At 60.7% G+C, this 448,594-nt stretch carries 420 protein-coding genes, 4 tRNA genes and 8 pseudogenes (1 of these 432 only partly in view); 209 read left to right on the top strand and 223 right to left on the bottom strand.

Annotation, left to right across the window (positions count from 1 at the left end):
* Window positions 1-1,068 carry the 5' portion of a heavy metal sensor histidine kinase gene (locus AC0R79_RS21040; protein ID WP_474731596.1) on the bottom strand. 270 nt of this gene lie to the left of the window's left edge, so 1,068 of the gene's 1,338 nt are visible here — the first part of the coding sequence; it begins with the start codon at window positions 1,066-1,068; its stop codon lies off the left edge, out of view.
* On the bottom strand, window positions 1,068-1,748 hold the full coding sequence (locus tag AC0R79_RS21035) for a heavy metal response regulator transcription factor (protein ID WP_474731595.1): 681 nt from the start codon (window positions 1,746-1,748) through the stop codon (window positions 1,068-1,070). The genes AC0R79_RS21040 and AC0R79_RS21035 overlap by 1 nt, the downstream gene beginning before the upstream one ends.
* A gap of 154 nt (window positions 1,749-1,902) precedes the next feature.
* Between AC0R79_RS21035 and copI the strand changes: the two genes are divergently transcribed.
* Together copI and queF are read left to right on the top strand one after the other, a co-directional pair.
* Window positions 1,903-2,436 carry a copper-resistant cuproprotein CopI gene (copI, locus tag AC0R79_RS21030; RefSeq protein WP_007951609.1) on the top strand — a complete coding sequence of 178 codons (534 nt, stop codon included), beginning with the start codon at window positions 1,903-1,905 and terminating at the stop codon, window positions 2,434-2,436.
* A gap of 60 nt (window positions 2,437-2,496) precedes the next feature.
* The gene (gene queF, locus AC0R79_RS21025; RefSeq protein ID WP_375747572.1) at window positions 2,497-3,327 is read left to right on the top strand and encodes an NADPH-dependent 7-cyano-7-deazaguanine reductase QueF; all 831 of its coding nucleotides are present in this window, start codon (window positions 2,497-2,499) and stop codon (window positions 3,325-3,327) included.
* 63 nt (window positions 3,328-3,390) lie between these two features.
* Here the strand turns inward: queF and AC0R79_RS21020 are convergent, their stop codons facing one another.
* Both AC0R79_RS21020 and AC0R79_RS21015 read right to left on the bottom strand, forming a co-directional pair.
* Window positions 3,391-3,654, bottom strand: coding sequence for a DUF4404 family protein (locus AC0R79_RS21020; protein WP_039772780.1), 264 nt, complete (start codon window positions 3,652-3,654; stop codon window positions 3,391-3,393).
* A gap of 108 nt (window positions 3,655-3,762) precedes the next feature.
* Window positions 3,763-4,383 carry an HAD family phosphatase gene (locus AC0R79_RS21015; protein ID WP_127799026.1) on the bottom strand — a complete coding sequence of 207 codons (621 nt, stop codon included), beginning with the start codon at window positions 4,381-4,383 and terminating at the stop codon, window positions 3,763-3,765.
* A 185-nt stretch (window positions 4,384-4,568) separates the two neighbouring features.
* On the opposite strand from AC0R79_RS21015, the gene AC0R79_RS21010 reads away from it, so the two are divergent.
* The 3 genes from AC0R79_RS21010 to rssC all read left to right on the top strand — a co-directional run bounded on the left by AC0R79_RS21010 (window position 4,569) and on the right by rssC (window position 7,244).
* A complete protein-coding gene (locus AC0R79_RS21010) occupies window positions 4,569-5,258 on the top strand; it encodes an MlaA family lipoprotein (protein ID WP_192561795.1) in 690 nt (229 codons plus the stop codon).
* Between the two features lie 322 nt (window positions 5,259-5,580).
* On the top strand, window positions 5,581-6,762 hold the full coding sequence (rssB, locus tag AC0R79_RS21005; RefSeq protein WP_041475374.1) for a two-component system response regulator RssB: 1,182 nt from the start codon (window positions 5,581-5,583) through the stop codon (window positions 6,760-6,762).
* Entirely contained in the window at window positions 6,762-7,244 is a 483-nt protein-coding gene (rssC, locus tag AC0R79_RS21000) for an anti-sigma factor antagonist RssC (protein WP_003226553.1), read from the top strand. The genes rssB and rssC overlap by 1 nt, the downstream gene beginning before the upstream one ends.
* Before the next feature lie 73 nt (window positions 7,245-7,317).
* Here rssC and tal read toward each other — a convergent pair whose 3' ends face one another.
* Window positions 7,318-8,244, bottom strand: coding sequence for a transaldolase (tal, locus tag AC0R79_RS20995; protein WP_085608222.1), 927 nt, complete (start codon window positions 8,242-8,244; stop codon window positions 7,318-7,320).
* 190 nt (window positions 8,245-8,434) lie between these two features.
* A complete protein-coding gene (locus tag AC0R79_RS20990; protein ID WP_474731594.1) occupies window positions 8,435-9,379 on the bottom strand; it encodes a glycosyl hydrolase family 5 in 945 nt (314 codons plus the stop codon).
* 291 nt (window positions 9,380-9,670) lie between these two features.
* On the opposite strand from AC0R79_RS20990, the gene AC0R79_RS20985 reads away from it, so the two are divergent.
* From AC0R79_RS20985 to AC0R79_RS20950, 8 genes are read left to right on the top strand one after another with little or no spacing between them, the layout of a single operon-like run.
* Window positions 9,671-10,111 (top strand): low molecular weight protein-tyrosine-phosphatase, encoded by a 441-nt coding sequence (locus AC0R79_RS20985; protein WP_045121663.1) that lies wholly within the window; start codon window positions 9,671-9,673, stop codon window positions 10,109-10,111.
* Between the two features lie 38 nt (window positions 10,112-10,149).
* Window positions 10,150-12,372: a polysaccharide biosynthesis tyrosine autokinase gene (locus AC0R79_RS20980; protein WP_085700487.1), complete on the top strand. Its 2,223-nt coding sequence runs from the start codon at window positions 10,150-10,152 to the stop codon at window positions 12,370-12,372.
* Between the two features lie 41 nt (window positions 12,373-12,413).
* Window positions 12,414-13,490, top strand: coding sequence for a glycosyltransferase (locus tag AC0R79_RS20975; protein ID WP_474731593.1), 1,077 nt, complete (start codon window positions 12,414-12,416; stop codon window positions 13,488-13,490).
* Between the two features lie 14 nt (window positions 13,491-13,504).
* Entirely contained in the window at window positions 13,505-14,617 is a 1,113-nt protein-coding gene (locus AC0R79_RS20970; RefSeq protein ID WP_007951622.1) for a polysaccharide pyruvyl transferase family protein, read from the top strand.
* Window positions 14,614-15,846 carry an MATE family efflux transporter gene (locus AC0R79_RS20965; RefSeq protein ID WP_240869396.1) on the top strand — a complete coding sequence of 411 codons (1,233 nt, stop codon included), beginning with the start codon at window positions 14,614-14,616 and terminating at the stop codon, window positions 15,844-15,846. The genes AC0R79_RS20970 and AC0R79_RS20965 overlap by 4 nt, the downstream gene beginning before the upstream one ends.
* On the top strand, window positions 15,837-16,940 hold the full coding sequence (locus tag AC0R79_RS20960) for a hypothetical protein (RefSeq protein ID WP_007951624.1): 1,104 nt from the start codon (window positions 15,837-15,839) through the stop codon (window positions 16,938-16,940). Before AC0R79_RS20965 ends, AC0R79_RS20960 begins: the two co-directional genes overlap by 10 nt.
* 12 nt (window positions 16,941-16,952) lie before the next feature.
* On the top strand, window positions 16,953-17,996 hold the full coding sequence (locus tag AC0R79_RS20955) for an acyltransferase family protein (RefSeq protein WP_474731592.1): 1,044 nt from the start codon (window positions 16,953-16,955) through the stop codon (window positions 17,994-17,996).
* A 12-nt stretch (window positions 17,997-18,008) separates the two neighbouring features.
* Complete coding sequence (locus tag AC0R79_RS20950; RefSeq protein WP_127799014.1) at window positions 18,009-19,157, top strand: SGNH/GDSL hydrolase family protein; 1,149 nt, start codon at window positions 18,009-18,011, stop codon at window positions 19,155-19,157.
* A 3-nt stretch (window positions 19,158-19,160) separates the two neighbouring features.
* Here the strand turns inward: AC0R79_RS20950 and AC0R79_RS20945 are convergent, their stop codons facing one another.
* Window positions 19,161-19,568, bottom strand: coding sequence for a phosphohexomutase domain-containing protein (locus AC0R79_RS20945; RefSeq protein WP_007951628.1), 408 nt, complete (start codon window positions 19,566-19,568; stop codon window positions 19,161-19,163).
* A 47-nt stretch (window positions 19,569-19,615) separates the two neighbouring features.
* Window positions 19,616-20,449 (bottom strand): UTP--glucose-1-phosphate uridylyltransferase GalU, encoded by an 834-nt coding sequence (galU, locus tag AC0R79_RS20940; protein WP_007951629.1) that lies wholly within the window; start codon window positions 20,447-20,449, stop codon window positions 19,616-19,618.
* A 379-nt stretch (window positions 20,450-20,828) separates the two neighbouring features.
* On the opposite strand from galU, the gene galE reads away from it, so the two are divergent.
* The 6 genes from galE (at window position 20,829) to AC0R79_RS20910 (ending at window position 27,028) form a co-directional block, all read left to right on the top strand.
* Window positions 20,829-21,845 (top strand): UDP-glucose 4-epimerase GalE, encoded by a 1,017-nt coding sequence (gene galE, locus AC0R79_RS20935; RefSeq protein WP_127799012.1) that lies wholly within the window; start codon window positions 20,829-20,831, stop codon window positions 21,843-21,845.
* A 227-nt stretch (window positions 21,846-22,072) separates the two neighbouring features.
* Entirely contained in the window at window positions 22,073-22,309 is a 237-nt protein-coding gene (locus AC0R79_RS20930) for a hypothetical protein (RefSeq protein WP_003226528.1), read from the top strand.
* Between the two features lie 90 nt (window positions 22,310-22,399).
* Window positions 22,400-23,515, top strand: coding sequence for a polysaccharide biosynthesis/export family protein (locus AC0R79_RS20925; protein ID WP_172829496.1), 1,116 nt, complete (start codon window positions 22,400-22,402; stop codon window positions 23,513-23,515).
* Window positions 23,516-23,526: 11 nt separating this feature from the next.
* Window positions 23,527-24,192, top strand: coding sequence for a YjbF family lipoprotein (locus tag AC0R79_RS20920; RefSeq protein WP_474731591.1), 666 nt, complete (start codon window positions 23,527-23,529; stop codon window positions 24,190-24,192).
* Complete coding sequence (locus AC0R79_RS20915) at window positions 24,189-24,953, top strand: capsule biosynthesis GfcC family protein (protein ID WP_371855520.1); 765 nt, start codon at window positions 24,189-24,191, stop codon at window positions 24,951-24,953. The genes AC0R79_RS20920 and AC0R79_RS20915 overlap by 4 nt, the downstream gene beginning before the upstream one ends.
* The gene (locus AC0R79_RS20910; RefSeq protein ID WP_474731590.1) at window positions 24,950-27,028 is read left to right on the top strand and encodes a YjbH domain-containing protein; all 2,079 of its coding nucleotides are present in this window, start codon (window positions 24,950-24,952) and stop codon (window positions 27,026-27,028) included. Before AC0R79_RS20915 ends, AC0R79_RS20910 begins: the two co-directional genes overlap by 4 nt.
* Window positions 27,029-27,415: 387 nt before the next feature.
* Here the strand turns inward: AC0R79_RS20910 and AC0R79_RS20905 are convergent, their stop codons facing one another.
* From AC0R79_RS20905 to AC0R79_RS20895, 3 genes are all read right to left on the bottom strand, one after another.
* Window positions 27,416-28,810 (bottom strand): undecaprenyl-phosphate glucose phosphotransferase, encoded by a 1,395-nt coding sequence (locus AC0R79_RS20905; RefSeq protein WP_064598067.1) that lies wholly within the window; start codon window positions 28,808-28,810, stop codon window positions 27,416-27,418.
* Window positions 28,811-29,192: 382 nt separating this feature from the next.
* On the bottom strand, window positions 29,193-29,852 hold the full coding sequence (locus AC0R79_RS20900; protein WP_102688121.1) for a winged helix-turn-helix domain-containing protein: 660 nt from the start codon (window positions 29,850-29,852) through the stop codon (window positions 29,193-29,195).
* 290 nt (window positions 29,853-30,142) lie between these two features.
* On the bottom strand, window positions 30,143-30,883 hold the full coding sequence (locus AC0R79_RS20895; protein ID WP_474731589.1) for a winged helix-turn-helix domain-containing protein: 741 nt from the start codon (window positions 30,881-30,883) through the stop codon (window positions 30,143-30,145).
* Between the two features lie 506 nt (window positions 30,884-31,389).
* Here AC0R79_RS20895 and AC0R79_RS20890 point away from each other — a divergent pair.
* Window positions 31,390-32,223, top strand: a complete 834-nt coding sequence (locus tag AC0R79_RS20890) for an undecaprenyl-diphosphate phosphatase (RefSeq protein ID WP_474731588.1) — start codon at window positions 31,390-31,392, stop codon at window positions 32,221-32,223.
* Here the strand turns inward: AC0R79_RS20890 and AC0R79_RS20885 are convergent, their stop codons facing one another.
* Together AC0R79_RS20885 and dusA are read right to left on the bottom strand one after the other, a co-directional pair.
* Window positions 32,224-32,604: a DUF2388 domain-containing protein gene (locus AC0R79_RS20885; RefSeq protein ID WP_474731587.1), complete on the bottom strand. Its 381-nt coding sequence runs from the start codon at window positions 32,602-32,604 to the stop codon at window positions 32,224-32,226.
* Between the two features lie 75 nt (window positions 32,605-32,679).
* Complete coding sequence (dusA, locus tag AC0R79_RS20880; RefSeq protein WP_474731586.1) at window positions 32,680-33,675, bottom strand: tRNA dihydrouridine(20/20a) synthase DusA; 996 nt, start codon at window positions 33,673-33,675, stop codon at window positions 32,680-32,682.
* A 381-nt stretch (window positions 33,676-34,056) separates the two neighbouring features.
* Here dusA and AC0R79_RS20875 point away from each other — a divergent pair, with 381 nt between their 5' ends.
* The 3 genes from AC0R79_RS20875 to AC0R79_RS20865 are packed head-to-tail and all read left to right on the top strand — an operon-like array spanning window position 34,057 to window position 36,685.
* A complete protein-coding gene (locus AC0R79_RS20875; RefSeq protein ID WP_474731585.1) occupies window positions 34,057-35,133 on the top strand; it encodes an HD domain-containing protein in 1,077 nt (358 codons plus the stop codon).
* Window positions 35,130-36,125, top strand: a complete 996-nt coding sequence (locus AC0R79_RS20870; RefSeq protein ID WP_474731584.1) for a nucleotidyltransferase domain-containing protein — start codon at window positions 35,130-35,132, stop codon at window positions 36,123-36,125. The genes AC0R79_RS20875 and AC0R79_RS20870 overlap by 4 nt, the downstream gene beginning before the upstream one ends.
* A gap of 35 nt (window positions 36,126-36,160) precedes the next feature.
* Entirely contained in the window at window positions 36,161-36,685 is a 525-nt protein-coding gene (locus AC0R79_RS20865; protein WP_474731583.1) for a histidine phosphatase family protein, read from the top strand.
* Window positions 36,686-36,951: 266 nt separating this feature from the next.
* On the opposite strand, the gene AC0R79_RS20860 is transcribed toward AC0R79_RS20865, so the two are convergent.
* Entirely contained in the window at window positions 36,952-39,402 is a 2,451-nt protein-coding gene (locus AC0R79_RS20860; RefSeq protein WP_474731582.1) for a nuclease-related domain-containing DEAD/DEAH box helicase, read from the bottom strand.
* Window positions 39,403-40,090: 688 nt separating this feature from the next.
* On the opposite strand from AC0R79_RS20860, the gene AC0R79_RS20855 reads away from it, so the two are divergent.
* Together AC0R79_RS20855 and AC0R79_RS20850 are read left to right on the top strand one after the other, a co-directional pair.
* The gene (locus tag AC0R79_RS20855) at window positions 40,091-40,450 is read left to right on the top strand and encodes a DUF6124 family protein (protein WP_007955862.1); all 360 of its coding nucleotides are present in this window, start codon (window positions 40,091-40,093) and stop codon (window positions 40,448-40,450) included.
* A gap of 152 nt (window positions 40,451-40,602) precedes the next feature.
* Window positions 40,603-40,812, top strand: a complete 210-nt coding sequence (locus tag AC0R79_RS20850) for a hypothetical protein (protein WP_474731581.1) — start codon at window positions 40,603-40,605, stop codon at window positions 40,810-40,812.
* Window positions 40,813-40,815: 3 nt separating this feature from the next.
* Here AC0R79_RS20850 and AC0R79_RS20845 read toward each other — a convergent pair whose 3' ends face one another.
* From AC0R79_RS20845 to AC0R79_RS20810, 8 genes are all read right to left on the bottom strand, one after another.
* Window positions 40,816-41,607: a transporter substrate-binding domain-containing protein gene (locus AC0R79_RS20845; RefSeq protein WP_375747551.1), complete on the bottom strand. Its 792-nt coding sequence runs from the start codon at window positions 41,605-41,607 to the stop codon at window positions 40,816-40,818.
* Between the two features lie 59 nt (window positions 41,608-41,666).
* Window positions 41,667-42,530, bottom strand: coding sequence for a copper homeostasis membrane protein CopD (gene copD, locus AC0R79_RS20840; RefSeq protein ID WP_474731580.1), 864 nt, complete (start codon window positions 42,528-42,530; stop codon window positions 41,667-41,669).
* Between the two features lie 3 nt (window positions 42,531-42,533).
* Entirely contained in the window at window positions 42,534-42,908 is a 375-nt protein-coding gene (gene copC / locus AC0R79_RS20835) for a copper homeostasis periplasmic binding protein CopC (protein WP_108562828.1), read from the bottom strand.
* Window positions 42,909-42,939: 31 nt separating this feature from the next.
* Entirely contained in the window at window positions 42,940-43,797 is an 858-nt protein-coding gene (locus tag AC0R79_RS20830; protein WP_474731579.1) for a copper resistance protein B, read from the bottom strand.
* An 11-nt stretch (window positions 43,798-43,808) separates the two neighbouring features.
* Window positions 43,809-45,512: a copper resistance system multicopper oxidase gene (locus AC0R79_RS20825; RefSeq protein ID WP_474731578.1), complete on the bottom strand. Its 1,704-nt coding sequence runs from the start codon at window positions 45,510-45,512 to the stop codon at window positions 43,809-43,811.
* Between the two features lie 163 nt (window positions 45,513-45,675).
* Window positions 45,676-46,173 (bottom strand): PaaI family thioesterase, encoded by a 498-nt coding sequence (locus AC0R79_RS20820; RefSeq protein WP_236195484.1) that lies wholly within the window; start codon window positions 46,171-46,173, stop codon window positions 45,676-45,678.
* Window positions 46,174-46,197: 24 nt separating this feature from the next.
* Complete coding sequence (locus AC0R79_RS20815) at window positions 46,198-46,635, bottom strand: hypothetical protein (protein WP_197869987.1); 438 nt, start codon at window positions 46,633-46,635, stop codon at window positions 46,198-46,200.
* A 123-nt stretch (window positions 46,636-46,758) separates the two neighbouring features.
* The gene (locus AC0R79_RS20810; protein ID WP_474731577.1) at window positions 46,759-47,400 is read right to left on the bottom strand and encodes an FMN-dependent NADH-azoreductase; all 642 of its coding nucleotides are present in this window, start codon (window positions 47,398-47,400) and stop codon (window positions 46,759-46,761) included.
* A gap of 101 nt (window positions 47,401-47,501) precedes the next feature.
* Here AC0R79_RS20810 and AC0R79_RS20805 point away from each other — a divergent pair, with 101 nt between their 5' ends.
* Complete coding sequence (locus AC0R79_RS20805) at window positions 47,502-48,356, top strand: LysR family transcriptional regulator (protein WP_375747545.1); 855 nt, start codon at window positions 47,502-47,504, stop codon at window positions 48,354-48,356.
* A 6-nt stretch (window positions 48,357-48,362) separates the two neighbouring features.
* Here AC0R79_RS20805 and AC0R79_RS20800 read toward each other — a convergent pair whose 3' ends face one another.
* Window positions 48,363-48,845 carry a hypothetical protein gene (locus tag AC0R79_RS20800; RefSeq protein ID WP_085608248.1) on the bottom strand — a complete coding sequence of 161 codons (483 nt, stop codon included), beginning with the start codon at window positions 48,843-48,845 and terminating at the stop codon, window positions 48,363-48,365.
* 165 nt (window positions 48,846-49,010) lie between these two features.
* On the opposite strand from AC0R79_RS20800, the gene AC0R79_RS20795 reads away from it, so the two are divergent.
* The 4 genes from AC0R79_RS20795 to AC0R79_RS20780 all read left to right on the top strand — a co-directional run bounded on the left by AC0R79_RS20795 (window position 49,011) and on the right by AC0R79_RS20780 (window position 51,556).
* A complete protein-coding gene (locus AC0R79_RS20795; protein WP_474731576.1) occupies window positions 49,011-49,670 on the top strand; it encodes a ribonuclease T2 in 660 nt (219 codons plus the stop codon).
* Window positions 49,671-49,806: 136 nt separating this feature from the next.
* On the top strand, window positions 49,807-50,304 hold the full coding sequence (locus AC0R79_RS20790; protein ID WP_474731575.1) for a PAAR domain-containing protein: 498 nt from the start codon (window positions 49,807-49,809) through the stop codon (window positions 50,302-50,304).
* A gap of 3 nt (window positions 50,305-50,307) precedes the next feature.
* Complete coding sequence (locus tag AC0R79_RS20785; RefSeq protein ID WP_474731574.1) at window positions 50,308-51,042, top strand: alpha/beta hydrolase; 735 nt, start codon at window positions 50,308-50,310, stop codon at window positions 51,040-51,042.
* On the top strand, window positions 51,035-51,556 hold the full coding sequence (locus tag AC0R79_RS20780; protein ID WP_474731573.1) for a hypothetical protein: 522 nt from the start codon (window positions 51,035-51,037) through the stop codon (window positions 51,554-51,556). The genes AC0R79_RS20785 and AC0R79_RS20780 overlap by 8 nt, the downstream gene beginning before the upstream one ends.
* A 21-nt stretch (window positions 51,557-51,577) precedes the next feature.
* On the opposite strand, the gene AC0R79_RS20775 is transcribed toward AC0R79_RS20780, so the two are convergent.
* Entirely contained in the window at window positions 51,578-52,435 is an 858-nt protein-coding gene (locus tag AC0R79_RS20775) for a LysR substrate-binding domain-containing protein (protein ID WP_474731571.1), read from the bottom strand.
* Window positions 52,436-52,545: 110 nt separating this feature from the next.
* Here AC0R79_RS20775 and AC0R79_RS20770 point away from each other — a divergent pair, with 110 nt between their 5' ends.
* The 3 genes from AC0R79_RS20770 to AC0R79_RS20760 all read left to right on the top strand — a co-directional run bounded on the left by AC0R79_RS20770 (window position 52,546) and on the right by AC0R79_RS20760 (window position 55,815).
* On the top strand, window positions 52,546-53,250 hold the full coding sequence (locus AC0R79_RS20770; protein WP_474731569.1) for a haloacid dehalogenase type II: 705 nt from the start codon (window positions 52,546-52,548) through the stop codon (window positions 53,248-53,250).
* A gap of 31 nt (window positions 53,251-53,281) precedes the next feature.
* Window positions 53,282-54,055: an aldolase gene (locus AC0R79_RS20765; protein ID WP_474731568.1), complete on the top strand. Its 774-nt coding sequence runs from the start codon at window positions 53,282-53,284 to the stop codon at window positions 54,053-54,055.
* A gap of 188 nt (window positions 54,056-54,243) precedes the next feature.
* Window positions 54,244-55,815 carry a sensor domain-containing diguanylate cyclase gene (locus tag AC0R79_RS20760; protein ID WP_474731567.1) on the top strand — a complete coding sequence of 524 codons (1,572 nt, stop codon included), beginning with the start codon at window positions 54,244-54,246 and terminating at the stop codon, window positions 55,813-55,815.
* Between the two features lie 62 nt (window positions 55,816-55,877).
* Here AC0R79_RS20760 and AC0R79_RS20755 read toward each other — a convergent pair whose 3' ends face one another.
* The 4 genes from AC0R79_RS20755 to AC0R79_RS20740 all read right to left on the bottom strand — a co-directional run bounded on the left by AC0R79_RS20755 (window position 55,878) and on the right by AC0R79_RS20740 (window position 60,241).
* Entirely contained in the window at window positions 55,878-56,168 is a 291-nt protein-coding gene (locus AC0R79_RS20755) for a hypothetical protein (protein WP_085686714.1), read from the bottom strand.
* Window positions 56,169-56,246: 78 nt separating this feature from the next.
* Entirely contained in the window at window positions 56,247-58,676 is a 2,430-nt protein-coding gene (locus AC0R79_RS20750; protein WP_474731566.1) for a TonB-dependent siderophore receptor, read from the bottom strand.
* Window positions 58,677-58,775: 99 nt separating this feature from the next.
* Window positions 58,776-59,735, bottom strand: a complete 960-nt coding sequence (locus AC0R79_RS20745; RefSeq protein ID WP_474731565.1) for a FecR domain-containing protein — start codon at window positions 59,733-59,735, stop codon at window positions 58,776-58,778.
* Entirely contained in the window at window positions 59,735-60,241 is a 507-nt protein-coding gene (locus AC0R79_RS20740; RefSeq protein WP_474731564.1) for a sigma-70 family RNA polymerase sigma factor, read from the bottom strand. Before AC0R79_RS20740 ends, AC0R79_RS20745 begins: the two co-directional genes overlap by 1 nt.
* Window positions 60,242-60,481: 240 nt before the next feature.
* Here AC0R79_RS20740 and AC0R79_RS20735 point away from each other — a divergent pair, with 240 nt between their 5' ends.
* Entirely contained in the window at window positions 60,482-60,922 is a 441-nt protein-coding gene (locus tag AC0R79_RS20735) for a carboxymuconolactone decarboxylase family protein (protein ID WP_007955895.1), read from the top strand.
* 4 nt (window positions 60,923-60,926) lie between these two features.
* Here AC0R79_RS20735 and AC0R79_RS20730 read toward each other — a convergent pair whose 3' ends face one another.
* From AC0R79_RS20730 to AC0R79_RS20720, 3 genes are all read right to left on the bottom strand, one after another.
* The gene (locus tag AC0R79_RS20730; protein WP_064598011.1) at window positions 60,927-62,519 is read right to left on the bottom strand and encodes a DHA2 family efflux MFS transporter permease subunit; all 1,593 of its coding nucleotides are present in this window, start codon (window positions 62,517-62,519) and stop codon (window positions 60,927-60,929) included.
* Window positions 62,516-63,637, bottom strand: coding sequence for an HlyD family secretion protein (locus tag AC0R79_RS20725; protein ID WP_474731563.1), 1,122 nt, complete (start codon window positions 63,635-63,637; stop codon window positions 62,516-62,518). The genes AC0R79_RS20730 and AC0R79_RS20725 overlap by 4 nt, the downstream gene beginning before the upstream one ends.
* Before the next feature lie 97 nt (window positions 63,638-63,734).
* The gene (locus AC0R79_RS20720) at window positions 63,735-64,499 is read right to left on the bottom strand and encodes an AraC family transcriptional regulator (protein WP_474731562.1); all 765 of its coding nucleotides are present in this window, start codon (window positions 64,497-64,499) and stop codon (window positions 63,735-63,737) included.
* A gap of 97 nt (window positions 64,500-64,596) precedes the next feature.
* Here AC0R79_RS20720 and AC0R79_RS20715 point away from each other — a divergent pair, with 97 nt between their 5' ends.
* The 7 genes from AC0R79_RS20715 (at window position 64,597) to AC0R79_RS20685 (ending at window position 77,110) form a co-directional block, all read left to right on the top strand.
* Window positions 64,597-65,730, top strand: a complete 1,134-nt coding sequence (locus tag AC0R79_RS20715; protein WP_474731561.1) for an MFS transporter — start codon at window positions 64,597-64,599, stop codon at window positions 65,728-65,730.
* 105 nt (window positions 65,731-65,835) lie between these two features.
* Window positions 65,836-67,563 carry a ShlB/FhaC/HecB family hemolysin secretion/activation protein gene (locus AC0R79_RS20710; protein ID WP_474731560.1) on the top strand — a complete coding sequence of 576 codons (1,728 nt, stop codon included), beginning with the start codon at window positions 65,836-65,838 and terminating at the stop codon, window positions 67,561-67,563.
* A gap of 94 nt (window positions 67,564-67,657) precedes the next feature.
* On the top strand, window positions 67,658-72,127 hold the full coding sequence (locus tag AC0R79_RS20705; RefSeq protein ID WP_474731559.1) for a hemagglutinin repeat-containing protein: 4,470 nt from the start codon (window positions 67,658-67,660) through the stop codon (window positions 72,125-72,127).
* A 113-nt stretch (window positions 72,128-72,240) separates the two neighbouring features.
* On the top strand, window positions 72,241-72,954 hold the full coding sequence (locus AC0R79_RS20700) for a class I SAM-dependent methyltransferase (RefSeq protein ID WP_474731558.1): 714 nt from the start codon (window positions 72,241-72,243) through the stop codon (window positions 72,952-72,954).
* A 109-nt stretch (window positions 72,955-73,063) separates the two neighbouring features.
* Window positions 73,064-73,564 carry a sigma-70 family RNA polymerase sigma factor gene (locus tag AC0R79_RS20695; RefSeq protein ID WP_045121794.1) on the top strand — a complete coding sequence of 167 codons (501 nt, stop codon included), beginning with the start codon at window positions 73,064-73,066 and terminating at the stop codon, window positions 73,562-73,564.
* Window positions 73,565-73,604: 40 nt separating this feature from the next.
* Entirely contained in the window at window positions 73,605-74,588 is a 984-nt protein-coding gene (locus AC0R79_RS20690) for a FecR family protein (protein ID WP_474731557.1), read from the top strand.
* 98 nt (window positions 74,589-74,686) lie between these two features.
* Window positions 74,687-77,110, top strand: a complete 2,424-nt coding sequence (locus AC0R79_RS20685; protein WP_474731556.1) for a TonB-dependent siderophore receptor — start codon at window positions 74,687-74,689, stop codon at window positions 77,108-77,110.
* A gap of 69 nt (window positions 77,111-77,179) precedes the next feature.
* Here the strand turns inward: AC0R79_RS20685 and AC0R79_RS20680 are convergent, their stop codons facing one another.
* The gene (locus AC0R79_RS20680) at window positions 77,180-78,703 is read right to left on the bottom strand and encodes a trypsin-like serine peptidase (RefSeq protein WP_474731555.1); all 1,524 of its coding nucleotides are present in this window, start codon (window positions 78,701-78,703) and stop codon (window positions 77,180-77,182) included.
* A 101-nt stretch (window positions 78,704-78,804) separates the two neighbouring features.
* The gene (locus AC0R79_RS20675; protein WP_007955928.1) at window positions 78,805-79,956 is read right to left on the bottom strand and encodes an MFS transporter; all 1,152 of its coding nucleotides are present in this window, start codon (window positions 79,954-79,956) and stop codon (window positions 78,805-78,807) included.
* A gap of 136 nt (window positions 79,957-80,092) precedes the next feature.
* Between AC0R79_RS20675 and AC0R79_RS20670 the strand changes: the two genes are divergently transcribed.
* Entirely contained in the window at window positions 80,093-81,088 is a 996-nt protein-coding gene (locus tag AC0R79_RS20670; protein ID WP_474731554.1) for a diaminopimelate epimerase, read from the top strand.
* Between the two features lie 10 nt (window positions 81,089-81,098).
* On the opposite strand, the gene AC0R79_RS20665 is transcribed toward AC0R79_RS20670, so the two are convergent.
* From AC0R79_RS20665 to AC0R79_RS20640, 6 genes and pseudogenes are all read right to left on the bottom strand, one after another.
* The gene (locus AC0R79_RS20665; protein ID WP_474731553.1) at window positions 81,099-82,664 is read right to left on the bottom strand and encodes a glucan 1,4-alpha-maltotetraohydrolase domain-containing protein; all 1,566 of its coding nucleotides are present in this window, start codon (window positions 82,662-82,664) and stop codon (window positions 81,099-81,101) included.
* Between the two features lie 131 nt (window positions 82,665-82,795).
* On the bottom strand, window positions 82,796-84,037 hold the full coding sequence (gene codA / locus AC0R79_RS20660; RefSeq protein WP_474731551.1) for a cytosine deaminase: 1,242 nt from the start codon (window positions 84,035-84,037) through the stop codon (window positions 82,796-82,798).
* A 219-nt stretch (window positions 84,038-84,256) separates the two neighbouring features.
* Window positions 84,257-84,427: pseudogene (locus AC0R79_RS20655) on the bottom strand (F0F1 ATP synthase subunit alpha); the annotation flags it as partial.
* Window positions 84,428-84,771: 344 nt separating this feature from the next.
* Window positions 84,772-85,593, bottom strand: a complete 822-nt coding sequence (locus tag AC0R79_RS20650) for an alpha/beta fold hydrolase (protein ID WP_474731550.1) — start codon at window positions 85,591-85,593, stop codon at window positions 84,772-84,774.
* A gap of 85 nt (window positions 85,594-85,678) precedes the next feature.
* A complete protein-coding gene (gene queD / locus AC0R79_RS20645; RefSeq protein WP_007955941.1) occupies window positions 85,679-86,035 on the bottom strand; it encodes a 6-carboxytetrahydropterin synthase QueD in 357 nt (118 codons plus the stop codon).
* Between the two features lie 86 nt (window positions 86,036-86,121).
* Entirely contained in the window at window positions 86,122-87,201 is a 1,080-nt protein-coding gene (locus tag AC0R79_RS20640) for a patatin-like phospholipase family protein (protein ID WP_474731547.1), read from the bottom strand.
* A 146-nt stretch (window positions 87,202-87,347) separates the two neighbouring features.
* Between AC0R79_RS20640 and AC0R79_RS20635 the strand changes: the two genes are divergently transcribed.
* The 4 genes from AC0R79_RS20635 to AC0R79_RS20620 are packed head-to-tail and all read left to right on the top strand — an operon-like array spanning window position 87,348 to window position 89,949.
* The gene (locus tag AC0R79_RS20635; protein WP_127798927.1) at window positions 87,348-87,656 is read left to right on the top strand and encodes a PepSY domain-containing protein; all 309 of its coding nucleotides are present in this window, start codon (window positions 87,348-87,350) and stop codon (window positions 87,654-87,656) included.
* On the top strand, window positions 87,656-87,967 hold the full coding sequence (locus tag AC0R79_RS20630) for a PepSY domain-containing protein (RefSeq protein ID WP_262195123.1): 312 nt from the start codon (window positions 87,656-87,658) through the stop codon (window positions 87,965-87,967). Before AC0R79_RS20635 ends, AC0R79_RS20630 begins: the two co-directional genes overlap by 1 nt.
* Window positions 87,968-87,970: 3 nt before the next feature.
* Window positions 87,971-88,639 (top strand): response regulator transcription factor, encoded by a 669-nt coding sequence (locus tag AC0R79_RS20625; RefSeq protein WP_011335105.1) that lies wholly within the window; start codon window positions 87,971-87,973, stop codon window positions 88,637-88,639.
* Window positions 88,636-89,949, top strand: coding sequence for a sensor histidine kinase (locus AC0R79_RS20620; RefSeq protein ID WP_375747521.1), 1,314 nt, complete (start codon window positions 88,636-88,638; stop codon window positions 89,947-89,949). The genes AC0R79_RS20625 and AC0R79_RS20620 overlap by 4 nt, the downstream gene beginning before the upstream one ends.
* A 39-nt stretch (window positions 89,950-89,988) precedes the next feature.
* Here AC0R79_RS20620 and AC0R79_RS20615 read toward each other — a convergent pair whose 3' ends face one another.
* Both AC0R79_RS20615 and AC0R79_RS20610 read right to left on the bottom strand, forming a co-directional pair.
* Complete coding sequence (locus AC0R79_RS20615; protein WP_371807414.1) at window positions 89,989-90,744, bottom strand: methyl-accepting chemotaxis protein; 756 nt, start codon at window positions 90,742-90,744, stop codon at window positions 89,989-89,991.
* Window positions 90,745-90,846: 102 nt separating this feature from the next.
* Window positions 90,847-90,993 (bottom strand): annotated as a pseudogene (locus AC0R79_RS20610) (HAMP domain-containing protein); the annotation flags it as partial.
* Window positions 90,994-92,451: 1,458 nt separating this feature from the next.
* On the opposite strand from AC0R79_RS20610, the gene AC0R79_RS20605 reads away from it, so the two are divergent.
* The 3 genes and pseudogenes from AC0R79_RS20605 to AC0R79_RS20595 all read left to right on the top strand — a co-directional run bounded on the left by AC0R79_RS20605 (window position 92,452) and on the right by AC0R79_RS20595 (window position 95,544).
* Window positions 92,452-93,771, top strand: coding sequence for a Na+/H+ antiporter family protein (locus AC0R79_RS20605; RefSeq protein ID WP_007955962.1), 1,320 nt, complete (start codon window positions 92,452-92,454; stop codon window positions 93,769-93,771).
* Window positions 93,772-93,861: 90 nt separating this feature from the next.
* A pseudogene (locus tag AC0R79_RS20600) lies at window positions 93,862-94,638 on the top strand (cache domain-containing protein); the annotation flags it as partial.
* A gap of 84 nt (window positions 94,639-94,722) precedes the next feature.
* The gene (locus AC0R79_RS20595; RefSeq protein WP_371855536.1) at window positions 94,723-95,544 is read left to right on the top strand and encodes a methyl-accepting chemotaxis protein; all 822 of its coding nucleotides are present in this window, start codon (window positions 94,723-94,725) and stop codon (window positions 95,542-95,544) included.
* A 21-nt stretch (window positions 95,545-95,565) separates the two neighbouring features.
* Here AC0R79_RS20595 and AC0R79_RS20590 read toward each other — a convergent pair whose 3' ends face one another.
* Complete coding sequence (locus AC0R79_RS20590; protein WP_474731543.1) at window positions 95,566-96,501, bottom strand: LysR family transcriptional regulator; 936 nt, start codon at window positions 96,499-96,501, stop codon at window positions 95,566-95,568.
* Between the two features lie 111 nt (window positions 96,502-96,612).
* Here AC0R79_RS20590 and AC0R79_RS20585 point away from each other — a divergent pair, with 111 nt between their 5' ends.
* The 3 genes from AC0R79_RS20585 to AC0R79_RS20575 all read left to right on the top strand — a co-directional run bounded on the left by AC0R79_RS20585 (window position 96,613) and on the right by AC0R79_RS20575 (window position 98,159).
* A complete protein-coding gene (locus tag AC0R79_RS20585; RefSeq protein ID WP_474731541.1) occupies window positions 96,613-97,101 on the top strand; it encodes a DMT family transporter in 489 nt (162 codons plus the stop codon).
* Window positions 97,102-97,104: 3 nt separating this feature from the next.
* Entirely contained in the window at window positions 97,105-97,560 is a 456-nt protein-coding gene (locus tag AC0R79_RS20580) for a DMT family transporter (protein WP_474731539.1), read from the top strand.
* 431 nt (window positions 97,561-97,991) lie between these two features.
* Window positions 97,992-98,159, top strand: coding sequence for a metallothionein (locus AC0R79_RS20575; protein WP_074689145.1), 168 nt, complete (start codon window positions 97,992-97,994; stop codon window positions 98,157-98,159).
* 24 nt (window positions 98,160-98,183) lie between these two features.
* Here the strand turns inward: AC0R79_RS20575 and AC0R79_RS20570 are convergent, their stop codons facing one another.
* Complete coding sequence (locus AC0R79_RS20570) at window positions 98,184-98,456, bottom strand: hypothetical protein (RefSeq protein WP_258712053.1); 273 nt, start codon at window positions 98,454-98,456, stop codon at window positions 98,184-98,186.
* A 38-nt stretch (window positions 98,457-98,494) separates the two neighbouring features.
* Window positions 98,495-98,722 carry a DUF6555 family protein gene (locus AC0R79_RS20565; protein WP_011335095.1) on the bottom strand — a complete coding sequence of 76 codons (228 nt, stop codon included), beginning with the start codon at window positions 98,720-98,722 and terminating at the stop codon, window positions 98,495-98,497.
* A gap of 137 nt (window positions 98,723-98,859) precedes the next feature.
* Between AC0R79_RS20565 and AC0R79_RS20560 the strand changes: the two genes are divergently transcribed.
* The 3 genes from AC0R79_RS20560 to AC0R79_RS20550 all read left to right on the top strand — a co-directional run bounded on the left by AC0R79_RS20560 (window position 98,860) and on the right by AC0R79_RS20550 (window position 100,899).
* The gene (locus tag AC0R79_RS20560) at window positions 98,860-99,648 is read left to right on the top strand and encodes an AraC family transcriptional regulator (protein WP_474731536.1); all 789 of its coding nucleotides are present in this window, start codon (window positions 98,860-98,862) and stop codon (window positions 99,646-99,648) included.
* Window positions 99,649-99,737: 89 nt separating this feature from the next.
* A complete protein-coding gene (locus AC0R79_RS20555; protein WP_007958996.1) occupies window positions 99,738-99,911 on the top strand; it encodes a DUF1427 family protein in 174 nt (57 codons plus the stop codon).
* Window positions 99,912-99,942: 31 nt separating this feature from the next.
* Window positions 99,943-100,899 (top strand): quinone oxidoreductase family protein, encoded by a 957-nt coding sequence (locus AC0R79_RS20550; RefSeq protein ID WP_127798911.1) that lies wholly within the window; start codon window positions 99,943-99,945, stop codon window positions 100,897-100,899.
* Between the two features lie 71 nt (window positions 100,900-100,970).
* Here the strand turns inward: AC0R79_RS20550 and AC0R79_RS20545 are convergent, their stop codons facing one another.
* A complete protein-coding gene (locus AC0R79_RS20545; protein ID WP_474731533.1) occupies window positions 100,971-101,993 on the bottom strand; it encodes a purine-nucleoside phosphorylase in 1,023 nt (340 codons plus the stop codon).
* 14 nt (window positions 101,994-102,007) lie between these two features.
* Window positions 102,008-102,967 (bottom strand): nucleoside-specific channel-forming protein Tsx, encoded by a 960-nt coding sequence (locus AC0R79_RS20540; RefSeq protein ID WP_375747515.1) that lies wholly within the window; start codon window positions 102,965-102,967, stop codon window positions 102,008-102,010.
* 410 nt (window positions 102,968-103,377) lie between these two features.
* Between AC0R79_RS20540 and AC0R79_RS20535 the strand changes: the two genes are divergently transcribed.
* From AC0R79_RS20535 to mnmH, 3 genes are all read left to right on the top strand, one after another.
* On the top strand, window positions 103,378-113,901 hold the full coding sequence (locus tag AC0R79_RS20535; RefSeq protein WP_474731530.1) for an autotransporter-associated beta strand repeat-containing protein: 10,524 nt from the start codon (window positions 103,378-103,380) through the stop codon (window positions 113,899-113,901).
* Window positions 113,902-114,000: 99 nt separating this feature from the next.
* Window positions 114,001-115,035: a selenide, water dikinase SelD gene (gene selD / locus AC0R79_RS20530; protein WP_375747513.1), complete on the top strand. Its 1,035-nt coding sequence runs from the start codon at window positions 114,001-114,003 to the stop codon at window positions 115,033-115,035.
* On the top strand, window positions 115,035-116,138 hold the full coding sequence (gene mnmH / locus AC0R79_RS20525) for a tRNA 2-selenouridine(34) synthase MnmH (protein ID WP_375747512.1): 1,104 nt from the start codon (window positions 115,035-115,037) through the stop codon (window positions 116,136-116,138). The genes selD and mnmH overlap by 1 nt, the downstream gene beginning before the upstream one ends.
* Window positions 116,139-116,165: 27 nt before the next feature.
* On the opposite strand, the gene AC0R79_RS20520 is transcribed toward mnmH, so the two are convergent.
* Entirely contained in the window at window positions 116,166-116,840 is a 675-nt protein-coding gene (locus AC0R79_RS20520; protein WP_007958986.1) for a hypothetical protein, read from the bottom strand.
* A 295-nt stretch (window positions 116,841-117,135) separates the two neighbouring features.
* Between AC0R79_RS20520 and AC0R79_RS20515 the strand changes: the two genes are divergently transcribed.
* Both AC0R79_RS20515 and hemB read left to right on the top strand, forming a co-directional pair.
* Window positions 117,136-117,834 carry a glutathione S-transferase family protein gene (locus tag AC0R79_RS20515; protein WP_007958984.1) on the top strand — a complete coding sequence of 233 codons (699 nt, stop codon included), beginning with the start codon at window positions 117,136-117,138 and terminating at the stop codon, window positions 117,832-117,834.
* 142 nt (window positions 117,835-117,976) lie between these two features.
* The gene (hemB, locus tag AC0R79_RS20510) at window positions 117,977-118,951 is read left to right on the top strand and encodes a porphobilinogen synthase (RefSeq protein ID WP_085686639.1); all 975 of its coding nucleotides are present in this window, start codon (window positions 117,977-117,979) and stop codon (window positions 118,949-118,951) included.
* Window positions 118,952-118,999: 48 nt separating this feature from the next.
* Here the strand turns inward: hemB and AC0R79_RS20505 are convergent, their stop codons facing one another.
* From AC0R79_RS20505 to AC0R79_RS20495, 3 genes are all read right to left on the bottom strand, one after another.
* The gene (locus AC0R79_RS20505) at window positions 119,000-119,506 is read right to left on the bottom strand and encodes a GNAT family N-acetyltransferase (RefSeq protein WP_164872158.1); all 507 of its coding nucleotides are present in this window, start codon (window positions 119,504-119,506) and stop codon (window positions 119,000-119,002) included.
* Window positions 119,496-120,278: a HesA/MoeB/ThiF family protein gene (locus tag AC0R79_RS20500; RefSeq protein ID WP_164872157.1), complete on the bottom strand. Its 783-nt coding sequence runs from the start codon at window positions 120,276-120,278 to the stop codon at window positions 119,496-119,498. The genes AC0R79_RS20505 and AC0R79_RS20500 overlap by 11 nt, the downstream gene beginning before the upstream one ends.
* A gap of 114 nt (window positions 120,279-120,392) precedes the next feature.
* Window positions 120,393-120,569: a hypothetical protein gene (locus AC0R79_RS20495; RefSeq protein WP_164872156.1), complete on the bottom strand. Its 177-nt coding sequence runs from the start codon at window positions 120,567-120,569 to the stop codon at window positions 120,393-120,395.
* Between the two features lie 182 nt (window positions 120,570-120,751).
* Between AC0R79_RS20495 and AC0R79_RS20490 the strand changes: the two genes are divergently transcribed.
* On the top strand, window positions 120,752-121,009 hold the full coding sequence (locus AC0R79_RS20490) for a hypothetical protein (protein ID WP_127798895.1): 258 nt from the start codon (window positions 120,752-120,754) through the stop codon (window positions 121,007-121,009).
* Window positions 121,006-123,147 carry a peptidase domain-containing ABC transporter gene (locus AC0R79_RS20485; protein WP_474731522.1) on the top strand — a complete coding sequence of 714 codons (2,142 nt, stop codon included), beginning with the start codon at window positions 121,006-121,008 and terminating at the stop codon, window positions 123,145-123,147. The genes AC0R79_RS20490 and AC0R79_RS20485 overlap by 4 nt, the downstream gene beginning before the upstream one ends.
* 3 nt (window positions 123,148-123,150) lie before the next feature.
* Here AC0R79_RS20485 and AC0R79_RS20480 read toward each other — a convergent pair whose 3' ends face one another.
* Complete coding sequence (locus AC0R79_RS20480; protein ID WP_474731520.1) at window positions 123,151-124,692, bottom strand: FAD-dependent oxidoreductase; 1,542 nt, start codon at window positions 124,690-124,692, stop codon at window positions 123,151-123,153.
* A gap of 194 nt (window positions 124,693-124,886) precedes the next feature.
* Here AC0R79_RS20480 and AC0R79_RS20475 point away from each other — a divergent pair, with 194 nt between their 5' ends.
* A complete protein-coding gene (locus tag AC0R79_RS20475; protein ID WP_375747509.1) occupies window positions 124,887-125,975 on the top strand; it encodes a DUF1615 domain-containing protein in 1,089 nt (362 codons plus the stop codon).
* Between the two features lie 78 nt (window positions 125,976-126,053).
* Here the strand turns inward: AC0R79_RS20475 and AC0R79_RS20470 are convergent, their stop codons facing one another.
* The 12 genes from AC0R79_RS20470 to AC0R79_RS20415 all read right to left on the bottom strand — a co-directional run bounded on the left by AC0R79_RS20470 (window position 126,054) and on the right by AC0R79_RS20415 (window position 139,156).
* Window positions 126,054-126,494, bottom strand: coding sequence for a phage infection protein (locus AC0R79_RS20470; protein ID WP_474731518.1), 441 nt, complete (start codon window positions 126,492-126,494; stop codon window positions 126,054-126,056).
* Window positions 126,495-126,607: 113 nt separating this feature from the next.
* Window positions 126,608-127,303, bottom strand: coding sequence for an anti-sigma factor (locus AC0R79_RS20465; protein WP_474731516.1), 696 nt, complete (start codon window positions 127,301-127,303; stop codon window positions 126,608-126,610).
* Complete coding sequence (locus tag AC0R79_RS20460) at window positions 127,300-127,833, bottom strand: sigma-70 family RNA polymerase sigma factor (protein WP_474731514.1); 534 nt, start codon at window positions 127,831-127,833, stop codon at window positions 127,300-127,302. The genes AC0R79_RS20465 and AC0R79_RS20460 overlap by 4 nt, the downstream gene beginning before the upstream one ends.
* A 42-nt stretch (window positions 127,834-127,875) precedes the next feature.
* Complete coding sequence (locus tag AC0R79_RS20455) at window positions 127,876-128,397, bottom strand: DUF3455 domain-containing protein (protein ID WP_007959070.1); 522 nt, start codon at window positions 128,395-128,397, stop codon at window positions 127,876-127,878.
* Between the two features lie 143 nt (window positions 128,398-128,540).
* Window positions 128,541-130,202: an ABC transporter ATP-binding protein gene (locus AC0R79_RS20450; protein WP_474731511.1), complete on the bottom strand. Its 1,662-nt coding sequence runs from the start codon at window positions 130,200-130,202 to the stop codon at window positions 128,541-128,543.
* A 14-nt stretch (window positions 130,203-130,216) separates the two neighbouring features.
* Window positions 130,217-131,239 (bottom strand): ABC transporter permease, encoded by a 1,023-nt coding sequence (locus AC0R79_RS20445; protein ID WP_262160349.1) that lies wholly within the window; start codon window positions 131,237-131,239, stop codon window positions 130,217-130,219.
* On the bottom strand, window positions 131,239-132,303 hold the full coding sequence (locus AC0R79_RS20440; RefSeq protein WP_011335075.1) for a microcin C ABC transporter permease YejB: 1,065 nt from the start codon (window positions 132,301-132,303) through the stop codon (window positions 131,239-131,241). Before AC0R79_RS20440 ends, AC0R79_RS20445 begins: the two co-directional genes overlap by 1 nt.
* Window position 132,304: 1 nt before the next feature.
* Window positions 132,305-134,176, bottom strand: coding sequence for an extracellular solute-binding protein (locus AC0R79_RS20435; RefSeq protein ID WP_474731508.1), 1,872 nt, complete (start codon window positions 134,174-134,176; stop codon window positions 132,305-132,307).
* 110 nt (window positions 134,177-134,286) lie between these two features.
* Window positions 134,287-136,992, bottom strand: coding sequence for a TonB-dependent receptor (locus AC0R79_RS20430; RefSeq protein ID WP_474731506.1), 2,706 nt, complete (start codon window positions 136,990-136,992; stop codon window positions 134,287-134,289).
* Window positions 136,993-137,200: 208 nt separating this feature from the next.
* Window positions 137,201-137,602, bottom strand: a complete 402-nt coding sequence (locus tag AC0R79_RS20425; protein WP_007959059.1) for an ExbD/TolR family protein — start codon at window positions 137,600-137,602, stop codon at window positions 137,201-137,203.
* Window positions 137,602-138,306 (bottom strand): MotA/TolQ/ExbB proton channel family protein, encoded by a 705-nt coding sequence (locus tag AC0R79_RS20420; RefSeq protein ID WP_197870039.1) that lies wholly within the window; start codon window positions 138,304-138,306, stop codon window positions 137,602-137,604. Before AC0R79_RS20420 ends, AC0R79_RS20425 begins: the two co-directional genes overlap by 1 nt.
* Window positions 138,307-138,355: 49 nt before the next feature.
* On the bottom strand, window positions 138,356-139,156 hold the full coding sequence (locus AC0R79_RS20415) for an energy transducer TonB (protein ID WP_474731503.1): 801 nt from the start codon (window positions 139,154-139,156) through the stop codon (window positions 138,356-138,358).
* Between the two features lie 1,090 nt (window positions 139,157-140,246).
* On the opposite strand from AC0R79_RS20415, the gene AC0R79_RS20410 reads away from it, so the two are divergent.
* The gene (locus AC0R79_RS20410; protein ID WP_127798873.1) at window positions 140,247-140,870 is read left to right on the top strand and encodes a glutathione S-transferase N-terminal domain-containing protein; all 624 of its coding nucleotides are present in this window, start codon (window positions 140,247-140,249) and stop codon (window positions 140,868-140,870) included.
* Between the two features lie 141 nt (window positions 140,871-141,011).
* On the opposite strand, the gene AC0R79_RS20405 is transcribed toward AC0R79_RS20410, so the two are convergent.
* Entirely contained in the window at window positions 141,012-141,452 is a 441-nt protein-coding gene (locus AC0R79_RS20405) for a CBS domain-containing protein (RefSeq protein WP_474731501.1), read from the bottom strand.
* A gap of 189 nt (window positions 141,453-141,641) precedes the next feature.
* On the opposite strand from AC0R79_RS20405, the gene AC0R79_RS20400 reads away from it, so the two are divergent.
* The gene (locus tag AC0R79_RS20400; RefSeq protein WP_474731500.1) at window positions 141,642-144,002 is read left to right on the top strand and encodes a DNA polymerase II; all 2,361 of its coding nucleotides are present in this window, start codon (window positions 141,642-141,644) and stop codon (window positions 144,000-144,002) included.
* Here AC0R79_RS20400 and AC0R79_RS20395 read toward each other — a convergent pair.
* From AC0R79_RS20395 to AC0R79_RS20385, 3 genes are all read right to left on the bottom strand, one after another.
* On the bottom strand, window positions 143,967-144,437 hold the full coding sequence (locus AC0R79_RS20395; RefSeq protein WP_474731499.1) for a DUF1810 domain-containing protein: 471 nt from the start codon (window positions 144,435-144,437) through the stop codon (window positions 143,967-143,969). The two genes, AC0R79_RS20400 and AC0R79_RS20395, sit on opposite strands and share 36 nt — an antisense overlap.
* A 29-nt stretch (window positions 144,438-144,466) precedes the next feature.
* Window positions 144,467-145,288 carry an aldo/keto reductase gene (locus AC0R79_RS20390; RefSeq protein ID WP_474731497.1) on the bottom strand — a complete coding sequence of 274 codons (822 nt, stop codon included), beginning with the start codon at window positions 145,286-145,288 and terminating at the stop codon, window positions 144,467-144,469.
* Between the two features lie 89 nt (window positions 145,289-145,377).
* Complete coding sequence (locus AC0R79_RS20385) at window positions 145,378-146,526, bottom strand: aldose epimerase family protein (protein ID WP_474731495.1); 1,149 nt, start codon at window positions 146,524-146,526, stop codon at window positions 145,378-145,380.
* Window positions 146,527-146,773: 247 nt separating this feature from the next.
* Between AC0R79_RS20385 and AC0R79_RS20380 the strand changes: the two genes are divergently transcribed.
* The 3 genes from AC0R79_RS20380 (at window position 146,774) to AC0R79_RS20370 (ending at window position 149,710) form a co-directional block, all read left to right on the top strand.
* The gene (locus AC0R79_RS20380; protein ID WP_474731493.1) at window positions 146,774-147,523 is read left to right on the top strand and encodes a hypothetical protein; all 750 of its coding nucleotides are present in this window, start codon (window positions 146,774-146,776) and stop codon (window positions 147,521-147,523) included.
* Window positions 147,524-147,604: 81 nt separating this feature from the next.
* Window positions 147,605-148,819 carry an MFS transporter gene (locus AC0R79_RS20375; protein ID WP_474731491.1) on the top strand — a complete coding sequence of 405 codons (1,215 nt, stop codon included), beginning with the start codon at window positions 147,605-147,607 and terminating at the stop codon, window positions 148,817-148,819.
* Window positions 148,820-148,924: 105 nt separating this feature from the next.
* On the top strand, window positions 148,925-149,710 hold the full coding sequence (locus AC0R79_RS20370) for a sulfite exporter TauE/SafE family protein (RefSeq protein WP_011335062.1): 786 nt from the start codon (window positions 148,925-148,927) through the stop codon (window positions 149,708-149,710).
* On the opposite strand, the gene AC0R79_RS20365 is transcribed toward AC0R79_RS20370, so the two are convergent.
* Window positions 149,692-150,168: a GNAT family N-acetyltransferase gene (locus tag AC0R79_RS20365; protein WP_375747500.1), complete on the bottom strand. Its 477-nt coding sequence runs from the start codon at window positions 150,166-150,168 to the stop codon at window positions 149,692-149,694. The genes AC0R79_RS20370 and AC0R79_RS20365 overlap by 19 nt on opposite strands.
* A gap of 210 nt (window positions 150,169-150,378) precedes the next feature.
* Between AC0R79_RS20365 and AC0R79_RS20360 the strand changes: the two genes are divergently transcribed.
* Entirely contained in the window at window positions 150,379-150,945 is a 567-nt protein-coding gene (locus AC0R79_RS20360; RefSeq protein ID WP_474731489.1) for a DUF4174 domain-containing protein, read from the top strand.
* A gap of 74 nt (window positions 150,946-151,019) precedes the next feature.
* Here AC0R79_RS20360 and ampC read toward each other — a convergent pair whose 3' ends face one another.
* Window positions 151,020-152,186, bottom strand: coding sequence for a class C beta-lactamase (gene ampC / locus AC0R79_RS20355; protein ID WP_474731487.1), 1,167 nt, complete (start codon window positions 152,184-152,186; stop codon window positions 151,020-151,022).
* 160 nt (window positions 152,187-152,346) lie between these two features.
* Here ampC and AC0R79_RS20350 point away from each other — a divergent pair, with 160 nt between their 5' ends.
* Window positions 152,347-153,222, top strand: a complete 876-nt coding sequence (locus tag AC0R79_RS20350) for a LysR family transcriptional regulator (protein WP_096822360.1) — start codon at window positions 152,347-152,349, stop codon at window positions 153,220-153,222.
* Here the strand turns inward: AC0R79_RS20350 and gudD are convergent.
* Both gudD and AC0R79_RS20340 read right to left on the bottom strand, forming a co-directional pair.
* Window positions 153,219-154,562 (bottom strand): glucarate dehydratase, encoded by a 1,344-nt coding sequence (gene gudD, locus AC0R79_RS20345; RefSeq protein WP_474731484.1) that lies wholly within the window; start codon window positions 154,560-154,562, stop codon window positions 153,219-153,221. The genes AC0R79_RS20350 and gudD overlap by 4 nt on opposite strands.
* Window positions 154,563-154,576: 14 nt before the next feature.
* Entirely contained in the window at window positions 154,577-155,923 is a 1,347-nt protein-coding gene (locus tag AC0R79_RS20340) for an MFS transporter (protein ID WP_474731483.1), read from the bottom strand.
* A 364-nt stretch (window positions 155,924-156,287) separates the two neighbouring features.
* Between AC0R79_RS20340 and AC0R79_RS20335 the strand changes: the two genes are divergently transcribed.
* Window positions 156,288-157,004, top strand: coding sequence for a FadR/GntR family transcriptional regulator (locus AC0R79_RS20335; RefSeq protein WP_474731481.1), 717 nt, complete (start codon window positions 156,288-156,290; stop codon window positions 157,002-157,004).
* A 12-nt stretch (window positions 157,005-157,016) separates the two neighbouring features.
* On the opposite strand, the gene AC0R79_RS20330 is transcribed toward AC0R79_RS20335, so the two are convergent.
* Complete coding sequence (locus AC0R79_RS20330) at window positions 157,017-157,910, bottom strand: DMT family transporter (RefSeq protein WP_474731480.1); 894 nt, start codon at window positions 157,908-157,910, stop codon at window positions 157,017-157,019.
* Window positions 157,911-158,012: 102 nt separating this feature from the next.
* Here AC0R79_RS20330 and AC0R79_RS20325 point away from each other — a divergent pair, with 102 nt between their 5' ends.
* Window positions 158,013-158,876, top strand: a complete 864-nt coding sequence (locus AC0R79_RS20325) for a LysR family transcriptional regulator (RefSeq protein WP_375747492.1) — start codon at window positions 158,013-158,015, stop codon at window positions 158,874-158,876.
* Between the two features lie 6 nt (window positions 158,877-158,882).
* Here the strand turns inward: AC0R79_RS20325 and trhP are convergent, their stop codons facing one another.
* Entirely contained in the window at window positions 158,883-160,211 is a 1,329-nt protein-coding gene (gene trhP, locus AC0R79_RS20320; RefSeq protein WP_474731478.1) for a prephenate-dependent tRNA uridine(34) hydroxylase TrhP, read from the bottom strand.
* A gap of 156 nt (window positions 160,212-160,367) precedes the next feature.
* Between trhP and AC0R79_RS20315 the strand changes: the two genes are divergently transcribed.
* A complete protein-coding gene (locus tag AC0R79_RS20315) occupies window positions 160,368-161,429 on the top strand; it encodes an AI-2E family transporter (protein WP_474731475.1) in 1,062 nt (353 codons plus the stop codon).
* On the opposite strand, the gene AC0R79_RS20310 is transcribed toward AC0R79_RS20315, so the two are convergent.
* The 3 genes from AC0R79_RS20310 to AC0R79_RS20300 form a co-directional block, all read right to left on the bottom strand.
* Entirely contained in the window at window positions 161,426-161,608 is a 183-nt protein-coding gene (locus tag AC0R79_RS20310) for a hypothetical protein (protein WP_064380832.1), read from the bottom strand. The two genes, AC0R79_RS20315 and AC0R79_RS20310, sit on opposite strands and share 4 nt — an antisense overlap.
* A gap of 102 nt (window positions 161,609-161,710) precedes the next feature.
* A complete protein-coding gene (locus tag AC0R79_RS20305; protein WP_007951579.1) occupies window positions 161,711-161,905 on the bottom strand; it encodes a hypothetical protein in 195 nt (64 codons plus the stop codon).
* A 244-nt stretch (window positions 161,906-162,149) separates the two neighbouring features.
* Complete coding sequence (locus AC0R79_RS20300; protein WP_007951578.1) at window positions 162,150-162,500, bottom strand: hypothetical protein; 351 nt, start codon at window positions 162,498-162,500, stop codon at window positions 162,150-162,152.
* 254 nt (window positions 162,501-162,754) lie between these two features.
* Between AC0R79_RS20300 and AC0R79_RS20295 the strand changes: the two genes are divergently transcribed.
* On the top strand, window positions 162,755-163,573 hold the full coding sequence (locus AC0R79_RS20295) for a shikimate 5-dehydrogenase (protein ID WP_127798843.1): 819 nt from the start codon (window positions 162,755-162,757) through the stop codon (window positions 163,571-163,573).
* A 98-nt stretch (window positions 163,574-163,671) separates the two neighbouring features.
* Complete coding sequence (locus tag AC0R79_RS20290; protein WP_127798841.1) at window positions 163,672-164,190, top strand: cupin domain-containing protein; 519 nt, start codon at window positions 163,672-163,674, stop codon at window positions 164,188-164,190.
* A 16-nt stretch (window positions 164,191-164,206) separates the two neighbouring features.
* On the opposite strand, the gene AC0R79_RS20285 is transcribed toward AC0R79_RS20290, so the two are convergent.
* Window positions 164,207-164,857, bottom strand: a complete 651-nt coding sequence (locus tag AC0R79_RS20285; RefSeq protein ID WP_007951573.1) for a YceH family protein — start codon at window positions 164,855-164,857, stop codon at window positions 164,207-164,209.
* A 126-nt stretch (window positions 164,858-164,983) separates the two neighbouring features.
* Between AC0R79_RS20285 and AC0R79_RS20280 the strand changes: the two genes are divergently transcribed.
* Window positions 164,984-165,493 carry a DUF1993 domain-containing protein gene (locus AC0R79_RS20280; RefSeq protein ID WP_007951572.1) on the top strand — a complete coding sequence of 170 codons (510 nt, stop codon included), beginning with the start codon at window positions 164,984-164,986 and terminating at the stop codon, window positions 165,491-165,493.
* A gap of 78 nt (window positions 165,494-165,571) precedes the next feature.
* On the opposite strand, the gene sstT is transcribed toward AC0R79_RS20280, so the two are convergent.
* Window positions 165,572-166,804, bottom strand: a complete 1,233-nt coding sequence (gene sstT, locus AC0R79_RS20275; protein ID WP_127798837.1) for a serine/threonine transporter SstT — start codon at window positions 166,802-166,804, stop codon at window positions 165,572-165,574.
* Between the two features lie 338 nt (window positions 166,805-167,142).
* Here sstT and AC0R79_RS20270 point away from each other — a divergent pair, with 338 nt between their 5' ends.
* Window positions 167,143-168,303: an MFS transporter gene (locus AC0R79_RS20270; protein ID WP_007951570.1), complete on the top strand. Its 1,161-nt coding sequence runs from the start codon at window positions 167,143-167,145 to the stop codon at window positions 168,301-168,303.
* On the opposite strand, the gene nhaR is transcribed toward AC0R79_RS20270, so the two are convergent.
* A complete protein-coding gene (gene nhaR, locus AC0R79_RS20265; RefSeq protein WP_007951569.1) occupies window positions 168,300-169,199 on the bottom strand; it encodes a transcriptional activator NhaR in 900 nt (299 codons plus the stop codon). The genes AC0R79_RS20270 and nhaR overlap by 4 nt on opposite strands.
* Window positions 169,200-169,345: 146 nt before the next feature.
* Between nhaR and AC0R79_RS20260 the strand changes: the two genes are divergently transcribed.
* Complete coding sequence (locus tag AC0R79_RS20260) at window positions 169,346-169,585, top strand: hypothetical protein (protein ID WP_007951568.1); 240 nt, start codon at window positions 169,346-169,348, stop codon at window positions 169,583-169,585.
* A gap of 29 nt (window positions 169,586-169,614) precedes the next feature.
* Window positions 169,615-170,364, top strand: a complete 750-nt coding sequence (locus AC0R79_RS20255) for a TerC family protein (RefSeq protein ID WP_085608320.1) — start codon at window positions 169,615-169,617, stop codon at window positions 170,362-170,364.
* A gap of 75 nt (window positions 170,365-170,439) precedes the next feature.
* Here the strand turns inward: AC0R79_RS20255 and AC0R79_RS20250 are convergent, their stop codons facing one another.
* Window positions 170,440-170,607 (bottom strand): hypothetical protein, encoded by a 168-nt coding sequence (locus AC0R79_RS20250; RefSeq protein ID WP_007951566.1) that lies wholly within the window; start codon window positions 170,605-170,607, stop codon window positions 170,440-170,442.
* A 231-nt stretch (window positions 170,608-170,838) separates the two neighbouring features.
* Between AC0R79_RS20250 and AC0R79_RS20245 the strand changes: the two genes are divergently transcribed.
* The 3 genes from AC0R79_RS20245 to AC0R79_RS20235 all read left to right on the top strand — a co-directional run bounded on the left by AC0R79_RS20245 (window position 170,839) and on the right by AC0R79_RS20235 (window position 172,030).
* Window positions 170,839-171,510 (top strand): peptidase C39 family protein, encoded by a 672-nt coding sequence (locus AC0R79_RS20245; RefSeq protein WP_474731469.1) that lies wholly within the window; start codon window positions 170,839-170,841, stop codon window positions 171,508-171,510.
* Between the two features lie 94 nt (window positions 171,511-171,604).
* Entirely contained in the window at window positions 171,605-171,811 is a 207-nt protein-coding gene (locus AC0R79_RS20240; protein WP_064380821.1) for a DUF6021 family protein, read from the top strand.
* Between the two features lie 12 nt (window positions 171,812-171,823).
* Window positions 171,824-172,030: a hypothetical protein gene (locus AC0R79_RS20235; RefSeq protein WP_039767620.1), complete on the top strand. Its 207-nt coding sequence runs from the start codon at window positions 171,824-171,826 to the stop codon at window positions 172,028-172,030.
* Window positions 172,031-172,081: 51 nt separating this feature from the next.
* Here the strand turns inward: AC0R79_RS20235 and pbpG are convergent, their stop codons facing one another.
* Together pbpG and folD are read right to left on the bottom strand one after the other, a co-directional pair.
* A complete protein-coding gene (pbpG, locus tag AC0R79_RS20230) occupies window positions 172,082-173,218 on the bottom strand; it encodes a D-alanyl-D-alanine endopeptidase (RefSeq protein WP_157222929.1) in 1,137 nt (378 codons plus the stop codon).
* A 31-nt stretch (window positions 173,219-173,249) separates the two neighbouring features.
* Window positions 173,250-174,104 (bottom strand): bifunctional methylenetetrahydrofolate dehydrogenase/methenyltetrahydrofolate cyclohydrolase FolD, encoded by an 855-nt coding sequence (folD, locus tag AC0R79_RS20225; protein ID WP_085608325.1) that lies wholly within the window; start codon window positions 174,102-174,104, stop codon window positions 173,250-173,252.
* 274 nt (window positions 174,105-174,378) lie between these two features.
* Here folD and AC0R79_RS20220 point away from each other — a divergent pair.
* The 10 genes from AC0R79_RS20220 to AC0R79_RS20175 all read left to right on the top strand — a co-directional run bounded on the left by AC0R79_RS20220 (window position 174,379) and on the right by AC0R79_RS20175 (window position 183,779).
* Window positions 174,379-174,455: transfer RNA gene (locus AC0R79_RS20220), tRNA-Arg, on the top strand.
* A gap of 32 nt (window positions 174,456-174,487) precedes the next feature.
* Window positions 174,488-174,563, top strand: a tRNA-His gene (locus tag AC0R79_RS20215).
* Between the two features lie 58 nt (window positions 174,564-174,621).
* Window positions 174,622-174,706: transfer RNA gene (locus AC0R79_RS20210), tRNA-Leu, on the top strand.
* A gap of 76 nt (window positions 174,707-174,782) precedes the next feature.
* A tRNA-His gene (locus AC0R79_RS20205) sits at window positions 174,783-174,858 on the top strand.
* A 401-nt stretch (window positions 174,859-175,259) separates the two neighbouring features.
* Window positions 175,260-176,570: a trigger factor gene (gene tig / locus AC0R79_RS20200; RefSeq protein WP_375747487.1), complete on the top strand. Its 1,311-nt coding sequence runs from the start codon at window positions 175,260-175,262 to the stop codon at window positions 176,568-176,570.
* Window positions 176,571-176,662: 92 nt separating this feature from the next.
* Window positions 176,663-177,298: an ATP-dependent Clp endopeptidase proteolytic subunit ClpP gene (clpP, locus tag AC0R79_RS20195; protein ID WP_007951559.1), complete on the top strand. Its 636-nt coding sequence runs from the start codon at window positions 176,663-176,665 to the stop codon at window positions 177,296-177,298.
* Between the two features lie 113 nt (window positions 177,299-177,411).
* Window positions 177,412-178,695, top strand: a complete 1,284-nt coding sequence (gene clpX / locus AC0R79_RS20190; RefSeq protein ID WP_007951558.1) for an ATP-dependent Clp protease ATP-binding subunit ClpX — start codon at window positions 177,412-177,414, stop codon at window positions 178,693-178,695.
* Window positions 178,696-178,858: 163 nt separating this feature from the next.
* The gene (lon, locus tag AC0R79_RS20185) at window positions 178,859-181,255 is read left to right on the top strand and encodes an endopeptidase La (RefSeq protein WP_007951557.1); all 2,397 of its coding nucleotides are present in this window, start codon (window positions 178,859-178,861) and stop codon (window positions 181,253-181,255) included.
* A gap of 148 nt (window positions 181,256-181,403) precedes the next feature.
* A complete protein-coding gene (locus tag AC0R79_RS20180) occupies window positions 181,404-181,676 on the top strand; it encodes an HU family DNA-binding protein (RefSeq protein WP_002552737.1) in 273 nt (90 codons plus the stop codon).
* Window positions 181,677-181,907: 231 nt separating this feature from the next.
* Complete coding sequence (locus tag AC0R79_RS20175; RefSeq protein WP_127798829.1) at window positions 181,908-183,779, top strand: SurA N-terminal domain-containing protein; 1,872 nt, start codon at window positions 181,908-181,910, stop codon at window positions 183,777-183,779.
* Window positions 183,780-183,839: 60 nt separating this feature from the next.
* Here AC0R79_RS20175 and AC0R79_RS20170 read toward each other — a convergent pair whose 3' ends face one another.
* A complete protein-coding gene (locus tag AC0R79_RS20170) occupies window positions 183,840-185,045 on the bottom strand; it encodes an MFS transporter (protein ID WP_474731464.1) in 1,206 nt (401 codons plus the stop codon).
* Between the two features lie 122 nt (window positions 185,046-185,167).
* Here AC0R79_RS20170 and AC0R79_RS20165 point away from each other — a divergent pair, with 122 nt between their 5' ends.
* The 3 genes from AC0R79_RS20165 to AC0R79_RS20155 all read left to right on the top strand — a co-directional run bounded on the left by AC0R79_RS20165 (window position 185,168) and on the right by AC0R79_RS20155 (window position 187,339).
* Complete coding sequence (locus AC0R79_RS20165; RefSeq protein ID WP_474731462.1) at window positions 185,168-186,067, top strand: LysR family transcriptional regulator; 900 nt, start codon at window positions 185,168-185,170, stop codon at window positions 186,065-186,067.
* A gap of 92 nt (window positions 186,068-186,159) precedes the next feature.
* Window positions 186,160-187,023 (top strand): DUF2242 domain-containing protein, encoded by an 864-nt coding sequence (locus tag AC0R79_RS20160; protein WP_474731461.1) that lies wholly within the window; start codon window positions 186,160-186,162, stop codon window positions 187,021-187,023.
* Window positions 187,024-187,150: 127 nt separating this feature from the next.
* The gene (locus AC0R79_RS20155) at window positions 187,151-187,339 is read left to right on the top strand and encodes a hypothetical protein (RefSeq protein ID WP_139834508.1); all 189 of its coding nucleotides are present in this window, start codon (window positions 187,151-187,153) and stop codon (window positions 187,337-187,339) included.
* Window positions 187,340-187,343: 4 nt separating this feature from the next.
* Here AC0R79_RS20155 and AC0R79_RS20150 read toward each other — a convergent pair whose 3' ends face one another.
* Both AC0R79_RS20150 and AC0R79_RS20145 read right to left on the bottom strand, forming a co-directional pair.
* Window positions 187,344-188,384, bottom strand: coding sequence for an AraC family transcriptional regulator (locus AC0R79_RS20150; RefSeq protein ID WP_474731459.1), 1,041 nt, complete (start codon window positions 188,382-188,384; stop codon window positions 187,344-187,346).
* Window positions 188,385-188,387: 3 nt separating this feature from the next.
* Window positions 188,388-189,518 carry a nitrilase-related carbon-nitrogen hydrolase gene (locus tag AC0R79_RS20145; RefSeq protein ID WP_007951551.1) on the bottom strand — a complete coding sequence of 377 codons (1,131 nt, stop codon included), beginning with the start codon at window positions 189,516-189,518 and terminating at the stop codon, window positions 188,388-188,390.
* A gap of 204 nt (window positions 189,519-189,722) precedes the next feature.
* Between AC0R79_RS20145 and AC0R79_RS20140 the strand changes: the two genes are divergently transcribed.
* Both AC0R79_RS20140 and AC0R79_RS20135 read left to right on the top strand, forming a co-directional pair.
* Complete coding sequence (locus tag AC0R79_RS20140; RefSeq protein WP_179694384.1) at window positions 189,723-191,762, top strand: oxidoreductase; 2,040 nt, start codon at window positions 189,723-189,725, stop codon at window positions 191,760-191,762.
* 41 nt (window positions 191,763-191,803) lie between these two features.
* Window positions 191,804-192,712: a 1-aminocyclopropane-1-carboxylate deaminase/D-cysteine desulfhydrase gene (locus tag AC0R79_RS20135; RefSeq protein ID WP_474731456.1), complete on the top strand. Its 909-nt coding sequence runs from the start codon at window positions 191,804-191,806 to the stop codon at window positions 192,710-192,712.
* Here the strand turns inward: AC0R79_RS20135 and AC0R79_RS20130 are convergent.
* The 3 genes from AC0R79_RS20130 to AC0R79_RS20120 all read right to left on the bottom strand — a co-directional run bounded on the left by AC0R79_RS20130 (window position 192,709) and on the right by AC0R79_RS20120 (window position 195,454).
* Window positions 192,709-193,263: a cytochrome b gene (locus tag AC0R79_RS20130; protein ID WP_085608334.1), complete on the bottom strand. Its 555-nt coding sequence runs from the start codon at window positions 193,261-193,263 to the stop codon at window positions 192,709-192,711. The two genes, AC0R79_RS20135 and AC0R79_RS20130, sit on opposite strands and share 4 nt — an antisense overlap.
* 196 nt (window positions 193,264-193,459) lie before the next feature.
* Complete coding sequence (gene phnX, locus AC0R79_RS20125) at window positions 193,460-194,287, bottom strand: phosphonoacetaldehyde hydrolase (protein ID WP_474731455.1); 828 nt, start codon at window positions 194,285-194,287, stop codon at window positions 193,460-193,462.
* A 57-nt stretch (window positions 194,288-194,344) separates the two neighbouring features.
* A complete protein-coding gene (locus AC0R79_RS20120; protein WP_474731453.1) occupies window positions 194,345-195,454 on the bottom strand; it encodes a 2-aminoethylphosphonate--pyruvate transaminase in 1,110 nt (369 codons plus the stop codon).
* 113 nt (window positions 195,455-195,567) lie between these two features.
* Between AC0R79_RS20120 and AC0R79_RS20115 the strand changes: the two genes are divergently transcribed.
* Entirely contained in the window at window positions 195,568-196,428 is an 861-nt protein-coding gene (locus AC0R79_RS20115) for a LysR substrate-binding domain-containing protein (protein WP_474731452.1), read from the top strand.
* Here the strand turns inward: AC0R79_RS20115 and AC0R79_RS20110 are convergent.
* Window positions 196,398-197,297, bottom strand: a complete 900-nt coding sequence (locus AC0R79_RS20110; protein WP_474731450.1) for a LysR family transcriptional regulator — start codon at window positions 197,295-197,297, stop codon at window positions 196,398-196,400. The two genes, AC0R79_RS20115 and AC0R79_RS20110, sit on opposite strands and share 31 nt — an antisense overlap.
* 292 nt (window positions 197,298-197,589) lie before the next feature.
* Between AC0R79_RS20110 and AC0R79_RS20105 the strand changes: the two genes are divergently transcribed.
* Both AC0R79_RS20105 and AC0R79_RS20100 read left to right on the top strand, forming a co-directional pair.
* Window positions 197,590-198,915: an MFS transporter gene (locus tag AC0R79_RS20105; protein ID WP_007951542.1), complete on the top strand. Its 1,326-nt coding sequence runs from the start codon at window positions 197,590-197,592 to the stop codon at window positions 198,913-198,915.
* 67 nt (window positions 198,916-198,982) lie between these two features.
* Window positions 198,983-200,380, top strand: coding sequence for an FAD-dependent oxidoreductase (locus AC0R79_RS20100; protein ID WP_474735160.1), 1,398 nt, complete (start codon window positions 198,983-198,985; stop codon window positions 200,378-200,380).
* A 3-nt stretch (window positions 200,381-200,383) separates the two neighbouring features.
* On the opposite strand, the gene AC0R79_RS20095 is transcribed toward AC0R79_RS20100, so the two are convergent.
* Window positions 200,384-201,790, bottom strand: a complete 1,407-nt coding sequence (locus tag AC0R79_RS20095) for a type VI secretion system Vgr family protein (protein WP_474731448.1) — start codon at window positions 201,788-201,790, stop codon at window positions 200,384-200,386.
* A gap of 220 nt (window positions 201,791-202,010) precedes the next feature.
* Here AC0R79_RS20095 and AC0R79_RS20090 point away from each other — a divergent pair, with 220 nt between their 5' ends.
* Entirely contained in the window at window positions 202,011-202,715 is a 705-nt protein-coding gene (locus AC0R79_RS20090; RefSeq protein ID WP_007951538.1) for a YebC/PmpR family DNA-binding transcriptional regulator, read from the top strand.
* Between the two features lie 38 nt (window positions 202,716-202,753).
* On the opposite strand, the gene AC0R79_RS20085 is transcribed toward AC0R79_RS20090, so the two are convergent.
* A complete protein-coding gene (locus tag AC0R79_RS20085; RefSeq protein ID WP_375747479.1) occupies window positions 202,754-204,067 on the bottom strand; it encodes a leucine-rich repeat-containing protein kinase family protein in 1,314 nt (437 codons plus the stop codon).
* A 61-nt stretch (window positions 204,068-204,128) separates the two neighbouring features.
* Entirely contained in the window at window positions 204,129-205,262 is a 1,134-nt protein-coding gene (zapE, locus tag AC0R79_RS20080) for a cell division protein ZapE (protein WP_474731446.1), read from the bottom strand.
* 287 nt (window positions 205,263-205,549) lie between these two features.
* On the opposite strand from zapE, the gene AC0R79_RS20075 reads away from it, so the two are divergent.
* The 7 genes from AC0R79_RS20075 to AC0R79_RS20045 all read left to right on the top strand — a co-directional run bounded on the left by AC0R79_RS20075 (window position 205,550) and on the right by AC0R79_RS20045 (window position 211,972).
* Complete coding sequence (locus tag AC0R79_RS20075) at window positions 205,550-206,059, top strand: Csu type fimbrial protein (RefSeq protein WP_474735158.1); 510 nt, start codon at window positions 205,550-205,552, stop codon at window positions 206,057-206,059.
* Between the two features lie 100 nt (window positions 206,060-206,159).
* Window positions 206,160-206,693, top strand: a complete 534-nt coding sequence (locus AC0R79_RS20070; RefSeq protein ID WP_127798803.1) for a Csu type fimbrial protein — start codon at window positions 206,160-206,162, stop codon at window positions 206,691-206,693.
* A 20-nt stretch (window positions 206,694-206,713) separates the two neighbouring features.
* Window positions 206,714-207,250 (top strand): Csu type fimbrial protein, encoded by a 537-nt coding sequence (locus AC0R79_RS20065; RefSeq protein ID WP_007951533.1) that lies wholly within the window; start codon window positions 206,714-206,716, stop codon window positions 207,248-207,250.
* Window positions 207,251-207,254: 4 nt separating this feature from the next.
* Complete coding sequence (locus tag AC0R79_RS20060; protein WP_007951532.1) at window positions 207,255-207,755, top strand: Csu type fimbrial protein; 501 nt, start codon at window positions 207,255-207,257, stop codon at window positions 207,753-207,755.
* Window positions 207,756-207,779: 24 nt separating this feature from the next.
* A complete protein-coding gene (locus AC0R79_RS20055) occupies window positions 207,780-208,562 on the top strand; it encodes a fimbrial biogenesis chaperone (protein ID WP_474731443.1) in 783 nt (260 codons plus the stop codon).
* A gap of 84 nt (window positions 208,563-208,646) precedes the next feature.
* Window positions 208,647-211,004 carry a fimbria/pilus outer membrane usher protein gene (locus tag AC0R79_RS20050; RefSeq protein WP_474731442.1) on the top strand — a complete coding sequence of 786 codons (2,358 nt, stop codon included), beginning with the start codon at window positions 208,647-208,649 and terminating at the stop codon, window positions 211,002-211,004.
* Window positions 211,001-211,972, top strand: a complete 972-nt coding sequence (locus AC0R79_RS20045) for a Csu type fimbrial protein (RefSeq protein ID WP_474731441.1) — start codon at window positions 211,001-211,003, stop codon at window positions 211,970-211,972. Before AC0R79_RS20050 ends, AC0R79_RS20045 begins: the two co-directional genes overlap by 4 nt.
* A gap of 5 nt (window positions 211,973-211,977) precedes the next feature.
* Here the strand turns inward: AC0R79_RS20045 and AC0R79_RS20040 are convergent, their stop codons facing one another.
* Complete coding sequence (locus AC0R79_RS20040) at window positions 211,978-212,730, bottom strand: anti-sigma factor family protein (protein WP_474731439.1); 753 nt, start codon at window positions 212,728-212,730, stop codon at window positions 211,978-211,980.
* Complete coding sequence (locus tag AC0R79_RS20035) at window positions 212,727-213,233, bottom strand: RNA polymerase sigma factor (protein ID WP_127798793.1); 507 nt, start codon at window positions 213,231-213,233, stop codon at window positions 212,727-212,729. The genes AC0R79_RS20040 and AC0R79_RS20035 overlap by 4 nt, the downstream gene beginning before the upstream one ends.
* A 157-nt stretch (window positions 213,234-213,390) precedes the next feature.
* On the opposite strand from AC0R79_RS20035, the gene AC0R79_RS20030 reads away from it, so the two are divergent.
* On the top strand, window positions 213,391-214,485 hold the full coding sequence (locus tag AC0R79_RS20030) for a catalase family peroxidase (RefSeq protein WP_474731437.1): 1,095 nt from the start codon (window positions 213,391-213,393) through the stop codon (window positions 214,483-214,485).
* Window positions 214,482-215,027: a cytochrome b gene (locus AC0R79_RS20025; protein ID WP_108562741.1), complete on the top strand. Its 546-nt coding sequence runs from the start codon at window positions 214,482-214,484 to the stop codon at window positions 215,025-215,027. Before AC0R79_RS20030 ends, AC0R79_RS20025 begins: the two co-directional genes overlap by 4 nt.
* 7 nt (window positions 215,028-215,034) lie before the next feature.
* On the opposite strand, the gene AC0R79_RS20020 is transcribed toward AC0R79_RS20025, so the two are convergent.
* Entirely contained in the window at window positions 215,035-216,243 is a 1,209-nt protein-coding gene (locus AC0R79_RS20020) for an MFS transporter (protein ID WP_474731434.1), read from the bottom strand.
* Window positions 216,244-216,389: 146 nt separating this feature from the next.
* Complete coding sequence (locus AC0R79_RS20015; RefSeq protein ID WP_474731432.1) at window positions 216,390-217,541, bottom strand: M14 family metallopeptidase; 1,152 nt, start codon at window positions 217,539-217,541, stop codon at window positions 216,390-216,392.
* 97 nt (window positions 217,542-217,638) lie between these two features.
* Here AC0R79_RS20015 and AC0R79_RS20010 point away from each other — a divergent pair, with 97 nt between their 5' ends.
* Window positions 217,639-217,857, top strand: coding sequence for a hypothetical protein (locus AC0R79_RS20010; RefSeq protein ID WP_474731430.1), 219 nt, complete (start codon window positions 217,639-217,641; stop codon window positions 217,855-217,857).
* A gap of 163 nt (window positions 217,858-218,020) precedes the next feature.
* Here the strand turns inward: AC0R79_RS20010 and AC0R79_RS20005 are convergent, their stop codons facing one another.
* Window positions 218,021-218,359, bottom strand: coding sequence for a DUF6124 family protein (locus AC0R79_RS20005; RefSeq protein ID WP_007951520.1), 339 nt, complete (start codon window positions 218,357-218,359; stop codon window positions 218,021-218,023).
* Window positions 218,360-218,488: 129 nt separating this feature from the next.
* Between AC0R79_RS20005 and AC0R79_RS20000 the strand changes: the two genes are divergently transcribed.
* A complete protein-coding gene (locus AC0R79_RS20000; protein WP_085746264.1) occupies window positions 218,489-219,145 on the top strand; it encodes a LexA family protein in 657 nt (218 codons plus the stop codon).
* Window positions 219,146-219,184: 39 nt separating this feature from the next.
* Here AC0R79_RS20000 and AC0R79_RS19995 read toward each other — a convergent pair whose 3' ends face one another.
* From AC0R79_RS19995 to AC0R79_RS19980, 4 genes are read right to left on the bottom strand one after another with little or no spacing between them, the layout of a single operon-like run.
* Window positions 219,185-221,134, bottom strand: coding sequence for an acetyl/propionyl/methylcrotonyl-CoA carboxylase subunit alpha (locus AC0R79_RS19995; RefSeq protein ID WP_474731428.1), 1,950 nt, complete (start codon window positions 221,132-221,134; stop codon window positions 219,185-219,187).
* Window positions 221,134-221,949 (bottom strand): gamma-carboxygeranoyl-CoA hydratase, encoded by an 816-nt coding sequence (locus tag AC0R79_RS19990; protein WP_474731426.1) that lies wholly within the window; start codon window positions 221,947-221,949, stop codon window positions 221,134-221,136. The genes AC0R79_RS19995 and AC0R79_RS19990 overlap by 1 nt, the downstream gene beginning before the upstream one ends.
* 13 nt (window positions 221,950-221,962) lie before the next feature.
* Window positions 221,963-223,570, bottom strand: coding sequence for a carboxyl transferase domain-containing protein (locus AC0R79_RS19985; RefSeq protein WP_074689008.1), 1,608 nt, complete (start codon window positions 223,568-223,570; stop codon window positions 221,963-221,965).
* Window positions 223,571-223,582: 12 nt separating this feature from the next.
* Window positions 223,583-224,746: an isovaleryl-CoA dehydrogenase gene (locus tag AC0R79_RS19980; protein ID WP_064597789.1), complete on the bottom strand. Its 1,164-nt coding sequence runs from the start codon at window positions 224,744-224,746 to the stop codon at window positions 223,583-223,585.
* Between the two features lie 201 nt (window positions 224,747-224,947).
* Here AC0R79_RS19980 and AC0R79_RS19975 point away from each other — a divergent pair, with 201 nt between their 5' ends.
* On the top strand, window positions 224,948-226,645 hold the full coding sequence (locus AC0R79_RS19975) for an AMP-binding protein (protein WP_474731424.1): 1,698 nt from the start codon (window positions 224,948-224,950) through the stop codon (window positions 226,643-226,645).
* A gap of 127 nt (window positions 226,646-226,772) precedes the next feature.
* Here AC0R79_RS19975 and AC0R79_RS19970 read toward each other — a convergent pair whose 3' ends face one another.
* The 4 genes from AC0R79_RS19970 to AC0R79_RS19955 all read right to left on the bottom strand — a co-directional run bounded on the left by AC0R79_RS19970 (window position 226,773) and on the right by AC0R79_RS19955 (window position 230,248).
* Window positions 226,773-227,036, bottom strand: a complete 264-nt coding sequence (locus AC0R79_RS19970; protein ID WP_127798775.1) for a hypothetical protein — start codon at window positions 227,034-227,036, stop codon at window positions 226,773-226,775.
* Between the two features lie 765 nt (window positions 227,037-227,801).
* Window positions 227,802-228,701 carry a hydroxymethylglutaryl-CoA lyase gene (locus AC0R79_RS19965; RefSeq protein ID WP_127798771.1) on the bottom strand — a complete coding sequence of 300 codons (900 nt, stop codon included), beginning with the start codon at window positions 228,699-228,701 and terminating at the stop codon, window positions 227,802-227,804.
* A 145-nt stretch (window positions 228,702-228,846) separates the two neighbouring features.
* Window positions 228,847-229,248 (bottom strand): MerR family transcriptional regulator, encoded by a 402-nt coding sequence (locus tag AC0R79_RS19960; RefSeq protein ID WP_085690041.1) that lies wholly within the window; start codon window positions 229,246-229,248, stop codon window positions 228,847-228,849.
* 55 nt (window positions 229,249-229,303) lie between these two features.
* Window positions 229,304-230,248, bottom strand: coding sequence for a LysR family transcriptional regulator (locus tag AC0R79_RS19955; protein WP_011334997.1), 945 nt, complete (start codon window positions 230,246-230,248; stop codon window positions 229,304-229,306).
* 175 nt (window positions 230,249-230,423) lie between these two features.
* On the opposite strand from AC0R79_RS19955, the gene AC0R79_RS19950 reads away from it, so the two are divergent.
* A complete protein-coding gene (locus AC0R79_RS19950; RefSeq protein ID WP_041075051.1) occupies window positions 230,424-231,653 on the top strand; it encodes an acyl-CoA dehydrogenase in 1,230 nt (409 codons plus the stop codon).
* A gap of 165 nt (window positions 231,654-231,818) precedes the next feature.
* Here AC0R79_RS19950 and AC0R79_RS19945 read toward each other — a convergent pair whose 3' ends face one another.
* Together AC0R79_RS19945 and xthA are read right to left on the bottom strand one after the other, a co-directional pair.
* Window positions 231,819-233,153, bottom strand: coding sequence for a substrate-binding domain-containing protein (locus tag AC0R79_RS19945; RefSeq protein WP_474735156.1), 1,335 nt, complete (start codon window positions 233,151-233,153; stop codon window positions 231,819-231,821).
* 120 nt (window positions 233,154-233,273) lie between these two features.
* Window positions 233,274-234,086, bottom strand: coding sequence for an exodeoxyribonuclease III (xthA, locus tag AC0R79_RS19940; protein WP_127798769.1), 813 nt, complete (start codon window positions 234,084-234,086; stop codon window positions 233,274-233,276).
* A 174-nt stretch (window positions 234,087-234,260) separates the two neighbouring features.
* Here xthA and AC0R79_RS19935 point away from each other — a divergent pair, with 174 nt between their 5' ends.
* The 8 genes from AC0R79_RS19935 (at window position 234,261) to AC0R79_RS19900 (ending at window position 246,855) form a co-directional block, all read left to right on the top strand.
* Window positions 234,261-234,911: a GNAT family N-acetyltransferase gene (locus AC0R79_RS19935; RefSeq protein WP_375747464.1), complete on the top strand. Its 651-nt coding sequence runs from the start codon at window positions 234,261-234,263 to the stop codon at window positions 234,909-234,911.
* 66 nt (window positions 234,912-234,977) lie between these two features.
* A complete protein-coding gene (locus AC0R79_RS19930; protein ID WP_039767489.1) occupies window positions 234,978-236,705 on the top strand; it encodes an autotransporter assembly complex protein TamA in 1,728 nt (575 codons plus the stop codon).
* Window positions 236,702-240,376, top strand: coding sequence for a translocation/assembly module TamB domain-containing protein (locus AC0R79_RS19925; RefSeq protein WP_474731421.1), 3,675 nt, complete (start codon window positions 236,702-236,704; stop codon window positions 240,374-240,376). Before AC0R79_RS19930 ends, AC0R79_RS19925 begins: the two co-directional genes overlap by 4 nt.
* A 117-nt stretch (window positions 240,377-240,493) precedes the next feature.
* A complete protein-coding gene (locus AC0R79_RS19920; RefSeq protein ID WP_474731419.1) occupies window positions 240,494-241,816 on the top strand; it encodes a hypothetical protein in 1,323 nt (440 codons plus the stop codon).
* A 179-nt stretch (window positions 241,817-241,995) separates the two neighbouring features.
* Window positions 241,996-242,478 carry a MarR family winged helix-turn-helix transcriptional regulator gene (locus AC0R79_RS19915; protein WP_007951499.1) on the top strand — a complete coding sequence of 161 codons (483 nt, stop codon included), beginning with the start codon at window positions 241,996-241,998 and terminating at the stop codon, window positions 242,476-242,478.
* The gene (locus tag AC0R79_RS19910; protein WP_085608361.1) at window positions 242,468-243,937 is read left to right on the top strand and encodes an efflux transporter outer membrane subunit; all 1,470 of its coding nucleotides are present in this window, start codon (window positions 242,468-242,470) and stop codon (window positions 243,935-243,937) included. The genes AC0R79_RS19915 and AC0R79_RS19910 overlap by 11 nt, the downstream gene beginning before the upstream one ends.
* A gap of 15 nt (window positions 243,938-243,952) precedes the next feature.
* The gene (locus AC0R79_RS19905) at window positions 243,953-245,155 is read left to right on the top strand and encodes an HlyD/EmrA/EmrK family protein (RefSeq protein WP_007951497.1); all 1,203 of its coding nucleotides are present in this window, start codon (window positions 243,953-243,955) and stop codon (window positions 245,153-245,155) included.
* 170 nt (window positions 245,156-245,325) lie between these two features.
* Window positions 245,326-246,855, top strand: coding sequence for a DHA2 family efflux MFS transporter permease subunit (locus AC0R79_RS19900; RefSeq protein WP_474731416.1), 1,530 nt, complete (start codon window positions 245,326-245,328; stop codon window positions 246,853-246,855).
* Window positions 246,856-246,992: 137 nt separating this feature from the next.
* On the opposite strand, the gene lpxH is transcribed toward AC0R79_RS19900, so the two are convergent.
* Both lpxH and AC0R79_RS19890 read right to left on the bottom strand, forming a co-directional pair.
* Window positions 246,993-247,748, bottom strand: coding sequence for a UDP-2,3-diacylglucosamine diphosphatase (gene lpxH, locus AC0R79_RS19895; protein ID WP_127798759.1), 756 nt, complete (start codon window positions 247,746-247,748; stop codon window positions 246,993-246,995).
* A complete protein-coding gene (locus AC0R79_RS19890) occupies window positions 247,745-248,251 on the bottom strand; it encodes a peptidylprolyl isomerase (protein WP_127798757.1) in 507 nt (168 codons plus the stop codon). Before AC0R79_RS19890 ends, lpxH begins: the two co-directional genes overlap by 4 nt.
* A 250-nt stretch (window positions 248,252-248,501) precedes the next feature.
* Here AC0R79_RS19890 and AC0R79_RS19885 point away from each other — a divergent pair, with 250 nt between their 5' ends.
* The 3 genes from AC0R79_RS19885 (at window position 248,502) to AC0R79_RS19875 (ending at window position 253,010) form a co-directional block, all read left to right on the top strand.
* Entirely contained in the window at window positions 248,502-250,202 is a 1,701-nt protein-coding gene (locus AC0R79_RS19885) for a glutamine--tRNA ligase/YqeY domain fusion protein (protein ID WP_127798755.1), read from the top strand.
* Between the two features lie 20 nt (window positions 250,203-250,222).
* Window positions 250,223-251,605: a cysteine--tRNA ligase gene (gene cysS, locus AC0R79_RS19880; RefSeq protein ID WP_474731415.1), complete on the top strand. Its 1,383-nt coding sequence runs from the start codon at window positions 250,223-250,225 to the stop codon at window positions 251,603-251,605.
* Between the two features lie 193 nt (window positions 251,606-251,798).
* Window positions 251,799-253,010, top strand: coding sequence for an MFS transporter (locus AC0R79_RS19875; RefSeq protein ID WP_474731413.1), 1,212 nt, complete (start codon window positions 251,799-251,801; stop codon window positions 253,008-253,010).
* Window positions 253,011-253,024: 14 nt separating this feature from the next.
* Here AC0R79_RS19875 and AC0R79_RS19870 read toward each other — a convergent pair whose 3' ends face one another.
* Window positions 253,025-254,875 carry a sigma-54-dependent Fis family transcriptional regulator gene (locus tag AC0R79_RS19870; protein ID WP_474731411.1) on the bottom strand — a complete coding sequence of 617 codons (1,851 nt, stop codon included), beginning with the start codon at window positions 254,873-254,875 and terminating at the stop codon, window positions 253,025-253,027.
* 270 nt (window positions 254,876-255,145) lie between these two features.
* Between AC0R79_RS19870 and AC0R79_RS19865 the strand changes: the two genes are divergently transcribed.
* The 6 genes from AC0R79_RS19865 to AC0R79_RS19840 are packed head-to-tail and all read left to right on the top strand — an operon-like array spanning window position 255,146 to window position 261,113.
* On the top strand, window positions 255,146-256,240 hold the full coding sequence (locus AC0R79_RS19865; protein ID WP_474731409.1) for an ABC transporter ATP-binding protein: 1,095 nt from the start codon (window positions 255,146-255,148) through the stop codon (window positions 256,238-256,240).
* Entirely contained in the window at window positions 256,240-257,352 is a 1,113-nt protein-coding gene (locus tag AC0R79_RS19860) for an ABC transporter ATP-binding protein (protein WP_085699085.1), read from the top strand. The genes AC0R79_RS19865 and AC0R79_RS19860 overlap by 1 nt, the downstream gene beginning before the upstream one ends.
* The gene (locus AC0R79_RS19855; protein WP_474731407.1) at window positions 257,349-258,215 is read left to right on the top strand and encodes a carbohydrate ABC transporter permease; all 867 of its coding nucleotides are present in this window, start codon (window positions 257,349-257,351) and stop codon (window positions 258,213-258,215) included. The genes AC0R79_RS19860 and AC0R79_RS19855 overlap by 4 nt, the downstream gene beginning before the upstream one ends.
* A gap of 30 nt (window positions 258,216-258,245) precedes the next feature.
* Complete coding sequence (locus tag AC0R79_RS19850; protein ID WP_474735154.1) at window positions 258,246-259,040, top strand: carbohydrate ABC transporter permease; 795 nt, start codon at window positions 258,246-258,248, stop codon at window positions 259,038-259,040.
* Window positions 259,041-259,050: 10 nt separating this feature from the next.
* Complete coding sequence (locus AC0R79_RS19845; RefSeq protein ID WP_039767461.1) at window positions 259,051-259,323, top strand: DUF2160 domain-containing protein; 273 nt, start codon at window positions 259,051-259,053, stop codon at window positions 259,321-259,323.
* Between the two features lie 47 nt (window positions 259,324-259,370).
* Window positions 259,371-261,113 (top strand): ABC transporter substrate-binding protein, encoded by a 1,743-nt coding sequence (locus AC0R79_RS19840; protein WP_474731404.1) that lies wholly within the window; start codon window positions 259,371-259,373, stop codon window positions 261,111-261,113.
* Between the two features lie 44 nt (window positions 261,114-261,157).
* On the opposite strand, the gene AC0R79_RS19835 is transcribed toward AC0R79_RS19840, so the two are convergent.
* From AC0R79_RS19835 to AC0R79_RS19810, 6 genes are all read right to left on the bottom strand, one after another.
* Window positions 261,158-262,036 (bottom strand): alpha/beta fold hydrolase, encoded by an 879-nt coding sequence (locus AC0R79_RS19835; RefSeq protein ID WP_474731402.1) that lies wholly within the window; start codon window positions 262,034-262,036, stop codon window positions 261,158-261,160.
* Window positions 262,033-262,983, bottom strand: a complete 951-nt coding sequence (locus AC0R79_RS19830) for a class I SAM-dependent methyltransferase (protein ID WP_474731401.1) — start codon at window positions 262,981-262,983, stop codon at window positions 262,033-262,035. Before AC0R79_RS19830 ends, AC0R79_RS19835 begins: the two co-directional genes overlap by 4 nt.
* The gene (locus AC0R79_RS19825; protein ID WP_474731399.1) at window positions 262,980-264,203 is read right to left on the bottom strand and encodes a YcaO-like family protein; all 1,224 of its coding nucleotides are present in this window, start codon (window positions 264,201-264,203) and stop codon (window positions 262,980-262,982) included. The genes AC0R79_RS19830 and AC0R79_RS19825 overlap by 4 nt, the downstream gene beginning before the upstream one ends.
* 50 nt (window positions 264,204-264,253) lie before the next feature.
* Entirely contained in the window at window positions 264,254-264,382 is a 129-nt protein-coding gene (locus tag AC0R79_RS19820) for a hypothetical protein (protein WP_007951477.1), read from the bottom strand.
* Window positions 264,383-264,754: 372 nt separating this feature from the next.
* Window positions 264,755-266,164, bottom strand: coding sequence for a heavy metal sensor histidine kinase (locus AC0R79_RS19815; RefSeq protein WP_474731398.1), 1,410 nt, complete (start codon window positions 266,162-266,164; stop codon window positions 264,755-264,757).
* A complete protein-coding gene (locus tag AC0R79_RS19810) occupies window positions 266,161-266,835 on the bottom strand; it encodes a heavy metal response regulator transcription factor (protein WP_007951475.1) in 675 nt (224 codons plus the stop codon). Before AC0R79_RS19810 ends, AC0R79_RS19815 begins: the two co-directional genes overlap by 4 nt.
* Window positions 266,836-267,243: 408 nt before the next feature.
* Between AC0R79_RS19810 and AC0R79_RS19805 the strand changes: the two genes are divergently transcribed.
* From AC0R79_RS19805 to AC0R79_RS19785, 5 genes are all read left to right on the top strand, one after another.
* Window positions 267,244-268,491 (top strand): TolC family protein, encoded by a 1,248-nt coding sequence (locus tag AC0R79_RS19805; protein ID WP_474731394.1) that lies wholly within the window; start codon window positions 267,244-267,246, stop codon window positions 268,489-268,491.
* Window positions 268,492-268,542: 51 nt separating this feature from the next.
* Window positions 268,543-269,736 carry an efflux RND transporter periplasmic adaptor subunit gene (locus AC0R79_RS19800; protein ID WP_127798736.1) on the top strand — a complete coding sequence of 398 codons (1,194 nt, stop codon included), beginning with the start codon at window positions 268,543-268,545 and terminating at the stop codon, window positions 269,734-269,736.
* Between the two features lie 15 nt (window positions 269,737-269,751).
* On the top strand, window positions 269,752-272,904 hold the full coding sequence (locus AC0R79_RS19795) for an efflux RND transporter permease subunit (protein ID WP_474731392.1): 3,153 nt from the start codon (window positions 269,752-269,754) through the stop codon (window positions 272,902-272,904).
* A gap of 134 nt (window positions 272,905-273,038) precedes the next feature.
* Window positions 273,039-273,239 carry a co-regulatory protein PtrA N-terminal domain-containing protein gene (locus AC0R79_RS19790; protein ID WP_273899060.1) on the top strand — a complete coding sequence of 67 codons (201 nt, stop codon included), beginning with the start codon at window positions 273,039-273,041 and terminating at the stop codon, window positions 273,237-273,239.
* A 79-nt stretch (window positions 273,240-273,318) separates the two neighbouring features.
* Window positions 273,319-273,651: a DUF2790 domain-containing protein gene (locus AC0R79_RS19785; RefSeq protein ID WP_127798730.1), complete on the top strand. Its 333-nt coding sequence runs from the start codon at window positions 273,319-273,321 to the stop codon at window positions 273,649-273,651.
* Window positions 273,652-273,800: 149 nt separating this feature from the next.
* On the opposite strand, the gene AC0R79_RS19780 is transcribed toward AC0R79_RS19785, so the two are convergent.
* Window positions 273,801-275,132: an OprD family porin gene (locus AC0R79_RS19780; RefSeq protein WP_474731391.1), complete on the bottom strand. Its 1,332-nt coding sequence runs from the start codon at window positions 275,130-275,132 to the stop codon at window positions 273,801-273,803.
* 362 nt (window positions 275,133-275,494) lie between these two features.
* Between AC0R79_RS19780 and AC0R79_RS19775 the strand changes: the two genes are divergently transcribed.
* Window positions 275,495-275,968, top strand: a complete 474-nt coding sequence (locus tag AC0R79_RS19775) for a GNAT family N-acetyltransferase (RefSeq protein WP_474731390.1) — start codon at window positions 275,495-275,497, stop codon at window positions 275,966-275,968.
* A 58-nt stretch (window positions 275,969-276,026) separates the two neighbouring features.
* Here AC0R79_RS19775 and nuoN read toward each other — a convergent pair whose 3' ends face one another.
* The 22 genes from nuoN to AC0R79_RS19665 form a co-directional block, all read right to left on the bottom strand.
* Window positions 276,027-277,490 carry an NADH-quinone oxidoreductase subunit NuoN gene (gene nuoN / locus AC0R79_RS19770; RefSeq protein WP_064597748.1) on the bottom strand — a complete coding sequence of 488 codons (1,464 nt, stop codon included), beginning with the start codon at window positions 277,488-277,490 and terminating at the stop codon, window positions 276,027-276,029.
* 7 nt (window positions 277,491-277,497) lie between these two features.
* Window positions 277,498-279,030: an NADH-quinone oxidoreductase subunit M gene (nuoM, locus tag AC0R79_RS19765; protein ID WP_007951464.1), complete on the bottom strand. Its 1,533-nt coding sequence runs from the start codon at window positions 279,028-279,030 to the stop codon at window positions 277,498-277,500.
* A 39-nt stretch (window positions 279,031-279,069) separates the two neighbouring features.
* Entirely contained in the window at window positions 279,070-280,923 is a 1,854-nt protein-coding gene (nuoL, locus tag AC0R79_RS19760) for an NADH-quinone oxidoreductase subunit L (RefSeq protein ID WP_474731389.1), read from the bottom strand.
* A complete protein-coding gene (gene nuoK, locus AC0R79_RS19755) occupies window positions 280,920-281,228 on the bottom strand; it encodes an NADH-quinone oxidoreductase subunit NuoK (protein WP_003180046.1) in 309 nt (102 codons plus the stop codon). The genes nuoL and nuoK overlap by 4 nt, the downstream gene beginning before the upstream one ends.
* Before the next feature lie 3 nt (window positions 281,229-281,231).
* On the bottom strand, window positions 281,232-281,732 hold the full coding sequence (gene nuoJ / locus AC0R79_RS19750; protein WP_007951462.1) for an NADH-quinone oxidoreductase subunit J: 501 nt from the start codon (window positions 281,730-281,732) through the stop codon (window positions 281,232-281,234).
* 9 nt (window positions 281,733-281,741) lie between these two features.
* Window positions 281,742-282,290 (bottom strand): NADH-quinone oxidoreductase subunit NuoI, encoded by a 549-nt coding sequence (gene nuoI / locus AC0R79_RS19745; RefSeq protein WP_007951461.1) that lies wholly within the window; start codon window positions 282,288-282,290, stop codon window positions 281,742-281,744.
* 11 nt (window positions 282,291-282,301) lie between these two features.
* Entirely contained in the window at window positions 282,302-283,309 is a 1,008-nt protein-coding gene (gene nuoH, locus AC0R79_RS19740) for an NADH-quinone oxidoreductase subunit NuoH (RefSeq protein WP_007951460.1), read from the bottom strand.
* Complete coding sequence (gene nuoG, locus AC0R79_RS19735) at window positions 283,306-286,020, bottom strand: NADH-quinone oxidoreductase subunit NuoG (protein ID WP_375747446.1); 2,715 nt, start codon at window positions 286,018-286,020, stop codon at window positions 283,306-283,308. The genes nuoH and nuoG overlap by 4 nt, the downstream gene beginning before the upstream one ends.
* A 137-nt stretch (window positions 286,021-286,157) precedes the next feature.
* The gene (gene nuoF, locus AC0R79_RS19730; RefSeq protein ID WP_007951458.1) at window positions 286,158-287,513 is read right to left on the bottom strand and encodes an NADH-quinone oxidoreductase subunit NuoF; all 1,356 of its coding nucleotides are present in this window, start codon (window positions 287,511-287,513) and stop codon (window positions 286,158-286,160) included.
* Window positions 287,510-288,007, bottom strand: coding sequence for an NADH-quinone oxidoreductase subunit NuoE (gene nuoE, locus AC0R79_RS19725; RefSeq protein ID WP_003223804.1), 498 nt, complete (start codon window positions 288,005-288,007; stop codon window positions 287,510-287,512). The genes nuoF and nuoE overlap by 4 nt, the downstream gene beginning before the upstream one ends.
* Window positions 288,008-288,009: 2 nt before the next feature.
* Window positions 288,010-289,794, bottom strand: a complete 1,785-nt coding sequence (gene nuoC / locus AC0R79_RS19720; protein WP_007951457.1) for an NADH-quinone oxidoreductase subunit C/D — start codon at window positions 289,792-289,794, stop codon at window positions 288,010-288,012.
* 69 nt (window positions 289,795-289,863) lie between these two features.
* Window positions 289,864-290,538, bottom strand: a complete 675-nt coding sequence (locus AC0R79_RS19715; RefSeq protein WP_007951456.1) for a NuoB/complex I 20 kDa subunit family protein — start codon at window positions 290,536-290,538, stop codon at window positions 289,864-289,866.
* A 10-nt stretch (window positions 290,539-290,548) separates the two neighbouring features.
* Window positions 290,549-290,962, bottom strand: coding sequence for an NADH-quinone oxidoreductase subunit A (locus AC0R79_RS19710; RefSeq protein WP_003223812.1), 414 nt, complete (start codon window positions 290,960-290,962; stop codon window positions 290,549-290,551).
* Window positions 290,963-291,508: 546 nt separating this feature from the next.
* Complete coding sequence (gene aceA / locus AC0R79_RS19705) at window positions 291,509-292,834, bottom strand: isocitrate lyase (RefSeq protein ID WP_127798722.1); 1,326 nt, start codon at window positions 292,832-292,834, stop codon at window positions 291,509-291,511.
* A 476-nt stretch (window positions 292,835-293,310) separates the two neighbouring features.
* A complete protein-coding gene (locus AC0R79_RS19700; RefSeq protein WP_007951453.1) occupies window positions 293,311-294,063 on the bottom strand; it encodes a secretin N-terminal domain-containing protein in 753 nt (250 codons plus the stop codon).
* Between the two features lie 135 nt (window positions 294,064-294,198).
* Entirely contained in the window at window positions 294,199-294,624 is a 426-nt protein-coding gene (locus AC0R79_RS19695) for a GNAT family N-acetyltransferase (protein ID WP_007951452.1), read from the bottom strand.
* Window positions 294,617-295,792, bottom strand: coding sequence for a ribosomal protein uL16 3-hydroxylase (locus AC0R79_RS19690; RefSeq protein ID WP_007951451.1), 1,176 nt, complete (start codon window positions 295,790-295,792; stop codon window positions 294,617-294,619). The genes AC0R79_RS19695 and AC0R79_RS19690 overlap by 8 nt, the downstream gene beginning before the upstream one ends.
* Window positions 295,793-295,878: 86 nt before the next feature.
* The gene (purB, locus tag AC0R79_RS19685) at window positions 295,879-297,249 is read right to left on the bottom strand and encodes an adenylosuccinate lyase (RefSeq protein ID WP_039767413.1); all 1,371 of its coding nucleotides are present in this window, start codon (window positions 297,247-297,249) and stop codon (window positions 295,879-295,881) included.
* Window positions 297,250-297,376: 127 nt separating this feature from the next.
* Window positions 297,377-298,000, bottom strand: coding sequence for a high frequency lysogenization protein HflD (gene hflD, locus AC0R79_RS19680; RefSeq protein WP_039767411.1), 624 nt, complete (start codon window positions 297,998-298,000; stop codon window positions 297,377-297,379).
* On the bottom strand, window positions 297,997-299,121 hold the full coding sequence (gene mnmA / locus AC0R79_RS19675) for a tRNA 2-thiouridine(34) synthase MnmA (protein ID WP_074688946.1): 1,125 nt from the start codon (window positions 299,119-299,121) through the stop codon (window positions 297,997-297,999). The genes hflD and mnmA overlap by 4 nt, the downstream gene beginning before the upstream one ends.
* 59 nt (window positions 299,122-299,180) lie before the next feature.
* Window positions 299,181-299,627 (bottom strand): NUDIX hydrolase, encoded by a 447-nt coding sequence (locus tag AC0R79_RS19670; RefSeq protein WP_127798718.1) that lies wholly within the window; start codon window positions 299,625-299,627, stop codon window positions 299,181-299,183.
* Window positions 299,628-299,705: 78 nt separating this feature from the next.
* Window positions 299,706-301,931 carry an NADP-dependent isocitrate dehydrogenase gene (locus tag AC0R79_RS19665; RefSeq protein ID WP_127798716.1) on the bottom strand — a complete coding sequence of 742 codons (2,226 nt, stop codon included), beginning with the start codon at window positions 301,929-301,931 and terminating at the stop codon, window positions 299,706-299,708.
* Window positions 301,932-302,412: 481 nt separating this feature from the next.
* On the opposite strand from AC0R79_RS19665, the gene icd reads away from it, so the two are divergent.
* Window positions 302,413-303,669 (top strand): NADP-dependent isocitrate dehydrogenase, encoded by a 1,257-nt coding sequence (gene icd / locus AC0R79_RS19660; protein WP_007951441.1) that lies wholly within the window; start codon window positions 302,413-302,415, stop codon window positions 303,667-303,669.
* A 79-nt stretch (window positions 303,670-303,748) separates the two neighbouring features.
* Here the strand turns inward: icd and AC0R79_RS19655 are convergent, their stop codons facing one another.
* Window positions 303,749-304,030 carry a cold shock domain-containing protein gene (locus AC0R79_RS19655; protein WP_127798714.1) on the bottom strand — a complete coding sequence of 94 codons (282 nt, stop codon included), beginning with the start codon at window positions 304,028-304,030 and terminating at the stop codon, window positions 303,749-303,751.
* A gap of 224 nt (window positions 304,031-304,254) precedes the next feature.
* On the opposite strand from AC0R79_RS19655, the gene clpS reads away from it, so the two are divergent.
* Together clpS and clpA are read left to right on the top strand one after the other, a co-directional pair.
* Complete coding sequence (clpS, locus tag AC0R79_RS19650; RefSeq protein ID WP_011334948.1) at window positions 304,255-304,638, top strand: ATP-dependent Clp protease adapter ClpS; 384 nt, start codon at window positions 304,255-304,257, stop codon at window positions 304,636-304,638.
* A gap of 30 nt (window positions 304,639-304,668) precedes the next feature.
* Window positions 304,669-306,939 carry an ATP-dependent Clp protease ATP-binding subunit ClpA gene (gene clpA / locus AC0R79_RS19645; protein WP_007951436.1) on the top strand — a complete coding sequence of 757 codons (2,271 nt, stop codon included), beginning with the start codon at window positions 304,669-304,671 and terminating at the stop codon, window positions 306,937-306,939.
* Between the two features lie 779 nt (window positions 306,940-307,718).
* Here clpA and infA read toward each other — a convergent pair.
* The 3 genes from infA to aat all read right to left on the bottom strand — a co-directional run bounded on the left by infA (window position 307,719) and on the right by aat (window position 309,496).
* Window positions 307,719-307,937, bottom strand: a complete 219-nt coding sequence (infA, locus tag AC0R79_RS19640) for a translation initiation factor IF-1 (RefSeq protein ID WP_002553999.1) — start codon at window positions 307,935-307,937, stop codon at window positions 307,719-307,721.
* 112 nt (window positions 307,938-308,049) lie between these two features.
* Complete coding sequence (locus tag AC0R79_RS19635; RefSeq protein WP_007958178.1) at window positions 308,050-308,757, bottom strand: arginyltransferase; 708 nt, start codon at window positions 308,755-308,757, stop codon at window positions 308,050-308,052.
* Window positions 308,758-308,815: 58 nt separating this feature from the next.
* Complete coding sequence (gene aat, locus AC0R79_RS19630; protein WP_127798712.1) at window positions 308,816-309,496, bottom strand: leucyl/phenylalanyl-tRNA--protein transferase; 681 nt, start codon at window positions 309,494-309,496, stop codon at window positions 308,816-308,818.
* A 521-nt stretch (window positions 309,497-310,017) separates the two neighbouring features.
* Here aat and AC0R79_RS19625 point away from each other — a divergent pair.
* From AC0R79_RS19625 to cysG, 6 genes are all read left to right on the top strand, one after another.
* The gene (locus tag AC0R79_RS19625; protein WP_045121862.1) at window positions 310,018-312,426 is read left to right on the top strand and encodes a DNA translocase FtsK; all 2,409 of its coding nucleotides are present in this window, start codon (window positions 310,018-310,020) and stop codon (window positions 312,424-312,426) included.
* 78 nt (window positions 312,427-312,504) lie between these two features.
* Window positions 312,505-313,125 carry an outer membrane lipoprotein periplasmic chaperone LolA gene (lolA, locus tag AC0R79_RS19620; RefSeq protein ID WP_007958184.1) on the top strand — a complete coding sequence of 207 codons (621 nt, stop codon included), beginning with the start codon at window positions 312,505-312,507 and terminating at the stop codon, window positions 313,123-313,125.
* Between the two features lie 24 nt (window positions 313,126-313,149).
* Window positions 313,150-314,472, top strand: a complete 1,323-nt coding sequence (locus AC0R79_RS19615) for a replication-associated recombination protein A (protein ID WP_007958186.1) — start codon at window positions 313,150-313,152, stop codon at window positions 314,470-314,472.
* Window positions 314,472-314,846 (top strand): fluoride efflux transporter CrcB, encoded by a 375-nt coding sequence (gene crcB / locus AC0R79_RS19610; protein WP_007958188.1) that lies wholly within the window; start codon window positions 314,472-314,474, stop codon window positions 314,844-314,846. The genes AC0R79_RS19615 and crcB overlap by 1 nt, the downstream gene beginning before the upstream one ends.
* 15 nt (window positions 314,847-314,861) lie before the next feature.
* Window positions 314,862-316,142, top strand: a complete 1,281-nt coding sequence (serS, locus tag AC0R79_RS19605; RefSeq protein ID WP_007958190.1) for a serine--tRNA ligase — start codon at window positions 314,862-314,864, stop codon at window positions 316,140-316,142.
* A complete protein-coding gene (gene cysG, locus AC0R79_RS19600; protein ID WP_127798710.1) occupies window positions 316,143-317,537 on the top strand; it encodes a siroheme synthase CysG in 1,395 nt (464 codons plus the stop codon). It abuts the gene before it with no gap.
* 45 nt (window positions 317,538-317,582) lie between these two features.
* On the opposite strand, the gene AC0R79_RS19595 is transcribed toward cysG, so the two are convergent.
* The 8 genes from AC0R79_RS19595 to AC0R79_RS19560 all read right to left on the bottom strand — a co-directional run bounded on the left by AC0R79_RS19595 (window position 317,583) and on the right by AC0R79_RS19560 (window position 322,205).
* Window positions 317,583-318,584 carry a glutathione S-transferase family protein gene (locus AC0R79_RS19595; protein WP_474731372.1) on the bottom strand — a complete coding sequence of 334 codons (1,002 nt, stop codon included), beginning with the start codon at window positions 318,582-318,584 and terminating at the stop codon, window positions 317,583-317,585.
* 91 nt (window positions 318,585-318,675) lie between these two features.
* Window positions 318,676-319,677 carry a glycosyl transferase family protein gene (locus AC0R79_RS19590; RefSeq protein WP_474731369.1) on the bottom strand — a complete coding sequence of 334 codons (1,002 nt, stop codon included), beginning with the start codon at window positions 319,675-319,677 and terminating at the stop codon, window positions 318,676-318,678.
* Window positions 319,674-320,009 carry a TusE/DsrC/DsvC family sulfur relay protein gene (locus AC0R79_RS19585; protein WP_127798704.1) on the bottom strand — a complete coding sequence of 112 codons (336 nt, stop codon included), beginning with the start codon at window positions 320,007-320,009 and terminating at the stop codon, window positions 319,674-319,676. Before AC0R79_RS19585 ends, AC0R79_RS19590 begins: the two co-directional genes overlap by 4 nt.
* The gene (tusB, locus tag AC0R79_RS19580; RefSeq protein ID WP_127798702.1) at window positions 320,006-320,299 is read right to left on the bottom strand and encodes a sulfurtransferase complex subunit TusB; all 294 of its coding nucleotides are present in this window, start codon (window positions 320,297-320,299) and stop codon (window positions 320,006-320,008) included. Before tusB ends, AC0R79_RS19585 begins: the two co-directional genes overlap by 4 nt.
* The gene (tusC, locus tag AC0R79_RS19575) at window positions 320,299-320,655 is read right to left on the bottom strand and encodes a sulfurtransferase complex subunit TusC (protein ID WP_007958208.1); all 357 of its coding nucleotides are present in this window, start codon (window positions 320,653-320,655) and stop codon (window positions 320,299-320,301) included. The genes tusB and tusC overlap by 1 nt, the downstream gene beginning before the upstream one ends.
* Window position 320,656: 1 nt before the next feature.
* Window positions 320,657-321,049 carry a sulfurtransferase complex subunit TusD gene (gene tusD, locus AC0R79_RS19570; protein WP_085699276.1) on the bottom strand — a complete coding sequence of 131 codons (393 nt, stop codon included), beginning with the start codon at window positions 321,047-321,049 and terminating at the stop codon, window positions 320,657-320,659.
* A 100-nt stretch (window positions 321,050-321,149) separates the two neighbouring features.
* On the bottom strand, window positions 321,150-321,851 hold the full coding sequence (locus AC0R79_RS19565) for a YoaK family protein (protein ID WP_474731364.1): 702 nt from the start codon (window positions 321,849-321,851) through the stop codon (window positions 321,150-321,152).
* Window positions 321,852-321,875: 24 nt separating this feature from the next.
* Window positions 321,876-322,205 carry a DUF6388 family protein gene (locus AC0R79_RS19560; RefSeq protein WP_007958215.1) on the bottom strand — a complete coding sequence of 110 codons (330 nt, stop codon included), beginning with the start codon at window positions 322,203-322,205 and terminating at the stop codon, window positions 321,876-321,878.
* Between the two features lie 135 nt (window positions 322,206-322,340).
* On the opposite strand from AC0R79_RS19560, the gene AC0R79_RS19555 reads away from it, so the two are divergent.
* Complete coding sequence (locus AC0R79_RS19555) at window positions 322,341-322,691, top strand: hypothetical protein (protein ID WP_007958217.1); 351 nt, start codon at window positions 322,341-322,343, stop codon at window positions 322,689-322,691.
* Between the two features lie 63 nt (window positions 322,692-322,754).
* On the opposite strand, the gene AC0R79_RS19550 is transcribed toward AC0R79_RS19555, so the two are convergent.
* On the bottom strand, window positions 322,755-323,180 hold the full coding sequence (locus AC0R79_RS19550; RefSeq protein WP_011334932.1) for a GNAT family N-acetyltransferase: 426 nt from the start codon (window positions 323,178-323,180) through the stop codon (window positions 322,755-322,757).
* 137 nt (window positions 323,181-323,317) lie between these two features.
* Between AC0R79_RS19550 and AC0R79_RS19545 the strand changes: the two genes are divergently transcribed.
* The 4 genes and pseudogenes from AC0R79_RS19545 to AC0R79_RS19530 all read left to right on the top strand — a co-directional run bounded on the left by AC0R79_RS19545 (window position 323,318) and on the right by AC0R79_RS19530 (window position 326,415).
* A complete protein-coding gene (locus AC0R79_RS19545; protein WP_085602548.1) occupies window positions 323,318-323,755 on the top strand; it encodes a hemerythrin domain-containing protein in 438 nt (145 codons plus the stop codon).
* 223 nt (window positions 323,756-323,978) lie between these two features.
* On the top strand, window positions 323,979-324,614 hold the full coding sequence (locus AC0R79_RS19540; RefSeq protein WP_007958235.1) for a lytic polysaccharide monooxygenase auxiliary activity family 9 protein: 636 nt from the start codon (window positions 323,979-323,981) through the stop codon (window positions 324,612-324,614).
* 40 nt (window positions 324,615-324,654) lie between these two features.
* Window positions 324,655-325,680, top strand: a pseudogene (locus AC0R79_RS19535) (chitinase); the annotation flags it as partial.
* A 144-nt stretch (window positions 325,681-325,824) separates the two neighbouring features.
* Window positions 325,825-326,415, top strand: a complete 591-nt coding sequence (locus tag AC0R79_RS19530) for an NUDIX domain-containing protein (RefSeq protein WP_127798691.1) — start codon at window positions 325,825-325,827, stop codon at window positions 326,413-326,415.
* On the opposite strand, the gene AC0R79_RS19525 is transcribed toward AC0R79_RS19530, so the two are convergent.
* A complete protein-coding gene (locus AC0R79_RS19525; protein WP_474731361.1) occupies window positions 326,412-326,927 on the bottom strand; it encodes a methylated-DNA--[protein]-cysteine S-methyltransferase in 516 nt (171 codons plus the stop codon). The two genes, AC0R79_RS19530 and AC0R79_RS19525, sit on opposite strands and share 4 nt — an antisense overlap.
* Before the next feature lie 136 nt (window positions 326,928-327,063).
* Here AC0R79_RS19525 and ggt point away from each other — a divergent pair, with 136 nt between their 5' ends.
* From ggt to AC0R79_RS19510, 3 genes are all read left to right on the top strand, one after another.
* On the top strand, window positions 327,064-328,791 hold the full coding sequence (gene ggt, locus AC0R79_RS19520; protein WP_085746000.1) for a gamma-glutamyltransferase: 1,728 nt from the start codon (window positions 327,064-327,066) through the stop codon (window positions 328,789-328,791).
* Between the two features lie 66 nt (window positions 328,792-328,857).
* Entirely contained in the window at window positions 328,858-329,391 is a 534-nt protein-coding gene (locus AC0R79_RS19515) for a cysteine hydrolase family protein (protein WP_474731359.1), read from the top strand.
* Window positions 329,392-329,500: 109 nt separating this feature from the next.
* A complete protein-coding gene (locus AC0R79_RS19510) occupies window positions 329,501-330,520 on the top strand; it encodes a lysozyme inhibitor LprI family protein (RefSeq protein WP_474731358.1) in 1,020 nt (339 codons plus the stop codon).
* 9 nt (window positions 330,521-330,529) lie between these two features.
* Here AC0R79_RS19510 and AC0R79_RS19505 read toward each other — a convergent pair whose 3' ends face one another.
* Window positions 330,530-331,171, bottom strand: a complete 642-nt coding sequence (locus AC0R79_RS19505; protein WP_164872181.1) for a TetR/AcrR family transcriptional regulator — start codon at window positions 331,169-331,171, stop codon at window positions 330,530-330,532.
* A 124-nt stretch (window positions 331,172-331,295) separates the two neighbouring features.
* Here AC0R79_RS19505 and AC0R79_RS19500 point away from each other — a divergent pair, with 124 nt between their 5' ends.
* The gene (locus AC0R79_RS19500) at window positions 331,296-331,754 is read left to right on the top strand and encodes a GNAT family N-acetyltransferase (RefSeq protein ID WP_127798681.1); all 459 of its coding nucleotides are present in this window, start codon (window positions 331,296-331,298) and stop codon (window positions 331,752-331,754) included.
* Between the two features lie 5 nt (window positions 331,755-331,759).
* On the opposite strand, the gene AC0R79_RS19495 is transcribed toward AC0R79_RS19500, so the two are convergent.
* A complete protein-coding gene (locus tag AC0R79_RS19495; RefSeq protein WP_127798679.1) occupies window positions 331,760-332,056 on the bottom strand; it encodes a DUF7693 family protein in 297 nt (98 codons plus the stop codon).
* A 174-nt stretch (window positions 332,057-332,230) separates the two neighbouring features.
* Here AC0R79_RS19495 and AC0R79_RS19490 point away from each other — a divergent pair, with 174 nt between their 5' ends.
* Window positions 332,231-333,676 (top strand): SulP family inorganic anion transporter, encoded by a 1,446-nt coding sequence (locus AC0R79_RS19490; RefSeq protein ID WP_474731356.1) that lies wholly within the window; start codon window positions 332,231-332,233, stop codon window positions 333,674-333,676.
* A gap of 19 nt (window positions 333,677-333,695) precedes the next feature.
* Here the strand turns inward: AC0R79_RS19490 and AC0R79_RS19485 are convergent, their stop codons facing one another.
* Window positions 333,696-334,214 carry a carboxymuconolactone decarboxylase family protein gene (locus AC0R79_RS19485; protein WP_085746004.1) on the bottom strand — a complete coding sequence of 173 codons (519 nt, stop codon included), beginning with the start codon at window positions 334,212-334,214 and terminating at the stop codon, window positions 333,696-333,698.
* 134 nt (window positions 334,215-334,348) lie between these two features.
* Here AC0R79_RS19485 and AC0R79_RS19480 point away from each other — a divergent pair, with 134 nt between their 5' ends.
* Window positions 334,349-335,170, top strand: coding sequence for a cupin domain-containing protein (locus AC0R79_RS19480; RefSeq protein WP_474731353.1), 822 nt, complete (start codon window positions 334,349-334,351; stop codon window positions 335,168-335,170).
* A gap of 3 nt (window positions 335,171-335,173) precedes the next feature.
* On the opposite strand, the gene AC0R79_RS19475 is transcribed toward AC0R79_RS19480, so the two are convergent.
* Window positions 335,174-336,067, bottom strand: coding sequence for a DMT family transporter (locus tag AC0R79_RS19475; protein WP_085602576.1), 894 nt, complete (start codon window positions 336,065-336,067; stop codon window positions 335,174-335,176).
* A gap of 89 nt (window positions 336,068-336,156) precedes the next feature.
* Here AC0R79_RS19475 and AC0R79_RS19470 point away from each other — a divergent pair, with 89 nt between their 5' ends.
* Together AC0R79_RS19470 and AC0R79_RS19465 are read left to right on the top strand one after the other, a co-directional pair.
* A complete protein-coding gene (locus tag AC0R79_RS19470; RefSeq protein WP_474731350.1) occupies window positions 336,157-337,488 on the top strand; it encodes an aminotransferase-like domain-containing protein in 1,332 nt (443 codons plus the stop codon).
* A 55-nt stretch (window positions 337,489-337,543) separates the two neighbouring features.
* Window positions 337,544-337,927 carry a c-type cytochrome gene (locus AC0R79_RS19465; protein ID WP_375747430.1) on the top strand — a complete coding sequence of 128 codons (384 nt, stop codon included), beginning with the start codon at window positions 337,544-337,546 and terminating at the stop codon, window positions 337,925-337,927.
* Between the two features lie 52 nt (window positions 337,928-337,979).
* On the opposite strand, the gene AC0R79_RS19460 is transcribed toward AC0R79_RS19465, so the two are convergent.
* On the bottom strand, window positions 337,980-338,864 hold the full coding sequence (locus tag AC0R79_RS19460) for a LysR substrate-binding domain-containing protein (protein ID WP_474731348.1): 885 nt from the start codon (window positions 338,862-338,864) through the stop codon (window positions 337,980-337,982).
* 160 nt (window positions 338,865-339,024) lie between these two features.
* On the opposite strand from AC0R79_RS19460, the gene AC0R79_RS19455 reads away from it, so the two are divergent.
* The 3 genes from AC0R79_RS19455 to AC0R79_RS19445 all read left to right on the top strand — a co-directional run bounded on the left by AC0R79_RS19455 (window position 339,025) and on the right by AC0R79_RS19445 (window position 341,904).
* Window positions 339,025-340,326 (top strand): NAD(P)/FAD-dependent oxidoreductase, encoded by a 1,302-nt coding sequence (locus AC0R79_RS19455; protein WP_474731346.1) that lies wholly within the window; start codon window positions 339,025-339,027, stop codon window positions 340,324-340,326.
* Between the two features lie 51 nt (window positions 340,327-340,377).
* Complete coding sequence (locus AC0R79_RS19450; RefSeq protein ID WP_474731344.1) at window positions 340,378-341,466, top strand: polyamine ABC transporter substrate-binding protein; 1,089 nt, start codon at window positions 340,378-340,380, stop codon at window positions 341,464-341,466.
* A 102-nt stretch (window positions 341,467-341,568) separates the two neighbouring features.
* Entirely contained in the window at window positions 341,569-341,904 is a 336-nt protein-coding gene (locus AC0R79_RS19445) for a hypothetical protein (protein ID WP_375747426.1), read from the top strand.
* 73 nt (window positions 341,905-341,977) lie between these two features.
* Here AC0R79_RS19445 and AC0R79_RS19440 read toward each other — a convergent pair whose 3' ends face one another.
* Window positions 341,978-342,301 carry a hypothetical protein gene (locus AC0R79_RS19440; RefSeq protein ID WP_474731341.1) on the bottom strand — a complete coding sequence of 108 codons (324 nt, stop codon included), beginning with the start codon at window positions 342,299-342,301 and terminating at the stop codon, window positions 341,978-341,980.
* A 268-nt stretch (window positions 342,302-342,569) separates the two neighbouring features.
* On the opposite strand from AC0R79_RS19440, the gene AC0R79_RS19435 reads away from it, so the two are divergent.
* Window positions 342,570-343,046, top strand: coding sequence for an Hcp family type VI secretion system effector (locus AC0R79_RS19435; RefSeq protein WP_474731339.1), 477 nt, complete (start codon window positions 342,570-342,572; stop codon window positions 343,044-343,046).
* 5 nt (window positions 343,047-343,051) lie between these two features.
* Here the strand turns inward: AC0R79_RS19435 and AC0R79_RS19430 are convergent, their stop codons facing one another.
* The 3 genes and pseudogenes from AC0R79_RS19430 to AC0R79_RS19420 form a co-directional block, all read right to left on the bottom strand.
* Window positions 343,052-343,453 carry a hypothetical protein gene (locus tag AC0R79_RS19430; protein ID WP_474731338.1) on the bottom strand — a complete coding sequence of 134 codons (402 nt, stop codon included), beginning with the start codon at window positions 343,451-343,453 and terminating at the stop codon, window positions 343,052-343,054.
* Between the two features lie 116 nt (window positions 343,454-343,569).
* Window positions 343,570-343,851: pseudogene (locus AC0R79_RS19425) on the bottom strand (hypothetical protein); the annotation flags it as partial.
* 126 nt (window positions 343,852-343,977) lie between these two features.
* Window positions 343,978-344,547 carry a chorismate mutase gene (locus AC0R79_RS19420; protein ID WP_474731336.1) on the bottom strand — a complete coding sequence of 190 codons (570 nt, stop codon included), beginning with the start codon at window positions 344,545-344,547 and terminating at the stop codon, window positions 343,978-343,980.
* Between the two features lie 66 nt (window positions 344,548-344,613).
* Between AC0R79_RS19420 and AC0R79_RS19415 the strand changes: the two genes are divergently transcribed.
* From AC0R79_RS19415 to AC0R79_RS19395, 5 genes are all read left to right on the top strand, one after another.
* Window positions 344,614-344,940 (top strand): low molecular weight protein tyrosine phosphatase family protein, encoded by a 327-nt coding sequence (locus tag AC0R79_RS19415; protein WP_474735152.1) that lies wholly within the window; start codon window positions 344,614-344,616, stop codon window positions 344,938-344,940.
* Window positions 344,941-344,997: 57 nt separating this feature from the next.
* On the top strand, window positions 344,998-345,558 hold the full coding sequence (locus AC0R79_RS19410) for a nucleotidyltransferase family protein (RefSeq protein WP_474735151.1): 561 nt from the start codon (window positions 344,998-345,000) through the stop codon (window positions 345,556-345,558).
* 116 nt (window positions 345,559-345,674) lie between these two features.
* On the top strand, window positions 345,675-347,030 hold the full coding sequence (locus AC0R79_RS19405; RefSeq protein WP_433898054.1) for an MATE family efflux transporter: 1,356 nt from the start codon (window positions 345,675-345,677) through the stop codon (window positions 347,028-347,030).
* 91 nt (window positions 347,031-347,121) lie between these two features.
* Window positions 347,122-347,679 (top strand): YceI family protein, encoded by a 558-nt coding sequence (locus tag AC0R79_RS19400; protein ID WP_375747422.1) that lies wholly within the window; start codon window positions 347,122-347,124, stop codon window positions 347,677-347,679.
* Between the two features lie 66 nt (window positions 347,680-347,745).
* Window positions 347,746-348,432: a GNAT family N-acetyltransferase gene (locus AC0R79_RS19395; RefSeq protein WP_474731333.1), complete on the top strand. Its 687-nt coding sequence runs from the start codon at window positions 347,746-347,748 to the stop codon at window positions 348,430-348,432.
* 71 nt (window positions 348,433-348,503) lie between these two features.
* Here the strand turns inward: AC0R79_RS19395 and AC0R79_RS19390 are convergent, their stop codons facing one another.
* Window positions 348,504-348,944, bottom strand: a complete 441-nt coding sequence (locus AC0R79_RS19390) for a hotdog fold domain-containing protein (RefSeq protein ID WP_474731331.1) — start codon at window positions 348,942-348,944, stop codon at window positions 348,504-348,506.
* Window positions 348,945-349,101: 157 nt separating this feature from the next.
* On the opposite strand from AC0R79_RS19390, the gene AC0R79_RS19385 reads away from it, so the two are divergent.
* Entirely contained in the window at window positions 349,102-349,728 is a 627-nt protein-coding gene (locus AC0R79_RS19385) for a TetR/AcrR family transcriptional regulator (protein WP_474731329.1), read from the top strand.
* Between the two features lie 193 nt (window positions 349,729-349,921).
* Here AC0R79_RS19385 and AC0R79_RS19380 read toward each other — a convergent pair whose 3' ends face one another.
* Entirely contained in the window at window positions 349,922-350,554 is a 633-nt protein-coding gene (locus AC0R79_RS19380) for a TetR/AcrR family transcriptional regulator (protein WP_474731325.1), read from the bottom strand.
* A 114-nt stretch (window positions 350,555-350,668) separates the two neighbouring features.
* On the opposite strand from AC0R79_RS19380, the gene AC0R79_RS19375 reads away from it, so the two are divergent.
* Window positions 350,669-351,253: an NAD(P)H-dependent oxidoreductase gene (locus AC0R79_RS19375; RefSeq protein WP_474731323.1), complete on the top strand. Its 585-nt coding sequence runs from the start codon at window positions 350,669-350,671 to the stop codon at window positions 351,251-351,253.
* 19 nt (window positions 351,254-351,272) lie between these two features.
* On the opposite strand, the gene AC0R79_RS19370 is transcribed toward AC0R79_RS19375, so the two are convergent.
* The gene (locus tag AC0R79_RS19370; RefSeq protein WP_221533722.1) at window positions 351,273-352,391 is read right to left on the bottom strand and encodes a DmpA family aminopeptidase; all 1,119 of its coding nucleotides are present in this window, start codon (window positions 352,389-352,391) and stop codon (window positions 351,273-351,275) included.
* A 39-nt stretch (window positions 352,392-352,430) separates the two neighbouring features.
* Window positions 352,431-353,534 carry a polyamine ABC transporter substrate-binding protein gene (locus tag AC0R79_RS19365; protein ID WP_474731319.1) on the bottom strand — a complete coding sequence of 368 codons (1,104 nt, stop codon included), beginning with the start codon at window positions 353,532-353,534 and terminating at the stop codon, window positions 352,431-352,433.
* Between the two features lie 112 nt (window positions 353,535-353,646).
* On the opposite strand from AC0R79_RS19365, the gene AC0R79_RS19360 reads away from it, so the two are divergent.
* The gene (locus tag AC0R79_RS19360; RefSeq protein ID WP_474731317.1) at window positions 353,647-354,420 is read left to right on the top strand and encodes a helix-turn-helix transcriptional regulator; all 774 of its coding nucleotides are present in this window, start codon (window positions 353,647-353,649) and stop codon (window positions 354,418-354,420) included.
* Window positions 354,421-354,425: 5 nt separating this feature from the next.
* Here the strand turns inward: AC0R79_RS19360 and AC0R79_RS19355 are convergent, their stop codons facing one another.
* Entirely contained in the window at window positions 354,426-355,367 is a 942-nt protein-coding gene (locus AC0R79_RS19355) for a class I SAM-dependent methyltransferase (RefSeq protein ID WP_474731315.1), read from the bottom strand.
* A gap of 188 nt (window positions 355,368-355,555) precedes the next feature.
* On the opposite strand from AC0R79_RS19355, the gene AC0R79_RS19350 reads away from it, so the two are divergent.
* Both AC0R79_RS19350 and AC0R79_RS19345 read left to right on the top strand, forming a co-directional pair.
* Window positions 355,556-355,969, top strand: a complete 414-nt coding sequence (locus tag AC0R79_RS19350) for a response regulator (RefSeq protein ID WP_085602624.1) — start codon at window positions 355,556-355,558, stop codon at window positions 355,967-355,969.
* A gap of 63 nt (window positions 355,970-356,032) precedes the next feature.
* A complete protein-coding gene (locus tag AC0R79_RS19345; RefSeq protein WP_085602627.1) occupies window positions 356,033-356,701 on the top strand; it encodes an HAD family hydrolase in 669 nt (222 codons plus the stop codon).
* Here the strand turns inward: AC0R79_RS19345 and AC0R79_RS19340 are convergent.
* Window positions 356,695-357,354 carry a methyltransferase family protein gene (locus tag AC0R79_RS19340; protein ID WP_127798626.1) on the bottom strand — a complete coding sequence of 220 codons (660 nt, stop codon included), beginning with the start codon at window positions 357,352-357,354 and terminating at the stop codon, window positions 356,695-356,697. The two genes, AC0R79_RS19345 and AC0R79_RS19340, sit on opposite strands and share 7 nt — an antisense overlap.
* Window positions 357,355-357,549: 195 nt before the next feature.
* Window positions 357,550-357,696 (bottom strand): annotated as a pseudogene (locus tag AC0R79_RS19335) (DUF559 domain-containing protein); the annotation flags it as partial.
* Window positions 357,697-357,823: 127 nt separating this feature from the next.
* Between AC0R79_RS19335 and AC0R79_RS19330 the strand changes: the two are divergent.
* Window positions 357,824-358,423 carry a DinB family protein gene (locus tag AC0R79_RS19330; RefSeq protein WP_474731311.1) on the top strand — a complete coding sequence of 200 codons (600 nt, stop codon included), beginning with the start codon at window positions 357,824-357,826 and terminating at the stop codon, window positions 358,421-358,423.
* Here AC0R79_RS19330 and AC0R79_RS19325 read toward each other — a convergent pair.
* Window positions 358,338-359,264: a LysR substrate-binding domain-containing protein gene (locus AC0R79_RS19325; RefSeq protein WP_007952974.1), complete on the bottom strand. Its 927-nt coding sequence runs from the start codon at window positions 359,262-359,264 to the stop codon at window positions 358,338-358,340. The two genes, AC0R79_RS19330 and AC0R79_RS19325, sit on opposite strands and share 86 nt — an antisense overlap.
* A 63-nt stretch (window positions 359,265-359,327) precedes the next feature.
* Window positions 359,328-360,221 (bottom strand): LysR substrate-binding domain-containing protein, encoded by an 894-nt coding sequence (locus AC0R79_RS19320; RefSeq protein WP_085602637.1) that lies wholly within the window; start codon window positions 360,219-360,221, stop codon window positions 359,328-359,330.
* A gap of 112 nt (window positions 360,222-360,333) precedes the next feature.
* On the opposite strand from AC0R79_RS19320, the gene AC0R79_RS19315 reads away from it, so the two are divergent.
* The 3 genes from AC0R79_RS19315 to AC0R79_RS19305 are packed head-to-tail and all read left to right on the top strand — an operon-like array spanning window position 360,334 to window position 362,586.
* A complete protein-coding gene (locus tag AC0R79_RS19315; protein WP_474731308.1) occupies window positions 360,334-361,356 on the top strand; it encodes an aldo/keto reductase in 1,023 nt (340 codons plus the stop codon).
* The gene (locus AC0R79_RS19310) at window positions 361,353-362,150 is read left to right on the top strand and encodes an SDR family NAD(P)-dependent oxidoreductase (protein WP_007952959.1); all 798 of its coding nucleotides are present in this window, start codon (window positions 361,353-361,355) and stop codon (window positions 362,148-362,150) included. Before AC0R79_RS19315 ends, AC0R79_RS19310 begins: the two co-directional genes overlap by 4 nt.
* A gap of 25 nt (window positions 362,151-362,175) precedes the next feature.
* Window positions 362,176-362,586 carry an SRPBCC family protein gene (locus AC0R79_RS19305; protein ID WP_127798617.1) on the top strand — a complete coding sequence of 137 codons (411 nt, stop codon included), beginning with the start codon at window positions 362,176-362,178 and terminating at the stop codon, window positions 362,584-362,586.
* Between the two features lie 143 nt (window positions 362,587-362,729).
* Here the strand turns inward: AC0R79_RS19305 and AC0R79_RS19300 are convergent, their stop codons facing one another.
* Window positions 362,730-364,124 carry a sensor histidine kinase gene (locus AC0R79_RS19300; protein WP_085602644.1) on the bottom strand — a complete coding sequence of 465 codons (1,395 nt, stop codon included), beginning with the start codon at window positions 364,122-364,124 and terminating at the stop codon, window positions 362,730-362,732.
* Window positions 364,102-364,785 carry a response regulator transcription factor gene (locus AC0R79_RS19295; protein ID WP_007952956.1) on the bottom strand — a complete coding sequence of 228 codons (684 nt, stop codon included), beginning with the start codon at window positions 364,783-364,785 and terminating at the stop codon, window positions 364,102-364,104. The genes AC0R79_RS19300 and AC0R79_RS19295 overlap by 23 nt, the downstream gene beginning before the upstream one ends.
* 297 nt (window positions 364,786-365,082) lie before the next feature.
* Between AC0R79_RS19295 and AC0R79_RS19290 the strand changes: the two genes are divergently transcribed.
* The 5 genes from AC0R79_RS19290 to hcnC all read left to right on the top strand — a co-directional run bounded on the left by AC0R79_RS19290 (window position 365,083) and on the right by hcnC (window position 370,002).
* Window positions 365,083-366,021: a hypothetical protein gene (locus AC0R79_RS19290; RefSeq protein WP_085602646.1), complete on the top strand. Its 939-nt coding sequence runs from the start codon at window positions 365,083-365,085 to the stop codon at window positions 366,019-366,021.
* A gap of 222 nt (window positions 366,022-366,243) precedes the next feature.
* Window positions 366,244-366,783: a hypothetical protein gene (locus AC0R79_RS19285; RefSeq protein WP_474731304.1), complete on the top strand. Its 540-nt coding sequence runs from the start codon at window positions 366,244-366,246 to the stop codon at window positions 366,781-366,783.
* Between the two features lie 246 nt (window positions 366,784-367,029).
* The gene (hcnA, locus tag AC0R79_RS19280; protein WP_207983171.1) at window positions 367,030-367,344 is read left to right on the top strand and encodes a (2Fe-2S)-binding protein; all 315 of its coding nucleotides are present in this window, start codon (window positions 367,030-367,032) and stop codon (window positions 367,342-367,344) included.
* Window positions 367,341-368,750, top strand: a complete 1,410-nt coding sequence (gene hcnB, locus AC0R79_RS19275; protein ID WP_474731302.1) for a cyanide-forming glycine dehydrogenase subunit HcnB — start codon at window positions 367,341-367,343, stop codon at window positions 368,748-368,750. The genes hcnA and hcnB overlap by 4 nt, the downstream gene beginning before the upstream one ends.
* Window positions 368,743-370,002: a cyanide-forming glycine dehydrogenase subunit HcnC gene (gene hcnC / locus AC0R79_RS19270; protein WP_474731300.1), complete on the top strand. Its 1,260-nt coding sequence runs from the start codon at window positions 368,743-368,745 to the stop codon at window positions 370,000-370,002. The genes hcnB and hcnC overlap by 8 nt, the downstream gene beginning before the upstream one ends.
* Before the next feature lie 154 nt (window positions 370,003-370,156).
* Here hcnC and AC0R79_RS19265 read toward each other — a convergent pair whose 3' ends face one another.
* Window positions 370,157-371,965: a monovalent cation:proton antiporter-2 (CPA2) family protein gene (locus AC0R79_RS19265; protein ID WP_127798609.1), complete on the bottom strand. Its 1,809-nt coding sequence runs from the start codon at window positions 371,963-371,965 to the stop codon at window positions 370,157-370,159.
* Window positions 371,966-372,129: 164 nt separating this feature from the next.
* Here AC0R79_RS19265 and AC0R79_RS19260 point away from each other — a divergent pair, with 164 nt between their 5' ends.
* Window positions 372,130-373,044, top strand: a complete 915-nt coding sequence (locus AC0R79_RS19260; protein ID WP_007952946.1) for a LysR family transcriptional regulator — start codon at window positions 372,130-372,132, stop codon at window positions 373,042-373,044.
* On the opposite strand, the gene AC0R79_RS19255 is transcribed toward AC0R79_RS19260, so the two are convergent.
* The 5 genes from AC0R79_RS19255 to AC0R79_RS19235 all read right to left on the bottom strand — a co-directional run bounded on the left by AC0R79_RS19255 (window position 373,034) and on the right by AC0R79_RS19235 (window position 378,008).
* Window positions 373,034-373,804, bottom strand: a complete 771-nt coding sequence (locus tag AC0R79_RS19255; RefSeq protein ID WP_221533738.1) for a substrate-binding domain-containing protein — start codon at window positions 373,802-373,804, stop codon at window positions 373,034-373,036. The two genes, AC0R79_RS19260 and AC0R79_RS19255, sit on opposite strands and share 11 nt — an antisense overlap.
* A 10-nt stretch (window positions 373,805-373,814) precedes the next feature.
* Window positions 373,815-375,107: an MFS transporter gene (gene tcuC, locus AC0R79_RS19250; RefSeq protein ID WP_085746043.1), complete on the bottom strand. Its 1,293-nt coding sequence runs from the start codon at window positions 375,105-375,107 to the stop codon at window positions 373,815-373,817.
* Window positions 375,108-375,250: 143 nt separating this feature from the next.
* Window positions 375,251-376,312, bottom strand: coding sequence for a M48 family metallopeptidase (locus tag AC0R79_RS19245; protein WP_474731296.1), 1,062 nt, complete (start codon window positions 376,310-376,312; stop codon window positions 375,251-375,253).
* Between the two features lie 28 nt (window positions 376,313-376,340).
* Window positions 376,341-377,387, bottom strand: a complete 1,047-nt coding sequence (locus AC0R79_RS19240) for a M48 family metallopeptidase (protein ID WP_474731294.1) — start codon at window positions 377,385-377,387, stop codon at window positions 376,341-376,343.
* Window positions 377,388-377,411: 24 nt separating this feature from the next.
* Complete coding sequence (locus tag AC0R79_RS19235) at window positions 377,412-378,008, bottom strand: LemA family protein (RefSeq protein WP_039767265.1); 597 nt, start codon at window positions 378,006-378,008, stop codon at window positions 377,412-377,414.
* A gap of 206 nt (window positions 378,009-378,214) precedes the next feature.
* On the opposite strand from AC0R79_RS19235, the gene AC0R79_RS19230 reads away from it, so the two are divergent.
* Window positions 378,215-378,523, top strand: coding sequence for an RcnB family protein (locus AC0R79_RS19230; protein ID WP_007952935.1), 309 nt, complete (start codon window positions 378,215-378,217; stop codon window positions 378,521-378,523).
* Between the two features lie 8 nt (window positions 378,524-378,531).
* Here the strand turns inward: AC0R79_RS19230 and AC0R79_RS19225 are convergent, their stop codons facing one another.
* Complete coding sequence (locus AC0R79_RS19225) at window positions 378,532-379,608, bottom strand: diguanylate cyclase domain-containing protein (protein WP_474731291.1); 1,077 nt, start codon at window positions 379,606-379,608, stop codon at window positions 378,532-378,534.
* A 160-nt stretch (window positions 379,609-379,768) separates the two neighbouring features.
* On the opposite strand from AC0R79_RS19225, the gene AC0R79_RS19220 reads away from it, so the two are divergent.
* On the top strand, window positions 379,769-380,107 hold the full coding sequence (locus AC0R79_RS19220) for an FKBP-type peptidyl-prolyl cis-trans isomerase (RefSeq protein ID WP_007952931.1): 339 nt from the start codon (window positions 379,769-379,771) through the stop codon (window positions 380,105-380,107).
* 72 nt (window positions 380,108-380,179) lie between these two features.
* On the opposite strand, the gene AC0R79_RS19215 is transcribed toward AC0R79_RS19220, so the two are convergent.
* The 5 genes from AC0R79_RS19215 to AC0R79_RS19195 form a co-directional block, all read right to left on the bottom strand.
* Complete coding sequence (locus AC0R79_RS19215) at window positions 380,180-380,488, bottom strand: hypothetical protein (protein WP_474731289.1); 309 nt, start codon at window positions 380,486-380,488, stop codon at window positions 380,180-380,182.
* A gap of 27 nt (window positions 380,489-380,515) precedes the next feature.
* The gene (locus AC0R79_RS19210; RefSeq protein WP_474731287.1) at window positions 380,516-380,755 is read right to left on the bottom strand and encodes a pyocin S6 family toxin immunity protein; all 240 of its coding nucleotides are present in this window, start codon (window positions 380,753-380,755) and stop codon (window positions 380,516-380,518) included.
* Between the two features lie 15 nt (window positions 380,756-380,770).
* Window positions 380,771-381,994 (bottom strand): colicin E3/pyocin S6 family cytotoxin, encoded by a 1,224-nt coding sequence (locus AC0R79_RS19205; protein ID WP_474731285.1) that lies wholly within the window; start codon window positions 381,992-381,994, stop codon window positions 380,771-380,773.
* Between the two features lie 209 nt (window positions 381,995-382,203).
* Complete coding sequence (locus tag AC0R79_RS19200) at window positions 382,204-382,485, bottom strand: hypothetical protein (protein ID WP_474731283.1); 282 nt, start codon at window positions 382,483-382,485, stop codon at window positions 382,204-382,206.
* Between the two features lie 9 nt (window positions 382,486-382,494).
* The gene (locus tag AC0R79_RS19195; protein ID WP_474731281.1) at window positions 382,495-382,866 is read right to left on the bottom strand and encodes a DUF6124 family protein; all 372 of its coding nucleotides are present in this window, start codon (window positions 382,864-382,866) and stop codon (window positions 382,495-382,497) included.
* Between the two features lie 513 nt (window positions 382,867-383,379).
* Here AC0R79_RS19195 and AC0R79_RS19190 point away from each other — a divergent pair.
* On the top strand, window positions 383,380-383,694 hold the full coding sequence (locus AC0R79_RS19190) for a helix-turn-helix domain-containing protein (protein WP_273900919.1): 315 nt from the start codon (window positions 383,380-383,382) through the stop codon (window positions 383,692-383,694).
* Between the two features lie 19 nt (window positions 383,695-383,713).
* Here the strand turns inward: AC0R79_RS19190 and AC0R79_RS19185 are convergent, their stop codons facing one another.
* The gene (locus tag AC0R79_RS19185; RefSeq protein ID WP_474731278.1) at window positions 383,714-384,814 is read right to left on the bottom strand and encodes a cytochrome P450; all 1,101 of its coding nucleotides are present in this window, start codon (window positions 384,812-384,814) and stop codon (window positions 383,714-383,716) included.
* Window positions 384,815-384,893: 79 nt separating this feature from the next.
* On the opposite strand from AC0R79_RS19185, the gene AC0R79_RS19180 reads away from it, so the two are divergent.
* Window positions 384,894-385,655 carry an ArsR/SmtB family transcription factor gene (locus AC0R79_RS19180; protein WP_474731276.1) on the top strand — a complete coding sequence of 254 codons (762 nt, stop codon included), beginning with the start codon at window positions 384,894-384,896 and terminating at the stop codon, window positions 385,653-385,655.
* On the opposite strand, the gene AC0R79_RS19175 is transcribed toward AC0R79_RS19180, so the two are convergent.
* The gene (locus tag AC0R79_RS19175) at window positions 385,652-386,395 is read right to left on the bottom strand and encodes an SDR family NAD(P)-dependent oxidoreductase (RefSeq protein ID WP_375747400.1); all 744 of its coding nucleotides are present in this window, start codon (window positions 386,393-386,395) and stop codon (window positions 385,652-385,654) included. The two genes, AC0R79_RS19180 and AC0R79_RS19175, sit on opposite strands and share 4 nt — an antisense overlap.
* A 262-nt stretch (window positions 386,396-386,657) precedes the next feature.
* On the opposite strand from AC0R79_RS19175, the gene AC0R79_RS19170 reads away from it, so the two are divergent.
* Window positions 386,658-387,878 carry a putative DNA modification/repair radical SAM protein gene (locus AC0R79_RS19170; protein WP_085602681.1) on the top strand — a complete coding sequence of 407 codons (1,221 nt, stop codon included), beginning with the start codon at window positions 386,658-386,660 and terminating at the stop codon, window positions 387,876-387,878.
* Window positions 387,875-388,714, top strand: a complete 840-nt coding sequence (locus tag AC0R79_RS19165) for a TIGR03915 family putative DNA repair protein (protein WP_474731274.1) — start codon at window positions 387,875-387,877, stop codon at window positions 388,712-388,714. The genes AC0R79_RS19170 and AC0R79_RS19165 overlap by 4 nt, the downstream gene beginning before the upstream one ends.
* 52 nt (window positions 388,715-388,766) lie before the next feature.
* On the opposite strand, the gene AC0R79_RS19160 is transcribed toward AC0R79_RS19165, so the two are convergent.
* The 5 genes from AC0R79_RS19160 to AC0R79_RS19140 all read right to left on the bottom strand — a co-directional run bounded on the left by AC0R79_RS19160 (window position 388,767) and on the right by AC0R79_RS19140 (window position 394,977).
* Window positions 388,767-389,786, bottom strand: coding sequence for a branched-chain amino acid aminotransferase (locus tag AC0R79_RS19160; RefSeq protein ID WP_011334831.1), 1,020 nt, complete (start codon window positions 389,784-389,786; stop codon window positions 388,767-388,769).
* 236 nt (window positions 389,787-390,022) lie between these two features.
* Window positions 390,023-391,396, bottom strand: a complete 1,374-nt coding sequence (gene lpdA / locus AC0R79_RS19155) for a dihydrolipoyl dehydrogenase (RefSeq protein ID WP_474731271.1) — start codon at window positions 391,394-391,396, stop codon at window positions 390,023-390,025.
* 4 nt (window positions 391,397-391,400) lie between these two features.
* The gene (locus AC0R79_RS19150) at window positions 391,401-392,681 is read right to left on the bottom strand and encodes a dihydrolipoamide acetyltransferase family protein (protein WP_474731269.1); all 1,281 of its coding nucleotides are present in this window, start codon (window positions 392,679-392,681) and stop codon (window positions 391,401-391,403) included.
* Window positions 392,682-393,740, bottom strand: a complete 1,059-nt coding sequence (locus AC0R79_RS19145) for an alpha-ketoacid dehydrogenase subunit beta (RefSeq protein ID WP_003224000.1) — start codon at window positions 393,738-393,740, stop codon at window positions 392,682-392,684.
* A gap of 1 nt (window position 393,741) precedes the next feature.
* The gene (locus AC0R79_RS19140) at window positions 393,742-394,977 is read right to left on the bottom strand and encodes a 3-methyl-2-oxobutanoate dehydrogenase (2-methylpropanoyl-transferring) subunit alpha (protein WP_007965287.1); all 1,236 of its coding nucleotides are present in this window, start codon (window positions 394,975-394,977) and stop codon (window positions 393,742-393,744) included.
* A gap of 185 nt (window positions 394,978-395,162) precedes the next feature.
* Between AC0R79_RS19140 and bkdR the strand changes: the two genes are divergently transcribed.
* Window positions 395,163-395,651 carry a Bkd operon transcriptional regulator BkdR gene (gene bkdR / locus AC0R79_RS19135; protein WP_085698143.1) on the top strand — a complete coding sequence of 163 codons (489 nt, stop codon included), beginning with the start codon at window positions 395,163-395,165 and terminating at the stop codon, window positions 395,649-395,651.
* Window positions 395,652-395,699: 48 nt separating this feature from the next.
* On the opposite strand, the gene AC0R79_RS19130 is transcribed toward bkdR, so the two are convergent.
* Both AC0R79_RS19130 and AC0R79_RS19125 read right to left on the bottom strand, forming a co-directional pair.
* On the bottom strand, window positions 395,700-396,074 hold the full coding sequence (locus tag AC0R79_RS19130) for a hypothetical protein (protein WP_474731265.1): 375 nt from the start codon (window positions 396,072-396,074) through the stop codon (window positions 395,700-395,702).
* A gap of 133 nt (window positions 396,075-396,207) precedes the next feature.
* Window positions 396,208-397,071, bottom strand: a complete 864-nt coding sequence (locus AC0R79_RS19125; protein ID WP_474731263.1) for an MBL fold metallo-hydrolase — start codon at window positions 397,069-397,071, stop codon at window positions 396,208-396,210.
* 98 nt (window positions 397,072-397,169) lie between these two features.
* Between AC0R79_RS19125 and AC0R79_RS19120 the strand changes: the two genes are divergently transcribed.
* Genes AC0R79_RS19120 through AC0R79_RS19110 form a run of 3 tightly spaced genes read left to right on the top strand, consistent with a single transcriptional unit; the run spans window position 397,170 to window position 399,601 of the window.
* Window positions 397,170-397,508, top strand: a complete 339-nt coding sequence (locus AC0R79_RS19120) for an ArsR/SmtB family transcription factor (RefSeq protein WP_007952897.1) — start codon at window positions 397,170-397,172, stop codon at window positions 397,506-397,508.
* Between the two features lie 38 nt (window positions 397,509-397,546).
* Window positions 397,547-398,791: an NAD(P)/FAD-dependent oxidoreductase gene (locus AC0R79_RS19115; protein WP_474731261.1), complete on the top strand. Its 1,245-nt coding sequence runs from the start codon at window positions 397,547-397,549 to the stop codon at window positions 398,789-398,791.
* Window positions 398,792-398,800: 9 nt separating this feature from the next.
* On the top strand, window positions 398,801-399,601 hold the full coding sequence (locus AC0R79_RS19110; protein ID WP_474731259.1) for a sulfite exporter TauE/SafE family protein: 801 nt from the start codon (window positions 398,801-398,803) through the stop codon (window positions 399,599-399,601).
* Between the two features lie 47 nt (window positions 399,602-399,648).
* Here AC0R79_RS19110 and AC0R79_RS19105 read toward each other — a convergent pair whose 3' ends face one another.
* From AC0R79_RS19105 to AC0R79_RS19075, 7 genes are all read right to left on the bottom strand, one after another.
* On the bottom strand, window positions 399,649-400,929 hold the full coding sequence (locus AC0R79_RS19105) for a TRAP transporter large permease (protein ID WP_085602701.1): 1,281 nt from the start codon (window positions 400,927-400,929) through the stop codon (window positions 399,649-399,651).
* Entirely contained in the window at window positions 400,929-401,456 is a 528-nt protein-coding gene (locus AC0R79_RS19100) for a TRAP transporter small permease (RefSeq protein ID WP_127798573.1), read from the bottom strand. The genes AC0R79_RS19105 and AC0R79_RS19100 overlap by 1 nt, the downstream gene beginning before the upstream one ends.
* A 78-nt stretch (window positions 401,457-401,534) precedes the next feature.
* The gene (locus AC0R79_RS19095; RefSeq protein WP_085602705.1) at window positions 401,535-402,506 is read right to left on the bottom strand and encodes a TRAP transporter substrate-binding protein; all 972 of its coding nucleotides are present in this window, start codon (window positions 402,504-402,506) and stop codon (window positions 401,535-401,537) included.
* 61 nt (window positions 402,507-402,567) lie between these two features.
* Window positions 402,568-403,461, bottom strand: coding sequence for an SMP-30/gluconolactonase/LRE family protein (locus AC0R79_RS19090; RefSeq protein WP_474731256.1), 894 nt, complete (start codon window positions 403,459-403,461; stop codon window positions 402,568-402,570).
* A gap of 47 nt (window positions 403,462-403,508) precedes the next feature.
* Complete coding sequence (locus AC0R79_RS19085) at window positions 403,509-404,333, bottom strand: NAD-dependent epimerase/dehydratase family protein (protein ID WP_127798569.1); 825 nt, start codon at window positions 404,331-404,333, stop codon at window positions 403,509-403,511.
* 149 nt (window positions 404,334-404,482) lie between these two features.
* Window positions 404,483-405,778 carry an OprD family porin gene (locus AC0R79_RS19080; protein ID WP_474731253.1) on the bottom strand — a complete coding sequence of 432 codons (1,296 nt, stop codon included), beginning with the start codon at window positions 405,776-405,778 and terminating at the stop codon, window positions 404,483-404,485.
* A gap of 172 nt (window positions 405,779-405,950) precedes the next feature.
* A complete protein-coding gene (locus tag AC0R79_RS19075; RefSeq protein ID WP_474731251.1) occupies window positions 405,951-406,901 on the bottom strand; it encodes a polysaccharide deacetylase family protein in 951 nt (316 codons plus the stop codon).
* Window positions 406,902-407,097: 196 nt separating this feature from the next.
* Here AC0R79_RS19075 and AC0R79_RS19070 point away from each other — a divergent pair, with 196 nt between their 5' ends.
* Window positions 407,098-408,753, top strand: coding sequence for an MFS transporter (locus AC0R79_RS19070; RefSeq protein WP_474731249.1), 1,656 nt, complete (start codon window positions 407,098-407,100; stop codon window positions 408,751-408,753).
* A complete protein-coding gene (locus AC0R79_RS19065; RefSeq protein WP_007952890.1) occupies window positions 408,750-409,892 on the top strand; it encodes an HlyD family secretion protein in 1,143 nt (380 codons plus the stop codon). The genes AC0R79_RS19070 and AC0R79_RS19065 overlap by 4 nt, the downstream gene beginning before the upstream one ends.
* A 2-nt stretch (window positions 409,893-409,894) precedes the next feature.
* Here the strand turns inward: AC0R79_RS19065 and copD (AC0R79_RS19060) are convergent, their stop codons facing one another.
* From copD (AC0R79_RS19060) to AC0R79_RS19050, 3 genes are read right to left on the bottom strand one after another with little or no spacing between them, the layout of a single operon-like run.
* Window positions 409,895-410,752, bottom strand: coding sequence for a copper homeostasis membrane protein CopD (gene copD, locus AC0R79_RS19060; protein WP_474731247.1), 858 nt, complete (start codon window positions 410,750-410,752; stop codon window positions 409,895-409,897).
* Between the two features lie 3 nt (window positions 410,753-410,755).
* Window positions 410,756-411,118 (bottom strand): copper homeostasis periplasmic binding protein CopC, encoded by a 363-nt coding sequence (gene copC / locus AC0R79_RS19055; protein WP_375747388.1) that lies wholly within the window; start codon window positions 411,116-411,118, stop codon window positions 410,756-410,758.
* 47 nt (window positions 411,119-411,165) lie between these two features.
* Window positions 411,166-411,600, bottom strand: coding sequence for a GNAT family N-acetyltransferase (locus AC0R79_RS19050; protein ID WP_085602722.1), 435 nt, complete (start codon window positions 411,598-411,600; stop codon window positions 411,166-411,168).
* Between the two features lie 147 nt (window positions 411,601-411,747).
* On the opposite strand from AC0R79_RS19050, the gene AC0R79_RS19045 reads away from it, so the two are divergent.
* Window positions 411,748-412,368, top strand: coding sequence for a TetR/AcrR family transcriptional regulator (locus tag AC0R79_RS19045; protein ID WP_007952885.1), 621 nt, complete (start codon window positions 411,748-411,750; stop codon window positions 412,366-412,368).
* 124 nt (window positions 412,369-412,492) lie between these two features.
* Here the strand turns inward: AC0R79_RS19045 and preA are convergent, their stop codons facing one another.
* The 3 genes from preA to hydA all read right to left on the bottom strand — a co-directional run bounded on the left by preA (window position 412,493) and on the right by hydA (window position 416,752).
* Window positions 412,493-413,767 (bottom strand): NAD-dependent dihydropyrimidine dehydrogenase subunit PreA, encoded by a 1,275-nt coding sequence (preA, locus tag AC0R79_RS19040; protein ID WP_085648339.1) that lies wholly within the window; start codon window positions 413,765-413,767, stop codon window positions 412,493-412,495.
* Window positions 413,768-415,135 carry an NAD(P)-dependent oxidoreductase gene (locus tag AC0R79_RS19035; protein WP_134023198.1) on the bottom strand — a complete coding sequence of 456 codons (1,368 nt, stop codon included), beginning with the start codon at window positions 415,133-415,135 and terminating at the stop codon, window positions 413,768-413,770. It abuts the gene before it with no gap.
* A 177-nt stretch (window positions 415,136-415,312) separates the two neighbouring features.
* Complete coding sequence (gene hydA, locus AC0R79_RS19030; RefSeq protein WP_262195646.1) at window positions 415,313-416,752, bottom strand: dihydropyrimidinase; 1,440 nt, start codon at window positions 416,750-416,752, stop codon at window positions 415,313-415,315.
* 621 nt (window positions 416,753-417,373) lie between these two features.
* Here hydA and AC0R79_RS19025 point away from each other — a divergent pair.
* From AC0R79_RS19025 to AC0R79_RS19015, 3 genes are all read left to right on the top strand, one after another.
* The gene (locus AC0R79_RS19025; RefSeq protein ID WP_375747386.1) at window positions 417,374-418,858 is read left to right on the top strand and encodes an NCS1 family nucleobase:cation symporter-1; all 1,485 of its coding nucleotides are present in this window, start codon (window positions 417,374-417,376) and stop codon (window positions 418,856-418,858) included.
* 129 nt (window positions 418,859-418,987) lie between these two features.
* Window positions 418,988-420,271: a Zn-dependent hydrolase gene (locus AC0R79_RS19020; protein ID WP_007952875.1), complete on the top strand. Its 1,284-nt coding sequence runs from the start codon at window positions 418,988-418,990 to the stop codon at window positions 420,269-420,271.
* A 74-nt stretch (window positions 420,272-420,345) separates the two neighbouring features.
* Window positions 420,346-421,266 carry a DHH family phosphoesterase gene (locus AC0R79_RS19015; RefSeq protein WP_474735149.1) on the top strand — a complete coding sequence of 307 codons (921 nt, stop codon included), beginning with the start codon at window positions 420,346-420,348 and terminating at the stop codon, window positions 421,264-421,266.
* 5 nt (window positions 421,267-421,271) lie between these two features.
* Here AC0R79_RS19015 and AC0R79_RS19010 read toward each other — a convergent pair whose 3' ends face one another.
* The 10 genes and pseudogenes from AC0R79_RS19010 to AC0R79_RS18965 all read right to left on the bottom strand — a co-directional run bounded on the left by AC0R79_RS19010 (window position 421,272) and on the right by AC0R79_RS18965 (window position 430,740).
* Window positions 421,272-421,481, bottom strand: a complete 210-nt coding sequence (locus tag AC0R79_RS19010) for a hypothetical protein (RefSeq protein WP_085602736.1) — start codon at window positions 421,479-421,481, stop codon at window positions 421,272-421,274.
* Between the two features lie 150 nt (window positions 421,482-421,631).
* The gene (locus AC0R79_RS19005; RefSeq protein ID WP_474731244.1) at window positions 421,632-423,020 is read right to left on the bottom strand and encodes an amidohydrolase family protein; all 1,389 of its coding nucleotides are present in this window, start codon (window positions 423,018-423,020) and stop codon (window positions 421,632-421,634) included.
* A gap of 12 nt (window positions 423,021-423,032) precedes the next feature.
* The gene (locus tag AC0R79_RS19000) at window positions 423,033-424,388 is read right to left on the bottom strand and encodes a nucleobase:cation symporter-2 family protein (protein ID WP_474731242.1); all 1,356 of its coding nucleotides are present in this window, start codon (window positions 424,386-424,388) and stop codon (window positions 423,033-423,035) included.
* A 91-nt stretch (window positions 424,389-424,479) separates the two neighbouring features.
* Entirely contained in the window at window positions 424,480-424,857 is a 378-nt protein-coding gene (locus AC0R79_RS18995) for a GTP-binding protein (protein ID WP_456361590.1), read from the bottom strand.
* A gap of 87 nt (window positions 424,858-424,944) precedes the next feature.
* Window positions 424,945-425,475: pseudogene (locus tag AC0R79_RS18990) on the bottom strand (CobW family GTP-binding protein); the annotation flags it as partial.
* Window positions 425,476-425,667: 192 nt separating this feature from the next.
* Window positions 425,668-426,237, bottom strand: a pseudogene (locus tag AC0R79_RS18985) (UbiX family flavin prenyltransferase); the annotation flags it as partial.
* Window positions 426,238-426,248: 11 nt separating this feature from the next.
* Complete coding sequence (locus AC0R79_RS18980; protein ID WP_474731240.1) at window positions 426,249-427,634, bottom strand: UbiD family decarboxylase; 1,386 nt, start codon at window positions 427,632-427,634, stop codon at window positions 426,249-426,251.
* Window positions 427,635-427,780: 146 nt separating this feature from the next.
* The gene (locus AC0R79_RS18975) at window positions 427,781-428,686 is read right to left on the bottom strand and encodes an amidohydrolase family protein (protein WP_007952854.1); all 906 of its coding nucleotides are present in this window, start codon (window positions 428,684-428,686) and stop codon (window positions 427,781-427,783) included.
* A 4-nt stretch (window positions 428,687-428,690) separates the two neighbouring features.
* The gene (locus tag AC0R79_RS18970) at window positions 428,691-429,620 is read right to left on the bottom strand and encodes an amidohydrolase family protein (protein ID WP_007952852.1); all 930 of its coding nucleotides are present in this window, start codon (window positions 429,618-429,620) and stop codon (window positions 428,691-428,693) included.
* A 229-nt stretch (window positions 429,621-429,849) separates the two neighbouring features.
* Entirely contained in the window at window positions 429,850-430,740 is an 891-nt protein-coding gene (locus AC0R79_RS18965) for a LysR substrate-binding domain-containing protein (RefSeq protein WP_474731237.1), read from the bottom strand.
* A gap of 118 nt (window positions 430,741-430,858) precedes the next feature.
* Between AC0R79_RS18965 and AC0R79_RS18960 the strand changes: the two genes are divergently transcribed.
* The 6 genes from AC0R79_RS18960 (at window position 430,859) to AC0R79_RS18935 (ending at window position 437,958) form a co-directional block, all read left to right on the top strand.
* Window positions 430,859-431,323, top strand: coding sequence for a (2Fe-2S)-binding protein (locus AC0R79_RS18960; protein WP_085602752.1), 465 nt, complete (start codon window positions 430,859-430,861; stop codon window positions 431,321-431,323).
* Window positions 431,323-433,530: a xanthine dehydrogenase family protein molybdopterin-binding subunit gene (locus AC0R79_RS18955; protein WP_474731234.1), complete on the top strand. Its 2,208-nt coding sequence runs from the start codon at window positions 431,323-431,325 to the stop codon at window positions 433,528-433,530. The genes AC0R79_RS18960 and AC0R79_RS18955 overlap by 1 nt, the downstream gene beginning before the upstream one ends.
* 6 nt (window positions 433,531-433,536) lie before the next feature.
* Complete coding sequence (locus tag AC0R79_RS18950) at window positions 433,537-434,427, top strand: LysR family transcriptional regulator (protein ID WP_011334794.1); 891 nt, start codon at window positions 433,537-433,539, stop codon at window positions 434,425-434,427.
* A gap of 77 nt (window positions 434,428-434,504) precedes the next feature.
* On the top strand, window positions 434,505-435,995 hold the full coding sequence (locus tag AC0R79_RS18945) for a helix-turn-helix transcriptional regulator (RefSeq protein ID WP_474731231.1): 1,491 nt from the start codon (window positions 434,505-434,507) through the stop codon (window positions 435,993-435,995).
* Window positions 435,996-436,174: 179 nt separating this feature from the next.
* A complete protein-coding gene (locus tag AC0R79_RS18940) occupies window positions 436,175-436,417 on the top strand; it encodes a DUF1652 domain-containing protein (protein ID WP_127798536.1) in 243 nt (80 codons plus the stop codon).
* Between the two features lie 887 nt (window positions 436,418-437,304).
* Window positions 437,305-437,958 (top strand): trimeric intracellular cation channel family protein, encoded by a 654-nt coding sequence (locus AC0R79_RS18935; protein WP_474731229.1) that lies wholly within the window; start codon window positions 437,305-437,307, stop codon window positions 437,956-437,958.
* Between the two features lie 45 nt (window positions 437,959-438,003).
* Here the strand turns inward: AC0R79_RS18935 and AC0R79_RS18930 are convergent, their stop codons facing one another.
* The 4 genes from AC0R79_RS18930 to AC0R79_RS18915 all read right to left on the bottom strand — a co-directional run bounded on the left by AC0R79_RS18930 (window position 438,004) and on the right by AC0R79_RS18915 (window position 441,667).
* Window positions 438,004-438,771, bottom strand: coding sequence for an SDR family oxidoreductase (locus AC0R79_RS18930; RefSeq protein WP_085687598.1), 768 nt, complete (start codon window positions 438,769-438,771; stop codon window positions 438,004-438,006).
* 38 nt (window positions 438,772-438,809) lie between these two features.
* A complete protein-coding gene (locus tag AC0R79_RS18925; RefSeq protein ID WP_474731227.1) occupies window positions 438,810-439,877 on the bottom strand; it encodes a phosphotransferase family protein in 1,068 nt (355 codons plus the stop codon).
* A 266-nt stretch (window positions 439,878-440,143) separates the two neighbouring features.
* Window positions 440,144-441,112 carry a 2-hydroxyacid dehydrogenase gene (locus tag AC0R79_RS18920; protein WP_127798532.1) on the bottom strand — a complete coding sequence of 323 codons (969 nt, stop codon included), beginning with the start codon at window positions 441,110-441,112 and terminating at the stop codon, window positions 440,144-440,146.
* A 171-nt stretch (window positions 441,113-441,283) separates the two neighbouring features.
* Window positions 441,284-441,667 carry a tautomerase family protein gene (locus AC0R79_RS18915; RefSeq protein WP_474731225.1) on the bottom strand — a complete coding sequence of 128 codons (384 nt, stop codon included), beginning with the start codon at window positions 441,665-441,667 and terminating at the stop codon, window positions 441,284-441,286.
* 273 nt (window positions 441,668-441,940) lie between these two features.
* Between AC0R79_RS18915 and AC0R79_RS18910 the strand changes: the two genes are divergently transcribed.
* The 3 genes from AC0R79_RS18910 to AC0R79_RS18900 all read left to right on the top strand — a co-directional run bounded on the left by AC0R79_RS18910 (window position 441,941) and on the right by AC0R79_RS18900 (window position 443,890).
* The gene (locus AC0R79_RS18910; protein WP_007958836.1) at window positions 441,941-442,135 is read left to right on the top strand and encodes a hypothetical protein; all 195 of its coding nucleotides are present in this window, start codon (window positions 441,941-441,943) and stop codon (window positions 442,133-442,135) included.
* 48 nt (window positions 442,136-442,183) lie between these two features.
* Window positions 442,184-442,354 carry a hypothetical protein gene (locus tag AC0R79_RS18905; RefSeq protein WP_007958834.1) on the top strand — a complete coding sequence of 57 codons (171 nt, stop codon included), beginning with the start codon at window positions 442,184-442,186 and terminating at the stop codon, window positions 442,352-442,354.
* A 255-nt stretch (window positions 442,355-442,609) separates the two neighbouring features.
* Complete coding sequence (locus tag AC0R79_RS18900; protein WP_039767145.1) at window positions 442,610-443,890, top strand: HAAAP family serine/threonine permease; 1,281 nt, start codon at window positions 442,610-442,612, stop codon at window positions 443,888-443,890.
* Window positions 443,891-444,127: 237 nt separating this feature from the next.
* Here the strand turns inward: AC0R79_RS18900 and acnB are convergent, their stop codons facing one another.
* Window positions 444,128-446,737, bottom strand: coding sequence for a bifunctional aconitate hydratase 2/2-methylisocitrate dehydratase (acnB, locus tag AC0R79_RS18895; protein WP_474735147.1), 2,610 nt, complete (start codon window positions 446,735-446,737; stop codon window positions 444,128-444,130).
* 469 nt (window positions 446,738-447,206) lie between these two features.
* Here acnB and AC0R79_RS18890 point away from each other — a divergent pair, with 469 nt between their 5' ends.
* Entirely contained in the window at window positions 447,207-447,677 is a 471-nt protein-coding gene (locus AC0R79_RS18890; protein WP_039767141.1) for a DUF1289 domain-containing protein, read from the top strand.
* Window positions 447,678-447,722: 45 nt separating this feature from the next.
* On the opposite strand, the gene AC0R79_RS18885 is transcribed toward AC0R79_RS18890, so the two are convergent.
* Window positions 447,723-448,586, bottom strand: coding sequence for a universal stress protein (locus AC0R79_RS18885; RefSeq protein WP_007958823.1), 864 nt, complete (start codon window positions 448,584-448,586; stop codon window positions 447,723-447,725).
* Between the last annotated feature and the right edge of the window lie 8 nt (window positions 448,587-448,594).

Here is a 448,594-nt window from a genome sequence, read left to right as displayed (position 1 = left end):
TGCAGGGGTAAAGCGCAACGCGTTATCCAGCAGATTCGATAGCGCCCGGCGCAACATCGCGCGATCCCCCTCAAGCTGCCCCGCACCGTCGCGGCTCAGGCCGACCTGAGCGTCTTCGGCCAGCGGCGCAAAAAACTCCAGCAACGCATCGGCTTCTTCCGCCAGCTCCAGCGGTTCACGCTTGGGCACCAGCAAACCGTGGTCAGCCTTGGCCAGATAAAGCATGTCGTTGACCAGTTGCGCCATCCATTGCAGCTCTTCGAGGTTGCTGTGCAGCGCTTCACGATAGTCTTCGAGAGGGCGAGGGCGGGTCAGGGTGACTTGGGTGTGGGTCAGCAGGTTCGACAGTGGCGTGCGCAGTTCATGGGCGATGTCGGCAGAGAACGCTGACAGCCGCTGAAAAGAATCGTCGAGGCGTCCGAGCATGGCGTTGAAGCTGTGGGCCAATTCCGCGAGTTCTGCAGGCATCCGCGCTTCCGGCAATCGGGCATTCAGCGATTGCGCCGAAATCCCACGGGCCACGGCACTCATGCGCCGTAACGGGCGAAGACCGCTGCGGGCAGCCCAGGCGCCGAGCAACGCGGTGGCCAGCGCCGAGAGGCCGACGGTCAGCCAGATCAAATGCTGCATGCGTTGCAGGAAGTGCTGGTGGTGGGTGATGTCCAGCAGCAAGGTCAACTGCGGTGAATCGGGTTTTCCCGGTTCAAGCGCGGCGTTGAGCAGGCGATAGTCGGTGCCGTTGTCGTTGATGGTGGCCAGACCGGGTTGCTGCGGCAGGTTCGCGGGGGTATGCAACGAGCGCCCAAACCAGCGCTGGCCCTCAGGGCCGCTGACGCGCAACGTGATATCGCCCTGTTGGCTCAACTCATCGGTGATGTGCGCGGCGTCGCTGCCACTCAGCAGCGTCTGACGTACGCTGAGCAGTTTTCCTTCAAGCAGTTGCTGGTCGAGCTCGACGAAGTGGCCCTCGCTGGCTCGATTGAAAACCACCCCTGCGACTAGCGAAACCACGGCGGTGCAGCCGGCGAACAACAGCGCCAGCCGGCCGCTCAAGGACAGTCGGCGCATCAGTCGGTACGCTCTTCAAGGACGTAACCCATGCCGCGAACGGTGTGAATCAGCTTGCTGGGGAAGTCGTCGTCGATCTTCAGGCGCAGTCGGCGAATCGCTACTTCGATGACGTTGGTGTCGCTGTCGAAGTTCATGTCCCAGACCTGTGAGGCGATCAGCGATTTGGGCAGTACTTCGCCCTGGCGGCGCAGGAGCATTTCCAGCAGAGCGAACTCTTTGGCTGTAAGGTCGATGCGTTGGCCGCTGCGTTCGACCCGGCGGCGAATCAGATCCAGGCTCAGATCGGCCAGGCGCAGGCTGGTTTCCTGAGGCGTGGAACTGCCGCGGCGCAACAGGCTGCGCACCCGCGCCAGCAATTCGGAGAAGGCGAACGGTTTGACCAGGTAGTCGTCGGCGCCCAGTTCGAGGCCGTGAACCCGGTCTTCAACGGTGTCCTTGGCCGTCAAAAACAGGATCGGTGTTTCCAGACCGGCGTTGCGCACCGCTTGCAGAATCTGCCAGCCATTGCGACCAGGCAGCATCACGTCGAGGATCAGCAGCGCATAGTCGCCACTCAACGCCAATTGCTGGCCGGTGGTGCCGTCGGCCACCAGTTCGGTGTTGAAACCGGCCTCGGTCAGGCCCTGGCGCAGGTACTGGCCGGTTTTGGGTTGGTCTTCGACGATCAGCAGTTTCATGGGCGACTCGGGTTGCGGGAACGAGGACGTTATACCGTGGGCAAACGCGGTGAGCGCCAACCTGACAAAGTTGTAATCTGCCTGTCAGGTCGCTGCCAGCGCAGGCGGGCTAGAGTTTCCCACAGGCTGAACCTTGATTTGTTGGAGTACGACTATGTTTTTGCGTAACCGTCTGGCCCTTGCCGCGTGTCTGCTGGCGCTGAGTTCGCCGCTGTGGGCATCGCCAGCGCACACCTATGACTTCGGCCAGCCGGCCCCGGCGGCCAAGGCCACCCGCAGCATTGAAGTGGTGATGGGCGACATGAGCTTCGATCCGAAGGCGATCGAGATCAAGGCCGGTGAGACCGTTCGTTTTGTGTTGGTGAATAAAGGCCAGTTGCTGCACGAATTCAACCTCGGCGACGCAGCGATGCATGCAAAACACCAGCAGGAAATGCTGCAGATGCAGCAAAGCGGCATGCTTACGCCGACTGGCATGAAGGAAATGTCCCACGACATGGCGGGCATGGATCACGGCTCGATGGGCCATGGCATGAAGCACGACGACCCCAACAGCGTGCTGGTCGAACCGGGCAAGACCGCCGAGCTGACCTGGACCTTCAGCAAAGCGGTGAACCTGGAATTTGCCTGCAACATTCCCGGGCATTACCAGGCCGGAATGGTCGGCAAACTGACTGTCAGTCAGTAAGCACTCAAAGGCGGGACAAAGGCTGGTAGAATCCGCTGATTCTTCAGTCAGGTTTCCGCCATGCATCCCGCAGCCGAACATTCGCCGCTGGGCAAATCCAGCGAATACATCGCCACGTACACGCCGTCCCTGCTGTTCCCGATTCCGCGCACCGCGAAATGGGCCGAGCTGGGCCTGACCGCCGAAACCCTGCCGTATAAAGGCGTGGATTTCTGGAACTGCTTCGAGCTGTCGTGGCTGCTGCCGTCGGGCAAACCAGTGGTGGCGATCGGTGAATTCAGCATTCCGGCGGACTCGCCGAACATCATCGAATCCAAGTCGTTCAAGCTGTACCTGAACTCGCTGAACCAGACGCCGTTCGCCGACATCGCGAGCCTCGAAGCGACGCTGGTCAAGGACCTGTCCGCCGCTGCCGGCAAGCCGGTTGGCGTACGGGTTCGCAGCCTGAAAGACGTCGAAGCCGAAGGCATTGTCGCGCTGCCGGGCGTGTGCATCGACGACCTGGATATCAGCGTCAGCAACTACGAACACCCGCGTCCTGAACTGCTGCGCTGCGACGATTCGCGCGTGGTGGAGGAGAGCGTGCACAGCCATCTGCTCAAATCCAACTGCCCGGTGACCAGCCAGCCGGACTGGGGCAGCGTGGTGGTGGAATACCGTGGCGCGGCGCTGGATCACGCCAGCCTGCTGGAATACATCGTCAGCTTCCGCCAGCACTCGGACTTCCACGAGCAATGCGTGGAGCGGATCTTCCTCGACCTGCAGCGCCTGCTGAAACCGGAAAAGCTCACGGTGTTTGCGCGTTATGTGCGCCGGGGCGGGCTGGACATCAACCCGTACCGCAGCACTGAAAGCGTGCAACTGCCGAACCACCGTCTGGTTCGTCAGTAACCCGCCTAGCGGACATGAAAAAGCCCTGCCAGTGATGGCAGGGCTTTTTTGCATTCGCGGGTTTCAGATGCCCATGCTGACCAGGGAATTCATAATGTTGCGCAATGTACCGGCGATGGTAGGGTGATCAACTTCAAAGCGCTCAACGGCCAGGTTCACGCCATCGGCAATGTTGGAGTCCTTTGTTTTGGTTTCCAGTTCAAGTTCCAGTTCGATCTGTTCCATCAGTGCATGTAGATCAGCGCGCTCGGCTTCGGTCAGCGGAGGATTTTGATCCAGTTGCTCGCGCAGGGCATTGAGCTGTTTTTGCAGTTCTTGAGCGGGCATGGTTGTTTCCTTTTATCGAGAGGCACTGGCATAGACCGCAGCCGTGCGCCAAAGGTCTATGGCTCTCCTTAAGACTAATCCACTCTTGGCCAACCTGCATGATCCCGGTCAGGGCTTTTCGCCTTTGAGACGACGCAGGCTGATGTCCGCCAGACAAGTGTCGAGTTCGCCCAGATGATCGATCACCGAGTGCACGCCGAGGCCGAACAGTTGCACCGTCGCTTTGCCGCGCAGTTGTTCGCGTTCCTTCTGGCTCAGAGCCTGCCATTCGCTCGGCGCCAGGCCGCATAGTGAACCGCAGGACGCCAGGCCAATGGTCCACAGCCCGGCATTGAGGCCCGATTGCAGCAGGCGCGGTTCGCCGCTGACCAGCACGCAACCGTCGAGACGATCGACATTCAAGCCCATCAACGCTTGCCAGCAGGCATTGGGCGCCGGCCACGGATTGATTGTTGCCGAATGTTGCGACGGTTTGATCCAGTCAGGCAGCGCCGATGACAGGACTTGAGTGCAAGCCGTGGACAGTTCATCGAGCCAGGCACAGGGGATTTGCTGGCGTTGCAGGCTGCGCAGGCTGTCGAGGGCGCCGGGTGTGACATCGGCGTGTTCCGGGCCGACGCTGGTGTGATGACGGGCGCGGGCGCCGAAGTCCACCAGACAGCCGCTGAGTCCGAACAGCACGGCGGTCAGCGTCGGTGCCGCGAGGGGCAAGGCTTCGGCTTGAGGCATGGAAAACGTCCCTGAAATAGCGATCAGGCTAGGCAACATCGGTGACAGTTGCATGACAGGCCAATGACGAAGCGTCCTACAGAGGGATTCACCGGGGAACTGCCTAAAGCGGCGTTTCCGTCTTATACTGACGCACTTATCGTCGCGGCCCAGGTGCTGCGTCCGTACTATCCAAGGAGTTTTCTATGCGCTGGAGCCATCCTCTTGCTCAGCTTTGTGTATGTGCCAGCGTGATGCTGGTGCCGTTCGCCGCTCAGGCCGCAACGGAAGAAGACCCTTGGGAAAGCGTCAACCGTCCGATCTTCGAGTTCAACGATTTCGTCGACACCTATGCGCTGAAGCCTCTGGCGCAGGGCTACGAATTTGTTACTCCGCAATTCCTGGAAGACGGCATCCACAACATGTTCCGCAACGTCGGTGATGTCACCAACCTGGCGAACAACATTCTTCAGGCCAAACCGGCCGCCGCAGGCGTCGACACCGCGCGCCTGATCTTCAACACCACTTTTGGCCTGCTAGGTTTCTTCGACGTCGGCACCAAAATGGGCCTGAACCGCAGCGACGAAGACTTCGGCCAGACCCTCGGCTACTGGGGCGTCGGCAGCGGTCCTTACGTGATGCTGCCACTGATGGGCCCGAGCACCCTGCGCGACGCACCGTCCAAGTACGTCGACAGCTACACCGGCCCGTACCGCTACATCAACGATGTGCCGGTACGTAACTCGATTTTCGGCCTGAACATCGTGGACACCCGCGCCAGCCTGCTGTCGAGCGAGAAGCTGATCAGCGGCGACAAGTACACCTTCATCCGCAACGCCTACCTGCAGAACCGCGAGTTCAAGGTCAAGGACGGGCAGGTCGAAGACGATTTCTGATCTCGATTGATCGGCAGAAAAGGGCGACCGCGAGGTCGCCTTTTTTGTGGGCGCGACCAATGATTGGGTTACCGAAGAACCCGTTCTTATAACTGCGAGTGATTTGACAAACAAAGTCTCCAAGCGACCATCGGCGCATGCTTGAAACGCTCGAAGGATGGGAGTACCGTCTGCGCCTTAGAAGGGCACCTCTGGTGCAACCGTGTGCGGGGCAAACGCTCCGAAGCGGTGCAGCAGAGAGGCTAGAAAGCGAATCCAGTAGTCTGCGCCGGGCCGTTGCCCCGCCTGCTACGCCAACCTAATTCTGGCGCCGTTTGCCCACATGCCAAAAACCAGTGCCACGCTGCTGATAATCGATGATGACGAAGTAGTGCGCGCGAGCCTCGCGGCCTATTTGGAAGACAGTGGTTTCAGCGTCTTGCAGGCCAGTAACGGCCAGCAGGGTCTTCAGGTATTCGAGCAAGACACGCCCGACTTGGTCATCTGCGATCTGCGCATGCCGCAGATGGGCGGTCTCGAACTCATCCGTCAGGTCACTGAGCGCTCACCGCAGACTCCGGTGATCGTGGTCTCGGGCGCCGGCGTGATGAACGACGCGGTCGAGGCCCTGCGCCTGGGCGCGGCGGATTACCTGATCAAGCCTCTCGAAGATCTGGCCGTGCTCGAGCACTCCGTGCGCCGGGCCCTGGATCGTGCGCGTCTGCTGCTGGAAAACCAGCGCTACCGTGAGAAACTGGAAAAGGCCAACCGCGAACTCGAAGCCAGCCTGAACCTGCTCCAGGAAGACCAGAACGCCGGTCGCCAGGTGCAGATGAACATGCTGCCGGAAAGTCCGTGGGCCATCGACGAATTCAGGTTTGCGCACCAGATCATCCCGTCGCTGTACCTGTCGGGTGATTTTGTCGACTACTTCCGGGTCGACGAGCGCCGGGTGGCGTTCTACCTGGCGGATGTATCGGGTCATGGCGCTTCTTCAGCGTTTGTCACCGTGCTGCTGAAGTTCATGACCACGCGCTTGTTGTTCGAATCCAAGCGCAACGGCACGCTGCCGGAATTCAAGCCTTCGGAAGTTCTCGGTCATATCAACCGGGGGCTGATCAGTTGTAAGCTGGGTAAACACGTCACAATGGTCGGTGGAGTCATCGACGAGGAGACCGGTTTGTTGACCTATAGCATCGGCGGCCATCTGCCGTTGCCTGTGTTGTACACGCCTGACAGTGTTCGCTACCTCGAGGGGCGCGGTCTGCCCGTGGGGCTTTTCAACGAAGCCACCTACGAAGACCACGTGCTCGAGCTGCCACCGACGTTCAGCCTGACGCTGATGTCTGATGGCATTCTGGATCTTTTGCCAGAGCCCACACTCAAAGAGAAAGAAGCCGCTTTACCGCAAAAGGTGAAGTCGGCGGGCGGCAGCCTGGATGGTCTGCGGCAGGTTTTTGGATTGGCCACGCTAGGGGAGATGCCGGATGATATCGCCCTGTTGGTGTTGAGCAGGAATCTTTGATGAGTACCGGTAGAATCCAGTTCGCCGAGCAGGACGGCACCTTCGTCCTGAAGTTCGTCGGTGAAGTTCGCCTGACCCTGTGTTCGGCGTTGGATGCGACTATTGAAAAAATCTTCACCGCGCTGAATTTCAACGCGATCGTGATCGATTTGACCGAAACCCGCAGCATCGACAGCACCACGTTGGGCCTGCTGGCCAAACTGTCGATCCTGTCGCGGCAGAAGGTCGGCCTGCTGCCGACCGTGGTCACCACCCACGAGGACATCACCCGTCTGTTGCAGTCGATGGGTTTCGAGCAGGTGTTCAATATCGTCAACCATCCCGTGCCGTGCCCGGAATGCCTCGACGACCTGCCGGATCAGGATCAGTCGGAAGAGGTGGTGCGGATCAAGGTGCTCGAAGCGCACAAGATCCTCATGGGCCTGAACGACTCCAACCGCGAAGCGTTCCATGACCTGGTGAATGCCCTCGAACGGCACTGATCAGCCAGACCGCGAGGCACAAAAAAGGGCGAACCTGTGAGGGTTCGCCCTTTTTGCGTTTGCGCTCGGCCGATTACAGCTTGGCTTGCAGCAGCGCCTCGAGTTTTTCCTGGTCGCGGGCAAACTGACGGATGCCTTCGGCCAGTTTCTCGGTGGCCATCGCGTCTTCGTTGGACAACCAGCGGAATTGCGCTTCGTTGAGGCTCAGACGCGCCTCGCCAGCGTGGCCCGGAGCGAGTTTGCGTTCCAGCTTGCCGGTGTCGGCTGCCAGTTTCTCGATCAGGTCCGGGCTGATGGTCAGGCGGTCGCAGCCGGCCAGTTGCTCGATCTGATTGAGGTTGCGGAAGCTCGCGCCCATGACCACGGTCTTGTAGTCATTGGCCTTGTAGTAGTTGTAGATGCGCGTCACGGACTGCACGCCCGGATCGTCGGCGCCGGTGTAGTCGTTGCCGTTGGCCTTCTTGTACCAGTCGTAGATGCGGCCCACGAACGGCGAGATCAGGAACACGCCGGCATCGGCGCAGGCTGCGGCCTGAGCGAAGGAGAACAGCAGGGTCAGGTTGGTCTGGATGCCTTCCTTTTCCAGGATCTCGGCAGCGCGGATGCCTTCCCAGGTCGAGGCGATCTTGATCAGCACGCGGTCACGGCCAACGCCGGCCTTGTCGTACAGTTCGATCAGACGATGGGCGCGCTTGAGCACCGCGTCCTTGTCGAACGACAGGCGCGCATCCACTTCGGTGGAAATGCGGCCCGGAATGACCTTGAGGATTTCCTGACCGACCGCGACGCCGAAACGGTCGCTGGCCAGGCCGACATCGCCCTTGCAGTCGCGCACGCTGGCGTTCAGCAGTTCGGCGTAGGCCGGAATGGCCGCTGCCTTGAGCAGCAGGGAAGGGTTGGTGGTGGCGTCGACCGGTTTGACCCGGGCAATCGCTTCGAAGTCGCCGGTGTCGGCCACGACGGTGGTGAACTGTTTGAGTTGTTCCAGCTTGGAAGTCATGAGCGTGCTCTGTCCTATGGGTCTGGTGACATTACCCGAGCGCCGACAGCCACTCAAGGGTATGTCGGCGTATCGAGCGCCCCGCAGGCAACAACCTGAAAACGGCTGTTTGAAAGGCGGGGCGCGTTATCGATCAATACGATGCCAAAAAGGACCACAGGTTCAAAGCAACCGACCCGTTGCGCAGTGCCTATTCGGCGTTGAGCTGGGTCGAGGCCGCCGTTTGTGCCGGTTTCGACTGCCCGTCTGAGGTCAGCAGGCCGAAATTCTTCTCCCGGTCGTTGCTGCCCGACTCGCTGTTCTTCCATTCGTAAATCGACGTCAGCGGGATGTTGAGTTTTTTAACATCGGCAATGAACGCAGAGATTTTACTGGCTTGCCCTTCCGGCCCGCCGTTGGAGGCGAGCGCCGAGATGCCCCATTCACTGATGACGCCCGGCAGATGGAAGTTTTGCTGGATGAAGGTTTGCGCGTTGCTGATCTGCGTCGCGGTCATGCCGTAGGGGTGGTAGGAAATGGCATCCAGGCACTGAGGATAAGTGCCGAGGATGCTGTTGAGTGCCACGGTCGAGGCGGAGCCGGCCGTCGGCGGGCGGGCGAAACCGAATCCCACCAGAGGCGTCGATTGCGGCTTGCCTTGCAGCGTCTTGCACATGGCCGTCATGAACGGCACGAAGGTATTTTTGAAGTCTCCGGTGGGCCAGTAGGTGTCGAGATCCGGCTCGTTCCAGATTTCGATCCCCACCAGTTGCGTGCTCCAGGCTTGCTCAAGCCCGCTCACCGCGTTGGCGAAGGCTTCACCGGCGGTCGTCAGATCACCGGTCAACGGTTTGGTGGCGCGCACGGTCATCAAGACCGGCAATCCGGCGGAGCGAGCCGCCGCGAACGCATCGCTGATCTGTTTCTGATAGGCCTTGGCGCCGAGGCTGTCGCTCCACACGCCGAAGCGCACAAAGCTGAATCCGGCCGCTTTGATCTGCTCGGCGTCGGCCGGGGTGAAGTTCTGGATCTTGACCTGAACGCCGATGGTTCTGGCGGGCAGTGACGGGAACAACGCGCTGGCGTGAACCTGCGCGGTAGCACTGAGCATCAACAGGGCGGCGGCACCAAGATGTTTGAGATGTGCTGATTTCATGTCTGCTCTCCTGATGAGAATGACATCTAGCCAATAGTTATCTCGTTGCCTGTATTTCGATGACGAAGAGGGCGCGAAGTGCACGAATGTTATTTTTTGTCGGAAAACTTTCGCCCGAAAATCACAGTTATTTTTAGTCCGGTAATTCTGGTTGGGGGACTTTTAGAGGCCGTGGTACTTAATGCACCGGTATTAACGGGTGAATCTATTTCCGAGTGAAGGAAGGTCTTGCGGGTTCATTCGAATGTGCAAGGCATGTTGGCCGATTGACATTACACGGGAAAGTAAACCTTGTTCAAAAAGATTCTTGTCGTTTGCGTAGGCAATATCTGCCGAAGTCCGACAGCGGAACTTCTGTTGCGCAATGCACTGACACCCTCGGCGATCAGCGTGACCTCCGCAGGCCTGTCTGCACGGGTCGGTGAAGGCGTTGAGACAAATGCGCGCCAGGTGCTGGAAGACCATGGGCACAGTGCCGAAGGGTTCAAGGCGCGGCAACTGACAGCGGACATCGTCAATGAATCAGACCTGATTCTGGTCATGGAAAAACAACATGTTAATCAAGTACTGAAGATTGCCTCTCACGCCAGGGGCAAAGTGTTTCTGCTGGGCAAGTGGCAGAGCGAACGAGAAATACAGGACCCGTATCGTCAGGGGCAAGCCGCTTTTATTCATGCCCATGCATTGATTGAAGATGCTGTTAGCTCATGGGCGCAACGCCTGGCGCGTTGATGAATATTCTTCAGTTCAGTGAATGGTAAGAAAGACTTATGCAGTTACCTTCAGTAATCGGCACCCGCGACAACGATCAAGACAGTATTGATCTTCTCGGCATCTTCGGCAGCCTGATCGATCAGAAGTGGTTGATCGGTGCGTTCACCGGCGCGTTCATGATGACCGGTGTGGCCTATGCGATTTTGGCCACGCCGGTGTATCTGGCCAACGCGCTGGTGCAGGTCGAACCGAAAAAGAACGACATGCTGGGTTTTTCCGACCTCAACAGCATGCTCGGCGGGCAATCGCCGTCGGTGACCGAAATCGGCATCATCAAATCCCGCGCGGTGATCGGCAAGACAGTTGATGATCTGCGCCTGGACATCGACGTCACCCCCAACACCTTTCCGCTGATTGGCGGCTTTCTCTCCCGGCGCTATCGCGGCGAGACCGAACTCAGCGTCGCGCCGCCGCGTTTCGGCCTGAGCAGCTACGCCTGGGGCGGTGAGCGCCTGGAGTTTGCCAAGCTCAATCTGCCCAAGGAACTGCTGGGCAAGAAACTCACCCTGATCGCCGGCGAACAACATCGCTTTCAACTGCTCGACGACAACGACAACCTGCTGGTCGACGGCGTGGCGGGCGAAGCCTTCGCGCAGGACGGCGTAGAAGGGCAGGTCGCGCAACTGTTGGCCAACCCCGGGACCCGTTTCGAAGTGGTGCGCTACCCGCGAATCGTGACCATTCAGGGTTATCAGGACGCGCTGGACATTTCCGAGCAAGGCAAGGAATCGGGGATCATCCGTCTGGCCCTGGCCAGCAGCGACGCCGCCGAAGCGGTGAAGATCCTCAACAAGATCGCTTCGCTGTACGTGGATCAGAACGTACGCCGTACTTCGGCCGAAGCGGCGCAGAGCCTGGCCTTCCTGCAAAGCCAGTTGCCGCAGGTCAAGCGTGACCTGGCCAAGGCCAGCGATGCGCTCAACGCCTACCAGACCCACGGCAAGACCGTGAACATCTCGCTGGAAACCCAATCGGTGCTCGGCCAGTCCGTCGCGCTCGAAACGCGAATTTCCGAGCTGAAACTGCAACAGGCGGAGATGGATCGCAAGTTCACCAAACAGCATCCGGCCTATCGCGCGCTGATGACCCAGATCGGTGAACTGACCCAGCAACAGCGCTCGCTGGAAGGCAAGGTTCAGGACCTGCCGGCTACGCAGCAGGAATTGCTCAACCTGACCCGCGACGTCGAAGTCGCTTCGCAGATCTACACCCAGTTGCTGAACAAATCCCAGGAGCTGGACATCATCCGCGCCGGTGCCGTGGGTAACGTGCGTCTGGTGGATACGGCGGATGTCGACCTGACCAGCCCGGTCAAACCGAAAAAAGCCCTGATAGTGTTGATCGCCACTTTCCTCGGTGCCTTTGTCGGCGTGGCGCTGGTGCTGTTGCGCAAATCCCTGAGCAAGGGCCTGGAAGGGCCGGAAGGCATCGAGCAGCTCGGCTTGCCGGTCTACGCGTCGATTCCTTACAGCGCCCTGCAGCAGGAAGAGGACAGCAAAAAAGTCCGGGCCAAAGTCGCGGCGGATACGCCAGCGTATCTGCTGGCCCTGCGCAACCCGACGGATCTGTCTATCGAATCGATCCGCAGCCTGCGCACCTGCCTGCACTTCGCCGCACTGGATTCGACCAACAACCGCATCATGATTTCCGGCCCGAGCCCGCAGGTCGGCAAGACCTTCGTCTCTTCCAACCTCGCGGCGGTCATGGCGCAGAGCGGGCAGCGCGTGGTGCTGATCGACGCCGACATGCGCAAGGGGCATCTGCACAAGACCCTGAACACGCCGATCACCAACGGCTTGTCTGATCTGCTGGTCAAGCGCTGCACCCTCGATCAGGCGATCAACAAGGTCGAGGTCGACAATCTGCACTTCATCAGTCGTGGCCAGGTTCCACCGAACCCTTCCGAGCTGTTGATGCACGCCAATTTCCGCGAACTGCTGGCGCAACTCAGCGAGCGCTATGACGTGGTGATCATCGACACGCCACCGCTGCTGGCGGTGACTGATGCGGCGATTGTCGGTCGCGAAGCCGGCATCAGCCTGATCGTCGCGCGGTTCGGGGTGAACCCGGCCAAGGAAATCGAAATGACGATCCGGCGTTTCGCCCAGAACGGTATCGAGTTGAAGGGCGCGGTATTCAACGGCGTCGAGAAGCGTGCGGCCAGCTATTACGGCAACGGCAGCTATTACAACTACGAATACGCGTCCGACCAGTCCTGAATCTCAGCGACGGTCCTTACAGGCATGAAAGTGGGTGGGTTGTGAAAAAAATACTGCACGTGGCGGAAACGATCAAAGGCGGGGTGGCGACGGTCATCCGCACGATTTCGGCGGCTCCGGAAGACGGGCGCTATGAGCTGGTGTATCTGGTCCCGCTCGACCAGAAGAAAGAACTGCACGGCATCGATGCACAGCAGATCCGTACCTTCGCCCGAAGCGGGCGGAATGTGCCGTCGCTGCTGCGTTTTGCATGGCAACTGGCGCGGGTCCTGCTCAAGGAAAAACCCGATGTGGTGCATTTGCACAGCACCTTTTCCGGGGTGATCGGCCGTTGTGTGTGCGTGCTTTTGCGGCCGTGGCGCAAGCCGAAAATCGTCTACTGCCCCCATGCGTTTTCGTTCCTGATGGAAAGCTCGCCGATCAAGCAGAAAGTCTATGCGTGGATCGAGCGGGTGCTTCAGAAGGTCACGGACAAGATCATCTGCGTCAGCCAGTTCGAGCTGGACAAGGCCGCGAAATTTGGCATCGAGCGCAAGCGCATGACGCTGATCTACAACGGCATCGATCACAAGGATGACGAACGCAAGGCCCACGATCCGGCACCGATCCATCTGCTGTTCGTCGGTCGCCTCGACTACCAGAAAGGCTTCGACGTGTTGCTCAAGGCCTACAGCGAAGCAAAACGCAGCGACCTGAAACTGACGGTGGTGGGCAGTGCGGTGAACGAGGACGTCGTCGAATGTCCGTCGCTGGACGGGGTGGAATACCTGCCATGGGTGACGCCAACCGAGGTGCACGCGCTGTATCAGAAAGCCGATGCGCTGATCGTGCCGAGCCGCTGGGAAGGCTTTGCCATGGTGCCGCTGGAAGGCATGGCGCTGGGCCTGCCGGTGATCGCCAGCGACTGCACGTCGTTGCCCGAGCTGGTCACCCATGGCGTGTCCGGTTACGTGTTTCCTGCCGGCGATCACCAGGCGCTGGCCGAGCGCCTGAAGAAAATCCAGAAACCTGCGTTGTCGGCCCTCGGCATCGAAGGTCGGCGCATCGTCCGCGAGCGTTTCAGCGCCGCGTTGATGATCCGCCAGACCTACGACGTGTATTCCGCTCCCTCTTATTAAGTAGAACTCCGCTCATGAACGTAACGATTTTGCATGGCTACAGTGCCTCCAACTCCGGCGATGGTCTGCTGGTCGATCTGGCCATTGCGCTGGTGCAGCGCAACTTTGGCGAAGACACCGCGATCAGCGTCGTGGCGTCCGATCCGGACTCTTTCAAGTACCTGCCGCACCCGCGCTTTGATGCGCCGGTGATGGCGGCCAAGGGCCTGGGCCGGGTCAAAGAAGCGGTGTTCCTCAATCAGTCCTACGCGGGGCTGGCGGATCTGTTGAAGAAAACCGATCTGATCGTCGGCGTCGGCGGCGGCTACATGCGCTCGAAAAGCGCCTTCGAGCACATCAAGCTGAAACTCGGCCACGCCAAGCAACTGGAAACCGCGATCCTCAGCAAAGTGCCGTCGGTGTACCTGCCGCAAAGCATCGGGCCGTTCCACGGCGACAGCGACAAGATCGTCGGCCACTACGCCAGCGCCGATGCGGTGTTCGTGCGCGACAACCGTTCCTCGGCGCTGTTTGATGCTTGCGAGAATGTCTACCGCGCACCGGACCTCGCGGTGCAGGCGCTGGCCGGCAAGATCCTTCAGCAACCCAAGTTCACCCGCTGCGCCTCGACGCCGGCCACGGTGTGCGTGGTGCTGCGCAAGCCGCCGGCATGGAGCAAGGAAAAGAAACTCGCCTACGTGGCCAACCTGAAAGTGCTGCTGCAGCGCTTGAAGAACAAAAGCAAAGTGGTCTGCGCTGTACAGAGCGCCGTGCGCGGTAACGATGACGGCGCGTTTTACCGCGAGCTGGGCATCACCGAAGACCTGCTGCCGTTGAAGGCAACGCTGGCCAAATACCAACCGGACCTGGTGATTTCCGTGCGCTTGCACGGCGCGATCGAATCGCTGCTTTCGGGTGTGCCGGCGTACCACATCAGCTATGAGCGCAAAGGCTTCGGCGCCTATCAGGACATGGGCGTCGAGGACTGGGTCATCAACGGCGGCGACATCAACGTCGACACCATCATCGACACGGTTTACGCGCCTGACGCGCTGTCGAATTTCGGCAAACGCCTGACCGACACCTGCCGCGAAATCGAGGCGAAAACCGTGGCCATGGACGACATCATCAAGGGCGTCATTCGATGATATTCCGGCTGTTGCTGCGGGGCGGGGCACTGGGCGCGAAGTTCTTGCTGGTGCTCGCCATCACCCATTACCTCGGTTACGAGGCGTTGGGTTTTTACGGCGTGGTGGTCGCGGCGTCGTTGATCGCGTCGAAGTTCTACAGCGTCGGTTTCAGTTCCGAGATCAACCGGCTGATCAGCGTGGGCGGCAGTTCGCGCCGGGTCGTGGACAAGGTGCTGCTGCTGTACCTGGCCGTGGGACTGGCGTTGTCGGTGCTGACGGTGGTGATTTATTCGCTGTTCCAGTCGGTGGAGGCGACCACCGCGCTGATCGCCTGCGTGACGCTGGTACTGCTCACCGAACACCTGTCGTTCGAGATCAACTCGTTCGTGTTTTCCGCACAGAAAGCCACGGCGGGTGCGCTGCTGTTTTTCATCAAGACCGGGCTTTGGGCGCTGCTGGCCGTGGGCGGCATGGCGCTCGGCTGGGTGTCCGGAATCGCCAGCGTGCTGTGGCTGTGGGTCATCGCCAACGTGCTGGTGATCGTCGCCGGTTACCTGATCGTGGTGAATGTTCATCGCGGGCGGGAAGAGGGAACGCTGGCGACGGCGGCCGTGTGGAAAGCCGGGTTGCCGTTTTACCTCGGCACCGGCCTGATCGCCCTGAGTCAGTACGCCGAGCGCTTTCTGATCATCGACCTCGAACCCTACGCCAGCCTCGGTAAATACGTGTACGCGTGGTCGGCAGCCAACACCTTGCAGGCGCTGTCTTACGCGGTGGTGGCGGTGGTCGGCATTCCGCTGCTCGCCAAGCGTTATCAGGCCGATCAGCAACCGTTCACGGTCAGGCAGTTGTTCGTGAACAAGTGGGTCGCGCGGTCGCTGGCGGTGTCGGCGGCGGTCGCCGTGGGGATTTATCTGTTCTTCAACGTGGTGCTCGATTACGTCGCCACCAGCGTTCCGCGTCCGGACAACGGCATTCTTGGTGTGCTGATTTTCTCCTTCGCCCTGCGCGCCATTGGCGACATCGTCTGGGGCGGGTTGATCGCCTCGAAAAACAGTCGGGTGTCCCTCGCCAGTGCGGCCATTTGTCTGCTGGTTTCAGTGCCGGTCAGTTACCTGCTGATCAAGCATTATTCGATCTACGGCGCGGCCTGGGGCAACGTCTTCGCGATCATCGTGCAGCTCGCCGTGATTGCGCTGCTGACTCGCGCCACGCGCGCGAAAAAGGCTGTCGTGTCATGGGCCTGAAACTGCCGTGCATCGAGTTTCGCGGCCGCCGACTCGATTCCTCGCTGTCGTTCCTGATCCTGTTCACCGGGCTGTTTCTGTCGGTGGCGATGCCGCTGCTGATTCCCCGCGATCCGGGCCCGGATGCGATGACCTTGTGGTCGTCTTACGCCCGGGCCGACAACTGTAATTTCTGGAACCCGTTCTCGCCGGATCGCTCGTCCTACGAGTGTTCGGCGTTCCTGTTGCGGCCCACCGGGATCAACCTGACCAACGCCTGGGCCTACGGGATGTTCTGCAACTTTTTCCTCACGGCGATTCCCGTAGTGGTGTTCCGGCGCATGCCGCTGACCATCTTCGGAACCCTGTGCCTGTGGGGCATCGTGCGTTCGTTCTTCCTGGAAAACCTGACCAAGGAAATCATCGTGTCGGTTGCGGTGCTGAGCATTCTGTTCAGCTCGCTGACGCGTAAATATCGCGGCGGATTTTTCCTCTCGGCGGTGATCTACGGCGTCCTGATCCGGCCGTACTGGATCCTGTTTTCGCTGTCGTGGGTCGGCGTCTGCGTGATGAAGAAATACGTCTCGCGCACCACCTTCTTCCTGATGCTGTTCCTGTTCTACCTGGCGGTTGCGATGGCGATTCAGCTGGCGCTGGGCTTTCCGGTGTCGTCGATTCGCGCCAGCAACAACGAACTGCGCACGGCGGGCGAAGAGGGTTCCAAATCGCTGATCGTCTCGTGGCTCAGCGGCAGCGACTTCGTCTCGCAGGCCCTGGACTCGATGATCATTTTCTTCCGCTTGTCGTTTCCCGTTGAGCTGATCCTGCTGTCCGGGCCGGGTCAGGTGATCTTCGTCGCGTTGATGATCATGACCGCGCTGCTGCTGTTCAAAGTCATCACCTCGACCGATTACAAGGGCGCACCGATCCAGACCAAACCCAAGGAACTGATCGCGATTCCGCTGGCGTTCCTGCTGGTTCAAGGCTTGTTCGAACCGGACTTCGGCTCGTTCGCCCGGCACTTTTCGATGGTGGTGCCGGTGTTGTTCGTGGGCCTGGGTCTGATGCTGCGGGCGAACAAACCGGTGAAGGTTGAATCAAGAATTCTGAATTGAGGCGGGTGCTTTATGTCGAGCAAGAAAAAGTCCCTGGAGATCGAAACCCTGCGTGGCCTGGCGTGCCTGTTGCTGGTGCTCTATCACGTGATCGGGCCGCTGGGCGGTGGTTTGAAAATCGACATCGGCTCGCCGTTCCGGGTGATCGCCGATTCGATGGTGTACGTGCGCATGCCGCTGTTCACCTTCATCTCCGGCTACATCTATTCCATCTACAAGATTCGCGGCAATGACTTTTCCGCGTTCTTCAGCGGCAAGGTACGGCGGCTGATCGTGCCGCTGTTTTGCGTGGGTGTGCCGTTTTCGGTGTTGCAGGCGGTCGGGCCGGGCGTGAACAAGGACGTCAGCGTGATGGATGCGCTGTTGTCGTTCTATGTGCCGATCAACCACTTCTGGTTCCTGCAGGCGGTGTTCATTATTTTTATGTTCGTCGGCCTGCTGGAATGGCGCGGTTTGCTGCGCACGCCAACACGCCTGTACCTGTTGTTCGCGTTCGCGGCGGCAGTGTTCCTGTTGCCAGCGTTTCCGGTGGATGCGTTCGGTATCAACGGGGCGATTTACCTGCTGCCGTTCTTTGTGGCGGGCATGATCGGCCAGGAGAAAGTCAGCGAGCTGAAGCAGACGTTCAAGGTGATCGGCCCGCTGGTGTTTGTGCTGATCTCGCTGACGCTGCTGTACGTGGCGTCGGTGGACCGCGAGCTGATCGTCGACCGCCGCAGCCTGATTGGCCTGGCGGTGGGCTGCGTGTCGTGCATCGCGTTGCTGTCGAGTGACATGCGCTCGAAGGCGCTGACCTGGCTCGGCGGTTACTCCTATGCGATTTTCCTGTTTCATGTGTTGTTCGCCGCCACGTCGCGCTCGATCCTCGGCCGCTTGGGCGTGAAAGATGAAAGCGTGCTGGTGTTCTGCGGTTTGACGTGTGGTTTGCTCGGGCCTGTGGTGTTGTCGATGATTTTCAGTCGGTTCAACTTCACTTCCGTGCTGTTTCTCGGCGAACGTGCCGCGACCAAAAAGAAACCGGCGGAGACCATCGCGCCGGTGGCGCAGACCCGATGAAGGAAGCGATTCATGCTGGCTGTTGATGATGTGCCGCCGGTGGCGGCGTCGGTGGTGCAAATCGGCGACGCTCGCGAGCGGTTTGGCCAGTGGCGCGAAGGCAAGGCCGGCAAGGTCTTGTCGATCTCGGTGATCGGCGACAGCTACAGCGCCGGGCAGGATTTCTATCTGAACAAACTGGTGCAACGGGTGGCCGGGGAGGTCGGGTTTGCCGGGCCGGGTTATGTTGGCTTCAACCACGGCGCAGCGCTGGGCGGTACGCATTTCAAATACACCCGCACTAGCGAGAAATACTTTGGCGGCGACTGGCAGGTGTCCGGCCTCGGCCAGGCCAGCCCCGACAGTCGCACGGTGACCGGCCGCTCCGGCGCCTGGCTGCAAGTCGAGGCCAGCCCGACGCCCGCCATCAACACCGCCGTCACTCAGGCGAAACTGCTCTACCTCGGCAACGGTGAGTCCAGTGAGCTGCGTTATCGCTGGTCACCTTCCGCCGACTGGCAGCCGTTGAAACTCGCAGGCGAGGGCGTTCAGGAAGTCCCGCTTCCCGGCACGTCGTCCGCGACCGATTGGTCTTTCAGACTGGAAGTGGTGAAGGGCGCGCCGACCCTGTTCGGCCTGTGGCTGAGCAACGATCAGGACGGGGTTCGGGTGTCGAAACTGGCGGCGTCCGGCGCGGCGTCCGCTGATTTCTATCACGACGATGCCCGCTGGCAGGCGCAGTGGAAAACCGTGGTGTCGAAGATTCCCGCAGACATTTACCTGATCATGCTCGGTGGCAACGATCAGGGTTTTGGCGTGAAGCCCGAGCAGTACCTGCATAACGTTCAGGGACTGGTCGGCATGCTCCGCGAGATTCAACCGGCGGCGAGCATCAACCTGATCCTGCGTCAGGACACCACCCGCTCCAGCGCCTATCCGATGTCGGCTTATGCGCAGGTCATCGAGCCCTGGGCCCGTGAGCAGCGTCTGGGTTACGCCAATCTGCAATGCGCGTTCGGCACCGACGTCAAACGCTACGCCGCAGCGATGATCGGGCCGGACAAGATTCATCCGGTGCCGGCCACGGGTGGGCGGGTGATTGCCGATTACTTCTATCGCTGGTTCGTGGGCGGACAGCAAAAAGTCTCGCCACAGGACAACTGTGGCGAGACTTCGAAGTAGCCGTCAGTTGTCGAACAGATCCAGATGGCTCAGCAGCTCTGCGGTTTTCTGCGGCATCAACTGCGTCACGCAACGGGTTTCCACGTTGACGATGATCGCCGGGTCGTTGCAGCAGATCCGCACGCGAAAACGCCAGTCGCTGAAAATCACTTTCAGGCCGTCGCGGTCATCGACCTCCAGCGCCTGCTCGCCGTAGATCCGTTTCAGGTGGGCGAGCAGGGGATACGGATCACGCATCGCTCGGCGTATGTCCCCGGACGAGGGAAACACGCCGAGGCGGTCGACCAGCAGCAAGGTGCCCAACCACGGGCCATTGGCGCTGGGCAATGGCTGATGGCGGGATAACCAGCTCATCACCCCGAGGTTGTCCACCTCACGTTCAATCTCTGCGGAATGTTGTGCAATGTTCATGGTTGCCTCGTTGGATGTGCGTGCGGCGATGAATCAGTGGGGGCCGCTCAGCGGCCCTTCAGGTAGACGTTGTCGTAGCAGAAGTTGGTTGCCTGCAGGTAACCCTCGGCGTCGCCGCAGTCGAAGCGCAGACCCTTGAACTTGTAGGCCAGCACGCAACCGTTCTGCGCCTGTTTCATCAGGGCGTCGGTGATCTGGATTTCGCCGCCCTTGCCCGGCTCGGTGTCGGCGATCAGGTCGAAGATGTCCGGCGTGAGGATGTAGCGGCCGATGATCGCCAGGTTCGACGGTGCGTCTTGCGGGGCCGGTTTTTCCACCATGTGGTTGACCCGGTAGATGCCCTCGGAAATCGCCTCGCCGGCGATCACGCCGTACTTGTGGGTCTGGTCGCGCGGGACTTCCTGGATGGCGACGATCGAGCAGCGGAATTTCTTGTAGAGCTCGATCATCTGCGTCAGCACGCCGTCGCCTTCGAGGTTCAGGCACAGGTCGTCCGCCAGCACCACGGCAAAGGGCTCGTCACCGATCAGCGGGCGGCCGCTGAGGATCGCGTGGCCCAGGCCTTTCATTTCCACCTGACGGGTGTAGGAGAACGTGCAGGTGTCGATCAGCTCGCGAGTGCCGGCCAGGAATTTCTCTTTCTCGGTGCCACGGATCTGGTGTTCGAGTTCGTAGCTGATGTCGAAGTGGTCTTCCAGTGCGCGCTTGCCCCGTCCGGTGACGATGGCCATGTGTTGCAGGCCGGCGTCCCGTGCTTCTTCAACGGCGTATTCGATCAACGGCTTGTTGACGATCGGCAGCATTTCCTTGGGCATGGCTTTGGTGGCCGGCAAGAAACGCGTGCCATAACCGGCAGCGGGGAACAAACATTTACGGATCATAAAAGTTTCCTGGTCATTCATGGCGCACTGCCATCGTTTATTGCAATAACGAAGGTTGCAAGTTATTGAAGCTGTACTTTAATACCTGACTCGGGAGATGAGTGGCAAATAGCAATGAGTGTAAAACACGACAATGTTATGAGATGTCGGTTTGACAGTTATTGGTTATTTTTAGTCGGCATCCGTTGATAGTGATGAATGCGCGGGAGTGCTAATAAGTACCAGGCAATACAGTTTGGCTTGTAAAAATATTTATAGCCAGTGATTGAACTGTTTTTGTTTCTGGTTGTTGTCGCGCGGTTTGTGTGAATCAAGACACACATTAAACAAACAGCGCTTGACACGCGAGTTGGCACTTTTCCCACTTATGGACCGCGCTATGAAGATTCTGGTAACGGGTGGCGCCGGCTATATCGGCTCGCACACCACACTTGCACTACTTGAAGCAGGTTATGAAGTTGTAGTTCTGGATAATCTTTGCAACAGCAGCGACGCTGCACTACACGCGGTGGAAGCCATTTGCGGCAAAAGTGCGCTGATGATTCGTGGAGATGTCTGTGACCGGGCCCTGCTGGACCGGATTTTCCAGCAGCACGCCATCGATGCGGTGTTGCATTTCGCCGGGCTCAAGGCCGTGGGCGAGAGCGTGCGCAAGCCGCTCGAGTACTACGAAACCAACGTCAGCGGCAGCATCACGCTGTGCCAGGCGATGGCGGCGGCGGGGGTGTTCCGGCTGGTGTTCAGCTCGTCCGCCACAGTCTACGGCGAGCCTGAGCAGATGCCGATCCGCGAGGATTTCCCGACCGGCAATCCGACCAACCCCTACGGCCAGTCCAAGCTGATCGTCGAAAACGTGCTGCGCGACCTGTGCCAGTCCGAACCGCGCTGGAGCATCGCGCTGCTGCGCTACTTCAACCCGATCGGCGCGCATCACAGCGGGCAGATGGGCGAAGATCCCAACGGCATTCCCAACAATCTGGTGCCTTACATCAGCCAGGTGGCGGTCGGCAGCCTCAAGGAGTTGTCGATCTTCGGCGATGATTACCCGACGGTCGACGGTACCGGCGTGCGTGATTACATCCATGTAGTGGATCTGGCGGACGGGCACCTGAAAGCCCTGCAAACCATCGCCGACCGTACCGGCATTCATACCTGGAACCTCGGCACCGGTGACGGCTACAGCGTGTTGCAGGTGCTGCGGGCTTTCGAGCAGGCCTGTGGGCAGCCGGTGCCTTACCGGGTGATGCCACGGCGTTCCGGGGACATTGCCGAGAGCTGGGCCGACGCCTCCAAGGCCGCCAAGGAACTCGGCTGGAAAGCCACGCGCAACTTGCAGGACATGGTCACCGACACCTGGCGCTGGCAATCGAATCATCCTCGGGGTTATCAGGGATGATGGCGTTTTAGTGCAATGTTAGTTTCAGTCAGGTTGTTAGATATCGTCGGGAAATTAGACTGGCAATGCCTTTTGCAAGTCCGTAGATATAAACCTGCCGTTCGACTTTTATCAGTTGCGTAAGACTGTGAAAGAACAACGGATCTTGTTCGCGCTTTTTGCGACTTGAACTCTACCACCTCTAACCAACACCCGATGTTCAGGTGCAATGTTAGAAAGGAGTTGATATGAAGAAAGTGATGGCGATCGCCCTGTTGACGATGTTGAGCAACTGGGCCTCCGCAGCTGAAGCGCCGCTTACAGCAGTGACCAATGTATCTGGCAGTGTCGCGGCTTCTACAGCGCCTGCTGCCAGTACTGCCATGGTCGCCAGTGCTGTAGCGGCGTCCAACAGTGGTGGAAGTGCCAACGGCGGTACAACGGGTACCACCGGTACCACGGGTACAACCGGCACGCACAACTAACTGAAGTATCTGTTGGTGCAGTACAGGGTCGCCCGACGAAAGTCGGGTGACTTTGTTTTTGGATTCGCCCTTGAATAGCGTAGTGCCATTATGACCCGTCGTTTTTCTCTTTTATTGTTGGCAAGTATCGCTTTGCAAGGTTGCATGTTCTCCCCCGGCCAGTACCTGAGCACCAGTAGCATCACGCGCCAGGGCGCCAGCGAAAGCAGCCGGGTCGAGCTCATTCCGATCACCCCCAAGCTCATCGCCATGAACCGCGCCACGTACAAGCGTGAGTCGGTGCCGGCGGAGTTGTTGGCGACCCCGGCCGAATACCGCATCGGCAGCAACGATGTGCTGTACATCACGGTCTGGGATCACCCTGAGCTGACCGCCCCTTCGGGTGCGCAACAGCAGATCGACGCCAACGGCCGTCTGGTGCGTTCCGACGGCACGTTGTATTACCCGTACATCAAAGAAGTACAGGCCGCCGGCAAAACCATCCAGCAACTGCGCTCGGACATCGAGCAACGCCTCTCGGCGTTCATTGCCGAGCCGCAAGTGGATGTCGCGGTGCTGCGTTTCGCCAGCCAGAAAGTCGTGGTCTCGGGCGCCGTCACCAAGGCCGGCCCCCAGGCGATTTCGACCAACCCGCTGAGCGTGGTCGAGGCCCTCGGTTCGGCCGGTGTCGATACCAACAATGCCGACTTGTCCGGGCTGATGCTGACGCGCAACGGGCGGGTCTATCCGCTCAATCTCGATGCGCTCAATCAGCAGGATTCCGAATTGCAGAACGTCTACCTCAAGGGAGGCGATCAGCTGTATCTGCCGTACAACGACAACAAGCGCATCTACGTGATGGGCGAGGTCAACCAGCCCCGTGCGCTGAGCTTCAAGACCGCCACCATGAACCTGTCCGATGTGCTCGGTTCGGTCGGCGGCTTGAGCCAGACCACCTCCAACGGCAACGCCGTGTATGTGATTCGCGGGGTGGAAAACCTCGATGTCGAGCCGGCGAAAATCTATCAGCTGGAAGCCGAGTCGCCGACCGCCATGGCGCTCGCCTCGCACTTCGAAGTGCGGCCTCAGGACGTGGTCTATGTCGGGCCTGCCAACGTGACTCGCTGGAACCGCCTGATCAGCCAGTTGGTGCCGTCGGCATCGATTGTCGGGACCGGGGCTTCCGCTGCGAAGAACTGGAGCGAATACAGTAACAACAGCAAATAAGGCCGCCGACTGTGAAAACGTTGAAAGTGGGCGTGTGCCTGATGGCGGCCGTGTTGTTGAGTGGCTGCAATCCGCTGATGAGCGCTTCGTTGAACAACCTCAAGGCGTCGGTCATCGGGCCGGATGAACTGGACGTGTCGGCGGAGCAGGTCGCGGGGGTCAAGTATCCCCAACTCAAACTGACCACACCGTCCGGCTCCGGGGTGCTGGCGCTGGTGCGCGAGCGCGAGGACCTGCAGTTCTGGGTCGCCTCCGGCAAGCAGGTGCTGCTGATGCGCGACGGCTTGGCCATGCGCACTGTGGGCCTCGGCGTGGACGGCGATCTGGACGGCACGCGCCTGTCCGATGACTCGCCGTTCAAACAGGGCCTGCATCGCATCACCGACGGCTACACCAGCCGCCGCTGGATCGACCTCTACAAGGGCCAGGAAGTCGGGATCATCGTCAACAGCCGCTTCTCCCGAAAGTCCCTGGAAACCCTCGACATTCTCGACAAGGAATACTCCGTGCTGCGTGTCGATGAGCAGATTGACGCGCCGGCCATCGGCCTGCGCGCGACCAATCGTTACTGGGTCGATCCGGTGGACGGTTTCATTGTGCAAAGTGAGCAGCAACTGACGTCGCAGTTGCGGGTCAGGATCGTGCAACTGACCCCTCACCGCAGGCATCTCCCGTGAAGCGGCTCAGAGCGCTCTCGGCGTGCCTGATGTTGCTTGCCGGCGCCAGCGAGGCGGCGGTCATCGTCAGCGGTGATGTCGCCAACCCGGGCCCGATCGAATTGCCGGCGGGCGGACGCTTGCGCGACGTGATCGGCGAGGCCGTGCCGAATGCCGAAGGCTACTGGCTGGCGGGCGTCCTGTTGCGTCAGTCGCTGCTGGAGGAACAGACGCGGCTCAAGGTCGGCGTGCTGTTCGATCTGGATGTGCTGCAGCGCATGGCCATGTTGTTCGACAAGCCGAGTCGAGCGGCGCTGGCACAGCGCCTGGCCGAGCAGGTCCGGCAGATGCCGGTGACCGGGCGGCAGATCGCCGATCTCGATCCGGTGGCGGTGGAAGTCGGCTTCGCCCGCAACATCCGTCTCGACGATGGCGATCAACTGATCTACCCGAAACGGGTCGACGAAGTCGAAGTGCTGGGCGCGGTCGCCGAGCCGTGCCGCCTGCCTTATCAGCCGTTGCAGGAGGCCCGCGAATACCTGCAGGGCTGCACGTTGCTGACGGCGGATGCCGATGCCGATTATCTGTGGCTGATCCAGCCCAACGGCGAATCGCGGCGGGTCGGCATCGCCCACTGGAACCGCGAGAGCGGGCAGATGCCCGTGGCCGGCAGCAAGATTCTGGTGCCGGTGAAAAACGATGATCTGGATCCGCCTGTCCCTGAACTGAATCAGCAGTTGGCCGAATTGATTGCCACGCAGTTGGCTGAGGTGGTTCGTTGAATTTGCGTTTTGCAGCTGTGTTGTTATTGCCGTGTGGCCTGGTGCATGCCGAGCCACGGATTACCCAGAATGACTTCGGCGGCGTCGGTCTGTTGCAGACCCCGACCGCGCGCATGTCGCCCGCCGGTGAGTTGAGCGTCAACGCCAACCGCACCGAACCTTACAGCCGATATAGCGTTTCGTTGCAGCCGCTCGACTGGCTGGAAGGTTCGTTTCGCTACACCGCCATCACCAACCGTCCTTACGGTTCCGAAGCGCTGAGCGGCAGCCAGAGCTATAAGGACAAGGCGGTCGACGCCAAAGTCCGGCTGTGGCAGGAAAGCCACTGGGCGCCGGAAGTGGCGCTGGGCTTTCGAGACATCGGCGGTACCGGTTTGTTTGCCAGTGAATTCTTCGTCGCCAACAAGCGCTATGACAATTTCGATTTCAGTGCCGGCATCGCGTGGGGTTACATCGGTAATCGCGGCGATGTCGACAACCCGTTGGGTTCGATCAGTGACCGCTTCAACACCCGCCCGGACCTGGAAGGCACCGGTGACGTCAACGCCGGCTCGTACTTTCGCGGCAAGCCATCGTTTTTCGGCGGTGTGAGTTACCAGACGCCCTGGGATCGCCTCAGCCTGAAACTCGAATACGAAGGCAACGACTACAAGCACGAGCCCAAGGACAACATCATCAAGCAGGACTCGCCGATCAACCTCGGCGCGGTGTTCAAGGTGACCGATTCCGTCGATCTGAGCGCGGCCTGGGAGCGCGGCAACACGGCGATGTTCGGCATCACGTTCCACACCAATTTCGTCAGCCGCAAGGCCCCGGCCAAGACCTTCGACCCGCCGGCCGAACCGCTGCCGGCAAAGGCGCCGAGCACGACGATGGAGGAGGTCAACTGGGTCGACGTATCCCGGCGTTTGCAGCAGAACGCCGGCTACAAGGTCGAGCGCATCACTCAGCGCGACTCCGAACTGATCGTGTACGGCGAGCAGCAGCGTTATTTCCATTCGCCCAAGGCTGTTGGCCGCGCGAGCCGGATTCTCGACAACAGCGTCAACGACGACATTGACTGGTTCACCGTGGTCAACAAGCGCTACGACCTGCCGCTGGAGGAAACCAGCGTGCCCCGGCAGACCTTCCGCGAAGTGATCAACAACGAAGAACCGCTGGAATCGCTGCACCGCACCACCGAGATCAACCCGGCGATGCCGCGCAACGAGAAAACCCTCTACACCGAGGCGCCGCAGCACTTCAATTACGGCGTAGGCCTGGGCTTCAAACAGAACGTCGGCGGCCCCGATGGTTTGCTCTATCAGTTCACTGCCGATCTGGACGCCGAGTACCGCTTCAACCGCAACACCTGGTGGAACGGTTTGCTCAGCCAGAACCTGATCAACAACTTCGACAAGTTCACCTACGACGCACCCAGCGGCCTGCCGCGCGTGCGCACCGACTTGCGTCAGTACCTGACCACGTCGGACACCACCATGCCGCTGTTCCAGGTCAGCCACGCCGAGCAACTGGACAAGGATTTGTACGGCATGGTCTACGGCGGTTATCTGGAATCGATGTTCGCCGGGGTCGGGGGCGAGGTGCTGTTTCGTCCGACCGGCAAGCGCTGGTCGATCGGTGCGGACCTGAACTACGTGCGTCAGCGTGAATTCGACCAGGGTTTCGGCCTGCGCGATTACTCGGTCTGGACCGGCCACATCACCGGCTACACCGACCTGCCGTTCGACACGCTGGCCGCGGTCAGCGTCGGGCGTTACCTGGCGGGCGACTTTGGCGGCACGGTGGATATCTCCCGCGAGTTCTTCAACGGCGTGCGCTTTGGCGCCTGGGCGACGATCACCACCGCCGGCAGCGCCGAGTATGGCGAGGGTAGTTTCGACAAGGGGCTGTACCTGTCGATCCCGTTCGACGAAATGATGAGCATGTCGACCATGCGCCGCGCCAACCTGGTGTGGGCACCGCTGACCCGTGACGGTGGCGCGCGGCTCAACCGCAGCTTCCAACTGCATTCGATGACGGACAGTCGGGAAGGGGACATGTTCTACCGCAACTTCGGGAAGATTACCGAGTAGGTTCGGGGAGCGGGGAGTTAAAGCGGGAGCCTGATGGCTCCCGTTTTTGTTTGTGGTGAAGGGGGATCTTGATGCAGCCGTGATTGCTGTGGGAGTTGGTGTGTTCCGGGTGGTTGGCAGGTTCAAACCTGATGTTGAATGATCCTGCGCCATCGTCGGATCGCCGCCCGGACCAAGCCCGCTCCCACAGGTTATCGGGTGAGGCCGCAATCTTCGGCATTCCCCTAATCCTTGTGGGAGCGGGCTTGCCCGCGAAGGCGTCCGCTCAGCCGACATCAAAACATCAGACTCTCCTAGGCCGCAGAACCCTCCGCCAACCCCAAATCCCGCCCACAAAAAAGGGGACTTTCGTCCCCTTGCGATGTTGCCTTCTCAAGGCGCTGCGTCTCAGTAAATATCCTTCGACAACAGCGTAAACGGCGTCTTCACCAGAATTTTCAGATCCAGCCACAGCGACCAGTTATTGATGTACTTCAGGTCGATCTCAACACGCTTTTCCATCTTGTCGAGGGTGTCTGTCTCACCCCGGCAACCGCTGATCTGCGCCAGGCCAGTGATGCCCGGTTTGATTCGGTGGCGGGCCATGTAGGCGAGGATCTTGCCCGAGTAGTAGTTGTTGTGCGCCACGGCGTGCGGACGTGGGCCGACCAGTGCCATGTGCCCTTGCAGCACGTTGAACAGTTGCGGCAGCTCATCCAGCGAAGTGCGACGGATGAAGCGACCGACCGCGGTAATGCGCGAATCGTTGCGGCTGGCCTGCTTGACGTCACGGTCATCGTGAACGCGCATCGAGCGGAATTTCCAGACCTTGATCACCTTGCCGTTCCAGCCGTGGCGATCTTGCTTGAAGAACACCGGGCCCGGCGAGTTGAGCTTCACCGCCAGGGCCACGGCCAGCAGCACCGGGCTCAACAGGATGATCGCCAGCAGGGCGACGGCTTTCTCCACCAGGCTCTTGCTCAGCGCAGCGGTCGGGCGGCTGGTCAGCGGGCTTTCGTTGAGGTAGATCGCCGGCAGGCCGTCCACGACTTTCACCGAGTGGTTGAGCAGCGTCAGGCTGTTCAGGTCCGGCACCCAGACCACGTCAACGTTGGCATCCAGCAAGTCCACATACATCGCCTCGATCTTGGCGGCTTCCGATAGCGGCAGCGTGATGTACAGCCGGCGGATGTCGTGGTTCTGGATCAGCTCGAGCAGTTCGTCCTGAGCGCCGACAACGCGCGGGGCGTCCGCTTCCAGCGACGGGGTATCGCCGTTGCTGACCAGACCAACCAGCGGCAGGTTTTCGTGCTGGCTCAACTTCTTCGCCAGGCCCAGAGCCAGTTCGCCGGTGCCGACGATCAGGGTCTTGTGTTCGCTTTTGCGCGAACGCTGGTAGAACTTCGAAAACGCATGCAGCGGTGCGTACAGCAGCGCCTGACCGAGGAAACCGTACACCGCCCATTCAAGGATGACCTGGCGGGAGAACAGCGCATCGGCCTTGCAGATGAAGGCGATGAACGCCAGCCCGGCCATGGTCATGAACCAGCCCATGAACAGTCGACCCAGCCCGGTCAGGTAATTGTCTCGCTTTCGATACGCGCCGCTGAAGGTATAAGCCGGCACCGAGGCCAGTACCGCCAGGATCGTGCACATCCGATAGTAGAACTCGACGGTGCCGGTGTGCTGTTCGGCCAGTATGAACAACAGGGAAACAATGAAACTCTGTGCCAGCGCCCATTGGCCCCAAAAGGTCAGTCCCTTGAGGCCGGTGTTTCGATTGATACGAAGAGAAAGATCCATACGATATCCCCAAAAGACGTCCATTCAGGTTTCGACAGTAGAAAACCGAGTTGTTAAGCAGACTTGTTATTGTTGTTTGAGCCAGTGTCCTGAGGTAACAACGCCGGTATGCGGAACTGTCGTTAGTCAATAGACTAAGTTATTGCCGGGAATGCTGTCTGACGAGTTCTAACAAGATGGCACAGTGCCAACTTATTTAAATTTCCAATATGCAAACGTTAGAAAAGGTCGAAAGGCAGGGGGTGAATAATCAATATTGTGTTTGCTATCGTAGGTGGGGTCAGGAGGCGGGTATAACCAGGGAGGGGTGAAACCAAACAGAGTGCTTTTTTATTTTTGTAATCGCACTTGTATCTGTTTGTCTTGTAGTGGGGGATGTTGTTTAGGCAACAACTTCCTGGATCAGGCAATAACCGCGATTGCGCACGGCACGAAACAATCGTTCACCGTTGCTGGCGTTCTTGAATTTGTCTTGAAGACGGCTCAGGCACATTTCCAGTCCCCGGTACTGCTCCGGCTCGCGGCCGATGCTGAGGATCAGATCGTCGCGACTGACAACACGCTCTTCATGGTGGAGCATTTTACGGACCAGTGCGGTTTCGAGCCCGGTGAGACTGATTTCGACACCCTCTTTGGTCAATGCGCCCTGATCATTGTCCAGATGCCAGGCTTCGGTGCAGGGCGCGTCGGATTTGATCGTTCGGGTAGTGTCAGTGGGGTTTTCGGACATGGCCGTGGAATTGTGAAATGAATGCGCCGATTGTGCTGCCAGCCATTCCGATTCGAGGGTGGCCAATATGCGCTGGGTATCATGTTCAATGCTGGGTGCGACATGCTTCCTTGTGCCGCGTGGGTAAGTGAACTCCATCAGCATCGGAGTGGAAGAGGGCGAAGCAACACCTTCAATAAACATTTGTGCCTGAGACGTGCCAAACGAATTGAAACGCTCACTGGAGAGAATGCTCTCGAGTTCGCGCTGCGACGCTGAGCTGTTAGTCACGACAACAAAGTATTTTCTTGGGAGGGTCGTGCTGGTTTCCATGTCTCTCTCCTAAAGTACACACCAAATTTGGCGAAAAAATAATGGCAGGCGAGCAATGTTTTCCTCGGAATTAATCGATCAGGCAGGGTCTGGGCCCAAAGATGGCCTCGATAAGTTCCACTCGGTCTGCGTTAGAGTAATGGTTTATTGTTATGTTTAAGTGTTGCAGCGCTCATGCAATTGACAGCTTTTTATTAGATATGTGACGCGGTTAAAACTATGAGAAAGCGGATGTTTGAAGCGTTGCATCAGACGTTCCCTCGTATGCTGCAAAAGAGTGTTTCCCTGAATCAAGGGGTTGAGATCAACCCCCTCATCAGACGATAGCCATACCCGCGAATGCTCTGTATGGCGTTCGTACCGTACACGTCCTTGATTTTCCCACGCAAGCGGCTGATGGATTTTTCCAGCGCTCGAGGGTCGTAGAATTGGGTGTTCAGCCCCATGATGCTGGCGATTTCATCGTGGCTGAGAATGTGATTGCCGGTCTGCGCAAAGGCTTGCAGGATCTTCATTTCGGCAAAGGAGATATCCAGTTTCTTGCTGGTGTCCGAGAGGCAGATGCGGGTGGGGTCCAGCACCAGATTGATATCGCGTTGCCATTCTTCACTGTTGAAGAACTCACCCAGCAGTTCCGCGCTTTCATCGGACAAGGTATTGAGTTTGATACAGAAGTCGGCACCGGCCAGAAAGTACTTGATCTTGTTGTGGGCGCCGCGACCTGTGATTACTGCACAAATAATCGGCTTCAAGTAGTCGTTGCGCAGGTTTTCCACCAGCGCAAGGTTATCTTCGAGTGCCTGAGGGCTGTCGATGATAATGAAGATCGCCCGATACAGGCCGTGATATTCGTTGTGCTGATATGAACTAATGTAGGCGTCTGCTTCAACAGCCACACCGCTCTGCACATGCTTTGCGATTAGCGCGCTAAAGTGTTCAGCCACGCCACGGGTACGACCCAGGGTGAGAACACCTGGTTCGTCGCTTGTGCGGCGCGGGCTTCTAGTCGCTAAGTTACCTGTGAGCATCATGCATTGACTCGAAAAGGTGCTGACATCGGGATGTTAAAGCACCGGTTCTCATCTGTGACTGACAATTGGTAACATTTGGACGAATTTTAGACGTGGCTCCCGAGTTTTCTAACAATAATTAAGCGATTCAAGCTTTTAGTTGATTTTTTCGGGGCTGTGAACTAACGGAATTGAGGCCGTTAGATGGTGGCAATATGGAATGGTGCCACTATTTTGTAATTATCGCGAGCTGTTTTTATGTCCCTTGGCCATCACTCAACTGCATACGTATCAGAGCACTGTGAGGTGGGTCACATTTTATGGGGAGGCCTGTCTTTTGGCTATAACGTCGACAAGTTCACACACGGACGTTTATTAACATGCCTTGAGTGTGGCTTTTGATAAGACATATTCTCCGTCCCCGAGTCGGGCAATGGGTGTTCATCTGCCAATTGTTTTACTTCAGATACTCAATGCCTGAATGCATTTAACAGGGCGCCCGCAAAGAGCGCTCTGACGGAGGATTAATGGATTTACTGACCTTGTTCAAGGTGCTGATTCTTGGGGCGGTAGAAGGCCTGACCGAGTTCTTGCCCATTTCCAGTACGGGCCACCAGATTATCGTTGCCGACTTGCTGGAGTTCGGCGGCGAACGCGCCATGGCGTTCAACATCATTATTCAACTGGGCGCCATTCTGGCCGTGGTCTGGGAGTTTCGCCCGAAGATCTTCGAGATCGTCAAAGGCCTACCGACCCAGAGTAATGCCCAGCGTTTTACCCGCAATCTGCTGATCGCCTTTTTCCCGGCGGTCATTCTCGGCGTGTTATTCGCCGACACGATTCATGAATACCTGTTCAACCCGATCACCGTTGCCGTTGCATTGGTCGTGGGCGGCATCGTGATGTTGTGGGCCGAGCAGCGGGATCATGTAGTAAGTGTCGACCATGTGGACGACATGAAGTGGGCCGACGCGCTGAAGATCGGTTGCGTACAGTGCCTGGCGATGATTCCGGGCACCTCGCGCTCCGGTTCCACCATCATTGGCGGTCTGCTGTTCGGCCTGTCACGCAAGGCCGCCACGGAGTTCTCGTTCTTCCTGGCGATGCCGACCATGGTCGGCGCTGCGGTGTATTCCGGCTACAAGTACCGCGAACTGTTCCAGAGCGGCGACCTGCCGGTCTTCGCCCTGGGCTTCGTCGTAGCGTTCATCTTCGCGATGATCGCCGTGCGCGGCCTGCTGAAGTTCATTGCGAACCACAGCTACGCCACCTTCGCCTGGTACCGCATCGCCTTCGGCTTGCTGATCCTTGCCACCTGGCAGTTTGGCTGGGTCAACTGGACGGCTGCGGCGGCAAGCTGATTACTGACTGCTGAGCAGCGCAGCGACGGCGAGGTCATTCAATTCAGAGTCGGGCGAATCCTGACGAAACCGCTGCAACGCCGAGGTGAAATACGCGGCTTGCAGCATGCCGTCACTGGCGAGGAAATAACGTGCCGCTTCTATTTCCTCTACCGAATACACACGTTTTTTCAGTCCGGAAATGTCCGACATCCCGTCGACTGTGACCATCGTCGTCGTGAAAACCAGAAAACCAGACATCTGGGTAGATTGAAAAGGGCCATTTTCCCCGTTGCCGCACCCCTTCGCAAAATCACAGGATGCATAGGCGCTTGCAGAGAGAGTCGAGATTAAAGCGAGGAGGGTGAAACGCTTGAATAAAACACAGCTGAACGCGGGCATAACCAAAAGACATCCTGTCAGTACAACAAAACTCCGGGCAACGCTCATTCGTTGCCCACACGCTCCAAGCGTCGATCAACGCCCGGCCAGCAACTCCGCCGCCTGATCCAGCAACGCCAGCGGATCCTTGGCCTTGTGGATATCCACCGACAACAACTGACGAAACTTGCGCGCCCCCGGGAAACCGGTGCCCAGGCCCAGCACATGCCGGGTGATGTGATGCATCGCGCCGCCGGCCAGCAAATGCTCGGCTATATAAGGCCGCAACTGCGCCAGCGCCTCGGCCCGGCTGATCACCGGCGCGCTGCTGCCGAACAACTGCTGATCCACCTCGGCCAGCAGATAGGGATTGTGATACGCCTCGCGCCCCAGCATCACCCCGTCAAAGGTCTGCAAATGCTCATGGCAGGCCTCCATCGTCTTGATCCCGCCGTTCAGAATGAACTCCAGCTCCGGAAAATCCGCCTTCAACCGCGCCGCCACGTCATAACGCAACGGCGGAATGTCACGGTTCTCCTTCGGCGACAACCCCTCCAGAATCGCAATCCGCGCATGCACCGTAAAACTGGTGCACCCGGCATCCCGCACCGTGCCGACGAAATCGCACAGCTCCTCATAACTGTCCCGCCCATTGATCCCGATCCGATGCTTCACCGTCACCGGAATCGACACCGCATCCCGCATCGCCTTCACACAATCCGCCACCAACTGCGGATGCCCCATCAGGCACGCCCCGATCATATTGTTCTGCACCCGATCACTCGGGCAGCCAACGTTCAGATTCACCTCGTCGTAACCGTGCTCCTGCGCCATACGTGCGCAAGCGGCCAGGTCCAGCGGAACACTACCGCCCAACTGCAACGCCAGCGGATGCTCGGCTTCGTTGTGACGGAGGAAACGCTCGTGATCGCCGTTGAGCAGAGCGCCGGTGGTGACCATTTCGGTGTAGAGCAGGGCGTTTTTCGACAGAATGCGTAGGAAGTACCGGCAATGGCGGTCAGTCCAATCCATCATCGGCGCGACGGAGAAACGGCGGGAAAGTGGGGCGGGTGTGGCGGAGATTGGGGGCATTGGGGGTACGGAATCGGTGTGGCTGGGAGGTGGGGGAGTTTATCAGGAATGGGGAGTGGTCGGTCGGTACAAGACGGCATGCTGCCTGCTTATAAAATGCAAGATGTTGAGTTATGGACGAATAGCTCCATTTTTCATAATGGTTTTAGGAGAGGTGCAAGAGCGCTTTCGGTTGGGCTGACTAATATGCAAAAATTGCGTTATGTTTGTTTTGTGGGTGAGAGGAAGCTTCGCCGTTTCGCCAATATATTGGCACAAGCAAGCCCTGCTAGCATGATGTCTGATTTTTTTCAAGTGGCATGCGTGACAATATTTAACCCCAAAAGTAGCTTTAGGGTGTAGGTTGTTAATTAATTTCATGGAGCATCGTGGTTCACTGATATGAAGCCCATTTCATCGGAAAATCTTTCCTTATTGCCAGCGGCTATCGATGATCCAGAAACGATTAGCTTCTGGATTAACGCCATTCACAACGATGAAGTGTTATCTCTTATTGTGAGATCCAAGGCTTTTTTGCGATTGCGGGATATCTCGTTTCTTGGGGCGCTTGATTACACCTACCCGGGAATTGAGCGAATTGGTAAATTCTCGAGAAGTCGCGCAGATCATTCTCTTCATGTGGCCGCGCTTGCAGCATATGTTTCCGCTAAAAGAAATTACTCAGCGGAGCTTACTAGACATTTAATTATTGCTGCTTTGCTGCATGATATTGGGCATGCGCCTCTCTCTCATAGTGCTGAACCATTTATAAAGTCAAAGATAGGTTATGGGCATCATGAGGCCGGCGAGCAAATAATTGAAGGTAGACAAGCTATTGGAAAAGAATTGCATGGCGTTCTTAATAAATATGTCAGTGTGGAGTTTTTAATAAAGCTGTTAAATATGAATGCTGCTAAGGAGGACGGGGGCGATCTTTTTTATAGTCCGATAAATATTGATACGATCGATGGCATTATTCGCTCCCATAGCTACTTTACAGGATTTAGCTCGGCCCGCTCTAAGTTGGCAGTAGCATATGCTTCGTTTATTTCAGATGATAATTTGAAACATGATATTCTTGATTCATTTTGGGCTATGAAAGAACGAGTCTATTCTGGGTTGATTAATGACGATATCGGCCTAGTCTCGGATAGAACGAGTGAGCTTTTTTTTCATGACTTTTCTATTCCATTTGAAGAAAGTGATTTATATAGTGTTGAAAAAAGTTGGCAACAGAAACACAAAAAGCTTTTTTCGCAGTTGAATAAGATTCTGAAGGATAAAGTGATGCCTGGATGGTTTTCAGACACTACTTTAAGTTTTGTACATAGGCAGTACTTTGTCATTCCAGATCGGGATGATATCGGTAGATATAGCTGTAAGAAAATCAAGAAAACAAAAAAAATCGAGTTGAGAGAAGAAGCGGCAGAAGAGTTTAATAATCAACAGTTGTTTAATTTTAAAAGGATTTTTTTGTGAGTGATAATGGGCTTCTAGAATTTGATGCAATAAGTAATGCGTTTCAGCATTCAAAAGAAATAATTGAGCAGCTTAGAGTCGATTTCATAAAGGCCTTGCTTGATAGTCCTCATAGGGAGAAAATAACTATTGTCACTACAGGATCCTATGGTCGCGGTGAGGCATCTAAATCCTCCGATCTGGATCTTTTTTTATTTTTTGATTCTGATCGTTCGGACGATAATCTGGAACAGGAAAAGAAAAATATTAAGGAGGTAGTGGATAAGTATATTGCTAAGCAGCCTGGTGATACTGGAACATTTGGAGCAAATGTCGTAGTTAAGTTTAGTGAGATGCTTAAGAACTTAGGTGGTGAAAACGATCTAAATAATCTGCTGACGCGGAGAATGCTTTTTCTGTTGGAGGGGACATGGCTTTATGGTGAGTCTCGCTTCAAAAGTTATCGAGCAGAACTTATTACTAAGTACATCAAAGCAGGTGATCCTGAAAGGCAAATTTCTAGATTTTTGCTCAATGATATTATCAGGTATTATCGAACAATAACTACTGATTTTGAGTATAAAGTCAGTGAGAGTATGAAGTCTTGGGGGCTTCGTAACGTTAAGCTGCGTTTTTCTCGTAAACTGTTGTATTTCGGCGGCGTAATCTCTGTCGCTGAAACGGCTCTAATGCCTCAGGCAGAAAAAAATGCCAGTCTCGCCAGCCTGTTTGATAAAACAGTTCTTGAAAGAGTACAGGATATAGGCGCGAACAATAGATATACTGCTGAAATACTAAGTATATATCAGGGTTTTTTACAGACTATTGAGTGTCCTGATAAACGTTCCGAGTTAGATTCTGTGACGAAAGAAGGTCGGTCGAGCTCTCCTTTGTTTGTTCAAATGCGTGAGAAAAGTAAGGAGTTTTCCATAGTGTTGGATAACTGGCTTCGAGAACAGTATCCAAATATTGAGGGTACACCACACCCTATTCATAACGCGCTGTTATTTTAACATATAGTTTAGAGGGCTAGGTCTTGGTTTATTTTATGCGTCACGGCCAAACAGATTATAATTTCCGTAATTTGTGGATGGGGAGTACAGATGTCCCCTTAAATAGCGTAGGCATTCGCCAGGCGCTAGTGGCAGCAAAAAAAATTTCAATGCATGGTATATCGAAGATATATGTTAGCCCTCTTTTGCGTGCTCGTCAGACTGCCGATATCATCAAAGAATACCAGCTGGTTAGACCGGAAGTGATAGTCATTGATGAGCTTCGTGAGCGCTGCTTCGGCAGTTTTGAGGGTAAATTTAAGAGCCAAAAAAACCGAGCTCGGATGGCTGAGGCATTGGATGTTGAGTCTTCTGGTTCATTTGATTTTAGAATTAGAAAGGCTCTGTCAATGGTTGATGTATATGATGATGTACTTATTGTGTCTCACTCTGCGGTTTATCAGCATATTTTTAATAATTTTGATTTTGACAAAAGACATATTTCAGCTGTCATCGAAAATTGTGAAATGGTTGAATTGTTTAGGCAGCAAAAGCTTGTAAGTGAATTGAGGTATGCATAGTTATCGTTTTTCGGTAGGAGTTTTTCGTAGAAGTTTATTCGGTGTTGTTTTTTAATGTTAAGCAACGCCCAGTCATGAAGAGCTAATATATCTTCGTAAATTTACATGTAAAAACGTTGTTGGAGTTGCTGTCTAGTAAAATGGTACTACTATCTCTAATAACTGAAAACAGGACGAATTTATTTTTCGAAAAAGACCTATCTCCCACATTGGTTTCCTTCGCTAACCGTCCTATTTTTTAGCTCGCCTGTTTTTTCGATGGACGACTACTCTCGGCTGGTCTTCATTGTAAAATTTTCACGTTTTATGAACCTGATGCCTTTTGCACCTTTAGTGATCAACCCGTTGTTTTCTAGCTTTATGAAAGCGTCATTAATAAAGCCTTGCCATTGTTGAAATGAAAAAACTTCAAGTTTTTTATTCCAGTGGTAGGTGTTTTTTGAAATCTCACCTATTTTGAATTCGGTCCTGTTCTTTTTGTATCCGATAGTCAATTCTCTAATTGCTAATGCCATGGCAACTCTACCTTCAAGGCTCAGTTGGCTAAACGCTAAAATTAGTTCGCTTTGGGTGGTATCGTATTTGCTTTTTAGCAGTGTGCCTATTGAGTATATTTGAATAGGTAGGTTTTCAATGGCTTCGATTGTGTGCTTTTTCCTATTGGTGAGTATGTTTAGTATTTGAGATATATAATTTTCAAAATCTGAATTTCGCTCATTGCGAGGGTTTGTGCACGCATTGCATTTTCCCGTAGACGGACTGCCGACATTGTGAGGCGTTAGCTCTAGGCATAGGTGACAATATTTTAGTTCTAAAGTTAACGGATAAGTATTTTCTCCTTCACCTATCATTGAGATTGTGCTTCTTGAATCTGGCGCCCAAGTGTATATTTTTGGAGTGTTCGAGTGGATAAAAAAGGCTTCAACCAGCAATCTGGTTACTTCGCATTTTTGGAGGGGTAATATGTATGCATGCCAGTTTTTCGACCATGCAATATGGAATACATCATTTGGTAGGGTGATATCGATAGTTGATTTGTTTTCAATCATTGTTTGTGTGAGTGATTTGGAGGCCTCTGAATCAACATGGTCTTTGTTTTTTAAATAAAGCTCTCTACCTAGATTTTCGTATTTTCCTTTTTTTACATCATACGCATCTAGAATTACGATGCAGCGCGATGTTGAGCGTGAGTAGGCGCAAAAAAATTCTATATTTGACATGTCTGTAGCGGCCAATATGATAATGACAGGGCTTTCCATACCCCTGAATCGTCCTATAGACTCAACTTTGATCCCTTGAGGTACTAAGCTTTCGGGTATTCCCATATAAGTAGGTGTTAATACAATAATTTGCTTGGGCAACAAGCCTTGAGATAATGTTTGGGCAATTGTTTGGCTTAGGGTGTTTTTTGGGTTGCTGGTTATTATCTCTGTAAGTGTGTCTTCATCGTTTTGCCTTAAGTTTGTAATGGAATGTGTCGGTTGTTGAAAGATTTTTAACCGTTCACAAACGCGTTTAGGCATGCGAAGACTTTCAGTAAGGAAGAACGCTTGAGTCTTAAGGTATTCCTCTATCTGCGCAAGACTGACTGGCTTTTCATACGGAAATGCTTGAGTTGCATCACACATAGCGATAATTTTTTTGGATGAGAAGTGCTCTATTAGTATTTCCCAGAGTTCGCTCCGAATTACTTGGCCTTCATCAATAATGAGAGCTGAGTATTTATTCAAAAAACCACTGTCGCATGCCTTTTTTAGGCTGGTCGCTGCTTGCTTCTCAAACCACTCTGCTGTGAAATTTGCTTTTTCACCATTATAAGTTGAAGCTTTTGAGCATAGTGAATAAATAGTTATCGCTAAGGTGTTGGGGTGGTCAAGTAATTCACTTGATATTTTTTGGGCAAGGAGTGAGTTGAACGTAATACAGAGTACGGAATTTCCTGACGTGGATAACCTGCGTGCCGTTTCAATTGCTATAATCGTTTTTCCGGTACCTGGCCAGCCGCTAATTAAGAATCTATCTTTTTTTAGTGCCCAATCGATGCACTCTTGTTGTTCAGGTGTCAGTCGAAGCCACAGTTTGTTGTCGCTACTTATTTTTGAGTGCCAGCAAGGGGTATAGCTAACTGTCGGGATCAGCATTTCAATTATGGTTTCAATTTTTGATTTGCTGATTGGTGCAGTGTTTAATAGTTGTTTAAAGTAATTCATGATTGAGTGGACTCTTTCGTCAACTCTATTTAGATCTTTGATGTCGAGGATTAGTTTGATTGGCAGAAGATGGTTGTTGTCTACAACGCTGGGAGGCAATTGTGAAGTGCTCATTTCTGAGCCGGGAAAGAAATAAGCACGCCCAATTTGAACCGTAACGCCGTTGTTTCTCAACCATTCTTGAATGGCGAATATTCCGCGGTTCAATTGGGCTACGGGATCAACGTTCGTTTTGCTGTAGTAAAAACCTGATGAGTTATGTCCGATTACACCTCCTTTTACCTCAAGTGCAAGTATTCCGAGGTCGGGATGTAGTATGAGGAAATCAATTTCCCCAATAGGGCTTTTGTTGTTTTGTAGCTCATCTACAAATGAAGATAGCCATGGAATGCTATGGATGATTTGGAAGTCATCATTTAACTGTTCTTCAAGTAGTCTGTAAACAATTGGCTCTGCCACATGACTGTCATTGAATTTCGGTCCGTGAGGTGGGTGCATTATTGCCATGTGATTGTCCGTATCAATAAAATACAATGTTATATGTGTGGGTTTGTTGTGCTTTATTTGTTGTGCTTAAGAAGTTATTTATACGATTTTTTTTTGAGTAGTGCCATGTGCATCATGTAGGGGTGTGAATCGCCTGTATCTTAGTCAGTTTTCATGGGATTTTATGTTGCTTGATTTTCATCGTCCAGTCGGAAGTCTTTTTTCCATTTATTTAAAATTGTTACTGGTACGGTGATGTTGAGTTTTCAGTCACTACATGTGACAGCTCCAAGCTCGTGAATCGGTGGAAAACGTTGGTGATGTCAGTGAATAGCCGCGGTATTTTCAATCTAAACAGAAGAACGAATTCGTGTTTAAGCTGTGCCAGTCTGCGTGGCCCCTGCCCTACACAACCTTGCGCCACCCCCTACACCTAAGACAGAATCCGCCGTCTTGTACGTCTAGCCCGTGGCTTTTATCGTTCTCGGGTCACTGAAAACCAGTGATAGGGTTTGGTAGCCCGTGTGTTAGATGTACAGCGTCATCGTCTCCGGTCGTGTTTTCGATCGGGGTCTATGGTGGTCATGTACAGGGCGTCTTCGGGCGCGCCGGCTCCTAACACCCGGTCTACCAACCTGTTCATGGCCGCCACCCTTCGTTTGGTAGCGAAAGGGTGAAGCCTTCACTAAAAGTGTTAGGAGTTTCATCCATGTTCAAACCAACACCCAACCCACCAGAAACCGATCCAGTCTCCCCCTACAAATTTCCCGATTCACGAACCCTGAACGAAGCCGCCGAGCGCGCCCTCGATCACTACCTCACCCCACAGCAACGGATCATGGGCAGCCACACGCAACATGACCCGATGTACTTCGCCAACCCGGCCTACGACACCGAATCCCTGCTCGCCAACGCGAGCGAATCACTGGGATCGGCGAGCGAAATGCTCAACAACTTCGCCGCCACCCTGGAACCCGCCCACCGCAAAACCGCCATCGGCATTGCGCAGTTGGTGATGTTGGGGTCTTTGGCGGTGAATCAGGCGCTGGATAACGTCGAGCCGAAGTAGATTCGGGCAACCCTCTGTGGTGGAGGGTTGATCGTCAGGCGTGGGTTCAACCTGAACCCACGCTGAACCCCCCGCAAGTTTCATCTTCCCGCCACCCGAGCATGCCTACGATCCATCCACAAGATCCCGATCCCACCCGAGCGCCACACACCATGAACAACCCACTCAAAGCGCTGTTGATCGTCGCCACCATCTCGGTTCTAAGCGCCTGCTCCGGCTCCGGTGGCTTGACCACCACCAGTTGTTTCTCCAGCGACTGTCAGTCGCCGCAGGCGCGTAATGTGAATACGTTGAAGTTCGGCGGGAGCAATATCGGTAACAGTTTCAACCAATACAGCTCCGGCCTGATGCATGACGACTGAGGTTTACTGAGCTGCGGGTACGGCGATCCATTCGCTCAGGACTTTCTGGTATTTGCCGGTGACTTTGCTCAGGTGCAGCCACTGGTCGACGTAGAGTTTCCAGCTGATGTCGTCGCGCGGCAGCAGGTAGGCTTTTTCGCCGTATTGCATGAACTGGCTCGGGTTGACGGCGCACAGGCCGGGTTTGAGTTTCTGCTGATATAGGGCTTCGGAGGCGTCGGTGATCATCACGTCGGCCTTGTTGTCGAGCAGTTGTTCGAAGATGGTCACGTTGTCGTGCAACGCCAGTTGCGCTTTGGGCAGGAAGGCGTGGACGAAGGCTTCGTTGGTGCCGCCGGCGGGTTCGACCAGGCGCACGTTGGGCTGGTTGATCTGGTCGATGGTCTGGTATTTGGACTGGTCGGCGCAGCGCACCAGCGGGATCTTGCCGTCGACGTCGAGGGTGTTGCTGAAGAAGGCTTTTTTCTGGCGTTCGAGGGTCACCGAAATGCCGCCGACGCCGATGTCGCATTTGCCGGCCTGCATGTCCGGCATCAGGGTTTTCCAGGTGGTCTGCACCCATTCGACCTTGACGCCGAGGCTGTCGGCCAGGGATTGCGCCATGGCGATGTCGATGCCTTCGAATCCGCCGTCCGGGCGTTTGAAGGTGTAGGGCTTGTAGTCGCCGGTGGTGCAGACGCGCAACTGGCCTTGTTGCTGAACGGTGTCGAGGTGCGAGGCCGGTTCTTGTGCCTGAGCGGCGCCGGCGATGGCCAGCAGGCCGCAGAAGATCATCGTGCTTTTTCGAATTGTCATTGTGATCGGGCTTGTGCAGTGGAGGTGCGGGCCAGTGTAGTGAATGCGTTTGCCGGGTGTCATCCCGGCTCCGGGCTCAACGTGCCCAGCCACGCCACCAGTCCCACGATCAACAGCGCAATCATCAGCTCCAATGTCACGCTGCGGCGCAAGGCATTGGCCGCCACTTGATGTTGCCCGGCGCGCAACGATTGCTCGAGCAACGGCCCGAGGTGGAAGCGGTTCAACGCGGCCAGCACCAGCATGCCCCCGAACAACACAACTTTGATCGACAGCAGAATGCCGTAGGTGCCGAGCAGGATTTCGCCCAGTGTCGGACCGACGATGAACAGGTAATTCGCCACGCCGGTGACCGAGAGGATGAGCACAATCGCCGCGCCGACGCCTTCGAAGCGTTTGACGGAATCCGCCAGCGAACGAATGCCCGCCTCGCTGCACAGTGCATCGAGCCGCGACATCAAGATCAGCGCGAGCATGGCGCCCAGCCACGCACCCGCCGCGAGCAGGTGCAGGATGTCGCTGAGCAGATGCCACGCGTTATCCATCGCGCCGTGTCCGCTCCAGGCCAGGGAGGCGAGGGCGATGGCGCCGGCCATCGACGCCAGCCACAATCCCGGCCAGATCATCACGGCGATCAGCGCAATCATCCGCAGCGTCCACGCCAGACCGACGTCGGTTTCCAGCACCATCATTTGCAGGTGCGGCCACAGCGCCGCGAATTCCGTTTCGCCACTCATGGCGCGGGTCATCAGCACCAGCCCCGCCACTGAGAGCAGTGCCCCGATCAACGCCATCCTGCGCAGCATTGGCCGAAACCGCAGCACCGCGTCAACGCTGTACAGCCCGAACAACGCCAGCCCGAACAACAGCAGCAAATCCACATACAGCGCCAGACGCAGGAGGATGTTGATCAGTTCAGCCATCGCTCACTTCACTTTGAACGTGACGTTGCCGGTGATCGGATGTGTGTCCGATGACACCGCGCGCCATTCGACCTTGTACGTGCCGGCCGGCAGAGGTGCGAGCGGGGTGACGAGCATGGTTTTCGGGTCGCTGCCGGCGCTGACTTTGGCCTTCATCGGCATGGGCGAGTGGGCCATGCCCGGCATTTCGGTCATGACCAGTTTGGCGCCGGAGAACTGGGTCAGCAGATCCTCCGAAAACCGCAGTTCGATCTTGCCGGGCGCCGCGCCGTCGGCACCTTCGGCCGGGGTCGACGACAGCAGTTTCGGATGGGCCTGGGCCAAGGTGCTGAAGAGCAAACCGCTGGCGAGGACGAGGGAGATTTTCAATGTGCGCATGCAAGACCTCGGTGTTGTTTTTTGAAGGGAGTCAGAACCACAGCCGCACGCCGAGAACGAGTCGCGCTTCGCTGCGATCATCTCCTTCTTCCCGTGCGTAATCGGCGGTGTTGCCGTAGGTGCGGTTCCAGGTCACGCCGATGTAGGGCGCGAACTCACGGCGGATTTCATAGCGCAGACGCAGCCTGGCTTCGGTGTTCGCGAGGCCTGAGCCGATTCCGCGTTGCGGGTCGTTTTTGCCGTAGACGTTGAGTTCGGCGGTCGGCTGCAGGATCAGACGATTGGTCAGCAGGATGTCGTAGTCGCCCTCGAGCCGCACCGCGCTCTGGCCATTTTCGCCGATGAAGGCCGTGGCTTCGGCTTCGAAGTTGTACAACGCCATGCCCTGCAGCCCGAACGCGGCCCAGGTTTGCGGGGCGCCGGGTTTGAGATCCTGGCGCACGCCGCTGACCACGTCCCACCACGGCGAAATCGCGTGGCCCCATAACGCCTGGATTTCCGCGTCTTCGGTCTTGCCGTTGCTGCGTTCACCCTCGGAGCGCAGCCACAGCCGATCGATGTCGCCGCCGATCCAGCCGGACAAATCCCAGGCCAGCGTGCTGGCGTCGTCGGCGTCCTGCCATTCGAGTTTGTCGGCGAGGAAGTACGTGTTGATGGCGCTGTCATGGACCTGATGCCCGGCGTGGCTGGTGAACACGGCGGCGCGGTCGGCGTCGGTCAGTGCCGGAATCGGCGTGCGGCTTTCGGTCGGCGCGGCGGGCTGCATCATGCCGTCGTCCATACTCTGCATATCGCCCATCTGGCTGTGATCCATGCCCTGCATGTCGCTGGCGGCGAATGCCGGAGCCATCGACAGGAGCGACAACGAAAACGCGGCAAATCGAGTCATGGTCGGCGTCCTCATTCTTCCACCCGCACTTCGCGGAACATGCCCATTTCCATGTGGTACAGGAGATGGCAGTGATAGGCCCAACGGCCGAGCGCATCGGCGGTCACGCGATAGCTGCGGCGTGTGCCGGGCGGCATGTCGATGGTGTGTTTGCGCACCTGGAAATTGCCGTTTTCGTCTTCCAGATCGCTCCACATGCCGTGCAGGTGAATGGGGTGGGTCATCATCGTGTCGTTGACCAGCACCAGGCGGATACGCTCGCCGTACTTCAAGCGCAGCGGCTCGGCGTCGGAGAACTTGATGCCGTTGAACGACCAGGCGAATTTCTCCATGTGGCCGGTCAGGTGCAGTTCGATGGTGCGGCTCGGATCGCGGCCATCCGGGTCTTCGAAGGTGCTGCGCAGGTCGGCGTAGGTCAGGACGCGACGCCCGTTGTTGCGCAGGCCGAGGCCGGGGTCGTCGAGTTTCGCGGCGGTGGTCATGGCTTGCATGTCCACCAGCGGGTTGTCCTTTTCGCTGTCGGGGTGCGACTGCATCGGGCCCATGTTCATGCTTGAGTGATCCATGGCGCTCATGTCCATCGAGCCATGATCCATGCCGCCCATGCCCATGTCGTCCATGGTCACCAGCGGTCGCGGGTCCAGCGCCGGCACCGGGGCCGACAAACCAGCACGGGCGGCGAGGGTGCCTCGGGCGTAACCGGTGCGGTCCATGGCCTGGGCGAACAGGGTGTAGGCGTCGGCGGCGGGCTCGACGATCACGTCGTAGGTTTCCGCCACGGCGATGCGCAATTCGTCGACGCTGACCGGTTTGACGTGCAAGCCATCAGCGGCGACTACGGTCATTTTCAATCCGGGGATGCGCACGTCGAAGTAGGTCATGGCGGAGCCGTTGATCAGCCGCAGACGCAGCTTCTCGCCGGGGCGGAACAGGCCGGTCCAGTTGTTATCCGGGGCGTGGCCGTTCATCAGGAAGGTGTACGTGGCGCCGCTGACGTCGGCGATGTCGGTGGGGTTCATGTTCATCTGCGCCCACATCGTGCGATCGGCGACGGTCGCGCCCCAGCCTTTTTCGCCGACGTCGTGGATGAGATCAGCGACGGTGCGCTTGTGGAAGTTGTAGTAGTCGGACTGCTTTTTCAGGGTCTTCATCAGGCTGGCCGGGTCTTCGTCGGACCAGTCGCTGAGCATCACCACGTACTCGCGGTCGTACTGGAACGGCTCCGGTTCCCGGGCGTCGATCACCAGCGGCCCGTAAACGCCGGCCTGCTCCTGCAAGCCGGAATGGCTGTGATACCAGTAGGTGCCGTGCTGGCGAACCTTGAACTGGTAGACGTACACGCCACCCGGCTCAATGCCCTTGAAACTCAGGCCCGGCACGCCGTCCATGTTGGCCGGCAGCAGAATACCGTGCCAGTGGATCGACGTACTGTCCTTGAGCCGGTTGCGCACCCGCAGCGTCACCGTGTCGCCTTCACGCCAGCGCAGCAGCGGGCCGGGCAGGCTGCCGTTGATGGTCAGGGCGGTGCGGGGCTGGCCGGTGAAGTTGACCGGGGTTTCGCCGATGAACAGCTCGAAGTCGGTGCCGCTTAACTCATTCACTTGGCCAGGGCTGTTCAAGGCCCAGACCGGCGTGCGCCACAGGCCGAGGCCGCCGAGCAATCCGCTGGCGGCGAGGCCTTTGACGAAAGTGCGTCTTGAGGTGGTGGAAGGCATGCGCTGGAAGTCCCCGTTTGACCAATGACGGGGAGGCTAACCAGCGGCAGCTTTCAGCTGGCTGAGGGGCGGATTACAGTTGTGTCAGGTTGAGCGAGGTGGTGAAGACAACGATTTGGATCTGCGCACCGTTGTCGATGTTGATTGACCTGGTTTAAAAGAGTCATTTCATCTGTTTGGATATTTCTCGTTTCAACAGGTTTCTAGCGATCACGTTCGGGACAGCAAGGCCACGCCATCGAAGATTACCGATACGGAAGGTGGCTGTTGCAGTGGCCAATACCTTGCCAGCTTCATCTGTGAGTTGGCCGGAGGTAAAACAAATTGCCCCCTTCAAATGATCAATTCGACCCGTACCAAGAATTTTTCCAGGCACGGCTGGACTGACAAAGCAGGTTTTCGATTCAACGGTCACCGCAATCTGATTTGGCGCCAATTTGGCGTAAATTGCTGGACCCATACAGTCGTCCAGCATCGCCGACAACATTCCTCCTTGAATATTTCCCATAGGATTGGTCAGAGAAGTCGTGGCTTCGAACTCGATATGAGCCGCTCTATTGGCATGGTCGTATTCAATGAATTTCCAGCCCAGCAGGGTCGCTGCCTTGGGCATAGGAAGCTGACCATTGACGACTTTCCAGAACAGAGAATCGTGATTCATGACAGTACCTCATTGCTGAGCGGGTTATGAAAAACGTCCGGACAGCCAAGCAAACATGAACCCCGTCAACGTCAGCAGTAGAGCGAAGTAACCGCTCACGATCGGAGGATGGGCATTCGATTTGCGGCGCACATACATGGCCACCACAATTGGCGGTGCGATTGCGATCAGGCAGTAACCTTGAAAAACGAACAGCACAACCAATGCCCATTCTCGCGAAAGCAGCAAATACAGCTGAAAATACCCACCGACGGACAAAGCCAGACTGGTTGCGCCCACCACTTTAATCAGGGCCAGCAGCAATAACTGCATAGGCGGATCAACTTCACTCCATGAGCGGCCTACCGCAATTTCGTGATAGGGCATGTACATGGTGCGGCTTAGATAGGCGCACGCGAACGCGGTAGTAATCAGAAAAGCCGCGCCGTAATTCGTCAGTGCTAGCCACGTGAACAGATCCATGAGTCGAGTCTCCCATTTGAGCAGCGGGCATTCCTGAGGAAACGCACCGCTGGAGCCAACTTAGGACTAAGGCACTTGTCCGTCTACTGTCAGATCTGACGGGTGGCTACCTGTCCAGTACTTTCAACCACGTAATTGATCGGCCAGTTTCCGGGCTTGAAGTAACGCCGCATCCCGCGAATCACGATCCACTTCTTCACCGAAGATCGTTTTCTCGGCAATCAGCGCGTGCACATCGCTCACGCCGATGAATTCCAGCCACGCTTCCACGTATGGTTTCTGAAAGTCGAAACGCTCGGCCGGCGTGCTCGACTGCGCGGAAAAATCCATCCCCCGTGCATAGGCCACAATGGCTTGCTTGCCTTGCAACAAACCGCGCAACCCGCGCTCCGGATCGAAGCTGAAGAGGATGTCTTTCTGCGACACCAGATCGATGAAATGCTTGAGCTTGTAGGGAATGCTGAAATTCCACAGCGGCACCGAAAACACCAGCACGTCGGCCCGGTACAGGTGGGCGGCGAGGTCTTCGAGGATTCGCCACGCCGATTGTTGTGAGGGTGTCAGCGGCGTTCCATTCAGGCCCGCGTACTTGGCGTTCATCGCCTCTTCGTCGAATTCCGGCAGTTGCAGGCTCCACAAGTCGAGCGTGCTGACATGGGTATTCGGGACATTTTGCCGATAGCGCTCGATGAAGCGCTGCGCCACTTCCATGGACGCTGAGCGCTGTTTGCGGGGGGAGCATTCGATGTGCAGGAGGGTGGTCACGGTGGGCCTCGACGTTCCGGTGGGGTAGGCGAGGCATTGCAACATAGCTGGCTTCTCACTATAAATCGTAAATAAGTCAGCCATTGATTACGAATCAAACTATGTTCGATGCTTTGTTGTTGAAGACTTTTGTCACTGTTGTCGACGAGGACGGCTTCAGTCGTGCCGCCGAAAAGCTGCACCTGACCCAATCGGCAGTCAGCGGTCATCTGCGGCGGCTGGAAGAACAGATCGGCAAGCCGCTGCTCAAACGTACGACGCGCTCCCAGCAATTGACGGCGGATGGGGAACGTTTGATCGCCTACGCGCGCACGATTCTGGCGCTGAATCGCGATGCCTGGGCGCAGCTCACGCGCACGCCGTTTGAGGGGCGGGTGCGGATTGGCGTATCGGAGGATTTTGTCGAGCAACGACTGTTGCGGGCGTTGCAGGATTGCGCGGCGCAGCATCCAGGGATGCAGATCGATGTGCAGGTAAATATTCCCGGCACGTTGCTGAGCCAGATGAAACAAGGCGATCTGGAGCTGGTCATCGGTTCGCTATGCGAGACGCACGATTCGGGGTTGTTGCTCTGGCAGGAACCGCTGGTGTGGGCGTGGTCGGCGCAACCGATCGTCCAGTTGCCGACACCGTTGCCGCTGGCGCTGTTCCCCGAGCCTTGCCCGTATCGTGAAGCGGCGCTGACTCGCCTGGCCCAAGCCGGCATCGCCCAGCGCACCGCCATGCTTTGCACCAGCACTGCCGGTTTGCGCGCCGCCGCTTTAGCTGGGTTCGCCGTGGCGCCGATGGCCGCCAGCCAGTTGGGGCCGGGGCTGGCGGCACTCGGTACGGATTTGGGTTTACCGACGTTGCCGGACGCCGAGTTTCGCCTGTTCACGGCCAGTCATGCGGACCCGCAGATGATCGAAGCGGTTTCCCGGGTGATCGTCGACTATTGCTCGGCGCGGCGGCAGTAACGGTTCCTACAGACCGAGTCCTTCCTGGACCACCAGCAGCAGGTTGTTTTCCGTCAACGCAATCGCATCCAGCTGTTGCCCGGTCTCAAGCGTCTGCAACCACCAATGGCTTTCGCCATGTTCATCGACCGTACGCAGCAACGATGCTTCGCGCCCCGGCAGGACGATTTGCACGCGCCCCGAGCCGTCTTCGGTGAAACGGGCGATGGGGTCGAACGTCAGGCTGTGGTGGTTGGCTTCGATGATCAACTGGTCGATGGCGTAGTCGTGGGTCTCGCCATCCGGTGAGCTTTCGCAAACATGGGTAGGATTGCGCCGAATCTTCAGGCCAACTTCGGTGACCGGTTGCAACCAGCCCTCGATGCGGTGATACAAGGCGTAGACCTGAGCCGGCCAGCAATCGATCTCCAGTTCGGCGCAGGTGATTTCGTCAGCATGGGTGTGCCGGGTTTGTTTGAGTTTCGCGGCGAGTTCGTCTGCTTTACTCATGTCGGTTCCCTGTGGTGATTTCAACTTCATCGTAGTCCTTTCAAAGTAATGCAGGTTTTGCCCTGCGTCATGCGCTTGCAACACGGGCATGACTCAATCAGCGTCTGGCCAAGTGATGGTCAGACCACAGAAACCACGGACGCACGCGTCCCAAGGAGCGGGAACATGAAAAAGCTTTTTACAATTATGGCGCTGATTGCGCTGACGGTCGGTAGCATCGGCCTGAGTTCGGCACGCCAGTCGTCCGCCAGCAAGGCGGAATCGGTGGCGGGGGTATTCGATTACTACCTGCTGACGTTGTCCTGGTCGCCGACCTTTTGCCTGACCCACAAGGACGACCCTCAATGCACCGGCAAGGGCTACGGTTTTGTCCTGCATGGCCTCTGGCCGCAATACGCCAAGGGCGGCTGGCCGGAGTCCTGCCCGCCGCTGACCAACCTGTCGGCCGCTGAAAAGGCCAAAGGCCTGACGCTGTTCCCGACCAAGAAACTGCTCGATCACGAATGGAGCAAGCACGGCACTTGCAGCGGCCTCGGCGCGATGGGCTATCTGGACGAAGCGGACAAAGCCGTGGCCGCGGTGAAAATCCCGGAAGAGCTGCAACCCTTCAGTAGCTCTTATTACTTCGAAGCGCAGGAAATTGCCGACCTGTTCCGTAAGAGCAATCCGGGCATCCCGTCAGACGGCATCGCCGTGATCTGCAACGGCCCGGAACTCTCGGAAGTGCGCGTGTGCATGAGCAAGGACCTGCAATTCGGTGCCTGCGGTAAGGGCGTGAAAAGCCAGTGCCGGGCGGGGGATATTCGAGTGCCGCCGTCGCGTTGACCTGAGCGGTTACCGCCCAAAAAAACAGGCGCCTCTTCAGGCGCCTGTTTTTTTGCATGCGGGTTTGAACAACGCCGCGACTTTGTTCATGCTTGCGCGCCAATGGATGATGACGCGACACCGCAAGGAGCTTTTCATGAGCGGAAAACCCGCTGCCCGAGTGACCGACCCGACGGCTTGTCCGTTGCCGGGGCATGGCACCAACCCGATTGTCAGTGGTTCGCCGAATGTGAATTTCGACGGGCTGCCCGCTGCGCGAATGACCGACAAGTCGGCGTGCGGCAGCCCGATTACCGGTGGCGTTGCCTCGACGGTTTTTATCAATGGCCTGAACGCCGCCACCTTGGACAGCACCGGTGGGCATGGGAATGTGGTCATCGGTGGATCTGGCACCGTGATCATCGGCGATACCGTGGTGAACGCCCCCTTCAGCGGCCTGCTGCCAATGCCGGTGCATTTCACTGACAAGTTGCAGTTGGTGAATGACACGACCGGCGAACCGATGCCGAATCATCCGTACATGATTCAGCGCGCGGACGGTCGGATGGAGCACGGCGTGTCTGACGCCGCCGGTTTTACCCACACGATCAGTTCGCATTTTCCTGAAACCATCAAACTGTTTCTGGAGGAATGAGGCATGGGTGCGGAAACGGTTACGTGCGAGAAAGGCAACAATTACAAGCTGCACAAGGAACATGCGCTGACGGACAAGAAGGATGTCAGTGTGAAGGCTGTTCCGGTGGAGAGTACCAAGGCGGTTGTGTTTTTTGTAGGGGGCGCTGGGGATAAGGAAAGTTACTATTTTTCTGGACCATATAGAAATATTCAAGGGGCTCAACAACGGTTTGATAAACGAACCGAAAAACTAGCGAAAGAGGGAAAATATAGATCGGAGTGGCTAGGGTATAACGAGGTCAAAGGAAAAAAGGATATTCAGAGGCATGTTTTAAGCCTTATCCCGTACAAAAGTTGTCCGATCTATGTTGTGGGTCATAGCCTCGGGGGTTGGAATGGTGCGCATCTGACGAAAATCATGTCGGAGTGGGGCTATCGGATTCAGATGTTGATTACCCTTGATCCAGTGGGAGAGGGCGCTTTGGTCTGGTTGGGCTCTGATATATATCGCGAGCGTCCTGAACCCGCCTCCGCCGACTGGATCAACATCAAAGCGACACCCAGTCAAAGAGATCCATCAGACGGCGTGGCTGATTTTGGTGAGAAATGGCTAGTGTCCTGCGGACCCTCAATAAATGTGAGCGTCGACACAAATCATGCAAATGCACTGGGGCTATTTAACGCGCAGATAGCTGGAGCAAAATCAGCGAGCGACTTTCTGTATGACTCAATCATGGCGGAGTTCTCTAATGCATAAGTTTATACTTTGCGCATTTTTGGTCGTCTGTGCGGGATGCGCTAAAGATAATTTAAAGCCTCCTGCAACTCTAAGTTTCATATCTGTTGACAGGAAAAGTGGGTCGCTGATTTACGATATTAGGTACAAATCTGATATTGATGTTCTGGATCTTTTTGGTCGAGGGGAAAGAGTCGGGATGGCTTCCGGAAGCTTTGAGTGCGCTTTGGCGGATGATACGGATTTTTCTGTTGATAAAGCTATCCAGTTTTCTGCAGTTGGTTTGGTTGACTCTGACAAGGTTAAAGGGCGAGATGCCAGTTTTTCGTATATTACTAATGCGTTTCTAGTTGAAACGTATAACAACCGTAGTTCACAGAGGCACTTGTCAGCGAACGAACTGAACCAACTCCTCTCAGGCAAACAACAAATCCCCTGCAAAGTCGTCGTCACCGCTTACGGCTACAAACCCTACTACTCAAACACCATGAACCTCCCAGTCGCAGACCTGCTGCGCGAAGTCAACAAGCCCTGAGCTCAGCGCCAATCGGGGGGATCAAGCAAATCCCCCCGCATCCACCCCCAATTCCCCGCGCAGAAACTCCACCAACCCCCGCTGCAATCCACTCAACACTCCCTCGCGACTGACCAGCGCCAGCTCCGTCGGCGGCAGCGGCGGCAAGTCCGTGCACACCCGATGTTCCGGCAACACCGCCGACGCCGGCAGCACCGAAACCCCAAGCCCGGAGGCCACCGCCGCTTGAATGCCGGTCAGGCTGTGGCTGCCGAAGGCCACCCGCCAGGGGCGTTGCGCCACGTCGAGCAGGCGAATCGCCCGTTGTCGGTACAGGCAGCCTTGGGGAAACAACGCCAGCGGCAATACGCTAGTGGATGAGTCGAACTCCGCGCCTTTGACCCAAACGAGTCGTTCCGGCCAGGTCGCCCAGGCGGGGCCGCTGTCGGGTTCGCGTTTGATCAGGGCGATGTCGATTTCGCCGCTGTCGAGGCGTTGGCGCAGGTCGAGGCTCATGCCGCTGACGGTTTCCAGCCGTGCTTGCGGGTGGCTGCGGGTGAAGCCGGCGAGGATCAGCGCCATGCGTCGGGCGTCGAAGTCTTCCGGCATGCCGATGCGCAGGATTTCCAGATCCAGGTCGCTGGCCAGGGCTTCGCTGGCCTCGGCGGACAAGGCCAGCAGTCGGCGGGCATAGTGGATCAGCAGTTCGCCGTGCTCGGTGACGCTGACGTTCAACCCGGTGCGGTCGCGCAACAGGAGGGCGTGGCCGACCAGGTCTTCGAGTTTGCGCACCTGTTGGCTGACCGTGGATTGGGTGCGGTGGACGCGTTCGGCGGCGCGGGTGAAGCTGCCTTCATCGACCACGCAGACGAAGGTTTTCAGCAGTTCCAGATCCAGCATGGCGGCGGTCTCGATATTTGTTTGGCAACTGACGGTTGGCTATTTATTTAATTTCACACTATCACTCCGAGTTCATAAGCTGAAGCCCTCACTTGCAGAGGAATGCCCCCATGACCTTGATCAACACACCGCGCCCGCAATGGCTGACCTTCGATTGCTACGGCACCTTGATTCAATGGGACGAAGGCCTGCGCGCCGTGGCCGAGCGGATCCTGAGCGAGAAGGGCGAGCACCGGGTCGACGCCGGGCGCCTGATCGAGGTTTACGACCGCCACGAACATCGCCTGGAACAGACGCCGCCGCACCGCTCGTTTCGAGAACTCAGCACTCTCGGCCTGCAACTGGCCCTGGAAGAACTGGGCCTGACGAGTGCCAGCGAAGACAGTCAGCGCCTGGCCACCTCGATTCCGCAGATGCCGCCGTTTCCCGAAGTCGTCGAGACGCTCGCGCAGCTCAAGGCCAAGGGTTTCAAGCTGTGCATCGTCTCCAACACCGATGACGACATCATCGCCGGTAACGTCGCTCAACTCGGCGGCCATATCGACCGGGTGATCACCGCGCAACAGGCCGGCGCCTACAAACCGGCGCCGCGGCTGTTCGACTACGCTCATGAGCAATTGGGCGTCAGCCGCGATCAGGTGGTGCACATCTGCGCCAGCCCGATGCTCGACCACACGGCGGCCCGCGACATGCATTTTCGCTGCGTATGGATCGACCGCGGCACCGGTCGTCAGTTGCTGCCGGACTATCGGCCCGACGCGATCCTCAACACGCTGGACGAAGTGCTGCCGCTGTTCTCGTCCCTCGGCTGGTAAGAAACCTCGCCCGTCATCAAGGAGTTTCGCCATGGCCCATACCCTGACCGGCAGCGCCCGACCCACGCGTTCCGGCTCGTTGAACCTCGACAGCGAAGCCATCATCACCGCCCGTCACGAACTGGCAGCGTGCTTTCAACTGGCGGCGCTGCACGGGTTGGAGGAGGGAATCTGTAATCACTTTTCGGCGATGTTGCCGGGGCACGCTGACCTGTTTCTGGTCAATCCGTACGGCTATGCGTTTTCCGAAGTGACGGCGCACAACCTGCTGGTCTGCGACTTCGACGGCAACGTGGTGGACGGCGAGGGCCAGCCGGAGGCCACTGCTTTCTATATTCACGCACGCCTGCACCAGCGGCTGCCTCGGGTGAAGGTCGCGTTCCATACGCACATGCCGAACGCGACGGCGTTGTGCCTGCTGGAGGGGCCGCCGCTGTTGTGGCTGAGCCAGACCGCGCTGAAGTTCTACGGGCGCACTGCGGTGGACGAGCATTACAACGGGCTGGCGCTGGATGAGCGCGAAGGCGACCGGATTGCCGGGGTCATGGGTGAGGCCGACATTCTGTTCCTGAAGAATCACGGGGTGATTGTCGCGGCGCCGACTATCGCCGAAGCCTGGGACGATCTGTATTACCTGGAGCGTGCCGCGCAAGTGCAACTGCTGGCGATGGCCACGCAACGGGTGTTGAAACCGGTGCCGCACGCGGTTGCGCAACGGGCGTACGAGCAGATGCGCGAGGGCGATCCGGAAAGTGCGCGGGCGCATCTGCACAGTGCGATGCGGCGGTTGGCCCGTCAGGGCTGATGCGGGCAAAAACGGGCAGGTAAAAATAATTCGCGCGGCAGGTCATCCATTTGGCCTGCGCGCCGATAGCAACAGGGTCGGGATTGTCGCGGTGGCACTTGGTTGCCCCACACAACCCGGTGGGCTACGCTCACAAAAAACAAGGGTTTCGGGCCTTTGCCCCTGTCGTACCTGCCCAGGACACGCTTTTGCCTATCCCCATTCACGATCCGTACCAGGCCCCCGGCGGCACTCTCAAGCGTTTGCCCCTGCGCAAGGCGGCGGTGTTGTTCATCGTTGCCGTGTGTCTGTGCCTGTCCGGTCTGCTGTATTTGCAGATCGAGCAGTCGCGGCGCCAGGATCTGGCGAACGCGCAGATGTCGTCGGCCAACCTGACCCGGGCCATGGCGCAGCAGGCTGAAGACACCTTTCTGGCGGCGGATCTGGTGCTGACCAGCCTGGTCGACTGGATTCAGGACGACGGCTACGGCGCGGCGCAGAAGCCGCGTTTGCAGAAAACCCTCGCGCGGCGGGTGCAGCAACTCGAGCAGTTGCACGGCATGTTCCTGTTCGACCGCGAAGGGCAGTGGGTGATTACCTCGTTCCCGGATCTGCCCCGCGGCAATAGCGTGGCGGATCGCGAGTACTTCAAGTTTCACCAGCAGAACGTGTCGGGTGTGGCGCACATCGGCCCGGCGATCCGCAGCCGCGAGAACGGCGAGTGGATCATCCCGATCTCGAAACGGGTCAACGACCGCGCCGGCAATTTCCAGGGCGTGTTGTTGGCCGGGATCAGGATGTCGTACTTCGACAAGTTCTTCAAAAGCTTCAGCCTGGACGACAACGGCACCATGTTCCTCGGCCTGACCGACGGCACCTTGCTCGCCCGGCGGCCGTTCGACGAGGCCCTGATCGGTACCTCGCTGGCCAAGGGTGAGATCTATCAGAAGCTGCTGCCCAACGCCTCCGCCGGCACCGCGATGATCGATTCGGTGGTCGACGGTGTGACGCGTCTTTATGGTTACCGGCAGCTGGAAAGTTATCCGCTGGTGGTGTCCGCTTCTTCATCGCGGGACACGATTCTTCAGGGCTGGCATGACCGGGCGTTCCAGTCCAGCGTGATCGTGGCGCTGGTGATGCTCGGCGTGGGGCTGTTCGGCTGGGTGTTCATTCATCAGGTGCGCGATGGCGAGCGGATCGAGAAAAATCTGCGCAAGGCCCAGCGGGCACTGGAGCAGATCGCCACCCACGACAGCCTCACCGGCTTGGCCAACCGGCGCCTGTTCGAGCGCTCGCTGGAAGTCGAGTTTGCCCGGGGCGCGCGGCAGTCGAGCCCGGTCAGCCTGATCATGCTCGATATCGACTTCTTCAAGCGCTACAACGATGCCTACGGCCATGTGGCCGGCGACCATTGCCTGACGCAGGTCGCGCAGGTGGTGAAAAACTGCTGCCAGCGCAAATCCGATCTGGCGGTGCGTTATGGCGGTGAGGAGTTCGCGGTATTGGTGCCGGACACCGACATCAACGGCGCGCTGGCGATTGCCGGGCAGATCCGCCGCAGCGTCATGGACAAACACATCACCCACAGCGGCTCGCCCACCGGTTATCTGACGGTGAGCCTGGGCTGCTATTCGTTTATTCCGCTGGGCAACGACAGTCCGGAGCTGTTCATCCAGCGCGCGGACGCGGCGCTGTATCAGGCCAAAAATGCCGGTCGCAATCGCGCGGCCGTGTTGTCGATGGACGTCGGCCTCGGCGAATTGCTGCGCTCGGATCGCTGACAAAAAACGCGGTCGGGTTCAGACACAGGCCATGGTCTTCACCATGACCTGCTCTTGTTCGTTCAGCCGCCAGTGCCACCGCCGGCACCACCCGTGCCGCCACCGGCCGACCCGGTGCCACCTCCCGCTCCCGAACCCGAACCGCTGGCGCCGCCGTTGGTGCCGGTGCCGCCACCCGCGCCGCTGCCGCCGGACGGCGAGCCCGGCGTGTTGTCGGGCGGCATTTGTGAACCACTGGTGGAGCCGGATTTGGTGCCTGTGGCATCGGCGCCGTCGTTGGCGGCGAACGTGGCGGCCGAGCCGCTGGCCAGCAGGCCGATCAGCAACAGCGAGGTGAGTTTGCGCGTCATCATGGTCTGTCTCCGGAAAGGGGATCTACCTGACATTGGTCTGACGCGCCGAACCCTTGGTGCCGGCCGGATGACGAGCGGTCAGAAGTCCACGGTCGCCGACACCTTCAGCGTGCGCGGCGTGCCCTGGGTCAGGTAACCGCCGTTGGCCGAAGCCCAGTAGGCTTCGTTGGCGACGTTCTCCAGATTGGCCCGCAGGGTGATCTGCTTTTCATCCAGTTTGAAGGCGTAGCGCGAGCCAAGGTCGAAGCGGTTCCACGCCGGAATGCTCTGGGTGTTGGCCGCGTTCAGATACTGGCCACCGGTGCGCAACATGCGCGCGCTGAGGGCTGCGCCTTCGAGGCCCGGAATGTCCCAATCAGCGCCGAGGTTGAACTGGAAGCGCGGCACCCCGACGGCGCGGTTGCCGTCATTTACGCCGTTGCTGCTGCCTTCCAGTTCAGTCTTCATCAACGTTGCGCCGCTGAGCAGGCGCAGACCGTCGAGCGGTTCGCCGTAGACGTTGAGTTCCACGCCTTTGTTGGTCTGCTGGCCGTCGACCCGGAAGATTCCGTCCTGGGTGTAGCTCGACGGTTGCTCGATGCGGTAGACGCCGAGGTTGGCGCCGTAGCTGCCCATGTCCAGGCGCACGCCGGCTTCGATCTGCTTGCTGCGCACCGGGGCGAAAGTCTCGTCGCGGTTGATCGCCGTGGTCGGCGGCGTCGGGCCCTTGGCCAGGCCTTCGATGCGGTTGGCGTAGAACGACACGTGTTCCCACGGCTTGATCACCAGACCGTAGACCGGGGTGGTGATCGACTCTTCATAGCTCGAGGTGCGGGCACCGGTGGCGGTGCTCCAGCCATCGACTTTCAGCGCTTGGCGACGCACGCCGAGGGTCAGCAGGATGCGGTCATCGACGAAGCCCAGGGTGTCGGAAATCGCCTCGCTGCGCAGGATGTTCTTGCCGGTGATGCGCGGGTCGTTGATGTCGCTGGCAAACGAGGTTGGCGCCGGGCGCGGCTTGTCGGTGACGTTGTACAGGTTGGTGCTGTAGCGCCCGGCCGCGCCGACGGTTTCGAACGCCGAGCGCTGCTCGCCCCAGATGCCCGCCCAGCCGAGGTTCAACTGGTGCGTGACGGGGCCGGTTTCGAAGCGGCCGTTGAGCCCGGCCATGGCGCTTTGGTTGTCTTCGTCGTGGGGCGAATAGAGCATGCCGCCGCGGGCATTGCCGTTGAGGTCGGTGACGGTCAGCGACGAGTACACGCCGTTCTCGCGGGTGTGCTTGGCGCCGCCGGACACGTAGGCGGTCCAGTTGTCGTTCAGGTCATATTCGGCGCGGGCCATGCCGAAGGTGTCTTCGAGTTGCGAATAACTCCAGCTCTGGGCGTAGCTGGCGTTGGCGTGCGGCACCTTGGGGGCTTTTGTCAGGCTCGAATCGACATAGATCACCGAGCGACCCTGGTTGATGACCTGCTTCTGATAGCCGAAATCGGTCGAGACCCGCAGGCGATCGCCGCGATAGTCCAGGCCAACGCTGAACAGCGACGAGCGCTGGTCCTCGTCATCGACCGCGGTGTCGCCTTCGCGCTGCATCAGGTTGACCCGCGCGCCGAAGCGGTTGTCCTCGCCAAAGCGCTGGCCCAGATCCAGATGCCCGCCGACCCGACCGTCGGCGCTGTAATCGAGGGTGACACTGCGGGTCGGGGTGTCCATCGCGCGTTTGGGTTGCAGGTTGATCCCGCCACCGATGCCGCTGCCGCTCGGGGTCACGCCGTTGACGAATGCATTCGGGCCCTTGAACAGTTCGACCCGGTCCAGCGCTTCGACGGCAATGATCTGCCGGGGCAGTACGCCGTACAGACCGTTATAGGAAATGTCATCGGAGGCCAGCGGCAGGCCGCGGATCATGAACATCTGGGAGAAGTTGCCGAAGCCGTTGGACTGGCGCACCGAAGCATCGTTGAGCAACACATCGCCAACGGTCTGGGCCTGTTGGTCGGCCATGGTCTTGGCGGTGTAGCTGGTGACGCTGAAGGGCAGGTCGTTGACCTCCTGGTTGCCGAGCATGCCGATCTGCGCGCGCCGCGCGACCTGTTCGCCGCCGTAGGTATCGCCGCTGTCGTCGCGCAGGGCGCTGACGTTGGTGGCGCCCAGTTCCAGCGCGCCGTCCGCCGCGACTTTCGGGGCCACGGTGTAACCGTTGTGGCCGGTGCTGATCAGCTCGAAACCGCTGCCTTCCAGCAACCGGGCAAAACCGCTCTGCGCGGTGTAACTGCCTTGCAGGCCGGGGCTCTGGCGATTGCCCAGTTGCGCCGGATCGAACGACAGCGGCACGCCGACGCTGACCGCAAATTGCGCCAGCACATGGCTGAGCAGGCCGGGGCCGATGTTGACGGTGCGGCTGGCGCTTTCACTGACGCTGTCGGCGGCGTGGGCGGCGCTCGGCAGCAGTGCGCTGAAGGCCAGGGCCAGGCTCAGGTTCAGGGCCTTGAGCGCAAAGGTGGCGGGGCGGGGCGATGGCATTGCGGTCATTCGGTGTTCCTGTTGGGGGCGTGGAATTGAAAGGTCTATCCACTCACCGGACGAGTCGCGAAAAGGTATCAGCAAATATTGAAAATATTTTCCGAGGGCTCAGACACGCGGTTCCACCGACAGCCAATAGCGGGTCAGGCTGTTAATGTTCAGCGGCAACGTATCGCTGAGCAAACGCAGGCTGGCGTCGGTGTCGCGCAGGGAAAACGCCCCGGACACGCGCATCGCCGCCACGTCCGGATGACAGCGCAGCACGCCCCGGCGATAGCGGCTCAACTCTCCGAGCAATTCGTCCAGACGCATGTTGCTGGCCAGCAGCATGCCTTTGTCCCAGGCCAGGGACGCGGTGTCGAAGGTTTCGGCGCTGTCGAAGCTGTTGAGCTTGAAGCGCCGGCGTTCGCCCGCCTGGAGAATCGCACTGTGCTTGAGCAGTTGCGGGGTGATCTGAACCTGGCCTTCGAGCACCGACACCTGGCTGCGCGAACCCTCGGTGCGTACGCAGAATCGCGTGCCCAGCGCGCGGGCCACACCCTGCGGGGTTTCGACAATGAACGGACGGGCGCTGGCGTCTGCGGCAGTGTTGATCAGCACTTCGCCGTTGAGCAGCAGGACGCGACGCTCCACCGGGCTGAAAGCGATGTCCACGGCGCTGTCGGTGTTGAGCACTAGTTGAGTGCCGTCCGGCAATTGCAGGTTCTTCTGTTCGCCCACGGCGGTGCGCTGGTCGGCGGTCCATTGTTGCCACGGCACGTGTTGCGAGGCGATGCCCAGCGGCCCGGCCATCAACAGCAAGCCGAGGCGGGTGAGAGTCTGGCGGCGGCTCAGGCCTTCTTTGCGGGACGCGCGTTTCAAGGTCTGGATCGCGACATTGGCCGGCACGCTGCGCAAATCCCCCAGCAGCGCTTCGGCCCGTTGCCAGGCGATGGCGTGCTCGGCGCTGCGGGTGCACCATTGGGCGATGGCCTGATGGTCGGACGGGGTCGCGGTGCCGGAATGCAGTTGCACCAGCCAGTCGGCGGCTTCACCGAGAATCTGCGGATTGATCATCGACGAATTCATCAGGCGACACTCAGGCAGGCAATGAACGCGGCACGCATGTGGCGTTTGACGGTGATCAGCGAAACGCTCAGGCGCGTGGCGATCTGCGCGTAGGTCAGGCCTTCGATCTGCGACAGCAGGAAGGTCTCGCGGGTCTGCTCGGGCAGTTCGCGCAGCAGCGCTTCGATGCGCCACAGGGTTTCGAGAATCAGGTAGCGAGTTTCCGGCGACGGCACCTCGGCGGCGGGTAGGTGCGCGATGGTTTCCAGGTACGCGCGCTCCAGGTCCTGCCGGCGCCAGCGGTCGATCACCAGACCTTTGGCGATGTGCGTCAACAGCGCCCGGGGTTCGCTGCCCAGCGGCTTGATCACCTGCCGGGTGAGCAGGCGCAGGAACGTATCGTGCGCCAGGTCGGCCGCATCGCAGCGATTGCCCAACTTGCGCTGCAGCCAGCCCTGCAGCCACCCGTGGTGTTCGCTGTAGAGCGTCTGGACTTGCTGATTCAACGGCTGATCGAGGGACGACATGAAGGGCAGATACTCGTTTCGGGCGTCCGTTGCCAAGGGTGCGGTCGTGAGTGCGAAAACTGTGCAATTAAGAATTGATCGCATTCTAGTGGCACAGAACGAGCGCTGGCAATTGCCCCGCAACACTTTCTTTTCTGACGTCAACGGAGTGGCCTACCCGTCTTCCGGGAGATTGGCTATTTGCCTGGCCCGGCCCCGGGACTAACGTAGCCACACATTCACTTGCCCCGGAGAGTCGCCATGAAACCTCGTATCGATTTCTACACCGCGTCCCCAGATGCCCTGAAAGCGATGATCGCCCTGGAAACCGCCGTCTCGAAACTGCCGTTGGAAAAGACCCTGATCGAACTGGTCAAGCTGCGCGCTTCGCAGATCAACGGCTGCGCGTTCTGCATCGACATGCACACCGCCGACGCGATCAAGGGCGGCGAAACCCCGCGCCGGTTGTTCGCCGTGACCGCGTGGCGTGAAGCGCCGTTCTTCACCGAACGTGAACGCGCCGCGCTGCTGTGGACCGAAACCCTGACTCAACTGAGCCTGACCCACGCCCCGGACGAAGACTACGAAGTGGTCGCCGCCCAGTTCTCGCCCAAAGAAATGGTCGACCTGAGCGTGGCGATCAGCACCATCAACAGCTGGAACCGCCTGGCCGTGGGCTTCCGTAAAACCCCGCAAGCCTGATCGATCAATGTGCATCGGCACTCGGCGCGGCCGGTGGTTGCACCTTGCGCATCAAGGGCACCATCGCCGTGGCGATGCCGAAGCACACCATGATCATCAGGAACGTGTCGCCGTAGGTTTGCGTCTGCGCTTCACGGTAGGTCAGCAGCCATAGCTGACGCAGGCTGGCGGTGAGGCCGACATCACCGCTCTGACCCAGCGCGGCAAAGTTGCCGCCGACCTGGGCCAGCCACTGATTCACCGCTTCGTTGCTGCTGTTCAGATGCTCCGCCAACCGGGTGAAGTGCAGGTTGGTACGGTCATTGAGAATGGTTGCGCACGCGGCAATCCCGATGGCACCGCCCAGATTGCGCATCAAGTTGAACAGGCCCGACGCATGCTTCAGCCGCGCCGGTGCCAGGCCACCCAACGTCAATGTCACCGCCGGCGGCACCGCCAGTTGCTGGGCGATCCCGCGCAGGGCTTGTGGCAGCAGCAATTCTCCGGCGCCCCAGTCGTGGGTGATCGGACTGAATTCCCACATCGACAACGCGAACAACGCCAGGCCCGCCATCATGATCCAGCGCAGATCGATGCGATTGGCCAGAAAGGCGTACAGCGGAATCGCCATGATCTGGAATACCCCGGTGGAGAAAACTGCCAGACCAATATCTAGCGCGCCGTAGCCGCGCACCCGGCCGAGAAACAGCGGCGTCAGGTAAATCGTCGCGAACAGGCCGATCCCGGTGACGAAGGAAAAGAAGCAGCCGAGGGCGAAGTTGCGATCCTTGAGCGCGCGCAGGTCTACGATCGGATTGGCCACGTGCAACGTGCGGCCGATGAAGGCCAGCCCGGCGAGGCCACTGATCCACGCGGTGGTCAGAATCGTTTGATCGCTGAACCAGTTCCAGCGCGGGCCTTCTTCGAGGGTGTATTCCAGGCAACCGAGAAACAGCGCCAGAAACACCATGCTCAAATAGTCCGCGCCCTTGAGCAGCGACAGTTCCGGTTGATCAATCTTGACCAGCATCGGCACTGCCACGGCGACGAAAATCCCCGGCACCAGGTTGATGTAGAACAGCCAGTGCCAGGACGAAATGTCGGTGATCCAGCCGCCGATCACCGGGCCCAGCGTTGGTGCCAGCGATGCCACGGCGCCGATGGTCGCGGCAGCAATCACTCGCTGTTTGCCGGTGAAGAAAAAGAACGCCGTGGTGAACACCAGCGGAATCATCGACCCACCGAGAAACCCTTGCAGCGCGCGAAAGGCGATCATGCTCTGGATGTTCCAGGCGATGCCGCAGAGCAGGCTGGCGAGGGTGAAGCCGACCGCCGAAGCGCAGAACAGCCAGCGTGTGGAAAACACGCGCGACAGCCAGCCCGACAGCGGAATCACGATGATCTCGGCGATCAGGTAACTGGTCTGCACCCACGCCGTTTCATCGGTGCCGGCGGACAACCCGCCGCCGATATCGCGCAGCGAGGCCGAGACGATCTGGATGTCCAGCAGCGCAATGAACATGCCGATGCACATCGTGGCGAAGGCGAACACTTTGGTCGCCGTCGCCATCTCGGCGGCATTGAACGGCTGCGCGGAGGCGGTGAGGGCGGTGCTCATGGCGCGCTGGCCACGGCGGTGGTTTCAGGCTGGGCGCGGGTGTCGACTTCAGCCGTCACCGACAGGCCCGGACGCAGGTGGCCGAGCACGCCGTCGGCCGGGTCGAGCAGGATCCGCACCGGCACGCGCTGGACGATTTTGGTGAAGTTGCCGGTGGCGTTTTCCGGCGGCAGCACGCTGAACTGCGAACCGGTGGCCGGGGCGAGGCTGTCGAGGCGACCGTGGAATTCCTGGCCGGACAACACGTCGGCGCGGATGCTCACGCGCTGGCCGGGTTTCATCCGCGCCAGTTGGTCTTCCTTGAAGTTGGCATCGACCCACAGACCGCTGGCCGGCACCACCGACAACTGTTGCGAACCGGCCTGCGCATAAGCGCCGACCCGCGCGCGGCGGTTGCCGATCACGCCGTCGACCGGGGCGCGCAGTTCGGTGTAACCGAGGTTGAGTTGCGCCAGATCACGCTCGGCCCGGGCTTGCTGGAGGGCGGCGCGGGCCTGTTGTTTCTGGGTTTCGATCACGGTGAGCTGGCGCTGCGCAGCCAGCAGTTCTGCCTGGGCCTTGGCGCTCAAGGCTTGCGCGGTCTTGAAGGTGGCGTCGGCCCGTTGCGCGCTTTCCACCGAGACTGCATTGGTGGTCACCAGACGCTTGTAGCGGGCGTTGTCGTCCCGCGAACGAGCGGTTTCGGCGCTGGCGGCATCAATGCCGGCGCGGGCCTGACCGATCACCGCTTGCTGCAGTTGTTCGGTGGCATCGAGGTTGGCCAGCAGCGCCTCTTCGGCGGCGACCGCGCCTTCAGCCTTGGCCAGATTGGCGCGGTAGTCGCGCGCGTCGAGGCGGATCAACACGTCGCCGGCCTTCACCCTTTGGTTGTCGCTGACCAGCACTTCCTCGATGTAACCGGCGACTTTCGGCCCGATCACCGTAACATCGCCGCCGATGTAGGCATCATCGGTCTCCTCAAGAAACCGCCCGGTGCCCCACCAATGCACGGCGTACAACCCGGCCAACACCAGCGCAGCCAAACCGGCAGTGGGCAACAACAGGCGTTTGAGCAGGGGAGGTTTGGGAGCGCTGACCGGAACGGCGAGATCGGGTTCTACGGTGGGCATGCTGGTCATGGCGTAATACCTGAAGAAGCGGAAGGGCTATTACGACCGTAATATGACGCGAGTAATATTTTGTGGCAATTGATTTTTATCGCCGGTCGTCAGTTGCTTACTTGAGCCAGGCGCCGGGTGTGTTGCCGGTCATGGATTTGAAGAACGCAATGAATGCGCTGTCGCTGGCGAAACCCAATTCAAACGCGCAATAACCGAGGTTGCGACCGGTGGCGAGCAACTCCATGGCACGCATCAATCGCCACTGCTGGCGCCATTGCTGATAGCTCATGCCGGTTTCGCGCTGGAAGATCCGGCCGATGGTGCGGCTGCTGGCGCCGATCTGTTGCTCAAGCATTTGCAGTTCTGGTGGCAGTCGCTCGGGTTGTGCCAGCAGGAGCGCCAGGCGCTTGTCTTGCGGCAGGGGCAGGAGCATCGGTTGCTGCGCTGCGTCACGGATTTCACTCAGGCATAGCCCCAGCAAATGGACAAATTTGCCTTGCTGCCAATCGGTGGCGAAGTCGGCAATCGCCATCGGTTCCAGCACCGCTCGCAGCAGCGGACTGACTTCGATCACGCAGACTTGTTGCGGCAGCTCGCGGCACAACTCGGGCGTCAGGTAGATGGAGCGGTAATCGACGCTTTGCTGCATCACCGCCCGATGCGTGACGCCACCGGGAATCCACGCCGCCCGCGACGGTGGCAGCAGACACAATTGCTGCGCCAGCGTAATGCGCGTGCAGCCCTGTCGGGTGTAGAGCAGTTGCCCGCGCTGATGCTGATGCAGGCCGGAGTCGTGATCGCCGAGGGTAGAGGCGATGCCGATCACCAGTGCCGGAAAGCGATCCGGGTCAAAACGATCGTGAGCTTCGAGCCAGGCCATGGGTTGTCCGATTTCAACGATAAATTGTCAGGATTCGGATAATACGTCAGCCACAGCTTTTTAAACTCCTCGGCGTTTTTGTTGAGGAGTCTTGGTGATGAGCCATAGAAAGTTTTTGATGTTGGCGATTGCGCTGCTGATGTTTCCGCAGATCGCCCAGACCCTGTTCAGCCCGGCGCTGGGGGATATCGGCCGGGCATTTGATGTCGGTCCGCAAGTAGCGGCGCAGACCTTGTCGGTGTATTTCCTGGCCTTTGCGTTGGGTGTGGTGACGTGGGGCCGTGTGTGCGACCGGATCGGCCGGCGACCCTCGATGCTCGCCGGTCTGGCGATTTATGTTTTTGCCTGCGTACTCGGCTTGAGCGTTCGTAGATTCAACGGCTTGTTGACGGCTCAGGCACTGGCGGCATTCGGCGCTGCGGTTGGCTCGGTGGTGACCCAGACACTGTTGCGCGATCGTTTTCGCGGGACCGAACTGGCCCAGGTCTTTTCTTTGGTGGGCATGGCGCTCGCGGCCAGCCCGGCCATCGGTCTGTTCAGTGGCGCGAGTCTGGTTCAGGGCTTCGGCTATCGCGGCGTACTCGCTGCGTTGTTGCTGCTGGCGTCGGCCTTGTGGCTCTGGAGTTGGCGCGCCTTGCCGGAAACCCGTCCACCACAACTGACCTCCGTCGGCCTGTTCGCAACCATGGGCGACATGTTGCGCGATTCCGGCATCTGGCGTTCGGCTCTGTGGATCGCCTCATTCAACGTCGCGTTGTTCAGCTATTACAGCCTCGGACCGTTTCTGTTCGAGCGACTTGGGCTGAGCAGTTCAGCGTTCGGCTACAGCGGCGTGATGCTCGCGTTGGCCTCAGGTTTTGGAGCATGGCTCAACAAACGCTTGCTGCAAATCGTTTGTCGTCCGCTGCAGTTGATTCGCCTTGCGGCCGTCACCGGTTTGCTCGGGGGTATCGGCGTGTGGTTGTTGCAGGCGCACGTCTGGTTCGTGCTGCCGATGCTGCTGGTGGTACTGGCGTTCGGTATGGCGATTCCGAACATTCTGGGTTCAGCCTTGAGCAATTACACGGATCGTTTGGGTACCGCCGGCGCCTTGCTGGGACTGTTTTACTACCTGCTGATCGGCGGGGGATTGATGTTGGCAGCCTGGTCTCAGGCCCTCGGGGAAACCCTGATGATCTGCAACTTGCTGGCGTTATCGCTGGCGATCCGCGCTAAAAGGGCATTTGTTTAATAAATGTAAGCAGCGCAGGAAGCGTCTTGCATTTGTGTAGGAAGGCTCTGACTATCACCGCTATTGATGGGGTGGCATTAAGCCAGTTGATTGCAAGGATGTTGAGTGCCGTATTCGCTTCGCGCTGTTTCTCGTAGTCGTTCCCTGCCTCGCCCGCTGTTTTCGGCCTTGTTGTTGAGTGTGTGTGCGCCCAGCGTTCTCGCCGCCGAAGCTCCAGCCCCTGGCCAGGAAGTGCTGCGCCAGCAACAACTGCAACAGCGCGATCTGCAACAGCTGCAACTCGAACAGCGCAAGCGCCAACTGGAGCGCGGCGCGTTCGGCCCGACGCCTGCCACTCCGGCCATTCCTGAGTCGATCAAACCCGATGAACGCTGCTGGCCCTTGAGCGGCACGCGCATCGGTGGCGTCACGCTGATCGATAAAGACAAACTCAACGCCCGGATCAAGCCGCTGCTGACGCCGTGCATGGGCGTCGGCCAGATCAACCATTTGCTGGCGACCATCACCGCGCTGTACGTGGAGAAGGGCTACATCGCCAGTCGGCCGTACTTGAGCAGTGCGCCAGTGGCGGGGCAATCGCTGGATATCCTGATCGACGAAGGCTACATCGAGTCCATCGAACTGGCGGACCAGAGCCTGCCGGTTTCCCTCGGTGGCGCGTTCCCCGGAATGCTCGGCAAGCCGCTGAATCTTCGGGATCTGGAGCAGGGTCTGGATCAGTTGAACCGCCTGCGTTCAGTCGATCTGACCGCCGACATCGCCCCCGGCAGTCAACCCGGCGCGTCAAAAATCATCCTGCGTTCGCGTACCTCGGGGCAGTCGCGCTGGGCCCTTGGTGCCGGTTTCGACAACCTCGGCAGCGCCAGCACCGGCCGCGATCGCGACACTCTGAGCCTGACCCTCGACAGTCCGCTCGAACTTAACGACCTGCTGAGTCTCAGCGCCAGCGACACCCTCAATCAGGGCGACCGCTACAGCCGCAACGCCAGCCTCTACTACGCGATTCCCTACGGTTACTGGACGTTCAGCACCTTCGCCAGCCACGCCGAATACCGCGCGCCGTTCAAGCTCAGCACGCTGACCTTTCACAGCACCGGCATCACCGATCAACTCAGCCTGCGCGCCGACCGGGTGTTGTGGCGCGATCAGAGCCATCAGCTCAGCGCCAACCTGCAACTGGCGCACAAGGACGTCGACAGCTATCTGGAAAATGTCCGCCTCGGCATCCAGAGCCCGACCCTGACCGTGGCCGAGGCCGGACTCAATCTGTTCTGGCTCGACCGCGCGGTGTGGAACCTCGACGTCAATTACGCCCAGGGTTTGCGCTGGCTGGGCGCCGACGACGATGCCGATCGCCAGGTCAAAAATCTGCCCAAGGCACAGTTTCGCAAGTACCGCGCCGGCCTCAGCCAGTGGCGCAACGGCCAGCTTGGTACGCAAGCCTGGCAATGGCAGAGCCAGCTCAATTTGCAGTACAGCCCGGACCCGCTGCCGGCCATCGAACAATTGCTCGGCACCGACGACTCCGCCGTGCGCGGTTATCGGGTCAGCAGCGCGTCCGGCGCCAGCGGCGCGATCTGGCGCAACACCTTGCGCCTGCCGCTGCGCACTGATTTTCCCGTGCAGCTCACCCCGCGTGTTGGCCTCGACCACGGCTGGATCAAGGCCGATCACGGCGCTCCGGTCCAACGTCTGAGCGGCGCCAGCATCGGCCTCAATCTGGGCTGGAAAAACCTGCAGGTGGATGTCGATTATCAACGCAGTCTGAACACCCCGACCGGCCTGCACCGCGAGCCTGAAACCTGGCTGATGCGGGTCGGATTACAAATATGAACGTCAGTGAACAACAGCCATCGGACCTGAGCGCGACAGCCGTGGCCTTCAACTCAACGCGCAACGTGATGCCGCACTACATGGAGAGTTTTTTATGCCAATGAATACCTTTGCGTTTCATCTTTCCCCACGGGGCAAACTGCGCTGGGCCATCGCCAGCCTGTTCCTGGTCGCTCACCTGCCGGGCGCCATGGCCGGCGGTGTGGTGGTCGCGCCCGGCCCCGGCGGCACCGCGCAATTGCAAACCCAGGGCGGCGTCCCGATCGTCAACATCGTCGCGCCCAACGGACAGGGCCTGTCGCATAACCAGTTCCTCGACTACAACGTCGATCGTCAGGGCCTGGTGCTGAACAACGCCCTTCAGGCCGGGCAATCGCAGCTCGCCGGGCAACTGGCGGCCAACCCGCAACTGCAAGGGCAGGCCGCGAGCGTGATCCTCAACGAAGTGATCAGCCGCAACCCGTCGGCCATCAACGGCGCCCAGGAAATCTTCGGTCGCGCCGCCGACTACGTGCTCGCCAACCCGAACGGCATTTCGGTGAACGGCGGCAGTTTCATCAACACGCCGAACGCCAATCTGGTGGTCGGCCGGCCCGAGCTGAACGACGGCAAGCTGCAAGCGCTGAGCACCCGCGACGCCACCGGCCAGTTGCAGATCCAGAGCGGCGGGCTGCGCAACGGTGAAGGCTCGATCAACCTGATCGCGCCGCGTATCGACAGCCAGGGCGCGATCAGCGCTCGCGATCAACTGAACCTCACCGTCGGGCGCAATCAGATCGACTACGCCAGCGGCCAGGTGAAAGCCGTGGACCCGGCGGGCAACACCACCGATCAGCGGATCGACGCCAGCCTGTTCGGCGCGATGCAGGCCGGGCGCATCAACATCGTTAGCACCGCTGAAGGCGCGGGCGTGAAGGTCGGCGCGGTGCAAGTCGCAGGACGTGACGGCGTGCAGATTCGTTCGGCGGGCGACTTGAGCGTCAGCGGTCAAGCGATCCCGGACAGCCTCGACGTGACCCGCGCCGGTATCCGCAGCAGCCAAGGCGACGTCGGCCTGCACAGCGGCAAGGACCTGATGCTGGCCGCCACCGATGTCAGCGGTCGTGACGTGAAGGTCGAGGCCAAACGCAATCTGACCCTGACCACCGTCGAAAGCCGCAAGCTCCAGGAGCAGCGCGAGAACTGGAACAACAGCACCATCGGCATCACCTGGGAAACTTACGAGCGCACCAAGACCGACAGCGATTCGCGCCAGCACGGCAGCCAGATCATCGCCAGCCGCGACGCGCAATTGTCGTCCGGCAAAGACACCGAGCTGAAAGCCGCCAAGGTCGACGCGAAGAATAACCTCAGCGTGCAAAGTGGCGGCGACCTGCGCCTGACCGCCGCCACTGAAAGCCACACCCAGACCGATCAGGGCAAGCACCGCAAACACCTGTGGAAAGCCGATTGGGACAGCAGCAGCGAAGAGCAGCGCAGCATCACCAGCCAGCTGAAGGCCGGCAACATTGCCCTGCAAACCGCCGCACTGTTGCGCTCCGAAGGCGCTGAATTGAACAGCGCCGGCGATCTGCAACTGGCCGGCAAACAGGTGGAAATCACCACCGCGACCCGCACCAATCGCAGCAGCGACAACCGCTATTCCGGTGACCTGGTCGGTGGCGGTTTCTTCGGCAAGACCGGCGACGCCGACAAGGGCCAGACCCAGCATCAGGGCAGCAAGGTCAACGCGGCCGGCAAACTGGTGGTCAAGGCGGATGACGTGCGCATCAGCGGCAGCCAGGTGCGTGGCGGCCAGGACGCCAGCGTGATCAGCGACAACGGTTCGCTGACCATCGACGGCGTGCAGGACACCTCGCACAGCAACAACCACGACAAGGACAGCAAGTTCTTCGGCATCACCAAGGACGAGTCCCGCCAGAACAGCAAAGACAGCACCACGGTGCGCAGCGAGCTGGCTTCCGACAGCAACCTCAAGCTCAAGAGCGCCAAGGACATCGAAGTCGCCGGTTCCACGGTCAAGGCCGGCGGTTCGCTGACGGCGGACGCGGCGGGTGATGTGAATGTGCATTCGACGCAGAACACCCACGACAGCAGCAACAGCACGCAGACCCGTGGTTTCGATGCCTACGCCAAGGAGCAGACGGCGGAGCAGTATCGCGCCGGCGTGCATTACGAAGACAAGGCGCAAACCGTCACCACCAACGATGTCACGCAGCAGGGTTCCAGCCTCAGCGGTGGCACCGTACAGGTGAGGGCGGGCGGCGACGTGACGCTGAAGGGCGCCGAGGTGAAATCCACCGCCGGCGACACCAGCCTGAGCGGCAAGAACGTCTCGTTGCTGGCCGAGCAGGACAGCCACAGCACCTCGACCGAAACCCGCAGCACTGGCGGCGGTTTCTACTACACCGGCGGCCTCGACCGCGCCGGCAGCGGCGTGGACTTCTCGCATAGCACTTCGCAGGACGCCACCACTAAAACCACCGCCCAAACCACCGGCGTGCAGAGCAGCGGCAGCCTGAACATCAACGCTGAAAAGCTCGCCACCGAAGGCGCGCAACTCAAGGCCGGCAACGGCCTGAACGTCGCCGCCAACGAAGTCGACAACCGTGCCGCCAGCAACACCGAAAGCAGCACTCACAGCGAGAGCAACTGGTCGGCGGACATCGGCGCCAACGTCGAGTACAAGGATATCGCCCGGCCGATTGCCGGCGCGGTGAAAGAAGTCCTCGACGGCAAGGTGCCGGACAAGGACGCACTGGCCAATCTCGGCCAGCCGAACGTCGGTATCGACGTGGCAATCGGTCATGCCAGCGCCGATAAAACCGAGCAGAGCAGCAACGCCGTGGTCAGCCGGTTCGACAGCCAGACCGTGGACGTGAAAGTCGGCGGCACACTGCACGACCAAGGCACCCAGTACAACGCCAGCGCCGGCAAAGTGAACATCAGCGCCGACAAACTGGTGGCCGATGCGGCGAACAACACCCGCAGCAGCACCGACAATTCGGTGGATGCCAAGGTCGATGTGCGCGTCTATACCAAGACCGGTGAAGACGTGAACGTGGCCGGCAGCGGCGCGGGTGGCAGCAGCCAGTCGAGCAAGGACAGCTCCACCGCGGTGGTCGGCGGTTACGCTGGCAATCAGGGTGTGAACATCAATGTCGGCGGCGATGCCCAGTTCGAAGGCAGCCGTTTCGATGGCGGCCAGGGCGGTGTCAGCGTCAAGACCGGCGGCGATCTGGCACTGAATCAGGCCAACGACCGTCAGAACAGCGACAGCTCCAGCCTGCGTGGCAACGGCTCGCTGACGGTCGGCACCTTGCCGGGCACCGACGGCACCAACGTCGATCTCGGCGCTGGATTCCAGCTCGATCACAAAGGCAATAAGACCACCGACAGTCAGGCGCACGTCGCCAGCCTCAGCGGCAACGGCCCGGTGCATCTGAGCAGCGGCGGTAATCAGGTACAGCAAGGCACGAAGATCGACAGCGCTGGCGCTATCGACCTGAAGGCTGACGGCAAACTTGATCTGCAAGCGGCCACTGATTCGCACGTCGCCACCGGCAGCAATCTCGGCGGCGGCCTGAAGGCGGGCGGCAGCAAGACCAGCAGCGAGAAGAGCCGCGATCAGGGCGGCAACCTCAGCGGCAACTTCAACATCGGCCGGGTCAACGAGAACACCCAGACCCTCAGCGGTGGCCAGCTCAGCAGCCAGAACGGCATCGCGTCGAGCGGCGATTCGGTGCACCTGCAAGGCACTCAGGTCAGCGCGCCAAACGTCAGCATCGACGCGCAGAAGGGCGGTTTCGTTCAGGAGTCCGCGCAGTCCACCGACAGCCGCAACAACTGGAACGTCGCGTTGAATGCCGGCGGCAATCTGAGCAAAAGCACACCGACCGCCGCCGATGAAAAAGTCAGCAGCGATCACGGCTTCAATGCCGGGGCCAAAGTCGGCGTGGACTACCTGCAAGGCACTACCCAGCAGAACAGCCAGATCAAGGCTGACACTGTGGTGTTGAACAGCGCCGGTGATGCAAGCCTCAACGGCGCGCGGATCGATGCGCGTAACGTCAGCGGCAACGTGGCCGGTGATCTGTCGGTCGAAAGCCGTCAGGACTCCAGCACTCACGCCAAGGTGGATGTGGATCTGGGCCTGACCGCCAAGAAGACCCCGGCCGACGACAAGGGAAAACTGGCGGGCACCGACTACAAGCCGACGCTGAAAGTCGAAGGCGAATACGCGCACAAGGACGGCGTGAAACAGGCCTCCGGTATCAGTGCTGGTCAGGGTGTGGATCTCACCGTCGGCGGCGCTACGCAACTGACCGGTGCGCGGATTTCCGCCACCGAAGGCAAGGTCGATCTGGGTGGTTCGAAGGTCAGCAGCAGCGATCTGAGCAACCTCGACTACGGCGTAAAAGCTGGCCTGGAGCTGCCACACAAAACCGAAGAAAACGCACCGAAGGTGTCCCTTGAAAACGGCAACCTGAAAGTCGGCCCGGTGACCCTGAGCGGTCATTTCGACAGTCAGTCACTTCAAGCAGGTATTGACGAAAAAGGCTGAGCCACCATGTGTTCAGGGCTGCTCAACCAAGGTGGCTTGACAGCCCTGCGATAATGGAACGTGCACCGCGGCTTGCGCGGTGCATTTCATCAAAACGCAGGGGAATGTGTTCCATGGACAATCAAGCACTCAAGGCCCTGTTCGACCAGCAATCCGCCGTCTATGACAAACAGTGGAGCGGCATGGCGCCCCTTCGTGATGCGCTGTATTTGCTGCTGGATTCAGTATTCGCGGGCCTGCCGGAGAATGCCCGGATACTCTGCGTCGGCGTGGGCACCGGTGTGGAAGTGGCCCATCTGGCGCAGCAGTTTCCCGGCTGGCAATTCACCGCAGTCGACCCTTCGGGCGCCATGCTCGACGTATGCCGTCAGCGAGCGACAGAGTGCGGTTTTCTCTCCCGTTGTCGTTTTCACGAAGGCTACCTCGATACGCTGACGGATGAATCCGGTTACGACGGCGCGACCTGTTTTCTGGTGTCGCAGTTTTTGCTCGACCCTCAGGTGCGTATCGACTTTTTCCGTGAGATTGCTCGTCGTCTGATACCGGGTGGGATTCTGGCTAACGCTGATCTCGCCTCGGATACCGAATCACCGGCCTATGAAGCATTGCTGCGTCACTGGATGACGCTGATGGCGTCGGCCCAGGTGCCAGTTGAGATGCTCGAACGAGCGCGTTTGGCCTATGCCCGGGATGTGGCGATTCTGCCGGCGCCGCAAGTCGCCGGTCTGATCGAGTCGGCGGGGTTCGAGGCGCCGGTCCAGTTCTTTCAGGCGGGTTTGATGCATGGGTGGTTTTGCTCGCGCAAGGCAGAGATTGCCGCGAGTTAGAGCGCTGGAGGCACTGGAGAAAACAGCTTCGTCGGCATTCCCGAGGAATCCATTGCTTCGGCTTAATAGGAAGCATTACTATTCACGCCCCTTTCCTCAGCACGCCGCAATGATCCCCATGCTGCCCCGCAGACCCGGCTTTCTCGAGCATTACGAAGAGTTGATCGGCACCTGGACCCGTCGCCTGCGCAATCGCTCGCAGGCCGAGGATCTGGCGCACGACACCTTTGTGCGGGTGCTCGAATCCGATTCGTCGGCGGTGCAGCAACCTCGGGCGTATTTGCATCAGACAGCGCGCAACATCGCGGTGGACGGCTATCGGCGTGAGGACCGGCGGGGCGCCATGGAGTCGGAGGCGATCGATCTCAGTGAGTCGCCGACCGGCGATCCGGAGCATTACATGCATGCGATCCAGCTGGCCGATTCCATCGAACGGGCGCTCACGGAGCTTCCGGTCAACTGTCGACGGATCTTCGTCTGGCAGAAGATCGAGGGCCTGACCCAGGCGGAAATCGCCGAACGCCTGGGCCTGTCCAAGAACATGGTGGAAAAGTATATGATCCGCACCCTGCGGCATCTGCGTGATCGCCTGGACGGGGCGCAATCATGAGCCGTGGCGTCTTTTCATCCCCAGCCAAACAGGACATTCCATGATGGATACTCGTGATTGCGCGTGCGGGCAAACAACGGTGCGCGATGACGCGGCACGCTGGTTTGTGCGTTTGCAGGAGCCGGCCGTCAGTGTCGACGATCAGCAGCGCTTCGACGCGTGGCTGAACGAACATCCCCAGCACCGTGACGAATTCCAGTTGCTGCAAGGCTTGTGGACGGCGGCGGATCTGCTGCCGGCGCCACGGCTTAAAGCTTTGTGCGAAACCCCGCCGACGCGGCGCGAACGCCGTCCGTTGTTGCGTTATGCCGTGGCGGCGAGCGTAGTCGCGGTGGCGCTCGGGCTCGGGCTGTTCAGTGGTTTGAATCATCCGCAAGGTTACAGCGCCGAATTCGCCACCGCGCTGGGCGAGCGCAAGCATGTTGCGCTGCCGGATGGTTCGGTGATCGACCTCAACAGCCGCAGCCGTTTGCAGGTGCGTTTCGAGAAGGATCGGCGGGTCATCGAATTGACCGAAGGCGAAGCGATGTTCAGTGTCGAGCACGACACGTCCCGCCCGTTCGTGGTCCAGGCCGGCAGCGGCAAGGTCACGGTCACCGGCACTCGTTTCGATGTCCGGCATGACGTGACCCAGACCCGGGTCGCGGTGGAGCAGGGCACGGTCAAGGTGCAGGGGCGTGATGCGGCCGAGGCCGATTTCATCAGCCTCACTGCCGGCCTCGGCACGCGGATCGATGCTCAAGGCAAAGTGGCGCCGGCGTATGCGGTCAACCCGGCGGAGCTGACGGCCTGGCGCAGCGGCAAACTGGTGTTCAACAACGCCAGCCTCAACGAAGTCGCCGAGGAAGTGTCGCGTTATCGCGACAAGCCGCTGAAGGTCTCTAACCCGGCCGTGGCCAATTTGCGTCTGACCAGCGTGTTCAAATCCGACAACACCGATGCCTTGCTCAAGGCCTTGCCAAGCATCCTTCCGGTGGCCGTGCGCACCCTTGCCGACGGCAGCCAGGAAATAATTTCAAAATAAAATTCAGGTTTTTTTCGAGTTCGTCGTCTTCCTGTTCAACTGCAACTGGTTTGCATTAACAGCCGCACACTCTTGCGATCCACAGGACTCCGTTCGACGTGAAAAACTCCACCGCCAAAAACAAAAAATCCCCTTGGTTGCCGCTGGCGCTCGCGCTGGCGGTCAACGCTGCCGTGCCGATGGCCTTCGCCGCCGAAGCCATTCACATCCGCGCCCAGCCGCTGGGTCAGGCCCTGAGCGAATTGGGTCAGCAAACCTCGTTGCAGGTGTTTTTCAGCCCGGACCTGGTCGCCGGCAAACAGGCGCCGGCGGTGGACGGCAACCTTTCTCCCGAGCAGGCTCTGCGCCAATTGCTGCAAGGCAGCGGTCTGGATTATCAGATCAATGAAGGCTCGGTGACCTTGTCCCCGGCCCCGACTTCCGCCGCCAACGGCCCGCTGGAACTGGGCGTGACCGACATCAAAGTTGTCGGCGACTGGCTCGGCGACGCCAACGCCGCCGTGGTGCAGAACCACCCCGGCGCGCGCACCGTGATCCGCCGCGAAGCGATGGTCGAGCAGGGTGCGATGAACGTCGGCGACGTGCTGCGCCGCGTGCCGGGCGTGCAGGTGCAGGAAGCCAACGGCACCGGCGGCAGCGATATTTCGCTGAACGTCGGCGTGCGGGGTTTGACGTCGCGCCTGTCGCCACGCTCCACCGTATTGATCGACGGCGTGCCGGCCGCGTTTGCCCCGTATGGCCAGCCTCAACTGTCGATGGCGCCGATTTCTTCCGGCAACCTCGACAGCATCGACGTGGTCCGTGGTGCCGGCTCCGTGCGTTACGGGCCGCAGAACGTCGGCGGCGTGATCAACTTCGTGACCCGCGCAATTCCGGAAAAAACCACCGGTGAAATCGGCACGACCCTGGAAACCTCGCAGCACGGTGGCTGGAAACACATCGACACCGCGTTCCTCGGCGGCACCGCCGACAACGGCATCGGCATGGCGCTGTTGTACTCGGGCGTCAACGGCAACGGTTACCGCGAGCGCAACAACGGCAACGACATCGACGACGTGATCCTCAAGACCCACTGGGCGCCGACCGATCAGGACGATTTCAGCCTCAACTTCCATTACTACGACGCCAGCGCCGACATGCCCGGCGGCCTGACGCAGAAGCAGTACGACGACAAACCGTTCCAGTCCGACCGCGACTACGACGGCTTCAGCGGCCGCCGCAAGGACGTGTCGTTCAAGTGGATCCGGCAGATCGACGAGCGCACCCAGGCGGAAGTGCTGACCTACTATTCCGACAGCTTTCGCGGCAGCACCATCGCCGCCCGCGATCAGAAAACCCTCAGCTCGTTTCCGCGCTCCTACTACACGCTGGGGATCGAGCCGCGCGTTTCGCGTGTGTTTGACGTAGGCCCGACCACTCAGGAAGTCAGCGTCGGTTACCGTTATTTGAAAGAGGCGATGCACGAGCAGTCGAGCCGTCTGGCGCTGGTCAACAATGTGCCGGTGGTCACCAAGACCTCCGACGGTCACGTGTTCCAGGATCGCACCGGTGGCACCGAGGCCAACTCGGTCTACATCGACAACAAGATCGACGTCGGCAACTGGACCGTGACCCCGGGTATTCGCTTCGAACACATCAGCACTGACTGGCATGACCGCGCCGTACTCGACACCGCCGGCAAACGCGTCCCGGAGAAAAACCGCAGCATCGAAAGCAACGAGCCGCTGCCGGCCCTGAGCGTGATGTATCACCTGTCCGATGCGTGGAAGCTGTTCGCCAACTACGAGACGTCGTTTGGCAGCCTGCAATACTTCCAGCTCGGCCAGGGCGGCTCGGGTGACCAGACCGCCAATGGCCTGGAACCGGAGAAAGCCAAGACCTACGAAATCGGCACGCGTTACAACGATGACGTGTGGGGCGGGGAAGTGACGCTGTTCTACATCGACTTCGACGATGAGCTGCAATACGTCAGCAACGACGTGGGCTGGACCAACCTCGGCGCGACCAAGCACCAAGGGATCGAAGCGTCGGTGCATTACGACATGGCGGCGCTCGATCCGCGTCTCGATGGCCTGACCGCCAACGCCGGTTTCACTTATACCCGCGCGACCTATGAAGGCGAGATCCCCGGCTTCAAGGGCCGCGACTTGCCGTTCTACTCGCGTCAGGTGGCGACCGTCGGCCTGCGTTACGACATCAACCGCTGGACCTACAACATCGACGGTTTCGCCCAGTCCAAGCAGCGCGCACCCGGCACAGGTGTGAACGCCGACGGCAGCTTCAACGGCAACTACATCACCGAAGGCACGGCGGACGGGCAGTACGGCGACATTCCGGGCTACGTGACTTGGAACGTGCGCGGCGGCTATGACTTCGGTGCGCAGCTGTCAAACCTGAAGCTCGGCGCCGGGGTGAAAAACATCTTCGACAAGCAGTACTTCACCCGCTCCAGCGACAACAACTCGGGGATCTACGTGGGCACGCCACGGACGTTCTTCGTGCAGGCCAGCGTCGGTTTCTGATTGGCAGGGCAGGCGGCTGGTGACAGCCGCCTGTTTTTCATTCGGTTTGAACGAGCCAGTTGCCGCTCATCATTGACTGGGCAACGCAAAATCACTGATTGGAGAGGGATTGCCTGCCATGTCTGTGGTCTTGAGGCAGACTTTTTTCGGGCCGTCCCCCACCGAAACCTTAAAGTCCAGCAGCGGCGGCCTGACCGACTTGTAGCCCTCACTGCTTTGGCAGTCGACCATTTCTGGTTCACCACTTTTGTATTGGTAGCGACTGACGTCCAGATCTGGCGTTATCCCGATCGGTTTTACGGTGAACTCATCCTTTGTATTTTCAAGTACACGGTAGGCAGGAGGCGTCTTGACGGGTTCTGCCAGAGCCCAGCGGTAATAGATTTTTGCATTGCGGCTGTCCCATCTCTGCGCAGGGCCTGCATTGTGTGGCTGCCCCACCACGCACATGAAATACAGACCCGGTCCCTCACGTAACTCCTGACTCGAGCTGTCTGAACCGTCTCCATGACTTGGCTGAACCGGACCATAACCGACGTCGAGCGCACAGTCAGCCAGTGTTCGTGCGTGTTTCACGCGATAGAACGGTTGATCGCTGGTAAACGACTGCGTCCATCGCACCGGAATGAGCTCGCCATTTGCGTCACGGATCAACCGTATGTAGACGTCACCAAATACATGCTCGAAATTTGTCGCGCGACCCAGCGGGCACGCAGAATTTTTCGGGTTGAAACGGGTAGCTGCAAAGCACTGCTCCAATTGCACTGCGCTTGTCGCGTAATTGGTCTCCGGTATTTTTATCGAGTCACCGTTACTGACTTCGCAGGGGGCGTTGCGAGTGCAACGTGAAAGCCCGCTGCCTTGCGTCGTGGTGCCAACGATCGCGACGATTTCATTGCTGTACCGATTCAAGACCGGTGAACCCGAAATGCCGGGCCGCACATCCCGGCAGCGATTGCTGAGTTGCCCGGGCCATGCCCAACCCGCTTCGAAAACATCTGCGCGGTGTTCCTGGAGGCAGGCAGCGCGTTGCACATGGCCATCCATGGGTGCGCCAACCACCAGCACATCGCTGTCGACGGCAAGGGGCTCAATTGCAAGTTTGAGCGGCGTGATACCGTCGCTCATCAAATGGGCCAAGGAGCGGTCGAGTTTGAGAATCGCAACGTCGAGACCACGCATGGTGCTCCACTCGATGGCAATGATCGGGTAGGGCTTCTGTCGCGGCAGGGTGTCCTGGAAGTAATTGAAGGTAACGACTCCGGAAGCCGGGGCGTTTTCGATGTACCGGTTAGCGTCACCTTTGGCGCAATGCCCCGACGTCAGAACATAGGCCGGGCCGCTGCGGTCATCGTTTGCGCCTCGGGTGTCGATCAGGCTGCCCGAGCAGACGGATCCGCCTTCAACCTGAACGCGAGCGATGGCTTGCCAGTGATCGTAACGCCCGGCTGCATTGTTCAGAGGTTGCGCTGGAGAGAGGTTTGCTGCGCCTTCTCCCCAATCCTGTTTGGCATTTCTGTCGAGCGTGATGCAACCGCTCGTACTGATGAAAAGCGTCAAGGCGATGGACTTTTGCAGGACGGAGCACTTCATGGCTTCAGCACCCGAGAAGATTTCTCTGATGCTGGAGCCACAGACTGTTGGCGTCTACTGTCAGATCTGACAGTCAACTGCGCCGCTGGTCGTTCTTTGATTCACACCTTCAGCGCTTTCCCGCCAATCGCCACCGCCACCAGCAACGTCGCCATCAGCCCGAAAGCAAAACTCAGGCTGCTGGCGTGGGCGACAAACCCGATCACCGCCGGCCCCGCCAGAATCCCTGCATAACCCAGCGTGGTGATTGCCGGCACGGCGATGCTTTCCGGCATCACCGTTTGCTTGCCCACCGCCGTGTACAGCACCGGCACAATGTTCGAACAGCCGGCACCGACCAGCGCATAACCGAGCAGCGCGGCCTGCCAGCTCGGGGCGAAGGTCGCCAGAAACAATCCCGCCGCCGCCAGCAGACCGCCAAACAGAATGATCCGGGTCGCACCCAATGCCCGGACGATCCGGTCACCGGTCAGACGGCCGGCCGTCATGGTCAGCGCGAAGGCTGCGTAACCCAATCCCGCATAGGCCGTGTCGATCCCGCGCTCCTGCGCCAGAAACACCGCGCTCCAGTCCAGCGCTGCGCCTTCGGTGAGGAACACGATGAAGCACATACCGCCGATGAACAGCACGATCCCGTGGGGCACTGCGAAGGCCGGGCCCGAGCTTTCACTGCCGTAAGGCAACATGTGCGGCACCGCCTTGAACAGCGCCGCGATCAACACCACGACCACCACCAGCATCGCCGCCAGTGGCGACAGCCCGAGACCCAGCAGGGCGCTCACGCCCGCCGCGCCGACGATCCCGCCGAGGCTGAACAGGCCGTGAAACCCCGACATCATGTTCTTGCCGCTGGCCCGCTCGACGATCACCGCTTGCAGGTTCACCGTCGAATCCACCGTGCCCAGTCCGGCGCCGAACATGAACAACGTTGCGATCAGCGCCGGAATCGACGACACCGTCGCCAGCAACGGCAATGCTGCACAGATCAGCAGCGTGCCGCCGGTGGCCACTTTCCGGCAGCCAAACCGGGTGGCCAGAATCCCCGCCAGCGGCATCGCCAGAATCGAACCGACGCCCAGGCACAGCAACAACAACCCCAACGTCCCTTCATCGAGACCGGCCCGCGCCTTGGCGTAGGGCACCAGCGGCGCCCACGCGGCGATGCCGAGCCCGGCGATGAAGAAGGCGATGCGCGTGGACATCTGTTCGAGGCGTCCGGGAACGAACGTGTCTTGAGGGGTGAGGCTGGTCATAACGATCCTTGGCAAAAAACGTTTCAGCAGCGGACATCCTTGCACAGCTCTTTCGCGGGAGCGAGCCCGCTCGCGTCGGCAGGGCGTTGCGATTTACAGTGGCGCCCCTGTCGACGGGAAAAACAAGGGCCGGTTCATGACGCAGTTCTATGATGCACGAGGCAATCTCTACGGGGTCGTTTCACCCCAGGCGCTGCGCGCTGCCGGGATCGAATTACCAACGGGCGCCGCGCAGTGCGCGCTGTCGCGACAGGCATGGAGCTCCGCTGCCATCGCGCTGTGCTGCGATTGGCCCGAAGGTCGGCGCCCCGCCGGCAGCAAGTCCCATCGCAGCGATGGCCTGTTGATCGGCCCGTTTCAATCCGCGCCGCCCTTCGACCTGCTGATCGTCAACACCGACGGCACGCTGGCTGAACGCAGCGGCAACGGCCTGACGATTTTCTCCCAGGCGCTGCTCGAACAGGGGCTGATGCCGCAGGAGGGGGCGACGCTGCAGGTGCATCACGACAAACAGGACGCGCAATCGCCAGTGCCAACCTCGGTCAAGCCGGCGCAAGTGGCGGGCGTGCAGGGTTTCTGGCTGGACCTCGGCCAGCCCGGTTTCGGCCCGGCAGCGGTCGGTGCGCTCGGCGTTGGAACGGTGCCGTTTAACGGTGAGCAAGTCAGCCGTGTTCGACCGTTGGCGCAACTTGATCCTGCCTGGGCGCACAGCCAGTTCGTGCGTATCGGTAATCCGCACTGCGTGACGCTGGTGCAGGATGAAGCCGCATTGCCGAGCAACGCGCAGATGCTTGAATCGCCGCTGACGGACAGTCTGACCGCCATCGCCTACGCCATGCCCACCGGCGCCGGCCAGCCATGTCCGGCCGGGGTCAACCTGCAATGGGCGATGCGCGCCGGCGATCAACGCATCGTCGCGCGAGTGTTCGAACGGGGTGAGGGGCCAACCGCCTCATCCGGTACCAGCGCCAGTGCGGTGGCGAGTGCGGCGTGGCGGGTGGGCTGGGTGTCGGCGGGAGAGGTGCAGGTGGTAATGCCGGGTGGTACGGCGCCGATCTTGCTGGAGGAGTGCAATGGAGAACTGACTGGCGTGCGCCTGTTCGGCACCGCAGTGCGCGACAAAAATAGCTGAAACCTCGAGATCAGAAGCGCCCGACAGTGTCGTTCACCGCACCGCTGGTGAATGCGTTATTCGCGCCGGCCTGCCAATACACCGCTGTCGGCGCCTGGCCGCGCACGATGCACTTCCACTCGAGCTTTTGCTGACCCGGCACCTCAACGGTTGTACTCCAGCGGGTGTTGTTCAACTTCAACGCTATCGCGTGTTGCGGGTCCCACGCCCCGAACTCAAGCGATGAACCCACCGCATAGACGCTTTCGCCTGGTTGCGGATTGGCATTTTCGCAATGCACGTTGACTGCCACTGTCGCAGGTTCGACAGGGCCGCTCCAGATCCGGATATCGCCGTTATCCCAGCTCAAGGTCGGTGTGCCCAGACCCTGTGGCAATTGTTGCAGATCGGATTTCAACGCTATGACCAGCGTCCCGCGCACCCCCGACGTGGTGGCGACCAATCCCGAATACGCGGTGTTGAAACGTACCGGAGAATCCGCGCGGATGCCGGCGGTCTTGCGCAGTTTGATCAATTCCCGGATCAGTTGATCGCGCTGCCAGTCGTATATGTGTGACGTGTACACGGTCGGTGTACCGGGGCTGCTGAGAATGTAGGCGTAAGCCATATTGACCAGTGGATCGGGCAGCGCCCAATGGCGTTGACCGCTGTAGGCGCCGGGTGAAGGGCCGGTGTCGTGATTGTCGACAAAGGTCACGGCGATTGCGCGCCACGCAGGATCCGGATTGCCATTCAAGCCGTGGCGCCACTCGGCGAGCGAGCCGTTCTGCATGCGCTCCTTGAGGGCAAAATCGAACACCGTGCAATGTGAGCGATCCGACCAGTCCTTGAGCACATCCTGCCAGCTCGCGTTGCGTCGCCAGTCACCCTGCGGGTATTCGTTGGGGCCTTTCCAGTTTTCGCCGACGCAGAATTGCTGGTTGCCGAAGGCGTTCATCCAGCGATCCACGGTTTCCGGCGCATAACCACGGACGAAGTCAAAGCGCAGGCCTTGAGCACCGTAGTTGTCGCGCAGATTGATGAATTCTTTTTTGAAGGCGTCGAAGACTGTCGGATTGGCAGTGTTCAGGTCGGCTGCGCCATCCATGAACCGGTCACCTTCATCACATTGCATGCAGTCCTGCCGCCATTCGTTGGTCCCTCGCGGGAACATCGGATAGACCGTTTTATCGTCCATGTGATTGGGCACGACGTCGTAGACGACTTTCACGCCCGCGTTGTTGAGCGCCAGCACTGCTTGTTTGAGTTGCTGATCGCTGCCGTAACGGCTGTTTTTGTCGAAGCTGTTCCAGAAGTAACCTTCACCGCCGCCGGCAGCCGTGGGTGTATTCCATTGCGAGGAATCGGTCCACGTCGGCGGCATCCAGATCAGCGTGAAGCCGTCGTTACCAATGGTCGTCGCCTGTTGCGCAAGTACCGAATACCAAGGTGTTGGATGGCGGCTTGAGTTCCAGTGAAAGCCTTGCAACAGGATCTCTTCACCGCTGCCGTTGCGAACGGCGGCGATCGTCGCTGTCGTTGTGGCGAAGGCCAGACAGACAGCGAAAACCAGGCGAAATGGTGAAGTCCCTTTCATGATCGTCCCCCCGGGAACGATTGATCCCTTGGGACTTACTGTGGGCCGGTTCGCTGCGGTTGTCGCCTGTCAGATCTGACAGTCCGGCACTAACCTTTCGCGATAAAACCGCTGCGAACCATAACCGCCGCTCAACTCTCCATGAACTCCACCACCGGCATCTGCCGCTTCATCAGTACCTTGCCGTTGCGGATCGAATACAGCGGCAGGCCCTGGCTGCGGATCACTTCGTAATCGCTGTCCGCCGACAGGATCAGCAGGTCCGCCGGGCGACCCTGTTCCAGGCCGTAGCGTTCACCGAGGTGCATGGCCTTGGCGCTGTTGTCGGTGACCAGATCCAGCGCGCTTTGCAAGTTGCGGTAGCCGAGCATGTGGCAGATGTGCAGGCCGGCTTCGAGTACCCGCAGGATGTTGCCGTTGCCCAGCGGATACCACGGATCGACGATCGAGTCCTGACCGAAGCACACGTTCATGCCGGCTTCGAGCAACTCGTTGACGCGGGTCACGCCGCGGCGTTTCGGGAAGTTGTCGAAGCGCCCTTGCAGGTGAATGCTTTCGGTCGGGCAGGAGACAAAACTGATCCCCGAATGCCCGAGCAGACGGAACAGTTTGGCGCAGTAAGCGTTGTCGTAGGAGCCCATTGCGGTGGTGTGGCTGGCGGTCACGAGGGCGCCCATGTCGCGACTGCGGGCCTCTTCGGCCAGCACTTCGAGGAAGCGCGAATGCGGGTCGTCGGTTTCGTCGCAGTGCACGTCCACCAGGCAGCCGGTGCGTTCGGCCAGGTCCATCAAAAACTTCACCGAGCTGACGCCCTGATCGCGGGTGTACTCGAAATGCGGGATCCCGCCGACCACATCGGCGCCCATGCGGATCGCTTCTTCCATCAGCTCGCGCCCGTTGCGGAACGATTCGATGCCTTCTTGGGGGAACGCGACGATCTGCAGGTCGATCAGGTGACGGCTTTCTTCACGCACTTCGAGCATCGCCTTGAGCGCGGTGAGTTGCGGGTCGGTGACGTCGACGTGGGTGCGCACGTGCTGGATGCCGTGGGCGGCGAGGGTCTGAATGGTTTTCTTGGCCCGGGTCTTGGTGTCTTCCTGGGTGATGGTGACCTTGCGCTCGCCCCAGCATTCGATGCCTTCGAACAGCGTGCCGCTCATGTTCCAGCGCGGTTCGCCGGCGGTCAGGGTGGCGTCGAGGTGAATGTGCGGCTCGACGAAGGGCGGCACCACCAGATTGCCGCCGGCGTCGAGGTCGTCGGGGCCCAGGGTCGGCGCTTCGGTCTGGCGCGCGATGCTGCGGATCAGGCCATCTTCGAGGTGCAATTCGTGCAGACCTTCCTGGTTGCGCAGTCGGGCGTTGATGATGTGCATCGGGCGAATCCTTTTATAGATCGGGTGCGGTCGCATAGGGATACGGTAGCGCAACAGTTCTAGCTTGTGGGGATCGCGTATGAGGAGGCACAGCAGCAGGGCGTCGGATACCGGGTGTCATTTTGACACCCGATAGGTTGTCCGTTGATAACGTCAAATTGGCGGGATGGTGACTTTGGCGGGGCCTTTTTGATTGGGGGCTGATTCCTCAGTCTGCTTTCTGGATACGGCGATTCCAACGTTGATTGCGGGACGAATGCCGCTATTGAACAGGGGTGTCTCTAGAAAAATCTGTTCATCTGTAATTGAAATTACGTTGGTAGGTATGTAGGCAGAAACATCTCCTGCCTTGGTTTCTATTACAGGCAAAGTCGAGAGGCTGCCATTTCTTTTGAGAGTTTCAATCAGAGATTTTTTGCACTTAAAAGTGAACCCTACGGCATATTGATTTTCCGTATCTTCCGATGCCGGGTCGTTAGAATTTGTGTCATTTGTATTCATTGTTGCGTTCCTCAGGGATCAGGTGAGCGAGCCGCTCAGGATTGATCTTGCTTGGAGGCACATGTTTCAACACCTGTCAGGTTTGACAGTTCTTTAGACAATTTCGAAGTAGATGGATTAGCGATTAGATAGAAACACCGTGCGTGCACGTCGTTTTTTTTCAAAGATCAAACAGTTAATCAGCTTGTAACTCCAGCGTTATTCAGCGCTTGGTTCACCGTCAAGCGATTGCCTCAGGCAGCAGGAATGAATCGCAGCAGCGCGGCAACGATGGCTTCAGGCGCATCTTCCTGCACCAGATGCCCGGCATTCGGAACCGGATGAAACTGCGATCCGGGAATCATCTTGTGCAACTCGCGTCCGCGTTCGATGGGAATCCACTGATCCTCTTCACCCCAGAGAATCTGCACCGGGCAGCGGATCGTCGGGTACAGCGGCTGCGCCTCCAGCGTGTAGCGCTGATCCATCTGAGCGATCTGCCGGTAGAACGCCGCTTGCCCCGAATCGCCCAGCCACGGCTGCACGTAGGGCGCCAGTTCATCATCGGGAATATTCCGATGGATCGCCCCACGAATATAGGTCGGAACGATGGCGCGCTGGATGTAATCGGGCAGGCCGCTGAACGCCGCTTCATGCTGGCGCACGTGCTGCACGAACGGCGAACCCCAGGGCGTCAGCGCCACCGGGTCGATCAGGGTCAGGCTGCGGTAATCCTTGCCGTTGAGCAGATGCGCGCGCAGCACGGTGGCGCCGCCGAAGTCGTGGGCGACCACGTCCGGGCGTTGCAGATTCCAGTGATCGAGCAACTGCGCGAGCAATTCGTTCTGCACGCCGAGGGAGACATCGGCGTCCGGTTGCTCGGATCGTCCGTAGCCCAGCAGGTCGAAGTAATGCACCCGATGCGTGGCGAAAAAGTGCGGCGCGATGCGGTGCCACACATAGGAAGAGAAGGGCGTGCCGTGCACGAACACCAGCGGCGGGCCGTCGCCGCGCACCCCGTGGCGAATCTGTCGCCCGTTGAAATCAAAGACCTGATCCAGCAGCCAGTCCGTCATGGGCCTGTCCTCTTGGCGGGTTCGAGCCAAAAAGCATAGGCGTAAAAAAACCACCGGTCTCGGTGGTTTTTTTGTGTCGCGGGAATTACTCGCCGCGATAGATGCAACCGCTGGTGCAGGTCTCGTGGATGCGGATCGCACTGAGTTCCGGCAGCAGGGGCTTCAATTCATTCCAGATGAATTTGGCCAGCACTTCGCTGGTCGGGTTCTCGAGGCCCGGAATATCGTTGAGGTAGTTGTGGTCCAGACGCTCGTACAGCGGCTTGAAAATCGCCTTGATCTCGGAGAAATCACGGATCCAGCCAGTGTGCGGGTCGAGGTCGCCGCTCAGGTGAATCGCCACTTTGAACGAGTGACCGTGCAGGCGTCCGCACTTGTGGCCGTCCGGTACGTGGGGCAGGCGGTGGGCGGATTCGAACGTAAATTCCTTGAAGATTTCCACAGTGATTTCAGCTCTGTTCAGATGGCGTTCGCCGCAGCGAATTCGGGCAGGCGGCGAGTTTACCAGCTTGTCTTCGGCTGTGCTGACTAAAGGGTCAGCAAGCGCTCGGCGAGGCGACCATTGGCAGTCAGTTCAAGGAATTCGTCGCCCAGCCGGCGGCTCTCGTCCATCGCCGCGCGCCAGTATTTCTGCCGGCTCGGCGCATCGCCCATGAAGCGCTTGAAGTCGTTACGGTCGGGGAGTTTGCCGTAGGGCAGGCGCGCCAGGTATTCCTTCGACGGCGCGAGCAACAGCACGTCCTGCAAGCGCTCGACCGAAGCTTTGCGCCACGGCAGGGTCTTGTCGAACCAGCCCGGAATCACCCGGTCGGTGAAGTGCGGATAGAGCACGATGCCGTCGCCGCTGTAGGGCAGGTCGAGGTGATAGTCGAGCAGACCGCCGTCGCGGAACGTGCCGGCACCGGCGCCCGGCAGATCGCGCACGCCTTCCATGACCATCGGGATCGATCCCGAGGCCAGCAGCGCCTGACGCAGGTTGCCGGCGTCGAGGGCGACGAAACGCGACGGGAAGTCATTCAGCGCATGCACCGGCGGCGCCAAGCGCGGGTCGTGGATGATCAGCCGTTCGAAGTGCCGCGACAGCCGCGCGCGGCCCCGCAGGTTATCGGCGATCACCGAACCCAGCGCCAGCCCGAGCCGGCCGCGATGGTCGTCCGCCAGCCCGCCGTGGCTTTTGACCACCATGATGTTCAGGCGGTAATGGGCGTTGTCGAGGAGCAAGGCATCGCGGCCGTCGAGCAGGTCATCGAGCATGCGTTGCGAGCTGCGGCTGACGTCGCCGATGGTCACGCCTTTGTTGAAGTTCTGCTCGGTGTACAGCTGACCGAGGCGGCGGATGCCTTCGGCGGCGTCCGGCAAACAGGCGCTGGCGAAGCGCCAGGAACCCACCGACGCACCGATCAGCGAACGCTCGCGCGGCGCCGCCGGCAGCCACTCGCCGAACAATGCCAGATCCAGCCCCTGAATCCCCAGCGCCTTCGGCCCACCGGCAGCGCCGGGCAGGGTGCCGACGTCGGCGGCGTTCAGGCCTTGGGCACGAATGCGCGCCATGGCTCGGGGGCCGGCCTTGAGGGTCAGGGAAGGGAACTTGATGTGAATGGCGGTCATACCGGTCTCGATCGTTAGCAAGCGAAAGATTATAAGCACATGTTGCTGTGGCTGCAGGAGCAGACCCCATGATGGCAATTCAGTTTCAGTTAAGTTCGCACCGTTAAGGTGCCGCCCGTAGCGACACATAAAAATACGGAGACACCATGAAAACCCTGACTGCCCTGACCATTGCCTCCATCATCGGCCTCACCGCCGGCACCGTCCACGCCCGCGATCTCGGCCCGGATGAAGCCCTGCGCCTGCGCGACGCTGGTACTATCGTCTCCTTCGAGAAGCTCAACGCCACCGCGTTGGCCAAACACCCGGGTTCGACGATCACCGACACCGAGCTGGAAGAGCAGTACGGCAAGTACATCTACCAGATCGAACTGCGTGATCCGCAGGGGCTGGAATGGGACCTGGAACTGGACGCGGTGAGCGGGCAAGTGCTCAAGGATCATCAGGATACGTAATGAAGGTTAATGTTCGCGCCACCCGCCGTACGGCATTGGCGCTGGTGATGTTTTGCTCGACGGCCATGGCCCGCGACCTGGGTCCGGACGAAGCCCTCAATCTGCGCAAGCAGGGCGTGATCCTGCCGCTGGAGCAAGTGCTGCAGCAGGCGATGGACCGTTATCCCGGCGCGAAACTGCTGGAAGTCGAGCTGGAAGAAAAACACGACGTCTACATTTATGAAGTCGAGTTGCTGACCGTCGAAGGCGTGGCCCGCGAGCTGCACCTGAGGGCCGATACCGGCGAACTCGTGAAAGACAAGGAAGATTGACCGATGCGCTTGCTTCTGGTGGAAGACCACGTACCGCTGGCCGACGAATTGCTCGCCGGCCTGCAACGTCAGGGCTACGCGGTGGACTGGCTGGCGGACGGGCGCGATGCGGTCTATCAGGGCAGCAGCGAACCCTATGACCTGATCGTCCTCGACCTCGGACTGCCCGGCGTGCCGGGGCTTGAGGTGCTGGCGCAGTGGCGCGCCGGCGGTCTGACGATTCCGGTGCTGATCCTCACCGCTCGCGATTCCTGGGCCGAGCGCATCGAAGGCCTCAAGGCCGGTGCCGACGATTACCTGACCAAACCCTTCCATCCGGAAGAGCTGTATTTGCGCATCCAGTCGCTGCTGCGCCGCTCCAAGGGCCAGGCCAACCAGCCGACGCTCAAGGCTGCCGGTCTGCACCTGGACGAGGGCCGCCAGTGTGTCGTGCGCGACGGTGCCGACATCCAGCTGACCGCTGCCGAATTCCGTCTGCTGCGCTACTTCATGCTGCACCCGGAACAGATCCTCTCCAAAAGCCACCTCGCCGAACACCTCTACGACGGTGAGACCGAGCGCGATTCCAACGTGCTTGAAGTCCACGTCAATCACCTGCGGCGCAAGCTCGGCAAAAGCGTGATCGAAACCCGTCGCGGCCAAGGTTATCTGTTTGGCGGACAGGCTTCGTGAGATCGATCCAGCGCCGCTTGAGCCTGGGGTTGATCAGCGTGCTGGTGGTCGTCGGCGTGCTGCTGGCGCAAACCAGTCTGTGGCTGTTCGAAGTGGGATTGCAGCGCTATCTCGAAGCCGGGTTGCGTAACGACAGCGAGAGCCTGTTGGTGGCGCTGGTTCGCGGCCCGCAAGGCTTGCAGCTGGATGAACGGCACTTGTCGCCGGCCTACCAGCGACCGTTTTCCGGGCATTACTTCCGCATCGATTTCGCCGACAGCCATTGGCGCTCCCGCTCGTTGTGGGATCAGGATCTGCCGCTGCTCGAACGCTCCGGCCTGCACAGCAACCTGCAGCTGGGGCCGGACGGTCAGCAGTTGCTGGTGCTGCGTTCGGACTATCGACGGCTCGGCCAGTCGATTTCCATCAGCGTCGCACAGGATTACACTCCGGTGCGCGAGAGCTTCCAGCGCATGCGCCAGATCGGCCTCGGCCTCGGGCTGGCGGGGTTGCTGCTGATTCTGTTGCTGCAACGCCTGACCGTGCGCCGCGCGTTGCGACCGCTGGAAAAAGCTCGCGAACAGATCGCCCAGTTGCAGCAGGGCCAGCGTTCACAACTCGATGAACAAGTGCCGGCGGAGCTGGAACCGCTGGTGGCGCAGATCAACCATTTGCTGGCGCACACCGAAGACAGCCTCAAGCGCTCGCGCAATGCCCTGGGCAATCTCGGGCATGCGCTGAAAACTCCGTTGGCGGTGCTGTTGAGTCTGGCGTTGAGTGAGCGGCTCGACGCGCACCCGGAGCTGCGCAAGATTCTCAAGGAACAACTGGAACAGGTTCAGCAACGACTGAACCGCGAGCTCAACCGCGCGCGGCTCTCTGGCGATGCGTTGCCGGGAGCGTTGTTCGATTGCGACGCAGAGCTGCCGGGGTTGCTGTCGACGCTGAACATGATTCACGGCGAGCATCTGGAATTGAGTTACGTGGCCCCGCCGGGCCTGCAATTGCCGTGGGATCGTGAGGATCTGCTGGAACTGCTCGGCAACCTGCTGGACAACGCTTGCAAGTGGGCGGATGCCGAGGTGCGGCTGAGTGTGGTCGAGACGGCTGAAGGCTTTGTGCTGAGCGTGGAAGATGACGGACCGGGGATTCCCGAGGCGCAGCGGGCTCAGGTGTTCAGCCGGGGGACGCGGCTGGATGAGCAGACCCATGGGCATGGGTTGGGGCTGGGGATTGTGCGGGATATTGTCGAGACGTGGGGCGGGGTATTGGTGTTGGGCGAAAGTGAGTGGGGTGGGTTGAAGGTGGAGATTCAATTGCCTCGGCGGTGAGCCCGCCCCCACAAGGTTTGTGGTGAGCGGGCTTGAGCGTCAGACGCGGAACTGATCCATCAAACTCTGCTGCTGATTCGCCAGGCTATTGAGCGACTGACTCACCCGCGCCGATTCATTCGCCTGCCCCGACAGCGACTCCGTCACATCACGAATCGTCGCCACGTTGTTGTTGATCTCTTCAGCCACCGCGCTCTGCTCTTCGGCGGCGCTGGCGATCTGCAGGTTCATGTCGCTGATCACCGTCACCGCATCGCCGATCTGGCGTAGGGCGGTAACCGCTTGACCAACCTGTTCAACGCTACCCTGAGCCTGACGATGGCTGTTGCCCATCGAGCCGACCACGTCCTGGGTGCCGTTCTGCAGTTGCTCGATCACCTGGCGGGTTTCTTCCACCGACTCCTGGGTGCGGCGGGCAAGGTTGCGGACTTCGTCGGCGACCACCGCAAAACCGCGTCCGGCTTCACCGGCGCGGGCGGCTTCGATGGCGGCGTTGAGAGCCAGCAGGTTGGTCTGTTCGGCGATGGCGCGGATGGTTTCCAGCACGGTGCCGATCTTCTCGCTGTTGGCGGCCAGGCCTTCGACTTGCACCATCGCTGCGCTCATGTCGGCGGCGAGGGTGTCGATGCTGGCGGTGGTGCGGTCGATCACGGTCAGGCCCTGACGGGTGGCGCGGTCGGCATCCTTGGCCGCTTCGGCAGCCTGCGCGGCGCTGCGGGCCACGTCCTGGGCGGTGGCGCTCATTTCGTGGGACGCGGTGGCGACCTGATCGACCTGACGGTATTGCTGCTCCATGCCGGCGCTGGTCTGGGTGGCAATCGCGGAAGACTGGTCGGCAGTGTTGCGCGCGTCCTGCACCGAGCGTTTCACCTCGGCGATGATCGGTTGCAGCTTGTCGAGGAAGCGGTTGAACCAGCCGGCCAGTTGACCGAGCTCGTCCTTCTTGTCGTAGGCCAGACGGCGGGTCAGGTCGCCTTCACCGCTGGCGATGTCTTCGAGCATGTGCGCGACGCCGAGGATCGGTTTGGTCACGCTGCGGGCCATCAGCCACACCAGCAACAGGCCGATCAGCGCGGCGAGCACGCCCAGGCTCAGCTCGATCAGGGTGCCTGAGGTGTTGCTGGCATCCAGTTGCTGCTTGAGCGCTTCGGCGCGGCTTACCAGCACTTTCTCCGGCACATCGAGCAACACGCCCCACGACGGGCCGCCGGGAATCGGCTGGAACGGCGACAGCACTTTCAGTTGCGCGTTGCTGTGCAGGCTGCTGACGGTGTGGCTCGAAGCGAGCAGGCGCAGCAGTTCGGCGCCGCTGGTGGTGTCCACGGCATCCAGACGCTGGCTGAGTTTGTTGGCGTCCGGGCTGTAACCGGCGAGCAGGCCGGCGGGGCTGATGATGCTCACGGCGGTCTGGCCGTCATAGAGCTTTTTGCTCGCGCTCTGGCTGATCGCTTGCAGGCTGTTGAGGTTGATGTCCACCGACAGCGAGGCGATGACTTTGCCGTTGACCATCAGCGGGAACACGATGCTGGTCATCAGCACCTTTTGCCCGTCGATCACATAGAAGTAGGGTTCGATCACGCACGGCTTGAGCGTGGTGCGCGGGCAAGTGAACCAGGCGTTGGCGGCCTGGCCGCTGGGGCCGGTGCTGGTGTCGGCCATGTCGCTTTCCGGCAGCGCCATCGAGGTCACTTTGCCCGGGGTCGGCTGCGACCAGTACAGGGCAAAGCGGCCCTTATCGTTGCTACCCAGTTCCGCCTGGCCGGCAAACAGTTCGTCCTTGCCGTCCAGCGCGTTGGCTTCGAACACCAGTGACAGGCCGAGCAGATCCGGGTTGGCCTGCAGCGCCGATTTCACCTGACGGGTCATGTCCTCGCGCAGGTCGAAGGCATCGAGAAAGCGCTTCTCGGCCTGTTCACGCAGGAACAGCACCTGACGCGAGAAACCGTGGCCATATTGATAGGCGTCCATGAACTGCTGACGAATGCCCGCTGCCTGGACTTCGCCCTGAGATTCGATGCGAGCCTGGGCCGATTCGGTGAGCATTTCCATGCTCGAAGCTTTCACCAGTTCGGAACTGTGCTCCATGCGATACAGCGAAAGACCCACCAACAGGGTCACGATACCGGCCAGGCAGAGCCCGGCGAGCAGGGTGATTTTCCATTGGATGGAAAGTTGTCTGAGCGACATGGAGGACGTCCTTATTCGATAAATATCTGAGACTTTGCACTGTAACGGCCGCGTTTCGACTTTCTTTATGGCGTAAATGCAATATGGCGAATTGACGCATGTTGTGGCTGATATGCCCTGTTCAGCGCTTTGATCATGCAAAGTTACACAGTGGCGCGACCACTCGCTTTGACACTGCGCCCGCTCTGCGGCACAGTGCGCGCCCTTCTAATAAGACCCTCTATGCAAATCCGCTGGCGACCCTCGTGGCTTGCCGGCCGGACTCATCCTGTCTGGCGGTGAATGGCTTTACCGTCGTGTTTTTGAGGTAGTGAAATGAATGCAGTGATTGCTGCGGTCGGCGTCATGCTGATCCTCAGCCTGTCCCGGGTGCATGTGGTGATCGCGTTGATCGTCGGTGCGCTGGTCGGTGGCCTGACCGGTGGTCTGGGCATCGACGCCACGCTCAAGGCTTTCAATAGTGGCCTGGGTGGCGGGGCGACAGTGGCGTTGTCCTATGCGTTGCTCGGCGCTTTCGCCGTGGCGATTGCCAAGTCCGGCCTGGCCCATGCGCTGGCCGACAAGGCTCTGGCGATGGTCGACCGCCAGCATGCGACCGGTGGCGGCAGCGTCAAATGGATGCTGATCGGCTTGCTGTGGGTGGTGGCGATCGCGTCGCAGAACATCCTGCCGATCCACATCGCGTTCATTCCGCTGCTGGTGCCGCCGCTTTTATATGTACTGACCAAGCTGCAACTGGACCGCCGGCTGATCGCCTGCGTCATGACCTTCGGCCTGATCACGCCGTACATGGTGTTTCCGGTCGGTTTCGGCAACATCTTCCTCAACCAGATCCTGCTGGCCAACGTCAGCAAGGCCGGCGTTGACATCAGCCAGATCAACGTCATGCACGCCATGGCCATTCCGGCGGCGGGCATGGTCTTTGGTCTGTTGCTGGCGGTGTTCTTCAGCTACCGCAAGAAGCGGGTCTACGATCTGGAAAAGATCGAGCAGGTGGAGCAGGTCAGCGTCGCCTACAACCCGATGACGATCGGCATCGCCGGTCTGGCCATCGCGGCGGCGTTCATCATTCAGTTGCTGCTGGATTCGATGATTATCGGCGCGCTGGCCGGGTTCCTGATCTTCTCGGCGTCGGGCATCGTCAAATGGCGTGAGACCGACGACCTGTTCACCGAAGGCATGAAGATGATGGCGATGATCGGCTTCATCATGATCTCCGCCTCGGGTTTTGCCGAAGTGCTCAAGGCCACCGGTGAAGTACGTTCGCTGGTGGAAAGCGCGGCGGCGTGGATCGATCACAGCCAGGCGATTGGCGCGCTGCTGATGTTGCTGGTGGGGTTGATGGTGACCATCGGCATCGGTTCGTCGTTCTCCACGGTGCCGATTCTGGCGGCGATTTTTGTACCGCTGTGCGTGCAACTGGGCTTCAGCCCGATGGCGATCGTCTGCATCGTCGGCACGGCCGGGGCGCTGGGTGACACCGGTTCGCCGGCCTCGGATTCGACCCTCGGCCCGACCTCCGGCCTCAACGTCGACGGCCAGCATCACCACATCTGGGACACCGTGGTCCCGACTTTCCTGCACTACAACCTGCCGTTGCTGGCGTTTGGCTGGGTGGCCGCGATGGTGTTGTAACGCCGCCCCTGCGGGGACTCACTCAACTTTTGTTCCGGTGTGCCGTTAAAGCCTTTATCCACGCCAATAAAACCAAAAGAGTGAGCCCCCATGCGCCTGAGTCTCAAGGCTAAAGTCCTGTCCCTTGCCGTCCTTCCGGTGCTGCTCTTTGCGCTGGTGATCAGCCTGACCACGCTGTTCATCCTCCAGGAACAGGCGCGCAATGAAGTCCAGCAGACCCGCGAACGCCTGCTCGGTGACGCCAAAGCCACGCTGGCCAGTTACGTCGCCGTGGCCATGACCACCATCAAACCGTTGTACGACGCTGCCGCCCCCGGTGACGCCGACGCGCGAGCGCAGGTGATCAAACTGCTGTCGAGCATCAAGTACGGCAAGGACGGCTACTTCTTCGGCTACGACTCCGAGACCGTGCGCCTGTTCAAGGCCAACGACCCCGAAGGCGTGGGCAAAAGCTTCAAGGACAACCGCGACCCGAACGGCGTCTACGTCAACCGCGACCTGGTGAAAGTCGCGAAGGACGGCACTCACTACCTGCAATACAGCTCGCCGCTGCCGGGCAACGCGCAAGTGCTGGTGCCGAAACTCGGTTACACCGAATACCTGGCGAAGTGGGACATGGCAGTCGGTACGTCGGTCAACCTCGACGGCATCGAAGCGCAAGTGGCGGTGGTCGAGGGCAAGGTGCAGGAGCGCATGCAGGGCGTGGTGCTGAGCATCGTCGGCGTGGCGGTGGTGGTGCTGCTGGTGATCGCGGCGGCGGGGATGCTGCTGGCCAACACCATCCTGCGACCGCTGACCCTGATGAAAGCCAATCTCGATGACATCGCGGCGGGCGAGGGCGACCTGACGCGGCGCCTGACCATCACCAGCCAGGACGAACTCGGCGAACTGGCCGGCTCGTTCAACCGTTTCGTCGACAAGATCCACGGCCTGGTGCGGCAGATCACCGAGATGACCTCGCAACTGACCGGGCTGGTGACGCAAGTGTCGGATCAGGCCCAGCGCTCCGATCAGGCCATGGAACGTCAGCGTCACGAAACCGATCAGGTCGCCACGGCGATCAACGAAATGTCCGCCGCTGCCCAGGAAGTCGCCAAGAGCGCGCAGAACGCCGCCGTCGCCGCACAGCAGACCGACGAAGAAGGCCAGACCGCCAAACGCGTGGTGGCCGGCAGCATCAAGCAGATTCATGCGCTGGTGGACGACATCCGCAGCAGCGGCGTGTCCCTCGACAGCCTGCAGCAGGACGTGTCGTCGATTGTCGGCGTGCTCGGGGTCATCCGCTCGATCGCCGAACAGACCAACCTGCTGGCACTCAACGCCGCGATCGAAGCGGCTCGAGCCGGCGAGGCCGGGCGCGGGTTTGCGGTGGTGGCGGACGAGGTGCGGGCGCTGGCGTCGCGCACGCAGATCAGCACGCAGGAAATTCAGGGGATGATCGATCGCTTGCAGGCGGGGACGCAGTCGGCGGTTGAAGCAATGCGTCGTTCCAGCGAGGCGGGTGACGGCACGTCGGCCCAGGCCAATCAGGCGGGTGCGTCGCTGGATGCGATGGCGGATCTGATTGCGACCATCAACTCGATGAACGCGCAGATTGCCAGTGCTGCCGAGGAGCAGACGGCGGTGGCCGAAGAGATCAACCGCAGCGTGCATCAGATTGCGGTGGCGGTGGATAACGTGGCGGATGAGACCCAGTTGGGGGCGCAGACTTCGCGCAGTCTTGCGGACTTGGGGCAGCGGTTGGGCAAACTGGTTGGGCAGTTCCGTATCTGAGGGCGTTGTCGGGACAGACCGTCAGGGTCTGTCCCAATACGGCACCTCGCCAAAACACTCCATAAAGAAATCAATCACCGTCCGCACCTTCACCGACAACCGCCGGCTCCCCGGCCACAGCACCGAAATCTGCTGCGGCTCGACACTGTTCGACACCTGATAATCCCCCAACACCGGCACCAGCGTGCCCTCGCGCACCGCCTCGCCGATCAGCCATGACGGAAACATCACCAGCCCCAGCCCCTGCACAGCGGCCTGGGTCAGGGTGTCCGCGTGGTTGCCGGTGATCGGGCCCTTGACTGCATACGGCGTCCACTCGCCCTGATCCTGACGGAAGAACCAGCGCTGCTGGCCGGTCGCGCCCTTGTAGGCCAGGCACTGGTGATGGGCGAGGTTTTCGGGATGTTGTGGCGTGCCGAAACGCTTGAGATACGCGGGACTTGCCGCGACCTGAAATCGGTGTGGCGCGAGGATCCGTGCCTGCATGCTTGAGTCGTGCAACGGGCCGATGCGGAACAGCAGGTCGGCGCCCTCCTGCAGCGGATCGATGTAGTGGTCGGTCTGCTGGATGTCCAGTTGCAGCTTCGGATAGCGCTCGCACAAACGGCCGAGCCATGGCGTCAGATGGCGCTGGCCGAACACCACCGGGGCGTTGATCCGCACCAGGCCGGTCGGCTCGCTTTGCTGTTCCTGCAACGCCTGTTCGGCTTCTTCCAGTTGCACCAGCACCAGCCGCGCGTGGTGGCCGAGCATGCGCCCGGCTTCGGTGGGCGTGACCGCGCGGGTGTGGCGGTAGAGCAATTGCTGGTTCAGCGCCTGCTCCATCAACTGGATCTGCCGGGAAATCGAGGAGGGCGCCACGCCCTCGCGGCGGGCGACTTCGGAAAAACTGCCGTGGTCGAGCACGGCCACAAACAGCCTTAGCGCCTTGAATCCCAGTTCGTTGAGCCCGTGCATCGTCCGTCCTGCTGTGCGAGTTTCGCAAAAGTGTTGTCCGGATGCTCCCATTTATCGCACAGCTGCGCCAGCCGATAATCCGCGCCATCGTTTCCTTCAGAGGTTTTTCAGATGCAGTCGTTTGATGAAGTGAGTGCCGCGCCGGCTCCGGTCGCCCGGCCGGGTTTGCGTTTGTTGCTGTTGCCGCTGGTGATTCTGGCCGGCATGGGTTTGTCGGTGGAGGCGGGGTTGCTGGGGCCGTTGGGTGAGCAAGTCGGGCATTTGTGGGCGACCTTGAGCATCTTCGGGGTGGGCTCGGCGATTCTGTTTTTGTTGTTGCTGTTTGCGGGGCCGCAGAAGGGGCCGGCGCTGACGGATCTGCCGCGCTGGCAGTTGATCGGCGGGTTTCTGGGGCCGATGTATGTGGTGGTGTTGACGCTGGCGACGCCGCATATCGGGATTGCGATGACGATGATTGCGATTTTGTCGGGGCAGGTTGGCAAGAGTGTGTTGATTGACCATTTCGGGTGGTTTGGTGTTACGCGCAAGAAGGTCAATGCTGAGCGGTGGCTGGCGTTGGGGTTGATTGTGGCGGCTTTGGTTTTGATTGCGCGGGGGTGAGTGATGAGTCTGGTTATTTTGTTGGCGGTGGTGGTGTTGGCGGGTGCGGTGTTGAGTGTGCAGGCGGCGATCAATGGGCGGTTGGGGGAGACCGTTGGGGTGTTGCGCAGCAGTTTGTTGACGTTTGTGGTCGGCGCTGTGAGCACGGGGCTGCTGATCCTTTTTTTCGAACCCGCCCATGTGGTCAGCCTGCTGGACGTGCCTAAGTGGCAGCTCAGTGGCGCGTTGTTTGGCGTGGTTTACATGATGGTCATGGTTGGTGCGGTACCGCGCGTCGGTACGGCCGTGGCTACGGTGGCGGTGATTGTCGGGCAGCTTGGAATGGGGATGTTGATTGATAATTTTGGGTGGTTGGGGAATCCCGCTATTGAGTTGTCTTCCAGTCGGGTTTTGGCGATGGGGTGTTTGGGGTTGGCGTTGGTGTTTATGTATCGCAGTAGTGTTCGGGGTTCTGATTGATTGAGTGAATATCCGTTTTTTCGGGTGCTGCGGCTTATGGTTCCGCCCTTACGGCGGGTCACTTTGGCAAACGCCCCAAAGTAACCAAAGGTCTTTTGCCCTGACGTACGGCCCTCGCTGTGGCTCGGGTTCCTTCGCTCCGGGATTGATCCGGGGGCATCGCCTACGGTTTGCTTCGCTGCACCTCCTCTCGATGCATGCGGCTGCGCCGCACGGTCGCTGCGCTCCCACCCCCGGATCAATCCCTCCACTCAGCCTGCCGACGGGCCTTGCGATCAAAAGCTTTACTCGAGCTAACGCTCATTGTGGTGAGTGGTGGGGGGATGGTTGAAGGGTGAGTGGTTTGGTTGTTGGGGTGTTTTCACCTTCTACACTGGTAGCACGGCTTGTTCTTTCGGCCTCAGGCAACCATCACCAGAGGAGTCTGTTCCATGGCAGATAGAAAATGCGATTGTCCGGGATGTCGTTGCACGATCAAGGAGGGTGAGCATTCTTATGTGGCGCACGGGAAGCATTATTGCTGTGAGGCCTGTGCGCACCACCATAAGAGTGGTGAGGAGTGTTCTGGCAAGGGGTGTCAGTGTGCGCATCCCAAGTAATCTCGGGTATTGAAAAGGTGGAGCCTAATCAGGCTCCACTTCCAGTTTCAGGCTGTCGTCGTCCAGGCGTTCGGTGTGGCGGACGTTGCCTTGCAGGCGGCGGCCTTCGACGTTGACGACGATGGTCTTGGCCTGTTCAAGGTCTTCCGGCAAGGGGGCCGGGACGCGCAGGGCGAAGCGGTAGGGGTCGTTTTCGACGGGTTCCAGGCCAACCGGGCAGTCGACGCTTTTGGTGATGCGGCCGAACAGGGTGTCCAGGCCGTAGTCCAGGTGCGCCGGGCTGTTGATGGTTGTCATGTTGTTCCCCCCGAAATAGTCCCCACCTGCGCGCAAGCTTAGCTCGCCGGTCGCCATGTGACGTTTTCCACGCCGAATTTTTCTGCCATCGGCTTGCTGGTCTTTTGCACTTTCTCCCGGCCGAAACGCGGGATGCGGCCGACCCCTGCGTCGCAGCTTGCCCAGTGCCACGCCTCGGTGTTGTCCATTTTGTCCGAGCGGATAATGAACGACTTTGGCGCGCCGTGAAGGGTGTAATCGATGACGTACAGTTTTGCGTTGTTCATAAAGCCCATCTTCCTCCCTGTGGTAATAGAAGGATCGCTGCGCTGCGGGAAAATTCACTCGGATTGTCCGACGGTATCTATCAATGGCGAGGTCCCGGTCGGACTGGTTACCATGGCGCTTTCGCCAACCCCGATGAATGTTCGCCATGGCCCTCGCTGCGCCCCCTGATCTGAGTGATACCGATGTGCCGGTGCAGCCGCTGGCGCGGACGTATCCGCGCGGGTTGTTCATCGAGCCGCATGAGCATTTTTGGGGGCAGTTGCTGTATGCGATGAGCGGGGTGATGTGGGTCGAGACCCCGCACGAGGCGCTGGTGGTGCCGCCGCAGCGGGCGGTGTGGTTGCCGCCGGGGGTGCCGCACGGGATTCGGGTGGTGTCGGATTTGCAGATGCGCAATATCTACCTGCGCCCGGCGCTGGCGGCGACGCTGGATCAGACGGTGCAGGTGATCGAGGTCGGTGGTCTGCTGCGTGAGTTGATCGTCGGGCTGGTGGCCCAGGGCGACAGCGGGGATGCCGAGTATTACGAGGCGCTGGTCGGGCTGGCGCTGCTGGAGCTGAAACGTGCAAGGCGTTCGCAGCTGAAGATCCCGTTGCCGGACGATGCCGACCGGCGGTTGATGAGTCTGTGTCAGGCAGTGATGGCCGCGCCGTCGCTGGATATTCCTTTTGAACAACACGCGGAAAACGCCGGGGCCAGCGTGCGCACCCTGGCGCGGTTGTTCAAGGAGGGGCTGGGCATGGGCTTTGCCGAGTGGCGGCGGCAGGTGCAGTTGGCGACGGCAGTGGCGGAGTTGATCCAGGGCGTGCCGGTCAGCGCGATTGCCCGGGAGCTGGGTTATTCGCCGAGCAGTTTCAGCGACATGTTTCGCCGGGAACTGGGTGTTGCCCCTTCGCAGTTCGATGGCGGGCCGCTCGCCGGCTGATTTGGCCGAAATTCAGAAGTCCTTGGCCGATGCCGGTCGCTGCCTTTCCCTAGACTTTGTCCATTCCCTTTGTGTGGCGGAGTGATCCCATGAATTACCTGATTTCACTGGGCGTCGGTCTGGGTGTCGGCCTGCTGTATGGCGCGCTGGATGTCCGTTCTCCGGCGCCGCCGACCATCGCGCTGGTGGGCCTGTTGGGCATGCTGGCGGGCGAGCAGTTGTGGCCGATGGGCCGGCAACTGGTCAGTGGCTGGCTGTCCTGAATCCTGTCTTTTTCCTTCGGTGGAGATTTCCATGAAAGCACTGCAATTCGATAAAACCGGCGACCTGTCGTCCCTGCGCTTCGTCGAGGTGCCGACGCCGGTGCCGGGCGCTGACGAGGTGCTGGTGCAGATCAAGGCCGCGGGCCTCAATCCCAGCGACGTGAAGAACGTGCTCGGTCGTTTCCCGTACACCACGCTGCCGCGTATTCCCGGTCGGGACTTTGCCGGTGTGGTGGTCGAAGGTCCGCAGGCTTTGATCGGTCAGGAAGTCTGGGGCACCGGGCGTGAGCTGGGCTTTTTCGCCGATGGCTCCCATGCGCAGTTCGTCAAATTGCCGGCCAATGGCGTGGCGCACAAACCTTCGCATCTGAGTTTCACCCAGGCCGCCAGCCTCGGCGTGCCTTACACCACGGCGTGGGATGCGCTCGAGCGCAGTCTGGTGAGTGCCGAAACCCGTTTGCTGGTGATTGGTGGCGGGGCAGTGGCGACGGCGGCGCTGGCGCTGGCCAAGGTGCGCGGCGCGCAGTTGCTGGCGGCGGCGCGGCGGCCGGAGCAGGTCAGGGATTTGCAGGCGCAGGGTTATCAGACGATTCAGCTGGATAAACCCGAGGATCTGGGTGCGCAGGTCACCGCGGTGTATCGCGGCGGTGCCGACGTGATCTTCGACACCACCGGTTTCTGGCTACCGGCCTCGGTCGCGGCATTGGCAACTTTCGGGCGGATCGCGATCATCGCTGCCCCGGTGGACGGGCATGTGCAGTTACCGGCGCTGGCGCTGTATCGCAAGGGTGGTTCGGTGGTGGGCATCAACTCGTTGCTGTATGGCGTTGAAGCCTGTGCGGCGATGCTCGAGCAGTTCGGCCGGTTCTTCGACGAAGACCTGCTGCCGCTGCCGCAAGGGCTGGTGGAAGCGCCGCTGGCCGAAGGGCTGGCGCGCTATGCCGATGTCAATCAGGGCAGCGGTGACAAGGTCATTCTTATCCCCTGACCGCCGCTGTTCTGCATGTCATCACAAAGCCCTGCGGGAGCGAGTTTCGCACCCACAGGGCTTTGTGGGTCTCAGGATTGCGGGACGCCGTTCTCCCACGCCGACCAGTTTTTCAGGATGTCCTGCACCAACGGATTGCCCGCGCGGTAGAGGTTTTCCAGTGCCGGCACAAATCCGCCCTGATCGGCGTACTTGAGCAGGTTGTCCACTTCGCTGCCGCCCGGCGCCGGACGGTCGAAATCGGAGCCGGCGCGCACCACGGCGAGGCGCTGCACGTCCACCAGACCCTCGCGACTTGCGCGCAGCAAGGCTTCGTAGGTGGAGTTGTCTTCCTGTTGGGTGGTGCAGTATTCGCCCTGGTTGTCGGTCAACAATTTGGTCCAGACCTCGGCGCGTTCGCTCAGGCGTGTGCCGGAGAACCAGGTGTTGCCCGCCAGCGTGTCGCAACGGGTGACCACCGGCGGTTGATTGGCCGGTGCTGCCGGGTATTTCAGGCGCCACGCGGCCGATTCCTTGCTTTCGCTCAGTTCGACCTTGTGGCTCAAGGCGAAGGCTTTGGCTTGTAGCTTCGGGTTGAGTTCGAAGACTTCGGTCTTGTAGTCCAGCGGCGGTTTTTCGTTCGGGCCTTGAGTGTTGATGCCGAGGTAACCGGTCGGCCAGCTCGATGGCGCATCGCGTGAATCCAGCTCCCACTGGGTGCCGAACTCGACCAGATAATGCGCCCAGGCGGCCGTGCCGATGGTCCCGTGCTTGGGGCTGATGCCGGCAATCCCGGCAATCAGGAAGTAGCTTTTGCGCAGGTCGAATTTCGGCGACAGCGCCAGTGCCAGTGTCGAAGCCGCGGCGTTGGTCTGGCCCATGCCGGTGGTCATCAGGCAGACCTGCTGTGTGTTGCAGCGGATGGTCGGGTATTCGGCCGACAGGCCCGGCACGCGGACTTCCTGTTTGAGTTCGAGGCGATCGATCCAGTGCTGTGCCTCCGGAGCGAACATGGTGATCAGCACGACTTTCGGCTGAATCGGTGCCTCGGCCGCCCATGCGGTGGAAGAGAGCAGGGCGGCAGCGGCCAGTGATACACGCTTCATTGCTTTCATGATTGCTCCTGGATTCAGAACTGATAACCGACGCCGGCGTAGTAACCCCAGCCATTGGAACGTGCCCGGAAATTACCGTCGCCAAAATTCAACTCACTGCCGTCCTCCCAGTTGCCGCCGTTGTGGAAATAACGGCCGACCAGGGTGAAGCGCAAGTGGGTGAACGAGTACAGCAACACGTTGGTCGCCACCGTGGCATTGGCGGTGCGCGCCGGGTTGTCCTTGTGGATGTCCGAGCCGAAATCGAAGTTGGTGAAGCCGATGTAGGTCAGCGAGGCGCCGTTGCTGAATTTGTCGATCGGCACGATGTACTTGAGTTGCGCGCGGTAGCCGTCCCACGAGTATTCGTTGCTGGCGCCGTAGTTTTCCCACTGATAGCGTCCGTACAGGTTGGCCGACAGATTGACCCGCGAATGGGTGTCGATGTCGGTGCCGAAACCGCTGTACAGCGTGTTGGCGCGGTTCTCTTTACGGCTGCCGTGATCGTAGATCCAGTCGAACGCCACGTACCATTCCTTGAACGGCCCGATGGCCAGGCTGCGGCCGGCGAGGTAGTCGATGGAGATGCGCGGCTCGTGCTCCATGAACACCGGCGAGCCGTGATCCCACACGCCTTTGTCATGGCTGTTGCCGATGTTGAAGATCTTCGGGATGTCGATGTAGCCGTACAGCTCGAACGGGCCCTTGCGCCCGAAGTACTCGTATTCCAGGTAGATGTCGTCGGCCGGTTGCGGGCCGAAGCTGATGTCCTTGCTGCCGATCAGCATCAGGTCCTGGTTGTACCAGTCCGACAGGTACGCGCCTTTTTTCGGCGGGCTGGCTTCGGGGCTGAGGGCTTCACCCTGAGCGGATTCATCGGGCAAGACCGGTTGCGCCAGCGCGGTGTGACTGAGAACTCCGGTAACGCCGGCCAGTAGCAGGGAAACAGCAAAAGTGCGCACACCGCGACGACGGTGGCAGGAGGAAACGTGCATTCAAAGTCCTTTTTGCGGATCACGGCCCGGAATCATGGGGCCTGTACGGTTTTGTAACGAAAACGCAGTCAACAGTGACTCGCAAACGTTTGCACAAGCCGTACCAGTTTCTCAAGTAACTGAAAAATCGATTGATTCGCGGGTTTATCTGGCGGCTCGGTCAACTCTCCTCAAAAGGCCCCGAAAAAGCCCTCAACGCCTTGCTCAGAACGGCCGGAAGTATCGACGCAGGGCCTTATCGCACAAAAGTATTAACACTATTTAACCGGTGCCCCATCGCAGGGCATCAACTAGCGTGTGTCTGGAATGCGACGGTTTATCTGATGACCGTCATACGCTTGATACGCGTGCTGGATCTTGCCGCAGTTGCACGCCTTCAAGGACGAAATTGGCCACGCAAGGAGTAGCCCGTGGAAGCAAGGTTTGGTGTTGCCCTCGTCTCGCGTTTTTCCCCTCTGTCCCTTGCTGTGCATCTGAGTGTCGCCGGGCTGCTGTTCGGTGGTGTCAGCGAGCAGGCGTACGCCACCTGTTCGGCGGCGGGCTCCACGATTACCTGCTCGGGTGTGCCGACCCTGCCGCTGTTTCTCAATGACTACAGCAGTGCCACCAGCGGCCTGACGGTCAACGTCACCAACGGCGCGCAGATGAACGCGACCCTGGGCGGCAAGGTCATCAACCTGACCGGCGCCAACATCAACCTGAACAACTCCGGCACCCTCGACCCGGCCTTGCTCGGCCTGGTGTCGATCCTCAGTGGCGGCGCGTTCATCGGCACCGGCGCAACCAGCACCGTGAGCATCGTCAACAACACCACCGGGCTCATTCGCGGTACCGGCATGTTGCTCGGACTCAACCTGACCAGCATCGACGGGTTGGGGATTGCCGTAAACAACTCGGTGTCGGGCACCACGACCATCACCAACGACGGCACGATTACTTCCACCGGGCTGTCGGTCGGCGGCATCACCCTGGCCGATACCCCGGTGGTCGGGGTGTATGGCGGTTCGCAAGTCAACATGACCAACAGCGCCAGCGGCACGATCAACGGCCGGGTCGCGTTCGAGACGTCGGTGGCGGGCAACACCTTCACCAACGCCGGCAACATCACCGGCGGCGTGTCGATGGGGGCGGGCAGCACCAACACCTTCTACGCAATCACCGGTTCCAGCGTTAACGTCGGCGACGGTGTGCAAGTCTCCGTCGGCCTCGGTGGCCTGATCGGCATCAACCTGACCTTCGCCCCGACCGGGACGATCGATGGCGGTGCGGCCGGTACCAACACGCTGATCCTGCAAAACCCGATCGGCCTCGGCGGCGGCACCACCGGGACCGGCACGGCGTCCAGCGCAACCTACGTCAACTTCAACAACCTGACCCTCAACAGCGGCACCTGGACCTTGCAGGGGCCGTTGGTCAGCGGCGCGACCACCCTCAATGGCGGTGTCGCGCAGTTCAACGACAACGCGGCGTTCGGCAGCGGTGTGCTGACGTCCAACGGCGGGATTCTCCAGGCCAGCAATGCGGGATTGACGCTGTCCAACCAGATCAACCTGGGCGGGACTGGCCTGACTCTGCAGGGCATCAACGGCATGACCCTGAACGGGGTGATTTCCGGCACGGGCGGCCTGACCAAGATCGGCAGCGGCCAGATCAATCTCAACGGCATCAACACTTACTCCGGCAACACCGTGCTCAACGGCGGTGTGGTGCTGGTGGGCAACAACCAGGCGTTCAGCACCGGGGGCATCACCGTTGGCGGCTCTTCAAGCATCTCGGCGACGACGCCGATTTCGCTGGCGAACGCGATCACGCTCAACAGCACCCTGACCGCAACCGGCACCGGTGCATTGACCCTGGGCGGAGTGATCAGCGGCGCCGCCAACCTGACCAAAACCGGCAGCGGCAGCCTGACCCTCAACGGCATCAACACCTACACCGGGATCACCAGCCTCAGCGCAGGGACCTTGCGCGTCGGCAACAACAACGCCTTGGGCACCGGGGTGCTCAACACCAGCAACGGCACCAGCCTCGACAGCACCGGCAACGTGACCCTGGCCAACAACGTCGGCATCACTGGTGCGTTGAACGTGCTCGGCAGCAATGCCCTGACCCTGGCCGGCATCGTGTCCGGCACCGGCGCGATCACCAAAAGCGGCAGCGCCAGCCTGACCCTGACCGGCAACAACACCAATAGCGGCACCACCGCGCTCAACGGCGGCAGCTTGCTCGTCGGCAGCAACACCGCCCTCGGCACGGGCGCCTTGAACGCGGCGGCCGGCACCACGCTGGATGCGACCACCGCCGTGACCCTGGCCAACGCGGTGGCGCTGGCGGCGGATCTGACCATCGGCGGTACTCAGGCGCTGGGCCTGAGCGGGGTCATCAGCGGCGCCGGCAACCTGATCAAGAACGGCACCGCGAACCTGACCCTCAGCGGCAACAACACCTTCTCCGGCGGCACGGCACTAAATGCCGGGACGCTGATCGTCGGCTCCAACACCGCACTGGGCACCGGCGCGCTGACTACGGCGGCGGGCACCACCCTCGATGCCAGCACCACTGTGGCACTGAGCAACGCCGTCGCCCTCGGCGGCAACCTGAACATTGGCGGCAGCGCCAACCTGACCCTCGGCGGCGTGGTCAGCGGCAGCGGCGGGCTGACCAAGAACGGCGCGGCGAACCTGATTCTCAACGGCACCAACACGTTCCTCGGTGCTATTGCATTGAACGCGGGCACCATCACAGCGGGTGCCAACGCTGCGCTGGGCAGTGGCAATATCACCGTCGGCGGCGCGGCGACCCTCGACAGCAATACCGCGGTGACGCTGAACAACAACGTCATTCTCAACAACAATCTGGGGATCGGCGGCAGCAGTGCACTGACCCTCGGCGGCGTGATCAGCGGTGCCAGTCAACTGATCAAGAACGGCACGGCCAACCTGACCCTCAACGGCGCCAATACCTTCACCGGCGGCACCGCGCTCAACGCCGGCAGCCTGACCGTCGGCAACGGCGCGGCGCTCGGCACCGGCACGCTGTCTGTGGGCGGGTCGGGCGGCACGCTCAACAGCAGCGCCAACGTGACGCTGAACAACGCCATTGCCCTGAACGCCAACCTCACCACCGGCGGCGCCAACCCGCTGACCCTCGGCGGTGTGATCAGCGGCGGCAGCAACCTGATCAAGACCGGTGCTTCGACCCTGACCCTGACCGGCAACAACACCTACACCGGCGCTACTTCGCTGAACGCCGGGACGTTGGTCGTCGGCTCCAACACCGCCCTCGGCACTGGCGTACTCAACGCCGCCAACGGCACCACACTGGATGCCAGCACCGCGACCAGCCTAGCCAACAACGTCAATCTCGGCGGCAACGTGACCCTCGGCGGCAGCAACGCGCTGACCCTCGCGGGCGTGGTCTCCGGGGTCGGTGGCCTGACCAAAAGCGGCCCGGCCGACCTGATCCTCAACGGCGCCAACACCTACTTCGGCAACACCGCCCTCAACGTCGGCAAGCTGATTGTCGGCAGCAACACCGCGATCGGCAGTGGGGCATTGAACGCAGCGGCGGGCACCACGCTGGACACCAACACCGCTGTCACTCTGGGCAATCAGGTCAACCTCGCCGGTGCGATGAACATCGGTGGCAGCGCGGACCTGACCCTTACCGGGACCGTCGCCGGTGCCGGCAGTCTGGTGAAAAACGGCGCGGCCAATCTGAACCTCAACGGCACCAACACTTACGCCGGCGGCACCACCCTGAACGCCGGTACGGTGACTGTCGGCAACAGCTCGGCGCTCGGCACCGGCGCCTTGACCGTTGGCGGTGCGGCAACGCTCGACAGCAGTTCGCCGCTGGTCAGCCTGGCCAACGCGGTCGTGCTGAATGCGGCGCTGAGCGTCGGAGGTACCCAGGATCTGACCCTCGGCGGTGTGATCAGCGGCGCAGGCCAGTTGATCAAGAACGGCGCGGCCAACCTGACCGTCAACGGGACCAACACCTTCAGCGGCGGAACCACCCTCAACGCCGGCACCCTGACCCTCGGCGCGCCCGGCGCATTGGGCAGCGGCACGCTCACCGTCGGTGGCGCCGCGACGCTGGACAACAGCACCGCTTTCACCCTCGGCAACAACATCACCCTCGATGCCGGGCTGACCCTGGCCGGCAACAACGGCCTGACCCTCAGCGGCGTGATCGACGGCGCCGGCAGCCTGACCAAAACCGGTCTGGATGACCTGGCCCTCAGCGGCAACAACACCTTCACCGGCGCGCTGAACATTGCCGCCGGCAGCGTCACCACCCTCAGCAGCGGGGCACTGGGCAACACCTCCGGCGCCAACGTCAGCGCTGGGGCCAGTCTCAATCTGGGCAGCAACGCCAGCCTCAATGGCCTGAGCGGTAGCGGCAGCGTGCAGATCGGCGGCGGCAACACATTGACCGTGGGCGGAGTCAGCAGCACCAGCACCTTCGACGGCGACCTCAGCGGCAACGGCGGCCTGACCAAGGTCGGCACCGGCACCCTGAACCTGACCGGGATCAACGGCATCGTCGGCAACACCGCCGTCAACGGCGGCACCCTGAACCTCAGCGGTTCGCTGGCCAGTGCCCAGGTCAACGTCAATACCGGCGGCACCCTCACCGGCAACGGTTCGGCACTCGGCGCGATGACCATCAACAGCGGCGGTCACCTGGCCCTGTCGTCGGGTAATACACTTTCGGCCGGATCATTGACGCTCGCAGCCGGCAGCAATGTCGATGCGGCGCTGGGGACGCCATCGACCACGTCGCTGATGAACGTCGGCGGCAACCTCACCCTCGACGGTAATCTCAACGTCACCGATGCCGGTGGGTTCGGCGTCGGTGTGTATCGTCTGTTCAACTACACCGGTGCCCTGACCAATCTGGGCCTGGACGTTGCCAGCGTGCCGGTCGGTTATGGGCTGGGCGATCTTGTGGTGCAGACCGGGGTCGCCAATCAGATCAACATTCAGGTCTCGGCGCCGAATTCGGACATTCGTTACTGGGACGGCAGCCAGACCATCGCCAACGGTACTGTCGATGGCGGCAGCGGTACCTGGAACGGCGCCGGCACCAACTGGACCGACGCCAATGGTCTGGTCAACCAGACCTGGGCTGGCGACTTCGCAGTGTTCCAGGGCACGGCCGGCACGGTGTCGGTCAACGGCACGCAACTGTTCACCGGGATGCAGTTCCTCACCGATGGCTACAACGTGGTCAACGGCACGTCGGGTCTGCTGACCGCCGTCAACGGTACCGGCGGCACTACGGCGATGCGCGTTGATCCGGGCGTGACCGCCACGGTCGGTGTGAACATCGACGGCAGCGGCATCCTCAACAAACTCGACGCGGGCACTCTGGTACTCAACGGCGCCAACAGCTACACCGGCGGCACGCAACTGGACGGCGGCACCCTGGTGGTCGGCAGCAACACCGCGCTGGGCACCGGCGCGCTGATTGCCAATGCCGGCACGCAACTCGACAGCAACACCGCCGTGACCCTGGCCAACGCCGCCACGCTCAACGGCAACCTCACAGTGCTCGGCAGCAATGCCTTGACCCTCAACGGTGTCATTTCCGGCACCGGCGGCTTGATCAAGAACGGCTCGGCCAACCTGACCCTCGGCGGCAACAACGCCTTCCTCGGGCCGGTGGCACTGAACGCGGGCGGACTGATTCTGGCGTCGAACAGCGCGCTGGGCTCGGCCACCCTGAACGCGGCGAACGGCACTACTCTGGATGCCAGCGGCGCTTTCACGGCGGGTAACGCGATCAATCTGGCGGGCAACCTTGGCATCGTCGGCAGCAACGATCTGACGCTGAGCGGCGCGATCAACGGCGCCGGCAGCCTGACCAAGAATGGCGCGGCCAACCTGATCCTCAGCGGGGCCAACAACTTCCTCGGAGGCATCACCCTCAATGCCGGCACCCTGACCGCCGGCAGCAACGGCGCCCTCGGTCTGGGCAACCTGACCGTCGCCGGTGCCTCGGCGCTGGACAGCAACACCTCGGTGTCGCTGGGCAACAACGTGGTGCTCAACGCCAATCTGACCAATACCGGCACCAGCGACGTGGCGCTCAGCGGCGTGGTCAGCGGCACTGGCGGTCTGATCAAGAACGGCGCGTCCAACCTGACCCTCAACGGCATCAACACCTACAGCGGCGGCACCACACTGAACGCCGGCACCGTGACCCTCGGCACCTCGGCGGGCCTGGGCTCCGGCGCGGTGACCGTGGCGGGCGCGTCGACCCTCGACACCACGGCGCCGCTGGTGCTGGCCAACAACGTCAACGTCAATGCCAACCTGAGCGTGGCCGGCAACAACAACCTGACCCTCGGCGGCGTGATCGCCGGGGCGGGCACCCTGACCAAGAACGGTCTGGCCGACCTGACGTTGTCCGGCAACAACACCTTCAGCGGCACTTTCGACGTGCAATCCGGCAGCCTGACCACGCTGGGCAACTCGGCACTGGGCAGCAACGCCGGGGTCAATCTCGGCGCTGCGGCGACCCTCAATCTCGGCGGCTCCGGCAGCCTCGCCAGCCTGACCGGCAGCGGCACTGCACTGATCGGCGGCGGCAACACGCTGAGCATCGGCGGCAACAACGCCAGCAGCATTTTCGACGGCGTGCTCACCGGCACCGGCGAACTGAGCAAACTCGGCACCGGCACGTTGACCCTGACCGGCCTCAACAGCCTGACCGGCAACACCACCGTCGACGCCGGTACCTTGAACGTCAGCGGCTCGCTGGACAGCGCCAGCGTGTTGGTCAACAGCGGCGGCACCCTGACCGGCGGCGGCTCGCTCGGCGGGGCGGTGACCGTGGCGGATGGCGGTCATCTGGCAGGCGCCACCGGCAGCACGCTTTCGGTGAATTCGCTGGTGTTCAACGCCAACTCCAACTTCGATGTCGGCCTCGGTACACCGGTCTCCGGTGGCGGCAACCCGCTGGTCAACGTCGGCGGCAACCTGACCCTCGACGGCACCCTCAACGTCAGCGACATCGGCGGTTTCGGCAGCGGCGTGTACCGGTTGATCAACTACACCGGCGGTCTGACCGACAACGGCATGCTGATCGGCACCGTGCCGGGCAGCGTCACCCCGGGCGACCTGACCCTGCAAACCGCGCTGGCCAACCAGATCAATCTGCTGGTCACCGCACCGGGCGTTACCGTGCAGTTCTGGGACGGCAACCAGCTTGTCGCCAACGGTTCGGTGGATGGCGGCAGCGGCACCTGGGGTACCGGCACCACCAACTGGACCGACGTGAACGGCACCACCAATCAGGCCTGGACCAACAGCTTCGCGGTGTTCCAGGGCACGGCGGGCACCGTGACCGTAAACGGCGCGCAAAGCATCACCGGCATGCAGTTCGTCACCGATGGCTACAGCCTGCAGAACGGCACGGCCGGTTCGCTGAATCTGGTCAACGGGTCGCTGGGCAATGCGACCGTGCGGGTCGATCCGAACGTCATCGCCACCGTGGGCGTGGCGCTCAACGGCGCCGGCACGCTGGGCAAATACGACACCGGCACCTTGGTGCTCAACGCCGCCAATGGCTACACCGGCGGCACTGCGCTCAACGGCGGCAAGATCGTGGTCGGCAACAACTCAGCCCTCGGCACCGGCGTGTTGACCGCCGCCAACGGCACGGCGCTGGACAGCAACGCAGCGGTCAGTCTGGCCAACGCCGTGGTGCTCAACGGCGGACTCACCGTCGCCGGCTCCAACGCATTGACCCTCGGCGGTGTGGTCAGCGGCAGCGGCAGTCTGATCAAGACCGGCGCATCGAGCCTGACCCTCAACGGCAACAACACTTACAGCGGCGGTACCCAGCTCTCGGGTGGTTCGCTGATCCTGGGCAACAACAGCGCGATCAGCAGCGGCGCCCTCAGCGTGCTGGGCAACGGCACCCTCGACAGCACTTCTGCGCTGCAACTGGCCAACGCCATCAACCTGGGTGCGCAACTGACCCTGGCCGGCAACCAGAACACCACCCTGATCGGGGCGATCACCGGCAGTGGCAGCCTGGTGAAAAACGGCAGTGGCGACCTCGTGCTCAGCGGTGCCAACACCTACAGCGGCGGCACGACGCTGAACGGCGGCAGTACCCGTGGCGACACCAGCAGCCTGCAAGGTGCAATCGTCAACAACGCGACGCTGACCTTCGAGCAGAACAGTGACGGCAGCTACACCGGCAATCTGACGGGCGCCGGCACCCTGAACAAAACCGGCACCGGCGCCTTGCTGCTGACCGGCAACAACACCTTCACCGGCAACACCGCGGTGCAGGCCGGTTCGCTGAACGTCAACGGTGTGCTCAACAGTGCCAACGTCAACGTTGCCAGCGGGGCAAAAATCGGCGGAAGCGGCGTGTTCGCGGGCGCCGTGCAACTGGCCAACGGTGCGACGCTGACGGGCGGCAGCGCTGCAACGCCGTTGTCGGTCGGTTCGCTGGCGTTGTCGTCGGGCACCAATCTGGACTTCTCCCTCGGCTCGGCCGCCAGCTCCACCACAGTGGTCAAAGTCGCCGGCAACCTGACCCTCGACGGCACGCTGAACATCAGCAATGCCGGCGGCTTTGGCACCGGGGTCTATCAACTGTTCAGCTACGGCGGCAGCCTGACCGACAACGGTCTGGTCTACGGCAGCCTGCCGGTGTCGGCGGCCAACCTGACCCTGCAGACCGCGCTGGCCAATCAGGTCAACCTGCTGGTGCAGAACACACCGGGTGAAGTGCAGTTCTGGAACGGTGGCAAAACCAATCCGGACGGCAGCATCGGTGGTGGTAGCGGCGTGTGGGGGCCGAACACCAACTGGACCGATCCGACCGGTACTCAGGCGCAGGCATCGAACGGTCAGTTCGCGGTGTTCGGCGGGCAGAGCGGCACGGTCACCGTGCAAGGCAACCAGAACTTCACCGGGTTGCAGTTCCTCACCAGCGGTTACAGCCTGGTTCCGGGCGCCGGCGGCACGCTGACTCCGGTCAACGGTGCGGACGGCAGCCTTGCGCCGGTGCGGGTAAATGCCGGCGCCAGTGCGGAAATCTCTGTACCGCTGGTGGGCAATGGCGGCATCGAGAAGCTCGATTCCGGCACTCTGATCCTCAGCGGCGCCAACACCTACAGCGGCGGGACCACGGTCAGCGGCGGTACGCTGATCGGTAATACCCTCAGCCTGCAAGGCAACATCCTCAACAACGCCTCGCTGGTGTTCCAGCAGAATGCCAATGGTCAGTTCAACGGTGTGCTCAGTGGTACCGGTGCCTTGGCCAAACGGGGCGCCGGGACCCTGCTGTTGACCGGCGATCAGCCGTTCAGCGGCACCGTTGCGGTCGATCAGGGTGTACTGCAAGTCGGCAGCCGCGCGGCACGCGGTTCGCTCGGCGGGCAGGTCACCGTGGCCAATGGCGCCGGCTTGAGCGGCAACGGCAGCGTCGGTTCGCTGGTCAACCACGGTGTGGTGCAGTCCGGTGCCGAGGCTGGCACCTTGAGTGTCGCCGGCAACCTGACCAACGCCGCCGACGGTGTGCTGGCCCTGACGGTCAGTTCGCCGACCGCGACGCCGCTGGCGGTCGGGGGGACCGCGACCCTGGGTGGCGGTCTGCAGGTCAACAGCCTGGCACCGTTCACCAGCAACACCGTGTACTCGCTGATCACCGCCGGTGGCGGAGTGACCGGCACCTTCAGCGCCGCCGATCTGCCGCAATATGCGTTCCTCAATACGGCGCTGGTGTATGCCCCGAACGCGGTGAACCTGGTGGTCAGCCGTAACGACAACTCGTTCGTCGATGTCGCCGCCACAGGTAACCAAAGCAACACGGCCTCGGCGTTGATGCGCAACGGAGCAGCGGGCGCTGCGTTGCAGAATGAAATCGTCAACCTCAGCGTGGCCGGGGCACGCAACGCCTTCGACAGTCTGTCGGGGGAAATCCATGCCAGCACCGCCAGCGCGATCCTCGAGGATTCGCGCTACGTGCGGGACGCGGTCAACGACCGCATGCGCCAGCCGTCGTGCAGCGCGCCGGACGATCCACGCCGCGCGCTGGCCCCGAGCGACAACCAGCTGAGCAGCAACGGCTGCCACGGCGAAATGGTCGGTTGGGCCCGCGCACTCGGCGCCTGGGGCGAGTCGGACGGCGACAGCAACAGTGCGAAACTGGATCGCAACCTGAGCGGTTTCATGCTCGGCACCGACAAGCAGCTCGATGACCAGTGGCGCGTCGGCATGGCCGCCGGCTATACCCGCAGCGATCTGGATGCCCATGATCGTCGCTCGGATGCCACGGTCGAGAGCTACCACCTGGCGGCGTACCTCAACTCGCAATTCGATGCCTTGGCAGTGCGCCTCGGCGCGGCGTACAGCTGGCACGATATCGAGACCAAGCGCGACGTCAGCGTCGGTGCCTACAACGATCGGTTGAAGGCCAATTACGACGCCCGCAGCGCCCAGGTGTTCGGAGAAGTCGGCTATGCCATCGAAGCAGCCGGAATTGCCCTGGAACCGTTCGCCGGTCTGGCCTACGTCAACTACGACAGCGACAAGGCCAAGGAGAAAGGCGGAGTGGGGCGCCTGCGCGCCGAGTCCGATCAGGACATCACCTTCTCGACCCTGGGCGTGCGCGCCGGCAAGGTCATCACCTTGGCTAACGGCGGGCAGTTCACCCCGCGCGCGGCCCTCGGCTGGCGGCATGCCTTTGGCGACACCAAACCCGACGCCGACCTGACCTTCATCGACGGCGGCGCCTCGTTCAACACCCAGGGCGTGCCGATTGCCAAGGACAGCGCGGTGGTCGAAGCAGGCGTGGACTTCCAGATCAGCCCGACCGGCAAACTCGGTATCGGTTACTCGGGGCAGCTGTCGAACGAGAGCAACGACCATGCGATGACCATCAGCTTCAGCCTCGGATTCTGATTCAGGAGCGAAGCACTTCAGCCGCCCGCAAGGGCGGTTTTTTTTTGCCCGCCGACCCCTCTGCTAAAATCCCTCCCACCGCCTCCCGGAGACTGCCCCATGACCGAGCCCATCCGTCTGACCCAATACAGCCACGGCGCCGGTTGTGGCTGCAAGATTTCGCCCAAGGTGCTGGAGGTGATTCTGGCCGGCAGCGGGGCGCAGAACCTTGATCCGAAACTGTGGGTTGGCAACGCGTCTCGCGATGATGCGGCGGTGTATGAGATCGATGCCGAGCGCGGGGTGGTCTCGACCACGGACTTCTTCATGCCGATCGTCGACGATCCGTTCGACTTCGGCCGGATCGCCGCCACTAATGCGATCAGCGACATCTACGCCATGGGCGGCGATCCGTTGATGGCGATTGCGATCCTCGGCTGGCCGGTCAATGTTCTGGCGCCGGAAGTCGCGCGAGACGTGATTCGCGGCGGACGTGCGGTGTGCGATGCGGCGGGGATTGCGCTGGCCGGCGGGCATTCGATCGATGCGCCGGAGCCGATCTTCGGTCTGGCCGTCACGGGGCTGGTGGAAAAGCGCTTCATGAAACGCAACGACACCGCCACCGCCGGTTGCCTGCTGTATCTGACCAAACCGTTGGGCATCGGCATCCTCACCACCGCCGAGAAGAAGGGCAAACTGCGCCCCGACGACATCGGCGTGGCCCGGGACTGGATGTGTACGCTGAACAAGCCTGGCAGCCGCTTCGGCAAACTGGCCGGGGTCACCGCCATGACAGACGTCACCGGGTTCGGGCTGCTCGGGCATCTGGTGGAAATGGCCGACGGCAGTCACCTGACGGCGCGGATTTTTTACGACCGGGTACCGCGTCTGGCGAGCGTCGAGTATTACCTCGAACAGGGCTGCGTGCCGGGCGGCACCCTGCGTAATTTCGACAGTTATTCGAGCCGCGTCGGGCGGGTGCAGGAATTGCACAAGCGAGTGCTGTGCGACCCGCAAACCAGCGGCGGGCTGCTGGTGGCCGTCACGCCCGAAGGCAATGCCGAATTCCTCGCCGTCGCTGCCGAACTCGGCCTCTCGCTTGAGCCGATTGGCGAGCTGATCGGACGACAGGGCACCGCCGTCGAGGTGAATTGATGGCCGTCGACTTCACGGACTATCGCGACATCTTCCTCAACGACCGGCCGCTGATGGACGCCCGTGCGCCGGTCGAGTTTCACAAGGGCGCGTTTCCCGGCGCGCTCAATCTGCCGCTGATGAACGACATCGAGCGCCAGCGGGTCGGCACTTGCTACAAGCATCATGGTCAGCAGGCGGCTATCGAACTGGGTCATCAGCTGGTGTCCGGCGCGGTGAAGGCCGAACGCCTCCAGGCCTGGGCGGCGTTTGCCCGGGCACATCCCCAGGGGTTTCTGTATTGCTTTCGTGGCGGCCTGCGTTCGCAGATCGTCCAGCAATGGCTGAAGTCGGAAGCCGGCATCGACTACCCGCGGATCGGCGGTGGCTACAAGGCGCTGCGGGGTTTTCTGATCGATACCCTCGAATCAGCCCAGGCCGAGTGTGATTTCGTGCTGCTGGGCGGCATGACCGGCACCGGCAAGACCGAAGTGCTGGTGCAACTGCGCAACAGCGTGGATCTGGAAGGCCATGCCAATCATCGGGGCTCCAGTTTCGGCAAGCGCGCCACCGGTCAGCCGTCGAACATCGATTTCGAGAACCGGCTGGCCATCGACTTCCTGAAAAAACGTGCTGCCGGCATCGATCAGTTTGTGCTGGAGGATGAGAGCCGGGTGGTGGGCAGCTGCGCGCTGCCGCTGTCGCTGTATCAGGGCATGCAGCAATACCCGATGGTCTGGCTGGAAGATCGTTTCGAGCAGCGCGTCGAGCGGATCCTGCGCGATTACGTGGTGGATTTGTCTGCCGAGTTTCAGGCAGTGCATGGGGAGGAAGGTTTCGGGCGGTTTACCGAGCGATTGCTGGATAGCCTCGACAACGTGCACAAGCGCCTGGGCGGCGAACGGCATCGACGGATGCGGGTGTTGATGGAAGAGGCGCTGGCGGAGCAGGGCCGCAGCGGGGCGGTGGATTTGCACCGCGCGTGGATCGAAGGTTTGCTGCGCGAGTATTACGACCCGATGTATGTGTTTCAGCGCGAGAAGAAGGGCGGGCGGATCGAGTTTGCCGGGGAGCGGCAGGCCGTTATCGAGTACTTGCGTCAACGCGATAAACCCAAGGCCTGACGGGGCCCGAGCGGGCCCCGGGCAAACTCAGGTCGGACAGCTTTCCTGCCCGTTATCCAGTCCCTGTTTGTAGCTGTGGCTCTGCAGGCTGGCCTTGCCGTTGTGCCAGGTCAGGGTCAGCACATACAGCGAGTCGTAATCGCTGGACTCCCAATCCTCGGTGATCTTCTGCTTCTCGCCGACAGCCTTGCCCGCGACCTTGTTGATCAGCTCCGGCAGGTAACCATGGGACCACGCGGTGTAGATGGTCGAATTGTGGTACTTGTCTTCGATCAGCTCGCGGGCCAGATCGCTGGTGTCGTTGGCCGAGAACTCGATGTTCACCGGCAGGCCGAGCTTGATCGCGGCCGGGCTGATGGTCATCAGCGGGCGGATGTAGCTGTAGGAGTTGTCCAGCTCGCCTTCCTCGACATTGCGCGTCGGGTTGGCGGCGAACACATAGTCGGCCTTGCCGAATTTTTCCGGCAGCAGGGTCGACAGGTCGATCGCCCGGTTCAGGCCCTGGCAGTTGAGCTGACCGAGACCGCCGGCGGGTTTCTCCGCGTGGCGCAGGAACACCAGGGTCTGGGTGCCGTCCACCGGTTGCGCACGGCTTTCGCTGGATTCCAGCGACAGGAACAGCGCGCTGACCGCCAGCAGGGTGGGCAGGGCCACATACGCGCGATGTTTGAAGCGTTTGGCGACTTTCATCAAGTTCGTCATGGGATAAGGATTCTTCAGTCTGTTCGGTTAAGGCTGACAAACCTCTGCACCGGGGCTCGCGCGCCGGATGTTTTCCCTGTCATCAATGGCTTGCTTGGAGCCCCCTGAGGCCTGTTTGGTTCGATCCGGCTACGTGCGCCGCACTTTACCGTTCAGCCTGTGCGATTGAAGGGAAGGTTAATCACAGGATGTTGCGGATTTAAGTAAGCCGGCGGGCGAGGGCGTAAAGAACCCGAGCCAGAGCGCTGATCGTGGATTATGCTCAGGCCTTTCATTTTGTGACTGGATGCTACACATGACCGATCTGTCCGCGTTCCCGATCACCCAGAAATGGCCGGCGCAGTACCCTGACTGGATTCAGCTCTATTCCCTGCCGACCCCCAACGGCGTCAAGGTCTCGATCATGCTCGAAGAGATCGGTCTGCCCTACGAGCCGCACCGCGTGGGCTTCGACACCAATGACCAGATGTCTCCGGAATTCCTCTCGCTGAACCCGAACAACAAGATTCCGGCGATCCTCGACCCCCACGGTCCCGAGGACAAACCGCTGCCGTTGTTCGAGTCCGGCGCGATCCTGATCTACCTCGCCGACAAGAGCGGCCAGTTGCTGGCCCAGGAAGGCGCGCTGCGCTACGAAACCATTCAGTGGTTGATGTTCCAGATGGGCGGGATCGGCCCGATGTTCGGCCAGCTCGGTTTCTTCAACAAATTCGCCGGCAAGGACTACGAAGACAAACGTCCCCGTGACCGCTACGTCGACGAAAGCAAACGCCTGCTCAGCGTCCTGAACACCCGCCTGGAAGGGCGCGACTGGATCATGGGCGAGCGCTACACCATCGCCGACATCGCCACGTTCCCGTGGGTGCGCAACCTGATCGGTTTCTACGAAGCCGGCGATCTGGTCGGCATCAACAACTTCCCGAACGTCACCCGGGTGCTGGAGCGCTTCCTGGCGCGGCCGGCCGTTGTGCGCGGCCTGACCATTCCTTCCTGATCCTGTGGCAGCCGGGTGCGCAGATTATTGCGCGCCCGGTAACGCACTGTTGATTGATCCAGGTTTGTACCCCGTCCCCCGCAAGGCATAAGCTTCGCCCCCTACGACTTTCGTCTCATCCGCTGTTTTCAGGAAAGGCCCCATGTCCAGTCAGTTCCCCGAAGCACGTCCACGCCGTCTGCGCCGCAATGCGAGCCTGCGCAGCCTGTTCCAGGAAACCGAGTTTTCCCTCAACGATCTGGTGCTGCCGATCTTCGTCGAAGAAGAGATCGACGACTTCGTGCCGATCAAGAGCATGCCCGGCGTGATGCGTATTCCCGAGCGCAAACTGGCCGGCGAAATCGAGCGTTACGCCCGTGCCGGGATCAAGTCGGTGATGACCTTCGGCGTGTCCCATCACCTGGACGCCAGCGGCAGCGACACCTGGCGCGAAAACGGCCTGGTGTCGCGCATGTCGCGGATCGCCAAGGACGCCGTGCCGGAAATGATCGTGATGTCCGACACCTGCTTCTGCGAGTACACCGACCACGGCCATTGCGGCGTGATGCACAACCATGAAGTCGACAACGACCAGACCCTGATCAACCTCGGCAAACAAGCGGTAGCGGCAGCGCGTGCCGGTGCCGACGTGATCGCGCCGTCGGCGGCGATGGACGGCCAGGTGCGGGCGATTCGCCGGGCGCTGGACGATGCCGGCTTCACGCAGATTCCGATCATGGCCTACTCGACCAAATTCGCCTCGGCGCTCTACGGCCCGTTCCGCGAGGCCGGCGGCAGCGCGTTGAAAGGCGATCGCAAAAGCTATCAGATGAACCCGATGAACCGCCGCGAAGCCCTGCGCGAATCGTTGCTCGACGAGCAGGAAGGCGCCGATGCACTGATGGTCAAACCGGCCGGCGCGTACCTGGACATCATCCGCGACATCCGCGAAGCCTCGACCCTGCCGCTGGCGGCGTATCAGGTCAGCGGCGAGTATGCGATGATCAAGTTCGGCGCCCAGGCCGGGGCCATCGACGAAGATCGCGTGGTGCGCGAAAGCCTCGGCGCGATCAAACGCGCGGGTGCGGATCTGATCTTCACCTACTTTGCGATGGATCTGGCCCTGGCCGGGATTTGAAGACGTTGCCCGGCCATCGGTAGTGATGGCCGGGCATTGCTCAAACTTTCAAATGATTTTCTTGCTATAGAAAACCCGGTCCACATAACCATCCGCTTTTTTGTAGTAACTCCCGAGTGTGCCTGCGAGCTCAAAGTCACAAGCGCGGACAATATCGATGCCCTGACGCTGTGTTGCCAAATGGAAGTAATACAGCAGTTCGATACCGATAGCGCGGGCTCGTTCTTCGAGTTGTTTGACCAATTCAATGCCTTCGTCCAGATGATCAGGCAGAAGCCCGAACCGGATCTCTGCAACATGGCGCTCGATCCAGCGGGGCCGACGCTCGATCTCGCCTAGACCGATGATCGCCTCCTCCTTCAAGATGCACAGGGTTACGGCATTCTGCTGTTTTTCCTTTTCTAACAGTGACTCAATCCAGAGTACTTCCTTTTCATGATTGATCGACCGGACATCCTCGGGCCTTTCCACCCGTTCCGGATCCTGTTGGACAAGCGTGTTGAAGTAATGCAGCAGATCGTCTGCATCCGAAGTTCGAGGTTGTCTAAATTGCATGAAGGTATTCTTTCTCGTGATAAGTCGAGCAGCATTTGCAAAGGGGGTTTCTAGGGATGTCATCAACTTGAAACTTGCCGCTCAGCAACAGTGACGAGAATGTAAGTCTGCGGTTGAAGTACATGTTGGCTTTGTGTCCGAGAAACCATTTGAACACTTCGGCTGCACCCAGGGTTCCGGCGATGGAAGTTGATAAGACATTTACCGGGACGGGGCCGGTATGTTCTTTTCGGGAGTGGTCGGTTGGAAATAAACAAGCGAAACAGGCACTTTTCAGTTCCGGGATCATGGTGAATACATAACCATAGGAAAACTGGGCAGAGGCGTGGATCATCGGTTTGTTTGTGCGTAGGCAATATTCATTGATAGTGTTTCTACCATCGGGTGAATCACCGCCTTCCACAATGACTTCATATGGGTCGAGCAGTCGGTCGACATTCTGTCGTGTTATTTTTTCTTCAAATAACCGGATATCAATATCCGGGTTGAGGTCGACCAGCGTTTTAAGCGCTGCGACTCCCTTGGCGCTGCCGATGTCAGGAGTGCGATACAGTAACTGACGATTCAAGTTGGATAACTCGACCGTGTCGAACTCTACGATCCCGACTTTTCCGATCCCTCCGGCAACCAACGCCATCAGCAACGTGGACTTGACGCCACCGGCGCCGATTACGGCAACAGAACCTTGCGAAACCCTCTGTTGGCCGGTCTTTCCCCATTCCGGCATGTTCTCCTGTCGATTGTATCGCTCATCCTTGAAATCAAATTGCATGGGCATCGGCCTCGAAGCGGGTTAGACAAGAAAGTGAAACAGACTCCCCACGGATTCTGTTTCGAATCCGTGGGGCTGGCGTTCAGGCCAGGAGGATTGCCTGTCGTTCAACAATCAACCATCGCATGCCCGAAAACTTCTTGCAGTGCAGGCGCCGCCGCTGACTTCTTCAAGTTCTTCCTGAAAAAGTTCCAGAACGGGATAGTCCTGAAGAGCGGCCTCAAGAGACTCAGCTTCTATTTCCGACTTTCCTATAAGACCTTCTGGTAAACCACGCAGAAAAATTTTCATTGATATCCTATCTAATGAGTTGTTTTGGATTTGTGTTAGTTGAAGATCCCTTTCGATGGCCTCGGTCTCGGGCTGTCTCAGGGGGCGTTGACTATAAAAATTGGATTCCTGTAGTGTCAATGTGAGCTTTAGATTGTATTGGTGTGGTGGGGAAGTCTTTGGTTATATAGGAGGTGTGTCAGGTGAGTATTGAAAAATTAGATAGGGAAAGGCCTTCTCTTTTTCGCAAGGAAGCGATAGCGTTCGCATCCGAAAGATTTTATGGAAACTATCTCGATATAAAAATCGATAAGTCTCTCGACGGCCTGGCATTATGTTTGGGTGCGTTTGTTTTCTTCCTGCTTGGAGTGGGCGCAAGCTATATGCAAGGACGCAAGATTGAACCTGTTGCCATTACACAGCGCATCGGTGATGTTTCTCACCTGCACCCGGTCAAATGACCAGACAAGGAAACACCCCTTTGCGCTGCTGGGGTAACAGAAAATTGCCGGTCTTACTGCAGACAGAAGCCAGTGAATGTGGCCTTGCGTGTCTCGCCATGATTGCCCGCTATTGGGGGCGTGCAACTGACCTGATTCTGCTTCGTCAGCGTTTCAGCGTTTCACTCAAGGGTTCTACCCTCAAGAGCCTGATATCGATGGCGCAACAGCTCGGGCTCCAGTCCCGCCCATTACGCGTGGAGTTGCCGCAACTTGCGAGTCTGAAGTTGCCGTGTATTTTGCACTGGGACATGAACCATTTCGTGGTGCTTGAGAAAGTGACGCGCAACGGGTTGCTGATTCACGACCCGGCAAGCGGCAAACGGAGCGTTTCCTGGTCTCGGGCATCCAGTCATTTTACAGGCGTGGTACTGGAATTGACGCCCGGGGAACTGTTTGAACGCCTGCCGTCCCAAAAGAAGATTTCCTGGCAATCCATGCTCGGCAAAGTCGATGGGCTCTACCCAGGACTGGCAAGGTTGCTGTTGATGGGCGCGCTGTTGCAAGCCCTTGCATTGGCGCTCCCGTTCTACTTGCAATGGGTCGTGGACGACGTGCTGACCACGGGTGATCACCGGTTGATGACGGTTCTGGGCAGCGGATTCCTGTTGCTGGTGTTGCTCCAGACCGGATTGGGGTGGTTGCGATCATGGATGGCCGCGTCTTTGTCCGCCTATTTGGGGTATCAATGGTTGGGCAATGCCTTTGCCCATTTGCTGCGTTTGCCGGTTGCCTGGTTCGAGAAGCGGCATCTGGGTGATATCGCTTCGAGATTTCAGGCTATACAGGTCATTCAGAAAGCACTGACCACGCAACTGATTGAAGGACTCATCGACGGTTTGTTGGTGTTTTCCACGCTGGTCGTTATGTTTTTCTACAGTGCCACGCTGGCATTTGTCAGTCTGTCGGCCGTGGTGCTTTATGCAGCTTTGCGCTGGAGGATTTTTCAAAAACAGCGTGAAGCTACAGCGATGCATATCGCCTGTGCGGCCAGACAAGGCACGCTGTTTATCGAATCTGCCCGGGGTATTCAAAGCATTCGGTTATATGGTCGCGAGCAGGAGCGACGGTGCGCCTGGAGTAACGCCCTGACGGATCAGCTCAATGCTGAGTTACGGATCGCGCGCATTACGATATCGTTCCAGTCAGCCAGCACCCTTGTTTTTAATGGGGAGCGGATTGTCGTGGTCTGGTTGGCAGCCATGGCCGTTATGGATAACCACTTTTCCGTCGGTATGCTGTTTGCGTTCCTGAGCTACAAGGATCAGTTCAGCCAACGTATTGCCGCGTTGCTGGATAAGTCGTTCGAACTGCGGATGTTGCGTCTGCACAGTGAGCGCGTGGCCGATATTTTGCTGACGGCACCGGAAGAGGAGGCTGACGACGCTGAAATCGACCTTCGGGAGATAGAAACGGATATTGAGTTACGCAATCTCTCCTTTCGATACGCGGAACATGAGCCCAATGTCATCGACAATTTGAGTTTGCGCATTCCGGCGGGCGAGTGCATTGCGATTGCGGGGGTGTCGGGTTGTGGCAAGACCACTTTGCTCAAGTTGATACTGGGGCTGTTAACACCAACCGAGGGGGAAATACTTCTGGGTGGGGTTGAGCTGAAGCGCCTGGGGCTGCGCAACTATCGCCAGATGACTGGAACGGTAATGCAGGACGATCAACTGTTTACCGGGACGCTTTCGGACAATATCTGTTTTTTCGACGCTCAGCCGGATCCAAGGCAAGTGATCAGGTGTTCGGAGCAAGCGGCGGTGCATGATGAAATCATGGCGCTGCCGATGAAATACAACACGCTTGTCGGTGATCTTGGATCAGGACTGTCAGGCGGCCAGAGACAACGCATACTGCTGGCTCGCGCATTGTACCGATCGCCCAGGTTGCTGGTGCTGGACGAAGCCACCAGTCATCTGGATGTCTGGAACGAACAACGGGTCAATGCCGCCATCACACAGGAGGCAATGACTCGCATACTGGTTGCCCATCGCCCGCAAACCCTTGCAATGGCGCAGCGGGTAGTGACTCTGGATCAGGGGACAATCATCGCGGATCTCATGCAAACAGCCGATGATTGCCCTGGTCGATAGCGCTCACTGGATGGGCTGCTGCAAATAACATCTGATCCCGTGGTCACGGAAATACCGCTCGATCACCTTCGGATCCGCGCTGTTGTCGGCAATCGCCACGTAGGTATCGGGGCGCAGCAGGTAAAAGCCGTTGCGCCCCAGCCCTGCCGTTTCAAACGCCGGACGCCAGTCGAACACGTGCAGCGGCAAGTGATGTTCATTGCACCAGGCGATCATCTCGTCGCTGGTGTCGCCGTACACATGCACCTGCCAGCACGGATGGCGCAACGGCTCGTAATTATCCCCCTCGCCATCATGGGCCCACGGCAAGCGGTCGCCGCCGTGCACGTGCCCGGCCACGCCTTCGCTCAACGCCATGCCTCGATAGTTGACGGTGATTTGCGAGACGGTGCGAAACAGGAATTCGCGGCTGGTTTCGAATGAGGCCATTTTCGGAATCAGGAACGGCGCCAGCCGCGTGCGCAACAGGTCGGCCATGCGACCTTCAGCGGTGACGAAGCTGAAGACTTTGTCGGTGGTCGACACCAGTCGCCGGGCGAAGGCGATGCGCTCGGTTTCGTAGCTGTCGAGCAGTTTGGGCGTGGCAGCGCCGCCGAGTACTGCCGCGAGTTTCCACGCCAGATTGATCGCATCGCCGATGCCGGTGTTCATGCCTTGGCCACCAGCGGGGCTGTGTACGTGCGCTGCGTCGCCGAGCAGAAACGCCCGGCCCTTGCGAAAGTGATCCGCCACCCGGTGATGCACGCGGTAGGTGGAGAACCAGTTGACGTCCTCGATGTGCACGTTCAGATGTTCGATGGCGCGGTTGCTGACATCGGAAAATTCCAGGGTTTCGGCGCGATCCGCGCGCTCATCACGCACGGTGCCGATCAACCGCGCACGGCCTTCGCCGGCCAGCGGGAACACCGCGAGAAAGTCCGCCTCATCCAGATCCAGATGCAACTCGCCGTTGAGCGCCGGGCCGCTGGCCTGCACATCCGCGACATAGAAAATCTGCTGATAAGTGCCGCCGGGAAAACCGGTGTCGAGGGTTTTGCGCACGACCGAACGGGCGCCGTCACACCCGGCCAGATAGCAGGCCTGACAGATTTCCTGCTCGCCATCCGGCAGGCGCAAATGCGCGGTGAGGCCGTCGCCGTTTTCCGTGAAACTCTCCAGCGTCGTGTTGCGCTCGACGGTCACGTCGTAGTCTTCGAGGCGGTCGATCAACAGCCGCTCGTGTTCGTCCTGCGGGTACATTTCCAGAAAGGCATAGGGTGTCAGGCCTTCGCCGATCCGGTTCAGCGGCAACTGCGCCACGGGTTTTCCCTTGACCCAGAAATTCGCCGCCGCCACCCGGTGACCGTTGCGCACCACCGCATCGGCAAGATCCAGTTGCCGGTACAGCTCAAGGGTGCGCGCCTGCACCGCCAGCGCCCGCGACGTGGTGCCCGGCGCGGAAGCCTTGTCGATAATGCGCACGCGCACGCCCAGTTTGCTCAGCCACAGGGCCAGCACCAGTCCGGTGGGGCCTGCGCCGATGATCAGAACATCACTGCGGTTCATGGTCTGTCCTCCTCGCGTGTCCTGGCCCCAAGCTTGCCACTGAGTGTGCAGCAGCAAGTATGGATCAGACGGCGAGGGCGGCCAGTCGGCCTGCCAAACGGGGCGATGGAACAGCGCCGCCGGCCCGCAGTCCTATCCTGCACCCTGCGATTGCGCGTAGGGTTAACCCGGCTCAACGGACTGGATGAAGCGTTATGCACACCCCTCGATTATTCGTCAGCCTCGCCGCGCTGCTGGTACTGGCCGGTTGCGCCGGTCAACGCAGCGAAGAACCGGCGCCGCGCCCGCCCGCCGAGGTCAAGGCGCAGATCGTGCGCCTGCTGCCGGCAAAAACCGTCGACCGCCAGGGCTGGGCCACCGACATCTACGCCGCGTTCGCCGCCCAGGGCATCAGCCCGACCACGCAAAACCTGTGTTCGGTGCTGGCCGTCGCCGAGCAGGAATCCACTTTCCAGGTCGATCCGCCGGTGCCTGGCCTGGGCAAGATCGCCCGTGACGAAATCGACCGCCGCGCCGCCAAGGTGCATATCCCGAGCCTGTTGGTCAGCGGCGCCTTGCAGGTGCGCTCGCCCAACGGCAAGACCTACAGCGAACGCCTGAGCGCCGCCCGCAGCGAAAAGGAATTGAGCGCGATTTTCGACGACTTCATCGGCTCGGTGCCGATGGGCCGCACGCTGTTCAGCGGTTTCAACCCGGTGCACACCGGCGGGCCGATGCAGGTCAGCATCGAATTCGCCGAGCAGCATGCCAAGGACTATCCGTACCCGGTGGACGGGACGATTCGCCGCGAGGTGTTCAGTCGTCGCGGCGGCATGTATTTCGGCATTGCCCATTTGCTGGGTTATCCGGTGAGTTACCGCGAGCCGCTGTACCGCTTTGCTGATTTCAACGCCGGCTGGTACGCCAGTCGCAATGCGGCATTTCAGAACGCGGTCAGCCGGGCGTCGGGGATTCCGCTGGCGCTGGATGGCGACCTGATCCGCCCGGGCGCGATCATGCCGGGCAGCACTGAACTGGCGGTGCGCGCCCTCGGCAAATCGCTGGGCATGCGCAATCCGGTGATCCGCGATCAACTGGAGAAGGGCGATAGCCTGGCTTTCGAGGAGACCAAACTGTATCAACGGGTATTCGTGCTGGCGGAGCGTGCGGAAGGCAAGTCATTGCCCCGTGCGGTGTTGCCGGGCATCGTGCTGCAAAGCCCGAAGATCACCCGCAAACTGACCACGGCGTGGTTTGCCAAACGGGTCGACGAGCGCTATCGGCGCTGCATGGCCAAGGGCTGAGGACGATCAGACAGGCATAAAAAAACCCGGCTGACGGGAGCCGGGTTTTTTCTGGGTTGTTGCGGTCAAGCCATTCATTCAGGCAACGCGGCGTTCAATCAGACGATCCGAACCACCTTCAGCAACGCGGCGTTCGATCAGACGATCCGAGCCACCTTCGGCAACGCGGCGTTCGATCAGACGATCCGAATCACCTTCAGCAACGCGGCGTTCGATCAGACGATCCGAGCCACCTTCGGCAACGCGGCGTTCGATCAGACGATCCGAACCACCTTCAGCAACGCGGCGTTCGATCAGACGATCCGAGCCACCTTCGGCAACGCGGCGTTCAATCAGACGATCCGAGCCACCTTCGGCAACGCGACGTTCGATCAGACGATCCGAACCGCCTTCAGCGACGCGACGTTCAATCAGACGATCCGAACCGCCTTCGGCGATCATGGTGTGGGCAGGTTTCGCGGCAAATGCGTTGAAGGCCAGAACCGAAAGGGCAATGCTGAGGATGACTTGGCGTTTCATGATTTTTTGCTCCGGGGGTGTTGTTTGTTTGGTATGGAGCCGATCTTACGCCCGGGATTTTTTTAGAGAACTTCATTGACGTGATGGTGAACATCGACGTCGATGATGGTTTGTCACAGCACCTTCACCGCGCGGCCAATTGCCTGGATCGGCCCGGTGGGTTTGCCGATCGGCGAGCCGTTGGCGCCTTCCAGCGTCAGCTCGAACAACTGGTTCGGTTGCAGCGGCGGCAGCTTGTCCAGCGGGATCGATAGCGCCTGGCCCGGTTTGACCAGCCCCAGCGACACCGGACCCTGCCAGCCGTCGGCCTTGGTCCAGAACTCCAGCGCCTTGTCCGCCGGCACCTCGACCACGCCCAGCGGAATCAACTGAATCTCCCGTGGACTGCTGGCCTGGATCACCCAGCCCGGCGCCTTGTCCTGCGGGGCGACCAGCACCACCAGAAAGCTCGGTTTCGGTGTGGTTTGAGTTAACAGGATCGAACCCAGCAACAAAGTCGCGGCCAACCCGGCAGCGCTCAATCCGCGCCACAGCGACAGACGGTTCCACCATGAAATCTCGGGCGCCACCTTATGGGTGAGTTGCCCGACACTGCGCTCAATGCGTTGCCACAGCTGCAACGAAGGCTGATGCGCCGGGGCGAGGTCGGTCAGCTCCAGCAGCCGCCGCTCCCAGGCATCCACCGCCGCTTGCAGCTCGGGCTCGTTGGGCAAGCGTCGTTGTACTTCGGCGCGCGCTTCGGCCGAGAGGGTACCGAGCACGTATTCGCTGGCCAGTTCATCGCGTTCCTGCGCCGATTCGGTGGTCATCCCATGCACTCCCGCAACGCATTGAGGCTGCGCTTGATCCAGGCTTTGACGGTGCCCAGCGGCGTGTCGAGGCGTTGGGCGATCTGCGCGTGGCTGTAACCGTCGACGTAGGCGTGAAGGATGCAGCGGCGGCGTTGCGGTTCCAGTTGATGCAGGCAGCGATGGATGCGGGTCGATTGCGCCAGCGCATCGAAGTCGTCATCAATCGCCAGAGATTCGTTGCTGTCGTTCAGCGGCGTTTCCCGGTTGTGATTGCGCAACACATTCAACGCCAGATGCCGGGTCACGCTGAACATCCAGCCCCGCGCCGAACCGCGCGCCGGATCGAACCCCGACGCGCCAGCCCAGATCTTGAGGAATGCATCGTGAACGATGTCTTCGGCCAGCGCCGTGTCGCGCACCAGACGCCGGGCCACACCGAGCAGCCGCGGACTTTCCTGCACATACAATTCGCGCAGGGCCCCGCGCTCGCCGCGGGCACAGGCGGCGAGGCGGGCTTCGTAATCGAACGCGGTTTCGGGTAATGGCATGTCCTGCAATCTAGCAAGCATCCGGCAAACGTCCAGCCGGGTTCAGTTCGCCGCCCAGAAAATGTAGTCGGCCTGGTACTTCACCACTTCCTGTTTGCCCTTGTTCGCTGCCGTGCATTCACTGCCCGGCGCCACGCCGCCCTTGAGCGCGACACGCTGGATGTAGCTCACGCCGCTCATGGCGCCTTTGCCCTCGGCGGGGTTGGCCTTGACCAGTTGATAGGGCAGGTTGCCCGGGCTCGAAGGCGCTACGGCCAGTTGCGTGCCGGTGACTTTCGAACCGTCCTGCGCCTGCCAGGTGGCGGGCGGGCCGAAGTAGGTGCCGACCTGTTTACCGCTGCGATCGTTGAGCACCGCTTTGGGTCCGACGAACACCCACTCGGTCTGGCCGGCGACGTTGGCCTTGTCCCGGCATTCGTAGGTGATCTCGCCGACCCCGGTGGTTTCCATCGCGATCTTGTGGCCGTCCGGCACCTTGATCGCGTCGGGATAACTGCTTTGGGCAAAGCTTGTCGAAGCGATGGCAAGCAAACCGGTGAGGCCGATCAGTTGGGTGATGTTCATCAGTGTTTCTCCGAAAAAGGGTAAACCGCTGACAGCCGAAAGAGGGCTGTTACAGGGACTACCCGTGACGGAGGCGTTTGGATGCAGTGGCCGGAAAATAAACTTCAAACCCCATCGATTACCCCCTGTGGGAGCGAGCTTGCTCACGAATACGGTGTGTCAGCCACATAAATACTGACTGATCCGACGCCTTCGCGAGCAAGCTCGCTCCCACAGGGTTCTTTGTCAGACTTCAGGCCGGAGGCTTTCAGCAACGCCTGGGTGTAGGCATGCTGCGGCGCCGCAAAAATCTGGCGCGAGGCTCCCTGTTCCACCACCTTGCCGTCCTTGATCACCATCAAATCGTGCGCCAGCGCATGCACCACCGCCAGGTCATGGCTGATGAACAGGTACGTCAGCCCATGGCGGATCTGCAATTGCCGCAACAACTCCACCACCTGTTTCTGCACCGTGCGATCCAGCGCCGAAGTCGGTTCGTCGAGCAGAATCAGCGCCGGTTCCAGCACCAGCGCCCGGGCGATGGAAATGCGCTGGCGCTGGCCGCCGGAGAACTCGTGGGGATAGCGATGACGGCTCTGAGGGTCGAGGCCGACTTCCTCCAGCACGCGGATCACCGCCGCCTCACGTTCTTCGGCCGTGCCGATGCCGTGGGTCAGCAGGCCTTCGGCGATGATCTGCTGCACCGACATCCGAGGGCTGAGGCTGCCGAACGGGTCCTGGAACACCACCTGAATCTGCCGGCGCAACGGGCGCATCAAACGCTGATTGAGCAGGCTCAGTTGCTTGTTGCCGAAGCGAATATCGCCCTCGGATTCCACCAGCCGCAGAATCGCTTGGCCCAGCGTCGACTTGCCCGAGCCAGACTCGCCGACAATGCCCAGGGTCTTGCCCCGTTGCAGCCGGAAACTCACTCCGTCCACGGCCTTGATGTATTCCTGGGTGCGACTGAACAACGCCTTGGGCAGCGGAAACCAGACTTTCAGATCGTCCACTTCCAGCAGGTTGTGATCGTAGCGGCTCGGCACTGGCGCGCCCGACGGTTCTGCTTCGATCAGCAGGCGGCTGTAAGCATGCTGCGGCGTGCGGAACAGCGTTTCGCAGTCGGCCTGTTCGACGATTTCCCCGTGGCGCATCACGCACACCCGTTGGGCGATACGCCGCACCAGATTGAGGTCGTGACTGATCAGCAGCAGCGACATGCCGAGGCGTTGCTGCAACTCGATCAGCAACTCGAGAATCTTCTGCTGCACGGTCACGTCGAGAGCCGTGGTTGGCTCATCGGCGATCAGTAATTCCGGCTCGTTGGCCAGCGCCATGGCGATCATCACCCGTTGCCGCTGGCCTCCGGAGAGCTGGTGCGGATAGGCCTTCAAGCGCTGCAACGGTTGGCGAATGCCCACCAGTTCCAGCAGCTCCAGCGTGCGCTGGCGCGCGGCGCGGCCCTTGAGTCCCTTGTGGATCTCCAGCACTTCGCTGATCTGTTTTTCCACCGTGTGCAACGGGTTCAGCGAGGTCATCGGCTCCTGGAAAATCATCGCGATGCGGTTGCCGCGCAAGCCGCGCAGCTGCTGTTCGCTGGCGTGCAGCAAGTCCACGCCGTTGTAGCGGATGCTGCCCGTGCTGCTGACGGTCTTGGCCGGCAGCAAGCGCAGGATCGAGTGCGCCGTCACCGACTTGCCCGAGCCGGATTCGCCGACCAGTGCCAGGCACTCGCCACGGCGGATGTCGAGGTTCACACCGTGCACCACTTCGTGCCCGGCGAAGGCGACGCGCAGGTCGCGGATTTCAATCAGGTTGTCGGTCATTTCAGCTCCGGGGATCAGGATCGCGGATCGAACGCGTCACGGCAGGCTTCGCCGATAAACACCAGCAAGGACAGAATCAACGCCAAGGCAAAAAACGCCGTCAGCCCCAGCCATGGCGCTTGCAGATTGCGCTTGGCCTGGCCGATCAGTTCACCCAGCGACGCGGTGCCGGCGGGCATGCCGAAGCCAAGAAAATCCAGCGCGGTGAGGGTGGCGATGGCGCCGGTCAGAATGAACGGCAGGTAGGTAAGGGTGGAGGTCATGGCGTTGGGCAGAATGTGCCGGCGCATCAGTTCACTGTCCGTCAGGCCCAGGGCTCGCGCGGCCTTGACGTATTCCAGGCTGCGCCCACGCAGGAACTCGGCGCGCACCACGTCCACCAGTGCCAGCCAGGAAAACAGCGCCATGATCCCCAGCAGCCACCAGAAACTCGGCGAGACGAACCCGGACAAAATGATCAGCAGGTACAGCACCGGCAGCCCCGACCAGATCTCCAGCACCCGCTGCCCGAGCAAGTCGACCCAGCCGCCGTAATAACCCTGCAACGCTCCGGCGACGATGCCGACCAGGGCACTGACGGCGGTGAGAATCAGCGCGAACAGAATCGAAATCCGCGTGCCGAAAATCACTCGCGCCAACACATCCCGCGCCTGATCGTCGGTGCCCAGCCAGTTGCTGGAGGACGGCGGACTGGGTGCCGGTTCCGTGAGGTCGTAATTGACCGTGTCGTAGCTGAACGGGATCGGCGGGAACAGCATCCAGCCGCCCTGATCCTCGATCAGTTTGTGTACGTAATTGCTGGCGTAATCCGGCTGGAACGGCAGTTCGCCGCCGAAATCGGTTTCCTGATAATCGCTGAGGATCGGGAAGTAAAAGGCGTCGTGGTAGCGGATCACCAGCGGCTTGTCGTTGGCGATCAGTTCGCCGCCGAGGCAGATCAGGCACAGCCCGATGAACAGCCACAGCGACCAGCGCCCGCGCCGGTTGGCCTTGAATTGCGCAATGCGCCGCCGGCCCAGAGGGGAGAGTGTGAACATCAGGCAGTCCTCGCCGAGAAGTCGATGCGCGGGTCGAGCAGGGTGTAGCAGAGGTCGCCGATCAGCTTGATCAACAGGCCGAACAGGGTGAACAGGAACAGCGTGCCGAACACCACCGGGTAGTCCCGTGAAACCGCCGCTTCGTAGCTCATGCGCCCGAGGCCGTCGAGGTTGAAGATGGTTTCGATCAGCAGGGAGCCAGCGAAAAAAACCTCGATCAACGCCGACGGCACACCGGCCACCACCAACAGCATCGCGTTGCGAAACACATGGCCGTAGAGCACGCGTCTTTCGGTCAGGCCCTTGGCGCGCGCGGTGATCACGTACTGACGGCTGATCTCGTTGAGGAAGCTGTTTTTGGTCAGGATCGTCAGCGTCGCAAAACCGCCGATCACCAGCGCCGTCACCGGCAACACCAGGTGCCAGAGGTAGTCGCCGACCTTGCCCCACAGGCTCAGGCTGTCGAAGTTGTCCGAGACCAGCCCCTGTACCGGAAACCAGTTGACGTAGCTGCCCCCGGCGAACACCACGATCAACAGGATCGCGAACAGAAACGCCGGCATCGCGTAGCCGACGATGATCGCCGTGCTGCTCCAGACATCGAACGCGCTACCGTTTTTGATTGCCTTGCGGATCCCCAGCGGGATCGAAATCAGGTAGGTGATCAAGGTCGCCCACAGGCCGAGGGACAGCGACACCGGCAGTTTCTGCACGATCAGATCGGTGACCTTCGCACCGCGAAAGAAACTGCTGCCCAGGTCCAGTTGCGCATAGTTCTTGAGCATCAGCCACAGGCGTTCGTGCATCGGCTTGTCGAAGCCGTAGTGGTGCTTGATCTCTTCGATCAGCGCCGGGTCCAGGCCACGGCTGCTGCGCCCGGCACCGCCGATCGCGGTGACCTCGCTGGCGCCGCCCATGCTGTGTCCGCCGAAGCCTTGCAGGCGGGCGATGGCCTGTTCCACCGGGCCGCCGGGCGCGGCCTGCACGATGACGAAGTTGACCACCAGAATGCACAGCAGCGTCGGGATGATCAGCAACAGACGTCGACTCAGATAACGCCACATGTCACTGGCCCCCCGCGAGTTGGTGCAGGGCACTCATCTGCTGATTGGTCAGCGGCTTGGCCGAGACCTCCCACCAGGTGTCGAGGCCTTCGCTGTAGATCGGCTGCACCGACGGCCTGCCGAAGCGGTTCTGAAACACCGTCGGCGTGCCTTTGGAGTAGTAGTTGGGAATCATGTAGTCACCCCATTGCAGCACCCGGTCGAGGGCGCGGGCGTAACGCACCATGGCGTCGCGGGTATTGGCCTGGACCAGGCCGTCGATCAGCCGGTCCACCGCCGGGTCCGCCAGCACCATCGAATTGGAGCTGCCGACTTGTGTGGCGCTCTGTGAGGCATACAGGCTGTACAACTCGCGGCCCGGCGAGACGATCGGATCGCCGCTGCGGGGGAAACTGGTGACGATCATGTCGTAGTCCCGGGCGTTGAGCCGGTTGACGTACTGCGCCGAATCGATGCGCCGCAGATTCAGGGTGATGCCGATCTGCGCCAGGGTGCGTTTGTAGGGCAGCAGCATGCGGTCGAAACCGCCCTGGCCGTCGAGGAAGGTGAATTCGAATGGCTCGCCGGCGGCGTTCACCAGCCGATTGTTTTTCGGTGTCCATCCGGCCTCGGCCAACAGCTTCAGGGCCTGCAACTGCTTGTCGCGGATGTAGCCGCTGCCATCGGTTTTCGGCGCCTGATAGACCCGGCTGAAAACCTCGTCCGGAATCTGTCCGCGCAGCGGTTCGAGGATCGCCAGTTCTCCGGCGTCGGGCAGGGCGGTGGCGGCCATTTCACTCTTCGGCCAGTAGCTGTTCTGGCGCACGTAGAAGCCGCGCATCATCTGTTTGTTGGTCCACTCGAAATCCCACAGCAGGCTCAGCGCCTGACGCACGCGGCGATCCTTGAACAGCGGGTTCTGCAGATTGAACACAAACCCCTGGGCGCTGGTCGGTTTGTCCGGGGCGAGAATCGCCTGTTGCAGGCGACCGTCGCGCAGGGCCGGGCTGTCGTAGCCGACCACGTAGCCGGACGAGGAAAACTCGCGGTTGTAGTCGAACGCGCCGGCCTGCAGCAGTTGTCGGGCGACGTCGGTGTCGCCGTAGAAATTCACGGTCAGGCTGTCGAAGTTGTACATTCCGCGACTGACCGGCAGGTCTTTGCCCCACCACTGCGGGTCACGCTGGAAACTGATGCTGCGTCCCGCATCGACCTTGCTCACTCGGTACGGGCCGCTGCCCAGCGGCGGTTCGAAGCCGCCGCCGTTGGCGAAGTCGCGGGTTTTCCACCAGTGCTCGGGCACCGGTCGCAGCGACGCCAGATCCAGCGCGAGGGTGCGGTTGAGGTTGTTCTTGAAGGTGAAGCGAATCTGTCGCGGACCTTCGATCAGCACGTCCTGCACATCGGCGTATTGCTGGCGATAACTCAGGCTGCCCTTGGTCATCAACAGCTCGAAGGTGTAGCGCACGTCTTCGGCGGTGATCGGTGTGCCGTCGGCGAAACGCGCCTCGGGATTCAGGTTGAAACGCACCCACAGGCCGCCGGGATCGCGCTCCATGGATTGCGCCACCAGACCGTAGACGGTGTAGGGCTCGTCCAGCGAGCGGAACGCCAGCGGCGAATACACCCAGTCGTTGACCTGCACCACGGAAATGCCCTGATCGGCATACGGGGTGATGTAGTTGTACTGACCGATCTCCATCGAAGCGCGGCTGAGCGAGCCGCCCTTGGGGGCGTCGGGATTGACGAAGTCGAAGTGCTGGAAACCGGCAGGGTATTTCGGCGCCTCGCCGTACACCGTCATCGCATAGCTGCCGCCGGCCAGCGCAGATGCCGCGTTGCACAGCAGCGCGCTGCCGAGCAGCAGGCCGGCCATGTTGCGCATGAATGTCATGAAGTCGTTCCTCTGAGCCGGAAAAACCCGAAGCGGCGGCAGGCCGCTGCGGGATGCGAATTCGCAAGGGGAAGGGGCCGGCCGGAGTCTTGCGCGGCCCCGACCGGGACTCAGAAGTGGTACGTCATGCGCGCAAACAGCGTGCGGCCCAGCGGATCGGTGTAGCGCGGGTCATAACCGCTCTGGAAGTTGTAGGCCTGGTTGGAGAACGGCGGGTCGCGGTCGAACAGGTTCTTCACCCCGGCATCGACGTCCAGCACCTTGTCGAAGGTGTAGCCGGCCGACAGGTCCCACACCGAATACGATGCGACCCGCGCGTTGGTCTCGCGGTCGTAGTCGTTGTAGCCGGTGGTGAAGCGGTTGGTCAGCGCCGCGCGGGCGGCGCCGAAGGTCCAGGAACCGGTCAGGTTGTGTTTCCAGCGGGCAATCACCCCGTCACCCTTGAAGTCGCCGACCTTGTCGGTGAACGGGCCCTTGATGGTGCTCTGGAAGTCGTACTCGTCGACATAGGTGCCTTGCAGACCCAGGCCGAATTGACCGTACGGCGTGTTCGGGAAGCGATAGTCCAGCGACACATCGACGCCGTTGGTTTCGACGATGCCGAGGTTGGCGTTGCCGGTGACGATGTAATTGAGCGTGCCGTCGGCGTTGCGCACGAAGCGGTCAGGGTAGCTGCCGGCCTGATCGAACACGGTGGATTCCGGGAACGGCTGGATCTGGTTGGAGATGTGAATCCACCAGAAATCCAGGCCCACGGACAGATTGCTGACCGGTTGATAAACGAAGCCCAGCGTCACGTTGCGCGCTTTCTCCGGGGCCAGGTCTTCGTTGCCGCCGATCTGGTTGAGGAACTGCTGACCGCAATCGCGCCCGCCGTTGCCGCCCGGTTGCACCACGCCGCCGGTACACAGCACCGGGTCGTTGTAGTAGCCCTGGGTGAAGGTGATGCTGCGCGGCGAATACAACTCATACAGCGACGGCGCGCGGAAGCCTTCGCTGTAGGCGCCGCGCACCACCAGCTCCTTGAGTGGCTGATAACGAAACGAGTATTTCGGGTTGGTGGTGCTGCCGAAGTCGCTGTATTTGTCGTGACGCACGGCGGCGGACAGTTCCAGGCTGTCGAGCACCGGCACGTTGATTTCCGCGTAGGCGGCTTTCACGCTGCGGTCGCCCTCGACGCTGCCGGCCGGGTCAATGCCCAGGCTCTGGATGTCGCCGGCGAAGGCTTCGAAGTCCTGGTGGAATTTCTCTTTGCGGTACTCGCCGCCCAGCGCCAGACCCGACGGGCCGGCACCGAACCAGTCACCGATCTCGCGGCTGATCCGCCCGTCGAAACCGGCGACCCGACCGACCGCCGTGGAATAGGCGCCGTGGTACGCGGCCTGATCGATGTATTGCTGACCGGCGCTGGTCTGCGGGCCGAACGGGTTGAGCAGGCCGCTGGCCAGACCGTCGATCATCGCCTGATCGCTGACGTAGCCGCTGGTGACGCTGGAGACGATCTTGTTCTGGTTGTACGAGGCGCCGACGTTGTAGTCCCAGCCGCCGACCAGACCGTCGAAGCTCAGCAAAAAGCGCTGGCTGGTGTTCTGGTCTTTCGATTCACGCGGGCCGGCGGCGGTTTCGCGCCAGTTCACGTCCACCGGTTGCGTCGGGTCGAGGGCGAACCCGGTGGGCGCCGGGGTGATGCCGTTGCCAGGGTAGTAGGGCGAGGACGAATCCAGGCTCAGGCCGGTCAATGGCGCTGGGCCAATAGCGGTGGCGTTGTTGTTGCGCGACCAGAAGTATTCGAGGTTGACGTTGTGGTCGTCGGCCAGTTTTCCGGTGGTCTTGCCGAAGAACGACGTTTTCTCGGTCTGCGGCACCAGGTCGATGTATTCGCGGGTGCTGAAGCGGCAGAGGCCGTCGCGGGCCACCAGGTTGGGGCCGTTGCAATTGCTGTTGGCCAGCGGGTTGGTGGCGTTGCCGTTCTGGCTGTAGTTGCCGGGGAACGCGGTGCCGGAGGTCTGGTCCAGGCCACGGCCGGGCACGTAGTCGCGGGCGAAGGAGCGGTCGTTGGCGTCGAGGTTCTGCTGCTTGTTGTAGTTGAACACGCCGAGCACGTTGAAGCGGTCCTGCTCCAGGTCGCCGTAGCCCCAACTGGCGCTCATGTCCTTGGTCGCACCGCCGCCACTGTGGGTCGGGGTTTCGCCGCCGAGGGTGAGTTGGCCGTCGGTCATGGATTTCTTGGTGATGAAGTTGATCACGCCGCCGATGGCGTCGGTACCGTACAGGGCCGAGGCGCCGTCGCGCAATACTTCCACGCGCTCGATTGCGGCAAACGGGATCATGTTCAGATCCACCGCGCCGCCGGCCGAATTGGTGCCCGACAGGGCGTTGTTCGCCAGTCGGCGACCGTTGAGCAGCACCAGCGTCTTGTTCGCGCCGATGCCGCGCATGTCGGCGAACGAGGCGCCGCCGGTGGCCGCGCCGACCGAGCCTGCGCTGTTGTTGATCGACTGGCTGCCGGTGATGCGCTGCACCAGTTCGGCGGTGGTGGTCACGCCCTGTTTGCGCAGCTCTTCGGCCTTGAGCACGGTGATCGGCACCGCCGTTTCCGCGTCGACCCGACGGATCGCCGAACCGGTCACTTCGACCCGTTGCAGTTGCGTGGTCGGCGCGACCACCGCAGTAGCGGCCGGGACGCTGTTGTCGTCCTCGGCAGCCTGAACCCCGGCGCCCATCCCCATGGCCACCAGGTACAACGGAACGAAACGATGGCGGGAAATCGTCGCCACCAAGGGTTTGAGCGTGAAGCGTGGAGTGTTCATCAGCATGGTTGTTTCCGACTTTGTTAGACGTTTATCGAAATGGCCTTGTGAGCCCTCTTTGCACGGAGCACGGTGGTGCCGCGCCGCGAAAACCACTTTCTTCAAGCAAGCCGATCCCCTCCGAAGACGCGCTGCGTTTTTTCGGTCGGCCGATTGCGACGGGATTCAACGAACGGTGTCGGGCGCGTCCCTCACTGCGCGCCCGGCACCGCCGTCAGCGGGTGGTCATCACCGATATCTTGGTGATGCCCGAGCGCTCGATGGACGCCATGGCTTTGGCGACCTGGCCGTAATTCACGGCGGAGTCGGCCTGCAGCTGCACGCGCACTTCGGCGTCCTTGGCCTTGACCTCCTTGAGGCTGGCCTCCAGTGATTCCGGCGCCAGCTCGGTCTTGGCCAGGAAGAACTTGCCGTCCTGATCGACGCTGACCACCACCGGATCCTTCTTTTCGGCGGGGGCGACGGCGTCGGTTTTTGGCAGGTTGACCTTGATCGCGTTGGTCATCAGCGGCGCGGTGACGATGAACACCACCAACAGCACGAGCATCACGTCCACCAGCGGCGTGACGTTCATTTCGCTGAGCACTTCATCGCTGTCTTGAGTGGAAAAGGACATCAGCTGGCCTCCCGCACGGCGGCCGTGGATTTGGCGATGGCCTGGCGGCTGATGGAAAACGCGCTGCGCGAGGCGAGGGCGTCGAAGTCGTGGGCGAAGTCATCCATGTCCGCCGACGCTAGTTTCAGGCGCCGCAGGAAGAAGTTGTAAATCAGCACCGCCGGCACCGCGACGGCAATGCCCACACCGGTGGCGATCAGCGCGTGGCCGATGGGCCCGGCCACGGTTTCCAGGCTGGCCGAACCGCTGGCGCCGATGCTTTGCAGGGCTTCCATGATTCCCCACACCGTGCCGAACAGGCCAATGAACGGCGCGGTGCTGCCGATGCTGGCGAGGATCGCCTGGCCGTTTTCCAGTGAGCGGCGTTCCTTCTGGATCTGCTGGCGCAGGTTGCGTTCCAGTCGATCGGCACGGTTGATGGTGTGCGCCAGTTGTTGGGTGGTGCGCGGGGATTCTTCCACCAGCAAGGCTTCGAAACCGCTGCTGGCGATCCGCGCCAGCGAGCCCGGGTACTGGCTGGCGTGTTCGGCGGCGGTGAGTAGATCCGGTGCGCCCCAGAAGGCTTTGCTGAACTGCCGGTTCTGGGTTTTCTGGCGCAGGTATTGCGCCGACTTGACCAGCAGGATCGCCCAACTGACCACGGAAAACAGCACCAGCCCCCAGAGCACGCCGGGGACAATCATCGAAGACAAAGAATCGTTCATGGCTACACCTCGCTTGCGTTAATCGGTTGTGAGTTCGGTTGTCGCGCCGTCATTGCGGCAATTTGAAATCGATGGTCTGGGTGGCGAAGCCGTCGATCGGTGTGTCGCCGCGTTTGGCCGGGATGAACTTCCAGGCCTTCACCGCCGCAACCGCCGCGTCGTCCAGTTGCGGCTTGCCGCTGGATTTGGTCACCGTCACCGAGCCTGCGCGACCGTTGGCCAGCACCTGAATCCGCAGCACCACGCTGCCTTCCCAGTTGCGCCGCAGGGCCAGCGACGGGTATTCCGGCGGCGGGTTGCCGAGGCTGGCGAGGCCGGAAATCGCCGCCGACTCTTTCACCGGGCCCGGTGCCGCCGCAGGTGCCGGTGGCGCACTCGGGGTGGCAGGGGCGGCAGGTGCTGCCGGTTGCGCAGGGGCGGGCGGCGCTTTCGGCGGCTCGGCCTTTTTCACCGGTTTGGGTTTCTCGACCGGCTTGGGTTTCTCCACCGGTTTGGGCGGCGGCTTGACCGCGTCCTCGTCTTCCACCGGTTGTTCCGGTTCGGGCGGTGGCGGTGGTGGGGGTGGCGGTTCCGGTGTCGGCGGGGCCGGCGGTGTCGGGCTGGTCAGCTCGACGGTCATTTCCGGAATTTCCGGTGGCGTCGGCAGCGGTTCGGCCCGCGCCTGCTGGAAAAACCACCAGGCGCCGCCGTGTATCAGCGCCGACACCGCCACCAGCAACAGCATCTGCTGTTTGTTCAGGCCGCCGGGCTGAGAAGTGTTGGCCTTGTAGACGGGCCGCCCCGCCACCGACGCAAGCGCTGCGTTCGGTACTGGCCCCGGCGGCGTTCTGTGCTTTACCGCATCGTTCATTAAAGCTCCCTCGGGTGGATGAAGGGCAATAAGGTGCCGTTCGAACAACACAGCGTTGTTCGAGTGAGTGGTCGCAACTTTCATGCAGGTGTGCAGAAGCCGATAGTTGAACTATCTATTGAACAGGGCTTGTGCAGCTTGTTGCTTCAGTAATGCCGACTTCGATGGTTCATTGATCCGGTCCGTGGCTGTTCTTTTATAAGTGAGTGTGCAATTGAGTGGCGAACATCGTTCTTGCCCTCATGGTGGATGCAATAGCAACCGCTGTGCCAAACAGTAAACAAATGTGTAGCGGTTATTTCACGGATGATACGTATGTCGCATTTATATAAGTTTCATCAGGCACGCCGGTTTTCATGGGCGCATAACCTCCCGACGGCCCTGTTTGCAGGGCTTTTTTCAGGGCGAGACAGACCTGGCGCGGTATCGCGCTGTTCAGCGAGATAGAGCAGCTGTTCTCGTGTCGGCCAGGACGCGTGATGGTGCGTGGCGGACTGATTTGGTGCGGGTCAGTGTTTTAGCGGGTCACAGGCGATGTTCCTTGTTCTTGTCTAAGTAAAGTCGGTTGTTCCGCTTGTTCGGTGTAATGGTTGAAAGTGCAGTTTTGGTGCGCTTCGGACATTAACGCCGAACAGCAAAAGTTGTACGGGTGTGCTGTCTGAAAGTTATTGTCGAACAATCTGTTCTGGCATTCATTAATGCAGCGCGCACGCAATGACTGCTTGCGTGCTATTTAAAAAATAAATAGTGCAGGTGTTCAGGTAATAAAGGGAATGCACGGACAGTTCGCAGGACGAACACGGCGTAGGTACAAGGGCACGGAGAGAAGAGTGTGGCGCAGCAGATGAAGATTCACGCGGTGAACTCCTTGTTGCCAGCTCGGATACGCGAACTTTTGGTTCGGTATCGCACCTTACAAGAACGCGGATAGCGTTCGCTGATTGCTCTTGGTGCGGGATGGGCACCGCCAGCGCTGTTTTGCGAGATCAGGGATTCGCAAGCTGCCGATGAATGCGCAATCCGTGCCAAATTCGATACAACGGCTATAAATAGGGCCAGGCAGGATGCCTTTCGCAGTGGAGGAGGGGATATGTATCAGCTCTACGGACACCGCAACTCAGGAGCAGCGGCCATCGAGGCGGCGCTCGAGCTGTGCCAGGTGGCTTACCGCTTCATCGATATCGAGGCCAGTGCGGAAGCGGCGCAGGAGCTGGCGCGGCTCAATCCGCTCAAACAGATCCCGACCCTGCAACTGCCGGACGGCAGTGTCATCACCGAAAGTGCGGCGATCCTGATTCATCTGGGGCAAAGCTTTGCGCAATCCGGCCTGCTGCCGGCCAACGGCGCTGACCGCGATCAGGCGATTCGGGGCCTGGTGTACATCGTCAGCAATTGTTATGCGGCCATTGGGATCATTGATTACCCGGAACGCTGGCTGGTGATGCCGGACGAGGCCTCGCGGCAGAATCTGATGGCGGGTGCGCGGGAACGACTGCACTGGACCTGGGAGGTGTTTGCCGACCAGTTCTCCGCCGAGTTGTACCTGGACGATGAAACGCCGGGGGCACTGGATGTGCTGGCGGCGGTGGTTACGCGCTGGGCCGGTGCCCGCGAACACCTGCGTCAGACCCGGCCCGGTTTCCATGCGTGGCTGCAACGCATCGACCGACACCCGGTGCTGGCGCCGGTCTTTGCGCGGCATTGGCCCGGTTAAGAAATCGAATCAGATGGTGATCGTTGATCGTTCCCACGCTCCGCGTGGGAATGCAGCCCAGGACGCTCCGCGTCCCAAAGCGTGACGCAGAGCGTCACAAGAGGCGTTCCCACGCAGAGCGTGGGAACGATCAAACAGGAACTATTCCCCGCGAATGTACTGCTCCAGCTGTTTGATCAGCTCCGCCTGTTCGGCAATCGCTTCCTTGACCAGGTCGCCGATCGACAGCAGGCCGATCAGTTTGCCGTCCTCCACCACGGGCAAGTGGCGCAGGCGTTTGTCGGACATGATGCCAAGGCAAGTATCGACGGTCTGGTGGGTGTCCACCGTGATCACGTTAGCCACCATGATGTCGCGCACCGGCGTGCCCACCGAGGAGCGCCCGTGCAGCACCAGTTTGCGCGCGTAATCGCGCTCGCTGATGATGCCCACCACGTTGTCGTCTTCCACCACGAGCAGGGCGCCGACGTTCTTCTCGGCCATTTTCATCAGCGCTTCGAGCACCATGTGATCGGGTTTGATCTGGTGCACTTCCTGATTTTTCGGATCTTTGAGCTTGAGCAGCTGGGCGACGGTTTTCATGGCGGTTACTCAGGTGTTGTCGTTGTTCTCCAAGCATCGTAGACGCAGGCGCGCAGGGCAAGGCCGCAAAACGGCAGATAACACGCAAAAAACGTCATTTGACCGGGTTTTTCATGGCGAGGCCTTTGTCACGGGTTACGGCAATGCCGCGTAGAATGCCCGTCTGAATCAATTCCTGAGGTTGCAGTGGTGGATTTACAGCAGGGCTTCGTCCTGACCCGGCATTGGCGCGACACCCCGGCCGGCACCGAAGTCGAGTTCTGGCTGGCGACCGACGCCGGGCCGCGCCGTGTGCGCCTGCCGCATCAGCCGTCGGTGGCGTTCATCCCGGCTGTCCAGCGCGAGCAGGCCGAGCGGGTGCTGGCGGACGAAAAGAACGTCGAACTGCGCCCCCTGGCCTTGCAGGATTTCGAGCATCGCCCGGTGCTCGGTCTGTATTGCCAGCAGCACGGTCAGTTGATGCGCCTGGAAACTGCGCTCAACCGCCACAGTGTCGACGTCTTCGAAGCCGATGTGCGACCGCCCGAGCGCTATTTGATGGAGCGATTCATCACCGCGCCGGTGTGGTTCAGCGGCACGCCCGATGCCGACGGTGTGCTGCTCGACGCGCACCTCAAGCCTGCACCCGACTATCGCCCGCAACTGCGACTGGTTTCGCTGGACATCGAAACCACCGAGCAGGGCGAGTTGTATTCCATCGCCCTGGAAGGCTGCGGCGAACGGCAGGTGTACATGCTCGGCGCGCCGAACGGCGATGACAGCATCGTCGATTTCGACCTCGAGTACTGCGAATCGCGCACCCTGATCCTCAAGAAGCTCAACGACTGGTTCGCCCGCCACGACCCCGACGCGATCATCGGCTGGAACCTCGTGCAGTTCGACCTGCGCATCCTCCACGAACACGCCCGGCGCCTCGGCGTGCCGCTCAAGCTCGGGCGTGGCGGCGAGGAAATGCAGTGGCGCGAACATGGCAGCCGCAATCATTACTTCGCGGCAGCGGCAGGAAGGCTGATCATCGATGGCATCGAATCCCTGCGTTCGGCGACCTGGAGCTTTCCCTCGTTCAGTCTGGAGAACGTCGCCCAGACGTTGCTCGGCGAGGGCAAGTCCATCGACAACCCGTACCAGCGCATGGACGAGATCAACCGCATGTTCGCCGAGGACAAACCGGCGCTGGCCAAGTACAACCTCAAGGACTGCGAACTGGTCACGCGTATCTTCGCCAAGACCGAGCTGCTGAAGTTTTTGCTGGAGCGCGCCAGCGTCACCGGTCTGCCGGCGGATCGCAGCGGCGGCTCGGTGGCGGCATTCACCCATTTGTACATGCCGTTGATGCACCGTCAGGGTTTTGTGGCGCCGAACCTTGGCACCAATCCACCGCAGGCCAGCCCCGGCGGGTTTGTCATGGACTCGCAACCAGGGCTGTACGAATCGGTGCTGGTGCTCGACTACAAGAGCCTTTATCCGTCGATCATCCGCACCTTTCTGATCGACCCGGTGGGGTTGATCGAAGGTTTGCAGCATCCGGATGACAGCGACTCGGTGCCGGGTTTTCGCGGCGCTCGTTTCTCTCGCACCCGGCATTGCCTGCCATCCATCGTCGCGCGTGTCGCCGAGGGTCGCGAGACCGCCAAACGCGAACACAACGCGCCGTTGTCCCAGGCGCTGAAGATCATCATGAACGCTTTCTACGGCGTGCTCGGTTCCAGCGGTTGCCGGTTTTTCGATACGCGGCTGGCGTCATCGATCACCCTGCGCGGCCACGAAATCATGTTGCGCACTCGGCAACTGATCGAGGCTCAGGGGCATGCGGTGATCTATGGCGACACCGACTCGACTTTCGTCTGGCTGCGTCGCCCCCACGGTCAGGAAGAGGCGGCGACCATTGGCCGGGCGCTGGTTGCGCACGTCAACGACTGGTGGCGCGAGCATGTGCGTGAGCAATACGGGCTGGAAAGCGCCCTCGAATTGCAGTTCGAAACCCACTACAAACGCTTCCTGATGCCGACCATCCGTGGCGCGGAAGAGGGCAGCAAAAAGCGCTATGCCGGACTGGTGACTCGTGCCGACGGCAGCGAAGAAATGGTCTACAAAGGCCTGGAAACCGTGCGCACCGACTGGTCGCTGCTGGCCCGGCAATTCCAGCAGGAGCTGTACGAGCGGATCTTCCAGCGCAAGCCGTATCAGGATTACGTGCGCGAGTATGTGCGCAAGACGTTGGCCGGCGAGTTCGACGAGCGACTGGTCTACCGCAAGCGCCTGCGCCGCACCCTCGACGACTATGAACGCAACGTGCCGCCCCACGTGCGCGCCGCACGACTGGCGGACGATTACAACGCGCAACACGGTCGCCCGCGCCAGTACCAGAACGGCGGCTGGATCAGCTACGTCATCACCCTGGCCGGGCCCGAGCCGCTGGAAGTGCGCCGCGCGGCCATTGACTACGACCACTACATCACCCGCCAGCTGCAACCGGTGGCGGATGCGATCCTGCCGTTTGTCGACGACGATTTCTCAACCCTGATCGGGGGGCAACTGGGCCTGTTTTGAGTCCAGCAGTTGCAGGGTCCATTCGTCCTGAATGCCGTGGAAGTAACGCTCCAGCGCCTGATGCCAAAGGCTGCTTTCGTCAGCGAACTGGGCGAACAGCGTCATCGATGAGTGGAATTTGAGGTCGTCCGGATGGCCGAAAATTTCGGCAATCGAACGCTGCTGCACATTCAGTACAAGCTGCGTGCAGGTCCGCAGCCGGGCGCCGAGCAACGGGTGGTCGATGTAGGCGCGGGTTTCCGGCGCCGAGCTGATCGCGAACCGCCGCGACATCTCACTGCCCCCGAGCCCGGCGAACTGCGGGAACACGAACCACATCCAGTGGCTGCGCTTGCGGCCCTCGCCGAGCTCGCGCTGGACCCGTTCGAACACCGGGTCCTGGGCGAGCACGAAGCGTTGCAGATTGAATGGATCGTCCTGATCAGTGCTTCTCATGGCGAAGCCCTCTGTCAGTCGGCGGTGGCTCAGACCATGGCCAGCCGCTGCTTGCGTTTTGGCGCCTGAAACACCTGGTCCAGCGCCGCCAGATCCCCGCCATCGAGTTGCAGCTGCGCCGCTTGTGCATTGAGCTGCACGTGTTCCGGGCGCACGGCCTTGGGAATCGCGATCAGCCCATCCTGACGCAGAATCCACGCCAGCGAAACCTGTGCCGGGGTCACGCCGTGACGAGCGGCAATCTGTTTCAGCACCGGCTCGGCAAGCATCGCACCGCCCTGGCCGATCGGGCAGTACGCCATCAGCGGCATGCGCTGTTGCTGGCACCACGGCAGCAGGTCGAATTCGATGCCGCGCTCTTCCAGGTTGTACAGCACTTGATTGGTCGCGCAGGCCGATGAAGACAGTTCCTCAAGATCATCGACGTCGAAATTCGACACGCCCCAGCGACCGATCTTGCCGTCCTCGCGCAGACGTTCGAACGCCTCGACGGTTTCTTCCAGCGGATACTGGCCGCGCCAATGCAGCAGATAGAGGTCGATGTAATCGGTGTCGAGCCGGCGCAGACTGCGCTCGCAGGCCTGGGGAATGCCCTTGCGACTGGCGTTGTGCGGGTAGACCTTGCTCACCAGGAACACCTGATCGCGCAGGCCGGCAATGGCTTCGCCGACGACGGTTTCGGCACCGCCTTCACCGTACATTTCCGCAGTGTCGATCAGGGTCATCCCCAGTTCGATGCCACTGCGCAGGGCCGCCACTTCACGCTTGTGCGCTGAGCGGTCTTCGCCCATGCGCCAGGTGCCCTGGCCAATCACCGGCACCTGCACGCCAGCCAATTCGAGGGTACGCATTCAAACCTCCTTTCTGAAACGGTCGATACCTGGGTGGGCAGCAGGATAGCCCACGGGTTCCGTCCGGTTCCAGAAAGGCGGTCAGGTGCTTACTTGGCGGAGAACTTCAACACCACGCTCTGGGTGTAGGTCTGGCCGGGATCGAGGCGAGTACTCGGGAAGTTCGGTTGGTTCGGCGAATCCGGGTAGTGCTGAGTCTCCAGGGTGAACGCGCCCCAGTGCGGATAGACCTTGCCACCCTTGCCCTTGACCGTGCCGTCGAGGAAGTTGCTGGTGTAGAACTGCACGCCCGGTTCGTTGGTGAACAGCTGCAAATGCCGGCCCGATTGCGGGTCGCTGACTTCGGCGGCGAGTTTGCTGACGTCACCCTTGGTGTCCAGCGCCCAGTTGAAATCGAAGCCACCGTGTTTCGGTTCGGCGAATTTCAATTGCGGGTGATCGGCCTTGATGTGCTGGCCGATGGCGGTGGGCTTCGTGAAGTCCAACGGCGTGCCGGCCACAGGGGCCAGTTCACCGGTCGGGATCAGCTTGGCGGTGACCGGGGTGTAATGGCTGGCGTGCAGGGTGGCGACTTGCTTGAGGATGTCGCCATTGCCGGCACCGGCAAGGTTGAAGTAGCTGTGGTTGGTCAGGTTGAGCACAGTGGGTTTGTCGGTGCTGGCCTTGTAGTCGATGCGCAGTTCGTTGCTGTCGGTGAGGCGGTAGGTCACCTCGGTGGTGAGGTTGCCGGGGAAACCCATTTCACCATCCGCCGACAGATAGGTCAGGGTCACGCCGACCGAATCCTTGTCCTTGGTTTCCTTCGCCTTCCAGACCTTTTTGTCGAAGCCCTGAGTGCCGCCGTGCAAGGCGTTGGTCTTGTCGTTCTGCGGCACCTGGTAGCGTTTGCCGTCGAGCTCGAACGCACCGTCGGCCAGGCGATTGCCGAAACGGCCGATGGTTGCGCCGAAGTACGCGGTGCCTTTCTGATAACCCTGCACATCATCGAAACCGAGGACGATGTCGTCGAGCTTGCCGTGCTTGTCCGGCACTTGCAGCGCCTGCAAGGTCGCGCCGTAGGTGATGACCGTGGCTTGCATGCCGTGGCTGTTGCGCAGGATGTATTGCTCGACCGGCGTGCCGTCATTGGTTTTGCCGAAGGCTTTGTGTTCGCTGGACAGGCCGGCGGCCTGGGCGGAGAGGGTGGCGATCATCAGGGACAGTCCGAGGCCGCAGAGTGAGTGTCGGGATTGAAGCATGGGTTGACCTTCCTTTTTGTTGTTGTTTTGAAAATCTTTAAATAGTCATGCTAATTAATGGATGAATGGGAATTTATAGCGGATTAAACGATTAATGCAAAAATAAAGTCGGACTAAATTGATTGAGCCAAGGGCGCCGAAGGTCGGGAATCCACGCCGGCACTGCACTTTTGCGAAATCCCCGGCTCTATCCATGGCCAGGGTGCGGTGACTTCCGCCGCACAGGAACGTGTCCGTCAAAGAATTCATGCCGAGAGTTTTGCACCCCATCGCTGCATTCATTCATCGCCCGTGCCTGCTGCTGGCCTGCCTGTCGACGCTGTTGCTCGGCGGTTGCAGCCATCAGGACGGCAACAATTTCATCACCCAGATGCGCGAGGGCAGGCCTCAGGAATTTCTCCAGACCAGCGTCGACCGCATGGCCACGCTGGCGATGCGTGACAACCTCGACAGCCTCTATCTGCTGATGGGCAAGCTGTATTTGCGCAACCCTGAAGAGCTGCGAAAATCCGGCTTCCTCGACGTCAAGACAGCGGTCAAACAGGTGCGGCTGGCCATCGAACAGCAACAACCGCTGCCGACCCTCGGCGGCAAAAAAGACCTCGCAGCGCTGAGCTACGCCATGAGCCCGGAGTTCCTCGGCGACCGGGTCGGCGCATTCATCTATGCGATCGGCAGCATGCTGGTCACCGCCCACGGCAATCGCACCGAGTTCTACATGACCGATGCGATCAACCCGACCTTCGTCAATAACGCCGCACGCAACATCGAGAAGGCCACGTGGATCCTCGCCCAACGGCAGAACAAGGAAGGCCAGCCGCTGCTGTTTTCCAACGAAATTTCCGAGGAGGGCAGCAACCTGAGCTTTGCCACGGAGTTCGGCAAAGTCGTGGCGCGTCTGGATTTGCTGACCCAGATGCTCGACGAGCGCTACCGGCGCATCGGCCTGAATTACGCCCAGAGCCTGCTGTTTTTGAATTTTTTGCCAGTGCAGTGAGCCAAGTCGGGTAGAGTGGCGGACGACTGTGTTTGTATACAATCTGTCGTCCGATTTGACTCAAAGGGAGCTGCACCTGTCATGACCGACCCCGCAAGCGCCGAATTCACCCGCCTGGAACGTGCCACCCGCACCGACAAACTGCCTTACGCCGCGTTGCTGGCGTTTGCCATGACCGGCTTCATCGCCATCCTCTCTGAAACCCTGCCGGCGGGCTTATTGCCGCAGATCGGCGCCGGCCTCAACGTCAGCGAAGTGCTGGCCGGGCAACTGGTGACGCTATATGCGCTGGGCTCGATTGTCGCGGCGATTCCGCTGACGGTCGCCACCCGTGGCTGGGGGCGCAAGCGTGTGCTGCTGATGACGGTCGGCGGGTTTCTGCTGTTCAACACCATCACCACGTTTTCCAGCCATTACGGACTGACGCTGGCATCGCGGTTTCTGGCCGGGATGGCGGCGGGGCTGTCGTGGGGGATCATGGCCGGTTACGCGCGCGGAATCGTGCCGGTGCATCAACAGGGCCGGGCGCTGGCGATTGCCATGCTCGGCACGCCGGTGGCGCTGTCGCTGGGCACGCCGGCCGGCACCTGGCTGGGCAATGTGATCGGCTGGCGCGCCTCGTTCGGGATCATGTCGGCACTGGCGCTGGTACTGGCAGCGTGGATCGTCATCGCCGTGCCGGATCGCCCGGGTCAGGCCCGCGCCGAGCGTCTGCCACTGATGCAGTCGCTGCGTCTGCCTGGCGTGCGCCCGGTGCTGTTCGTGGTGCTGACCTGGATGCTCGGCCACAACATTCTCTACACCTACATCGCGCCGTTTCTGACGCAGGCCGGTCTTGGCGAACGGGTTGATCTGGTGCTGCTGGTCTTCGGTCTGTGCTCGTTGCTGGGGATCTGGATCATCGGTCTGCTGGTGGATCGCTGGTTGCGCGGGTTGGCCCTGATAAGCCTCGCGATATTTGCCGTGACCGCGCTGGTGCTGGCAATGGTCGCGCCGTCGCCCTTGCTGATTTACGCATGCATGGCGGTGTGGGGCCTGTCGTTCGGCGGCTCGGCGACGTTGCTGCTCACCGCCGCAGCGGACTCCGCCGGAGAACATGTGGATGTGGTGCAAGCGATGCTCACCACTTCCTGGAACGTGGCGATTGCCGGCGGCGGATTGTTTGGCGGCTTGCTGCTGGACCGGGCAGGGGCGATGTCGTTTCCATGGGTGCTGCTGATCCTGTCGCTGATCGCGCTGGCGACGGTCTGGCTGAACAGTACTCACAGTTTCAAACCGGGCCGGCGGCAGCACTGACGCTCAAGAAATGGCATAACGATAGATCCGATCGATATAGGGCGTTATAAGAAAACTGGTTATGCTGCGGGCCGGATTTTTCCTGTGGTTTGTCTGGACGTCTTAATGGAATTGGCAAATTTCGGCCTGGTGATTGCCGGGCTGGTCGTGGGGTTCATCGTCGGTATGACCGGTGTCGGCGGCGGTTCGTTGATGACGCCGATCCTGCTGTGGTTCGGCATCAATCCGGCCACGGCGGTGGGCACGGATCTGCTGTACGCGGCCATCACCAAATCCAGCGGCGTGCTGGTCCACAGGAAGAACAAGAACATCGACTGGGCCATCACCGGCTGGCTGACCCTGGGCAGTGTCCCGGCGGTGGCGATGACCTTGTGGTTCCTCAGCACCCTGCACACCGCGCCGGACGCGATGAACGCCATCATCAAGCAAGCGCTGGGCTTCGTGCTGTTCGCCACGGCGCTGGCAATTCTGTTCAAGAAACGCCTGCTGGAATTCGCCCACAAACGCGCCGGCGGCAACTACAACCCGAGCGGCGCGCGCCTGAATGTCATGACGGTGATCACCGGTCTGATCCTCGGTACCATGGTCGCCCTGACTTCCATCGGCGCCGGCGCCCTCGGCACTGTCGCGCTGTTCATCCTTTATCCGCTGCTGCCGACCCGCCGTCTGGTCGGCACCGAAATCGCCCACGCCGTTCCGCTGACCCTGGTCGCCGGCCTCGGCCACGCGAGCATGGGCAACATGGACTGGGGCGTGCTGGGCTTTCTGCTGGTCGGCTCGCTGCCGGGCATCTGGCTCGGCAGCCACCTGACCGGCCGCGTCTCCGATGAACTGCTGCGCCCGTGCCTGGCGACGATGCTGGTGTTGATCGGTTACAAGCTGGCGTTCTGATCGAGCGCCCGCTTCATCACCGTCACCGGCAATCCGTCGTACTCCGTTTCTTCCAGCACTTCCCAACCCAGTCGCGCATACAGCGACTGCGCCGCATCGGTGTACAGGTACAACTGCGGCACGCCCAGTGCGGCGGCTTCCTCGACGATGCGGTTGACCAGCTGCGAAGCGATCCCGCGGCCACGCTGTTCGGCCTTCACGTAGACCCCGGCCAGCCACGGCGTCAGATGCGGGCGCGTGTCCATGTCGCTGTCGATCAGCAGCGCACCGCCGAGCAGTTTTCCATCTTCGATCGCCACCACCACGCTGGGAATCGCGCCTTTACCGCAGGCGGCGCGCATGCGTTCGGTGCGACTGGCGAGGGTGTCTTCGGGGCTGTACTGGCCCCATTCCTTGAAGTTGAGTTCGGCCAGTTCCTCGATCAGTTGCGGGTGATGGCAGAGGTAGTCGATGTGCATGCGCGTTGAACTCCATTTCACAGGCTGAACCTCCACCCTAATGCGGTCATAAAAGGTAATCAAATGCGCGACATGATCGCGCCCAACCGGTTGCGCAAAATCGGTGCTGACCTAAGCTTTGGGCAAGGCGAAACACTTTTGCCGGGCCCCCCCCGGAACAATCGCCGCGATGCGCAATCATTAGAGCGTGGATATCAAAAGGAGATGCGCATGCTCATCAGGTCACTGACCCTGACACTCTTGCTGGCGATTGCCGGCCCCCTGTTCGCCGCCGACGGCGATTCCCCTCTGGACGTCGACAAGGGCATCAACCGCCCGGTGATCGTGATCGCTTCCAGTACGGTCGATTCTTATTGGGTCAGCCTGAAAAAAGCGCTGGACGACCCGGCCAACAAACAAGGCATCGCCGACCGCAAGATCAAGGTCTACACCATCCTGAGCATGAGCGGTCAGGTCGATGGCAAAAGCCTGGAGCAGCAGCAAACCATGGCGCTGCTGCGTTCGCTGAAGCTGGGCGCCGGGGCGTATCCGAAAGTCTTCCTGGTGGGCAAGGATGGAGAGACCAAACTGACGGCTTCGGGCGAGGAAGCGGCGGCGGTCGATTTGAAGAAGATCTTCGACACGATTGATGCGCTGCCTGCTGCCGAGAAAGAAACCACTTCCACCGTGGTGACTGCCCCTGCCGCTGCAGAACCGGCGCCGGCCAAGGGCGCGAAAGGGACTAAACCGGCGAAGCCGACCAAACCGGCCAAGCCGCCGGAAATGCCGGATGATTGATGTTCTGATTCAGGGGTGATCAGAAAAGAAAAAACGGGCGACCTGAGAAGGTCGCCCGTTTTTTTATGGCGTGATTACCGGGTCAACTCACCCAGAATCCTGTGCGCAATCTTCACCCGCTCTCCATTCGGGTAATTACGGTTCGCCAGAATCACGATCCCGACTTTCTTCGATGGCACGAACGCGACATACGCGCCGTAGCCAGCGGTGGAGCCGGTCTTGTTCAGCAGAACGTTCGCCGGTTCCGGCTGTGGCGGATTCAGCCATTTGACCTTGTGCGGTTCCATGGCCATCGGCGTCGAATTGCCGTCCAGCAGGCGGTCGAGGCTGATCGGGTAGGTGTAGCGTTCCCAGCCCAGGCCCTGGGTCATGTCGCCGACGGTGTAGTAACCGGTGTGGGTGAGGGCGATGGCTTTTTGCAGCGGTGCTTCGAGTTTGGCGGTGTCGAGGTTGGCCTGGACGTATTGCAGCAGGTCGGCGGCGCTGGTTTTCACGCCGTAGGCTTCGGAGTCGAGGGCGCCGGGGCTGACGCGAACGGGTTTGTTGTTCTTGTCGTAGCCCTGGGCGTAGAGCTTTTCTTCAGACGCGGGCACCGACAGGAAGGTGTGCTTGAGCCCGAGTTTTGGCAGCAGGGTTTCGGTCATCACCTGATTGAACGGCTGGCCGAGGCTTTTTGCGGCCAGGTAACCGAACAGGCCGATGCTGGGGTTGGAATACAGGCGATGGCTGCCGGCCGGATACGTCGGTTTCCACTGTTGGTAATAGCCGAGCATCTTGTCGGAAGAATCCGCAGCATCGGGGAATTGCAGCGGAAGGCCGCCGGCGCTGTAGGTGCCGAGTTGCAGCAGGCTGATGTGGTCGAAGGCGCTGCCTTTCAGTTCGGGCCAGTGCTGGCTGGCCTTGTCGGAGAATTGCAGTTTGCCGCTGGCCTGGGCGTAGGCGGCGAGGGTTGCGGTGAAGGTTTTGCTCACCGAGCCGATTTCGAACAGGGTGTTTTCACTCACCGCTTGCCCGGTGCTTTTGTCGGCGACACCGTAGTTAAAGTAATGTGCCTTGCCATCGACGGTCACGGCCACGGCCAGACCCGCGATGTCCTGTTGCTGCATGACCGGGGTCACAGTGGCTTTGACCAGCGCCTGCAACTGATCGTCGGTTTGCGGGGCGGCCAGGCAGGTGGCGGCGCTGAAGAAAAGTCCGAAAGCGCTGTAGCACTTGAGTTTGTTCAGGTTGATCGAAGACATGCGTGAACCACTCTCCATGAGTGTTGATGGTGTTATCCCGCTACACTGCGAGCGTTTTCCGTCGGGCCGGCTGATCGGCGCCGCCAAATCTAGGCAGTCCGGCGTCTTTCGACAAACGATGAAAACTCGGACGAGCCATTAGAAAAATTTGGGACCTGGCATGATTCGACCTCAATTGCCCTTGAATGCATTACGCGCCTTCGAAGCTTCTGCGCGCCATCTGAGCTTCACCCGTGCGGCCGTGGAGTTGTGCGTGACCCAAGCGGCCGTCAGCCATCAGGTCAAAAGCCTGGAGGCGCAACTCGGCGTGATCCTGTTCAAACGCCTGCCCCGTGGGCTGATGCTGACGGGCGAGGGCGAAACCCTCCTGCCGGTGCTGACCACTTCGTTCGATCATATCGCGCAGATGCTCGAGCGTCTGGCGGGCGGGCAATATCGGGAAATGCTCACGGTCGGCGCGGTGGGCACCTTCGCGGTGGGCTGGTTGTTGCCGAGGCTGGCGGACTTTCAGGCGAAACATCCGCTCATAGATTTGCGGCTGTCGACCAACAACAATCGGGTGGACGTCGCCGCCGAAGGGCTGGATTACGCAATCCGGTTTGGCGCCGGGGCGTGGCACGGTATCGAGGCGACCCGTTTGCTGGAGGCGCCGTTGTCGGTGCTCTGCGTGCCGGAAATCGCCCGGCAACTGCACGCGCCGGGGGATCTTTTGCAGCAGCGTTTGCTGCGTTCCTATCGCACCGATGAGTGGCCGGAGTGGTTTCATGCGGCGGGTCTGGCGACCCATGCCGCGCCGCCCCAGAGCATCGTGTTCGACTCGTCGCTGGCGATGATGGAGGCAGCGTTGCAAGGTGGCGGGGTGGCACTGGCGCCGCCGTTGATGTTTGCCCGGCAACTGGCGGCGGACCTGATCCGCCAACCCTTTGCCATCGAAATCACCACCGGCAGCTATTGGCTGACGCGCTTGCAGTCACGGCCGGAGACGTCGGCGATGGCGGCGTTCAGACACTGGTTGTTGGAGGCTGCGCAGGCTTAGCGTACCAGGCACGGCTTCTTGTTATCGAACGTCCAGCCCGGAATCAGAAACTGCATCGCCACGCTGTCATCCCGCGCGCCGAGTCCCATGCCTTTATAGAGTTCGTGGGCCTTGGCCACCTGATCCATGTCCAGCTCGACGCCCAGCCCCGGTTTCTTCGGCACCTGCACGCAGCCGTCGACGATTTGCAGCGGCGCCTTGGTCAGGCGCTGGCCGTCCTGCCAGATCCAGTGGGTGTCGATCGCGGTGATGTCGCCCGGCGCAGCGGCCGCGACGTGGGTGAACATCGCCAGGGAAATGTCGAAGTGGTTGTTGGAGTGCGAGCCCCAGGTCAGGCCCCATTCATGGCACATCTGCGCCACGCGCACCGAACCCTGCATGGTCCAGAAATGCGGGTCGGCCAGTGGGATGTCCACCGATTGCAACTGGATTGCGTGACCCATTTCGCGCCAGTCGGTGGCGATCATGTTGGTGGCGGTTTTCAGCCCGGTGGCGCGACGGAATTCAGCCATCACTTCACGGCCCGAATAGCCGTTTTCTGCACCGCACGGGTCTTCGGCATAGGCCAGCACATGATGCTGGTCGCGGCACAGACGGATCGCTTCTTTCAGTGACCACGCACCGTTCGGATCGAGGGTAATGCGCGCGTCCGGGAAGCGTTCGGCCAGTGCGGTCACCGCTTCGATTTCGGCGTCGCCGCTGAGCACACCGCCCTTGAGCTTGAAGTCCTTGAAGCCGTAACGCGCATGGGCGGCCTCGGCCAGACGCACCACGGCGTCGGCGGTCATGGCTTTTTCGTGACGCACGCGGAACCAGTCATTGTCGGCATCCGGTTCGCTGCGATACGCGAGGTCGGTTTCCCGGCGATCGCCCACGTAGAACAGATAACCGAGCATCTTCACCTCATCGCGCTGCTGACCTTCGCCGAGCAATGCCGCCACCGGTACATCAAGATGCTGGCCGAGCAGGTCGAGCAGGGCGGCTTCCAGCCCGGTGACCGCGTGGATGGTAATGCGCAGGTCAAAGGTTTGCAGGCCACGGCCACCGGCATCGCGGTCGGCAAAGGTCTGGCGCACCTGATTGAGGATCTTCTGATAGGTGCCGATCGGGCTGCCGACCACCAGGCTGCGAGCGTCTTCCAGCGTCTGGCGGATGCGTTCGCCGCCGGGTACTTCACCGACGCCGGTGTGGCCGGCGTTGTCCTTGAAGATGACGATGTTTCGGGTGAAAAACGGCCCGTGGGCGCCGCTCAGGTTGAGCAGCATGCCGTCGTGGCCGGCCACCGGAATGACTTGCATCTCGGTGATGATCGGGGCTTTGGCGATGTCGTGTGCGGTCATTTGGGATTGTCCTTTCAAGCGTGTTTCGGCGCGGCATCGGCCACGGCGACGTCAGGTGCGGATTTGGGTGTCATGCGGGCGGCGAACACGATGATCGCGGCGATGATCGAGGTCGCGGCCAGACCATAGAGGCCGCCCTGGATCGAACCGGTGTGTTGTTCCAGCAAGCCGAACGTGGTCGGGGCGACGAAGCCGCCGAGGTTGCCTATCGAGTTGATCAGCGCGATCACCGCAGCGGCGATCCGTGCATCGAGATAAGCCTGCGGAATCGGCCAGAACAGCGAAGACGCGGATTTGAAACCCAGCGCAGCAAAGCAGATCGCGACGAAGGCAAAAATCGGCCCGCCGGTGGTGGACATGAACATCCCCGCAGCGGCGATCAGCAATGCAGTGGCGACCCACGCCTGCTGGTGTTTCCACTTGGCCGAGAACGAGGCGAACGCGTACATGCCGATGATCGACAGCAGCCACGGAATCGAGTTGAACAGGCCGACCTGGAAGTCGCTCATCTCGCCCATCTTCTTGATGATGCTCGGCAGCCAGAACGTCGCGGCGTAGATGGTCAATTGAATGAAGAAGTAGATCAGGCAGAACAGGATGATCTGGCGATCCTTGAGGAGTTTGCCCAGCGACGGCCGGATCGGGGTCGCGGCTTCGCGGGCCTTCTGCTCATCGTCGATGGCTTTGACCAGTGCATCCTGCTCGGCGCGGGTCAGCCATTTCGCATCGTGGGGTTTGGCGTCGAGCCAGAACCACACGAATACGCACAGGCAGACCGAGAACATCCCTTCAATGAAATACATCCACTGCCAGCCGTGCAGGCCCAGACCTTCAATCTGCAGCAGCAGGCCGGACAACGGGCCGGAAATCAGCGAGGCCACGGCCGAACCGCTGAGGAAGATCGCAATCGCCTTGCCGCGCTCGGCCCCCGGCAACCAGCGCGTGAAGTAGTAGATCACCCCGGGAAAGAACCCGGCCTCGGCCACGCCGAGCAGAAATCGCAGGATGTAGAAGTGGGTTTCGTTCTGGATGAACGCCATGCCGGCGGCCACCAGACCCCAGGTGAACATGATGCGGGTCAGCCAGATTCGCGCGCCGACCTTTTGCAGGAGCATGTTGGAGGGGACTTCGAACAGCGCGTAACCGATGAAGAACAGACCGGCACCGAAACCGTAGGCCGCGGCACCGATACCGAGATCGTGTTCCATGTGGGTGCGGACGAAGCCGATGTTCACCCGGTCAATGTAATTGACGATGAACATGATGACGAACAGCGGCAGGACGTGGCGTTTGACTTTGGCAATGGCGGAGGACAGCACGGAATCGGTGCCCTCGTTCATCCCGGCAATGGATGATTTCACTTGGTTTTCTCCCACTCGTTATTTTTATGCGGGGTGTGTCTGGTGTTGCGTTGTTGCTAGACATCATACAACTAGATTTTTTTGTCCTACAAGCGGGAGTGCTCAATCAAATTTGTCTACGTGAGGCGGTTTTTATGCTTTTTAAGATTTTAAGTGCCGTGTTTGTTGGCTTTGGTAAGGGTTGTATTAGATAAGGCAGAGCATTCTATGCCAGTGATCGTGGGGCGACTGCTCGGCGCAGTGGAAGATTTTCTAGCTAAAATCGAGTGTTGTCATACAAGTTAAGCTCTGGAATTCATAGGAGCTCATACAAGTCATCGCCTCCAGTGCTACGATCGGCTTGCCCCGATCACCGGAACCGACCATGCAAGAAGACCTCGACGCTCCCGCCCGTAAACGCGCACACAACCTGGCCCATGACCTGGTGGAAAAACTCACCCAGAGCATCCTGCTCGGTCAGATGCTGCCCGGTGACAAGTTGCCGTCGGAAAACTCGATCGTTCAGGAACACGGCGTCAGTCGCACCGTGGTGCGTGAGGCGATTTCAAAATTGCAGGCATCGGGGCTGGTGGAGACGCGGCACGGCATCGGCACCTTCGTGATCGAGCGCGCTCAGGAGCAGGGATTGCGACTGAATGTCGACACCGCGCTGGGCGTGCGCAGCATTCTCGAATTGCGCATGGGCCTGGAGACGCAAGCAGCGGCACTGGCGGCGCAGCGCCGTACCGAGCAACAACTGGTGCAGATGCGTCAGGCGCTGGACGACTATCAGCGTCTATTGGCCAACAACGACAGTTGCGTCGAGGCCGACCGGCGCTTTCATCTGCTGATTGCCGAAGCCACCGGCAATGTCTGCTTCACCGAAATCATGCAGCACTTGGGCAGCGCGATGATTCCGCGCACCCGGGTCAACGCGGCCGAGCGCGGGGCGGTGGATTTGAGCAAGCTCGGGCAACTGGCGAATCTGGAGCATGAGGCGATTCTCAACGCGATCAAGCGTCAGGACCCGGACGCGGCGCGTGCGGCGATGTGGCTGCACCTGACCAACAGTTGCGACCGGTTTTCAGCGGGCGGCGCCTAACGCCGCCGCGACTCAAGTCTCTATGGCCCGCACCACCGCCGGCCGCTCCAGATTCAACGCCAGGACACTGATCAGCACCACCGTCGAGCCCACCAGCACCAATAGCGTCGGGCGCTCACCTAAACCCACCGAGGCAATCCCCATCGCGGTCGGCGGAATCAGGTACAGCGTCATCGTCGCCCGACTCAGATCCACATGCTTGAGCACGAATGCCCACGCCAGATAGGCGAGGGCGCTGGGAAACACGCCCAGACCCAGCACCGCCCATTGCACCCGCGGTGGCGCACTGGCCACGCTGTCGGCCAGCCCCGGCATGTAGATCAACAGCAACAGTGTGCCGGACCACACCGTGTAACAAACCAGCGTCAGCCCGTCGTAGCGTCCGGCGTGGTGTTTTTGCAGAGCGAAGTAAACGCTCCATGACACGGCGGCCAGCAGGATCAATAAACCGTGGGCGTCGAGGCTGCCGAGGCCGCGATCGCCGCTGACCACGATCACCACGCCGACGAATCCCAGCAGCACACAACCCCAGCGCCAGGCGCTGACCCGATCTTTGAACAGGAACCGCGCCAGCAGCGTGCTGAACAGTGGCGTCGATTGCGCCAGCACGCTCGACGCGCCAGCGCTGACGCTTTGCTGACCGATGTTCAGCACCACGTGATGCAGGCTGACGGCAAAAAACCCCAAGGCAAACAACAGTGGTAAATCCTGCAGGCGCGGCAGATGAATGCCCTTGAAACCTGCAATCACCGCCATGAACAGCGACGCCAGCAAAAACCGCAGCAAGGCCAGATGACCGGGGTCGTAGGCTTGCAGGCCGATGTGGATGCCGGTCGGCGAATAGGCCCAGCAACCGACGACGAAAGCCATGGCCAACAGGATTTTCAAAGGCGAAGTGGAAGGCATGGGCGAGGCACCAAGAGGGTTGATGCGCCGAGTATCCGGGCGGCCAATCATTCGCCACAACTGACTTATACTGCGCCAACCATTCACTGTGAGTGACGAATTATGGAGCTGGCGCAGATCCGCATGTTCAAGACCGTGGCCGAGGTCGGCAGCATTGCCAAAGCGGCTGAAAAGCTGTTTTGCGTGCCGTCGAATATCACGGCGCGGATCAAATCCCTGGAAGCGGAGCTGGGGGTGGCGCTGTTTCTGCGCGAAGGGCGCGGGCTGCGGATCAGTCCTGCTGGGCAGACCTTTCTCGCTTATGCAGAGAAGATTCTGGCACTGACGGCTGAAGCCAAGCGCGCAGTCGATCCTGCCGCCGAACCTTCCGGGCCGCTACGCATCGGCGCCATCGAATCTTCGGCGACCGGGCGTCTGCCGCGCCTGCTGGCGAAGTTTCACAAGTGCTATCCGAACGTGGCCCTCGAATTGACTACCGGCACCTGGGGCCAATTGCTGGACGATACGGTGAGCCATCGTCTGGACGGCGCCATCGTCGCAGTGGACGTCGAGCGCTCGCAGCTCAAACGCACGCCGATGTATCGCGAAGAATTGCTGCTGATCGCATCGACCTCGTTCGGGCCGGTGCGCAACCTCGACGATTTGCAGGACAAGACCGTGTTCATGTGGCCGCAAGGCTGTCCGTATCGCGCTGCGCTGGAGCACTGGTTGTTGCGTCAGGGCCTGGCGTTGCCGATTGTCAGCTTGGCCAGCTACGGGGCAATTGTCGGTTGTGTGAGTGCCGGCGCCGGCGTGGCGCTGGTGCCCAAAGGCGTATTCGAGCAATACGCCAAAGGCGCGGGGTGTGCGGGTTACGAATTCCCCGAACTGACGGCCATCGACAACTTGTTCTACTGGCATGAAAACGCCGGGGTGCACCCGGCGCGTGAGGCTTTTGTGGCGATGTTGCGCGAGGAGTTTGCCTGAACCGGATCAGGCGCCGCTCACGTCGCGCATCAACAAGCCGAAGCGCAAATCCACCGCATCGGGAATTGGCAGGTAAACCGTGTGCCCGTCCCCCGGCGCCACGTCGATGGCTTCGCCCTTGAGGTTCTGCAGTTCATGCAGATCAAAGTGAAAGTTGCCCTTGGGCGTCATCAGTTCCAGATGATCGCCCAGCGCAAAGCGGTTCTTCACTTTGACCTCGGCCAGCCGGTCCCGGCGTTCGCCGGTCAGTTCGCCCACAAACTGCTGACGCTCCGACACCGAGCTGCCGTTCTGGTAGTTCTGGTATTCGTCATGCACATGGCGGCGCAGGAAGCCTTCGGTGTAGCCACGCTGGGCGAGGGATTCCAGATCGGTCATCAGGCTGCGGTCGAATTCGCGGCCGGCCACTGCATCGTCGATGGCCCGGCGATAGACCTGGGTGGTGCGTGCGCAATAGAAGTGCGATTTGGTCCGGCCTTCGATCTTCAGTGAGTGCACGCCCATGCGGGTCAGGCGCTCTACGTGCTGCACCGCGCGCAGGTCCTTGGCGTTCATGATGTAGGTGCCGTGCTCGTCTTCGAAGGCCGGCATCAGCTCGCCGGGGCGGTTGGCTTCCTGCAACAGGAACACCTGATCGGTGGGAGCGCCGAAGCCGAGGGTCGGTTGCGGTTCGAAGGTCTGCACGATCTCGCCGAGCTGGTTTTCGGTCGCTTCCTGCGCCGAATATTTCCAGCGGCAGGCATTGGTGCAGGTGCCCTGATTGGCGTCGCGCTTGTTCATGTAACCCGAGAGCAGGCAGCGGCCGGAATAGGCCATGCACAGTGCGCCGTGGACGAACACTTCCAGTTCCATGCCCGGCACTTGTTCGCGGATTTCGCCGATCTCTTCCAGCGACAGTTCACGGGACAGGATGATCCGGCTCAGCCCCTGTTGCTGCCAGAACTCCACACTTGCCCAGTTCACCGTGTTGGCTTGCACCGAGAGGTGGATCGGCATCTGCGGAAAGTGTCGGCGCACCAGCATGATCAGGCCCGGGTCGGACATGATCAGCGCGTCCGGTGCCATCTCGATCACCGGCGCGAGGTCCTTGAGGAAGGTCTTCAGTTTGGCGTTGTGCGGCGCAATGTTGACCACCACGTAGAAGCGCTTGCCCTGGGCCTGGGCTTCGCGAATGCCGAGCGCCAGGTTGGCGTGATCGAACTCGTTGTTGCGCACCCGCAGGCTGTAGCGCGGCTGGCCGGCATACACCGCATCGGCCCCGTAGGCGAAGGCGTAACGCATGTTTTTCAGGGTGCCGGCGGGGGCGAGCAGTTCGGGGGTGAAGGGGGTCGTCATGGCGGCGTCGGTCGCAAAAGCGCGGCAGGGTAGAGCAGTTGCGCCGAGGGTTTATTGATCTGGATCTATGCTCCATGAAGAAACAGGGCACTCGCGCTGACGCTGGCTGACTAAACGGGACGGGCGCGGGTGGCGCCTGACTGACCTGGACCGGACATGAACCAAAAGAGTCTGCAATTCAAATCCCTCACCGTGCTGCTGTTTCTGGTGACGGTCGCCTTTATCTGGATCCTGCTGCCGTTCTACGGCGCGGTGTTCTGGGCGGTGATACTCGGCATCCTGTTTGCGCCGATGCAACGTCAGTTGCAACTGAAATTCGGCTGGCAACGCAACCTGACATCACTGTGTACGTTGAGTGTCTGCCTGGTGATCGCGATCCTGCCGGTGATCGTCATCAGTGTGCTGCTGGTGCAGGAGGGGGCGGCGCTTTACGACAACATCGAAAGCGGCAAGCTCGATATCGGCGCGTATCTGGCGCAGTTCAAACACAGCCTGCCGCCGTACTTTCAGCACTTGCTCGATCGCTTCGGCTTGGGTGAGCTCAATGCCTTGCGCGAGAAGATTGTCAAAGCCTCGATGCAGGGCAGTCAGGTGCTGGCGAGTCAGGCCTTCAGTTTCGGCCAGGGCACGTTCGATTTCGTGGTGAGTTTTTTCATCATGCTGTACCTGCTGTTTTTCTTCCTGCGCGATGGCGCCGAACTGGCGCGCAAGGTGCGCACGGCGATACCGCTGGAGGAGCATCACAAGCGTCGTTTACAGCTGAAATTCAACCGCGTGGTGCGCGCGACGGTGAAGGGTAATTTGCTGGTGGCGATTACGCAGGGCGCGCTGGGCGGGGCGATTTTCTGGTTTCTCGACATTCCCAGCGCGTTGCTCTGGGCGGTGCTGATGGCGTTTCTGTCGTTGCTGCCGGCGGTGGGGGCGGGGATTGTCTGGGTGCCGGTCGCGGCTTACTTCCTGCTCAGCGGGATGATCTGGCAGGGCGTGGTACTGGGGTTGTTCGGGGTGTTCGTGATCGGTCTGGTGGATAACCTGCTGCGCCCGATCCTGGTGGGCAAGGACACCCGGATGCCGGACTACATGATCCTGATCTCGACCCTGGGCGGGCTGGCGGTATTCGGGCTCAACGGTTTCGTGATCGGGCCGCTGATCGCGGCGCTGTTCATGTCGAGCTGGGCGCTGTTCATCGAAAGCAAACCGAAAGTGCAGCTGCCTTAAGCCTTGAACGGACCGTTGAGCAGTTGTTGCGACAGTGCCTGCGCCGCCGGCAAGGACGTGAGCGGGCCGCTGACCGGCTCGCCGTCGCGCACCAGATACCAGCAGGCGAGCAGCCCCAGCTCTCTGAGCGATGCGGGAACGGCGCTACCGATAACGGACATGATTTGAACCTGAGCCATGAGAAGTACCTCCATCAATCTATGGAGCTACCTTAGGGAGTTGGCCGTTTCAGGGACAATCAACGCTTTCGATAGTGGTCATTGACGCCAGTGAGGGCTGGCTCAATCCACCACTTGATCGAGCATGTGCACGATCTCGTGTTCATTGAGAAACCCCTTGCGCACCAGGTTTTCCGCCAGCAGCGAGAGAAACTTCGCCGTGCGGTGGCCTTCCAGGTGCTTGAGTTCGGTCAGGGCGTTGTAGACCTTGCTCGAGGTGCATAAACCGACGATGCGGTGCGGATTCTGTGTAGGCATTCAAGTCGTCCTTGTTGTTATCAACCTGTTGTATGCGGACGGATTCAGAGTGCGGTTCCGTCATGACAAATAGATGACCGTTTGTGTTTTGCCCCCGACGGTCGAGTCCATCATGCCGACTTTAACGGTTCAAACTGTCCCCACAGCGACCTTGGCGAGATTTTTTCAGACCTGGGCCGACGAACGGTTGGCTTTTCCGGAGGCAATAAAAAGCCCCGCTATCAAGCGGGGCTTCGTGCGCCGGTTACCAGCGCGGACCACCGTAATAGTGTGGTCGGCCGTAATAACCGCGCGGCGGGCCGTAATAGACCGGGGCCGGTTGGACGTAGACCGGTTGCTGCACATAAACCGGGGCCGGCTGGTAATAGACCGGTGGCGGCGGTTGCTGCACGTAGACCGGTGCCGGTTGAGCGTAAACAGGCTGTTGGACGTACACCGGCCGATCCTGGTTGATGAGCGCCGAGCCGATGATGGCCGAGCCGACGATCGCACCAAATACCGCCGGGCCCTGCCAGCCACCGCCGTGGGCTTCTGCCTGACCCGTGATCGCGAATGCACCAATCAACAAGGCCACGATGGGGAGTTTACGAATCATGATAATTCCTCGGTTCTTCGACCCGGCGTCCAGGCCTGCAACAGGCTCGGGATGGCGCGGGGATACTTCTAAGACAGCAACATTTTGAAAAACAGCACGGCCGCTAGGTAAATTTTGTGTAAGGTCTGTACCGGTTTGTTTACCGGATTTCAGGCATCGGCTGTGATGCCCGGAACAGACCGCCTTATGATCGTTAAGAACCCGATAGCCTGGCTAATCCCGTCCATCCGAAAGTGCATTCGAAGGAGCCTCCCATGCAGATGAACCCCAACAAAGACACCCAATTGTGCATGTCCCTGTCTGGGCGTCCCGGGAATTTCGGTCTGCGTTTTCATAACCATTTGTATGAACAACTGGGCCTGAATTTCTACTACAAGGCGTTCAGCAGTCAGGACCTGCCCGGTGCCGTCGGCGGGATCCGCGCGCTGGGAATTCGCGGTTGCGGCGTATCGATGCCGTTCAAGGAAGCCAGTATTGCGCTGGTCGATGAGCTGGATGCCTCGGCGGCGGCGATCCAGTCGATCAACACCATCGTCAACACCAACGGCCATCTCAAGGCCTACAACACCGATTACATTGCCATCGCCCAGTTGCTGGAGATCCACGCGGTGCCGAAGGACACGACTTTCGCCCTGCGCGGCAGCGGCGGCATGGCCAAGGCAGTGGCCAGTGCCTTGCGCGATGGCGGTTACAAAAATGGTTTGATCGTGGCCCGCAACGAGCGCGCCGGGCGTGCGCTGGCGGATTCTTTGGGCTATCGCTGGCAGGCAGAACTGGGCGATGAGCGCCCGCAGATGTTGATCAACGTGACTCCGGTCGGGATGGATGGCGGTCCGGAAGCGGGTCAGCTTTCTTTTGACGTGGATGTGATCAAGTCTGCCGACACTGTGTTCGATGTGGTGGCGATCCCCTCGGAAACCCCGCTGATCGTGCGTGGTCGTGCGGAAGGTAAAAAAGTGATCACCGGGCTGGAAGTGATCGCGATTCAGGCGCTTGAACAGTTCGTGCTGTACACCGGCGTGCGGCCGACAGTCGAGCAGTTCGATGCAGCGGTGGCGTTTGCCCGTAGCTGATGGAGCCTGAGCAACGGCATATCCGCCCGGATTTGCCGTTGCCTATACTGCCGGATCAGCAAGCACAGACTTGCCCATCACAAAAAGCCGAGGTTTGCATGCATCCGCCCATTCTCAACCTGAATGACGTCGAACTCGAACCGCTTCCCGAAGCCCTGTCCCCCGAGGGCGAAACCGCCGGGCGTTATCAGCAACGCTTCGCCCGGGTGGGCCAGCAATTGGGCGCGCAAAAGCTCGGATATCGCCTGTATGCGCTGCCGCCGGGCATGCGTGGCAGCCCGTTTCACAGCCATCGGGTCAATGAGGAAATGTTTTACGTGGTGGCCGGGGAAGGGGAAGTGCGCCTCGGTGCCGAACGTTTCCCGATCCGCGTCGGCGACGTGATCGCCTGCCCGCCGGGCGGCCCGGAAGCGGCGCATCAGATCATCAACACCAGTGCTGCGGAACTGCGCTATCTGGCGGTCAGTACCCAGCAGCAACCGGAAATCTGCGAGTACCCGGATTCGAACAAATACGCGGTGATGGACAACTTCAACGTCGATGCCGACGGCAATGCCTCGGGATTCGTCGCGGTGGCGCGGCAGGCAGACGGCGTGGATTACTGGGACGGCGAATAACGCCGCCCCGGTGCGCTTATTCCTCGAGGCGGGCCAGGCGCTCTTCCAGTGCCGCAATCCGCGCTTCCAGCTCTTCGATGCGCTCCACTGACACGCCGCTGGCAGCCCCGCGATCACTCGGGTTCTGGCGCGCCGCGATAATCGCCTCGATGTCCGCCGGATCGCCCAGCGCGTGGGTGTAGCGATCTTCGCGCTGACCGGCCTGACGCGGAATCAACACCGCCAGCTCCCGGGCGATCAGGCGTTCCAGCTGATGCACCACTTGTTCGGCGTCTTCGAATTCATGCATGCGACCGCTGCGGGTCAGCAGTTCGTTGACGGTCTGCGGGCCGCGCAGGAACATCAACCCGGTCAGGATCAATTGCGCCGGCACCAGCTCCAGCGCCTTGTCGACCTTGTGCTCCCAGCGGTCGGCGCGACTGCCCATCACCAGTTTGGCGAAACCGCGGCTTTCGAGGGCGCGCAGGCTCTGGCCGACCTGGCCCTGGGTCAGGTTCATCACCGGTTCACGGCTGGTTTTCTGGTTGCAGGCCAGCACCAGCGCGTTGAGGGTCAACGGGTAGGTTTCCGGGCTGGTGGCCTGTTTCTCGATCAACGAGCCCAGAATGCGGATTTCCGTGGCGTTGAGCCGTGGTTCGTCGGAGCTGGTTTCAAATTCTGTGGTCATCGCGCGTTCCCTCTGCAGTCGAAGGCGCCTAGCCTAATCCTTGCTGGATAAAAGACAAGCCGCGCCGCCACGCGAGCATGGCTATAATCGCCCCCACGATTCACCCAGCCACCACGTGAGACTGCCATGACCATTTCCCTGTACGCCGCATCCGTCCCGGTTTTCCAACAAATGCTCAACGCCGTGAGCGATGTGCTGAAAAAGGCTGAAGCCCACGCCACCGAGAAAAACATCGACCCGAACGCCTTCCTGCAAGCGCGTCTGTACCCGGACATGTTCCCGCTGGTGCGTCAGGTGCAGATCGCCGTGGACTTCGCCAAAGGCGTGTCCTCGCGTCTGGCCGAAATCGAAATCCCGAAATATGACGACACCGAAACCACCTTCGCCGAGCTGCAAGCGCTGATCGCCAAGGTTCTGGCTTTCATCGGCGAGATCAAGCCAGAGCAGATCAATGGCAAGGAAGGCATCGAGATCGTGACTCGTCCGGGCACCCCGAAAGAGAAGCGCTTCAGTGGCCAGGCTTACCTGCTGAGCTACGGCCTGCCGCAGTTCTTCTTCCACGTCACCACCACCTACGCACTGCTGCGTCACAACGGTGTGGAAGTGGGCAAGCGCGATTACATGGGCGCGTTCTAAAACGCCCCGCTTGACCTCGACGCAACAAAAAGCCCGCCAAGGTTTACGCCTTGGCGGGCTTTTTGTTGCGCCGGGTTTTTACGCCGGACGCTGAGCTTTCTGTTCTTCGCCCAGGCATGCGGCGGCGGTGAACAGCACGTCGGTGGAGGAATTCAGCGCCGTCTCGGCCGAATCCTGCAATACACCGATGATGAAACCGACCGCCACCACCTGCATGGCGATTTCGCTCGGGATGCCGAACAGGCTGCACGCCAGCGGGATCAGCAGCAGCGAGCCACCGGCCACACCCGACGCACCGCAGGCGCAGATCGCGGCGACGACGCTGAGCAGGATCGCGGTCGGGATGTCCACGGCGATGCCCAGGGTGTGCACGGCCGCGAGGGTCAGCACGGTGATGGTGATCGACGCACCGGCCATGTTGATGGTGGCGCCGAGCGGAATCGATACCGAGTAGGTGTCTTCATGCAGGCCCAGACGCTTGCTCAATTCGAGGTTGACCGGAATGTTCGCCGCCGAGCTGCGGGTGAAGAACGCGGTGATGCCGCTTTCACGCAGGCATTTCAGCGTCAGCGGGTACGGGTTGCGGCGCAGCTTCCAGAACACGATCAGCGGGTTCATCACCAACGCGACGAACAGCATGCAGCCCAGCAGTACCGCCAGCAGGTGCGCGTAACCGACCAGCGCGCCGAAACCGGAGGTGGCCAGGGTCGAGGCTACCAGACCGAAAATCCCCAGCGGCGCGAAGCGAATCACCACGCGCACGATCAGGGTCACGCCGTTGGACAGGTCGCTGACCACTTCGCGGGTGGTGTCGCCGGCATGCCGGATCGCCACGCCCATGCCGATGGCCCAGGCCAGAATGCCGATGAAGTTGGCGTTCATCAGTGCGCTCACCGGGTTGTCGACCACGCTCAGCAACAGGCTTTGCAGCACTTCACTGATGCCGCCCGGCGCGCTTACCGCGATGTTGTCGGTAGACAGCACCAGATGCGACGGGAACATCATGCTGGCGATCACCGCGACCACGGCGGCGGCGAAGGTGCCCAGCAGATACAGGAACAGAATCGGCCGGATGTGGGTTTCCTGGCCGTGCTTGTGGTTGGCGATCGACGCCATGACCAGCACGAACACCAGGATCGGCGCCACGGCTTTCAGCGCCGAGACGAACACCTTGCCGATGAAGGCCGTGCCTTTGGCCGCTTCCGGCGCTAACAGCGCGAGGGCGATGCCGGCAATAAGGCCGATCAGGATCTGGGTGACCAGGCTGAGGCTTTTAAGACGTTGCAATAGAGAAGGGGATGAAGCGGTCATAACGGCATCTCTGGTTTTTTTATAGGGTGCAAGGTTGCGTGATCCGGGCGATGAATCGGGGGCAGGCCACAGACACGAACCGAAAGGACTGTCGCGACAACCACGCCTTTAAACGGGTGGCTGAACAGGGTGTACGTTTTGCAGGGCGCGGACTTTATCACAGCGTCGTCCGGATCCTTCAGACCTGTGACGATCTGCCACCGGATCCATCCACAACTTAGACAGGTTTGTGCAAGTCACTCGGGAAACACTCTGTTAAGATTGCGCATCCTTATTTTCAAGTTCTGCCGGCGGGCCCTCGGGTCAGCGCTGGTGTCGTCGTTTTGCTGGAGTTCCTCATGCTGTTGCCCATCCTTCTGTTGTCCGCCGCCGGGTTTACGGTGCTGACCACGGAGTTCGTCATCGTCGGCCTGCTGCCGGCGATTGCCCGCGACCTGGCCGTCACCATCCCGCAGGCCGGGCTGCTGGTGACTCTGTTCGCGTTCACCGTGGCGATGTTCGGTCCATTCCTGACCGCCTATTTCGCCCGCTTCGAGCGCCGCAAACTGTTCATCACCATCCTGATCATGTTCGGCCTGGCCAATACCGTGGCGGCATTGGCGCCGAACATCTGGGTCATGGCGATTGCCCGGCTGATCCCGGCACTGGGGCTTCCGGTGTTCTGGGCGCTGGCCAGCGAAACGGCGGTGGACATCGTCGGCCCGGACTTCGCCGGTCGCGCGATCGCCAAGATCGGCTTCGGCATCGTCTGCGCCACCGTGTTCGGGATTCCGGTCGGCACGCTGATTTCCGATGCGTTCGGTTGGCGCAGTGCGTTCGCCATTCTGGCGGTGATCGCGTTCGCCAAGGCGTTGCTGCTGTTTGTCTATCTGCCGAAAACCAGCCTGCACCAGCATCAGGTCAGTTTCGCTTCGCAGTTCAAGATCCTGCGCAGCCCGCTGATGCTCGGCCATGTGCTGCTGTCGATCCTGGTGTTCAGCGGCATGTTCACCGCTTATACCTATCTGGCGGACATCCTCGAACGTCTGGCCGGCTTCAATGGCACCGTGGTCGGCTGGTGCCTGATGGGCTTTGGCGCGGTCGGTCTGATTGGCAACTCGCTGGGCGGTCGTGCGGTGGATCGCCATCCACTGATGGCTTCGGTGATGTTCTGCGCGTTCATGATCCCGGGGATGGTGGCGCTGGTGCCGAACATCAATTCGTCGCTGGGTCTGGCGGCGGCGATGGGCATCTGGGGCGTGACTCAGGCGGCGCTGTTTCTGGTCAGCCACGTGCGCTTGATGAAAGCCGCACCTGAGGCGCCGGCCTTCGCCGCGTCGCTGAACATTGCCGGGGCCAATCTCGGGATTGGTTTGGGCGCGATCATTGGCGGTCGAGTGATCGACAGCGCCGGCCTCGGCTTTGTGGGTTTCGCCGCTGCCGGGTTCATTCTGCTGTCGATTTTCCTCGCCATGGTGCTGATGGTGCTCAAGCCGCGCGACGTCTGCGCGCCGGCTTAAAAGGCTGTAAACAGCTCGCGTCGGGCACCTTCGGTAATCGCTTTGATGCCGGGGTGCTTGACCTTGCGCTCCACCGATATCGCGTAAAACGACTCGCTCACCGCGTCGGTCTGGCCGATCAACTCGACGCCGTACTGGCGTTTCACCTCATCGGCAATCACGCTCGGGCCAATGAAAATCCCGCTGCCGGACTGGCCGAACGCCTGCATCAAGGCGCTGTCATCGAACTCCCCGACAATCCTCGGCTGAATCTGCTGCTCGGCGAACCAGCGCTGCAAGCGGCTGCGCACCACGGTTTCCGCGCCGGGGATCAACAGCGGCGCACCGTGCAGGCTGCGCGGGAAATCCTGACCGTATTGCGCTGCCAGTTCGGCGGTGGCGAAGAAACTGATCCCGCATTCCCCGAGCTTCTGGCTGTAGCCCTTGATGTCCAGGTGCGAGGGCATCGGGCTGTCGGAGATCACCAGGTCCAGGCGCTGGATCGCAAGGTCCGCCAGCAGGCGCTCGAGTTTGTCTTCGCGGCAAGTGATGCGCAGCGGTTCGCTCAATTCCATGGTCGGCGCGATCAGTCGATAGACGATGGATTTGGGCACCACGTCCGCCACGCCGACCCGGAACAGGATCTGCTGTTCATTGGGCTGGGCGCGCAGCATCAGCTCCAGTTCGCCGCCGAGCTGGAACATCTGCTCGGCGTAGGGCAGGGCCTGACGCCCGGCTTCGGTGAGCTCTAATTGCCGGCCGACTCGTTGAAACAGCTCGATGCCGTAGGTCTGTTCGAGCAGGGAAATCTGTCCGCTGATGGTCTGCGGCGTCAGGTTCAGTTGCTCGCACGCGCGCACGATGCTGCCGGTCTTGGCCACCACCCAGAAGTAGTGCAGTTGTCGGTAATTGAGCATGGGGTTCGGTCCGTCAAATACAGTTCGTATAAATCGAAGTATATCCGCTAAAAATACGAATTTTCCTGAAGTGTTTGTCTCCCTAGAATGCCCAGCCATCGACGGCCGGTCTGTACGGCGCTGTCTGTTCTATCGAGGGAAGCATCATGAAACTAAAAACTACGGCGTTGTTGATCGCGTCTTTACTGGTACTGGCCGGTTGCGACCAGGCCGAAAAGAGCGCCCAGCAACTGATGGGGCAGGCGGCCGAAGCGGCCAAGCAAGCCATCGACGACACGCATAAAGCTGCTGAAGAGGCGCTCAGCGATGCCACCGGCAATCTGATCAGCAAGAAAGAACCGAAAGACGACGAAGAAAAATCCGAATCGTCCTCCCAGGAAATCTAAACCGTCTTACACAGAGTCAGGACTGACCCATGGAATATCTGTTAGAACTCGCCGCCAGCCCGACCGCCTGGATTGCCTTGGCCACACTGGTGGTGATGGAGATCGTGCTTGGCATCGATAACCTGATCTTTATCTCGATCCTGACCAACAAACTGCCCGAGCAGTACCGGCAGAAGGCCCGTCGTCTGGGGATCGGCATGGCGCTGATCATGCGTCTGGCCCTGTTGAGCACCATCGCGTTTATCGTTCAGCTGACCGCGCCGGTCATCGAGATCCTCGGCCACGCGTTCTCCTGGAAGGACATGATCCTGATCGCCGGCGGCCTGTTCCTGTTGTGGAAAGCCACCACGGAAATCCATCACAGCATGGACCCGGCACCTGAAGATCCGAAGACCGCGACGTCTAAGGTGACCCTGGGCTTCGCTGCCGCCATCGGGCAGATCCTGATGCTGGACATGGTGTTCTCGATCGACAGCATCATTACCGCTGTCGGCATGACCGAACACTTGCCGATCATGGTGATTGCGGTTGTCGTCTCGGTACTGGTGATGCTGTTTGCAGCTGATCCGCTGGCCAAGTTCATCAATGACAACCCGACGGTGGTGATGCTGGCGCTGGGCTTCCTGATCATGATCGGCATGACGCTGATCGCCGAAGGCTTCGGCGCCCACGTACCGAAAGGTTATGTGTATGCGGCCATGGCGTTCTCGGCTTCGATTGAAGTGCTGAACATGATGTCGCGCCGCGCCAAGCAGAAGAAACTGACTGCCGAAGCGTAATCGCTGGAAAACCAAAGGCCGCCTGAACTCGCGAGAGTCCAGGCGGCCTTTTTGTTTGTGTCGGTTACAGAAAAGTCAGTGCGCGGTGGCGTGACGGGCGTCGTGTTTCTCGATCTTCCGGGTCGGTGCAGGTTGTACCGGGTGGTGATGGCGGCGGGAAATCCGCAACACGCCCCACAGCATGGCGGCGGCAACGGCCAGCCAGCCAGCAATCAGCATTACGATGGTCATGGTCAGGCTCATCTGTGCCTCCTCTTTGCCCTGCGTCGGGCGCTCGCTCTTTGGCTCTTGTATGAGTGACAGTCTAGTCGCTGGCGTGTTTCAGGCTATTGACCAAAGGTCGGTGGTGACCAATCAGTTCGCTCTATGCAACCGATGCATCTGCCGCTTTGGGCTATACCGCAGCGTAGCGCCGTCCTATGATCCTCGACCAAGCCGGAACACGATGACCGGTAACTGATCAAGAGAGTGACGATGGTGCAGCTATTTTCCCGGATTCGCGCGGCGCTGCTGGTGGCCGGTTGCGTGACAGCATTGGTGGGGTGTGCAGGCAGTGTGGCGCCGGAGGTCAAGCGCCTGCCGGAGCGGGTCGAGCTCAGCGGCACCTTCTATCGTGGCGAGGCCTATCAGAGCGGGCCGCAAGTGCTGGCCAGTCTGCTGTCGCAGCAGGGCATTGTGATCACGCCGGGTTTGCTGGAAAAGCCGCTGCATTTGCCGGGCGCCGAGGACAAATTGCAACAGAATCTGCAGGGTTTGGCGCGTGAATACGGCATGGTCGTGTATCCGCTGGACAGCAACCTGCCAGCGCTGCTGACTCAAATCGCGGCCGGGTATCCGGTGATGGTGCGTTTCAGCGAGGGTTCGGCGTTTTGGGCCGAGCCGCGTTACGCGATCCTGTCCGGCTATGACCGCTTGAAGCAGAAGGTGCTGCTGCGCGCCGGGATGAATCGCCGTGAATTGATGAGCTTCAGCTCGTTCGAGTCGGCTCTCGAAAAGTCCGGCGGCTGGGCAGTATTGATCCAGAAACCGACGCAGATTCCGGCAGCGGTCGATCAACAGCGCTGGCTCAAGGCTGCCGACGCACTGGCTCAAGCGGGACAGGAACGGGAAGCGGCGCAGGCGAGGAAGGCGCTGGCGGCGCACTGAGCTTCCGTTCGTCGCTTGTCGGGCACCCTGGCGGGGGATGCGCTTCTGAACTGTAGCGTCCCGTGTTTTACGGGCCAGGTATCAGGAGACGAACATGGCAATTCCAAACTCACCCAGTGGGCCACATTCTTCCGAGCATGGCAGTGGCGACGACCTGGGTTTCGATCCGGACTCGCCTGACCTGGACGATCCGCAAGTCGATCCCATTGGCCCGGCGAAGGCGCCGAAGGATGTGCAACCGGGCGATGATCCCAAACGTCCGGCCAAACCTTACGATCCCTTGGCTGATCTCAAGCCTTGAAGCGAGGTGCGTATGAGTACCGATTCGAGTTTCGACGACCACAAACCTGACAGTGTGCCCACCACCCCTGAGCCGGAAGTTGATCCGGTGCTGGATCCGGACAGCCCGATGAGAGATCCGTTGGCGCGTCCGGCGGTGGTAACGCCAGAGCATTCGCGCGACCCGAGCGCCGGTGACGGCATTCCCGATGACGACAAGATGCCGTTGCCCAACGACTGAGCCCATAAATGAAAAAGCCCCGACGATTCGGGGCTTTTCATGGGTGACGGATTACTTGGAGGCTTCGATCACGCCGCTCTGGCGACTCTTGAGGTTCTTGTCGGCCTTGTATTGCTGAGCCACGGCGGGGACGTTGGCGCTCTTGCCGGTTTCTACCCAACTGCGGATGCGGCTGGCATCGGCGAAGTGAGTGTACTTGCCGAACGCGTCGAGAATCACCAGGGCGACGGGACGGTTGGCCATGCGGGTCACCAGCACCAGGCAGTGGCCGGCCGGGTTGGTGAAACCGGTTTTGGTGATGCGGATGTCCCAGTCGGCCTTGTTGACCAAGTGATCGGTGTTACGGAAACCCAGGGTGTAATTGGGTTTGCGGAACGAGACGGTCTTTTCCTTGGTGGTGGTCAGCTCGATGAGCAGCGGCTGTTTGTGCGCAGCCACCAGCAACTTACTCAGGTCGCGGGCGGTGGAAACGTTGCGCTCGGACAGGCCGGTGGGTTCCACAAAGTGCGTGCTGGTCATGCCCAGTGCCTTGGCCTTGGCGTTCATTGCCGCGATAAACGCAGCGTAACCGCCCGGGTAGTGGTGAGCCAGGCTGGCGGCGGCGCGGTTTTCCGAGGACATCAGGGCAATCAGCAGCATCTCTCGGCGGGGTAGTTCACTTCGCAGTTTGACGCGGGAAAACACGCCCTTCATTTCCGGGGTGCGGCTGATGTCGACGTCAATCCATTCGTCCATGTTCTGGTGCGCTTCGACCACTACCAAACCCGTCATCAATTTGCTCACGGAAGCGATGGGCACCACCACGTCCGGGTTGCTGGAATAAATGACTTTGTTGGTCTGCAGATCCATCAGCAGGGCGCTGCCGGAGGCAATCTTCAATTGCGAAGCGTCTCGAGGGGCAGCGGTAGTTTCGGCGGCGTTGACCGTTGGCGTGAGGAGCGTGCCTGAAAATGCAAAAACCAGGCTCAGGATGGACAGACGAATATTCACGCGGGCGAACTCATGAAGGTTGGAAATGCCGTTCTTTGTAACGGGCTGTGTCGTAAAAACGACGCATTGTAGGAGTATGGTTGAAGAACTGTCGATGGTTGTCCGCAAGGCATGAAAAAGTCGTGAAAAGCCCTGTAAAAATAGGGGTTTCCGGCGAACGGTAAAGGTTTTTTCGAGGGCATGAAAAACCCCGCACAAGGCGGGGTTCTCGGAGTGCGGAAAACGCGACTCAGGCGTGCAGGGTTTCTGCCGCGTAAAGAGTGTTTTCCAGCAGGCAGGCGCGGGTCATCGGACCGACGCCGCCCGGTACCGGGGTAATCCAGCCGGCGCGGGGCAGGGCTGTTTCGTACACGACGTCACCGACCAGTTTGCCGTCGTCCTGACGGTTGATGCCGACGTCGATCACGATCGCGCCTTCTTTGATCCACTCGCCCTTGACCAGGCCCGGCTTGCCGGCGGCCACGACCACCAGATCGGCACGGCCGACGTGACCGGCCAGATCCTTGGTGAAGCGGTGGGTGACGGTCACGGTGCAACCGGCCAGCAACAGTTCCATCGCCATCGGGCGACCGACGATGTTGGAAGCGCCGACAACGACTGCGTCCATCCCGTACAGATCGGCACCGGTGCTTTCCAGCAGGGTCATGATGCCTTTCGGGGTGCACGGACGCAGCAGCGGAATGCGCTGGGCCAGACGGCCGACGTTATAAGGATGGAAACCATCGACGTCCTTGTCCGGGCGGATACGCTCCAGCAGTTTGGAAGCGTCCAGGTGCTCCGGCAGGGGAAGCTGAAGCAGAACGCCGTCGATTGCCGGGTCGTCGTTCAGTCGATCGATCAGATCGGTCAGTGCTTCCTGAGTGGTTTCGGAAGGCAGGTCGTAGGCTTGAGAGAGGAAGCCGACCTCTTCACAGTCTTTACGCTTGTGCGAGACATAAACCTGAGAGGCAGGATCGCTGCCGACCAGGATCACCGCGAGGCCGGGAGTGCGCAAGCCTTGCTCGCGACGTTCGGCTACCCGTTGGGCGATCTGCTGGCGCAGGCTGGCGGCGATTGATTTGCCGTCGATTAGTTGTGCAGTCATTGCGCGTGATTAACCATCGAGAGGGGAAAAAAAGAGAACGCATTCTCGCATGTCAAACGGTGAGGGCAAAGGCGCTTGGTCAGCAAATTCCCCTAAGCCCTTTAATTAAATGAATTTTTTTCAAAAAGGATTTGACGACCTTCAGGTCGCTCTATACTATTCGTCGCACTTGTCGGGCACAGCCTAGCACTGGTTAAGAAGGTCGAACGAAATTACGGTTTCGAACGACTGGAAAGCACTTAGTTTGTAGTCCTCCAAGGGTACAGCTAACAAGGCGCCCGTAGCTCAGCTGGATAGAGCATCCGCCTTCTAAGCGGATGGTCGCAGGTTCGAGTCCTGCCGGGTGCGCCATTAGGCAGCATTGGCACAAGTAACGCGATATGGTGGGCGTAGCTCAGTTGGTAGAGCACGGGATTGTGACTCCCGTTGTCGTGGGTTCGATCCCCATCGTCCACCCCATATTTCGAAAGGCGCCAGATGTAACAGTCTGGCGCCTTTGCTTTAAAAAGCTTCATCCGCGGATGTGGTGGAATTGGTAGACACACTGGATTTAGGTTCCAGCGCCGCGAGGCGTAAGAGTTCGAGTCTCTTCATCCGCACCAATCAAAGCTTCATTCATGCCGTTGGCCGGGTGAAGTTCTACAAAGAAGTTGTTTGGCTTCTTTGACACGCAATATGGTGGGCGTAGCTCAGTTGGTAGAGCACGGGATTGTGACTCCCGTTGTCGTGGGTTCGATCCCCATCGTCCACCCCATATTCCGAAAGGCGCCAGATTTAACAGTCTGGCGCCTTTTTTGTTTTACGGTTTCGGATTTTGGCGGCTGCAGGTTTCGGGTCGCAGGGCAGGGTGCTTCGTCGTATTAATGTTGCTCGATGATGCTGCGCTGCCCGTCGGCCTCGCTTGCGAGGTCGGCTGTCAGGGAGATGATTCAACCGCCTCTATATATAGAAGAGGTTGGCGCAGAGCCCTGGCTTGAATTGGCTGTATTTGCTAACAGGGGCGAGGCGCAACCGTTTGTCCCCGCCTTCAAATGGCCTGCTGTTTTTTTACCCGTTTTCAGTAGGGTGACTTCTTGAGTTTGACCTACTAGAATGCTTGCCCTTGATTCTTGGGTCGGAAACGGCCGGCTAACGTCTGTGCAACGAGGAATATCCATGCAAGTTTCTGTTGAAAATACTACTGCTCTTGAGCGCCGCATGAGCATCACCGTGCCGGCTGAGCAGATTGAGAGCCAGGTCAACAAGCGTCTGCAGCAGACTGCCCAGAAAGCCAAAATTGCTGGCTTCCGTCCAGGCAAAGTGCCAATGAGCGAAATCAAACGTCGTTTCGGTGCTGACGCACGTCAGGAAGCGATCGGCGACTTGATTCAAAAATCTTTCTACGAAGCTGTGGTTGAGCAGAAGCTGAACCCGGCCGGTTCGCCATCGATCGAGCCTAAGTCGCTCGAAGCTGGCAAGGACCTGGAATACGTAGCCGTATTCGAAGTGTTCCCTGAGTTTACCGTTGCCGGCTTCGAAGGCATCACCGTTGAGCGTCTGAGCGCTGACGTGGCTGACGCCGATCTGGACAAGATGCTGGACATCCTGCGCAAGCAGAACACCCGTTTCGAAGTGGCCGATCGCGCTGCCCAGAACGAAGACCAGCTGAACATCGATTTCGTTGGCAAGGTTGACGGCGAAGTATTCGCTGGCGGTTCCGCCAAGGGCACTCAGCTGGTACTGGGTTCCGGCCGCATGATCCCTGGCTTCGAAGAAGGTCTGGTTGGTGCTAAAGCCGGCGAAGAGCGCGTTCTGAACCTGACCTTCCCAGAGGACTATCAGAACCTGGACCTGGCTGGCAAAACCGCTGAGTTCACCGTGACTGTAAACACCGTTTCCGAGCCAAAGCTGCCTGAGCTGAACGAAGAGTTCTTCGCTCAATTCGGCATCAAGGAAAGCGGCATCGACGGTTTCCGCACCGAAGTTCGCAAGAACATGGAGCGTGAACTGCGTCAAGCGATCAAATCCAAGGTCAAGAATCAGGTAATGGACGGTCTGCTGGCCACCAACCCGATCGAAGTGCCTAAGGCTCTGCTGTCCAACGAAGTTGACCGTCTGCGCGTGCAGGCTGTTCAGCAGTTCGGTGGCAACATCAAGCCAGACCAACTGCCGGCCGAGCTGTTCGAAGAACAAGCCAAGCGTCGCGTTGTACTGGGTCTGATCGTGGCCGAAGTGGTCAAGCAGTTCGACCTGAAGCCAGACGAAGCCCGCGTTCGCGAAATGATCCAGGAAATGGCTTCGGCTTACCAAGAGCCTGAGCAGGTCGTGTCCTGGTACTACAAGAACGACCAGCAACTGAACGAAGTTCGTTCGGTTGTGCTGGAAGAACAAGTTGTGGATACTGTTCTGCAGAAAGCTAGCGTGACCGACAAATCGGTCTCTTACGAAGAAGCGGTCAAGCCGGTAGAAGCTCCAAAAGCCGACTGATTGTTTTTGCGTTAGAAGCACACACCATAAGCCAGCCTTCGAGCTGGCTTATGCGTATTCAAGACATGACTATTTGGGAGTGACTGCAGAGCATGTTCCGTAATTCCTATATTCAGCAGAACTCTGATATCCAGGCCGCCGGCGGCCTGGTCCCGATGGTTGTCGAGCAATCTGCTCGTGGCGAGCGCGCCTATGACATCTACTCGCGTCTTCTCAAGGAACGAGTAATTTTTCTGGTGGGTCCTGTAGAGGACTACATGGCCAACCTGATTTGCGCGCAATTGCTGTTCCTTGAAGCGGAAAACCCGGACAAGGACATCCATCTTTACATCAACTCCCCGGGCGGTTCGGTGACAGCGGGCATGTCGATCTACGACACCATGCAGTTCATCAAGCCAAACGTATCGACTACCTGTATCGGTCAGGCGTGCAGCATGGGCGCATTCCTGCTGACGGCCGGTGCACCTGGCAAGCGTTTCTGCCTGCCGAACTCGCGCGTGATGATTCACCAGCCACTGGGCGGTTTCCAGGGCCAGGCATCGGACATCGAAATCCATGCCAAGGAAATCCTCTTCATCCGCGAGCGTCTGAACACGCTGATGGCCAAGCACAGCGGCCGTACGCTTGAAGAAATCGAGCGCGACACCAACCGCGACAACTTCATGAGTGCAGAAGCTGCGAAGGAATACGGTCTGATCGACGAAGTGATCAACCAGCGCCCAGCTTAAAAATAAGCAGCTCAAAATAGGCTTGGTCGGCGCGTCTGATCAGCGGCGGGCTTGAAAAAGCCCGCAATAGCCTTCATCTTGTGTTGCAAGCCTATCGGATTTGGATCGAACGAATGACTGACACCCGCAACGGCGAGGACAACGGCAAGCTGCTCTATTGCTCCTTCTGTGGCAAAAGCCAGCATGAAGTGCGCAAATTGATTGCCGGCCCCTCGGTCTTTATCTGCGACGAGTGCGTCGACCTGTGCAATGACATCATCCGCGAGGAGGTGCAGGAAGCACAGGCCGAAAGCAGCGCGCATAAATTGCCTTCGCCTAAAGAAATCAGCGGCATCCTTGATCAATATGTAATTGGTCAGGAACGTGCCAAGAAGGTTCTGGCAGTAGCGGTGTACAACCACTACAAGCGTCTGAACCAGCGTGACAAAAAGGCTGACGACGTCGAACTCGGCAAAAGCAACATCCTGCTGATCGGCCCGACAGGCTCCGGTAAAACCCTGCTGGCCGAAACACTGGCCCGCTTGCTGAACGTTCCGTTCACCATCGCCGACGCAACCACCCTCACCGAGGCGGGTTATGTGGGTGAAGACGTCGAGAACATCATTCAGAAGCTGCTGCAGAAGTGCGATTACGACGTAGAGAAAGCCCAGATGGGCATTGTCTACATCGACGAAATCGACAAGATTTCGCGCAAGTCCGACAACCCGTCGATCACCCGGGACGTTTCCGGTGAAGGCGTGCAGCAGGCCTTGCTCAAACTGATCGAAGGCACGGTCGCTTCCGTTCCGCCGCAAGGTGGCCGCAAGCATCCGCAGCAGGAATTCCTTCAGGTTGATACCCGTAACATCCTGTTCATCTGCGGTGGCGCATTCTCCGGTCTGGAGAAGGTCATTCAGAACCGTTCCACCAAGGGTGGCATCGGTTTCAACGCAGAAGTGCGCAGCAAGGAAGAAGGCAAGAAAGTCGGTGAATCCCTGCGTGAAGTCGAGCCTGACGATCTGGTCAAGTTTGGTCTGATCCCGGAATTCGTTGGTCGTCTGCCAGTTCTCGCGACGCTGGACGAGCTGGATGAGGCTGCTTTGATGCAGATTCTCACCGAGCCGAAAAATGCCCTGACCAAACAGTATGCCAAGCTGTTCGAGATGGAAGGCGTGGATCTGGAATTCCGTTCCGACGCTCTGAAATCGGTCGCCAAGCGTGCCCTGGAACGTAAAACCGGTGCCCGTGGCCTGCGTTCGATTCTCGAAGGTGTGCTGCTCGACACGATGTATGAAATCCCCTCGCAGTCCGAGGTGAGCAAAGTCGTGATCGATGAAAGCGTGATCGAAGGCAAGTCCAAGCCACTGTATATCTACGAAAACAGTGAGCCGGCTGCCAAGGCTGCACCGGACGCGTAAGCGCCCGGTCTGCCGGAACAAAGAAGGGGCCTTCGGGCCTCTTTTTTTTTATGTCGTTTTTTACATCCCCTTTGCGCTTGTTTTTTTTCAAGTCAGCCCCCATCTTGGTTTCAAGCTTAATTCCATCTGATTACGGCCATATGGCCGCCGTAGAGGCGAAATCATGAAGACCACCATCGAATTGCCTCTCCTGCCATTGCGTGATGTCGTTGTGTATCCGCACATGGTTATCCCGCTGTTCGTGGGGCGCGAGAAATCCATCGAAGCCCTCGAGGCCGCGATGACGGGCGACAAGCAGATCCTGCTGCTGGCCCAGAGAAACCCGGCTGACGACGATCCCGGTGAAGAAGCTCTCTATCGCGTAGGTACCATCGCCACTGTTCTGCAGCTGCTCAAACTGCCTGACGGCACCGTCAAGGTGCTGGTCGAAGGCGAGCAGCGTGGCGCTGTCGAGCGCTTCAGCGAAGTCGATGGCCACTGCCGTGCCGAAGTCTCGCTGATCGACGAAGTCGACGCCGCCGAGCGCGAATCCGAAGTGTTCGTGCGCAGCCTGCTATCGCAGTTCGAACAATATGTGCAGCTGGGCAAGAAAGTCCCGGCTGAAGTCCTGTCGTCGCTCAACAGCATCGACGAGCCTGGCCGCCTGGTAGACACCATGGCCGCGCACATGGCGCTGAAGATCGAGCAGAAGCAGGAAATCCTCGAAATCATCGATTTGTCGGCCCGGGTCGAGCACGTTCTGGCCTTGCTGGACGCCGAGATCGACCTGTTGCAAGTCGAAAAACGCATTCGTGGCCGCGTCAAAAAGCAAATGGAGCGCAGTCAGCGCGAGTACTACCTGAACGAGCAGATGAAGGCCATTCAGAAAGAGCTCGGCGACAGCGACGAAGGCCACAACGAAATCGAAGACCTGAAAAAGCGTATCGACGCTGCCGGTCTGCCGAAAGATGCCCTGGCCAAGGCCACTGCCGAGCTGAACAAGCTCAAGCAGATGTCGCCGATGTCCGCCGAAGCCACCGTGGTGCGCTCGTACATCGACTGGCTGGTTCAGGTGCCGTGGAAGGCTCAGAGCAAGGTGCGTCTGGACCTGGCTCGCGCCGAAGACATTCTCGACGCCGATCACTACGGCCTCGAAGAGGTCAAGGAACGCATCCTTGAATACCTCGCCGTACAGAAACGCGTGAAGAAAATCCGTGGCCCTGTGTTGTGCCTGGTCGGTCCTCCGGGCGTGGGTAAAACCTCGCTGGCCGAGTCGATCGCCCATGCCACCAACCGCAAATTCGTGCGCATGGCCCTCGGTGGCGTGCGTGATGAAGCGGAAATCCGTGGTCACCGTCGGACTTACATCGGTTCGATGCCAGGAAGATTGATTCAAAAGATGACAAAGGTGGGTGTGCGCAACCCGCTGTTCCTGCTCGATGAAATCGACAAAATGGGCAGCGACATGCGTGGCGACCCGGCGTCGGCGTTGCTGGAAGTGCTCGATCCGGAGCAGAACCACAACTTCAACGACCACTATCTGGAAGTCGATTACGACCTCTCGGATGTGATGTTCCTGTGCACCTCGAACTCGATGAACATTCCGCCGGCGCTGCTGGACCGGATGGAAGTCATCCGTCTGCCGGGCTACACCGAAGATGAGAAGATCAACATCGCGGTCAAGTACCTGTCGCCGAAGCAGATTGCAGCCAACGGCCTGAAGAAGGGCGAGCTGGAATTCGACGAAGAAGCGATCCGCGACATCATCCGTTATTACACCCGCGAAGCCGGTGTGCGTGGCCTCGAGCGGCAGATTGCCAAGGTCTGCCGCAAGGCGGTCAAAGAGCACGCGCTGGAAAAACGCTTCTCGGTAAAAGTGACAGCTGATCTGCTGGAGCATTTCCTCGGCGTTCGCAAGTTCCGCTACGGTCTGGCCGAGCAGCAGGATCAGATCGGTCAAGTGACCGGCTTGGCCTGGACTCAGGTGGGCGGCGAACTGCTGACCATCGAAGCCGCTGTGGTGCCGGGCAAAGGTCAACTGATCAAGACCGGTTCGCTGGGTGACGTAATGGTCGAATCGATCACTGCGGCCCTGACCGTGGTGCGTAGCCGTGCCAAGAGCCTGGGCATTCCGCTGGACTTCCACGAGAAGCGCGACACCCACATCCACATGCCGGAAGGCGCTACGCCGAAAGACGGCCCGAGCGCCGGTGTAGGCATGTGCACGGCGCTGGTTTCTGCATTGACCGGCATTCCGGTGCGTGCCGATGTCGCCATGACCGGCGAGATCACCCTGCGTGGTCAAGTCCTCGCCATTGGCGGTCTGAAGGAAAAACTGCTGGCCGCTCACCGTGGCGGAATCAAGACAGTGATTATTCCGGAAGAGAACGTGCGCGATCTGAAGGAGATTCCTGACAATATCAAGCAGGATCTGCAGATCAAACCGGTTAAATGGATTGACGAGGTCCTGCAAATTGCGCTGCAATACGCGCCGGAGCCCTTGCCGGATGTGGCTCCGGAGATAGTTGCCAAGGACGAAAAACGTGAGTCTGACTCTAAGGAAAGAATTAGCACGCATTAATACGCTTTTGCCTGGGGGGCTTCCTTGACAGCTTTTTAGAGCCCTTGTTATAAAGCGGCTCTTAAGTGTCTGTAGGCCATTCAGCACTCGTTTTTGCTTTCACCAAAAAACTTAGAATCATACTCAAATAGATATAAGGGGACTTAGAGTGAACAAGTCGGAACTGATTGATGCTATCGCTGCATCCGCTGATATCCCGAAAGCTGCTGCTGGCCGTGCGCTGGACGCTGTAATCGAATCCGTCACTGGCGCTCTCAAGGCTGGCGACTCCGTTGTTCTGGTTGGTTTCGGTACTTTCTCCGTGACTGATCGTCCAGCTCGCATCGGTCGTAACCCACAGACCGGCAAGACTCTGGAAATCGCGGCAGCCAAAAAGCCAGGTTTCAAAGCCGGTAAAGCCCTGAAAGAAGCCGTCAACTAAGTTTGATTCAGGTTTTTACCCATCCGGGTCGGGGTCATGCCTGACTTGGCAGCGGAGCGGTAGAGCAGGCGGTTGGAATAGCTGCCTGTCACACCGGGATCGAGGGTTCGAGCCCTGTCCGCTCCGCCAGTTACGAGAAGGCGCATCCTCGGATGCGCCTTTCTTCTATCCGGATTCTACCCACGCTCCACGGTTGCCTAATTTTGAAGTTCAACCGTTTCTGGGGGACGCATGCTGCAGAATATCAGGGACAATTCACAAGGCTGGATTGCCAAGACCATTATCGGAGTCATCGTTGCACTGATGGCTCTGACCGGTTTCGACGCCATTTTCCAGGCCACGACTCACAAGAATGAGGCGGCCAAGGTCAACGGTGAAGAAATCAGCCAGAACGAGCTGAGCCAGGCGGTGGATATGCAACGCCGTCAGCTGATGCAACAACTGGGCAAGGATTTCGACGCTTCCTTGCTGGACGAAAAAATGCTGCGCGAATCGGCCCTCAAGGGTCTGATCGATCGCAAGCTGCTGCTGCAAGGCGCAGAACAATCGAAATTCGCTTTCTCCGAAGCGGCCCTGGACCAAGTGATCCTGCAGACGCCTGAATTCCAGGTCGATGGCAAGTTCAGCTCCGACCGTTTCGATCAGGTGATCCGTCAACTGGGCTACAGCCGCATGCAGTTCCGCCAGATGCTGGCTCAGGAAATGCTGATCGGCCAACTGCGCGCCGGTGTGGCGGGCAGCGGTTTCGTGACCGACGCTCAGGTGCTGGCCTTCGCCCGTCTGGAAAAACAGACCCGCGACTTCGCCACGCTGAACATCAAGGCTGACCCTTCGGCCGTGAAGCTGACCGATGACGAGGTCAAGGCTTACTACGACGAGCACGCCAAGGAATTCATGACCCCGGATCAAGTGGTCATCGATTACCTGGAGCTGAAGAAGGCTTCGTTCTTCGATCAGGTCGCCGTCAAGGACGAAGACCTGCAGGCGGCGTATCAGAAAGAGATCGCCAACCTGTCGGAACAGCGTCGTGCGGCGCACATTCTGATCGAAGTCAACGACAAGACCACCGAAGCTCAGGCCAAGGCGAAGATCGAAGAAGTCCAGGCGCGTCTGGCCAAGGGCGAGAAGTTCGAAGCGCTGGCCAAGGAGTTCTCGCAGGATCCGGGTTCGGCCAACAATGGCGGTGACCTCGGTTATGCCGGTCCTGGCGTTTACGATCCAGCCTTCGAGAAAGCCCTGTACTCGCTGAACAAGGATCAGGTTTCCGAGCCGGTTCGTACCGACTTCGGTTTCCACCTGATCAAGCTGCTGGGTGTCGAGGCGCCTGAAGTGCCGACGCTGGCCAGCCTGAAAGACAAGCTGACCCGCGAGCTGAAAACCCAGCAAGTCGAGCAGCGTTTCGTCGAGGCGACCAAGCAACTGGAAGACTCGTCGTTCGAAGCATCCGACCTGGCCCAGCCGGCGCAGGATCTGAAACTGACCGTGCACACCTCCAAGCCGTTCGGCCGTGAAGGTGGCGAAGGCGTTGCAGCCAACCGTGCCGTTGTGACTGCTGCGTTCAGCACCGAAGTGCTGGAAGAGGGTGCCAACAGTACCGCCATCGAGCTGGATCCGGAAACCGTGATCGTGCTGCGCGCCAAGGAGCACCTCAAGCCGACTCAATTGCCGCTGGAAAGCGTGGCCACCGCCATTCGCGCCCAGTTGACCAAAGAGCACGCCAGCGCTGCTGCCAAGACCAAAGCGGAGCAACTGATTGCCAGTCTGCGTGATGGCAAGACCCCGCTGGACAAGGCGGTGGACGGTCAAAGCTGGAAAGTCACTGAAGCGGCGAACCGCGCTCAGGAAGGCGTTGATCCGGCAGTGCTGCAAGCGTTGTTCCGCATGCCGAAACCGGCCGCCAAGGACAAGCCGACCTTCACCAGCGTAACGCTGGCGGATGGCAGCCTGACCATCGTGCGTCTGAACGGCGTGAACGAAGCAGCGGCTCCGACCGATGAAGAGAAAGCGCAATACCGTCGCTTCCTCGCATCGCGTGTGGGCCAGCAGGACTTCGCGGCGTACCGCAAGCAGCTGGAAGCCGAAGCCGACATCAAGCGTTTCTGATGCCTGGTTGAGCCGCAAGACCTGAGCCCCGGATGAAAATCCGGGGCTTTTTTATGCGCGCTATCCGGCGTTCGGGAAGCCATGTCTTCGGGCATTGATGGTCGCATACAGAGTCAGCAGCAACAGACCTGCGACCAGCCACGGGTAACTCCCGACGCCCAGATTGTTCAGCAACAGACCGCCCGCAAGCCCGCCGCCGGCAATGCCGACATTCCACAGGGTCACCAGCATCGATTGCGCGGTATCGGCAGCCTCCTTGGCAGTTTTTGCCAGGGCCGTCTGCAACAGCGAGGGCATCGCGCCGAACGCCAGGCCCCAGACGGCGGTGGCGGTGTAGACCACGCCCGGCCATTCGCGCCACAGGCCCAGTGCGATCGCCGACAGCAGGAACAGCGTGGCACTGACCAGTGCCAGCTGACGCAGCCAGCGATCAATCAGGCTGCCGACGATCCACAGGCTCAGTACCGATGCCAGACCAAACACCAGCAACACCCGGTCGATTTCTGCGGCAAGTCCCGATGGCTCCAGAAAGGGCGCGATGTAGGTGTACAGAAGGTTGTGCGCGACGACGTAGGACAAAGTCACAAACAACACGGATCGCACGCCCGGCAAGGTAAACACCTGACGCAGTGGCAAGCGTTTTCCCGCGCGTTCACCGGCGAAGTCCGGTACTTGCCAACGCACCCAGATCACCAGCAGCACGGTCAGCCCGGTCATGATCGCGAAGCTCAGGCGCCAGCCGACTGCTGTGCCCAGCAGCGTCCCGGCGGGAATGCCCAGCGACAGCGCAAGCGGCGCCCCGAGCATGGCCACCGTAATCGCCCGGCCTTGTAAGTGAGGTGCCACCATCCGGCTCGCGTACCCCGCCAGCAAAGCCCACAGCAGCCCGGCGAACACGCCTGCGATCAAGCGTGCAATCAGGGTCAGCCAGTACAGCTCCGACAACGCAGTAATGCTGTTGGCGATGGCAAACCCACCAATGGCCGCTAGTAACAGCGGGCGTCGACGCCAGCCCCGAGTGGCAATGGTGAGGGGAATTGCTGCCAGCATCGAACCGATGGCGTACAGCGTGACCAGTTGCCCGATCAGTGCCTGAGAGACATCAAGTCCCGTACTCATCTGTGGCAGCAATCCGGCGGGCATCGCCTCGGTCAGCACGGTGATGAATCCGGCGGTGGCCAGTGCGAGCAATGCACCCAGCGGTAAGCGTTCTGCGGGCTCGACGGTGCCGGCGAGCGTGGGGGAAGTGAGTGGCGCATCGTTCATGGGCGGGTTTCCATTTTGCCAAAGGAGACGAAGGCCATAGGGTAGGGCGCTGCACATTCGGGAAAAACAGGTTAGGGTTCCGAACATCTCGGACAAGAATGTCGTGAATCAGGGAGAGATGAATGGATAGCCTGGGCAGTATTTCGGTGTTCGTGCAGGTGGCGGAAACCCGCAGCTTTACCGAGGCCGGCCGCTTGCAGGGCGTGTCTTCGTCGGCGGTCGGCAAAAGCATCGCCCGCCTGGAAGCACGGCTCAATGTGCGGTTGTTTCACCGCACCACCCGCAGCATCACGCTGACCAGCGAAGGCGCGCTGTTTCTGGAGCGTTGCCGCAAGATTCTGGCCGAAGTGGAAGCGGCGGAGTTTGAACTGTGTGACGCCGCAGCGGCGCCTCACGGCAAGTTGCGGGTCAGCCTGCCGCAGGTGCATGACCTGGTGATGCCGGTCATGAACGAGTTCATGGCGTTGTACCCGCAGATCGAACTGGATCTGGACCTGACCGATCGTATGGTCGATGTGGTTGAAGAAGGCTTCGATGCGGTGATCCGGACGGGTAAACCGCGAGATTCGCGACTGATGGCACGACCGTTGGGCGAGTTTCACATGGTGTTGGTGGCCAGTCCTGCGTACCTGCGCGAGCGCGGCGAACCGCTGACCCCGGCCGATCTGGCGGAGCACGACTGCCTGCGCCATACGTTTCACGCCACCGGCAAACTGGAGTCCTGGCCGTTCAAACGCGAGGAGGGCGCTCCCGAGCCGACCTTGCCAGCACGCCTGGTCAGTACGTCGATCGAAGCCGTGCGGCATGCGGCGCTGGCGGGCATGGGCATCGCATGTCTGCCGGACTTCATGATCCATGAAGCGCAGCAGCAGGGTCGCCTGCAGCGCGTGCTGGAGGAGCATCTGGAGCACGTCGGGCAGTTCTGGGTCCTGTGGCCATCAAGCCGGCATGCAACCGCCAAATTGCGCGTGTTCATCGATCATTTATCGGCGCGACTTTTTCCTGTCGCCCATGACCGGTAGAGTTGTAACTGTTTTAAGACACTAATCCATACGCCGCGGGGCAGCGATCTGTTGCACAATACGCCCCGGACCGTTTTCCCTCAGGATGTTTAATGTTGAATTCTATTCCCGTGCGTTTCATCGGGTTGGCGTTGTTGCTGACCGCCGCTGCCGGCTGCTCCAAGGACAAGCCTATCTACGAGCATGAGAATTTCGACGACTCCGGCACCTTTTCGCGCAATTACCCGGTGACCGACACCGCCAGTTGCGAAGCGGCCCGCCGAGCGTTGCTCAGCCAGGGCTACATTATTACCAGCAATGACCCGAAACTGGTCAGCGGGCACAAGAGCTTCCAGCAGACCGGCGAAACCCACTTGGAGATCAGCTTCAACGTGGTGTGCGCCGATGATGGCAGCGCCGGCCATCACGCCACCGTGTTCGCCAACGCACTGCAGGACCGCTACGCGCTGAAGAAGACCAACAACTCGGCCAGCCTTGGGGTTGGCGTGTTGGGCTCGGTCTCGATGCCGATCGGCTCGTCTGACGATTCGATGGTCAAGGTCGCCAGCGAAACCGTGTCGTCGCAGAAGTTCTACGAGCGTTTCTTCACGCTGGTCGAGCTGTTCCTGCCGGCCGATGCGAAGAAAGCCGCCCACATCACCGAAAAGCCGAAGACCGATCTGGGTGTGCCGGAAGCCAAGCCAGCGCCGGCTCCGTTGGCTCCAGCCCCTGCGGCTGAACCGACCCCGGCCCCAGCGCCGGCCGCCGAGCCCGCTGCGGCACCGACGCCAGCGCCTGCAGAAGCGACCCCGGCCAGTTCCGAGCCGGTAGCACCGCCGGCCGAAGCCGCGCCGATCACCCCGGCACCGGTTACCGAGCCTGCGCCCGCGACGGAAACCATCACGCCGCCGGCCAACCCGACGGACATGCCGCCGCCCTCCGAGCCGATTCCGGCCATGCCTGCCTCCGGGCAGTAAACTTAACGCCACGCCTCCGACCCCTGTCGGACGCGTGGCGTTTTGTTGTCTCCCTTGAGCTTCTTCCTGCAAGCCCCGTCGAAAAATATCCCGCGATAAATTCCTGACTGCCTGCTACGTTTATTTCATGAAGGACGCGTTTCATTTTTCCTTCACACGGGCACTTTATGCTCGAGGCACTGGTCATTTGTTCCAGGCCATTTCAAGCAAGCGTCAGGGGGATTACGCAATGGATGACTATCAAGAAGAACTGCTCGAATTCCAGGCTTACGAACTGGATTCACCAGAGCCTGCGGAAGACGCTACCGAGCTGTAAGGCGTCAGCCTGTCTTGCGGTGACTGCGGCGAAATTCGCCCGGTGTCTGGCCGTTCCAGCGCTTGAAGGCGCGCTGGAAAGCTTCGGCCGAAGCAAACCCCAGCAGGTAGGCGATTTCACCGAATGCCAGTTCGGTGTCGCGGATGTAGGTCATCGCCAGATCACGGCGGGTGTCATTGAGGATCGCGCGAAACTGCGTGCCTTCTTCGGCCAGCTTTCGCCGTAACGTCCAGGTCGGCAGCTTCAGGCGTGCCGCCACTTCTTCCAGATCCGGTTCCCGGCCACCATTGAGCAAAGGCCCGAGCAATTGCGTGATGCGTTCGCGCAGGCTGCGGGTGCGGGTCAATTGCTCGAGTTCCCGTTCACACAAACCGAGCAAATGTTTCCAGGTGCTGGGGCAATGCTCCGGGTTGCGTTGGGCCAGGCTGGTGAGGCCCAGGCGCAGTTGATTGTGTTCGGCGCCGAACTGGATCGGGCATTCGCCGAGTACGGCATAGGCGTCGCGATAATCCGGACTGTCGAACTCGATTTCGATCCGTTCGGCGCGCAACGGCTCGGGGCTGACACTGGACAGCTGATGCAGCCAGCCGGCAATGATCGAATCCACCACAAAGCGGTTGTAAGCGTTGTACGGGCTGATCGAGTAGAAGCGCAGCCAAGCACCGCTGGCGTCCTCGTGGAAACTCGACTGGCCGCGATAGTTGGAGCCGTACAACGGTTCGAAACGAGTCAGGCAGCGGGCAGCTTCACGCACGGTCGGCGCCTGCGCGGCAGTCACGCCGGCCAGCCCGGCCTGACTCAAGCGACTGAGTTGGCCCATGCGCAAACCCAATGCCGGATCGCCGGTCAGCTGGATCGCGCCATGCCCCAGGCGCATGTAGCGCGGGATCGACAGACGCGCCCCGGCTTCGGCCAGTCGCGCGGCATCCAGGCCGTACTGTTCGAGCAATGGCAGCGGATCGATGTCATGGCTGCGCACGGCATCGGCCAGGCTGTGGACGAAGCCCACCGACAGATCCCCGAGACGCATCGGCTGCGGTTTCATGGGTTACAACCAGAGGTTCAGCAGGCGCGCGCCGCGGGCTTCGCTGTCGGCGAATTGCTGGCCGTTGCTGCTGAGGAAACTTTGCCCGGAACTCGGTTTGTCCCAGAACTGCCCGCGCAGGAACACACTCATACCGGCCAGCGCCTTGCTGGCCGACGGTTGCGCGGTCAGGGTCAGTTGGTGCCAGGCCTGGCCTTCGCTGACGTCTCCTGGTTTCAGGCTGACCGAGTCCGGCACGCTCAAGCCCTTGTAACCCTTCCACGGTTGATCCCACACGCCATGACCGACGACAAACGCAGGCACCGCGATCAACTGTGCGCCTTGTTCGTCGAGTTTGCGGTAGTTGTCCGGATACCAACTGTCGCTGCCGATCAATACGCCGAGGCGTCCGGCCGGGGTGTCGATCACATTGATCCGGGAAGCTTCGCGGGTGCCGGATGGCTCGTCCTGATCGAAGATCGGACGCATCTGCCGTTGTGGCTGGCCGAGCGGGGCGCCATCGCGGCCAAACACAACGGTGCTGTTGTACAGCGCACCACTGCCGGCCTTGAGCCGGCCATCGGTGATGTTCGGTTCAGGCAGCACGATCGAGCCGGCCACCAGGGTGATGTGGAATTCCTTGGCCAGACCGCCGAACAGCGCCTGATAGTCCTTGGCCATGTCCCGGGACTTCATGCGCAGGTGCGCGTCATCCAGACGACTGCTGCCCTTGGCGGTGAGCCAGGCGCGAGCAAATTGCACCGGATTGCTCGCGGCCAGCCAGTTCATCGCTTCGGCGAGGGTGGCGGCCTGGTACAGCTCGTCTTTCTCGCCGCTGATCATCAGCCAGGTGCCGACATGTTCCGGCAGGATGACCACGGTTTTTTCATTCAACAGCCCTTGGTCCTGCGCCTGCTGCAGATAGGCGGCGAGCTTGCGGTGCAGGCGTTCGGGGCTTTGGTAGTCGGTGGGGAACAGCTCGGGCTGGATGCCCAGCAGGTTGCCACGGTCGGCGGGCGTGCCCTGATCGACCGCGAGTTTGATCCGCAGGTCCGACAGGTAATGACCGGCCGGGCGGTCAGCCGCCCACATGGCGTAGAAGGTGAGCGCGGCGATGAGCGCCATGGAAAAAGTCAGGTACAGAAGTTTGCGCATGAAATCCAACAACAACCGGGTACAGGGTGTGCGGACAGGGTAGGGCGCCAGCCCCGGCTTGCCAAGGGGCGCTGCGCATTTGGATCAATAACTTGTCAGTTACGGTCATTGAGTGACAGCGATGCGACTCCTAATCTGTCGAACATGACTGACGGGGGACGCAGAGCTCCCGCATTTTCCGTGATCGCTGCTGTGGAGTTAACGATGACCGCCACTCAATACCCGCACCTGTTGGCCCCGCTGGACCTGGGATTCACCACGCTGCGCAACCGCACCCTGATGGGCTCGATGCACACCGGCCTTGAAGAGAAGCCGGGTGGTTTCGAACGCATGGCGGCGTACTTCGCCGAGCGTGCCCGTGGCGGCGTGGGCCTGATGGTCACCGGCGGTATCGGTCCGAACGACGAGGGCGGCGTGTACTCCGGCGCGGCCAAGCTGACCACCGAGGAAGAAGCGCTCAAGCATCGCATCGTGACGCGCGCCGTGCATGATGCGGGCGGCAAGATCTGCATGCAGATCCTCCACGCCGGCCGTTATGCCTACAGCCCGAAACAGGTTGCACCGAGCGCCATTCAGGCGCCGATCAACCCGTTCAAGCCCAAGGAACTGGACGAGGAAGGCATCGAGAAACAGATCAGCGATTTCGTCACTTGCTCAGTACTGGCCCAGACCGCCGAGTACGACGGTGTGGAGATCATGGGCTCGGAAGGTTATTTCATTAACCAGTTCCTCGCGGCCCACACCAACCACCGCACCGACCGTTGGGGCGGCAGCTACGAAAACCGCATGCGCCTGCCGGTGGAAATCGTTCGCCGTGTGCGTGAAGCGGTCGGCCCGAACTTCATCATCATCTTCCGCCTGTCGATGCTCGACCTGGTGGAAGGCGGCAGCACCTGGGAAGAAATCGTCACCCTGGCCAAAGCCATCGAGCAGGCCGGCGCGACCATCATCAACACCGGCATCGGCTGGCACGAAGCGCGGATCCCGACCATCGCCACCAAAGTGCCGCGTGCGGCGTTCAGCAAGGTCACGGCCAAGCTGCGTGGCTCGGTGAATATCCCGCTGATCACCACCAACCGCATCAACACCCCGGAAATCGCCGAGCAGATCCTCGCCGAAGGCGATGCCGACATGGTTTCGATGGCGCGGCCGTTCCTCGCCGACCCGGACTTCGTCAACAAGGCTGCTGAAGGCCGCGCCGACGAAATCAACACCTGTATTGGTTGCAACCAGGCCTGCCTGGATCACACCTTCGGCGGCAAGCTCACCAGTTGCCTGGTCAACCCGCGTGCCTGCCACGAGACGGAACTTAATTACCTGCCGGTCAAGCAGATCAAGAAGATCGCTGTGGTCGGTGCCGGTCCTGCGGGTCTGTCCGCCGCCACCGTGGCCGCCGAGCGCGGGCATCAGGTGACCTTGTTTGATTCGGCCAGCGAAATCGGTGGCCAGTTCAACGTCGCCAAACGTGTGCCGGGCAAGGAAGAGTTCTACGAAACCCTGCGTTACTTCAAACGCAAACTGCAGACCACCAACGTCGAGGTGTGCCTGAACACCCGCGTTGACGTGGCAAAACTGGTCGAAGGCGGTTACGACGAAGTCATTCTGGCGACCGGCATTGCGCCGCGTCTTCCGGCGATTCCGGGCGTCGAGAACGCCAAAGTGCTGAGCTACCTGGATGTGCTGCTCGAGCGCAAACCGGTCGGCAAGCGTGTGGCGGTGATCGGCGCCGGCGGTATCGGTTTCGACGTCTCGGAATTCCTCGTCCATGAAGGCGTGGCCACCAGTCAGGATCGCGCCGCGTTCTGGAAAGAGTGGGGCATCGACACCCATCTGGAAGCCCGTGGTGGCGTGGCCGGGATCAAGGCTGCACCGCACGCACCGGCGCGCGACGTGTTCCTGCTGCAACGCAAGAAATCCAAGGTCGGCGACGGTCTGGGCAAGACCACCGGCTGGATTCACCGCACCGGTCTGAAGAACAAGCAGGTGCAGATGCTCAACAGCGTCGAATACCTGAAGATCGACGACGAAGGCCTGCACATCCGCATCGGTGAGACTGGCGAGCCGCAAGTGCTGCCGGTGGACAACATCGTCATCTGCGCCGGCCAGGATCCGCTGCGCGAGCTGCACGACGGTCTGGTCGAAGCCGGGCAGAACGTGCACCTGATCGGCGGCGCCGATGTGGCGGCCGAGCTGGATGCCAAACGTGCGATCAATCAGGGTTCGCGTCTGGCCGCCGAGCTCTGATCCACCCTAGAATGCCGGCTCTTTGCACAGAGCCGGCCTTCATGTTTCTGCCTCCCACCGACTGGCTGGCCCCAGCCCCCCTCGAACCGCTTGATCTGGACTGGCTCACCGCCGCCGGCATTGACGTCGCGATCCTGCGTCTCGACCGGATCGATCCGCTGATCAGCGGCAACAAGTGGTTCAAACTCGTCGAACACCTGAAAGCCGCCGACCGCGCGGGTGCCGAAGGCATCATCAGCCTGGGCGGTGCGCACTCCAATCATCTGCATGCACTGGCGGCTGCCGGCAAACGCCTGGGATTCGCCACGGTCGGGCTGTTGCGCGGGCATCCGCAAGACACGCCAACGGTCAGGGATCTGCAGGATTTCGGCATGCAGTTGCACTGGCTCGGTTATGGCGGTTATCGGGCGCGGCATGAGCCGGGGTTCTGGCAGCCTTGGCTTGCGCAATATCCGACGCTGCATCCGGTGCCCGAAGGGGGTGGCGGTTTGCCGGGCGCGCAGGGTTGCGCGTCATTGAAGGAGCAGGTCAGTCAACAACTCGGCAAGCTCGGCTGGGACGACTACCATGGTTGGTGGCTGGCCTGTGGCACGGGCACCACCCTCGCGGGATTGGTGTTGGCAGAGGCCGGACAACATGCGGTGTACGGCGCAATGGCCGTGCCCGACGATCACGGCGTCGCGGCGAATGTCGAGGCGATTGTGGGCAAGGCTGGAGGCTACGAACTGATCGACGCCAGCCGTGGCGGTTTCGCCAAGGTCGATCCGGCGCTGCTTGAATTCATCGTGCAAACCGAACAGGCCAGCGGCATTCCCCTAGAACCGCTGTACACCGGCAAAGCCTTGCTGGTGCTCAAACAACAGATTGAGGCGGGCCGCTTTGCCCGGGGGTTGCGCTTGATCTTCGTCCACACCGGCGGCTTGCAGGGCCGGCGCGGACTCGACGGTTAACCCTGGCTGCGCTTAGGCATCATCCGCAGCAGCGTGTTATCGCGCACCACGTAATGGTGATAGATCCCCGCCAGCGCATGCAGGCCGATCAGCCAGTAGCCGATGGTGCTGATCAGCACATGCCAGTGTTCAACGTCTTTGGCGAACGCCTTGTCTTCACTCACCAGCAACGGCAGGTCGAAACCGTAGAACATCACCTGATGACCCTCGGCGCTGGTGATCAGCCAGCCGAGGATCGGCATGCTGATCATGAACAGGTACAAGGCCCAGTGCATCAGGCGTGCGAGGGTGGTTTGCCATTGTGGCGAGGCCGGGAAGATTTTCGGCGCCGGGCCCAGGCTGCGGGCGAAAAGGCGAAACCAGACCAGCACGAACACGGTCAGCCCGAGCATGTAATGCACTTCGCGGATCAGCGTGCGACCGCCGCTGCCCTTGGGAAACAGCCCGCGCAATTCCATGCTGGCGTACACCAGCACCAACAGCACCAGCATCAGCCAGTGCAACAGGATCGACACGGTGCTGTAACGGGATTCGGAATTTGTCCACGGCATACGGCGTTCCTCACGGTTCAGGGCTCAAGCGTGCCGTTCTGCGACGGCATGCCTTAACTGTAATCCCCTTTGGCGCGTTTGCCCGAGGCTAAAAAAGCTTTCACTGAGCTGAGTCAGCGATTTGACTGAAAACACCCATAAAAAAACGCCAGTGTCGGGCAGACACTGGCGTTTTTGTTTGCCGCGATGGTTGCAATCAGCTGCTTTGCGGCATCTCGCCGTAGGCCAGGCGCTTGTTGATGTCGGCGATCACTTCCGGCAGGTCGCTGATGGTGTCGATCATGTAGTGCGGGCGCGAACCTTCGAACAGCGCGTGAATGCGTTTGCGCTCACTGGCCAGCGCGTCGCTGCCCAGTGCGCGATAGCCTTCGTAATCCAGGCCCAGCGCGTTGCCGGAGCAGATCAGCGCCACGGTCCACATCCCGGCGCGACGGCCTTCGAGAATCCCCGGTACGGTGTCGTCAATCTTCACGCAGGCGGCGACATCGTCGATGCCCAGCGCAATCACGTTGGCGAGGGCCTGGGCAGGCCATGGGCGGCCATTCGGCACTTCGTCGGTGGCCACGACGTGGTCGGCGATGTAGCCGTTGGTGGCGGCCAGTGCCACGACCTTGTCCATCACCTGCTTCGGATAACCCGAGCAGGAACCGATCTTGATCCCTTGCTGACGCAGGTTGGCGATGGTCTCCAGAGCGCCGGGAATCAGCGCCGAGTGCTCGGCGATTTTCTCGATCTGCAGCGGCATGAAACGGTTGTAGATCGCGGTCACGTCATCGTCGGTCGGGGTGCGGCCGAACGCCTTGCGATAGCGCTCGGCAACCTGCGGCTGATCGCACAGGGTACGGATGTGATCCCATTTGCCCATGCCCATCGGGCCACGGGCTTCTTCGATGGAAACCTGGACGTCGAACTCGGCGAAGGCTTCGACGAAGATCTGGGTCGGTGCGAAGGAACCGAAATCGACCACGGTGCCGGCCCAGTCGAGGATGGCGGCTTGCAGCTGGGTTGGGTTGTTGTAGTTCATGTTGGTCAGAATCCTGTGTGGGCAATGCAATTCAAATGAGGGAGCGGGCCGGGTGAATCAGATGTCGAGCACTTCCATCTCGCGCAGCACTTCACCCACCGCCGCGACGGCTTCGCGCATCTGCGCCGGGGTGACGTGGCCGATGCAGCCGACGCGGAAGGTTTCGACCTGGGTCAGCTTGCCGGGGTAGAGGATGTAACCCTTGGCCTTGACCCGTTCGTAGAAGTCCTTGAACTGGTAGCGCGGATCTTTCGGTGCGTGGAAGGTCGCGATGATCGGCGCCTGGATCGCAGCAGGCAGGAAGCTGCGCAAGCCGAGTTTGCCCATCTCTTCCATCAGCGCCTGGCAGTTGGCGGCGTACCGTGCATGCCGTGCTGGCAGGCCGCCTTCTTCGTTGTATTGCAGTAGCGCTTCATGCAGCGCGGCGACCACGTGGGTCGGCGGGGTGAAGCGCCACTGGCCGGTCTTCTTCATGTAGTTGTGCTGGTCGAACAGGTCCATCGCCAGCGAATGCGAATTGCCGGCGGCTGCGGCCAAAGATTCCTTGCGGGCAAACACAAAGCCCATGCCCGGTACGCCTTCCAGGCATTTACCCGATGCGGCGATCAGCGCGTCGAACGGGACTTTTTGCGCATCCACCGGCAACGCGCCGAACGAGCTCATGGCATCAATGATCAGGCGTTTGCCGTGCTGCTCGACGACCTGAGCGATCTCCGGCAGCGGATTAAGGATGCCGGTGCTGGTTTCGCAGTGGATCAGCGCGACGTGGGTAATGTCGCTGTCGGCACGCAGCAGGCGGTCGACGTCGGCGGCGGTGGTCGGTTCGTCTTCAGCGGTTTCAAAGGTGCTGAACGAGCGGCCGAGCACTTCGCAGATTTTCGCCAGACGCTTGCCGTAGGCGCCGTTGATCAACACCAGTACCTTGCCGTCGCGGGGAACGAGGGTGCCGATCGCGGCTTCGACGGCGAAGGTGCCGCTGCCCTGCAAAGGTACGCAGTGATGGCTGTCGGCGCCGTTGAGGATCGCCAGCAGTTGTTCGCACAGGCTGGCGGTCAGTTGGTTGAAGCGGTCATCCCATGAACCCCAGTCGACCATCATCGCCTGGCGGGTGCGGGCCGAGGTGGTCAACGGGCCGGGAGTGAGCAGGATGGGTGCGGCAGTACTCATTCGTGTGTCCTCGCGATAGCGCTGTGGGATGAAGCTACGGGGCATACGTTGCAATTCGGCGGATCATCAATCAAATTGTTTGTTGTTATGCCAGCCATCAGTGAGGGTTATCCATGAACCTGTTCCAGCTCCGCGCCTTTGACGCCGTGGCCCGGGAAGGCAGCTTCACCCGTGCCGCCGCACGCTTGTTCATCAGCCAGCCGGCGGTCACCGGGCACATCAAGGCGCTGGAGGAGCATTACCAGATCACCCTGTTGCGACGGACGGCGCGCCGGGTCGAGCTGACGGAGGAGGGCACCAAACTGGCGGCGATCACCCGGGCTATGTTCGGCATGGCAGAAGAGGCGCAGGCGCTGCTCGAAGCCAATCGGCAATTGCTGACTGGGCGACTTGAGGTGGCGGCGGACGGCCCGCACATGGTCATGCCGATGCTCGCCAGCCTGCGGGCGCGCTATCCGGGGATCACGGTGAATCTGCGGTTGGGCAATGCTCAGGAAACGTTGGCGGCGTTGTTGTCCGAGCACGCTGATGTGGCGGTGCTGACTGAAGTCGAGCCGCGCAAAGGGCTGCATCTGCAAGCGCTGAGCGAATCGCGGATCTGCGCGCTGGTGCCGGCGGGGCATCCGTGGGCGACACGTTCCGGCGAGGTCAGGCTCAAGGAGCTGGATCAGGTGATCATGGTGTTGCGCGAGCCGAGTTCGATTACCCGGCGCACGTTTGATCAGGCCTGTGCGCAGTCATCCGTTAATCCACGGGTGTTGCTGGAACTGGACAGTCGCGAGGCGGTGACGGAAGCGGTGGCGGCTGAGTTGGGAGTTGGTGTGGTGTCATCGGTTGAGGTCAGTCATGACCCTCGTGTCGTCGCGATTCCCATCGCGGGAGAAGGGCTGGTGAACCGGCACATGATCGGCTGCGTGGAGCGGCGGCGGGAGTTGCGCTTGATTCAGGCGTTTTTCGGGTTGGCCCCGTTCTGAACAAGACTCTCGCGCACCATCTCGAGAAACGTCGCCACCACACGCCGCGAACTCTGCTCGCGCAGGCACACCAGCGTTTCGGTCAGCCGCCGGGTGCAATCGGTGATCGGCAGCGCGCAAACCCGTGAGTCCGCGCCAAACTCCGCCGCCGACACCACGCCCACGCCAATCCCCACCACCACCGCTTCCCGCGCGGCTTCTCGACCTTCGACCTGGATCGCCGGGCGGATGCGGAAACCGGCGCGGGCCATTTCTTCTTCCAGGGTCTGGCGGGTCACCGAGCCGTGTTCTCGCAGCACCAGCGGCGTGTCGTCCAGATCTTCCAGGCAGATCGATTCACGCTCGGCCCACGGGTGATGGCGCGAGACAAACGCCACCATCGGGTCATTGCGCAGCGGCACGCACAACAAACGTTCATCGCTCACATCACGCCCGAGCAGCGCCAGATCAGCCTGATAGTTGAACAGTCGAAACAGCGATTCATCGGTGTTACCGGTCTCGATCTTCACGCTGATCCCCGGGTAGCGCTCACAAAACCGGGCGATCTGCGGCAGCACATGCACCGGGGCATCCACCGCCAGAATCAGGCTGCCGGTCTGCAAGGCCTGAGATTCCTGCAACAGCTCCTGAGCTTCGGCCTCGACCACGAACAGACGCTGGGTGATCGCCAGCAAGCGCTCGCCGAGATCCGTAAGGCGCACCGAGCGCTTGTTGCGATGGAACAGCAACACACCGAAGCGTTCTTCGAGTTTGCGCACCTGGTCGGAAATCGCCGGTTGCGTCAGATAAAGCCGCTCGGCGGCCTTGGTGAAGCTTCCGTGCACGGCCACGGCGTGAAAGGCTTTGAGCTGGGCGTGGGAAACAGACATCTCTGCTGGCTCCTCATTTACAGGCGGAGTTTAGTAACAAGCTGAGCTTATTTGTGAAATACGATAAATCGATTTTATTTATTAAACAGTAATTGCTTTGATCGGCTCACGCCAACGCTGACTGCCCGGTCGGGCAGCGACGCTGGCCATGAGCCTGTGCGTGCAACACCAGGACTCATCTGACCGGTATCGCCGAAGGGACGGGGTGATATCGCAGTGCTCAACAATAAAAAACACAGGCGTTTACTCATCGATTCTGCCGGCACACTCACACACTGAGGTCAGAACCACAATGAACAAGCACATCGGCACCATTGCGCGTTGGCGCATGCAGATCTTCGCTGTCACCTGGCTCGCTTACGCCGCGTTCTATTTCACCCGCAAAGCCTTTTCGGTGGCCAAACTGGGCATCGCCGAAGACCCGAGTTTCACCCTCGACAAAATGGCCATGGCCAACCTCGATGCGATTTACCTGGCGGCCTACGCCATCGGCCAGTTCACCTGGGGCATGCTCGCCGACCGCTTCGGCCCACGTGTCGTGGTGCTTGGCGGTTTACTGATTTCCGCCGCCGCAGCGTTGGTGATGGGCAGTTTTGCAACCTTGCCGATCTTCGCTACCTGCATGCTGATTCAGGGGCTGGCGCAGTCCACGGGATGGTCGGGGCTGTGCAAGAACCTCGGCAGTTTCTTCCCCTCCGAACAGCGCGGGCGAGTGCTCGGGTTGTGGAGTTCCTGTTATGCATTCGGCGGTCTGGTGGCGTCGCCGTTCGCCGGCTGGTGGGCTTACACGCTGATCGGTTCGTGGCACGCGGCGTTCATTTCCAGTGCGGCGGTGGTCGCGGTGGTGGCGGTTTTGTTTTTCATCTTCCAGCGCGACAAGCCGGAAGATGTCGGTCTGCCGGCCGTGGAGCCGGAGCCGGTCATCAGCGCCGAAGAGGCCGAAGCCAACAGCAAACTCAGCGTCTGGGAGCCACTCAAGGAAATCCTGCGCAACCGTACGGTGCTGGTGCTGGGTCTGGCGTACTTTCTGCTGAAACCGGCGCGTTACGCGATTCTGCTGTGGGGCCCGGTTATCGTGTTCGAACAGATGCCCTCGGTCGGCAAGGTCGGCGCGGCGATCATTCCCACCGCGTTTGAACTGGCCGGGCTGCTGGGTCCGATCATGATCGGCCTAGCCTCGGACAAATTGTTCGGCGCCCGACGCATGCCGGCCTGCGTGTTGAGTCTGCTGGCGCTGACCGTGACCCTCGCGCTGTTCATGGGCGCCTTGCACACCGGCAGCGTGATGTTGGTGGTGGCACTGTTGTTCGTCATGGGCCTGACCCTGTACGGCCCGGACTCGATGATCAGCGGCGCGGCCGCCATCGATTTCGGCAAGGCCAAGGCCGGCGCCACGGCGGCGGGATTCGTCAACGGCTGCGGCTCGGTTGGTGCGGTGCTCGGTGGGTTGCTGCCGGGTTACTTCGACTCGGTGACGGTGTTCATCGTGTTCGCCGGTTGTGCGCTGTTCTCGGCGCTGGTGCTGATTCCGCACTGGAACAGCCGCCCGGTCGGTGTCATGGAACCGCGTGCCTACGTGCCCAATCGCGCCCTGACCATCAAACCCCTGCGTAACTGAATAAACCCTGCCTCGCGGCCTGCTGCGGCGTTCGCGGCAGGCTGTGCCGTGGCCGATTGACTGGAGAATTTTCATGAGACCGTTTTGGCTGGAGCAGGCTTTGCAGCTCGACACGTCCGAACCTTGCCCGCCGCTGCAAGGCGATGTGCGCACCGATGTGTGCATCGTCGGCGGCGGTTACACCGGGTTGTGGACGGCGATCATGCTCAAGCAGCAGAACCCCGAACTCGATGTGTTGCTGATCGAAGCCGACATCTGCGGTGCCGGCGCCAGTGGGCGCAATGGCGGCTGTGCGCTGTCATGGTCGGCGAAGTATTTCACCCTCGAGCGGCTGTTCGGCGTCGAAGAAGCGGTTCGGCTGGTCAAGGAATCGGAGCGCAGCATCCACGCCATCGGCGAATTCTGCGAGCAATACGGCGTCGATGCCGATTACCGGCTCGATGGCACGCTTTACACCGCCACCAACCGCGCGCAATGCGGCTCGACCGATGCGGTGATTGCGGCGCTGGAGCGCAACGGCATCAACTCGTTTACCCAGCGGCCGGTCGCTGATGTACAGCGCATGGCCGGATCGGCAAAACACCTGGAAGGCTGGTTCTCGCCGGCCGCCGCCAGCGTGCAGCCGGGCAAACTGGTGCGCGGCTTGCGCCGGGTGGCATTGCAACTGGGCGTGCGGATTCATGAAGGCACGGCGATGACCGGGCTGGAGGAGGGCCGTCCGGCGCGCCTTCACACGGCGAACGGCCGGGTGACTGCCGACCGCGTGGTGCTGGCGATGAACGCGTGGATGGCCCGCGCTTTTCCGCAGTTCGAGCGCAGCGTGGCGATCGTTTCCAGCGACATGCTGATCACCGAACCGCGTCCGGATCTGTTGCAGGAGATCGGTTTGACCAGCGGCGTCACGGTGCTCGATTCGCGGATTTTCGTGCACTACTACCACAACACCCCGGACGGCCGGATCATGCTCGGCAAGGGCGGCAATACCTTCGCTTACGGCGGGCGGATGCTGCCAGTTTTCGACCAGCCCTCGCCCTATACCGGATTGCTCAAACGCAGTCTCGATGACTTCTTCCCGGCGTTCGCCGATGTGAAAGTCGACGCAACCTGGAACGGCCCCTCGGATCGCTCGGTCACCGGCCTGCCGTTTTTTGGCCAGATGAGCGCCAGCGGCAACGTGTTCTACGGTTTCGGTTATTCCGGCAGCGGCGTTGGGCCGTGCCACATGGGCGGGCAGATTCTCGCTTCGCTGGTGCAGGGCCTCGACAACCCGTGGACGCGCTCGCCGCTGGTCAACGGGCCGCTGGGTTACTTTCCGCCGGAGCCGATTCGTTACCTTGGCTCGCTGATGGTGCGCAACGCCATTCGCCGCAAGGAGCGCGCCGAGGATCACGGTCGGCGGCCCGGGCACCTTGATGTGCGTCTGGCGAAATTCGCAGCGGCGGCGGGCAAGGCCGACAAAGGTTGATCGTCAGCGCGGCGGGGCGGAGCGGTTGAGCAGCCAGTCGAGCAGGAGGTCGTCGTCGGGCTCGGTTTCTGTGGGCTGCGATGTTCGCGGGCGGGAGGCGTCGAGGCAGAGGATTGGCCGGTCGGGATCGCTGTCGAGAAAACTCACCCAGACCTCGCTGCCGGCGCAGGGCAGATTTTCCCGAGGCAGGCCGCCGCCGGCATGGGGCATGACCACTGGCAACCACAGTCCTTCGCTGGCGCTGGCATCAGGTTGGTCAGGCCATAACTGCACGGCGATCCGCCCCTGATCGTCCACCTGCGCCGGTTGCCCCGGCGCGCCGAGCACTTGCGCCGGCTGATACCCCGGAATGCCTGGGCGCGGCTGTTTCGGCGGCGGGCGAAACGGGCTCGACCAGGGCAGTGCCGTGAAGTCGTTGTGATAGCGGCGAACCGTCGGCACTGGATCGAGAATCGAAGGTTGCTGGCCTTGATGACGCAGGTCGGTGATCAGCCACTGCTCGTTGAACGCGTTTACCGGGTGATCCATGACTTGCAACAGACGCCCACTGAGCAGTCGCGGACAATCGCTGCGGCCCTGAATCGAGCGCGACCGGCAGCGTTGGCGTTCCAGCAAGCGACGACTGCGCTGGGCCGCGTGACGTTGCGCAGTCGGCAGAAATCCCGGTGGGGCGACGGCACCGCCCAGCGTGTGATTGGCAGCCTCCTGGCCCGTAATCGAATGCCCTCGCTCACGCACGCCGGCAGGAATCTGAGGCAGCACCGCCTCATGGCGCTGGAACAGGCTGCTGAGGCCGGTTGCCGGCGCATCGATCTGCGTGTTGAAAGCAATCGCCGTCGGTTGCTGCGGCAGGCTCAGGCTGTCATCGGCGAACACCACCACATGGCCGTCCGGCTGATGTTCGAAGTGATAGTGGATGCCTTCCTCTTCGCAAAGCCGTTGCAAAAAGGCCAGATCGGTTTCCTCGTACTGAATGCAGAACGGGCGCGGCGGGTAATGGCCGACGGTCATATCGATCCGGTAGCTGTGGGCCGGCAGGTGATGTTCGCTGAGCAGTTGCTCAAGGATGGCCGGCACGTTCAGTTGCGTGAAGACCCGGCGTACGGGATGTTGCTCCAGCGCTTGCAGATGCGGCATCAGCACCAGTTGGTAGGCGATACGGTGCGTCGCGCGGTGTTCGCAACTGGCGCTTTGAATGATGCCGTGAATCCCGTGGTCGTCATCCAGATGCAGAAACACCGCCTGATGCAGCAGCGTGCCGGGTGACCAGGCGGGCGCCAGGCCCATGACTTCGATTTCGAACCGATAGGGCTGATTCAGCGCTTCATGACCGCTGAAGCGCAGGACCGGCAGGCTTATCCCGCCTTCGGCCAGGGTCAGCGAAAACGGACTTTCCTTGTCATTGAGCATTCGGGCGGGCTCTGTTCAGGCAATACGGGCCACAGAGGGTACGAAAACGCGACGTCGAATGGACGTGGCAAACTGGTTTTTCAGAATCGCCCTACAAGGCGCGTAGAAGATGTCGATGCGCATCGGAATTTTTGGTCGATTGCCGACTTTAGGCCGTATAAACTTGGCGCCATGCGTCGGCCAATAGATGTCTCGGCGCCACAGATCAAGAGAGTGAGTAATGGGCGCACAGTGGAAGGTTAAACACAAAGAAGCGGCAGCCAACGCCAAGGGCAAGATCTTCGGCAAACTGGTGAAGGAAATCACCATTGCTGCGCGTAACGGTGCCGATACCGCCACCAACGCACACCTGCGTCTGGTGGTCGAACAGGCCAAGAAAGCCTCGATGCCCAAGGAAACCCTGGACCGTGCCATCAAGAAGGGCGCTGGCCTGCTGGGCGAAACCGTTCAGTACCATCGCGTAACCTACGAAGGCTTCGCGCCGCATCAGGTGCCGCTGATCGTCGAGTGCGTCACTGACAACATCAACCGCACCGTGGCGGAAATCCGCGTGGCGTTCCGCAAGGGCCAACTGGGTGCATCCGGTTCCGTTGCCTGGGACTTCAACCATGTCGGCATGATCGAAGCGTCGCCGGACACCCCGGACGCCGATCCGGAAATGGCCGCGATCGAAGCCGGTGCCCAGGATTTCGAGCCGGGCGAAGAGGGCGCGACCCTGTTCCTGACCGACCCGACTGACCTGGACTCGGTGCAGAAAGCCCTGCCGGAGCAAGGCTTCACCGTGCTGTCGGCCAAACTCGGCTACCAGCCGAAGAACCCGGTCAGCGGCCTGAGCGACGAGCAGATGGCTGAAGTCGAGGCGTTCCTCGAAGGCCTGGACAACCATGACGACGTGCAGGACATGTTCGTCGGTCTGGCCGGCTGACACACCAGAAAATCGCAGCCCTCGGGCTGCGATTTTTTTCAGGCGTCCTGCAACGCCTGGCTGATTTCGCCGAACCCCGGCCGCGCCAGCACGTCCGGCTGACAGCAGCGCTGTTCCAGGGTTTCCAGCACCTGACGCTGTTCATCGCTCAACCCCGAGTCGATGCGCGTCAGCAGCTCCCCCAGCAAAATCCCGAACGCCCGCACTTCGAGGCGTTGCAGCGCGCGGGTTTCAGGCGTATCCGCCGTGGCATGGAACGACGCCGCGCCAAAATCCCCCAGCAGACAATCGCCCTGATCGTTCAACAGAATGTTGTGTCCGTAGAGATCGCCATGGGTGATGCCGTGACGGTGCAGATGCCCGGCGACCGAGGCGATGCCCCGGGCAATGCGCAGCGCAACGTCGGCACTGAAGCGGCAATCATCGGCATACACATCCCGTGAACAGGACGCCAGGCTCGGCAGCCCGGCCAGGTTGCGGTAGCTCGGATCGATCAACTGCATCACCAGGCCCTGCTGGCCGTCGGGATGCTGGTCGATGCGGCCTTCGACGCGGATCAGGTTCGGGTGCAGCCCGGCGGTGATGCACGCGTTCATTTCATGCAGCGGCGAGCCGTCGCTGGTCATCTCGCCCTTGTACAACTTGACTGCCACGGGCGTGGCGGGCTGATTCGCGGGTTGCCACTGCGCCCGGTAAATGACCCCGGAAGCGCCTTCGCCCAGCCGTTGCTCCAATTGCAGCGCCGACCAGTCGATCAGGGGCGCTTTGTCGAGGGCGGCGGCATCGGCTTCGGTTTCCAGCGGATTGCCGGCGTAGGCCAGCCAGGTCAGGCTCGGCAGGGTCAGCAACCATTGTGGTAATTTGGTCAACTGGTTGGCGGCGATGCGGATCAGCTCCAGCCGATGGCACTGGCTCAGTGACGGCGGCAGGGTGCGCAGGCGATTGCCGGCAAGCATGAGTTTTTGCAGCAACGGGCGCTCGCCCAGTTCCGTGGGCAGGGTTTCGATGGCGTTGTCGGTGAGGATCAGCCAGCGCAGATTTGGCGGCAGCGCCGCGCCGGGCACCTGAGTGATGCGGTTGGCCTTGAAACCGATCATCGTCAGCGCCTGGCACTGGCCCAGGCACGCCGGCAATTGGGTGAACTGATTGTCGGAGCAGAACAGCACGCGCAGACGCGTCAGACGGTGCAAGTCATCCGGCAGGCTGCTCAGGGCGTTGCCGCTGAGGTTGAGCACTTCCAGCGTGTCGGCCAGGTTGAAAATCTCCGGCGGAAATTCGCTCAAGCCTTCGGCCAGATCCAGCCGGGTGATGCCCGACAGTTCGCCGGCGCGCAGTTGTGCAAGGGTGTGCATGAAAAGGATCGCTATCGAGAAGGCGCATGGCGCCGGAAATGGGCCGCATGATAACGGCAAATCAACCCGGTTCGTGCACTTCGCGCAGTTGTCCGAGCCGGCTGCGGGTGCGGGCCAGATCGATCGCCTGGCCGCCGAGGCTTTCGTGCAAGGGGAGCTGGCCGAGCAGGGTCAGGTGTTTGTCCTGATCGTAGAGCACGTCGATCAGGTTGATGAAGCGTTGCTGGGCGGCGATCGAACATTCGCCCAGTTCCGACAGTTCGTCGATGATCCAGTGGTCGAAGCGCCGGCACAGTTCCAGATAATCCATCACGGCCGTGGGCTGTTCGCAGAGGTCGCTGAAGGTGAAACCGACGCGCCTGTCTTCGCACAGCCGCGCCTGCAAATGGCGGCTGCCGACCGCCAAGGGCAACGGCGCGGCATCGAGGGGCGGCAGGTTCAACGCGAGGCGCTGCGCCGGGGTGGCCGGCCAGACGTAATGGCCCTGGGTGAACAGCTGATGTGAATGCCGACGCGCCTGGCTGCGGTAATCGTGCGGACCACCAACTTCCATGACCTGCATGCGCGCATTGATAAGGTCGATCACCGGTTTGAACCGCGCGTGGTACAGCGGGTTGGGCAGCAAGCCTTCGGGCGGGTAGTTGGAGGTCACCAGCAACAGGATTCCGCGCTTGAACAGCGCCTTGAACAGGCGGGTGATGAGCATCGCATCGCCGATGTCATGCACATGAAATTCATCGAAACACAGCACCCGACAGTCCGTCAGCAACGCGTCGAGGGTGACGGCGAGGGCGTCGTCGCGGTCGCGGTGCTCGAACATGCCTTGATGCAACTGGGCGAAGAACCCGTGGAAATGCAGACGGCGCTTTTGCTGGATCGGCAGCGCCTGGAAGAATCCGTCCAGCAACCAGCTCTTGCCGCGCCCGACCGCTCCGTGCAGATACAGGCTGGGCGGAGTCTGCGCAGGGGTGCCGAACAAAAGACCGGCCTGATGGGCCATGCAATCGATGACCCGCTGCTGGCTGTGGCTGAGGGTGTAGCCCTGGCCATGGGCCTTTTGCCGGAAATAGTCACGTACCGATTGCGCGCTGGCGGCGCACTGGCCCGCGCTTGTAACGGAGCGTTTGCCGAAGAAATGGCGCAAGGCTGACCAGCGCTGGGTCAGACGCGAACGGTCGGGCGGTCGGGCGGGCACTGCAATCACTCCGTCATCATCGGGCCGGCTCCCCCCGAGCGCGGCGGGGTAGTTTAACCAGACGGGTAGTTTTGCTTCCACTGCGCTTTATCGTTTTTCCGGAGAGCAATCTGCGGCGTGTACAGGATTTTTCAACACTTTAAATCGACGTGTTGCCAACCTTTCGAAACAAATCCCGGCGGCTGACTGGATCCAATCGACTGGCGCAATCGGCGTCCGTTGCTAACCTGAAACACTGTAACGACAGAGACGCTGTCGCCATCAAGGAACGGGCGGTGAATGCAGGGATGGTCTGGGCATTGCTGGGCGGGCTCGCGGTACCGGTCCACGCCGCCGACCTTCAGGTCGAGGTGCGGGTCGATGTGCAGCGCGGTTGCCAGTTGATCGGCCAGCAACGCGAGGCCGGTATCGAACAACTGGGCGTGCTCGACTTCGGCACCACGGCGCGGCTCGGCGACCGGGACGGGCCACTCGGTGCGGCGCTCACGAATTCGCGCCTGCCGCGTCTGGAATGCAACCCGGACACCCCGTACCAGTTGCGCGTCGATGGCGGCCTGCACGGTGGCGTCGGCGGGGTGCGCTACATGGCGGGAGAGGCCGGCAGCAAGCCGATTCCGTATCGCCTGTATCAGGACGCCGCGCGACGGGTGCCGCTGGTGGTGGATGTGCCGGTCAGCGGCCGGGTGCCGGACAGCGGCACGGTGGACTTGCCGTTATACGGGCGGATCGAGCGGATGGCCGAAGTGCCACGGGTCAGCCGGTATTCGGATCTGGTGAAGGTGACGGTCACCTGGTGATCGCGGAGTTTTTCAGCCATTCGGTGGAGCCGGGTGGCGCAGGGAAGGGCGTTCAATGATGAGCGCAGTGGTCGAGTGATCCTGAAGGAGTAGGGGCTCAATGATGGGCAGACACGGGCGGGTAATCGCCACAGCCACATTGCTGTTGTTCACCGAGGTCGCGTCGGCGGCGGTCAGTGGGCAGATCCTTGCGCGGCTGACGCTGATTGCCGGCTGCGAAGTGACTAACGCAACCAGCCCCGCCAGCCCGGTGGACGGGCTGGGCTCTCTCGATTTCGGCCAGCAGGGCCCGACCTGGAACGCACCGATCAAGGCCAGCCTCAGCGAAGCGGGCAGCGGCCAGTTGAATGTCGCCTGCAACCCCTCGGTCACCGGGTTCACCGTGACCATCGATGGCGGCACCCATGGTGACGGCACCACACGCCGCCTGAGCAACGGGCGCCAGACACTCCCTTATCAGCTGTTTCTCGATGCCTCCGGCAGCCAGAGCTACAGCATCGGTCAACAACACAATTTCGCTGTCACCAGCGGCGCACAGATACCCATTCCGGTATTTGGCTCGGTGGTGGCGAACACCCGTGCGGTACCGGCCGGTGTCTATACCGACACCCTGACGGTGACGCTCGACTGGTAACCCCGTAGAGGACGGACACCATGCGTACGATTGCATCAAGGATAGGTTTGTCGTTGCTCGGCCTGACGCTCGCTTCCAGCGTCAATGCCGCCACCACGGTCACCGGCCAGATCACCTCCAGCCTGATCCTGATCAGCAGTTGCCAGGTCAACGGTTCCGGCGGTTCTACCGGGCTGAACTTCGGTGCGTTGAACTTCGGCACCGCCAACAGCCTGTTCACCACGGCCACCGGGCAGGTGCTGGGCGGCGGGGGCGGGGCGCTGTCGATCCTGTGCTCGGCCGGCACCACGCCGACGGTCAAGGTTCGGGCCGGCGCCCATGACGGGCTCTCGCCGGGCGGTACTCGTGCGCTGTACGACGGGGTCGCCAACTACGTGCCGTACGACCTGTACACCGACGCCGGGCACTCGCAATTGCTGGCCATCGACGGAGTGATCAACCTCGCCGCCAGCACCGGTGTGGCGCAGACCGTGAACATCTACGGTCAGGCGGTGGGCAAGGCGGGGCTGCCGGCGGGCACCTACACCGACACGATTTCCGTTGAACTGACGTTCTAGTGCCATGGGCCGGCATGGCTGTGCGGCGCTGCTCCTGCTGTGTGCGGGCAGCTTGCCGCTGCCGTTGGCGGCGGTGACCAGCCAGAGTTTTCAGGTCAGTGCGACAGTGACGCCGGGCTGTCTGGTGGTAGGGGGCGTATCGAACTATGGCGGGCTGAATTTCGGTTCGCGTTCGGCGCTGGCCACCGGCACGGTGCAGGTCGCGTTGACCGGCGGCGTCACGCTGCAATGCACGCCGGGGGTGGCGCTGAACATGACGGTCGATGGCGGCCAGTACAACAGCGGCGGGCGACGCATGCAGATCAGCGGAGGCAGCGCGAAGGTGGCCTATGCGCTGTTTCGCGATGCGGCGTACAGCCAGAGCCTGGGCATCGGCCAGAGTGTGGCGGTGGCCTATAGCGATGCGAACAACATCAGTCTGCCGATCTACGGTCAGGTGCAATTGCCGGGCAATCAGCCCGGGGGGACATACAGCGATGTGTTGCAGGTGCAGCTGTCGTGGTGATGTGAAATGACAAGGAGCAGGTTTATGGGGTTTTTCACGTCACGCTATTCGTCCGTGTGTTGCGCCGTGCTGGCGCTGGTCATGTTCGGGACGCTCAAGGTCCAGGCCGCCAGTTCGGTGCTGATCTGGCCGATCGATCCGGTGCTGGAGGCCGACCAGCAGGCCAGTGCGTTGTGGCTGGAAAATCGCGGCACCGAAACCGCCAACCTGCAGATCCGCGTGTTCGGCTGGAGCCAGAGCGGTTTCGAAGAGCAATACCGCAATCAGCGCGAGGTGATCGGCAGTCCGCCGGTGGCGAAGATCGAGCCGGGTCAGAAGCAACTGGTGCGCCTGACCCGCACCAAGGACGTGCCGCCAGGCCAGGAGCTGGCGTACCGGATCATCATCGATGAAATCCCCTCGGCCCAGCCCCCCGTTGCCGAAGACGGCAAGACCGCTGCGGCGATCCGCTTCCAGATGCGCTACTCGGTACCGCTGTTCGCCTATGGCGCTGGCCTGTGGAGCAAGGAAGACAGCGCCCGTCAGCGTGACCCCAAGGGCATCGGCCTGCCCCAATTGAGCTGGCGCACGGTGGCGGTGGAGGGGCGCCCGTATGTGGAGGTGCGCAATCAGGGCGCGGTTCATGCGCGACTGACCGATGTGGCCGTCACACAGGGCGGTCAAAGCAAACCACTGGCCGAGGGATTGCTCGGCTACGTATTGCCCGGCGCGGTGATGCGCTGGCCGGCACCGGGACCGGTGGCGGGAGAATTGGCCGGGCGGATCAATGGCGCGGCAAAGGTGCAGAGCATTCCGCCGGCGCGATAGCCGTAGCGAGTCACGTCGAAACTTTCGGGTTTCGGCGCCAGCGGTTTCAGGAGGAATCAGTCCATTGACGGACGTAACACGCTAATGAGTCCTGGATGGGCTCGCCGTATTCAGCGTCCGTTGTGGCTCATGACCGGCGCGTGGTGCCTGATGTTCATTCATCCATCCGGGGCCGGCGAACTGCCGCCGCCTCCCAGCGGCATGGAGGCCGTCAGCGATGCACAGTTGTTTCTGGAACTGGTGGTCAACCAGATGAATACCGGCCGGGTGGTGGCGGTGGAGCAGCGCGGCGGGCGCCTGTTCCTGCCGGCCAGCGTATTGCGCGATACGGGCATGAAGTTGCCGGAAGAGGCCGGTGCCGAAGTCGATCTCGACGGCCTGCCGGGCCTGCACAGCGATTACGACAGCGTCAGCCAGCGCTTGCTGCTCGACGTGCCACCGGACTGGCTGCCGGAGCAGTTCATCGGCAACCGTGAAGTCTATCCGCGTACTCCGGCGCTGAGCAGTTTCGGCGCGTTGTTCAACTATGACCTGTACCTCAATGACACCGACGACGCCGGCACTTATCTGGCGGCGTGGAACGAAGTGCGGGTGTTCGACAGTTGGGGCACGTTGTCCAACACCGGGCAATATCGCCGCACGTTGTCCGGGGATGCGGTCAGCACGCTGGACAACGGCTATCTGCGTTACGACACCACCTGGCGCTACTCCGATGACGAGCGGATGCTGACCTACGAGGCCGGGGACGTGGTCAGTGGCGCCTTGCCCTGGAGCAGTTCGGTGCGGCTGGGCGGCGTGCAGTTCTCGCGGGATTTTGCGGTGCGTCCGGATCTGGTGACCTATCCGTTGCCGCAGTTCGCCGGGGAAGCGGCGGTGCCGTCCTCGGTGGATCTGTTCATCAACGGCTACAAATCCAGCAGCACCGACCTGCAGCCTGGGCCGTACACCCTGACCAACATTCCGTTTATCAACGGCGCGGGTGAGGCGGTGGTGGTGACCACCGATGCGCTGGGCCGGCAGGTGTCGACTACTGTGCCGTTCTACGTCACCAGCAGCCTGTTGCAAAAAGGTCTGAGCGATTTTTCGGTGGCAGCCGGTACGCTGCGCCGGGATTACGGCCTGAAGGATTTCAGCTATGGGCCGGGCGTGACCTCGGGCAGTCTGCGCTATGGCATCAGCGACACGTTTACTCTGGAAAGCCACGCAGAGGCGGCGGATTCCCTGACCCTCGGCGGGCTGGGCGGTAACTTGCGGCTGGGCAATTTCGGGGTGCTCAACAGCGCGATCAGCCAGAGTCGTTTCGATGGCGACGGCGGTCAGCAATTGAGCCTCGGCTATCAATACAGCGGCCAGCGCTACAGTTTTTCCTATCAGCGTTTGCAGCGCCGCGACCGTTACGCCGATCTGACCGTGGTCGACAGCCCTTACACCACACTCAGCAAGCGCAGTGAACAGGCGACCCTGAGCCTCAACCTCGAGCGCTGGGGCAGTCTCGGCGTCGGTTATTTCGATATTCGCGCGGCGGACGAAACCCGTACGCGGCTGCTCAACCTGAGCTGGAGCAAACCGCTGTGGCGCAACAGCAGTTTCTACCTGTCGGCCAACCGCGAAATCGGTGACAGCAACTGGGCGGTGCAGGCGCAACTGGTGATTCCGTTCGACCTGCGCGGCAGCCTGGCCATCAGCAGCGAACGCAGCAAGACCGGGCAGACGCAGCAACGGGTCAACTACAGCCGCGCCGTGCCGTCCGAGGGCGGGGTGGGCTTCAATCTCGGCTACGCCAAGGGCGACGGCGCCGATTACCGCCAGGCCGATGTGACCTGGCGCCTGCAATCGGTGCAACTGCAGGCCGGCGTCTACGGGACGTCCGACGCCGAAACCCGTTGGGCCGATGCCAGCGGGTCGCTGGTGTGGATGGATGATCAAGTGTTCGCCGCCAACCGCATCGACGATGCGTTCGTGGTGGTCAGCACCGACGGCTACGCGGACATTCCGGTGCGTTACGAGAACCAGCAGGTCGGCCAGACCGACCGTAACGGCCACTTGCTGGTGCCGTGGAGCAGCGCCTATTACCGCGGCAAATACGAAATCGATCCGCTGAACCTGCCGGCCAACGTGCGCAGCCCGAATGTCGAGCAACGTGTTGCCGTGCGCCGGGGCAGTGGCTATCTGCTGGAGTTTCCGCTGAGCCGGGTGATCGCCGCGAGCATCGTGCTGGTGGATGCGCAGCAGAAGGAATTGCCGCTGGGCAGTGGCGTGCTGCACGAACAGAGCGGCACGCGAACGGTGGTCGGTTGGGACGGGCTGGTCTATCTGGAAAACCTCCAGGCGCAGAATTCGCTGCGGGTCACCCTGGCGGACGGCAAGACCTGCCGGGCGCAATTCAGCGTCGATCTGCAGCAAAACGAAGTGCCGCTGATCGGCCCGTTGGTGTGCCAATGATTCAGGTGCGGCTTGCTCTGTGGTTGCTGTTGCTGCTGCCGGGGCTGGCGCAGGCGCTGTGTTCGGTGGTCACCACCACGCCGGCCGGGTTCGGGAACATCAGTTCGATCGCCGTGCGCACCACCTCGCAACCCAGTTCCACCCTGAACGGAGGCTTGAGTTGCACCGGTTCGCTGCTGTCGCTGTTGACCAACAATGACCATTTCTGGGCCACCGTCACCTCGACTCAGAGCGGTTTGCTCGGGCCCACCGGCGACGTGATCGGTTACACGATCTACGCCAACAACAGCACCAGTTACCCGCTGACGCGCGGCACCGCCTATGACTTTGCCCGCAACGGCATCATCGATGCCTTGGGATTATTGGGCGGTACGGTGCCGAAAACCGTTCCGCTCTATTTCGGTACCACCATCGGCAGCAACGTGGCGGCCGGGGTATACACCGAAACCCTTAGCATCTTCTGGAACTGGAATTATTGTTCGGGCATCGGTGTCGGCGGGCTTTGCCTGGGCCGCGACATCAACAGCGGCACCACGACACTGACGGTCAACCTGACGGTGTCCAACGACTGCACCATCACCGCGCCGAACATTGCCTTCGGCAGCGCGCCGGTGGTCAGCGCGTTTACCCCGGTGACCGGGCAGACCATCAATCTCGCCTGCACCAAGGGCAGTGCCTACACCGTGGGGCTGAACGACGGGCAGAATGCGCTGAGTGTCGGCGGGCGGCGGCGGATGATTTCCGGTAGCAACTATCTGGCTTACGACATTTTCAAGAGTGCCGGGACCACCCGCTGGGGCAGTGTCGGCGCGGCTCGCCGGGCCAGCAGCGATGCCGAGGTCAATCCCGGCAACGGGCTGGGCACCGGCAGCCAGATCTTCAATTACAACGCGAAAATCTACACCGACCAGACCACACCGCCCGCCGGAACCTACCTGGACAATGTGGTGCTGGATGTGGGGTTCTGAACCGGCTAGAAACTCACGGATTGCTTGAGCATTTTCGCCGCCGGGGTATCGGTCGGGCTGACCATCGCATAGTTGTAGCCCTTGCCGGACCAGTACTCGGCCTGCAGATCCCCGTCCTGACGGCTGCCCCGGGGCAGGAAGGTATTTTTCGGACCCGGTGGGCGCACGTAGAAACTGACCTTGTGCCCGCTCTGGTCTTCATACATCACCATCGCCGCCGGGCCTTCATCAGTGCTCAGCAGGCGGCCGCTGACCGGTGAAAACCCGGCTGACGTCAGGTCTGGCAGGCGATTGGCCTGAGTGAAATAGCGGTCGAGCCAGCGCTGGATGTCGCCGTCGCCATCGACCTTGTAATCCGCCGGCAGAAGCCCTTGCTGGGCGATCAAACGGTACGCCTGAAGGGCGTCCGTCATCGGTGCCGGGGGATGAAACACGGTCATGTCCCGGGCTTTCCAGCCACCGACACCGCCGAGGCTGACGGCAATCAAAAGCACCGCCGCGCTGGCCCATTGGCGGCGCGATTGGCGTTTGAGGCGCTGGCGAATCAGCGACGGATCGAGGTCCGGATTGGCCGGTTGTTGCAAGGCACCGCCGAGGGCGGCGCGCAGGTGCTGGGCGTCCTGTTGCCAGGCGCGAACCTGCGCCGCTTCGTCCGGATGGCTGGCGAGCCAGGTTTCCAGCACATGCCGGTCGGCCTCGCTGAGCTGGTGGTCGACGTAGGCGTGCAGGTCACGTTCGTTGGGGGGCAGACTGATCATTTGAGTATCCGCAAGGAAGGGCTGCTGATTTCCCCGTCGCTGAGCTGGCGCAGGGCCTGGCGAGCACGGGACAGGCGCGACATCACGGTGCCGGTGGGGACGTCGAGAATCTCGGCGACCTCCTTATAAGTCAGGCCTTCCACCGACACCATCAGCAGCAGCGCGCGCTGTTCGGTGGGCAGTCGATCAAAGGCCTGCAAGGTCGATTGGGCAATCACGGTGCGTTCCACCGAGGGCTCGGCGTCATCGCGGCCGGTGAAGAATTCGAGCATCCGCGCATAACGCCGCGAGCGCCGATGCGCATCGAGAAACTGCCGGTACAGGATCGAAAACAGCCAGGCGCGCAGATCGCCGTCGGCGCGTTTGTCGCCCCAACCCGACAGCGCCTTCTCCAGGCTGGCCTGTACCAGGTCGTCGGCGCTGCTGCCGTTGCGTGTCAACGACACGGCAAAGCGCCGCAATCTGGGAATGATTTCTCTCAGTTGTTCGTCGAATTCGCTCATGAAGTTCTGCTAGTCACTACGCTGTGGACTAGGAAGACGCCCGGCATTGGAGGTTATTCCACGTTCCAAAAAATAAATACCGGGCCGTGGAATAAATCCCGATGGCGTGCGTCTTGCTGACTCTTCCTACTTGTGGCCGATGGCCCTGGAGTGCTTCATGGTTGATCGCAGCTCATCGCCCGGCGGGCCACAACGCCCGCCACTGAGTGCCGCGAGCCTGGTGTTGCGGCTTGGCGGAATCGCCGTGGTCGTCGCAGCCCTGGCCGGGGCGTTTGCCTACGTTCATGGTTCATTTGACCCACAACGCCTGACGCCGAAAGCGTTGGTCGATGTGCTGGAGAAGAACAACGGCGTGCATCCCGGCTTTCGCCGCAATCACGCCAAGGGTGTTTGCGTGATCGGACATTTCGAGAGCAGTGGCGAGGCTCGCCCGTATTCTGTCGCGCAAGTGTTCAATGAGCCGCGCACTCCGGTAGTCGGGCGTTTTGCGTTGCCGGCCGGCAGTCCGTATGCGCCGGACAGTGCCGTACCGATCCGCAGTCTGGCATTGCGTTTCACTCAGGCCAACGGCCAGCAGTGGCGCACCGGGATGAACAGCATGCCGGTGTTCCCGGTCGGCACGCCGGAGGCGTTCTATCAATTGCAGCAGGCGCAATCGCCGGATCCTGCCACAGGCAAACCGGATCCGACCAAGGTGCCGGCATTTTTTGCCTCACACCCGGAAGCCGTGCCGTTTCTGACCTGGATAAAAACCGCCAAACCTTCGGCGAGTTACGCGACGGAAACCTACAACAGCGTCAACGCGTTCTATCTGGTGGATGCCAGTGGCAAGAAACAAGCAGTGCGCTGGAGCATGACGCCGCTGGCCCAGGACGCTGCCGGTGCGACCGCGCCTGAAGGTAGCGACTTCCTTGAGAAGGATCTGGTGCAGCGCCTGGCCGAAGGGCCGCTGCGCTTTCAGTTGAACATCACCTTGGCCAACGCCGACGATCCGGTGAACGATGCGAGCAAGACCTGGCCCGCCGGTCGCAAGGTGTTGAACGCCGGCATCCTGGTGCTGGAAAAGACCCAGCCGCAGCTCAGCGGTGAATGCCGTGACATCAACTACGATCCGCTGGTGCTGCCGGCCGGCATTCAGGGTTCCGACGATCCGTTACTGGCCGCGCGCTCGGCCGGTTACGCCGATTCCTACCTGCGTCGCACCAGCGAAGTCAGCCAACTGCCAACCGGCAAAAAGGAGGCTCGCCCATGAGCACGCAACCGACTCATTTCAATCCGCTGGCGCGGTTGCTGCACTGGTTGATGGCGTTGATGATCATCGCAATGTTGTTCATCGGCGCCGGCATGGTGACCTCGGTGTCGGCGCGGCATGAATGGTTGATCAATCTGCACAAACCGTTGGGTATCGCGATTCTGTTGCTGGTGATCGTGCGCATTCTGGTGCGACTGGGCACCCGTCAGCCGCCGCTGCCGGCGGATCTGCCGGGTTGGCAGGTGATGGCGGCCAAAGCTTCTCATCTGTTGTTGTATGCGCTGATGCTGGTGTTGCCGCTGCTGGGCTGGGCGATGATCAGCGCGGCGGGGGATCCGGTGATGCTCGGCACCTCCCTGCAATTGCCGTCGATCGTGCCGGCGGATGCGCAGGTGTTTGCGTTGCTGCGAAAGGCTCACGGGTATCTGGCGTATCTGTTGTTCCTGACCGTGCTGCTGCACCTGGCGGCGGCGCTGTTCCATGGCTGGGTGCGCCGCGACGAGGTGCTCGACAGCATGCTGCGGGGACGCAATCGCGGTTGATCGTGTGTCAGTCCGACGTGGCGAGGGCGCAAGCAGCCTCGCCACGTTTCGGTGTGGCCAGCGTTCGCCACCAGTACAGCAACGCGACCATGTTGATTGCTGCACCCAGCCAGCACACGCCCGGCCATCCTGCCCAGGCGTACATGGCCGTCGAGGCGATTGAGCCCAAGGCGCTGCCGATTGAGTAAAACAGCATGTAGCCGGCGGTCAGTCGGCTCTGCGCCTCCGGGCGGACGCTGTAGATCATGCTCTGACTAGTGACGTGCACGGCCTGCAAGCCCAGATCCAGGGTGATGACGCCAAGCAGGAGTGCCCATAACGAAGTTTGGGTGAGAGCGATTGGCAGCCACGAGCCCAGCATCAGCAGCAGCGACAGGCCGCTGACCCATTGCCCCCATCCTCGATCCGCCAGGTGTCCGGCTCTGGCAGCGGCCAGTGCGCCTGCCGCGCCGGCGAGTCCGAACAATCCGATTTCACTGTGGGAAAGCGACAGCGGCGGGGCGGCCAGCGGCAACACCATCGGCGTCCACAGCACCATGGCGCTGGCGAAGGTGAGCAGGGCGAGGATTGCTCGTTGGCGCAGCACCGGTTCCTCACGAAAGAGGCTGAACACTGAAGCGATCAATGCCATGTAACGCGTGGTCGGTCGTGCTTCTTCATCTTTGGGTAACACCCGAAACAGCAGCGCGGCCATCACCAGCGTCAACCCCGCCGACAGCAGATAGATCGAGCGCCAGCCGGCCAGATCGGCCATGCCGCCCGCCACCGTACGCGCAAGCAGAATGCCGACGACAATGCCGCTGGTGATCACGCCCACAACCTTTCCGCGTTGTGCCGGGACGGCCAGGGTCGCGGCGTAGGCGACCAGCACCTGGGTGACCACGGCCAGCAGGCCGGTCAGTGTGACACCGATCAGCAGCCAGGCGCTGTTCGAGGCCAAGGCGATCATCAGCAAGGCTGCGGCGGATAACAGCGTTTGCGTGACGATCAGCCGCCGGCGATTGAGCAGGTCGCCGAGGGGCACGAGCAATAACAGACCGAGGCCGTAGCCGACCTGGGTCAGCGTCATGACGATGCCGATGCTGCCCGGCGACAGACCGAAGGCGTCGGCCATCGCATCCAGCAGCGGCTGGGCGTAATACACGTTGCCCACCGCGAGTCCGCAAGCGATGGCGAAAAGCAGTACGACACCTTTATCGAGTGTTGCAGTGTTCATGTCCCGGATCCTTTCAGGTTTCAATTTGAAACTTGATTGACGGTAAGTAATCCGGTTTTGATTTGCAACCTGATTGGGTAAAAGTCGGCGCAAAAAAAAGATCGCAGACAGGCTGCGATCTTTCGTGAAGCGAAAATCAGCGGAGATCAGCGCAGGGTGTCGACCATGTCCGCGATGGTGGTCAGCACGTCTTTGCCCAGTTGCTTCGAGCGTTTGCCCGACCAGCCGGTGAGCGGGTTCGGCGCGTCATCGTGATCCTTGAACGGCATTTCCAGGGTCAGCGACAGGCAGTCGAACTTCTGGCCGACGCTGTTGCAGGCCAGAGTCATGTTGGCCTGGCCCGGTTCGTCGCGGGTGTAGCCGTACTTGGTCTGGAAGTCTTTGGTGGTGTGCTTGAGGTGGCTGCGGAAGTGCTCTTCGAGTTTCTCCAGGCGCGGGGTGTACCCCGGATTGCCTTCGCAACCGGCAGTGAACACGTGGGGGATTTCTTCGTCGCCGTGTACGTCGAGGAACAGATCGACGCCGTACTTTTCCATCTGCTGCTGTACGAAAAGGACTTCCGGGCTGATTTCCTGACTGGCGTTCTGCCAGGCGCGGTTCAGGTCCTGGCCCATGGCGTTGGTCCGCAGGTGACCGTGGAAGGCGCCGTCCGGGTTCATGTTCGGCACCAGGTACAGATCGGCGCTGGCCAGCAGTTTGTTCAGCACTGGATCGTCATGATGTTCCAGGCGTTCGATCACGCCTTCCATGAACCACTCGGCCATGTGCTCGCCGGGATGCTGCTGGGCGATGATCCAGATCTTGCCGCGACCTTCGGCGCCGGTGCCTTTGCGCAGCAACTGGATGTCGCGGCCCTCGACGCTTTTGCCGGTGGCCAGCAGTTCGGTGCCAGCCTTGGTCAACGCTTGCTCGATCAGCCAGTCATGACGGCCACGGCTGTAGGGTTCGAAATAGGCGAACCAGGCGTGGGTCTGCTCGGCTTCGAGGCAGAAGCGCAGGCTGTCGCCTTCGAATTGAGTCGGAATGCGGAACCAGTTGACGTGGTCGTAAGAGGCGACCGCCTGATAGCCGGTCCAGGCTTTGTTGTAGGAGGATTGGCTGGCGTTGACCAGACGGAACCAGTGTTCCTGATGAACATGCAGGCCGCTGGCCTTGAAGTGGAACCACTGGAAATGAGCGCTGCGGGTATCTGGCCGAATTGCCAGAACCGGGTTGAGCGGATTGCTGATGTCGATGACTTGGATGTTGCCGCTGTCGAAGTTGGCGCTGATATCGAACGAAGATTTGGCCACGGTCATAATCGGTTCCTGAATATGATTTTTATGGCGGCTACTTTACACGCAAGACAGGGGTGAAACCGAGGGAAATTGCGGGTTGTGGCGGGGGGCGTCCTCCATGACGCGGATGCAGCTTAGTGGCTGTGCGATTGATTCTCAAGTGCTAATTGGCATTACTTTGCCCCAATGTGGCCGGGGTCTGCTTGCCAAGCAATATTCTTTTGATATTATCCGCGCCATCGAATTTGCAGCACTCAAAGACTTCATTAGCCTGAAGCCACAAGCCAGAAAACTGGCAAAAAAAAGACCCGGCAAAAAGCCGGGTCAAAAACCGTGATTAGCCTGATGAGGAGATAGTCCAGAAGACCGACCTAAGGTCTCTGGTCCATCGACTGATCTCGCGATCAGCTGCTTGCAATAATAATCATTATCATTTGCAAGTCAAATGTTTTTATCTGCGCGATTGGAAAATTCTTTCCCGTCCGTCCGAACTCCCGTATTCAGCGAACCGCGCCATCGAGCGAGTGATCGACCATCGCCCGCGCCATGTCCACCATGTGCACGACCGAAAACGCCAGATCCCGACTCACGCCCTGCAAGCCGTCCGCCGCCTTGAACGCCGTAGCCGCTGCACATCGCAGCAGATCGGAGGCGTGGACCAGGGATTCTTCGCCACTCAGATTGCTGTTCACACCGAAAAAGCGCTCATCCACTTCCGGTTCTGACACAGCTGGTTTCAAGTAATAGTCCAACGCCCGTTGCGCAGCGGCGCACCCTTGCGGGGACGTGAAGGTGGTGTCCATTTGCAGGTCGGGCAAGTCTTTGCTGGTGATATTCATGGTGAAAGGTCACTCCTTGGTCGATTCAAATCCGTGACCCAAGCATAGTACTATCAGTATTTGTGACCAGAATTTAAATACTACAATATGTGTTTTGCCGGCCGCAGGCGTCCACGTATGGTGCCGCACATGGATAAATGGATTGAGTTGGTCAAGGCCAAAATGAGTGAACTCAACGTCACTCAAGTCGAGCTCGGCGAGCGCGTCGGCATGTCTCAGGGCGGTATCGGCCATTGGCTGAACAAGCGTCGCGAGCCCGGCATCACGCAGATGAACCGCGTGCTGAAAGCGCTGGGCATGGAGTATCTCGAGGTCGCGGTGGTGATTCGTGAACCGCAGATCGATGCGGATGACGAAATGCCTCTGGCGCAGAAGTACAACCCTTACTTTCGCTATCCGGTCAGCGAGTGGAATGCGCCGGTCGAGGCCCGTGAGAGCCAGCCAGCGTATTCGAGTGCCAAGGACAAGCGACGTTTCGAACTGACGGACTACCACGCCCGTGGCCCCGCGTTCTGGCTCACCGTGATGGGGAATGCGATGACCGCGCCCACCGGGCAGAGCATCGGCGAAGGGATGATGATCCTGGTGGATCCGGCGTTGGAAGCCGAGCCCGGAAAACTGGTGATCGCCCAGTGGCCGGACAGCGACGAGGCGATTTTCCGCAAGCTGATCGAAGAGGGCGGCCAGCGTTACCTGGTGCCGCTCAATCCGACCTGGCCGAAAGCCTTGTTGACCGACGAGTGCCGAATTATTGGTGTCGTGGTTCAGGCCACGGCCAAATACTAGTCAGATCGATCCTCGCCAGGCGTAGGATCGATCCACCTTTCACGCTTCTTCCAGTTCGACCAGTGCGCTGCCTTCGCTGACCATTTCGCCTTCCTGGCAATACAGAGCCTTGATCACGCCGGCGTGGGGCGCGCGGATGCTGTGCTCCATCTTCATCGCTTCCAGTACCACCAATTGAGCACCGGCCTCAACCGATTGACCAGCCTCCACCAGCACCCGCACGATGCTGCCGTTCATCGGCGCCGTCAGACCGCCCTGATGGCTGTGACTGGCTTCGACAGCGCTGATCGGGTCGTACGTTTCAACGCGTCGCAGCTCGCCGTCCCATTGCAGAAACAGAACCTCTCCACGGCGAATCGCCCGCAGTTGTCGGCGCAGCCCATCGTGCTCGACCACCAGTTGTTCGCCGATCAGTTTTGCATTGCCGCCAGCACCGAGCGTCAACGCCCGATCCTGCCCCTCGCAACTCAAATGCAGTGTGATTTCACGTGGCAGGCCAGCCCGCAAACCGCTGTGAAGCGCCCAAGGCGAGGCCGGATCATCTGCCCGAGCCATCCCCGGCAGACTCTGCGCAAAAGCCTGCGCCGCCGCCTCCCAGAACTCATCACTCAGCGCAGCAGGCGCTGGCAGCAGTTGCTCCTGATAGCGCGGAATGAACCCGGTATCCAGCTCCGCCGCCGCAAACGCCGGATGACCAATGATCCGCCGCAGGAAGTTGATGTTGGTCTTCAACCCGCCAATCGCAAACTCATCGAGCATGCTCAGCAGCCGCAAACGCGCCTGCTCACGATCCTCGCCCCAGGCAATCAGCTTGCCGAGCATCGGGTCATAGAACGGCGAAATCTCATCGCCTTCCTCAACGCCACTGTCCACACGACGCCCCGGCCCTGCGGCGGATTCGCGGTACAGATCCAGACGCCCGGTCGCCGGCAGGAAATCATTCGACGGATCTTCCGCGTACAACCGAACCTCAATCGCATGCCCGTTCAACGGCACTTGATCCTGTGTGATCGGCAACGCTTCGCCACGGGCGACGCGAATCTGCCAGGCCACCAGATCAAGGCCGGTAATGGCTTCGGTAACCGGGTGTTCGACCTGCAACCGCGTGTTCATCTCCATGAAGAAAAACTCGCCGCGAGCATCCAGCAGAAACTCCACCGTGCCGGCGCCGACGTAACCGATGGCCTGCGCCGAACGCACAGCCGCTTCGCCCATGGCCCGGCGCAGTTCCGGACTAAGGCCCGGTGCCGGCGCCTCTTCGACGACTTTCTGGTGCCGACGCTGAATCGAGCAATCGCGCTCGTTCAGGTACAGGCAATTGCCATGTTGATCGGCAAACACCTGGATTTCCACGTGGCGCGGCTTGAGCAGGTATTTCTCCACCAGCATCCGCGAATCGCCGAACGATGACTGCGCTTCACGCTGGGCCGAGGCCAACGCTTCAGCCAATTGGCTGACGTCCTCAACGACCTTCATGCCTTTACCACCACCGCCGGCAGTGGCCTTGAGCAGCACCGGATAACCGATTCGCTCGCACGCGTCACGGAAGGTGTCCAGATCCTGGGCTTCGCCGTGATAACCCGGCACCAGCGGCACGCCGGCAGTTTCCATCAATGCTTTGGCGGCGGATTTGCTGCCCATCGCGTCGATGGCCGAGGCGGGCGGGCCGAGGAAAATCAGGCCGGCGGCTTCAATGGCGCGAGCAAAACCAGCGTTCTCCGACAGAAAACCATACCCCGGATGAATCGCCTGAGCGCCGCTGGCCTTGGCCGCTGCGATCAATTTATCGATTTGCAGATAGCTGTCGGCCGCTTTGCTGCCGTCCAGATCGACGCGGATATCCGCTTCACGGCTGTGCCGCGCTTCGCGGTCGGTGGCGCTGTGCACGGCAACGGTGGTCAGGCCCAGCGCCTTGGCTGTGCGCATGACCCGGCAAGCGATTTCGCCACGGTTGGCCACCAGCAGGGTGGTGAGAACAGGTGCGCTCATCAACGCGGCTCCTTGGTGGTGGTTGCGGCTTGCCAGCTCGGCGGACGTTTCTGCAAAAAGGCCCGCAAGCCTTCCTGGCCTTCCGGGCTGACACGGATGCGGGCGATGGCGTTTTCGGTGTAACGGCGCAGGGCCGGCGTCAGGGCACCGTTGCCGACTTCACGCAGCAGATCCTTGCTGGCGCGCATGGCGGCGGGGCTGTTGAGCAGCAGGTTGTCGATCCATTGTTCGACTTTCTGTTCAAGCTCAGTCGTTGGATAGCTCTCGGACAACAAACCGATTTCCCGCGCCCGCTGCCCGCCGAAACGTTCGGCTGTCAGCGCATAACGCCGTGCCGCGCGCTCGCCGATGGCTTGCACCACGAACGGGCTGATCACCGCCGGCGCCAGGCCAATGCGCACTTCCGACAGGCAGAACTGCGCGTCATCGGCGCCAATCGCCATGTCGCAGCAACTGATCAAGCCCAGCGCGCCACCGAACGCCGCGCCTTGCACCACGGACACGGTCGGGATTTTCAGTTTGGCGAGGTTGTACATCAGCTCCGCCAGTTCCCGGGCGTCGTCGAGGTTGGTGTGGTAATCGAGTTCGGCCGATTGCTGCATCCAGGCCAGATCCGCGCCGGCGCTGAAGTGTTTGCCGCGTCCGCGCACCAGCAGGAAACGCAGGCTGGCGTCGCTGGCGACCTTGTCCAGCGCCAGGATCAGTTCGCGGATCATCTCGGCGTTGAACGCGTTGTTCTTTTCTTCGCGGCTCAGCCACAGGGTTGCGAAACCCCGTGGGTCGCTGTGCAATTCGAGGGTGTTGAAGTCGCTCATGAGGTTCTCCCGATCACATCCGGAACACGCCGAAGCGGCTCGGTTCGATAGGCGCGTTCAACGACGCGGACAAGGCCAGGGCCAGTACATCGCGGGTCTGCGCCGGGTCGATGACGCCGTCGTCCCACAGCCGTGCGCTGGAGTAGTAGGGGTGACCCTGTTCTTCGTACTGGTCGAGAATCGGCTGTTTGATCTCGCTTTCCTGCTCGGCACTGAAGGCCTGGCCGCTGCGCTCGGCCTGCTCGCGCTTGACCTGAACCAGCACGCCGGCTGCCTGTTCGGCGCCCATCACGCCGATCCGCGCGTTCGGCCACATCCACAGGAAACGCGGATCGTAGGCCCGCCCGCACATGCCGTAGTTACCGGCGCCGAAGCTGCCGCCGATGATCACGGTGAATTTCGGCACCTTGGCGCAGGCCACGGCGGTCACCAGTTTTGCGCCGTGTTTGGCGATGCCGCCAGCCTCGTATTTCTGGCCGACCATGAAGCCAGTGATGTTCTGCAGGAACAGCAGCGGAATCCCGCGCTGGCAGGCCAGTTCAATGAAGTGCGCGCCTTTTTGCGCGGCTTCGGCGAACAGGATGCCGTTGTTGGCGAGGATCGCGATCGGGTAGCCGTGCAGGTGGGCGAAACCGCACACCAGCGTGGTGCCAAACAAGGCTTTGAATTCATCGAACACCGAACCGTCGACCAGTCGCGCAATCACTTCACGCACGTCGAACGGCTGTTTGGCGTCCGCCGACACCACACCGTACAACTCGTCGCTGGCGTACAGCGGCGCAATCGGCGCGCGCTGCTGCACCTCGCCGAGCTTGCGCCAGTTGAGGTTGGCGACGCTGCGGCGGGCGAGGGCGAGGGCGTGCTCATCGCTTTCGGCGTAGTGGTCGGCAACCCCAGACGTTTTGCAATGCACATCGGCCCCGCCGAGGTCTTCGGCGCTGACCACTTCACCGGTAGCGGCTTTCACCAGCGGCGGGCCGGCGAGGAAGATCGTCGCCTGATTGCGCACCATGATTGCTTCGTCAGCCATCGCCGGTACATAAGCGCCGCCGGCAGTGCAGGAGCCCATGACCACGGCAATCTGCGGAATGCCCATGGCGCTCATGTTGGCCTGGTTGAAGAAGATCCGCCCGAAGTGCTCGCGATCGGGAAACACTTCGTCCTGACGCGGCAGGTTGGCGCCGCCCGAGTCCACCAGATAGATGCACGGCAGGCGGTTCTGCTGGGCGATGGTCTGGGCGCGCAGGTGTTTCTTCACGGTCAGCGGGTAGTACGAGCCGCCTTTCACGGTCGCGTCGTTGGCGACGATCATGCACTCGACGCCTTCCACGCGGCCGATCCCGGCAATCACGCCAGCGGCCGGCACGTCTTCGCCATAAACGGCGTGGGCGGCCAGTTGACTGATTTCCAGAAATGGCGAGCCCGGATCGAGGAGGCGGTTGATCCGCTCACGGGGCAGCAATTTGCCGCGCGAGGTGTGACGTTCCTGAGCTTTCGCGCCGCCGCCCTGAGCCACTTGGGCGAGCAGGGTGTGCAGGGCGTCGACCTGTTCGAGCATCGCTGCGCTGTTGGCGGCGAACTCCGCTGAACGAGGGTTGAGCTGAGTATGCAAGATAGCCATGGACAGCTCCGTTTAGCGGGTTTCGTTGAACAGTTCGCGACCGATCAGCATGCGACGGATCTCACTGGTGCCGGCGCCGATTTCGTACAGCTTGGCGTCACGCAGCAGACGGCCGGCCGGGAATTCGTTGATGTAACCGTTGCCGCCGAGAATCTGGATCGCGTCCAAGGCCATTTGCGTGGCGCGTTCCGCGGTGTAAAGGATTACGCCGGCGGCGTCCTTGCGCGTGGTTTCGTTGCGCTCGCAGGCCTGGGCCACGGCGTAGAGGTAGGCGCGGCTGGCGTTGAGCTGGGTGTACATGTCGGCGACCTTGCCCTGGATCAGCTGGAATTCGCCGATGCTCTGGCCAAACTGCTTACGGTCGTGGATGTACGGCACGATCAGGTCCATGCACGACTGCATGATCCCGGTCGGGCCACCGGACAGCACGACGCGCTCGTAATCGAGGCCGCTCATCAGCACTTTCACGCCGCCGTTGAGCACGCCGAGGATGTTCTCTTCCGGCACTTCGACGTCATCGAAGAACAGCTCGCAAGTGTTGGAGCCGCGCATGCCGAGCTTGTCGAACTTGTTGCTGCGGCTGAAGCCTTTCCAGTCGCGTTCGACGATGAAGGCAGTGATGCCGTGCGGGCCTTTTTCCAGGTCGGTCTTGGCGTATATCACGTAGGTGTTGGCGTCGGGGCCGTTGGTGATCCAGGTCTTGCTGCCGTTGAGCACGAAGCGGTCGCCGCGTTTGTCGGCGCGCAGTTTCATCGAAACCACGTCGGAACCTGCGTTCGGCTCGCTCATCGCCAGAGCGCCGACGTGTTCGCCGCTGATCAGCTTCGGCAGGTATTTGGTTTTCTGTTCGTGATTGCCGTTGCGGTTGATCTGGTTCACGCAGAGGTTGGAGTGGGCGCCGTAGGACAACGCCACGGAAGCCGAACCGCGGCTGATTTCTTCCATCGCCACGACGTGCGCCAGGTAACCCAGGCCGGCACCGCCGTACTCTTCCGGCACGGTGATCCCGAGCAGGCCCATGTCGCCGAACTTGCGCCACAGATCAGCCGGGAACAGGTTGTCGCTGTCGATCTGCGCGGCACGCGGGGCGATCTCCTTGGCGACGAAGGACTGAACCTGATCGCGCAGCATGTCGATGGTTTCGCCGAGGGCAAAGTTCAGGGATGGGTAGCTCATGGGTCACCTTTTGGCTTTTTTGTAGGGTGGGGAGAAGGGCGTTTCAGTTCTCACCTTTACGTTAACGTAAGCCTGTGACGAATGGCTGTCAATCACCCTTTACGTTAACGTCAACTTGAGCGAGAGTAGAGCCAGTTCTGAATGGTCGGAGCTGCCGTAGCTCCGTTCCAACACCCACTAATAAAGACAATAGGGGTCGTCATGGATCAACCCAGTGCAAACCCGCAGCGCAGCTACACCCGTGGTTCCCAGGACAAAGCCTTGCTGGCGATGACCATCGGGCAAAAGTTCGACGAGACGGTCGCGCAGTACCCGGACGGTGAGGCGCTGGTGGTGCGCCATCAGCAGCTGCGTTACACCTGGCGGCAACTGGCCGACGCGGTGGACGTACATGCCAGAGCCCTGCTGGCGTTGGGTTTGCAGGCCGGTGACCGGCTCGGCATCTGGGCGCCGAACTGCGCGCAATGGTGCATCACTCAGTTCGCCACCGCGAAGCTCGGCGTGATTCTGGTCAACATCAACCCGGCCTACCGCAGCTCCGAACTCGAATACGTGCTCAAGCAATCCGGTTGTCAATGGCTGGTCTGCGCAGGGGCGTTCAAGAGCTCCAACTATCACGGCATGTTGCAAGGCCTGTTGCCGGAACTGGCCGAGCAATCCATCGGCGAACTGCGCAGCGAGCGCCTGCCCGAGCTGCGCGGGTTGATCAGCCTCGATCCGCAGCCGCCTTCGGGTTTTCTCCCGTGGTCGCAACTGGCAGATCTGGCCGCCAGTGTCTCTCCAGAACAATTACGTGAACGCAGCGACAGCCTGCACTTCGATCAGCCCGTCAACATCCAGTACACCTCTGGCACCACCGGTTTTCCCAAGGGCGCGACCCTCAGTCACTACAACATCCTCAACAACGGTTACATGGTCGGCGAAAGCCTCGGCCTGACCGCCGCTGATCGCCTGGTGATCCCGGTGCCGCTGTATCACTGCTTCGGCATGGTCATGGGCAACCTGGGCTGCATCACCCACGGCAGCACGATGATTTATCCCCACGATGCCTTCGATCCGCTGCTGACCCTGAGCACCGTCGCCGAAGAAAAAGCCACCGCGCTGTACGGCGTGCCGACCATGTTCATCGCCATGCTCGATCAGCCGCAACGCGCCGAGTTCGACCTGTCGACCCTGCGCACCGGGATCATGGCCGGCGCGACTTGCCCAATCGAAGTGATGCGCCGGGTCATCAACGAGATGCACATGAGCGAAGTGCAGATCGCCTACGGCATGACCGAAACCAGCCCCGTGTCCCTGCAGACCGGGCCATCCGACGAGCTGGAATTACGCGTGACCACCGTCGGACGTACCCAGCCGCAACTCGAAAGCAAAATCATCGACGAGGCCGGCAACCCGGTGCCACGCGGTACCATCGGCGAACTGTGCACCCGTGGCTACAGCGTGATGCTCGGCTACTGGAACAACCCGAATGCCACCGCCGAAGCTATCGACGCGGCAGGCTGGATGCACACCGGCGACCTGGCGAGCATGAACGACGAGGGTTACGTGTGCATCGCCGGCCGCAACAAGGACATGATCATCCGTGGCGGCGAGAACATTTACCCGCGTGAACTGGAAGAGTTTTTCTTCACCCATCCAGCAGTGGCGGACGTGCAGGTGATCGGCATTCCCTGCTCGCGTTACGGTGAAGAAATCGTCGCCTGGATCAAATTCCATCCCGGCCACAGCGCGACCGAACAAGAACTGCAAGCGTGGTGCAAGGAGCGCATCGCCCACTTCAAGACGCCGCGTTACTTCAAGTTTGTGGAGGAGTTTCCGATGACGGTGACGGGCAAGATCCAGAAATTCCGGATGCGCGAGATCAGTATCGAGGAGTTGCGCATTATTAGTGATTAATGAAAAAAGCTCGCTATTAAAGCATGGCTCTTTCGGAGAGCCATGCTTCCTGGATTATTGAATTTAAGGTTAAATTCTTATTCGGATTTGATGGGGAATACAAGCGAGCGCTTCTATAAGCGCGCTTTTAAAGTTTTCCTCTAGGGATTTCGACTGAAATTGATATTGGGTCAGTTGGAGGGGGTAGATAATTATTTTTTACCTTTTCAAAGTCCTCAGGAGACATTGCGGTCCCGTTGACAAGGTACCAGCCGGCTTCCGCCGTTTCGTTGGTTAACTGCCAGGTTTCGCCTGTTAGTTGAAGATACATCAAATTACCTTCTCGAATTTCGATAATTTTTATCACTCCTTCGTAATTTGTACTCTCCGTTTTTGCGGTGTAAATACTCATCTGCTTATCTCCTTGTGAGACCCAGATAGTGTTCTGAGTTAAACGCGATTTTGAATTGGCATGAAAGATTGTGCGACTGTCATAATTGACAGTTTTTTAGTTTGATTGGTAATAAGGTTTAGGCAGTAGCGTTATTTAAGGAAGTCATCGCGGAGGGTAAGCAAGGAAAATAGGTGGAGTGCTATGGAGGGGGGTAAGTGAAGTGCAGAATTGCTAATTCGAGAATCGAGAAGCACAAAGGGGAGCCGAAGCTCCCCTTTAATTTTGTCGTCGCGTGCTCTTTTTTATTATTGAGGGGCGGTCTGTTGTTGTTTTTGGCAACCGTGGCCCTTTACCGCTGTTTTTGGCGACCCCCATCCGGGGTCAAGAGCAAACGTATTTTTTTGAGCGCTGATCTGCTTTCTCGTCTAGCGATCCAACCGATTCGGGAGCTACCTGAAGGTAGTTTTATTGTTCTCTGCCCGGTTGCGGGTCATTCCGAGGAATACCCTGAAAAGCACACCTTCTCCAAAAAAATCTGTTAGCTGCGTCTCTGCCGTGTTGTTTTTGTTATGTCAGAGTCGGTACGTCTTATTTTTATTGGTTTGCTGCTTTTTATTCTTGTTATGCCATAGAGATAGCAGAAGCCGTGCCAACTTTTCAAAACCCTTGTAAATCAAGGGTTTGAGATTTTTGAAGGATTTTTCCTTCAGGCAAAACCAGACAATTTGTTTCCGTGTTACTCGCTTGTGCCCACGTTTCGCGCTCGGCGGTAACACCATCCCCTCACTGTGCGCTACGAGCCTTGGCCACGCGCGAACCGGTCGGGCGACCCAGCACCGCACTGATCTGTTGGCCGGCGGCAATCAAGGCGTTGAGGTCGATACCGGTCTCGATGCCCAGGCCATTGAGCAGGTACACCACGTCTTCGGTGGCGACGTTACCGCTGGCGCCTTTGGCGTACGGGCAGCCGCCGAGGCCGGCGATCGAGCTGTCGAACACCGCGATGCCTTCCAGCAGGCTGGCGTAGATGTTGGCCATGGCCTGGCCGTAGGTATCGTGGAAGTGGCCGGCGAGTTTCTCTCGCGGCACCTGCTTCGAGACCACTTCGAACAGACGGCGGGTGGCGCCTGCGGTGCCGGTGCCGATGGTGTCACCCAGCGAAACTTCATAGCAGCCCATCGCGTACAGCTCGCGGGCGACCATGGCCACTTGTTCCGGGGCGACGTCGCCTTCGTAAGGGCAGCCCAGCACGCAGGAAACGTAACCGCGCACGGTAACGCCGTGCTGTTTCGCCGATTCCATGATCGGCGCGAACCGCGCGAGGCTTTCGCTGATCGAGCAATTGATGTTGCGCTGCGAGAATGCTTCGGACGCAGCGGCAAACACCGCGACTTCCTTGACCCCGGCCGCCAGCGCATCTTCAAAGCCGCGCAGGTTCGGCGCCAGCGCGCCGTAGGTCACGCCGGGCTTGCGCTGGATCTGCGCGAACACGTCGGCGGAACCGGCCATCTGCGGCACCCACTTGGGCGAAACGAAACTGCCGACTTCTATATAGCCGAGGCCGGCGGCGCTCAACGCGTCGACCAGTTGCACCTTGTCGGCGACGCTGATGGGCTGGGCTTCGTTCTGCAGGCCGTCACGCGGGCCGACTTCGATCAGGCGTACTTGGGAGGGGAGGGACATGGGCTGAACCTGCTCATTATCTGACTGTATCGAGAACCCTGTGGGAGCGAGCTTGCTCGCGATAGCGGTCTGGCATTCAAAAATGATGCTGACTGTCTAACCGCAATCGCGAGCAAGCTCGCTCCCACAGGGGATTGGTGTTGTCTCACTGAACCGATTGCTGACTCTTGAGCGTCTGCTCCAGCGCCTGCACGCAGCGTTCTTCGGCGGTGTCGAGCTCCAGCTTCATCTGTTCGATGTCCAGCAATTGCTGCTCGAGCTGTTCCCGGCGCTCGCTGATTTTCGCCAGCATGCTGTTGAGTTGTTTGGTGTTACCGCTGGAAGGGTCGTAGAGCTCGATCAGTTCACGGCACTCGGCCAGGGAAAAACCGATGCGCTTGCCCCGCAGGATCAGCTTCAGGCTGACCTTGTCGCGCGGCGAATAGATGCGTTCCTGGCCTCGGCGCTCGGGGCTGAGCAGGCCTTGTTCTTCATAAAAGCGGATCGCCCGGGTGGTGATGTCCAGCTCGCGGGCGAGGTCGGAAATGCTGTAGGTCTGGCTGCTCATGAAAGCGCTCGGAATAAGGTCTTGGCGCTAAGCTAATGGCAGGTTGACGTTTACGTCAAGTGGCGGGCGCCTGCAGCTTGTCGAGCTTCTTCTCGTGCGCTGTCACTTGCTGGCACAACTCGATCATCTGCTCGCGCATCCAGCGGTTGGCCGGGTCCTGATCGGTGCTTTCGTGCCAGTACAAATGGGTTTCCACCGGCGGCACATCGTTGACCGGCAGATTGAACGCATGCAGGTCATGGCGGCGGGCGAAACGCTCGGGAACGGTCATCACCATGTCGGTCTGCTGCAACACCTGGGACGCCATCAAGTAGTGCTGCGAGCGCAGGGCGATCTTGCGCTGGATGCCCATTTTGCCCAGCGCCAGATCGACGTGGCCCAGGCCACTGCGGCGGCTGGAAATATGAATGTGGGTCAGCGACAGGTAATCGTCGAGGGTGAATTTTTCCTTGGTCGCCAGCGGATGGCCCTTGCGCATGGCGCAGACGTAACGGTCTTCCATCAGCTTGACGTGGCGCACCTGCGGGTCGGTGTTGAGCGGCGCATCCACGGCAAAGTCGAGACGCCCGGCGGCCAGTTCCTTGGTGGTTTCCCGGCGTTTGGACAGGAAGCTTTCGATGATCACCGTCGGCGCCAGACGACGCAGGCGCTGGAACAGTGGCGGCAGAATTACCGCTTCGGTCAGGTCGGTCATGCTGATGCGGTAGGTTTTGACTGCTTGCGAGGGGTTGAAAATCCGGCTTTCCTGAACCGATACCCGCAGCAGCGACAGCGCGTTGCGCACCGGGCCGATGATGTTCTGCGCCATGGGCGTCGGCACCATGCCCTGGGCCGTGCGCACGAAGAGCGGGTCGTTGAAGGTCTCGCGCAACCGTGCCAATGCGTTGGACACCGCTGGCTGGGTAATGCCGACAATCTGCCCGGCGCGGGTCAGGTTGGCTTCGGTGTAGATCGCGTCGAAGACGATGAAAAGGTTGAGGTCGACCTTGCTCAGATTCATTACGCGGCTCTCTTGTTATAGGTGGAGGGTACAGGTCAGGGCTGCCGGAAAATCAACCAATCATATATCGGTGATGAATGTTTATACACGCCGAGAATAGGCTAGGTAAATTATCAACGCTGTTCTAGCATCGATTGCATGACTTAAACAACCTGCCGAAAAAAGGTAATTGCTCATGGATTTCGCTTATTCGCCCAAGGTGCAAGAACTGCGTGAGCGCGTGACCGCGTTCATGGACACTTACGTTTACCCGGCCGAAGCCGTGTTCGAAAGGCAGGTTGCCGAGGGCGACCGCTGGCAGCCGACCGCAATCATGGAAGAGCTCAAGGCCAAGGCCAAGGCCGAAGGTCTGTGGAATTTGTTTCTGCCTGAGTCGGAACTGGGCGCCGGCCTGACCAACCTCGAATACGCGCCATTGGCGGAAATCATGGGCCGTTCGCTGCTCGGGCCCGAGCCGTTCAACTGCTCGGCGCCGGACACCGGCAACATGGAAGTGCTGGTGCGTTACGCCAACGAAGAACAGAAGCAGCGCTGGCTAGAACCGCTGCTGCGCGGCGAGATCCGCTCGGCGTTCGCCATGACCGAGCCGGACGTCGCGTCCTCCGACGCCACCAACATGGCCGCCCGTGCCGTGCGTGATGGCGACGAGTGGGTGATCAACGGCAAGAAATGGTGGACCTCCGGCGCCTGCGATCCGCGCTGCAAGATCCTGATCTTCATGGGCTTGAGCAACCCCGACGCGCCGCGCCACGCCCAGCACTCGATGATCCTGGTGCCGGTCGACACCCCCGGTGTGAAGATCGTCCGTCCGCTGCCGGTGTTCGGTTACGACGACGCACCCCACGGTCACGCCGAAGTGCTGTTCGACAACGTACGAGTGCCGTACGAAAACGTTCTGCTCGGTGAAGGACGCGGCTTCGAAATCGCTCAAGGTCGTCTCGGCCCGGGCCGGATTCACCACTGCATGCGTTCGATCGGCATGGCCGAGCGCGCACTGGAACTGATGTGCAAACGTTCAGTGAGCCGTACTGCATTCGGCAAACCGCTGGCGCGTCTGGGCGGTAACGTCGACAAGATCGCCGACTCGCGGATGGAAATCGACATGGCACGCCTGTTGACCCTGAAAGCGGCGTACATGATGGACACCGTGGGTAACAAAGTCGCCAAGAGCGAGATCGCGCAGATCAAGGTCGTCGCACCGAACGTCGCGTTGCGGGTGATCGACCGGGCGATCCAGATCCATGGCGGGGCAGGGGTGTCGAACGATTTCCCGCTGGCCTACATGTACGCCATGCAACGCACCCTGCGCCTGGCCGACGGCCCGGACGAAGTGCACCGCGCGGCGATCGGCAAGTTCGAGATCGGCAAGTACGTGCCGAAGGAAATGCTGCGTAGCGAGCGCTGATCCAGCACTTCACTCCTGATCTTTCCCACGCAAGGCGCTGATCGCGGTGATCGTTCCCACGCTCTGCGTGGGAATGCATACCGTGACGCTCCGCGTCACAGTGGACGCGGAGCGTCCATGGCTGCGTTACCACGCAGAGCGTGGGAACGATCAGTGGTACGAGGTTCAGTAAACCCAAACCTCAACCCGCCGATTCTTGATCCTGCCTTCATCCCCGCTGTTGGTCGCCACCGGCATCAGCGCGCCAAACCCGCGCACCTCGCGTAATACCACGCCGTTTTTCACCAACTCCCGACGTACCGCCATCGCCCGCAGCTTCGACAGTAAATCCGCCCGGGCCGGATCGTCCTTGGCATCGCCAAATCCCACCAGTGTTACCGCGCGGTCGGTCTTGTCGTGGTGCTTTATATAGTCGAACACCCGGGCCAGATCCTGGCGGGCCTTGTTGTCGAGGCTGGCGCTGCCTTCTTCGAAACGGAAGTTCACGGTCAGACGCTGGGCGTGGCGGCTGAGGGATTGATAACCCTCGGGCATCAGCGCATTCGGCGTAACGGCGATGGCCTGCACGGTCTGGGCGATAAAACCGTTGGCCGCGACAATCGCCTGGCCCCGACGGCTCTGCGCAAACTCCACCAATGCCTTGGCCCAGGGATTGTTGCTGTCGGGCGGCAGATAGAAGAACAGCCGCCGGGACAGCGGATAGTCTTCGGTGGCGATCAGGCTGGCGAGCGGCAGCATCGCCTGGGATTGCCCGTCGACAATCGCCACGGCTTTGGCCTGACGCACATAGGGCAGGCCGATGAAACCGATGGCCTGCGGGTCGGCGCTGACGGCGTCGGACAACTGCTCGCTGGATTCAAACCGTTTCGCGGCATTGCTCAGGGATTTCCCACGACGGCTGAGGACAAGTTCCTTGAAGGTGTCGTAGGTGCCGGACTGATCATCCCGCGCATATAAATGAATCGTCCCACCCTTGCCGCCGACGTCTTCCCACGTCTTCGCCTCGCCGCTGAAGATTCGCGCCAGTTGTTCGGTGTTCAGTTGATTCAGCGGATTGTCGGGATGAAGGATGATCGCCAGGCCATCGATGGCGATGACTTGCTCGGCGCCGGGGCTTTTCAGATCGCCCCGGGCTTGCAGGTTCAGCAGTTCGCTGTCCTTGATCGGGCGCGAGGAGGCGGCCAGATCGGCGCTGGCGTTCTTGAGTGCAGTGAAACCGGTGCTCGAACCGTGGGCGGCGATTTCTACCACGACCCTTTGGCCTTGGGCTGTGAGGCCGACGACCCGTTGCTCGTTGGCGGTGTCTGGGGTTTCGCTGTGGACTTTCAACAGTCCCTGATCTTGAAGCAGGCCTTCAACCAGCGCCGGGCCGAGCGCCGCGCCAATGGTGTTGGAACCCTGGATGCGCAATACCGGGCCGTTCTCGGGAATGGGCAACGCCGCAAACCCAACCTGCAGCCAGGCACTCAGGAGAAAAACGAACAGAACGCGCAGGGTCATGCCGGCACCGAATGCAGCCAAGGGGATTGCCGGGGAGATTAAGTCAGTGAGATTGCTGAAAGATGACAGTGCTCAAACTGTGGGAGCGAACTCCCACAGCGATTTGAGGTGATTGCGGTATCAGCTCAATTCCAGCCAGATCGGCGCATGGTCCGAAGGCTTTTCCATCCCGCGCAGTTCATAGTCGACACCGGCGGCTTTCACCCGTGGCAGCAAGCCATGGGACGCCAGGATCACATCAATCCGCAGACCACGCTTCGGCTCGTCTTCAAAACCACGGCTGCGGTAGTCGAACCAGCTGAACATGTCGGTCACGTCCGGGTTCAGGTGACGGTAGCTGTCCGTCAGGCCCCAGTTTTTCAGGCGGGCCATCCACTCGCGCTCTTCCGGCAGGAAGCTGCACTTACCGGTTTTCAGCCAGCGCTTCATGTTGTCCGGGCCGATGCCGATGTCGCAGTCTTCCGGGGAGATGTTGACGTCGCCCATCACCACCAGCGGCTGTTCATTGTGGAACTGGCTTTCCAGCAGCGCTTGCAGATCACTGTAGAAGCGCTGCTTGGCCGGGAATTTGGTCGGGTGGTCGCGGCTTTCGCCCTGTGGGAAATAGCCGTTCATGATCGTCACCGGCACGCCGTTGGCGTCGGCGAAAGTGCCCCAGATAAAGCGCCGCTGCGCGTCTTCTTCATCGGTGGCAAAACCTTTATGAATGGCAATCGGCTCCTGGCGCGAGAGCAGGGCGACACCGTAATGGCCTTTCTGGCCGTGGAAATACACGTGATAACCCAGGGCCCGCACTTCTTCCAGCGGGAACTGGTCGTCGTGGACCTTGGTTTCCTGCAGGCCGATGACGTCCGGCTGATGCTTTTCGATCAGCGCCGCCAGCTGATGCGGGCGGGCCCGCAGTCCGTTGATGTTGAAGGAAACGATCTTCATGGTCGGCAGTCCTGGCAAAAGGGCGATGCTAGCTGACATGTAGGATCTGGGCCAGCGTGGCGGTAGTCCATATGCGCTGCTAATGTCTTTCGGGTGTGGGAACGATCCCTTCAGCCCAAGGCTCGTATAACAAGAACGGGGCCTGTTGAGTCCCGTCCAGGGAGAATCACCGTCATGCCTGAAACCCAAACCGCCATCGCCGACATTCATATGCTCGACCGCGGCTATTCCCGGGAAGCGCGATCCCTTCTTTATCAGGCTTACCGCCACGAGCCGACCTTCGCTTACCTGTTCGAAGCCGAGCGTCCGGGTTACGAGCAGCGGGTCCGCGCCACGGTGCGGGAACTGGTCAAGCAGCATTTCCTGCAGGATCTGCCGGCCATCGGCCTGTTGGTCAACGACCGCCTGATCGGCATCGCCCTGATTGCGCCGCCGCAACGGCGCCTGGGTGTTACCGAGAGCTGGGCCTGGCGTTTGCGCATGGTGCTGAGCACCGGTTTTCGTTGTACCCGGCGCTATCTGGAATACCACGCCGCCGTCGAGGCCTGCGTGCCGACCGACTCGGTCCACATGCTGCCGCTGCTCGGTGTGCATCCACAATTTCAGGGCAAACACTTCGGCGAACAGTTGCTGCAAGCGGTGCACAACTGGTGCGCGGTGGACAAAAGCTCCCAAGGCGTGATCCTCGACACCGGCAACCCGCGTTATCTGGAGTTCTACAAGCGTCAGGGCTACGAGGAAATCGGCGAAGTCGCCGTAGGACCGGTGCGCGAGCACGTGTTTTTCCACGCCAACCCGCAGGTGTTACAAACAGCAACGGGATGACCATCGAACTTTTTGGGAAATTTCCTGTTCTATCACGCTCCCAAGCCCGTGATAGCATCCGCGCCTATGAAGTTTCCAGGAAGATTTACCAGTGGCGTGCTCATGCTGTTAACCAGCTGCGCGGCGCTGGCGCAAAGTGAATTGGATGTGCGGATCAAACCGTCCAACGATGAACTGAAAGCCAATATAGAAGGCTATATCGGCAGCCTCGGCGATCGTGACGAAGAAGCCTTGCAGCGCTTCAGTCGCGGCGCCGAAGAACAGGCGCGCAAGGCCGCCCAGGCCTTGGGTTATTACCAGCCGCAGATCGAAAGTGACGTCAAGGGCGGTGAAAAACCGCGTCTGGTGCTGAACATCGATCCCGGCGAGCCGATTCGCCTGCGCAACGTGACCGTGCGTGTTGACGGCCCGGCGGCCTCCCTCAAATCCTTTCGAGTCCCGAAAAGTGACGTGCTCAAGCCCGGCGCGGTGCTCAACCATGGGCGTTATGAAGACGCCAAGCGCCTGATCCAGAACCAGGCGTCGCGCTACGGCTTCTTCAGCGGCCGTTTTACCAGCCAGAAATTGATGGTCGATCCCCGCGCCGGGGTCGCCGACGTCGAATTGATCTACGAAAGTGGCCCGCGTTATGCGCTGGGCAAAGTCAGTTTCGAGGGCGACACGCCGTTCGACGAAGACCTGCTGCAACGCATGGTGCCGTTCAAGGCCGGCGAGCCGTATGACTCCGAGCTGATCGCCGAACTCAACCGCGACCTGCAATCGAGCGGCTATTTCGAAGGCGTGCGGGTCGACGCCGCACCGACCGCCGCAAAAAACGACGTGATCCCGGTGGACGTCAAACTCGACACCCGCAAGCCGCGCACCATGGGCCTGGGCCTTGGTTATTCCACCGACGTCGGCCCGCGAATCAAGGCCAACTGGACTCGCCATTGGGTCAACCCGCAAGGCGACAGTTATGGCTGGGAGGCCGAACTATCGGCGCCACGGCAAAACGTCGGCCTGTTCTACGACATCCCGCTCGACCCGCCGCTGACCGACAAGCTGCGCTGGGCCGGTGGTTATCAGTACGAGGACATCGACGGTTCCGACACCCTGAGCAAGCTGCTGACCTTCGGCCCGGAATGGCACAGCAAATTGCCGAGCGGCTGGCAGCGAGTGATCTCGCTGAAATGGCAGCGCGAGGAATACCAGCTCGGCGACGACTCCGGTCTGAGCACCTTGCTGATGCCCGGCGTCAGCTATTCCTACCTCAAGAGCGACAACCGCATCGACCCGCACAACGGCTATCGCCTGACCTTTGAAAGCAAAGTGGCGAAAGAAGGCCTCGGTTCTGACAACAACCTGGTTTACGGCACGGCGCTGGTCAAAGGCCTGACCACCGTGTTCGACAAGCACCGTTTGCTCGGCCGGGTACAGGTCGGCGGCAGCGCCACCAACGGCTACAAATCGGTGCCGCCGTCGCTGCGTTTCTTCGCCGGTGGCGATCAGAGCGTGCGCGGTTACGACTATCAGAGCCTGTCCCCGGAGAACTCCGAGGGCGACCGCATCGGCGGGCGCTACATGGTGGCTGGCAGCGTCGAATATCAATATTCGATTGCCGAGAAGTGGCGCGTGGCGACCTTTGTCGATCAGGGCAACTCCTTCAACAAACTCGAACTGCCGAACCTCAAGACCGGGGTCGGTATCGGTGTGCGCTGGGTTTCGCCGGTGGGGCCGATCCGCCTCGACCTGGCCCATGCGCTGGACGACGATGGCGGCATCCGGCTGCACTTTTCCATGGGGCCTGAGCTGTGAAGCGTGGTTTGAAAATATCGGCGCTGGCGTTGTTGTCGCTGGTGCTGCTGATTGTATTGAGCATCACCGCTGTGCTCGGAACGCAGGCCGGCAGCCGTTGGGTGCTGGGTCTGGTGCCGGGCCTGAGCGTCGACAATTTTCAGGGTCGCCTCGGCGGGCAGTGGAGCGCCGATCATCTGCTGTGGCAGCAGGGCACCAGCCGCGTCGAGCTGAGCAAACCGATCTTCGAATGGTCGCCGCTTTGCCTGACGCGCATGACCCTGTGCATTCAACAGCTCAAGGCCGATACCGTCAGCCTGCAATTCCCGCCTAGCGAAGAAGTCACCGAAAGCGGTCCGATCACACTTCCTGATCTGCAATTGCCCGTGGCCATCGAGCTGGGCGATGTGCAGGTCGGCAGCCTGTTGTTCAACGGCAGCGAAGCGTTGAAAGGCCTGCAACTGGCGGCGCACTGGACCGCCAAGGGCATGCAGATCGACAGCGTGAAACTGCAACGCGACGAGTTGAGCCTGAACCTGTCCGGTCTGTTGCAACCGACCGGCAACTGGCCGCTGAACATCGTCGGTGATCTGACCTTGCCGTCGCCGGCTCCCGAGCCGTGGACGCTGGCGTTGAAAATCGACGGCGACCTGCTGAAAACCCTCAACCTGCACGCCGACAGCCGTGGCTACCTGAACGGCCAGTTGAGCGGCGAGCTGCAACCGCTGGTGGATAACCTGCCGGCCAAAGTGCGAATCACCTCGGAAGCCTTCAAACCGAGCGCGGATCTGCCGGACACCCTGCAATTCAATCAACTGGTATTGACCGGCGAAGGCGACCTGAAAAACGGTTACCAACTCCTCGGCAACGCCACGTTGCCTGCCGATAAAGGCCCGGTGGCGTTGCTGCTCAAAGGCAAGGTCGACGCCAAGGGTGCGCAGATCGCCGGCCTCGACCTGACGGCCAACGACAAGCAAAGCCTCAAGCTCACCGGCAATGTCGACTGGAGCAAAGGCCTCAGCGCCCAGGCCAATATCAACTGGCTGGATTTTCCGTGGCACCGGCTCTATCCGGAGATCGACGAACCGCAGGTCACGTTGCGTACCTTCACGGGCGAAGTCTCCTACACCGACGGTCAGTACATCGGTAACTTCGCCGCCGCTGCGGATGGGCCGGCGGGGGCGTTCACCCTGAGCAGTCCGGTCAGCGGCAATCTCAAGCAGATTTTCCTGCCGCAACTGAAGCTCGAAGCCGGGCAGGGCAAGGCCGAAGGCCATGTGAACGTGCAGTTCGCCGATGGTATCGCTTGGGACACCGCGCTGGAATTGTCGGCGCTCAACCCGGCGTACTGGGTTGCGGAGTTGCCGGGCACCCTGGCCGGTCCGTTGAAAAGCAAAGGCGAAATGAAAAACGAACGCCTGAGCCTGAATGCCGACCTCGATCTGAAAGGCAAACTGCGCGGCCAACCGGCGATCCTGCAAGCCAAGGCTGACGGCGCCGGCGAGCAGTGGAATCTGAATGCCCTGCAAATCCGCCTCGGCGACAACAGCATCAACGGCAAGGGCAGCCTGCAACAAAAACTCACCGGGCAGATCGACATCAAACTGGCGCGTCTGGCCCAGCTCTGGCCGCAATTGCGCGGACAGATCAACGGTCGCGTCGATGTCGCCGGTACGCTCAAGGCGCCACAAGGCAAGCTCGGCCTGCAAGGTTCGCAACTGGCGTTCCAGGACAATCGCCTGCAAAGCCTCAACCTCGATGCCACCCTCGACAGCGCGCAACGGGCGAAAATTGACCTCAAGGGCAGCGGCATCCAGGCCGGCGATACGTCGCTGGGCACGCTGACCGCCAGCGCCCAGGGCGATATCAAAAGCCAGAAACTCAATCTCGACCTGCTCGGGCCGAAGTTGAAACTGGCGCTGGGTCTGGACGGCAATCTGGACAAAGGCAACTGGCGCGGGCGTCTGGCCAGCGGCGACATTCAGGCCGGCGGTCAGGACTGGAAACTGCAGAACCCGGCCAAGCTCGAGCGTCTGGCCGACGGCAAGATCAACTTCGGCGCCCATTGCTGGATGTCCGGCAATGCCAGCCTGTGCGGGGAAGATCAGCGCCTGATGCCGGAACCTAAGCTGCGTTACCACCTCAAGCAATTCCCGATTGAAAGCCTGGCGCAGTGGCTGCCGAAGGATTTCGCCTGGCAGGGCAAGCTCAACGCCGACCTGCAAATGGACCTGCCGGCCAGCGGCCCGAACGGCCAGATCAGCGTGGATGCCAGCGGCGGCACCCTGCGCATGAAGGAAAAGGATCAGTGGCTGGACTTCCCGTACCAGACCCTCAAGCTCACCAGCAAACTCACGCCCAAGCGCATCGACACCGATCTCAATTTCGTCGGCGGCAAGCTCGGCGAGTTGATGGTGCAAGCGCAGCTCAACCCGCTGCCGAAGAACAAACCGCTCAGCGGTACATTCCGTCTCAGCGGGCTGGACCTGTCGGTGGCGCGGCCGTTTGTGCCGATGGTCGAGAAACTCACCGGGCGCCTGAACGGCAGCGGCACGATTTCCGGCGGGCTGCTCGCGCCGCTGGTCAACGGCACGGTGCAGCTCAGCGATGGCGAAGTGTCTGGGCCGGAGTTGCCGCTGGAGTTGCAGGCGCTGCAACTGCAAGCGGTGATCGCCGGTGAAGCCGTGCAATTGAACGGCGGCTGGAAAAGCGGCAAGAGCGGGCAGGGCAGCCTGAGCGGTAACATCGCCTGGGGTCAGGCGCTGGTGGTGGATCTGGCGCTCAAGGGCACGCAATTGCCGGTCACGGTCGAACCCTACGCCAAACTGGAAGTGGCGCCGGACCTGAAGATTTCCATGGCCGGCGACGAGCTGGCGATTGCCGGCAAGGTGCTGGTGCCGAAAGGCGAAATCACCGTGCGCGAACTGCCGCCATCAACGGTGAAAGTCTCCGATGACACGATCATCGTCGGCGCGCAGACCGAAGAGGGCAAACCGCCGCTGGCGATGAAAATGGACATCGACGTGGTGGTCGGTGAGGACAAGCTGAGCTTCGCCGGGTTTGGCCTGACTGCCAATCTGCAAGGTCACGTGCACATCGGCGACAACATGGACACCCGAGGCGAACTGTGGCTCAACGACGGCAAATACCGCGCCTACGGCCAGCGCCTGACGGTGCGCCGCGCGCGTCTGCTGTTCGCCGGGCCGATCGATCAGCCGTATCTGGACATCGAAGCGATTCGCCAGACCGATGATGTGATCGCCGGTATTCGCCTGAGCGGCAGCGCCGAGCAGCCGACCACGCAGATCTTCTCCGAGCCGGCCATGAGTCAGGAACAGGCGCTGTCCTATCTGGTGCTGGGGCGTCCACTGAGCACCACCGGCGAAGACAACAACATGCTCGCGCAAGCGGCGCTGGGTCTGGGCCTGATGGGCAGTTCCGGGGTCACCAGCAGTCTGGCCAGTGATCTGGGCATTCAGGACTTCCAGCTCGACACCCAGGGCAGTGGCAACACCACCAGCGTGGTGGCCAGCGGCAACATTTCCGAGAAACTCAGTCTGCGTTACGGCGTCGGCGTGTTCGAGCCGGCCAACACCATCGCCTTGCGCTACAAGCTGAGCAAAAAGGTCTACCTCGAAGCCGCCAGCGGCGTGGCCAGTTCGCTGGACATCTTCTACAAGCGGGATTTCTAGCTCGCGTTCCCCCTGGCCGGATCGTGTCACCACGATCCGGCTTTTTCTGGATGTATTAGACTGATCGCAGCTTGAAGGGCGCCGTTTGCGGCTGCCCGAAACGCCCCGGGGGCGCCAATGGTTCGTTTGAGTATGGTCTTGCTCGGTCACGATTTTGTCCGTCGGCGCTGGTCAGCACTGGCATTGACCGGCGTTGTCTGGGGGGCGGCCGGAGTGGCCATCTTCATCGATGCGCTGGACGGCGTTCTGTATTTCCCGCTGCATGTGTTCGGCTATCTGTTGTTACTCGAAGCCCTGATCATTCTGCTGGTGCCGGCCCCGAAAACTGGTACGGCGGCGGCTTTGCACAAGGCGCGGGGTCTGGTGTTTTTGCTGCTGGGGCTGCTGATCGTCGACCGACAGCATGCTGCCGGTGTGATTCTCGCGGTGCTGTTCGGTGCGGCTTTTCTGCTCGACGGCGGTTTCAGACTGGCAGCTGCGGTGGTGGTGCGCTTTGTCGGTTGGCGGATGTCACTGCTGGTGGCGCTGTTCGAGATCGGCTTTGGCGTGTTCATCCTCGAACCGTATCCGAGCCTCTACAAGGGGACGGTGCCGTTCTGCATCGGCATGAGCATCTTTCTTTCGGGTTGTGCCTTGTTGCAGCAGGCATTGCGGTTCAAGAACAGGCCTTCGCCGGTGACGCCTTCCCCGGTCCATGCCCCTGCGTACAACGGCGCAATGGTGATCCATGTCTGGACACCCAGCGGTACGGTTGAAGACACCCTGGTGCGCAATCGGTTGCTCAATCGGTATATCGCGGCGGTCGATATCAACGGCGTCATTTCCGCCGGCCACGCGGCACTGGAATGCGGGCCGGACATTTACATCAGCCATTACCCGTTGAACGATATCGATCGCTCGGCGGGGGATTTCGTGCGCTTGCTGCGGGCCACGCCGAACAACGATGTGGCGGGGCGGTTTCTGCCGGACTATGCGAGCGAAGTGGCCGACTGGTGCCCGTCGTCAGTTCAGGTCAGTTTCGTGCATTACGACGCCGCACGGCTTCACGCGTTCTGGGCGAACTATCGGCAGAACACCACCTACAACCTCACCAGCCGCAACTGTTCGAGTGCCGTTGCGCACAGCCTTGAGGCAGCCCTTGAGGGTGCGATGAACCGGGGGCATTCGAACATGCTGGATTTTGCCCGGGTCATCATCAGCCCCGAATTCTGGGTCGCAGCTCAAGTGCGCAAGCGCGCCGAGGCCATGGCCTGGACGCCCGGCCTGGTGCTCGATTATGCGCGGGCGTTGCATGCCGCCATCGAGCCGGCACCGCCGGGCTGGCACGGTATTTACGCGGGAGCCAGGCGCGCCTGTGGTTATGTGGCAACTGCGTTGCGCGGGCGGGAAGTCCATCCCCTTCAGCCGCCACCGATGAATCACCCCTCCGACAAATCCTGAACGGTTTCACACCGAGTTGCTGCCATCCCTGCCAGCGATATCGCCTCTCTGCATTTCCGAAAAACCCAGTCCACTGGTCAACTAATTACAAAGCAACCTAACTATTACGTTGACATTCGCTGCCTAGGCAGTAACATCTCGACATACATTCACTGCCTAGGCAGTTATTAGGTGAGCACATGAAGCATTTCACCCCAGATGAATTCAAGCATTGCCATCTCGGCCTGTTGCTCGGCCGTGCCGCCTTGCTCAAGGACAAGATCATCGACACCCACATGGAACCCCACGGCATCACCGCCGCGCAGTTCAAGGTGTTGATCATCATGGCCCAGTACGGCGTCGACACCCCGGCCGAGCTGTGCCGGCATCTGTCGCTGGACAGCGGTTCGATGACCCGCATGCTCGACCGTCTGGAGCAGAAAGGTTTTCTGGTTCGCCAACGCAGCGAAGGCGATCGCCGTCAGGTGCAACTCAAACTCACCGAGCAGGGCCAGCAACTGGCCGATCGCCTGCCGCACATCGGCGCCGACGCCATGAATGAACTGGCCGGCGCCGTGACCCCGGACGAGTTGAAAACCCTGGAATACATCCTCAAGAAAATTTTGCTGGCAGCCGGTGACCCGATCACCATCCAGCGGTTAGGTGAACACAATGAGCGGTAAAACCTTGCGCAGCAGCCTGACACTGGTGCTGTCGGCGATGATCCTCGCCGGTTGCGCGAACTACAGTGGCCTCGATACCCAGGGCGCCAGCCTCGATGCGAAAACCCTGCAGACCGGGCAATCGCTCAACGGCGTCACTCTGTCCCAGGCCGCGTGGCCGAAGAGCGACTGGTGGACCAGCCTCGGCGATCCGCAGCTCGACGGCCTGATCCGCGAAGCCCTGAAAGACAGCCCGGACATGCAGATCGCCGACGCCCGCGCCCATCAGGCCAGCGCCGCCGCGTATGCCGCCGATGCCGAGCGCTATCCGACCCTCGACGCCAGCGCCGGCATCAGCCGTTCGCGTCTGGCCCGGGATCAGGATCCGTTGGGGCAGGGTGGGGCTTACTCCACCGTGCGCAACATCAGCGCCGGCTTCAATTACAACTTCGACCTGTGGGGCGGTCAGCGTGATGCCTGGGAAGCCGCACTCGGTCAGGCCCGTGCCGCCGAAGTCGACCGTCAGGCCGCGCAACTGACCCTGGCTGCTGACGTGGCCCGGGCCTACAGCGATCTGGGTCAGGCGCACATCGTTTATGACCTGGCCAACGAAGACCTCAAGCGCACCAAACAGATGCTCGACCTGAGCCAGCGCCGCCTGAGCTCCGGGATCGACAGCCAGTATCAGTTCCAGCAGACCCAAAGTCTGGAAGCCAGCTCCGAAGCCAGCCTGATCGACGCTGAAAAACGCCTGAACAGCGCAAAAATCGCCCTGGCGGTATTGCTCGGCAAAGGCCCGGATCGCGGCAACGAAATCGCTCGACCGAAAGTCCTGCAAGCCAGCGCTGTCGCACTGCCCTCGGTGCTGCCGGCCGAACTGCTGGGCCGTCGCCCGGATCTGGTCGCCGCGCGCTGGCGTGTCGAGGCCGCGAGCAAGGACATCGATTCGGCCAAGACCCGCTTCTATCCCAACCTGAACCTGTCGGCTTCGGCCGGTGCCGAATCCTTGTTGGGGGACGCGATGTTCGGTTCCGCCAGTCGCTTCTTCAACATTGCCCCGACGATTTCGGTGCCGATCTTCGATGGCGGACGCCTGCGCGCCAACCTCGATGCCCGCGACGCCGATTACGACCTCGCCGTGGCGCAGTACAACAAAAGCCTGGTGAAAGCCCTGGGCGATGTCAGCGACACGATCAACCAGCTGCGTGACATCGGCCGGCAGATCGGCGCCCAGCAGCACGCGACCGAGATTGCCCAGGATTCTTACAACACCGTCGTCCAGCGTTACGGTTCCGGCATCGGCAACTACCTGGACGTGCTCAGCATCGAGCAGCAATTGCTGCAGGCCCAGCGTCAGCTGGCGAACCTGAATGCCGAGCAGATCGACCTGTCGATTCAACTGATGCAAGCGCTGGGCGGCGGCTTCCAGGGGCAAACCCTGACCGCAGCCAACGCCACCCCAGCCACGCCGCACAACTAATTCAAGGTATTTGTCATGGCCACTGCCGAAAACACACAAGCTCAAGACAACGCCCAGGACACTGGCAACCCGCGCAAACGCAAGGTGATGCTGCTGGTGCTGGCCGTTGTGGTTGCCCTCGCCGGTGCCGGTGTCTGGGCGTATCACGAATTCATCGGGCGCTGGAGCGAAAGCACCGACGACGCCTACGTCAACGGCAACGTGGTGGAAATCACCCCGCTGGTGACCGGCACCGTGGTCAGCATCGGTGCCGACGATGGCGATCTGGTGCATGAAGGCCAGGTGCTGATCAACTTCGACCCGAACGACGCCGAAGTCGGCCTGCAAAGTGCCAAGGCCAATCTGGCCCGCACCGTGCGTCAGGTTCGCGGTCTGTACAGCAACGTCGACGGCATGAAGGCCCAGGTCAATGCGCAACAGGCCGAAGTGCAGAAAGCCCAGGACAACTTCAACCGCCGGAAAAACCTCGCGGCCGGCGGGGCGATTTCCCAGGAAGAACTGTCCCACGCCCGCGATGACCTGACCTCGGCGCAGAACGCCCTGGCCAACGCCAAACAGCAACTGAAAACCACCAGCGCGCTGGTCGATGACACCGTGGTGTCGTCGCACCCGGACGTGATGGCCGCCGCCGCGCAACTGCGCCAGGCCTACCTGACCAATGCTCGCAGCACCTTGATCGCACCGGTCACCGGTTACGTCGCCAAACGCACCGTGCAACTCGGCCAGCGTGTGCAGCCGGGCACCGCGCTGATGGCGGTGATTCCGCTGGATCAGCTGTGGATCGACGCCAACTTCAAGGAAACCCAGCTGCGTGACATGCGCATCGGCCAACCGGTGGAGATCGAGTCGGACATCTACGGCAGCGACGTGAAGTTCAGCGGCACCATCGATAGCCTCGGCGCGGGCACCGGCAGCGCGTTCGCCCTGTTGCCGGCGCAGAACGCCACCGGTAACTGGATCAAGATCGTGCAGCGTGTGCCGGTACGGATTCACGTCAACGCCGAAGAGCTGGCCAAACACCCGCTGCGCGTCGGTCTGTCGACCAATGTCGAGGTCAACCTGCACGACCAGAGCGGCCCGGTACTGGCCCAGCAACCGCCGCAAAAGGCCTCGTTCAGCACCAACGTCTACGACCGCCAACTGGCCGAAGCCGACGCGATGATCACCCAGTTGATCCACGACAACAGCGCGGCGGTCAGCAAGACCGCGCAACGCTGATTCCCTTCCTCTGTGGGAGCGAGCTTGCTCCGGGCGGCGTTCCGACGATGGCGATTTTCAATTCAACAGTTTTGTTGGCTGAACCGCCGTCTTCGCGAGCAGGCTCGCTCCCACAAGGGCGGCTGCGTCATTAACGGACGCAGCGTCAATCAGGTTCCAAAGGATTCGCGATGAGCAATAACGCCTCTTTTACGCCGCCCAGCCTGTTGCTCAGCACCATCGGCCTGTCGCTGGCGACCTTCATGCAGGTGCTCGACACCACCATCGCCAACGTGGCGTTGCCGACCATTTCCGGCAACCTCGGCGTGAGTTCGGAGCAGGGCACCTGGGTCATCACCTCGTTCGCCGTGAGCAACGCCATTGCGCTGCCGCTCACCGGCTGGCTGAGCCGTCGCTTTGGCGAGGTGAAGCTGTTTCTGTGGGCGACCATCCTGTTTGTGCTGGCTTCGTTTCTCTGCGGTATTTCCACGTCGATGCCGGAACTGATCGGCTTCCGCGTGCTGCAGGGCCTGGTGGCCGGGCCGTTGTACCCGATGACCCAGACGCTGCTGATCGCGGTCTATCCGCCGGCGAGGCGGGGCATGGCCCTGGCATTGCTGGCGATGGTCACGGTGGTGGCGCCCATTGCGGGGCCGATCCTCGGCGGCTGGATCACTGACAGTTACAGCTGGCCGTGGATCTTCTTCATCAACGTGCCGATCGGGATTTTCGCGGTGATGGTGGTGCGCCAGCAACTGGCCAAACGCCCGGTGGTCACCAGCCATCAGCCGATGGATTACGTCGGGCTGATCACGCTAATCATCGGCGTCGGGGCGTTGCAAGTGATCCTCGACAAGGGCAATGACCTGGACTGGTTCGAGTCGAACTTCATCATCATCGGCGCGGCGATTTCGGTGATCGCGCTGGCGGTGTTCGTGATCTGGGAAATGACCGACCAGCATCCGGTGGTCAACCTGCGGCTGTTCGCCCACCGCAACTTCCGCATCGGCACGCTGGTGCTGGTGCTGGGTTACGCCGGGTTCTTCGGCATCAACCTGATCCTGCCGCAGTGGTTGCAGACCCAGATGGGCTACACAGCGACCTGGGCCGGTCTGGCGGTGGCACCGATCGGCATTCTGCCGGTGCTGCTGTCGCCGTTTGTCGGCAAGTACGCGCACAAGTTCGACCTGCGCCTACTGGCCGGGCTGGCGTTCCTGGCGATCGGCCTGAGCTGCTTCATGCGTGCCGAGTTCACCAACGAGGTGGACTTCCAGCATATCGCTCTGGTGCAGCTGTTCATGGGGATTGGCGTGGCGCTGTTCTTCATGCCGACTCTGAGCATTCTGATGTCGGACTTGCCGCCGAGCCAGATTGCCGATGGCGCGGGTCTGGCGACGTTCCTGCGGACATTGGGCGGCAGCTTTGCGGCGTCGTTGACTACGTGGATCTGGATTCGCCGGGCGGATCAGCATCATGCCTATATGAGCGAGAGCATCAGCACCTTCGAGCCGGCGACTCGCGAGACCTTGCATTCGCTGGGTGGTGCGAGCCAATCGGCCTATGCGCAGATGGATCAGATCCTCACCAGTCAGGCGTACATGCTCTCCACCGTGGATTACTTCACGCTGCTGGGATGGGGGTTTATGGGGTTGATATTGATTGTGTGGCTGGCCAAGCCGCCGTTTGCTGCCAAGGCAGGCCCGGCCGCCAGCGGTCACTAACGTCGCCAGATCGTTCCCACGCTCTGCGTGGGAATGCAGCCCGGGACGCTCCGCGTCCCATGCCGAAGCGGACGCGGAGCGTCCATTGAGGCATTCCCACGCAGAGCGTGGGAACGATCAACTAAGTCCGGGAACGATCAGGCGGTGGCAGGGGCGGGCAGTGAAGGCGGCGGCGCAAAATCAAACGGCGCCAACGCAAACCCGTTCTCATCCACCTGCAACGCCCAGCCCTGACGATCCCAATCTCCCAGCACAATCCGCTTCGCCGCCTGATCGCCGATCTGCAACTTGTGGATCGCCGGGCGATGGGTATGCCCGTGAACCAGGGTTCTCACCCCGTACTCCTGCATGATCCGCGGAATTTCCTCCGGCGTGACATCGACGATGTCATTGGCCTTCATCCGCGTCTGCGCCCGGCTTTCGCTGCGCAGCTTGCGCGCCAGTTTGTGGCGGGTGCGCAAGGGGAGATTACGCAGGATGAACAGACTGATCGGGTTGCGCAGGTAACGGCGCAGCTTCATATAGGCTTCGTCACGGGTGCACAGGCTGTCGCCGTGCATCAGCAGCACCGGTTCGCCGTAAAACTGCACGACACTCGGGTCCTTCAACAGCGTGCAGCCGGCCTCTTTGCAAAAGGCCTTGCCGAGCATGAAGTCGCGATTGCCGTGCATCAGAAAAATGGCCGTGCCGCTGTCGCTGAGTTCGCGCAGGGCCTGGCAGATGGAACGCTGGAAGGGGGTCATGGCGTCGTCGCCAATCCACGCCTCGAAGAAGTCGCCCAGAATGTACAACGCACTCGCCGAGCGGGCGCGTCCGGCGAGCAAATCCAGAAACGCCCGGGTAATGTCCGGGCGCTCCTCTTCCAGATGCAAGTCTGAAATCAGCAATATCACGCTTCGATGATCTCGGCTTTCTCGATGATCACGTCGTCTGCTGGTACGTCCTGGTGGCCTGCCTTGGACGTGGTGGAAACGCCTTCGATCTTGTCGACAACGTCGGTGCCCGAAACCACTTTACCGAACACGGCATAACCCCAGCCCTGAGCGGTCTTGGAGGTGTGGTTGAGGAAGCTGTTGTCGGTGGCGTTGATGAAGAACTGTGCCGAGGCCGAATGCGGATCCATGGTACGAGCCATGGCCAGGGTGTACTTCTCGTTCTTCAGGCCGTTGTCGGCTTCGTTCTGGATGCTCGGGCTCTTGTCTTTCTTTTCTTTCATGCCTGGCTCGAAACCGCCGCCCTGGATCATGAAACCTTTGATGACGCGGTGGAACACGACGTTCTCGTAGTGACCCTTTTTAACGTACTCGATGAAGTTGGCCACGGTGATCGGGGCTTTTTCAGCGTTCAGTTCGATGACGATGTCACCGAAGTTGGTGGTCAGTTTTACTTGAGTCATGATCGCTACTCTTTATAAGGAATTCGTGGGTATTGGGACATTTGCGCCCTTTACCGGTTCAGCCCGTGAGGGCCAAGGTGCGCAGTTTAGCGTGACAGGCGCGAATTTCGAGGCTGTTTTTCAAAACCCGGCGATTAAATGCATTCCTTTTAAGCCCTGCTCTGTCAGGGGCTTGACAGCATCGGCTATGATAGCGGCTTTGTTTTGTCAGGCCCGTGTCCCGGCCGCGCACTGTACGTTCAAGGATCCTATGAGCAAGCCCACTGTCGACCCTACCTCGAATTCCAAGACCGGCCCCGTTACGCCGGTCAATTTCCTGCGCCCGATCATCCAGGCGGACCTGGACTCGGGTAAGCACACGCAGATCGTCACCCGTTTCCCGCCTGAGCCCAACGGCTACCTGCACATCGGCCACGCCAAGTCGATCTGTGTGAACTTCGGCCTGGCCCAGGAGTTCGGCGGCGTTACCCACCTGCGTTTCGACGACACCAACCCGGCCAAGGAAGACCAGGAATACATCGACGCGATCGAAAGCGACGTCAAATGGCTGGGCTTCGAATGGTCCGGCGAAGTGCGCTACGCCTCGCAATACTTTGACCAGCTGCACGACTGGGCCGTTGAGCTGATCAAGGCCGGCAAGGCTTACGTCGACGACCTGACGCCCGAGCAAGCCAAGGAATACCGTGGCAGCCTGACCGAGCCGGGCAAGAACAGCCCGTTCCGCGACCGTTCGGTTGAAGAGAACCTGGACTGGTTCGCCCGCATGCGCGCCGGTGAGTTCCCGGACGGTGCCCGCGTGCTGCGCGCCAAGATCGACATGGCCTCGCCGAACATGAACCTGCGCGACCCGATCATGTACCGCATCCGCCACGCCCATCACCATCAGACCGGTGACAAGTGGTGCATCTACCCGAACTACGACTTCACCCACGGTCAGTCGGACGCCATCGAAGGCATCACCCACTCGATCTGCACCCTGGAGTTCGAAAGCCATCGTCCGCTGTACGAGTGGTTCCTCGACGCACTGCCAGTGCCGGCGCACCCGCGTCAGTACGAGTTCAGCCGTCTGAACCTCAACTACACCATCACCAGCAAGCGCAAGCTCAAGCAGCTGGTTGACGAGAAGCACGTCAACGGCTGGGACGATCCGCGCATGTCGACGCTGTCGGGCTTCCGCCGCCGTGGCTACACCCCGGCGTCGATCCGCAACTTCTGCGACATGATCGGCACCAACCGTTCCGACGGCGTGGTCGACTTCGGCATGCTCGAGTTCAGCATCCGTCAGGACCTCGACGCGAACGCCCCGCGCGCCATGTGCGTGCTGCGTCCGTTGAAAGTCGTGATCACCAACTACCCGGAAGACCAGGTCGAGAACCTCGAACTGCCGCGTCATCCGCAGAAAGAAGAACTCGGCGTGCGCCAGCTGCCGTTCGCCCGTGAAATCTACATCGACCGCGATGACTTCATGGAAGAGCCGCCGAAGGGCTACAAGCGTCTGGAGCCGAACGGCGAAGTGCGTCTGCGCGGCAGCTACGTGATCCGTGCCGACGAAGCGATCAAGGACGCCGACGGCAACATCGTCGAGCTGCGTTGCTCGTACGATCCGGACACCCTGGGCAAGAACCCTGAAGGCCGCAAGGTCAAGGGCGTGATCCACTGGGTGCCGGCCGCCGCCAGCATCGAGTGCGAAGTGCGTCTGTACGATCGCCTGTTCCGTTCTCCGAACCCGGAGAAGGCCGAAGACAGCGCGAGTTTCCTGGACAACATCAACCCTGACTCACTGCAAGTGCTGACCGGTTGTCGTGCCGAGCCTTCGCTGGGCAATGCACAGCCGGAAGACCGTTTCCAGTTCGAGCGCGAAGGTTACTTCGTCGCGGATATCAAGGACTCGAAACCAGGCCAGCCGGTATTCAACCGTACCGTGACCCTGCGCGATTCGTGGGGCCAGTGATCAAGTCTTAAGGAAACACCGTGCTTACGATCTACAACACGCTCACCAAGAGCAAAGAAGTCTTCAAGCCGCTGGATGGCAACAAGGTGCGCATGTACGTCTGCGGGATGACCGTGTACGACTACTGCCACCTGGGCCACGGCCGCAGCATGGTCGCGTTCGACCTGGTGACCCGCTGGTTGCGGTTCAGCGGTTATGACCTGACCTACGTGCGCAACATCACCGACATCGACGACAAGATCATCAACCGGGCCAACGAGAACGGCGAGTCGTTCGAAGCGTTGACCGAGCGCATGATCGCCGCGATGCACGAAGACGAAGCGCGCCTGAACATCAAGAAGCCGGACATGGAGCCGCGCGCCACGGATCACATTCCGGGCATGCACGCGATGATCCAGACCCTGATCGACAAGGGTTACGCCTACGCCCCGGGCAATGGCGACGTGTACTACCGCGTCGGCAAGTTCATGGGCTACGGCAAGCTTTCGCGCAAGAAGATCGAAGACCTGCGCATCGGTGCGCGGATCGAGGTCGACGAAGCCAAGGACGATCCGCTGGACTTCGTGCTGTGGAAAGGCGTCAAGCCGGGCGAGCCGAGCTGGGAATCGCCGTGGGGCGCCGGGCGTCCGGGCTGGCACATCGAGTGCTCGGTGATGTCCACCTGCTGCCTGGGTGAGACTTTCGACATTCATGGCGGCGGCAGCGACCTCGAGTTCCCGCACCACGAAAACGAAATCGCCCAGAGCGAAGCGGCCACCGGCAAGACCTACGCCAACGCGTGGATGCATTGCGGCATGATCCGTATCAATGGCGAGAAGATGTCCAAGTCCTTGAACAACTTCTTCACCATTCGTGACGTGCTCGACAAGTACCACCCGGAAGTCGTGCGTTACCTGCTGGTGTCGAGCCACTACCGCAGCGCGATCAACTATTCGGAAGACAACCTCAAGGACGCCAAGGGCGCACTGGAGCGTTTCTACCACGCGCTGAAAGGCCTGCCGAACGTGGCACCGGCTGGCGGCGAAGCGTTCGTCGAGCGTTTCACCACGGTGATGAACGACGACTTCGGCACGCCGGAAGCCTGCGCGGTGCTGTTCGAGATGGTCCGTGAGATCAACCGTCTGCGCGAGAGCGATCTCGAGGCAGCGGCCGGTCTGGCGGCGCGCCTGAAAGAACTGGCCAGCGTGCTGGGTGTGTTGCAGCTCGAAGCCGACGACTTCCTGCAGGCCGGCGCCGAAGGGCGTGTCGATGCAGCCGAAGTCGAGGCGCTGATCGCTGCGCGTCTGGCGGCACGTGCCGGCAAGGACTGGGCCGAATCCGACCGCATCCGCGACCAGCTCACCGCCATGGGCGTGGTGCTGGAAGACGGCAAGGGCGGCACGACCTGGCGTCTGGCTGACTGATTGCTGCGCTTGCTACAAACAAAACCCGCCTTGTGCGGGTTTTTGTTTTTCTGCTGCTTACTCCGGGTTGATCGTTCCCACGCGGAGCGCGGGAACGATCCAGACAATGTGTGATTGCTTTTGGTATTCGCATAGGTCTTGATAGCGCACGCGGCAGGATGCTCATCAGCGGCGAATCCGGAAGGGAGGAATCATGGCTAATCACTATCGCGAGCTGGTATCGACACCCGGCGCCACCGGGCTGATCCTCGCGAGCTCTATCGCTCGACTGCCCCAGGCAATGATCGGCATCGGCATCATCACCATGCTGGTGCAGCAGACCGGCGTTTACTGGCTGGCCGGCGCAGTCGCCGGCACCTTTACCCTGGCCAACGCGCTGCTCGGCCCGCGCATCTCGAAACAGGTTGATCGGCGTGGCCAGAGTCGCGTGCTGCCCGTCGTCACGGCGTTCAGCATCGTCATGTTGCTGGCGCTGATTGTTGCCGTGCACCTGAGGGCGCCCGCTGCGTTGTTTTTTGTGCTGGCGGCACTGGCGGGGACGATGCCGAGCATGCCGTCCATGATCCGGGCTCGCTGGACGCAGCTGTTTCGCGGCAAGCCGCAGTTGCACACCGCGTTCTCGCTGGACACGGTCCTCACCGAACTGGCCTACATCATCGGCCCGCCACTGGCGATCGGTTTGAGCGTGAGTTTCTTTGCTGAGGCCGGGTCGCTGGTGGCGGTGGGGTTGCTGGCCGTCGGCGTGACGGCGTTTCTCATGCAGCGTCAGACCGAACCGAAAGTGGTGGCGGGCAACCGGAAGAACAGCGGTTCGACCCTGCTGATTCCCGGTGTTCGCACCATTGTCCTCGCGCTGCTGGCGATGGGGGCCATCGGCGGGTCGATCGATGTCGCCGTTGTGGCCTTCGCCAATGCCCAGGGCTGGCCATCGGCTGCCACCTTCATCCTCGCCGCCTATGCGTTCGGCTCGCTGGTGGCGGGCCTGACCTTCGGCGCGCTGCGGGTTTCGCTGGCGATAGAAAAACAGTTCTTTATCGGGATATTGGTCACGGCAGTCACCGGCGTATTGCCGGTGTTCTCACCGGACGTTTATGTCCTGTCCGCGATGTTGTTTATCGCCGGCATCTCGTTTGCGCCGACCATGGTGGTGGTCATGAAGCTGGGGACGATCATCATCCCTGCGGCGAGGATGACCGAAGGGCTGACGTGGATGACCACTGGGATCAGCATCGGCGTGGCGCTGGGCGGCATGCTGGCGGGGCTGGTGATTGATGCCTGGGGCGCCCGGGCAGGGTTCGGCGTTGCGATAGCCGCAGGTCTGATGATGATGGTTGTGGTGCTGATGGGCCTGCGGACGTTGGCGGCCGCATCGGCTGCGCCTGTTGAGCCAGCAATTTCGGCCTGACGCTATGGGTGCGCTCAGCTTTCAAGCTGCCGCAATCGCTTGTACAGCGTATTGCGGCTCACCCCCAACCGTCGCGCCAGGTGGGAAATATTGCCCCCGGCCAGCTGCAACTCCCGGTTCAACGCCTCGGCATCGTTCAGATCGATGCCCAACGGCTCGGCCACTTCCACCGGCTCCATTTCCAGATCGACAAAAAAGTCGTCAGGCAAATGCTCGGGCCGAATCGGTTGTTCCTCGGCCATCGCCAGCGCCACCTGCATCACGCTGCTGACCTGTCGCAGATTGCCCGGCCATGGATGCCGCTCGAACAGCTCCAGCACCTCGCGACTCAATCCCGCCCACTGCGACGGCTCGCGATGTTGTTCCCACAACCGTTTGAACAGCGCCTGCTTGTCGCTGCGCTCGCGAAGCGGTGGCAATTCGAGGGTCAAGCCGCCAATGCGGTAGTACAAGTCCTCGCGAAATCGCCCCAGTTGCACCTGTTCCCTGAGCGAACGGTTGGTGGCGGAGATGATCCGCAGATCCACCGGAAACAGCTCGCTGCTGCCCACCGGTTGCACGCAGCGCTCCTGCAACACGCGTAACAGGCGAGCCTGAGTTGGCAGCGGCATGTCGCCGATTTCGTCGAGGAACAGCGTACCTTTGTCGGCCTTGCGGATCAGGCCGATGCTGCCTTTCTGGTTGGCGCCGGTGAACGCGCCTTTTTCATAGCCGAACAGCTCGGACTCCACCAGTTCGGCGGGGATCGCCGCGCAGTTGACGGCAATGAACGCCTGTTTGCTGCGGGAGCTGGCCTGGTGCAGGGCCTTGACGAAGACTTCCTTGCCGACCCCGGTTTCGCCGTGAATCAGCAGCGGGATGTCCTTTTCCAGCAGGCGTTCGGCCTGACGCACGGCTTTTTCCACGCGACTGTCGCCGAAGTGCAACGTGCTCAGGCTGATGGCCGTCGATACGGCGACTTTCGGTTCGGCGGTTCTGGTTTCAGTGAAGACGCGCGCCTGAATCGGCGCCTGTTTAGGTCGTTTCAACAAACACTGGAAACGATTGCGCCCGGAGGTCTGCAAGGCAAACGGCAAACCGTCCGGCTGATTGATCAACTCCAGCAACGACACCTTGAACAGGCTTTCAACGCTGACCCGCGACAACCGCACGCCCAACAGATTGTCGGCCCGACGGTTGGCCGACAGCACTTGGCCGCTCTCATCAAAGATCAGCAGCCCGGCCCACTGGCTGTCGAGGTTGTTCAACCCGGTGTTGAAGGTCAGTTGAAAGTGCTGGCCATGGAACAGGTTCAGGATCAGCCGGTTCTCCACGGTCTGGCTCATCATCTTGACCATGCCGAGGGTGTGCGACGGCGGCAGATAGCTGTCGCTGGACACATCGAGTACGGCGATGACCTTGCGCTCGGCATCGAAAATCGGCGCGGCGGAACCGGTCATGAAGCGATTGGCCTTGAGAAAGTGTTCATCGTGTTCAATGTGCACCGCCTGCTCGCAGGCCAGCGCCGTGCCGATGGCGTTGGTGCCGCTGGCGCGCTCGACCCAACTGGCGCCGGCCTGAAAACCCCGCGCCAGATTCGGCTCGATAAAGCGCTGGGTGCCCCAGGACGTCAGCACCTGGCCCTGATTGTCGGCCAGCATGATCAGGCAGTTGGAGTTGCTCAGGATGTTCTCGTAATACGGCAGCACTTCCTGGTGAGTGGTCTGCACCAGTGAATGATGGCGGTCGAGCAACTGCGCAATGCTGGCAGCGGGCAACTGATCGAAGGCCGGTGCGCTTTGATGATTGAGACCGAAGGCGCGGCAACGGGACCAGGAGTCCTGGACGATGGCGTCATGGGAAAGCGGCGGGGCAGGTGCGGCCATGATTGGCAGTCTCTGAAGGGTGCTTTGTTGTTTTTGTTATGGCTCGTTCGACGAGCAAAAAGCATCCATAGAGTGTTGTTCACTATTGTTCATTGTCAATCGCCCGACTGTTCAATTGTTCAGTCGCGACTGTTCACTTGTGTTCAGCTACGAACCACGGTTTGCGTGGTCTCCAGCGAATTTTGCGGTAAATCAACAGCTTGCCGTTTCTGGCACGAATGTCGCTCTACAGGACAGGTCGCTTGACTCCAATAATAAAAAGGCCGAGCCATGTCACTCACCCTGGAGCACGTCAGCCGTACCGTCGAGGGCCAGACCTGGATCGACGATGCGAGCCTGAAATTCGAACCTGGATCCTTCAACGTTTTGCTCGGGCGCACGCTGTCCGGCAAGACCAGTCTGATGCGTCTGATGGCCGGTCTGGACAAGCCCGACAGCGGCCGCATCCTGATGAACGGCGTCGACGTCACCCAGCGCCCGGTGCGTTTGCGCAACGTGTCGATGGTCTATCAGCAATTCATCAATTACCCGACCATGACGGTGTTCGAGAACATCGCCTCGCCGCTGCGCCAGGCCGGGATCTCCAACGAACAGATCCAGAACAAGGTGCAGGAAACCGCGAAGATGCTGCGCATCGAGAAGTTTCTGCAGCGCTATCCGCTGGAACTGTCCGGCGGCCAGCAACAGCGCACGGCCATGGCCCGGGCGCTGGTCAAGGATGCCGAACTGATTCTGTTCGACGAGCCGCTGGTCAACCTCGACTACAAACTGCGCGAAGAGCTGCGCCAGGAAATGCGCGAGCTGTTCAAGGCGCGCCACACCATCGCCATCTACGCCACCACCGAACCCAACGAAGCGCTGGCGCTGGGCGGTACCACCACCATTCTTCATGAAGGCCGGGTGATCCAGAGCGGCCCGTCGACCGAGGTCTATCACCAGCCGCAAACGGTGCTGGCGGCTGAATTGTTCTCCGAGCCGCCGATCAACCTGATGCCGGGACGTATTGCCGGCAACGAAGTGAGTTTCGCCAACTTCGTACACTTTCCGTTGAACGTCGATCTGCGGCCGGTGGGCGAGGGCGAGTTCCGTTTTGGTGTGCGCCCGAGCCACATCTCGCTGGTGCCGAGCAACGACGACGACCTGGAACTGGCGGTGACCGTCGAGGTGGCGGAGATCAGCGGTTCGGAAACCTTCCTGCACGTGCGCAACGAGCATTTCCTGCTGGTGCTGCATTTGCCGGGGGTTCACGAATACGACGTCGATGCGCCGATCCGCATCTATATCCCGACCCATAAACTGTTTGTGTTCGATGCGCAGGGCCGTCTGGTGCAGGCACCGGGCCGGCGTGTCGCGAGGGTTGCCTGATGGCCGAAATCCGTTTGCAGCACCTCGCCCACAGCTACAGCAAAACCCCGAGCGGGCCCGAAGACTACGCGATCCGCGAGATGGACCACATCTGGGAGCAGGGCGGCGCTTATGCCTTGCTCGGCCCTTCGGGTTGCGGCAAATCGACGTTGCTCAACATTATTTCCGGCCTGCTCAGCCCGTCCCAAGGCCATGTGCTGTTCGACGGAAAAGCGGTCAACGACCTGACGCCGGAGAAGCGCAACATCGCCCAGGTGTTCCAGTTCCCGGTGGTCTACGACACCATGACCGTGTTCGACAACCTGGCCTTTCCCTTGAGAAATCAGGGCCTGGCCGAGGCGAAAGTGCACAGCAAGGTGCAGGAAATCGCCGAAGTCCTCGACCTGCAAAATCTGTTGAGCAAAAAGGCGCGCAACCTCACTGCCGACGAAAAACAGAAAGTCTCCATGGGCCGTGGCCTAGTGCGCGATGACGTGTCGGCGATTCTGTTCGACGAGCCGCTGACGGTGATCGACCCGCACCTGAAATGGAAACTGCGGCGCAAGCTCAAGCAGATCCACGAGCAGTTCAACATCACCATGGTCTACGTCACCCACGATCAGCTGGAGGCTTCGACCTTCGCCGACAAGATCGCGGTGATGTACGGCGGCCAGATCGTCCAGTTCGGTACGCCACGGGAATTGTTCGAGCGGCCGAGCCACACCTTTGTCGGCTACTTCATCGGCAGCCCGGGGATGAATCTGATTGAGGTACAGCCGCAACCGGGCGGGGTCGGTTTCAATTCGACTCATCTACCGCTGTCCGACGCCTTGCAGCGCCATATCGAACACGGCCAATGGAAAAATCTGAAGGTCGGCATCCGTCCCGAGTTCATCCATGTGTGGGACGAGCCGTTCGATGACGCGATGCAGGCGCGGGTCGTACACGTCGAGGACCTCGGCACCTACAAGATCATGACCCTGGATCTGGACGGCGCGCCGCTGAAAGTGCGTCTGGCCGAGGATAAACCGGTGCCGCAAGGCACGGCTTACATCAGTTTTCCGGCGCAGTGGCTGATGGTCTATGCCGACGAATTTCTGCTGGATGCCACCGACAGCGAGGTACAGCCATGAACAAGGTGCAGAACAACAAGGCCTGGTGGCTGGTGTTGCCGGTGTTCCTGCTGGTGGCCTTCAGTGCGGTGATCCCGATGATGACCGTGGTCAACTATTCGGTGCAGGACATCTTCGACCAGTCCAGCCGCTACTTCGTCGGCGCCGACTGGTACAAGCAGGTGCTGCTCGATCCGCGCCTGCACGACTCGTTGCTGCGCCAGTTCATTTACTCGGCGTGTGTGCTGCTGATCGAAATTCCGCTCGGCATCGCCATCGCCCTGACCATGCCGACCAAGGGTCGCTGGTCGTCGGTGGTGCTGATCGTGCTGGCGATTCCGCTGCTGATTCCATGGAACGTGGTCGGCACCATCTGGCAGATTTTCGGCCGCGCCGACATCGGCCTGCTGGGTTCGAGCCTCAACGCCATGGGCATCAGCTACAACTACGCGGCCAACACCATGGACGCCTGGGTCACCGTGCTGGTGATGGACGTCTGGCACTGGACTTCACTGGTGGCACTGTTGTGTTTCTCCGGGTTGCGGGCGATTCCCGATGTGTATTACCAGGCCGCGCGCATCGACCGGGCCTCGGCCTGGGCCGTGTTCCGGCACATACAGTTGCCCAAGTTGAAGAGCGTGCTGCTGATCGCGGTGATGCTGCGCTTCATGGACAGCTTCATGATCTACACCGAGCCGTTCGTGCTCACCGGCGGCGGGCCGGGTAACTCGACGACCTTCCTGAGTCAGACCCTGACCCAGATGGCCGTAGGCCAATTCGACCTGGGGCCGGCGGCGGCATTCTCGCTGGTGTACTTCCTGATCATCCTGCTGGTGTCCTGGCTGTTCTACACCGCCATGACCTACAACGATGCCAACCGCTGAGGCCCGGCCATGAGCAAACGTCTTACCCCTATGAAAAAAGTGATTCCCCTGCTGCTCTACATCCTGTTCCTGCTGGTGCCGATCTACTGGCTGCTGAACATGTCGTTCAAGAGCAATACCGAAATCCTCGGCGGACTGACTCTTTTCCCACAGGATTTCACGCTGGCGAACTACAAGGTGATCTTCACCGATCCGAGCTGGTACACCGGGTATATCAACTCGCTGTACTACGTCAGTCTGAACACGGTGATTTCCCTGAGCGTGGCGCTGCCGGCGGCCTACGCGTTTTCGCGCTATCGCTTTCTCGGCGACAAGCATCTGTTCTTCTGGCTGCTGACCAACCGCATGGCGCCGCCGGCGGTATTCCTGCTGCCGTTCTTCCAGCTGTACTCGTCGATCGGCCTGTTCGACACCCACATCGCCGTGGCACTGGCGCACTGCCTGTTCAACGTGCCGCTGGCGGTGTGGATCCTCGAAGGTTTCATGTCCGGGGTGCCGAAGGAAATCGACGAAACCGCCTACATCGACGGCTACAGCTTTCCCAAGTTCTTCGTGAAGATCTTCATTCCGCTGATCGGCTCCGGCATCGGTGTGACGGCGTTTTTCTGCTTCATGTTTTCCTGGGTCGAACTGCTGCTGGCGCGCACGCTGACCTCGGTGAACGCCAAACCGATCGCGGCGGTGATGACGCGCACGGTGTCGGCGTCCGGCATTGACTGGGGCGTACTGGCGGCGGCGGGGGTGTTGACTATTCTCCCCGGCATGCTGGTGATCTGGTTCGTTCGCAACCACGTGGCCAAGGGCTTTGCCCTGGGCCGGGTCTGAGGAACTGATGATGGAATGGATGAGCTGGACCGTCCCGACGGCGGCGTTTTTCATCGTGATCGGGTTGATCCTGGTGGGCATGACCACCTGGGAATTGCGCTCGCCGAGCATCTTGCGGCGAGGGTTTCTGCCGATTGCCACCACCCGTGGCGATCGCTTGTTCATCGGTCTTCTCGGCAGCGCCTACCTGCATCTGCTGGTAATCGGCGTGACCGACTGGAGCATCTGGGTAGCGTCCGCGTTGTCCCTGGTGTGGCTGTTGGCTGTGATGCGTTGGGGCTAGTCGAATCGCTCGGCAATCTTGCTCCGAAAACCTAACAGGAGGTCTCTATGTTCGATAAGAAAAATAAGCTGCGACATAGCATTTCATTGGCAGCCATGCTGGCACTCAGCGGTTTGAGCGCGTCCGCCTGGGCCGACGCCTACGAAGATGCCGCAAAAAAATGGATCGGCAGCGAATTCAAGCCGTCGACCCTGACGGCCGAGCAGCAACTCGAAGAACTGAAGTGGTTCATCAAGGCGGCCGAGCCGTTTCGCGGGATGGACATCAAGGTCGTCTCGGAAACCCTGACCACCCACGAATATGAATCCAAGGTGCTGGCCAAGGCCTTCAGCGAAATCACCGGCATCAAGCTGACCCACGACCTGCTGCAGGAAGGCGACGTCGTGGAAAAAATGCAGACGGTGATGCAGTCGGACAAGAACATCTACGATGGCTGGGTCAACGACTCGGACCTGATCGGTACGCACTTTCGCTACGGCAAGACCGAATCGATCACCGACCTGATGGCCAACGAAGGCAAGAACTTCACCTCGCCGACCCTCGACATCAAGGACTTCATCGGCATCTCCTTCACCACTGCGCCGGACGGCAAGATCTATCAATTGCCCGACCAGCAGTTCGCCAACCTGTACTGGTTCCGCGCCGACTGGTTCGAACGCGCCGACCTGAAAGCCAAGTTCAAGGAAGAGTACGGCTATGAACTCGGCGTGCCGGTGAACTGGTCGGCCTATGAAGACATCGCCAAATTCTTCAGCGAAGACGTCAAGGAAATCGACGGCAAGCGCATTTACGGGCACATGGACTACGGCAAGAAAGACCCGTCGCTGGGCTGGCGCTTCACCGATGCCTGGTTCTCCATGGCCGGTGGCGGCGACAAGGGCATTCCCAACGGCTTGCCGGTGGACGAGTGGGGGATTCGCGTCGAGGATTGCCACCCGGTCGGTTCCAGCGTGACCCGCGGCGGCGACACCAACGGCCCGGCGGCGGTGTTCGCCACCACCAAATACGTCGACTGGCTGAAGAAGTACGCGCCACCGGAAGCGGCGGGCATGACCTTCTCCGAATCCGGCCCGGTGCCGTCCCAGGGCAACATCGCCCAGCAGATCTTCTGGTACACCGCGTTCACCGCCGACATGACCAAGCCGGGCCTGCCGGTGGTCAACGCCGACGGCACGCCGAAATGGCGCATGGCGCCATCGCCGCGCGGGCCGTACTGGGAAGAGGGGATGAAACTCGGTTATCAGGACGTGGGCTCGTGGACCTTCATGAAATCCACGCCTGAGAAACAGAAACTCGCGGCCTGGCTGTACGCGCAGTTCGTGACTTCGAAAACCGTGTCGCTGAAGAAAACCATCGTCGGCCTGACTCCGATTCGCGAGTCGGACATCAACTCGCAAGCGATGACCGACCTGGCACCGAAACTCGGTGGTCTGGTCGAGTTCTACCGCAGCCCGGCCCGCGTGCAATGGACGCCGACCGGCACCAACGTGCCGGACTATCCACGTCTGGCACAACTGTGGTGGAGCCACATCGCCGAAGCCGCCAGCGGCGAGAAGACCCCGCAACAGGCCCTCGACGGTCTGGCCAAGGATCAGGACGCGATCATGACCCGTCTGGAACGCTCCAAGGCCCAAGCGGTGTGCGCACCGAAAATGAACCCCGAGCGCGACGCGCAATACTGGTTCGACCAGCCGGGCGCACCAAAACCGAAACTGGCCAACGAGAAGCCGAAGGGCGAAACCGTGAGCTACAACGAACTGCTCAAGTCGTGGGAGGCGGCACGCAAGTAAGCGTTTTTTGCGGGATGGGACGGCACCTTCGGGTGCCGTTTTTCTTAGCCCTCGATTTCACGTTTCACCGCCCGACGCACCGCTTTGAGGAGGGCGTTTTCAAAGGCGTTGTGCCCGGCGTGCAGCAGCCGGCAGTGAATGTTCATGCGTTGCCTGAGCCAGCGCACGCTGGCCATGCCATGGGTGTCGCGGATGCCCTGGATCAGCAGGGTATTGTCGTCGAGGGTCAGGTATTCGTCCTTTGGTGTGAAGAAATAGTTGTGCAGGTGGTAATGCAGTTCGAGGCGGATCGCGAGCACCGCTTCCTGATCGACGAAGCGCTCCAGTGTGGCGCGGCAAATCGTCTGCCCTGTGCGACGTAGAACAGCGTTCAACCATTCGATGGCGGCGCGGTGTTGCTGCGATGGACAGCCTTCGCCGAGGATCCGGTAGATGTCCTTCGCGCGATGGCCTGACGACGTTTGAGGCGATTGCGCCAGCCCGTCATTGAGCGCCTGATCGTAGGCCCGGACATTGTCGGCAAACGGCACGAATACCGAGACCAGCGTGGTTTTCAGCAGGTGCTGCGGGTAGCGCTGCTGGTACTGGATCGCCAGCCAACTACCCCATGACACGCCCAGCACGCTGATTTTTTCGAAGCCGAAATGCTGGCGCAGGGCATCGATGTCTTCGACACACTGTCCGGTGCTGTTGTCCCGCAGTTCGCCGTAGGGCGTCGAGCGCCCGCAGCCCCGTTGGTCAAACAGGATGATGTCGAACCGGCCCGTATCGAAGAACTGCAAATGGTGGCGGCTGATACGCCCGCCGGGGCCGCCATGGAGGAAAAACACCGGATCGTGTCCCGGAACACCATGGCGTTCCCAATAGAGTTGATGGCCGTCGCCGGTCGGGTAATAACCTCGGCTGTGCAGGGAAAAGCTCATGGCGTCGGAACCGTCAGACGATAGAACTGGAACAGCTCGACCTGCCCCGGTCGCGCCGCGACGCTGGATTCAAGTTTCAGGTGGTGGAGGGAGGCGAGCCAGGTGACCGGGATCAGCACCGGCGTGTGACCAAAGACGAGGATCGTGCCACCGGGTTTTACGCAGCGGATCAGCGACTCGAAGGCGTTCTTCGCCTCTCGGCGGGTCAAGACTTCGGCGTTGAGGAACCGCAGTATCAAAACATCGCAGCGAATCCCGGCATCGGAAGCCTCACTCGCCTCCAGCACGTCGAATTCGACGGAGATCCCGCTGTGACATCGCCTGGCGTGTTCGATCATCGAGGCCGAACGGTCACTGCCCAGGCACAGACAGTCGGGCAGGGCGCGGGCGAGGTGGGCGATGAACGCGCCAGTCGAACAGGCCGGGTCGTAAATCAGCGCGCCTTTTTCAGTGATGGCCTGGAGCAGTCCGGCGCAGTATTCGCGCAAATGGTGCTCGTCGGTATTCAGCTGTTCGGCCAGTGATTCGTTGCATTGCCAGAAGTCTGCCGGGCAGACCGCTTCCCGACCCGCCTCATCCAGCAGTGGATAGGGAAAAAGGATCTCGCTGTCAGCCTGATGCAAGGCGTGCTCAAAGAACTGCGCTTTGTCTGCGGGGGAGACCGTCCGATAGCCGATCGACAACCCGTCATTACCCCACAATGAATGGAGATGCGGGCCAAATAACATGTCGGGTTTGAGCGCGCTGCTGGCCTGCCACTGAAAATGCCGGTCACGTTGCAGGAGCTTGCGGCCGACCCAGAGCTCATCGTTCACCCGCAGGAAAAAAACCTGATGCATTCCGCTACCGCGTGGTTCGAGGTATTGGCCAACAGCGCCGTTCTCGTTGAGGTAAAGGCGCATCGAACGAGCCAGTGTCAGTTCCCGGTTGCGGTCGAGTCGGTTCATGGGGCTGGCCTCTCCAGCGTACGGCCCCGCGCTTGCGGGATGACGACGTTGCCGCTGGAGACCACGAAGAAGCGTTCCAGTCCGGGGATCACCACGTTGAGCAGGGTGGTGCCGAGCTCGGTTCGCTGCAGGATCGCGGCCCCCAGCGTACGGCCATGAATCCGCAGGTCTTGAGTCAGCAAGTGCAGTTGATTGTCCACCGACAGGTCTTTGGCGGAACCCGCCAGTCTCACCTCGTGTTGAACGCAGCGATGCAGCAGCGTCTGCGGATCGAACTGCGCACAGCGCAGCAGGCGCGGGAAGGGCTGCAGGTTGCGCAGCGCATTGACTAGCGTCTGGTGGTATTCGGGTTCGGCGGCACTCAGTTGCAACTGCACCAGTTCAGTGAGCGCCCGCCACGCCGCATGGCGCGGGTCGACAGAGCTGCCGCTGCCGAATACCTGTGGATGAGCGCCCGGCTTCGTCGTGAACGCCAGAAACGTTCGGGTCATGAACTCGGTGCTGATATCCACCAGCACGATTTCGCCGTCGATTTCCTGTTCGGCATCGGCCCATAGACGACCGAGTTCGTCGCTTTCATTGAGGCGCGCCACCCGTCGCAGCGGTGGATGGTTCTGGTAATAAAAATGATCGAGCAGAAATAGCGACACGGCGTCGCGTTCGATGCACTCGTTGGCGGCGTGCAGCATCGCTTCGTTGTAGGTGGCGCCTATCGCGGTGCCGCTGTTGCTGGCGTAGCGCTGCACGGCGCGGTAGTCCGCCATGCCCGGTGACGAGGGCAAGCGTGAACCGTTCGGCGAGGTCAGCGCCACCGGATAGGAAAACCGGTCATGCCACGGCGGACAGACATAGGTCCGGCAGGTGATGCGCACGTTTTGCTGGCAGGTGAGCCTGTGCAGGAGCGAGTCATCGGCAAACACCGGCGTGTCTTTGAAATAGCGTTCCGTTTCGTGGTGAACATCGTAGGTACAGAGTTCATCCGTCCAGTAGTGCTCGAGCGCTTCATAAAGCGCGCCCAGGTGCGCCTGATCCGCATAGCCCTTGCCGGAGCCACGGGCATGACGGTTGTCGTCGCCATGAAGACTCGCCTGAACGGCAACCACTTTGCTGCCGAGGGTGCGGGTGTGCGGTGTGAGGCCCAGGCGTGAAAGTTCGGTGTGAATACGCCGTTCTGCCTGATCGGCCGTGAGCTCACGCTCGGCCAACGTTGTCTTGTCCATGATTCCCTTCCTGGAAAGCCCGCGAGGGCGCAAGGCCCCCGCGGGTTCTGTCACTCGGCGTTGAGTTCCGCCTGTTCTTCCTCGGTCAGTTGCAGCGCTTCGATCTGCTCTGGCGAGGGTGCTTCCTGCTCTTCCAGTTCATCGATAGGGTTTGCGTTCAAGCTGCCCATGTAGCCCATGATGTTGCTCCTTGGTTGTTGTTTGGGAGTGCTGTTGCAAGCACGAGCCGAATCTAAAAGGGCGGTGAGGGCGGGGTCAAAAATGTCCAGACGTTTCCAGCCGTGGGTTTCAGCGGTGTCGAAACACGTACTGATAAAACGTGAATTGACGCCGGGCGGACTTGTTTCTGGGGGGCAGAACTGCGTGGCAACGGGCGAACCATGCGAAAGGAGTCAGCGGTTTGAGGCGTTCTGGCGTCTGCCGCTGTCGGACGTTTCAGCGCGGGGACGACGCAAATTCGTACTGAAGGATTTACGGGGATGGATGCAGCACTTGTGCGGTGATTTTTCCCATGAGGTTTCAGAAAACACCGCACAAATCGGCTTGAAGGTTTAGTGCCGTTCCCGGTGCATCGCGGGAAACACCAGACTGAATACCGTCATCGCCCCCGGACGGCTTTGAACCTGCGCGGAGCCCTGATGCAAGGTCATGATCGAATGCACGATGGCCAGCCCCAGACCGGTACTGCCCTGTGAACGGGTGCGACTGCTGTCGACCCGGTAAAAACGGTCGAACAGATACGGCAGGTGCTGCGCTTCGATGCCTGTGCCGGGATTGCTCACCCGCAGCGACACCTCGTTTGGCGCCTGTTCGATGAACAGCGAAACGGTCTTGCCGGACGGGCAGTGGCGCAGGGCATTGGACAGCAGATTGGAAATCGCTCGCTGAATCATCAGCCGGTCGCCCGACACCTGAGCGCTGCCGATGACTTTCAGGTCGATCTGTTTGTCCTGCGCCGTCAGAGAAAACAGATCGGCCACTCTGAACGCCTCTTCCTCCAGCGCAATCGGCTCGAACGAGGCGTGCGCCGCAGGCTGGCTGGCCTGGGCCAGGAACAGCATGTCCGAGACAATCCGCGCGACCCGCTCCAGCTCTTCGGTGCAGGACACCAGAACGTTGGTGTATTCCTCGACCGAGCGCTCCCGCGACAGCGTCACCTGGGCCTTGCCCATCAGGTTGTTGATCGGCGTACGCAGTTCGTGGGCCAGGTCATCGGAGAACTGCGACAGCTGCTGCACGCCGTTGTCCAGGCGATCGAGCATGACGTTGATGCCCTGCGCCAGTTCGCTGAGTTCCTGGGGCATGTTCAGCACCGACAGGCGATGATCGAGATCCTGCGTCGTCACTCGTGCCGCCACTTTGCGGAATTCGCGCAACGGTGCCAGCCCTCGCTGCACGGCGCCCCATGCGGTCAGGCCGATGTACACCAGCAGCAACGGCAAAGCCATCAACGTCGAGCGCAAATAAGCGCTGAGCAGAGCCTGATCGTGGGCGTTATCCATCGACAGCAGCACTGGTACGCTGCTGCCGTCCTTGAGGCGAATCAGCTTGGAGACGGTGAGAAACTTCCCGCCTTCAGCATCGGCGCTGTCGGTGTGGGTCAACTGATCGGTGGTCGCCCGTACCGCTTTCAGTTCAACCCGTGGATCGGTCAGGCCCGACCCGGATTTGAGCAGCGGGGTGCGCAGGTTGTTCAGGTCATAAATGGTCAGGGTCAGGTTGTCGTGCCCCATGACCTGATCGAGCAGAATGTGCGGCTTGGCGCTGATCTCACCGGTGTCGGCGTACAACGTCAGGCTGTGCTCGACCTGTTCCATCTTTTTTTCCAGGCTGTCCCGGGACAACGCGTTCAGCTCATGGGTCAGGGCGAAATACGCGAGGATCGCCAGGAACACCACCAGCAATGCGCCGAGAATGCTGACCGTCAGCCCCAGCCGCAGCGACAGGCTGGCCGGCTTCATTCCCGTGCCTCCAGCACATAGCCGACACCGCGCAGGGTGTGGATCAGTTTGCTGTCGAACGGGTCGTCGATTTTCGCTCGCAAGCGGCGGATCGAGACTTCGACCACGTTGGTGTCGCAGTCGAAATTCATGTCCCACACCAGCGAGATGATCTGGGTGCGGGTCAGCACTTCGCCGGACTGGCGCATCAGCAGGTGCAGCAGGGCGAACTCCTTGGTGGTCAGGTCGATGCGCTGCGTGCCACGAAACGCCCGGTGACGGCCCGGATCGAGTTCCAGATCGGCGACCTTGAGCACCTGCGGCACCGGAATATTTTCACTGCGCCGCATCAACGTGCGTACCCGCGCCAGCAGTTCCGGAAACTCGAACGGCTTGACCAGATAATCATCGGCACCCAGATCCAGACCCCGGATCTTGTCCGCCAGCCGCCCGCGTGCGGTGAGCATCATCACTCGGGTGGAGTGGGTGCGACGCAGTTGTTCCAGCACGCTCCAGCCGTCGAGTTCCGGCAGGTTCACATCGAGAATGATCAGGTCATAAACCTGTTGTTGCGCCAGGTGCAAACCATCTGCGCCATTGACGGCGTGATCAACGATATAACCACTTTCGGTCAGGCCCTGATGCAAGTATTCGGCAGCTTTAAGCTCGTCCTCGACGACAAGGATTCGCATGATGTTTCACCACTTTTAATGAATGGGTATTTAAGTAAGTGAGTCTGGAAGTTGCATTTTTTGCAGGGGCTTCCTGTCGGGCTTTGGAGCTGAGTGACGTGCACGGTAAAGGCTGTAGTGGCTACAGAGTCAACGCCTGAGGCCTTTAAATCGGCCATCCGCGACAGCCTGTCGCAGCGAAATGGTTGGTTTTTCATGACTTTCATTTCGGCAAGTGCTGTTCGGCAGATAACTAACGCGTATTTGTTTCCATGTATTGCAATAGCCCCAGTCGAACTTCGAATCCTAGAGCAAAACAACTTCGATAAACCGTGGATAACGGATTTGTAATGTTCACGTCACCTTGTCGATAAGTTCAAAACCCTACCGTGGCGCCATCAACGATTCTTGATTGAAGGAAGCCTTCCATTGCCCGGTTTAATTGAACTGACGGCGCGATCACGCCTGAAAAAAACCGCCAGCGGCCTCTTGTTGCTGGCCTGTACCAGCCTTACCAGCGCATCGACCCTGACGCTGGATCAGGCGCTGCAAACCGCGTTCGCCGGCAACCCGGATCTGGCTGCCGCGCAGTGGGAAATCGGCATTGCCGAAGGTGACCGCAAACAGGCCGGGCTGATCCCCAACCCCGAAGTGTCGTGGGAGGCCGAGGACACCCGGCGCGAATCGCGCACCACCACGGTGATGCTCAGACAGCCGATCGAGCTGGGCGGCAAGCGTGGCGCGCGGATTGATGTGGCGAGTCGTGCGCAGGATGCCGCCGGCATTGAACTGGAGCGCAAGCGCAACGCGCTGCGCGCTGACGTGCTTCAAGCGTTCAACGGTGCGCAGACCGCGCAGCAACGTTTGCAATTGGCCCGGCAGTCGCTGCAACTCGCCGAGCACGGTTTGCGTGTGGCGCAGGGGCGGATCGAGGCAGGCAAGTCGTCGCCGGTGGAAGGCACGCGGGCGCAAGTGCAGCTTTCGGAGGTGCGCCTGGAGCTAAGCCGCGCCGAGCGCGATCAGGCCAATGCGTACCAGCAATTGGCTCAGGTCATGGGCGCACCGTTGCCCACTTCGACCACGGTGCAAAGCGCTGCTCAGAACCTGGCCAATGTCCCGCCGCCCACCCGTTTGCTTGAGCGCCTGAACGAGACGGCGGAGCTGCGCCTGGCCAGGTTGCAGATCGACCAGCGCGAGGCGTCGCTGGGGCTGGAAAAGTCCCAGCGGATTCCCGATCTCACCGTCAGCATCGGCAGCCAGTACAGCGAAACCGAGCGCGAGCGGGTCAACGTGGTCGGGCTGTCGATGCCGATTCCGCTGTTCAACCGCAATCAGGGCAACGTGCTGGCGGCGGCGCGGCGTACCGATCAGGCGCGGGACCTGCGCAACGCCACCGAGCTTCGTTTGCGCACGGAAATCCAGACCACGCTGGCGCAATGGCAGACCGCCAATGGCGATATCCAGGCGTTCGACCGGACCATCCTGCCCGCCGCGCAAAGTGCGGTCGACAGCGCCACTCGCGGTTTCGAAATGGGCAAGTTCGGCTTCCTCGACGTACTCGACGCCCAGCGCACATTGATCGCCGCTCGCAGCCAATACATCCAGGCGGTGAGCGAGGCGACCGACGCCCGGGTCCGCATCGAACGCATCTTCGGCGATCTCAGCGCCAACCCTTGAATTTCAACTTTCTGATCACTGCGCGATGGTTTGGCGCAGAGGAGTTTTTCCATGGACAAAAAACTGATCGTGGTCGCTGCGGCGACGTTGGCGCTGGGCATTGGCATCGGCTCGATGTGGAGCGGCAATGCGTCTATCGATGCGCATGCCGATGAAGCGGCGGAACACGCCGATCACGCCGAAGAAGGCGCCGCTGCTGACGGCGAGCACGACGAAGAAGGACACATCGAATTGACTGCCGAGCAGATCGCGGCGGCGGGGATTCAACTGGCCGCCGCCCAGGCGCAGAACTTCAGCCTCGGTCTGTCATTTCCCGGCGAAGTGCGTTTCGACGAAGACCGCACCGCGCATGTGGTGCCGCGCGTGCCGGGCGTGGTCGAGTCGGTGTCGGTCAATCTCGGGCAGTCGGTGAAGAAGGGCCAGTTGCTGGCGGTGATCGCCAGTCAGCAGATTTCCGATCAGCGCAGTGAACAGGCAGCCGCGCAACGTCGCTTGGCCCTGGCCCGCACGACGTTCGAGCGTGAGAAGAAACTGTGGCAGGACAAGATCTCCGCCGAACAGGATTTCCTTCAGGCACGTCAGGCCCTGGAAGAAGCCGAAATCGCCGTGAGCAATGCCCGGCAAAAGATCAGCGTGCTCAGTGGAAGTGTGGTCGCCACCGGAGGCAATCGCTATGAACTGCGGGCGCCTTTTGACGGTGTAGTGGTGGAAAAACACCTGACGCCGGGCGAGGTGGTCGATGAAACCACGGCGGCGTTCACGCTCTCGGATCTGTCGCGGGTGTGGGTCACGTTCGGCGTTTCGCCGAAGGACCTGAACAAGGTGCAGGTGGGCAAATCCGTCACCGTCAGCGCGGCGGAGTTGAACGCCGAAGTCAGCGGCACCGTGGCTTACGTCGGCAGCCTGCTCGGCGAACAGACCCGTACCGCGACCGTGCGCGTCACCCTGGAAAACCCGCAAGGCTCATGGCGTCCCGGCCTGTTCGTCACCGCGCTGGTCGCCACCGACAGCCGTCAGGCCAAAGTCGCCGTACCGGAAACCGCGATCCAGACCGTCGAGGACAAACCCACGGTATTCGTGCGCACCGACGACGGCTTCAAGGCCCAAGCGGTGGAGCTGGGCAATCGCGCGGCGGGTCAGGTGGAAGTCACCGCCGGACTGGAAGCGGGCGTGCAAGTCGCCAGCGCCGGCAGCTTCGTCCTCAAATCGGAGCTGGGCAAAGCCTCGGCCGAGCACAGTCATTAATCGCGGAAGACTCCCATGTTCGAACGCCTGATCCAGTTTGCCATCGAGCAGCGCATCATCGTGCTGCTCGCCGTTCTGCTAATGGCCGGCCTCGGCATCGCCAGTTATCAGAAACTGCCGATCGACGCTGTGCCCGACATCACCAACGTCCAGGTTCAGATCAACACCGGCGCGGCCGGATTCTCGCCGCTGGAAACCGAGCAGCGCATCACCTTTCCGATTGAAACCGCGATGGCCGGTCTGCCGGCGCTGGAGCAGACGCGCTCGCTGTCGCGCTCGGGTTTGTCCCAGGTCACGGTGATCTTCAAGGACGGCACCGATCTGTTCTTTGCCCGGCAATTGGTCAACGAACGGTTGCAGTCGGCCAAGGAGCAGTTGCCTGAAGGCGTGGAAGCGGTGATGGGGCCGATTTCCACCGGGCTCGGCGAGATCTTTTTATGGACGGTCGAGACCAAGGAAGGCGCGCTGAAAGATGACGGAACGCCCTACACGCCGACCGATCTGCGGGTGATCCAGGACTGGATCATCAAGCCGCAACTGCGCAATGTCCCAGGCGTGGCCGAGATCAACACCATCGGCGGTTTTGCCAAGGAGTACCAGATTGCGCCCGATCCGAAAAAACTCGCTGCCTACAAACTGACCCTCACCGATCTGGTGACGGCGCTGGAGCGCAACAACGCCAACGTCGGCGCCGGCTACATCGAGCGCAGCGGCGAGCAATTGCTGATTCGCGCGCCGGGCCAGGTAGCGAGCACCGAGGACATCGCCAACATCGTCATGGCCAACGTCGACGGCACGCCGATCCGGATCAAGAATGTCGCCACCGTGGACATCGGCCGCGAACTGCGCAGCGGCGCCGCCACGGAAAATGGCCGCGAAGTGGTGCTCGGCACGGTGTTCATGCTGATCGGCGAAAACAGTCGCACAGTCTCCCAGGCCGTCGCCGCGAAGCTCGAACAGATCAACAAGTCGTTGCCCGCCGGCGTGATCGCGGTGCCGGTGTATGACCGTACGCATCTGGTCGACAAGGCCATCGCCACGGTGAAGAAAAACCTCGTCGAAGGCGCGATTCTGGTGATCGCGATTCTGTTTCTGTTCCTCGGCAACATCCGCGCTGCGCTGATCACGGCGATGGTGATTCCGCTGTCGATGCTGTTCACCTTCACCGGCATGTTCAGCAACAAGGTCAGCGCCAACCTGATGAGCCTCGGCGCGCTGGACTTCGGGATCATTGTCGACGGCGCGGTGGTAATCGTTGAAAACACCCTGCGACGGCTGGCCCATGCGCAGCAGCACCACGGACGCCTGCTGACGCGATCCGAGCGTTTCCATGAAGTGTTTGCGGCGGCGAAAGAGGCGCGGCGACCGCTGATTTTCGGCCAGTTGATCATCATGGTGGTGTACCTGCCGATCTTCGCCCTGAGCGGCGTCGAAGGGAAAATGTTCCACCCGATGGCGTTCACCGTGGTCATCGCGTTGCTTGGCGCCATGCTGTTGTCCGTGACCTTTGTGCCGGCGGCGATTGCGTTGATCGTGACCGGCAAGGTCAAGGAAGAAGAGGGCGTGGTGATGCGCGGCGCACGTCGCGTTTATGCACCGGCGCTGGACTGGGTCATGTCCCATCGGACGATGGCGGTCGGCGCGGCGTTGGGTGTGATCGTGCTCAGCGGTGTGGTCACCGGGCGCATGGGCAGCGAGTTTGTGCCGAGTCTGAGCGAAGGCGATTTTGCCTTGCAGGCGTTGCGCGTGCCGGGCACCAGCCTGACGCAATCGGTGGATATGCAGCAGCGGCTGGAAACGTTGATCCTCAATAAGGTGCCGGAAGTCGAGCGTGTATTCGCCCGCACTGGCACTGCGGAAATCGCCTCCGACCCGATGCCGCCGAACATCTCCGACAGCTACGTGATGCTCAAGCCCAAAGAGCAATGGCCAGACCCGGGCAAGTCCCGCGAAACCCTGATGGCCGAACTGCAGCAAGCCGCGGCAACGCTGCCGGGCAGCAACTATGAACTGTCGCAGCCGATCCAGTTGCGCTTCAACGAACTGATCTCCGGCGTGCGCAGCGACGTGGCGGTCAAGGTGTTCGGTGATGACATGGACGTACTCAACGCCACGGCGGCGCAGATTGCCGCCGCGATGCAGAAGGTCAACGGCGCGTCCGAGGTAAAGGTCGAGCAAACCACCGGTCTGCCGGTGCTGACCATCAATATCGATCGCGACAAGGCCGCGCGTTACGGGCTCAACGTCGGCGATGTGCAGGACACCATTGCGGTGGCCGTCGGTGGGCAGAAGGCCGGGACGCTGTATGAAGGTGATCGTCGATTCGACATGGTGGTGCGGTTGTCCGACGCCATGCGCAAGGACATCGACGGGTTGTCGGCATTGTTGATTCCGGTGCCGGCGGCGGGTGGTGATGCCTCCAGTCAGATCGGCTTCATTGCGCTGAAGGACGTTGCCAGCCTCGATCTGGTGCTGGGGCCGAATCAGGTCAGCCGCGAAAACGGCAAGCGCCTGGTGATCGTCAGCGCCAACGTGCGTGGGCGTGACATCGGTTCTTTTGTCGCCGAGGCGGGCGAAGTGATCGAGCGCGACATGCAGGTGCCGGCGGGTTACTGGACCACCTGGGGCGGGCAGTTCGAGCAACTGCAATCGGCGGCCAAGCGCTTGCAGATCGTGGTGCCGGTGGCGTTGCTGCTGGTGTTCGGGTTGCTGTTCATGATGTTCAACAACCTCAAGGACGGCTTGCTGGTGTTCACCGGGATTCCGTTTGCGCTGACCGGCGGGGTCATGGCGTTGTGGCTGCGGGACATTCCGCTGTCGATCTCGGCGGGTGTCGGGTTTATCGCGCTGTCCGGTGTGGCGGTGCTCAACGGGTTGGTGATGATCGCGTTTATCCGCAACTTGCGGGAGGAAGGGCGCTCGCTGTCCGAAGCGATTCACGAAGGTGCGCTGACGCGATTGCGCCCGGTGTTGATGACGGCGCTGGTGGCGTCTCTGGGCTTCATTCCGATGGCCCTGGCGACCGGCACCGGGGCCGAGGTGCAGCGACCACTGGCGACGGTGGTGATTGGCGGGATCCTGTCATCGACCATTCTCACGTTGCTGATCCTGCCGGCGCTGTATCAGCTGGCACATCGTCGGGACGAGGAATCGCCCGCTGCTGTTTAGTCACTTCGGGGTTCAAAAACAGGCCCGCGATTGCGGGCCTTTCTACATAACGGATATGTAATTTCGGCGCCACCGTCACGAAAGGTTCGGATTGTTACCTTGATTCCGTCAGTGACTTGAATGAGGAATCAACGATGAAACTTGCACAGATTGGCGCTTTTGCCGTGGCTCTGATGATGTCTTCCCTGGTGTTGGCCGAAGGTGGCGGCGACCGCACTTTCGACCGAATGATGGCCGCCAATGAGCGCTCGATGGAGGTGTTTGCTGCGAAGGAAAAGGCCCGTGATCCGGTCGTCGTGAACGACAAGAAGGACGACAAGACCCAAGACCTGTAAGCGTGCTGCCAGTGAATGAGCCCGTCATCGCGCATCGATGGTGGGCTTTTTTATGAGTCGTGTTTTGAAGGAAACGAATATGAAAACTCTAAAGCTGTTGGCGTTTACCGCTGTCATGGCGATGTCCTTGAATGCGTTGGCCGAAGGCGGTGGCGACAGAACGTTCGACCGGGCGCTCAGTGCCAACACCAAAGCCATGGAGCAGTACGCGGCCAGTCAGGGCAAAGCGGCGCCGGTGGTCAAGGAATATGAGTACGGAATGAAGCTGGATGTGAAGAAGGTGGTGAGTGTTGTCCGGCCGAAAAATGAATGCGCTGTTGTGCCGGCTGCGATGACTTACGAGGACTCAAAAGGGCAGCTCAATACGGTCACTTACAACGTGATGGGGAATTGTCGTCAGCAGGGTGGTTAACGTTAATCCCGGCTGACGCGCCCGGTTCATGTTCAGTGAGTCGGGCTATTTTTCATCCATAAAAAAGGCGTCCCGAAGGACGCCAAAGATTCACCTCTTACCAAAGGAGCAAGGAGCTTCTAAAGGTGAATGGGCATTGCTCGTGAAACTCAGAGAATCGCCAGCGGGTATTCGACGATCACCCGCACTTCATCCAGGTCTGACTCGAATGCGGTGGCGCGGGTCGTGGCCTGGCGCAGACGCAGCGACAGGTCTTTCATCGAACCGCTCTGCACCACGTATTTGACTTCGATATCACGTTCCCAGCGCTTCTGGTCGGTCAGCGGATTGCCCTCGGCATCGCGGCGCATGTACACGGCGTTGGCGTTGGAGTAATCGGCGTCGGTGCCGCGGGCATAACGGGTCATGAACGACAGGCCCGGTACGCCATAGGTGGTCATGTCGAGGTCGTAGCGCACCATCCACGAACGTTCTTTCGGCGAGTTGAAGTCGCTGTACTGAATGGAGTTGTCGAGGAAGATCGAGTCGGACTGACGCAGGTAATCGAAGTCGTCATTGCCGTTGTTGCGCTGGTGGGAAATGGCGACCGAGTGGGCGCCGAGTTTCACGCCGACGCGGCCGCTCCAGATGTTGTTGTCGAACTCGCCGAGCAATTGTTTGCCTTCGTCGATCGCCTTGTAGTAGTTCAGGCCGCCGAACAGCGACAGGTCATCCGACAGCGGATACGTCCAGGCGGTGCCGGCGTAGTACTGGTTCCAGGCATCTTTCAGGCGACTGGAATACAGGCTGAAACTCAGGTTTTTGTTCAGTGCGTAATCGCCGCCGCCGTAAGCGATCCATGGCGAATTGACCGGGCCGGCATAGAAGGTCGCGAAGTTTTCACGCAGGTCGCTGGAAACCGGCTGGCTCATCGCATGCAGCCGGCCGCCCTGGATCGACAGGCCTTCGATGCTGGTGTTGGTCGCCGTCACACCGCGAAAGCTTTCCGGCAGCAATCGCGAATCGCCTGCCGCGACCACCGGGTTGGCCGGGAACACATCACCGACTTTCACCACCGTATCGAAAGCGCGCACTTTGGCGGCGCCACCGACCTTGGTGTACTCGTCCCGCGCTTCACCGTCGCTGTTGACCGGCAACACATCGAACGAACTGCGGCCACCGTTGCGGCCGTCACCGGTATCGAGTTTCAAACCGATCATCGCAAACGCATCCACCCCGACCCCGACCCCGACGGTGCCCTGGGTGAAACCGGATTCGAACTTGCCGATGATGCCGTGGGCCCAGGCTTCGGAGTAACCATTGCCCGTCGGGCTGGATTGGCCGTTGCGGTGGTCACGGTTGAAGTAAAGGTTACGGTTGAGCACCGTCAGGCTGCTGCCTTCGATAAACCCTTCGGGTTTTTCTTCTGCAAACACCGTGGACGGCCCGGCGCCGACGACCACTGCCAGAGCGGCCATCGACATTTTTGTGTTGTTAACCATCAATCACTCCTTGGGTTCGGCAGAACGGGAACGAGCTTCGGCGTGGGTTTTATTGTTCGACGGGCAAAGGGCCCGCCGGGAGAGTCGCCGGGTGACATCGTTGCAGGCTGCGGATAACGCGAAGGTGATTGGGGAATTACAATTTCGTTAGGTGGGATTGCGATTGACTCGTCGGAACAATCCGCAGCACTATCCGACCATGACCACCCAACTTCGAATGACCATGATGTGCTCCTCTATGACCGCTTCCGGCGGGCCATAAGGTCATGCATGTCTGGCAAAGACGTGTTGTTACCCATAGCCCCGCCAGAAATGGACGGGGCTTTTTCATGCCCGTCCGCACATGGCTCAAGGAAAGAGAAATGTTCGAAATGAAAAGAGCCAACCCGGACGATGCCGGGATAGCGTTCGAGATTCGCCGACTGGCGATCCGGCATCAATGCATCGGTGCCTACAGCGAGCAGCAAATGCTCGACTGGACAAAAGGCTCGGCAGCAGACGGTTATGACACGCTCATGCAAAAGCATTTCTATCTGGGTTGCGTTGAGGGGGAGCCCGTGGCAACCGGCATGCTCGATCTGGAGCACCGCGAAATCGGCGCAATCTTCATCCATCCGGATTTCATGCAGCGCGGTCTGGGTAAGCGTGTGCTGCACTTTCTGGAAGCGCTGGCACAGGATCTGGGACTGGCAGAGGTTTGTCTGGATGCGACGTTGAATGCCGCTGATTTTTATCGGCGTTGCGGTTACGTCGGGGAGGGGAGTGCGATCTACCAATCGCCTTCAGGTCTGCAACTGGCTTGCGTGCCAATGGTGAAAAAACTCAAGACGGTCTAGACGCAAAAACGGCACCCGAAGGTGCCGTTTCTGTTTGTAGCCAAGTATCGCTGAGCGATCAGCCCGCCAGCCCCGATTGCTGAACCAGGGTCAGCAACGGTTGTGGGTACAGGCCGAGGAAGAACGCCAGGACGGCAATCGCCAGCAGCATCACGCCACCTGCTTTCTGTTCCCAGTGCAGTTGGGCGTCGTGGCGGCGCAGGTTTGGTTCGATCAGGTACAGGGTGACCATCACGCGCAGGTAGTAGAAGACGCCGATGGCGCTGCCCAGTACCAGCGAACCTACCAGCCACCATTGGTGCGACTCGACACCGGTGGCGATGATGTAGAACTTGCCAATGAAGCCTGCAGTCAGCGGGATACCGGCTAGGGACAGCATCATCACGGTCAGGACGGCGGTCAGGTACGGACGGCGCCAGAACAGGCCGCGGTACTCGTACAGGGCGTCTGCGTCACGGCCGTTGTACGGCGAGGACATCAGGGTGATCACGCCGAAGGCGCCGAGGCTGGTGATCACGTAGGTGACCAGGTACACGCCGATGGCTTCCACCGCCAGACCCTTGCTCGCCACCAGTGCGATCAGCAGGTAGCCGAAGTGCGCGATGGACGAGTAACCGAGCAGACGCTTGAGGTTGCTCTGGGTCAGGGCCAGCAGGTTACCGAACAGGATCGAGGCGATGGCGATGATGGTCAGCACGTTGCTCAGAACGCCACTGCTTGCAGCAGGGGAGATCTGGAACAGACGAACCATGACCGCGAACACAGCCACTTTCGACGCGGTGGCGAGGAACGCGGCCACCGGTGCCGGAGCACCTTCGTACACGTCCGGCGTCCACAGGTGGAACGGTACCAGCGACAGCTTGAACGCCAGACCGATCAGCATCATGCCCAGGCCCAGTTGCGCCAGCGAGCTTGGCAGGCCGGTCGCGGCCAGTGCCTGACCGATACCGACGAAGCTCAGCGAACCCGAGTCGGCGTACAGCAGCGCCATACCGAACAGCAGGAACGCGGAACCGGCGGCCGACAGCACCATGTACTTGATGCCGGCTTCCAGCGAACGCTTGTTGAAGAAGGCGTAGGCAACCAGACCGTAGACCGGCACCGACAGCAGTTCCAGACCGATGAACAGGCCGGCCAGGTGCTGCGCGCTGACCAGAACCAGGCCACCGGCGGCAGCCATCAGGATCAGCAGGTACAGTTCTTCACGGTTGCCCGGGTAACCCGAACCGCCATCGCCGAGGTAGGCGTGGGCGAGGGTGACGCAAGCGAGGGTGGCGACCAGGATCAGCGCCATGTACAGGCAGGCAAAGGTGTCGATCTGCAGCAATGGAGTCACGGCCAGAGGCGCGACTTTCAGCGCTGGCAGGATCGACAGCAAGGCCAGGTTCAGACCGGCCACCGAAATCAGGAAGGTCTGCGAGTGGTTGCGGCGCCAGGCGATTGCCAGCATCACCACGATAATGGTGAGGCTGGTGATCAACAGTGGCGCAAGCGCAATAAAGTGTTGAATCGTGAATTCCATAGCGCTCTTACCGGGCCGAAGCGAGTTGAGTGAAGGCGGTGCCGAGCCACTGCTGCACGCCATGCATCGTGGCGGCAGAAGTGTCGAGGAACGGTTGCGGGTAGACGCCGAGGTAAATCAGCAGTACCGCAAGGCCCAGCACCATGATCAGTTCGCGACCGTCCATGCCGTGCAGGATCGAATCCGATTTGGACGGACCGAAGTAAGCGCGGTGGATCATGATCAGCGAGTAGACCGAACCGAACACCAGACCGGAGGTGGCAATCGCGGTGATCCATGGAGCACTGGCGAACGTACCGATCAGGATCAGGAACTCGCCGACGAAGTTACCGGTACCCGGCAGACCCAGAGAGGCGGCTGCGAAGAACAGGCTGATCGCCGGCAGGTAAGCGATACGCGACCACAGACCGCCCATCTCACGCATGTCACGAGTATGCAGACGCTCGTACAGCTGACCGCTGAGGATAAACAGTGCCGCGGCCGACAGACCGTGGGCCAGCATCTGGATCACAGCACCTTGCAGGGCCAGTTGGCTGCCGGAGTAGATGCCGATCAGTACGAAGCCCATATGGGAAACGGACGAGAAGGCGATCAGACGCTTGATATCGGTTTGCGCGAACGCCAGGAACGCACCGTAGAAGATCCCGATCAGACCGAGGGTCATGGCAATCGGCGCGAACTCGGCCGAGGCGTTCGGGAACAGCGGCAGGGCGAAACGCAGCAGACCGTAGGCCGCGGTTTTCAGCAAGATACCGGCGAGGTCGACGGAACCTGCAGTCGGTGCCTGGGCGTGAGCGTCAGGCAGCCAGGAGTGGAACGGAACCACTGGCAGCTTGACCGCGAAGGCGATGAAGAAGCCGAGCATCAGGATGTACTCGGTGGTCATCGACATCTTGGTCTTCAACAGATCGGCGTAGTTGAAGGTGATCACGCCGGTGCTGTTGTAGTTGACCAGGACCAGACCGAGGATCGCCACCAGCATGATCAGGCCGGAAGCCTGAGTGAAGATGAAGAACTTGGTCGCAGCGTAGATCCGGGTTTTCTTGCCGTCCGAAGAACTGTGACCCCAGAGCGCGATGAGGAAGTACATCGGCACCAGCATCATTTCCCAGAAGAAGAAGAACATGAACAGGTCGAGGGCGAGGAACACGCCGACAACGCCGCCCAGGATCCACATCAGGTTCAGGTGGAAGAAGCCAACGTGACGTTGAATCTCTTTCCACGAGCAGAGTACCGACAGGATACCCAGCAGACCGGTCAGCAGGATCATCAGCAGCGACAGGCCGTCGAGGGCCAGGTGCACGTTGATGCCGAAGCGCTGGATCCAGACGTGCTTGAACTCAAGCGCCCAGGTCGGATCGGCGCCAGGCGCCGGAGCAAATGAATAGTCACCGTGGGCCCACAGCCAGAGGCCGAGGGCGAGTTCCAGGGTCATGGTCAACAGCGCAATCCAGCGGGGGAGGGTAGCGCCGAAGCGCTCACCCATCCAGCACAGCAGGCCGCCGATGAAGGGGATCAGGATTAGCCAAGGCAGAATCATGACGGGCTCGTTTCCTTTCGCAAATTCGCAAGGTTCATATCAGACCGCTACCAGCACGACAGCGCCGATGACCAACACGGCACCAGCAGCCATCGAAGCAGCGTACCAACGCAGTTGACCGGTTTCGGTACGGCTCAGGGCAGTGTGACCACCCTTGGCCATGCGCGGGATCAGACCGATGGTCTGGTCGAGCGGGTCTTTGCGCAGCATGTGGCTGATCGCAAGGTACGGCTTCACGAACAGTTTGTCGTAGATCCAGTCGAAGCCCCAGGCAGCGAACCACCAGGCCGAAAGGAGACGGCCGATGCCGCTGTTGGCGATCGCGGTCACGAAGCGACGCTTGCCGAGGAACAGCACGGCTGCCAGCAGGATACCGGCCAGGGCGATGGCACCCGAGGCGATTTCCAGACTGTGCTTGGCTTCGCCACCGGCATGGCCAACGCTTTCAGGCAGTACGCCGTGCAGCGGTGGAACGATCATGGCGCCGACGAAGGTCGACAGCACGATCAGCACCGACAGCGGCAGCCAGTGAGCGATGCCATGGCCGGCGTGGGCTTCGGTCTTGGCTTCACCGTGGAACGCGATGAAGATCAGGCGGAAGGTGTACAGCGACGTCATGAATGCGCCGACCAGACCTGCGTAAAGCAGACCGTGGTTGCCGCTGGCGAACGCTTCCCAGAGGATTTCGTCCTTGGAGTAGAAACCTGCGGTCACCAGAGGCAGGGCAGCCAGAGCGGCACCACCGACGATGAAGCTGGCGTAGGCCAGCGGCAGTTTCTTCCACAGGCCGCCCATCTTGAAGATGTTCTGCTCGTGGTGGCAGGCAACGATCACCGCACCGGAGGCAAGGAACAGCAGGGCCTTGAAGAAGGCGTGGGTCATCAGGTGGAAGATCGCGCCTTCCCAGGCGCCAACGCCCAGCGCCAGGAACATGTAGCCGATCTGGCTCATGGTCGAGTAGGCGAGGATACGTTTGATGTCGGTTTGTACCAGCGCGGCGAAACCGGCCAGAACCAGGGTCACACCACCGACGATGCCGACCAGGTGCAGGATGTCCGGCGCCAGGGCGAACAGACCGTGGGTACGGGCGATCAGGTAGACGCCAGCGGTAACCATGGTTGCGGCGTGGATCAGTGCCGAAACCGGGGTAGGGCCGGCCATCGCGTCCGCCAGCCAGGTTTGCAGCGGCAGTTGAGCCGATTTACCGACCGCACCACCCAGCAGCATCAGGGTGGCCAGCACGATCCAGAAATCACCGACCTTGAAGTGTTCAGGCGCCTTCACCAGCAGTTCCTGGACGTTCAGCGTGCCCAGTTGCTGGAACAGGATGAACAGGCCGATCGCCATGAACACGTCGCCGATACGGGTGACGATGAAGGCTTTCAGTGCGGCGTTACCGTTGTTGCGGTTGCTGTAGTAGAAACCGATCAACAGGTACGAGCACAGGCCCACGCCTTCCCAACCGAAGTAGATGAACAGCAGGTTATCGCCCAGGATCAGGAACAGCATGCTGGCGATGAACAGGTTGGTGTACGAGAAGAAGCGCGAGTAACCGTCTTCGCCACGCATGTACCACGATGCAAACAGGTGGATCAGGAAGCCGACACCGACGACCACACCGAGCATGGTCACGGACAGACCATCCAGGTACAGCGCGAAGTCAGGCTGGAAACCTTCCACCGACATCCAGCGCCACAGCACCTGGGTGTAGACGCCACCTTCCGGTGGCGCGACGTTGAATTGCCAGATCACGTAGGCCGCGACGATGGCAGACAGGCCGATGGAGCCGACACCGATCAGCGCCGACAGGTTTTCCGAGAAGCGGCCGCGCGAGAACGACAGCAACAGGAACCCGATCAGAGGGAATACGAAAGTCAGAAAGAGTAGGTTCATCCGCGCATCTCACTGGCAGCGTCGATATCGAGCGTGTGGAAGCGGCGATACAGTTGCAGCAGGATCGCCAGGCCAATACTGGCTTCGGCGGCTGCAAGGCTGATCACCAGGATGAACATGATCTGTCCATCCGGTTGCGCCCAGCGGGCGCCCGCAACGATGAAAGCCAGTGCAGAGGCGTTCATCATCACTTCCAGACTCATCAACACGAACAAAATGTTGCGGCGGACCATCAGGCCGACCAGACCAAGGCAGAACAGGATGCCGGCGACGGCTAAACCATGTTCGAGAGGGATAGCAGGCATGTCTTACTCCTTCGCCTCGTTACGGCCCAAATGGAACGCCGTGACGGCTGCAGCGAGCAGCAGCATCGAGGCGAGTTCGACCACCAGCAGATACGGACCGAACAGGCTGATGCCCACGGCTTTTGCATCGACGGTGGTGTGGCCGATGGCCTGACCGCTCTGGTGAGCGAACAGCACATACAGCAGTTCGGCCAGCAGCAGGGCGGCGAGAATCACCGGCCCCGCCCAGATCCCGGGCTTGAGCCAGGTGCGTTCCTGCTGAACCGAGGCCGGGCCCAGGTTCAGCATCATCACCACGAACACGAACAGCACCATGATGGCGCCGGCGTAGGCGATCACTTCCAGCACGCCGGCGAACGGAGCGCCGAGTGCGAAGAAGGTCATGGCCACGGCGATCAACGAAATGATCAGGTAGAGCAGGGCGTGCACAGGATTGGTGTTGGTGACCACACGCAATGTGGACACAACAGCGATACCCGATGCGAAATAGAAAGCGAATTCCATCGTTCTTCCTTAAGGCAGCAAGCTCTTCACGTTGATCGGCTCGGCTTCGTTTTGTGCGGCGCCTTTCGGCTTGCCCGCAACGGCCATACCTGCAACACGATAGAAGTTGTAATCAGGGTTTTTGCCGGGGCCGGAGATCAGCAGATCTTCTTTCTCGTACACCAGGTCCTGACGTTTGAACTCGGCCATCTCGAAATCCGGGGTCAGCTGGATCGCGGTGGTCGGGCAGGCTTCCTCGCAGAGACCGCAGAAAATGCAGCGCGAGAAGTTGATACGGAAGAAGTCCGGGTACCAGCGACCGTCTTCGGTTTCAGCTTTCTGCAGCGAGATGCAACCCACCGGGCAAGCCACGGCGCACAGGTTGCAGGCTACGCAGCGTTCTTCGCCATCAGGGTCGCGGGTCAGGACGATGCGGCCACGGTAGCGTGGTGGCAGGTAGACCGGCTCTTCCGGGTATTGCAGGGTGTCGCGCTTGCGAAAGCCATGGCCGAAGACCATGACCAGGCTGCGCAACTGGGTACCGGTACCCTTAACGATGTCGCCAATATATTTGAACATGGGTCAAATCCTCACTGAACCGCAACCGCAGGCGTGTTCCACAACACGATTGCAGCGGTCACCAGCAAATTGATCAGGGTCAGTGGCAGGCAGAATTTCCAGCTGAAATCCATCACCTGGTCATAACGCGGACGCGGGATGGAAGCGCGCAGCAGGATGAACAGCATGATGAAGAACGCGGTCTTCAGTGCGAACCAGACGAAGGACAGTTGCGGCAGGATGCCGAACGGACCGTGCCAGCCACCGAAGAACAGGGTGACCAGCAGCGCCGAGATCAGGATGATGCCGATGTATTCACCGACGAAGAACATGCCCCATTTCATACCGGCGTATTCAATGTGGTAACCGTCGGCCAGTTCCTGTTCCGCTTCCGGCTGGTCGAACGGGTGACGGTGAGTCACGGCCACGCCAGCGATGAAGAAGGTACAGAAGCCGAAGAACTGAGGAATGATGAACCACAGGTTCTGCGCCTGGTACTCGACGATGTCGCGCATGTTGAACGAGCCGACCTGCACCACGATGCCCATCAGGGCCAGGCCCATGAACACTTCGTAGGACACGGTCTGCGCCGAGGCACGCAAGCTGCCGAGAAGGGCGAACTTGTTGTTACTCGACCAGCCGGCGAACAGCACCGCGTAGACCGACAAACCAGCCATGGCGAAGAAGAACAGCAGGCCGATGTTCAGATCCGCCACGCCCCAGGTCGGGGTGATCGGGATGATCGCGAACGCGATCAGCAGGGCAGACATGGCCACCACCGGCGCCAGGGTGAAGATCACCTTGTCGGCAAACGGCGGGGTCCAGTCTTCCTTGAAGAACATCTTCAGCATGTCGGCTGCAATCTGGAACATGCCGAACGGACCAACGCGGTTCGGACCGTAACGGTCCTGCCACCAGCCCAGCAGGCGACGCTCGACAAAGCTGAGCAACGCGCCTGCGACCACCACGGCCAGCAGGATCACGATGGCCTTGATGACCGTCAGGATCACATCGATCACTTCAGGGGTGAACCAGGTCATTGCGCTGCCTCCTGCAGACCATCAACGGTTTGGCCGAAAATCGCCGGCGGAATGCCTGCCAGACCGGCCGGCAGTGCAACCAGGCCAGCGCCCAGCTCTTCATTGATGCGCAGCGGAAGACGCAGGGTCTGGCCGGCAACATTGAGGCTCAGCAGTGCGCCGTCGTTGACGCCCAGGCGATCCGCTTCGGACTTGGCCAGTGCAACGTAGGCGGCCGGGATGCGTTCCTGGACCGGAGCGGCTTTCGACGAGTTCTCGTCGCTGCCGAACAGGTGATAGAACGGCACGGCTTGCCAGGTGCCCTGGGCCGGGTTGAACGCGCGCGGAACACTGGCGAACCAGTTCAGCGAATCACCGGTGCTTTCGATCAGGCGGGTGCCCGGATCGCCAGCGCGCAGATGACCACCGACTTCGTCCTGGAACTTGTTCCAGGCTTGCGGCGAGTTCCAGCCCGGCGACCAGGCGAACGGCACTTGCTGACGCGGTTCGGCGGAGCCCGAGTAACCTTCCATCGAGAAGGCGAACGCGGTGTCCTTGTCTTGCGGGGTACGTGGTTCGTGAACGCTGATGTCGGCACGCATCGCGGTGCGACCGGAATAACGCAGCGGCTCACGCGCCAGTTTCAGACCCTTGATGCGGAACGAGGCGGACGGCGCGGCGTCGACGATACGGGCCAGTTGCGTGGTGCTCGAAGCAACGGCAGCGGTCACGTGGTCGAGTTGCGTCCAGTCGATCGGCTGGTTCAGCAGGGTGGCGCGCAGGGCGTGCAGCCAGCGCCAGCCTTCGTGGACCAGAATGCTCGCGTCCATGTATTGCGGGTCGAAAACCTGGAAGAAACGCTGGGCGCGACCTTCCTGGCTGACCAGCGTACCGTCGCCTTCAGCGAAGCTGGCGGCTGGCAGAACCAGATGCGCGCGGTCGCTGGTGGCGGTCTTCTGATGGTCGGCAACGATCACTACTTTCGCAGCGTTCAGTGCCGCATCGACCTTGGCCTTGGCGGTGCGGGTGTACAGATCGTTTTCCAGCACGACGATGGCGTCGGCCTTGCCGTCGATGACCGCTTGCAGCGCAGCATCAACCGACTCGCCACCGAGCATGGCCAGGCCGAGGCTGTTGGCTTCCGGCACGATCAGGCTGATCGAACCGTTCTTCTCGCGCAGCTTCAGGGCCTTGGCGATGTTCGCAGCCGCTTCGATCAAGGCTTTGGAGCCCAGCGAAGTACCGGCGATGATCAGCGGACGCTTGGCCGCGAGCAGGGCGTCGGCGATACGCTTGGCCAGTTCCAGGGCTTCGGCGTCCAGACCTTCAACGGCCGGCGCGCTGGCGTCCAGGGCGTGAGCTACGGCAAAACCGATGCGGGCCAGATCGTCTGGAGCGGCGTGTACACACTCTTCGGCGATGTCATCGAGCTTGGTTTCAGCCAGGCTGGCGATGAACAGCGGGTTCAGCTCGTGCTGACCGATGTTCTTCACGGCGGCGTCGAGCCAAGGCTGAACGCGCATGGCTTCGGCCATGTCTTCAGCCTTGCCTTTCACCGACTGACGCAGAGCCAGGGCCATACGGGCGGCGGTCTGGGTCAGGTCTTCACCGAGGACGAACACCGCGTCGTGGTCTTCGATGTCGCGCATGTTCGGCACTGGCAGCGGGCTGTCTTTCAGCACTTGCAGGACCAGACGGATGCGTTCCAGCTCGGAGGCTTCGATACCGGAGTAGAAGTGCTCGGCGCCTACCAGTTCACGCAACGCGTAGTTGCTTTCCAGGCTGGCACGCGGCGAACCGATACCGACGATGTTGCGACCGCGCAGCAGGTCGGCGGCTTTGTCCAGCGCAGCATCCAGCCCAAGCTTGGTGCCGTCGGCCAGCAACGGCTGACGTGGACGGTCGGTGCGGTTGACGTAGCCATAACCAAAACGGCCACGGTCGCACAGGAAGTACTGGTTCACCGAACCGTTGTAACGGTTTTCGATGCGACGCAGTTCGCCGTAACGCTCGCCCGGGGAGATGTTGCAACCGCTCGAGCAGCCATGGCAGATGCTTGGCGAGAACTGCATGTCCCACTTGCGGTTGTAGCGCTCGGAGTGAGTCTTGTCGGTGAACACACCGGTCGGGCAGACCTCGGTGAGGTTGCCGGAGAACTCGCTTTCGAGGGTGCCGTCTTCAACGCGACCGAAGTACACGTTGTCGTGGGCGCCGAACACACCGAGGTCGGTGCCGCCGGCGTAGTCCTTGTAGAAACGCACGCAGCGGTAGCAAGCGATGCAGCGGTTCATTTCGTGGGAAATGAACGGGCCCAGTTGCTGGTTCTGGTGGGTACGTTTGGTGAAGCGATAACGGCGCTCGTTGTGGCCGGTCATCACGGTCATGTCTTGCAGGTGGCAGTGACCGCCTTCCTCGCACACAGGGCAGTCGTGCGGGTGGTTGGTCATCAGCCATTCGACGACACTGGCGCGGAACGCCTTGGATTCTTCATCGTCGATGGAGATCCAGGTGTTGTCGGTGGCAGGGGTCATGCAGGACATGACGATGCGACCACGGGTGTCGTTCTCGTCGGTGTACTGCTTGACCGCGCACTGGCGGCAGGCCCCGACGCTACCAAGCGCGGGGTGCCAGCAGAAATAAGGGATGTCGAGGCCCAGCGACAGACATGCCTGTAACAGGTTGTCTGCCCCGTCGACTTCGAGCGCTTTGCCGTCTACGTGGATAGTGGCCATGGTTCAAAGGTCTTCGTTGGCCCGGTGTCAGCGGGCGTGGCTAATGGAATCTTGTTATCCGTCCGAATCCAGTCAGCCCCGAAAGGCGTCATCGGACGAAAGGCGAAGGGCACGGACCCTTCGCCTTTTTTAAGCGTTTACGCGCCGACTACGATCGGCTTCGCCAGGGGCGGGACGGCGGCGCTTGCAGGCGCGATACCGGCTTCGAACTCTGGACGGAAGTATTTGATGGCACTGCCCAACGGCTCCACGGCACCCGGTGCGTGAGCACAGAAGGTCTTGCCCGGGCCGAGGAAGTTGACCAGACCCAGCAGGGTCTCGATGTCGCCTGGCTGGCCGCGACCTTGTTCGATCGCCATCAGCAGCTTGACGCTCCATGGCAAACCATCACGGCAAGGGGTGCAGAAACCACAGGATTCGCGAGCGAAGAACTGCTCCATGTTGCGCAGCAGGGACACCATGTTGACGCTGTCGTCCACCGCCATGGCCAGGCCGGTACCCATACGGGTGCCAACCTTGGCGATGCCGCCGGCGTACATTTGTGCGTCGAGGTGTTCAGGCAACAGGAAACCGGTACCGGCGCCGCCTGGCTGCCAGGCTTTCAGCTTGAAGCCGTCGCGCATGCCGCCGGCGTAGTCTTCGAACAGTTCGCGACCGGTCACGCCGAATGGCAGTTCCCACAGGCCAGGGTTCTTGACCTTGCCGGAGAAGCCCATGAGCTTGGTGCCCATGTCTTCGCTGCCGTCGCGGGCCAACGATTTGTACCAGTCCACGCCGTCGGCGATGATCGCCGGCACGTTGCACAGGGTTTCAACGTTGTTCACGCAGGTCGGCTTGCCCCACACGCCAACGGCGGCAGGGAAGGGTGGCTTGGAGCGCGGGTTGGCGCGGCGACCTTCGAGGGAGTTGATCAGTGCGGTTTCTTCACCGCAGATGTAACGCCCGGCGCCGGTGTGGACGAACAGCTCGAAATCGAAGCCGCTGCCCAGGATGTTCTTGCCCAGCAGGCCCGCTGCCTTGGCTTCTTCCACGGCACGGTTCAAGTGCTTGGCGGCGGTGGTGTACTCGCCCCGCAGGAAGATGTAGCCACGGTAGGTTTTCAGCGCGCGGGCACTGATCAGCATGCCTTCGATCAGCAGATGGGGCAGTTGCTCCATCAGCATGCGGTCTTTCCAGGTGTTCGGCTCCATTTCATCCGCGTTGCACAGCAGGTAGCGGATGTTGATGGATTCGTCCTTTGGCATCAGGCCCCACTTCACGCCAGTGGGGAAGCCTGCACCGCCGCGACCTTTGAGGCCGGCGTCTTTCACGGTCTGGACGATGGCGTCCTGATCCATGTCGGCGAAGGCCTTGCGCGCAGCGGCGTAACCGTTCTTGGCCTGGTACTCGTCGAGCCACACGGCTTCGCCGTCGTCACGCAGGCGCCAGGTCAGCGGGTGAGTCTCGGCCGAACGCTGGATGCGGTTGGCCGGGCCGAAAGAAGTCAGGGTCATACGTAGCCCTCGAGCAGTTTGGCGACGCCGGCAGGCTGGACATCGCCAAAGGTGTCGTCATCGATCATCAGCGCCGGTGCCTTGTCGCAGTTGCCGAGGCAGCAGACCGGCAGCAGGGTGAAGCGACCGTCGGCGGTGGTCTGGCCCAGGCCGATACCCAGGTTGTTCTGGATTTCGCTGACCACCGACTCGTGGCCACCGATGTAGCAGACCATGCTGTCGCAGACGCGAATGATGTGACGGCCGACCGGCTGACGGAAGATCTGGCTGTAGAACGTGGCCACGCCTTCAACGTCGCTGGCCGGGATGCCGAGGATCTCGCCGATGGCGTACAGAGCGCCGTCCGGCACCCAGCCGCGCTCTTTCTGAACGATCTTCAGGGCTTCGATCGACGCCGCGCGCGGGTCTTCGTAGTGATGCAGCTCGTGCTCGATGGCCGAGCGCTCGGTTTCACTCAGGGTGAAACGGTCTGTCTGGATAAGCGTGCTGTTCATGCTTAGCGGTCCACGTCGGCCATAACGAAATCGATACTACCCAGGTACGCAATCAGGTCCGCGACCATGCTGCCTTTGATCACCGAAGGGATCTGTTGCAGATGCGGGAAGCTCGGAGTACGGATCCGGGTACGGTAGCTCATGGTGCCGCCGTCGCTCGTCAGGTAATAACTGTTGATGCCCTTGGTCGCTTCGATCATCTGGAAGGATTCGTTGGCCGGCATGACCGGGCCCCACGAAACCTGCAGGAAGTGCGTGATCAAGGTTTCGATGTGCTGCAGCGTGCGCTCTTTCGGCGGCGGCGTGGTCAGCGGGTGATCCGCCTTGTACGGGCCTTCCGGCATGTTGCGCAGGCATTGGTCGATGATCTTGACGCTCTGACGCATTTCTTCGACGCGAACCATGCAGCGGTCGTAGGCATCGCCGTTGGCGGCCAGTGGCACTTCGAACTCGAAGTTCTCGTAGCCGGAGTACGGACGCGCTTTACGCAGGTCGAAGTCGCAACCGGTGGAACGCAGGCCGGCACCGGTGACGCCCCATTCCAGGGCCTCTTTGGTGTTGTACTGGGCAACGCCGATGGTACGACCCTTGAGGATGCTGTTCTGCAGGGCAGCCTTGGTGTATTCGTCGAGGCGCTTTGGCAGCCATTCAACGAAGTCCTTCACCAGTTTTTCCCAGCCGCGCGGCAGGTCGTGAGCGACGCCGCCGATGCGGTACCAGGCCGGGTGCAGACGGAAACCGGTGATGGCTTCGATCACCGTGTACGCCTTCTGGCGGTCGGTGAAGGTGAAGAACACCGGAGTCATGGCGCCGACGTCCTGGATGTAGGTACCCAGGAACAGCAGGTGGCTGGTGATCCGGAAGAACTCGGCCATCATGATGCGGATGACGTCGACCTTCTCTGGCACCTTGATGCCGGCCAGCTTCTCGACCGAGAGCACGTACGGCAGGTTGTTCATCACGCCGCCTAGGTAGTCGATACGGTCGGTGTACGGAATGAAGCTGTGCCAGGACTGACGCTCCGCCATCTTCTCGGCACCACGGTGGTGGTAACCGATGTCCGGAACGCAGTCGACGATTTCTTCACCGTCCAGTTGCAGGATGATGCGGAACGCACCGTGAGCCGAAGGGTGGTTCGGACCCAGGTTGAGGAACATGTAGTCCTCGTTCGCCCCGGAACGCTTCATGCCCCAGTCTTCAGGACGGAAGCGCGCGGCTTCTTCCTCAAGCTGTTGCTTGGCCAGGTTCAGGCTGAACGGATCGAATTCGGTGGCGCGCGCCGGGAAGTCCTTGCGCAGCGGGTGACCTTCCCAGGTCGGCGGCATCATGATGCGCGACAGGTGCGGGTGACCTTTGAAGTCGATGCCGTACATGTCCCAGACTTCACGCTCGTACCAGTTGGCGTTCGGCCAGATGCTGGTGACGGTCGGCAAGCTGAGGTCGCTCTCGGACAAGGCGACCTTGATCATCACGTCACTATTACGTTCCAGCGACATGAGGTGATAGAACACGGTGAAATCGGCACCGCTCGGCAGCCCTTGACGCTTGGTGCGCAGACGCTCGTCCACGCCGTGCAGGTCATAGAGCATGACGTACGGCTTGGGCAGGTTGCGCAGGAAGGTCAGGACTTCGACGAGTTTGGCGCGAGCCACCCACAGCACCGGCATGCCGGTGCGGGTCGGCTGAGCGGTGAACGCTTCGGCGCCAAAACGGTTGTTCAGTTCGACGACCACATCCTGGTCGTCTGCCTTATAAGGCGGGATGTACAGAGCACTGCCTGTAGTCATGGTTATTTTTTCGCTTTCGGTCAACGTAAAGAATGAAGCCAGCTTCTCGTTTCTTTGAAACAGACTGGATCAGACTTCGTCAGGGCTGCGCAGGTTGGTGACTGCGATTCGCTGTTCGCGGCGCTGTTCCTTCTGCGAAGGCATGTCGGCGCGATAAACGCCTTGATCGCCAACGACCCAGGAAAGTGGGCGACGCTCCTGGCCAATGGATTCCTGCAACAGCATCAAGCCTTGCAGAAATGCTTCTGGACGGGGCGGGCAGCCAGGTACGTAGACGTCAACGGGCAGGAACTTGTCCACCCCCTGAACCACGGAGTAGATGTCGTACATGCCGCCGGAGTTGGCGCACGAACCCATCGAGATCACCCACTTGGGCTCGAGCATCTGCTCGTACAGGCGCTGAATGATCGGCGCCATCTTGATGAAGCAGGTCCCGGCGATAACCATGAAGTCGGCCTGACGCGGTGATGCCCGGATAACTTCGGCGCCGAAGCGCGCGATGTCGTGGGGCGCCGTGAAGGCGGTGGTCATTTCCACGTAGCAGCACGACAGACCGAAGTTGTACGGCCACAGGGAGTTCTTACGTCCCCAGTTGACCGCGCCACTCAGCACGTCTTCCAGCTTGCCCATGAAAATGTTTTTGTGGACTTGATCTTCTAACGGATCGGAAACGGTTTCCCGCTGGCCGATCGGATACTGCTCGTTAGGAGCATCGGGGTCGATTCTGGTGAGATTGTATTGCATTGCCAAAGCCTCATTGTTTCAGCTTCGCCTGCCGCTTGCGACGAGCTTCCGGAGCCCAGTCAAGGGCGCCCACTCGGAACAGGTAGACAAGACCTGCCAACAGAATTGCTATGAAAACGAGAGCTTCGACGAATCCGGTCCAGCCGCTTTCGCGGACGGACACAGACCATGCAAAGAGAAAGAGGGCTTCGATATCGAAGATCACGAAGAGCATCGCGACCAGATAGAATTTGGCTGAGAGCCGCAAGCGGGCGCCACCGGTAGGTAGCATGCCGGACTCGAACGGTTCGTTTTTGCTGCGGCCCCAGGCTTTTGACCCGAGGAGGCTGGAGACGCCGAGCATGAAGGCACACAGGCCGACTACACCCAGAAGGAAAATGGCAAAGCCCCAGTTGTGGGCCATGAGTCCTGTCGCTTCGGGCATGCTGGAAATCCTTAACAGAGAGCAAAGGTCTCTGAGCTTGATAAAGAAATAAGGCAGTGACGATATGTCGCAGCAATCAATCGCGCTGATTTTATGGCTAAACACCCTGCAAGTAAAATTCCTATAGCGAAATTATTTATTGGAATAAGGACATAGCGCACCTCGAAGGGCCCGCAGCCCATGCGTTGCGGGCATTAGCCGGGATTTCACGAATTATGTTTTGTAGGAAATGTAACGAACATAGTTGCCGCTAAATGATAATTAATATCGTTTGGAGTGGTTTGGTAACTGTTTAACGGGTCAGTAGTTGGGAAGTTGTCTTATATGCGCGTTACTGCAAGTTGCAGCGGGGCCCGTTTTAGCCGATTTTTGCGATGCGGATACCGCTCTGGATCAATGTTTTGCCTGACAGGCTGTGCCAATTCCTGAGGTGCCTGAAAACCGCAGGCAAAAAAAACGCCCCGAACCAGTCGGGGCGTCAGTTTTTCGGCAATGCGGTTAGCTTTCTATACGGTCCGCAAAGGCCGTTCGCTCAGGCGAAGTCGATCAGTGGAACTGTTCTTCTTCGGTCGAACCGGTCAGCGCGGTCACCGAGGACGTGCCGCCCTGGATCACGGTGGTCATGTCGTCGAAGTAGCCAGTGCCCACTTCCTGCTGGTGAGCCACGAAGGTGTAACCCTTGGCGGCGTCAGCGAATTCCTGCTCTTGCAGCTTCACATAGGCAGTCATGTCGTTGCGGGCGTAGTCGTGCGCCAGGTTGAACATGCTGTGCCACATGTTGTGAATGCCGGCCAGGGTGATGAACTGGTGCTTGTAACCCATGGCGGACAGTTCGCGCTGGAACTTGGCGATGGTCGCGTCGTCCAGGTTTTTCTTCCAGTTGAAGGAAGGCGAGCAGTTGTACGACAGGATCTGGTCCGGGTATTCCTTTTTGATCGCTTCGGCGAAACGACGGGCTTCGTCCAGGTCTGGTTTAGCGGTTTCGCACCAGATCAGGTCGGCGTACGGCGCGTAGGCCAGGCCACGGGCGATTGCCTGGTCCAGACCGGCACGAACCTTGTAGAAGCCTTCCTGAGTACGATCGCCCGTTACGAACGGCTTGTCATACGGGTCGCAGTCGGAAGTCAGCAGGTCGGCAGCGTTGGCGTCGGTACGGGCCAGGATGATGGTCGGTACACCGGCAACGTCGGCAGCCAGACGAGCAGCGGTCAGCTTCTGCACGGCTTCCTGGGTTGGAACCAGAACCTTGCCGCCCATGTGGCCGCATTTCTTCACGGAAGCCAGCTGGTCTTCGAAGTGAACGCCGGCGGCGCCTGCTTCGATCATGCTCTTCATCAGCTCGTAGGCGTTCAGTACGCCGCCGAAACCGGCTTCGGCGTCAGCCACGATTGGCGCGAAGTAGTCGATGTAGCCATCGTCGCCCGGGTTCTTGCCGGCTTTCCACTGGATCTGGTCGGCACGACGGAACGAATTGTTGATGCGCTTGACCACGGTTGGAACCGAGTCCACCGGGTACAGCGACTGGTCCGGGTACATCGATTCGGCGGAGTTGTTGTCCGCAGCGACTTGCCAGCCCGACAGGTAGATCGCCTGGATACCGGCTTTAACCTGTTGCACAGCCTGGCCGCCGGTCAGGGCGCCCATGCAGTTGACGAAATCTTTCTCTGGGCGGAAGGACGGCTTGGCACCCTGGGTGACCAGGTTCCACAGTTTTTCGGCGCCCATTTTTGCAAAGGTGTGCTCTGGTTGAACCGAGCCACGCAGACGGACGACGTCAGCAGCGGAATAATTGCGAGTCACGCCTTTCCAGCGCGGGTTTTCAGCCCAGTCTTTTTCAAGGGCTGCAATTTGCTGTTCGCGTGTCAGTGCCATGGAGATAAACCTCGTCGCGTCTTTATGAAAAGTTGTTCTGCGGTGGAAAATTCCTTGCGCTCGCTGACCAGAAGCTTAGGTGGTCAGGTCGGGTTCGGCGGGGCAGGCGACGGGATGAACGATGGGCTCGAGGGGAGGTGAGCAGGTAAAGGCGAACTGGCGGGCGCATTCGGGCGTCGTGGGCCTTTATACGAACTACAGTGTAAAGCCGGGTTACCTAATTACGCTTCCGTCCCTCGGGACAACTTCGTTCCAGTCGGCAACCTCGTCAAACACACCTTGTGGGCGGTACAGACACGAAACGGCTCGCGGGGATGGTTGCGAGCATCGCTTCGAAGGCCCTTGCCAGGGCCTCTGATTAGCGGGAGCGAGGCCATCATGCCTTCGCTTTTTTGGCTCGTCAAACGTTTTGTAGTGCTTTTTTTCAAGCACTACATCTTTCGTCTAATACGACTAATCAGTCAGTTTTTGGTGCTTTAGTCCAACGTGTCGACTTTCACCCGCAACGTCATGTCATCCCGGCCTTGAGTCGAGTAGCTGCGGGCCAGGCCCTGTTTGTCGGCCTGGGTCTGGCGATTCACGCCGGCGAGGGTGATCCATTCGCCCAGGCGTCCGGTGACGGTTGTGTCGGTGCTCTGCACGTTCACTACATCGGGACGTTCCTGGCTCATGCGGTCACGGTTGGTACTGATGGCCAGGTGGACGGTTTCGCCGGTGACGCTGGCGGTGACGTAAAAGCCCTGGGTAACGTTGCGATATTGAGTCTGGCTGCTGTAATCGCCGTAGGAGTTGGTCTGGCTGCTGGTGATCGGCACGCTTTGGCCAACCTGGATCAGCGCCGGTGCGCCTTCGCTGGCCTGGATCTGCTGAATGCCGCCGTCACGGCTGGCAGTGCTGCGGCTGATGATCCGGGTTTGAGCGCCGTTGACCGAATAGCCTTCATCGCCGCGACCGTTGTTTTCATTGGTGTCGACCGTGATCAGCAGGCGCTTGGGTGCGGTGTCGAGCTGCGAGAGCAGGTCCTTGAGTTCTTCGATCTTGCCGGGCTCGGCCTTGACGATCAGTTGGTTGCCATAGGCGCTGACCTGGCCGTCCTTGCCGATGAAGTCCTGTGCCACCGGCAGCATGTCGGCGCTGGTGTGGTATTTGAGGGGTACGATTTCTGTGGCTGCCATCACCGAAAAACTGCAGCCGAGCAGCAGGGTGGTGAGCAGGGTGCGTAGGGACATGTCCGTTATCTCCGCTTTCGAAAGGCTTGATATTGCCAGTTTGTCGGCCCGGGGTGGGGCAAGTTGAATCGTAGACAGCAAAACGCCCCGGCATCGTGAGATGGCGGGGCGTTTTACACGCTTCAAGGCAGAAGGTCAGGCCGAATGACGAACCATATCGACATGCGGAATCCCTGCTTCCAGGAATTCCTCGCTGACCAGGTTGAAACCCAGGCGCTCATAGAACGCCGTGGCCTGAACCTGGGCGCTGAGCATCTGCTGCTTCAGGCCGCGTGCTTCCGCTTCGGCAATCACCGCTTGCATCAGCGCATCGCCGACCTTCAGGCCGCGCCAGTCCTTCAGCACAGAAACCCGGCCAACATGCCCGTCGGGCAAGAGGCGGGCGGTGCCGATCGGAAAGTCGCCTTCGAAAGCCAGGAAATGCACCGCCGTGGCGTCATCGGCGTCCCACTCAAGCTCGGGTGGAACTGATTGTTCGGCAATGAACACCGTTTCGCGAATGCGGCGGATCTCGGCGTTGTCCTTTTGCCAGTCTGCAACACGTACGCGAATCTTATTCATCGTCGGCGAACCCCAGGCTTCCCTGTTTGACCAGTTCGCACAGCAGGCCGCGACCGTCTTCGTCGCTCAGCCAGTCACCGAGGTTGTCGGTGTGCAGGGCGTCGGCGGAGCAGATCAGCTTCAGCAGTTCGCGCAGCTTGCCTGGCAGGTAACGGCTCTGGCCGCTGGCGAACAGCAGCAGATCGTCATCGACGTCCGACCACGCCAGGCGCGCGCTCGGGTTGCGGATCAGGATGGCACCGTCTTCGAGCGCGCCAAGGAGGTCTTCTTCCTCGACTTCTTCCGGGCCGACCACCAGCTCTGGGTAACGTGGCTCGGTCATGTACTGGCCGAACCAGGTCAGCAGCAGGCGTTCGTCGCTCATGTGCTCGGCGAGCAGGGCTTTCAGGCGGCCGAGGGCATCGTGCTGGATCTGATGTGGGTCATCGCTGACCGGTTTGGCATCGGCGTCGGTGTAGCGCTCTTCGTCAGTCAGGAACTGGCTGAGGAAATCGGTGAAGTGGGTCAGCACTTCAGCGGCGCTTGGTGCGCGGAAGCCGACCGAGTAGGTCATGCAGTCATCGACGGCAACGCCGCAGTGAGCCAGTCGCGGCGGCAGGTAGAGCATGTCGCCCGGTTCCAGGACCCACTCTTCGGTCTCGTGGAATTCGGCGAGGATGCGCAGGTCCGCGTGTTGCAGCAACGGGCTTTCGGAGTCGCACATCTGGCCGATTTTCCAGTTGCGCTTGCCGTGGCCTTGCAGCAGGAACACGTCGTAGTTGTCGAAGTGCGGGCCGACGCTGCCACCCGGGGCGGCGAAGCTGATCATCACGTCGTCGACGCGCCAGCTTGGCAGGAAACGGAAGTTTTCCAGCAGCTCGCTGACTTCCGGCACGAACTGATCGACCGCTTGCACCAGCAGGGTCCACTCGCGCTCCGGCAGTTTGCTGAATTCGTCTTCGGCGAACGGGCCGCGACGCAGTTCCCATGGACGCTCGCCGTGCTCGATCACCAGGCGCGATTCGACTTCTTCTTCCAGGGCCAGGCCGGCGAGTTCGTCGGCGTCGATCGGGCTTTCGAAATCAGGAATCGCCTGACGGATCAGCAGTGGTTTTTTCTGCCAGTAATCGCGCATGAATTCGCGCGCCGTAAGACCACCCAGAAGTTGAAGAGGAATATCGGGATTCATATGTAACCTATTGAAAAAAAGCATTTTTCAGACGGGAATAAAAACGCCCGGCGCGGCCGGGCGTCTCAAACGGGTCAAGCAGTCGATCAGATGCGTTTGGCTTGCGCTACAGCGTTGCCGATGTAGTTGGCCGGGGTCAGTTGCTTGAGCTCGGCTTTCGCAGCGGCCGGCATGTCCAGGCCGTCGATGAAAGTCTGCAGCGCTTCAGGGCTGATGCCCTTGCCGCGCGTCAGTTCTTTCAGCTTCTCGTACGGGTTTTCGATGTTGTAGCGGCGCATCACGGTCTGGATCGGCTCGGCCAGGACTTCCCAGCAAGCGTCCAGATCGGCAGCGATCTTGTCAGCGTTCAGCTCGAGCTTGCTGATGCCTTTGAGGCTCGCTTCGTACGCGATCACGCTGTGGGCGAAGCCGACACCGAGGTTGCGCAGAACGGTGGAGTCGGTCAGGTCGCGCTGCCAGCGGGAGATCGGCAGTTTGCTCGCCAGGTGCTGGAACAGCGCGTTGGCGATGCCCAGGTTACCTTCGGAGTTTTCGAAGTCGATCGGGTTGACCTTGTGCGGCATGGTCGACGAACCGATTTCGCCGGCGATGGTGCGCTGCTTGAAGTAACCCAGGGAGATGTAGCCCCAGATGTCACGGTCGAAGTCGATCAGGATGGTGTTGAAGCGCGCAATGGCGTCGAACAGCTCGGCGATGTAGTCGTGCGGCTCGATCTGCGTGGTGTACGGGTTGAAGCCCAGACCCAGCTCGTCTTCGATGAAGGCGCGGGCGTTAGCTTCCCAGTCGATCTGCGGGTAGGCCGACAGGTGAGCGTTGTAGTTGCCGACAGCGCCGTTGATCTTGCCCAGCAGCGGAACGGCAGCGACCTGAGCGATCTGGCGCTCGAGACGGTAAACCACGTTCGCCAGCTCTTTACCCAGAGTGGTCGGCGAAGCCGGCTGACCGTGGGTGCGCGACAGCATCGGCACGTCGGCGAAGCGGATCGCCAGTTCGCGGATGGCGTTGGCAGTCTGGCGCATCAGCGGCAGCATCACGTCGTCACGGCCTTCGCGCAGCATCAGGGCGTGGGACAGGTTGTTGATGTCCTCGCTGGTGCAGGCGAAGTGGATGAATTCGCTGACCTTGGCCAGCTCCGGCAGCTTGGCCGCTTGCTCTTTGAGCAGGTATTCGATCGCTTTTACGTCGTGGTTGGTGGTGCGCTCGATCTCTTTCACGCGCTCGGCGTGCTCCAGCGAGAAGTTTTCGGCCAGTTCATTCAGAACGGCGTTGGCTTCGGCGGAGAAGGCTGGCACTTCCGGGATGCCGGCGTGAGCGGCCAGGCGCTGGAGCCAGCGCACTTCAACCAGAACGCGGGCACGGATCAGACCGTACTCGCTGAAAATTGGGCGCAGGGCCTGGGTTTTGCCGGCGTAGCGGCCGTCAACAGGGGAAACCGCAGTGAGCGAAGAGAGCTGCATGGGGTGTTCTCGGACAGTCGGGCAACGAAATGGGGCGCGTATCATACATGAAAAAATCCGCCGGTCCGTCGCCAACTGACCGGCGTATTACGCGTTACAGACTACAAAGCTTTTATTGCGCGGCGATTTACTCGCTGCGCATCAACGGATACAGCTCTTTGAGCAATTTGCGTCGGCTCACGACCAGCTGCCAGCGATGGCCGCCGAGCTGACGCCACAGGCGTGCCGAACGAATGCCGGCGAGCAGCAGGGCGCGGATCTTCGAGGCATTGCTCGGCTGCTGCAGATTGCGCATGTCGCCATGCACCTGAATGCGTTGGCGCAGCGTGCTCAGGGTGTCCTGATACAGCGCACCGCAGGCCGCGATCACGTTTTCGTGGGCCGGGCCGAAATGTTCGACCTGCGACTGGATCTGCGGCAAGCGCTTGCCGATCACGTCGAGCATGTCGTTGCGCTTGGCCAATTGCCGCTCGAGGCCGAGCATCGACAGGGCGTAGCGCAGCGGTTCGCGCTGCAAGGTGCTCGGGTCGCGCTCGAGGGCGCCGATCAGCGCGCGGTAACCCTCGCGCAGGTTGATATCGTCGCCGCCGTAAACATCCAGCGTGTCTTTCGGGTCGCGAACCAGCAGGCTGCCGAGCATGCAGCTCAAGCCGGCCTCGTTGGTCTGGCCGGTCTTGGCGATCCGGTCGACCAGCACGGCGGCGAGAAACACGCCGCCCAGAGCGGTCAATTGCTCCTGAGTCGGGCTCATGCCTGGCCGCTCCACGGCTCGGCGACTTCGATCACGCCGCCGCCGAGGCAGATTTCACCGTCATAGAACACCACCGACTGGCCCGGCGTGACCGCGCGCTGCGGCTCGTCGAACACGGCGCGATAGCCGGTCTCGGTTTTTTCCAGCGTGCAGGCCTGATCGCTCTGGCGATAACGAACCTTGGCGGTCAGGCGCAGTGGCTGGCTCAAGTCGATCGGGTTGACCCAATAGATTTCCGAAGCGAGCAGGGCGCTGGAGAACAGCCACGGATGGTTGTTGCCCTGGCCGACGATCAGCTCGTTGGTGTCCAGATCCTTGCGCAGCACGTACCACGGCTCATCGCCGGCGTCTTTCAGACCACCGATGCCCAGGCCCTGACGCTGGCCGATGGTGTGGTACATCAAGCCGTGGTGACGGCCGATGACTTCGCCTTCGGTGGTCTTGATCTCGCCCGGTTGCGCCGGCAGGTATTGCTTGAGGAAATCGCTGAAGCGACGCTCGCCGATGAAGCAGATCCCGGTGGAATCCTTCTTCTTGGCGGTCGCCAGTTCGTATTTCTCGGCAATTGCACGGACTTCCGGTTTTTCCAGTTCGCCGACCGGGAACAGGGTCTTGGCGATCTGTTCGCCGCCGACGGCGTGCAGGAAGTAGCTCTGATCCTTGTTCGGATCCAGGCCTTTGAGCAGCTCGGTGCGGCCATCGATGTCGCGGCGGCGCACGTAGTGACCGGTGGCAATCAGGTCGGCGCCGAGCATCATGGCGTAGTCGAGGAACGCCTTGAACTTGATCTCGCGGTTGCACAGGATGTCCGGGTTCGGCGTGCGGCCGGCCTTGTATTCGGCCAGGAAGTGCTCGAACACGTTGTCCCAGTACTCGGCGGCGAAGTTGGCGGTGTGCAGCTTGATACCGATCTTGTCGCACACAGCCTGAGCATCCGCCAGGTCGTCCATGGCGGTGCAGTATTCCGTTCCGTCGTCTTCTTCCCAGTTCTTCATGAACAGGCCTTCCACCTCATAACCCTGCTCGATCAGCAGGAGAGCGGAAACGGAAGAGTCCACGCCGCCGGACATGCCGACAATGACGCGCTTCTTGGATGTGTCAGAAGGGGCTGGATCACGCATAGGGATTCAATGAGTGTCTTGAAAAAGGACGCGATTCTATCAGGCTCACGGCCTCAAGGCTAAAGGGAAGGGCGGATCAGTTCGAGGCCGAAGCGATTGCCGGCCAGATAATCATCGATGCAGCGGATGATCAGCTCGCTGCGCCAGTGCTCGCGCTGCTCGATTAATTCCTCGCGGGTCAGCCACTTGGCGCCGACGATGCCGTCGTCCAGCTGATAATCCGGGTGGTGTTTCACGGCTTTGGCGCTAAAGCACACGCGCTGGTAAGTCACGCCGTTGCTCGGGGCGGTATACAGATAAATGCCGACCACGGCGGTGGGCTCGACGTCCCAGCCGGTTTCTTCGAGGGTTTCGCGCACGGCGGCTTCGATCAGGGTTTCGTCCGGATCCAGATGACCGGCGGGCTGATTGAGCACGTTACGCCCTGCTTTGTGTTCCTCGACCATCAGAAAACGACCGTTGTCCTCGACGATGGTGGCGACAGTGATGTGGGGGAGCCATTGCATTGATTGAATCTCCTGGGCGAAAGGCAGAAACACAAACCCCGGCGCATGGCCGGGGTTTGTGATGTTCCCTTTACAACCTTATACCAGCGCAGCGATGGCCGCGTTGAGGGTTGCGCTTGGGCGCATGGCCTTGCTGATCAGCTCGGCATTGGCGTGGTAGTAACCGCCGATGTCCACTGGCTTGCCTTGAACGGCGTTGAGCTCGGCGACGATGGTCGCTTCGTTCTCGGTCAGGGTCTTGGCCAGAGTTGCGAACTGCGCTTGCAGTGCAGTGTCTTCGGTCTGGGCGGCCAGGGCTTGTGCCCAGTACATCGCCAGGTAGAAGTGGCTGCCGCGGTTGTCGATGTTGCCGACTTTGCGCGATGGCGACTTGTTGTTGTCGAGGAACTGGCCGGTGGCCTGATCCAGGGTCTTGGACAGAACCAGCGCTTTCGGGTTGTTGTAGTTCACACCCAGGTGCTCGAGAGAAGCGGCCAGGGCCAGGAATTCACCCAGCGAGTCCCAGCGCAGGAAGTTCTCTTCGACCAGTTGCTGCACGTGCTTCGGAGCCGAACCGCCGGCGCCGGTTTCGAACAGGCCACCGCCGTTCATCAGCGGCACGATCGACAGCATCTTGGCGCTGGTGCCCAGTTCCATGATCGGGAACAGGTCGGTCAGGTAGTCACGCAGTACGTTGCCGGTCACCGAAATGGTGTCCTTGCCTTCGCGGGTGCGCTGCAGGGTGTATTTCATGGCATCGACCGGCGCCATGATCTGGATGTCCAGACCAGCGGTGTCGTGATCCTTCAGGTAAGCCTGAACTTTCTCGATCACCACGCCGTCGTGGGCGCGCATCGGGTCCAGCCAGAAAATGGCTGGAGTTGCGCTTGCACGAGCGCGGTTGACGGCCAGTTTGACCCAGTCCTGGATCGGCGCGTCTTTGGTCTGGCACATACGGAAGATGTCGCCGGCTTCAACAGCCTGTTCCATCAGCAGGGTGCCTTTGCTGTCGGTCACGCGAACCACGCCGTCGGCCTTGATCTGGAAGGTCTTGTCGTGGGAGCCGTATTCTTCAGCCTTTTTAGCCATCAGGCCAACGTTTGGCACGCTGCCCATGGTGGTCGGATCGAAAGCACCATTGGCTTTGCAATCTTCGATCACGGCCTGGTAGATGGTGGCGTAGCAGCGATCCGGGATCACAGCCTTGGTGTCGTGCAGCTGGCCGTCGGTGCCCCACATCTTGCCGGAGTCACGGATCATGGCCGGCATCGAGGCGTCGACGATCACGTCGCTCGGCACGTGCAGGTTGGTGATGCCTTTGTCGGAGTTGACCATCGCCAGCGACGGACGAACGGCGTAGACCGCCTGCACGTCAGCTTCGATCTGGGCTTGCTGCTCGGCCGGCAGGGATTTGATGCGGGCGTACAGGTCGCCGATGCCGTTGTTCAGGTTGAAGCCGATTTCTGCCAGCACGTCGGCGTGCTTGGTCAGGGCGTCTTTGTAGAACTCGGCAACGATCTGGCCGAACATGATCGGGTCGGAGACCTTCATCATGGTGGCTTTCAGGTGAACCGACAGCAGCACGCCTTGTTGCTTGGCGCTGTCGATTTCAGCGGCGATGAACGCGCGCAGGGCCTTTTTGCTCATCACGGAGCAGTCGAGGATCTCGCCCGCCTGAACGGTGGTTTTTTCTTTCAGGACGGTAGCGGTGCCGTCTTTGGCGATCAGCTCGATCTTCACGGCGTCAGCGGCGTCGATCAGGGCAGCTTTTTCGCTGCCGTAGAAATCGCCGGTGCTCATGTGAGCGACGTGGGACTTGGAGTCCTTGGCCCAGGCGCCCATTTTGTGCGGGTGCTTGCGAGCGTAGTTCTTGACCGACAGCGGAGCACGGCGGTCGGAGTTGCCTTCGCGCAGAACCGGGTTCACCGCGCTGCCCTTGACCTTGTCGTAGCGCGCCTTGGCGTCTTTGTCGGCGTCGCTGGTCACGGTTTCCGGGTAGTCCGGCAGGTTGTAGCCCTGGGCTTGCAGTTCTTTGATCGCGGCTTGCAGTTGCGGAACCGAGGCGCTGATGTTCGGCAGCTTGATGATGTTGGCTTCAGGCGTAACGGCCAGGTCGCCCAGTTCGGCGAGGTGGTCGGCTACGGCTTTGTCACCCAGTTGCTCGGGGAAGCTGGCCAGAATACGTGCTGCAAGAGAGATATCGCGGGTTTCCACGGCGATATCGGCCGAGGCAGTGTAAGCCTCGATGATCGGCAGCAGGGAATAGGTGGCGAGGGCTGGAGCTTCGTCGGTGAAGGTATAGATGATCTTCGAGCGGGTGGGCATATTCGGATTAACTCTCTCTTCTTTGCTAAAGCGTGCGCAGAAACTCGAGGGGCGCCGGGTAAGCGCGTTCGTTCAAAGTCATCCATGAACCGAATGTCGAGAATCTTCGCGGTGATGTTGGGTGCATCAGTAGAGCGTCAAGCAGTCGGACTGCGGTAACAACCCGACCAATCAGGCGGAAAGTCTCGTGCTAGAGAGGCCAGCCGTCGTGACCCTTTGGTCAGCGGGCGGCATTATACATAGGTAGCTGGCAATCTGCCGATGGTTCATATGCAACGATTCTCGTCCATTGGTCTAAAGGTCGCAGGGCGGGGTGGGGCGTAGAGTCGCCGTGAATGCTTGAGATTGGCGCTTTTCCCTTTGCTTTCAGGCTTGTACGAAACGAGATGTGGCCGCGCCCGGAACAGAGGGTTTGCGTGTTGATTCAACTGGGTTACGCTCGAACCAAGCCAGATGTTCAATCCAAACAATGGAGTTCAGCATGGGTTACAAGAAGATTCAGGTTCCAGCCGTCGGCGACAAAATCACCGTCAACGCAGACCATTCTCTCAATGTCCCTGATAACCCGATCATTCCCTTCATCGAAGGTGACGGCATTGGCGTCGACGTCAGCCCTGTGATGATCAAAGTGGTTGATGCTGCCGTAGAAAAAGCCTACGGGGGCAAGCGCAAGATTTCCTGGATGGAGGTTTATGCTGGCGAAAAAGCAACTCAGGTTTATGACCAGGACACCTGGCTGCCCCAGGAAACCCTGGACGCGGTCAAGGATTACGTGGTTTCCATCAAGGGCCCGCTGACCACTCCCGTCGGTGGCGGCATCCGCTCTCTCAACGTTGCCCTGCGCCAACAGCTCGATCTCTATGTCTGCCTGCGCCCTGTGGTGTGGTTCGAAGGCGTACCGAGCCCGGTGAAAAAGCCCGGCGACGTCGACATGGTGATCTTCCGCGAGAACTCCGAAGACATTTATGCCGGTATCGAATGGAAAGCCGGCTCCCCTGAAGCCACCAAGGTCATCAAGTTCCTGAAAGAAGAAATGGGCGTCACCAAGATCCGTTTCGACCAGGACTGCGGCATCGGCATCAAGCCGGTTTCGAAAGAAGGCACCAAGCGTCTGGTGCGCAAGGCCCTGCAATACGTGGTGGACAACGACCGCAAGTCGCTGACCATCGTGCACAAGGGCAACATCATGAAATTCACCGAAGGTGCTTTCAAGGACTGGGGCTACGAGGTGGCGAAGGAAGAATTCGGCGCCGAGCTGCTCGATGGCGGCCCATGGATGAAGTTCAAGAACCCGAAAACCGGCCGCGAAGTCGTCGTCAAGGACGCCATCGCCGACGCCATGCTCCAGCAGATCCTGCTGCGTCCGGCCGAATACGACGTGATCGCCACCCTCAACCTCAACGGTGACTACCTGTCCGACGCCCTGGCGGCGGAAGTGGGCGGTATCGGTATCGCGCCGGGTGCCAACCTGTCCGACACCGTGGCCATGTTCGAGGCGACCCACGGTACTGCGCCGAAATATGCCGGCAAGGACCAGGTTAACCCGGGCTCGGTGATTCTGTCGGCGGAAATGATGCTGCGTCACCTGGGCTGGACCGAAGCGGCCGACCTGATCATCAAGGGCACCAATGGCGCCATCAAGGCCAAGACCGTGACCTACGACTTCGAACGTCTGATGGAAGGCGCCACACTGGTGTCTTCCTCGGGCTTCGGTGAAGCGCTGATCAAGCACATGTAAGAACGGCAGCTGCAACGAAACCGCCCGGCTCGAGTCATCAAGCCGGGCGGTTTGTTTTCTGGCAGGTGTTCGGGTTGCTTCAGCTGGTCACTGACTGGTGCTGAGCGGCTGCCGAGGCGGCATCTTTTGCGGCTTCGACATTCTGAATTTTTGTGGCGTGCAGGCCTTTGGGGCCTTGTACGATCTCGAATTTGACGATTTGCCCGGCTTTGAGGGTTTTGTATCCGTCCATTTCAATGGCGGAATAGTGGGCAAAGAAATCAATTTCCTTGCCGTCCTCGTCCTTCCCCTCGCGGGAGTCGGTGTTGATGAAACCGAACCCCTTGGAATTATTGAACCATTTCACCTTGCCGACAGCCATGCTCAAATCCCTCTGCAACAGTCTCCATCGCTGGAGTATCATCCAATTCATCCGCAGTCGAATCCGTTAAAAAGATTGACTCCGCGGATCTTTTTTCCCCACTGTGGGTTCTATTGGTTGTAACACCGTTTTCCCGATAGTCAAGGTGACCGGGCAGTCGGAGTTGAAAACGTGTCAAGCCGCCCCCATCACTGTATTTGCACAACTGACGAACCTTTCTTTCCATGCATGCAATCAGCCAGATTCGACTAACATTCAATCAGGATCGCCCGCTTCTCCAAAAGGATCTTCCACAGGAGCACGACGACGATTCGGCAGGCGTTGCTGTTCAGGAAGCAAAGCCTGCGTTACAGGCGCCGCCGATGTACAAGGTGGTTTTGTTTAATGATGACTACACACCGATGGATTTCGTCGTCGAAGTGCTCGAGGTGTTTTTTAACCTGAATCGCGAGCTGGCGACCAAGGTCATGCTGGCCGTCCACACAGAAGGGCGGGCAGTATGTGGAGTGTTTACCCGCGACATCGCCGAGACAAAGGCCATGCAGGTCAACCAGTACGCCAGGGAAAGCCAGCATCCGCTACTCTGTGAAATCGAGAAGGACGGTTAATCGCCGACCACTTGGGTATGAGGTGAAGCTATGTTAAACCGCGAGCTCGAAGTCACCCTCAATCTTGCCTTCAAGGAGGCACGTTCGAAACGTCATGAGTTCATGACCGTCGAACACCTGCTGCTGGCCCTATTGGACAATGAGGCTGCCGCCACCGTATTGCGTGCCTGCGGCGCAAACCTCGACAAACTCAAGCACGACCTGCAGGAGTTCATCGACTCCACCACGCCACTGATCCCCGTCCATGACGAGGATCGCGAAACCCAGCCAACCCTGGGCTTCCAGCGTGTGCTGCAACGTGCTGTCTTTCATGTGCAGAGCTCGGGCAAACGCGAAGTGACCGGCGCCAACGTGCTGGTTGCAATCTTCAGTGAGCAAGAGAGTCAGGCGGTGTTCCTGCTGAAACAGCAGAGCGTTGCACGCATTGATGTCGTCAACTATATCGCCCACGGCATTTCCAAAGTGCCGGGGCATGGCGATCACTCTGAAGGTGAACAAGATATGCAGGACGACGAGGGCGGTGAGTCTTCTTCTTCAGGCAATCCGCTGGACGCTTATGCCAGCAACCTCAACGAACTCGCACGCCAGGGTCGGATCGATCCGCTGGTCGGGCGTGAAACGGAAGTCGAGCGGGTCGCGCAGATTCTCGCGCGCCGTCGCAAGAACAACCCGCTGCTGGTAGGCGAGGCTGGCGTGGGTAAAACCGCGATTGCTGAAGGCCTGGCCAAGCGTATTGTCGACAACCAGGTGCCGGACCTGCTGGCCAACAGCGTCGTTTATTCCCTTGATCTGGGCGCTCTGCTCGCGGGCACCAAGTATCGCGGTGACTTTGAGAAGCGCTTCAAGGCGCTGCTCAACGAACTGAAAAAACGTCCGCAGGCGATCCTGTTCATCGACGAGATTCACACCATCATCGGTGCGGGTGCTGCGTCCGGTGGCGTGATGGATGCCTCGAACCTGCTCAAACCGCTGCTGTCGTCTGGCGACATTCGCTGCATCGGCTCGACCACGTTCCAGGAATTCCGTGGCATCTTCGAAAAAGACCGTGCCCTGGCGCGTCGCTTCCAGAAGGTCGATGTCGTCGAACCGTCGGTGGAAGACACCATCGGTATCCTGCGTGGCCTGAAAGGGCGCTTTGAACAGCACCACAACATCGAATACAGCGACGAGTCGCTACGCGCCGCTGCGGAACTGGCTTCGCGCTACATCAATGACCGGCACATGCCGGACAAGGCCATCGACGTGATCGACGAGGCGGGCGCCTACCAGCGTCTGCAGCCGGTCGAGAAGCGTGTGAAACGCATCGAAGTGCCTGAGGTTGAGGACATCGTTGCGAAAATCGCGCGGATTCCGCCGAAGCACGTCACCAGCTCCGACAAGGAACTGCTGCGTAACCTCGAGCGTGACCTGAAGCTGACGGTGTTCGGTCAGGACGCGGCGATCGATTCGCTGTCGACTGCGATCAAACTGTCCCGTGCCGGTCTCAAGTCGCCTGACAAACCTGTCGGTTCGTTCCTGTTCGCAGGGCCGACCGGTGTCGGTAAAACCGAAGCCGCGCGTCAATTGGCCAAGGCGTTGGGGATCGAACTGGTGCGCTTCGACATGTCCGAGTACATGGAGCGCCACACCGTATCGCGTCTGATCGGTGCGCCTCCGGGTTATGTCGGTTTCGACCAGGGCGGTCTGCTGACCGAAGCGATCACCAAGCAACCGCATTGCGTATTGCTGCTCGATGAAATCGAGAAGGCGCATCCGGAAGTCTTCAACCTGCTGCTGCAGGTGATGGACCACGGCACGCTGACCGACAACAACGGGCGCAAGGCGGACTTCCGCAATGTGATCGTGATCATGACCACCAACGCCGGTGCTGAAACGGCGGCGCGTGCTTCGATCGGTTTCACCCATCAGGACCACTCGTCCGATGCGATGGAAGTGATCAAGAAGAGTTTCACGCCGGAATTCCGCAACCGTCTGGATACCATCATTCAGTTTGGTCGCCTCAGTCATGAGGTCATCAAGAGCGTGGTGGACAAGTTCCTTACCGAGCTTCAGGCGCAGCTGGAAGACAAGCGTGTGCTTCTGGAAGTTACGGACGCGGCGCGCAGCTGGCTGGCGGCCGGTGGTTACGATTCGGCCATGGGCGCTCGTCCGATGGCGCGTCTGATCCAGGACAAGATCAAGCGTCCGCTGGCGGAGGAGATTCTGTTTGGTGAGCTGGCCGAGCATGGCGGTGTGGTTCACATCGACATCAAGGATGGTGAGTTGACGTTTGACTTCGAGACCACTGCAGAAATGGCCTGACGGCTGGCTTGGCTGTAAAGCGAAAAGGCGCCTTCGGGCGCCTTTTTTTGTTTTGGGTGTTTCCTCGGGTTTTGTTTGTATATCCGTTGCTGCTGTAACGGCTTCTTAGGGTTCCGCCCTTACGGCGGGTCACTTTTTCCAAACGCCGAAAAAGTAACCAAAAAGGCTTTACCCTGACGTACGGCCCTCGCTGTGGCTCGGGTTCCTTCGCTCCGGGATTGATCCGGGGGCATCGCCTACGGTTTGCTTCGCTGCACCTCCTCTCGATGTGTTTGGCTTCGCCAAACGGTCGCTGCGCTCCCACCCCCGGATCAATCCCTCCACTCAGCCTGCCGACGGGCACTGCGATCAGAAGCGGTACTCGAGCTAACGCTCATTGTGGTGAGTGGGGAGGAGCGGGGCTTTTAACTTGGTTTTTGCTTTGGCTCTGGCTTTTGATTTTTTGCCCCTTCGGCAGGCCGAGCGGAGGTGTCCATCAGGGGGTAGGCGCGTAGCGCCGTGCGGCGAAGCCGCATACATCGAGAGGAGGTGCAGCGAAGCAAACCGTAGGCGATGCCCCCTGGTGGACACCGTAGCGAGGGAACACTGAGCCTAAGCGAAGTGCCGTACGCCGGGGCTCAGCCTTTTTGGTTACTTTTTCGGCGTTTGGAAAAAGTGACCCGCCGTAAGGGCGGAACCCTAAGAAGCCGTTACCGCAGCAACGGATATACACCCAAACCCAAAAAACACGCACACACAAAAACGCCCGGCATTAAGCCGGGCGTCTTGTATTGACTTGATTAGCGAGCGCGGTAAGTAATACGCCCTTTGCTCAAGTCATAGGGCGTCAGCTCGACGCGCACTTTGTCACCGGTAAGAATACGAATGTAGTTCTTGCGCATCTTGCCGGAAATATGCGCGGTTACGACGTGCCCATTTTCCAACTCCACACGAAACATGGTGTTGGGCAGGGTGTCGACGACAGTGCCTTCCATTTCGAAGCTGTCTTCTTTCGACATGCAGTAAAGCCCTCGGTATCCAATGAATGGCCCGGTGCAACTGCGCCAGGCAAAAGCGGCGTGCATTGTGCCCGAAAAATGGGGTTTACGCCAAGGGGTTTAGGGTTTGCGTTTAGTTCAGGATGACCCAGCGCTGATTGATCAGCAGTTCGATAGGCCGATATTGGGTCTTGTAGTTCATCTTTTTGCAGTTTTTGATCCAGTAACCCAGGTACACCGCCTCAAGCCCCAGGCGCTGGGCTTCGGCGATTTGCCAGAGGATCGCGTAGCGCCCGAGGCTGCGGCGTTCTTCCTGCGGTTCGTAAAAGGTGTAGACCGCCGACAGGCCGTTGGGCAGCAGATCGGTCACGGCAACTGCCAGCAACCGTCCGTCGAGCCGGAACTCGTAGAAGCGTGAGAAGGGCAGGTCGCGTACCAGAAAGGTCGAGAATTGATCGCGGCTTGGCGGGTACATGTCGCCATCCGCGTGGCGCTGTTCGATGTAGCGCTGGTAGAGGTCGAAGTACTCTTCGCTGAACGCCGGCTTGACCGGGCGCACCTGCAAATCGATGTTGCGCTTGAAAATGCGTTTCTGCTGACGGTTGGGGTTGAACTGCGCCACCGGAATGCGCGCAGGCACGCAGGCATTGCAGTTCTGGCAATGCGGGCGGTACAGGTGATCGCCGCTGCGACGAAAGCCCATTTCTGACAGGTCTGCGTAGACATGCACATCCATGGGCTGGCTCGGATCGAGAAACAGGGTCGTCGCCTGTTCCTCGGGCAGATAACTGCAAGAGTGAGGCTGAGTGGCATAAAACTTCAACCGCGCCAACTCGGTCATGATCAACCCTCAAGGGTAAGCTGGTGAATTAAGTGTAAGCCACGCGCGCAAAAGTCGCTCAGCAAACCCAGGTCGCATGATGGGGTTGATCGAGGTGTCGGGCCAGATAGTCGGCGAATGTCTGCCGTGAAATGGCACGGGCGCCGAGGCTGTGGAGGTGGTCGGTAGGCATCTGGCAGTCTATCAATACGAAACCCGCTTCTTTCAGATGTTGCACCAGCGTCGCAAAACCGTACTTGGATGCGTTGTCCGCACGGCTGAACATCGACTCGCCGAAGAACAGCTGCCCCATCGCCAGGCCGTACAGGCCGCCGACCAGTTCGCCCTCATCCCAGACTTCCACCGAATGGGCAAAGCCACGTCGATGCAGTTCGATATAGGCGTCCTGCATCGCTTCGGTGATCCAGGTGCCGTCGGCGTATTCCCGGGGAGCGGCGCAGGCGTGGATTACGGCGTCGAAATCCTGATCGAAGGTCACTTGATAACGCTGTTTGCGCATCAATTTGCCGAGGCTGCGCGAGACGTGCAGTTCGTCGGGAAAAAGCACGGTGCGCGGATCCGGCGACCACCAGAGAATCGGCTGACCTTCGGAAAACCATGGAAAGCAGCCGTGACGATAAGCCTGGATCAAGCGATCGGCGGACAGGTCGCCTCCGGCCGCCAGCAATCCGTTGGGATCGCGCATGGCCTTTTCCAGTGGCGGGAAAGTCAGTGAATTGCGTTGTAACCAAGTCAGCATGGCGTCCAGGCTTGCAGAAGGGGAGGGCGGTGGGCGCTGGGCCCGCGGTAAAGTGTGCCGGGAAATGACGCGAATGTCCTCCGTTGCAGTGCGGCTTTTGCGTAGCTGCAACTTGAGCATCCGGATGCGGTCGTAATCGGGCGTTGCACCGGTGCGGGCAAGGTTGTCGATGCCAATGTGTGGCACTCAGGGGAGATGAGGCGCAAATGCTTCGCTACGTTCATCAAATACACCTCATAAGCCTTTGTCACAAAAGGTAATGCATGCTCAAATTGAACGCCGGGTGTTGTGCGTTTGGCTATGCTTGAACCTGGGGCCTGGAAGCATGGCATCGAACGCGCAAACCCGTACAATGCCGGGCTGTTACAGAATATTCGCCGCGTGCCGTGTTTATAAAAGGCGGGGCGCAGTGTTAAAAGTAGTCTCCGTTGCGCCCGTCAATTTTTTTACCTGCCTGGATTGGGCAGTTTTTATCGTCATTCAATAGATGGACGCGCCTCTGGCGCAGGAAAAGAAGCGTTTTGAAGAAATCCACGGAAGCACCAAAAACAGTCGTTCCGCTCTGGCGCCAACAGTTGCACTACCGGCTCAAGGAAGGTGCATTGATCGCCATCGGCGCCTTGTGCCTGTTCCTGATGATGGCGTTGCTGACCTACGGCAAGGACGATCCGGGCTGGAGCCACAACAGCAAGATCGACGACGTGCAGAACTTCGGCGGCCCGGCCGGTTCCTACAGCGCCGACATCCTGTTCATGGTGCTGGGTTACTTCGCCTACATCTTCCCGTTGCTGCTGGCGATCAAGGCGTATCAGATCTTCCGTCAGCGTCACGAGCCGTGGCAGTGGAGCGGCTGGCTGTTTTCCTGGCGCCTGATCGGTCTGGTGTTCCTGGTGTTGTCCGGCGCGGCGCTGGCACACATTCATTTTCATGCCGCCACCGGTCTGCCGGCTGGCGCCGGTGGTGCGCTGGGTGAAAGCCTTGGTGATCTGGCCCGCAATGCTCTGAACATTCAGGGCAGCACGTTGTTGTTCATCGCACTGTTCTTGTTCGGCCTGACGGTGTTCACCGACCTGTCGTGGTTCAAGGTGATGGACATCACCGGCAAGATCACCCTCGACCTGTTCGAACTGTTCCAGGGCGCGGTCAACCGCTGGTGGTCGGCGCGTACCGAGCGCAAGCAACTGGTCGCGCAACTGCGTGAAGTCGACGATCGCGTGCATGACGTGGTTGCACCGACGGTCACCGACAAGCGCGAGCAGGCCAAGGTCAAGGAGCGTCTGATCGAGCGCGAACAGGCTCTGAGCAAGCACATGTCCGAGCGCGAGAAACAGGTACCGCCGGTCATCGCGCCGGCCCCGGTCAAGGCGCCGGAGCCAAGCAAGCGCGTGCAGAAAGAGAAGCAGGTGCCGTTGTTCGTCGACAGCGCCGTGGAAGGCACCTTGCCGCCGATCTCGATCCTCGATCCTGCGGAAAAGAAACAACTCAATTATTCGCCCGAATCCCTGGCGGCGGTCGGCCACTTGCTGGAGATCAAGCTCAAGGAATTCGGCGTCGAAGTCACCGTGGATTCGATTCACCCCGGTCCGGTCATTACCCGTTACGAAATCCAGCCTGCTGCAGGTGTGAAGGTCAGCCGTATCGCCAACCTGGCGAAAGACCTTGCACGTTCGCTGGCCGTGACCAGCGTACGGGTGGTCGAAGTGATTCCGGGCAAGACTACGGTCGGTATCGAGATTCCCAACGAAGACCGGCAGATCGTGCGCTTCTCCGAAGTGCTGTCGACGCCTGAGTACGACAACTTCAAATCGCCGGTCACCCTGGCCCTGGGCCACGACATCGGCGGCAAGCCGGTCATCACCGACCTGGCAAAGATGCCGCACCTGCTGGTGGCCGGTACCACCGGTTCCGGTAAGTCGGTGGGCGTGAACGCGATGATCCTGTCGATCCTGTTCAAGTCCGGCCCGGATGACGCCAAGCTGATCATGATCGACCCGAAAATGCTCGAGCTGTCGATCTACGAAGGCATTCCGCACCTGCTGTGCCCGGTCGTGACCGACATGAAAGACGCCGCCAACGCCCTGCGCTGGAGCGTGGCCGAGATGGAGCGTCGCTACAAGCTGATGGCGAAGATGGGTGTACGAAACCTGTCCGGCTTCAACGCCAAGGTCAAGGAAGCCCAAGACGCCGGCGAGCCGCTGAGCGATCCGCTGTACAAACGCGAAAGCATCCACGACGAAGCACCGCTGCTGCAGAAGCTGCCGACCATCGTCGTGGTCGTGGACGAATTCGCCGACATGATGATGATCGTCGGCAAGAAGGTAGAAGAACTGATCGCCCGTATCGCCCAGAAGGCGCGTGCGGCCGGTATCCACCTGATTCTCGCGACCCAGCGGCCGTCGGTGGACGTGATCACCGGTCTGATCAAGGCCAACATCCCGACGCGGATGGCGTTCCAGGTATCGAGCAAGATCGACTCCCGGACCATCATCGACCAGGGCGGCGCCGAACAACTGCTCGGCCACGGTGACATGCTCTACATGCCGCCGGGCACCAGCCTGCCGATCCGGGTTCACGGCGCCTTCGTGTCCGACGATGAAGTTCACCGGGTGGTGGAAGCCTGGAAACTGCGCGGCGCACCGGAATACAACGACGACATCCTCAATGGTGTCGAAGAGGCGGGCAGTGGTTTCGAAGGCAGCAGCGGCGGTGGTGACGGCGACGATCCGGAAGCCGACGCGCTGTACGACGAAGCCGTGCAGTTCGTGCTGGAAAGCCGTCGCGCCTCCATCTCCGCTGTACAGCGCAAGCTGAAGATCGGCTACAACCGTGCCGCGCGCATGATCGAAGCCATGGAAATGGCCGGGGTCGTGACGTCGATGAACACCAACGGTTCCCGCGAAGTCCTGGCCCCTGGCCCGGTACGCGACTGATTCGATACCCTGATCCAAATGCAATGGACGGTGCATGAAGCGCCGTCCACTTTCCCACGAGTATTCAAGAGGACTCCCATGCGTCTTATCCGCATGTTGCTGCCGGTACTGGCTCTGACCACCCTCACGGCTCACGCCGATGACAAGGATGTGGCTCGCCTGACCCAATTGCTCGAAACATCCAAGACCCTGACTGCCAATTTTTCCCAGCTGACCCTCGACGGCAGCGGCACCCAGTTGCAGGAAACCACCGGCGACATGACCCTGCAGCGTCCGGGCCTGTTCTACTGGCACACCAATGCGCCAGCCGAGCAGACCATGGTGTCCGACGGCAAGAAAGTCACCCTGTGGGACCCGGATCTGGAACAGGCCACCATCAAGAAACTCGATGAGCGTCTGACCCAGACTCCAGCCCTGTTGCTGTCCGGCGACGTTTCGAAGATCAGCCAGAGCTTCGACATCAGCGCGAAAGAGGCGGGCGGCGTGATCGACTTCACCCTGAAGCCGAAAACCAAGGACACCCTGTTCGACAGCCTGCGCCTGTCGTTCCGCAACGGTCTGGTCAATGACATGCAACTGATCGACAGCGTCGGCCAGCGCACCAACATTCTGTTTACCGGTGTGAAGGCCAACGAAGCGGTCCCGGCATCGAAGTTCAAGTTCGACATCCCGAAGGGTGCCGACGTGATCCAGGAATAAACACAGAGGTTTCAACGGTACGTGATGGATCTGTTTCGCAGTGCACCGATTGCCCAGCCACTGGCCGCCCGTTTGCGGGCGACCAATCTGGATGAGTACGTCGGTCAGGAACACGTGCTCGCTCGCGGCAAGCCTTTGCGCGAAGCGCTGGAGCAGGGTGCCCTGCACTCGATGATCTTCTGGGGCCCGCCGGGCGTGGGCAAAACCACCCTGGCGCGGTTGCTGGCGGAAGTCTCGGATGCGCACTTCGAAACGGTCTCGGCCGTCTTGGCCGGGGTCAAGGAGATCCGTCAGGCGGTGGAAATCGCCAAGCAGCAGGCCGGCCAGTACGGCAAGCGCACGATCCTGTTTGTCGATGAGGTTCACCGCTTCAACAAGTCTCAACAGGATGCGTTTCTACCCTACGTTGAGGACGGTACGCTGATCTTCATTGGCGCCACCACTGAAAACCCTTCTTTCGAACTGAACAACGCATTGCTGTCGCGGGCGCGGGTCTACGTACTCAAGAGCCTCGACGAGGCGGCGTTGCGCAAACTGGTGCACCGCGCGCTCACTGAAGAGCGTGGTCTGGGCAAGCGACATCTGACCCTCAGCGATGAAGGCTTCCAGATGCTGCTGTCCGCCGCCGACGGTGATGGCCGGCGCCTGCTGAACCTGCTGGAAAACGCCTCGGACCTGGCCGAAGACAACAGCGAGATGGGCACCGAGCTGCTGCAAAGCCTGCTCGGCGATACTCGCCGGCGTTTCGACAAGGGCGGCGAAGCGTTCTACGACCAGATTTCCGCGCTGCACAAATCGGTGCGCGGCTCCAATCCGGACGGCGCGCTGTACTGGTTTGCGCGAATGATCGACGGCGGCTGCGATCCGCTGTACCTGGCTCGGCGCGTGGTGCGCATGGCCAGTGAAGACATCGGCAACGCCGACCCGCGCGCACTGAGCCTGTGCCTGGCCGCGTGGGAAGTGCAGGAACGTCTCGGCAGCCCGGAAGGTGAGTTGGCAGTGGCGCAGGCCATCACCTATCTGGCGTGTGCGCCGAAAAGCAACGCGGTGTACATGGGCTTCAAGACCGCACTGCGAGCCGCCGCCGAACACGGCTCGCTGGAGGTGCCGCTGCACCTGCGCAATGCGCCGACCAAATTGATGAAGCAATTGGGCTACGGCGACGAATACCGTTACGCCCACGACGAACCGGACGCCTACGCGGCCGGCGAAGACTATTTCCCGGAAGAACTCGACCCGATTCCGTTCTACCAACCGGTGCCGCGCGGCCTGGAGTTGAAGATCGGCGAAAAGCTCAACCACCTCGCCCAACTTGATCGTTTAAGCCCCCGGCAGCGGAGAAAATAGTGGTTCCATTGATCGTTGCAGTCTCCGTCGGCGGGATTGCCGGCACCTTGTTGCGCTTCGCCACCGGCAATTGGGTCAACGCCAATTGGCCGCGGCACTTCTATACCGCGACGCTGGCCGTTAATATCGTGGGCTGTCTGCTGATTGGCGTGTTGTACGGCCTGTTTTTGATACGCCCGGAAGTACCGATCGAGGTACGTGCCGGGTTGATGGTCGGCTTCCTCGGGGGGCTGACGACTTTTTCATCCTTTTCACTGGATACGGTGCGCCTGCTGGAAAGCGGGCAAGTGCCGCTGGCCCTGGGCTATGCGGCGATCAGCGTATTCGGCGGGCTGCTCGCGACCTGGGCCGGCCTGTCCCTGACCAAACTTTGATAACGAGAAACCGACATGCTCGATTCCAAACTGTTACGTAGCAACCTTCAGGACGTAGCGGACCGCCTGGCTTCCCGTGGCTTTGCCCTGGATGTCGCGCGCATCGAAGCGCTGGAAGAACAGCGCAAGACCGTCCAGACCCGCACCGAAGCACTGCAGGCTGAGCGTAACGCGCGTTCCAAATCCATCGGTCAGGCCAAGCAGCGCGGCGAAGACATCGCGCCGCTGATGGCGGACGTCGAGCGCATGGCGGGCGAACTGAGCGCCGGTAAAGTCGAGCTGGACGCGATCCAGACCGAACTGGACTCGATCCTGCTGGGCATCCCGAACCTGCCGCACGAATCAGTGCCGGTCGGCGAAGACGAAGACGGCAACGTCGAAGTCCGTCGCTGGGGCACCCCGACGGCTTTCGATTTCCCGGTTCAGGACCACGTGGCCCTGGGCGAGAAGTTCGGCTGGCTCGACTTCGAAACCGCCGCCAAGCTGTCCGGCGCACGTTTTGCCCTGCTGCGTGGCCCGATTGCCCGTCTGCACCGCGCACTGGCGCAGTTCATGATCAACCTGCACGTCACCGAACATGGCTACGAAGAGGCCTACACGCCTTATCTGGTTCAGGCCCCGGCGCTGCAAGGTACCGGTCAACTGCCGAAGTTCGAAGAAGACCTGTTCAAGATCGCTCGCGAAGGCGAAGCCGATCTGTACCTGATCCCGACCGCCGAAGTGTCGCTGACCAACATCGTGGCCGGTGAAATCGTCGATTCGAAGCAGCTGCCGATCAAGTTCGTCGCCCACACTCCGTGCTTCCGCAGCGAAGCCGGCGCGTCGGGTCGTGACACTCGCGGCATGATCCGCCAGCACCAGTTCGACAAGGTTGAAATGGTCCAGATCGTCGAGCCGTCGAAGTCGATGGAAGCGCTGGAAGGCCTGACCGCCAATGCCGAGAAAGTCCTGCAACTGCTGGAGCTGCCTTACCGCACTCTGGCACTGTGCACCGGCGACATGGGCTTCAGCGCAGTCAAGACTTACGACCTGGAAGTGTGGATTCCGAGCCAGGACAAATACCGTGAAATCTCGTCGTGCTCCAACTGCGGCGACTTCCAGGCCCGCCGCATGCAGGCGCGTTTCCGCAACCCGGAAACCGGCAAGCCTGAGCTGGTGCACACCCTGAACGGTTCCGGTCTGGCGGTCGGTCGTACCTTGGTTGCCGTGCTGGAAAACTACCAGCAGGCCGACGGTTCGATCCGCGTGCCGGACGTGCTGAAGCCGTACATGGGTGGCCTTGAGGTCATCGGCTAAATGAAATATCTGCCGCTGTTTCACAACCTGCGCGGCAGTCGTGTGTTGGTCGTCGGTGGGGGGGAGATTGCCTTGCGCAAGTCCCGCCTGCTGGCCGATGCCGGTGCGCTGCTGCGGGTGGTCGCACCTGAAATCGAAGCGCAACTGCGCGAACTGGTCGCCGCCAGCGGTGGCGAATGCCTGCTGCGTGGCTACGCCGAAACGGATCTGGACGGTTGCGGGCTGATCATTGCCGCCACCGACGACGAAGCGTTGAACGCGCAGGTCTCCGCCGATGCCCATCGGCGCTGCGTGCCGGTCAATGTGGTCGATGCGCCGGCGCTGTGCAGCGTGATTTTCCCGGCAATCGTCGATCGTTCACCGCTGATCATCGCGGTTTCCAGCGGTGGCGATGCGCCGGTGCTGGCCCGGCTGATCCGCGCCAAGATCGAAACCTGGATTCCTTCGACCTACGGCCATCTGGCCGGGCTGGCCGCGCGGTTTCGCGATCAGGTCAAAGGCCTGTTTCCCGATGTGCAGCAACGTCGCGGTTTTTGGGAAGACGTGTTCCAGGGGCCGATTGCCGATCGCCAACTGGCTGGGCAGGGCGCCGAGGCCGAGCGTCTGTTGCAGGCAAAAATCGACGGCGAAGCGAGTGTTACCACTGGCGAGGTGTATCTGGTGGGCGCAGGACCGGGCGATCCGGATCTGCTGACCTTCCGCGCCTTGCGCCTGATGCAGCAAGCCGACGTGGTGCTGTACGACCGCTTGGTGGCTCCGGCGATTCTTGAGCTGTGCCGTCGCGATGCCGAGCGGGTCTACGTCGGCAAGCGTCGCGCCGATCACGCCGTGCCGCAGGATCAGATCAACCAGCAACTGGTGGATCTGGCCAAGGCCGGCAAGCGTGTGGTGCGGTTGAAGGGCGGGGATCCGTTCATCTTCGGCCGTGGCGGCGAAGAGATCGAGGAGCTGGCGGCCCATGGCATCCCGTTCCAGGTGGTGCCGGGCATCACGGCGGCCAGCGGTTGCGCGGCGTATGCCGGGATTCCCCTGACTCATCGCGATTACGCGCAGTCGGTGCGTTTCGTCACCGGGCACTTGAAGGACGGTTCCACCGATCTGCCGTGGGCCGACCTCGTCGCGCCGGCGCAGACGCTAGTGTTCTACATGGGCCTGGTGGGGTTGCCGGTCATCTGCGAGCAGTTGATCAAGCATGGTCGTGCGGCCGAAACCCCGGCAGCGCTGATCCAGCAGGGCACCACGGTCAATCAGCGGGTCTTCACCGGCACGCTGGCCGACCTGCCGCGTCTGGTGGCGGAGCATGAAGTGCATGCGCCGACGCTGGTGATCGTCGGCGAAGTGGTGCAACTGCGCGAGAAACTGGCGTGGTTCGAGGGCGCCCAGGGTCAGATCTGACGACTCTGAAGGGATCGTTCCCACGCGGTGGGAACGATCCTGCTCTCAACCTCTGCGCCAAACCCCTTTCCCGCCCAACCGGTCCCGGTCATGGGCAACAGTGAAATCCTGCTCCGGCCCCTTCGGCACGACCCCGGTCGGGTTGATGGTCTTGTGGCTGCCGTAGTAGTGATTCTTGATGTGCTGGAAATCCACGGTCTCGGCAACGCCCGGCCACTGGTACATCTCCCGCAGCCAGTTCGACAGATTCGGATAATCGCTGATCCGCCGCAGGTTGCATTTGAAGTGCCCGTGGTACACCGCGTCGAAACGAATCAGCGTGGTGAACAAGCGCACGTCCGCCTCGGTCAGGTATTCGCCTGTCAGATAACGGTTGGCGTCCAGCACTTGCTCCAGATGATCCAGTTCGGCAAACACGTCGTCGAACGCTTCTTCATAGGCTTTCTGCGAGGTGGCGAACCCGGCGCGGTACACGCCGTTGTTCACGGCAGGGTAGATCCGCTCGTTCAGCGCATCGATCTCGCTGCGTAATGGCGCTGGATAGAAGTCCAGATCGTTGCCGGTCAAGTCATCGAAGGCGCTGTTGAACATGCGGATGATCTCCGCCGATTCGTTGCTGACGATGCGCTTGAGCTTCTTGTCCCACAGCACCGGCACGGTGACGCGGCCGGTGTAGTTGGCGGTGTCGGCGGTGTAGCGCTGGTGCATGAAATCGAAATGGTCGAGTTTGTCGCCGGTCGAACCGAGGTTCTGGTCGAAGGTCCAGCCGTTTTCCAGCATCAGCCAGCTAACGACGGAAACATCGATCAGGCTTTCCAGGCCTTTGAGCTTGCGCAGGATCAGCGTGCGATGCGCCCACGGACAGGCGAGAGAAACATAAAGGTGATAACGCCCGGCTTCGGCGGCGAAACCGCCTTCACCGCTCGGGCCCGGCTCGCCGTTGCGAGTGACCCAATTGCGGCGCTGCGCCTGTTCGCGCTGGAACGCGCCGTCCTTGCTGCTTTCGTACCACTTGTCCTGCCAGCGGCCGTCGACGAGTAAACCCATGATCAAGACTCCAGAAACCAATATTCGTTGGAGCTGAGTCTATTCCGATGAGTTCGAACAAAAAGCGCAAAGATCGGGCGCTAATGATCGGTTAAATCGATTTATCCCGTGCGGCCCAGTATTGCTCGGCGGTTTCGAAAGCCTGCTCACGGGGTTGGCCGAGGCCACGCAGTGCCAGCGCCATGGTCGAGATCAACGCCATTTGCGGGTAACTGTCGACCACATCGCCGCGCCAGACGGCTTTCAGGTGTTCGATATCCAGCGACGCCGGTTTGACGTGACGCTGTACCGACAACTGCGGCCATTCCTCGTCCCAGCTCTCGCCGCCGGTGGTGCCGTACAGATGGCTGTCGGCATCCGGGTTGATCTCGATTTCGCCGCCGTCGCCCTTGATCACGATCGCCGTGTCGCCGAGCAGGCCGCTGGCATCGCGGTGCACCGCTTGATAACCAGGGTGGAAAATACTCTGCAGGCCGCAGCGCGCGCCCAGCGGATTGAGGATCCGCGCCAGCGAATGGATCGGCGAGCGCAGGCCAAGGGTGTTGCGCAGGTCGATCATCCGTTGCAGCTGCGGCGCCCAGTCCACCAGCGGCATGAACGCCAGGCCACCGTTATCCAGCGCCGCGCCGACCTGTTGCCAGTTGCGGCACAGCGGAATGTTCAGCTCACCGAGCAGTTGTTCGGAGTACAAGCGCCCGGCGGTGTGTGCGCCACCACCGTGCATGAAGATGCGTACGCCGTTCTGCGCCAGGCACTTGGCGGCCAGCAGATACCACGGCAGGTGACGCTTCTTGCCGGCATAGGTCGGCCAGTCCAGATCGACGTTCAGTGCCGGCGCCTGCAAGCGTTGGCGCAGGGCTTCGGTGAAACCGGCCATCTCCTCGGCGCTTTCTTCCTTGTGCCGCAGCAGCATCAGGAAGGCGCCGAGCTGGGTTTCTTCGACCGCTTCGTCGAGCACCATGCCCATGGCTTCCCGGGCTTCCTCGCGCGTCAGGTCGCGGGCGCCGCGCTTGCCCTTGCCGAGGATGCGCACGAATTGGGCGAACGGATGCTCGGCGGGCGTTTCGAGGGTCAGCGCTGGATAGTCGGTCATAGGCAATTCGTCGGTTTGGGCAGGCCCGCCAGTTTCGCGGCGAGTTTGGCAGGGGTGCCTTTGAACAGTCGGTTCAGGTGCAGGCTGTTGCCTTTCTCCGCGCCGAGTTTGAGCGCGGTGTACTTGATCAGCGGCCGGGTGGCCGGGGACAACTGGAATTCGGCATAGAAGCTGCGCAGCAGTTCGAGGACTTCCCAGTGTTCGTCGCTCAGCTCGATGTCTTCGGCAGCGGCGAGGGCGCTGGCGACTTCGGCCGACCAGTCGTTGAGGTCGACCAGGAAGCCGTCCTTGTCCAGTTCGATGGCGCGGGCGCCGACGGTCAACGCATTCATAGCCAGCTGTTGACCTTGTCGTGTTGGATCGACAGCTCGACGAAGGCCGGGTAATCGATGGCTTCGGCCCAGTCCGGAATCTGCACGGCACGGGCTTGCGCGTCTTCGGCCAGCACGAACAATTTCACCTTGCGGGATTCCAGCGCACTGAACGGCGCAGTGCCGGGTTGCAGCGCATAAACGGCATCGCCAGACAGCAACAATGCATCGGCAGAACCGAGTAGGCGCAGGCAACTGGTCAGGCGTTCGTCGCCGAACGGGGAATGGGACAACACATGCAAAGTCGACATCAGAGGGTGATCACCTGGTCGTAACGGTCAATAAGGGCGGTGATTTGTTCGGCGGCCAAAGGCTGCGCCTCGTCCAGCGAACGATCGCCGAGGCCGCGAGCACTGGCGCTGTCGGCGCAATAGAACAGCTCTTCGACGCCGAACATCGGCAGTGCCTGCAGGTTGGCGCTCAGGTCTTTCTGTTGCAGGGCCTTGGCGTTCTGCCCGGCGGCCAGTTGCAACACGCCGTCGTCGAGAAACAGCAGACCGATCGGCAGATCGAAGGCACCCCCGGCGAGCACGATGTCGAGCGCTTCGCGGGCGCCGGGGCCTGACCACGGCGATTGGCGGCTGATAATCAGAAGGGACTTGGCCATGTCATGCGCCTCCGAAACAGATCAGGCGGTCGGCATCCTGCACCGCGTCATGCAACTGGCCGAGGCCGGACAATTCCCACGGCGCGCTGACGGCCACGGCATCACGCTGATAACGCCCGGCTTCCTCGGCATTCAACACGCCACGGCGCAGGGCGGCGGCGATGCACACCACGCCGTCGAGGTTTTGTTCGGTGATAAAGGTTCGCCACTGCTTGGGCAGGTCCAGCTCGTCCTGCGGCGTGACCACGGCGTCGGACGCGTTGTGGACCCCGTCCTGATAGAAAAACAGCCGGACAATCTCATGCCCGCCGGCCAGCGCGGCCTGAGCGAACAGCAGGGCGCGGCGCGAGGAGGGCGCATGGGCGGCGGAAAACAGCGCAATGGCGAACTTCATGACGGACTCGATCAGCAAAACTGCGGCCATGATAAAGCTTTCTCGGCGGGGCGGCGAAGCGGATGTTTCCCGCGCCCGTCTTGATGCGAGCAGGTGTCCTTCAGCGTGGCATGTAGCCCAGTTGCCAGCGTCGCGGAATTTTCAGCGTCAGCAGCCCAAGAACGCCGGCAAACAGACCGCTGACCAACATCGCCTTGAGTCCCAGATGATGTTCCAGCACCGCCCCCAGAATGGCGCCGACCAGCATCCCGCTCCACGGCACCAGTTGCACCCGCCAGCCACTTCTCCGTTCGCCGAGCACCCAGCGCCCCAATCCCCGACCGAATCGGGACAGGGCGCCGGTGACGTACGTCAGCCCGACCGGCAGGCCGTTCACTTCTTCCACCGCCGCGTTGAGCATGCCCATCGCGATGATCGCCGCCAGCAGGGCCGGCAGTTGCGTGTCAAAGGGCCAGGCTGCCAAACAGAGCAGGGCGGCGATGGATAGCAGCAATGGCAGCGCCCGCCGACCACCCAGCCGACTGACCACGACACCCAGTGCATTACCGACAATGAACGTGGCGACCAGCAGGATCAGCCTTAATGTCAGTGCGCTGTCGCCATCACTGATCGCCACCGCCAGCCGCGTGGTGTTGCCGCTCATGAAGGAAACGAAATCGCCGCTGGCCATGAAGCCGATGGCGTCGGTCATGCCGGCCAGTACCGACAGGCTGGCAACCAGCGCCAGCCCCACACGGCCGCGCCATTTCTGTATACGGAGATGTCCGGGGCTGGCGCGGTGAGTCGAGGTGGAAGGCAGCATCGAGGCAGCGTCCTTGAGCGGGGTTTACGGTTCTATGCCATACAGATCGCAGTACTCCAGCCAGTCCATCCCGGCCATTTCCGCCACTTCGCGATGCACTTCCAAGCGTTGCGCCTGATACTCCTCGGGCGTCGCGGCGGTGAGCTGCAGCGTCAGTTCCCAGGCAAACAGACCCTGGCTTTCGGCCTCGGCTTCGAAGGCTTCGTGCAGGCGTTCTTCGCGGTACTGCGCCTGGGTTTCGCCCTTGGCCTGGGCCAGCAGCGGGTTGAGGTGGTCAAGGGCTTCGCGCAGTTCCGGGCGCGCATCGAGAAACAGTTTCAGGGCCTGTTCGTGTCGCTGGTCAGTAGGCGCCATGGGCTTTCCTTGTAAGGCTGATGACCGTTAATGTGCCGCAGCGGCCGGTATGTGTCGCGTTCTAAATGCAGTAAAGCAGAACGATTTTTGGCGTTGCGGTGATACAGTCCGGTTTTTTCCGAATGAGCGAATGCAATGCGAATGCTGATGGTGGCACTGGCGGCAACCCTGCTGGCCGGTTGCGCGGGTTCGGCGATGGAAGACGCCCGCACGCAAACCCCTTACAAGACCCTGAATTCGGACAAACCCGAAAAAGTCGTGGCCCAGTGCGTGCAATTCGCCTGGCAGGACGAAGCGGTGTTCGGCGTGGACGCAGCGGCGTATCTGCAACCGGGCAAGAAGGGCGGTTCGACGGTCTACACGCGCTCGGCGGAGTCGTTTGTCGACCTGACCACGGATGCGTCCGGCACCGTGCTGAATTACTACGCGCAGAAGGATGATTTTGTGGCCAAGCGCCGCTTGGCAGCGCTGGCCACTTGTCTGTAACGGGCAGGTGAATGCGCTGACGCTACGCGACCCTCGCCAGCCTGCAGGCGAGGGTCGCTGAATTCAATCAATCAAACGCTTCTGGAAGAAATGCCGCTTGTGCCCCAGCGGATAATCCACAATCTCGCCACACTCGGTATACCCCAGTTTTTTGTAGAACCCGGGCGCCTGAAAATCAAAGGTATCGAGCCAGATCCCCACGCAGTCTTTTTCCCGGGCGAATTCCTCGACCATGTTCATCAGCTTCGAGCCGATGCCCTGTCCCCGGCCTTCTTCCGGCACCGCCAGCAACTCGATAAACAGCCACCGATAGAACGTGTGCCCATAGAGGCCACCGAGGATCGCGTCGTTATCGTCGCGCACCAGCAACGCGACCGGTTCGTACAGCGAAGGCCCGGCTTTGGCGATGTTGTGGGCACGCAGGGGCGCCAGGATGGCTGCGCGCTGTTCTTCGGTGGGGTCCTGTGACAGCTCGATCCGCAACGTCATGTTGTCTTCCTTGTAGTAATGAATCGGCAGCCTAGCGCGCCGCAGCCGATTGAAGCAATCGCTTGGAACCGTCGCTCCTGCGCCGGGGTCTAGCCCTTTAGGGCGTCCATCCGGAACGCGTTTGCCTGGGAGATTCCATGAACATTTTCGAAGCCCTGCGTGAAAGCCACGATCGTCAGCGGACCTACGCGAAATCGTTGATCAAGACCAGCGGTGACACCCCGGAAAGGGTGGAGGCCTACAAGCAACTGAAGGCTGAGCTTCAGGCCCACGAAACGGCCGAAGAGCGCCACTTCTATATCCCGCTGATGGAGTTCGACAACGGTGTCGATCTCAGCCGCCATGCCATCGCCGAACACCATGAAATGGACGAAATGATGGAAGAACTCGACGAGACCGAGATGTCCAGTCCGGCATGGTTGGCCACGGCGAAAAAGCTTTCGGAGAAGGTCCATCACCACTTGCAGGAAGAAGAGCAGAAATTCTTCCAGATGGCCGGCAAGTTGCTCGATGACAAGCAAAAGGTACAGCTCGCCGGGCAGTATCAAAAGGAGTTCGAGGCGCAGCTTCCCTGAACCGGTAAATGTGGGTTTTTGTAATAACGCGGTGTAGTCCTTTTGCCCTTCGTTGGGTGAGCGTCGTCGCAATACACTGTGTTTATATACAGTATTTTCGGCGTTTTTCGAGTTTCGCCGAGGCAGACTGCGACAAAACCGCCGATGGACAAAAAATCCCCCTCCGTTAGCTTGAAGGCCTCTCCTCGGACAGGAGAGTTCTTAAATCAACGGAGTGAAAAACATGAACCAACCACAAGCTCAAACCCAACTGCGACACGGTCGCGTCATTTCCCCTGCAAGCCGCGGCGCGGTGGCCATCGAGCAAGGATTGCTCGGCGGCTGGCAGGTCAATGAAATGGAAGGCGGCAAGAACTTCCCGGCACTCGCGGCCGGTCCGTTCCCGGCGCCATTCGAAAGCGACAACCCGAGCGTCGTACCGCCGGCTGACGGCTATATTCTCAGTGGCGGCAAGAACGACGCACGTGATTGTGTGAACTTCACCGCAGAAGAAATGAGCAAGAAACTCGGGCGTCCGTTCTCCTGGCCGCTGCTCAATGTCACCCCCGGTCAGACCCTTGAGGTCAAATGGGAGTACACCGCACCGCACACCACCCGCGGTTATCGCTGGCTGATCACCAAGGATGGCTGGGACCCGAAACAACGAATCACCCGAGCGCAACTGGAAGCGCAACCGTTCGCCGAGGATTTCTATCCGCAAGTGCCGTACTACAGTCATTCGGCGGAATTGAAAGCCAAGGTCAACCACGCCGTGAAACTTCCGGGCAACAAGCAGGGTCATCACGTCATCGTCCTGATGTGGATCGTCGCCAACACCGGCAACGCCTTCTATCAGGCCTTCGATGTGGACTTCAAATAGGCCCGCACCGTCAAACCCACACGTTCTGAAGGATTAGAACATGTCAAACATCGACTTCACCCTATTGAAAAACCAGGCCAGCGACGCGGCGTCGCTGATGCCGACTCTTGCCAGCAAGAAGATCCTGATGGGCTTCTGGCACAATTGGCCGGCGGGCCCGAGCGATGGTTACCAGCGCGGCCAGTTCGCCAACATCGCGCTGGAAAACGTGCCGAAGGAATACAACGTGGTCGCGGTGGCCTTCATGAAGGGCAGCGGGATTCCGACCTTCAAGCCGTTCAACGTTTCCGATGCGGAGTTCCGTCGTCAGGTCGGCGTGCTCAACAGTCAGGGGCGGGCCGTGCTGATTTCCCTGGGCGGTGCCGATGCGCACATCGAGTTGCGCGCCGGTCAGGAGCAGCCGCTGGCCAACGAAATCATCCGTCTGGTGGAAACCTACGGCTTCGACGGCCTGGACATCGATCTTGAACAGAGCGCGATTGATTTCGCTGCCAACAAGACCGTCCTGCCGGCCGCGCTGAAGCTGGTCAAGGATCACTATGCAGGCCAAGGCAAGCATTTCATCATCAGCATGGCACCGGAGTTTCCGTACCTGACCACCTCCGGCAAATACGTCGGTTACCTGCAGGCGCTGGAAGGCTATTACGACTTCATCGCTCCGCAGTTCTACAACCAGGGCGGCGACGGGGTCTGGGTGCCGGAAGCCAATAACGGCAACGGAGCGTGGATTGCCCAGAACAACGACGCGATGAAAGAGGACTTCCTCTATTACCTGACCGAGAGCCTGGTGACCGGTACTCGCGGTTTCACCAAGATCCCGGCGGACAAGTTCGTCATCGGCCTGCCGGCCAACGTCGATGCCGCCGCCACCGGTTACGTGATCGACAAGACCGTGGTCGGCAACGCGATGAAACGCCTGGCGGTAAAAGGACATCCGATCAAGGGCCTGATGACCTGGTCGGTGAACTGGGACAACGGCACCAGCAAGGATCGCGTGCCGTACAACTGGGAATTCAGTCGGCGTTATGGACCACTGATTCACGGGGCGCCGTCTGCGGCGCAGGGCGCTGATGCAGCAACTGTGAACGTGGCACATCAGTAGTCAATGAACGAAAAGCCCGGTAGCGCTGCCGGGCTTTTTTTTCGTCGGCGGTTCGCATCATTTCACCTACCATGGCCATCTTCCGATGACAAAAAAGGATCAGGCGTCATGTCCAACACAGCCGAGCGGGTCAACATCGTCGATACCCAGGTGTTGTCCCACGACTGGTATCTGCTGAAGAAAATCACCTTCGACTATCACCGCAACAACGGTGACTGGCAGCGTCAGACGCGCGAGGTTTACGACCGTGGCAATGGCGCGGCGATTCTGCTGTTCAACCGCGAGCATCGCACCGTGGTTCTGACTCGACAGTTCCGCCTGCCGGTGTTCATCAACGGTCACGACGGTTTGCTGATTGAAGTGGCGGCCGGACTGCTTGAAGGCGCGGCGCCGGAGCAGCGCATCCGCGACGAAGCCGAGGAAGAAACCGGTTACCGCGTGCATGACGTGAAGAAGGTGTTCGAGGCCTACATGAGCCCCGGCTCGGTGACCGAGAAACTGCACTTTTTCATCGCCGAGTACGATGCCTCGTCAAAGGTCAGTGAGGGGGGCGGTCTGGAAGAGGAAACCGAAGAACTTGAAGTGCTGGAGTGGCGTTTCGACGACGCGCTGGCGGCGTTCCAGCGCGGCGAGATCTGCGATGCCAAGACCATCATGCTGCTGCAATACGCGGCGATGAATAACCTGTTCGGCGGTTAAAACAGATCGCCGGTTTTACCGATGTCCGACCACTGGCCACCCTCCAGGGTCAGCAAGCGCTCTTTGGATTCAAGGCCTCCGGCAAACCCGGTCAGTTTTCCTGAGGCGCCGATGACTCGATGGCACGGCGCAATGATCGAAATCGGATTGCGCCCGTTCGCCGCGCCGACGGCGCGCACTGCGCTCGGGTGGCCAATCTGCTCGGCGATCTGGCTGTAGGTGCGGGTTTCGCCAAACGGAATGGTCAGCAACGCGGCCCAGACCTTTTTCTGGAACTCGGTGCCGGCAAAGTCCAGCTCCAGATCGAACGCGTTTCGCGTTCCTGCAAAATATTCTTCCAGCTGACGCGCGGTTTTCAGCAGCACCGGATTGTCCGGTGCTTCGCTCATCGGCCCAATGCGCACCCGGTTAGGCTTGTCGTTTTCCCAGAGGATGGCGGCCAGACGTGAGCCGTTCGCGACCAGCTTCAACTCGCCGACAGGCGAGGGCAGGGTGATGAACGTGTAGGCCATGGGAAAAACTCCGGTACGGGGGCGAAAACTGCGCCCAGCATACTGCCGGATCGGGGAGGCGCAAACCGTAATCGCGACCATACTGGCTGATGCTCTTGAAGCGCTTTCCTACCTTATAAAAAGAAGAGACCGACTCATGAAGTACGAACCTTTTGCCAAATCGCTGATTGCGACCTCATTGGCGCTCAGCTGCCTCATGGCTCACGCCGCCTCGGTTGCCCCGGTTGCTGCCGAAAACGGCATGGTGGTCACCGCCCAGCACCTGGCGACTCACGTGGGTGTCGACGTGTTGAAAAGTGGCGGCAACGCGGTGGATGCGGCGGTCGCCGTGGGTTATGCACTGGCGGTGGTTTACCCGGCGGCGGGCAACCTCGGTGGTGGTGGTTTCATGACCATTCAACTGGCGGACGGACGCAAGACCTTCCTCGACTTCCGCGAAAAAGCCCCGCTGGCCGCGACGGCCAACATGTACCTCGACAAGGACGGCAATGTCATTCCGGACCTGAGTACCCGTGGCCACCTCGCGGTCGGCGTTCCGGGCACCGTGTCCGGCATGGAGCTGGCGCTGAGCAAGTACGGCACCAAACCGCGCAAGGAAATGATCGCTCCAGCCATCAAACTCGCCGAAGACGGGTTTGAACTGGAACAGGGTGACGTCGAGCTGCTGGAGTATGCGACCGACGTGTTCAAGAAGGACATCAAGGATTCCGGCGCGATCTTCCTGAGCAACGGCGAGCCGATGCAGGTCGGGCAGAAACTGGTGCAGAAGGACCTGGGCAAGACCCTGCGCACCATTTCCGAAAAAGGCGCCGACGGTTTCTACAAAGGCTGGGTGGCCGACGCCATCGTCACCTCCAGTCAGGCCAACAAGGGCATCATCACCCAGGCCGACCTCGACAAATACAAGACCCGTGAACTGGCCCCGGTGGAGTGCGACTATCGCGGCTATCACGTTGTGTCCGCACCGCCGCCAAGCTCCGGCGGGGTGGTGATCTGCCAGATCATGAACATTCTCGAAGGCTATCCGATGAAGGATCTGGGTTTCCATTCGGCGCAGGGCATGCACTACCAGATCGAGGCGATGCGCCACGCGTACGTGGATCGCAACAGCTATCTGGGCGACCCGGATTTCGTGAAAAACCCGATCGAACACCTGCTGGACAAGAACTACGCGACCAAGCTGCGTAACGCGATCCAGCCGCAGAAGGCCGGTGTGTCGGCGGAACTCAAACCCGGCGTCGCGCCCCATGAAGGCAGCAACACCACGCACTATTCGATCGTCGACAAATGGGGCAACGCTGTATCGGTCACCTACACCCTCAACGACTGGTTCGGTGCGGGCGTGATGGCGAGCAAGACCGGGGTGATCCTCAACGATGAAATGGACGACTTCACTTCCAAGGTCGGCGTGCCGAACATGTACGGCCTGGTGCAGGGCGAAGCCAACGCCATCGCTCCCGGCAAGGCACCGTTGTCATCAATGAGCCCGACTATCGTCACCAAGGACGGCAAAGTGGTGATGGTGGTCGGTACGCCGGGTGGCAGTCGCATCATCACCGCGACCTTGCTGACCATGCTCAACGTCATCGACTACGGCATGGGCCTGCAGGAAGCGGTTGACGCGCCACGTTTCCACCAGCAGTGGATGCCGGAAGAAACCAACCTCGAAGACTTCGCCGCCAGCCCCGACACGAAGAAGATTCTCGAGAGTTGGGGCCATAAGTTCGCGGGTCCGCAGGACGCCAACCACATCGCCGCGATTCTGGTCGGTGCACCGTCGCTGGGTGGTAAACCGGTCGGCAAGAACCGCTTCTACGGCGCCAACGATCCACGGCGCAACACCGGGTTGTCATTGGGTTACTGAGCAGAGTAAAAAGGGGGCGGGCACACGTCCGCCCCTGTCTCAAGGACCGTTCAAGGAAGGCTCACCATGACCACCGCATTGCTGATCATCGATGTCCAGCGCGCCCTGTGCACAGGCGAATACGAATGCCACGACATCAAACGGGTGATCGATACCATCAACGGCCTCAGCGCCCGCGCGCGTCAATCGGGTGTGCCGGTGGTGCTGATCCAGCACAACGAAAAGGACAGTCCGTTAGCTCACGGTGCCGAAGGCTGGCAACTGGCTGACGGCCTGGCCACCACACCCGGCGATCTGCGCGTCGACAAGACTGCGAACGACTCGTTCTACCAGACCAACCTGCAGAAACTGATCCCCCGGGAAGACTTCGACCGCCTGGTGATATGCGGTCTGCAAACCGATTACTGCGTCAACGCCACCGTGCGTCAGGCCCATCAACTGGGCTACGACGTGGAGCTGGCGGCCGATGCGCACTCCACCGTCGACAACGGCAACATGAGCGCCGAAGACATCATCGCCGAACACAACAAGGACTGGGCGCACCTGACCGGTTCCGTGGCGCGGATCGATGTTAAGCCGGCGGCCGAAATTACGTTCTGACTCTTTCTTGCGCAAGAGCCCGGTTGTCCGCGAGCAACCAGTGAAAAATCCAGAGCATCGACAGCCCGGGCCCGGCATACTGCCGCCGCCTCAGGAATGGAATCTGTCGATGCTCGCTTTCAATATTCGTCACGCCTTGCTGCTGACCTCTCTCGTATTTGCTACCTCCTCGCACGCTGCCAGTTTTGACTGTGCTGGCGCTTCCAGCCCGGTTGAAAAAGCCGTTTGTGCGGATCCGTATACCTCGAGTCTCGATGAGAAACTCGGGGCGCTCTGGCGGACAACGTTGGCGCAGGTAGCTGATCCGCAAGCGCTCAAGGCTGATCAGCGTTCATGGTTGAAACAACGCAATCAATGCGCTGCCAATAGCTCCTGCCTGCGCCGTGAATATTTGATGCGTCTGAAAGCGCTTGAATACGTGGCCAAGCCTTTCAGCTGGGATGCCACCTGGCAGATGATTCCGTGGGGCGTTTCATCGGCGGCAGAAGTCACAACCAAGCGTGTGGACGCCACGCATATTGCCTTTGATGTTTCTGCGTCAAATGGTGGCAACTCTGGTGACATGGACGGTGTGGCCACAATTGACGGTGCCGTAGCGCATTTCGCTGAAGGCAACTGCACCCTGAAGTTCAGCGCGCTCAACGGTTTGCTGGATGTTGATTCCGATGGCGGTGAGGGGGCTTGTGGTGGCGGGATGGGCGTTTACTACGATGGAAGGTATGTGGCATCTGACCAACCGATCGCGATTGAATACGACTTGCTGAGCCTTGGTGTTGTGCGTACGCAGCAAGAAGATCTGGCATTACGCACGTTGCTCAAAAATGACTATCAGACGCTGCTGCAAAATAGCGGCTCAATGGCAGCCGGCGAGACCTCTGGTGATGTGCCGGGGAGTGAGGTCAATGAGTTCTGGCTGCGAGGCCTGGCTTCCAGCAACGCGGCGATTCTGATGAGCGCGCCGGGCGGCCGAGTTTGGCTGGTGTTATTGGTTTTCGATGAGCAACGCAAAGTCAGGGCGCGGTATTACACCAACGTTCCCAAATGGAAAAAGCGGGTGCCTGATGTGCTGCTGGCATGGCGTGAACGTTTGGCGGGGGATGCGACACTACCTCTGGACCTGATGCCCTGACTCTCCCGTTCAGGTCGCAAACATCAACCTGCGAACATCACTCACCGGCTCGGACACCGCTCCGCTCAACACCAACCGCGTAATCGTCTCCGCCGCCACCGCAAAATCCTCATCCTGCGGCACCTCCCGTCCAGTGATGCGCCCCATCTGCCAGCCAATGTTGGTATAGGTGCGCGTCGCCGACCAGATAAACAGCATCAGATGCTCTGGATCGACCGGCGCCAGCAGCCCGCGGTCGATCCAGCTGCGCAGACACTCGACATTACGCCTTGCCTCGCCGTGCAGCAGGTCGCGGCATTCGTCGGGCAACTGGCGGCCACCGAGCAGCAACTCTCCGCTGAAAACCTTGGCGATCGCCGGATGCTCGCGGGCAATGCGGATACGGGCGGCGACGTAGGCGCGCAGGCCGATCAGCGGATCATCACTCTCGCGCAGCACCGCCGAGGCTTCCAGCAACGGTTCGACGAAGCCGAGCAGCACTTTGCCGTAAAGGTTTTCCTTGCTCTGGAAGTAGTAATACAGGTTGGCCTTGGGCACACCGGCACGGGCAGCGATGTCGCGGGTCTGGGTCGCGTCGAAGCCGTTGGCGGCGAATTCTTCACTGGCGGCGGCCAGGATCAGTTGCTGGTTGCGTTCGCGGATGCTGCTCATGGACGGCATGGAGGGTCTGGCCATTTCGGGTTCGCAATATACAAAACTATATAGCGAATAAGCCAGCGAACTCGCTCCTCAGCGCTATGCTGGTTTCAATTTCGGTAACCTCAGGAAAATCACAATGACCCTTCAAGCTCTTCGCGCCACGACGGTTCACCTCGACGCGGTGGCGAAGCTGTTCGACGGCTATCGCGGTTTCTATGGCCAGCCGTCAAATCTCGAGCAATCGCGGACCTTCATCGCCGAACGCATGGCCTTTAATGAATCGGCGATTTTTCTGGTTGAGGATGAAAGCGGTGAGGCGCTGGGATTCGTGCAGCTGTATCCGACGTTTTCCTCGATTGATGCCCATCGCACCTGGTTGCTCAGCGACCTGTTCACCACGCCGGCCGCCCGGGGCCGTGGAGTGGGGCGACTATTGATGAACACCGCCCGCGACTTCGCCGTCGAAACCGGCGCCAAGGGATTGGTGCTGGAAACCGCCACCGACAATTTCACCGCCCAGGGTTTGTACGAATCGCTCGGTTGGGTACGTGACACCGGCTATTACACCTACCTGCTGGACTTGCGGCAGGGCTGATCCGCTCAGTCGGCCCTCAGCAACCGCTCGATCTGCGCCAGCTCCCAGGTGCTGAGCAGGCTGACCGGGTCGGTGCCGAAACGCTGAGTCGTGTCGAGTCGCCACACCCGATCTTCCGGGCACCGGCATTGCAGGCAGTGGTGCAGGCGCTGACCGTCAAAGTCGAGCAACAGCTGCCAGCCTTCGATCTCGACCGAGATCTGGCCGGGCCCGGATTCCTGCGCAACACGCTGTAGCGCGCAAACCTCCAACGCAGCATCGCGCAAGCGCTGGCAGACTTCGCGAGTGGATAGCGGTGACATGTTCAACCCCGTTGATCGATGGAGCGCGCAAGCATAGAGCGCCAACCCCTTCCTGTCAGTGATCACTGGCCCACGCCGGAGCATTTGCGTAACATCCGCAACCCTCTTTTTCCGCGGCGCTCTTTTGCGCAAATGCATGCGGCCGCACCCGTCGGCCGCTCTGTCAGGTAAGCCATGAAACCGATTCGTCTGCGCGCCGATGTCCTGGCCGGACTCACCACCTCGTTTGCCCTGTTGCCCGAATGCATTGCGTTTGCGCTGGTGGCTCACCTCAACCCGCTGATGGGCCTGTACGGCGCCTTCATCATTTGCACGCTGACCGCGTTGTTGGGTGGTCGTCCCGGCATGATTTCCGGCGCGGCCGGTTCGATGGCGGTGGTGATCGTCGCGCTGGTGGTGCAGCACGGCGTGCAGTACCTGTTGGCGACGGTGTTGCTCGGCGGTTTGATCATGATGGCGTTCGGACTGTTACGGCTGGGCAAACTGGTGCGCATGGTGCCGCACCCGGTGATGCTCGGGTTCGTCAACGGTCTGGCGATCATCATTGCGCTGGCGCAACTGGAGCATTTCAAGAGCGGTGAGCAGTGGCTCAGCGGCACGCCGCTGTACCTGATGACCGGGCTGGTGCTGCTGACCATGGCCATCGTCTACATCCTGCCGCGCCTGACCCGTTCCGTGCCGCCGGCGCTGGTCGCGATCCTCGGCGTCGGCTTGCTGGTTTACCTGCTCGGTCTGCCGACCCGCACCCTCGGCGACATGGCGCACATCGCCGGCGGCCTGCCGAAGTTTGCGCTACCGGACATCCCGTGGACGCTGGACACCCTGCGCATCATCGCGCCTTACGCGATTCTGATGGCGCTGGTCGGCCTGCTGGAAACCCTGCTGACTCTCAACCTCACCGACGAAATCACCGAAACCCGTGGCTACCCGGATCGCGAGTGCGTGGCGCTGGGCGCAGCAAACGTGGTTTCCGGTGCATTTGGTGGCATGGGCGGTTGCGCGATGATCGGCCAGACCGTGATCAACCTCAGTTCCGGCGGACGCGGGCGCTTGTCCGGGATTGTTGCCGGTGTGCTGATCCTGTTGTTCATTCTGTTTCTGTCGCCGCTGATCGAGCGGATTCCACTGGCGGCGCTGGTGGGGGTGATGTTCGTGGTGTCGCAGCAGACGTTTGCCTGGGCTTCGCTGCGGGTATTGAACAAAGTGCCGCTCAACGATGTGCTGGTGATCATCGCGGTGACGACCATCACCGTGTTTACCGACCTGGCTACGGCTGTGCTGTGCGGGATCATTATCGCGGCGCTGAATTTTGCCTGGCAGCAAGCGCGCGAGTTGTACGCTGATGAGCATCTGGAAGCGGACGGCAGCAAACTCTATCGCCTGCACGGCACGCTGTTCTTTGCCTCGACCACGCCGTTCCTCAATCAGTTCGACCCGGCCAGTGACCCGCAACGGGTGACGCTGGATTGCCGGCACCTGAGTTTTGTCGATTACTCGGCCATCGCCGCGCTGAAAACCTTGCGCGAACGCTACGCCAAGGCCGGCAAGCATTTGCAGGTGTTTCACCTGTCCGAGCGCTGCAAGAAGTTGCTGAAACGCGCCGGGGTCGATCACGACTGAGATCGACCCCGGTCACTGGTCAGGCATCGATGGCGGGGAAGTCGATATCGGTCAGCGCCACGTTGTTCAGGTAGTTGGTGAGGGTTTGCGCGGCGACGACGGCGATCACTTCGATGATCTTCTTGTCGTCGATGCCGGCGGCGCGGGCGGCGGCAATCTGCTCATCGTTCAGATGACCACGGGTTTCGGTCAGTTGATGGGCGAGGGTGGCAAAAGCATTCAACCGACCGTGACGCGCTTCGATGATTTCTTCTGCTGCCAGCCCGGCCTTGCTGGCGAACAGGGTGTGCGCCGCCAGGCAATAGTCGCAACCGTTGACTTGCGAGGTGGCCAGATACACCGCCTCTTTTTCCTTGGCGCTCAGTGAGGTCTTGCCCAAGGTTGCCGAGATTTGCACGTAGGCATCCAGCGCGACAGGTGCGACGGCGAGGGTCTTGAACAGGTTGGGCAGGAAGCCGATTTTTTTCTGCACGCCTTCAAGTGTCGGGCGAGTGGCGTCGGTGGCGGTTTCGAGGCTGAGAGGGGCGATGCGGCTCATGGTGATTCTCCGAAATTCCGGTGCGAAGTGCGCCGGGGATGGAGTGAATGCTACGGAGCGCGGCTGGTGCTTTGGGTGCAAATCGTCGAGGATATGCGACAGATCGTCCAAACCTGTCCTTGCGAGAATCAGTCATGGATCGCCTTTCTACGTTGCTCAGCCATTTCGGCGTCAATGCCGGCACTTTTCACAGCGGCACGTTCTGCGGTGTGAGCGCCTACGGCGGCGATCAGGTGTGCGGGCATGTGCACCTGTTGCAGGCGGGGGAGCTGTTGCTCAAACCCGGGAGTGATCCTGAAATTTCGCTCAACGAACCGACCCTGATCTTTTTCCCGCGTCCGATGGCCCATCGCTTGTTCGCCAACGAAGCCATGGGCACGCAACTGGTGTGCGCTTCACTGACCTTCGGCGGCGGTGCGGGCAATGCTTTGGCGGCAGCGCTGCCGGATTATCTGGTGCTGAAACTCGCCGACCTCCCGGAAATGGCCAACACCCTGGAGTGGCTGTTCAAGGAAGCTTTCGACGGACACTGCGGGCGTGAAGCGGTGATGGACCGATTGTTCGAATTGCTGGTGATTCTGTTGTTGCGCCATTTAATCAGCAGTCGCAACCAGCAGCCGGGCATGATGGCCGGGCTGGCCGATCCGAAGATTTCCCGAGCCTTGAACCTGATGCACGACCAGCCGGCCAAGGCCTGGAGCGTCGCCGAGCTGGCGAGTGCCGCCAATCTGTCCCGCGCCGGTTTCGCCGAACACTTCCGGCGGGTGGTGGGGCAGACGCCGGTGGATTATCTGGTGAGCTGGCGGATCAGCCTCGCGCAGAAACGCCTGCGTCAGGGACGGCCGATTGCGTTGATCGCCGAAGAGGTCGGTTATGAAAGTCCGTCGGCGCTGGCCCGGGCGTTTCGGCGCAAGACCGGGCTCAGCCCGCGCGAATGGAAATCCGGTGCGAGCTGAAGACTATTTGGCGAATTTCTTCGCCCCGGCCACGCACAGGATCACCCCTAATGTCACGACCAGCATGCCAACGCTGACGTGCTCGTGCAGTAGGGTCGCGGCCAGTGCCAGGCCGAAAAACGGTTGCAGCAGTTGCAGCTGACCGACCGCCGCAATCCCGCCCTGAGCCAGCCCGCGATACCAGAACACAAAACCGATCAGCATGCTGAACAGCGAAACGTAAGCCAGACACACCCACGCCGACACGCTGATACCGCTGAACGAAGCGGGCGCCAGCCACACGCTCAGCACGGCCATCACCGGCAACGACAACACCAGCGCCCAGCAGATCACCTGCCAGCCGCCGAGGGTGCGCGACAGTTTTGCGCCTTCGGCGTAACCGAGGCCGCAGGCGAGGATCGCCGCTAGCATCAGCAGATCCCCGGTCGGCGAAGCGGTCAGCCCTTGCGAGATCGCAAAACCGACCACCAGCGAACTGCCCAGCACCGAAAAAATCCAGAACACCGGACGCGGCCGTTCACCGCCGCGCAACACGCCGAAAATCGCCGTCGCCAGCGGCAGTAGTCCTACAAATACAATGGAATGCGCCGACGTCACGTATTGCAGCGCCAGGGCCGTCAACAACGGAAACCCCACAACCACGCCCAGCGCGACGATCAGCAATGACAACCACTGATCCCGCGCCGGACGGCGTTCGCGAAACAGCCACAATAGGCACAACGCCAGGGCGCCGGCGATGGTCGCGCGGATGACGGTGAGAAACACCGGGTCGAATTCCAGCACCGCCAGCCGCGTGGCCGGCAGCGAGCCGCTGAAGATCACGACGCCGATGAAGCCATTGATCCAGCCACTGGTTTTTTCCAGGGCCGGGGTGCCGAGTTGGGTGGTTCGTTCCATACGCGTTGCGCTCAAAGGTGGGTTGCGTTGAAGCAATCCTAGGGACGAGAATCAGCACAATCAAAGAATTGTCATGGATACAGCCCGACATGCCGCGCTCCCGATACAAGACCCTCGCCGACACGTATGCCGCCGACATTCGCGCCGGCCGATTGCTGCCCGGCACTCGCTTACCGACTCACCGGCAATTGGCGGCCAGCGAAGGGCTGGCGCTGGTCACGGCTTCGCGGGTGTATGCCGAGCTTGAGGCCATGGGCCTGGTCAGTGGCGAAGCCGGACGCGGCACGTTTGTGCGGGAAACGTCATTGTTGCCGGGGCAGGGCATCGATCAGAAAGACGTCGCGGTCGGCATGATCGACCTCAACTTCAACTACCCGTCATTGCCAGGTCAGGCCGAGTTGCTGCGCACCGCGTTGCGGCAACTGGCGCTTTCCGGCGACCTTGAAGCGCTGCTGCGCTATCAGCCCCACGCCGGTCGCCAGCATGAACGGGCCTCGGTGGCGCGGCATCTGCAAACACGGGGTTTGAGTATCGAGGCCGAGCAGGTGCTGATCGTCAACGGCGCGCAGCAAGGGCTGGCGGTGACGCTGATGGCGCTGCTCAAGCCCGGCGATGTGATCGCTGCCGACGCCTTGACCTATTCGGGATTCAAAGTGCTGGCCGAAGCGCTGCACCTGGAAGTGGTGGCGATTCCCGTCAATGAGCAGGGCCCCGATCTGGCGGCCTTAGACAAACTCTGCCGCCAACGACCCGTGCGTGCGGTTTACAGCATGCCGACCCTGCACAATCCACTGGGCTGGGTGATGCCTTTGGAGCAACGTGAGGATTTGATCGAGATTGCCCGCCGGCATGATCTGACGATCATTGAGGATGCAGCCTACGCCTTTCTGGTCGATAGCCCACCACCGCCGTTGGCCGATCTGGCGCCGGAACGCACGGTCTACGTGTCGGGCCTGTCGAAAAACATCGCCACTGGCCTGCGTGTCGGCTTCATCGCCGCGCCGGTCGAACAGGTGGCAGCACTGGAACGGATCATCCGCGCGACCACCTGGAACACCCCCGGCGTGATGACCGCCATCGCCTGCGGCTGGCTCGACGATGGCACCGTCACCTTGCTTGAAGCGCAAAAGCGCAGCGACGCCCAGGCTCGGCAAGCTCTGGCTACGCAGATTCTGGAAGGCCTCCCAACCGTGGGCCATTCCTCTTCATATTTCCTTTGGTTGCCGCTGCCGGAAGATGTGCGGGCCGACCACATCGTGGTCGAATTGATGCAGGAACAGGTTTCCGTTACCACCGCCGAACCTTTCACCGTGTCTACCCATGTGCCCCACGCGATTCGTCTGGCGCTGGGCTCGGTGGACATGCTTGTCCTGCGTCAAGCCTTGCTCAAAGTCCGCAAGGTCGTGGGCGCCTACCTGTAGCGCAACTTGCCGCGCACGATTACCCTTGGCGCCGCCGACGATCTGGAAAACCCTGATGAAAAACGCTGCATTAACGTTCGCCCTGATCCTCAACGCAGGCCTGCTCAGCACGCCAGCACTGGCTGCCGGTGACGCCGAGGCCGGCGCCAAAATCTTCCCGCGCCTGTGCGGCGGCTGCCACCAGGTCGGCGAATCCGCCCGCCCGGGCTTCGGCCCGGAACTCAACGGTATCATCGGTCGCCCGGCCGGGACGTCGGCGAATTACGTGTATTCCGACGCGATGAAAAACTCCGGCTTGACCTGGGATCGTGAAACGCTGACGGCGTATCTGAAGGACCCGAAGGGCGTGGTGCCGGGGACGCGGATGATCTTCTGGGGGCTGAGTGATGAAGAGAAGATCGATAATTTGTTGGCGTATCTTCAGACGTTTTCTCAGTAATGAAGATCCGGTGCGGGAGCTGCGCAAGGCAGCTCTCGTGTGAAGTCCGGGTTCAAACCTGGCGCTCGGCTTGCCCGGCAAACCACCCCATCACCACCGCACAAGCCGGATGCGCAGCCGCCGACGGCTGCAAGCACAACGAATAAATCCCCCCGGTTTTCAGCGGTTGCCCGAACGGCACCACCAGCACGCCACGCTCGATGGATTCCGCCGCCAGCGTCATGTCTGTCACTGCCACACCCAATCCCCGTGCCGCCGCGTCCAATGCCAGTTCATCGAGGTTGAACGGGATGTGCCGGTAATCGTCCAGCGGTTGGCCGTCGTTCGCCGCCAGCCATTCGATCCACGCCTGACGATCCGCCGAGCGATGCAGCAGCGGGAAGCGCAGCAGTTCTTCCACTGAGCGCGGCGCATCGGCAAGGCTCGGGGCGCAGACCGGCACCAGGGTTTCCTGAAACAGGGTCAGGCAATCCGGATCGCTCGATGCCGTCGGCAGGTAAAGGATGTAGGCGTCGCTGTCGCTGGTCGGTTCGACGATTTCGGTGGCGACGGTTTCGATCGCCAGTGAAATCTCGGGATGGCGCAGGTAAAAGTCGCTGAGTTTCGGCAACAACCAGCGCACCGCCAACGACACATGCATGCGAATCCGGAACGGGCGTTTCTGAGGAGTGAGGCGTTCTTCGAGGGTTTTCAGTTGCTCGAAAATGTTCCGTGCGCTGGCCAGAACCTGCTCGCCTTCCGGGGTCAGGTGCAGGCTGCGGCTGGTGCGCAAGAACAACGGGACGTTGAAATGGCTTTCCAGCTGCTGGATCTGCCGGCTGACGGCGCTTTGAGTCAGGCACAGCTTCTGCGCGGCCAGGGTGAAGCTGCCGGAGTTGGCGACCTCTACCAGCGCCTGCATGGCTTGCAGCGACGGGATGTGGCGAATTTTATCCATGCGTTTTCCGAATGGTTCGATGATTTCTTAGCGTTGGTGAGGCGTTCGAAGACCTTATAGATTCTAGCTCTGGCGGTGGTCTTCACCACGTTGGCATGCGATTCACGCATGGCCACGGTTGGAAGGCAAACCGCCGAACGATCGTCGAATGAGGTGAAGCATGGAAAATGTCTGTGGCTGGATCGCGCAAACCGCAAGCGCTGCGGAGCGTGTTCGCCTGAGCGGCGCGCAAAAGGCCGATTGGCTGGTGATCGGCGCCGGAATCACCGGTCTCAGCGCCGCCCATCATCTGGCCGAGATGCACCCGCAGGCACGGATTGTCGTGGTTGATCGTCAGCGAGCGGCGCAGGGCGCTTCGGCGCGCAATTCGGGTTTTGTCGTCGCCCATGAACATCCGACGGACAACGAATTGATCGGCGGGCAGGGCTTTGCCGGATTTGAAGTCGACACGATGATTTCCCGCGCGGCCAGTGAAGAAGTCCGACAGCGCATTGCCCGGCACGCCATCGATTGCGACTTGCGCGACAGCGGCTATTTCTTTGCGGTCAACGATCCGGCGAAGCTCAATCAGGTCGATGCCAAACTCGCCACGCTGCGGGTGCTCGGTGCCCGCGCGGAGTTTCTGCAAGGCGAAGAACTGACCCGCAAACTCGGCACCCATCACTATCAGGCTGCGATCTGGTGCGGCAACGGCAACGCGCTGTTGCAACCGGCCAAATACGTGAAGGGTTTGCTCGATGCACTCCCGGACAATGTCAGCGTGTATGAAAACACCGACATCACGGGGCTCGAGCGTTTGGGTCAGGGTCGGATTCGGGCCAATTCACTTGATGGCAGCATCGAGGCAGGAAAAGTTCTGGTCTGCCTGAACGCCTTCATTCCACGGGTCGGCATCGATGACAGCGCCACGTTTCCGATGGAGCTGAGCGCCAGCCTCACGCGCCCGCTCACGGATCAGGAGTTCGCCGCCATCGGGGCCGTTGAACCGTGGGGCGTGCTCTCGACCCGACCCTTGGGCGCCACGGTTCGGCTCACACCAGATCGCCGAGTGATGATCCGCAACACCGCCGAATACCGCACGCGAGACCTCTCCAACAGCGAACTTGCGCTGCGTCGGCAACACCATGTCCGGGGTTTGCAACGGCGCTTCCCGTTCCTCGGCGAGCACGACATCCAATACACCTGGACCGGCCATTTGAGCGCGACCCGCAGCGGTCAGGCGTATTTCGACCAGGTGGAAGAGGGCGTGTTTGCCGTCGCCGGTTGCAACGGCTCGGGCGTGGCGCGCGGAACCTTGTGGGGGCGACTGCTGGCGGAACTGGCATGCGGCGTCGATTCGCCACTGCTGCAATCGGTGAGGCAACGGGCCCAGCCCGGCTGGCTGCCGCCGCGACCTTTCTTCGATATCGGCGCCATGTTGCGCATGCGCGTGGAGGCGGTCAGGGCCAGAACAGAAATCTGAAATTTCGCACATCCCACAAGAACAAAAGCCACTCAATTCAGGTGACAGAACATGCGCGTCCATACACTTTCCTTGGCGGTCTTGCTCTCAACCGGTTCAGGGTTCGCCCTGGCCGATGAAACCGTCAACATCTCCAACTGGAGCAGTTACATCGCCGACGGCACCCTGGCGAACTTCACCAAAGACACCGGCATCAAGGCCACTTACGACATCCACGACAGCAACGAAGTACTGGAATCGAAGTTGATGACCGGCAATACCGGTTACGACGTGGTCAGCCCGTCGAACCACTTTCTGTCGCGGCTGATCAAGGCGGGCGCCATTCAGAAACTCGACAAGTCGCAACTGTCGAACTGGAAGAATCTCGATCCGCAGTTGATGCAGAAACTCGAAGTCAACGATCCGGGCAATCAATACGGTTATCCGTACATGTGGGGCACCGCCGGTATCGGTTACAACGTCGAGAAGATCAAGGCGATCTTCGGCAACACCGATGTCACGCGTTCGTGGAAGCTGTTTTTCGAAGAGGACAACATCAAGAAGTTGAGCCAGTGCGGCGTAGCGATCATCGACAACCCGACGCAAGTGTTGCCGATCACGCTCAACTATCTGGGCTTGCCGCCGCACAGCCACGAATCGGCGGATTACAAAAAGGCCGAAGCCGCCTTGTTCAAGATTCGCCCATACGTGCAGTACTTCCATACGTCCAAGTACATCAGCGATCTGGCCAACGGGAATGTTTGCGCGGTGATTGGCTTCAACGGTGATGTTGTGCAGGCGGCTGCCAGTGCCCGGGAAGCGAAGAACGGTATCGACATCGCTTATTCGATTCCCGACGAAGGCACGACCTTGTGGTTCGACATGGTGGTCATGCCGAAAAACGCGCCCCATGAAAAGAATGGCTACACCTACATGAACTATCTGCTTGAGCCGAAGGTGATCGCCAACATCAGTAACGGCATTCACTACGCCAACCCCAACGCGGCGGCCGATGAGTTTCTGACGCCGGCGGTGAAACAGGATCTGGCGATCTATCCGCCCAAAGCGGTGATGGACAAGTTGTTCACCGTGGAAGAACTGCCGGCGGCGATTGCCCGACTGACGACGCGCTTGTGGACCCGGCTTAAAACCAACACTTGAATATGAAAGATGGCCTGGTTTGATACTAATGCGCCATCACTTGCGGTAAAGTGCGCGCCGCCCGAGAGACGGATCCCGGGCGTTTTCCCATGGAGTCTTGAAGTGAAATACCTCAGCAAAGTCGTCGCCGCCGCCCTGATTGGTGCGGTTCTGGCAGGTTGCACCGGCACCCCGATGAACACCAGACAATACGACAGCAGCCAATACACCGTGATTGGCCACAGCGAAGCCACCGCCACCGGTCTGCTGCTGTTCGGCGTCATCCCGATCCAGCAAAACAACCGTTTCGTCCGCGCCCAGACTGCCGCGATCAAAGCCAAGGGCGGCGACGCCATGATCAACACCCAGGTTCAGGAAAACTGGTTCTGGGCATGGGTCCTGACCGGTTACACCACCAAGATCTCCGGTGACGTGGTCAAACTGAAAACCGCGCAATAAGCGCCGGTTGGACGTGAAAAAGCCCGGCTGATCAGGCCGGGCTTTTTGTTTGTGCAGCGGTAGAGCATTTGACTCATGCGACGCGGCGTTCGATCAGTTGATCGGAACCACCTTCAGCGACGCGGCGTTCGATCAGACGATCGGAACCACCTTCAGCGACGCGGCGTTCGATCAGACGATCGGAGCCACCTTCAGCGACGCGGCGTTCGATCAGACGATCAGAACCACCTTCAGCCACACGACGTTCGATCAAGCGATCGGAACCACCCTCAGCCAAACGACTTTCAATCAACCGGTCCGAACCGCCTTCGGCGATCATGGTGTGTGCGGGTTTGGCTGCAAAAGCGTTGACTGCAAGAACCGAGAAAGCGATGCCGAGAAGGATTTGGCGTTTCATGATCGTGTGCTCCGGGGTGTTGTTTGTTGGGTATGGAGCTGATGTTACGCCGGGGATTTTTTAAGAGAACTTCATTGCGCTGATGGTGACTATCGACGCAGGCGATGCAGCGAAATCGATAGTAAACAGTTGAACGATGTCGCGGTTAAAACACGCTTGAGGTTATGGGAAGTGTCTGTCAGTTAACGACTTTCACTTTCGGAAGCACCCTACATAAAGTGATGGTTACATCCACTAATCTGTTGCTCTTGCACAAGGAGTGACAGGTATGGCCAATCACAGTTACATGACCATCGAAGGGAAAACTCAAGGACTTATTTCGGCAGGGTGCTCGACACCGGACACTCTGGACAACAAAGGTCAGGTCGGACATTACGATGAAATTAGAGTATTGGCTTTCGCCCATAATCGGATGAATACCGACAAACTGATCCACAGTCCTGTCGCAATCACCAAGTGGCTTGACCCGTCTTCGCCTTTGTTGGCGCGGGCACTCTCCAACAGAGAGGAAATCGACTGCTCTGTCAGCTTCTATAGAACTTCGCCGTATGGCATCGAGGAAAAGTACTTCACGATAAAGATCGGCGGGGGAGTGATTGCCGACATCACTCTGGACGTTCCCCATGCCATCCAGCAAAACGACGTTGCTCCACAGGAGCGCATCGCCATCCGCTATCGCGATATCACCTGGACCCATCATCTGGCGGGCACCAGTAGTTACAGTTTCTGGGACGCCGAGGAGTGAAGTAGTTAAACAAGCTGGCGCCTCACGTCCAGTGCGATCGAAGCAAAGCCTTTACCTGTGCCCGGATTTGATGTCGAAGTATTTTGCATCGACGAGATGTCTTCCCAGCGATCCACGGATTCAATGTGTTCATGGGAGGCGTCCGTATCGATTTCAAACGCGATAAAACATTCGTTCTGATTCAGCAGACGTCCAAACAGGCGAGGCATGCCGGGAAAGTCGATTTCCAGTTCCAGCACGATGGACGACGACCAATCGATGCCTTGAGACTCTCCGTATCGGGCCAGTGCGACAGGTACACCCTGTTTGCGCCATTCACTGGCGCAAAGCATCAAACGATGCGCAACGACTGCGTTCTGCTCCTGCACGTTGAGCTGTTTTTTCTTCAGTAGTCGTTCAATGTCCATGGGAAACCTGAAATTCGCAGCGTCGGACTGGGAGCTTACCCAGCAAACGCAAAAAACGCGCGCAAAGAAAAGCCCGGCTGATCAGGCCGGGCATTTCTATATGTGCTGCTTACTTATGCAACGCGGCGTTCGATCAGGCGATCGGAACCACCTTCAGCAACGCGACGTTCGATCAAACGATCAGCGCCACCTTCAGCCACACGACGTTCGATCAGACGATCCGATCCACCTTCAGCTACACGGCGTTCGATCAAACGATCCGAACCACCCTCAGCCAAACGACTTTCAATCAACCGATCCGAACCTCCTTCGGCGATCATGGTGTGGGCGGGTTTGGCTGCAAAAGCGTTGACTGCAAGAACCGAGAAAGCGATGCCGAGAAGGATTTGGCGTTTCATGATCGTGTGCTCCAGGAGTGTTGTTTGTTTGGTATGGAGCCGATGTTACGCCGCGGATTTTTTATGAGAACTTCATTGAACTGATGGTGACTATCGACGCCAGCAATGAAAGCCAAGACCCTTGTTCTAGGGCACCAGCGGCCGAATGCACAGCTCTCCGGTGGCGCGGGTCAGGGCCAGATCATGCAGCGCATCGCGGGTCAGACCGGTGCGCGCCTTGGCCAGCCACGCCGGGCACTTCGGGTCGTGACGGTAGGGCGTGAAGTCGGCGTATTGCTGCAGCAGACGGGTTTGCAACTCATCCAGACGCGGGCGAATCTGCTTGCCCAGATCCGGGCGCGGCGTGTCCGGCGCGGCACCGGCTGCCTGCCACTGTGCGAGCAAACCGTATTGCACCAGTTTGTTGGCCTCCATCTGTGCGGCGATCAACTGCGCGACGTCTTCCGGGTCGAGCTTGCGTTCGGCGGCCAGCTTGCGGGCATTGTCGATGACCTGTGCCTCACGGGGACTGTCCTGGATTGGCTTGCCGCTGTCCCATTTGGTCAGGGCAACGAGATCGCCGATGTTCAGGCGTTCGTTCAGAGTTGCTACTAAAGGTTGCAAGGATTCGGGTACGGCACCCGTTGTGGCAGCTTGCCCGGTGTTAGTGACCAGCACCAGGAGCGTGCAGGCGAGCAGGCGTGGAGATTGAAGCATGATAAATTCTCGAACGTTGTAGAGTTGGAAAAGCGTCATGGTCGAGTATTGGCATGGAGTCAGCCGGTGTTGAAAGTACTTTTTATTTGTAGCCAGAATCGTTTGCGCAGTCCGACAGCCGAACAACGGTTCGCTGATTGGCCCGGCGTGGAAACTGCGTCGGCGGGTACCGATCGCGAGGCGGGTGTCCCGGTCAGCCCTGAACTGTTGCATTGGGCTGACCTGATTTGTGTGATGGAACCAGCCCATCGCAAAAAACTTTCCAGCCAATTCCGCTCGGCGCTGGCGAACAAGCACATTGTTTGCCTGCACATACCGGATGAGTATGAGTATATGGATCCTGCGCTGATCAAATTACTGGAAGAGAGCGTTATTCGGTATCTACCCGCTTGAATCTCAGTTCAGGCACCCATGCATACCGAGCTTCGTCATGACGACCGCAGAAACCCAATGATGCTAAAAGCCAATCTTCATGCACTCATGGCGAGTGATCGCGCACGCATGCAAATTCTTGAGATTGTAAGAGGATTGCAGTTGCCTGATTGCTGGGTCGCCGCTGGATTCGTACGTAGTCTGGTCTGGGATCATCTTCATGGACGGACGTTCTCTGCATTGCCTTCTGATGTAGACGTCATTTGGTACGACGCGGATGACGCCAGTCCAGAGCGGGACGCGCAGTTGGAGTCATTACTAATGACGCTGGACAGCAGCATAAGTTGGTCGGTCAAGAATCAGGCAAGGATGCATCAGCGTAACGCCGATCAGCCCTATGCTTCTGCAACCGAAGCAATGATGTTCTGGCCTGAGACGGCTACAGCCATAGGCGTCAGACTTGGTGCCAACGGGATTATTGAAATAGCTGCACCGTTGGGCCTGCAGGATCTGTTTTCCCTCGTTGTCCGCCCTACGAGCAGGTTCCTCGCCGAGAAACATTCGATCTATCTGGAGCGCGTCCGCGCCAAGTGCTGGCATCTTGATTGGCCGCTTTTGCAGATCATGATGGAACGATGAACTCAGCTTCATACGCTTTTAATCAGACAGAAAAATCTTCACCGCTATTACCTCCGACAAGTCTCAAAACATCTAGCGTAATATCCAGGCAATCCTCCACCCGAGACGGACCCTCAATGCAAACCCCCGCTCAATCCCCCCTCTGGAAAACCTACCTGCTGTTCCTGGCCCCAATGGTGCTGTCGAACTTCCTGCAATCGATGTCGGGCACGGTCAACAGCATTTACATCGGCCAGATGCTCGGCACGCAGGCGCTGGCGGCGGTGTCCGGGATGTTTCCGATCATCTTTTTCTTCATCGCGCTGGTCATCGGTCTGGGCGCCGGGGCAGGGGTGTTGATCGGTCAGGCGTGGGGGGCGCGTGAGTCGCATATGGTCAAGGCGATTGCCGGGGCGACGTTGTTGCTGGGAGTGTTGATCGGGCTGGTGGCGGCGGTGCTGGGCAGTGTGTTTGCGCGCCAGGCCTTGCAGGGGTTGGGGACGCCGGCGGATGTGTTGGATGATGCGGTGGCCTATGCCCGGGTGATGATGTGGACTTTGCCGGTTGTGCTGGTGTACGTGTTGTTCACGCAGCTGTTGCGCGGGGTGAGCGACACGTTGTCGCCGATGCTGGCGCTGTTGCTGTCGACCGTGGTCGGGCTGGCGCTGACCCCGGCGTTCATTCGCGGCTGGTTCGGCTTGCCGCAACTGGGGATTCAGAGCGCGGCGTTCGCCGGTCTGGCGGGTACGCTGGCGGCGATGGCGTGGCTGTCATGGAGCCTGATCCGCAAGGGCCATCCGCTGGCGCCGGATCGCGAGTTCTTCGCGGCGCTGCGACTGGACGGCGCGATTCTCGGCAAGGTGTTGCGCATCGGTCTGCCGACTGGGGTGCAGATGATCGTGCTATCGCTGTCGGAGCTGGTGATTCTGGCGTTGGTCAACCAGCACGGCTCGCAGGCGACGGCGGCGTATGGTGCGGTGACGCAGATCGTCAACTACGTGCAGTTTCCGGCGCTGTCGATTGCGATCACCGCGTCGATCCTTGGCGCCCAGGCAATCGGTGCCGGACGGCTGGAGCGGATGGGCCCGATCCTGCGCACAGGATTGTGGATCAACGTGTGCCTGACCGGTGGATTGATCCTGGCGGGTTACCTGTTATCGCACTGGTTGCTAGGGCTGTTCCTGACTGAAGACTCGACCCGGGCAATGGCCGAGCACCTGTTGCACATTATGTTGTGGAGCCTGCTGATCTTCGGTTTCCAGGCGATCATCGGCGGCATCATGCGCGCCAGCGGCACGGTGCTGGTGCCGGTGGGCGTGGCGATCATCTGCGTGCTCGGCGTGCAGTTGCCGGCGGCCTACTGGCTGGACGGGCAGTTCGGTTTGCAGGGCGTGTGGATGGCGTTCCCGATTGCGTATCTGGGGATGCTGGTGTTGCAGACGCTGTATTACACACGGGTGTGGAAGCATCAAAAGATCGAGCGGTTGGTGTGACGGACTGATCCGGGTGGGCGTTGGCGGAACTGGCGCAAGTGATGGATGTTTGCTTAAGTCATTCGAGACCCATCGGGCGCCGGAGCCTTCCATGTCGATTCGATTGTTGTTGGCTGCCGCGTTTTGCCTGATTGTCGTCCCTGCTGCAAATGCGGTGGAGTACACCCGGGTCAACACCACCGCCAGCCAGATCAGTTTCACCTACAACCAGATGGGCTCGCGGATGTATGGCACGTTCGGCAAGTTCGACGCGACGCTGGATTTCGACACCGACAACCTCGCCGGTGCCCGCACCACGCTGCACATCGACCTGACCAGCATCGACGCCGGCAGCGAAGACGCCAACACAGAACTGGTGAAACCGGCATGGTTCGACACCGATAAATTCCCGGTGGCGGTGTTTGAATCGACCCGCTTCAGCCCGGCCGGCGACAACCGTTATCTGGTCGACGGCCACCTCACCCTCAAAGGCATCACCCGTGAAGTGCAGGTGCCGGTGCAACTCAAACCCGACAGCAGCATTGGCATCTTCGACGGCGAACTGGTGCTCAAGCGCGACGAGTTCGGCCTCGGCGCGGGGGAGTGGGCGGACACCGTGGTGTCGAAGGACATCGACATCAAGTTCAAGGTGGTGGCGCCGCAGCAGTGATGGTGTTCGGCCCCCGACGCGTTGGCGCGGTATGATGGCGGCGTTTTCCGCCGGAGTCCGCCCGCCATGTCCCGCATCACCCACTACAAATCCCCATGCCCCGAAGGCGTCAACAGCCAGATTTTGCAGATGGTGGTCGACAACCTGACCGACATCAGTGCCATCGGGCTGGGCCCGAGCAATCTGCTGTACAACGTCTATCAGTACGCGGTCGGCTACGAGGTGCATCTGTATCTGGAGGCGTTGAACGGCGAGAAGGGCACCGAGGTGGAATTGCTGGTTGCCACCGATGACGATGATCCGGAGCGGGTGATCGGCTTCCTGTTGTACCTGCCGGTGCAGGGCGATTGGGAGGCGTGCAACGTGGCCTATCTGGCGGTGCGCGAGGGGCATCGGCGTCAGGGCGTGGCCCGTTCGTTGATCGCGGACATGGTGGCGCGCTATCCCCATGCCGAGCTGACCTGCAGCGTCGGCAAGGTGCCGTATTTCGAGGCGCTGGGCTTTGAAGTGCTGGGCCAACTGGAGACGCAGGTGCTGATGAGCACCCGGCACTACCGCAGCAACGGGCTGCGCGGTTTTATCGACACGACGCCGATCTACCGTTCGCTGGAAGTGCAGCAGATCCACACCTACCTGCTGCAAAAGCACGGCAAGCGCGCAATGCTCGATGCCGAGAAACAGCGCGACCGGCATCTGGATCAGGTCACCCGCCGCACCGAAGAATTTGTTCGTCAGCGCCTGACCGTTCACTGATCCCTTCTCTTTGAAACGACGAAAGCCCTTGTTGCGATCAGCGCAGCAAGGGCTTTTTTGTGCCGGTGGTTTCAGGACAGTTTCACGTTCATGGTGATGTGCGCCGTGAACACTTTCCTGCCTTCTGCGTCGTGGACATCCACCGGCACGATCTTGTCGCCTTCGGTCTGCCAGTCCAGTCCTTCGCCATTGGCTACGGCGGTCACGTCGGTCTTGGCCTTGGCCAGGTATTCGACGGTCATGCCTTTTGGAATCCACCGTGCGCCGGCGGGAATCGACACGTCGGTCATCATCCCGGCCGCCAGTTCGGCAGCATTGCACAGGGCGATGGCGTGGACGGTGCCGAGGTGGTTGGTGATCTCGCGGCGAAACGGCACCTGCACCTGCGCGGAACCTGCCCGCAACTCGGTCACCAGCGGATTGATGGTGCTGAAGTACGGTGCGACTTGGCAGGCCATCTGGCTGAACGCCTGGGATCCGACGCTGTTGAACATGCTGAGAAACTGACTCATGGGTGAAGCCTCGCGGTTAGGGGGTTTACAGAATCATGTTCCGTTACAGAATATTGTTCTGTAACGGAACGGTATTCTGTTCGCGGGAAATCTGTCAACCTGTGCGTGTTTCGATCACCCGGCACGGACGTGCCCTTTACCCGGATTTTCAAGGCCCATGGACACCGCAGATCTACTCGAACGCAGCTACCCCGGCCGCCGCGCCGAACTCAAGCGCGACATCTTTCGCAAGGCCCTGCGCCTGTTCAACGAGCAGGGCATCGAGGCCACTACCATCGAAATGATCCGTGCCGAGTGCGACACCAGTGTCGGGGCGATCTACCACCATTTCGGCAACAAGGAAGGGCTGGTGGCCGCGCTGTTCTTCACCGCGCTGGAGGATCAGGCGCGCCTGCGCGACGCTTATCTGGCCGACGCGACGACCACCGAAGAGGGCGTGCAGGCGCTGGTCTACAGCTACGTGGATTGGGTCGAGAACCAGCCGGAATGGGCGCGGTTCCAGTATCACGCGCGTTATGCCGTGACCCGGAGCCCGCACAAGGATGAACTGGCCGAGCGCAACAAGACCCGGAACCTGGGCCTGCGTACCTGGCTGGCCGAGTCCGGGCGCGTGGCTGAACTCAATGAATGCCCGGCCGAGCTGTTGCCGTCGCTGATCGTCGGGCAGGCCGACAGCTATTGCCGCGCGTGGTTGTCCGGGCGAGTGCAGGGCAGTCCGAAGGCTTATCGCGAATTGCTGGCCCAGGCCACGTGGCGTTCGATCCGCCGTGAACCCGAACGCTGATTTTCAGAGACAAAAAAAGAGCCTCAAGACTCTTTGATGGGGAGGAAGTAGAGCCCGCGAGGCTCAAGATGCGCATGAAGCCAGGTGCGGGCTTGATTGGGGTTCAGAGCACCCGCACCTACGCAACGGCTTGGCGGACCAAGCGACTGCGTAGTTCCATCGTAGGAAGGTGGGGGGATGGGCTCAAGTACCGTCAGTCACCTGCTTTGGGGGTGCGGGCGGCGGCTCTTTCGACCATCGCAATGATGGTTGCCAGCAGCTCGTCACGGGCCTGTTCTGCGCTGATTTCGTCGGTGGCCGCCGCTTGCGACAGCGCTTCGGCGGCGCCGAGCATGGCGCGCAATCCTGCCTGTCCGATCTCTGCGCCTTCAGCGAAAGGTGAGAGCACGCTGCGGCACTTCTCCAGGAAAATCGCCTCGTATTCGCGCTTGATCCTCTCCAGTTCCGGCGTGCTCGCCAGGGCCGCAATCACCCCCGGAATCTCGTTGCCCTGAGTCAGCACGCAATCGACATACGCCGTGGCAATCACCGTCGCGATGCCGTTCAAGGACGCATCGGCATTGGTCAGCGCCGCGTCCATCAGCGCCGTCTGGCGTCGGTCGAAATCCTGATACAGCGCCGCGAGCAGACCGGCGCGGGTGGTGAAATGGTCGTAGACCACCGGTTTGGTCACGCCGGCCTTTTCCGCCAGATAACCGAGGGTCAGGGCATCGGTGCCTTCTTCGCGAATCAGCTGCCAGGCCATGTCGAGCAACTGGCGCTGGCGGTCTTCCCGGGACAGGCGGCGACGGGGTTGTACGGGATCGGGGATTTCAGTGGTTGACATCGCTTATATACCAAACGTAACTTACTGAAGGTAACTTACTAGCAGTAGCTTACCAATCGTAGCTTTTCGCAAGGGTAAGCCCTTGGTCAGCAATCACCAACCGGAGATTTCCCCATGCACGCACTGATTGTTGTAGATCACGATGATCCACGTTCGCTGACCCACGCGTTGGCACAGCAGATTGCCAAAGGCCTGTCGGAAAGCGATCCGTCCAACACTTTCGAAATCGCCGACCTGCACGCCGAAGAATTCGATCCGCGCTTTGGCGTGGCCGACTGGGCGGTGCATCACCGCGAATCTGCGCCGCCGGCGGACGTGCTGGCCGAGCAGGCTCGCATCGACCGCGCCGATGCGCTGGTGCTGGTCTATCCGGTGTTCTGGTGGTCGATGCCTGCGCTGCTCAAAGGCTGGATCGACCGGGTGTTCAGCAATGGCTGGGCGTACGATTTCGACGGTGACAAGACGCTGAAGAAGCTCGGACGATTGCGCGTGCACTTGGTCGCGCTGGGCGGGGCGGATGCGCGCACTTACGAGCGCCACGGCTACGGCGCGGCGATGAAGACGCAGATCGATCACGGGATTTTCGATTACTGCGGGGCGACGGTGTCGGGTTCGGCATTGTTGCTGGAGTCCGAGTCGAGCGATCCTGCGATGCAGTTGCAGGCGGCGCGCGAACTCGGACTGGGTTTGTTTCGTTGAACCCTGTGGGATCAGGGGGTCAGCGAGCGCCTGGCCACCCGGCTTTATCCAGGGCCGCGAGCAGGGTGGCGGCATCCAGCCCCGGCACCGAATGCCCGTTGCCTTCGGTGCTCTCGCTGGCCAGCAAGGCGTTGATGATCGCTTCTTCCACCGCCTCGGTCGCCGCCAGGAACAACTCGCTGATGTGATCGTTGTTGACCATCCGCAAGCCGTCGCAGGTCGATGCGCCTTTACCTTCGTAGGCGGCGGGCGGGATATGACCGTTGCCGGTGGCGAAGGCGATGAAGATGTCACCGCTGTGATCCTCATTGCCGCCGCCGGTGCGCGCCAGACCGAGACTCGCCCGTTGCGCCAGTCGCGTGCATTGATGTGGCAACAGCGGTGCATCGGTGGCGAGGGCCACTACGATCGAGCCCATGCCCGGATGCGGCAACGAAGCCCGCAGGAACGGCGAGTCCACCTGTTCCATGTAGCGCCCGACCGGGTAGCCGTCGACCCGCAACTCGCTGCGAATCCCATGGTTGGCCTGCACGATTGCGCCTACTGTCCAGCCGCCCTGAGCCTTGCTCAAGCGGCGCGACGCGGTGCCGATCCCGCCCTTGAATTCATGGCAGATCATGCCGCTGCCACCGCCCACCGCGCCTTCCTGCACCGGGCCGTCAACGGCATTGCTCATCGCTTCGGCCACATGCTTGGGCTTCACATGAAAGCCGTTGATGTCGTTGAGCAAGCCATCGAAGGTTTCCAGCACCACCGGCATGTTCCAGTAGAGCCGACCGTCGTCCGGTTGCTGCGCGCGATCCAGTTCGATCAAGGCATCGCGCACCACGCCGAGGCTGTGAGTGTTGGTGAAGGCGATCGGGCTGGTCAGCAGGCCGGCTTCGCGAATCCACTCCAGTCCCGTGGCATCGCCATTGCCGTTGAGTACGTGGACGCCGGCGAAACACGGTTGTGCGTTGGTCGAACCGGCGCGGGGTTCGATCAGGGTGACGCCACTGCAGATGTCACGACCGCTGGCGCTGCGGCCGCGCACGTTGCTGTGGCCGACCCTTACGCCGGGTACGTCGGTGATGGCGTTGAGCGGGCCAGGCTGCAATTGACCGATGCGGATATGGAGATCGCGGGCACGTGGTTTCATTGATGTTCTCTCTGTTGAAGGCAGTGATTCAAAGGGCTGTTACTGACCGTTTTTGACCTTGCTCCACACCCGCGTACGCACCCGTTCGGTGGCTTTGGGCAAGGGTTCGAGGGTGTACAACGTGGCCATCGCCGTGGCTGACGGGTACACCGCCGGGTTGTCGCGGGTGGCCTGGGCGACCAGCGCCGTGGCGGCGCGATTGCCGTTGGGGTAGGACAGGTGATCGCTGACCGGCGCAATCACATCGGGCCGCAGCAAATAGTCGATGAACGCCAGGCCTTGGGCCGGATGCGGCGCGTCCTTGAGCAAGACCAGCGTGTCGAACCACACCGGCGCGCCTTCCTTCGGCAGGCTGTACTGAATCTTCACGCCGTTGCCGGCCTGCTCGGCGGTGGTCTTGGCTTCGAGCATCGCGCCGGACCAACCGACCGCCACGCAGATGTTGCCGTTGGACAGATCGCTGATGAATTTCGAGGAGTTGAAGTAGGCAATGTGCGGGAACAGTTTCAGCAGCAGCGCTTCGGCTTTCTGATAGTCCTCGGCCTTGGTGCTGTTCGGCGGCAGGCCGAGATAATGCAGCGCGACCGGGAGCATTTCCGACGGCGAATCGAGCATCGCCACGCCGCATTCGCCGAGTTTGGCCAGGTTCTCTTCCTTGAATACCAGATCCCAGGAGTCTACCGGGGCCTTGTCACCCATCACCGCGCGCACCTTGTCGACGTTGTAGCCGATGCCGTTGGTGCCCCACAGATACGGCACGGCGTACTGGTTGCCGGGGTCGTTGTTGGCCAGTTTGCTCAGCAGATCGTTGTCGAGGTTCTTCCAGCCCGGCAGTTGATCGCGGGGCAGCGGGGCGAGGGCGCCGGCCTTGATCAGGGTCGGCAGGCTGAAGTTGCTCGCCACCACCACGTCGTAGCCGCTGCGACTGGTCATCAGTTTGCCTTCCAACACTTCGGCGCTGTCGAAGGTGTCGTAGACCGGTTCGATACCGCTGTCACGCTTGAAATCATGCAGGGTGTTCGGGCCGATGTAGTCGTACCAGTTATAGACATGCACACTCGGCGCATCGGCCGCCTGCGCACTCAGCGCCGCGGACAAAACGCCCATCAGACCCAGGTTGATATACCCACGATGACCACGCATGATGCGGCACTCCTGGCCTGTTGGCAGGCCGGTGATGAACAGGAGTGGTCAGCCTATCGGGCGGGCCGCGCCGCACCCATTCCCATCATGGGTTACTCAAAAGGGGTAGAGCGTGGACGCGTTGCTGCAGGAATTGCCGGTGCATCAGAGCCTGTCGCGAGTGTTCGCTACGGTCGGTCAGGACGGTTTCTGGCGGGCGCTGGTCGATACGCTGCGGTTGCTGGTGCCGTTGGACAATGCGCTGGTGGCGGTGATGCAGACGGGGCGGCCGCCGCAATTGCTGATCGACTTCGACAGCCAGGGCCGCGCCGACGAGCAGGAAGAACTGGCCGGTTACTGCGCCGGCATGTACCTGCTTGATCCGTTCTATCAGGCCGCCGTCGCCGGGGTTGCCGACGGTTTGCACAGCCTCGCGTCGGTTGCGCCGGACCAGTTTCTGCACAGCGAGTACTACCAGAGTTACTTCCGCTCGGTGGTCGGCGCGGATGAGCTGCAATTTCTGGTCAACCTCGACAACGGCGTACTCGGATTGTCGATGGGCCGCTCGACGGCGTTCAGTTTGCAGGAGCAGGGGCGCCTGCTCTGCGTGCGGGATTGGGTGCTGTCAGCGATGCGTCGACATGTGCAGTTGATGCCGCCGCAAGGCGCGGCGGTCGAGGCGCCGGTCGGCGATATTGCGGCGCTGCTCGACCGCTTCGACGCCCGTCTGACCGCGCGCGAGATCGATACGGCGCGTCTGATTCTTCAGGGCTTTTCCAGCAAGGCCATCGCCCAGCACATGCACATTTCGCCGGAGACCGTGAAGGTGCACCGGCGCAATCTCTATCACAAGCTCAACGTCACCGGGCATGGCGAGTTGTTTGCGCTGGTGTTGCGGCCGCGCTGACCGGGTCAGCCGATCTGCTTGAACAGCAGCGCCTTCAGACCGCTTTCCGGGTCGATATCCGGAAACTCCGGCGGGTTCTCCAGCCGTTGTTCGAAACGCAGGCTCGGTGCTTCCTGGGTCACGCCGTCGATCAGGAAGTCTGAGCCGAACGAAGGATCGTTCATGCACGCCAGTACTGTGCCCTGCGCCGTCAGCAGTTCCGGCAGACGGCGCAGCACGCGCTGGTAATCCTTGGTCAGCAGAAAACTGCCTTTCTGGAACGACGGCGGGTCGATGATCACCAGATCGTACGGGCCGCTGTTGATCACCTTGCCCCAGGATTTGAACAGGTCGTGGCCGAGGAAGCTCACCTTGCTCAGGTCATGCCCGTTCAGTCGGTGATTGTCGCGGCCCCGGCTCAGCGCGGCGCGGGACATGTCGAGGTTGACCACGTGGCTGGCGCCACCCTCGATGGCCGCCACCGAGAAGCCGCAGGTGTAGGCGAACAGGTTCAACACCCGTTTGCCCGCCGCCTGTTCGCGCACCCAGTTGCGCCCGTAACGCATGTCGAGGAACAGCCCGGCGTTCTGTTTGCGGCCCAGATCCACGCGGTATTTCAGCCCGCCCTCGACGATGGTCATTTCGTCGATTTCTTCACCCAGCAGCCATTCGGCGGTGCTTTGCGGCAGGTAACGGTGCTGGATCAGCAAAGTGTGGGCGCCGGACTGCTGCCATGGCGCCGAACCGGTGATCTCCAGCAGCAGGCGCTTGAGGTCTTCCAGCTGCGAAGCCTCGGGCTCCTTGAACAGCGACACCAGCACCACGCCTTGCAGCCAGTCCACGGTGACTTGCTCCAGCCCCGGCCAGCAACGCCCGCGCCCATGGAACAGACGCCGGGTTTCGGCCGGTGCCGAAGTCAGCGCGGTGAGCAGGTGGGCATGGAGAACGGCGAGGGCTTGAGGGTTCATCAATCGGGATCGGCCAGCAAAAGGGCGCGCATTTTAACCGCAATTACGCGCCGGCGACTGCCCGTCGAACGGGTGTTATCGAAAAGACCTGTATCAAAAATGAATTTCTGTAGAAGGTGCTGCTCATACCTGATAAGCAGCGGATTCAAGCCGCTAAATCGTTCATGCAATTCAGGGAGTGCCAGTTCATGTGTCCAATTCCGACGTCGAGCGCGCACCTTCCTGGCGGGTTGATTCTGGTAGTCGAGGACGATCCGTTGATTCTGGAGTTTCTGTGCGAAATTCTTCAGGAGGAAGGTTTCAAGGTCGAGCCGCAGACCAGTGCCGATGCGGCTTCGCAATATCTGGAGAAGCACGCGCCGGAAGTCGCGCTGCTACTCACCGACATCACCATGCCCGGCACCCTTAATGGCGCGGACCTGGCCAATCTGGTCGGCGAGCGCTGGCCGGACAAACCGGTGATGGTCATGTCCGGTTATGAAACACCGGAAACCTCGGGCGTGAAGCATCCGGTGGCATTCATCAAGAAGCCGTGGGCCATCGGCCAGTTGCTCGATTGTGTGGATGGTGCGTTCAAATCCAAGGCGCCGCGTCTGCACTGAAGCGTCCCGCAGGTGCTACATTGCCGGGCATCGTTGCCCGGCCCCTTGCGAGGAAGTGATCTTTTGTCTGCTCACGATGCTGTTTTCAACCGCGCGTTCGGCGCGTTCCTGTTCGACATGGACGGCACCGTCCTCAACTCCATTGCCGCCGCCGAGCGGATCTGGTCCGCCTGGGCCGTGCGCCACGGGGTGAACGTCGAGACGTTCCTGCCGACCATCCACGGCGTGCGCGCCATCGACACCATCACGCGTTTGAACCTGCCGGGCGTGGACGCCGAGGCGCAAGCCGCGTTCATTACCGAGGCGGAAATCGAAGACGTCGAAGGCATTGTTGAGATCCCCGGCGCGGCAGCGTTTCTCAAATCGTTGCCGGCGGATCGCTGGGCCATGGTGACCTCGGCGCCACGGGATCTGGCGTTGCGTCGGATGGCGGCGGCGGGGATTCCGGAGCCGGCGGTGATGATCACCGCTGAAGACGTGACCGCCGGTAAACCGGATCCGGCGGGTTATCGACTGGCGGCCAAACGTCTGGGCCTGGAACCGGCGGACTGCCTGATTTTCGAAGACGCCACCGTCGGCATTCAGGCCGCTGAAGCCGCCGGTGCGCCGCTGATGATCATCACCACGACTCACCAGCATCCCCTTGAAACCGCCCACGCGACCATCGCCAGTTACCGCGACATTGCGCTGAGCATCGACAGCGACGGCCAGTTGCGCCTGCAACCTCAATAAACCCCGGGCACCAATCGCCAGCTGCGGGCGCAATAGGCGTCGTATTCGGCGCCGAACTGCGTGCGCAGCAGGGCCTCTTCGGAGTGGATGCGGGCGATCAGCGGGATCAGCGTCAGCGCCGCCAGCAACAGGCCCACCACCGAGCGAAAGGCCAGGGCCCAACCGATCGCATTGACCACCAGCCCCAGATAACTGGGGTTGCGCAGATGCCGGTAGATCCCTTCGGTGACCAGTCGATGTCCCGGCTGAATCGCCACCAGCCCGCTGAACCGATGGCCCAGCACAAACACCGGCCACAAGCGCAACCCGCCACCAACGATAAACAGCAACGCGCCCAGCCAACGGGTACCTTCGCGGCCGACGGTCCAGAAACCGATGCGGTCGCAGTAAGCCGGCAGAAAGGCACTGACCAATCCAATGACCGCGAACGCCGGAATCACCCAGCGATTGGCCCGGTCCTCGCGCTCGCCGGTGCTCAGGTTCACTTCCGTGAACAACGACGCCACCACCATGGCCAGTGTGGCCAGTGCCACCACGACCAAAGCGCCGTGTGAAAAGAACACCGCCACGCCACCGATGCCCCACATCGCCAGGCCCAGATAGGCGAGGGTGGCGAGCACTGCGACCACGGTCATTTGCGCAGACATTTTCATAGGCACCTCACGGCTGTTCCGTTCAGTGTAGATCCCGGCACGATCCCCGGCGTTTAACCGGTGGCAACGGCGGATGGAGGATCAACGGCTTGCGGGGTTTCGCTGGCGGTGGCGTACCTTGATCATTCGGCGCTGGCGGGGGGGCATGATGTGGTGGTCATTGTTTGTGGCGGGTTGAGCGCGGTTGGGATTTGACGGTGGAACCGGCACCTGCCGGCGAAATTTCAGCCCCGCCACCTGCCGTGATCGCAGCTTCTGCCAAAGCAGTTGTTCGCAATCGGTCTGGGAGGTGCGCAAGTGGCGGGCGAACTGGCGTTGAGCGAGCGTCGGGCGATTTTGCATGCTTCACGTCCTTGTGAAGGGGATGGAGATTTCACTGTAGACCCGACCAATAGTCAGCACCACCGCCATTCCCGCGAGAGAGGTCTATCCTAGGCGGAGCCCTTTTTCGTGCCTACGGTGACCCGCGATGATCAATCTGGCCACGGCCCATCTGCTCACGGACTACAAGACCTGGGCCAATCAGCGTCTGTTCGATAGCCTGCAAGCGCTGCCGGAGGGGGAGACGACGAGGGAGCGCAAGACGGTTTTCAAGAACATGATCGGCACGCTGAACCACATCTACGTGGTCGACCGGATCTGGCAGGCGCACCTCGAAGGGCGCGAGCACGGTTTCACGACGTCCCATGATCTGGTGCACGCCGATCTCGGCGAGTTGCGTCAGGCCCAGCAGGAAGTTGATGGCTGGTATCGCACCTGGAGCGCGCAGCAGACCGAAGCGTCGCTGAACCGCTCGATCGACTTCAAATTCGTCTCCGGCGATGGCGGCACCATGAACGCCGGGGCGATCCTGATGCACGTGATCAACCACAACAACTACCACCGTGGCTGGGTGGTGCAGATGTATTTCGAGATCCCTCAGATGCCGCCGATGACCGACCTGCCGGTGTACCTGCGCGAGGTCGATCCGGGGTTCAAGCCGATCAGTGCGCCTGCGGCGGAAGAGGCGCCGACATGTGATGGGCAATCAGCGAACGCAACCAGCGTTCCGCCGGATCGTTGTCGTTGACCCCGTTCCAGACCATCGACAGCTCCGAAGGCACGATGTCGAACGGCGGGTCGTCGGCGCGCAACACGCTGCTGCCTTCGACCAATGCGCAGGCGGCGAAGTCCGGCACGGTGGCGAGCATGTCGGTGCCGGCCAGAATCGCCCGCAGCGGAGCGAATTGCGGCACCGCCAATACCACGCGACGCGATCGATTGATTCGCGCCAGATCGTTGTCGATGGCCCCGCCCAGATCCCCGGAAAACGACACCAGCGCATGGGGCCGTTCGCAGTATTCATCGAGGGTCAGTGCGCCGGGACGATCATCGCCACGCAAGATCTTGCAACGCAGGTCCCGCAGCTTTTTGCGTTTGGCATTGGCCGGCAATTCGGTGGTGTAACTGACGCCGACGGAAATCTCCCCGGACGCCAGCATCGACGACATCAGCAGGAAATTCACCCGGCGGATCACCACCACCACGTCCGGCGCTTCTTCGCGCAATTGCTTGAGCAACGGCGGCAGCAGGCCGAATTCGGCGTCGTCCGACAGACCAATGCGAAACACGTCGCGGCTGCTCAGCGGGTCGAAATCCTTGGCCCGGCTGACCGCACCGGAAATAGTGTCCATCGCCGGCTGCAATTCCTTGAGAATCGCCAGCGCCCGCTGGGTCGGCTCCAGCACGCGACCGTTGCGCACCAGTAACGGGTCGTCGAACAGGTCGCGCAGTTTCGCCAGTGAAGCACTGACGGCGGGCTGGCCGAGGAACAGCTTTTCCCCGGCGCGGGTCAGGTTCTTTTCGAACATCAGGGTTTCGAAAATCACCAACAGGTTCATGTCCACGCGACGCAGGTCATTGCGGTTCATGCCGGAAGACTCGCTGGTTTTTTGAGTCTTCTCAGTAAAGCAGCAAAGTCTTGGACTGTCGGGTCACTGGGCGGGATCGACCCCGGTCAATACCTTGCGAAACGTTTCCACCAGCGGTCGCAGGTTGATCCGGTGCCACGCCGCCCACAACGGCGTGGTGAACGCCAGCCACGGCACTTCCCGCAGCACCACGCCCGGCGGTGCATTGTGGCTCAGGCCTTTCTGGATCATCGCGATCCCCAGGCCCGAAGCGACCAGCCCCAACGCGGTAAACGGCTCGGTGGCCTGCATCCGCACATCCGGGGTGAAGCCCGCGCGGATGCAGGCGCTGACGAATTCATCGTCGGCCCCCTGGCGTGGCTGCACGCCGATCCATTCCTGATCGGCGAGATCCGCCGGGGTCAGCGATGGCAGTTGGTTCAGCGGGTGATGTTCGGGCAGCGCCAGCAGCATCGGGTCGTCCAGCACCTGAAAGCCCAGCAGATCCGGGTCGTCGATCGTCGGCGGCTCACTGACCAGCGCGATATCGAGGCTACGCTGACGCAGGCCTTCCAGTTGTTCGGCGGAGCTTAAGTTGTACAGCGCGACATGCACGTTGGGCCGGTCGACCCGCAGCACGCGCAAGGCATTGGGCAAGACCCCGGCGTGCATCGCGTTCTCGATGTAGCCGATGCACAGGCCGCCTTCTTCGCCACGGCCCAGGCGTTTGCCGAGGGATTCCAGGCGGTTGGCGTGGGTCAGCAGGGCGCGGGTTTCGGCGAGAAAGGTCTGGCCGTCGCGGGTCAGGCGGATGCGCTGCTGGCTGCGTTCGAACAGGGTCAGGCCCAGGCGTTCTTCGAGCTGGGCGATCTGCCGGCTCAGGGGCGACTGGGAAATGTGCAGGCGCTCGGCGGCGCGGCCGACGTGTTCTTCCTCGGCGACGGCGACGAAGTAGCGCAATTGGCGGATGTCGATCATGTCAGACCTTCAGGGACTCAAGTGCTGCGGATTATGTCTTGGACGGTCTGAGTGGCGCAATCTAGGATCTGCTCAACGGTCAACACCGACCACGAACTACGAGGACAGCATCATGAGCTTGAAAGACAAACTCCCCGGCCAACTCGGCTTCGGCACCGCGCCACTGGGCAACATGTTCCGCGCCATTCCTGAAGAAGAAGCCCAGGCCACCGTGCATGCGGCGTGGGATGCCGGCGTGCGTTACTTCGACACCGCGCCGTTCTACGGCTCGGGCCTTTCGGAAATCCGCCTCGGCGAAGCACTGTCCCGCTACCAGCGCGACGACTATGTGCTGAGCACAAAGGTTGGCCGGGTGATTCTCGATGAAGTCGAAGACGCTGCCGCCCGGGATCTGGGCGAGAAAAGCGGTGTGTTCGAACACGGCCGCCCGAACAAGATCGTCAACGACTACAGCGCCGACGCCACCTTGCGTTCGATCGAAGACAGCCTCGAGCGTCTGAAAACCGATCGCCTCGACATCGTCTGGGTCCACGACATCGCTCAGGATTTCTACGGCGACCAATGGCTGGAGTATTTCAATCAGGCCCGCACCGGGGCCTTCAAAGTCCTGACCCGCCTGCGTGAAGAAGGCGTGATCAAAGGCTGGGGCCTGGGCGTGAACAAGGTCGAGCCGTGCGAGTTGACGCTGGACCTGACCGAGGCGCAGCCTGACGGCTTCCTGTTGGCCGGCCGCTACACCTTGCTCGACCACGACCGCGCCTTGCAGCGCTTGATGGATTCGGCGCGGGCGCAGAACGTTGAAATCGTGGTCGGCGGCCCATACAACTCGGGGATCCTGGCCGGCGGCGCGCACTTCGAATACCAGAAGGCCAGTCCTGAAATCGTTGCCAGGGTCGAGCAGATCAAACGCATCGCCGCAGCCCACGGCGTCGATGTCAAAGCGGCTGCACTACAATTCTCGCTGGCCAATCCGGCCGTGGCGGCAGTGATTCCCGGTGCGAGCAAGCCGGGACGTATCGCTGAAGATGTGGCGGCGCTGTCGGCGGTCATTCCGGCCGGTTTCTGGCAGGCCATGCGTGAAGCGAAACTGGTGTCCGAACGTGCACCATTACCCATCGACGAGGTGAAAGCATGAAGATCGATCTGAGCGGAAAACTGGCGATTGTCAGCGGCAGCACGGCGGGCATCGGTTTGGGCATCAGCCAGTCGCTGGCCGAGGCGGGCGCCACGGTGGTGGTGATCGGTCGCGACGCGGCCAAGGTCGAACAGGCGCTGGCGAGCATTCGCGACAAGGTGCCGGGCGCGCAACTGCGCGGTCTGACGGCGGATCTGGGCACGGCCGAAGGCGCGCAGAAACTGTTCGCCGCCGAACCGAAAGCCGACATCCTGGTGAACAACCTCGGCATCTACAACGCCGTGGATTTCTTCGACGCGCCGGACGATGAGTGGACGCGCTTCTATGAAATCAACGTGATCTCCGGCGTGCGCCTGTCGCGGCATTACGTGCCGGCAATGGTCGAGCAGGGCTGGGGCCGGGTTATCTTCCTGTCTTCGGAATCCGGCGTGGCCACCCCGGCCGACATGATCAACTACGGCGTGACCAAAAGCGCCAACCTCGCGGTGTCCCATGGCCTGGCCAAACGCCTGGCGGGCACCGGGGTTACGGTCAACGCGATCCTGCCGGGGCCGACCTTCACCGACGGCGTCGAGGAAATGCTCAAGGATGCTGCCGCCGAGTCTGGCCGCAGTCTGCGGGACGAAGCCGACGCCTTTGTGCGGCGGGCCCGCCCGAGCTCGATCATCCAGCGCGTGGCGGATGTCGAAGAGGTTGCGCACCTGGTCACCTACATCGCTTCACCGCTGTCTTCGGCCACCACCGGCGCCGCCTTGCGGGTCGATGGCGGCGTGGTCGACAGCCTGACTATCTGAATTCATCGAGAGAGACTTCTTATTTATGGCAACAGCATCAGCAACGATCGACATCCCGGCTTCGGCCGATCAGGTCTGGCAATTGATTGGCGGCTTCAACACCTTGCCGGACTGGCTGCCGTTCATTCCCAACAGCGAACTGAGCGAAGGCGGGCGTGTGCGCACTTTGCAAACCGCTGACGGCGCGGTGGTGATCGAGCGTCTGGAAACGTTCGATAACGCGGGCAAAACCTACAGCTATTCGATTCTGCAGGCACCGTTTCCGGCCACCGATTATCTGGCGACGATTCGTGTGGAAGCCCAAGGGCAGGGCGCGAAGGTGACGTGGTCGGGACGCTTCACGGCGAAGGGCGTGAGCGATGAGGAAGTGGTGGCGCTGTTCAGCGGGATCTATCAGGGTGGCCTCGAGGCGCTGCGCGCTAACTACCCAACATAACCCGTAATCATCGTTCCCACGTCGAGGCGTCGAACCGTCTGCGTGGGAATGCCTCAAGGGACGCTCCGCGTTCCAGCTCTGGAGGGGACGCGGAGCGTCCCGGGCTGCATTCCCACGCAGAGCGTGGGAACGATCTATGAAGGTCAGGACTGTGAAATCAGGCTCTGCCGACAATCCAGCACCAGCTTCGCCCCGCCCAGATCACTGCGTCCCACCTCAAGACTGAATCCGTGCAGGTTGACGATCGCCGCGACGATCGACAGCCCCAGGCCAAAACCATTCTGCAGCTGCCCGCCCTCGGCGCGGTAGAAACGCTGGAACACCGCCTCCCGTTCCGACTCGGGAATGCCGGGCCCGGAGTCATGCACTTCGATCCGTGTATGCCCCGCATCATTGACCCCGCGCAGCACCACCGTGCCACCGGCCGGAGTGAACTTGATCGAGTTGCTCAACAGGTTCGCCAGCGCTTCAAACAGCAACGCCCGATCACCGTTCAGCATCGGCAGGGTTTCCGGCATGTTCAGCTCGAAACGCAACTCGTCGTCTTCAGCCAGCGGCAGATAGAACTCGTGCAGTTCCTGCAGCAACAACACCGGATCGAGCTCGACAAACCCCGAGCGCCGCTGACGATCCTCAAGCTCCGAAATCCTCAGCAACCCGCGAAACCGCGCCATCAGCGTATCGGCCTCGGCCAGCACCAGATCCAGTTGCGCCGCTTCCGGCGAACCTTCGCCGGCCTGCTGCTGCATGCGATACAACTGCGCGCGCAAACGGGTCAGCGGGGTGCGCAGATCATGGGCGATGTTGTCGCACACGCCTTTGACTTCATTCATCAAGCGCTCGATGCGATCAAGCATGGCGTTGACGATGGCGGCGAGCATGTCCAGTTCATCGCGGCGATTGGACAGCGGCAAACGGTGAGTCAGGTCGCCGGCGACAATCGACTGGGCGCTGGCCTGGATCGCCCGGATCCGCCGCAGCGGTCGACGACGCAGCAAATGCCAACCGATGATTCCCGGCACAATCGTCAGCGAAACGCCCCAGAGCAAGGCATGCAGAATGATCTTCGTCACCGCGAACAGCGAACCGTTGTCACGCAGCAACACCAGCCAGCGACCGTCGCGGGTCGGGGTGGCTACCGCGTCGCAGCTGTCGGTGGGCAGGGTCGGGTCGTCGGAGTCGGCGCATTCGCTGAGCATGTGGATCTTGCCGTCCAGCGGCAGGCCCTCGGGGATTTTCTGCAACGCGCCACCGAGGTAGCGGTGCTGGGCGTCAAACAGGCCGTAGGCGTCGATGCCGCGAATGTCGAAGGTCATGCTGGCGGCGAGCGCGTCTTCCAGCTGATCGCCGCGAAAGTGCGAAAACAGATGCTGACGTTGCATCAGCGAGTGCTTGGCCAAATTGTCGAGATAACCGGACACCTCGAAGTACATGACCCCCATGAGGATCGCACTCCAGGCCACGAACAACGAACTGTACAGCGCCAGCAAACGGCTGCTGGAAGAGCGCCAACCGTCAGACGGGTTCGGCAATGACATAACCCGAGCCTCGCACCGTGCGGATCAGCGGGACGTTGCCCGGCGGGTCGATCTTCTTGCGCAGACGGCCGATGTGCACGTCGATCAGGTTGGTGCCGGGGTCGAAGTGATAGCCCCAGACCTCTTCGAAAATCATCATCCGCGACAGGATCTGCCCGCTGTTGCGCATCAGGAATTCCAGCAATTTGTACTCGGTCGGCAGCAGCGTCAGCACTTGCTCGGCGCGGCGGGCTTCGTGGCTGATCAGATCAAGTTGCAGATCCGCCACCTGCAACGTGGTCGGCTGGGCGCCGTTGCTGTTTTGCCGACGTAGCAACACTTCGACTCGCGCGGCCATTTCATCGGTCGCGAACGGTTTGGTCAGGTAATCATCGCCGCCGGCGCGCAAGCCACGCACACGCTCGTCGACGTCGGAGAGGGCGCTGATCATCAGGATCGGCGTGGCCACGCCCATGGTGCGCAGGGTGGTGACGATGGCCAGGCCATCGAGTTCCGGCAGCATGCGGTCAAGGGTGATCAGGTCGTAGTTGCCGCTGACGGCGCGGTCCAGGCCTTCACGGCCGTTGTCGACCCAGTCCACGTCGAGGCCGTGGCTGCTCAGTTCGGCGACAATTTCCCGGGCGGTCACGGCGTCGTCTTCGATGGTGAGGATGCGAGTCATGGTGGGCCTGCTGGTCTGTTCAAACGCAATGGCAGCATTTTGCCAAGATTTTGCGCGGGCGCTTTAAATTAACTTTCATGTTGTAGCGGATACAAACGCCACGGCCGGGCTTTTGTGCCAATGCATAAAACCCGCTGTTATCGACCCGTTGTTGCAAATTGCATGGTCCTAGGAAGTTCAGTCTTTTTAACTGATTGAATCAAAACGATTTATTTAATGTTGGCGACTGGCACGGTCACTGCAATTCCTCAGTTGACGAGTTGTAACACCATTTTTCATGCCTGGAGCACTACAACAATGAATAGATCCTCTGATGGGTTTTATCCTGCCTACGAAGGAGAGTCGAGCAACGTCTCGGGCGTGTCCTGGGGCGCGATCTTCGCAGGGGCTGCCGCTGCAGCGGCACTGTCGCTGATTCTGGTGCTGTTGGGATTCGGTCTGGGCTTCTCCGCCGTTTCACCGTGGGCCGGGGAGGGCGTCAGCGCCAAGGGCCTGGGCATTTCAACGATCATCTGGCTGGCCGCCACACAAATCATCGCCTCGGGACTGGGTGGTTACATCGCCGGTCGCCTGCGGGTGAAATGGGCCAACATGCACGGTGACGAGGTGTACTTCCGCGACACCGCCCATGGCTTCCTCGCCTGGTGCGTGGCGACATTGGTCACCGCGACGCTGGTGGTCGGTTCTGTCAGCAGCATTGTCAGCGGTGGTGTGCAGGCCGGTGCAAGCGTTGCCGGTGGTGCGGCCAGCGCCATGACCCAAGCAGCCGGCACCGCAGCGGCCAACACTGACAGCGATCAGTACGGCTACTTCGTCGACAGCCTGTTCCGTGACGATCGTCCCGCTGCCGTCAGCGATGACGCCGCCCGTGGCACCGTGACCCGGATCTTTGCCCAGAGCCTGGCCAACGGTCAGCTCAGCGCCGAAGACCGCACCTACCTCGCCCAACTCGTGGCCCAGCGTACCAACCTGACCCAGGCCGACGCCGAACGTCGGGTCGATGAAATCTACGCTCGCACCCAGAAGGCAATCGCCGACGCCAAGGTTAAAGCGCAACAAGCCGCCGACACCGCCGCCAAAGTCGCTGCCCTGACCTCGCTGTGGATGTTCATCGCGCTGCTGGCCGGTGCGTTCTTCGCCAGCCTCTCGGCCACCTTCGGCGGTCGCCGCCGGGATGCGGTCGAGTACGTCGAAGTCGAAACCTACACCACGACCACGCTGCCGCCAGTCCGTTAATCAAGGAGAACCACCATGCGCTCACTACTGCTGTTTTTCCTCGGCGTTCCAATCCCGATCATCATCCTGATCGCCCTGTTCGTGCACTGATTCCTTGAGGCACATGCCTTGGCCGCTTCCACCTTCGGGTTGAAGCGGCTTTTTGCTTTCTAAGGGGCCAGCGGCCAGAATCCGTGCGGGAAGTGGATCGGCCACTTCGAACCCTGTTTAAGGATGAAGACGTTGGACAAGAAGGAAATCAAACGCCAGCTGGATGAGATGCTCGATGCAGGACGCTCGAAAAGCGAAACCTTCAAGGCGTTTTCCGGTGGGGCGGTCAAGGATCGGGTTCTGGCTTACTGGATCGGTTCGCGGATTGATCCCCAGTTGCGCCGGCAGCATGCGCGCAAGGTCACGATCCTGATCGTCCTGACCTGTATTCAGGCACTGCTCGGCGCGCTCGCCGGTTTTTTCATGGGGCTGGACATCGGTGTCGGATTTGCCCTGGTATTCACGCTGATCGCCGCCGGTATTCCGCTGCTGTTTGCCTGGGGCTTCTATAAATATTCCGCTCAGGCTTACACCATTTACGTGATCCTCACGCTCAGTCAGATTTCTCGCCTGTTCAAAGGCTATTCCGAGGATCCGGTATCCACCCTGATCGCTGCAGGCCTGACCTTGGCGATGGTGTTTTTTGTGGCGTGGTTGAAGACCAAACTGTTCCCCGACCTTGGTTTCATCGGGTCGAAAAAGATCAAGGGCCAGTTCGTCTTCTCCAACTGATCGGCGGCAGAACCGCACAGTCATTTCCATGGCCTGGATCAATATTCGTCGGCGCAATATCCCCTACCGTGAAATTTCCAGGCCCTTGCCGCTGGATCGACTACATTGCTTGCGCGCACTTTGCTGCGCGAGCGGAACCAACCTGCCGGCCCGATAGAGAGCGATAAACCCCACGAGCCGGCGAGGTGTAGTGCAGCAAGGAGCTGTTTCAACCTCACCTGAACCTTTTCACGGATGATCATCGCAATGCACTGCCTAGAAAGAACCTTCGATATCCAGCCTTTGGCGCAGGCGGATATGACTGTCCACATCAACGGCCAGCCGGTCACCGCCGCCATCGGCGAAACCGTGCTCAGCGTCATTCAGTCCCTCGGCGTGCGCCAGGTCGCGCGCAACGATCACAACCAGGTCAGCGGTGCCTATTGCGGCATGGGCGTGTGCCAGTGCTGCCTGGTGAAAATCAACGGCCGGCACAAGCGCCGCGCCTGCCAGACCGTGGTGCGCGAGGGCATGCTGATCGAAACCCAGGTCAATCGTATTCACGGGCAGGAGGTGGTATGAGCCTGCATCCGGTGATCGTCGGCGGTGGCCCGGCGGGAATGGCCGCGGCCATCGAACTGGCCCTGCACGGGGTGCGCTGCACCTTGCTCGAAGAGGCCTCGCGTTTGGGTGGCGTGGTCTATCGCGGGCCGCTGCGTGACGGTGTGCAGCTGGATTATCTGGGGCCGCGCTATTCCGAGGCGTTGGGCAAACTGCACGGTGATTTTCAGGAGCAATCCGGGCTGATCGACGTGCGCCTCAACCACCGCGTGGTCGGCGCCGAAGGCACGCGCTCGCTGGTGGTGCTGGACGGTGACGAGCGTCTGCACGAAATCGAATACCCGCAGCTGCTGCTGGCCGCCGGTTGCCACGAACGCAGCGTACCGTTTCCCGGCTGGACGTTGCCCGGCGTGATCATGCTTGGCGGCCTGCAATTGCAGATCAAAAGCGGCGTGGTCAAACCGCAGGGCCCGGTGGTGATCGCCGGTACCGGGCCGCTGTTGCCGCTGGTGGCGACCCAGTTGCATGCGTCGGGCGTGAGCGTGGCCGGCGTCTACGAGGCCTGCGCATTCGGCAAGATCGCCAAGGAAAGTCTGGCACTGCTGAACAAGCCGCAGCTGTTCCTCGATGGCTTGAGCATGCTCGCCTATCTGAAACTGCACGGCATCCCGATGAACTACGGCTGGGGCGTAGTCGAAGCGCACGGCGAAGGCGAACTGAAAAGCGTCAGCGTGGCGCCGTACTCGGCAACGTGGGAGCCGGACATGAGCCGCGTCGAACGCTTCGAAGCAAAGACCCTCGCGGTCGGTTACGGCTTCATTCCGCGCACGCAACTGAGTCAGCAGATGGGCCTGGATCACGGCTTCAGCGACGACGGTTACCTGCGCGCCAACGCCAACATCTGGCAGCAAAGCAGCGAGCCCCACGTGCATCTGGCCGGTGACATGGGCGGGATTCGTGGCGGTGAAGCGGCGATGCTGGCCGGCAAGATCGCCGCCACTTCGATCCTGCTGCAACGCGGTGTGCTCGAGGAGGAGCTGGCGCGAGTCCGTCGCGACCGTTATCTGGGCAAACTGAAAGCCATCGTACGTTTCCGCGCAGCGGTCGATCGCTACACCGAACGTGGCGTCGGGCAAACCGCATTGCCGGCGGCCGATACGGTGATCTGCCGCTGCGAACACGCGACCCGCGCCGACATCGATCGCGCGCTGGAGCAGGGCGTGCAAGACATCGCCAGCCTGAAAATGCGCACTCGCGTAAGCATGGGCGACTGTCAGGGGCGGATGTGCGTCGGCTATTGCAGCGACCGTTTGCGACAGGCTACCGGGCGCAAGGACGTCGGCTGGCTGCGGCCTCGTTTCCCGATCGATCCGATTCCTTTTTCCGCGTTCCAATCCCTCGGCACGGAGGCCGTTCCCCATGAGTAAGTTCTATGACGTGGTCATCGCCGGCGGCGGTGTGATCGGCGCGTCCATCGCCTATCAACTGTCCAAGCGCAAAGGGCTCAAGGTCGCGTTGATCGACGCCAAGCGCCCGGGCAACGCGACCCGCGCCTCGGCCGGTGGTCTATGGGCGATTGGCGAGTCGGTGGGCCTCGGTTGCGGGGTGATTTTCTTCCGCATGATGTCGGCCAATCGCAAGCGCGAAACCCAGGGCGCGGCGGTGGCGGTGGACTCCAGCACGCCGCACATCCTGCCGCCGTCGTTCTTCGATTTTGCCTTGCAGTCCAACGCGCTGTACCCGGCGTTGCACCGCGAACTGCGCGACAACCACGGGATGGATTTCAAGTTCGAAAAGACCGGGCTCAAATTCGTCATTTATGACGATGAAGACCGGTTGTACGCCGAGCACATCGTCGGCTGTATCCCGCATCTGGCCGATCAGGTGCGCTGGCTGGATCGGGCTGCATTGCGCGAGTCCGAGCCGAGCGTCAGCCATGAAGCGCGCGGCGCGCTGGAGTTTCTCTGCGACCATCAGGTCAGCCCGTTCCGCCTGGCCGACGCCTACACCGAAGGCGCCCGGCAGAATGGCGTGGACATGTACGTCAACACCAACATCACCGGAGTGCTGCATCACGGCACGCGGGTGACTGGCGTGCAAACGGCCGAAGCCGGGGTGTTTCACTGCAAGACCCTGATCAACGCCGCTGGCGCCTGGGCAGCGGACTTGAGCGAGTGGGCCACGGGCATCCGCATTCCGGTGAAACCGGTGAAAGGCCAGATCCTGCTGACCGAACGTTTGCCGAAAATCCTCAACGGTTGCCTGACCACCAGCGATTGCTACATGGCACAGAAGGACAACGGCGAGATCCTGATCGGCAGCACCACCGAGGACAAGGGCTTCGACGTCACCACCACCTGGCCGGAAATCGCCGGGCTGGTGCAGGGCGCGGTGCGTTGTCTGCCGGAACTGGAGGACATCAACCTCAAGCGCACCTGGGCCGGGCTGCGGCCGGGCTCGCCGGATGAGCTGCCGATTCTCGGGCCGATGGCCGGGGTGGAGGGGTATCTCAACGCCTGCGGGCATTTCCGCACCGGCGTGCTGACGTCGGCGATTACCGGAGTGTTGCTGGACAAACTGGTCAACGATGAACCGTTGCCGCTGGACATCACGCCGTTTCTGGCGGACCGGTTTGAAGTGGCGCCCGTGCAGGAAGAGCGGGCGCTGGAGATGGCCTGACTTGTGATCGTTCCCACGCTCCGCGTGGGAATGCCTCAAGGGACGCTCCGCGTTCCAGCTCTGGAAGGGACGCGGAGCGTCCCGGGCTGCATTCCCACGCAGAGCGTGGGAACGATCAGGGTCAGGCGGTCGGGCGCGCGCAGTGTGCGGGAACTCAGGACTTGCCCGATTGCTCTTCCAGTTGATCCGACTCGAACAACCGGGCCAGTTCCGCCCGGGCTTCCTGAGCGGTCTGCAGCACTTTGGCCGCGTCGTCGTACACCGCGTGTTGAGCCTCGAGCACCTGTTCGTCATGGTGCTTGAAGCGCTTGATCCGCGCATCGGCCTGGGCCTGGGTCAGACCGAGGCCAACCAGCGTGCGGCGGCTCATTTCCAGACTTGAGTAATAGGTCTCCCGGATCGGATCAGCCCCCACATCCACCAACCGATGAACATGCTGCCGGTTACGCGCCCGGGCGATGATCTTCATGTGCGGGTAGAGCTTGCGCACGATCTCGGCGGTCTTGATGTTGGTCTCCGGATCGTCCGTGGCAATCACGAAGTACTCTGCTTCACCGACCTTGGCTGCGCTGAGGATTTCCGGGCGCATCGGGTCACCGTAGAACACCGGCACGCCACCAAAACTGCGCGACAGTTCGATGGTTTCCACCGAGGTGTCCAGCGCCACGAACTTGATGTTCTGCGCCCGCAGGATCCGCGCCACGATCTGGCCCATCCGGCCCATGCCGGCGATCACCACCCGTGGAGTTTCGGTTTCGATTTGGCGGAATTTCTCCGGCACTTCCACTGGCTGCACCTTCGGGCTGACCAACCGTGCGCAGATCAACAGCAACAACGGGGTCACGGCCATCGACAGGGTGATGGTCAGCACCAGCAAGTCATACAGACGCGGCTCGAACAGGCCCTGATCGCGACCGATCTTGAACACCACGAAAGCAAATTCACCGCCCGCCGCCAGCACGATGCCGAGGCGAATTGCGCTGACCTTGTTCAATCCACCGGCCAGACGCCCGACCACAAACAGCAACGGCAACTTCAGGGCGATCAACAACAGCGTCAGCCCCAGCACCGTGATCGGCGCGCTGAGCAGCAGGCTGAGGTTGGCGCCCATGCCGACGCTGATGAAAAATAACCCCAGCAGCAAACCCTTGAACGGCTCGATCTGCGCTTCCAGCTCATGGCGATATTCCGAATCCGCCAGCAGCAGGCCGGCGAGAAATGCGCCCAGCGCCATTGAAACGCCGACCATATCCATCAGCCACGCGGTGCCGATTACCACCAGCAAAGCAGTGGCGGTGGAGACTTCCGGCAGACCGGTTTTCGCCACTACGCGGAACACCGGACGCAACAGATAACGCCCGCCGATCACCACCACGGCGATACTGCCGAGCACCTGCAAACTGTGACGAATATCGTCGGCCGTGCTGGTGTGGTGATCGACGCCCGCGAGCATCGGCACCAGCGCGATCAACGGGATCGCCGCGATGTCCTGGAACAGCAGAATGGCAAACGCCAAGCGACCATGGGGGCTGGTCAGTTCCTTGCGTTCTGCCAGGCTTTGCAGGCCGAACGCGGTGGATGACAGCGCCAGGCCAAGCCCAAGCACGATCGCGCTGTTCAGCGGCTGGCCGAACACCGACAACGCCAGCACGCCAATCACCGAACCGGTCAGCAGCACCTGCGCCAGACCCACGCCGAACACCGATTTGCGCATCACCCACAAGCGTCGCGGCGACAGTTCAAGGCCGATGATGAACAGCAACAACACCACGCCCAGTTCCGAAATGTGGCTGACACTTTGCGGATTGCCGATCAGGCCCAGCACCGACGGGCCGATGATGACCCCGGCAAACAGATAACCGAGCACCGCGCCCAGTTGCAGGCGCTTGGCCAGGGGAACGGTAAGCACGGCGGCCAGAAGAAAGACGACGGCGGCTTGCAACAGATTGCCTTCATGGGGCATGAGCGGAACTCCAGTAACGCGGTACGGCGGGGGGCGACAAGGATAAAGGCTGAAATGATTGCAGATCTACCGCACAGCCTGCTTGAGCAGATGTGCTTCTGTAAGAATTTGCATCAATTGGTTACATTTATAGCCTCAGCGAATCAATTCCTCCCGAGTCCTCCATGGCCATCAACTTCGACCTCAACGACCTGCAAGCCTTTCGCGCCGTGGTCGAGCAGGGCAGTTTCCGCAAGGCCGCCGACACCGTGCGCCTGTCGCAACCGGCCCTGAGCCGGCGCATCGAAAAGCTCGAAGACGCCCTCGGCGTGAAGCTGTTCGAACGCACCACGCGCAAGGTCAGCTTGACTCAGGCCGGACGCGGTTTCATGCCCAGCGTCGAGCGTTTGCTGGACGATCTGGACGTGGCGTTGCTCGGCATCAGTGAAGTCGCCTCGAATCGGCAGGGCCACGTAACCGTCGCTTGCGTACCGTCGGCGGCGTATTACTTCATGCCGAGCGTAGTCGCCCGTTATCACCAGCAGTTCCCGCGAATCAAAGTCAAAGTCCTCGATTCCAGCGCCCACGACGTGCTGAGCGCGGTGGTCAATGGCGAGGCTGATTTCGGTCTGAGTTTCATGGGCACACAGGAGGCGGGCGTGGATTTCGAGCCGCTGGTGCAGGAGAGTTACGTGGTCGCGTGTCGCCGCGATCATCCGCTGGCCGGGCGCAGCAGCGTGACCTGGGACGAGTTCTACCGGCAGGATTACATCTCGCTCGACAAGACCTCGGGCAACCGGTTTCTGCTGGATCAGGCCCTGGCCAAAGTGGTGCCGCAGCGCCCGAGCATCTGCGAGACGCGGCATGTGACGACAATGATCGGCTTGGTGGAAGCGGGGTTGGGCGTGGCGGCGGTGCCATTGATGGCGATGCCGGCGGCGGATCATCCGATTCTGACGCGGGTGCCGCTGACCGATCCGCAAGTGATGCGCAGCGTCGGCATCATCAAACGCCGGGGTCGTACGCTGACCCCGGCGGCACTGGAGCTGGAGCGGCTGGTGGTGGAAATGAAAGTCCAGCCGCCGACGGTCAGCGCTTGACCGAGTCCAGCCCGGTGGCCTGCACGTCAGCCTGGGCAGCGGGGGCGGCGAGATAAGCGAGCAGCGCCTTGGCTTCCTGCGGGTGCTGCGCACCCACCGGAATCCCTGCTGCAAACCGGGTCACCGACTGCACCGATTCCGGAATTTTCGCCACAAAACTCACCCCCGGCACCGGCAGCAATTCGCTGACCTGCTGGAAGCCCAGTTGATAGTCGCCAGTGGCAACCACCGAGCCCACCGGGATTTTCGGGATCATCTTCGCCTTGGGTTTCAGCTGATCTTCAATGCCGAGTTTCTTGAACAACTGCTGCTCGATGTACACGCCGCTGGCGCTGTCGGAGTAGGCAACCGATTGGGCGTCGAGCAGGGTTTTCTTCAGGGCATCGACGTTGCTGACGTCCGGTTTCGGCGCGCCTTCGCGCACCACCAGGCCGATCCGCGAATCCGCCAGCTCAACTCGCGAAGCCGGGTCGACCTTGCCTTGTTTGATCAAGTCGTCGAGGGCATAGCCGACCATGATCACCACGTCGGCCTTTTCACCACGGGCGAGGCGATTGGGGATTGCCTCCGGCGCCTTGCCCATCGACGGGCCGAGTTGGGTGTCCAGCGTGTTGCCGGTGGCGGCGGCGAATTTCGGCCCGAGGATCTTGTAGGCGGCGGTGAAGCCGCCGGAGGTCATGACCCGCAGTTCTTCGGCCTGGGCCGCAACGTTGAACGCAAGACCGGCGAGCAGGGCGGTAACGGTAAACAGTTTTTTCATGGTGATGTTCTCAGGCAGTAACAGGTTGCAGACGACCGCCGGCCCGGCGATACAGATAAAGCGTCGCGCACAATGCGCAGAGCGCGCCGATGCTCATCCAGTAACCCGGTGCGGCTTTGTCGCCGGTGTACTGGATCAGGAAGGTCGACATCGCTGGAGTGAATCCGCCGAACACGGCAGTGGCGAGGCTGTAAGCCAGGGAGAAACCGGCCACCCGCACTTCCACCGGCATGATTTCGGTCAGCGCCGGAATCATTGCGCCGTTGTACAGGCCGTAGATAAACGACAGCCACAACAGCGACAGCAGCATGTGGCTGAAGCTCGGCGCCTGCACCAGATACGACAGCGCCGGATAAGTGGTGGCCAGCGCCAGCAGCGCCATGGCGATCAACACCGGACGGCGGCCGACGCGATCGGACAATGCACCGCCAATCGGCAGCCAGAAGAAGTTGGAAACGCCCACCAGCAACGTCACCAGCAACGCATCCGAGGTGCTCAGGTGCAGCACGGTTTTGCCGAAGGTCGGTGCGTACACGGTGATCAGGTAAAACGCGGTGGTGGTCAGGGCAACCATCAACATCCCGCCCAGCACCACACCCCAGTTCTGGCCGAGGGTGCGGAACACTTCCTTCATGCTCGGACGGTGTTTGCGGGCAGCAAACTCTTCGGTTTCCGCGAGATTGCGCCGCAGAAAGAAGATGAACGGCACGATCATGCAACCGACGAAAAACGGAATACGCCAGCCCCAATCGGCGACCGCTTCCGGCGCCATCCATTGGTTCAAGCCGTAACCGAGCGCGGCGGCGACTACGATGGCCACCTGCTGACTGGCCGACTGCCAGGCGGTGAAAAAGCCTTTGCGACCGGGTGTGGCGATCTCCGAGAGATACACCGAAACCCCGCCCAATTCGGCACCGGCGGAGAAGCCTTGCAGCAGCCGCCCGATCAACACCAACGCCGGGGCGAACAGGCCAATGGTTTCGTATCCGGGCACCAGCACAATCAAGATCGTGCCGCTGGCCATGATCGACAGGGTGACGATCAAACCTTTGCGACGACCGACGTCATCGATGTAAGCGCCGAGCACGATAGCCCCCAGCGGACGCATCAAAAATCCTGCGCCGAACACCGCAAAAGTCATCATCAGGGACGCGAACTCACTGCTCGCCGGAAAGAACACCGCCGCGATCTGCGTGGCGTAGAAACCGAACAGAAAGAAGTCGAACTGTTCGAGGAAGTTACCCGAGGTCACCCGGAAAATGGCGCCGGCCCGCGAGCCGCCGTGTGGGATTGAGGCTGTCATAGAAAAGTACTCCACCGCTTTTATGACGTGCGCGACGGGGAGGCGGCGCACGGTTCTTATTGGGGCGGATAGTGGCGCGCAGGGATCGATTTGTTAATTGCATTGTTGGCATGGATTGATGTGTCAAGCGGATCAATGGCGTGCTATGGCAGCTCCTTGGTCGGCGCTGCCCGCACGGTTCTGGCTACCATCGAGTCTTGCGCTGGTGCGGCGATGCTCACAAAAATCCCGTCCCAGTCAGGGTCTATCCTGCGAATGCGTTCACGCAGATCCGGATGACCCGAGAGTAGATGAGAGCTTGTAGCGCCAGGGCCGAAAAACAGGTGACTGAACTCGGCGGCGCGGGCGGCCTTGAGGGTCGAGCCCATTTTGTACCCGCCGATTTTCTTCAGTGCTCCGACGATACTGTCGGGGTTGCGGGTGTATTGCACGGCGGTCGCATCGGCCAGGAATTCGCGTTGCCGGTTGACTGCAGCCTTGATCAGGTTGCCGAAGAACGTCCCGGAGAATCCGACAATGCACAGCGCAGTGCCAAACATGCTGACCAGAATGGTCGGCTGCTTACGATTGGCAGATGAGTGTGGTGTGTCCTCAAGACCGCGCAAGAGATGGTTTCCCGCCAACCCGATCACCATGATCCCGTGAACGATCGCGACCAGTTGAGTGTTCAGGCGCATGTCGCCGTTATAGATATGGCTGAATTCGTGGGCGATCACGCCTTGCAGTTCATCGCGTGACAACAGGCTTATCGCACCTTGAGTGACGCCGATCACTGCATCCTGAGGGGTGAAACCGGCGGCAAATGCATTGATGCCCTGATCCGGCAACAGGTACACGCAAGGAACGGCGGTGCCAGAGGCCAAGGCCATTTCCTCCACCACGTTGACCAGGCGGCGCTCTTCCAGAGTCCGCGCGTCATGGTTGATCAGACGACCACCCAAACGGCGCGCGACCACTTTTCCGCCCCCTGTCAGTTCGACGTATTTGACCAGCCCGCCGAGCAACACAACAGCCGTTACCAGCGCTGCAATGATCGCGAAAAACTGCCAGTTTTCCGCCAGATCCTCGAGCGTTTTGCCGTACGAGATCGGCAGAATCAGGAGCATGAAGGACACGAGAATCAAGCCGAGTACGGCGAGAAACATCAAGATCACGAGCTGCACCGAGCGACGTTTGGCCCGGCACTGTTGTTCAAAGAAATTCATCTGACCATCCGTGGACGTGGAGGCTGAATCAATCCGCGGTTGCCGCCATCTGATCTGGCACCGGTTTGCCCGCTGCGGCAGCCGTCGTAAAACTCCCATCCCACTGCGGATCGATCCGACGAATCCGCACGCTCAGATCAGGGTGGGTCGCAAACATCCGGCTCAGCCAACCTGATCCGCCCGTGCTGAAAAACAGATGACTGAACTCGGCGGCACGTGGGGAGTTGATGATGGAGCCTTGTTTATGGGCGCCGATTTTTTTCAGGGCGCCGACAATGCTTTGCGGATTGCGCGTGTATTGCACCGCGCTCGCATCGGCGAGGAATTCACGCTGGCGACTGACAGCCGCCTTGATCAAATTCCCATAGAGATTTCCGATAAATCCGGCCACGCACAGTGCGAAACCGAGCGCAAAAACCACCAGCATCAACCGCGCGTCGCGTTTGTCGCGCTTGAGCAGGCTGGCCAGTATGTAAGTGCCAGCCAGCCCCAACACCAACAGGCCGTGCACCACTGCCACCAATTGCGTGTTGAGGCGCATGTCACCGTTGAAGATGTGGCTGAATTCGTGGGCGATCACCCCTTGCAGTTCTTCCCGGGTCAGCAGCGTCACTGCGCCCCGGGTCACACCAATGGCCGCGTCCTCCGGTGTAAATCCGGCCGCGAAGGCGTTGATGCTTTCGTCGGGCAACAGATACACCGCCGGCAGGCAGGTGCCGGAGGCAATCGCCATTTCTTCGACGACGTTCATCAACCGCTGCTCGTCCAGGGTTCGCACATTGCCATTGAGCAGGCGGCCACCCAGTTTCTCCGCGACGACTTTGCCGCCCGCGCGCAGTTGCCGGTATTTCAGCAGACCGCCAATCACCACGATGCTGCTGATGAACGATGCGATAACGGCCATTGCCAGAAACGCGTCCGCCAGCGTGCCAGTGCCGCTCAGGTAATCCTCAAAACCATTGAAGACGAAGGGCAGGCTGGTCATCCCGATCAGCATGACAATCGCCAGAATCATCATGCACACCAGCCGTTGCGTCTGGTTTCGGGCCTGGGTTTGTCGTTCGAAAAAGTTCATCGAGCCATCCATGGAGAGAAGAAGTCAGAAAGAAACGTTGGGCGCGGTCTTGATGGCCAGCGTATCGGCAAACTTCAACGGAACCGCATCCTCGCGATGGCCAAAACTGGCCGCCAGCAGCACCGCTGGAAAGCTCTGCTTGAGCGTGTTGTAGGCCATCACCGCGTCGTTGAACGCCTGCCGCGCGAAGCTCACCTTGTTTTCGGTGCTGCTCAGCTCTTCGCTCAGTTGTTGCATGTTCTGCGAGGCCTTGAGTTCCGGATAAGCCTCCAGCGTCAGGTTCAATCGACCCACCGCGCTGCTGAGTGCGCTGTCCGCCAGCCCCAATTGCGCGATGTTCTGGGCGCTGCCCGGTTTCGCCTGTGCAGCTTCGAGTCCGGCCACGGCGGCATTGCGCGCGGCGATCACCGCTTCAAGGGTTTCGCGCTCATGGGCCAGATAACCCTTGGCGATGCTGACCAGATTGGGGATCAGGTCATAGCGGCGTTTGAGCTGCACTTCGACCTGGGCAAATGCGTTCTTGATCTCGTTGCGCCGGGCAACAAGTTTGTTGAAGAGACTGACAGCGTAGAGCCCCAGAAGCGCCAGCAACACCAGATTGACGATGAGATAGATTTTCACGGTGATGTCCTTGTTCACTCTGTGGGGGGGCGCGCGATCTTATCGCAAATGGATGCCGTTGACTGTATTCGCCCGGTGGCGGGCGAGCCCGGATCGCGTTTCGGGGCACGGCTACAATCTCCGGTTCAGCATCATCAAAAAACAAGGAATGATTCCAGAGCCCCGCAGTCGGAGTTCAGGTATCACACATTTCAGGAGGTTCACCGATGAACAACAAGACCCTAATTGCCAGCCTGGCCCTCGTCGCCGGCATCGCCGGGATCAGCCCACTCGTTCAAGCGGCGCAAACCTCGACCTCTACCGTCGAACATTCCCCCGTCGACGGACGCGAACTCCAAGTCAACGACCGCGCTCCGGACATTTATCAGCGCAGCGAAAAAGCCCTGACCAACTGGAAACAGAAAGGCCTCAAGCAACCGGAACCGCAGGCGCAATGGGTGCAGATCAATGACAAGTACGTGATGGTGATGATTACCAACGGGACGATTGTGGCGATTCAGCCGGTGGAGAAATAGCGTCGGGCTCAATCAGCCCGACCATGACTCAGCGTCTGCCCGCCACCCAACCGATACTGATTGTTCCCGCTGCGCTTGGCCTCATACATCGCCAGATCCGCAATGTGCAGCAACCGATCCATGGTCGGTGCGTGGTCGGGGAACACGGCGACGCCGAGGCTGGTACCGATGTGGCGTTGTTCGTTGCCGATGGGGATCGGCGGGGACAGTTCGATGAAGATTTTCTGGCAGATGCTGCGCGCTTCGTCCTGCAGGTTCAGGCCGGGGGCGAGGCCTTGCAGGATGACTACGAATTCGTCGCCGCCGATACGTGCGACGGTGTCGCTGACCCGCAGGATGCGTTTCAGGCGCGTAGCGGTGGTGATCAGAACGCGGTCGCCGGCGGCGTGACCGTAGCGGTCGTTGATCGATTTGAAACCGTTGAGATCGATAAACACCAATGCCACACGCGTTTCAGTCGCGCGCGCATGTTCCAGTGCTTCCGATAGCCGTAGTTCCAGCACCAGCCGATTGGGTAGGCCAGTCAACGGGTCGAAATGAGCGAGGTGCTGGAGGTAGCTGGCCGAGGCCTTTTCTTCGGTGATGTCGCGCACCACGCCCATCATCTTGATCACCGCGTCGTGATCGTTGCGCACCACATTGCCGGTTTCCCGCAGCCAGCGGATCGTGCCATCGGGCCAGACCACGCGGTATTCCTCATCATGGTTTTCACCGGTCTCCAGGCAACGCAATTCCCCGGCGCGCACCCGGGCGCGGTCGTCGGGGTGTACGCAGGAGCAGAACAGTGCGTAGGAGGGTGTCACTTCGCCGATCTTGAACCCGAACATGCCGAAGATCGCGTCCGACCAGTAGAGCCGATCGGTGTCGACCTCCCAGTCCCAGGTGCCGATCCGGGCGAAATACTGGCTGCGCTTGAAACGGTCGGCATCGCCATCCTGACGGATGTTCTGGCCCTCGGCAGCGCGGGTGAGCAGTTCGCGATACTCGGCGAGTTGCTGACGAAGCTCGCGCACTCGGCGGATCAGAACGGCGATCACGACCATCAGCACAACGACAATGGCGAAGCTGATCCAGAGTTGAGTCATTCAAGCGTCGCTGTCATGGCGTATCGATCCGGGAGTGATGGCGTGTCGCTATCTTAATTCACGGCCAACGCCGGAAACAGCGGCAACCTTGGGTCAAACGGTTGCCAATGGCCGGCATTTCTGGGAAAACGGCGGCCAGCGGAACAATAGAGCGAATGTTATGAATGATGAACTGCAGATAATCGATCTTCAGCCCGGTGACGGAAAAGCCGCCGTCAAAGGCGCGTTGATCACCACCCAATACACCGGTTGGCTGGAAGACGGCACCGAATTCGATTCGTCCTGGAGCCGGGGCAAGCCGTTTCAGTGTGTGATCGGCACGGGCCGTGTGATCAAGGGTTGGGATCAGGGGATCATGGGCATGCAGGTGGGCGGCAAGCGCAAGCTGCTGGTGCCGGCGCATCTGGGTTACGGCGAACGGACGATGGGCAAGATTCCGCCGAATTCGAATCTCGTGTTCGAGATTGAGTTGCTGGAGGTTTTGACGCGGGAGGATTGAAGCTCGTGGGGGAGTACGTTGTGATGAGGGGCGTTCCTGATCACAACGTCCTGCATGCAAGGGCCCGATGAATCAGGTAAATGCCTCAATGTCGTCAAGCGTGTCTGCGATCACGCCTTCCAGCGAGGGGAATCTTGTCTTTGCTTCTTCCAGGGCCGCGAAGGCAATGTCTTTGTCCAGTTTGCCGTGCCTTTGAGCAATGTGGCCCAAAGCGGTAATGGCAGATGCGACAACCGACTCATTGCTGCTGGCGAAATACTTCAGGCAGGTTTGCTGAGCCCAGATTCTGTCTGATTCGTTCAAGCCAATAGAAATCAATCCAGCGACAACATTCCTTTCCACGCCGCTTTTAAGAATCCTCACTGCTTCATCGTGGTTCACTGTTGGTTCTTGATAGAAAAGACTCAACTATTCCCGAACCCCGATAAAAAGATCTAGTTCAGTTGGTAGGTGTTCATTAAGGACTGACGCAATTTGCCGGACCTGACAGTCATTCAATAACCATTCTCCGGCCTCGCTTTCTTCCAGGCTTTCCCAACCCAGCAACGCTAAAACCGCAGCTTCTGCCTCAGGCTTCACCGTCAGTTCAAACTTCAAAGAGTCGTCCTCTTCATCACCTTTCAAAAAGCCACTTATCCATAAAAACATTAAAAGCCTCCTGTATTACTTCGGGGTAGATCTCTCGGGATCTGCGGGATCTATTTGTTCACCGGTTTCGTGGTTGAATTCACCAAGGTGTTTGCCTTGTTTGTTGTAAAGCTCAATAGCGCCAGTCTTGCTATCCCATTCATATATTCGCCCCTTCCGGTCCTTCCAGCGGCTTCGCTTGCCTCCTCCACCCTGAACGCTGCTTTTTGATTTGACTGGTTGGGTATCCGGGAATGCGGGCAGTGTGCGTGGGGGCCTGTGGTATTTGATATCACCGCCCAGTGCTGGCCTGGAGAGCACAACATACAGAGGCTGCACCCCGGAGTCAGCCGGAAACACAAGGATGAAATCCTCGTACTCTGGCGGATAGATCGGGTTGACGATGATTTTGTCTGCTTGCTCAGTCGGCGGATAAATCCAGATTGCCGGTGTTTGCGGGGCACCTTCCAGCGGTGGGATACCCGAGGTGCTGGATGAATCGACGGCAGGCGTCCAGGTCAACGTGACGCCATTGCCAAAGTCAGCCACTTGGCGAGAGCCTTGGGCGGTGAACTGCACAACCGGAACCATTTCCCAGTCAGGGCGCTTTTGAGTGTTGTACCCGTACCCTTTGAGACTGCCATCGGGCTGTTGCTCTACCTGTAGTCGAATACGTGTTCGGCCTTCCTTCAGCGATCTGAGTTGTTCTTCGGTATAGAGTGAACTGTCACCAAGATTGGATGGCCACAAAAGTGCAACCATGCCCGCCAAAGCACCTGCGGCAACACCGCCCGTGATTGCGCCCACACTGGATATGGCGCTTGTGCTGGTGCCAATAGAAGCCGAGCCTCCCAAGAGAAGCGTGCCTATAGCAGACGGTAACTTGGCACCACCTATTCTTTTGAGGGTGATATTTCCCGCCGCGTCTAATTCGCGGCCACCGAGCAAGGTGAATGCTCCAAAGTCAGCCAGTCGTTCGACCGGGATAAACCCTGCGGGGCTTTCATGGTTGATGACGCCGTCGGGGAGGTTGCAGCTCTTGGTAAATACACACCCTAGGGCGCTGTGTTGATTCGGTTGTTGAGACTGCCGAAGAAAGCGATCTTCGTAGGCTTGTTGCCTGGCCTGCATCTCGTCGTACTTTTTTTGTCTGGCGTTCTGCTCTGCCAGTTCGGTAGCAGTCATGTAGCGGGTAGTGATGTGGTGCCCGTCGCCTGAGGGGGGATTTTGTATTCGGGGAATATCTGATTTTCGAGCCATGAGCGTCCTTGTTCCAACTTTTAAAGCGTTGGGAACGCTATCTGAATGAGCATTTGAAAGATGTAGGACGGTTCTGAAGCTCAAGCGGTTGTTACAAAATGACGCTCTCGGCAAGATCCGTGGAGCGATTTCTTATGAGTTGTAAACACAAAACCCGCTGCCTCCCTCAACGGAGGCTGCGGGTTTTTTCTTGCCTTGTGCCCCAGTTGTTACGCAGCCATCGCCATCTCATCCAGCGTCGCGGCAACCGTGCCGGTCAGGCTTGGAAATCTGCGTTTTACGCTGGTGAGTGCCGGCAGCAGGCGATTGCGGTCCAGTTCACCATTGTCACGCGCGAGTTGGGTGAGGGCGGTGAGTGCGGCGCTGACGATGGATTTCCGTTCGCTCTCGAGCAGTAGCAGACAGGCTTTTTGGGCCCATTGGCTGTCTTTCTCGTTGAGGCCGATGGAGATCAGGGCGGCGACGATGTGTGCATCGGATTTGCTTTCCATAAGTGTTCCTCAGGTCGTGGCATCGAGAGTGTCCAGCGCCCGGTTTACCGCAAGTTCGCCACACATCACCACTTGGGCGATGCCCAGCACGGTGCTGCGGTAGGGCGGGTCCAGCAGTGCGGCGAAGTCGCTGAGCATCACGCTGGCCGAAGTCATCGATTCGCAGGCGTGGGCCAGCAGGGCATGTTGATCCAGGTCGGGGGCGACGAGGAACATGCGGCCGGGGCAGTGTTGTTTCGGGGCGGTGGGTTTCAGGTAATGGTCGAGGGCGCGCTCGGCGGCTTCGTGGAGTTTTTTTGAATCGGTGGAGGAGTAGGGCGAAGTCGGGTCGGACTCGTTGGGTACGTCAGTTTCGGGTGGATCGGGAACGTATTTGAACATTTGCCTAGAACCTTTAATTGAGGCTTACACCGTCATTGCGACTAAACAATTAGGTGGCAGCTATGCGCAGGTTAGTCGACCGGTGGTTCTAAGCATTCCCGGCGCGCCCGAAGACGCCCTGCGCACAGCTACCATTGAGCACAGGCAAATGAACACCTGACTAAATGGACTGCATGCAACTTAAAACCGTCCGAGCGACTAAACCCGTTCACTGACCATTCAGTGATGCGAATCAAGTTACGGGCAGGCTCCAAACTGCACAAGCCGGCGGATTCTGGCGTAGTTGTAGGCAAAGGCGCAAGGCGATGTAGCCTCTCGGATGGGGGCAAAATGATGCTTCATTTGTCAGGCGTTATGGCTCACATAAGAGGTCGCCGCCGGCCTGTGAAGCGTGCTTGCTTGTGAACATCCTCTTTGTGATACCGAATATTTAATAAGCCACTTCGAGCTTGATTTATATCGGTTTAGATATAGCCTGCGTGGCACGTTCAAATGCCAGGAACAGGTGAAACCATGAAGGATCATCAAAACCCACCCCAGCGTTTCTCAAGCATCTGGGATGCGCTGGAAGACACGCCGCAGGAAGCAGCCAACATGCGTCTGCGGGCCAAGCTGATGCGCACGCTTTGCGAAACGATTCGTGCGTGGGAGCTTCCCCAGAAAGAGGCGGCCAAGCGTCTCGGCATCACTCAGCCGCGTCTCAACGACGTACTCAACGGCAAAATCGACAAGTTCTCGCTGGATGCGCTGGTCAACCTGTCGGCCGCTGCAAAGCTGGAAGTAGACCTCTGTTTCCAGTTGCCTGGGTCCCTGGAATGGGCCACCTGATGATTGATTGCTGCAGTGCTTAAGTCTGCATCTCGCTGAACATCGGAATTCTCCCATTCAACGAAGGCCGGTAGTGCCATGCGAATCGTCTCGGATCAATGTCGCGGGCGACGATTTCGGTGAGCGTGGCGCTGGCGATCGTCATTGCCAGCATCTGACCGGGACATTGATGCCGACCGCTGCCGAACGTGAAGCTGCGGCGTTTCGGGCGATCCGGCATAAAGCGATCCGGGTTTTCATTTAGAGCCGGGTCGCGATTAGCCGAGGCGAGCAACACCAGAATCACGTTGCCTGCTTCCAGCCGCACGCCGTCGATTTCACAGCTGTTCGCCACAAATCGACGGGTGTTCTGTACCGATGGATCGAAGCGCTGGACTTCAGCCAGCAACGAATCCACTGGCGCCGTGCGTAACTCAGGCTGACGCTGCAACGCCACCAGCGCATTGCCAATCAACCCGGCGGTGGCCTCGAACGTCTGCGAACAGAGGCCAATCAGGTTGGCAAGCAGCACGTCCTCATCGCCGACAAAACGCTGGCGGATGTCGGCGAGAAACAGATTCGGATCCGCCAGCAATTCGATGAAGTATCCGCGCAATTGCTCAGCCGCCCGATGGGCCGCCGCCAGTTGCAGGTCATTGCTCAGCGGCGACAGGCACGCCGCGAAATCCGCCGTCAGTTCACTGATTACGCGGGCCTGCGCCGGGGTGAATCCGAGCAGCGATGCAACCACGCACACCGGGCCGCGAAACATGGCTTTATAGAGGCCGTCGGCATCATTGGTGATCAACCGCGCGGACACCAGAGCGCTGACTTGCTCCCGATCAAACAGCCCCAACGACGGCTCGATGGCCGAACGCGGGCAGCGCTGAGCTTCGCCGTCATTCATACGCATCAAAAGGCCAAACACCTTGCCCGCCATGCCATCGGCGATGGCTTTGGGCACAGGCTCCTGAACCGGACGCACCCGGCAATCCGGATGCGCCAGCACCGCGCAAACCGCCCGGGCGCTGCTGGCCACCCACAGTTTCAATCCGTGATGAAAGGTCAGCCCGCCCGTCGCGCGCAGTTCGGCGTAGTAGGGATAGGGATCGGCGTGAGTCGCAGCGATGATCGGGTCCATGGATCGCAACCTTGTCGGTGGGGAAAGTGTTGCTACTATCTCCAGTCCTTGAGGGCGATGATTCGTCCGGGAGCGAAATATGCACGCAGAACATCAAGACATCGGCGTCTCGCAAGTGGCCGCCGCCATCGCGGAGCCGGCACGGACCAAAATGCTGTGCTCGCTGATGGACGGCCACGCCCGCACCGCCACAGAGCTTGCAACCCTCGCCGACGTCAGCGCCTCGACCGCCAGCGCGCACCTGGCCAAGCTCAAGGATTTAGCGCTGGTGCGCCTGCATGTGCAGGGCCGCCACCGTTATTACAGCCTCGCCGACAAACGCGTGGCTCAGGCGCTCGAAGCGTTGATGGTGATCGGCCAGAACCCCGCGCCGACCTTCAAGCCGCACACGCCGGATCGCCTGCAATTCGCCCGCACCTGCTACGACCATATGGCCGGGACGCTCGCGGTGTTGCTGCATGACCGCCTGCTGGAGAGCGGTTGGCTGGTGGAAACCGACGAGCAGGTTTATCGCCTCAGTGACAGCGGCGAGGCGTTTTTTGAAGGGCTGGGCATTGAGGTCAAGGATCTGTCGACGATGCGCCGCCGCTTTGCCTGCCCGTGTCTGGACTGGAGCATGCGTCGTCCGCACTTGGGCGGTTCGCTCGGGGCCGCTTTTTTACAGACCGCGTTGAAGCGCAAATGGGTAACGCAGGATCTGGACAGTCGGGCGCTGACGTTGACGGTGCAAGGGCGCCGAGAATTGTCATCGCGCTGGGGGCTGGTTTTGCCCGAGTCCGGACGGGATTCGTCAGGTCGCCAGCTGACGGATTCCGCGCCCGGAGCGCTGCATGCGCGTTAGCTCAGGGTGTATCCGCTATCGACCACCCAATCCTGACCGATGACGCCGCGTGCGCCATTGCCCAGCTGGAAAAGAATGACGTCGGCCACTGCCGCAGGTTCGAGAAACTGCCCGCTCAAAAGACGTTTGTTGACGCCTTGGGCGACGTCCCCGAGCGCTTCGTCACTCAGGCCCAATGTCGACCAGATCGGCGTTGCGGTCGGGCCGGGGGAGACGCAATTGATGCGCACGCCATGGGGTGCCAGCTCGACCGCAAGGGTTCGGGCATGGGCGATCAATGCCGCTTTTGATGCGATGTAGGCGGCCAGTCCCGCGAAACTGATTTGGGCCAGAAAAGTACCGATGAACACCACCGAAGCGCTGTCTGCAAGGTGCGGGCGCAGGACGGCCAAGGTGTTCAGGGCACCGGCGCCGTTCACCGCCCATTGGCGATCGAACGCCGAACTGTCGAGCCCGTCGGCCAGTTCCGCAATGCCGGCGTTGGGCACCACGAAACTTACCGGGCCGAGGTGCGCAGCTTGATCGGCCAAAGCGGCAAGGTCGGAGGGTTGAGTGACATCGCCGGGTTGCCAGACCAGTTGCTGCGGATACCGCTCAAACAGTTCGGCCAGTGCGCCGAGTTTTCGCGACATGGCCAATACGCGCGCGCCTTGATCCAGCAGGCGTTCGGTAGCAGCCAGGCCTATGCCCGAACTGGCACCGGTGATGACGGCAAGCTTGCCCTGAAAAACATGATCCATGTTCGACTCCCGTTTTTGGACTTCAGCCAGATGGCTACGGGGAGTCAGTCAATTTTCGGGCCATGCCGGACAGCCTTTGATATCAAGGGCTACGCGGGGTTGATAGTCATTATGACGCTTGTGGAATCGAGTCAATCTGACTGCTTCTGAGTCAAATTGACCTAACTGCATCTGCTCGACATTCCGACGAAGAGCTGCATTGCACCTTGTATGAGCCAATCGCTCTCTATACTGTATATGCGAACAGTATCGAGTCCGTGCCATGCAAATCATCGACAAGCTCAGCATCCTCGCCGACGCCGCCAAGTACGACGCCTCCTGCGCCAGCAGCGGCGCGCCCAAGCGCAGCTCCGAGGGCAAAAGCGGGCTGGGATCGACCGATGGCATGGGCATTTGCCACAGCTACACGCCGGACGGCCGTTGCGTGTCACTGCTCAAGGTCCTGCTGACCAATTTCTGCCTCTACGACTGCCAATACTGCGTCAACCGCCGCTCCAGCGACGTGCCGCGTGCGCGTTTCACGCCCGAGGAAGTGGTGACGCTGACGCTGGATTTCTACCGGCGCAATTGCGTCAGCGGGTTGTTCCTCAGTTCGGGGATCATCCGTTCGGCGGACTACACCATGGAGCAACTGGTGCGTGTCGCGAAGCTGTTACGCGAAGAGCATGAATTCCGTGGCTACATTCACCTCAAGACCATTCCCGATGCGGATCCTGCGCTGATCGAAGAGGCCGGACGTTATGCCGATCGTTTGAGCGTCAACATCGAATTGCCCACCGATGCCAGCCTGCAAACCCTGGCGCCGGAGAAGCACATCGGTTCGATCAAGCAGGCGATGAACACCATCTACACCGGTGTGCAGACCGTACTCAATGAACCTCGCGCACCGAAGTTCGCCCCGGCCGGGCAGAGCACGCAGATGATCGTCGGTGCCGATGACACCGACGACAGCACCATCCTGCACAGCGCGCAGGCGCTCTACGGCAACTTCCGACTGCGCCGGGTCTATTACTCGGCCTTCAGTCCGATTCCCGACAGCCCGAAAAGCGTGCCGCTGGCCGCGCCACCGCTGATGCGCGAGCACCGCTTGTATCAGGCGGATTTTCTGTTGCGCGGTTATGGCTATACCGCTGGTGAGTTGCTCACGGGGCCGGGCAATCTGGCGCTGGACATCGACCCGAAACTGGCCTGGGCGCTGCAGAATCGTGAGGTGTTTCCGCTGGACCTCAATCGCGCTGAACCGGCGCTGATCTCACGTATCCCCGGCATCGGCCTGCGCACCACCGAACGTTTGGTGGAGCTGCGTCGGCAGCGGCGCATTCGCTACGAAGACGTGGCCCGCATGCGCTGTGTGCTGGCCAAGGCCAAGCCGTTCATCATCACCAGCGATTACCACCCACAGCAGGCCGAGGTCACCAGCCAGATGCTCTATCAGCAGTTGCGCGACCGGCCGATGCCCCAGCAGATGGGGCTATGGGGATGATCAACCTCGACTGCCACGACCTGTTCGACACGTGGCGCCAACAGGCGCGCTGGCTGCTTAGCCATGAAATCGATCCGAGTCTGGTGAGCTGGGCGTCGGAAGGGGTGAGTGATCTGTTTGCCAGTGACGTGTCGGTCCCCGAAGGGCAGGGGCCGTTTCAGGCGCGCATCCCACGTGCGTTGCTCGACACCCTGGAACAAGCGTCGCGATACCGTGGCGATCAACGCTGGAGCCTGCTGTATGAAGTGCTGTGGCGAGTCAGCCACGGTGATCGCACGGCAATGATGGCCGGCGACAAACTGGGCAGCGAGCTGCAGCGACGGATCAAGCAGGTGCAGCGTGAAGCCCATCATCTGCATGCGTTCGTGCGTTTCATCGAGCGCCCGCCAGAACTGCCGGGCCCGCAATACGTCGCGTGGCACGAACCGGCCCATGACATTCTGCACAGCGCCAGCGAACACTTCATCGGACGCATGGGGCGGCATCGTTGGCTGATCGCCACGCCCCGCGACGGGGTTTATTACGATGGCGAACAACTGATCCATCAACGCGAGTGCCCGGTGGAATGGCAGCAACTGGCGCAGAACATCGATGATCCCCACGGTGACTTATGGCTGACGTACTACAGCCACATCTTCAACCCGGCGCGGCTGAACGAGAAAGTCATGCAAGGGCATTTGCCGACGCGGTTCTGGAAGAACCTGCCGGAGGGGGAGTTGATTCCCGGATTGATCACCCAGGCACGAATGGGCAAGCAGCAGAACGGACAGGCGAGCGGGATTGCCGGTCGCGCGGGCAAGCGGATAGCCATGAAGGCCAGCGAGCGAGGCGAATAAAAAAGCCCCCACCGATCACTCGATGGGGGCTTTTGTGCATCTGGCCGTCAGATCAAACCTTGACGATCCAGCCGGCTGGCGCTTCGACGTCGCCGGTCTGCACGCCGGTCAGCTCTTTGTAGAGCTTCTGGGTCACAGGGCCGACTTCGGTTTCACTGTGGAACACGTGCAGGTGGTCGTTGTAGCTGATGCCGCCGATCGGGGTGATCACCGCCGCAGTACCGCAAGCACCGGCCTCCTTGAAGTCCGACAGCTTGTCGATGAACACGTCGCCTTCGACCACTTCCAGACCCAGACGGGACTTGGCCAGTTCGATCAGCGACAGACGGGTGATGCCCGGCAGTACCGATGGCGAGTTCGGGGTCACGAACTTGTTGTCGTGGGTGATCCCGAAGAAGTTGGCCGAACCGACTTCCTCGATCTTCTTGTGGGTCAGCGGATCCAGGTAGATGGCGTCAGCGAAGTGCGCTTTCTTGGCCTGGGAGCCCGGCATCAGGCTGGCGGCGTAGTTGCCACCGACCTTGGCTGCACCGGTGCCTTGTGGCGCGGCGCGGTCGAAGGTGGAAATCTGGAAGTTGTGCGGGGTCAGGCCGCCCTTGAAGTAGGCGCCGACCGGGATCGCGAACACCGAGAAGATGAACTCAGGTGCGGTACGCACGCCGATGTTGTCACCCACGCCGATCACGAACGGACGCAGGTACAGCGCGCCGCCGGTGCCGTAAGGCGGGATGAAGCGCTCGTTGGCGCGAACCACTTCCTTGCACGCTTCGATGAACTGCTCGGTGGACACATGCGGCATCAGCAGGCGGGCGCAGCTGCGCTGCATGCGCGCGGCGTTCTGGTCCGGACGGAACAGGTTGATCGAGCCGTCCTTGCAACGATAGGCCTTCAGGCCTTCGAAGCATTGCTGGCCATAGTGAAGGGCAGTGGAGCCTTCGCTGATGTGCAGCACGTTGTCTTCGGTCAGGGTGCCTTTGTCCCACTCGCCATTGCGAAAGTACGACAGATAGCGTTTGTCGGTCTTGATGTAGTCAAAACCCAGCTTGTCCCAGTTGATGCTTTCGTTACCCATGACACCCTCTATCACTGAACAACCGCCGAAGCGGTTCAAGGCTTCTGACGTTTTTTTGGATGGGCACAACAATACTTCATTCTTGAGCGGTTTCGCAGCCCGAAATCTCTGCCTTTGATCGTTCCCACGCTCTGCGTGGGAATGCAGTCCGGGACGCTCTGCGTCCCAACAGCCGAACGCGGAGCGTCCGTGGAGGCATTCCCACGCGGAGCGTGGGAACGATCTGCGACCGAGCGTTACAGGTGCAACGCGTGCCCAAGGGCACGCAACGCCGCTTCCTGCATCGCTTCACCCAGGGTCGGATGCGCATGGATGGTGCCGCCGATGTCTTCCAGTCGCGCACCCATTTCCAGGCTTTGCGCGAACGCAGTCGACAGCTCAGACACCCCGACACCCACCGCCTGCCAGCCGACAATCACATGATTGTCCCGACGAGCGACTACCCGCACGAAGCCGGTTTTCGATTCCAGCGTCATCGCCCGGCCATTGGCCGCGAACGGGAAGTTCGACACGATGCAGTCAAGTCCCGCCGCCTTGGCCTCGTCCGGGGTCTTGCCGACGACCACCAGTTCCGGGTCGGTGAAGCACACGGCAGCGATGGCGGTGGGGTTGAATTCGCGGGTCTTGCCGCTGATCAGCTCGGCAACCATTTCGCCCTGAGCCATGGCGCGGTGGGCCAGCATCGGTTCGCCGCTCAGGTCGCCGATGGCGTAGACGTTGCGCATGCTGGTCTGGCAGCGGCTGTCGATCTTGATTGCCGAGCCATTCATGTCCAGGTTCAGCGCTTCGAGGTTCCAGCCCTGGGTATTGGGTTTGCGACCAACGGCCACCAGCACCTGATCGGTTTCCAGATTCAGGGTGTCGCCGTTTGGATCGCGCACCTGCAACGTGCCGTCGAAGCCCAATACGCTGTGCTTCAGGTACAGCTTCACGCCCAGTTGCTTCAGCGCATCGTGCACCGGTTGGGTCAGTTCGGCGTCGTAGGCCGGCAGGATCCGATCCTGCGCCTCGACCACGCTGACCTCGGCACCGAGCTTGCGATAGGCTATGCCCAGCTCCAGACCGATGTAACCACCGCCGACCACGATCAGACGTTTCGGAACCGACTTCGGCGCCAGCGCTTCGGTGGACGAAATGATCGGCCCGCCAATCGGCAGGATCGGCAGATTCACGCTTTTCGAACCGGTGGCCAGCACCAGGTGTTCGCACTGGATGCGGGTGTCGCCGACTTCTACGGTCTTGCCGTCGATGACCTTGGCCCAGCCATTGATGACCTGAACCTTGTGCTTCTTCAGCAATGCGGCGACGCCGGTGGTCAGGCGATCAACGATGCCGTCCTTCCATTCGACGCTCTTGGTGATGTCGAGGGTCGGCGCCGAAACGCTGATGCCCAGTGCCGAATGCTGGTTGTGGTGTTGAGTCTGGTGAAACTGTTCGGCCACATGAATCAGCGCTTTCGACGGAATGCAGCCGATGTTCAGGCAGGTGCCGCCCAGCGATTCGCCCTCGACCAGAATGGTCGAAATGCCCAGTTGCCCGGCGCGAATGGCCGTCACGTAACCGCCGGGGCCGCCGCCGATGATCAGCAGCGTGGTGTTCAGAGATTGCATGCCATCACTCCACAAACAGGGTCGCGGGTTGTTCGAGCAGACCACGAATGGCCTGGATGAAGAGCGCCGCGTCCATGCCGTCGACCACACGGTGATCGAAGGAGCTGGAGAGGTTCATCATCTTGCGGATCACCACCTGGCCTTTGACGACCATCGGGCGTTCGACGATTTTGTTGACGCCGACGATCGCGACTTCCGGCAGGTTCAGCACCGGGGTGCTGACGATGCCGCCGAGGGCGCCGAGGCTGGTCAGGGTGATGGTCGAGCCGGACAGTTCATCGCGGCTGGCCTTGCCATTGCGGGCGGCGTTGGCGAGGCGGGAGATTTCCGCCGCGCTGTCCCACAGGCTGCGCGCTTCGGCGTGACGCACCACCGGCACCATCAGGCCGACATCGCTTTGGGTAGCGACGCCGATATGCACCGCGCCGAGGCGGGTGATGACCTGGGCTTCGTCGTCGTAACGGGCGTTCATTTGCGGGAAGTCGCGCAGGGCGACGACCAGTGCGCGCACGAGGAACGGCAGCAAGGTCAGCTTGCCACGACTCGCGCCGTATTTTTCGTTCAGGTGGGCACGCAATTCTTCAATCGCGGTGACGTCGATTTCTTCGACATAACTGAAGTGCGCGGCACGCTGAGTGGCGTCCTGCATGCGCTGGGCAATCTTGCGGCGCATGCCGATAACCTGAATCTGCTCTTCATCGTTGCGCTGGGCGTACGCGGCAGCGACCGGCGCCGAAGCGTTCGATTGACCCTGCGCCAGATAGGCCTCAAGGTCTTCGTGCAATACGCGACCGGCCGGGCCGGAACCGCGCACCAAACGCAATTGAATGCCCAGGTCCAGCGCATGTTTGCGCACGGCCGGCGAAGCCAACGGACGCTCATCGGCTTCGCGGGCAATCATCGGGCCTTGGCAAGCGGCGGCCGCCGGACGCGGTGCGGCAACAGCAGGTTTGTTTTCAACGACAGCTTCAACTTTGGGTGCGACTGGAGTTTCTTTCGCCGCAACAGGCGCCGGTTTGTCCGACTCCTTCAGATTGCCTGCACCTTCAACCTCGATGCTGATCAGAATACTGCCGACCGCCATCACTTCACCCGGCTGACCGCCGAGTGCAATCACCTTGCCGTGGACTGGCGACGGAATGTCGACCATCGCCTTGTCGGTCATCACATCCGCCAGCACCTGATCTTCAACGACCAGATCGCCAACCTTGACGTGCCACTGCGACAGTTCTACTTCTGCGATGCCTTCACCGATGTCCGGCATCTTGATAACGTGCGTGCCCATTCAGACCTCCATGACCCGTTTCAGCGCCGCGCCCACTCGGGACGGCCCAGGGAAATACGCCCACTCCTGCGCGTGCGGGTAGGGGGTGTCCCAGCCGGTGACGCGTTCGATCGGCGCTTCCAGGTGATGGAAGCAATGCTCTTGCACCAGCGATACCAGTTCGGCGCCGAAACCGCAGGTGCGGGTGGCTTCGTGAACCACGACGCAACGGCCGGTTTTCTTCACGGATTTGACGATGGTTTCAAGGTCCAGCGGCCACAGGCTGCGCAGGTCGATGACTTCAGCGTCAACGCCGCTTTCTTCAGCAGCAACTTGCGACACGTAAACGGTGGTGCCGTAGGTCAGGACGGTCACGTCCTTGCCCGGACGGGTGATGGCGGCCACGTCCAGCGGCACGGTGTAGTAACCGTCCGGCACCTGAGCTTGCGGGTGTTTCGACCACGGGGTTACCGGGCGGTCGTGGTGGCCGTCGAACGGGCCGTTGTACAGGCGTTTCGGCTCGAGGAAGATCACCGGATCATCGTTTTCGATGGAGGCGATCAGCAGGCCTTTGGCGTCATACGGGTTGGAAGGCATGACCGTGCGCAGACCGCAGACTTGAGTGAACATCGCCTCGATGCTCTGGCTGTGGGTCTGGCCGCCGTAGATGCCGCCGCCGCAAGGCATGCGCAGGGTCATCGGCGCGGTGAACTCGCCGGCCGAGCGATAACGCAGACGGGCGGCTTCGGAAATGATCTGGTCGGACGCCGGGTACACGTAGTCGGCGAACTGAATCTCGGCGACCGGACGCAAACCATAAGCGCCCATGCCAACGGCGACACCGACGATGCCGCTCTCGGAAATCGGCGCATCGAACACCCGCGAGGTGCCGTACTTGGTCTGCAGGCCTTCGGTGCAACGGAACACGCCGCCGAAGTAGCCGACGTCCTGGCCGAACACCACAACGTTGTCGTCACGCTCAAGCATCACATCCATGGCCGAGCGCAGGGCCTGGATCATGGTCATGGTGGTCGTGGTCATGGCGGTTTCCAACTGAATATTGTTGTTGTGATCGTTCATGTCAGATCCCCAACTGCTGACGCTGGCGCTTCAAGTGCTCCGGCATCTCTTTGTAGACGTCTTCGAACATGGTCGCGGCGCTCGGAATCTGGCCGCCGGCGAGGGTGCCGTACTGTTCGGCCTGTTTCTGTGCGGCGATCACCTCGGCTTCGAGCTCGGCGCTGACAGCGGCGTGCTCTTCTTCCGACCAGTGGCCGACCTTGATCAGGTGCTGTTTCAGGCGGGCAATCGGGTCGCCCAGCGGGAAGTGGCTCCAGTCGTCGGCGGGACGGTATTTGGAAGGATCGTCGGAGGTCGAGTGCGGGCCGGCGCGGTAGGTGACCCATTCGATCATGGTCGGGCCGAGGCCACGGCGGGCGCGTTCGGCAGCCCAGGCGGAGGCGGCGTAGACCGCGTAGAAGTCGTTGCCGTCAACCCGAAGCGAAGCGATGCCGCAACCGACGCCGCGTCCGGCGAAGGTAGTGGCTTCACCACCGGCGATAGCCTGGAAGGTCGAGATCGCCCACTGGTTGTTGACCACGTTGAGGATCACCGGCGCACGGTAAACGTGGGCGAAGGTGAGGGCGGTGTGGAAGTCCGATTCGGCGGTGGCACCGTCGCCGATCCAGGCCGAGGCGATTTTGGTGTCGCCCTTGATCGCCGAGGCCATGCCCCAGCCCACACCCTGAATGAACTGGGTGGCGAGGTTGCCGGAAATAGTGAAGAAACCCGCGTCCTTGACCGAGTACATGATCGGTAACTGACGGCCCTTGAGCGGATCGCGCTCGTTGGACAGCAGTTGGCAGATCAGGTCGACCAGTGGTACGTCGCGGGCCATCAGGATGCTTTGCTGGCGGTAGGTCGGGAAGCACATGTCGTCGATGTTCAAGGCCAGGGCCTGGGCGCTGCCGATGGCTTCTTCGCCGAGGCTCTGCATGTAGAACGACATTTTTTTCTGACGCTGGGCGACCACCATGCGGTTGTCGTAGATCCGGGTCTTGAGCATGGCACGCATGCCTTTGCGCAGGATCTCGACCGGCACGTTTTCGGCCCATGGGCCGAGCGCGTTGCCCTGGTCGTCAAGCACGCGGATCAGGCCACGGGCCAGGTCGGCGGTGTCGGCGGGTTCTACGTCGATGGAAGGTTTGCGCACCGTACCGGCATCGGTCAGATGCAGGTAGGAGAAGTCGGTTTTGCAGCCTGGGCGGCCCGAGGGTTCAGGGACGTGCAGACGCAGCGGTTCATACGCTTGGGTCATGGCTTCTACGCTCGATCTTGTGAATTTCTTGTAGTGAGCTGGCAGTCATTCTTCGATAAAAGAAATCTTGTCCTACAACAATCATAGGCCCGGGCAAGAAGAATATTTCTCTCTGTTTCGTTGCGCTGGAGATCATTTGCAGATAGAAATTCTGCATAAACATAAAAAACAGGTGGTTTTGTCTCATGCGCAAACTGGACCGTACCGACATCGGCATTCTCAACAGCCTTCAGGAGAACGCGCGCATCACCAACGCCGACCTGGCCCGCTCGGTCAATCTGTCGCCGACACCGTGCTTCAACCGGGTCAAGGCGATGGAGGAACTTGGGCTGATCCGCGAGCAGGTGACCCTGCTGGATGCCGACCTGCTGGGGCTGCACGTCAACGTGTTCATCCACGTCAGTCTCGAGAAGCAGGTAGAGGAAGCGCTGCAGCATTTCGAGGAGGCTATTTCCGACCGTCCTGAAGTCATGGAGTGCTACCTGATGGCCGGCGACCCGGATTATCTGATCCGGGTGCTGGTGCCGACCATTCAGGCGCTTGAACGCTTCATGATGGATTTTCTGACGAAGGTGCCTGGTGTGGCCAACATTCGGTCGAGCTTTGCGCTCAAGCAGGTGCGTTATAAAACGGCGTTGCCGTTGCCGGCGAATGGTTTGACGCTGGGGGTGTGAGCAATGATTGAATGGTGGCTCACAGTAAGCCCCTCGCCGACCGAAGGCTCAGGTTCGGAACAGCTTGATCAGTTTTATCACGATGCAGAAAATAGCGGCGGCCAGAAAAGGATTGATCCCTAACGTGGTTTCGGTAATCCCGCCAAGATCGGTATAAAAATTGAAATAATTTAAGCATCCATTTAGATCGAAGGTGATTCCGAAGGCACTCAGGTCTTCGGGTACCGCATTATTTTTGCAATCTTGAGTTCCGATGCCGCCGATGGATTTCAAGACAAGCCCTGCGATCAGCATCAACGCGACAGCGAGAAAATCTGCGATGAAACCAGGAACTCTCCCCATCCGTTCATGAATGGTTTTGGAAATCAGGATTTCAACACCCGCTAGCGCTAAAGTTCCCACAATCAAAAATGTAAAGGTCATCGTGCAACAGGCTCCATGCGTAAAGTTGAAAAGCGGCCGCCGATGATGTCATTTGGCTATTTTCGCTGCAAGAAAGAGAAAGCGTGGATGTCAGTTTACTTGCGCGAATCCAGTGGTCGGATTGCACTGTTCATTATGTTTTGTTGATCGGAATCTTAAGATAGGTCACACCATTCTCCTCAGCCGGCGGCATATTCCCGGCCCGCACATTGACCTGAATCGCCGGCAGCAACAGCGTCGGCATGCCCAACCCGGCATCGCGCTTGGTGCGCATCTCGACAAACGCGGCTTCATCGACGCCGTCATGCACATGGATATTGCTTTTACGTTGTTCGCCAACGGTGGTCTGGCACTGCGAGTCGCGACCTTGCGGCGGATAGTCGTGGCAGACGTAGAGCTTCACGCTGGCAGGGAAGGCCAGCAGCTTCTGAATCGAATTGAACAGTTGATGCGCATTGCCGCCGGGGAAGTCGCAGCGGGCGGTGCCGACGTCGGGCATGAACAGCGTGTCGCCGACCAGGATCTGTTCGCCGTCGATCAAATAGGCCATGTCCGCCGGGGTGTGACCGGGGACGTGCAGGGCAGTGGCCTTGAGATTACCGATCCGGAACGACTCGTTGGGTGCGAACAGGTGATCGAACTGCGAGCCGTCGACGCGAAATTCCGGTTCCAGGTTGAACAGCGCCTTGAACACGTGCTGCACTTTGCTGATCGACTCGCCAATCGCGATTTTCCCGCCCAGTTCCCGGCGCAGGTACGGCGCGGCGGACAAGTGATCGGCGTGCGCGTGGGTTTCCAGCAGCCACTGCACTTGCAGGTTATGGGTACGCACGAAGGCGATGATCTTGTCCGCCTGAGCCGTGCAGGTGCGGCCGGCGGCACCGTCGTAATCAAGCACCGGATCGACGATTGCGCACTGCCCGCCGTCGGCCTCGTAGACCACGTAGCTGTAGGTCGAAGAGGCGGGGTCGAGGAAAGCTTCAATCAGCGCGGGCATGAACGCGGTCCTGTGCAGGAAGGTGAAAAGTCAGGTTGCAACACTTTATGTAAACACATAATGTCCGCAGCTTAAGTGACGTTGAAGGCATCCTGCAAATGCAATCCAGTCTGACCGAATGTGAAGTCGCCCAACTGCGCGCCTCGGCCTCCAAGGCCTGTTCGCTGCTCAAGGCATTGGCCAACGAAGATCGATTGTTGATCCTGTGCCAGTTGACCCAGGGCGAGCGCAACGTCGGCGAGCTGGAGAAAATGACCGGCGTGCGTCAGCCGACCCTGTCCCAGCAACTGGGCATCCTGCGCGATGAAGGGCTGGTCGCGACCCGTCGTGAAGGCAAGTACATTTTTTACGGTCTCGCCAGTCACGAAGTGATCCAGGTGATGAAAACCCTTTCCGGACTCTACTGCGGAGCCGTGCTCAAAAGCTGGGCGCAATAGACCCGGCTATCCTTGCGTGCAGCCATAAGGAACAAACAATGAACGATCAACACTGGGGCCCATCCATCAGTGCGGACATCGTGGTCATCGGCGGCGGCACTGCCGGCATCGGTTTTGTCGCGAGTCTGCTCAAGCGCGATCCCGGCCTGAAAATCACGGTGATCGAGCCGAGCACCCTGCATTACTACCAGCCGGCGTGGACGCTGGTCGGCGGTGGTGCCTTTGATGCCAAAGACACTGCCCGACCGATGAACAAGGTTATTCCGCGTCAGGCCACCTGGATTCAGGCGACAGTGACCGACATCGACCCCGACCAGCGCCGTCTCACCCTCAACGATCAACGCACCGTCACCTATCAGAACCTGATCGTCTGCCCCGGCCTGCGCCTGGCGTGGGAGAAGATCGAAGGCTTGCAGGAAAGCCTCGGCCAGCACGGTGTCACCTCCAACTACAGCTATCAGCACGCGCAATACACCTGGGATCAGGTGCAGAAACTGCGCGGCGGCAAAGCCCTGTTCACCCAGCCGCCGATCCCGATCAAGTGCGCCGGCGCGCCGCAAAAGGCGCTGTATCTTTCCTGCGATCACTGGCTCAAGCGCAATGTGCTGAGCAAGGTCGAGGTCGAGTTCAATCTGGCCGGTGCCGCGCTGTTCGGTGTGCCGACCTTCGTGCCGCCGCTGATGAAGTACATCGAGAAATACAACGCGCGGCTGGCGTTCACTTCCAATCTGGTGAAGGTCGACGGCCCGGCGAAAACCGCTTGGTTCGACGTGAAGGATGCGGACGGCAATGTCACCCGACAGGCCAAGACTTTCGATCTGCTGCACGTCGTCCCGCCGCAGGTTTCACCGGATTTCATCGCACAAAGTCCGTTGGCCGACGCCGCTGGCTGGTGCGAGGTCAACCCGCACACGCTGCAACATCCGCGTTATCCCGAAGTGTTTGCTCTGGGCGATATTTGCGGAACCACCAATGCGAAGACCGCCGCAGCAGTGCGCAAACAGGTCGTGGTGGTAGCGGAAAACCTGCTGGCGTTGCGCAAGGAGCTGGCACTGCCGTTGAAGTATGACGGCTACGGTTCCTGCCCGCTGACGGTGGAGAAGGGCAAGGTGATCCTCGCCGAGTTCGGCTATGGCGGAAAACTGCTGCCGACCTTTCCCCTCGACCCGACCGTGCCGCGCCGCTCCGCGTGGTGGCTGAAGGCGACGCTGCTGCCGTGGTTCTACTGGAACGGCATGCTCAAGGGCCGCGAATGGCTGACAAGCCTGTCCAGGGTCGACTGAGAACACTCTATGTTGCTGGCAAATCTGTTTGGCGTGGTGATGGGATTGATCCTCGGTCTGACCGGGGCCGGGGGCGGGATTCTCGCCGTGCCGGCGCTGGTGCTCGGGCTGGGCTGGACGATGACGCAAGCGGCGCCGGTGGCGTTGTTTGCCGTTGGTAGTGCGGCGGCGGTCGGCGCGATTGATGGCTTGCGCCATGGTCTGGTGCGTTATCGCGCGGCGCTGTTGATCGCGGCGCTCGGCGCGGTGTTTTCGCCGGTGGGCATCTACTTCGCTCATCAGTTGCCGGAAAAGGTTTTGATGATCCTGTTCAGCCTGCTGATGGTGATGGTGGCGTGGCGCATGCTGCGCCGTGAACGCCAGCAAGAAGGACCGAGCGACCATGGCCACGCCAGCTGGGGCCAGAAGAACTGCATGCTCAATGAACAGACGGGTCGTTTCGACTGGACCGCCAAATGCACCGCGACCCTCGCGGCGCTGGGCGCGGTCACCGGTGTGGTGTCCGGTTTGCTGGGGGTGGGTGGCGGGTTTTTGATCGTGCCGGCGTTCAAGCAACTGACCGATGTGCAGATGCGCGGCATCGTCGCCACGTCCTTGATGGTCATCAGCCTGATTTCCGCGATCGGAGTGATTGGCGCGTTCCATGCCGGAGTGCGCATCGACCATCTGGGCGCGTCGTTCATTGTCGCCAGCATCGTCGGCATGATTATCGGCCGCAAACTCTGCGCGCGAGTGCCGGCGAGGACGTTGCAGGTGGGATTTGCCAGCGTATGTCTGGTGGTCGCCGCATACATGCTGCTGCGGGCGTGAGACAAGATCTGTGGCGAGGACCAGGCGCCCTCGCCACAGCGTTAGCGTTACAACACCAGATGCGGTAACCACAGCGACAGCGCCGGAACGTAGGTCACCAGCATCAGCACCAGGAACAGCACGGCATAGAACGGCAGCAGCGCCTTCACCGTGCTTTCGATACTGACCTTGCCCACCGCCGAGCCCACGAACAGCACGGCTCCTACTGGCGGCGTTATCAGGCCGATACCGAGGTTGACCAGCATGATCATGCCGAACTGCACCGGGTCGACACCGATACCGAGAATCACCGGCATCAGGATCGGCGTGAGGATCAGGATCAGCGGCGCCATGTCCATCACGGTGCCGAGCAACAGCAGCATGACGTTGATGCACATCAGGATCACGTAGCGGTTGTCGGACAGGGTCAGGAACAGCGTGGTGATCTTCGCCGGGATCTGCATCAGGGTCATGATGTAGCCGAAACTGGCGGCGAAGCCGATCAGGATCATTACGATGGAAATGGTGCGCACCGTGCGGTGCATCAGTTTCGGCAGTTCACTCCACTTGTAGTCGCGGTAGATGAACATGGTGACGAAAAACGCCCACAACACGGCGATGGCCGCCGACTCGGTGGCCGTGAAGATCCCCGAAAGAATGCCTCCGAGAATGATCACCATCGCCATCAGCCCCCACATCGCTTCACCGCAGATCTTCAGGGCTTCACGCAGCGGGATCACTTCGCCCTTGGGATAGTCGCGTTTACGCGCAAAAATCAGGCACAACACCATCAGGCACGCGCTCATCAGCAGGCCCGGCACGACGCCGGCCATGAATAGCGAGGCGATGGACACGGTGCCGCCGGCGGCCAGCGAGTAGAGCACCGAGTTGTGACTCGGTGGAGTCAGCAGAGCCTGCACCGAACCACTGACGGTCACCGCTGTAGAGAATTCCCGAGGGTAGCCCTTGCGCTCCATTTCCGGGATCAGCACCGAACCTACCGACGCGGTATCGGCCACCGACGAGCCGGAAATCGCGCCGAAAAAGGTCGAGGCCATGATGTTGACCAACGACAGCCCGCCCCGCACGAACCCCACCAGGACCCCGGCGAACGCCACCAGCCGTCGCGACATGCCGCCCTCGGCCATGATTGCGCCGGCGAGCACGAAGAACGGAATCGCCAGCAGCGAGAATTTGTTCACCCCGCCCGCGACCTGGATCATCAAGGCCTGAAACGGGATGTCGATCCACCATGCGCCGATCAGCGCCGACAGCCCGAGCGCGTAGGCAACCGGCATGCCGATCAGGATCAGTGCGATAAAACTGCCCAGCAGAATCAATGCGTCCATCAGGCAGCCCCTTCGTTTTCTTCAACCAGGTCGAACCGCACCACGCGGCGATTGCTTTGATCGCCGAGCAAGAGTTTTTCCAGCACGAAAATCAGCGTCAGCGCACCACCCACCGGGATCGGCATGTAGGTGATGCCGACCCGCAATGTCGGCAGGGCGCTCATGAACTGGTTCCACGTCGACAGGCACAGCTTGGTGCCCCAGATGGTCATGAACAGGCAGATGGTGCCCATGAGCACTTGCGAAACGATGCTCATGGTGCGGCGCATATTCGGTTGCAGGCGATCGGTGACCATCGCTACCGCCATGTGCGCGCCGGCGCGATAGCTGGCGGCGGCGCCGATGAAGGTGAAGACCATCATCAGCAGGATGGCGGTGGGTTCCGGCCAGCTTGAGCCGGTGCCGAGGACGTAACGGGCGAACACGCCCCAGGGAATGATCAGGGAAATGGTCAGCACCGACAGACCGGCGACCCAGATGCAGGCCATGTAGATCCGGTCATTGATGCGCAGCAGCAAATTCTTCATCGGGTTCCACCGTAACCGGGCAGGCGTGAGCGTCGAGCGACGCCAGCGCTGCCGGGCCTTGTATTAAGGACAGGGAGGTTACTGAACGGCTTCGATGCGCTTGATCAGGTCGACGTAGGGCGCGCCGTATTTTTCGCGGATCGAAGCGGTGGCCTCATAGAAGGGTTTCTTGTCGACGGTGATGAACTCGACGCCGGCGGCCTTGAGTTTCTCTTCACTGCTGGCCGACTTGGCATCCCACAAGGTGCGCTCCTGGGCCTGCGCAGCCTTGGCGGCTTTTTTCACCAGCGTCTGCTGATCGGGGCTGAGTTTTTCCCAGGTGATTTTCGACATCACGATGGGCTCGGGCAGGATCAGGTGCCCGGTCAAACTGTAGAACTTGGCGTTCTGGTAATGGTTGTGTTCGAGCAGGGTCGGCGGATTGTTTTCCGCGCCGTCGATGACGCCTGTCTGCAGGGCACTGAAGATTTCGCCGGTGTCCATGGCAATACCGTTGCCGCCCATGGCGTTGATGGTTTCGATGAACATCGGGTTGCCCTGCACGCGGATTTTCATGCCCTTGAGGTCTTCGAGGCTGCGCACCGGTTTCTTGGTGTAGATGTTGCGCGTGCCGCCATCCATCCACGCCAGCGCCACGAGGTTGAATTCGGAATTTGTGATCTTGTCGAGGATTTCGTCACCGATTTCACCGTCGATGATCTTGCGCATGTGCGCCTGATCACGGAACACGAACGGCATGTTGAATACGTTCACGTCCGGCACCACCGGCCCGACGATCCCGAGGCTGACGCGGGCCATCTGGATGGCGCCGACCTGGGCCTGTTCGACCACTTCCTTTTCCGAGCCGAGTACACCGCCGGGGAACATCTTGAAGGTCAGCTTGCCGTCACTTTCGGCAACCAGGGTTTTGCCCAACTGTTCTTCAGCGACCACGGTCGGATAACCGGCGGGGTGGATGTCGGCGAATTTGATTTCCAGCGCCTGGGCGGCGCTGCCGAGGGTGAGCGCGAGGGGGAGAGCGGCGGCGAGCAACGTGCGTTTGAAGTCCATGAAGGGGTTCTCCAGTCTTGTTATTTTTGTGTTCAAGGCACAGCAATGCAGCAAGGACGGGTTACAGCAGATCGTCGAACATTGGCTCCGGCAGGCCTTTGACGCCGGGGTTGAGGGCGAACACGCCGCCGGCCAGCGATTGCGGATCCTGGTCGTCGCCGGGGCGGATCGAGGTCACGAACAAGGTGTCCATCCGGCTGCCGCCGAAAGCGCACATGGTGGGTTTTTTCACCGGTACCGGCAGCGAGTGGTCTAGCCGACCGTCGGGGGTGAAGCGATGGATCAGGCCGACATCGTTGGCGCAGATCCAGTAACAGCCATCGGCGTCCACGGCGGCACCGTCGGGGCGGCCGTAAAAATGGTTCATGTCCACGAACACCCGTCGGTTGGAGGGTGTGCCTGTCTCGGTGTCGTAATCGAAAGCCCAGATCAGTTGGACGTTCGGGTGCGAGTCCGACAGGTACATGGTTTTGCCGTCCGGGCTGAAGCCCAGACCGTTGGGCACGATGAAGCCATCAAGCTGTGCCTCGATCACGCCTGTTTGCCCGGCACCGTAACGATAGAGCCGGCCCTCGGGCAGATTCAGGCCCATGTTCAGCACCATGCTGCCGGCCCAGAACCGACCCTGGCGGTCGCAGCGGCCGTCGTTCAGACGCATGTCCTGGCGATTGTGTTCCACGGTCGCGAGCAGGTCGCTGTCGAGGCTGCCATCGCCATTCGGTTGTAAATGAAAGAACCCGCTCTCCATCCCGGCAACCCAACCGCCCTTGCTGTGGCGGGCGATGCAGGCAAGCATTTCGGGAGTCTTCCAGGCATGGACGTGGCCAGTGTCGGCGGTCCAGCGTTGCAGACCACCGTTGGGGATATCGACCCAGTACAAGGCGTTTTCCTGTGGCACCCACACCGGACTTTCACCCACCGCGTTGCGGGCGTCGACGATCAATTCGGCTTGCATACTCATTCCCTTGGTGTGTTCTTTTGGCGACGGATCAAGCGCCGCGATCAATCGCCGAACGGGCCGGCCGCAACGAAGGCTCCGCCCTGATAGATACGCGCCGGGTCATCGCTGGCTGGCATCGGCTGCGCCTCGACCTTGTCGCGAAACACTTCGGACGTGTCTCTGGCCTCGAAACCGAGGTGGCTGGCGAAGCGGTTGTCCCACCACACGTCCTTGTTGGCGGACATGCCATAAACCACGGTGTGGCCGACGTTGGGGGTGTACAGCGAACGCTCGAGCAATTGGGTGAGATCGTCGAAGCTCAGCCAGGTGTGCATCATTCGGCGGTTCTGCGGTTCGGGAAACGACGAGCCGATGCGGATGCTGACGGTTTCGATGCCATATCGATCGAAGTAGAAACTGGCCATGTCTTCGCCATAGGACTTGGACAGACCGTAGTAGCCGTCGGGGCGTCGAGCGGAGCTGGCGTCGAGGTGTTCGTCCTGTTTGTAGAAGCCGATGACATGGTTGGAGCTGGCGAAGATCACTCGCTTCACACCGTGTCGGCGTGCCGCTTCATAGATATGGAATACGCCGCAGATGTTGGCGCCGAGGATTTCTTCGAAGGGGCGCTCCACCGAGACACCGCCAAAGTGCAGGATTGCATCCACGCCTTCGACCAGTTGATGCACCGCGGTTTTGTCGGCGAGGTCGCAGATGACGATTTCTTCGCGATCATCGATGGCCGGGGCGAGCGCGGCGATGTCCGACAGGCGCAGCACATTGGCGTAGGGGCGCAGACGTTCGCGCAAGACTTTGCCCAAGCCACCGGCGGCGCCGGTCAGCAGCAGGCGATTGAACGGAGTTGGGGTGGTGGGGGTGGACGTCATGGCAATCCCTTACACGTTGTTATTAGGTTTGTTGTAGGTTGTCGTATGACTGAGCTGAAGTATCGGTAGGGTTTCCGGAACTTGTCAACGCGACTTTCGGTGTAAGTGACGGAAGGCCGATTCGCCTTCCGTTCACCCGATGCCGGGGTTTACAACAACGAAATCGGGTAACTGATGAAGATCCGGTTTTCATCGAATTCATTGGTGCTGAAGTCCCGGCGAATCGTCGCGTTGCGCCATTTGACGTTGAGGTTCTTCAGCGGACCACTCTGCACGGTGTAGGCCAGTTCCGATTCACGACCCCATTCCTTGCCATCGGTGATTGTGCCGGTGTGCACGTTGTCACCGCTGATGTAGCGGTTCATCAACGTCAGACCGGGGACGCCGAGGACCACGAAGTTGTAGTCGTGGCGGATCTGCCAGGAGCGTTCCTGCGCATTGTCATAACTGGCGTTGTAGCTGTCGTTGGCAAGGGTGCCGCCGCTGGTGCCGTTGACGCGCATCCAGGCATCGTCGCCACTGAGTTTTTGCAGGCCGATGTAGAACGTGTTTCCGCCGTACCGGGCCGAGAGCATGGCGAAAGCGGTTTTGTTGTCGAGGTCGCCGGCCTGGGCGCTGCCATCTTCCTTGCCGGCGAAGAAACCGAGGTTGGCGCCCAGCGTCCAGTCGCCCAGTGGCTGGCTGTGGCTGATGTTGAAGTACTGCTGTTGGTAGATGTCGCTGAGTTCGGCGTACCACAGACCGACAAGCGTGCGTTTGTCGTTGAAGGTGTATTCGCCGCCGCCGAAGTTGAAACGGTCGGAGGTAAATGCGCCTCGGCCGTTCATCGACATGTCTTCCATGCTGGCATCGTTGCGCGGGCTGTTGCCACGGAACTGGCCACCGTAAAGGGTCAAACCATTGATTTCGGTAGAGGTGATCTGGCCGCCGCGAAACGTCTGGGGCAGGGAGCGGCCATCATCCGAGCGCAGGATCGGCAACACCGGCATCCACTCGCCGACCTTCAATTCGGTCTTCGACACCTTGGCCTTGAGCGCCACGCCCAGGCGCCCGAAATTGTCCGCCGGGCGCCCGTCATCGTGGATCGGCAACAGCTGAGTACCGCCCGTGCCTTTGCCGCCATCAAGTTTCTGCGAATACATGCCCAGCACGTCCAGGCCAAACCCGACAGTACCCTGGGTGAAACCGGATTTGGCGTCGAGGATGAAGTTCTGCGTCCACTCTTCAGCCTTGCCCTGCGGGTAATTCGGGTTGACGAAGTTGCGATTGAAGTAGGCGTTGCGCAGGTTCAGGGTGGCTTTGCTGTCTTCGATGAAGCCCTCGGCATCGGCGCTCATCGGCAAGGCGAGGGCGAGACTGCCGCAGCCGATCAGGCCCAGGGTGGAGCGCGGGCGGGAGGCAGAAAAACGGGACGTGCGGACGGAATTGCAGACGAGTGTGCTCACGGTAACGCTCCCTGTTTCATTTCTTGTTTTTATTAGTTGTTATACGTCGTCGTACAACATGGTTGCGGATAGTTGCGATGTTTTCCGCAAAAGTCAACAGGCAGTCTTGCGATCACATTTCGTGAGCTGGCAGCCCTTTCAGATGCTGTGAAGAGGGCTGCTTTCGGCGGTCTTACCGGTTATAGAGCGCCTCGGTGTTGTCGATCAGCGGGTTTTTCTCGGTCAGGACAATCTGGGCAATCTTGTCCTTGCGCATAAATGTCACCTTCGGATGAGATTGCGCATAACGGATAAAGCGCTCCATGGCCTCGACCATCGCCGGCGTGCCGCCAATACGGTCGTGCAGACTCACCGACATCATCCGCCGCTTGCTCGCGCCTTCGGCGTAGAGGCGATCGAATTCCAGCACCAGTTGCTGATAGAACTGCTCGGCGGAGAAATGCCGGCCCTCAATCAGCACGATGTCGTTGTTGCGCAGGGTGTACGGCACCACGGCGAATTTGCGCCCGCGAACCATGGTCACGAACGGCTCATCGCGGCTGACATCGTCGATGTGGTAGGTGAAATTCAGATCCTGCAGCACCTTCAACGTATTGGGACTGCGGCGCAGCCAGTTGGCGTTGTAGCCGACCGAGCGCTGGCCGGTGATTTTCTCCACCGCTGCGACGCCGTCGCCGATGAACTGCTTTTCCTGGGCGTAATTCATGTTGTACGAATCGGCCCAGCGCATGCCGTGGGCCGCCAGTTCATGACCGCGCTCGGCGATCGCCTTGGCCAGTTCCGGGGGCTTGAGCGCCGCTTCGCCGACCACGTGGGAGGTGACTTTGATGCCGGTGCGATCCCACAGATCGAGCATGCGCCACAGGCCTTCCTTGTAGCCGTAATCGAACCAGGTCTGCGCGGGCAGGTCCGGATAACCTTTTGCCAGCGGTGTGCCGGAAAACGGGCTTTCTGCGCCTTCGGGTTGGCCGCCGGTTTCGAATTGCATCGACACCGAAATCACCAGTTGCGAGCCATCCGGCCACGGGCGTTCCTGGGCAAAGGCGAGGGCGGGCAGCAACAGCGCGGCGGCCAGCAGGTTTTTCAGCAGACGCGGGGAGCGTTGCCAGCGGAGAGTGGTCATAACGGGCACCTTGCAGGTTGAGAAGTGCCGCAAGGTTGGCATTCGCCAGGCCCGGGAAAAATCCGCTGCGGGCGAGATGACTTTTAAACAAAATTTACGAATCCACCCCAAACCCCTGTGAGCAGGCAGCCACAGGGATATGGGTTTGGCTGCCGTTTTGCGGCACACTCAAGCCATCACCGTACAAGGCCGATCAATGAACCAATACGCCCCGCGCAACTGGCAGCCGCACGAGAAGCCCAGTCTGCCCGGTTCCCCCTCGACGCCGCTGCACTCCAACCCCAAGCGCCTGGCCTATGCGCTGGTCGGGTTGCTGGTGGCGTTGACCGGTGGCTTGGGCAATTCGTTGGTGGTTGCCAACCTGCCTTACCTGCAAGGCGCGCTCGGGGCGACCACGGCGGAGATGGCCTGGCTGCCGGCAGCGTACGTGATGACCAACGTATCGATGAACCTGCTGCTGGTGAAGTTTCGCCAGCAGTTCGGCTTGCGGGCGTTCACCGAGGTGTTTCTGGTGCTGTATGCGCTGGTGACCTTTGGCCATCTGTTCGTCAATGACCTGAATTCGGCGATCGCCGTGCGTGCGGCCCACGGAATGGTCGGCGCGGCATTGAGTTCGCTGGGCCTGTATTACATGGTGCAGGCGTTCCCGGCCAAATGGCGGATGAAGGCGCTGGTGCTGGGCCTCGGCACCTCGCAGTTGGCCTTGCCGCTGGCGCGGCTGTTTTCCGAAGACCTGTTGCAGATCGCCGAATGGCGCGGCCTGTACCTGTTCGAGTTGGGCATGGCACTGCTGTCGCTGGGCTGCGTCTTGATGCTCAAACTGCCGCCGGGTGACCGGTTCAAGACCTTCGAACCTCTCGACTTTCTCACCTTTGCGATCCTTGCCAGTGGCGTGGCCTTGCTGTGCGCCGTGTTGTCCCTGGGCCGGATCGACTGGTGGCTGGAAGCAGACTGGATCGGCATCGCCCTGGCCGCGTCGATTGCCCTGATTCTCGCAGGGCTGGCCATCGAACATAACCGCAGCAACCCGATGCTGATGACCCGCTGGCTCGGTAGCGGGGTGATGATCCGTCTGGCGCTGGCGGTGATCCTGATTCGCATGGTGACCTCGGAGCAATCCACCGGCGCCGTCGGCTTCATGCAAAACCTGAACATGAGCAGCCAGCAGCTTCATAGCTTGTACGTGGTGATGCTGATCGGCAGCGTCGCCGGGCTGCTGACCAGTGCGCTGACCATCGACCCGAAACACCTGCTGATGCCGCTGATCATCTCGCTGGCGTTGATGGCCACCGGCTCGATCATGGACAGCTCATCGAACAACCTGACCCGCCCCGGCAACCTGTATTTCAGCCAGTTTCTGCTGGCGTTCGGCAGTACCTTCTTCCTCGGCCCGACCATGGTGCTGGGCACGCGCAACGTGCTGACCAACCCGCGCAACCTCGTGAGCTTTTCGGTGTTGTTCGGGATCTGCAACAACCTCGGCGGCCTGATCGGTGCGGCGTTGCTGGGGACGTTCCAGATCGTGCGCGAGAAGTTTCATTCCAGCCACATCGTTGAGCAACTGGTGATGTCTGATCCACGCGTCGCCGCCCGGGTGCAGAGCGGCGGATCGGCGGTCGGCTCCGTGATTGCCGACCCGAGTCTGCGCAACCTGCAAGGCATTCGCAGCCTGGCGAACGCCGCGACCCGCGAGGCCAACGTACTGGCCTATAACGATGTGTTCATGCTGATCGCGGTGATCGCGATCCTGACCATGATCTGGATTTCCATCCGTGCGCTGTGGCTGATCAGCACCACCCGAGCCGTCGCCCCGACACCTTCCGTACCTTCCAGCGGTGCCACTTCTTCATGACCGAACCGACTACCACGACCACCAATGCCATCGCCGCCACCCCTGAAGGCGTGGCGCCGCCGTCATCACCGAACACCGAGCCGCGCTCGTTGCGGGTGCGGATCATCTCGTCGCTGGGCTTTGCCGCGATTGCCATCGTCGGTGTGCTGATCGTGTTGTACGCCTGGCAGTTGCCGCCGTTCAGCAGCGCGGTCGAGACCACAGAAAACGCCCTGGTGCGCGGGCAGGTGACGATCATCGGCCCGCAGCTTAGTGGCTATGTGTTTGAAGTGCCGGTGCAGGATTTCCAGTTCGTGAAGGAAGGGGATTTGCTGGTGCGTCTCGATGACCGCATCTATCAGCAACGTCTCGACCAGTCGCTGGCACAACTGGCGGTGCAGAAGGCCTCGCTGGCCAACGTGGTGCAGCAGCGCAACAGCGCCGAGGCGACGATCAAGCTGCGGCAGGCGGTAGTGGCCGACAGCGAAGCGCAGCTGCGCAAAAGCGAGGCGGATCTACGACGCAACAAAGCGCTGGTCAATGACGGCTCCGTGTCCAAGCGAGAGATGGACGTGGCGCTGGCCGCCAACGCGCAAAGCATCGCGGCGGTGGCGCAGGCGAAGGCCAATCTTGAAATCGCCCGGCAGGATCTGCAAACGGTGATCGTCAATCGCGGCTCGCTGGAAGCGGCGGTGGCCAGCGCCGATGCGGCGGTGCAACTGGCGCGGATCGACTTGTCCAACACCCGGATCATCGCTCCGCGTGACGGTCAGCTCGGGCAGATCGGCGTGCGTCTCGGCGCTTACGTCAACTCCGGAGCGCAGTTGATGGCGCTGGTGCCGAACCAGAAATGGGTGATCGCCAACCTCAAGGAAACCCAGATGGACAATGTGCGCGTCGGGCAACCGGCGAGCTTCACCGTCGATGGCTTGAACCACCGCAAATTCACCGGCCACGTGCAGCACATCTCGCCGGGCACCGGTTCCGAATTCGCGTTGTTGCAGGCCGACAACGCCACCGGCAACTTCGTGAAAATCGCCCAGCGGGTGCCGGTGCGCATCACCATCGATCCGGATCAGCAGGAGAGCGAGCGCTTGCGGCCGGGGATGTCGGTGGTGGTCAGCATTGATACGGCGGCAGGTGACACCCAGAAACACTGACCTCAGGCGGCGATCATCGGCGGCAAGGTGCCGAGCACCGAAACCGCCGCCACGGCGCCGATCCCCAGCAGCCATTCGAGCATGACGCTGCGCTTGAGGCTGTCGATCCGCTGTTCGCAATCGTTGATCCGCAGGCGATTGAACAGCGCCAGTGCAAGCATGCCGAACACCAGCAGCGCCTTGATCAACAGGATCAGGGCGAACCCCGAGAACAGCGGCGTCGGCCACCATTGGCCGGTGAGCACGCGCACGTTGATCAGCCCGGTGATCAGCAGGCCGGCGACCAGCCCGTAGCCGAGACCGCTGAACCGCTGCAGCACTTCACGCACCTTTTCGCCGGACTGGCGCAGGATCAAAACCAGCATCAGCAGCCCACCAAGCCACGCTCCGACGCAAGTCAGGTGAATCACCTGATTGAGGATCAGCATTTGCCCGCTGAAGCCATCGAGCATCGCCCCGTGTCCCACCGGTGCCAGCGTCATCAGCAGCAGTGCACTCAGGCCCAGCCGCAATGACCGGTTCGAACGCCACGGCGTAAACAGCAACGCCAGCAACAGGGCATTGATCAGCAGATGCCAGCGCCAGACCTGACCGAAAAATGTATGTCCGAGGACCAGCTCGACGGTGGCCGGATCAAACGCGGCAGCCGCCGAACCGGCCATGCTTGCGGTAATCAACAACGCCCAGGTGACGCCGCTGGCCAGGGCAATCGCCGCCAGCCAGCGAGCCAGTCGCGCGAGGTGCCGATCCAGCGCCGGCGCTTCACCCTTGAGCAGCAGCGGCCTGAACAGCCAGGCCCCGAACAGCATCAACACCACGATGAAATGCAGGAACCGGCACAGCACCAGCGCTTCACTCATGAATTACTGGCCAACCTTGAACTGATAGGCGCCTTCACTTTTGTGCGTATCGACCGACACCGCATGCCATTCAACCTTGTACTCGCCAGCGGCCAGCGGTGCTTCGGGGGTGACGATCAGGGTTTTCTTGTCACCTTCGGTGGTCAGCGGTTTGACCGCCACCGGCTTGCCGTCATGGGTCACGGTGACTTTGGTGAAGCTGGCTTCGACGCCTTCGGAAAACACCAGGCGCAAATCCGCCGGCGCGGCAACGGTGCTGTCGGCAGCCGGGGTCTGACTTTTCAGATGGGCGTGGGCGAACGCCTGGGAAGTGACGACCAGCGAAGCCAGCAGCGCGCCAGCGGTGAACAGTTTTTTCATCGACATGGAAAGATTCCTTTCAGTGAAATGGCGGGCTGAGTATAGAACGTGGATCACAGGGCTTTCAGGCGCATGTGAATGACCGGGAAGGGCCGGCCTTCGCCGTCGAGCGCCGAGCGGCCGATGTCTTCGAATCCGTAGTGCCGGTAGAAACCGTGGGCCTGCGGATTCTGTTCGTTGACGTCGACCTTCAGCAGTGGGCGGCGGACGTGGTCGAGCAAGCGTCGGCCGATGCCCTGGCCACGAAACGCCGGGTCGATGAACAGCATCTGCACGGTGTCATCGTCGGTAGCGATGAAGCCTGCCGGGGAGTGATCGGGGTTCTCGAAAACCTGCACGTCCAGGGCGGGCAGGTAGGTGTCACGCACCAGCGGGAACAGCCGATGGATGTCGTCTTCCGGGAGGAAATCGTGAGTGGCGCGGACCGAGCGCTCCCACAGTGCGGCGAGCTGCGGATCATCCGCAGCGATGCGCTTTCGAATGGTCATGGACAGGATCCTTCAGTGTCTGACGGGGAGAAGGAGGGCGATCCTAAACCAGAAAAAAGCCCAAGTGTGTGAAGAATCGTTCTCGGCTGTCGCCCCTTGCCCAGAGCGGATGCTAGTCTTCAACAACGTTGTCTTCAGGGAGCCCTCATGGGCAATCACAAGATCGAAATCCGCCGCACCAACGTCGACAAGATCCTGCTGGCGGCGGAAAAAGTCTTCGCCGAAAAAGGTTTCGGCGGCACCGCCATGGCGGACATTGCCGCTGAAGTGCAGCTGCCGCGATCCAACCTGCATTACTACTTTTCGACCAAGAGCGAGCTGTACAGCGCGGTGCTGTTCGACCTGCTGGAAGTGTGGAAGCAGGACGCGCTGTGCTTCGAGATGTTCGACGATCCGCGCGTGGTGCTCAGCAGCTACATCCGCGCCAAGATGAACCACTCGCGCAGCCGGCCTTACGGGTCGAAAGTCTGGGCCAACGAAATCATCCACGGCGCCCCGACCCTCGGCGAGGCGCTGGATGTGAGCCTGTACGACTGGGCGAAGATGAAAGAGGCGAAGATCCGGCAGTGGGTGGAGGACAAGCGGATTCTGCCGGTGGAGCCTTCGAGCCTGCTGTACATGATCTGGGCGTCGACGCAGCACTATGCGGACTTTGATCATCAGGTGAATATTTTGAATGAGCACCAGCCGCTGTCTGACATGCAGTTCGAGCGGGCGGTGCAGACGGTGACGAGTGTGATTTTGCGGGGGATAGGGTTGGAGCCGTAACTGATCGTTCCCACGCTCTGCGTGGGAACGCCTCAAGGGACGCTCCGCGTTCCAGTGGGACGCAGAGCGTCCCGGGCTGCATTCCCACGCGGACGGTTCGACGCCTCGACGTGGGAACGATCATTCAAGGGCTGACGTGATACGGATTCCTCGGATCATGATTCCAGTCCAGAAATGGCTTGCCCGTTTCCATCGGCACCATCTCGATGCAATCCGCCACCGGACAGGTGATCTGACACAGATTGCACCCTACACACTCGTCATCGATCACTTCATATTTATGCGTGCCATCGGCCTGTTTCAGGCTGCTGATCGCCTGGTGTGAGGTGTCCTCGCAGGCAATGTGGCAACGCCCGCAACCGATGCATGCCTCCTGGTCGATCTTTGCGATGACCTGATAGTTGATGTCCAGGTACTTCCAATCGGTCGTATTGCCCACCGCACGCCCGGAAAACTCGGCGATGCTGGCGTAACCCTGACTGTCCATCCACCGCGACAAACCATCCTTCATCTCATCGACAATCCGGAAACCATGCAGCATCGCCGCCGTGCACACCTGCACCGCGCCACTGCCCAGAGCGATGAACTCCGCTGCATCACGCCAGCTGCCAATACCGCCGATGCCGCAAATCGGCAGGCCTTGGGTCTGCGGATCACGAGCGATTTCCGCGACCATGTTCAGTGCAATCGGTTTGACCGCCGAGCCGCAATAGCCGCCGTGGGTGCTTTTGCTGCCGACGGTGGGCAGGGCGACCATGTGTTCGAGGTCGACGCTGGTGATCGAGTTGATGGTGTTGATCAGCGACACCGCATCGGCGCCGCCCCGGTGTGCGGCGCGGGCGGCGACGCGGATGTCGGTGATGTTCGGTGTCAGCTTGACGATCACCGGCAGCGAGCAATAGGTCTTGCACCAGCGTGTGACCTGCTCGACGTACTCCGGCACCTGACCGACTGCCGCGCCCATCCCGCGTTCGGGCATGCCGTGGGGGCAGCCGAAATTCAGCTCGATGCCGTCGGCGCCAGTGGCCTCCACCAGTGGCAGGATGTGTTTCCACGACTCCTCGACGCACGGCACCATCAGCGACACGATCAGCGCGCGATCCGGCCAATCCTTCTTCACCTGAGTGATTTCCCGCAGGTTGATTTCCAGCGATCGGTCGGTGATCAGTTCGATGTTGTTGATGCCCAGCACTTCGCGGTTGTTGCCGTAATGCGCCGAGTAGCGCGACGACACGTTGACCGCCGCCGGGTCTTCACCCAGGGTTTTCCAGACCACGCCGCCCCAACCGGCCTCGAAGGCGCGCACCACGTTGTAGGCTTTGTCGGTCGGCGGCGCGGAGGCCAGCCAGAACGGATTGGGGGCTTTGATACCGGCGAAGACAATCGAGAGATCGGCCATTTACGCAGCCTCCACGTTGAGCATCAGTTGAGCGTTGATCGCCTCGGCGGCGCGCTTGCCGTGTTGCACTGCTTGCACGGTCAGGTCCTGATCGAGGCTGGTGCAGTCGCCGCCGGCATACACGCCGGGGATGCTGGTGCGCAGGTTTTCATCGACCTGGATCCGTTCGCCCTGACGCTTGAGTTCGCGGGCCAGCGGGTCGGCGAGGGCGCTGCCGTCGAAGGCCTGGCCGATGGCTTTGAAGATCGCATCGGCGGCCAGTTCGAACGTCTCGCCAGTGGTTTGCAGGCGACCGTCCACCAGATGGGTACGGGCGAAGCGCATGCCGCGCACTTTGCCTTGAGCGTCGAGCAGCACTTCGTCCGGTTGCGCCCAGGTCAGCAGTCGCACCTGATTGGCCTTGGCGATGTCCTGTTCATGGCCGGTGGCGCCCATGTCCGCCGCGCCACGGCGATAGACCAGATTGACGTCGCGAGCACCGAGGCGGGCCATTTGCACGGCCATGTCGATGGCGGTGTTGCCGGCACCGAGGACGATGCAATGTTCGGCCAGCGGCAGTTGCGACAGGTCATCGGCCTGGCGCAGTTCGCGGATGTAGTCGGTGGCGGCGAGCAGGCCGGGCGCGTCTTCGTGGGCCAGGCCGAGTTGCTTGCTGGCGTTCAGGCCTAGGCCGAGGAACACCGCGTCGAACTGTTGGTGCAGTTCGCTGAGGGTCAGATTCTCACCGAGTTTCTGGCCGTGGCGGATTTCGATGCCGCCGATCTGCAGGAGGAAATCCAGTTCCTTCTGCGCGTAGTCGTCGACCAGTTTGTACTTGGCGATCCCGTATTCGTTGAGGCCGCCAGCCTTCTCCCGTGCTTCGAAAATCACCACGTCATGCCCGTGCATCGCGCTGCGATGCGCGCAGGACAAACCCGCCGGGCCGGCCCCGACCACGGCGATGCGTTTACCGGTGGCGGCGGCGCGCTGGAACGGGTGCTCGGTGAAGTGCGCGTTGTCCACGGCGTAACGTTGCAGCAGGCCGATCAGCACCGGCGCGCATTCGTGGGCGTTGTTGCGCACGCAGGCTTGCTGGCAGAGGATTTCGGTCGGACAGACGCGGGCGCAACTGCCGCCGAGGATGTTCGCCGAAAGGATTTTCTGCGCCGCGCCGGGCACGTTGTCCTGATGGATGTTGCGGATGAACGACGGAATGTCGATCTCGCTCGGGCACGCATTCACGCACGGCGCGTCGTAGCAATACAGGCAGCGCGAGGCTTCCAGATGCGCCTGACGGTCGTTGAGCGGCGGCGCCAGGTCGGTGAAATGGCCGGCGAGGGCGGCCGCACTTTCGTGCGGGTGCGGGAGATGGTTCAGGGTCTCGATCACGGTTTTTTGCCTCACGGTTATTTGAGGTTTTCTGCCTCTGTCGGGCAGTGGTTTTTTGATCGTTCCCACGTCGAGGCGTCGAACCGTCCGCGTGGGAATGCCTCAAGGGACGCTCCGCGTCCAGTGACGCGGAGCGTCACGGGCTGCATTCCCACGCAGAGCGTGGGAACGATCTGATCAGCGCTTGACGGCCACAGGCCTGTGCAACTCAGCCCGCTTGCTCAGCAAATCAAACACCGCCGGATACGCCGGCCGTTCGATATAGCGGCCCGCCCCACGCTCGGCGCGCAGGTCGCCATCGGCCCAGACCACCCGGCCCTGGCTGACGGTATGGCTCGGCACACCGGTCACGGTCTTGCCTTCGAAGATGTTGAAGTCCACCTGCTGATGGTGGGTCTTGGCGGAGATGGTGCGGGTGCCTTGCGGGTCCCACAGCACCAGGTCGGCATCGGCTCCGACGCGGATCGCGCCCTTGCGCGGATAGAGGTTGAAGATTTTCGCGGTGTTGGTGGAGGTGAGGGCGACGAAGTCCTGCATCGACAACCGTCCCGAATTCACCCCTTCATCCCACAACACCGCCATGCGGTCTTCGATGCCGGCGGTGCCGTTGGGGATCTTGCTGAAGTCGTCGCGCCCGGCGGCTTTTTGCTCGGCGCAGAAGCAGCAATGGTCGGTGGCGGTGGTGTGCAGATTGCCGCTTTGCAAGCCATGCCACAGTGCCTCTTGATGCCCGCGCGGACGGAACGGCGGGCTCATCACGTAACCCGCGGCGGTCTGCCAGTCCGGGTGCTGATAGACGCTGTCGTCCAGCAGCAGATGCCCGGCCAGCACTTCTCCGTAGACCGGTTGGCCCTTGCTGCGGGCGTAGGTGATTTCGTCGAGGGCTTCCTTGGTCGAGACATGTACCAGGTACAGCGGCGTGCCGATGGTTTCAGCGATGCGGATCGCCCGGCTCGCGGCTTCGCCTTCAACCTGTGAGGGCCGCGACAGCGGGTGCGCTTCCGGCCCGGTGATGCCCTGGGCCATCAACTTGCGTTGCAGGTGATAGACCAGCTCGCCGTTTTCCGCGTGCACGGTCGGCACCGCGCCGAGTTCCAGGCAGCGTTCGAAGCTCGCCACCAGCGTGTCGTCGGCGGCCATGATCGCGTTCTTGTAGGCCATGAAATGTTTGAAGCTGTTGATCCCGTGATGGCTGACCAGCTCGGCCATTTCCTCGCGAACCTGCTCGCTCCACCAGGTGATCGCGACGTGAAAGCCGTAGTCCGACGCGGACTTTTCTGCCCATCCACGCCACTGGTGAAAGGCTTCAAGCAGCGACTGCTGCGGATTGGGAATCACAAAATCGATGATCGAGGTGGTGCCGCCGGCCAGGCCTGCGGCAGTGCCGCTGTAGAAGTCTTCGCTGGCCACGGTGCCCATGAACGGGAGTTGCATGTGAGTGTGCGGATCGATGCCGCCGGGCATCAAATATTGGCCGCTGCCATCGAGCACTTCAGCGCCGGCGGGAACATCCAGGTTTTCACCAATGGCTTTGATCACGCCGTCAGCGCAATAGACATCGGCGCGGTAACTTTCATCATGGGTAACAACGGTGGCGCCACGGATCAACAGAGACATTCCGAGTTCCTCGCAGGCATGACCGACTTGTGCCGGTTCTAGTGTTTTATTGTTTGCAGCGCCAAATGCGTAATCTTGTCAGCGCTGTCAGGAATAGACGCTAGTCGCAGTTCTGCAATTGATCAAGATTATTTTTTATAAGCTTATGACTGTTTTAAGTAGCTGATAAATAAGGATAAAAATACAAAATCACCAAAATGGTGAGGCGCTTCACCATTTTGACGCACTTGACAGGTTGGAAATATGAGCAAGATTTCCTATGTGAAATCAGCCGCTTGAAGTTGAGCTGCGGCTGAGCGCCCATTATGAAAAAAAGTGCAGTGCACCAGATTGAGTCCTGACAGTTCGGACAACTTGCCTGGCATTTAGCCTGAGTGTTCAGTCAAGTTTTCGCGGCCTCACCAAGTGAATAATTAAAACTGATAAACATCAGTAAGTTGCAGGAAATAGAAAGCACGGCCCGATGCGGAAGCGGGGCACCCGGCACGTTTATTGATGCCGCCGCTGACACCATGGCCGGTGCATGAAAGTTGTCAGTTCCTCCGGCCATCGTCCGGCTCGCACCTGCGTGTGCAGCCGTCTGATGAGCAAAAAAATAATCAGAAGAACAGTGGAGCGGCCATGCAACAGAACAGATCGCAAGTGACCGAGCGCGACGGCTTGTTCGAACTCGAAGCCGGCAGCGACGTCCTCGACAGTCCCCGTTACAACCACGACATGGCACCGACCAAGGTGCGCGAACGAACCTGGAACAAATGGCACATCACCGCGCTGTGGGTCGGCATGTCGATCTGCGTACCGACCTACACCCTCGGCGGCGTCCTCACCGCGTATTTCGGCCTTAGCGTCGGCGAGGCCTTGCTGGCGATTCTGTTTGCCAACGTCATCGTCCTGATCCCTCTTACGCTCAACGCGTTTCCCGGCACCAAATACGGGATTCCGTTCCCGGTGCTGCTGCGCTCGTCGTTCGGGATTCTCGGCTCCAACGTGCCGTGCCTGATCCGCGCGCTGGTGGCGTGCGGCTGGTTCGGCATCCAGACCATGTTCGGCGGGCTGGCGATTCACCTGTTTCTCGGCTCGGTATTCGAGGGCTGGAAATCCCTTGGTGGGACGGGGGAGGTGATCGGTTTCATGATCTTTTGGGCGCTGAACCTGTGGGTGGTGATCCGTGGCGCCGAGTCGATCAAATGGCTGGAAACCCTGTCGGCGCCGCTGCTGGTGGCGGTCGGGATCGGGCTGCTGGTATGGGCCATGCCCAATGTGTCGATGACCGAATTGCTGGCGATTCCGCCGAAACGCCCCGAGGGCGCGAGCGTGGTCAGCTACTTCGCCGCCGGGCTGACGGCGATGGTCGGTTTCTGGGCCACCCTGTCGCTGAACATTCCCGATTTCAGCCGTTATGCCCGCAGCCAGAAAGATCAGATCCTCGGGCAGATTTTCGGCCTGCCGCTGACCATGTTCCTGTTCGCCGCACTGGGCGTGGTGATGACCGCCGCCTCGGTGAAGCTGGTGGGCGTCAGCGTTTCCGATCCGGTGACTTTGATCGGCCACATCCAGAGCCCGGTGTGGGTCGCGGTGGCCATGGCGCTGATCATCATCGCGACGCTGTCGACCAACACCGCCGCCAATATCGTTTCGCCAACCAACGACTTCCAGAACATCGCGCCCAAGGTGATCAACCGCACCAAAGCGGTGATCCTCACCGGGTTCGTCGGGCTGGCGTTGATGGGCCATGAATTGCTGAAAAAGCTTGGGTTGATCGTCTCCGATGTCAGCCTGGAAACCGTGTATTCGAACTGGCTGCTGGGCTATTCCAGCCTGCTCGGGCCGATTGCCGGGATCATGGTGGTGGACTATTTCCTGATCAAGAAACAGCAACTGGACCTGGCCGGCCTGTACCGCGACGACGTGTACCCGGCGTGGAACTGGGCCGGGTTCATCGCCTTCGGCGTGCCGGTGGTGCTGACCCTGCTGTCGCTGGGCAGCAGCGCATTCAGCTGGTTCTACAGCTACGGCTGGTTCACCGGCTCGGCGCTGGGCGGGTTGATCTATTACGGGTTGTGCGCGATGCGTGCAACGCCTTCGGTAGTGAAATCACCGGTGTAGCAGATGATCGTTCCCACGCTCTGCGTGGGAATGCAGCCCGGGACGCTCCGCGTCCCCACATCGGACGCAGAGCGTCCATGGATGAATTCCCACGCAGAGCGTGGGAACTAACTGCCTGAGGAGATCCCCATGAACGCAGCCGTAGACGTTCTGCAATCGACCCATCAGCACATCAACCGCGACCGCTTGTGGGCGTCGCTCATGGAACTCGCCAAGCTGGGCGCCACGGTCAAGGGCGGGGTCTGTCGCCTGGCCCTGACCGACCTCGACCGCCAGGCCCGCGACCTGTTCGTGCAGTGGTGCAAGGACGCTGGTTGCAGCGTCACGGTCGATGAAGTCGGCAACATCTTCGCCCGTCGTCCCGGCCGCAACCCGAACCTGCCACCGGTGATGACCGGCAGCCACATCGACACCCAGCCCACCGGCGGCAAGTTCGACGGCTGCTTCGGCGTGCTGGCCGGCGTCGAAGTGTTGCGCACCCTCAATGACCTCGGCGTGGAAACCGAGGCCCCGCTGGAAGTGGTGGTCTGGACCAACGAAGAAGGTTCGCGCTTCGCCCCGTGCATGATGGGATCCGGCGTGTTCGCGGAAAAATTCACCCTCGAAGAAACCCTGGCCAAGGTCGATGCCGACGGCGTCACGGTCGGCGAAGCACTGAACGCCATCGGTTACGCCGGACCGCGCAAGGTCAGCGGGCACAAGGTCGGCGCCTATTTCGAAGCACACATCGAGCAAGGCCCGATTCTGGAAGACGAACAGAAAACCATCGGCGTAGTCCTCGGCGCACTGGGGCAGAAGTGGTTCGACCTGAAACTGCGCGGCGTCGAAGCCCACGCCGGTCCCACCCCGATGCACCTGCGCAAGGATGCTCTGGTCGGCGCCTCGGTGATCGTCGGCGCGGTCAATCGTGCAGCGCTCGGTCATCAACCCCACGCCTGCGGCACCGTCGGTTGTCTGCAAGCCTATCCCGGTTCGCGCAACGTCATCCCCGGCGAGGTGCGCATGACCCTCGACTTCCGCCACCTGGAACCGGCACGCCTCGATTCGATGATCGCCGAGGTCAAGCAAGTCATCGAAGCCACCTGCGAAGAACACGGCCTGACCTATGAACTGACCCCGACCGCCGACTTCCCGCCGCTGTACTTTGAAAAAGGCTGTGTCGAAGCGGTACGCGGCGCCGCCAAAGGTCTGGGCCTGTCGCACATGGACATCGTCAGCGGCGCCGGCCACGATGCGATTTTCCTCGCCGAACTGGGCCCGGCCGGGATGATCTTCGTGCCGTGCGAAGGCGGCATCAGCCACAACGAAATCGAAAACGCCGCACCGGACGATCTGGCGGCCGGCTGTGCAGTGTTGCTGCGGGCGATGCTGGCGGCTTCGGCGGCGGTGGCCGGGGGGCAACGCGCTGCCTGACGTTCATTAATCGGTCATGAAAATGTGCGACGTTGCCGCCCCTGAAAAGGAAGTCAGGACGCGCAATGTCGCCCATCAAAGTCATCACCTCCGGCTCGGCGTATCTGGACATCGACGCCTACGCCTGCTGCATCGCCTACGCTGAATTGCTCAACCTGCAAGGCATGCCCGCCCGCGCCGTCAGCAGCGCAAAACCCAATGCCAGCGTTTCGAAAACCGTGCTCGGCTGGGGTGCGGTGCTGCACGATTACCGCCCGACTTCGAACGACGAATTCGTGCTGGTCGACGTCTCCGATTACCACCACTTCGACCCAATGGTCGCGCTCGATCGGGTGGTAGAAGTCATCGACCATCATCCGGGCTTCGAACAGCATTGGGCACAGGCACTCGGATCTGCTGCCGACATTCGCCCGATCGGCGCGGCGGCGACCCAGGTTTTCCAGCGCTGGAAAGCCGCAGGATTGTTGTCGAGGATGAGCGAGCAAAGCGCCGCGCTGCTGGCCACGGCGATTCTGGACAACACACTGAATTTCACCGGGCAGATGACCACGACAGCGGACATCGACGCCTATGCTGAACTTGTACTCCACGCAAAACTTACGGAGGACTGGCCCAGTCACTATTTCCTCGAGTGTCAGGCCTCCATCGAATCAGACATATCTGCTGCATTGGCCTCCGATCTGAAACGCATGAAACCCGAGAGCCGGTTGCCCGAGGTTTTTGCGCAGATGACCGTGTGGGACGCCGAGGCGTTGATCGAGAAGTATCGCAGCGAGATTTGCCGCTGTATGCGCGGGCAGGGCGATGACTGGTTGCTGAACGTCATCTGTATCAGCCAACGCAAAAGCTGTTTGCTGGCCGAACCCGTGGTCAGCCAGCAGAGGTTGAGTCGTTTGCTGCCGGTGGAATGGCAGGCTGGATTGGCGGTTCTAAAACCCTCTATCTTGCGCAAGGAGCTACTGAGTCTGGGGCTGAACGCAAACTCAGGCGGGTGAAGTGATTATCCGGGATTGTCGGTTTTACTCGCCGCACTCTTACGCCGTTCAACGCCTTTCGGGTTGCCAACGTCCAGCAATCGTCTTTCCACCAGCACATTCTCAAGCGCCTGGCGTTCGGCCGGCGCCATCTCGTGCTCGCGCTTTTTCAGCTCCAGCAGGATGGGGCTGGACCAGGTGCGATAGGTCTGTTCGATGAGGCGGTTGGATGTCATCAGTCTCTCCTTGATCAAGAGCCCGGTGTAACTGGCAGGGGCTCAATCCGATGAGGTACTAACGTTAGTCGACAAAAGCGCAAGTCGCTAATGCCACCGTCGGGAGCTGACGAGGCGAATCGTCGCACCGCCGCTCCCACCGGTCATGCATCAACCGTCGACCTTCATCATCGCTTGCACACCCTCCCAGGCCTCGGCCCGCATCCGCTCGATATCCAGCCCCGGAATCACGCCGTTGTCGACGACGATCCGCCCGCCCACCAGGCTGTACTTCACGGCAATCGGTTCACCCGCAACCACCGGTGCGACGGCGTTGTCATGGAAGCCGTAGAACCTAGGATGGTCGAGGCTGTAGATCACCAGATCCGCTGCCTGGCCGACTTCCAGCGTGCCGACCGCGCCGAGCCCGAGCACTTGCGCGCCGCCGGCCGTGCCCCAGTGAATGACGTCTTCGGCGGTGGTGGCCGAGGCGCCTTGTTCGGCGCGGTGGATCAGCCACGCGGTGTTGGCTTCGCCGACCATGCTTCCGGATTCGTTGGAGGCGACGCCGTCGACGCCGAGGGAGATCGGCACGCCGGCCTCGTACATTTGCGGGATAGGCGCAACGCCGCTGCCCAGCCGGGCATTGCTCACCGGGCAATGGGAGACGCCGGTGCCGGTCTGGGCGAGCATGCGGATTTCTCCCGGTTGAAGATGCACGGCGTGGGCGAACCACACATCCGGGCCGAGCCATTCGTGTTCGGCGACGAATTCCACCGGCAGGCAGTTGTACTTTTCGCGGCAGAAGTTCACGTAGTTTTCGGTTTCCGACAGGTGCGTGTGCAGGCGCAATCCCATGCCTCGGGCGGTGTGCGCCAGTTCGCGCAACAACGTTGGCGGCAGCGAGAAAGTCGGCGTGGTTGGCGCCACGACCACCCGGCGCAAGGCATCCGGGGTGTCCTGGTGGTAGCGCGATTTCAGCCGTTCGATATCGCCGACCATTTGTTCCAGGGATTCCGGTTGCAGCGCGGTTTTCGAGAAGCCCGGGTGTGCGCTGGCGGACTCCAGTGCACCGCCACGGCAGAGCACGAAACGCAGGCCGAATTCCTCGGCGAGGTCGAACAGCAAGTCGCCGGTCTCGGTGCTGCCATGGGCGTGGTAGAGGTAGTGGTGATCGGCGCAGGTGGTGACGCCGGACAGCAGCAGTTCAACCATCCCCAGCCGCGCGGCGATCCGCGCCAGTTGCGGAGTGAAGCGGTTCAGGCGCGGGTAGGGCACGCTGGCCAGCCAGCCTTGCAGGTCCTGATTCAAGCCTTCGGGCACGGCTTTGAGCAGGTTCTGGAACAGGTGATGGTGGGTGTTGATCCAGCCCGGATAGACCACCGAATTTCGCGCGTCGATCACTCGTTCACCGGGTTGCGGCTCAAGGTTGGCGTCCATTTCCGCGATCCGACCGTTGACCACGCGTATGTCCACGGCGCCGGCCCGGGCAAGGGGGCCGCGCAGACCGGTCATCACCGCGACCGGGTGCTTGATCAGGATGTTTTGAAGTTGAGTCATGGGCAGCTCCAGTCAGAGGATGTGCGAGGCGGATTTGCGGGGTGTGGTTTCTGGCACGCTGACGCCATTGAGCGCCGCGTTGAGCAGCACCGACACCAGGCAGGCGATGACCACGCTGCTGTGCAGGAACGGCTGTGACCACTCGGGCAGTTGTTTGAACAGGGTCGGGGCGAGCACCGGCACCAGGGCGGCGGCGATGGTGAAACCGACGATCAGCACGTTGTAGCGATTGCGCTCGTAATCGACCTTGGCCAGGGTCTGGATCCCCGCCGCCGCGACCACGCCGAACATCGCGATGCCGGCACCGCCCAGCGCGGCGGTCGGCATCGAGGCGATGATCGCCCCGGCTTTCGGCACCAGCGCGATCGAGCACATCAGCAGACCGCTGATCGCCACCACCCAGCGGCTGCGCACGCCGGTCAGGATCACCAGCCCGACGTTTTCCATGAAGGCAATGAACGGAAACGCGGCGAACATCCCGGCGATGGTGCTGGCCAGGCCATTGGCGCGCAGGCCGTTGATCACCTGTTTGTCTTCCACCGGTTTGTCGACGATGTCGCCGATGGCCACGAACAGCCCCATGGATTCGACCATCTGCACGATCATCACCACCACCATGGTGGCGATGGGGATCAGGCTGAAAGTCGGCAGGCCGAAGTAGAACGGGTAGGGCACGGTCAGCCACGGCGCGTCCTCGACGCTGTGAAAGTTGCCCATGCCCAGGCCGTAAGCCAGACCGGCGCCCACCAGCATCCCCACCAGCACCGCCATGTTGCGCAGCAACGGGCTGCCATAACGGTTGACCAGCAGGATGGTCAGCAACACCACCACGGCCACGGCGAGAAACGCCGGCGCGCCGAAATTGCTCGCGTTGCGCCCGCCGCCGACCCATTCATAGGCAATCGGGAACAGCTGCAAGCCGATCACCGTGACGATGCAGCCAGTCACCACCGGCGGGAAAAACCGTCGCAGTCGGCCCACGAACGGGGCGATGAGCATGGTGAAAATCCCCGCGCCGATCACCGCCCCGCAGACCCCGGCGAATCCCACCTCCGGGTTGCTGCCGATGGCGATCACCGGACCCACGCTGCTGAACGCCACGCCTTGCAGAATCGGCAGACGCACGCCGAACTTCCAGAAACCGACGGTCTGCAAAAGCGTGGCGATGCCGGAGCAGAACAGCGTGGTGCTGATCAGCACCACCGTGTCGGCGTGGGACATCTTCAGGGCACTGGCGACAATCAACGGCACGGCGATGGCGCCGATGTACGAGACGGCCATGTGCTGCAGGCCGAGGGTGAGCATCTGTCGCACCGGCAGGACGCGGTCGACAGGGTGGACGGTGGAGGAGGAACTGGCTGACGACATGGGGAATCACCTCTAGCTGTTGTTATTCGGTACAGAGGGGTATTCGTTCTGTGTGCCCGGAACCGCCATCCACCGGCTCCGATGCCGGGTTTCAGCCGGCCAGGCAGGCGGCGAAGCCCTGGTTCAGCGCCGCCCGATCCAGGTCGCGGCCGATGAACACGATCTTGCTCGAGCGCGGCTCGGAACCCCACGCGGTCGAGGCGCGGAACTCCACCAGGCTGTGGACGCCTTGCAGCACGTAGCGCTGGTCTTCGTTGGCCACCGCCAGCACGCCTTTCATGCGATACAGATTGTCGGCCTGGGAACTGCGCAACTCGCTGATCCAGCGGTGGAACGCCATCAGGTTGACGGCGCCGTCCACCGCGATGCCCACGGACGACACGCTCGGGTCGTGCTCGTGATCGGGCTCTTCAGCGTGATGGTCATGGTCGTGGTGATCGTGATCGTGCTGATCCGCGCCGATTTCCATCAGCTTCTGCGTGCATTCGAAGGCGCCGATGCCGAGGATCTTCGACAGGTCGATCTGTGCGTGGGTCGAGGTCACCAGATCCGCCGTGGCGTTCAATCCACGGATCTTGCCGCGCAGGGTTTCCACCTCTTCAGCGCTGACCAGATCGACCTTGTTGATGACGATGCGGTCGGCGCAGACGATCTGGTCCACGGCCTGATTGTCGACGCCGTCCAGTTGCAGGTCTTCCAGGTGCTGGGCGATGTGTTTGGCATCGACCATGGTCACGATGGCGTCGAGTTCGACTTCCTCGGCGATCGGGTCGTTGATGAAAAAGCTCTGGGCCACCGGGTACGGGTCGGCCAGACCGCTGGTCTCGATCAGGATGTGGTCGAGCCGCACCGGGCGTGCCACCAGTTCGCGGACGATCCGCACCAGATCCTCGCGGACTTCGGCGGTGCAGCAGACGCAGCCGTTGACCATTTCGTAGATCTCTTCGGTCTCGGAACTGAGCACCAGATCGCCGTCGATGCCGACTTCACCGAATTCGTTTTCGATCACCGCGATCTTGCGGCCGTGGTTCTCCTTGAGGATGTAATTGAGCAGGGTGGTTTTGCCGGCACCGAGGAACCCGGTGAGGATGGTGACCGGGATTTTGGTGTTCGGGGTGGGGGCGTTGAAGGGGGTGTTCATGTGAGGCTCCTTGGTGATGGACTGACCGGTGCAGATGAAGCTTTTTTGTGGGAGCGAGCTTGCTCGCGAAGGCGCTGTGTCAATTAGCGGTGATGGCGACTGATCCACCGCCATCGTCGGATCGCCGCCCGGACCAAGCTCGCTCCCACAGGGTTCTGTGTGTTCTCGCCATCGTCGGGCGACGCCGGCATCGAGGCCGAACAGGTCGAGGACGCGGCCGAGGCTGTGGTCGACCATTTGCGCCAGGCTGTCGGGGCGGGCGTAGAAGGCCGGCACCGGCGGGGCGATGATCCCGCCCATCTCGGTGACGGCGGTCATGTTGCGCAGGTGGGCGAGGGTCAGCGGGGTTTCGCGGGCCATCAGCACCAGGGTGCGGCGCTCCTTGAGGGTGACGTCGGCGGCGCGGCCGATCAGCCCCGATGACGTGCCGGTGGCGATCTCCGCCAGGGTGCGCATCGAACACGGCGCGACCACCATGCCCAGGCAACGGAAGGAACCGCTGGCGATCCCGGCGGCCACGTCATCGGCGCGGTGGTAGTGGCTGGCTAGGGCGGTGACGTCCGCCAGTTTGTAGTCGGTTTCGTGGGCCATGGTCAGCAGCGCGGCGCGGCTGATGATCAGGTGGCTTTCGATGTTCAGCTCGGCCAGCAGCTCCAGCAGGCGCACGCCGTAGATAAACCCGGACGCACCGCTGATGCCGACCACCATCCGCTGACGGTTCACGATGGCAGACCTTCAAGCAGTTGCCGCGCGCGTTCGAGCACGTCCTGATCGAGCTGCGCCTTGATCCCGTCGAACCCCGAGCCGCGCGTGGCATCCAACCCCATCCGCGATGTGGTGCCAATGACCGAGGACGACGGGTCCAGTGGACTGCCGGGCAAACCGTCAATCGTGAAAATGTCGAGGTGCGGCTGGAAATGCGTGGCCAGCGCCCACAGCACCTGGCTGTCGTCGGTGAGGTCGATATCTCTGTCCACCGCGATAACGGTTTTCAGGTACGGATCCCAGCCGAGCAGGGCCAGCATGATCTGCCGGGCCTCGCCGTCGCGGCTCTGATCCAGCGCCACGTAGCAGTGAAAATGCGTGCCGGAGTTCGGGTAATGCACGGCGGTGACGGCGGGAAAGCGCGCCTTGAGTTTCTCGCTCATTTCCGCTTCACGGGGCAGCCGCGCCAGGGTCAGGTGTTCGGCGTAGCGTCCGCCCATTACGTCCACCAGCCACGCGTTCTTGCGCCGCAACAAGGTGTCGACGCGCAGCACGTTGTTGGTCGAACGGTCCGAGGAATAGCCGCTGAATTCGCCGAACGGACCTTCTTCGGCATAGGCCGTCGGGTCTATCGCGCCTTCGAGTACAAACTCGGCGTAAGCCGGGACACCGATGCCGTAGCGCGGGGTCTTCACCAGTTCCAGCGGCGCACCGAACAGCCCGCCGGCCACCGCGCGTTCATCGCTGCCATAGGGCAGGCGTGCAGCAGCGGCGAGCATGAACAGCGGATGCGCGCCAACCACCATGGCCACGCGCAATTCTTCGCCGCGTTCACGGGCGGTCTGCAACATCCGCCACAGGTGCCCGCGCGAGTGCAGGCTGGTGGCCAACGCCTGACGGGCGTGGCGCATCGAGCGGTGGTAGCTCATGTTGGCGATGCCGGTGAGCGGGTCCTCGGCGATGATGATCGCGTTGGTGATGTAGGGGCCGCGATCACTGTCGAAATGCTTGAGCATCGGCAGTAGCGCCAGGTCGAGGGTTTCGCCTTCGAACACCTCGTCGAGCACCGGGCCGGTTTCGACGTAGCACGGCGCGATTGGCTGGTTGGCGCGGGTCTGGAAGGTTTCGTGCAACTGCGCCGCCGTGACGCCGAACAGCCGGGCGATACGCCGGCGGGAGGCGAACAGATTGGTCGCCACCGGCACGCCGAGGGTGCCGACGTTTTCGCAGATCAACAGCGGATCGCGGCCCTGGGCGGCGAGGGCATCGACCAGGGCGGTGACGTCCTGATCGGCAGAAAGGGGTTGGGTGATGGTCAGCACATCGTCCGGGTACTGGCGGCGATAGGCGTCGATGAATACGTGAAAATCCTGAGAGTCGCCGAGCGTCGAACGGGTCATGGTTTCACCTCGTAAAAAGCAGGCACGCAGGGGTGAGGCTGGCGTTCGATCGACAAGCCGTTGGCCTGCCGGTCGAGCGAACGCCGGGTCATCTTCGCGCCTGTAAAGTCGCTGTGTGGCTGGGTTGAAGCCGGGTCAGACCCTGTTTAGAGGTAGGTCGTGGTCAGACGAATGTCCGCCTCGGCCAGATCCTTGGGCGGCGGGGTCGGTTCGATCCCGCACAGCCGGGCGATGTTGTTGCCCAGGTAATCCTCAAGGTGATCTTCGTCGATCCCCAGGCCCTGCGGCGCCGGCGAGCACAGCACTTCCAGCTCGCGCAGCCACATGCCCGGTTCGTTCGGCGGCGAGTCGGTGCCGAACACGATCTTGTTGCGCGGCAGCTCCTTGGCGAATTCGACGATCCGCGACTGGAAGCACCAGCCGGATTCGCAGTACACGTTCGGCGTGTCCATCGCCATCCAGAACGCCTCGAACGAGTAGTTGCCCCCGGTCTGGATGCCGAAGTGACCGATGATGAAATTGACCATCGGGAACTCGCGGATGATCGGGTAGAACATCGTCGGAATGGTGTACGGGCCGTCGCCAGTGTGGATCAGCACCACGATGTTGTACTTGGCGCAGACCTTCATCGCCGGACGCAGCCAGTCGAGTGCGCGATCCGGGCGATAGCCGTGCATGTTGGCGTGCAGCTTGAGCATCTTGAAGCCGTATTCCTTGATGTGGAATTCCAGCTCTGCCGCACCGTTTTCCGGTCCCCAGCGCGGGTTGAAGTTGAAGTTGCCGATGAAGCGGTCCGGGTACTTCACGCACAGTTCGGCGACGTACGACATGTAGTCGCGCACGCCCTCGCGGCCACGGCGGTTGCCGTCGCGATAACCGGTGTTGCCCGGCGGTGGCTGGATGAAACCCATGTCGATCCGACGCGGTTTGCCGTTGATCATGTACGGGCCGTCCATCAGTTTGAGCATGCGCTCGCCGGTGAACGGTTCGCCGGTGTGGCGCCAGGCCTCGTCGACCAGGTTGGTGGGGTGCAGATGGGTGTCGATAATCATCGGTTCAGCTCCTGGCCAGTTGAGTGGTGACGGGGCGCTTGAGTTGCGCCTCTGCTTCGGAGACGGAACGCGGCGGCGGGGAGGGCTCGAGGCCGATCATCCGTGCGGTGTTGTTGCCCAGGTAGTCTTCGAGGGTGTCCTCGTCGAGGTTCAGGCCCTGTGGCGGCTCGTGGCAGAGCACTTCGAGCAGGCGCAGCCACATGCCCGGTTCGTTCGGCGGGGTGTCGGTGCCGAACAGGATCTTGTGGGTCGGCAGCACCTTGGCGAACTCGACGATCCGCGATTGCAGGCACCAGCCGGACTCGCAGTAGACGTTGGGCAGCTCCATCGCCCACTGCATCGGTTCGAACACGTAGACGCCGCCGGTCTGCACGCCGAAGTGGGCCATGATGAAATCGACGTTGGGGAATTCCTTGATCATCGGCACCCATTCCGACGGGATGCTGTAAGGCCCGTCGCCGGTGTGCAGCTTGACCGGGATGCCCAGCTCGGCGCATTTCTCGAAGGCCGGGCGCACCCAGTCCAGCGCGCGGTCAGGCCGGTAGGCGTGCATGTTGGCCTGCATCTGCACCATCTTGAAACCGTGCTCTTTCACGTAGCGCTCGATCGCCTCGACGCCGTTTTCCACGCCGCAGCGCGGGTTGTAGACGAAGCAGCCGATGAAACGGTCCGGGTAGGTCTGGACCATTTTCAGGGTGTAGGCCATGTAGGCGTCGATGGATTCGCGGCCCGACAGCTCGCCGTCGGTCCAGGTGTAAATGGTGTTGCCCTGCGGCGGCTGGATGAAGGCTTTGTCGATGCGGCGAGGCTTGCCGTTGACCATGTACGGGCCATCCATCATCTCCAGCAGACGCTCGCCGGTGAACGGGTCACCGTCATGCCTCCAGGCGAGGTCCACGAGATCCGTGGGATAGCAGCTGATATCGATGATCATTGAAGTCGATCTCCTGATAGCGGGGAAGGGAGCCTTGCGGCTCACAGCATCCACGTCCCGGGCAATCGGCCGTTTCTATGCGCAGCACTCGCGCATTCCCTCGCCTGTTCGCATCCGGCCCGGGTGGGTGGTTGCTTGAGGCGAGTATTGGAAGGCGGGGGAGGGTTCGTACAATATTAATTGGGTGGGGTGGTGATACTTGTTCGATATGGGCTTGCCAGCGATGGCGTCAGTGAAGTGTTTGCATGGCCAACTGCTTGATCACTTCGACAACAGGTGCCACCCGCTCAGCCTGCCCATGCGGCCACACCGCATAAAGATTGTAATGCGCCGCAATCTGCGCCTCGTTCAACGCCACCAGCCGCCCGCTGCGCAACGCATCGGCAGCCAATAATCCCCGTACCAATCCCGCACCGACACCCGCTTCGGCCGCCGCAATCAGATTCGCCGCATTATCAAAAATCACCCGCGCCGGCGGTTCGGTCGGTGTCATCCCCGCCGCATCCAGCCACGGAATCCACGACCTGCGCGTATACCCCAACAGTGGCAGTTCAAGAATCTGCGCCGGGCTCAACGGCAGTTGCAATCCATGCCGCTCCAGCAACGCCGGGGACGCCACCGCCAACACCCGATCCCCACAAATCTGGGTCATCTCGCAATCATCCCAATCGCCATAGCCATAGCGCAGCGACAGGTCCACCCGTTCGAAAGTACTGCGATCACTGCGGGGCATCGACAGGATTGTCACTTCGTAATCCGGCAAGCCGTCGAGCAACTGCGGCAAGCGCGGATTGAGCCAGCTCTGCGCCAGTTCACTGTCCACATCCAGGGTCAGTCGCTGGGCCACGCTGCGGTTTTTCACCGAGGACAACGCGCGATCAATCTGCGCCAGACCATCCGACAGCACGCTGGCAAACAGCTGCCCGGCGTCGGTCAGGTTGCTGCCGCCGCCTTCGCGCACGAACAGCGGCTGGCCGATGAAGTCTTCCAGGGCGCGGATCTGCTGGCTGATCGCGCTGTGGGTCAGGTCGAGCTTGCGCGCGGCGCTGGAAAAACTGCCGCTGCGCGCCGCGTGGATGAACGCGCTCATGGACTGCACCGACGGGTATCGCTTGTACATGTTGTTAGTCCTGCTTACACCGGTTGGCAGAAATCGTCGCTGGCCGCGCGTTGCCGGGGGTTCCAATAATCGGTCACCAGGCCCGCACAAAGACGGGCTGCTCTTTTGGAGCCTGACAATGATTGCATTCACGGTTAACGGCGAACGACGCGAGCTGGATGAGGCGTCCCCCTCCATGCCCTTGTTATGGGTGTTGCGTGATCAGTTGAAACTCACCGGCACCAAGTTCGGTTGCGGCATGGGCCTGTGCGGTGCCTGCACCGTGCACCTGAACGGCGTCGCGGTGCGTTCCTGCCAGTTGCCGCTGGCCGCCGTCGCGGGCCACAGCATCACCACCATCGAGGGCCTGTCGCCCAGCGAAAACCATCCGCTGCAACTGGCCTGGGTCGCCGAAGATGTGCCGCAATGCGGCTACTGTCAATCCGGGCAGATCATGTCCGCCGCCGCGCTGCTCAACACCGGTGCGCCGGTCAACGACGACTCGATCCGCAACGCCATGTCCGGGAATATCTGCCGCTGCGGTACTTACGGGCGGATCAACAAGGCGATCAAGCGTGCGGCGAATGCGCCGAAGGAGGCGTGATGAGCCTCATCGACGGAGCCCTTCATGAACCCTCGCGCCGGGTGTTTCTCAAGCAGGCGGTGACGGTGGCGTCCGGTCTGGCGATTGCGCTGTACCTGCCTTCCGGTACGGCGGCGACTGAACCGAAAACCTCGGCCGCTGAATTCGAACCCAACGCCTGGGTGCGCGTGCTGCCCGACGGCACGGTGAAACTGGTGGTGCACAAGCACGATTCCGGCACCGGCACCCAGACGGCTTTGGCCGCGTGCGTGGCCGAGGAACTGGACGTAAACCCGATGACCGTGCAGGTCATCACCCCGGAAGATCCGTTTTTCGAAACCTACATTCATCCGGTCTGGAAAGTCTTCTCCACCGGCGGCAGCACCAGCGTTTCTCTGGAGTACGATCGCCTGCGCATGGCAGGTGCCACGGCGCGCGCGCTACTGATCAGTGCGGCGGCGCAGCAGTGGAAAGTCAGCCCCGACAGCTGCTCCACCGAAGAGGGCCGGGTCGTGCATGCGTCGAGCAAACGCAGCCTCGGCTACGGCGAACTGGCCGGCGCGGCGGCGCATCTGTCGGCACCGGCCAACGTCACGCTGAAGGATCCGGCGCAGTTCAAATACATCGGCAAGTTGCGCCACAAACGCGATGCGGCGGCCAAGGTCTGTGGGCGCTTCAAGTACAGCATTGACGTGCAGTTGCCGGGGATGCTGGTGGCGGTAATCCAGCGTGCGCCGGTGGTGGGCGCCAAGGTTGTCGGGGTGGATTCGGCGGCCGCCTTGCAGGTGCCGGGTGTGCGCAAGGTAATCGCGGTTCCGGGCCGCCCGGACGTGCTGGGTGGCAACCTCGAAGGCGTCGCGGTGCTGGCCGAAACGTTCTGGGCCGCGCAGCAGGGACGCCAGTTGCTGGAGATCAAATGGAGCGATTCCCCGCTGGCCGGTTTCGACAGCACCGAGCTGAGCAAAGCGCAGATCGCGGCGATCAGCGACCCGGCAACGCAAACCGTCAAAGCCATGGCCCAGGGCGATGTCGCCGGGCAATGGCCGGGCGCGGCGAAGCTGCTCGAAGCCGATTACACGATGCCCTACAAGGTGCAAAACCCGCTGGAACCGATCTGCATCACCGCGCAGGTCAAGGACCAGGCGATCACCTACTGGGGCGGTGTGCAGGTGCCGTCGTCGGCGCTGGAAGCGGCGCAGACCGTGTGCGGCATCGGCAAGGAAAAGGTCACCATCCATGAGCTGGTGTCCGGCGGCAGCTTCGGTGCGCGGGAAGCCAAATACTGGCTGTTCGAGGTCGCGTATCTGGCGCAGAAAACCGGTGTGCCGGTGAAACTGCTCAACAGCCGCGAAGACGAAATGCACGCGCTGTTCAATCACCCGGCCACCCTTCATCGGGCGAGAGGCGCACTGGATGCCCAGGGCAAACTCACGGCGTTGCAACTGCACGCGGTGTCGCCTGCCTCGCCGGAACAGTGGGAGCCGGGCTATTTCGAGCGTCCGGATCACATGGATTACAGCACCACCGAAGCGATCACCGCGTGGGACTTCGCCTACCGTCCGCCGCACCTGGAACTGAACTGGGTCAGGCACGAAAGCAACGTGCCCAGCGGCTGGTATCGCTCGGTCAGTTTCATTCCCAACGTGTTCGCCGTGGAAAGCTTCATGGATGAACTGGCCCATGCGGCCGGTGAAGATCCGCTGGCGTTCCGGCTGGCCAACATGCAGGAACGGCCACGGCATGTGGCGGTGCTAAAGCAGGCCGCCGAACGCGCCGGTTGGGGCCAGAAGCTGCCGCCGGATACGGCGCTGGGAATCGCCACCAATCAGGGCTACACCAGTTTTATCGCCGTGGTGGCGCGGGTCGCGAAAGTCGACGGCAAGGCCCGGGTCGAGAAGCTGACCTGTGTGGTCGATTGCGGTCTGGCGGTGTCGCCCGGCGGGGTCGAGGAGCAGATTTACGGCGGTTTGATGTGGGGCCTCGGTCACGCGCTATTCGATCGTCTCGACATCCAGCAGGGCAGGATGGTGCAGAGCAATTTCCACGACTATCGCGTCACCCGCATGTCGGACATGCCTCCCGTGGACATTCTCGTGCTCGATGGCCAACCGGACAAGCCGGGTGGCGTCGGAGAGTTGGGCAGTCCATCGGTGGTTCCGGCGATTGCCAATGCGCTGTTCAGCCTCACCGGGGTGCGTCAGCGTTCCACGCCACTGAACCTGGGGTAAGTCGCCATGGACCTGCGTTTGCTGCGGTACTTCATGGCGCTGGCCGATGAGCTGCACTTCGGCCGCGCCGCCGAGCGGCTGCACATTTGCCAGCCGCCGCTGAGCCAGCAGATCCGTTTGCTGGAGGAAGAACTCGGCACGCCGCTGTTCGAGCGCAGCCATCACCGGGTCGAGCTGACAGCGGCGGGGCAGATGCTCAAGGAGCAGGCGCCGCTGGTGTTCGAGCAACTCGAACGGGCGCTGGACCTGACCCGCCAGACCGGGCGCGGGCAGCTCGGTGAGCTGGAAATCGGCATGATCAGTTCGGTGATGGTCGGCGTGCTGCCCAAGGCGCTGCACCTGTTTCGCGAACGCTATCCGCAGGTGACCTGGCGTCTGCATGAAATGACTCCGGCAGCGCAGGTCAAGGCGTTGAAGGAGAAACGCATCGACGCCTGCGTGTTCCGCGTCGGTTATGACGACCCGCAATTGCGCAATGAATTGCTGATCCATGAGCCGATCCATGTGGTGATGCCGCAGGATCACCCGTTGGCCCGGCGCGAGGTGCTGGCGCCGGCTGATCTGGCGCAGGAGCCGTTTGTGGCGCTGGAATTGAAACAGTCGCGGTTCGCCAATTTTCTCTATCAGTGCTGCATTCAGGCCGGGTTCACCCCGCAGATCCGCCAGCAGGTGATCGAGGTGCAGACCTTGCTCAGTCTGGTTCGCGCCGGGTTTGGCGTGGCGCTGTTACCCGCATCAATCGAGCAGTTGGCTCCCGCCGGACTGGTGTTCCGGCGCCTGACCCCGGCGCTGCCGCAAGTGCCGCTGTACGCGACGTATCGGGCCGACGATGCCTCGCCGGTGCTCAAGTTGTTTCTCGATACGCTGCGCGAGCTGGTCGATCACTCATCGCGGTAATCAGAGACAAAGTTGCCCGGCACGATCACAACGGCCTGCGGTCGTAAACTTCACATGCGCGAACTTGTGGAGAACCAATGAGCCGGGACGTCCTGACCACCGAAACCAATCGCCGTCAGTTGCAGCAGATCATCGCCGGGCTGTCCGACGGGGTGATTCTGCTGGAACTCGACCAGACGATTCTCTGGGCCAACGAAGCCGCGCTGGCGATGCATGGCGTCAGCCGGATCGGCGAGCTGGGCAACAACGCCGGGGAATACGTCGAGCGCTTCAACCTGCGCTATCGCAACAATCACACGCTGACCCCGGAGCAATACCCCATCAGTCGCGTAGCCACCGGCGAAACCTTCAGCGACGTGTTGGTCGAAGTCACCCCACACAATGACGAGGAACGCACCTGGGTGCACAGCGTGCGCAGCATGGTGTTGACCGATCGCGATGGCGACATCGAGTCGCTGGTGCTGATCATGAGCGACGTCACCGACTGGGCCAACGCCGAACAGCGCTTCGAAAAAACCTTCAATGCCAACCCGGCCCCGGCGGTGATCTGCCGTCTCAGCGACTTGCGTTATATCAAGGTCAATCCGGGGTTCCTGGAGATGACTGGCTACACCCGCGATCAAGTGATCGGCGCCTCGACCTATGAGCTGGATATTCTCGAACAGGCCGAGCGCAAGGACCTGGCGATCCAGCGCCTGCGCGATGTCGCGACCATTCCGCAGATGCAGGCCGAATTGCGCTTGCCGGACGGCGGTAGCAAACAGGTGATCGTCGCGGGGCAGCCGCTGGTGCTCAATGACGAGGACTGCATGCTGTTTTCCTTTGTCGACATGGAGCCTCGGCATAAGGCCGAAGTTGCGCTGCGCCAAAGTGAGGAACGATTCGCCAAGGCCTTTCGCCTGACGCCGGTGCCGATCCTGATTTGCAGCGCCGACGCGCAGCGGCTGATCGACGTCAATCAGGCCTTTCTCGATACCCTCGCTTACGAGAGCGACGACGTGCTCGGCAAGACCGTCGCGCAACTGGACTTCATCGATGAACCGGCGGAGCGCGCCCGCTTGCTGGCGGCGCTGGAGAAGACCGGCCGGGTTGATCGCGTCGATATGCGGATCCGCAGGAAAGACGCCGAGCTGCTGGAGTGCGCGGTGTCCGCTGATACCGTCAACATTCAGGACGCGGTGTGCTATCTGCTGGTGCTGATGGACATCACCGAGCGCAAGCGCACCGAGCTTGAGCTGGTGGCGGCGATTGAAGAGGTGATGAAGGATGCGTCGTGGTTCAGCCGAACGCTGATCGAAAAACTGGCCAATGTGAAGAAGGTCAATTCGCCGCAACTGCCGAGTGTGTCGTTCACTGATCTGACGGCTCGCGAACGTGATGTGCTGGGGCTGATCTGTGAGGGGCTGGCGGACAAGGAGATTGCTGCGCGGTTGAAACTGGCGCCGAACACGGTGCGCAATCATGTGGCGACGGTGTATTCGAAGCTGGATGTGCACAGTCGCAGTGAGGCGATTGTCTGGGCTCGGGAGCGTGGGTTGTTTTCGGGGGGCGGTCGGGGGCAGCGGTAAGGTGCAAATGCACTAGTTCATGGGGTGCAAATTCGGGTGTTTGATCGGGCGGGGTGTTCTTAGTCTGGTGAGGTGCGATGCATTTTTTTGGTGATCGTGTCTTTTTGGAACCTGCTAATGGATCAGCCCTTTATGAATGTGTTGTTGGTTGTTGAGTCTGGTTGTGCGGAGCTGGCGCGATGATTTATCTGGCGCAGTTGCGGGCTCGGCTTGAGCGTAGTTTTTCGCCGTTGGCTTGTGAGTGTGTGGTGGATGGGGATCATTCGCTGACTGTGAAGCTTTATGAGCCGGTTTCGGGGCGGGTGGATCTGGTGATTAGTGGGTTGAGTCTTGGTGCCTTGCGTACTCCGGAAGCGGTGGATGCCTTGATTGATGAATTGCGGTATGAGCTTGAGAGTAATTCTTTGCGGTCGCCCAGTTGAACTTGGCGGCCTTTGGGCCGACCAGGTTCTTGTTCGGTTTGGGTGAATATTCGGTTTTTCGGGGGCAGCCGCTGACGGTTTCGCCCTTACGGCGAGTCACCTTTTCCAAACGCCGAAAAGGTAACCGAAAAGGCTTTACCCTGACGTTCGGCACCTCGCTTTGGCTCGGTGTCCCTTCGCTCCGGGATTGATCCGGGGGGCATCGCCTACGGTTTGCTTCGCTGCACCTCCTCTCGATGTGTTTGGCTTCGCCAAACGGTCGCTGCGCTCCCACCCCCGGATCAATCCCTCCACTCAGCCTGCCGAGGGGCCCTGCGATCAAAAGCGGTACTCGAGCTAACGCTCATCGTTTTGAGTGGTGAGGAGCGAGGGGCGTAAGGCCGATTTGTGTGCTCTTTGATCGTTCCCACGCTCCGCGTGGGAATGCAGCCCGGGACGCTCTGCGTCCCAATCCGGGGTTCACCGGTGAGCACTGGGTTGTCAGCGGTGGCGGCGGATCAGTTGGCTCGTTCGATTGATATCGATTCATCCCGAAAATCGACAGCAAATCCTGCCGGTTCGAGCCATTTCACTGGCACTCACCCCCCACTGGTCTATAAGGAATGAGTGGTTCGGTTTCCATAACCGGGCGTTGTCCTGCTCGGCGACGGGAGTTTTCTTCCATTCATCGCGGGTCATCCTATGAACAATCCTGGGAAACGCGTGTGTTTTTCGTTGTTGTCGGCTTTCGGTCTGGTGCTGCTCAGTGGTTGCTCCAGTCCTCCACCCCCTCCGCCGGCAGCACCGCCTCCGCCTCCTGAGCGGACTTGTCAGGTCATGGAAAATACCGAGGTCGCCGGCGATGCCTATGCCGACGGGCAAGTGACTCGACACATCACCAAGACCCGTTGCGTCACTCAATAAACCGGGCGCCTGTGAAGGCGCGGGTCGAGTGGATTGTGCTGGTGGCCGATCTGGTCGGCACGGCGGTGTTTGCGGTTGAAGGCGCGATTGCGGCGATGCGCAGTCAGCTTGATCTGCTCGGGGTGATGGTGATTGCGTTCATCGTTGCACTCGGTGGCGGGGTGACGCGTGATCTGTTGATCGGTGCGACGCCGCCCAAGGCTGTGGCGGACTGGCGTTATCCGGCGCTGGCGTTTGCCATGGGCGGGGTGGCGTTTGTTTTTCATGAGCTGGTGCTGGGCTGGTCCGGTTCGACGCTGATTGTGCTGGATGCGGCGGGGTTGGCGTTGTTTGCGGTGGCCGGGGCGCAGAAGGCGTTGAATTTCGGGATCTCGCCGTTTGTGTCCATGCTGATGGGCACGATTACCGGGGTCGGTGGCGGGGTATTGCGTGACATTGTGCTGGCGCGGGTGCCGGTGGTGTTGCAGGCGGATTTGTATGCCAGTTCGGCGTTTGTCGGCGCGGCGGTGTTGATTGTCGGGCGCAGGCTGGGTGTGCCGCCGGTGGCGGCTGCGTTGCTGGCGGGGGCGGCGTGTTTGTTGTTGCGGTTGTTGTCGGTGCATTTTGGCTGGCAGTTGCCGAAGGTTCTGGAGGCATGAAAAAGGCAGCCCTTGGGCTGCCTTTTGTTTTGCGTCAGAAGCGGATCAGGACAGGAAACCGCCGTCCACGTTCAGCGATACGCCGGTGGTGTAGCTCGAGGCATCGCTCGCCAGGTACAGCACGGCGCCGGCCATTTCGCTCGGGTCGGCTACGCGCTTGAGCGGGATCTGCGTCAGGGCTTGCTTCAGGATCGCGTCGTTTTTCACCAGGGCCGAGGCGAATTTGGTGTCGGTCAGGCCTGGCAGCAGGGCGTTGCAGCGGATGCCGAACTGCGCGCATTCCTTGGCAAAGACTTTGGTCATGTTGATCACGGCGGCTTTGGTCACCGAGTAGATGCCCTGGAAGATCCCCGGCGAAATGCCGTTGATCGACGCCACGTTGATGATGCTGCCGCCGCCGTTTTCGCGCATCAGCTTGCCGGCTTCCACCGACATGAAGAAGTAGCCGCGGATGTTCACGTCGACGGTTTTCTGGAAGGCGCCGAGGTCGGTGTCCAGCACGTTGCAGAACTGTGGGTTGGTCGCGGCGTTGTTGACCAGGATGTCCAGGCGCCCGAACTGTTCCTTGATCCCGGCGAAGACCTGGCTGATCTGTTCCATTTCACCGATGTGGCAGGCGACCGCTGTGGCCTTGCCGCCGGCGGCGATGATGGCGTCGGCCACGTGCTGGCAGCCTTCGAGTTTGCGGCTCGAAACGATGACGTGGGCGCCTTGCTGGGCCAGCAGTTTGGCGATGGCTTCACCGATGCCGCGGCTGGCGCCGGAGACGAAAGCGATCTTGCCGTCGAGGTCGAACAACTGAGTCTTGGACATGGGATTCCCTTGTAGTAAGCCTTGTTATAACGCCGTCATCAGAGGCTGGATTTGGCAATGACCTGCAGGCTCATCTGCTCCAGCAGTTTGTTCATGTGAATGAACTGCGCAAAGCGTTTGTCCTGGGTCTGGCCATGGAAGAAGCGGTAGTAGATCTGCTGCACGATGCCGGCCAGGCGGAACAGGCCGTAGGTGTAGTAGAAGTCGAAATTGTCGATCTGGATGCCCGAACGCTCGGCGTAGTAGTCGACGAATTCGCGGCGGGTCAGCATGCCCGGCGCGTGGCTCGGCTGGCGGCGCATCAGCTGCACCGGTGCCGGGTCGTCGGCCTGGATCCAGTAGGCGAGGGTGTTGCCCAGGTCCATCAGCGGATCGCCGAGGGTGGTCAGTTCCCAGTCGAGCACGCCGATGATCTGCATCGGGTTGTTCGGGTCGAGGATGACGTTGTCGAAGCGGTAGTCGTTGTGGACGATGCTGGAGGTCGGGTGATCGGCCGGCATCTTGTCGTTGAGCCAGGCTTTGACCTTTTCCCAGTGCGGTGCGTCCGGGGTCAGGGCTTTTTCGTAGCGCTCGCTCCAGCCTTTGATCTGGCGGGCGACGTAGCCTTCAGGCTTGCCCAGATCGCCGAGGCCGCAGGCGTTGTAATCGACGCGGTGCAGTTCGACGAAACGATCGATGAAGCTCTTGCACAGGGCTTCGGTTTTCGCCGAATCCAGGCCCAGTTCCGGCGGCAGGTCCGAGCGCAGGATGATTCCCTTGACCCGTTCCATCACGTAGAACTCGGCGCCGATCACTGAGTCGTCGGTGCAGTGCACGTAGGCTTTCGGGCAATACGGGAAACCGTCGCGCAACTGGTTGAGGATGCGGAATTCGCGGCCCATGTCGTGGGCGGACTTGGCCTTGTGGCCGAACGGCGGACGGCGCAGGACGAATTCCTGGTCCGGGTATTCCAGCAGGTAGGTCAGGTTCGACGCGCCGCCGGGAAACTGGCTGATCTGCGGCGTGCCGGTCAGGCCCGGAATGTGCGCCTTGAGGTACGGATCGATCAGTCTGGCATCGAGTTCTTCGCCAGAGCGGATACGGGTGGACTGGTCAGTAAGCGCCATGCTTATCCCTTCTGCTTATTTTGGAGGCCAGACATCATTGGCTAATCTAATGGCGCGCTCGGGTCGTCACAAGCGCGGTTCGGTCTTATAGGTTAGCGTGTTGGACGATAATCACCTTTGGGAATGGGCACGGAGGGCCGCTGGCGACTAAGGATTAGCGCGAATGCCTTGTTCAGAAATGAGCCTGGAAACAGGCTGCACGAAAGTCTGTGCCGGCGCCGCCTTGCAATGCGCGGCCGGCGCCAGTGGACCTTGCTCGGAGTGCTTTAGTGCACGCGCTGGTTGTTGAGTTTCGGCGGCAGTTGCAGCGGTGTCAGTACCGGTTCGCCGGAGAAAAACGCCACCAGATTCTTGCCCACCAGCTCCACGGTGCCTTGAGTAGCTTCCGGTGACAGCCCGGCAACGTGCGGGGTCAGAAGCACATTGCTCAGGCCCTTCAGCGCATCGGGTACTTGTGGCTCGTGATCGAACACATCCAGTGCCGCCCCGGCGATTCGCCGTTGTTCCAGAGCGCTGATCAGGTCGGCAGTGGCGATCACGCTGGCGCGGGCAATGTTGACGATAAAACCGTTGGGCCCCAGAGCATCGAGCACCGGACGGGTCACCAGATGCTGGCTGCCGATGCCGCCGGGCGTGGCGACCACCAGAAAGTCCGAGGCCCGGGCCAGTTCGGTCGGGGTCGAGCAGAATGCGTAAGGCACGTCACTGCGCACCTGACGGTTGTGGTAACTGATCTCCATGTCAAAGCCCAGACCGGCGCGTTTGGCAATCGCCATCCCCACCGCGCCCAGCCCGAGAATCCCCAGGCGCTTGCCGGCCAGCGACGGGCGCATGATTTTCGGCCACTCGCCCCGACGCACGGCGGCATCGCAGCGCGGAATGTCACGCACCAGCGCCAGCAGCATCGCCATGGCGTGGTCGGCCACCGATGAAGCGTTGACGCCGGCGCCGTTGGTCACGGTCAGGCCACGGTCGCTGGCAGCTTGCAGGTCGACCTGCTCGTAACCGGCGCCGATCACGCAGATGATTTTCAGCGCGGGCAAGGCCGCGATCTCTTCAGCATATAAACCCAGCGGGCCACGGGTCAGCACCGCGTCGATCCGTGCCCCGTGGGTGGCGATGGCTTGCGCGCGCTCGGCAGGGGTCGGCGCGAGAATCAGGTGAAAACCCTGACGTTCGAGGATCGGCAAATAGTCATTGATGGTTTCAACCAGTACCAGAACGGTGGCGGGCATTGCTCGGCTCCTGTGATCGTCTGTCTTGGGCGCAAAAGTCGGTTCAGAGTGCTGATTCCAGAGCGGTTTGGCAATGGCTGGCACGGCCCCGCATCAGGCAGTGTAGGAGCTGATGCGGGGAGCGCGCGGGTGCTTCGTCAGAAGGTGATGTCGGCGCTGGCGGTCACAGGATCAGGTCACGTACTGGGCGATGCCGTTGCCGAATGACCAGTTCTCTTTTTTCACTTCCACCAGATTGATGAACACGTCTTCCTGACGCACGGCCAGTTGCTGGTTCAGGTTGCGCGCGATGGTCTGGAACAGCCGTTGTTTCATCTCCATGGTGCGGCCTTCGCTGATGGTCAGCTGGATGAACACGATGCCGTCGCTGCGCTGGATTCCCAGGTATTGCGGGTCATAGACGAAGTGCTGGTCGTCGTGCTCGGCCAGCACCTGGAAATTGTCGTGTTCCGGCACATTGATCTCGCTGCGCAGGGCGGCGTAGATCACTTCGCCAATGCGTTTGGCGAACGTCGGGTCCGGGTTTTTCTTGATGTCGACGCGGACGAGAGGCATGGGATGGCTCCACAGGTGAGGGGACTGGACGGGGATGTCAGTCAATTCGCCATTGGGTATAGCCGAAAAATGCCAGTCGGTGAGGTTGTTTAAAAACGTTAGGAAATGGACGCACCGTCCTGCGGGATTTACGGATGTTGCCTACGAGTGCTGCCGGATTCATCCGCTATACGGCGGGGTGAGAAGCGCGGAATTATAGAGAGCAGGACGGGATGTGTTCTTCATGACGAAGCAGTAATCCGGACGGAAATTGCCATCAGCCAAGGAAGGCCAATGCTTCAGAACAACCGCGAAAACCTGGAACTCGACAGGCTGCATAACGAAACGCGAAAACTGATAGCTGAGCGGCAGAAGCTTATGGCGGAACAGAAGAAGCTGAAGTGGGAGACGTATTTTTATCCAGTTGCGGTGGTGGCCGGCGTGTTGACGGCAAGCGCGGCATTGGCAGGCGTCTTTTTCAAGTTTTGAGCGTTCGTTTTCGCAATCTTCAGACACATGACCCAAAAGGAAATCAACATGAGCACCTATGACGCCAAAGCCAGAATGGAACAACTGGAACGGGAACACGATGAGTGGGCCGAAAAAATACGTATCAAAGACAGGAAAGAAATGCGCCCGATCTGGGGGTTGATGGGTCTGGGCATCTTTTGCATGTTCCTCGGCTTCATATTGGCCCGATCGATCTGATCGGGCTTTCCCATGGCTTATTCGGCGCCGGTGCATGTCATAAAACGACATGTCGCGTATCTGGCGCCGACAGTATTTTTCCCAAAAGCGACAAGCCTCCGATCTGCTCCGTACAACCATTCCTCAGCTAAGTCTTTGCTTCTGCTCATTTATCGCGGAGAATCGCGCCCCTGTTTCGGCCGGAGCATGTCTGTCGGTTTTTTCCGACGCGTCCTGACCGAGTGGCAAGTGACCGGAATGCGGAGATCCGACCGGATGAATGATCAGGCCAATAGCGTCGAACAACGCTTTGAAGCGGCAGCACCAGCCGAACTGTCGAGCTGGAATCGCCATGACACTACCTGGATGTTGGGACTGTTTGGGACGGCCATCGGCGCCGGTACCCTGTTTTTGCCGATCAACGCAGGTCTGGGTGGCTTCTGGCCGCTGGTGATCCTCGCGCTGCTGGCCTTCCCGATGACGTTCTACGCACACCGCGGCCTGACCCGCTTCGTGCTTTCCGGTCGCGAAGGCGCCGACATCACCGACGTGGTGGAACAGCATTTCGGCATCAAGGCCGGCGCGCTGATCACTCTGCTGTACTTCTTCGCGATCTTCCCGATCCTGCTGATCTACAGCGTCGGCCTGACCAACACCGTCGCCAGTTTCCTCGAGCACCAACTGCACATCACGCCGCCACCGCGCGCGCTGCTGTCGTTCGTGCTGATCCTCGGCCTGCTGGCCGTGGTGCGCTGCGGCGAGCAAGTGATCGTCAAGGCCATGAGCCTGATGGTGTATCCGTTCATCGTCGCGCTGCTGTTCCTGGCGGTGTACCTGATTCCGCACTGGAACGGCGGCATCCTGACCACCGCTTCGCAAGTGCCGGCACCGTCGGCGCTGCTGCACACGCTGTGGCTGGCGATTCCGGTGATGGTGTTCTCGTTCAACCACTCGCCGATCATCTCGGCGTTTGCGGTGGACCAGAAGCGTCGTTACGGCGTCCACGCCGACGAGCGTAGCTCGCAGATACTGTCCCGCGCCCATCTGCTGATGGTGGTAATGGTGCTGTTCTTCGTGTTCAGCTGCGTACTGACCCTGTCGCCGGAGCAACTGGCTGAAGCCAAGGCGCAGAACCTGTCGATCCTGTCGTACCTGGCCAACCACTTCAGCAACCCGACCATCGCGTTCGCGGCGCCGCTGATTGCGTTCGTGGCCATCTCCAAGTCGTTCCTCGGTCACTACATCGGTGCCAGCGAAGGCCTGAAAGGCTTGATCGTCAAAAGCGGCAAGCGTCCGGGCGCCAAGGCCCTGGACCGCATCGTGGCGGCGTTCATGCTGGTGGTGTGCTGGATCGTGGCGACCCTGAACCCGAGCATCCTCGGCATGATCGAAACCATCGGTGGCCCGGTCATCGCGGCGATCCTGTTCCTGATGCCGATGTACGCGATCCGTAAAGTGCCGGCGATGGCCCGTTATCGTGGGCAGATGTCGAACGTGTTTGTCACCGCAGTGGGGCTGGTGGCGATTTCGGCGTTGATCTACTCGCTGACTGCTTGAGATCCAGCACAAGATCCCGTTTGATCTTGTGAAACAGAAAGGCCGATCTGCCTCGCAGGTCGGCCTTTTTTGTGCCTGCACAGCATTGATTGATCGTTCCCACGCTCTGCGTGGGAATGCCTCTTGTGACGCTCTGCGTCACGGTTCAGGACGCAGAGCGTGGGAACGATCAACGCGGAGGCATAAAAAAACGCCGCACATCTCGCGATGGGCGGCGTTCTTCATTGCGTTGCAGCGTTAGGCTTGAACGACAGGGATCTTGGCGTTCGCAGCAGCTTCACGGAACTCGGCAATCTGGTCGAAGGACAGGTAGCGGTAAACGTCGGCCGCCATGCTGTCGATCTTGCCAGCGTATTCCATGTACTCCTCGACGGTCGGCAGGCGACCCAGGATCGAAGCAACGGACGCCAGCTCAGCCGAGGCCAGGTAGACGTTCGCGCCGTCGCCCAGACGGTTCGGGAAGTTACGGGTCGAAGTCGACACCACGGTGCTGTTCGGCTCAACGCGTGCCTGGTTACCCATGCACAGCGAGCAGCCTGGCATTTCCATGCGGGCGCCGGCCTTGCCGTAGATGCCGTAGTAGCCTTCTTCGGTCAGTTGGTGAGCGTCCATCTTGGTCGGCGGCGACAGCCACAGACGGGTTGGCAGCTGACCCTTGACCTGATCCAGCAGTTTACCGGCAGCGCGGAAGTGACCGATGTTGGTCATGCACGAACCGATGAACACTTCGTCGATCTTCTCGCCAGCAACGCTGGACAGCAGACGGGCGTCGTCCGGGTCGTTCGGCGCGCACAGTACAGGCTCGCTGATGTCGGCCAGATCGATTTCGATGACTTCGGCGTATTCGGCGTCGGCATCGGCTTCCATCAGTTGCGGGTTGGCGATCCAGGCTTCCATCGCTTGGGCACGACGCTCCAGGGTACGCGCGTCGCCGTAGCCTTCGCCGATCATCCAGCGCAGCAGGGTGACGTTGGACTGCAGGTACTCGGTGATCGACTCTTTCGACAGCTTGATGGTGCAACCGGCAGCCGAACGTTCGGCCGAGGCGTCGGACAGTTCGAACGCCTGTTCCAGGGTCAGACCTTCCAGGCCTTCGATTTCCAGGATGCGGCCGGAGAAGGCGTTTTTCTTGCCTTTCTTCTCGACGGTCAGCAGACCGTTCTGGATGGCGAAGTAAGGAATGGCATGAACCAGGTCACGCAGGGTGATGCCAGGTTTCATTTTGCCTTTGAAGCGCACCAGGATCGATTCCGGCATGTCCAGCGGCATGACGCCGGTGGCAGCGGCGAACGCGACCAGACCGGAACCGGCCGGGAACGAGATGCCCATCGGGAAACGGGTGTGCGAGTCACCACCGGTACCGACGGTGTCCGGCAGCAGCATGCGGTTCAGCCACGAGTGGATGATGCCGTCGCCCGGACGCAGGGAAACACCGCCGCGGGTCATGATGAAGTCAGGCAGGGTGTGGTGGGTTGTCACGTCGATCGGCTTTGGATAAGCCGCGGTGTGGCAGAAGGACTGCATCACCAGATCAGCGGAGAAGCCCAGGCACGCCAGGTCTTTCAGTTCGTCACGGGTCATTGGACCGGTGGTGTCCTGAGAACCTACGGTGGTCATCTTCGGTTCGCAGTAGGTGCCAGGACGAACGCCTCTGCCTTCTGCCAGACCGCAAGCCTTGCCGACCATTTTCTGCGCCAGGGTGAAGCCCTTGGTGCTTTCAGCCGGTGCTTCCGGCTTCTTGAACAGGTCGAACGCAGGCAGGCCCAGTTCGGCGCGAGCCTTCTCGGTCAGGCCACGGCCGATGATCAGCGGGATACGGCCGCCGGCGCGGACTTCGTCCAGCAGGACCGGGGTCTTCATTTCGAAGGTGGTGATGACTTCGTCGGTACCGTGCTTGCAGACTTTGCCAGCGTGCGGGTACAGGTCGATCACGTCGCCCATGTTCATGTTCGATACGTCGAACTCGATTGGCAGTGCGCCGGCATCTTCCATGGTGTTGTAGAAGATCGGAGCGATTTTGCTGCCGAAGCAGAAACCGCCAGCGCGCTTGTTCGGCACGTAAGGGATGTCGTCGCCGAAGAACCACAGAACCGAGTTGGTCGCCGATTTACGCGAGGAACCGGTACCGACCACGTCACCGACGTAGGCGATAGGGAAGCCCTGGCCGCGCATTTCTTCGATCTGCTTCATCGGGCCGGTCTTGCCTTGCTCGTCCGGAACGATGCCGTCACGGGCCATTTTCAGCATGGCCAGGGCGTGCAGCGGGATGTCAGGACGCGACCAGGCGTCTGGAGCAGGGGACAGGTCGTCGGTGTTGGTTTCGCCAGTCACCTTGAAGACGCGCAGGCTGATCTTGTCGGCCAGCACAGGGCGCTTCTTGAACCACTCGCCGTCAGCCCAGGATTGCAGCACGGCCTTGGCGTGAACGTTGCCGTTCTTGGCTTTTTCAGCCACGTCGTGGAAGGCATCGAACATCAGCAGGGTGTGCTTGAGTTCTTCGGCGGCCACTGGCGCCAGCTCGGCGTCGTCCAGCAGTTCAACCAGGGTCACGATGTTGTAGCCGCCCTGCATCGTGCCGAGCAGTTCTACAGCGCGCTTCTTGTCCAGCAGAGGGGAGGAGACTTCGCCCTTGGCCAGTGCGGAGAGGAAACCGGCCTTGACGTAGGCGGCTTCGTCCACTCCTGGTGGTACGCGATTGGTGATCAGGTCAACGAGGAAAGCTTCTTCGCCAGCCGGAGGATTCTTCAGCAGCTCGACCAGGCCTGCAGTTTGTTCGGCGTTAAGCGGCTGGGGAACGATACCCAGGGCTGCACGCTCTTCGATATGTTTGCGGTAGGCTTCAAGCACAGTTATTACCCTCATCAGTGGTCCCAAATGGGTGTCCGGGACGCTCATCCCGAAATTGCCGTACTCATGCTCCTCACGACGTTGTGGGTCGTTCGGCCAGAATTACCGGCAATTCCTTACAGAAGCTGCTTTCAAAGTTTTACGCCTGCAGAACGGGGAGCTGATGAGGGTTGGCGTTTGGCTTTTCCCCGCTGGAAAAACCTTACGCCAACACCGCTCTGAAGGAACGACTGTGCTCGTGACGCTTTGAAAACAGCTTCTAACGGACATTGGCGCCTAAAAAGGCTGGCTGATTCTACGGCAAAAAAAATTTAAAGGTAAGTCGCGCTCTATTGGACTTTGGTTGCGTTGTGCGCGGCTGGGGCAAACCTTGATCCAGCGCTTGTCCCTGACGTTTGAGGGGTGATGAATGCCGGACAAAGGGCTAACATGCCGACCTGTTCCGCGTTTCAAGTGTTTTGCCCATTCTATGCCCAATCAGACCATCAAGACCCCCTGCGTCGGCCTCTGCTCCACCGTTTACGGTGATCTGGTGTGCCGTGGCTGCAAGCGTTTCCACCACGAAGTGATCCACTGGAACGGTTACAACGAGGAAGAAAAGCGTGCGGTCTGGCTGCGTCTCGAGCAATTGCTGTCACAAGTGATGGCCAGCAAGGTCGAGGTCTTCGATCCGGCGCGTCTGCGCCTGCAACTGGAACAGCGCAAGATCCGCTTCGTGCCGCATCAGTCGGAATATTGCTGGGCCTATCAGCTGATCGCCCGGGGCGCGCGGGTGATCATTAATCTGGAAGCCTACGGGATGGTGCTGCTGCCGGAGTTTCGCGACTGGAACCTGCCGGAACTGCGCGATGCCATTGATCGGGAATTTTTCCTGCTGTCGGAAGCGCACTATCAGCGCTACATCGCGCCCGGTTTCCTCAAGGATGCCCTCGGCGACTGAGCATTACCTGTGGCGAACACGCTCGCCACAGGATCACAACAATACTTAATGCTTCACCGCTAACTCGACCAAATGGTCTTCAACCTCTTGGGGTTTGAGCACCAGCACATCACTCTCCAATTGATCCAGCACCTGTTCGGCCGTATTGCCGATCAGCGCACCGGATACCCCGCTGCGCGCCACGGTGCCAATCACCGTCACCGCCGCCTGCAGCTTGTGCGCCATGAACGGAATCAGCACATCCGCCGGGCCTTCCTCGACGTGCAGGTGAGCGTCATCGATGTCGAATTCAGCCTGAAACGCCCGGCATTGCTCGCGATAGCGCGCCTCGATGGTTTCCTTGAGCTGGAAGGTCGGGTCGGCCGCCGACAACATCGGCGACGGATGAGCGGTAATCACGTGCAGATGCCCCTTGGCCAGGCTGGCGATGTCGAAGCCATGGTCGATGATGGTGGTATGCAGGTGACGGTGCTCGCCATCGGCATTGCCCACGTCGACCGCCGCCAGAATCACCTTGTCCTTCCATGAGCCGGCGGTTTTCACCAGCAGCACCGGGGTAGGGCAGTGGCGCAGCAGTTTCCAGTCCGCCGGGGTCAGCAGGGCCTTTTTCAGCGAGCTGTCGGGGAAGTGCTGCTTGATCACCAGTCCGCAGCCCTCGGCCTGCTGCACGTCGATGATGGTTTCGTGCAGGCTCTCGTTCCACGCCTGCTCGGTGGTGACGCTGTAGCCGTCCGCCAGCAGCGCGGCCTTGAGCACGCTGAGCATGCCGGCGTGATCGTGCTTCTTGTCGCAGACCAGCAGGTGCAGATGGGCTTGGGTCACCCCGGCGATCAGCTTGGCGCGCTTGAGCGCCAGGCTTTCCGCGTGTTCGGGTTCGATGACCACCAGAATGCTGCGAATGGCTTGCATGAGTGAGT

Source organism: Pseudomonas sp. HD57-3, from assembly GCF_056113135.1.
This window is presented reverse-complemented; position numbering and strand designations above follow the sequence as displayed.

What these genes read in the sequence shown, in the direction of transcription:
- AC0R79_RS18885 (WP_007958823.1), bottom strand. Translation starts at nt 448,586, where the DNA reads ATGCAAGCCATTCGCAGCATTCTGGTGGTCATCGAACCCGAACACGCG.
- tcuC (WP_085746043.1), bottom strand. Translation starts at nt 375,107, where the DNA reads ATGACAGCCTCAATCCCACACGGCGGCTCGCGGGCCGGCGCCATTTTC.
- AC0R79_RS19230 (WP_007952935.1), top strand. Translation starts at nt 378,215, where the DNA reads ATGAACAACAAGACCCTAATTGCCAGCCTGGCCCTCGTCGCCGGCATC.
- AC0R79_RS20875 (WP_474731585.1), top strand. Translation starts at nt 34,057, where the DNA reads ATGAAGCCCATTTCATCGGAAAATCTTTCCTTATTGCCAGCGGCTATC.
- tusC (WP_007958208.1), bottom strand. Translation starts at nt 320,655, where the DNA reads ATGGCCAAGTCCCTTCTGATTATCAGCCGCCAATCGCCGTGGTCAGGC.
- AC0R79_RS20050 (WP_474731442.1), top strand. Translation starts at nt 208,647, where the DNA reads ATGAGTCCTGGATGGGCTCGCCGTATTCAGCGTCCGTTGTGGCTCATG.
- AC0R79_RS20595 (WP_371855536.1), top strand. Translation starts at nt 94,723, where the DNA reads ATGACCTCGCAACTGACCGGGCTGGTGACGCAAGTGTCGGATCAGGCC.
- tusD (WP_085699276.1), bottom strand. Translation starts at nt 321,049, where the DNA reads ATGAAGTTCGCCATTGCGCTGTTTTCCGCCGCCCATGCGCCCTCCTCG.
- AC0R79_RS20520 (WP_007958986.1), bottom strand. Translation starts at nt 116,840, where the DNA reads ATGACGAACTTGATGAAAGTCGCCAAACGCTTCAAACATCGCGCGTAT.
- AC0R79_RS19110 (WP_474731259.1), top strand. Translation starts at nt 398,801, where the DNA reads ATGTTGCTGGCAAATCTGTTTGGCGTGGTGATGGGATTGATCCTCGGT.
- AC0R79_RS20950 (WP_127799014.1), top strand. Translation starts at nt 18,009, where the DNA reads ATGCTGGCTGTTGATGATGTGCCGCCGGTGGCGGCGTCGGTGGTGCAA.
- AC0R79_RS19255 (WP_221533738.1), bottom strand. Translation starts at nt 373,804, where the DNA reads ATGAAAAAACTGTTTACCGTTACCGCCCTGCTCGCCGGTCTTGCGTTC.
- tig (WP_375747487.1), top strand. Translation starts at nt 175,260, where the DNA reads ATGCAAGTTTCTGTTGAAAATACTACTGCTCTTGAGCGCCGCATGAGC.
- AC0R79_RS19200 (WP_474731283.1), bottom strand. Translation starts at nt 382,485, where the DNA reads ATGGAAAGCAAATCCGATGCACACATCGTCGCCGCCCTGATCTCCATC.
- AC0R79_RS20250 (WP_007951566.1), bottom strand. Translation starts at nt 170,607, where the DNA reads ATGAGCCTGACCATGACCATCGTAATGCTGATTGCTGGCTGGCTGGCC.
- AC0R79_RS20135 (WP_474731456.1), top strand. Translation starts at nt 191,804, where the DNA reads ATGTTTCTGCCTCCCACCGACTGGCTGGCCCCAGCCCCCCTCGAACCG.
- AC0R79_RS19210 (WP_474731287.1), bottom strand. Translation starts at nt 380,755, where the DNA reads ATGTTTTTATGGATAAGTGGCTTTTTGAAAGGTGATGAAGAGGACGAC.
- AC0R79_RS20605 (WP_007955962.1), top strand. Translation starts at nt 92,452, where the DNA reads ATGAATGCAGTGATTGCTGCGGTCGGCGTCATGCTGATCCTCAGCCTG.
- AC0R79_RS19355 (WP_474731315.1), bottom strand. Translation starts at nt 355,367, where the DNA reads ATGAACCCTCAAGCCCTCGCCGTTCTCCATGCCCACCTGCTCACCGCG.
- AC0R79_RS21015 (WP_127799026.1), bottom strand. Translation starts at nt 4,383, where the DNA reads ATGCCTCAAGCCGAAGCCTTGCCCCTCGCGGCACCGACGCTGACCGCC.
- AC0R79_RS20695 (WP_045121794.1), top strand. Translation starts at nt 73,064, where the DNA reads ATGATCCCCATGCTGCCCCGCAGACCCGGCTTTCTCGAGCATTACGAA.
- nuoN (WP_064597748.1), bottom strand. Translation starts at nt 277,490, where the DNA reads ATGGAATTCACGATTCAACACTTTATTGCGCTTGCGCCACTGTTGATC.
- AC0R79_RS19045 (WP_007952885.1), top strand. Translation starts at nt 411,748, where the DNA reads ATGGGCAATCACAAGATCGAAATCCGCCGCACCAACGTCGACAAGATC.
- AC0R79_RS19985 (WP_074689008.1), bottom strand. Translation starts at nt 223,570, where the DNA reads ATGGCTATCTTGCATACTCAGCTCAACCCTCGTTCAGCGGAGTTCGCC.
- AC0R79_RS19115 (WP_474731261.1), top strand. Translation starts at nt 397,547, where the DNA reads ATGAACGATCAACACTGGGGCCCATCCATCAGTGCGGACATCGTGGTC.
- AC0R79_RS20450 (WP_474731511.1), bottom strand. Translation starts at nt 130,202, where the DNA reads ATGACCGACAACCTGATTGAAATCCGCGACCTGCGCGTCGCCTTCGCC.
- AC0R79_RS19020 (WP_007952875.1), top strand. Translation starts at nt 418,988, where the DNA reads ATGAACGCAGCCGTAGACGTTCTGCAATCGACCCATCAGCACATCAAC.
- AC0R79_RS18905 (WP_007958834.1), top strand. Translation starts at nt 442,184, where the DNA reads ATGAGCACCTATGACGCCAAAGCCAGAATGGAACAACTGGAACGGGAA.
- AC0R79_RS20390 (WP_474731497.1), bottom strand. Translation starts at nt 145,288, where the DNA reads ATGCGTACCCTCGAATTGGCTGGCGTGCAGGTGCCGGTGATTGGCCAG.
- AC0R79_RS19465 (WP_375747430.1), top strand. Translation starts at nt 337,544, where the DNA reads ATGAAAAACGCTGCATTAACGTTCGCCCTGATCCTCAACGCAGGCCTG.
- clpP (WP_007951559.1), top strand. Translation starts at nt 176,663, where the DNA reads ATGTTCCGTAATTCCTATATTCAGCAGAACTCTGATATCCAGGCCGCC.
- AC0R79_RS20955 (WP_474731592.1), top strand. Translation starts at nt 16,953, where the DNA reads ATGTCGAGCAAGAAAAAGTCCCTGGAGATCGAAACCCTGCGTGGCCTG.
- AC0R79_RS20065 (WP_007951533.1), top strand. Translation starts at nt 206,714, where the DNA reads ATGCGTACGATTGCATCAAGGATAGGTTTGTCGTTGCTCGGCCTGACG.
- AC0R79_RS19295 (WP_007952956.1), bottom strand. Translation starts at nt 364,785, where the DNA reads ATGACTCGCATCCTCACCATCGAAGACGACGCCGTGACCGCCCGGGAA.
- AC0R79_RS19995 (WP_474731428.1), bottom strand. Translation starts at nt 221,134, where the DNA reads ATGAGCGCACCTGTTCTCACCACCCTGCTGGTGGCCAACCGTGGCGAA.
- AC0R79_RS18915 (WP_474731225.1), bottom strand. Translation starts at nt 441,667, where the DNA reads ATGCCTCTCGTCCGCGTCGACATCAAGAAAAACCCGGACCCGACGTTC.
- AC0R79_RS20260 (WP_007951568.1), top strand. Translation starts at nt 169,346, where the DNA reads ATGAAACTAAAAACTACGGCGTTGTTGATCGCGTCTTTACTGGTACTG.
- AC0R79_RS19615 (WP_007958186.1), top strand. Translation starts at nt 313,150, where the DNA reads ATGGATCTGTTTCGCAGTGCACCGATTGCCCAGCCACTGGCCGCCCGT.
- AC0R79_RS18975 (WP_007952854.1), bottom strand. Translation starts at nt 428,686, where the DNA reads ATGATTATCGACACCCATCTGCACCCCACCAACCTGGTCGACGAGGCC.
- AC0R79_RS20395 (WP_474731499.1), bottom strand. Translation starts at nt 144,437, where the DNA reads ATGAGAAGCACTGATCAGGACGATCCATTCAATCTGCAACGCTTCGTG.
- AC0R79_RS20035 (WP_127798793.1), bottom strand. Translation starts at nt 213,233, where the DNA reads ATGAGCGAATTCGACGAACAACTGAGAGAAATCATTCCCAGATTGCGG.
- gudD (WP_474731484.1), bottom strand. Translation starts at nt 154,562, where the DNA reads ATGACCGCACACGACATCGCCAAAGCCCCGATCATCACCGAGATGCAA.
- AC0R79_RS19470 (WP_474731350.1), top strand. Translation starts at nt 336,157, where the DNA reads ATGCCGCGCTCCCGATACAAGACCCTCGCCGACACGTATGCCGCCGAC.
- AC0R79_RS20820 (WP_236195484.1), bottom strand. Translation starts at nt 46,173, where the DNA reads ATGAATCACGATTCTCTGTTCTGGAAAGTCGTCAATGGTCAGCTTCCT.
- AC0R79_RS19050 (WP_085602722.1), bottom strand. Translation starts at nt 411,600, where the DNA reads ATGACCATTCGAAAGCGCATCGCTGCGGATGATCCGCAGCTCGCCGCA.
- AC0R79_RS19875 (WP_474731413.1), top strand. Translation starts at nt 251,799, where the DNA reads ATGGCTAATCACTATCGCGAGCTGGTATCGACACCCGGCGCCACCGGG.
- AC0R79_RS19450 (WP_474731344.1), top strand. Translation starts at nt 340,378, where the DNA reads ATGCGCGTCCATACACTTTCCTTGGCGGTCTTGCTCTCAACCGGTTCA.
- AC0R79_RS20640 (WP_474731547.1), bottom strand. Translation starts at nt 87,201, where the DNA reads ATGACCGCCATTCACATCAAGTTCCCTTCCCTGACCCTCAAGGCCGGC.
- AC0R79_RS19865 (WP_474731409.1), top strand. Translation starts at nt 255,146, where the DNA reads ATGTCACTCACCCTGGAGCACGTCAGCCGTACCGTCGAGGGCCAGACC.
- AC0R79_RS20860 (WP_474731582.1), bottom strand. Translation starts at nt 39,402, where the DNA reads ATGGCAATAATGCACCCACCTCACGGACCGAAATTCAATGACAGTCAT.
- AC0R79_RS19105 (WP_085602701.1), bottom strand. Translation starts at nt 400,929, where the DNA reads ATGGACGCATTGATTCTGCTGGGCAGTTTTATCGCACTGATCCTGATC.
- AC0R79_RS19025 (WP_375747386.1), top strand. Translation starts at nt 417,374, where the DNA reads ATGCAACAGAACAGATCGCAAGTGACCGAGCGCGACGGCTTGTTCGAA.
- AC0R79_RS20890 (WP_474731588.1), top strand. Translation starts at nt 31,390, where the DNA reads ATGGATTTACTGACCTTGTTCAAGGTGCTGATTCTTGGGGCGGTAGAA.
- nuoF (WP_007951458.1), bottom strand. Translation starts at nt 287,513, where the DNA reads ATGACCCTGACTTCTTTCGGCCCGGCCAACCGCATCCAGCGTTCGGCC.
- AC0R79_RS20980 (WP_085700487.1), top strand. Translation starts at nt 10,150, where the DNA reads ATGCAGTTACCTTCAGTAATCGGCACCCGCGACAACGATCAAGACAGT.
- AC0R79_RS20140 (WP_179694384.1), top strand. Translation starts at nt 189,723, where the DNA reads ATGACCGCCACTCAATACCCGCACCTGTTGGCCCCGCTGGACCTGGGA.
- AC0R79_RS19635 (WP_007958178.1), bottom strand. Translation starts at nt 308,757, where the DNA reads ATGACCGAGTTGGCGCGGTTGAAGTTTTATGCCACTCAGCCTCACTCT.
- AC0R79_RS19005 (WP_474731244.1), bottom strand. Translation starts at nt 423,020, where the DNA reads ATGACTCAACTTCAAAACATCCTGATCAAGCACCCGGTCGCGGTGATG.
- preA (WP_085648339.1), bottom strand. Translation starts at nt 413,767, where the DNA reads ATGGCCGATCTCTCGATTGTCTTCGCCGGTATCAAAGCCCCCAATCCG.
- AC0R79_RS19540 (WP_007958235.1), top strand. Translation starts at nt 323,979, where the DNA reads ATGAACCAACCACAAGCTCAAACCCAACTGCGACACGGTCGCGTCATT.
- AC0R79_RS19525 (WP_474731361.1), bottom strand. Translation starts at nt 326,927, where the DNA reads ATGGCCTACACGTTCATCACCCTGCCCTCGCCTGTCGGCGAGTTGAAG.
- mnmA (WP_074688946.1), bottom strand. Translation starts at nt 299,121, where the DNA reads ATGCGTGATCCAGCCCCTTCTGACACATCCAAGAAGCGCGTCATTGTC.
- AC0R79_RS19300 (WP_085602644.1), bottom strand. Translation starts at nt 364,124, where the DNA reads ATGTCATTGCCGAACCCGTCTGACGGTTGGCGCTCTTCCAGCAGCCGT.
- AC0R79_RS19935 (WP_375747464.1), top strand. Translation starts at nt 234,261, where the DNA reads ATGCCTGAAACCCAAACCGCCATCGCCGACATTCATATGCTCGACCGC.
- AC0R79_RS19290 (WP_085602646.1), top strand. Translation starts at nt 365,083, where the DNA reads ATGAATAGATCCTCTGATGGGTTTTATCCTGCCTACGAAGGAGAGTCG.
- AC0R79_RS19655 (WP_127798714.1), bottom strand. Translation starts at nt 304,030, where the DNA reads ATGGCTGTCGGCAAGGTGAAATGGTTCAATAATTCCAAGGGGTTCGGT.
- AC0R79_RS20990 (WP_474731594.1), bottom strand. Translation starts at nt 9,379, where the DNA reads ATGAAATCAGCACATCTCAAACATCTTGGTGCCGCCGCCCTGTTGATG.
- AC0R79_RS20360 (WP_474731489.1), top strand. Translation starts at nt 150,379, where the DNA reads ATGCTCATCAGGTCACTGACCCTGACACTCTTGCTGGCGATTGCCGGC.
- AC0R79_RS19190 (WP_273900919.1), top strand. Translation starts at nt 383,380, where the DNA reads ATGAAGGATCATCAAAACCCACCCCAGCGTTTCTCAAGCATCTGGGAT.
- cysG (WP_127798710.1), top strand. Translation starts at nt 316,143, where the DNA reads ATGAAATATCTGCCGCTGTTTCACAACCTGCGCGGCAGTCGTGTGTTG.
- AC0R79_RS19455 (WP_474731346.1), top strand. Translation starts at nt 339,025, where the DNA reads ATGGAAAATGTCTGTGGCTGGATCGCGCAAACCGCAAGCGCTGCGGAG.
- AC0R79_RS20745 (WP_474731565.1), bottom strand. Translation starts at nt 59,735, where the DNA reads ATGAATTCGTCGATGATCAATCCGCAGATTCTCGGTGAAGCCGCCGAC.
- AC0R79_RS20440 (WP_011335075.1), bottom strand. Translation starts at nt 132,303, where the DNA reads ATGTGGCGTTATCTGAGTCGACGTCTGTTGCTGATCATCCCGACGCTG.
- nuoC (WP_007951457.1), bottom strand. Translation starts at nt 289,794, where the DNA reads ATGACTACAGGCAGTGCTCTGTACATCCCGCCTTATAAGGCAGACGAC.
- AC0R79_RS20380 (WP_474731493.1), top strand. Translation starts at nt 146,774, where the DNA reads ATGCCGAGAGTTTTGCACCCCATCGCTGCATTCATTCATCGCCCGTGC.
- copD (WP_474731580.1), bottom strand. Translation starts at nt 42,530, where the DNA reads ATGGCTGAACTGATCAACATCCTCCTGCGTCTGGCGCTGTATGTGGAT.
- nuoG (WP_375747446.1), bottom strand. Translation starts at nt 286,020, where the DNA reads ATGGCCACTATCCACGTAGACGGCAAAGCGCTCGAAGTCGACGGGGCA.
- hcnA (WP_207983171.1), top strand. Translation starts at nt 367,030, where the DNA reads ATGCACTGCCTAGAAAGAACCTTCGATATCCAGCCTTTGGCGCAGGCG.
- AC0R79_RS20680 (WP_474731555.1), bottom strand. Translation starts at nt 78,703, where the DNA reads ATGAAGTGCTCCGTCCTGCAAAAGTCCATCGCCTTGACGCTTTTCATC.
- aat (WP_127798712.1), bottom strand. Translation starts at nt 309,496, where the DNA reads ATGCTGACTTGGTTACAACGCAATTCACTGACTTTCCCGCCACTGGAA.
- AC0R79_RS20850 (WP_474731581.1), top strand. Translation starts at nt 40,603, where the DNA reads ATGAACAACCCACTCAAAGCGCTGTTGATCGTCGCCACCATCTCGGTT.
- AC0R79_RS20690 (WP_474731557.1), top strand. Translation starts at nt 73,605, where the DNA reads ATGATGGATACTCGTGATTGCGCGTGCGGGCAAACAACGGTGCGCGAT.
- AC0R79_RS19310 (WP_007952959.1), top strand. Translation starts at nt 361,353, where the DNA reads ATGAAGATCGATCTGAGCGGAAAACTGGCGATTGTCAGCGGCAGCACG.
- AC0R79_RS20465 (WP_474731516.1), bottom strand. Translation starts at nt 127,303, where the DNA reads ATGACCACCGAATCGGCGCAGGAACGCGATGAACTGGCCAGCGAATAC.
- AC0R79_RS19330 (WP_474731311.1), top strand. Translation starts at nt 357,824, where the DNA reads ATGATCAATCTGGCCACGGCCCATCTGCTCACGGACTACAAGACCTGG.
- AC0R79_RS20420 (WP_197870039.1), bottom strand. Translation starts at nt 138,306, where the DNA reads ATGAACGATTCTTTGTCTTCGATGATTGTCCCCGGCGTGCTCTGGGGG.
- AC0R79_RS19370 (WP_221533722.1), bottom strand. Translation starts at nt 352,391, where the DNA reads ATGAAACCACGTGCCCGCGATCTCCATATCCGCATCGGTCAATTGCAG.
- AC0R79_RS20410 (WP_127798873.1), top strand. Translation starts at nt 140,247, where the DNA reads ATGTATCAGCTCTACGGACACCGCAACTCAGGAGCAGCGGCCATCGAG.
- AC0R79_RS19010 (WP_085602736.1), bottom strand. Translation starts at nt 421,481, where the DNA reads ATGACATCCAACCGCCTCATCGAACAGACCTATCGCACCTGGTCCAGC.
- AC0R79_RS20585 (WP_474731541.1), top strand. Translation starts at nt 96,613, where the DNA reads ATGCAGTCGTTTGATGAAGTGAGTGCCGCGCCGGCTCCGGTCGCCCGG.
- AC0R79_RS20025 (WP_108562741.1), top strand. Translation starts at nt 214,482, where the DNA reads ATGAGCACGCAACCGACTCATTTCAATCCGCTGGCGCGGTTGCTGCAC.
- AC0R79_RS19500 (WP_127798681.1), top strand. Translation starts at nt 331,296, where the DNA reads ATGACCCTTCAAGCTCTTCGCGCCACGACGGTTCACCTCGACGCGGTG.
- AC0R79_RS20245 (WP_474731469.1), top strand. Translation starts at nt 170,839, where the DNA reads ATGGTGCAGCTATTTTCCCGGATTCGCGCGGCGCTGCTGGTGGCCGGT.
- AC0R79_RS19790 (WP_273899060.1), top strand. Translation starts at nt 273,039, where the DNA reads ATGAAACTTGCACAGATTGGCGCTTTTGCCGTGGCTCTGATGATGTCT.
- AC0R79_RS19350 (WP_085602624.1), top strand. Translation starts at nt 355,556, where the DNA reads ATGTGTCCAATTCCGACGTCGAGCGCGCACCTTCCTGGCGGGTTGATT.
- AC0R79_RS19810 (WP_007951475.1), bottom strand. Translation starts at nt 266,835, where the DNA reads ATGCGAATCCTTGTCGTCGAGGACGAGCTTAAAGCTGCCGAATACTTG.
- AC0R79_RS20155 (WP_139834508.1), top strand. Translation starts at nt 187,151, where the DNA reads ATGAAGGACGCGTTTCATTTTTCCTTCACACGGGCACTTTATGCTCGA.
- AC0R79_RS19945 (WP_474735156.1), bottom strand. Translation starts at nt 233,153, where the DNA reads ATGACCCTGCGCGTTCTGTTCGTTTTTCTCCTGAGTGCCTGGCTGCAG.
- AC0R79_RS20470 (WP_474731518.1), bottom strand. Translation starts at nt 126,494, where the DNA reads ATGAAACGCCAAGTCATCCTCAGCATTGCCCTTTCGGTTCTGGCCTTC.
- AC0R79_RS19970 (WP_127798775.1), bottom strand. Translation starts at nt 227,036, where the DNA reads ATGAGTATTTACACCGCAAAAACGGAGAGTACAAATTACGAAGGAGTG.
- AC0R79_RS20005 (WP_007951520.1), bottom strand. Translation starts at nt 218,359, where the DNA reads ATGAATATCACCAGCAAAGACTTGCCCGACCTGCAAATGGACACCACC.
- AC0R79_RS19715 (WP_007951456.1), bottom strand. Translation starts at nt 290,538, where the DNA reads ATGCAATACAATCTCACCAGAATCGACCCCGATGCTCCTAACGAGCAG.
- AC0R79_RS19185 (WP_474731278.1), bottom strand. Translation starts at nt 384,814, where the DNA reads ATGGACCCGATCATCGCTGCGACTCACGCCGATCCCTATCCCTACTAC.
- nhaR (WP_007951569.1), bottom strand. Translation starts at nt 169,199, where the DNA reads ATGCTCAATTACCGACAACTGCACTACTTCTGGGTGGTGGCCAAGACC.
- AC0R79_RS19325 (WP_007952974.1), bottom strand. Translation starts at nt 359,264, where the DNA reads ATGAACCGCAATGACCTGCGTCGCGTGGACATGAACCTGTTGGTGATT.
- AC0R79_RS20270 (WP_007951570.1), top strand. Translation starts at nt 167,143, where the DNA reads ATGCTGTTGCCCATCCTTCTGTTGTCCGCCGCCGGGTTTACGGTGCTG.
- AC0R79_RS18960 (WP_085602752.1), top strand. Translation starts at nt 430,859, where the DNA reads ATGATTGCATTCACGGTTAACGGCGAACGACGCGAGCTGGATGAGGCG.
- AC0R79_RS19490 (WP_474731356.1), top strand. Translation starts at nt 332,231, where the DNA reads ATGAAACCGATTCGTCTGCGCGCCGATGTCCTGGCCGGACTCACCACC.
- AC0R79_RS19405 (WP_433898054.1), top strand. Translation starts at nt 345,675, where the DNA reads ATGCAAACCCCCGCTCAATCCCCCCTCTGGAAAACCTACCTGCTGTTC.
- AC0R79_RS19990 (WP_474731426.1), bottom strand. Translation starts at nt 221,949, where the DNA reads ATGAGCGACTTCAACACCCTCGAATTGCACAGCGACCCACGGGGTTTC.
- AC0R79_RS20725 (WP_474731563.1), bottom strand. Translation starts at nt 63,637, where the DNA reads ATGACCAGCATGCCCACCGTAGAACCCGATCTCGCCGTTCCGGTCAGC.
- lolA (WP_007958184.1), top strand. Translation starts at nt 312,505, where the DNA reads ATGCGTCTTATCCGCATGTTGCTGCCGGTACTGGCTCTGACCACCCTC.
- AC0R79_RS20280 (WP_007951572.1), top strand. Translation starts at nt 164,984, where the DNA reads ATGACCATTTCCCTGTACGCCGCATCCGTCCCGGTTTTCCAACAAATG.
- AC0R79_RS20665 (WP_474731553.1), bottom strand. Translation starts at nt 82,664, where the DNA reads ATGAAAGGGACTTCACCATTTCGCCTGGTTTTCGCTGTCTGTCTGGCC.
- AC0R79_RS18890 (WP_039767141.1), top strand. Translation starts at nt 447,207, where the DNA reads ATGCCCAATCAGACCATCAAGACCCCCTGCGTCGGCCTCTGCTCCACC.
- queF (WP_375747572.1), top strand. Translation starts at nt 2,497, where the DNA reads ATGCATCCCGCAGCCGAACATTCGCCGCTGGGCAAATCCAGCGAATAC.
- nuoM (WP_007951464.1), bottom strand. Translation starts at nt 279,030, where the DNA reads ATGATTCTGCCTTGGCTAATCCTGATCCCCTTCATCGGCGGCCTGCTG.
- AC0R79_RS20105 (WP_007951542.1), top strand. Translation starts at nt 197,590, where the DNA reads ATGAACAAGCACATCGGCACCATTGCGCGTTGGCGCATGCAGATCTTC.
- AC0R79_RS20165 (WP_474731462.1), top strand. Translation starts at nt 185,168, where the DNA reads ATGGATAGCCTGGGCAGTATTTCGGTGTTCGTGCAGGTGGCGGAAACC.
- AC0R79_RS20670 (WP_474731554.1), top strand. Translation starts at nt 80,093, where the DNA reads ATGACGCAGTTCTATGATGCACGAGGCAATCTCTACGGGGTCGTTTCA.
- AC0R79_RS20580 (WP_474731539.1), top strand. Translation starts at nt 97,105, where the DNA reads ATGAGTCTGGTTATTTTGTTGGCGGTGGTGGTGTTGGCGGGTGCGGTG.
- AC0R79_RS19835 (WP_474731402.1), bottom strand. Translation starts at nt 262,036, where the DNA reads ATGAGCTTTTCCCTGCACAGCCGAGGTTATTACCCGACCGGCGACGGC.
- AC0R79_RS19920 (WP_474731419.1), top strand. Translation starts at nt 240,494, where the DNA reads ATGGTTCGTTTGAGTATGGTCTTGCTCGGTCACGATTTTGTCCGTCGG.
- AC0R79_RS20540 (WP_375747515.1), bottom strand. Translation starts at nt 102,967, where the DNA reads ATGCACGTTTCCTCCTGCCACCGTCGTCGCGGTGTGCGCACTTTTGCT.
- hemB (WP_085686639.1), top strand. Translation starts at nt 117,977, where the DNA reads ATGTCCAGTCAGTTCCCCGAAGCACGTCCACGCCGTCTGCGCCGCAAT.
- AC0R79_RS19815 (WP_474731398.1), bottom strand. Translation starts at nt 266,164, where the DNA reads ATGAAGCCGGCCAGCCTGTCGCTGCGGCTGGGGCTGACGGTCAGCATT.
- AC0R79_RS19460 (WP_474731348.1), bottom strand. Translation starts at nt 338,864, where the DNA reads ATGGATAAAATTCGCCACATCCCGTCGCTGCAAGCCATGCAGGCGCTG.
- AC0R79_RS19820 (WP_007951477.1), bottom strand. Translation starts at nt 264,382, where the DNA reads ATGGGCTACATGGGCAGCTTGAACGCAAACCCTATCGATGAACTGGAA.
- AC0R79_RS19855 (WP_474731407.1), top strand. Translation starts at nt 257,349, where the DNA reads ATGAACAAGGTGCAGAACAACAAGGCCTGGTGGCTGGTGTTGCCGGTG.
- AC0R79_RS19595 (WP_474731372.1), bottom strand. Translation starts at nt 318,584, where the DNA reads ATGGGTTTACTCGTCGACGGCCGCTGGCAGGACAAGTGGTACGAAAGC.
- AC0R79_RS19495 (WP_127798679.1), bottom strand. Translation starts at nt 332,056, where the DNA reads ATGTCACCGCTATCCACTCGCGAAGTCTGCCAGCGCTTGCGCGATGCT.
- AC0R79_RS20770 (WP_474731569.1), top strand. Translation starts at nt 52,546, where the DNA reads ATGACCTTGATCAACACACCGCGCCCGCAATGGCTGACCTTCGATTGC.
- AC0R79_RS19100 (WP_127798573.1), bottom strand. Translation starts at nt 401,456, where the DNA reads ATGAAGAATTTGCTGCTGCGCATCAATGACCGGATCTACATGGCCTGC.
- AC0R79_RS19565 (WP_474731364.1), bottom strand. Translation starts at nt 321,851, where the DNA reads ATGCTGCCTTCCACCTCGACTCACCGCGCCAGCCCCGGACATCTCCGT.
- AC0R79_RS19950 (WP_041075051.1), top strand. Translation starts at nt 230,424, where the DNA reads ATGGATTTCGCTTATTCGCCCAAGGTGCAAGAACTGCGTGAGCGCGTG.
- AC0R79_RS18945 (WP_474731231.1), top strand. Translation starts at nt 434,505, where the DNA reads ATGAGCCGGGACGTCCTGACCACCGAAACCAATCGCCGTCAGTTGCAG.
- AC0R79_RS19590 (WP_474731369.1), bottom strand. Translation starts at nt 319,677, where the DNA reads ATGACCGACTATCCAGCGCTGACCCTCGAAACGCCCGCCGAGCATCCG.
- AC0R79_RS19710 (WP_003223812.1), bottom strand. Translation starts at nt 290,962, where the DNA reads ATGCCCGAAGCGACAGGACTCATGGCCCACAACTGGGGCTTTGCCATT.
- AC0R79_RS20145 (WP_007951551.1), bottom strand. Translation starts at nt 189,518, where the DNA reads ATGCGCAAACTTCTGTACCTGACTTTTTCCATGGCGCTCATCGCCGCG.
- AC0R79_RS19430 (WP_474731338.1), bottom strand. Translation starts at nt 343,453, where the DNA reads ATGGACATTGAACGACTACTGAAGAAAAAACAGCTCAACGTGCAGGAG.
- AC0R79_RS20575 (WP_074689145.1), top strand. Translation starts at nt 97,992, where the DNA reads ATGGCAGATAGAAAATGCGATTGTCCGGGATGTCGTTGCACGATCAAG.
- AC0R79_RS20675 (WP_007955928.1), bottom strand. Translation starts at nt 79,956, where the DNA reads ATGACCAGCCTCACCCCTCAAGACACGTTCGTTCCCGGACGCCTCGAA.
- AC0R79_RS20550 (WP_127798911.1), top strand. Translation starts at nt 99,943, where the DNA reads ATGAAAGCACTGCAATTCGATAAAACCGGCGACCTGTCGTCCCTGCGC.
- AC0R79_RS19195 (WP_474731281.1), bottom strand. Translation starts at nt 382,866, where the DNA reads ATGTTCAAATACGTTCCCGATCCACCCGAAACTGACGTACCCAACGAG.
- AC0R79_RS20740 (WP_474731564.1), bottom strand. Translation starts at nt 60,241, where the DNA reads ATGTCGTCCCTCGATCAGCCGTTGAATCAGCAAGTCCAGACGCTCTAC.
- AC0R79_RS19305 (WP_127798617.1), top strand. Translation starts at nt 362,176, where the DNA reads ATGGCAACAGCATCAGCAACGATCGACATCCCGGCTTCGGCCGATCAG.
- AC0R79_RS20385 (WP_474731495.1), bottom strand. Translation starts at nt 146,526, where the DNA reads ATGCTTCAATCCCGACACTCACTCTGCGGCCTCGGACTGTCCCTGATG.
- AC0R79_RS19420 (WP_474731336.1), bottom strand. Translation starts at nt 344,547, where the DNA reads ATGCTTCAATCTCCACGCCTGCTCGCCTGCACGCTCCTGGTGCTGGTC.
- AC0R79_RS20885 (WP_474731587.1), bottom strand. Translation starts at nt 32,604, where the DNA reads ATGCCCGCGTTCAGCTGTGTTTTATTCAAGCGTTTCACCCTCCTCGCT.
- AC0R79_RS20775 (WP_474731571.1), bottom strand. Translation starts at nt 52,435, where the DNA reads ATGCTGGATCTGGAACTGCTGAAAACCTTCGTCTGCGTGGTCGATGAA.
- AC0R79_RS20075 (WP_474735158.1), top strand. Translation starts at nt 205,550, where the DNA reads ATGGTCTGGGCATTGCTGGGCGGGCTCGCGGTACCGGTCCACGCCGCC.
- AC0R79_RS20290 (WP_127798841.1), top strand. Translation starts at nt 163,672, where the DNA reads ATGCATCCGCCCATTCTCAACCTGAATGACGTCGAACTCGAACCGCTT.
- AC0R79_RS19555 (WP_007958217.1), top strand. Translation starts at nt 322,341, where the DNA reads ATGCGAATGCTGATGGTGGCACTGGCGGCAACCCTGCTGGCCGGTTGC.
- AC0R79_RS20895 (WP_474731589.1), bottom strand. Translation starts at nt 30,883, where the DNA reads ATGATGCTCACAGGTAACTTAGCGACTAGAAGCCCGCGCCGCACAAGC.
- AC0R79_RS20635 (WP_127798927.1), top strand. Translation starts at nt 87,348, where the DNA reads ATGAAAACCCTGACTGCCCTGACCATTGCCTCCATCATCGGCCTCACC.
- tusB (WP_127798702.1), bottom strand. Translation starts at nt 320,299, where the DNA reads ATGTCGACTTTGCATGTGTTGTCCCATTCCCCGTTCGGCGACGAACGC.
- AC0R79_RS18955 (WP_474731234.1), top strand. Translation starts at nt 431,323, where the DNA reads ATGAGCCTCATCGACGGAGCCCTTCATGAACCCTCGCGCCGGGTGTTT.
- AC0R79_RS20805 (WP_375747545.1), top strand. Translation starts at nt 47,502, where the DNA reads ATGTTCGATGCTTTGTTGTTGAAGACTTTTGTCACTGTTGTCGACGAG.
- purB (WP_039767413.1), bottom strand. Translation starts at nt 297,249, where the DNA reads ATGCAGCTCTCTTCGCTCACTGCGGTTTCCCCTGTTGACGGCCGCTAC.
- AC0R79_RS20175 (WP_127798829.1), top strand. Translation starts at nt 181,908, where the DNA reads ATGCTGCAGAATATCAGGGACAATTCACAAGGCTGGATTGCCAAGACC.
- AC0R79_RS20500 (WP_164872157.1), bottom strand. Translation starts at nt 120,278, where the DNA reads ATGCAATTTGATTTCAAGGATGAGCGATACAATCGACAGGAGAACATG.
- tal (WP_085608222.1), bottom strand. Translation starts at nt 8,244, where the DNA reads ATGACTTCCAAGCTGGAACAACTCAAACAGTTCACCACCGTCGTGGCC.
- mnmH (WP_375747512.1), top strand. Translation starts at nt 115,035, where the DNA reads ATGGCCGTCGACTTCACGGACTATCGCGACATCTTCCTCAACGACCGG.
- AC0R79_RS20480 (WP_474731520.1), bottom strand. Translation starts at nt 124,692, where the DNA reads ATGAACCGCAGTGATGTTCTGATCATCGGCGCAGGCCCCACCGGACTG.
- copC (WP_108562828.1), bottom strand. Translation starts at nt 42,908, where the DNA reads ATGCGCACATTGAAAATCTCCCTCGTCCTCGCCAGCGGTTTGCTCTTC.
- AC0R79_RS19850 (WP_474735154.1), top strand. Translation starts at nt 258,246, where the DNA reads ATGAAAAAAGTGATTCCCCTGCTGCTCTACATCCTGTTCCTGCTGGTG.
- AC0R79_RS19965 (WP_127798771.1), bottom strand. Translation starts at nt 228,701, where the DNA reads ATGTCCCTCCCCTCCCAAGTACGCCTGATCGAAGTCGGCCCGCGTGAC.
- bkdR (WP_085698143.1), top strand. Translation starts at nt 395,163, where the DNA reads ATGCGCAAACTGGACCGTACCGACATCGGCATTCTCAACAGCCTTCAG.
- AC0R79_RS19885 (WP_127798755.1), top strand. Translation starts at nt 248,502, where the DNA reads ATGAGCAAGCCCACTGTCGACCCTACCTCGAATTCCAAGACCGGCCCC.
- AC0R79_RS20020 (WP_474731434.1), bottom strand. Translation starts at nt 216,243, where the DNA reads ATGAACACTGCAACACTCGATAAAGGTGTCGTACTGCTTTTCGCCATC.
- AC0R79_RS20970 (WP_007951622.1), top strand. Translation starts at nt 13,505, where the DNA reads ATGAACGTAACGATTTTGCATGGCTACAGTGCCTCCAACTCCGGCGAT.
- ampC (WP_474731487.1), bottom strand. Translation starts at nt 152,186, where the DNA reads ATGTCTTCGATCAACCTGAACAAACTCAAGTGCTACAGCGCTTTCGGA.
- AC0R79_RS20055 (WP_474731443.1), top strand. Translation starts at nt 207,780, where the DNA reads ATGGGGTTTTTCACGTCACGCTATTCGTCCGTGTGTTGCGCCGTGCTG.
- AC0R79_RS20735 (WP_007955895.1), top strand. Translation starts at nt 60,482, where the DNA reads ATGAAACCTCGTATCGATTTCTACACCGCGTCCCCAGATGCCCTGAAA.
- galE (WP_127799012.1), top strand. Translation starts at nt 20,829, where the DNA reads ATGAAGATTCTGGTAACGGGTGGCGCCGGCTATATCGGCTCGCACACC.
- AC0R79_RS19510 (WP_474731358.1), top strand. Translation starts at nt 329,501, where the DNA reads ATGCTCGCTTTCAATATTCGTCACGCCTTGCTGCTGACCTCTCTCGTA.
- clpA (WP_007951436.1), top strand. Translation starts at nt 304,669, where the DNA reads ATGTTAAACCGCGAGCTCGAAGTCACCCTCAATCTTGCCTTCAAGGAG.
- nuoK (WP_003180046.1), bottom strand. Translation starts at nt 281,228, where the DNA reads ATGCCTGCTATCCCTCTCGAACATGGTTTAGCCGTCGCCGGCATCCTG.
- copC (WP_375747388.1), bottom strand. Translation starts at nt 411,118, where the DNA reads ATGTCGATGAAAAAACTGTTCACCGCTGGCGCGCTGCTGGCTTCGCTG.
- AC0R79_RS20700 (WP_474731558.1), top strand. Translation starts at nt 72,241, where the DNA reads ATGGACAATCAAGCACTCAAGGCCCTGTTCGACCAGCAATCCGCCGTC.
- AC0R79_RS19375 (WP_474731323.1), top strand. Translation starts at nt 350,669, where the DNA reads ATGCACGCACTGATTGTTGTAGATCACGATGATCCACGTTCGCTGACC.
- AC0R79_RS20120 (WP_474731453.1), bottom strand. Translation starts at nt 195,454, where the DNA reads ATGAGTACTGCCGCACCCATCCTGCTCACTCCCGGCCCGTTGACCACC.
- AC0R79_RS19780 (WP_474731391.1), bottom strand. Translation starts at nt 275,132, where the DNA reads ATGGTTAACAACACAAAAATGTCGATGGCCGCTCTGGCAGTGGTCGTC.
- AC0R79_RS19075 (WP_474731251.1), bottom strand. Translation starts at nt 406,901, where the DNA reads ATGACCACTCTCCGCTGGCAACGCTCCCCGCGTCTGCTGAAAAACCTG.
- nuoH (WP_007951460.1), bottom strand. Translation starts at nt 283,309, where the DNA reads ATGACCTGGTTCACCCCTGAAGTGATCGATGTGATCCTGACGGTCATC.
- nuoI (WP_007951461.1), bottom strand. Translation starts at nt 282,290, where the DNA reads ATGTTCAAATATATTGGCGACATCGTTAAGGGTACCGGTACCCAGTTG.
- AC0R79_RS20515 (WP_007958984.1), top strand. Translation starts at nt 117,136, where the DNA reads ATGACCGATCTGTCCGCGTTCCCGATCACCCAGAAATGGCCGGCGCAG.
- AC0R79_RS20750 (WP_474731566.1), bottom strand. Translation starts at nt 58,676, where the DNA reads ATGACCGCAATGCCATCGCCCCGCCCCGCCACCTTTGCGCTCAAGGCC.
- AC0R79_RS19530 (WP_127798691.1), top strand. Translation starts at nt 325,825, where the DNA reads ATGTCCAACACAGCCGAGCGGGTCAACATCGTCGATACCCAGGTGTTG.
- AC0R79_RS20285 (WP_007951573.1), bottom strand. Translation starts at nt 164,857, where the DNA reads ATGACCACAGAATTTGAAACCAGCTCCGACGAACCACGGCTCAACGCC.
- galU (WP_007951629.1), bottom strand. Translation starts at nt 20,449, where the DNA reads ATGATCCGTAAATGTTTGTTCCCCGCTGCCGGTTATGGCACGCGTTTC.
- AC0R79_RS19365 (WP_474731319.1), bottom strand. Translation starts at nt 353,534, where the DNA reads ATGCGTGGTCATCGTGGGTATATCAACCTGGGTCTGATGGGCGTTTTG.
- AC0R79_RS20235 (WP_039767620.1), top strand. Translation starts at nt 171,824, where the DNA reads ATGAGTACCGATTCGAGTTTCGACGACCACAAACCTGACAGTGTGCCC.
- AC0R79_RS20045 (WP_474731441.1), top strand. Translation starts at nt 211,001, where the DNA reads ATGATTCAGGTGCGGCTTGCTCTGTGGTTGCTGTTGCTGCTGCCGGGG.
- AC0R79_RS19975 (WP_474731424.1), top strand. Translation starts at nt 224,948, where the DNA reads ATGGATCAACCCAGTGCAAACCCGCAGCGCAGCTACACCCGTGGTTCC.
- AC0R79_RS19380 (WP_474731325.1), bottom strand. Translation starts at nt 350,554, where the DNA reads ATGTCAACCACTGAAATCCCCGATCCCGTACAACCCCGTCGCCGCCTG.
- serS (WP_007958190.1), top strand. Translation starts at nt 314,862, where the DNA reads ATGCTCGATTCCAAACTGTTACGTAGCAACCTTCAGGACGTAGCGGAC.
- nuoJ (WP_007951462.1), bottom strand. Translation starts at nt 281,732, where the DNA reads ATGGAATTCGCTTTCTATTTCGCATCGGGTATCGCTGTTGTGTCCACA.
- AC0R79_RS20110 (WP_474731450.1), bottom strand. Translation starts at nt 197,297, where the DNA reads ATGTCTGTTTCCCACGCCCAGCTCAAAGCCTTTCACGCCGTGGCCGTG.
- AC0R79_RS20570 (WP_258712053.1), bottom strand. Translation starts at nt 98,456, where the DNA reads ATGACAACCATCAACAGCCCGGCGCACCTGGACTACGGCCTGGACACC.
- hydA (WP_262195646.1), bottom strand. Translation starts at nt 416,752, where the DNA reads ATGTCTCTGTTGATCCGTGGCGCCACCGTTGTTACCCATGATGAAAGT.
- AC0R79_RS20300 (WP_007951578.1), bottom strand. Translation starts at nt 162,500, where the DNA reads ATGATTCGTAAACTCCCCATCGTGGCCTTGTTGATTGGTGCATTCGCG.
- hcnB (WP_474731302.1), top strand. Translation starts at nt 367,341, where the DNA reads ATGAGCCTGCATCCGGTGATCGTCGGCGGTGGCCCGGCGGGAATGGCC.
- AC0R79_RS19070 (WP_474731249.1), top strand. Translation starts at nt 407,098, where the DNA reads ATGAACCAATACGCCCCGCGCAACTGGCAGCCGCACGAGAAGCCCAGT.
- AC0R79_RS19480 (WP_474731353.1), top strand. Translation starts at nt 334,349, where the DNA reads ATGGATCGCCTTTCTACGTTGCTCAGCCATTTCGGCGTCAATGCCGGC.
- AC0R79_RS20085 (WP_375747479.1), bottom strand. Translation starts at nt 204,067, where the DNA reads ATGCACACCCTTGCACAACTGCGCGCCGGCGAACTGTCGGGCATCACC.
- AC0R79_RS19225 (WP_474731291.1), bottom strand. Translation starts at nt 379,608, where the DNA reads ATGACTCAACTCTGGATCAGCTTCGCCATTGTCGTTGTGCTGATGGTC.
- codA (WP_474731551.1), bottom strand. Translation starts at nt 84,037, where the DNA reads ATGCACATCATCAACGCCCGACTGCGCAACCAGGAAGGTCTGCACGAA.
- AC0R79_RS20370 (WP_011335062.1), top strand. Translation starts at nt 148,925, where the DNA reads ATGGAATTGGCAAATTTCGGCCTGGTGATTGCCGGGCTGGTCGTGGGG.
- AC0R79_RS20010 (WP_474731430.1), top strand. Translation starts at nt 217,639, where the DNA reads ATGACGCGGATGCAGCTTAGTGGCTGTGCGATTGATTCTCAAGTGCTA.
- AC0R79_RS20930 (WP_003226528.1), top strand. Translation starts at nt 22,073, where the DNA reads ATGAAGAAAGTGATGGCGATCGCCCTGTTGACGATGTTGAGCAACTGG.
- AC0R79_RS20630 (WP_262195123.1), top strand. Translation starts at nt 87,656, where the DNA reads ATGAAGGTTAATGTTCGCGCCACCCGCCGTACGGCATTGGCGCTGGTG.
- AC0R79_RS19435 (WP_474731339.1), top strand. Translation starts at nt 342,570, where the DNA reads ATGGCCAATCACAGTTACATGACCATCGAAGGGAAAACTCAAGGACTT.
- AC0R79_RS20150 (WP_474731459.1), bottom strand. Translation starts at nt 188,384, where the DNA reads ATGAAACCGCAGCCGATGCGTCTCGGGGATCTGTCGGTGGGCTTCGTC.
- AC0R79_RS19205 (WP_474731285.1), bottom strand. Translation starts at nt 381,994, where the DNA reads ATGGCTCGAAAATCAGATATTCCCCGAATACAAAATCCCCCCTCAGGC.
- copI (WP_007951609.1), top strand. Translation starts at nt 1,903, where the DNA reads ATGTTTTTGCGTAACCGTCTGGCCCTTGCCGCGTGTCTGCTGGCGCTG.
- nuoL (WP_474731389.1), bottom strand. Translation starts at nt 280,923, where the DNA reads ATGAACCTACTCTTTCTGACTTTCGTATTCCCTCTGATCGGGTTCCTG.
- AC0R79_RS20445 (WP_262160349.1), bottom strand. Translation starts at nt 131,239, where the DNA reads ATGTTCACACTCTCCCCTCTGGGCCGGCGGCGCATTGCGCAATTCAAG.
- AC0R79_RS20335 (WP_474731481.1), top strand. Translation starts at nt 156,288, where the DNA reads ATGCAAGAAGACCTCGACGCTCCCGCCCGTAAACGCGCACACAACCTG.
- AC0R79_RS20755 (WP_085686714.1), bottom strand. Translation starts at nt 56,168, where the DNA reads ATGATGACGCGCAAACTCACCTCGCTGTTGCTGATCGGCCTGCTGGCC.
- AC0R79_RS19145 (WP_003224000.1), bottom strand. Translation starts at nt 393,740, where the DNA reads ATGAACGATCACAACAACAATATTCAGTTGGAAACCGCCATGACCACG.
- AC0R79_RS19915 (WP_007951499.1), top strand. Translation starts at nt 241,996, where the DNA reads ATGAAGCATTTCACCCCAGATGAATTCAAGCATTGCCATCTCGGCCTG.
- AC0R79_RS20365 (WP_375747500.1), bottom strand. Translation starts at nt 150,168, where the DNA reads ATGCACATCGACTACCTCTGCCATCACCCGCAACTGATCGAGGAACTG.
- AC0R79_RS20720 (WP_474731562.1), bottom strand. Translation starts at nt 64,499, where the DNA reads ATGGCCTGGCTCGAAGCTCACGATCGTTTTGACCCGGATCGCTTTCCG.
- AC0R79_RS20555 (WP_007958996.1), top strand. Translation starts at nt 99,738, where the DNA reads ATGAATTACCTGATTTCACTGGGCGTCGGTCTGGGTGTCGGCCTGCTG.
- AC0R79_RS19930 (WP_039767489.1), top strand. Translation starts at nt 234,978, where the DNA reads ATGAAGTTTCCAGGAAGATTTACCAGTGGCGTGCTCATGCTGTTAACC.
- AC0R79_RS20780 (WP_474731573.1), top strand. Translation starts at nt 51,035, where the DNA reads ATGCATAAGTTTATACTTTGCGCATTTTTGGTCGTCTGTGCGGGATGC.
- copD (WP_474731247.1), bottom strand. Translation starts at nt 410,752, where the DNA reads ATGAGTGAAGCGCTGGTGCTGTGCCGGTTCCTGCATTTCATCGTGGTG.
- dusA (WP_474731586.1), bottom strand. Translation starts at nt 33,675, where the DNA reads ATGCCCCCAATCTCCGCCACACCCGCCCCACTTTCCCGCCGTTTCTCC.
- AC0R79_RS19385 (WP_474731329.1), top strand. Translation starts at nt 349,102, where the DNA reads ATGGACACCGCAGATCTACTCGAACGCAGCTACCCCGGCCGCCGCGCC.
- AC0R79_RS20965 (WP_240869396.1), top strand. Translation starts at nt 14,614, where the DNA reads ATGATATTCCGGCTGTTGCTGCGGGGCGGGGCACTGGGCGCGAAGTTC.
- AC0R79_RS20095 (WP_474731448.1), bottom strand. Translation starts at nt 201,790, where the DNA reads ATGCTCAATGACAAGGAAAGTCCGTTTTCGCTGACCCTGGCCGAAGGC.
- AC0R79_RS20905 (WP_064598067.1), bottom strand. Translation starts at nt 28,810, where the DNA reads ATGGATCTTTCTCTTCGTATCAATCGAAACACCGGCCTCAAGGGACTG.
- AC0R79_RS20625 (WP_011335105.1), top strand. Translation starts at nt 87,971, where the DNA reads ATGCGCTTGCTTCTGGTGGAAGACCACGTACCGCTGGCCGACGAATTG.
- hcnC (WP_474731300.1), top strand. Translation starts at nt 368,743, where the DNA reads ATGAGTAAGTTCTATGACGTGGTCATCGCCGGCGGCGGTGTGATCGGC.
- AC0R79_RS19910 (WP_085608361.1), top strand. Translation starts at nt 242,468, where the DNA reads ATGAGCGGTAAAACCTTGCGCAGCAGCCTGACACTGGTGCTGTCGGCG.
- AC0R79_RS19845 (WP_039767461.1), top strand. Translation starts at nt 259,051, where the DNA reads ATGGAATGGATGAGCTGGACCGTCCCGACGGCGGCGTTTTTCATCGTG.
- infA (WP_002553999.1), bottom strand. Translation starts at nt 307,937, where the DNA reads ATGTCGAAAGAAGACAGCTTCGAAATGGAAGGCACTGTCGTCGACACC.
- AC0R79_RS19505 (WP_164872181.1), bottom strand. Translation starts at nt 331,171, where the DNA reads ATGAGCAGCATCCGCGAACGCAACCAGCAACTGATCCTGGCCGCCGCC.
- AC0R79_RS19400 (WP_375747422.1), top strand. Translation starts at nt 347,122, where the DNA reads ATGTCGATTCGATTGTTGTTGGCTGCCGCGTTTTGCCTGATTGTCGTC.
- AC0R79_RS20160 (WP_474731461.1), top strand. Translation starts at nt 186,160, where the DNA reads ATGTTGAATTCTATTCCCGTGCGTTTCATCGGGTTGGCGTTGTTGCTG.
- AC0R79_RS20565 (WP_011335095.1), bottom strand. Translation starts at nt 98,722, where the DNA reads ATGAACAACGCAAAACTGTACGTCATCGATTACACCCTTCACGGCGCG.
- AC0R79_RS19320 (WP_085602637.1), bottom strand. Translation starts at nt 360,221, where the DNA reads ATGATCGACATCCGCCAATTGCGCTACTTCGTCGCCGTCGCCGAGGAA.
- AC0R79_RS19260 (WP_007952946.1), top strand. Translation starts at nt 372,130, where the DNA reads ATGGCCATCAACTTCGACCTCAACGACCTGCAAGCCTTTCGCGCCGTG.
- AC0R79_RS19220 (WP_007952931.1), top strand. Translation starts at nt 379,769, where the DNA reads ATGAATGATGAACTGCAGATAATCGATCTTCAGCCCGGTGACGGAAAA.
- AC0R79_RS19390 (WP_474731331.1), bottom strand. Translation starts at nt 348,944, where the DNA reads ATGAGTCAGTTTCTCAGCATGTTCAACAGCGTCGGATCCCAGGCGTTC.
- AC0R79_RS20800 (WP_085608248.1), bottom strand. Translation starts at nt 48,845, where the DNA reads ATGAGTAAAGCAGACGAACTCGCCGCGAAACTCAAACAAACCCGGCAC.
- AC0R79_RS20855 (WP_007955862.1), top strand. Translation starts at nt 40,091, where the DNA reads ATGTTCAAACCAACACCCAACCCACCAGAAACCGATCCAGTCTCCCCC.
- AC0R79_RS19830 (WP_474731401.1), bottom strand. Translation starts at nt 262,983, where the DNA reads ATGAACCGACTCGACCGCAACCGGGAACTGACACTGGCTCGTTCGATG.
- sstT (WP_127798837.1), bottom strand. Translation starts at nt 166,804, where the DNA reads ATGACCGCTTCATCCCCTTCTCTATTGCAACGTCTTAAAAGCCTCAGC.
- AC0R79_RS19700 (WP_007951453.1), bottom strand. Translation starts at nt 294,063, where the DNA reads ATGTCCCTACGCACCCTGCTCACCACCCTGCTGCTCGGCTGCAGTTTT.
- nuoE (WP_003223804.1), bottom strand. Translation starts at nt 288,007, where the DNA reads ATGAACAGCACGCTTATCCAGACAGACCGTTTCACCCTGAGTGAAACC.
- AC0R79_RS18995 (WP_456361590.1), bottom strand. Translation starts at nt 424,857, where the DNA reads ATGGAAATCGGCGCGGATCAGCACGATCACGATCACCACGACCATGAC.
- AC0R79_RS20030 (WP_474731437.1), top strand. Translation starts at nt 213,391, where the DNA reads ATGGTTGATCGCAGCTCATCGCCCGGCGGGCCACAACGCCCGCCACTG.
- xthA (WP_127798769.1), bottom strand. Translation starts at nt 234,086, where the DNA reads ATGAAGATCGTTTCCTTCAACATCAACGGACTGCGGGCCCGCCCGCAT.
- AC0R79_RS20170 (WP_474731464.1), bottom strand. Translation starts at nt 185,045, where the DNA reads ATGAACGATGCGCCACTCACTTCCCCCACGCTCGCCGGCACCGTCGAG.
- AC0R79_RS19890 (WP_127798757.1), bottom strand. Translation starts at nt 248,251, where the DNA reads ATGACTCAAGTAAAACTGACCACCAACTTCGGTGACATCGTCATCGAA.
- AC0R79_RS18910 (WP_007958836.1), top strand. Translation starts at nt 441,941, where the DNA reads ATGCTTCAGAACAACCGCGAAAACCTGGAACTCGACAGGCTGCATAAC.
- AC0R79_RS21020 (WP_039772780.1), bottom strand. Translation starts at nt 3,654, where the DNA reads ATGCCCGCTCAAGAACTGCAAAAACAGCTCAATGCCCTGCGCGAGCAA.
- AC0R79_RS19265 (WP_127798609.1), bottom strand. Translation starts at nt 371,965, where the DNA reads ATGCCCCATGAAGGCAATCTGTTGCAAGCCGCCGTCGTCTTTCTTCTG.
- AC0R79_RS19180 (WP_474731276.1), top strand. Translation starts at nt 384,894, where the DNA reads ATGCACGCAGAACATCAAGACATCGGCGTCTCGCAAGTGGCCGCCGCC.
- AC0R79_RS19955 (WP_011334997.1), bottom strand. Translation starts at nt 230,248, where the DNA reads ATGAATCTGAGCAAGGTCGACCTCAACCTTTTCATCGTCTTCGACGCG.
- AC0R79_RS18980 (WP_474731240.1), bottom strand. Translation starts at nt 427,634, where the DNA reads ATGACCCGTTCGACGCTCGGCGACTCTCAGGATTTTCACGTATTCATC.
- AC0R79_RS20615 (WP_371807414.1), bottom strand. Translation starts at nt 90,744, where the DNA reads ATGGAGCAGCAATACCGTCAGGTCGATCAGGTCGCCACCGCGTCCCAC.
- AC0R79_RS20475 (WP_375747509.1), top strand. Translation starts at nt 124,887, where the DNA reads ATGCACACCCCTCGATTATTCGTCAGCCTCGCCGCGCTGCTGGTACTG.
- AC0R79_RS18940 (WP_127798536.1), top strand. Translation starts at nt 436,175, where the DNA reads ATGATTTATCTGGCGCAGTTGCGGGCTCGGCTTGAGCGTAGTTTTTCG.
- AC0R79_RS20650 (WP_474731550.1), bottom strand. Translation starts at nt 85,593, where the DNA reads ATGACGGACTGGCTGCTGGATCAGGTCTTTGATTTCAACGGGCGACAG.
- AC0R79_RS20350 (WP_096822360.1), top strand. Translation starts at nt 152,347, where the DNA reads ATGATTCGACCTCAATTGCCCTTGAATGCATTACGCGCCTTCGAAGCT.
- AC0R79_RS19130 (WP_474731265.1), bottom strand. Translation starts at nt 396,074, where the DNA reads ATGACCTTTACATTTTTGATTGTGGGAACTTTAGCGCTAGCGGGTGTT.
- AC0R79_RS19665 (WP_127798716.1), bottom strand. Translation starts at nt 301,931, where the DNA reads ATGCCCACCCGCTCGAAGATCATCTATACCTTCACCGACGAAGCTCCA.
- AC0R79_RS20455 (WP_007959070.1), bottom strand. Translation starts at nt 128,397, where the DNA reads ATGAACATCACCCAACTGATCGGCCTCACCGGTTTGCTTGCCATCGCT.
- rssC (WP_003226553.1), top strand. Translation starts at nt 6,762, where the DNA reads ATGAGTACCGGTAGAATCCAGTTCGCCGAGCAGGACGGCACCTTCGTC.
- AC0R79_RS20900 (WP_102688121.1), bottom strand. Translation starts at nt 29,852, where the DNA reads ATGGAAACCAGCACGACCCTCCCAAGAAAATACTTTGTTGTCGTGACT.
- AC0R79_RS19340 (WP_127798626.1), bottom strand. Translation starts at nt 357,354, where the DNA reads ATGAAAATGTCTGCGCAAATGACCGTGGTCGCAGTGCTCGCCACCCTC.
- AC0R79_RS19560 (WP_007958215.1), bottom strand. Translation starts at nt 322,205, where the DNA reads ATGGCGCCTACTGACCAGCGACACGAACAGGCCCTGAAACTGTTTCTC.
- AC0R79_RS20590 (WP_474731543.1), bottom strand. Translation starts at nt 96,501, where the DNA reads ATGCACGGGCTCAACGAACTGGGATTCAAGGCGCTAAGGCTGTTTGTG.
- AC0R79_RS20785 (WP_474731574.1), top strand. Translation starts at nt 50,308, where the DNA reads ATGGGTGCGGAAACGGTTACGTGCGAGAAAGGCAACAATTACAAGCTG.
- AC0R79_RS19150 (WP_474731269.1), bottom strand. Translation starts at nt 392,681, where the DNA reads ATGGGCACGCACGTTATCAAGATGCCGGACATCGGTGAAGGCATCGCA.
- AC0R79_RS19160 (WP_011334831.1), bottom strand. Translation starts at nt 389,786, where the DNA reads ATGGGTAACGAAAGCATCAACTGGGACAAGCTGGGTTTTGACTACATC.
- AC0R79_RS20505 (WP_164872158.1), bottom strand. Translation starts at nt 119,506, where the DNA reads ATGCAATTTAGACAACCTCGAACTTCGGATGCAGACGATCTGCTGCAT.
- clpX (WP_007951558.1), top strand. Translation starts at nt 177,412, where the DNA reads ATGACTGACACCCGCAACGGCGAGGACAACGGCAAGCTGCTCTATTGC.
- AC0R79_RS19775 (WP_474731390.1), top strand. Translation starts at nt 275,495, where the DNA reads ATGTTCGAAATGAAAAGAGCCAACCCGGACGATGCCGGGATAGCGTTC.
- AC0R79_RS20730 (WP_064598011.1), bottom strand. Translation starts at nt 62,519, where the DNA reads ATGAGCACCGCCCTCACCGCCTCCGCGCAGCCGTTCAATGCCGCCGAG.
- AC0R79_RS19785 (WP_127798730.1), top strand. Translation starts at nt 273,319, where the DNA reads ATGAAAACTCTAAAGCTGTTGGCGTTTACCGCTGTCATGGCGATGTCC.
- AC0R79_RS20315 (WP_474731475.1), top strand. Translation starts at nt 160,368, where the DNA reads ATGAACCAAAAGAGTCTGCAATTCAAATCCCTCACCGTGCTGCTGTTT.
- AC0R79_RS19690 (WP_007951451.1), bottom strand. Translation starts at nt 295,792, where the DNA reads ATGAATCCCGATATTCCTCTTCAACTTCTGGGTGGTCTTACGGCGCGC.
- AC0R79_RS20325 (WP_375747492.1), top strand. Translation starts at nt 158,013, where the DNA reads ATGGAGCTGGCGCAGATCCGCATGTTCAAGACCGTGGCCGAGGTCGGC.
- phnX (WP_474731455.1), bottom strand. Translation starts at nt 194,287, where the DNA reads ATGAACTACAACAACCCAACCCAGCTGCAAGCCGCCATCCTCGACTGG.
- AC0R79_RS19140 (WP_007965287.1), bottom strand. Translation starts at nt 394,977, where the DNA reads ATGACCCAAGCGTATGAACCGCTGCGTCTGCACGTCCCTGAACCCTCG.
- AC0R79_RS20435 (WP_474731508.1), bottom strand. Translation starts at nt 134,176, where the DNA reads ATGACATTCATGCGCAACATGGCCGGCCTGCTGCTCGGCAGCGCGCTG.
- AC0R79_RS18970 (WP_007952852.1), bottom strand. Translation starts at nt 429,620, where the DNA reads ATGATCATCGATATCAGCTGCTATCCCACGGATCTCGTGGACCTCGCC.
- AC0R79_RS20330 (WP_474731480.1), bottom strand. Translation starts at nt 157,910, where the DNA reads ATGCCTTCCACTTCGCCTTTGAAAATCCTGTTGGCCATGGCTTTCGTC.
- AC0R79_RS20560 (WP_474731536.1), top strand. Translation starts at nt 98,860, where the DNA reads ATGTTCGCCATGGCCCTCGCTGCGCCCCCTGATCTGAGTGATACCGAT.
- AC0R79_RS20060 (WP_007951532.1), top strand. Translation starts at nt 207,255, where the DNA reads ATGGGCCGGCATGGCTGTGCGGCGCTGCTCCTGCTGTGTGCGGGCAGC.
- AC0R79_RS18930 (WP_085687598.1), bottom strand. Translation starts at nt 438,771, where the DNA reads ATGTCCAAGACTCAGTTGTTCGACCTCGACGGCAAGATCGCTTTCGTC.
- AC0R79_RS19905 (WP_007951497.1), top strand. Translation starts at nt 243,953, where the DNA reads ATGGCCACTGCCGAAAACACACAAGCTCAAGACAACGCCCAGGACACT.
- lpdA (WP_474731271.1), bottom strand. Translation starts at nt 391,396, where the DNA reads ATGCAATCTCTGAACACCACGCTGCTGATCATCGGCGGCGGCCCCGGC.
- AC0R79_RS20865 (WP_474731583.1), top strand. Translation starts at nt 36,161, where the DNA reads ATGCGTCACGGCCAAACAGATTATAATTTCCGTAATTTGTGGATGGGG.
- AC0R79_RS18965 (WP_474731237.1), bottom strand. Translation starts at nt 430,740, where the DNA reads ATGTACAAGCGATACCCGTCGGTGCAGTCCATGAGCGCGTTCATCCAC.
- AC0R79_RS20070 (WP_127798803.1), top strand. Translation starts at nt 206,160, where the DNA reads ATGATGGGCAGACACGGGCGGGTAATCGCCACAGCCACATTGCTGTTG.
- AC0R79_RS20945 (WP_007951628.1), bottom strand. Translation starts at nt 19,568, where the DNA reads ATGAACATTGCACAACATTCCGCAGAGATTGAACGTGAGGTGGACAAC.
- AC0R79_RS20310 (WP_064380832.1), bottom strand. Translation starts at nt 161,608, where the DNA reads ATGGCTCAGGTTCAAATCATGTCCGTTATCGGTAGCGCCGTTCCCGCA.
- AC0R79_RS20415 (WP_474731503.1), bottom strand. Translation starts at nt 139,156, where the DNA reads ATGAACGATGCGGTAAAGCACAGAACGCCGCCGGGGCCAGTACCGAAC.
- AC0R79_RS19585 (WP_127798704.1), bottom strand. Translation starts at nt 320,009, where the DNA reads ATGAATGCGTTGACCGTCGGCGCCCGCGCCATCGAACTGGACAAGGAC.
- AC0R79_RS20240 (WP_064380821.1), top strand. Translation starts at nt 171,605, where the DNA reads ATGGCAATTCCAAACTCACCCAGTGGGCCACATTCTTCCGAGCATGGC.
- AC0R79_RS20765 (WP_474731568.1), top strand. Translation starts at nt 53,282, where the DNA reads ATGGCCCATACCCTGACCGGCAGCGCCCGACCCACGCGTTCCGGCTCG.
- ggt (WP_085746000.1), top strand. Translation starts at nt 327,064, where the DNA reads ATGAAGTACGAACCTTTTGCCAAATCGCTGATTGCGACCTCATTGGCG.
- AC0R79_RS19800 (WP_127798736.1), top strand. Translation starts at nt 268,543, where the DNA reads ATGGACAAAAAACTGATCGTGGTCGCTGCGGCGACGTTGGCGCTGGGC.
- AC0R79_RS20425 (WP_007959059.1), bottom strand. Translation starts at nt 137,602, where the DNA reads ATGTCCTTTTCCACTCAAGACAGCGATGAAGTGCTCAGCGAAATGAAC.
- AC0R79_RS19120 (WP_007952897.1), top strand. Translation starts at nt 397,170, where the DNA reads ATGCAATCCAGTCTGACCGAATGTGAAGTCGCCCAACTGCGCGCCTCG.
- selD (WP_375747513.1), top strand. Translation starts at nt 114,001, where the DNA reads ATGACCGAGCCCATCCGTCTGACCCAATACAGCCACGGCGCCGGTTGT.
- AC0R79_RS19485 (WP_085746004.1), bottom strand. Translation starts at nt 334,214, where the DNA reads ATGAGCCGCATCGCCCCTCTCAGCCTCGAAACCGCCACCGACGCCACT.
- AC0R79_RS19085 (WP_127798569.1), bottom strand. Translation starts at nt 404,333, where the DNA reads ATGACGTCCACCCCCACCACCCCAACTCCGTTCAATCGCCTGCTGCTG.
- lon (WP_007951557.1), top strand. Translation starts at nt 178,859, where the DNA reads ATGAAGACCACCATCGAATTGCCTCTCCTGCCATTGCGTGATGTCGTT.
- AC0R79_RS19670 (WP_127798718.1), bottom strand. Translation starts at nt 299,627, where the DNA reads ATGCAATGGCTCCCCCACATCACTGTCGCCACCATCGTCGAGGACAAC.
- rssB (WP_041475374.1), top strand. Translation starts at nt 5,581, where the DNA reads ATGCCAAAAACCAGTGCCACGCTGCTGATAATCGATGATGACGAAGTA.
- AC0R79_RS19165 (WP_474731274.1), top strand. Translation starts at nt 387,875, where the DNA reads ATGATCAACCTCGACTGCCACGACCTGTTCGACACGTGGCGCCAACAG.
- AC0R79_RS18925 (WP_474731227.1), bottom strand. Translation starts at nt 439,877, where the DNA reads ATGGCGCTTACTGACCAGTCCACCCGTATCCGCTCTGGCGAAGAACTC.
- AC0R79_RS19960 (WP_085690041.1), bottom strand. Translation starts at nt 229,248, where the DNA reads ATGAGCAGCCAGACCTACAGCATTTCCGACCTCGCCCGCGAGCTGGAC.
- AC0R79_RS20015 (WP_474731432.1), bottom strand. Translation starts at nt 217,541, where the DNA reads ATGACCGTGGCCAAATCTTCGTTCGATATCAGCGCCAACTTCGACAGC.
- AC0R79_RS20305 (WP_007951579.1), bottom strand. Translation starts at nt 161,905, where the DNA reads ATGCCTACACAGAATCCGCACCGCATCGTCGGTTTATGCACCTCGAGC.
- AC0R79_RS18950 (WP_011334794.1), top strand. Translation starts at nt 433,537, where the DNA reads ATGGACCTGCGTTTGCTGCGGTACTTCATGGCGCTGGCCGATGAGCTG.
- AC0R79_RS20795 (WP_474731576.1), top strand. Translation starts at nt 49,011, where the DNA reads ATGAAAAAGCTTTTTACAATTATGGCGCTGATTGCGCTGACGGTCGGT.
- AC0R79_RS19825 (WP_474731399.1), bottom strand. Translation starts at nt 264,203, where the DNA reads ATGGACAAGACAACGTTGGCCGAGCGTGAGCTCACGGCCGATCAGGCA.
- AC0R79_RS20815 (WP_197869987.1), bottom strand. Translation starts at nt 46,635, where the DNA reads ATGGATCTGTTCACGTGGCTAGCACTGACGAATTACGGCGCGGCTTTT.
- AC0R79_RS19315 (WP_474731308.1), top strand. Translation starts at nt 360,334, where the DNA reads ATGAGCTTGAAAGACAAACTCCCCGGCCAACTCGGCTTCGGCACCGCG.
- trhP (WP_474731478.1), bottom strand. Translation starts at nt 160,211, where the DNA reads ATGACGACCCCCTTCACCCCCGAACTGCTCGCCCCCGCCGGCACCCTG.
- clpS (WP_011334948.1), top strand. Translation starts at nt 304,255, where the DNA reads ATGCATGCAATCAGCCAGATTCGACTAACATTCAATCAGGATCGCCCG.
- AC0R79_RS19840 (WP_474731404.1), top strand. Translation starts at nt 259,371, where the DNA reads ATGTTCGATAAGAAAAATAAGCTGCGACATAGCATTTCATTGGCAGCC.
- AC0R79_RS19545 (WP_085602548.1), top strand. Translation starts at nt 323,318, where the DNA reads ATGAACATTTTCGAAGCCCTGCGTGAAAGCCACGATCGTCAGCGGACC.
- AC0R79_RS19515 (WP_474731359.1), top strand. Translation starts at nt 328,858, where the DNA reads ATGACCACCGCATTGCTGATCATCGATGTCCAGCGCGCCCTGTGCACA.
- AC0R79_RS19410 (WP_474735151.1), top strand. Translation starts at nt 344,998, where the DNA reads ATGATGCTAAAAGCCAATCTTCATGCACTCATGGCGAGTGATCGCGCA.
- AC0R79_RS20130 (WP_085608334.1), bottom strand. Translation starts at nt 193,263, where the DNA reads ATGCCGTGGACAAATTCCGAATCCCGTTACAGCACCGTGTCGATCCTG.
- AC0R79_RS20925 (WP_172829496.1), top strand. Translation starts at nt 22,400, where the DNA reads ATGACCCGTCGTTTTTCTCTTTTATTGTTGGCAAGTATCGCTTTGCAA.
- AC0R79_RS20430 (WP_474731506.1), bottom strand. Translation starts at nt 136,992, where the DNA reads ATGCTGATGAACACTCCACGCTTCACGCTCAAACCCTTGGTGGCGACG.
- AC0R79_RS21010 (WP_192561795.1), top strand. Translation starts at nt 4,569, where the DNA reads ATGCGCTGGAGCCATCCTCTTGCTCAGCTTTGTGTATGTGCCAGCGTG.
- AC0R79_RS20090 (WP_007951538.1), top strand. Translation starts at nt 202,011, where the DNA reads ATGGGCGCACAGTGGAAGGTTAAACACAAAGAAGCGGCAGCCAACGCC.
- AC0R79_RS20845 (WP_375747551.1), bottom strand. Translation starts at nt 41,607, where the DNA reads ATGACAATTCGAAAAAGCACGATGATCTTCTGCGGCCTGCTGGCCATC.
- AC0R79_RS19550 (WP_011334932.1), bottom strand. Translation starts at nt 323,180, where the DNA reads ATGACGTTGCGGATCGAGCTGTCACAGGACCCCACCGAAGAACAGCGC.
- AC0R79_RS20405 (WP_474731501.1), bottom strand. Translation starts at nt 141,452, where the DNA reads ATGAAAACCGTCGCCCAGCTGCTCAAGCTCAAAGATCCGAAAAATCAG.
- aceA (WP_127798722.1), bottom strand. Translation starts at nt 292,834, where the DNA reads ATGGCACTGACACGCGAACAGCAAATTGCAGCCCTTGAAAAAGACTGG.
- AC0R79_RS18920 (WP_127798532.1), bottom strand. Translation starts at nt 441,112, where the DNA reads ATGCCCGCCACCGTTCTGGTACTGGTTGAAACCATCAATGACTATTTG.
- AC0R79_RS19125 (WP_474731263.1), bottom strand. Translation starts at nt 397,071, where the DNA reads ATGCCCGCGCTGATTGAAGCTTTCCTCGACCCCGCCTCTTCGACCTAC.
- AC0R79_RS20040 (WP_474731439.1), bottom strand. Translation starts at nt 212,730, where the DNA reads ATGATCAGTCTGCCCCCCAACGAACGTGACCTGCACGCCTACGTCGAC.
- AC0R79_RS20715 (WP_474731561.1), top strand. Translation starts at nt 64,597, where the DNA reads ATGAGCCATAGAAAGTTTTTGATGTTGGCGATTGCGCTGCTGATGTTT.
- hflD (WP_039767411.1), bottom strand. Translation starts at nt 298,000, where the DNA reads ATGAGCCCGACTCAGGAGCAATTGACCGCTCTGGGCGGCGTGTTTCTC.
- AC0R79_RS19175 (WP_375747400.1), bottom strand. Translation starts at nt 386,395, where the DNA reads ATGGATCATGTTTTTCAGGGCAAGCTTGCCGTCATCACCGGTGCCAGT.
- AC0R79_RS19095 (WP_085602705.1), bottom strand. Translation starts at nt 402,506, where the DNA reads ATGGACTTCAAACGCACGTTGCTCGCCGCCGCTCTCCCCCTCGCGCTC.
- AC0R79_RS20460 (WP_474731514.1), bottom strand. Translation starts at nt 127,833, where the DNA reads ATGCCATTACCCGAAACCGCGTTCGATTACGAAGCCCGCCTCGCCGCC.
- AC0R79_RS21035 (WP_474731595.1), bottom strand. Translation starts at nt 1,748, where the DNA reads ATGAAACTGCTGATCGTCGAAGACCAACCCAAAACCGGCCAGTACCTG.
- AC0R79_RS19065 (WP_007952890.1), top strand. Translation starts at nt 408,750, where the DNA reads ATGACCGAACCGACTACCACGACCACCAATGCCATCGCCGCCACCCCT.
- AC0R79_RS19475 (WP_085602576.1), bottom strand. Translation starts at nt 336,067, where the DNA reads ATGGAACGAACCACCCAACTCGGCACCCCGGCCCTGGAAAAAACCAGT.
- AC0R79_RS19000 (WP_474731242.1), bottom strand. Translation starts at nt 424,388, where the DNA reads ATGTCGTCAGCCAGTTCCTCCTCCACCGTCCACCCTGTCGACCGCGTC.
- AC0R79_RS20295 (WP_127798843.1), top strand. Translation starts at nt 162,755, where the DNA reads ATGCAGATGAACCCCAACAAAGACACCCAATTGTGCATGTCCCTGTCT.
- AC0R79_RS19900 (WP_474731416.1), top strand. Translation starts at nt 245,326, where the DNA reads ATGAGCAATAACGCCTCTTTTACGCCGCCCAGCCTGTTGCTCAGCACC.
- AC0R79_RS19170 (WP_085602681.1), top strand. Translation starts at nt 386,658, where the DNA reads ATGCAAATCATCGACAAGCTCAGCATCCTCGCCGACGCCGCCAAGTAC.
- AC0R79_RS19980 (WP_064597789.1), bottom strand. Translation starts at nt 224,746, where the DNA reads ATGAGCTACCCATCCCTGAACTTTGCCCTCGGCGAAACCATCGACATG.
- AC0R79_RS20115 (WP_474731452.1), top strand. Translation starts at nt 195,568, where the DNA reads ATGAACCTGTTCCAGCTCCGCGCCTTTGACGCCGTGGCCCGGGAAGGC.
- AC0R79_RS19395 (WP_474731333.1), top strand. Translation starts at nt 347,746, where the DNA reads ATGTCCCGCATCACCCACTACAAATCCCCATGCCCCGAAGGCGTCAAC.
- AC0R79_RS20830 (WP_474731579.1), bottom strand. Translation starts at nt 43,797, where the DNA reads ATGACTCGATTTGCCGCGTTTTCGTTGTCGCTCCTGTCGATGGCTCCG.
- AC0R79_RS20705 (WP_474731559.1), top strand. Translation starts at nt 67,658, where the DNA reads ATGCCAATGAATACCTTTGCGTTTCATCTTTCCCCACGGGGCAAACTG.
- AC0R79_RS19440 (WP_474731341.1), bottom strand. Translation starts at nt 342,301, where the DNA reads ATGAAACGCCAAATCCTTCTCGGCATCGCTTTCTCGGTTCTTGCAGTC.
- AC0R79_RS19245 (WP_474731296.1), bottom strand. Translation starts at nt 376,312, where the DNA reads ATGAATTTCTTTGAACAACAGTGCCGGGCCAAACGTCGCTCGGTGCAG.
- icd (WP_007951441.1), top strand. Translation starts at nt 302,413, where the DNA reads ATGGGTTACAAGAAGATTCAGGTTCCAGCCGTCGGCGACAAAATCACC.
- AC0R79_RS19795 (WP_474731392.1), top strand. Translation starts at nt 269,752, where the DNA reads ATGTTCGAACGCCTGATCCAGTTTGCCATCGAGCAGCGCATCATCGTG.
- AC0R79_RS20255 (WP_085608320.1), top strand. Translation starts at nt 169,615, where the DNA reads ATGGAATATCTGTTAGAACTCGCCGCCAGCCCGACCGCCTGGATTGCC.
- AC0R79_RS20825 (WP_474731578.1), bottom strand. Translation starts at nt 45,512, where the DNA reads ATGCCTTCCACCACCTCAAGACGCACTTTCGTCAAAGGCCTCGCCGCC.
- AC0R79_RS20375 (WP_474731491.1), top strand. Translation starts at nt 147,605, where the DNA reads ATGACCGACCCCGCAAGCGCCGAATTCACCCGCCTGGAACGTGCCACC.
- AC0R79_RS20545 (WP_474731533.1), bottom strand. Translation starts at nt 101,993, where the DNA reads ATGAAAGCAATGAAGCGTGTATCACTGGCCGCTGCCGCCCTGCTCTCT.
- AC0R79_RS20485 (WP_474731522.1), top strand. Translation starts at nt 121,006, where the DNA reads ATGACCAGACAAGGAAACACCCCTTTGCGCTGCTGGGGTAACAGAAAA.
- folD (WP_085608325.1), bottom strand. Translation starts at nt 174,104, where the DNA reads ATGACTGCACAACTAATCGACGGCAAATCAATCGCCGCCAGCCTGCGC.
- AC0R79_RS19860 (WP_085699085.1), top strand. Translation starts at nt 256,240, where the DNA reads ATGGCCGAAATCCGTTTGCAGCACCTCGCCCACAGCTACAGCAAAACC.
- AC0R79_RS20495 (WP_164872156.1), bottom strand. Translation starts at nt 120,569, where the DNA reads ATGAAAATTTTTCTGCGTGGTTTACCAGAAGGTCTTATAGGAAAGTCG.
- AC0R79_RS19870 (WP_474731411.1), bottom strand. Translation starts at nt 254,875, where the DNA reads ATGGCCGCACCTGCCCCGCCGCTTTCCCATGACGCCATCGTCCAGGAC.
- AC0R79_RS19240 (WP_474731294.1), bottom strand. Translation starts at nt 377,387, where the DNA reads ATGAACTTTTTCGAACGACAAACCCAGGCCCGAAACCAGACGCAACGG.
- AC0R79_RS19695 (WP_007951452.1), bottom strand. Translation starts at nt 294,624, where the DNA reads ATGAATAAGATTCGCGTACGTGTTGCAGACTGGCAAAAGGACAACGCC.
- AC0R79_RS20960 (WP_007951624.1), top strand. Translation starts at nt 15,837, where the DNA reads ATGGGCCTGAAACTGCCGTGCATCGAGTTTCGCGGCCGCCGACTCGAT.
- AC0R79_RS20790 (WP_474731575.1), top strand. Translation starts at nt 49,807, where the DNA reads ATGAGCGGAAAACCCGCTGCCCGAGTGACCGACCCGACGGCTTGTCCG.
- AC0R79_RS20000 (WP_085746264.1), top strand. Translation starts at nt 218,489, where the DNA reads ATGGATAAATGGATTGAGTTGGTCAAGGCCAAAATGAGTGAACTCAAC.
- AC0R79_RS18900 (WP_039767145.1), top strand. Translation starts at nt 442,610, where the DNA reads ATGAATGATCAGGCCAATAGCGTCGAACAACGCTTTGAAGCGGCAGCA.
- AC0R79_RS19090 (WP_474731256.1), bottom strand. Translation starts at nt 403,461, where the DNA reads ATGCAAGCCGAATTGATCGTCGACGCCCGCAACGCGGTGGGTGAAAGT.